The 456,345-nt window shown below is 63.8% G+C and carries 429 protein-coding genes and 1 pseudogene (2 of these 430 running past the window's edge); 199 read left to right on the forward strand and 231 right to left on the reverse strand.

The genetic code is table 11. From position 1 onward, the window contains the following. The 16 genes from AAFN84_RS16790 to AAFN84_RS16865 form a co-directional block, all read right to left on the reverse strand. Positions 1–787: the start of a molybdopterin-dependent oxidoreductase gene (locus tag AAFN84_RS16790; RefSeq protein ID WP_347515782.1), read on the reverse strand. 1,475 nt of this gene lie to the left of the window's left edge; only the first 787 of its 2,262 coding nucleotides appear in the window; its start codon is at positions 785–787; its stop codon lies beyond the left edge, outside the window. A gap of 3 nt (positions 788–790) precedes the next feature. Next, on the reverse strand, positions 791–1,732 hold the full coding sequence (locus AAFN84_RS16795) for a dihydrodipicolinate synthase family protein (RefSeq protein WP_347515783.1): 942 nt from the start codon (positions 1,730–1,732) through the stop codon (positions 791–793). Positions 1,733–1,747: 15 nt separating this feature from the next. Further along, entirely contained in the window at positions 1,748–3,037 is a 1,290-nt protein-coding gene (locus AAFN84_RS16800) for a TRAP transporter large permease (protein WP_347515784.1), read from the reverse strand. Continuing rightward, a complete protein-coding gene (locus AAFN84_RS16805; protein WP_347515785.1) occupies positions 3,034–3,504 on the reverse strand; it encodes a TRAP transporter small permease in 471 nt (156 codons plus the stop codon). Before AAFN84_RS16805 ends, AAFN84_RS16800 begins: the two co-directional genes overlap by 4 nt. A 34-nt stretch (positions 3,505–3,538) precedes the next feature. Then, positions 3,539–4,537, reverse strand: a complete 999-nt coding sequence (locus AAFN84_RS16810; protein WP_347515786.1) for a TRAP transporter substrate-binding protein — start codon at positions 4,535–4,537, stop codon at positions 3,539–3,541. Between the two features lie 120 nt (positions 4,538–4,657). Beyond that, positions 4,658–5,563, reverse strand: a complete 906-nt coding sequence (locus AAFN84_RS16815) for a LysR family transcriptional regulator (protein WP_347515788.1) — start codon at positions 5,561–5,563, stop codon at positions 4,658–4,660. Positions 5,564–5,788: 225 nt separating this feature from the next. Further along, a complete protein-coding gene (locus AAFN84_RS16820; protein WP_347515789.1) occupies positions 5,789–7,585 on the reverse strand; it encodes a gamma-glutamyltransferase family protein in 1,797 nt (598 codons plus the stop codon). A 21-nt stretch (positions 7,586–7,606) separates the two neighbouring features. Then, positions 7,607–8,473, reverse strand: coding sequence for an ABC transporter permease (locus tag AAFN84_RS16825; protein ID WP_347515790.1), 867 nt, complete (start codon positions 8,471–8,473; stop codon positions 7,607–7,609). Next, a complete protein-coding gene (locus AAFN84_RS16830; protein WP_347515791.1) occupies positions 8,470–9,417 on the reverse strand; it encodes an ABC transporter permease in 948 nt (315 codons plus the stop codon). Before AAFN84_RS16830 ends, AAFN84_RS16825 begins: the two co-directional genes overlap by 4 nt. Before the next feature lie 60 nt (positions 9,418–9,477). Further along, positions 9,478–10,971 (reverse strand): ABC transporter substrate-binding protein, encoded by a 1,494-nt coding sequence (locus AAFN84_RS16835; protein WP_347515793.1) that lies wholly within the window; start codon positions 10,969–10,971, stop codon positions 9,478–9,480. A gap of 67 nt (positions 10,972–11,038) precedes the next feature. Then, positions 11,039–12,532: an ABC transporter substrate-binding protein gene (locus AAFN84_RS16840; protein WP_347515794.1), complete on the reverse strand. Its 1,494-nt coding sequence runs from the start codon at positions 12,530–12,532 to the stop codon at positions 11,039–11,041. Continuing rightward, entirely contained in the window at positions 12,529–13,656 is a 1,128-nt protein-coding gene (locus AAFN84_RS16845; protein ID WP_347515795.1) for an oligopeptide/dipeptide ABC transporter ATP-binding protein, read from the reverse strand. Before AAFN84_RS16845 ends, AAFN84_RS16840 begins: the two co-directional genes overlap by 4 nt. Then, complete coding sequence (locus AAFN84_RS16850) at positions 13,653–14,696, reverse strand: ABC transporter ATP-binding protein (protein ID WP_347515796.1); 1,044 nt, start codon at positions 14,694–14,696, stop codon at positions 13,653–13,655. Before AAFN84_RS16850 ends, AAFN84_RS16845 begins: the two co-directional genes overlap by 4 nt. After that, entirely contained in the window at positions 14,693–15,457 is a 765-nt protein-coding gene (locus tag AAFN84_RS16855; RefSeq protein WP_347515797.1) for an FCD domain-containing protein, read from the reverse strand. The genes AAFN84_RS16850 and AAFN84_RS16855 overlap by 4 nt, the downstream gene beginning before the upstream one ends. Positions 15,458–15,604: 147 nt before the next feature. After that, positions 15,605–17,266: a N,N-dimethylformamidase beta subunit family domain-containing protein gene (locus AAFN84_RS16860; RefSeq protein WP_347515798.1), complete on the reverse strand. Its 1,662-nt coding sequence runs from the start codon at positions 17,264–17,266 to the stop codon at positions 15,605–15,607. Beyond that, positions 17,263–17,973 carry a GntR family transcriptional regulator gene (locus AAFN84_RS16865; RefSeq protein WP_347515799.1) on the reverse strand — a complete coding sequence of 237 codons (711 nt, stop codon included), beginning with the start codon at positions 17,971–17,973 and terminating at the stop codon, positions 17,263–17,265. Before AAFN84_RS16865 ends, AAFN84_RS16860 begins: the two co-directional genes overlap by 4 nt. A gap of 440 nt (positions 17,974–18,413) precedes the next feature. Here AAFN84_RS16865 and AAFN84_RS16870 point away from each other — a divergent pair, with 440 nt between their 5' ends. From AAFN84_RS16870 to AAFN84_RS16885, 4 genes are read left to right on the forward strand one after another with little or no spacing between them, the layout of a single operon-like run. Then, positions 18,414–19,508, forward strand: coding sequence for an ABC transporter ATP-binding protein (locus tag AAFN84_RS16870; protein ID WP_347515800.1), 1,095 nt, complete (start codon positions 18,414–18,416; stop codon positions 19,506–19,508). After that, complete coding sequence (locus tag AAFN84_RS16875; protein ID WP_347515801.1) at positions 19,508–20,377, forward strand: ABC transporter permease; 870 nt, start codon at positions 19,508–19,510, stop codon at positions 20,375–20,377. The genes AAFN84_RS16870 and AAFN84_RS16875 overlap by 1 nt, the downstream gene beginning before the upstream one ends. Continuing rightward, positions 20,374–21,177 carry an ABC transporter permease gene (locus tag AAFN84_RS16880; protein WP_347515802.1) on the forward strand — a complete coding sequence of 268 codons (804 nt, stop codon included), beginning with the start codon at positions 20,374–20,376 and terminating at the stop codon, positions 21,175–21,177. Before AAFN84_RS16875 ends, AAFN84_RS16880 begins: the two co-directional genes overlap by 4 nt. Positions 21,178–21,217: 40 nt before the next feature. Further along, entirely contained in the window at positions 21,218–22,261 is a 1,044-nt protein-coding gene (locus AAFN84_RS16885; protein ID WP_347516210.1) for an extracellular solute-binding protein, read from the forward strand. 70 nt (positions 22,262–22,331) lie between these two features. Here AAFN84_RS16885 and AAFN84_RS16890 read toward each other — a convergent pair whose 3' ends face one another. Both AAFN84_RS16890 and AAFN84_RS16895 read right to left on the reverse strand, forming a co-directional pair. After that, positions 22,332–23,138 carry a shikimate dehydrogenase gene (locus tag AAFN84_RS16890; RefSeq protein ID WP_347515803.1) on the reverse strand — a complete coding sequence of 269 codons (807 nt, stop codon included), beginning with the start codon at positions 23,136–23,138 and terminating at the stop codon, positions 22,332–22,334. A gap of 7 nt (positions 23,139–23,145) precedes the next feature. Next, on the reverse strand, positions 23,146–23,793 hold the full coding sequence (locus tag AAFN84_RS16895; protein ID WP_347515804.1) for a class II aldolase/adducin family protein: 648 nt from the start codon (positions 23,791–23,793) through the stop codon (positions 23,146–23,148). Positions 23,794–23,938: 145 nt separating this feature from the next. Between AAFN84_RS16895 and AAFN84_RS16900 the strand changes: the two genes are divergently transcribed. Both AAFN84_RS16900 and AAFN84_RS16905 read left to right on the forward strand, forming a co-directional pair. After that, positions 23,939–25,189: a four-carbon acid sugar kinase family protein gene (locus AAFN84_RS16900; RefSeq protein WP_347515805.1), complete on the forward strand. Its 1,251-nt coding sequence runs from the start codon at positions 23,939–23,941 to the stop codon at positions 25,187–25,189. Between the two features lie 22 nt (positions 25,190–25,211). Then, positions 25,212–25,937 (forward strand): TetR/AcrR family transcriptional regulator, encoded by a 726-nt coding sequence (locus tag AAFN84_RS16905; RefSeq protein ID WP_347515806.1) that lies wholly within the window; start codon positions 25,212–25,214, stop codon positions 25,935–25,937. A gap of 7 nt (positions 25,938–25,944) precedes the next feature. On the opposite strand, the gene AAFN84_RS16910 is transcribed toward AAFN84_RS16905, so the two are convergent. From AAFN84_RS16910 to AAFN84_RS16945, 8 genes are all read right to left on the reverse strand, one after another. Then, complete coding sequence (locus AAFN84_RS16910; protein ID WP_347515807.1) at positions 25,945–26,964, reverse strand: oligopeptide/dipeptide ABC transporter ATP-binding protein; 1,020 nt, start codon at positions 26,962–26,964, stop codon at positions 25,945–25,947. Continuing rightward, the gene (locus AAFN84_RS16915; protein ID WP_347515808.1) at positions 26,957–27,967 is read right to left on the reverse strand and encodes an ABC transporter ATP-binding protein; all 1,011 of its coding nucleotides are present in this window, start codon (positions 27,965–27,967) and stop codon (positions 26,957–26,959) included. The genes AAFN84_RS16910 and AAFN84_RS16915 overlap by 8 nt, the downstream gene beginning before the upstream one ends. Then, positions 27,964–28,812 (reverse strand): ABC transporter permease, encoded by an 849-nt coding sequence (locus tag AAFN84_RS16920; RefSeq protein ID WP_347515809.1) that lies wholly within the window; start codon positions 28,810–28,812, stop codon positions 27,964–27,966. Before AAFN84_RS16920 ends, AAFN84_RS16915 begins: the two co-directional genes overlap by 4 nt. Beyond that, positions 28,809–29,837, reverse strand: coding sequence for an ABC transporter permease (locus AAFN84_RS16925; RefSeq protein ID WP_347515810.1), 1,029 nt, complete (start codon positions 29,835–29,837; stop codon positions 28,809–28,811). The genes AAFN84_RS16920 and AAFN84_RS16925 overlap by 4 nt, the downstream gene beginning before the upstream one ends. A gap of 27 nt (positions 29,838–29,864) precedes the next feature. Then, a complete protein-coding gene (locus tag AAFN84_RS16930) occupies positions 29,865–31,457 on the reverse strand; it encodes an ABC transporter substrate-binding protein (RefSeq protein ID WP_347515811.1) in 1,593 nt (530 codons plus the stop codon). Positions 31,458–31,545: 88 nt separating this feature from the next. Continuing rightward, the gene (locus AAFN84_RS16935) at positions 31,546–32,577 is read right to left on the reverse strand and encodes a transketolase C-terminal domain-containing protein (RefSeq protein WP_347515812.1); all 1,032 of its coding nucleotides are present in this window, start codon (positions 32,575–32,577) and stop codon (positions 31,546–31,548) included. After that, positions 32,577–33,458, reverse strand: a complete 882-nt coding sequence (locus AAFN84_RS16940; protein ID WP_347515813.1) for a transketolase — start codon at positions 33,456–33,458, stop codon at positions 32,577–32,579. The genes AAFN84_RS16935 and AAFN84_RS16940 overlap by 1 nt, the downstream gene beginning before the upstream one ends. A gap of 48 nt (positions 33,459–33,506) precedes the next feature. Next, positions 33,507–34,754, reverse strand: coding sequence for an aminotransferase class III-fold pyridoxal phosphate-dependent enzyme (locus AAFN84_RS16945; RefSeq protein ID WP_347515815.1), 1,248 nt, complete (start codon positions 34,752–34,754; stop codon positions 33,507–33,509). A 164-nt stretch (positions 34,755–34,918) separates the two neighbouring features. On the opposite strand from AAFN84_RS16945, the gene AAFN84_RS16950 reads away from it, so the two are divergent. Continuing rightward, positions 34,919–35,593 (forward strand): GntR family transcriptional regulator, encoded by a 675-nt coding sequence (locus AAFN84_RS16950; protein WP_347515816.1) that lies wholly within the window; start codon positions 34,919–34,921, stop codon positions 35,591–35,593. 24 nt (positions 35,594–35,617) lie between these two features. Here AAFN84_RS16950 and phnE (AAFN84_RS16955) read toward each other — a convergent pair whose 3' ends face one another. From phnE (AAFN84_RS16955) to AAFN84_RS16985, 7 genes are all read right to left on the reverse strand, one after another. Then, positions 35,618–36,433, reverse strand: coding sequence for a phosphonate ABC transporter, permease protein PhnE (gene phnE, locus AAFN84_RS16955; RefSeq protein WP_347515817.1), 816 nt, complete (start codon positions 36,431–36,433; stop codon positions 35,618–35,620). Beyond that, a complete protein-coding gene (gene phnE, locus AAFN84_RS16960) occupies positions 36,433–37,239 on the reverse strand; it encodes a phosphonate ABC transporter, permease protein PhnE (protein ID WP_347515818.1) in 807 nt (268 codons plus the stop codon). Before phnE (AAFN84_RS16960) ends, phnE (AAFN84_RS16955) begins: the two co-directional genes overlap by 1 nt. Next, on the reverse strand, positions 37,239–38,066 hold the full coding sequence (phnC, locus tag AAFN84_RS16965) for a phosphonate ABC transporter ATP-binding protein (protein ID WP_347515819.1): 828 nt from the start codon (positions 38,064–38,066) through the stop codon (positions 37,239–37,241). Before phnC ends, phnE (AAFN84_RS16960) begins: the two co-directional genes overlap by 1 nt. 84 nt (positions 38,067–38,150) lie before the next feature. Beyond that, the gene (gene phnD / locus AAFN84_RS16970) at positions 38,151–39,098 is read right to left on the reverse strand and encodes a phosphate/phosphite/phosphonate ABC transporter substrate-binding protein (RefSeq protein ID WP_347515820.1); all 948 of its coding nucleotides are present in this window, start codon (positions 39,096–39,098) and stop codon (positions 38,151–38,153) included. A gap of 236 nt (positions 39,099–39,334) precedes the next feature. After that, a complete protein-coding gene (locus AAFN84_RS16975) occupies positions 39,335–40,255 on the reverse strand; it encodes a dihydrodipicolinate synthase family protein (RefSeq protein ID WP_347515821.1) in 921 nt (306 codons plus the stop codon). A gap of 83 nt (positions 40,256–40,338) precedes the next feature. Then, positions 40,339–41,232, reverse strand: a complete 894-nt coding sequence (locus tag AAFN84_RS16980; RefSeq protein ID WP_347515822.1) for an SDR family NAD(P)-dependent oxidoreductase — start codon at positions 41,230–41,232, stop codon at positions 40,339–40,341. 116 nt (positions 41,233–41,348) lie between these two features. Then, a complete protein-coding gene (locus AAFN84_RS16985) occupies positions 41,349–42,131 on the reverse strand; it encodes a helix-turn-helix domain-containing protein (RefSeq protein WP_347515823.1) in 783 nt (260 codons plus the stop codon). A gap of 81 nt (positions 42,132–42,212) precedes the next feature. Between AAFN84_RS16985 and AAFN84_RS16990 the strand changes: the two genes are divergently transcribed. The 7 genes from AAFN84_RS16990 (at position 42,213) to AAFN84_RS17020 (ending at position 50,093) form a co-directional block, all read left to right on the forward strand. Continuing rightward, complete coding sequence (locus AAFN84_RS16990) at positions 42,213–43,184, forward strand: DUF6282 family protein (protein WP_347515824.1); 972 nt, start codon at positions 42,213–42,215, stop codon at positions 43,182–43,184. Positions 43,185–43,259: 75 nt separating this feature from the next. Continuing rightward, positions 43,260–45,263, forward strand: coding sequence for a TRAP transporter permease (locus AAFN84_RS16995; RefSeq protein ID WP_347515825.1), 2,004 nt, complete (start codon positions 43,260–43,262; stop codon positions 45,261–45,263). A gap of 27 nt (positions 45,264–45,290) precedes the next feature. Then, the gene (locus AAFN84_RS17000; RefSeq protein ID WP_347515827.1) at positions 45,291–46,274 is read left to right on the forward strand and encodes a fumarylacetoacetate hydrolase family protein; all 984 of its coding nucleotides are present in this window, start codon (positions 45,291–45,293) and stop codon (positions 46,272–46,274) included. Between the two features lie 29 nt (positions 46,275–46,303). Further along, positions 46,304–47,332 carry an NAD(P)H-quinone oxidoreductase gene (locus tag AAFN84_RS17005; RefSeq protein ID WP_347515828.1) on the forward strand — a complete coding sequence of 343 codons (1,029 nt, stop codon included), beginning with the start codon at positions 46,304–46,306 and terminating at the stop codon, positions 47,330–47,332. Then, positions 47,332–47,790, forward strand: a complete 459-nt coding sequence (locus tag AAFN84_RS17010; RefSeq protein WP_347515829.1) for a MaoC family dehydratase — start codon at positions 47,332–47,334, stop codon at positions 47,788–47,790. Before AAFN84_RS17005 ends, AAFN84_RS17010 begins: the two co-directional genes overlap by 1 nt. 12 nt (positions 47,791–47,802) lie before the next feature. After that, entirely contained in the window at positions 47,803–49,335 is a 1,533-nt protein-coding gene (locus AAFN84_RS17015; protein WP_347515830.1) for an AMP-binding protein, read from the forward strand. After that, positions 49,332–50,093: an SDR family oxidoreductase gene (locus AAFN84_RS17020; protein WP_347515831.1), complete on the forward strand. Its 762-nt coding sequence runs from the start codon at positions 49,332–49,334 to the stop codon at positions 50,091–50,093. The genes AAFN84_RS17015 and AAFN84_RS17020 overlap by 4 nt, the downstream gene beginning before the upstream one ends. Positions 50,094–50,099: 6 nt before the next feature. Here the strand turns inward: AAFN84_RS17020 and AAFN84_RS17025 are convergent, their stop codons facing one another. The 3 genes from AAFN84_RS17025 to AAFN84_RS17035 are packed head-to-tail and all read right to left on the reverse strand — an operon-like array spanning position 50,100 to position 52,107. After that, positions 50,100–50,546: a MaoC family dehydratase gene (locus tag AAFN84_RS17025; protein ID WP_347515832.1), complete on the reverse strand. Its 447-nt coding sequence runs from the start codon at positions 50,544–50,546 to the stop codon at positions 50,100–50,102. Positions 50,547–50,585: 39 nt separating this feature from the next. Continuing rightward, on the reverse strand, positions 50,586–51,245 hold the full coding sequence (locus AAFN84_RS17030) for a fumarate hydratase C-terminal domain-containing protein (RefSeq protein WP_347515833.1): 660 nt from the start codon (positions 51,243–51,245) through the stop codon (positions 50,586–50,588). Then, positions 51,238–52,107: a fumarate hydratase gene (locus AAFN84_RS17035; RefSeq protein WP_347515834.1), complete on the reverse strand. Its 870-nt coding sequence runs from the start codon at positions 52,105–52,107 to the stop codon at positions 51,238–51,240. The genes AAFN84_RS17030 and AAFN84_RS17035 overlap by 8 nt, the downstream gene beginning before the upstream one ends. 183 nt (positions 52,108–52,290) lie before the next feature. Between AAFN84_RS17035 and AAFN84_RS17040 the strand changes: the two genes are divergently transcribed. From AAFN84_RS17040 to AAFN84_RS17050, 3 genes are all read left to right on the forward strand, one after another. Further along, a complete protein-coding gene (locus tag AAFN84_RS17040; RefSeq protein ID WP_347515835.1) occupies positions 52,291–53,343 on the forward strand; it encodes an Ldh family oxidoreductase in 1,053 nt (350 codons plus the stop codon). A 105-nt stretch (positions 53,344–53,448) separates the two neighbouring features. Further along, positions 53,449–54,879: an aldehyde dehydrogenase family protein gene (locus tag AAFN84_RS17045; RefSeq protein ID WP_347515836.1), complete on the forward strand. Its 1,431-nt coding sequence runs from the start codon at positions 53,449–53,451 to the stop codon at positions 54,877–54,879. Positions 54,880–55,005: 126 nt separating this feature from the next. Next, entirely contained in the window at positions 55,006–56,142 is a 1,137-nt protein-coding gene (locus tag AAFN84_RS17050; RefSeq protein WP_347515837.1) for a TAXI family TRAP transporter solute-binding subunit, read from the forward strand. Positions 56,143–56,247: 105 nt separating this feature from the next. Here the strand turns inward: AAFN84_RS17050 and AAFN84_RS17055 are convergent, their stop codons facing one another. Genes AAFN84_RS17055 through AAFN84_RS17085 form a run of 7 tightly spaced genes read right to left on the reverse strand, consistent with a single transcriptional unit; the run spans position 56,248 to position 62,916 of the window. Continuing rightward, complete coding sequence (locus AAFN84_RS17055; protein WP_347515838.1) at positions 56,248–57,750, reverse strand: tripartite tricarboxylate transporter permease; 1,503 nt, start codon at positions 57,748–57,750, stop codon at positions 56,248–56,250. Beyond that, complete coding sequence (locus tag AAFN84_RS17060) at positions 57,750–58,196, reverse strand: tripartite tricarboxylate transporter TctB family protein (protein ID WP_347515839.1); 447 nt, start codon at positions 58,194–58,196, stop codon at positions 57,750–57,752. Before AAFN84_RS17060 ends, AAFN84_RS17055 begins: the two co-directional genes overlap by 1 nt. Before the next feature lie 21 nt (positions 58,197–58,217). Next, positions 58,218–58,640: an OB-fold domain-containing protein gene (locus AAFN84_RS17065; RefSeq protein WP_347515840.1), complete on the reverse strand. Its 423-nt coding sequence runs from the start codon at positions 58,638–58,640 to the stop codon at positions 58,218–58,220. After that, positions 58,637–59,761: a thiolase family protein gene (locus tag AAFN84_RS17070; RefSeq protein ID WP_347515841.1), complete on the reverse strand. Its 1,125-nt coding sequence runs from the start codon at positions 59,759–59,761 to the stop codon at positions 58,637–58,639. The genes AAFN84_RS17065 and AAFN84_RS17070 overlap by 4 nt, the downstream gene beginning before the upstream one ends. Then, positions 59,761–60,957: a CoA transferase gene (locus AAFN84_RS17075; protein ID WP_347515842.1), complete on the reverse strand. Its 1,197-nt coding sequence runs from the start codon at positions 60,955–60,957 to the stop codon at positions 59,761–59,763. The genes AAFN84_RS17070 and AAFN84_RS17075 overlap by 1 nt, the downstream gene beginning before the upstream one ends. 1 nt (position 60,958) lies before the next feature. Then, on the reverse strand, positions 60,959–61,732 hold the full coding sequence (locus AAFN84_RS17080) for an enoyl-CoA hydratase/isomerase family protein (RefSeq protein WP_347515843.1): 774 nt from the start codon (positions 61,730–61,732) through the stop codon (positions 60,959–60,961). A 2-nt stretch (positions 61,733–61,734) separates the two neighbouring features. Then, positions 61,735–62,916, reverse strand: a complete 1,182-nt coding sequence (locus tag AAFN84_RS17085) for an acyl-CoA dehydrogenase family protein (protein WP_347515844.1) — start codon at positions 62,914–62,916, stop codon at positions 61,735–61,737. Positions 62,917–63,008: 92 nt separating this feature from the next. Here AAFN84_RS17085 and AAFN84_RS17090 point away from each other — a divergent pair, with 92 nt between their 5' ends. After that, the gene (locus AAFN84_RS17090) at positions 63,009–63,794 is read left to right on the forward strand and encodes an IclR family transcriptional regulator (RefSeq protein WP_347515845.1); all 786 of its coding nucleotides are present in this window, start codon (positions 63,009–63,011) and stop codon (positions 63,792–63,794) included. A gap of 35 nt (positions 63,795–63,829) precedes the next feature. On the opposite strand, the gene AAFN84_RS17095 is transcribed toward AAFN84_RS17090, so the two are convergent. The 3 genes from AAFN84_RS17095 to AAFN84_RS17105 form a co-directional block, all read right to left on the reverse strand. Continuing rightward, positions 63,830–64,555: an RraA family protein gene (locus tag AAFN84_RS17095; RefSeq protein WP_347515846.1), complete on the reverse strand. Its 726-nt coding sequence runs from the start codon at positions 64,553–64,555 to the stop codon at positions 63,830–63,832. A 60-nt stretch (positions 64,556–64,615) separates the two neighbouring features. Beyond that, entirely contained in the window at positions 64,616–65,569 is a 954-nt protein-coding gene (locus AAFN84_RS17100) for a tripartite tricarboxylate transporter substrate-binding protein (protein ID WP_347515847.1), read from the reverse strand. A 66-nt stretch (positions 65,570–65,635) separates the two neighbouring features. Further along, positions 65,636–67,300: a thiamine pyrophosphate-binding protein gene (locus tag AAFN84_RS17105; protein WP_347515848.1), complete on the reverse strand. Its 1,665-nt coding sequence runs from the start codon at positions 67,298–67,300 to the stop codon at positions 65,636–65,638. Between the two features lie 414 nt (positions 67,301–67,714). On the opposite strand from AAFN84_RS17105, the gene AAFN84_RS17110 reads away from it, so the two are divergent. Beyond that, positions 67,715–68,692 carry an NAD(P)H-quinone oxidoreductase gene (locus tag AAFN84_RS17110; protein WP_347516211.1) on the forward strand — a complete coding sequence of 326 codons (978 nt, stop codon included), beginning with the start codon at positions 67,715–67,717 and terminating at the stop codon, positions 68,690–68,692. Between the two features lie 29 nt (positions 68,693–68,721). Here the strand turns inward: AAFN84_RS17110 and AAFN84_RS17115 are convergent, their stop codons facing one another. The 4 genes from AAFN84_RS17115 to AAFN84_RS17130 are packed head-to-tail and all read right to left on the reverse strand — an operon-like array spanning position 68,722 to position 74,051. Continuing rightward, positions 68,722–69,924 (reverse strand): CoA transferase, encoded by a 1,203-nt coding sequence (locus tag AAFN84_RS17115; protein WP_347515849.1) that lies wholly within the window; start codon positions 69,922–69,924, stop codon positions 68,722–68,724. Continuing rightward, the gene (locus AAFN84_RS17120; RefSeq protein WP_347515850.1) at positions 69,921–70,757 is read right to left on the reverse strand and encodes a citryl-CoA lyase; all 837 of its coding nucleotides are present in this window, start codon (positions 70,755–70,757) and stop codon (positions 69,921–69,923) included. Before AAFN84_RS17120 ends, AAFN84_RS17115 begins: the two co-directional genes overlap by 4 nt. Then, positions 70,750–72,885: an acetate--CoA ligase family protein gene (locus AAFN84_RS17125; protein ID WP_347515851.1), complete on the reverse strand. Its 2,136-nt coding sequence runs from the start codon at positions 72,883–72,885 to the stop codon at positions 70,750–70,752. Before AAFN84_RS17125 ends, AAFN84_RS17120 begins: the two co-directional genes overlap by 8 nt. Further along, entirely contained in the window at positions 72,882–74,051 is a 1,170-nt protein-coding gene (locus AAFN84_RS17130; RefSeq protein WP_347515852.1) for an acyl-CoA dehydrogenase family protein, read from the reverse strand. The genes AAFN84_RS17125 and AAFN84_RS17130 overlap by 4 nt, the downstream gene beginning before the upstream one ends. 126 nt (positions 74,052–74,177) lie before the next feature. Between AAFN84_RS17130 and AAFN84_RS17135 the strand changes: the two genes are divergently transcribed. Next, the gene (locus AAFN84_RS17135) at positions 74,178–75,092 is read left to right on the forward strand and encodes a LysR substrate-binding domain-containing protein (protein ID WP_347515853.1); all 915 of its coding nucleotides are present in this window, start codon (positions 74,178–74,180) and stop codon (positions 75,090–75,092) included. On the opposite strand, the gene AAFN84_RS17140 is transcribed toward AAFN84_RS17135, so the two are convergent. Next, entirely contained in the window at positions 75,068–76,453 is a 1,386-nt protein-coding gene (locus AAFN84_RS17140; RefSeq protein WP_347515854.1) for an MmgE/PrpD family protein, read from the reverse strand. The two genes, AAFN84_RS17135 and AAFN84_RS17140, sit on opposite strands and share 25 nt — an antisense overlap. A 130-nt stretch (positions 76,454–76,583) precedes the next feature. Between AAFN84_RS17140 and AAFN84_RS17145 the strand changes: the two genes are divergently transcribed. The 4 genes from AAFN84_RS17145 (at position 76,584) to AAFN84_RS17160 (ending at position 80,534) form a co-directional block, all read left to right on the forward strand. Then, positions 76,584–77,399 carry an alpha/beta hydrolase gene (locus tag AAFN84_RS17145; RefSeq protein ID WP_347515855.1) on the forward strand — a complete coding sequence of 272 codons (816 nt, stop codon included), beginning with the start codon at positions 76,584–76,586 and terminating at the stop codon, positions 77,397–77,399. Continuing rightward, positions 77,396–78,505 carry an AbrB family transcriptional regulator gene (locus AAFN84_RS17150; protein ID WP_347515856.1) on the forward strand — a complete coding sequence of 370 codons (1,110 nt, stop codon included), beginning with the start codon at positions 77,396–77,398 and terminating at the stop codon, positions 78,503–78,505. The genes AAFN84_RS17145 and AAFN84_RS17150 overlap by 4 nt, the downstream gene beginning before the upstream one ends. Then, positions 78,505–79,503 carry a D-2-hydroxyacid dehydrogenase family protein gene (locus AAFN84_RS17155; RefSeq protein ID WP_347515857.1) on the forward strand — a complete coding sequence of 333 codons (999 nt, stop codon included), beginning with the start codon at positions 78,505–78,507 and terminating at the stop codon, positions 79,501–79,503. Before AAFN84_RS17150 ends, AAFN84_RS17155 begins: the two co-directional genes overlap by 1 nt. 137 nt (positions 79,504–79,640) lie before the next feature. Further along, positions 79,641–80,534, forward strand: a complete 894-nt coding sequence (locus AAFN84_RS17160; protein WP_347515858.1) for an AraC family transcriptional regulator — start codon at positions 79,641–79,643, stop codon at positions 80,532–80,534. 49 nt (positions 80,535–80,583) lie between these two features. Here AAFN84_RS17160 and AAFN84_RS17165 read toward each other — a convergent pair whose 3' ends face one another. Continuing rightward, positions 80,584–82,641 carry a TonB-dependent siderophore receptor gene (locus tag AAFN84_RS17165; RefSeq protein ID WP_347515859.1) on the reverse strand — a complete coding sequence of 686 codons (2,058 nt, stop codon included), beginning with the start codon at positions 82,639–82,641 and terminating at the stop codon, positions 80,584–80,586. 345 nt (positions 82,642–82,986) lie between these two features. Here AAFN84_RS17165 and AAFN84_RS17170 point away from each other — a divergent pair, with 345 nt between their 5' ends. From AAFN84_RS17170 to AAFN84_RS17195, 6 genes are all read left to right on the forward strand, one after another. Beyond that, a complete protein-coding gene (locus AAFN84_RS17170) occupies positions 82,987–83,943 on the forward strand; it encodes an iron-siderophore ABC transporter substrate-binding protein (RefSeq protein ID WP_347516212.1) in 957 nt (318 codons plus the stop codon). Continuing rightward, positions 83,940–84,983 (forward strand): iron ABC transporter permease, encoded by a 1,044-nt coding sequence (locus tag AAFN84_RS17175; protein WP_347515860.1) that lies wholly within the window; start codon positions 83,940–83,942, stop codon positions 84,981–84,983. Before AAFN84_RS17170 ends, AAFN84_RS17175 begins: the two co-directional genes overlap by 4 nt. A 50-nt stretch (positions 84,984–85,033) precedes the next feature. Then, positions 85,034–86,020: an iron ABC transporter permease gene (locus AAFN84_RS17180; protein ID WP_347516213.1), complete on the forward strand. Its 987-nt coding sequence runs from the start codon at positions 85,034–85,036 to the stop codon at positions 86,018–86,020. Further along, complete coding sequence (locus tag AAFN84_RS17185; RefSeq protein WP_347515861.1) at positions 86,017–86,862, forward strand: ABC transporter ATP-binding protein; 846 nt, start codon at positions 86,017–86,019, stop codon at positions 86,860–86,862. Before AAFN84_RS17180 ends, AAFN84_RS17185 begins: the two co-directional genes overlap by 4 nt. Next, positions 86,859–87,938, forward strand: a complete 1,080-nt coding sequence (locus tag AAFN84_RS17190; RefSeq protein ID WP_347515862.1) for a DUF2218 domain-containing protein — start codon at positions 86,859–86,861, stop codon at positions 87,936–87,938. The genes AAFN84_RS17185 and AAFN84_RS17190 overlap by 4 nt, the downstream gene beginning before the upstream one ends. Before the next feature lie 187 nt (positions 87,939–88,125). Then, positions 88,126–89,595 (forward strand): PAS domain-containing protein, encoded by a 1,470-nt coding sequence (locus AAFN84_RS17195; protein ID WP_347515863.1) that lies wholly within the window; start codon positions 88,126–88,128, stop codon positions 89,593–89,595. Positions 89,596–89,599: 4 nt separating this feature from the next. On the opposite strand, the gene AAFN84_RS17200 is transcribed toward AAFN84_RS17195, so the two are convergent. The 4 genes from AAFN84_RS17200 to AAFN84_RS17215 form a co-directional block, all read right to left on the reverse strand. Further along, the gene (locus AAFN84_RS17200) at positions 89,600–92,140 is read right to left on the reverse strand and encodes an HWE histidine kinase domain-containing protein (protein WP_347515864.1); all 2,541 of its coding nucleotides are present in this window, start codon (positions 92,138–92,140) and stop codon (positions 89,600–89,602) included. Further along, positions 92,127–92,528 (reverse strand): biliverdin-producing heme oxygenase, encoded by a 402-nt coding sequence (locus AAFN84_RS17205; RefSeq protein ID WP_347515865.1) that lies wholly within the window; start codon positions 92,526–92,528, stop codon positions 92,127–92,129. The genes AAFN84_RS17200 and AAFN84_RS17205 overlap by 14 nt, the downstream gene beginning before the upstream one ends. Positions 92,529–92,852: 324 nt before the next feature. Further along, complete coding sequence (locus AAFN84_RS17210; protein WP_347515866.1) at positions 92,853–94,133, reverse strand: hydroxymethylglutaryl-CoA reductase, degradative; 1,281 nt, start codon at positions 94,131–94,133, stop codon at positions 92,853–92,855. A 120-nt stretch (positions 94,134–94,253) separates the two neighbouring features. Next, on the reverse strand, positions 94,254–96,185 hold the full coding sequence (locus AAFN84_RS17215; protein ID WP_347515867.1) for a GAF domain-containing protein: 1,932 nt from the start codon (positions 96,183–96,185) through the stop codon (positions 94,254–94,256). A gap of 173 nt (positions 96,186–96,358) precedes the next feature. Between AAFN84_RS17215 and AAFN84_RS17220 the strand changes: the two genes are divergently transcribed. Genes AAFN84_RS17220 through AAFN84_RS17230 form a run of 3 tightly spaced genes read left to right on the forward strand, consistent with a single transcriptional unit; the run spans position 96,359 to position 99,342 of the window. Next, on the forward strand, positions 96,359–97,270 hold the full coding sequence (locus tag AAFN84_RS17220; protein ID WP_347515868.1) for a hydroxymethylglutaryl-CoA lyase: 912 nt from the start codon (positions 96,359–96,361) through the stop codon (positions 97,268–97,270). 59 nt (positions 97,271–97,329) lie between these two features. Further along, complete coding sequence (locus AAFN84_RS17225) at positions 97,330–98,571, forward strand: CoA transferase (protein ID WP_347515869.1); 1,242 nt, start codon at positions 97,330–97,332, stop codon at positions 98,569–98,571. Between the two features lie 3 nt (positions 98,572–98,574). Next, the gene (locus AAFN84_RS17230; RefSeq protein WP_347515870.1) at positions 98,575–99,342 is read left to right on the forward strand and encodes an enoyl-CoA hydratase/isomerase family protein; all 768 of its coding nucleotides are present in this window, start codon (positions 98,575–98,577) and stop codon (positions 99,340–99,342) included. Positions 99,343–99,390: 48 nt separating this feature from the next. Here the strand turns inward: AAFN84_RS17230 and AAFN84_RS17235 are convergent, their stop codons facing one another. From AAFN84_RS17235 to AAFN84_RS17275, 9 genes are all read right to left on the reverse strand, one after another. Then, a complete protein-coding gene (locus AAFN84_RS17235; RefSeq protein ID WP_347515871.1) occupies positions 99,391–100,623 on the reverse strand; it encodes an ABC transporter substrate-binding protein in 1,233 nt (410 codons plus the stop codon). 169 nt (positions 100,624–100,792) lie between these two features. Next, positions 100,793–102,757: a pyridoxamine 5'-phosphate oxidase family protein gene (locus AAFN84_RS17240; RefSeq protein WP_347515872.1), complete on the reverse strand. Its 1,965-nt coding sequence runs from the start codon at positions 102,755–102,757 to the stop codon at positions 100,793–100,795. An 8-nt stretch (positions 102,758–102,765) separates the two neighbouring features. Beyond that, positions 102,766–104,397, reverse strand: coding sequence for an ABC transporter ATP-binding protein (locus AAFN84_RS17245; protein WP_347515873.1), 1,632 nt, complete (start codon positions 104,395–104,397; stop codon positions 102,766–102,768). Next, entirely contained in the window at positions 104,394–105,224 is an 831-nt protein-coding gene (locus AAFN84_RS17250) for an ABC transporter permease (protein ID WP_347515874.1), read from the reverse strand. The genes AAFN84_RS17245 and AAFN84_RS17250 overlap by 4 nt, the downstream gene beginning before the upstream one ends. 10 nt (positions 105,225–105,234) lie before the next feature. Beyond that, complete coding sequence (locus tag AAFN84_RS17255) at positions 105,235–106,212, reverse strand: ABC transporter permease (protein ID WP_347515875.1); 978 nt, start codon at positions 106,210–106,212, stop codon at positions 105,235–105,237. 22 nt (positions 106,213–106,234) lie between these two features. After that, on the reverse strand, positions 106,235–107,407 hold the full coding sequence (locus AAFN84_RS17260; protein ID WP_347516215.1) for an amidohydrolase: 1,173 nt from the start codon (positions 107,405–107,407) through the stop codon (positions 106,235–106,237). A 60-nt stretch (positions 107,408–107,467) separates the two neighbouring features. Next, the gene (locus AAFN84_RS17265; RefSeq protein ID WP_347515876.1) at positions 107,468–109,048 is read right to left on the reverse strand and encodes an ABC transporter substrate-binding protein; all 1,581 of its coding nucleotides are present in this window, start codon (positions 109,046–109,048) and stop codon (positions 107,468–107,470) included. 186 nt (positions 109,049–109,234) lie between these two features. After that, positions 109,235–109,951 (reverse strand): type II CAAX endopeptidase family protein, encoded by a 717-nt coding sequence (locus AAFN84_RS17270; protein ID WP_347515877.1) that lies wholly within the window; start codon positions 109,949–109,951, stop codon positions 109,235–109,237. Positions 109,952–110,022: 71 nt separating this feature from the next. Continuing rightward, a complete protein-coding gene (locus AAFN84_RS17275) occupies positions 110,023–110,496 on the reverse strand; it encodes a MarR family transcriptional regulator (protein WP_347515878.1) in 474 nt (157 codons plus the stop codon). 55 nt (positions 110,497–110,551) lie between these two features. Here AAFN84_RS17275 and AAFN84_RS17280 point away from each other — a divergent pair, with 55 nt between their 5' ends. From AAFN84_RS17280 to AAFN84_RS17300, 5 genes are all read left to right on the forward strand, one after another. Continuing rightward, positions 110,552–111,421: a p-hydroxycinnamoyl CoA hydratase/lyase gene (locus AAFN84_RS17280; protein WP_347515879.1), complete on the forward strand. Its 870-nt coding sequence runs from the start codon at positions 110,552–110,554 to the stop codon at positions 111,419–111,421. 5 nt (positions 111,422–111,426) lie between these two features. Continuing rightward, positions 111,427–113,514, forward strand: a complete 2,088-nt coding sequence (locus AAFN84_RS17285) for an acetate--CoA ligase family protein (RefSeq protein ID WP_347515880.1) — start codon at positions 111,427–111,429, stop codon at positions 113,512–113,514. A gap of 11 nt (positions 113,515–113,525) precedes the next feature. Then, a complete protein-coding gene (locus AAFN84_RS17290) occupies positions 113,526–114,677 on the forward strand; it encodes an acyl-CoA dehydrogenase family protein (RefSeq protein ID WP_347515881.1) in 1,152 nt (383 codons plus the stop codon). Positions 114,678–114,784: 107 nt separating this feature from the next. Continuing rightward, the gene (locus tag AAFN84_RS17295) at positions 114,785–115,795 is read left to right on the forward strand and encodes a TAXI family TRAP transporter solute-binding subunit (protein WP_347515882.1); all 1,011 of its coding nucleotides are present in this window, start codon (positions 114,785–114,787) and stop codon (positions 115,793–115,795) included. Between the two features lie 80 nt (positions 115,796–115,875). Beyond that, complete coding sequence (locus tag AAFN84_RS17300) at positions 115,876–117,747, forward strand: TRAP transporter fused permease subunit (protein ID WP_347515883.1); 1,872 nt, start codon at positions 115,876–115,878, stop codon at positions 117,745–117,747. A 6-nt stretch (positions 117,748–117,753) separates the two neighbouring features. Here AAFN84_RS17300 and AAFN84_RS17305 read toward each other — a convergent pair whose 3' ends face one another. The 6 genes from AAFN84_RS17305 to AAFN84_RS17330 form a co-directional block, all read right to left on the reverse strand. Further along, a complete protein-coding gene (locus AAFN84_RS17305) occupies positions 117,754–119,268 on the reverse strand; it encodes an aromatic amino acid ammonia-lyase (RefSeq protein ID WP_347515884.1) in 1,515 nt (504 codons plus the stop codon). Beyond that, entirely contained in the window at positions 119,265–120,269 is a 1,005-nt protein-coding gene (locus tag AAFN84_RS17310; RefSeq protein ID WP_347515885.1) for an ornithine cyclodeaminase family protein, read from the reverse strand. Before AAFN84_RS17310 ends, AAFN84_RS17305 begins: the two co-directional genes overlap by 4 nt. 89 nt (positions 120,270–120,358) lie before the next feature. Beyond that, positions 120,359–121,177, reverse strand: coding sequence for a transglutaminase family protein (locus tag AAFN84_RS17315; RefSeq protein WP_347515886.1), 819 nt, complete (start codon positions 121,175–121,177; stop codon positions 120,359–120,361). Between the two features lie 10 nt (positions 121,178–121,187). Then, a complete protein-coding gene (locus AAFN84_RS17320) occupies positions 121,188–121,451 on the reverse strand; it encodes a DUF1488 domain-containing protein (protein WP_347515887.1) in 264 nt (87 codons plus the stop codon). A gap of 192 nt (positions 121,452–121,643) precedes the next feature. Next, a complete protein-coding gene (locus tag AAFN84_RS17325) occupies positions 121,644–122,006 on the reverse strand; it encodes a hypothetical protein (protein ID WP_347516216.1) in 363 nt (120 codons plus the stop codon). After that, positions 122,006–122,266 (reverse strand): hypothetical protein, encoded by a 261-nt coding sequence (locus AAFN84_RS17330; RefSeq protein ID WP_347515888.1) that lies wholly within the window; start codon positions 122,264–122,266, stop codon positions 122,006–122,008. Before AAFN84_RS17330 ends, AAFN84_RS17325 begins: the two co-directional genes overlap by 1 nt. Before the next feature lie 506 nt (positions 122,267–122,772). Here AAFN84_RS17330 and AAFN84_RS17335 point away from each other — a divergent pair. The 4 genes from AAFN84_RS17335 to AAFN84_RS17350 all read left to right on the forward strand — a co-directional run bounded on the left by AAFN84_RS17335 (position 122,773) and on the right by AAFN84_RS17350 (position 125,476). Next, complete coding sequence (locus tag AAFN84_RS17335) at positions 122,773–123,090, forward strand: co-chaperone GroES (RefSeq protein ID WP_347515889.1); 318 nt, start codon at positions 122,773–122,775, stop codon at positions 123,088–123,090. 49 nt (positions 123,091–123,139) lie between these two features. Beyond that, positions 123,140–124,765 carry a chaperonin GroEL gene (gene groL / locus AAFN84_RS17340; RefSeq protein WP_347515890.1) on the forward strand — a complete coding sequence of 542 codons (1,626 nt, stop codon included), beginning with the start codon at positions 123,140–123,142 and terminating at the stop codon, positions 124,763–124,765. 72 nt (positions 124,766–124,837) lie between these two features. Then, a complete protein-coding gene (locus AAFN84_RS17345; protein WP_347515891.1) occupies positions 124,838–125,230 on the forward strand; it encodes a hypothetical protein in 393 nt (130 codons plus the stop codon). Between the two features lie 75 nt (positions 125,231–125,305). After that, on the forward strand, positions 125,306–125,476 hold the full coding sequence (locus AAFN84_RS17350; RefSeq protein ID WP_347515892.1) for a hypothetical protein: 171 nt from the start codon (positions 125,306–125,308) through the stop codon (positions 125,474–125,476). Between the two features lie 167 nt (positions 125,477–125,643). Here AAFN84_RS17350 and AAFN84_RS17355 read toward each other — a convergent pair whose 3' ends face one another. The 8 genes from AAFN84_RS17355 to AAFN84_RS17390 all read right to left on the reverse strand — a co-directional run bounded on the left by AAFN84_RS17355 (position 125,644) and on the right by AAFN84_RS17390 (position 136,699). Beyond that, a complete protein-coding gene (locus AAFN84_RS17355; RefSeq protein ID WP_347515893.1) occupies positions 125,644–127,215 on the reverse strand; it encodes an ABC transporter substrate-binding protein in 1,572 nt (523 codons plus the stop codon). Between the two features lie 44 nt (positions 127,216–127,259). After that, positions 127,260–128,348, reverse strand: a complete 1,089-nt coding sequence (locus AAFN84_RS17360; RefSeq protein ID WP_347515894.1) for a DUF917 domain-containing protein — start codon at positions 128,346–128,348, stop codon at positions 127,260–127,262. After that, on the reverse strand, positions 128,345–129,463 hold the full coding sequence (locus AAFN84_RS17365) for a DUF917 domain-containing protein (RefSeq protein WP_347516217.1): 1,119 nt from the start codon (positions 129,461–129,463) through the stop codon (positions 128,345–128,347). Before AAFN84_RS17365 ends, AAFN84_RS17360 begins: the two co-directional genes overlap by 4 nt. Further along, positions 129,456–131,012: a hydantoinase/oxoprolinase family protein gene (locus tag AAFN84_RS17370; protein ID WP_347515895.1), complete on the reverse strand. Its 1,557-nt coding sequence runs from the start codon at positions 131,010–131,012 to the stop codon at positions 129,456–129,458. The genes AAFN84_RS17365 and AAFN84_RS17370 overlap by 8 nt, the downstream gene beginning before the upstream one ends. Positions 131,013–131,040: 28 nt before the next feature. Beyond that, positions 131,041–132,720, reverse strand: a complete 1,680-nt coding sequence (locus tag AAFN84_RS17375) for an ABC transporter ATP-binding protein (protein ID WP_347515896.1) — start codon at positions 132,718–132,720, stop codon at positions 131,041–131,043. A gap of 2 nt (positions 132,721–132,722) precedes the next feature. After that, positions 132,723–133,598, reverse strand: coding sequence for an ABC transporter permease (locus tag AAFN84_RS17380; RefSeq protein ID WP_347515897.1), 876 nt, complete (start codon positions 133,596–133,598; stop codon positions 132,723–132,725). Next, entirely contained in the window at positions 133,598–134,626 is a 1,029-nt protein-coding gene (locus AAFN84_RS17385) for an ABC transporter permease (protein ID WP_347515898.1), read from the reverse strand. The genes AAFN84_RS17380 and AAFN84_RS17385 overlap by 1 nt, the downstream gene beginning before the upstream one ends. Before the next feature lie 132 nt (positions 134,627–134,758). Next, on the reverse strand, positions 134,759–136,699 hold the full coding sequence (locus AAFN84_RS17390; protein WP_347515899.1) for a LuxR C-terminal-related transcriptional regulator: 1,941 nt from the start codon (positions 136,697–136,699) through the stop codon (positions 134,759–134,761). A 106-nt stretch (positions 136,700–136,805) separates the two neighbouring features. Here AAFN84_RS17390 and recQ point away from each other — a divergent pair, with 106 nt between their 5' ends. Continuing rightward, the gene (gene recQ, locus AAFN84_RS17395; protein WP_347515900.1) at positions 136,806–138,620 is read left to right on the forward strand and encodes a DNA helicase RecQ; all 1,815 of its coding nucleotides are present in this window, start codon (positions 136,806–136,808) and stop codon (positions 138,618–138,620) included. 13 nt (positions 138,621–138,633) lie between these two features. Here the strand turns inward: recQ and AAFN84_RS17400 are convergent, their stop codons facing one another. Beyond that, on the reverse strand, positions 138,634–140,433 hold the full coding sequence (locus tag AAFN84_RS17400) for an acetate/propionate family kinase (RefSeq protein ID WP_347515901.1): 1,800 nt from the start codon (positions 140,431–140,433) through the stop codon (positions 138,634–138,636). Positions 140,434–140,616: 183 nt separating this feature from the next. On the opposite strand from AAFN84_RS17400, the gene AAFN84_RS17405 reads away from it, so the two are divergent. The 8 genes from AAFN84_RS17405 to AAFN84_RS17440 all read left to right on the forward strand — a co-directional run bounded on the left by AAFN84_RS17405 (position 140,617) and on the right by AAFN84_RS17440 (position 148,360). Continuing rightward, positions 140,617–141,363 carry an IclR family transcriptional regulator gene (locus AAFN84_RS17405; RefSeq protein ID WP_347515902.1) on the forward strand — a complete coding sequence of 249 codons (747 nt, stop codon included), beginning with the start codon at positions 140,617–140,619 and terminating at the stop codon, positions 141,361–141,363. A gap of 111 nt (positions 141,364–141,474) precedes the next feature. Beyond that, positions 141,475–141,969: a MaoC/PaaZ C-terminal domain-containing protein gene (locus AAFN84_RS17410; RefSeq protein ID WP_347515903.1), complete on the forward strand. Its 495-nt coding sequence runs from the start codon at positions 141,475–141,477 to the stop codon at positions 141,967–141,969. 52 nt (positions 141,970–142,021) lie between these two features. Further along, entirely contained in the window at positions 142,022–143,026 is a 1,005-nt protein-coding gene (locus AAFN84_RS17415) for a TRAP transporter substrate-binding protein (protein ID WP_347515904.1), read from the forward strand. 3 nt (positions 143,027–143,029) lie between these two features. Further along, positions 143,030–143,575, forward strand: coding sequence for a TRAP transporter small permease (locus tag AAFN84_RS17420; RefSeq protein WP_347515905.1), 546 nt, complete (start codon positions 143,030–143,032; stop codon positions 143,573–143,575). A gap of 1 nt (position 143,576) precedes the next feature. Further along, the gene (locus AAFN84_RS17425; protein ID WP_347515906.1) at positions 143,577–144,863 is read left to right on the forward strand and encodes a TRAP transporter large permease; all 1,287 of its coding nucleotides are present in this window, start codon (positions 143,577–143,579) and stop codon (positions 144,861–144,863) included. Further along, complete coding sequence (locus AAFN84_RS17430) at positions 144,860–146,047, forward strand: acyl-CoA dehydrogenase family protein (protein WP_347515907.1); 1,188 nt, start codon at positions 144,860–144,862, stop codon at positions 146,045–146,047. Before AAFN84_RS17425 ends, AAFN84_RS17430 begins: the two co-directional genes overlap by 4 nt. Continuing rightward, positions 146,047–147,570 carry an AMP-binding protein gene (locus AAFN84_RS17435; protein WP_347515908.1) on the forward strand — a complete coding sequence of 508 codons (1,524 nt, stop codon included), beginning with the start codon at positions 146,047–146,049 and terminating at the stop codon, positions 147,568–147,570. The genes AAFN84_RS17430 and AAFN84_RS17435 overlap by 1 nt, the downstream gene beginning before the upstream one ends. Then, positions 147,563–148,360: an alpha/beta hydrolase gene (locus AAFN84_RS17440; protein WP_347515909.1), complete on the forward strand. Its 798-nt coding sequence runs from the start codon at positions 147,563–147,565 to the stop codon at positions 148,358–148,360. The genes AAFN84_RS17435 and AAFN84_RS17440 overlap by 8 nt, the downstream gene beginning before the upstream one ends. A 344-nt stretch (positions 148,361–148,704) precedes the next feature. Here the strand turns inward: AAFN84_RS17440 and AAFN84_RS17445 are convergent, their stop codons facing one another. The 14 genes from AAFN84_RS17445 to AAFN84_RS17510 form a co-directional block, all read right to left on the reverse strand. Continuing rightward, positions 148,705–150,009 (reverse strand): sigma-54 dependent transcriptional regulator, encoded by a 1,305-nt coding sequence (locus AAFN84_RS17445; RefSeq protein ID WP_347515910.1) that lies wholly within the window; start codon positions 150,007–150,009, stop codon positions 148,705–148,707. Then, positions 150,006–151,511, reverse strand: a complete 1,506-nt coding sequence (locus AAFN84_RS17450; protein WP_347515911.1) for a HAMP domain-containing sensor histidine kinase — start codon at positions 151,509–151,511, stop codon at positions 150,006–150,008. Before AAFN84_RS17450 ends, AAFN84_RS17445 begins: the two co-directional genes overlap by 4 nt. Continuing rightward, complete coding sequence (mnhG, locus tag AAFN84_RS17455; RefSeq protein ID WP_347516218.1) at positions 151,486–152,343, reverse strand: monovalent cation/H(+) antiporter subunit G; 858 nt, start codon at positions 152,341–152,343, stop codon at positions 151,486–151,488. The genes AAFN84_RS17450 and mnhG overlap by 26 nt, the downstream gene beginning before the upstream one ends. Further along, positions 152,343–152,639 carry a monovalent cation/H+ antiporter complex subunit F gene (locus tag AAFN84_RS17460; RefSeq protein ID WP_347515912.1) on the reverse strand — a complete coding sequence of 99 codons (297 nt, stop codon included), beginning with the start codon at positions 152,637–152,639 and terminating at the stop codon, positions 152,343–152,345. Before AAFN84_RS17460 ends, mnhG begins: the two co-directional genes overlap by 1 nt. Next, the gene (locus AAFN84_RS17465) at positions 152,636–152,956 is read right to left on the reverse strand and encodes a Na+/H+ antiporter subunit E (RefSeq protein WP_347515913.1); all 321 of its coding nucleotides are present in this window, start codon (positions 152,954–152,956) and stop codon (positions 152,636–152,638) included. The genes AAFN84_RS17460 and AAFN84_RS17465 overlap by 4 nt, the downstream gene beginning before the upstream one ends. Continuing rightward, on the reverse strand, positions 152,953–154,488 hold the full coding sequence (locus AAFN84_RS17470) for a proton-conducting transporter membrane subunit (RefSeq protein ID WP_347515914.1): 1,536 nt from the start codon (positions 154,486–154,488) through the stop codon (positions 152,953–152,955). The genes AAFN84_RS17465 and AAFN84_RS17470 overlap by 4 nt, the downstream gene beginning before the upstream one ends. Further along, positions 154,485–154,898: an NADH-quinone oxidoreductase subunit K gene (locus AAFN84_RS17475; protein WP_347515915.1), complete on the reverse strand. Its 414-nt coding sequence runs from the start codon at positions 154,896–154,898 to the stop codon at positions 154,485–154,487. The genes AAFN84_RS17470 and AAFN84_RS17475 overlap by 4 nt, the downstream gene beginning before the upstream one ends. 1 nt (position 154,899) lies before the next feature. After that, complete coding sequence (locus AAFN84_RS17480; RefSeq protein WP_347515916.1) at positions 154,900–155,292, reverse strand: MnhB domain-containing protein; 393 nt, start codon at positions 155,290–155,292, stop codon at positions 154,900–154,902. Then, positions 155,289–157,589 (reverse strand): hydrogen gas-evolving membrane-bound hydrogenase subunit E, encoded by a 2,301-nt coding sequence (gene mbhE, locus AAFN84_RS17485; RefSeq protein ID WP_347515917.1) that lies wholly within the window; start codon positions 157,587–157,589, stop codon positions 155,289–155,291. Before mbhE ends, AAFN84_RS17480 begins: the two co-directional genes overlap by 4 nt. A gap of 261 nt (positions 157,590–157,850) precedes the next feature. After that, a complete protein-coding gene (gene ugpC, locus AAFN84_RS17490) occupies positions 157,851–158,918 on the reverse strand; it encodes a sn-glycerol-3-phosphate ABC transporter ATP-binding protein UgpC (RefSeq protein ID WP_347515918.1) in 1,068 nt (355 codons plus the stop codon). Positions 158,919–158,930: 12 nt separating this feature from the next. Further along, positions 158,931–159,815, reverse strand: a complete 885-nt coding sequence (locus AAFN84_RS17495; protein ID WP_347515919.1) for a carbohydrate ABC transporter permease — start codon at positions 159,813–159,815, stop codon at positions 158,931–158,933. Further along, the gene (locus tag AAFN84_RS17500; RefSeq protein ID WP_347515920.1) at positions 159,812–160,741 is read right to left on the reverse strand and encodes a sugar ABC transporter permease; all 930 of its coding nucleotides are present in this window, start codon (positions 160,739–160,741) and stop codon (positions 159,812–159,814) included. Before AAFN84_RS17500 ends, AAFN84_RS17495 begins: the two co-directional genes overlap by 4 nt. A 45-nt stretch (positions 160,742–160,786) precedes the next feature. Then, complete coding sequence (locus AAFN84_RS17505; RefSeq protein ID WP_347515921.1) at positions 160,787–162,103, reverse strand: extracellular solute-binding protein; 1,317 nt, start codon at positions 162,101–162,103, stop codon at positions 160,787–160,789. A gap of 49 nt (positions 162,104–162,152) precedes the next feature. After that, complete coding sequence (locus AAFN84_RS17510) at positions 162,153–163,820, reverse strand: gamma-glutamyltransferase (RefSeq protein WP_347515922.1); 1,668 nt, start codon at positions 163,818–163,820, stop codon at positions 162,153–162,155. Positions 163,821–163,962: 142 nt separating this feature from the next. Here AAFN84_RS17510 and AAFN84_RS17515 point away from each other — a divergent pair, with 142 nt between their 5' ends. After that, positions 163,963–165,168 (forward strand): ROK family transcriptional regulator, encoded by a 1,206-nt coding sequence (locus tag AAFN84_RS17515; protein WP_347515923.1) that lies wholly within the window; start codon positions 163,963–163,965, stop codon positions 165,166–165,168. Positions 165,169–165,174: 6 nt separating this feature from the next. Here the strand turns inward: AAFN84_RS17515 and AAFN84_RS17520 are convergent, their stop codons facing one another. Together AAFN84_RS17520 and AAFN84_RS17525 are read right to left on the reverse strand one after the other, a co-directional pair. After that, a complete protein-coding gene (locus AAFN84_RS17520) occupies positions 165,175–166,083 on the reverse strand; it encodes an ROK family protein (RefSeq protein ID WP_347515924.1) in 909 nt (302 codons plus the stop codon). A gap of 4 nt (positions 166,084–166,087) precedes the next feature. Beyond that, positions 166,088–167,134, reverse strand: a complete 1,047-nt coding sequence (locus AAFN84_RS17525) for an SIS domain-containing protein (protein ID WP_347515925.1) — start codon at positions 167,132–167,134, stop codon at positions 166,088–166,090. Between the two features lie 136 nt (positions 167,135–167,270). Here AAFN84_RS17525 and AAFN84_RS17530 point away from each other — a divergent pair, with 136 nt between their 5' ends. Next, positions 167,271–168,152: a hypothetical protein gene (locus tag AAFN84_RS17530; RefSeq protein ID WP_347515926.1), complete on the forward strand. Its 882-nt coding sequence runs from the start codon at positions 167,271–167,273 to the stop codon at positions 168,150–168,152. 14 nt (positions 168,153–168,166) lie between these two features. Here AAFN84_RS17530 and AAFN84_RS17535 read toward each other — a convergent pair whose 3' ends face one another. Both AAFN84_RS17535 and AAFN84_RS17540 read right to left on the reverse strand, forming a co-directional pair. Then, positions 168,167–169,411: an amidohydrolase family protein gene (locus AAFN84_RS17535; RefSeq protein ID WP_347515927.1), complete on the reverse strand. Its 1,245-nt coding sequence runs from the start codon at positions 169,409–169,411 to the stop codon at positions 168,167–168,169. Positions 169,412–169,527: 116 nt separating this feature from the next. After that, a complete protein-coding gene (locus AAFN84_RS17540) occupies positions 169,528–170,586 on the reverse strand; it encodes a LysR family transcriptional regulator (protein ID WP_347515928.1) in 1,059 nt (352 codons plus the stop codon). Positions 170,587–170,887: 301 nt separating this feature from the next. On the opposite strand from AAFN84_RS17540, the gene AAFN84_RS17545 reads away from it, so the two are divergent. From AAFN84_RS17545 to AAFN84_RS17565, 5 genes are all read left to right on the forward strand, one after another. Beyond that, positions 170,888–171,742, forward strand: a complete 855-nt coding sequence (locus tag AAFN84_RS17545) for a hypothetical protein (RefSeq protein ID WP_347515929.1) — start codon at positions 170,888–170,890, stop codon at positions 171,740–171,742. 68 nt (positions 171,743–171,810) lie between these two features. Continuing rightward, a complete protein-coding gene (locus AAFN84_RS17550; protein WP_347515930.1) occupies positions 171,811–172,809 on the forward strand; it encodes an ABC transporter substrate-binding protein in 999 nt (332 codons plus the stop codon). Between the two features lie 246 nt (positions 172,810–173,055). Next, entirely contained in the window at positions 173,056–173,694 is a 639-nt protein-coding gene (locus AAFN84_RS17555; RefSeq protein WP_347515931.1) for an ABC transporter permease, read from the forward strand. Beyond that, on the forward strand, positions 173,691–174,461 hold the full coding sequence (locus tag AAFN84_RS17560) for an ABC transporter permease (RefSeq protein ID WP_347515932.1): 771 nt from the start codon (positions 173,691–173,693) through the stop codon (positions 174,459–174,461). The genes AAFN84_RS17555 and AAFN84_RS17560 overlap by 4 nt, the downstream gene beginning before the upstream one ends. A gap of 2 nt (positions 174,462–174,463) precedes the next feature. Continuing rightward, positions 174,464–175,213 (forward strand): SDR family NAD(P)-dependent oxidoreductase, encoded by a 750-nt coding sequence (locus AAFN84_RS17565; RefSeq protein ID WP_347515933.1) that lies wholly within the window; start codon positions 174,464–174,466, stop codon positions 175,211–175,213. A gap of 16 nt (positions 175,214–175,229) precedes the next feature. On the opposite strand, the gene AAFN84_RS17570 is transcribed toward AAFN84_RS17565, so the two are convergent. The 11 genes from AAFN84_RS17570 to AAFN84_RS17620 all read right to left on the reverse strand — a co-directional run bounded on the left by AAFN84_RS17570 (position 175,230) and on the right by AAFN84_RS17620 (position 186,635). Next, positions 175,230–176,024, reverse strand: coding sequence for an ABC transporter ATP-binding protein (locus tag AAFN84_RS17570; protein ID WP_347515934.1), 795 nt, complete (start codon positions 176,022–176,024; stop codon positions 175,230–175,232). Between the two features lie 365 nt (positions 176,025–176,389). Next, positions 176,390–178,078: a thiamine pyrophosphate-binding protein gene (locus AAFN84_RS17575; RefSeq protein WP_347515935.1), complete on the reverse strand. Its 1,689-nt coding sequence runs from the start codon at positions 178,076–178,078 to the stop codon at positions 176,390–176,392. After that, positions 178,075–179,580 (reverse strand): tripartite tricarboxylate transporter permease, encoded by a 1,506-nt coding sequence (locus AAFN84_RS17580; RefSeq protein ID WP_347515936.1) that lies wholly within the window; start codon positions 179,578–179,580, stop codon positions 178,075–178,077. The genes AAFN84_RS17575 and AAFN84_RS17580 overlap by 4 nt, the downstream gene beginning before the upstream one ends. A 17-nt stretch (positions 179,581–179,597) precedes the next feature. Next, a complete protein-coding gene (locus AAFN84_RS17585; RefSeq protein ID WP_347515937.1) occupies positions 179,598–180,062 on the reverse strand; it encodes a tripartite tricarboxylate transporter TctB family protein in 465 nt (154 codons plus the stop codon). 81 nt (positions 180,063–180,143) lie between these two features. Next, on the reverse strand, positions 180,144–181,127 hold the full coding sequence (locus AAFN84_RS17590) for a tripartite tricarboxylate transporter substrate binding protein (RefSeq protein ID WP_347515938.1): 984 nt from the start codon (positions 181,125–181,127) through the stop codon (positions 180,144–180,146). Between the two features lie 19 nt (positions 181,128–181,146). Beyond that, positions 181,147–182,031, reverse strand: a complete 885-nt coding sequence (locus AAFN84_RS17595; protein ID WP_347515939.1) for an alpha/beta hydrolase — start codon at positions 182,029–182,031, stop codon at positions 181,147–181,149. Next, positions 182,031–183,143, reverse strand: a complete 1,113-nt coding sequence (locus AAFN84_RS17600) for a CoA transferase (protein WP_347516219.1) — start codon at positions 183,141–183,143, stop codon at positions 182,031–182,033. The genes AAFN84_RS17595 and AAFN84_RS17600 overlap by 1 nt, the downstream gene beginning before the upstream one ends. A 2-nt stretch (positions 183,144–183,145) precedes the next feature. Next, a complete protein-coding gene (locus AAFN84_RS17605) occupies positions 183,146–183,565 on the reverse strand; it encodes an OB-fold domain-containing protein (RefSeq protein WP_347515940.1) in 420 nt (139 codons plus the stop codon). Next, positions 183,562–184,692 carry a thiolase family protein gene (locus tag AAFN84_RS17610; protein ID WP_347515941.1) on the reverse strand — a complete coding sequence of 377 codons (1,131 nt, stop codon included), beginning with the start codon at positions 184,690–184,692 and terminating at the stop codon, positions 183,562–183,564. Before AAFN84_RS17610 ends, AAFN84_RS17605 begins: the two co-directional genes overlap by 4 nt. Beyond that, entirely contained in the window at positions 184,689–185,462 is a 774-nt protein-coding gene (locus AAFN84_RS17615) for an enoyl-CoA hydratase-related protein (RefSeq protein ID WP_347515942.1), read from the reverse strand. Before AAFN84_RS17615 ends, AAFN84_RS17610 begins: the two co-directional genes overlap by 4 nt. Further along, positions 185,463–186,635: an acyl-CoA dehydrogenase family protein gene (locus AAFN84_RS17620; RefSeq protein WP_347515943.1), complete on the reverse strand. Its 1,173-nt coding sequence runs from the start codon at positions 186,633–186,635 to the stop codon at positions 185,463–185,465. It abuts the gene before it with no gap. Positions 186,636–186,756: 121 nt separating this feature from the next. Between AAFN84_RS17620 and AAFN84_RS17625 the strand changes: the two genes are divergently transcribed. Beyond that, positions 186,757–187,503, forward strand: a complete 747-nt coding sequence (locus AAFN84_RS17625) for an IclR family transcriptional regulator (RefSeq protein WP_347515944.1) — start codon at positions 186,757–186,759, stop codon at positions 187,501–187,503. A gap of 102 nt (positions 187,504–187,605) precedes the next feature. Here AAFN84_RS17625 and AAFN84_RS17630 read toward each other — a convergent pair whose 3' ends face one another. The 8 genes from AAFN84_RS17630 to AAFN84_RS17665 are packed head-to-tail and all read right to left on the reverse strand — an operon-like array spanning position 187,606 to position 195,667. Further along, positions 187,606–188,100, reverse strand: a complete 495-nt coding sequence (locus tag AAFN84_RS17630) for a RidA family protein (RefSeq protein WP_347515945.1) — start codon at positions 188,098–188,100, stop codon at positions 187,606–187,608. 33 nt (positions 188,101–188,133) lie between these two features. After that, a complete protein-coding gene (locus AAFN84_RS17635) occupies positions 188,134–189,099 on the reverse strand; it encodes a dipeptide ABC transporter ATP-binding protein (RefSeq protein ID WP_347515946.1) in 966 nt (321 codons plus the stop codon). Next, on the reverse strand, positions 189,096–190,088 hold the full coding sequence (locus AAFN84_RS17640; protein ID WP_347515947.1) for an ABC transporter ATP-binding protein: 993 nt from the start codon (positions 190,086–190,088) through the stop codon (positions 189,096–189,098). Before AAFN84_RS17640 ends, AAFN84_RS17635 begins: the two co-directional genes overlap by 4 nt. Then, positions 190,085–191,209, reverse strand: coding sequence for an amidohydrolase family protein (locus AAFN84_RS17645; protein WP_347515948.1), 1,125 nt, complete (start codon positions 191,207–191,209; stop codon positions 190,085–190,087). Before AAFN84_RS17645 ends, AAFN84_RS17640 begins: the two co-directional genes overlap by 4 nt. Before the next feature lie 7 nt (positions 191,210–191,216). Then, entirely contained in the window at positions 191,217–192,068 is an 852-nt protein-coding gene (locus AAFN84_RS17650; RefSeq protein ID WP_347515949.1) for an ABC transporter permease, read from the reverse strand. Next, positions 192,061–192,981, reverse strand: a complete 921-nt coding sequence (locus AAFN84_RS17655) for an ABC transporter permease (protein WP_347515950.1) — start codon at positions 192,979–192,981, stop codon at positions 192,061–192,063. The genes AAFN84_RS17650 and AAFN84_RS17655 overlap by 8 nt, the downstream gene beginning before the upstream one ends. Positions 192,982–192,990: 9 nt before the next feature. After that, entirely contained in the window at positions 192,991–194,595 is a 1,605-nt protein-coding gene (locus tag AAFN84_RS17660; protein ID WP_347515951.1) for an ABC transporter substrate-binding protein, read from the reverse strand. A 55-nt stretch (positions 194,596–194,650) separates the two neighbouring features. Beyond that, on the reverse strand, positions 194,651–195,667 hold the full coding sequence (locus tag AAFN84_RS17665) for a pyridoxal-phosphate dependent enzyme (RefSeq protein WP_347515952.1): 1,017 nt from the start codon (positions 195,665–195,667) through the stop codon (positions 194,651–194,653). A gap of 161 nt (positions 195,668–195,828) precedes the next feature. On the opposite strand from AAFN84_RS17665, the gene AAFN84_RS17670 reads away from it, so the two are divergent. After that, on the forward strand, positions 195,829–196,605 hold the full coding sequence (locus AAFN84_RS17670) for an IclR family transcriptional regulator (RefSeq protein WP_347515953.1): 777 nt from the start codon (positions 195,829–195,831) through the stop codon (positions 196,603–196,605). Positions 196,606–196,636: 31 nt separating this feature from the next. Here the strand turns inward: AAFN84_RS17670 and AAFN84_RS17675 are convergent, their stop codons facing one another. The 8 genes from AAFN84_RS17675 to AAFN84_RS17710 all read right to left on the reverse strand — a co-directional run bounded on the left by AAFN84_RS17675 (position 196,637) and on the right by AAFN84_RS17710 (position 204,672). After that, positions 196,637–197,671 carry a succinylglutamate desuccinylase/aspartoacylase family protein gene (locus AAFN84_RS17675; RefSeq protein ID WP_347515954.1) on the reverse strand — a complete coding sequence of 345 codons (1,035 nt, stop codon included), beginning with the start codon at positions 197,669–197,671 and terminating at the stop codon, positions 196,637–196,639. A gap of 59 nt (positions 197,672–197,730) precedes the next feature. Next, entirely contained in the window at positions 197,731–199,263 is a 1,533-nt protein-coding gene (locus AAFN84_RS17680; protein WP_347515955.1) for an ABC transporter substrate-binding protein, read from the reverse strand. A gap of 26 nt (positions 199,264–199,289) precedes the next feature. Beyond that, a complete protein-coding gene (locus tag AAFN84_RS17685; RefSeq protein ID WP_347515956.1) occupies positions 199,290–199,949 on the reverse strand; it encodes a GntR family transcriptional regulator in 660 nt (219 codons plus the stop codon). Positions 199,950–200,159: 210 nt separating this feature from the next. Then, a complete protein-coding gene (locus AAFN84_RS17690; protein ID WP_347515957.1) occupies positions 200,160–200,978 on the reverse strand; it encodes an ABC transporter permease subunit in 819 nt (272 codons plus the stop codon). A gap of 63 nt (positions 200,979–201,041) precedes the next feature. Continuing rightward, on the reverse strand, positions 201,042–202,115 hold the full coding sequence (locus AAFN84_RS17695; RefSeq protein WP_347515958.1) for an extracellular solute-binding protein: 1,074 nt from the start codon (positions 202,113–202,115) through the stop codon (positions 201,042–201,044). Between the two features lie 16 nt (positions 202,116–202,131). After that, positions 202,132–203,175, reverse strand: a complete 1,044-nt coding sequence (locus tag AAFN84_RS17700; protein ID WP_347515959.1) for an ABC transporter ATP-binding protein — start codon at positions 203,173–203,175, stop codon at positions 202,132–202,134. Beyond that, complete coding sequence (locus AAFN84_RS17705; protein ID WP_347515960.1) at positions 203,175–203,954, reverse strand: ABC transporter permease; 780 nt, start codon at positions 203,952–203,954, stop codon at positions 203,175–203,177. Before AAFN84_RS17705 ends, AAFN84_RS17700 begins: the two co-directional genes overlap by 1 nt. 91 nt (positions 203,955–204,045) lie before the next feature. Then, positions 204,046–204,672 (reverse strand): TIGR00725 family protein, encoded by a 627-nt coding sequence (locus tag AAFN84_RS17710; protein WP_347516220.1) that lies wholly within the window; start codon positions 204,670–204,672, stop codon positions 204,046–204,048. 101 nt (positions 204,673–204,773) lie between these two features. On the opposite strand from AAFN84_RS17710, the gene AAFN84_RS17715 reads away from it, so the two are divergent. From AAFN84_RS17715 to AAFN84_RS17745, 7 genes are all read left to right on the forward strand, one after another. Continuing rightward, positions 204,774–205,529, forward strand: coding sequence for a DeoR/GlpR family DNA-binding transcription regulator (locus tag AAFN84_RS17715; RefSeq protein ID WP_347515961.1), 756 nt, complete (start codon positions 204,774–204,776; stop codon positions 205,527–205,529). 159 nt (positions 205,530–205,688) lie between these two features. Continuing rightward, positions 205,689–206,720, forward strand: a complete 1,032-nt coding sequence (locus AAFN84_RS17720; protein WP_347515962.1) for an amino acid ABC transporter substrate-binding protein — start codon at positions 205,689–205,691, stop codon at positions 206,718–206,720. A 57-nt stretch (positions 206,721–206,777) separates the two neighbouring features. After that, entirely contained in the window at positions 206,778–207,953 is a 1,176-nt protein-coding gene (locus AAFN84_RS17725) for an ABC transporter permease subunit (RefSeq protein WP_347515963.1), read from the forward strand. A 146-nt stretch (positions 207,954–208,099) separates the two neighbouring features. Next, positions 208,100–209,092 carry an amino acid ABC transporter permease gene (locus AAFN84_RS17730; protein WP_347515964.1) on the forward strand — a complete coding sequence of 331 codons (993 nt, stop codon included), beginning with the start codon at positions 208,100–208,102 and terminating at the stop codon, positions 209,090–209,092. Between the two features lie 32 nt (positions 209,093–209,124). Continuing rightward, a complete protein-coding gene (locus AAFN84_RS17735) occupies positions 209,125–210,210 on the forward strand; it encodes an aminotransferase class V-fold PLP-dependent enzyme (RefSeq protein WP_347515965.1) in 1,086 nt (361 codons plus the stop codon). Next, positions 210,207–210,674, forward strand: a complete 468-nt coding sequence (locus tag AAFN84_RS17740; RefSeq protein ID WP_347515966.1) for a RidA family protein — start codon at positions 210,207–210,209, stop codon at positions 210,672–210,674. The genes AAFN84_RS17735 and AAFN84_RS17740 overlap by 4 nt, the downstream gene beginning before the upstream one ends. 17 nt (positions 210,675–210,691) lie before the next feature. After that, on the forward strand, positions 210,692–211,405 hold the full coding sequence (locus AAFN84_RS17745; RefSeq protein WP_347515967.1) for a PAS domain-containing protein: 714 nt from the start codon (positions 210,692–210,694) through the stop codon (positions 211,403–211,405). A 56-nt stretch (positions 211,406–211,461) separates the two neighbouring features. Here AAFN84_RS17745 and AAFN84_RS17750 read toward each other — a convergent pair whose 3' ends face one another. The 7 genes from AAFN84_RS17750 to AAFN84_RS17780 form a co-directional block, all read right to left on the reverse strand. Further along, entirely contained in the window at positions 211,462–211,596 is a 135-nt protein-coding gene (locus tag AAFN84_RS17750; RefSeq protein ID WP_347515968.1) for a hypothetical protein, read from the reverse strand. Positions 211,597–211,820: 224 nt separating this feature from the next. Next, positions 211,821–212,210 carry a DUF4260 domain-containing protein gene (locus AAFN84_RS17755; RefSeq protein WP_347515969.1) on the reverse strand — a complete coding sequence of 130 codons (390 nt, stop codon included), beginning with the start codon at positions 212,208–212,210 and terminating at the stop codon, positions 211,821–211,823. A 304-nt stretch (positions 212,211–212,514) separates the two neighbouring features. Further along, positions 212,515–213,102 carry a DJ-1/PfpI family protein gene (locus AAFN84_RS17760; RefSeq protein ID WP_347515970.1) on the reverse strand — a complete coding sequence of 196 codons (588 nt, stop codon included), beginning with the start codon at positions 213,100–213,102 and terminating at the stop codon, positions 212,515–212,517. Positions 213,103–213,168: 66 nt separating this feature from the next. After that, the gene (locus tag AAFN84_RS17765) at positions 213,169–214,143 is read right to left on the reverse strand and encodes a substrate-binding domain-containing protein (RefSeq protein ID WP_347515971.1); all 975 of its coding nucleotides are present in this window, start codon (positions 214,141–214,143) and stop codon (positions 213,169–213,171) included. 37 nt (positions 214,144–214,180) lie between these two features. Next, a complete protein-coding gene (locus AAFN84_RS17770; RefSeq protein ID WP_347515972.1) occupies positions 214,181–215,176 on the reverse strand; it encodes an ABC transporter permease in 996 nt (331 codons plus the stop codon). A 1-nt stretch (position 215,177) separates the two neighbouring features. After that, complete coding sequence (locus AAFN84_RS17775; protein WP_347516221.1) at positions 215,178–216,674, reverse strand: sugar ABC transporter ATP-binding protein; 1,497 nt, start codon at positions 216,672–216,674, stop codon at positions 215,178–215,180. Positions 216,675–216,730: 56 nt separating this feature from the next. Then, positions 216,731–217,417 carry a GntR family transcriptional regulator gene (locus AAFN84_RS17780; RefSeq protein ID WP_347515973.1) on the reverse strand — a complete coding sequence of 229 codons (687 nt, stop codon included), beginning with the start codon at positions 217,415–217,417 and terminating at the stop codon, positions 216,731–216,733. Positions 217,418–217,661: 244 nt separating this feature from the next. Between AAFN84_RS17780 and AAFN84_RS17785 the strand changes: the two genes are divergently transcribed. The 3 genes from AAFN84_RS17785 to AAFN84_RS17795 are packed head-to-tail and all read left to right on the forward strand — an operon-like array spanning position 217,662 to position 221,205. Beyond that, positions 217,662–218,861 (forward strand): iron-containing alcohol dehydrogenase, encoded by a 1,200-nt coding sequence (locus AAFN84_RS17785; RefSeq protein ID WP_347515974.1) that lies wholly within the window; start codon positions 217,662–217,664, stop codon positions 218,859–218,861. Between the two features lie 17 nt (positions 218,862–218,878). Beyond that, on the forward strand, positions 218,879–220,342 hold the full coding sequence (locus AAFN84_RS17790; RefSeq protein ID WP_347515975.1) for an NAD-dependent succinate-semialdehyde dehydrogenase: 1,464 nt from the start codon (positions 218,879–218,881) through the stop codon (positions 220,340–220,342). A gap of 23 nt (positions 220,343–220,365) precedes the next feature. Further along, on the forward strand, positions 220,366–221,205 hold the full coding sequence (locus tag AAFN84_RS17795) for an alpha/beta hydrolase (protein WP_347515976.1): 840 nt from the start codon (positions 220,366–220,368) through the stop codon (positions 221,203–221,205). Positions 221,206–221,288: 83 nt separating this feature from the next. Here AAFN84_RS17795 and AAFN84_RS17800 read toward each other — a convergent pair whose 3' ends face one another. The 4 genes from AAFN84_RS17800 to AAFN84_RS17815 form a co-directional block, all read right to left on the reverse strand. Further along, the gene (locus AAFN84_RS17800) at positions 221,289–223,157 is read right to left on the reverse strand and encodes a TRAP transporter fused permease subunit (RefSeq protein WP_347515977.1); all 1,869 of its coding nucleotides are present in this window, start codon (positions 223,155–223,157) and stop codon (positions 221,289–221,291) included. Positions 223,158–223,224: 67 nt separating this feature from the next. Then, on the reverse strand, positions 223,225–224,190 hold the full coding sequence (locus AAFN84_RS17805) for a TAXI family TRAP transporter solute-binding subunit (protein ID WP_347515978.1): 966 nt from the start codon (positions 224,188–224,190) through the stop codon (positions 223,225–223,227). A gap of 32 nt (positions 224,191–224,222) precedes the next feature. Continuing rightward, positions 224,223–224,591 (reverse strand): hypothetical protein, encoded by a 369-nt coding sequence (locus AAFN84_RS17810; RefSeq protein WP_347515979.1) that lies wholly within the window; start codon positions 224,589–224,591, stop codon positions 224,223–224,225. Further along, a complete protein-coding gene (locus tag AAFN84_RS17815; RefSeq protein ID WP_347515980.1) occupies positions 224,588–225,952 on the reverse strand; it encodes an acyclic terpene utilization AtuA family protein in 1,365 nt (454 codons plus the stop codon). Before AAFN84_RS17815 ends, AAFN84_RS17810 begins: the two co-directional genes overlap by 4 nt. Before the next feature lie 107 nt (positions 225,953–226,059). On the opposite strand from AAFN84_RS17815, the gene AAFN84_RS17820 reads away from it, so the two are divergent. Further along, entirely contained in the window at positions 226,060–226,755 is a 696-nt protein-coding gene (locus tag AAFN84_RS17820) for a GntR family transcriptional regulator (RefSeq protein WP_347515981.1), read from the forward strand. A gap of 108 nt (positions 226,756–226,863) precedes the next feature. Here AAFN84_RS17820 and AAFN84_RS17825 read toward each other — a convergent pair whose 3' ends face one another. Both AAFN84_RS17825 and AAFN84_RS17830 read right to left on the reverse strand, forming a co-directional pair. Beyond that, positions 226,864–226,995, reverse strand: coding sequence for a hypothetical protein (locus AAFN84_RS17825; protein WP_347515982.1), 132 nt, complete (start codon positions 226,993–226,995; stop codon positions 226,864–226,866). Positions 226,996–227,124: 129 nt separating this feature from the next. After that, positions 227,125–227,802 (reverse strand): GntR family transcriptional regulator, encoded by a 678-nt coding sequence (locus tag AAFN84_RS17830; protein WP_347515983.1) that lies wholly within the window; start codon positions 227,800–227,802, stop codon positions 227,125–227,127. A 108-nt stretch (positions 227,803–227,910) separates the two neighbouring features. On the opposite strand from AAFN84_RS17830, the gene AAFN84_RS17835 reads away from it, so the two are divergent. From AAFN84_RS17835 to AAFN84_RS17870, 8 genes are all read left to right on the forward strand, one after another. Beyond that, the gene (locus tag AAFN84_RS17835) at positions 227,911–228,807 is read left to right on the forward strand and encodes an isocitrate lyase/PEP mutase family protein (protein WP_347515984.1); all 897 of its coding nucleotides are present in this window, start codon (positions 227,911–227,913) and stop codon (positions 228,805–228,807) included. Continuing rightward, the gene (locus tag AAFN84_RS17840) at positions 228,804–230,216 is read left to right on the forward strand and encodes a 3-isopropylmalate dehydratase large subunit (protein WP_347515985.1); all 1,413 of its coding nucleotides are present in this window, start codon (positions 228,804–228,806) and stop codon (positions 230,214–230,216) included. The genes AAFN84_RS17835 and AAFN84_RS17840 overlap by 4 nt, the downstream gene beginning before the upstream one ends. Beyond that, complete coding sequence (gene leuD / locus AAFN84_RS17845; RefSeq protein WP_347515987.1) at positions 230,213–230,872, forward strand: 3-isopropylmalate dehydratase small subunit; 660 nt, start codon at positions 230,213–230,215, stop codon at positions 230,870–230,872. Before AAFN84_RS17840 ends, leuD begins: the two co-directional genes overlap by 4 nt. Next, on the forward strand, positions 230,869–232,302 hold the full coding sequence (locus AAFN84_RS17850; protein WP_347515988.1) for an MmgE/PrpD family protein: 1,434 nt from the start codon (positions 230,869–230,871) through the stop codon (positions 232,300–232,302). The genes leuD and AAFN84_RS17850 overlap by 4 nt, the downstream gene beginning before the upstream one ends. Positions 232,303–232,356: 54 nt before the next feature. After that, the gene (locus AAFN84_RS17855; RefSeq protein ID WP_347515989.1) at positions 232,357–233,337 is read left to right on the forward strand and encodes a tripartite tricarboxylate transporter substrate binding protein; all 981 of its coding nucleotides are present in this window, start codon (positions 232,357–232,359) and stop codon (positions 233,335–233,337) included. A gap of 24 nt (positions 233,338–233,361) precedes the next feature. Then, on the forward strand, positions 233,362–233,823 hold the full coding sequence (locus tag AAFN84_RS17860; RefSeq protein ID WP_347515990.1) for a tripartite tricarboxylate transporter TctB family protein: 462 nt from the start codon (positions 233,362–233,364) through the stop codon (positions 233,821–233,823). Positions 233,824–233,826: 3 nt separating this feature from the next. After that, the gene (locus tag AAFN84_RS17865; protein ID WP_347515991.1) at positions 233,827–235,323 is read left to right on the forward strand and encodes a tripartite tricarboxylate transporter permease; all 1,497 of its coding nucleotides are present in this window, start codon (positions 233,827–233,829) and stop codon (positions 235,321–235,323) included. A gap of 191 nt (positions 235,324–235,514) precedes the next feature. Beyond that, a complete protein-coding gene (locus tag AAFN84_RS17870) occupies positions 235,515–236,282 on the forward strand; it encodes a polysaccharide deacetylase (RefSeq protein ID WP_347515992.1) in 768 nt (255 codons plus the stop codon). A gap of 52 nt (positions 236,283–236,334) precedes the next feature. Here AAFN84_RS17870 and AAFN84_RS17875 read toward each other — a convergent pair whose 3' ends face one another. Next, on the reverse strand, positions 236,335–237,093 hold the full coding sequence (locus tag AAFN84_RS17875) for a TetR/AcrR family transcriptional regulator (protein WP_347516222.1): 759 nt from the start codon (positions 237,091–237,093) through the stop codon (positions 236,335–236,337). A 304-nt stretch (positions 237,094–237,397) separates the two neighbouring features. On the opposite strand from AAFN84_RS17875, the gene AAFN84_RS17880 reads away from it, so the two are divergent. From AAFN84_RS17880 to AAFN84_RS17910, 7 genes are all read left to right on the forward strand, one after another. After that, positions 237,398–238,540, forward strand: a complete 1,143-nt coding sequence (locus tag AAFN84_RS17880; protein ID WP_347515993.1) for a Gfo/Idh/MocA family oxidoreductase — start codon at positions 237,398–237,400, stop codon at positions 238,538–238,540. 73 nt (positions 238,541–238,613) lie between these two features. Continuing rightward, complete coding sequence (locus tag AAFN84_RS17885; RefSeq protein WP_347515994.1) at positions 238,614–239,390, forward strand: ABC transporter ATP-binding protein; 777 nt, start codon at positions 238,614–238,616, stop codon at positions 239,388–239,390. Between the two features lies 1 nt (position 239,391). Continuing rightward, a complete protein-coding gene (locus AAFN84_RS17890) occupies positions 239,392–240,165 on the forward strand; it encodes an ABC transporter permease (RefSeq protein WP_347515995.1) in 774 nt (257 codons plus the stop codon). Next, positions 240,153–240,932 (forward strand): ABC transporter permease, encoded by a 780-nt coding sequence (locus AAFN84_RS17895; RefSeq protein ID WP_347515996.1) that lies wholly within the window; start codon positions 240,153–240,155, stop codon positions 240,930–240,932. The genes AAFN84_RS17890 and AAFN84_RS17895 overlap by 13 nt, the downstream gene beginning before the upstream one ends. A gap of 32 nt (positions 240,933–240,964) precedes the next feature. Next, complete coding sequence (locus tag AAFN84_RS17900; protein ID WP_347515997.1) at positions 240,965–241,990, forward strand: ABC transporter substrate-binding protein; 1,026 nt, start codon at positions 240,965–240,967, stop codon at positions 241,988–241,990. 151 nt (positions 241,991–242,141) lie between these two features. Continuing rightward, positions 242,142–243,317: a Gfo/Idh/MocA family oxidoreductase gene (locus tag AAFN84_RS17905; RefSeq protein ID WP_347515998.1), complete on the forward strand. Its 1,176-nt coding sequence runs from the start codon at positions 242,142–242,144 to the stop codon at positions 243,315–243,317. Continuing rightward, the gene (locus AAFN84_RS17910) at positions 243,314–243,988 is read left to right on the forward strand and encodes a hypothetical protein (RefSeq protein WP_347515999.1); all 675 of its coding nucleotides are present in this window, start codon (positions 243,314–243,316) and stop codon (positions 243,986–243,988) included. Before AAFN84_RS17905 ends, AAFN84_RS17910 begins: the two co-directional genes overlap by 4 nt. A gap of 95 nt (positions 243,989–244,083) precedes the next feature. On the opposite strand, the gene AAFN84_RS17915 is transcribed toward AAFN84_RS17910, so the two are convergent. From AAFN84_RS17915 to AAFN84_RS17925, 3 genes are all read right to left on the reverse strand, one after another. Further along, positions 244,084–245,133 (reverse strand): GTP-binding protein, encoded by a 1,050-nt coding sequence (locus tag AAFN84_RS17915; protein WP_347516000.1) that lies wholly within the window; start codon positions 245,131–245,133, stop codon positions 244,084–244,086. Next, positions 245,133–246,341 carry a hypothetical protein gene (locus AAFN84_RS17920; RefSeq protein WP_347516001.1) on the reverse strand — a complete coding sequence of 403 codons (1,209 nt, stop codon included), beginning with the start codon at positions 246,339–246,341 and terminating at the stop codon, positions 245,133–245,135. The genes AAFN84_RS17915 and AAFN84_RS17920 overlap by 1 nt, the downstream gene beginning before the upstream one ends. Before the next feature lie 134 nt (positions 246,342–246,475). Then, positions 246,476–247,300 (reverse strand): IclR family transcriptional regulator, encoded by an 825-nt coding sequence (locus tag AAFN84_RS17925; protein ID WP_347516002.1) that lies wholly within the window; start codon positions 247,298–247,300, stop codon positions 246,476–246,478. A 183-nt stretch (positions 247,301–247,483) separates the two neighbouring features. Between AAFN84_RS17925 and AAFN84_RS17930 the strand changes: the two genes are divergently transcribed. The 12 genes from AAFN84_RS17930 to AAFN84_RS17985 all read left to right on the forward strand — a co-directional run bounded on the left by AAFN84_RS17930 (position 247,484) and on the right by AAFN84_RS17985 (position 259,669). After that, positions 247,484–248,509 (forward strand): ABC transporter substrate-binding protein, encoded by a 1,026-nt coding sequence (locus tag AAFN84_RS17930; protein WP_347516003.1) that lies wholly within the window; start codon positions 247,484–247,486, stop codon positions 248,507–248,509. Between the two features lie 64 nt (positions 248,510–248,573). After that, positions 248,574–250,319, forward strand: coding sequence for a CocE/NonD family hydrolase (locus AAFN84_RS17935; RefSeq protein WP_347516004.1), 1,746 nt, complete (start codon positions 248,574–248,576; stop codon positions 250,317–250,319). A 14-nt stretch (positions 250,320–250,333) separates the two neighbouring features. Continuing rightward, entirely contained in the window at positions 250,334–251,005 is a 672-nt protein-coding gene (locus AAFN84_RS17940) for a cysteine hydrolase (protein WP_347516005.1), read from the forward strand. A gap of 14 nt (positions 251,006–251,019) precedes the next feature. Then, the gene (locus AAFN84_RS17945; protein WP_347516006.1) at positions 251,020–251,859 is read left to right on the forward strand and encodes an ABC transporter permease; all 840 of its coding nucleotides are present in this window, start codon (positions 251,020–251,022) and stop codon (positions 251,857–251,859) included. A 46-nt stretch (positions 251,860–251,905) separates the two neighbouring features. Beyond that, on the forward strand, positions 251,906–252,691 hold the full coding sequence (locus tag AAFN84_RS17950; RefSeq protein WP_347516007.1) for an ABC transporter ATP-binding protein: 786 nt from the start codon (positions 251,906–251,908) through the stop codon (positions 252,689–252,691). A 104-nt stretch (positions 252,692–252,795) separates the two neighbouring features. After that, entirely contained in the window at positions 252,796–253,959 is a 1,164-nt protein-coding gene (locus AAFN84_RS17955; protein ID WP_347516008.1) for an alpha/beta hydrolase, read from the forward strand. Between the two features lie 3 nt (positions 253,960–253,962). Then, positions 253,963–255,090 (forward strand): C45 family peptidase, encoded by a 1,128-nt coding sequence (locus AAFN84_RS17960; protein WP_347516009.1) that lies wholly within the window; start codon positions 253,963–253,965, stop codon positions 255,088–255,090. A gap of 41 nt (positions 255,091–255,131) precedes the next feature. Beyond that, positions 255,132–256,124, forward strand: a complete 993-nt coding sequence (locus AAFN84_RS17965; protein WP_347516010.1) for an amidohydrolase family protein — start codon at positions 255,132–255,134, stop codon at positions 256,122–256,124. After that, positions 256,124–256,603 carry a (2Fe-2S)-binding protein gene (locus tag AAFN84_RS17970; protein ID WP_347516011.1) on the forward strand — a complete coding sequence of 160 codons (480 nt, stop codon included), beginning with the start codon at positions 256,124–256,126 and terminating at the stop codon, positions 256,601–256,603. The genes AAFN84_RS17965 and AAFN84_RS17970 overlap by 1 nt, the downstream gene beginning before the upstream one ends. Continuing rightward, positions 256,600–258,711, forward strand: a complete 2,112-nt coding sequence (locus AAFN84_RS17975) for a molybdopterin cofactor-binding domain-containing protein (RefSeq protein ID WP_347516012.1) — start codon at positions 256,600–256,602, stop codon at positions 258,709–258,711. Before AAFN84_RS17970 ends, AAFN84_RS17975 begins: the two co-directional genes overlap by 4 nt. Before the next feature lie 96 nt (positions 258,712–258,807). Further along, positions 258,808–259,158, forward strand: coding sequence for an antitoxin Xre/MbcA/ParS toxin-binding domain-containing protein (locus AAFN84_RS17980; RefSeq protein ID WP_347516013.1), 351 nt, complete (start codon positions 258,808–258,810; stop codon positions 259,156–259,158). 7 nt (positions 259,159–259,165) lie between these two features. Continuing rightward, positions 259,166–259,669: an RES domain-containing protein gene (locus AAFN84_RS17985; RefSeq protein ID WP_347516223.1), complete on the forward strand. Its 504-nt coding sequence runs from the start codon at positions 259,166–259,168 to the stop codon at positions 259,667–259,669. 12 nt (positions 259,670–259,681) lie between these two features. On the opposite strand, the gene AAFN84_RS17990 is transcribed toward AAFN84_RS17985, so the two are convergent. After that, positions 259,682–260,350, reverse strand: coding sequence for an SDR family NAD(P)-dependent oxidoreductase (locus tag AAFN84_RS17990; protein ID WP_347516014.1), 669 nt, complete (start codon positions 260,348–260,350; stop codon positions 259,682–259,684). A 184-nt stretch (positions 260,351–260,534) separates the two neighbouring features. On the opposite strand from AAFN84_RS17990, the gene AAFN84_RS17995 reads away from it, so the two are divergent. Further along, on the forward strand, positions 260,535–260,804 hold the full coding sequence (locus tag AAFN84_RS17995) for a DUF982 domain-containing protein (protein ID WP_347516015.1): 270 nt from the start codon (positions 260,535–260,537) through the stop codon (positions 260,802–260,804). Here the strand turns inward: AAFN84_RS17995 and AAFN84_RS18000 are convergent. Further along, positions 260,801–260,953: a hypothetical protein gene (locus AAFN84_RS18000; protein WP_347516016.1), complete on the reverse strand. Its 153-nt coding sequence runs from the start codon at positions 260,951–260,953 to the stop codon at positions 260,801–260,803. The two genes, AAFN84_RS17995 and AAFN84_RS18000, sit on opposite strands and share 4 nt — an antisense overlap. A gap of 308 nt (positions 260,954–261,261) precedes the next feature. Here AAFN84_RS18000 and AAFN84_RS18005 point away from each other — a divergent pair, with 308 nt between their 5' ends. Beyond that, positions 261,262–262,929: a hypothetical protein gene (locus AAFN84_RS18005; RefSeq protein WP_347516017.1), complete on the forward strand. Its 1,668-nt coding sequence runs from the start codon at positions 261,262–261,264 to the stop codon at positions 262,927–262,929. Between the two features lie 3 nt (positions 262,930–262,932). On the opposite strand, the gene AAFN84_RS18010 is transcribed toward AAFN84_RS18005, so the two are convergent. Then, entirely contained in the window at positions 262,933–263,736 is an 804-nt protein-coding gene (locus AAFN84_RS18010) for a PhnD/SsuA/transferrin family substrate-binding protein (RefSeq protein ID WP_347516018.1), read from the reverse strand. Then, entirely contained in the window at positions 263,736–264,551 is an 816-nt protein-coding gene (gene hutC / locus AAFN84_RS18015) for a histidine utilization repressor (RefSeq protein ID WP_347516019.1), read from the reverse strand. The genes AAFN84_RS18010 and hutC overlap by 1 nt, the downstream gene beginning before the upstream one ends. Positions 264,552–264,646: 95 nt before the next feature. Here hutC and dctP point away from each other — a divergent pair, with 95 nt between their 5' ends. The 3 genes from dctP (at position 264,647) to AAFN84_RS18030 (ending at position 267,624) form a co-directional block, all read left to right on the forward strand. Beyond that, positions 264,647–265,681, forward strand: a complete 1,035-nt coding sequence (dctP, locus tag AAFN84_RS18020) for a TRAP transporter substrate-binding protein DctP (protein WP_347516020.1) — start codon at positions 264,647–264,649, stop codon at positions 265,679–265,681. A 62-nt stretch (positions 265,682–265,743) separates the two neighbouring features. Then, positions 265,744–266,268 carry a TRAP transporter small permease gene (locus AAFN84_RS18025; protein WP_347516021.1) on the forward strand — a complete coding sequence of 175 codons (525 nt, stop codon included), beginning with the start codon at positions 265,744–265,746 and terminating at the stop codon, positions 266,266–266,268. A 90-nt stretch (positions 266,269–266,358) separates the two neighbouring features. Next, the gene (locus AAFN84_RS18030) at positions 266,359–267,624 is read left to right on the forward strand and encodes a TRAP transporter large permease (RefSeq protein WP_347516022.1); all 1,266 of its coding nucleotides are present in this window, start codon (positions 266,359–266,361) and stop codon (positions 267,622–267,624) included. 79 nt (positions 267,625–267,703) lie between these two features. On the opposite strand, the gene AAFN84_RS18035 is transcribed toward AAFN84_RS18030, so the two are convergent. Beyond that, a complete protein-coding gene (locus AAFN84_RS18035) occupies positions 267,704–268,261 on the reverse strand; it encodes a helix-turn-helix domain-containing protein (RefSeq protein ID WP_347516023.1) in 558 nt (185 codons plus the stop codon). Positions 268,262–268,414: 153 nt separating this feature from the next. Here AAFN84_RS18035 and AAFN84_RS18040 point away from each other — a divergent pair, with 153 nt between their 5' ends. From AAFN84_RS18040 to AAFN84_RS18060, 5 genes are all read left to right on the forward strand, one after another. Beyond that, entirely contained in the window at positions 268,415–269,431 is a 1,017-nt protein-coding gene (locus AAFN84_RS18040; protein WP_347516024.1) for an MATE family efflux transporter, read from the forward strand. A 27-nt stretch (positions 269,432–269,458) separates the two neighbouring features. Continuing rightward, complete coding sequence (locus AAFN84_RS18045) at positions 269,459–269,818, forward strand: hypothetical protein (protein ID WP_347516025.1); 360 nt, start codon at positions 269,459–269,461, stop codon at positions 269,816–269,818. Positions 269,819–270,104: 286 nt separating this feature from the next. Next, positions 270,105–271,064: a helix-turn-helix transcriptional regulator gene (locus AAFN84_RS18050; RefSeq protein ID WP_347516026.1), complete on the forward strand. Its 960-nt coding sequence runs from the start codon at positions 270,105–270,107 to the stop codon at positions 271,062–271,064. Between the two features lie 179 nt (positions 271,065–271,243). Continuing rightward, complete coding sequence (locus AAFN84_RS18055; RefSeq protein WP_347516027.1) at positions 271,244–271,984, forward strand: hypothetical protein; 741 nt, start codon at positions 271,244–271,246, stop codon at positions 271,982–271,984. Beyond that, on the forward strand, positions 271,981–272,553 hold the full coding sequence (locus tag AAFN84_RS18060) for a hypothetical protein (protein ID WP_347516028.1): 573 nt from the start codon (positions 271,981–271,983) through the stop codon (positions 272,551–272,553). Before AAFN84_RS18055 ends, AAFN84_RS18060 begins: the two co-directional genes overlap by 4 nt. A gap of 110 nt (positions 272,554–272,663) precedes the next feature. Here AAFN84_RS18060 and AAFN84_RS18065 read toward each other — a convergent pair whose 3' ends face one another. Further along, complete coding sequence (locus tag AAFN84_RS18065; protein WP_347516029.1) at positions 272,664–273,593, reverse strand: AraC family transcriptional regulator; 930 nt, start codon at positions 273,591–273,593, stop codon at positions 272,664–272,666. Between the two features lie 99 nt (positions 273,594–273,692). Between AAFN84_RS18065 and AAFN84_RS18070 the strand changes: the two genes are divergently transcribed. Next, positions 273,693–274,451, forward strand: a complete 759-nt coding sequence (locus tag AAFN84_RS18070) for an SDR family oxidoreductase (protein ID WP_347516030.1) — start codon at positions 273,693–273,695, stop codon at positions 274,449–274,451. A gap of 60 nt (positions 274,452–274,511) precedes the next feature. Then, positions 274,512–275,456 carry a dienelactone hydrolase gene (locus AAFN84_RS18075; RefSeq protein ID WP_347516031.1) on the forward strand — a complete coding sequence of 315 codons (945 nt, stop codon included), beginning with the start codon at positions 274,512–274,514 and terminating at the stop codon, positions 275,454–275,456. A 21-nt stretch (positions 275,457–275,477) separates the two neighbouring features. Here the strand turns inward: AAFN84_RS18075 and AAFN84_RS18080 are convergent, their stop codons facing one another. The 6 genes from AAFN84_RS18080 to AAFN84_RS18105 all read right to left on the reverse strand — a co-directional run bounded on the left by AAFN84_RS18080 (position 275,478) and on the right by AAFN84_RS18105 (position 282,540). Beyond that, a complete protein-coding gene (locus tag AAFN84_RS18080; RefSeq protein WP_347516032.1) occupies positions 275,478–276,437 on the reverse strand; it encodes an ATP-binding cassette domain-containing protein in 960 nt (319 codons plus the stop codon). Next, the gene (locus AAFN84_RS18085; RefSeq protein ID WP_347516033.1) at positions 276,434–277,342 is read right to left on the reverse strand and encodes an ABC transporter ATP-binding protein; all 909 of its coding nucleotides are present in this window, start codon (positions 277,340–277,342) and stop codon (positions 276,434–276,436) included. The genes AAFN84_RS18080 and AAFN84_RS18085 overlap by 4 nt, the downstream gene beginning before the upstream one ends. Beyond that, entirely contained in the window at positions 277,339–278,160 is an 822-nt protein-coding gene (locus AAFN84_RS18090; RefSeq protein ID WP_347516034.1) for an ABC transporter permease, read from the reverse strand. The genes AAFN84_RS18085 and AAFN84_RS18090 overlap by 4 nt, the downstream gene beginning before the upstream one ends. Positions 278,161–278,166: 6 nt before the next feature. Further along, a complete protein-coding gene (locus AAFN84_RS18095) occupies positions 278,167–279,102 on the reverse strand; it encodes an ABC transporter permease (protein WP_347516035.1) in 936 nt (311 codons plus the stop codon). Between the two features lie 108 nt (positions 279,103–279,210). Then, positions 279,211–280,806: an ABC transporter substrate-binding protein gene (locus AAFN84_RS18100; protein ID WP_347516036.1), complete on the reverse strand. Its 1,596-nt coding sequence runs from the start codon at positions 280,804–280,806 to the stop codon at positions 279,211–279,213. Positions 280,807–280,914: 108 nt separating this feature from the next. Continuing rightward, the gene (locus tag AAFN84_RS18105) at positions 280,915–282,540 is read right to left on the reverse strand and encodes an amidohydrolase (protein WP_347516037.1); all 1,626 of its coding nucleotides are present in this window, start codon (positions 282,538–282,540) and stop codon (positions 280,915–280,917) included. A gap of 319 nt (positions 282,541–282,859) precedes the next feature. Here AAFN84_RS18105 and AAFN84_RS18110 point away from each other — a divergent pair, with 319 nt between their 5' ends. Further along, positions 282,860–283,801: a LysR family transcriptional regulator gene (locus tag AAFN84_RS18110; protein ID WP_347516038.1), complete on the forward strand. Its 942-nt coding sequence runs from the start codon at positions 282,860–282,862 to the stop codon at positions 283,799–283,801. Here the strand turns inward: AAFN84_RS18110 and AAFN84_RS18115 are convergent. Beyond that, the gene (locus AAFN84_RS18115) at positions 283,788–284,585 is read right to left on the reverse strand and encodes a M55 family metallopeptidase (RefSeq protein ID WP_347516039.1); all 798 of its coding nucleotides are present in this window, start codon (positions 284,583–284,585) and stop codon (positions 283,788–283,790) included. The two genes, AAFN84_RS18110 and AAFN84_RS18115, sit on opposite strands and share 14 nt — an antisense overlap. Further along, positions 284,582–285,613 carry a P1 family peptidase gene (locus AAFN84_RS18120; protein ID WP_347516040.1) on the reverse strand — a complete coding sequence of 344 codons (1,032 nt, stop codon included), beginning with the start codon at positions 285,611–285,613 and terminating at the stop codon, positions 284,582–284,584. The genes AAFN84_RS18115 and AAFN84_RS18120 overlap by 4 nt, the downstream gene beginning before the upstream one ends. A gap of 199 nt (positions 285,614–285,812) precedes the next feature. On the opposite strand from AAFN84_RS18120, the gene AAFN84_RS18125 reads away from it, so the two are divergent. Further along, a complete protein-coding gene (locus AAFN84_RS18125) occupies positions 285,813–287,282 on the forward strand; it encodes a M81 family metallopeptidase (protein ID WP_347516041.1) in 1,470 nt (489 codons plus the stop codon). A gap of 61 nt (positions 287,283–287,343) precedes the next feature. Here the strand turns inward: AAFN84_RS18125 and AAFN84_RS18130 are convergent, their stop codons facing one another. After that, on the reverse strand, positions 287,344–288,099 hold the full coding sequence (locus tag AAFN84_RS18130; protein ID WP_347516042.1) for an SDR family oxidoreductase: 756 nt from the start codon (positions 288,097–288,099) through the stop codon (positions 287,344–287,346). A 117-nt stretch (positions 288,100–288,216) separates the two neighbouring features. Between AAFN84_RS18130 and AAFN84_RS18135 the strand changes: the two genes are divergently transcribed. From AAFN84_RS18135 to AAFN84_RS18145, 3 genes are all read left to right on the forward strand, one after another. Then, positions 288,217–289,140: a LysR family transcriptional regulator gene (locus AAFN84_RS18135; RefSeq protein WP_347516043.1), complete on the forward strand. Its 924-nt coding sequence runs from the start codon at positions 288,217–288,219 to the stop codon at positions 289,138–289,140. A gap of 140 nt (positions 289,141–289,280) precedes the next feature. After that, entirely contained in the window at positions 289,281–290,309 is a 1,029-nt protein-coding gene (locus AAFN84_RS18140; RefSeq protein WP_347516044.1) for a homoserine dehydrogenase, read from the forward strand. A 153-nt stretch (positions 290,310–290,462) separates the two neighbouring features. Further along, positions 290,463–290,696: a hypothetical protein gene (locus AAFN84_RS18145; protein ID WP_347516045.1), complete on the forward strand. Its 234-nt coding sequence runs from the start codon at positions 290,463–290,465 to the stop codon at positions 290,694–290,696. Between the two features lie 68 nt (positions 290,697–290,764). Here the strand turns inward: AAFN84_RS18145 and AAFN84_RS18150 are convergent, their stop codons facing one another. From AAFN84_RS18150 to AAFN84_RS18180, 7 genes are all read right to left on the reverse strand, one after another. Then, positions 290,765–291,547, reverse strand: a complete 783-nt coding sequence (locus tag AAFN84_RS18150) for an enoyl-CoA hydratase/isomerase family protein (RefSeq protein WP_347516046.1) — start codon at positions 291,545–291,547, stop codon at positions 290,765–290,767. Then, positions 291,544–293,418: an AMP-binding protein gene (locus AAFN84_RS18155; protein WP_347516047.1), complete on the reverse strand. Its 1,875-nt coding sequence runs from the start codon at positions 293,416–293,418 to the stop codon at positions 291,544–291,546. The genes AAFN84_RS18150 and AAFN84_RS18155 overlap by 4 nt, the downstream gene beginning before the upstream one ends. A gap of 11 nt (positions 293,419–293,429) precedes the next feature. Further along, positions 293,430–294,926 carry a sugar ABC transporter ATP-binding protein gene (locus AAFN84_RS18160; protein WP_347516048.1) on the reverse strand — a complete coding sequence of 499 codons (1,497 nt, stop codon included), beginning with the start codon at positions 294,924–294,926 and terminating at the stop codon, positions 293,430–293,432. Beyond that, positions 294,923–296,023 (reverse strand): hypothetical protein, encoded by a 1,101-nt coding sequence (locus AAFN84_RS18165; protein WP_347516049.1) that lies wholly within the window; start codon positions 296,021–296,023, stop codon positions 294,923–294,925. The genes AAFN84_RS18160 and AAFN84_RS18165 overlap by 4 nt, the downstream gene beginning before the upstream one ends. Continuing rightward, on the reverse strand, positions 296,020–298,134 hold the full coding sequence (locus tag AAFN84_RS18170) for an SMP-30/gluconolactonase/LRE family protein (protein WP_347516050.1): 2,115 nt from the start codon (positions 298,132–298,134) through the stop codon (positions 296,020–296,022). The genes AAFN84_RS18165 and AAFN84_RS18170 overlap by 4 nt, the downstream gene beginning before the upstream one ends. A gap of 63 nt (positions 298,135–298,197) precedes the next feature. Then, the gene (locus AAFN84_RS18175) at positions 298,198–299,196 is read right to left on the reverse strand and encodes a sugar ABC transporter substrate-binding protein (RefSeq protein WP_347516051.1); all 999 of its coding nucleotides are present in this window, start codon (positions 299,194–299,196) and stop codon (positions 298,198–298,200) included. A 26-nt stretch (positions 299,197–299,222) separates the two neighbouring features. Next, entirely contained in the window at positions 299,223–300,197 is a 975-nt protein-coding gene (locus AAFN84_RS18180) for an ABC transporter permease (protein WP_347516052.1), read from the reverse strand. A gap of 237 nt (positions 300,198–300,434) precedes the next feature. Here AAFN84_RS18180 and AAFN84_RS18185 point away from each other — a divergent pair, with 237 nt between their 5' ends. After that, complete coding sequence (locus AAFN84_RS18185) at positions 300,435–301,379, forward strand: helix-turn-helix domain-containing protein (protein WP_347516053.1); 945 nt, start codon at positions 300,435–300,437, stop codon at positions 301,377–301,379. A 62-nt stretch (positions 301,380–301,441) separates the two neighbouring features. On the opposite strand, the gene AAFN84_RS18190 is transcribed toward AAFN84_RS18185, so the two are convergent. Genes AAFN84_RS18190 through AAFN84_RS18210 form a run of 5 tightly spaced genes read right to left on the reverse strand, consistent with a single transcriptional unit; the run spans position 301,442 to position 306,337 of the window. Beyond that, entirely contained in the window at positions 301,442–302,332 is an 891-nt protein-coding gene (locus AAFN84_RS18190) for a CehA/McbA family metallohydrolase (protein WP_347516054.1), read from the reverse strand. 31 nt (positions 302,333–302,363) lie between these two features. Then, complete coding sequence (locus tag AAFN84_RS18195) at positions 302,364–303,476, reverse strand: ABC transporter ATP-binding protein (protein WP_347516055.1); 1,113 nt, start codon at positions 303,474–303,476, stop codon at positions 302,364–302,366. A gap of 20 nt (positions 303,477–303,496) precedes the next feature. Beyond that, entirely contained in the window at positions 303,497–304,321 is an 825-nt protein-coding gene (locus AAFN84_RS18200) for an ABC transporter permease subunit (protein WP_347516056.1), read from the reverse strand. Continuing rightward, positions 304,318–305,214: an ABC transporter permease subunit gene (locus AAFN84_RS18205; protein WP_347516057.1), complete on the reverse strand. Its 897-nt coding sequence runs from the start codon at positions 305,212–305,214 to the stop codon at positions 304,318–304,320. Before AAFN84_RS18205 ends, AAFN84_RS18200 begins: the two co-directional genes overlap by 4 nt. After that, a complete protein-coding gene (locus AAFN84_RS18210; RefSeq protein WP_347516058.1) occupies positions 305,201–306,337 on the reverse strand; it encodes an extracellular solute-binding protein in 1,137 nt (378 codons plus the stop codon). The genes AAFN84_RS18205 and AAFN84_RS18210 overlap by 14 nt, the downstream gene beginning before the upstream one ends. A gap of 236 nt (positions 306,338–306,573) precedes the next feature. Here AAFN84_RS18210 and AAFN84_RS18215 point away from each other — a divergent pair, with 236 nt between their 5' ends. Continuing rightward, a complete protein-coding gene (locus tag AAFN84_RS18215) occupies positions 306,574–307,278 on the forward strand; it encodes a GntR family transcriptional regulator (protein WP_347516059.1) in 705 nt (234 codons plus the stop codon). 109 nt (positions 307,279–307,387) lie between these two features. On the opposite strand, the gene AAFN84_RS18220 is transcribed toward AAFN84_RS18215, so the two are convergent. From AAFN84_RS18220 to AAFN84_RS18255, 8 genes are all read right to left on the reverse strand, one after another. After that, positions 307,388–308,086, reverse strand: coding sequence for an ABC transporter ATP-binding protein (locus AAFN84_RS18220; protein ID WP_347516224.1), 699 nt, complete (start codon positions 308,084–308,086; stop codon positions 307,388–307,390). A gap of 41 nt (positions 308,087–308,127) precedes the next feature. Next, positions 308,128–308,889 carry an ABC transporter ATP-binding protein gene (locus tag AAFN84_RS18225; protein WP_347516060.1) on the reverse strand — a complete coding sequence of 254 codons (762 nt, stop codon included), beginning with the start codon at positions 308,887–308,889 and terminating at the stop codon, positions 308,128–308,130. Continuing rightward, on the reverse strand, positions 308,886–309,818 hold the full coding sequence (locus tag AAFN84_RS18230) for a branched-chain amino acid ABC transporter permease (RefSeq protein ID WP_347516061.1): 933 nt from the start codon (positions 309,816–309,818) through the stop codon (positions 308,886–308,888). Before AAFN84_RS18230 ends, AAFN84_RS18225 begins: the two co-directional genes overlap by 4 nt. 2 nt (positions 309,819–309,820) lie before the next feature. Beyond that, on the reverse strand, positions 309,821–310,696 hold the full coding sequence (locus AAFN84_RS18235) for a branched-chain amino acid ABC transporter permease (RefSeq protein WP_347516062.1): 876 nt from the start codon (positions 310,694–310,696) through the stop codon (positions 309,821–309,823). A 61-nt stretch (positions 310,697–310,757) separates the two neighbouring features. Continuing rightward, positions 310,758–311,912 (reverse strand): ABC transporter substrate-binding protein, encoded by a 1,155-nt coding sequence (locus tag AAFN84_RS18240; RefSeq protein WP_347516063.1) that lies wholly within the window; start codon positions 311,910–311,912, stop codon positions 310,758–310,760. A gap of 44 nt (positions 311,913–311,956) precedes the next feature. Then, complete coding sequence (locus AAFN84_RS18245) at positions 311,957–312,898, reverse strand: alcohol dehydrogenase catalytic domain-containing protein (RefSeq protein ID WP_347516064.1); 942 nt, start codon at positions 312,896–312,898, stop codon at positions 311,957–311,959. After that, positions 312,898–313,695, reverse strand: a complete 798-nt coding sequence (locus AAFN84_RS18250) for an SDR family NAD(P)-dependent oxidoreductase (RefSeq protein WP_347516225.1) — start codon at positions 313,693–313,695, stop codon at positions 312,898–312,900. Before AAFN84_RS18250 ends, AAFN84_RS18245 begins: the two co-directional genes overlap by 1 nt. Before the next feature lie 4 nt (positions 313,696–313,699). Further along, positions 313,700–315,415 carry a thiamine pyrophosphate-binding protein gene (locus tag AAFN84_RS18255; protein ID WP_347516065.1) on the reverse strand — a complete coding sequence of 572 codons (1,716 nt, stop codon included), beginning with the start codon at positions 315,413–315,415 and terminating at the stop codon, positions 313,700–313,702. Positions 315,416–315,617: 202 nt separating this feature from the next. Between AAFN84_RS18255 and AAFN84_RS18260 the strand changes: the two genes are divergently transcribed. Further along, on the forward strand, positions 315,618–316,295 hold the full coding sequence (locus AAFN84_RS18260; RefSeq protein WP_347516066.1) for a TetR/AcrR family transcriptional regulator: 678 nt from the start codon (positions 315,618–315,620) through the stop codon (positions 316,293–316,295). 334 nt (positions 316,296–316,629) lie between these two features. Next, positions 316,630–317,475 (forward strand): DUF4214 domain-containing protein, encoded by an 846-nt coding sequence (locus AAFN84_RS18265; RefSeq protein ID WP_347516067.1) that lies wholly within the window; start codon positions 316,630–316,632, stop codon positions 317,473–317,475. 561 nt (positions 317,476–318,036) lie between these two features. On the opposite strand, the gene AAFN84_RS18270 is transcribed toward AAFN84_RS18265, so the two are convergent. Together AAFN84_RS18270 and AAFN84_RS18275 are read right to left on the reverse strand one after the other, a co-directional pair. Next, the gene (locus AAFN84_RS18270; RefSeq protein ID WP_347516068.1) at positions 318,037–318,939 is read right to left on the reverse strand and encodes an IclR family transcriptional regulator; all 903 of its coding nucleotides are present in this window, start codon (positions 318,937–318,939) and stop codon (positions 318,037–318,039) included. Between the two features lie 30 nt (positions 318,940–318,969). Further along, entirely contained in the window at positions 318,970–320,178 is a 1,209-nt protein-coding gene (locus AAFN84_RS18275) for an MFS transporter (protein WP_347516069.1), read from the reverse strand. A gap of 229 nt (positions 320,179–320,407) precedes the next feature. Between AAFN84_RS18275 and AAFN84_RS18280 the strand changes: the two genes are divergently transcribed. The 6 genes from AAFN84_RS18280 to AAFN84_RS18305 all read left to right on the forward strand — a co-directional run bounded on the left by AAFN84_RS18280 (position 320,408) and on the right by AAFN84_RS18305 (position 327,375). Then, positions 320,408–321,433, forward strand: coding sequence for an ABC transporter ATP-binding protein (locus tag AAFN84_RS18280; RefSeq protein ID WP_347516070.1), 1,026 nt, complete (start codon positions 320,408–320,410; stop codon positions 321,431–321,433). After that, positions 321,430–322,524, forward strand: a complete 1,095-nt coding sequence (locus AAFN84_RS18285) for an oligopeptide/dipeptide ABC transporter ATP-binding protein (protein ID WP_347516071.1) — start codon at positions 321,430–321,432, stop codon at positions 322,522–322,524. Before AAFN84_RS18280 ends, AAFN84_RS18285 begins: the two co-directional genes overlap by 4 nt. A 7-nt stretch (positions 322,525–322,531) precedes the next feature. Next, the gene (locus tag AAFN84_RS18290) at positions 322,532–324,034 is read left to right on the forward strand and encodes an ABC transporter substrate-binding protein (RefSeq protein WP_347516072.1); all 1,503 of its coding nucleotides are present in this window, start codon (positions 322,532–322,534) and stop codon (positions 324,032–324,034) included. Positions 324,035–324,127: 93 nt separating this feature from the next. Next, a complete protein-coding gene (locus AAFN84_RS18295; RefSeq protein WP_347516073.1) occupies positions 324,128–325,072 on the forward strand; it encodes an ABC transporter permease in 945 nt (314 codons plus the stop codon). Continuing rightward, positions 325,072–325,935 carry an ABC transporter permease gene (locus AAFN84_RS18300; RefSeq protein WP_347516074.1) on the forward strand — a complete coding sequence of 288 codons (864 nt, stop codon included), beginning with the start codon at positions 325,072–325,074 and terminating at the stop codon, positions 325,933–325,935. Before AAFN84_RS18295 ends, AAFN84_RS18300 begins: the two co-directional genes overlap by 1 nt. Before the next feature lie 21 nt (positions 325,936–325,956). Beyond that, positions 325,957–327,375 carry an amidohydrolase family protein gene (locus AAFN84_RS18305; protein WP_347516075.1) on the forward strand — a complete coding sequence of 473 codons (1,419 nt, stop codon included), beginning with the start codon at positions 325,957–325,959 and terminating at the stop codon, positions 327,373–327,375. A gap of 194 nt (positions 327,376–327,569) precedes the next feature. On the opposite strand, the gene traA is transcribed toward AAFN84_RS18305, so the two are convergent. After that, the gene (gene traA / locus AAFN84_RS18310) at positions 327,570–330,878 is read right to left on the reverse strand and encodes a Ti-type conjugative transfer relaxase TraA (RefSeq protein ID WP_347516076.1); all 3,309 of its coding nucleotides are present in this window, start codon (positions 330,876–330,878) and stop codon (positions 327,570–327,572) included. A 255-nt stretch (positions 330,879–331,133) separates the two neighbouring features. Between traA and AAFN84_RS18315 the strand changes: the two genes are divergently transcribed. Next, positions 331,134–331,451, forward strand: a complete 318-nt coding sequence (locus tag AAFN84_RS18315) for a TraC family protein (RefSeq protein WP_347516077.1) — start codon at positions 331,134–331,136, stop codon at positions 331,449–331,451. 269 nt (positions 331,452–331,720) lie between these two features. Here AAFN84_RS18315 and AAFN84_RS18320 read toward each other — a convergent pair whose 3' ends face one another. Then, the gene (locus tag AAFN84_RS18320; RefSeq protein WP_347516078.1) at positions 331,721–332,035 is read right to left on the reverse strand and encodes a DUF736 domain-containing protein; all 315 of its coding nucleotides are present in this window, start codon (positions 332,033–332,035) and stop codon (positions 331,721–331,723) included. A 744-nt stretch (positions 332,036–332,779) separates the two neighbouring features. After that, the gene (locus AAFN84_RS18325) at positions 332,780–333,025 is read right to left on the reverse strand and encodes a helix-turn-helix transcriptional regulator (protein ID WP_347516079.1); all 246 of its coding nucleotides are present in this window, start codon (positions 333,023–333,025) and stop codon (positions 332,780–332,782) included. Between the two features lie 121 nt (positions 333,026–333,146). Here AAFN84_RS18325 and AAFN84_RS18330 point away from each other — a divergent pair, with 121 nt between their 5' ends. The 4 genes from AAFN84_RS18330 (at position 333,147) to AAFN84_RS18345 (ending at position 335,115) form a co-directional block, all read left to right on the forward strand. After that, positions 333,147–333,857 carry a hypothetical protein gene (locus AAFN84_RS18330; RefSeq protein WP_347516080.1) on the forward strand — a complete coding sequence of 237 codons (711 nt, stop codon included), beginning with the start codon at positions 333,147–333,149 and terminating at the stop codon, positions 333,855–333,857. Positions 333,858–334,291: 434 nt separating this feature from the next. Further along, positions 334,292–334,465 carry a hypothetical protein gene (locus AAFN84_RS18335; RefSeq protein ID WP_347516226.1) on the forward strand — a complete coding sequence of 58 codons (174 nt, stop codon included), beginning with the start codon at positions 334,292–334,294 and terminating at the stop codon, positions 334,463–334,465. Continuing rightward, complete coding sequence (locus AAFN84_RS18340) at positions 334,441–334,581, forward strand: hypothetical protein (RefSeq protein WP_347516227.1); 141 nt, start codon at positions 334,441–334,443, stop codon at positions 334,579–334,581. Before AAFN84_RS18335 ends, AAFN84_RS18340 begins: the two co-directional genes overlap by 25 nt. A 132-nt stretch (positions 334,582–334,713) precedes the next feature. Further along, positions 334,714–335,115 carry an alpha/beta hydrolase gene (locus AAFN84_RS18345; protein ID WP_347516081.1) on the forward strand — a complete coding sequence of 134 codons (402 nt, stop codon included), beginning with the start codon at positions 334,714–334,716 and terminating at the stop codon, positions 335,113–335,115. Here the strand turns inward: AAFN84_RS18345 and AAFN84_RS18350 are convergent. Continuing rightward, a complete protein-coding gene (locus AAFN84_RS18350) occupies positions 335,112–335,906 on the reverse strand; it encodes an SDR family NAD(P)-dependent oxidoreductase (RefSeq protein ID WP_347516082.1) in 795 nt (264 codons plus the stop codon). The genes AAFN84_RS18345 and AAFN84_RS18350 overlap by 4 nt on opposite strands. Before the next feature lie 120 nt (positions 335,907–336,026). Here AAFN84_RS18350 and AAFN84_RS18355 point away from each other — a divergent pair, with 120 nt between their 5' ends. Next, on the forward strand, positions 336,027–336,920 hold the full coding sequence (locus tag AAFN84_RS18355; RefSeq protein ID WP_347516083.1) for a LysR family transcriptional regulator: 894 nt from the start codon (positions 336,027–336,029) through the stop codon (positions 336,918–336,920). A 177-nt stretch (positions 336,921–337,097) separates the two neighbouring features. On the opposite strand, the gene AAFN84_RS18360 is transcribed toward AAFN84_RS18355, so the two are convergent. After that, positions 337,098–337,355, reverse strand: a complete 258-nt coding sequence (locus AAFN84_RS18360) for a winged helix-turn-helix transcriptional regulator (protein WP_347516085.1) — start codon at positions 337,353–337,355, stop codon at positions 337,098–337,100. Between the two features lie 59 nt (positions 337,356–337,414). Further along, on the reverse strand, positions 337,415–338,083 hold the full coding sequence (locus tag AAFN84_RS18365) for an SDR family NAD(P)-dependent oxidoreductase (RefSeq protein ID WP_347516086.1): 669 nt from the start codon (positions 338,081–338,083) through the stop codon (positions 337,415–337,417). 90 nt (positions 338,084–338,173) lie between these two features. On the opposite strand from AAFN84_RS18365, the gene AAFN84_RS18370 reads away from it, so the two are divergent. The 5 genes from AAFN84_RS18370 to AAFN84_RS18390 all read left to right on the forward strand — a co-directional run bounded on the left by AAFN84_RS18370 (position 338,174) and on the right by AAFN84_RS18390 (position 341,898). Continuing rightward, entirely contained in the window at positions 338,174–339,121 is a 948-nt protein-coding gene (locus AAFN84_RS18370) for an AraC family transcriptional regulator (RefSeq protein WP_347516088.1), read from the forward strand. A gap of 71 nt (positions 339,122–339,192) precedes the next feature. Beyond that, positions 339,193–339,948, forward strand: coding sequence for an SDR family oxidoreductase (locus AAFN84_RS18375; RefSeq protein ID WP_347516089.1), 756 nt, complete (start codon positions 339,193–339,195; stop codon positions 339,946–339,948). Next, entirely contained in the window at positions 339,945–340,538 is a 594-nt protein-coding gene (locus tag AAFN84_RS18380; protein ID WP_347516090.1) for a glutathione binding-like protein, read from the forward strand. Before AAFN84_RS18375 ends, AAFN84_RS18380 begins: the two co-directional genes overlap by 4 nt. Positions 340,539–340,574: 36 nt before the next feature. Next, on the forward strand, positions 340,575–341,039 hold the full coding sequence (locus tag AAFN84_RS18385) for a carboxymuconolactone decarboxylase family protein (protein ID WP_347516091.1): 465 nt from the start codon (positions 340,575–340,577) through the stop codon (positions 341,037–341,039). Continuing rightward, on the forward strand, positions 341,023–341,898 hold the full coding sequence (locus tag AAFN84_RS18390; RefSeq protein ID WP_347516092.1) for a sigma-70 family RNA polymerase sigma factor: 876 nt from the start codon (positions 341,023–341,025) through the stop codon (positions 341,896–341,898). The genes AAFN84_RS18385 and AAFN84_RS18390 overlap by 17 nt, the downstream gene beginning before the upstream one ends. Positions 341,899–342,224: 326 nt before the next feature. On the opposite strand, the gene AAFN84_RS18395 is transcribed toward AAFN84_RS18390, so the two are convergent. The 5 genes from AAFN84_RS18395 to AAFN84_RS18415 all read right to left on the reverse strand — a co-directional run bounded on the left by AAFN84_RS18395 (position 342,225) and on the right by AAFN84_RS18415 (position 345,441). Further along, a complete protein-coding gene (locus AAFN84_RS18395) occupies positions 342,225–342,518 on the reverse strand; it encodes a hypothetical protein (RefSeq protein ID WP_347516093.1) in 294 nt (97 codons plus the stop codon). Further along, positions 342,511–343,020, reverse strand: a complete 510-nt coding sequence (locus tag AAFN84_RS18400; RefSeq protein WP_347516095.1) for a DUF6151 family protein — start codon at positions 343,018–343,020, stop codon at positions 342,511–342,513. The genes AAFN84_RS18395 and AAFN84_RS18400 overlap by 8 nt, the downstream gene beginning before the upstream one ends. Beyond that, on the reverse strand, positions 343,017–343,484 hold the full coding sequence (locus AAFN84_RS18405; RefSeq protein WP_347516096.1) for a VOC family protein: 468 nt from the start codon (positions 343,482–343,484) through the stop codon (positions 343,017–343,019). The genes AAFN84_RS18400 and AAFN84_RS18405 overlap by 4 nt, the downstream gene beginning before the upstream one ends. A 2-nt stretch (positions 343,485–343,486) precedes the next feature. Then, on the reverse strand, positions 343,487–344,131 hold the full coding sequence (locus AAFN84_RS18410; protein ID WP_347516230.1) for a TetR/AcrR family transcriptional regulator: 645 nt from the start codon (positions 344,129–344,131) through the stop codon (positions 343,487–343,489). A 359-nt stretch (positions 344,132–344,490) separates the two neighbouring features. After that, positions 344,491–345,441 carry an oxidoreductase gene (locus AAFN84_RS18415; RefSeq protein ID WP_347516097.1) on the reverse strand — a complete coding sequence of 317 codons (951 nt, stop codon included), beginning with the start codon at positions 345,439–345,441 and terminating at the stop codon, positions 344,491–344,493. Between the two features lie 78 nt (positions 345,442–345,519). Between AAFN84_RS18415 and AAFN84_RS18420 the strand changes: the two genes are divergently transcribed. Beyond that, positions 345,520–346,476: an AraC family transcriptional regulator gene (locus tag AAFN84_RS18420; RefSeq protein WP_347516098.1), complete on the forward strand. Its 957-nt coding sequence runs from the start codon at positions 345,520–345,522 to the stop codon at positions 346,474–346,476. Between the two features lie 158 nt (positions 346,477–346,634). On the opposite strand, the gene AAFN84_RS18425 is transcribed toward AAFN84_RS18420, so the two are convergent. Continuing rightward, positions 346,635–347,090, reverse strand: coding sequence for a carboxymuconolactone decarboxylase family protein (locus AAFN84_RS18425; RefSeq protein ID WP_347516099.1), 456 nt, complete (start codon positions 347,088–347,090; stop codon positions 346,635–346,637). Between the two features lie 178 nt (positions 347,091–347,268). Here AAFN84_RS18425 and AAFN84_RS18430 point away from each other — a divergent pair, with 178 nt between their 5' ends. Then, on the forward strand, positions 347,269–348,162 hold the full coding sequence (locus AAFN84_RS18430; protein WP_347516100.1) for a sigma-70 family RNA polymerase sigma factor: 894 nt from the start codon (positions 347,269–347,271) through the stop codon (positions 348,160–348,162). A gap of 170 nt (positions 348,163–348,332) precedes the next feature. Here AAFN84_RS18430 and fabF read toward each other — a convergent pair whose 3' ends face one another. From fabF to AAFN84_RS18450, 4 genes are all read right to left on the reverse strand, one after another. Next, a complete protein-coding gene (gene fabF, locus AAFN84_RS18435; RefSeq protein WP_347516102.1) occupies positions 348,333–349,628 on the reverse strand; it encodes a beta-ketoacyl-ACP synthase II in 1,296 nt (431 codons plus the stop codon). Between the two features lie 60 nt (positions 349,629–349,688). Further along, positions 349,689–350,105, reverse strand: a complete 417-nt coding sequence (locus tag AAFN84_RS18440) for a MarR family winged helix-turn-helix transcriptional regulator (RefSeq protein ID WP_347516103.1) — start codon at positions 350,103–350,105, stop codon at positions 349,689–349,691. Between the two features lie 209 nt (positions 350,106–350,314). Then, positions 350,315–351,013, reverse strand: a complete 699-nt coding sequence (locus AAFN84_RS18445) for a glutathione S-transferase family protein (protein WP_347516104.1) — start codon at positions 351,011–351,013, stop codon at positions 350,315–350,317. Beyond that, positions 351,010–351,843: an NIPSNAP family protein gene (locus AAFN84_RS18450; RefSeq protein ID WP_347516105.1), complete on the reverse strand. Its 834-nt coding sequence runs from the start codon at positions 351,841–351,843 to the stop codon at positions 351,010–351,012. Before AAFN84_RS18450 ends, AAFN84_RS18445 begins: the two co-directional genes overlap by 4 nt. A gap of 116 nt (positions 351,844–351,959) precedes the next feature. On the opposite strand from AAFN84_RS18450, the gene AAFN84_RS18455 reads away from it, so the two are divergent. Beyond that, positions 351,960–352,580, forward strand: a complete 621-nt coding sequence (locus tag AAFN84_RS18455) for a TetR/AcrR family transcriptional regulator (RefSeq protein WP_347516106.1) — start codon at positions 351,960–351,962, stop codon at positions 352,578–352,580. A gap of 339 nt (positions 352,581–352,919) precedes the next feature. Here AAFN84_RS18455 and AAFN84_RS18460 read toward each other — a convergent pair whose 3' ends face one another. Both AAFN84_RS18460 and AAFN84_RS18465 read right to left on the reverse strand, forming a co-directional pair. Then, positions 352,920–353,375 carry a nuclear transport factor 2 family protein gene (locus AAFN84_RS18460; RefSeq protein ID WP_347516107.1) on the reverse strand — a complete coding sequence of 152 codons (456 nt, stop codon included), beginning with the start codon at positions 353,373–353,375 and terminating at the stop codon, positions 352,920–352,922. A 193-nt stretch (positions 353,376–353,568) separates the two neighbouring features. Continuing rightward, positions 353,569–353,964 (reverse strand): hypothetical protein, encoded by a 396-nt coding sequence (locus AAFN84_RS18465; protein WP_347516108.1) that lies wholly within the window; start codon positions 353,962–353,964, stop codon positions 353,569–353,571. A gap of 133 nt (positions 353,965–354,097) precedes the next feature. Here AAFN84_RS18465 and AAFN84_RS18470 point away from each other — a divergent pair, with 133 nt between their 5' ends. The 4 genes from AAFN84_RS18470 to AAFN84_RS18485 are packed head-to-tail and all read left to right on the forward strand — an operon-like array spanning position 354,098 to position 356,540. Further along, complete coding sequence (locus AAFN84_RS18470) at positions 354,098–354,895, forward strand: helix-turn-helix transcriptional regulator (protein WP_347516109.1); 798 nt, start codon at positions 354,098–354,100, stop codon at positions 354,893–354,895. Next, positions 354,892–355,143, forward strand: coding sequence for a hypothetical protein (locus tag AAFN84_RS18475; protein WP_347516110.1), 252 nt, complete (start codon positions 354,892–354,894; stop codon positions 355,141–355,143). The genes AAFN84_RS18470 and AAFN84_RS18475 overlap by 4 nt, the downstream gene beginning before the upstream one ends. 57 nt (positions 355,144–355,200) lie before the next feature. Continuing rightward, positions 355,201–355,368, forward strand: coding sequence for a hypothetical protein (locus AAFN84_RS18480; protein WP_347516111.1), 168 nt, complete (start codon positions 355,201–355,203; stop codon positions 355,366–355,368). A 50-nt stretch (positions 355,369–355,418) separates the two neighbouring features. After that, positions 355,419–356,540, forward strand: coding sequence for a DUF3626 domain-containing protein (locus AAFN84_RS18485; protein WP_347516112.1), 1,122 nt, complete (start codon positions 355,419–355,421; stop codon positions 356,538–356,540). 268 nt (positions 356,541–356,808) lie between these two features. Here AAFN84_RS18485 and AAFN84_RS18490 read toward each other — a convergent pair whose 3' ends face one another. After that, positions 356,809–357,411: a TetR/AcrR family transcriptional regulator gene (locus AAFN84_RS18490; RefSeq protein WP_347516113.1), complete on the reverse strand. Its 603-nt coding sequence runs from the start codon at positions 357,409–357,411 to the stop codon at positions 356,809–356,811. Positions 357,412–357,561: 150 nt separating this feature from the next. Between AAFN84_RS18490 and AAFN84_RS18495 the strand changes: the two genes are divergently transcribed. Continuing rightward, complete coding sequence (locus AAFN84_RS18495) at positions 357,562–358,848, forward strand: DHA2 family efflux MFS transporter permease subunit (protein WP_347516114.1); 1,287 nt, start codon at positions 357,562–357,564, stop codon at positions 358,846–358,848. Between the two features lie 411 nt (positions 358,849–359,259). Here the strand turns inward: AAFN84_RS18495 and AAFN84_RS18500 are convergent, their stop codons facing one another. Further along, complete coding sequence (locus AAFN84_RS18500) at positions 359,260–364,407, reverse strand: hypothetical protein (RefSeq protein WP_347516115.1); 5,148 nt, start codon at positions 364,405–364,407, stop codon at positions 359,260–359,262. Between the two features lie 818 nt (positions 364,408–365,225). On the opposite strand from AAFN84_RS18500, the gene AAFN84_RS18505 reads away from it, so the two are divergent. Genes AAFN84_RS18505 through AAFN84_RS18520 form a run of 4 tightly spaced genes read left to right on the forward strand, consistent with a single transcriptional unit; the run spans position 365,226 to position 367,845 of the window. Beyond that, positions 365,226–365,588, forward strand: coding sequence for a hypothetical protein (locus AAFN84_RS18505; protein WP_347516116.1), 363 nt, complete (start codon positions 365,226–365,228; stop codon positions 365,586–365,588). Continuing rightward, positions 365,581–366,825 (forward strand): HipA domain-containing protein, encoded by a 1,245-nt coding sequence (locus tag AAFN84_RS18510; RefSeq protein WP_347516117.1) that lies wholly within the window; start codon positions 365,581–365,583, stop codon positions 366,823–366,825. The genes AAFN84_RS18505 and AAFN84_RS18510 overlap by 8 nt, the downstream gene beginning before the upstream one ends. A 1-nt stretch (position 366,826) precedes the next feature. Continuing rightward, positions 366,827–367,132: an SDR family NAD(P)-dependent oxidoreductase gene (locus AAFN84_RS18515; protein WP_347516231.1), complete on the forward strand. Its 306-nt coding sequence runs from the start codon at positions 366,827–366,829 to the stop codon at positions 367,130–367,132. 38 nt (positions 367,133–367,170) lie between these two features. Then, positions 367,171–367,845 (forward strand): 2-hydroxychromene-2-carboxylate isomerase, encoded by a 675-nt coding sequence (locus AAFN84_RS18520; protein WP_347516118.1) that lies wholly within the window; start codon positions 367,171–367,173, stop codon positions 367,843–367,845. Between the two features lie 10 nt (positions 367,846–367,855). Here the strand turns inward: AAFN84_RS18520 and AAFN84_RS18525 are convergent, their stop codons facing one another. Next, entirely contained in the window at positions 367,856–369,751 is a 1,896-nt protein-coding gene (locus tag AAFN84_RS18525) for an AMP-binding protein (RefSeq protein ID WP_347516119.1), read from the reverse strand. Positions 369,752–369,894: 143 nt separating this feature from the next. Here AAFN84_RS18525 and AAFN84_RS18530 point away from each other — a divergent pair, with 143 nt between their 5' ends. The 4 genes from AAFN84_RS18530 (at position 369,895) to AAFN84_RS18545 (ending at position 375,816) form a co-directional block, all read left to right on the forward strand. Beyond that, positions 369,895–370,791, forward strand: coding sequence for a LysR substrate-binding domain-containing protein (locus AAFN84_RS18530; RefSeq protein WP_347516120.1), 897 nt, complete (start codon positions 369,895–369,897; stop codon positions 370,789–370,791). Positions 370,792–370,958: 167 nt separating this feature from the next. After that, the gene (locus AAFN84_RS18535; protein ID WP_347516121.1) at positions 370,959–371,918 is read left to right on the forward strand and encodes a TAXI family TRAP transporter solute-binding subunit; all 960 of its coding nucleotides are present in this window, start codon (positions 370,959–370,961) and stop codon (positions 371,916–371,918) included. Positions 371,919–371,948: 30 nt separating this feature from the next. Then, complete coding sequence (locus tag AAFN84_RS18540) at positions 371,949–373,931, forward strand: TRAP transporter fused permease subunit (protein WP_347516122.1); 1,983 nt, start codon at positions 371,949–371,951, stop codon at positions 373,929–373,931. Between the two features lie 862 nt (positions 373,932–374,793). Then, entirely contained in the window at positions 374,794–375,816 is a 1,023-nt protein-coding gene (locus tag AAFN84_RS18545; RefSeq protein ID WP_347516123.1) for a LacI family DNA-binding transcriptional regulator, read from the forward strand. A gap of 19 nt (positions 375,817–375,835) precedes the next feature. Here the strand turns inward: AAFN84_RS18545 and AAFN84_RS18550 are convergent, their stop codons facing one another. The 9 genes from AAFN84_RS18550 to AAFN84_RS18590 form a co-directional block, all read right to left on the reverse strand. Further along, entirely contained in the window at positions 375,836–376,654 is an 819-nt protein-coding gene (locus AAFN84_RS18550) for an ATP-binding cassette domain-containing protein (protein ID WP_347516124.1), read from the reverse strand. After that, positions 376,651–378,435, reverse strand: coding sequence for a dipeptide/oligopeptide/nickel ABC transporter permease/ATP-binding protein (locus tag AAFN84_RS18555; protein WP_347516125.1), 1,785 nt, complete (start codon positions 378,433–378,435; stop codon positions 376,651–376,653). Before AAFN84_RS18555 ends, AAFN84_RS18550 begins: the two co-directional genes overlap by 4 nt. A 36-nt stretch (positions 378,436–378,471) precedes the next feature. Then, complete coding sequence (locus AAFN84_RS18560; protein WP_347516126.1) at positions 378,472–379,416, reverse strand: ABC transporter permease; 945 nt, start codon at positions 379,414–379,416, stop codon at positions 378,472–378,474. A gap of 85 nt (positions 379,417–379,501) precedes the next feature. Then, on the reverse strand, positions 379,502–381,004 hold the full coding sequence (locus AAFN84_RS18565; protein WP_347516128.1) for an ABC transporter substrate-binding protein: 1,503 nt from the start codon (positions 381,002–381,004) through the stop codon (positions 379,502–379,504). 188 nt (positions 381,005–381,192) lie between these two features. Further along, the gene (locus tag AAFN84_RS18570; protein WP_347516129.1) at positions 381,193–381,540 is read right to left on the reverse strand and encodes a cupin domain-containing protein; all 348 of its coding nucleotides are present in this window, start codon (positions 381,538–381,540) and stop codon (positions 381,193–381,195) included. Beyond that, a complete protein-coding gene (locus tag AAFN84_RS18575; RefSeq protein ID WP_347516130.1) occupies positions 381,537–382,568 on the reverse strand; it encodes a zinc-binding alcohol dehydrogenase family protein in 1,032 nt (343 codons plus the stop codon). The genes AAFN84_RS18570 and AAFN84_RS18575 overlap by 4 nt, the downstream gene beginning before the upstream one ends. A 37-nt stretch (positions 382,569–382,605) precedes the next feature. Further along, positions 382,606–383,499 carry a 3-keto-5-aminohexanoate cleavage protein gene (locus tag AAFN84_RS18580; RefSeq protein WP_347516232.1) on the reverse strand — a complete coding sequence of 298 codons (894 nt, stop codon included), beginning with the start codon at positions 383,497–383,499 and terminating at the stop codon, positions 382,606–382,608. Between the two features lie 11 nt (positions 383,500–383,510). Further along, a complete protein-coding gene (locus AAFN84_RS18585) occupies positions 383,511–384,263 on the reverse strand; it encodes an SDR family oxidoreductase (protein ID WP_347516131.1) in 753 nt (250 codons plus the stop codon). Between the two features lie 7 nt (positions 384,264–384,270). Next, complete coding sequence (locus AAFN84_RS18590) at positions 384,271–385,146, reverse strand: dioxygenase (RefSeq protein WP_347516132.1); 876 nt, start codon at positions 385,144–385,146, stop codon at positions 384,271–384,273. 277 nt (positions 385,147–385,423) lie between these two features. On the opposite strand from AAFN84_RS18590, the gene AAFN84_RS18595 reads away from it, so the two are divergent. Together AAFN84_RS18595 and AAFN84_RS18600 are read left to right on the forward strand one after the other, a co-directional pair. Continuing rightward, the gene (locus AAFN84_RS18595) at positions 385,424–386,797 is read left to right on the forward strand and encodes an amidohydrolase family protein (RefSeq protein WP_347516133.1); all 1,374 of its coding nucleotides are present in this window, start codon (positions 385,424–385,426) and stop codon (positions 386,795–386,797) included. A gap of 21 nt (positions 386,798–386,818) precedes the next feature. Continuing rightward, the gene (locus tag AAFN84_RS18600; protein WP_347516134.1) at positions 386,819–388,192 is read left to right on the forward strand and encodes an amidohydrolase family protein; all 1,374 of its coding nucleotides are present in this window, start codon (positions 386,819–386,821) and stop codon (positions 388,190–388,192) included. Between the two features lie 143 nt (positions 388,193–388,335). On the opposite strand, the gene AAFN84_RS18605 is transcribed toward AAFN84_RS18600, so the two are convergent. Next, on the reverse strand, positions 388,336–388,641 hold the full coding sequence (locus AAFN84_RS18605; protein WP_347516233.1) for an ABC transporter permease subunit: 306 nt from the start codon (positions 388,639–388,641) through the stop codon (positions 388,336–388,338). Between AAFN84_RS18605 and AAFN84_RS18610 the strand changes: the two are divergent. Beyond that, positions 388,618–388,849: pseudogene (locus tag AAFN84_RS18610) on the forward strand (Na/Pi cotransporter family protein); the annotation flags it as partial. The gene AAFN84_RS18605 and the pseudogene AAFN84_RS18610 sit on opposite strands and share 24 nt — an antisense overlap. Before the next feature lie 37 nt (positions 388,850–388,886). Here the strand turns inward: AAFN84_RS18610 and AAFN84_RS18615 are convergent. Continuing rightward, on the reverse strand, positions 388,887–389,759 hold the full coding sequence (locus tag AAFN84_RS18615) for a LysR substrate-binding domain-containing protein (RefSeq protein ID WP_347516135.1): 873 nt from the start codon (positions 389,757–389,759) through the stop codon (positions 388,887–388,889). 123 nt (positions 389,760–389,882) lie between these two features. Between AAFN84_RS18615 and AAFN84_RS18620 the strand changes: the two genes are divergently transcribed. From AAFN84_RS18620 to AAFN84_RS18655, 8 genes are all read left to right on the forward strand, one after another. Further along, on the forward strand, positions 389,883–391,079 hold the full coding sequence (locus AAFN84_RS18620; RefSeq protein ID WP_347516136.1) for a 2-aminoethylphosphonate--pyruvate transaminase: 1,197 nt from the start codon (positions 389,883–389,885) through the stop codon (positions 391,077–391,079). A gap of 115 nt (positions 391,080–391,194) precedes the next feature. Beyond that, positions 391,195–392,457, forward strand: a complete 1,263-nt coding sequence (gene phnA / locus AAFN84_RS18625; protein ID WP_347516137.1) for a phosphonoacetate hydrolase — start codon at positions 391,195–391,197, stop codon at positions 392,455–392,457. Positions 392,458–392,467: 10 nt separating this feature from the next. Continuing rightward, positions 392,468–393,925, forward strand: coding sequence for a phosphonoacetaldehyde dehydrogenase (gene phnY / locus AAFN84_RS18630; protein WP_347516138.1), 1,458 nt, complete (start codon positions 392,468–392,470; stop codon positions 393,923–393,925). Positions 393,926–393,935: 10 nt separating this feature from the next. Further along, the gene (locus AAFN84_RS18635) at positions 393,936–395,051 is read left to right on the forward strand and encodes a TIGR03364 family FAD-dependent oxidoreductase (protein WP_347516139.1); all 1,116 of its coding nucleotides are present in this window, start codon (positions 393,936–393,938) and stop codon (positions 395,049–395,051) included. A 277-nt stretch (positions 395,052–395,328) separates the two neighbouring features. Further along, entirely contained in the window at positions 395,329–396,348 is a 1,020-nt protein-coding gene (locus AAFN84_RS18640) for a putative 2-aminoethylphosphonate ABC transporter substrate-binding protein (protein ID WP_347516140.1), read from the forward strand. Between the two features lie 67 nt (positions 396,349–396,415). Beyond that, complete coding sequence (locus AAFN84_RS18645; RefSeq protein WP_347516141.1) at positions 396,416–397,570, forward strand: putative 2-aminoethylphosphonate ABC transporter ATP-binding protein; 1,155 nt, start codon at positions 396,416–396,418, stop codon at positions 397,568–397,570. 1 nt (position 397,571) lies between these two features. Further along, positions 397,572–399,584 (forward strand): putative 2-aminoethylphosphonate ABC transporter permease subunit, encoded by a 2,013-nt coding sequence (locus AAFN84_RS18650; protein ID WP_347516142.1) that lies wholly within the window; start codon positions 397,572–397,574, stop codon positions 399,582–399,584. Between the two features lie 856 nt (positions 399,585–400,440). After that, the gene (locus AAFN84_RS18655; protein WP_347516144.1) at positions 400,441–401,580 is read left to right on the forward strand and encodes a site-specific integrase; all 1,140 of its coding nucleotides are present in this window, start codon (positions 400,441–400,443) and stop codon (positions 401,578–401,580) included. Positions 401,581–401,589: 9 nt separating this feature from the next. Here AAFN84_RS18655 and repB (AAFN84_RS18660) read toward each other — a convergent pair whose 3' ends face one another. The 3 genes from repB (AAFN84_RS18660) to AAFN84_RS18670 form a co-directional block, all read right to left on the reverse strand. Continuing rightward, positions 401,590–402,570 (reverse strand): plasmid partitioning protein RepB, encoded by a 981-nt coding sequence (gene repB, locus AAFN84_RS18660; RefSeq protein ID WP_347516145.1) that lies wholly within the window; start codon positions 402,568–402,570, stop codon positions 401,590–401,592. Between the two features lie 75 nt (positions 402,571–402,645). Then, the gene (repA, locus tag AAFN84_RS18665; protein ID WP_347516146.1) at positions 402,646–403,851 is read right to left on the reverse strand and encodes a plasmid partitioning protein RepA; all 1,206 of its coding nucleotides are present in this window, start codon (positions 403,849–403,851) and stop codon (positions 402,646–402,648) included. 144 nt (positions 403,852–403,995) lie between these two features. Next, positions 403,996–404,478 (reverse strand): Lrp/AsnC family transcriptional regulator, encoded by a 483-nt coding sequence (locus AAFN84_RS18670; RefSeq protein WP_347516234.1) that lies wholly within the window; start codon positions 404,476–404,478, stop codon positions 403,996–403,998. A 129-nt stretch (positions 404,479–404,607) separates the two neighbouring features. Between AAFN84_RS18670 and AAFN84_RS18675 the strand changes: the two genes are divergently transcribed. Beyond that, complete coding sequence (locus AAFN84_RS18675; RefSeq protein ID WP_347516235.1) at positions 404,608–406,041, forward strand: aminotransferase class V-fold PLP-dependent enzyme; 1,434 nt, start codon at positions 404,608–404,610, stop codon at positions 406,039–406,041. A gap of 15 nt (positions 406,042–406,056) precedes the next feature. Here the strand turns inward: AAFN84_RS18675 and kynU are convergent, their stop codons facing one another. Continuing rightward, positions 406,057–407,304 (reverse strand): kynureninase, encoded by a 1,248-nt coding sequence (kynU, locus tag AAFN84_RS18680; RefSeq protein ID WP_347516147.1) that lies wholly within the window; start codon positions 407,302–407,304, stop codon positions 406,057–406,059. Between the two features lie 180 nt (positions 407,305–407,484). Here kynU and AAFN84_RS18685 point away from each other — a divergent pair, with 180 nt between their 5' ends. Further along, entirely contained in the window at positions 407,485–407,721 is a 237-nt protein-coding gene (locus tag AAFN84_RS18685; RefSeq protein ID WP_347516236.1) for a WGR domain-containing protein, read from the forward strand. A 1-nt stretch (position 407,722) separates the two neighbouring features. On the opposite strand, the gene AAFN84_RS18690 is transcribed toward AAFN84_RS18685, so the two are convergent. From AAFN84_RS18690 to AAFN84_RS18725, 8 genes are all read right to left on the reverse strand, one after another. Beyond that, entirely contained in the window at positions 407,723–408,127 is a 405-nt protein-coding gene (locus tag AAFN84_RS18690; RefSeq protein WP_347516148.1) for a type II toxin-antitoxin system VapC family toxin, read from the reverse strand. After that, positions 408,124–408,357, reverse strand: coding sequence for an AbrB/MazE/SpoVT family DNA-binding domain-containing protein (locus tag AAFN84_RS18695; RefSeq protein ID WP_347516150.1), 234 nt, complete (start codon positions 408,355–408,357; stop codon positions 408,124–408,126). Before AAFN84_RS18695 ends, AAFN84_RS18690 begins: the two co-directional genes overlap by 4 nt. Positions 408,358–408,442: 85 nt before the next feature. Further along, the gene (gene repC / locus AAFN84_RS18700; protein ID WP_347516151.1) at positions 408,443–409,735 is read right to left on the reverse strand and encodes a plasmid replication protein RepC; all 1,293 of its coding nucleotides are present in this window, start codon (positions 409,733–409,735) and stop codon (positions 408,443–408,445) included. Between the two features lie 191 nt (positions 409,736–409,926). Then, a complete protein-coding gene (gene repB / locus AAFN84_RS18705; RefSeq protein WP_347516152.1) occupies positions 409,927–410,922 on the reverse strand; it encodes a plasmid partitioning protein RepB in 996 nt (331 codons plus the stop codon). A gap of 82 nt (positions 410,923–411,004) precedes the next feature. Further along, entirely contained in the window at positions 411,005–412,213 is a 1,209-nt protein-coding gene (gene repA / locus AAFN84_RS18710; RefSeq protein WP_347516153.1) for a plasmid partitioning protein RepA, read from the reverse strand. Positions 412,214–412,368: 155 nt separating this feature from the next. Continuing rightward, entirely contained in the window at positions 412,369–413,610 is a 1,242-nt protein-coding gene (locus tag AAFN84_RS18715) for a HAMP domain-containing sensor histidine kinase (protein ID WP_347516155.1), read from the reverse strand. A gap of 6 nt (positions 413,611–413,616) precedes the next feature. Then, positions 413,617–414,318 carry a response regulator transcription factor gene (locus tag AAFN84_RS18720; protein ID WP_347516156.1) on the reverse strand — a complete coding sequence of 234 codons (702 nt, stop codon included), beginning with the start codon at positions 414,316–414,318 and terminating at the stop codon, positions 413,617–413,619. A 41-nt stretch (positions 414,319–414,359) separates the two neighbouring features. Further along, positions 414,360–414,890 carry a periplasmic heavy metal sensor gene (locus AAFN84_RS18725; protein ID WP_347516157.1) on the reverse strand — a complete coding sequence of 177 codons (531 nt, stop codon included), beginning with the start codon at positions 414,888–414,890 and terminating at the stop codon, positions 414,360–414,362. A 251-nt stretch (positions 414,891–415,141) separates the two neighbouring features. Between AAFN84_RS18725 and AAFN84_RS18730 the strand changes: the two genes are divergently transcribed. The 6 genes from AAFN84_RS18730 (at position 415,142) to cydX (ending at position 422,102) form a co-directional block, all read left to right on the forward strand. Further along, positions 415,142–415,714 (forward strand): GbsR/MarR family transcriptional regulator, encoded by a 573-nt coding sequence (locus AAFN84_RS18730; protein WP_347516158.1) that lies wholly within the window; start codon positions 415,142–415,144, stop codon positions 415,712–415,714. Further along, positions 415,711–417,459: a thiol reductant ABC exporter subunit CydD gene (gene cydD / locus AAFN84_RS18735; protein ID WP_347516159.1), complete on the forward strand. Its 1,749-nt coding sequence runs from the start codon at positions 415,711–415,713 to the stop codon at positions 417,457–417,459. Before AAFN84_RS18730 ends, cydD begins: the two co-directional genes overlap by 4 nt. Then, a complete protein-coding gene (locus tag AAFN84_RS18740; RefSeq protein WP_347516160.1) occupies positions 417,456–419,147 on the forward strand; it encodes an amino acid ABC transporter ATP-binding/permease protein in 1,692 nt (563 codons plus the stop codon). The genes cydD and AAFN84_RS18740 overlap by 4 nt, the downstream gene beginning before the upstream one ends. A gap of 72 nt (positions 419,148–419,219) precedes the next feature. Continuing rightward, positions 419,220–420,797 carry a cytochrome ubiquinol oxidase subunit I gene (locus AAFN84_RS18745; RefSeq protein WP_347516161.1) on the forward strand — a complete coding sequence of 526 codons (1,578 nt, stop codon included), beginning with the start codon at positions 419,220–419,222 and terminating at the stop codon, positions 420,795–420,797. 6 nt (positions 420,798–420,803) lie between these two features. Then, positions 420,804–421,961 carry a cytochrome d ubiquinol oxidase subunit II gene (cydB, locus tag AAFN84_RS18750; protein ID WP_347516162.1) on the forward strand — a complete coding sequence of 386 codons (1,158 nt, stop codon included), beginning with the start codon at positions 420,804–420,806 and terminating at the stop codon, positions 421,959–421,961. A gap of 21 nt (positions 421,962–421,982) precedes the next feature. Beyond that, positions 421,983–422,102, forward strand: coding sequence for a cytochrome bd-I oxidase subunit CydX (gene cydX / locus AAFN84_RS18755; protein ID WP_347516163.1), 120 nt, complete (start codon positions 421,983–421,985; stop codon positions 422,100–422,102). Positions 422,103–422,169: 67 nt separating this feature from the next. Here cydX and AAFN84_RS18760 read toward each other — a convergent pair whose 3' ends face one another. Together AAFN84_RS18760 and AAFN84_RS18765 are read right to left on the reverse strand one after the other, a co-directional pair. Further along, positions 422,170–423,408, reverse strand: coding sequence for a saccharopine dehydrogenase family protein (locus AAFN84_RS18760; protein WP_347516164.1), 1,239 nt, complete (start codon positions 423,406–423,408; stop codon positions 422,170–422,172). Between the two features lie 41 nt (positions 423,409–423,449). Beyond that, entirely contained in the window at positions 423,450–424,562 is a 1,113-nt protein-coding gene (locus AAFN84_RS18765) for a carboxynorspermidine decarboxylase (protein WP_347516165.1), read from the reverse strand. Positions 424,563–424,672: 110 nt separating this feature from the next. On the opposite strand from AAFN84_RS18765, the gene AAFN84_RS18770 reads away from it, so the two are divergent. Next, positions 424,673–425,017, forward strand: a complete 345-nt coding sequence (locus AAFN84_RS18770; RefSeq protein WP_347516166.1) for a hypothetical protein — start codon at positions 424,673–424,675, stop codon at positions 425,015–425,017. Here the strand turns inward: AAFN84_RS18770 and AAFN84_RS18775 are convergent. Beyond that, on the reverse strand, positions 424,999–425,745 hold the full coding sequence (locus tag AAFN84_RS18775) for a hypothetical protein (RefSeq protein WP_347516167.1): 747 nt from the start codon (positions 425,743–425,745) through the stop codon (positions 424,999–425,001). The genes AAFN84_RS18770 and AAFN84_RS18775 overlap by 19 nt on opposite strands. Before the next feature lie 173 nt (positions 425,746–425,918). Between AAFN84_RS18775 and AAFN84_RS18780 the strand changes: the two genes are divergently transcribed. The 7 genes from AAFN84_RS18780 (at position 425,919) to AAFN84_RS18810 (ending at position 431,893) form a co-directional block, all read left to right on the forward strand. Continuing rightward, a complete protein-coding gene (locus tag AAFN84_RS18780) occupies positions 425,919–426,299 on the forward strand; it encodes a hypothetical protein (protein ID WP_347516168.1) in 381 nt (126 codons plus the stop codon). Positions 426,300–426,471: 172 nt separating this feature from the next. Then, positions 426,472–427,383: a LysR family transcriptional regulator gene (locus tag AAFN84_RS18785; RefSeq protein ID WP_347516169.1), complete on the forward strand. Its 912-nt coding sequence runs from the start codon at positions 426,472–426,474 to the stop codon at positions 427,381–427,383. Between the two features lie 100 nt (positions 427,384–427,483). Continuing rightward, entirely contained in the window at positions 427,484–428,284 is an 801-nt protein-coding gene (locus AAFN84_RS18790; protein WP_347516170.1) for a carbon-nitrogen hydrolase family protein, read from the forward strand. A 7-nt stretch (positions 428,285–428,291) separates the two neighbouring features. Continuing rightward, on the forward strand, positions 428,292–428,969 hold the full coding sequence (locus tag AAFN84_RS18795) for an RraA family protein (RefSeq protein WP_347516171.1): 678 nt from the start codon (positions 428,292–428,294) through the stop codon (positions 428,967–428,969). Positions 428,970–429,078: 109 nt separating this feature from the next. Further along, complete coding sequence (locus AAFN84_RS18800) at positions 429,079–430,071, forward strand: TRAP transporter substrate-binding protein (protein WP_347516172.1); 993 nt, start codon at positions 429,079–429,081, stop codon at positions 430,069–430,071. A gap of 12 nt (positions 430,072–430,083) precedes the next feature. Beyond that, positions 430,084–430,602: a TRAP transporter small permease subunit gene (locus tag AAFN84_RS18805; protein WP_347516173.1), complete on the forward strand. Its 519-nt coding sequence runs from the start codon at positions 430,084–430,086 to the stop codon at positions 430,600–430,602. A 1-nt stretch (position 430,603) separates the two neighbouring features. Next, complete coding sequence (locus AAFN84_RS18810) at positions 430,604–431,893, forward strand: TRAP transporter large permease (RefSeq protein ID WP_347516174.1); 1,290 nt, start codon at positions 430,604–430,606, stop codon at positions 431,891–431,893. A 19-nt stretch (positions 431,894–431,912) separates the two neighbouring features. Here AAFN84_RS18810 and AAFN84_RS18815 read toward each other — a convergent pair whose 3' ends face one another. Further along, complete coding sequence (locus tag AAFN84_RS18815) at positions 431,913–432,674, reverse strand: hypothetical protein (RefSeq protein WP_347516175.1); 762 nt, start codon at positions 432,672–432,674, stop codon at positions 431,913–431,915. A 134-nt stretch (positions 432,675–432,808) separates the two neighbouring features. Here AAFN84_RS18815 and AAFN84_RS18820 point away from each other — a divergent pair, with 134 nt between their 5' ends. The 10 genes from AAFN84_RS18820 to AAFN84_RS18865 all read left to right on the forward strand — a co-directional run bounded on the left by AAFN84_RS18820 (position 432,809) and on the right by AAFN84_RS18865 (position 442,820). After that, positions 432,809–433,468, forward strand: a complete 660-nt coding sequence (locus tag AAFN84_RS18820) for a GntR family transcriptional regulator (RefSeq protein WP_347516176.1) — start codon at positions 432,809–432,811, stop codon at positions 433,466–433,468. A gap of 55 nt (positions 433,469–433,523) precedes the next feature. After that, the gene (locus tag AAFN84_RS18825) at positions 433,524–434,537 is read left to right on the forward strand and encodes an ABC transporter substrate-binding protein (RefSeq protein ID WP_347516178.1); all 1,014 of its coding nucleotides are present in this window, start codon (positions 433,524–433,526) and stop codon (positions 434,535–434,537) included. A 57-nt stretch (positions 434,538–434,594) separates the two neighbouring features. Then, positions 434,595–435,365 carry an ABC transporter ATP-binding protein gene (locus AAFN84_RS18830; protein WP_347516179.1) on the forward strand — a complete coding sequence of 257 codons (771 nt, stop codon included), beginning with the start codon at positions 434,595–434,597 and terminating at the stop codon, positions 435,363–435,365. Further along, positions 435,355–436,209, forward strand: a complete 855-nt coding sequence (locus tag AAFN84_RS18835; RefSeq protein WP_347516180.1) for an ABC transporter permease — start codon at positions 435,355–435,357, stop codon at positions 436,207–436,209. Before AAFN84_RS18830 ends, AAFN84_RS18835 begins: the two co-directional genes overlap by 11 nt. A 10-nt stretch (positions 436,210–436,219) precedes the next feature. Beyond that, the gene (locus AAFN84_RS18840) at positions 436,220–437,491 is read left to right on the forward strand and encodes an FAD-dependent oxidoreductase (protein WP_347516181.1); all 1,272 of its coding nucleotides are present in this window, start codon (positions 436,220–436,222) and stop codon (positions 437,489–437,491) included. Positions 437,492–437,598: 107 nt separating this feature from the next. Next, positions 437,599–438,921 carry an NAD(P)H-dependent oxidoreductase gene (locus AAFN84_RS18845; protein ID WP_347516182.1) on the forward strand — a complete coding sequence of 441 codons (1,323 nt, stop codon included), beginning with the start codon at positions 437,599–437,601 and terminating at the stop codon, positions 438,919–438,921. 2 nt (positions 438,922–438,923) lie between these two features. Continuing rightward, complete coding sequence (locus tag AAFN84_RS18850) at positions 438,924–439,961, forward strand: thiamine pyrophosphate-dependent dehydrogenase E1 component subunit alpha (RefSeq protein WP_347516183.1); 1,038 nt, start codon at positions 438,924–438,926, stop codon at positions 439,959–439,961. Beyond that, on the forward strand, positions 439,961–440,959 hold the full coding sequence (locus AAFN84_RS18855) for an alpha-ketoacid dehydrogenase subunit beta (RefSeq protein ID WP_347516184.1): 999 nt from the start codon (positions 439,961–439,963) through the stop codon (positions 440,957–440,959). Before AAFN84_RS18850 ends, AAFN84_RS18855 begins: the two co-directional genes overlap by 1 nt. A gap of 3 nt (positions 440,960–440,962) precedes the next feature. Continuing rightward, the gene (locus AAFN84_RS18860) at positions 440,963–442,366 is read left to right on the forward strand and encodes a pyruvate dehydrogenase complex dihydrolipoamide acetyltransferase (protein ID WP_347516185.1); all 1,404 of its coding nucleotides are present in this window, start codon (positions 440,963–440,965) and stop codon (positions 442,364–442,366) included. Positions 442,367–442,451: 85 nt separating this feature from the next. Beyond that, the gene (locus AAFN84_RS18865; protein WP_347516186.1) at positions 442,452–442,820 is read left to right on the forward strand and encodes a hypothetical protein; all 369 of its coding nucleotides are present in this window, start codon (positions 442,452–442,454) and stop codon (positions 442,818–442,820) included. Here the strand turns inward: AAFN84_RS18865 and AAFN84_RS18870 are convergent. Continuing rightward, on the reverse strand, positions 442,817–443,776 hold the full coding sequence (locus AAFN84_RS18870; RefSeq protein WP_347516187.1) for a sugar-binding domain-containing protein: 960 nt from the start codon (positions 443,774–443,776) through the stop codon (positions 442,817–442,819). The genes AAFN84_RS18865 and AAFN84_RS18870 overlap by 4 nt on opposite strands. Positions 443,777–444,009: 233 nt before the next feature. Here AAFN84_RS18870 and AAFN84_RS18875 point away from each other — a divergent pair, with 233 nt between their 5' ends. From AAFN84_RS18875 to AAFN84_RS18895, 5 genes are read left to right on the forward strand one after another with little or no spacing between them, the layout of a single operon-like run. Further along, positions 444,010–444,996: an ABC transporter substrate-binding protein gene (locus AAFN84_RS18875; RefSeq protein WP_347516188.1), complete on the forward strand. Its 987-nt coding sequence runs from the start codon at positions 444,010–444,012 to the stop codon at positions 444,994–444,996. Positions 444,997–445,035: 39 nt separating this feature from the next. Then, positions 445,036–446,739 carry an iron ABC transporter permease gene (locus AAFN84_RS18880; RefSeq protein WP_347516189.1) on the forward strand — a complete coding sequence of 568 codons (1,704 nt, stop codon included), beginning with the start codon at positions 445,036–445,038 and terminating at the stop codon, positions 446,737–446,739. Further along, complete coding sequence (locus AAFN84_RS18885) at positions 446,727–447,806, forward strand: ABC transporter ATP-binding protein (RefSeq protein ID WP_347516190.1); 1,080 nt, start codon at positions 446,727–446,729, stop codon at positions 447,804–447,806. Before AAFN84_RS18880 ends, AAFN84_RS18885 begins: the two co-directional genes overlap by 13 nt. A 2-nt stretch (positions 447,807–447,808) precedes the next feature. Next, positions 447,809–448,957: an MBL fold metallo-hydrolase gene (locus AAFN84_RS18890; RefSeq protein WP_347516191.1), complete on the forward strand. Its 1,149-nt coding sequence runs from the start codon at positions 447,809–447,811 to the stop codon at positions 448,955–448,957. A 14-nt stretch (positions 448,958–448,971) separates the two neighbouring features. Further along, positions 448,972–449,724, forward strand: coding sequence for a 5'/3'-nucleotidase SurE (locus AAFN84_RS18895; RefSeq protein ID WP_347516192.1), 753 nt, complete (start codon positions 448,972–448,974; stop codon positions 449,722–449,724). 9 nt (positions 449,725–449,733) lie between these two features. Here AAFN84_RS18895 and AAFN84_RS18900 read toward each other — a convergent pair whose 3' ends face one another. Continuing rightward, a complete protein-coding gene (locus AAFN84_RS18900) occupies positions 449,734–450,408 on the reverse strand; it encodes an HAD family hydrolase (protein WP_347516193.1) in 675 nt (224 codons plus the stop codon). Positions 450,409–450,423: 15 nt separating this feature from the next. Next, on the reverse strand, positions 450,424–451,065 hold the full coding sequence (locus AAFN84_RS18905; protein ID WP_347516194.1) for a hypothetical protein: 642 nt from the start codon (positions 451,063–451,065) through the stop codon (positions 450,424–450,426). A 175-nt stretch (positions 451,066–451,240) separates the two neighbouring features. Between AAFN84_RS18905 and AAFN84_RS18910 the strand changes: the two genes are divergently transcribed. Genes AAFN84_RS18910 through ptsP form a run of 5 tightly spaced genes read left to right on the forward strand, consistent with a single transcriptional unit; the run spans position 451,241 to position 455,918 of the window. Continuing rightward, the gene (locus tag AAFN84_RS18910; RefSeq protein ID WP_347516195.1) at positions 451,241–451,678 is read left to right on the forward strand and encodes a transcriptional regulator GutM; all 438 of its coding nucleotides are present in this window, start codon (positions 451,241–451,243) and stop codon (positions 451,676–451,678) included. A gap of 51 nt (positions 451,679–451,729) precedes the next feature. Further along, a complete protein-coding gene (locus AAFN84_RS18915; protein ID WP_347516196.1) occupies positions 451,730–452,494 on the forward strand; it encodes a PTS glucitol/sorbitol transporter subunit IIC in 765 nt (254 codons plus the stop codon). Positions 452,495–452,513: 19 nt separating this feature from the next. After that, positions 452,514–453,512 carry a PTS glucitol/sorbitol transporter subunit IIB gene (locus tag AAFN84_RS18920; RefSeq protein WP_347516197.1) on the forward strand — a complete coding sequence of 333 codons (999 nt, stop codon included), beginning with the start codon at positions 452,514–452,516 and terminating at the stop codon, positions 453,510–453,512. 28 nt (positions 453,513–453,540) lie between these two features. After that, positions 453,541–453,921, forward strand: a complete 381-nt coding sequence (locus tag AAFN84_RS18925) for a PTS glucitol/sorbitol transporter subunit IIA (protein ID WP_347516198.1) — start codon at positions 453,541–453,543, stop codon at positions 453,919–453,921. A gap of 32 nt (positions 453,922–453,953) precedes the next feature. Further along, complete coding sequence (ptsP, locus tag AAFN84_RS18930; RefSeq protein ID WP_347516199.1) at positions 453,954–455,918, forward strand: phosphoenolpyruvate--protein phosphotransferase; 1,965 nt, start codon at positions 453,954–453,956, stop codon at positions 455,916–455,918. Between the two features lie 12 nt (positions 455,919–455,930). Here the strand turns inward: ptsP and AAFN84_RS18935 are convergent, their stop codons facing one another. Further along, positions 455,931–456,345 carry the 3' portion of a hypothetical protein gene (locus AAFN84_RS18935; protein WP_347516200.1) on the reverse strand. The gene runs 392 nt beyond the window's last position, so the window shows 415 of its 807 coding nt (coding positions 393–807); the start codon falls outside the window, past its right edge; its stop codon occupies positions 455,931–455,933.

Consider the following 456,345-nt stretch of genomic DNA (forward strand, 5'->3'; position numbering starts at 1 on the left):
CCGTGTCCGCCCTGCCCCGCGTGATCGCACGCCGGGCAAGCGCCAGCATCAGCGCCGTATCGGTATTGGGACGCGGTGAGATCAGTGTCGCGTCGACACCGGCAGGAACATCGTCGGCATTGGGAGAGACAATGACAAACTTCACGCCACGCGCGGCAGCCTGCTCGACGAAGCGCGGCATATGATGATTGCCTGCGCCGCCCGACGTGACCCGCCAGTTCTTCGGATTGAGGCCGCCGAAGGCGACCACGACATCCGTTTCCTGTGCGATCGTGCGCCAGTCAGTGGCGTCGGAAGATACGGCGTCTGCATTTCCGAGAACATGCGGCAGGATTGCGTGGGCAGCACCCCAGCTATAGTTGCCGACCTGGTCGGTGTAGCCGCCGGCCGCAGCCAGGAAGCGCCGCACCTGGGTTCTGGCGTGATGAAAGCGTCCTGCACTCGACCAGCCGTAGGACCCGCCGAAGACGGACGCGGGGCCATAAATATCCCGTACCCGCTCCAGTTGTGACGCAACCAGGTCGAGAGCGGTATCCCAGTCGACCGGCACCATCTCGTCGACGCCTCTGCCCCCGCCACCCGCCTTTTCACGATGACGCAGAAAGCGGGCGCGCACATGGGGTCGATCGATCCGCAACGGCGAATGGACGAGAGCCGGCAGGGCGCCAATCATGTCGGCGTCCGCGCCGCCGTCCCGCCAGGGACGGGCGGACACGAACCGTCCGTCCTCTATCGTCGCTTCGAACGCGCCCCAGTGACTGAGGCTTACGCGACGCTGCGCGGCCATCGTCTACTCGGCTGCGATCGCGGCCGGCTGGATGCGGAAGCCGTAGCGCTCTTCCAGGCCGAGATCACGCACGGCATCCAGGCCCACCTGGAGATGCTCGGCGGAAACCGGCTGGAGCGGCTTGCGCAGCGGGCCGGCCGGCAGGCCGATGGCGCGCATCAACGACTTGATCGCCACGGGATTGATGGCCGAATAGGCGAAGTGCAGCATCGGCAGGTTGGTCAACCATGCCTCGCGACAGGCGAACGCATCCTCGCCGCTCTCCCACTTCTTCGAGATGACGGCCATTTCCTGCGGGATGATGTTGCCCGTCATGTTTGCCGTGCCGTCACCGCCCAGCGCCATGGTCGGGATGACGAGGCCGAGGTTCGGCGAGCAGCAGCACATGATCGCCATGTCCGGCTTGGCGGCGCAGACCTGCGCCACCTGGCCCACACGCGTGGTCGACTCTTTCAGCACGACCATGTTTGGGTGCTTGGCGAGCTTGAGGATGTCGTTCCAGTGCAGGTCGGTCTTCACGCGCGGCGGGTTGTTGTAGAAGCCGATGGGAAAGTCCACCGCGTCACACACCTCCCATGCATAGTCGGTGATCGCGGCATTGTCGGCGCAGATATAGGCCGGCGCAGCGATGATCGCCCCGTCGCCACCTTCGGCCTTGGCATAGCGGACGTAGTCGATTGTGGTCTGCGTATTGTTGCCGGTGCAGCCGTAGTAGAACAGCATCTTGCCGGTCTTCATCTTAGCCGTGCGCGAGATGATGTCGCGGCGCTCTTCGGGTGACAGCATCGAGACTTCGCCCGTCGAGCCCATGATGAGCACGGCTTCCGTGCCATTCTGCTCATGCCAGTCGAGCAGCGTGCGAAAGCCTTCGTAGTCGATCGAGCCGTCGGCGTTCATCGGCGTGATCAGGGCGACGAAGGAGCCCTTTGGTTTGACGTGTGCCATTTCAACAACCTCTTTCTAGAAGAACTGTGGGGCAAACCACATTGGCAGCCCAAGGATGATCTGGGGAAACACCAGCGACAGGCAAGCGACCAGCACCGTCAATCCGCAGATCGGGAGAACCGCCAGCATCGCCTTTCCAAGCCGTACCTCGCCGATCTGCGAGGCGATGAGCAGGCAGATGCCATAGGGCGGCGTCACCAGCCCGACCGAAAGGACGATGGTGCTCAGCACGCCCATATGTACCGGGTTGTAGCCCGCCTGGTTGCCGAGCGCCTGGATGATCGGCAGGAAGATCAGCGTCGCCGAAATCGGATTGAGAACCGTTCCGACAAGCAGCAGAAAGCCGATCAGCATCAGCATGATGCCGTAGGGGTTCTGCGTCACGCCGGTGATGAAGTCGACGACGATCTGCGCCGCGCCGAGATAGGCGATCATCCAGCCGAAGATCGCAGCACCAGCGACCGTAAAGATCGGCACGGCGAAATCGATCGCGCCATCGGCGAGCATGCGCGGCAGAGCGCGCAGCGGGACATCACGGTAGAGCACGAAGGTCAGGAACAACGCCCAGCCGACAGCAAGGATCGAGCCCTCTGTCGGAGTGACGAAGCCGCCGACGATGCCACCGAGCACCAGCACCGGGATCATCAGCGGCGCCGCACCCCGCACCAGCGCGCCGCCAACCGAGCGGATGCCGGGAAACGGGTTGGCCGGGTAGCCGTGCTTCAGCGCCAAAACATAGGTGTATCCCATCATGAACAGGCCGATCAGCATGCCCGGCATGATGCCGCCGAGGAAGAGGGCGCCGATCGAGACGTTCCCGAACGCACCGTAGACGATCAGGATGATCGACGGCGGAATGATGACACCGAGGGTGGACGACGCGGCCGTCAAAGCCACTGCGAAAGCAGGGTCGTAGCCAGCCTTCTTCATCGCAGGGATGAGGATCGACCCGACGCTGGCGGTGTCCGCCGCAGCGGAACCGGACAGGCTGGCGAACACCATCGACACGAAGACGTTGACGTGACCGAGCCCACCGCGCACGTGGCCTACGGCACTGTCGGCGACACGCAGAAGGCGATGGGTGATCGAGCCCGCATTCAGCACGCGGCCAAGGAACATGAAGAAGGGCACGGCGAGCAGAGTGAAGCTGTCGATGCCGGAATACATCTGATTGACGACAGACGTCAGTGGCAGGCCTTCGGTGAGCATCACCAGCACGGAGGAGATGATCAGCGAGAAGCCGATGTTCACCCTCAGTGCAATGAGCACGAAGAAGGAGAGCAGAAGCAGGACAAGGGGGTTCATGCCTTTTGCGGCCTCGCTGTATCCCAGAGGGCTTCGATCAGGAAGAGCAGCATCAGCGCACCGCCGAGCGGTATGGGAATGAACATCCATCCGCGCGAAATGCCCAGCGACTCGACGGTCCCGGTCCAGCGTATCCGGGTCAAGGTCCAGCCGTGCAGCACGAGCACGTAAATGACGATCGCAGCCGCCACCAGCCCCACAATGCGCAGAGCGAAGTCGAGACGGGGGCTGTTTTCCGGCCAGATGTCGACCGTGTAATGCGCCCCTCGCCGGTATGCCACTGCCGCCCCGATGAAAACGATCCACGAAAACAGCAATTGGGCCAGGTCGAGGGTCCAGATGAACGGCAGGCCGAGCACGTTGCGCGCCGTGACCTGCAGCCCCACCGTGATGATAAGTGCACCGAAACCGATCCAAAGACCGGCTTCGGTAGCGCCCATGACGACATCATTGAAGCGTTTGAGCATGGTTTCGCCTGTCACGATCCGCGGCGGGCTGGTGTCAGTCCTGACGCATCAATTCGAATTCGGCGACGAGATCGAGGTCCGCGGCCAGCTTCGCCTGGATCGGCTCGGCAACGGCCATCAACGCTTCCTTATCCGGACGTGTGACCGTGACGTCGTGCTCGCTTTGCAGTGACTCCACCAGTTCGGCATCATATTCCTTGGCCTTTTCGAGGCCGTGGACATTCGCTTCCTCGGCGACTTCCTGGACAAGCGCCTGAAGGTCTTCCGGCAGCTTGTCCCAGGACACGGTCGACATCGACGTGTGGTTCACCTGGATCACATGTTCAGTCAGCGCGAGGTTGGGCGCTACTTCGTACAGCTTCGACCCGGCATAGCCCGGCAACGAGCTCTCCAATGCGTCCGCGATGCCGGTCTGCATCGCCGCATAGAGTTCGCCCCAGGCAACCGTCACCGGCAACATGCCGAAGGCGGACCAGGTCTCGGAGTCCATCGGTGAGGGCGGCGTGCGCATGCGCAGCCCTTCAAGATCGGCTGGCTCCTCGACCGCCACTTCGCGCGTGGACATGCTGCGCGCGCCGGATCCGCCAAGCGCCAGCAGCTTCATGCCGATGCCGCGTTCTTCGTAGACCGTCTCGAAGTGCTCATGGACCGGAGTTCCAGGGCCGACGCGCTCGAGCAGATTGTCCATGTCGGTAAACAGGTACGGCATGGTGAAGATCGAGAATTCGGGCACCTGCTGGGCGGCGTTGCTGGTGGTGCTGATCATCATGTCGATGGTGCCCAGCCCGACCTCGCTGATGACCGCCGGGTCCTGTCCGAGCTGGCCGGAATCGAAGATGCGGATCTCGATGCGCCCGTCGCTGCGCGCCTCGAGCTGCTCCTTGATGAAGGCAGCCATGTCATTGTAGGGGTGCGGCGACTGGACCAGCGTGTGGATACGCATGTTGAAGTCCGCCGCCATTGCGGTCGATCCCATCAGGATTGATCCGAACGCGGCAAGGGCAAGACCGGCTGCGCGGTTTCTAACGCTCATCGTGGCACTCCTTGGATGTCTGGTTGCACGGGTACGTTTTGTCGGCTTGATATCCGGCTCATCGTGTCCCCTGACCGGCAAATATCAAATACAATTTGGTTTCGGCTTCATCCGGATTCGTTATGGCCTCAGTCGCGAGGCCTCCCCGAAGGTTTCCAGTGTCTCGAAAAGATGGCCGCAGAAGGCGCTCGCGGCGCGTGAAAGCGGCGCCTCCGCCGACCGGAATACATGGAAGTCGAAGGGGATTTCGGGCTTGAACGGCACCAGCCGCAATTCGGCGCGGAAGGCACGCGGCGTCAGCGGATCGACGATGGCGATGCCAACGCCGGCGGCAGCCAGGCCGCAGGCAGTGTAGGATGGCTGGCTCTCCACAGCGATGTCGGGCTGGACGTTGGCTTCGGCGAATATCTGGGTGATGTAGCCCGCCACGATCGTGTGGTGCGCGAGCGCGACCAGCGGATATCCTGCCAGGTCGCGCGGGCCGATTTCGTCCCGCCCGCTCAGCGGATGGTCGGGCACCATCGCACACACGCACCGCGTCCGGTAGGACGCGATGATGTCGATGTCCTGGCGCTCGCCAACGGATTGGCCGATGCCGAGATCGACCTGGCGCGACGTGACGAGATCGACGATCCGGGCGGAATCGTGGACGTCATGGGTGATTTTGATGCCCTTGCCTTCGTCGAGCAGCCGCGCAATCGCCCGCGGCATGACCTCGAGGCTAACCATCGGCATTGCGGCGACGTGCAGGACGGCCCGCCGCAGGTCGCGGATCTCGCGCGCCACCTGGCGCATGCGTTCCAGCCCGTAGAACATGCGCTCCACTTCCTGCATGAGCTGGTCACCTTCCGCCGTAGGCTCGATCTTGCCGCCCTTGCGCAGGAAGACGGGAAACCCGACGCTGCGTTCAAGTTCGGCGATCAGCCGGCTGACGGCCGGTTGCGAGATGTTCAGCGCCTGCGAGGCGGCGGTGACCGAGCCGTGCCGCATGACGAGCTGGAATGCACGCAATTGTCTCTCGTTCACGTCCGTGCCCCTTCCGGCCAGCCCTCCCCGGCTGCTCCTCCAGCCTCCTGCTTCCTTAGACGCCAAGAGATAGCAGGTTTGAAGCGATGAATGACCCATCGCGGCGCCGGAAGCGGAATTTTTGTCCGGCAATGTGGTCGCCAGCATGGGAACACAGCCGTCGTCGTGCTCCGGCCACAGGAAGATCCTCGGGCTTCAGAAGTGCATGTTGCAGGTCAGACGCGCCTATCGTCCGACGGCGTAGGCCTGCATCAGGCGTGGCGTGGCGGCGGCGCGCAGGATGCCGTCCTCGTCACGCGCAGCCGCGACCATGCGGCCGATCGACCATTGCGGCTCGACGTCGACGCGGTGGCCCCGCGCCTTGAGGGCCTCGATCGTCTGCGTGCCGAACGTCTCCTCGACGGCGAGGTTTCCGGGCTTGCGATCGCGCGGGTAGAACGAATTCGGGAAATGCGCAGTGTGCGACATCGGCAGGTCGATGGCTTCCTGCAGGTTGAGACCGTGATGGACGTGGCGCAGGAAGAACTGCAGCTGCCACTGCTCCTGCTGGTCGCCGCCCGGCGTGCCGAAGACCATGTACGGGCGGCCGTCCTTCTCCGCGAGGCTCGGCGTCAGCGTCGTGCGCGGGCGCTTGCCCGGCGCGAGGCTGGCAGGCAGCCCCTCCTCGAGCCAGAACATCTGGGCGCGGGTGTTGAGCATGAAGCCGATCTCAGGGATGTAGGGCGAGGACTGGAACCACCCGCCCGACGGCATGGCCGCCACCATGTTGCCATGCCTGTCTATGGCATCGATATGCACGGTGTCGCCGCGCCGCGCCGAGCGCATGTCAGCCATGGTCGGCTCCATCGAGACGTCGCCCGCGCCCGCGACCTTCGACAGCCGTTCGAGTACGTCGTCCATGCGCGCGCATTGCCCCTCATAGCCGGGAATACGCCCGGGACGCAGGTCGAGCGACGCCATGTCACCGATCAACGCGCGGCGCTCGTCGTTGTATGCATCCGACAGCAGGGTCTGCATCGGCACGTCGATGAAGTTGGGATCGCTGTAGTAGTATTCGCGGTCGGCGAAGGCGAGTTTCATCGCCTCGGTCAGCGTGTGAACGAACTCCGGCCCGCTTGTGTCCATCGCGCCGATGTCGAACCCCTTGAGGAGCGCCAACGTCTGGAGGAAGACAGGCCCCTGCCCCCACGGGCCGATCTTGTTAACGCGATAGCCGTGGTACTCGTAACTCAGCGGCTCCTCATAGGTCGCCTGCCAGCCGGCCATGTCGTCGCCGGTGATGACGCCGCGATGGCGCGAGCCGCTCTCGTCCATCACCTCGTTGTCGCGCACGAAGCGGTCGATCGCCTCGGCCACAAAGCCCCTGTAGAACGCGTCGCGTGCACGATCGATCTGCCGTTCGCGGCTGCCGCCGCCGGCCTGCGATTCCGACACCACGCGTTTCCAGGTGTTCGCCAGCGCTTCGTTGCGAAACAGTTTCTTGGCCTCCGGAAGCCGGCCGCCGGGCGTGAAGAACGCCGCGGAGGTCGGCCACTCGCGGGTGAAGAAGTCCTTTAGCCCGGCGATGGTGTTGGCGACGCGCGGCAGCATCGGATGGCCGTTCTCGGCATAATGGATGGCCGGCGCCATCACCTCGGCGAGCGGCAGCGAGCCCTCGTCGCGAAGCAGTTGCATCCAGGCATCGAAGGAGCCAGGAACAACGGCCGGCAGCAGCCCGTTGCCGGGGATGAGCGACAGCCCTAGCGCCTTGTAGTGCTCGATGGTGGCGGCGGCCGGGGTCGTGCCCTGGCCGCAGAGCACCCGTGTCTTGCCCGTTCGCGCCGAGTGGAAGACGATCGGCACTTCGCCGCCGGGCCCGACGAGATGCGGCTCGACCACCTGCAGCACGAAGCCCGCTGCGACCGCGGCGTCGAAGGCATTGCCGCCGCGCTCCAGCATCGCCATGCCCGACTGCGAGGCGAGCCAGTGGGTCGACGTGACGACGCCGAACGTCCCCAAAATCTCCGGCCGTGTGGTGAACATGGGTCCTGCTCCGTGGTCTGGTCAGTTGTCGCGCGGGTCGAGCGCGTCGCGCAGCCCGTCGCCGAGAAGGTTGAAGCCGAGCACGACCAGGAAGATCGCGCCGCCCGGGAAGACCGACATCCACGGGGCCTGGGTCATGAAATTCTTGGCGGTGTTGAGCATCGAGCCCCAGGACGGATTGGGAGGCTGCTGGCCGAGCCCGAGGAAGGACAGGCTGGCCTCGGCGATGATCGCGGTGGCGATGGTGATCGTCGCCTGCACGACGATCGGCGGCAGCACGTTCGGGAAGATGTAGCGGATCATGATCAACACGTTGGGTAGGCCGATGGCGCGCGCGCCTTCGACATAGTCCTCCGTCTTCACTGCCAGCGTCTGGCCGCGTGTCAGGCGCACGAAGATCGGCGTGGCCGACAGGCCGATGGCGATCATCGCGTTGGTGAGGCTGGGCCCGAGAAAGGCGGCGAGCGCGATGGCCAGGATCAGGAACGGGATCGCCAGCAGCGCCTCGGTGACGCGCGAGATGATCGCGTCGACCCAGCCGCCGTAAAAGCCCGCGAGCAGCCCGAACGGCACGCCGACGAGCACGGCGATCGCGACCGACACGACACCTGCCATCAGCGAGGCGCGCGCGCCGTAGACCATGCGCGTGTAGATGTCGCGGCCAAGTTCGTCCGTGCCGAGCCAGAACTCGGCCGACGGCGGCTTGCGGATCGATGTGAAGGAGGTCGCGAAGGGGTCGTAAGGGGCCAGCAACGGCGCCAGCACGGCCATCAGCAGGAAGACGCTGACCAGAACGCCGCCGAACACCGCGCTGCGGTTGGAGAACAGCTTGGTTGCCGCACGTCCAAGCTTGCGGCGCGGTGCGATCGCTTCGGCCGATGCGCTCATTGCGGGTGCCTCAGACGCGGGTTGATGAAGATATAAAGAACGTCGGCGACGAGGTTCATGAAAATGAAGCCGACAGCGGTGCACAGGACCACGCCCTGCACGACGGCATAGTCGCGCGTGAAGACAGCATCCACGATAAGCTTGCCGAAGCCGGGAATGGTGAACACCTGCTCGGTAAGCACGGCACCGGCCAGAAGCTCGCCGAACAGCAACGTCGACAAGGTGACGATCGGCATCAGCGCGTTGCGCAGCGCGTGCTTGAGCACCACGGTCTTGGGCATCAGCCCCTTGGCCCGCGCGGTGCGGATATAGTCGGAGGTGAGAACGCCGAGCATCGCCGAGCGCGTGTGGCGCATCAGGTAGGCGGCGAGCCCGGTCGCCAGCACGAAGGACGGCATCAGCATTGTGCGCAGCGATTGCACCGGGTCCTCGCTCAGCGGCACGTAGCCGGAGGCCGGCAGCAGCCGCCACTGGACCGAGACGATCATGATCAGGATGATGCCGAGCCAGAAATTGGGGATCGACATGCCAGACAGCGCCACCGCGTTGGCGGCATAGTCGGTCACCGTGCCCTTGCGCACCGCCGAGACGATGCCCGCCGGAATGCCGATCAGCATCGCCATGATGATCGCCATAACCGCGAGTTGCAGGGTAACGGGCAGCTTCTGCGCGATCAGCGTCGAGACCGGAACGCCGGTGCGAAGCGAATTGCCGAAATCGCCGGTGAGCACGTTGCCGAGCCAAGCGACGTACTGGACGTGGAACGGATCGTCGAGCCGGTATTTCTCGCGCAGATAGGCAAGCACCTGCGGGTCGCGTTCCTCCCCGGCCATGGTTAGCAGCGGATCGCCGGGCAGGATTTTCTGCAGCCCGAACACGATCAGCGTGACGAGGACCAGCGTCGGTATCGCGACGAGCACGCGCCTGGCAATGATCTTCAACATCTGGCTTCGCTCATGGTTGATACGGCGGCGGCGGATCGCTCCGCCGCCGCCCGCGTGTCGCTATTCTGTAACGCTGACGCCCTTCAGGCGCAGCATGCCGTCCGGATAGGCCTGGAACCCTTCGACCTTCGCGGAAAGGACAAACGGCCATGGCTGGTGATAGACGTAGATCAGCGGCAGCTCGTCCTGCAGTATCGCCTGCGCCTGGTCGTAGATCGGCTTGCGCGCTTCCGTGTCGGGCGTCTGCCGCGCCTCGTTGAGCAGGCGGTCAACCTCCTCATTGCAGTAGTTCGAGTCATTGAGGGCGCCCTCGCAGGTGACGAACTGGTGCAGGTTGCCGTCCGGGTCGACGCGGCCCGACCAGCCGATCTGCGCCGCCTGGTAGTTGCCCGCCTGCATTTCCTGCTGCATCGCTGCGAACTCGGTCGGCTGCAGGCTGATGTCGAAGCCGGCTTCGGCCGCCATCGCTTGGATCAGCTCGTTGATTGCGGTCGCGGTGGTGTTGTTGCCGAAGGACAGCTCGAATGCCACGCGCTCGTGGCCGGCCTCGGCCAGCAGTGCCTTGGCTGCCTCAACGTCCCTTGTCACCAGCGGATAGTCGTCGCTGTTGTAGGGGCTGGCTGGCGGGAAGGGCTGCTGCGCGGGCTCGAACAGGCCGTTGCCGACGACGTCGTTGATGATGTCGCGCCCGATGGCAAGTTGAAGCGCCTGGCGTACGCGCTTGTCGGTGCCGAGCGGGTTGTCACCGTCGCCCTCACCGCTGGTGTTGATGGTGATGCCCTGGTAGCCGAGACCGGCGATCGTCTCGAACTGCAGTTCCGCGTCATCGCGGACCGAGGCGGCATCCGAGGGATTGAGCCGCTCCAGCATGTCGAGGTCGCCGGCACGCAGATTGGCGAGCCGTACGGTGGAATCCGGGATCGGCTGGAAGATGATGCGGTCGAAATGATAGTCGTCGGCGTCCGGATGGTCGGCGAACTTTTCCAGAATGATGCGGTCGTTCTGGACACGGCTGACGAACTTGTAGGGACCGGAGCAGACCGGGTTGGTGCCGATGTCGGTCTCGAAGCTGGCAGGCGACAGAAGCATGCCCGCGCGGTCCGAAAGCTGGGCGAGCAGCGTCGCGTCCGGCTGGGCGAGCGTCAGCACGACAGTCGTCGCATCGGGCGCCTCGACGCTGGTGACGGAGGCGAGCTCGCTCTTGCGCAGGCTGTCCGGAAGGGTCCGAGCACGCTCGAGATTGGCGGCAACGGCGGCCGCGTCGACCTTGGTGCCGTCATGGAACACCATGTCCTCGCGGATGGTGAAGGTCAGCTGCGTGTTGTCGTCGTTCCAGCTCCATTCGCTCGCGGCGCGCGGCACGAAGTTGAGGTCGGCATCGACGTCGATCAGCTTTTCGCACAGCGACTGGTAGACGAGGCGGCCGACGAAGGTGCGCGACTTGTGGGGGTCGAGCACGTCGGGGTCCTCCTGGAGCCCGATGCGGAAATCCTGCGCCGAGGCGGCGCCGGCGATGAAGGTCGTGGCAAGCAGCGTTGACAGTAGCAGTTTCATGGTCGTGTTCCCCTGTTGTGTTTTCGTTGGAGCATCGGGAGCCGGCGATGCCTGCCCCCGCGTTTCGTCACTCGCCCATCGTCACGCCGGCGAGCCGGATCATGCCGTCGGGATAGGCCGTGAACCCTTCGATCGATGCCTGATGCACGAACGGCCAGGGCAGATAGAAGAGGTAGATGATCGGCATCTCGTCGCGCAGGATCGCCTGCGCCTCGTCGTAGAGCGCCTTGCGCTCGGCGTCGCCGTTGATGGTGCGCGCCTCGTTGAGCAGCCGGTCGACTTCCTCGTTGCAGTACTTTGCGTCATTGAGGCTGCCTTCGCAGGTGACGTACTGGTGAATGTTGCCATCCGGATCGACACGGCCCGACCAGCCAGACTGCCCGACCTCGAAGTCGCCGGCCTTGAGTGCCGACTGCAGAGCGGCGAACTCGGTCGGCCGCAAGGTGATGTCGAAGCCTGCTTCGGCGCCCATCGCCTGCACGAGCTCCATGACCTGCTGCATGATGGTGTTGTTGCCGAAAGTCAGCTCGAAGGCGACGCGCTCGTGGCCCGCCTCGGCCAGCAATGCCTTGGCACGCTCAACGTCGCGGCCGTTGTTGCCGATCTCGGGATTGTAGGCGAAGCTCGCCGGCGGAAACGCCTGGTACGCAGGCTCGTAGGTGCCGGCGCCGACGACTTCGTTGATCACGTTGCGGTCTATCGCAAGGTCGAGCGCCTGGCGCACCCGCTTGTCCTGCCCGAGCGGCGTGTCGGCGCGCTCGCCGTTAGCCATGTTGACCTCGATCGCCTGAAAGCCGAGGCCGGTGACGGAGGCCAGCGTGATCGTGTCGTCGCTCTCCACGGTCTCGAGGTCCGACGGCGCGACGCGTTCGATGATGTCGACGTCGCCGGAGCGCAGGTTGGCCAGACGAACCGTCGCGTCCGGGATTGGCACGAAGGTGACGTTGTCGAAGGCGTAGGCGTCGGCGTTCCAGTATTCGGCGAACTTCTCCAGCACGATGCGGTCGTTCTGCACCCGCTCGACGAACTTGTAGGGGCCGGAGCAGACGGGGTTCTGGCCAGGATCGGCCTCGAAGGACGCCGGCGACATCAGCATTCCGGCGCGGTCGGTAAGCTGCGCGAGAAGGCCGGCATCGGGCTGCGACAGCGTGATCTCGATGGTGAGGTCGTCGACCACGGCGATATCGGAGATCGACGCGACTTCGCTCTTGCGCAGGCTTTCCTCATCGGTGCGGGCGCGGTCGAGATTCGCCTTCACAGCCTCCGCATCGATCGGCGCACCGTCGTGGAAGGTGGCGCCTTCGCGCAGCGACATGGTCAGCACGGTGTTGTCGTCGTTCCATGACCATTCGGTGGCGATCTGCGGCACGATCGCCAGCTTGTCGTCGATGTCGACGAGCTTGTCGCACAGCGAGGTAAAGACGATGCGGCCGACGAATGTGCGCGCGCGGTGTGGATCGAGCACGTCAGGATCGTCCTGCAGCGCGATCGTCAGATCGGCCGCCGATGCCGCGCTCGCCATCAGCATCGCGCCGAGGGTCATTGTCACCAATCTTTTCATGTCTGGCCTCCTGTATGGTTGTTTTCGGGTCGCTGGTCTTCCGCCTCGCGCCGCGCCTGGTATGCGCGGTAGAGGTCGAGGCGGCGGTTCAATACGCTGTCCAACGCCGTTTCATGGGCGCTCGATGCGTCGGGCTCCACGATCTCGCGCCAGTAGTGGCACGACACGCTGCGGCCGGGGCCGGCCTCTTCCAGCACCGGCTTTTCAACCTCGCAGCGCGGGCGCGCATGCGGGCAGCGAGTATGGAACAGGCAGCCGGACGGCAGGTCGGTCGGGCTCGGCACGTCACCCTGCAACAGCTTCGGCTCGGTCCGGTCCCTCGGGTCAGGCTTGGGAATGGCGCCCAGCAGCGCCTGCGTATAGGGATGCAGCGGCGTCTCGTAGAGTGGGTCGACCGGTGAAAGCTCGACGATCTCGCCGAGATACATCACCGCCACGCGGTCGCTCATGTGGCGGATGACGGCAAGGTCGTGGGCGACGATGACCAGCGTCAGGCCGAAGCGGTCCTTCAGCTCCTCAAGAAGGTTGATCACCTGCGCCTGGATCGAGACGTCGAGCGCCGACACCGGCTCGTCGCCGATGATCAGCTTCGGCTCGCCCGCAAGCGCGCGGGCGATACCGATGCGCTGGCGCTGGCCGCCCGAGAACTCGTGCGGATAGCGCTCGGCATATTCCGGCCGCAGTCCGACGATGCCGAGCAGCTCCGCCACCCGCGCCCGAACGGCAGCGCCGCGCGCCAGGCCATGCAGCCGGATCGGCTCGGCGATGATGTCGCCCACCGTCATGCGTGGGTTGAGCGAGGCGAACGGGTCCTGGAAGATGATCTGCAGGTCGCGGCGCAACCGCCGCATCTCGCGGTCCGGCAGGGCGGTGATCGATTGCCCTTCGTATAGGACGTCACCTTCGCTGGGCTCGATGAGACGCAGCAGCAGGCGGCCGAGGGTCGACTTGCCGCAACCGGATTCGCCGACGATGGCGAAAGTCTCGCCGCGACGGATCTGCAGCGACACGTCGTTGACCGCATGCACCGTCGGCGACGCTTCGAAGAGGCCGCGGCGACCGCCGAAGCGCTTGATCAGCCCCCTCGCCTCGAGGATGGGCATGTCGACGCCGGTCGAATTCATTGCCGCGCCTCCATCGTCTGTTCGATCGGCGCATACCAGCACGCTGCCTCGTGGCCGTCGCCGAACGAGACCGTCGGCGGCACCTCGTCGTGGCAGCGCCGGTCGGCGAACGGACAGCGCGGGGCAAAACGACAGCCCTTGGGCATCAGTTCGAGCGGCGGCACCGCACCCTTGATGGTGGCGAGACGGCCTTGCCTCCGGCCAAGCGACGGCACTGAGCCGAACAGGCCGATCGTATAGGGATGCTGCGGATCGGCGAAGATCGCCTCGACCGGCCCGCTTTCGACGATTCGGCCGGCATACATGACGGCGACGTCGTCGGCCACTTCCGCCACGACGCCGAGATCATGCGTGATCAGGATCATCGCGGTTCCCGTCTCGTCCTGGATCTGGCGCACCAGCGCCAGGATCTGCGCCTGGATCGTCACGTCGAGCGCCGTCGTCGGCTCGTCGGCGATCAGCAGCCTGGGCCGGTTCGCCAGCGCCATGGCGATCATCACCCGCTGGCGCATGCCGCCTGAAAGCTGGTGAGGGTAGGCGTCGAGCCGCTTGGCGGGCGCGGGGATGCGCACGAACTCCAGCATCTCCAGCGCCTGCGCCCGCGCCTCGGCCCGCGAGACGTCGCGATGCCGGATGATGCCCTCGGCGATCTGGTGGCCGATGGTGAAGGCGGGATTGAGCGAGGTCATCGGCTCCTGGAAGATCATCGCGATCTCATTGCCGCGCAGGTCGGCACGCGCGCGCTCGGGCATCGAGAACAGATCGCGATCGCCGAACCGCGCCGTTCCCGAGACGATGCGGGCCGGCGGCGACGGCAGCAGCCCCATCAGCGCCAGCGACGTGACGCTCTTGCCGCAGCCGGATTCGCCGACGATGCACAGCGTCTTGCCAGGGGCCACCGAAAACGAGACGCCTTCGACGAGATTGGTCTCGGCGTCGGCCTTGAACGTCAGCGAGAAATCGCTCACCGAAAGAACCGGCTGACCCGCTGCCTGCGGGGCTGCAGAAGAGCCGGTGGATACGGGTTCGGTTCGGTTCATGCTCGCGTCCTCACCGCTTCGCGCGCCGGCGCGGCCTCGTCCATGCCGTCCGGCAGATGGTCCTCGGCATCGCCGAGCACGATCGACTGCAGGTTGACGTTGATGCCGTTGAGATGGCGGCGCATCGCCCGCTCGGCGCCCGGCGCGTCGCGACCGGCGATCGCCTCGACGATCGCCTCGTGCTCGCGAAACGAGATGTCGCGGCTCTCGTCGCTGCGGGCGCGGGCACGAAGCCGCCGCCAGTCGGGCTCGCGGCGGATCGTCTGCAGCACGTCGAACAGCGACAGCAGCAGGCCATTGCCTGCACATTCGGCGATGCGGCGGTGAAGGGCGCTGTCCCACAGCTCCCAGCCGTCATTGTCGTGCGCCGACGACGTCTTCTGGGCGAGGCGGCGCAGTGCCTCGATGTCGTCGGGCGAACAGCGCAGCGCCGCCATGCGGGCCAGCGCCGGTTCGAGTTGCAGCCTTGCCTCCATCACCTCTAGCGGATTGGTCCGGTCGGCGAGATTGCCCATCAGCAATGGCTGGATTGCGGGACGACGTCCGATGAAGGTTCCCTTGCCCTGCTGCCTCCAGACCACACCTTCGGCCTCGAGCACTTCCATGGCGCGGCGCACCGCGCGGCGGCCGAGCCCCATGGACAGCGCCAGTTCGCGCTCGGGCGGCAAACGCCACTCCGCGTCGTCCCGGTGCTCGCGCACCAGCTGGCGCAGCCGCTCCAGCGCGATGGAAGAGTTCGAGGTCGCCCGTTCCGGCTGCAAGTATCTCTCCGCGAGGAACCATTGAAAGAATTGGTTCCCTCAATTCATCCCGTCGATCCACCACGCTGTCAAGCAAAACCCCGCGAATATGCACATTCGCGGGGCTGGACTGGAACGAGCGCCGGAGAACCGGGCGGGGTCGTCGTACTAGGCGGTGAACCGGTCGAGCGCGTTTCGCGTGATCTGCTCGGTGAACGGGTCGCTGCGGGTCAGGCCCATGATCCACTCGCAGCTTCCCGCCGTCAGAACTTCGCCCTTGCCGCGCTTCATCCCGACGACCATTCCCGATCCGTACTGGAAATTGCGCCGTGCGACGGAGGTCTCTTCTGCGGCGAGTTCGGCAAGCCCGTTGAGGTCGCCGTCACGGACGTAGTAGCGCACGCCCTCGCCCTCGTGCTCGTATTCGAACAGCACGGCGGGGCTCATGGCCAGGATATCGATCTCGTCCGGCACGCCGGCCGCCTCCACCGGATAGGGCAGGCCCTGCCGGAAGGTGTAGTCGAGGCCGTCGACCTCATAGCCGAAGATGCCTGCTTCCGCGCCGAAGACGTCGGCATAGCGCAGGTCGGTGCCAGAAAACGCCCAGTGCTCGGGCCGGTAGACGGTGAAACCGCGCGAGCCGCGCGGCGCAAAGCCGCCCCAGCTTCCATACATGCCGTGGCAGCCATTGACACCGACCGTAGACGCGCCCGGCCAACTGACACCGCCGCTCTCCCACGATGCGGTGAGAAGATGCTTGCGCTCGGGATCGTCGCGGACCGGGTCCATCGTCGGCGCCTTGAACTTCCAGCAATGCTGCTGACGGCCTTCGTCCTCCAGCCTGATCTGCCACAGGAAGTTGCCGCCGAAGCGCGAGAAACCGCCGCCGCGCTCGACGAATGTCTCGACCGTCTTGCGCATGTCCCACGACCAGTATTCGTCATGGCCGACGGTGACGAGACAGGAATAGTCGTCGAGAATTTCGGGACGGTAATGCAGGTCGGTCTGGGTGATGATGTCGAACTCGTAGCCCTCGCGCTCTGCCCAGACCGCGAAATGCCGGTCGAACTGCGCCCAGCCGGCGGCGGCGTAATACTGGCCCCAGCCGCCGGAATAGCCCCACTCCTTGGACGGGAAGCGCGGCGCATCGTTCATGTCCGGCAGCGGCGCGACGGTGATGCGGGCAGCGCCCTTGGGCAACCACACCATGCCGCGCGTCCAGGGTCGCTGCAGCGAGAGGATCGGCGAACCCTCGTTCTTGTTGGGGCCCCATGTGCCGAAATAGTGGTTGGCGCCACCCCAGTCGTTATAAGCCGTCCAGGTGCCGGTCGCGAGCATGAACAGGATGCGGCCCTTGCGGGTGGCCGCCGTCGGCCGCACCACGACGAAATGATGCTGGACGAAGCGCTCGCCGCTCTTGCGCATGCAGGTCGACACGACGCGGTAGAACCCTGAACGCTGGTCCTTCGGGATCTGCCAGCGATGCAGAACCGGCCAGTCGCAACCATCCATGTAGGCGGTTTCCGAAGTCTTCGTGAAACTGCCGGGCAGGCCGAATGTCTCATGCACCATCTCGGGGCGGAAGCCGTCGCGGTAGATCTGGATGGACCATTCGTCCGCCGTGGTGGAGCCGTGAAACTCGACCGTTTCGCCCGGGTCGTACGACATCCTGTCGGTGTAGACGAAAACCTCGGCGAGTTCGGGGTCCTCGCGCGGAAACTGGAAGCGGTAGTCGGACAGGAAGTGCTCGTCCGCATAGCCCTTGCGCACGGCCCAGGGCTTAATCGCGTGCGGGCCGATTTCCGGAAAACTGAAAGGTTTCTTGGTCATGATGCGTCGGTCACTCCTAGCGCGACGGGTGGAGGGGAAATGCGCGGCACGGCGTCCATGCGGGACGGCGAGGCTTCCATGTCTGCCAGCCGGCGCAGCAGATTGCGTCCGCCTTCGATGAGGTCCAGCCGCACGGCCATACGAAGCGCGTAGGCCTCGCGGTTCTTCAGCGCACGCAGGATCGCTTCGTGCTGGTGGCCGTCGGGATAGTGCGGCAGGGCATCGGGGTAGAGTTCTGACAGCATTGGACCGACACGCAGCCACAGCCGCTCCAGCACCTGCAGCAGCGCAGGCATCGCGGCGTGCTCGAACATCGTGAAATGGAAGGCGCGGTTGGCCTCGAGCGCCGTGGCCCAATCGCGCCGGCGCTCCGCGTCGACCAGCGCCCTATGGAATGCTTCGAGCCTTTCGAGGTCGCCGCCACGCATATTGGACATGGCGCGTTCGGCCGCCATCGGCTCGAGTTCGAGCCTGATGTCGCGGATGTCCTTGTAGTCCGCCAGCGACAGCCTGCGCACGCGGATGTAGAAGCGCGGCTTGATCTCGATCGCCCCGTCGCGCGCCAGTTGCAGGAGCGCCTCGCGCACCGGCGTTTCCGACGTCCCCATGCTCCGTGCCAGGTCACGCGTCTTCAGCCGTTGATGCGGCAGAAGCTCCGCCCTCATCAGCGCGAGGCGAAGCCGCGAATAGACCTCTTCGGCAAGCAAGGGCTGCCTCCTCCCTCGTGAGATCCGTGCCGGACAGTCAGCGGGCCGATCGTCTTCCCCGCCTGTCCTTAACGGCACGTCTGGATATATCAGGCACGTGGATTCCGCCTCTGTCAAGCGCATCAAAAGCGGCTTAGTGATATGCAATTCGAGAAACTCTGCTATTTCCACAACCAGCGGCTGCGCGATATGAGCACAGCTATCGTATCTGCGGCACGGGAATACCGGCGCTATTCCGCACAACTCCGGCACTTGGTGGCATTCTCGGTTGTCGATCGATGGGCCTGTCGCTTCACAGATTCCCGAAGCAACTGCGCGACTTTGCATGGCAATGCCCAAAGATAATCAAATTACTTGAGCTTTCTGATATATCGTGTACCGTCCATGGATAGCGCGGCAGGCGCTCTCATCGACAAGGACGACGACACGGAGTTTCCCTCATGCCTCGAGAAGCCTCGCCGCAGACGAATGGCGCCTCGATCGACATCCGGGCGCTGGAAAAGCGGTTCGGCAATGTGAGGGCCGTCGACGACGTATCGCTGACGATCGACGCCGGAGAATTCGTCGCGCTGCTGGGCCCGAGCGGGTCGGGCAAGTCGACGGTGCTGATGAGCATTGCCGGCTTCGAGCGCCCAAGCGCGGGCCACATCATCATCGATGGCGAGGACTGCACGCGGCTTCCGCCGCACAAGCGCAACATCGGAATGGTGTTCCAGCACTACACGCTGTTTCCCCATCTCAGCGTCGCCGACAATGTCGCCTTCCCGCTGAAGATGCGTGGTGTGCCCAAGGCAGAGCGCCGGCGGCAGGCCGAGGCGGCATTGGAGACGGTGCGCCTCGCCGGCTATGGCGACCGCATGCCCAAGCAGCTTTCCGGCGGCCAGCAGCAGCGCGTCGCGCTGGCGCGCGCCATCGTCTATCGCCCCCGCGTGCTGCTCATGGACGAGCCGCTGTCGGCGCTCGACAAGAATCTGCGCGAGGAAATGCAGCTCGAAATCAAGCGGCTGCATTCGGAACTCGGCCTCACCGTGGTCTTCGTCACCCACGACCAGGGCGAGGCGCTGACCATGGCGGACCGGATTGCCATCCTCAAGGCCGGCAAGCTGCAGCAGGTCTCGCCGGCGCGCGAACTCTACGAGCGGCCGTCCAACCTGTTCTCCGCCGGCTTCATCGGCGAAATGAACATGCTGCCGGTGGACTGGGACGGCAACCGCGCCCGCCTCGTCGAAGGCGAGGAGATTGTCCTGCCCGACGAAGCGCGGCTCGCCCCGGTCAAGCCCGGCCGTGCCGTGCTGGCGGTACGGCCGGAGCGGATGTCCTACACGCAGGCGGGGACCGCCGGCACATGGGCCGCCACGGTGCGCGACGTCGTCTATGCCGGCGCCGGCACGCTGCTGATCACCACGCTCGCCGATGGCACCGAAGTGCGCCTGCGTATTCCCAGTGCAGGGCTACAGCCCGTCAGCCCCGGCGACCGCGTCGGCCTGTCATGCCCGCCCGACGCGCTGCTTCTGTACCCGCAGGGCGACGCCTGATGTCGGCGCCCGGCTTCTTCGAGGCAGACGGACGCACCATGTCGCGCGGCACGGTGCTTATGCTGATGGGGCCGTTCTTCGCGCTCGTCATCTTCGTCTTTCTCTACCCGCTCGGCAATCTGCTCTCGATCTCCGTGCTCGAGCCGCAACCGACGCTGGAACACTATCAGCGGGTGGTGGAGAACCCGGTCTATGGTAGGGTGCTTTTCCGCACGCTGCAGATCGCGCTGCTCGTCGGCGTGCTGTCTCTTGCCCTGTCCTTGCCCGTCGCGGTGCTGATGGCCAATTCGCGCGGCCCCAAGGCGGTGTTTCTCACCGCCTGCATCCTGCTGCCGTTCTGGTCCTCGGTGCTGGTGCGCACCGCCGCCTGGGCGATCCTGCTGCAGCGCAACGGCATCATCAATCAGTCGCTGCAGTTCGTCGGCATCACCGACGAGCCGATGACGCTGCTCTATACGCAAGGCGCCGTCGTTATCGCCATGACCCATGTGCTGATGCCGTTCATGGTGCTGCCGATCTACGGCGCGCTGCGCAACATCCCCGCCGACTATGGCCGGGCGGCCGCCATCTGCGGCGCCGGGCCGCTGCGCAGCTTCTGGGAGGTGACGCTGCCGCTGGCCATGCCCGGCATCCTCGGCGGCTTCATCCTCGTCTTCCTCACCGCGCTCGGCTACTTCATCACCCCGGCCCTGCTCGGCTCGCCGCAGGAGATAATGATCGCCACGCTGATCTCGCAGCAGATGCGCGAAAATCTCGACTGGCCGTTTGCGGCAGCCCTGGTCGGCGTCCTCACCCTTATCGTCACCGTCATCACCCTCGCCTTCTCCAAGGTCTTCCGCTTCGACCGGATGATGGGAGGCCGCGCATGAACCCGCGATCGCTGCTTCTCAACGCCTATGTCTACGCGGTGCTGGTGTTCATCCTGTTGCCGATCCTCGTCATCCTGCCGATGTCGATCAGCGAATCGAACTACCTCACCTTCCCGCCGGAAGGGTTCACGCTGAGCTGGTTCCAGGCCTATTTCGGCGACGAACGCTGGATGGAGGCGACCTGGTTCAGCGTCCGCATCGCGGTGCTGACGGCGATTGCCACGGCCGTGATCGGCACCATGGCGACCTATGCGCTGGTGCGGGGCGCGGGCAGCATGGGCACGCTGTTCCAGGCGCTGCTGATCGGGCCGATCGTGGTACCGCATATCGCGCTGGCCGTCGCGCTCTACCTGTTCTTCCAGAGCACCGGGCTCTCGGGCACTACACTCGGCTATGTCATGGCCCATTCGCTGATCGCCATGCCGTTTACGGTCTTTACCGTGGCGGCAGCGCTGTCGAGCGTCGACCCGGCGCTGGAAGATGCTGCGATGAGCTGCGGCGCCTCGCGCTTCACCGCCTTTCGCCTCATCACCTTGCCGATGATCATGCCGAACGTGGTGTCGGGCGGCCTGTTCGCCTTCATCATCTCCTTCGACGAACCGGTGATCGCGTTCTTTCTCGCCGGCATCCGCGACAAGACGCTGCCGCGCATGATGTTCGACGACATCGAGCAGAACCTGACGCCGGTGATACCGGCGATCGCGGTGCTGCTGACTTTATTGTCCATCGCCGTGCTCATCGGCGCCGGCCTGCTGAAGCGCATGGCTGACAGGCGGGCGGCGGGGGTCCAGGAATCCTGATGCAAAACAGGGGAACTCAGCAAAGGAGGCTGACATGAAAATGAAGACACATATCAAGGCAATGCTTGGTGCCACGCTGCTTATCGGCGCGGCAGCACCGGCGATGGCCGACGAGGTCGTCATCGCCACCACCGGCGGTCTCATGCGCAACATGCTCGAAGAGCACATGTACCTGCCCTTCCAGGAAGAAACCGGCACCGAGGTCATCCCGTTCGACATTGAGGTTCCCGACCAGTGGGCCCGCACCGAAGGCATGGTGCGCAGCGGCAACATCGAGTTCGACATCGTCACCGCGACCGGGCCCGACCTTGTCGACAAGGCCGACATCCTGCTCGACATTCCGTGCGCCGACATGCCGAAAGTGGTCGAATTCGCGCTTGACGGAGCTTGCGAAAGCAAGGGCGTCGCCCGCACGACCGGCGGAATGGTGCTGACCTACAATTCCGAGGTCTTCGCCGACGAGGCGCCGCAGAACTGGGCCGATTTCTGGGACGTCGAGCGCTTCCCCGGGCCACGCGGCCTGCCCGACACCGGCGACCGCGACTGGTGGGTGCCCGCCATCGCGCTGCTGGCCGACGGCGTCGCCAAGGAAGACCTCTTCCCGATGGACATCGATCGCGCCTACGCCAAGCTCGACGAGATCCGCCCGCACATCGCCGTGTGGTGGAAGACCGGCAACCAGGTGCAGCAGATCATGCGCGACAACGAGGTCGTGATGACGATGTCCTATTCAGGCCGCTCGCTGGCCACCATCAAGGACGGCGCGCCGTTCGCGATGGCATGGGATGGCGCGCTGCGCGATACCGGCTATTTCGCCGTGCTGAAGGACTCGCCGAACCCAGAGGGCGCGCTGGCCTTCATCGACTTCTTCTACGGCAATGCCGATGGCCACCCGGAATTCATCCAGGCCGTCGGCTACGCGACGTCGTCGACGGCCGGTCTGGCACAGTTGCCGGAAGACGAGCAGAAGCTGTACGCGACCTACCCGGCCAACTACGAGGTGCTGGTCGATCCGGACTTCGCCTGGATCGGCGAGAACCGCGACATGCTGCGCGAGCGCTGGACAGCCTGGCTGACCCAGTAATCCGCGGCGAACCGCAACAAATAGAACGGCCGGCTCATCGAGCCGGCCGTTTTGCTTTTGGTAGGTGCTGTCAGGCAGCCAGCCCGAGGAAGCGCGCCACGAGAAGTGGCTGCGGCTGCATCATCGCCATCCCCGGCACGGTGCGGCAGCCGATCGCCTGTGCCTGCGCCAGGATCGGCGTCGTCACGGGCGTCATGATCACTTCCGCAACAGTGGTCGACGGGCCAAGCCGCGATGGCGATAACGGCAGCGGGTCACCGTCATGCATGCCGAGCGAGGTCGCGTTGACGACGAGGTCGAATGCCTTCGCGGGAACGTCGTCCTCGCTGGCGTGCACGTGGATGGTGGCCTTGCCTCCACGGGCGCGGATCGCCGTTGCCAGTTCCTCCGCCTTCGCCTTGTCGCGGTTGACCAGATGGATATCTCTGGCACCCACGCCGGCGAGCGCGAAGGCTATGGCGCGGCCGACGCCACCGGCCCCGACCTGCAGCACCGTAGCGTCACGCACCGCCACCTGATGCTCAGCCAGCCCCGCTAGGAACCCCTCGCCGTCGATGTTGTGCCCGGTGAGGCTGCCGTCCGCGTTGCGGCGGACGAAATTGACGGCGCCGATGTCGCGCGCGGCATCGGTCAGGTCATCGACCAGCGCGGTGGCCGCGATCTTGTGCGGGATGGTGACGCCGAAGCCCGCGACGTTCTTGATGCGGCGGATCATGGCAAGCATGTCTGCGAGATCGTCCGGCCCGACCGACAGCGGTGAGACGGCGACGTTCAACTCCATCTCCTCGAACGCCCGGTTGAGCACGTCGGAGCCGACAATGTGGCCGACGGCGTCAGCTAGGATGAACATGATGCGGGTCTGGCCGGTGATGCGCATGGGTGCCTCAGCGCGGCATCGCGGCGGCGGCGTAGGTGCCGTAGCGGGCATGCGCCTCAGCCAGTTCCCGCTCGTCGAGCAGAACCGGCTCGCCGGCCTGGCGCGCGAGAATGTATTGCCGCGCCAGCGTCTCCAGCTTGACCGTCAGGTCGAGCGCATGCTGGAGGCTGCGGCCCATGGCGATCATGCCGTGGTTGGCGAGCAGGCAGGCGAGATGCCCCTCGATCGCCTCGACCGCCGCATCGGCCAGTCCCGCCGAGCCAAACGGCTCGTAGCGCGAGCAGGGAACGTCGTTGCCGCCAAAGCTGGCGATCATGTAGTGGAAGGGCGGCATCGGCTTGCGCAGGCTGCTCAGCGCCACGCAGCAATCAGCGTGGGTGTGCACCACCGCCTCCGCTTCCGGCCGGGTGCGCAGGATACCGGTGTGAAACCGCCATTCGCTGGAGGGCTTTCCCTCGCCGCGCACGTCCCCGTCGAGCGAGACGTGGACGATCGCGTCAGGTGTCAGCCAGGCGCTGCGTCCGCCGGCGGGCGTGATCAGAGCGCCATCGCCGAAGCGCATGCTGACATTGCCGGCGCTGCCGTGGTTGAGCCCCTTGTCTTCCAGGAAGCGGACGGCGTCGATGATCGCCCTCCGCGCGCTGTTCTCGTCCACCGCCGCACCTCCATGCTGGATGATATATCATAGGATAGTCGAATTACTGCCTACCGACAATGCGCGAGGCCGGAAATCAGCACTGTAAAATCCCACGATCTGCTGCTAGAAAATCGAATTGCTTATCGCTTTGGAGGCGTCGACGATGCTTGGTATCGTGGCGGATGACTACACTGGCGGCCTGATGATCGCCGGCTATATCGAGGGCGCGGGCATCGCATGTCCGGTGCTGTTCGATCGCGAAGAGCTGGCGTCGCTCGAACCCTCGCCGGTCGTCATCGTGGCGACACGGACGCGGCTTATCCCTGCGGCAGAGGCCGTTGCAGAAGTCGAGGACATCGCGGACCGTTTCGACGCGGCGGGATGCGACCGGGTCGCCTACAAGGTCTGCGCCAGCTTCGACTCCACGGACGACGGCAATATCGGGCCGGTCGCCGACCTGCTCGCGCGTCGCTATGGCCAGCGACCGATGCTGCTCAGTGCCGGTTTTCCGCGCTTCGGCTCCACGGTGCACCAGGGCTACCTGTTCTACCGCAACCGGCTGGTCTCGGAATCGATCAAGCGGTTTGACCCGCTGACGCCGATGACCGATCCCGACATGGTACGCGTGCTCTCAAGGCAGACAAAGGGAACCGTCGGCCTCCTGCCGCACGCGGCACTGCATGCGGGCTTCGATGCGGCGCGGGCGCGCCTCGACGCGCTGGCGAACGACGGCATCGACTATGTGATGGTCGACTGCTCCGACGATTCCGACGCAGAGATGGGCGCCAGGCTCGCCGCGCCGATGCGCACCACCGTGGGCAGCGATGCGCACATCATCGCTTTCGCCAAGGCGGTGGCCGGCAGCGCGCGGGCCGAGAGCGCGCCGCTGCCCCCGCACGCCAGCGGACCGGCGGCCGTGCTCGTCGGCAGCGTCGGGCCGGTGGCCATGGCGCAGCTCGCCGCGTTTGCGCAATTGCATCCGGTGCTGACCCTCGACCTGCTCGACGGGCGCGACGAAAAAGCGCTCATCGATGATGCGCTCGCATGGGCGCAAACGCGCATCGGCGACCAGCCGCTGGCGATCACCACCGCAGCGGATACGGAGATCGTCGAACGTGCGCAGCAGGCGCATGGCGCGCTCAACGCAGCACGAAAGGCGGAGCGGCTGCTGGCCGGCGTGGCCAAGGGGCTGGTCGCGCGTGGCGTGCGGAGACTGGCGGTTGCCGGCGGCGAAACGTCGGGCTCCGTGGTCGAAGCGCTGGGTGTGCGCCGCGTGCGGGCAATGCCGGAATCGGAACTCGGCACCGGCTTCTGCGTCGTCGATGCGCCGCAGCATCTGTCACTCTACCTCAAACCGGGTAAACTCGGCGCCGACGATATTCTCCTGCGCGCCATCGAGGCCATGCGCGCATGACGGCCAACAGGAGCAGGCTGACTTGACGGATGCCCAGGCGCCCCGCGTGGATTTCTCGGCGACCCGCCCGATGCGCAAGCGCGGCGTCGAGCGCTACAACATCCTGCTTGACGCAACCGAAAGGCTGCTCGCCGACAACAGCGACGAGGACATATCGCTGGCGCAGATCGCCGAGGCCGCCGAGGTGCCGCTGGCCTCGGTCTACCACTTCTTTCCCAACCGCAACGCGGCCTTCGTGGCGTTGGCATTGCGCTTCAACGAGGAGATCTACCGGATATCGATCACGCCGCTGACCGATCCGGAACCGCAGACCTGGCAGGAACTGCTGCACATGATCCATGCGCGCGCAGCCGGCTTCCAGAATAGCCGGCCGGCCGCCCTGCGGCTGTTTCTCGGCGCCGGCGTCAGCGTCGCGGTCAGGAATGCGGACCTGTCTGGCAATGCCCGTATCGCGCGCAGCCGCGAGCGCTTCTTCGGCGCCTACTTCCACATGCCGATCATTCCCGATTTCATCGAGCGGCTGGAGATCGCGGGCTCCAGCATGGACGGCATCTGGGGACTGTCCTATGGCCGGCATGGGCGGATCACCGAGCACTACCGCAAGGAAGCGACCGCCGTGGCGATCGACTATCTGCGCCGCTTCCTGCCGGAATTCCTGCCACGCAAGCCGCTGACCCAGAAAGCGCTGGACCGCATCTTTATCCCGCTCGAGCACATGGCCGCCAACCCGTTCACGGGGACGGTGTAATCCGGCTTCAGCCGGTGAGCGGAAAGTGGCAGGCGGCCGCGGTGCCGCCGGCCTTAGGTTCGAGCACCGGCTCGCGCTCGGCGCAAAGCGGCTGGGCGCGCGGACAGCGGGTGCGGAAGCGGCAGCCGGATGGTGGCGAGGCCGGGCTCGGCACGTCGCCCTGGAGCACCTGGCGCTCGCGGGCGCGCTCCTTTTGCGGATCCGCCAGTGGAACGGCCGACAGGAGCGCCTGCGTATAGGGATGGCTTGGCGTGGCATACAGCGCGTCGCGATCGCCGACCTCCACCACCTTGCCGAGATACATCACCGCGACCCGGTCGCACAGATGGTGGACCACCGACAGGTCGTGGGCGATGAACAGGTATGACAGGCCGAACTGGTCCTGCAGATCCTTGAGCAGGTTGAGGACGCCCGCCTGGATGGAGACGTCGAGCGCAGACACCGGCTCGTCGAGGATGATCAGTTCGGGGCTGAGCGCCAATGCCCGCGCAATGCCGATGCGCTGGCGCTGGCCGCCGGAGAATTCGTGCGGGTAGCGGTCGGCATGGCCGGGGTCGAGCTTGACGAGACGCAGCAATTCATCGACGCGGGCGCGCTTCTGCGCCGCGTTCATCGTTGTCAGCCGCAATGGCTCGGCGATGATGTCGCGGGTGCGCATGCGTGGATGCAACGAGGCGTGCGGGTCCTGGAAGACGAACTGGATGCGTGCGCGCAGTGGCCGCATCTGGTGGTGGTCGAGGCGCGCAAGATCGGTCTCCTCGAACATCACCTCGCCGGATGTCGGCTTCAGAAGTCGCGCCACGCATCGCGCGAGCGTGGACTTGCCGCACCCCGATTCGCCGACGAGGCCCAGCGTCTCGCCGCGCGCGATCTCGAAGCTGACATCGGAGACCGCGCGCACGGCTCCCGTCGCCCGGCCCAGAAGCCCGCCGCTGATCGGGAATTCCTTGACGAGATTGCGCACCGCAAGCAGCGGCGCGGCGTCGTCCGCTGCGGGATCGCGGGGGGCGGACATCGGGTCAAGCATCGTGCACGCTCATCTCTTCGGCCTGTCCGGCGGCGACCTCCTCGGCGCGATGGCAGGCAACGGTCGTGGCGCCCACCTGGCGCAGGACGGGACGCTCCGCGCGGCAGATGTCGATGGCGTAGCCGCAGCGCGGATGAAAGGCGCAGCCGGCCGGCCGCGCGCTGATCGGCGGCGGCGCGCCGGGAATCGCCCGAAGCCGCTCCACCCGCGCATCGGGCTGCGGCAGGCTGCCAAGCAATCCCTTCGTGTAGGGGTGATGCGGCGCGGCGAAGACATCGTCGACCAGCCCACGTTCGACGACGCGGCCCGAATACATGATCGACAGGCTTCGCGCGGCACCGGCCACCACGCCGAGATCGTGCGTCACCAGCACGATGCCGACGCCCCTGTCCTGCCGCAGCTTCTCAAGCAGTTCCATGATCTGCGCCTGGATGGTGACGTCGAGCGCCGTGGTCGGCTCGTCGGCGATCAGCAGGTCGGGCTCGTTCGCCATCGCCATGGCGATCACGGCGCGCTGGCGCATGCCGCCCGAGAATTCGTGCGGGTATTGTGTGGCGCGTTTCTCGGGCATCGGGATCGCAACGAGCTGCAGCAGTTCGACGGCGCGTGCGCGCGACTGCGCGCGGCTGACCTGTGGCCTGTGGATGCGCACCGCCTCGGCGATCTGGTCGCCGATCGTCAAAAGCGGGTTGAGCGCCGTCATCGGGTCCTGGAAGATGTAGCCGATGCGGACGCCGCGCACCTTGCGCATCTGGCGGTCGCTGAGCCCGACGAGTTCGCGGCCGTCGAGCTTGATCGACCCCGAAAGGCGCGCGCCAGGCGACAACAGGCCCATCACCGCCAGCATGGTCACGCTCTTTCCGGAGCCGGATTCGCCCACAACGCCATGCAGTTCGCCAGCGCTCACCGTCAGGTCGACGCCGCTGACCGCCTCGAAGGCCTCGCCGTGGCGGCCCGCAAACGAGACGCTCAGGTCGCGTATCTCCAGAAGCGGCGCCGTCATTTCGACCTCGGGTCGAGGAAGTCGCGCAGCCCGTCGCCGAGGAAGTTGAAGCCGAGCACGATCGACAGGATGGCGATGCCGGGGCCTGCGGCGATCCACCAGCGATAGAAATGCAGCGCGCCGTCGGAGATCATCTGGCCCCACTCCGGCGTCGGCGGAGCGGCACCCAGGCCTATGAAGGAGAGGCTGGCGACGAGCAGCACCACCTGGCCGAAATCCATCGTCGCATTGACGATGATCGGGCTCCAGCACAAGGGAAGGATGTGCTTGACCAGCACGCGGGGCCGGGTCGCGCCGGCCGCCACCGCGGCCTCGACATGCTCACGCTCGCGCACCGACAGAACCTGCGCACGCATCAACCGCGCATAGATCGGCCACCACACGATCACCATCGCAATCGCGGCGTTGCCGAGACCGGGGCCGAGCGCCGCCGTCACCGCCATTGCCAGCAGGATCGGCGGGAAGGACAGCGTCACGTCGACGAGCCGCATGATGACGCTGTCGACGATGCCCCCGACGAAGCCCGCGATCGCTCCGAGCGTGCAACCGATGAGTACGGCGCAGACGATCACCATCGCCGCGATCGGCAGCGAATGACGCACGCCATAGAGCGTGCGGGTCAAGACGTCGCGGCCGAGTGCGTCCGTGCCAAGCCAGTGTTCGGCGTTGGGCGGCTGGAAGCGCATGCCGGCCAGCATCGTCGGCTCGTAGGGCGACCATAGCGGTATGGTGATGCCGACCACGATCCAGAACAGCAGGATCGCGCCGCCGAGGATGACCGGCAGCGTCGCCCATTGCGGCAGGAAGACGCGGCGGCGTGCTTTCGGTGCGGCGATGACGCTCATGCCCCCTCCTGCCGCGAGAGTTTCACCCGCGGATCGACCAGCGCATAGGCGATGTCGGTCAGCAGATTGGTGATCAGGAACGCGGCGCCGCCGACGATGGTGACGCCGACGATGGCGGGATTGTCGAGGCCGCGCGCCGCGGCAACCGCGTACGAGCCGATACCGGGCCATGAGAAGATGGTCTCGGTCAGGATCGCGCCGGTGATGAGATAGGCGAACGAGAAGCCGAGGATGGTCAGCGTCGGCAGCATGGCGTTGCGAAGCGCATGGTGGATCAGCACGCGCAGCGGCCCCGCCCCCTTTGCGCGTGCGGCGAGTATGTATTCCTGGCCGAGCACGTCGAGCATCGAGGCGCGGACCATGCGCGAGACGATGCCGGTGACCGTCCAGCCGAGCACGCTTGCCGGAAGGATCAGTTGCATCAGCACGCTGCGGAAGCCGGCCCAGTCGCCCGCCGCCAGCGTGTCGATGGTGTAGAAGCCGGTGAGGAAAGGGGGCGCGATTGCACGGGAATCGATGCGGCCGGGCCCCGGTAGCCAGCCGAGCTGTACGGAGAAGATGAAAAGCACGAGCAGCCCAGACCAGAAAACCGGCGCCGATGCGCCGACGAGGGCGAAGAACCGGGCGATGTTGTCGATCGGCCCGTCGCGAAAACGCGCCGCCAGTACGCCGAGCACGACGCCGAAGGTGGTGCCAAGGATCATCGCCGCGATCACGAGTTCCAGCGTCGCCGGCAGACGGACCATCAGGTCCTGCGACACCGGCTGGCGGGTGCGGAACGACGTTCCCATGTCGCCCTGGAGGAGATTTCCGAGGTAGATGACGTAGCGCTCGGGCAGTGAGCGGTCGAGGCCCCACCGTTCGCGCGCGGCCTCGACCACCGCCGGATTGTTCATCTGGCGCTCGCCGATGATCGAAGTCAAAGGATCGGCCGCCGTGAAATAGGTCAGCAGGAAGGCAACCGTAATGACGCCGAGCAGGAGCAGTGGCATCGCGATGAGACGCCTGAGAATATAGGTCGACATCGCGATGCCCTTTTGCCGGTCGCTTGCTTACTTGCGGCTGAGTTCCGCCAGCGGCAGGTTGCAGCACGCGCTGTAGCGTACCCCTTCTATCTCGTTGCGATAAGCCAGAATGAGATTCGGGCTGACCACCGGCACGATGATACGGTCCTTGATCATCTCCATCGCGATCTCGTGGTAGAGCTCGTTCATCTTGTCGCCGGACGCGGCAAGCGCCTGCTGGAAAAGCTCGGTTTCACGGTCGTTGACGAGATCCACCTTGCCCTGGCCGCTTGCATTGCGCTCCCAATATGTGTCGGCCAGCATGCCGAAGAACTGGACGTACTGGGCCGAACCGAAATAGTCGGGAGCGTAGAAGCGCGCGCTGAACGGAATGCCGGGATTGGCGATCTGTTCGCGCCAGACGGCCGAGGCGACCGGCTGGATGTTGATGGTTACGTTGATGCGCGCCAGATCCTGCTGGAGCTTTTGCATCAGCAGCGTCAGGTCGACGCCATAAACGTTGAGCTGCGCCACGGTGATGTCGAGGGTGAAGCCGTCCTCGAGCCCCTTGGACGCGAGAAGCTCACGCGCCTTCTCGAGATTCTCCTCGGGCATCGGCAGGCCTTCTGTGCCGGGGAAGCCGTTGGGGATCGGCGCCGCCTGCAGTTCGCCCTCGCCGCCGACGGTGAAGTCGATCGCGCCCTGATAGTCGATGGCGTAGGCCAGTGCCTGGCGCACTTCGAGATCAAGCATCTCGCCGCCTTGAGCCCCGGGGGAGAACATCACGTAGATGAAGTTGTAGGACGGCACGGTCTCGATGGTGATGTCCGGCGAGTTGATCGTCGAGGCGGTGTCCGGATCGACCTGCATGGCGATGTCGGCACCGCCGCTCTGCAGCATCTGCGCCTGCGACACGGCATCGGCCACCTGGTCGATGACGATGTCGGTGATCGGCGGGGCATCACCCCAATAGTTCTCGTTGACGCGGAAGCGCAGTTCGTCGTCCGGGCGGTAGGTGTCCAGCACATAGGGGCCGCTGCCGGCCGAGTTGGCCAGGAACCATGTCTCGGCCTGGTCGGCCGAGGATGCGTCCTCGCCGGCCGTCGCGCCGTTTTCCATCGCGACGTCGCTGTTGATGATGCCGACATAGGGTGCAGCCAGGATGCCGATGAACTCGGAATTCGGGTTCTCCATGTTCACCACGACGGTCTTGTCGTCCGGCGTCTCGATCGACGCCAGCCCGTTCATCATGAAGGATGGGTCGGCTTGGATGTTCTTCAGCCGCTCGAACGTCCACTTGACGTCCTTGGCCTCGACCGGGCTGCCGTCGGAGAAGACGGCATCGGGGTCAAGCGTGAAGGTGAACTGCGTCTGGTCCTCGTTGGTCGTCCACTCGGTGGCGAGCAACGGCTCGACCGAACGGTCGTCAGCGGCCAGCTTGACCAGACCCTGATAGGTCGAGCTCAGATAGATCTGGCAGGTGTCGCAGAACGCGCGGTGCGGATCGAGCGAGTTGATCTCGAGGTTGCGCGCGATGACCAGTGGCTGATCCTGCGCGATGGCCGCGCCAGGCATCGCGGTCGCGGCGAGCGTGGCGGCTCCCGTCCCGGCGAGAAGGAAATTCCTTAGTCGTGATGTCATGACAGTCTCCCATTGTTGTCGTTCAGTGATGGATGGAGCCGGCCTCTCGTGTTCTTGCTCTTGTCGAGAGACAGTCCCGTCGCCGCGTTCAGTTGGTCTTTTGAAGAAGCTCCCTTGCAATCGCGGTCACGCCGTCGGCGTCGAGCCGGTAGTGGGCGTAAAGCGCGGCGGGCGGGCCGATCAGCGAGAACTCGTCCATGATGCCGTGGCGGCGGAACGGAATACGGTCCTCTTCGACCAGCACCTCGGCGACGGCCGAGCCAAGGCCTCCAACCACGTTGTGCTCCTCGACGGTGAGGATGGCGCGGGTCTCGCGCGCCGCCGCGCGGATCGCGTCAGCGTCGAGCGGCTTGATCGTGTGCATGTCGAGGACCCGCACGCTCTTCCCTTCATCGGCCAACCGATCGGCCGCCGCCAGCGAGGCATGCACCTGCGAGCCGGTGGCGATGATGGTCAGGTCGCTGCCCTCGCGCAGCGTCGAGGCCTTGCCGAAGGCGAAATCGGCTGGAACCTCGCCATAGACTTCCGCGTCGCGACCACGGCCGAGGCGAATGTACATCGCGCCCGGATGGTCGACGGAGGCGCGCAGGATAGCCCGAAGCTGGTTGGCGTCCGCGGCGCACACCACAGTCAGGTCGGCGATGCTGCGCATCATGCCGAGGTCTTCGGTCGAATGATGGCTGGTGCCGTAGAAGCCCATCGAGATACCGGAGTGGTGCCCGATGATGCGCACCGGCATGCGCGGATAGGCGCAGTCGGTCTTGATCGCCTCGGCGCCGAGGATGGCTGCGAATGACGCGAAGGTCGCCACGTAAGGCACCATGCCGCACGACGCCATGCCGGCGGCGGCGGTGATCATGTTGCGCTCGGCGATGCCGAAATCGATGAAGCGGGCGGGGTGGCGGTTGGCGAAGTCGCGGGTGCGGCTGGAATTCGCGAGGTCGGCGGTCGCCACGACGATGCGCGGATCGCTTTCCGCGAGGTCGGCGAGCTCGTCGCCGAGGATGAAGGCCGGCATCGACTTGGCTGGCGTTCCGCGCACGGACTTCTCGTCCTTGAGGCGCAGCTCGTTGTCGTCGCCGCGAAAGAGCGTGCTCTGGTCCTGTCCTGCAGCGCTCATCATGCCTTCTCCGTCTCGAGAGGCTTCAGCCCCGCCTCGATTTCCGACCAGGCGTCGTCATAGTCGGCGCCGACGAGGTTTCCGACATGCCAGTCGAGCGACAGCTCCATGTATTTGACCCCGCGGCCCTTGATCGTGTCGGCGATGATCATCTGCGGCTTGCCCTCGCCTGCCGGCTTCAGCGCGCCGAGCGTCGCCAGAACCGCCGCCATGTCGTGGCCGTCGATGCGCTTGACGTCCCAACCGAACGAGGTGAAGCGGTCGACCAGCGGCTCGACCGACATGACCTTTTCGGTCGGCCCGTCGATCGAAAGCTGGTTGCGGTCGACGATGCCGACCAGCCCCTGCAGTTTGAAATGGCCAGCGGCCATCGCGGCTTCCCAGATCTGGCCCTCGTTGAGCTCGCCATCGCCGAGCATGCAATAGGTTCGGTAATCGCGCCCCGCAAGCCGCCCGGCCAGCGCCATGCCGAGGGCGACGGACAGGCCGTGCCCGAGCGAGCCGGAGGAGAAATCGATGCCTGGGATCTTCTTCATGTCCGGATGGTCGCCGAAGGCGCTGCCGAGCCGGGTGAAATCATCGAGTTTCGATGGTGGATAGAAGCCGAGGTCGGCCAGCACCGGATAGAGCCCGATCGCCGCATGGCCCTTGCTCAGCACGAAGCGGTCGCGATCCTCCCATTTGGGATTTGCCGGGTCGATGCGCAGATGGGCGTAGTAGAGTGCGGCCAGCAATTCGGCCGCCGAAAACGTGCTGGAGTAGTGCCCCGCTCCCGCGATGCGGGTCAGGCGAAGCGTTTCGAGGCGGATGAACCTGGCGCGATCGGCCAGATGGGCCTCGGAAAAATTGCGACGGTCAGCAGCTTGCGACTGGGCGCTCACGACAGGACACCTCCCATTGGATACATGATATATCTATGACGAAGCCGGTCAACCGGCTTTTGCAGTGAGCCCGTCATAGGACCGCGCCACCGCGCTGAAGACCTCCTCGGTGATCTGCAGCGTCTCATCGATCACCGCGCTGGTGTGGGCGGTCGACAGGAACATGGTGTGCGTGGGATGGAAATAGACGCCGCGCTGCAGCGCTTCCTGACAGAAAAGGTTGCCGAGGCTGCGGTCGTCGTCGCCGTCGAACAGCAGGACCGGCATTTGCACAGGGCCACTTTGGCGCAGCGGCAGGCCGTATTTGCGCGCCTGAGCCTGCAGCCCGTCGCGCAGGCGCTGGCCGGACGTCGTCATTTGCCCGACGCCATCGGTGTCGCGCAGCTTGGTGATCGTCGCGATCGAGGCGGCCATCGACACGCCGGCGGTCCAGAAAGACCCTGTGGTGAATATCTGCTTGGCGCCTTCGCGAAACCGGTCGTTGCCGGTCACGGCGGCCAGTGCGCGGCCATTGGCGATCGCCTTGCTCCATGCGGCAAGGTCGGGCTTGACGCCGACCAGCTCCCAGCTTCCGCCCATGGCGAGCCGGAAGCCGGCACGCACGTCGTCGACGATCAGCGCGGCGTCCGCGGCGTCGGCGATCCGGCGTGCAGCCTGCGCGAACTCGCGCGTCGGCAAAACGTGGTCCTTGCCGAGATCGTGCTTGAAGGCCGAGACGATGATGGCGGCGAGATCACCCTCGACCGAAGCAGCGGCCGCTTCGAGGCTTGCGGCGTCGTTGTAGTCGTAATGGACGAGATGGGCGCGGTCCTCCTCGGTGACGCCCGCCACGGACGGCGTGCACCACGGAATGGCGCCATGATAGGCGCCACGGGCGACGAGAATCTTGCGCCGTCCGGTGCCGGCACGCGCGATGGTCACGCAGGCGGTGGTGGCGTCGGTGCCGTTCTTGGAAAACATCGCCCAGTCGGCATGGCTGACAGTGTCGACGAGCAGCTCGGCGAGCTCGACGAGGCGCGGCGTCGGGCCATTCAGCCCATCACCCTCTGCCCGCTGGCGCGCGGCTGCCTCCTCGACGTCGGGATCGGCATAGCCGAGGATCATCGGGCCCCAGGCGCACATGTAGTCGATATAGGAGCGGCCGTCGGCGTCCCAGGTCCGGCATCCCTCACCGCGCGAGAAATATTGCGGATAGCCCGCCGGTACACGCGCCGCGTTCTGGTGGCCCCACATGCCGCCGGGGATGACCTTGGCTGCACGCGCCCGCAGCGCGGCGTCTATAGAGTGCTGATCCATGTTTCCTACCCAGCAAGAGGTTTGCTCGTTTTTGATATATCATGTATCGTTGAGGGGCAAGGGGCTTCATTGAATCGGGTGTGGACCAAGATGCTGGACCTCGGGAAAGCGCCGGTGGTACGTACCGGCATAGCGGGCGGACCGCGCCGGAACTCGAGGTATACATGCAAGGCCTGACGGATGTGCAGTCGAAGAGCCTCTCTGCTCAAATATACGCACAATTGAAGCACCAGCTCATGGCCGCGCGGCTGCAGCCGGGAGACCGGTTGAAGATACGAGACCTGGCACAAACACTGGGAACAAGCGAGACCCCGGTGCGCGAGGCCCTGCTACAGCTTGTCCGCGACGGCGCGCTGGAGATGAAGCCCGGCTATTACATTCGCGTTCGCCGGCTGACCTTGCGCGAATACATGGAGCTGCGCGAGATCAGGCTGCTGCTGGAGCCGCACGCTGCCGCCAAGGCGCTGCCCAACATCGACGAGAGCTTCGTCGCGGAATTGGAGCAGCTGCATGAAGCGCTAATCCGCGCTGAGCTGGAAAAGGACTATCCGGCGGCGCTGCTGGCCAATTACGAGTTCCACTTCTCGGTCTACCGCAAGTCCGAGATGCCGCAGCTCATCGATATCCTCGAGCGGCTGTGGGTCCAGACCGGACCGCTGCTCAACCTGCTCTATCCGTTCGGCCACCCAAGCTATGACGGGCCACACCAGCACCTCAACGTCATCGCCGCGCTACGCAACCGCGACGCCGACGCGCTCGCCGACGCCTTCAGGTACGACCTCACCGAAGGCGGCCGCAGCTTCGTGCGCTACCTGGAAAGCATCGAAGCTCCGTCCTGACGCCCGGTCGCCCAAGGACGCCCGTCAGATGATGGCCTGGCGAACCTTTGCCGACAACCATTCCGACAGCACGACGGTGGCGAGGATGACGGCGAAGATGACCGTCACTTCCGCCCAGGCCAGCCGTGCCAGCGACGATTCGAGGGCGACACCGATGCCGCCCGCGCCGACGAGGCCGAGGATGGTCGACTCGCGGATGTTGATATCCCAGCGGAACACCGAGATGCCGGCGAAGGCGGGCAGGATCTGCGGCACGATCGCGTAGTCCATCACCTGCCAGCGCGATGCGCCGGTGGCGGTCACCGCCTCCACCTGGCTCTCGTCGATCTCCTCGATCGCCTCGTAGAGCAGCTTGCCGACGAAGCCGATCGACCGCAGTGCGATGGCGACGATGCCGGCGAGCAGCCCCGGCCCGATGATCGCCACCAGCAGCAGCGCCCAGATCAGCGAGTTGATCGAACGCGAGGCGACGATGACCAGCAGTGCGAGCGGCCGGATGAACGTCGTGCTCGGCGTCGTGTTGCTGGCCGCCAGGAAGGCGACGGGAATGGCGATGATCACGCCCATGATCGTGCCCAGCGTCGCCATGTTGAGCGTGTCCCACAGAGGCAGCCACAGGCGTTCCATGTAGGTCCAGCGCGGAGGCCATGCCCGCGACAGCAGGTCGCCGGCCTGGCGCGGTGCGTCCTCGACGAACATCCAGATCGTGTTCTTGTTCATCACCTGCCAGCAGAAGACGAACAGCACGACGAGCGCCAGCCAGCCGAGCCAAAGGCCCCATTGCGCGCGGGTGGTGCGGCGGCGCCAGACCGGACGGTCGTCTGTCGTGATTACCGGCATCACTGTACCCACTTGCGAACGTGGCTGGACGAATATTCGGCCAGCATCACGATGATGATGATCAGGATGAGGATGGCGCCGGCGGTATCGTATTCGTAACGGTCCATCGCTGTCGTCAGCGTCGCACCGATGCCGCCCGCCCCCACGATGCCGATAACCGCGCTCTCGCGGAAATTGATGTCGAGGCGATAGAGCGACAGACCGATCAGCCTCGGCATAACCTGCGGCTGTATGGCGTAGTTGATGACCTGCCACCAGCTCGCTCCCGTCGCGCGCACCGCTTCGGCCTGCGCCTCGTCGATGTCCTCAATGTCTTCTGCGAGCAGCTTCGACAGGAAACCGATGGTGGCGAAGGTGAGCGTCAGGAAGCCGGCAAACGGTCCGAAGCCGAACATGGCCACGAACAGGATGGCGATGATGATTTCCTGGAAGGAACGCGACACCGCGATGATCGCGCGGCACACCGCGTAGATCGGCAGCGGCGCGACGTTGCGTGCCGCGCCGATGCCGATCGGGATCGAGATCAGCACGCCAACGACGGTCGAGGTGACCGTCATCGTCAGGCTCTCCTCCATGCCCTGCCAGATATCGCGTGCGCGGCTGGTGAAGTCGGGGACGAGGAAGCCCTGGATGAAGCGCCAGCCGCGTTCCAGCCCCTCGTATACGCGCATCCAGTTGACATCGATCGTCGAGAGCGCGGCGGCGAGATAGACCAGCGCGCCGATGTAGAGCAGCCGGCGCAACCAGGTGCGCTTGACGAACATCGGCGGCCGGCGCCATTTGCGGGACGTCTGGACCGCGCTCATCAGGCCAGGCCCGCCATGCGCTCTTCCTGCGCGCGTGCTTCTTCTTCCTCCTCCGCGTCGTCGTCCCGCTCGCGGCGCATCTGTGTCCAATCCTCCTCGCCGTAGATCGCCGTCAGCGCATCGTTGTCGAGCGTGTCGGGCGCTCCGTCGAACACCACCTCGCCGGCGCGCAGGCCGATGATGCGGTCGACGAACATCTGCGCCAGCACGACGTCGTGGATGTTGATGATCGCCGGCAGGTTGCGCTCCCGGCAGATTTCGCCGATCAGGCGCATGATCTGTCGCGAGGTCTTGGGATCGAGCGAGGCGGTCGGTTCGTCGATCAGCAGCAGCTCGGGGTCCTGCTCGAGCGCCCTGGCGATGCCGACGCGCTGGCGCTGGCCGCCGGAAAGGGCGTCGGCGCGCTTGTCGGCATGGTCGGTCAGCCCGACGCGGCCCAGCAGCGCGAACGCCTTGTCGACGTCGTCTTGCGGAAAGCGCCGCGAGAACGAGCGCCAGAACGGAACGTAGCCGAGACGGCCCGACAGCACGTTCTCCATCACCGTCAGCCGCTCGACCAGTGCATATTCCTGGAAGATCATGCCGATGCGACGGCGAATGCGGCGCAATTCACTGCGGCTGGCCGTGGCGATGTCGCGGTCGCCGAGCAGGATCTTGCCGGAGGTCGGCTCGACGAGGCGATTGACGCAGCGGATCAGCGTCGATTTTCCCGCCCCCGAGGGCCCAATCAGGCCTACGACCTGACCGGCCTCGACCGTGAAGGAGACGCCCTGCAGGGCGCGATCCCCGGTTCGGTACTGCTTGGCGAGATTCTCGATGCGAAGCATGCGGCGGTTCTCCTGCCGTGGTTGCAATGCAAGGCCCCGCGCGGGCGGTGCCGCGCGAGGCCGGATGCCTAGTCTAAGCTGCGGTCAGCCGCAGGTATAGGAGACGCCGTTGGCCTCGTCGATCTGGCGGATGACGGCCCAGTCATCCTTGAAGGAGATGTCGATGAACTGCGCCTCGCCCGACTTGGAGAATTCCTCCTCAAGCTTGGTGCCGGCCCACTCGAACGAGAAGAACGCTTCCTTGATCTTCTCCTGCAGCTCCGGTGTCAGGTTGTGGGCAAGCCCGTAGCCTGTCGTCGGGAAGGTCTGCGAGGTGTAGATGATCTTGAGCTGGTCTTCGGAGACGACGTCACGCTCGAGCATGCGTGCCTTGACGGAATTGGCGACCGCTGCGGCGTCGTAATCCTTGTTGGCGACACCGAGGACTGAATTGTCGTGGGCGCCCGAGAAGGCGGGCGTGTAGTCGGTGTCCGCAACCATGTTGAACTCGGACATCAGCAGCGCGGACGGCGCCTTGAAGCCCGAATTGGAGGTCTCGGCGGTGAAGGCGAGCGTCTTGCCCTTGATGTCCTCGACCGTCTCGATGCCGGAATCGGGATAGGTGATGATTTCCATCTCGTAGCCGAAGGAGCCATCGGCGGCGGCCATCATGGCGAACGGGCGCAGGCCGGCACAGGCAACGGCCAGCGGGTTGGAGCCGGTGTTGAAGCCGGCGATATGCAGGCGGCCAGCGCGCATCGCCTCGATCTGAGCGGCATTCGACTGGACCGGGAAGAACTGAACCTCCTTGCCGGTCACTTCCGTCATGTGGTCGAGGAACTCCTGCCACACCTCGGCATAGACCGCCGGATCCTCGACCGGCGTATAGGCGAAGATAAGCGTGTCGGGATCGACAAGCTGGGACGCATCGCTCGGAATGTCGGCAACCAAATCGCCATCGGTGTCCTGAAAGCGGCTATCGAGCATGAATTCCGCCGAAGCGGGAATGGTGAGCGCGGTGGTCAGCGCGAGGGCGGCGATGATGCTTTTCATGTCTGGCTCCTGTCCCTGAGACTTTTGTATGCGCCTGCCGGATATTACAGACGCTTATCGGTATTATGACACTCGTCGGTCGTCCCCGCCCAGGCGGGGATCCTCCCGGCGCGAAGATTAGCCGGCTCGCCGCAAATTGCTATGCGCAGTGCACAATGGCTGAAAGGTCCGCATTGCGGCGGTCTCAGCGACACAGCACCTTTATGCACCGCACTGCGGCATGGGCTTAAGATTGTTCAGGCAGAGGGTGTGAGCCGATCACCCAGCGCCGTTTCCCGCAGCGCTTCGGCAAGTGCCTTCTGCTCGGCGGCCGGCAGGGGCCCGAGCGGCGGCATGGGGCGGCTCCATGCCTGGTTGCCGGTGGTCAGCGCCAGGGCATGCTTGACCGACGCGACAAGCGGGAACTTCGCGATCTCGGCGCGGATGCGCACTGCTTCGGCGAGGCCCGCCGCGCGGTCTTCCTCGCTGGCGGCGCTGAAGGCCTGTTGCGCATAGGGGCCGGTAAGGTTGGCGGTCGCCGAGATGCAGCCGGCGAAGCCCAGCTCCCGTGTGCGGCCCAATGCGGCCTCGGCGCTGGGGAAAACGGCGAGGCCCGGCAAGTCGCGCGCCAGCCCGGCGGAATAGCCTTCGACGTCGCCCGATGAATCCTTGACGCCAAGCACCGTGTCGGGGAACCGGTCGCGCAGCCGCCGGACGACATCGGGAGCGTAGGGAACGCCGGAATTGGCCGGGAAATGATAGAGATAGAGCGGCAGGCCGGACACGCCGACGCGTTCGATGACGGTCGAGACGTAGGTGACCAGCGCGTCGTCGTCGATGCCCTTGTAGTAGAATGGCGGCAGCAGCAGAGCGCCGGCATAGCCGAGTTCCCTGGCGGCGGCGGTCAGCGCCACGGCGTCGTCGAGCGCGGCGGCACCCGTGCCGACCATGAAGCGCGACAGGTCGAGGCCAGAGGCAGCGATGGCGCGCATCGCCGCAAGCCGCTGGTCGCGCGAGAACGACGTCGCCTCGCCAGTCGTGCCAAGCAGGTTGATGCCGTCGCATCCGCCCGCGCCGAGGAGGTGGGCGCAATGGGCGACGAGACCATCGAGGTCGATGGAGAGGTCATCGTTGAGCGGAGTGGCGGCGGCGGCGATGACGCCCTTGAGCTTGGTCATGAAAGGTCTTTCCGGTCGTTGGATGTGCGAGATCTATCGCGCCGGCTGCCAGGCAGGCAAGTCAGGGAAATGTTCAAGCAGCGTCAGCGCTTCATGGGGTCCGCCGGCTGCGCCCCGGTGGCGCTGGCCAGTTCCCGCTCGAACTGCGCGAAGCCGTAGCCGGGCACCATTTCGCCGGCGCGGTCGCCGATGGCATCCCAATTGTCGGCCACCGCCTGCGCGGCGCCCTCGCCTCCACCGATGAAGACGCCTTGCGTGAGCGTGACATGCGCCTGGGCGAAATGCCCCGCGCCGGCGCACAGGATAGCGCGGGTCGGCGCATCCTCGCGAACCAGCGCCAGCAGGCCGGGGCTGACCATCTCCGGCGACAGCTTTTCCAACGCTTCTGGCGACAGCAGTCCGCCAGTCATCGAGGTGGCGGCCGTGGGCGCCAGGCAGTTGACGCGGATGTCGTATTTCTCCCCCTCGAGGGCGAGCGTCTGCATCAGCCCCACCAGCGCCATCTTGGCGGCGCCGTAGTTTGCCTGGCCGAAATTGCCGTACAGCCCCGAAGATGACGTCGTCATCACGACGCGCCCGTAGCGCTGCTCGCGCATGATCTCCCACACCGTCTTGGTGCAGATGACAGAGCCCATGAGGTGGACGTCGACGACGTCGCGGAACTCCGCCACGCTCATCTTGGCGAAGGTCTTGTCGCGCAGGATGCCGGCATTGTTGACGAGGATGTCGACGCGGCCCCAGGCCGACATCGCCTTATCGACCATCTCGGCGATGCGTACTTCGTCGGTGACGGAGGCCGCAAACGCAATCGCGTCGCCTCCGCCTGCCCGCAGCGCCGCGGCAACGGCCTCGGCGGCCTGCGCGTTCATGTCGTTGACGAGAACCTTCGCGCCGGCGCCGGCCAGCATTTCGGCATGCGACCTGCCCAGCCCGCCGCCCGCACCCGTGACGATTGCTACCCGATCCTGAAACTGCATTTCCGTTCCCTGCAAAGCCGATCCATTTGGTTCACTCACTAGGTAATTGAAAACCGGCGCGCAAGCGCAAGCCACGCTCCGGCAAGTCCCGCCCCTTCCGATCTCACCCTTGAGCCCTAGCTCAGCAGGCTCTTGCTGAGCCGGGCAAGATCCTTGGTGATTTCCTGCGATGCGGTCTTGAGCACCGCCGCGTAGCGATCACATGCATCGCTCTGCGAGGGAAAGGCGGAAATGAAATAGGTCAGGCCGAGGCTCGCGACGACGCGGTCGTTCTCATTGTAGATCGGCACCGCGATGGTGTTGGAGTTGCGCGGCTCCACCTCGGGCGAACGCACCGCATAGCCGCGCTCGCGCGTCGTGCGGACCAGCCGTTCGAGCTTTTCGGGATGCCGGGCATATTCGTCCTCCGGGTCGCCGGAATTGCGCAGCATGCCGACGATCAGTTCGAACTCTTCCTGCGAGGTGAACGCCAGATAGGCCAGCCCCATTCCCCTTGTCAGAAGCGGCAGGCGCATGTTGACGGTTTTGTGGAATGGCGAGACGGAGCTGTCGGGCACCGTGCTGAAGCGCACCACCACCGCATCGCGGTCGAGCAGCGAGATCGACACCGGCCACTGGTGCTTGCGCGTCACCGCGATGGCCCATGGCCGGCCGGCTTCCACCACCATCGGCTCCTTGTGGTAGCCGGAGCTGAGTGAGGAGACCAGCGCGCTGAGCTGGTAGCCGCCGACGCGCGGGTCGTTCTCGACGAAGCCCGCATGTTCCAGGGTCTGCAGGATGCGCACGAGGGTCGGCTTGGGCAGGCCGGTGCGCGCGTGCAGATGGCCCACGGACGTATAGGGCTGCATGTTCATTTCCTGCAGCACGCGCATGGCGCGCTCGATCGCCCTGATGCCCATTATCTGCCTCGCATCGCCTCTCGCGTTCCACCTGCCGAAATGCGGTCCTTGATAAGTTGTGACCGAAAGGAGTCAAGCTCTATGGCAATACCGCCTGACAAGAAGGAGACCGGCATGGCATCGGCAAGCAACCGCGAGGCGGCACGCGACCTCATTTCCACGATCGACGACGCCATCGTCGATGGCCTGATGCAGGGTGCCGTCGACCTTCACGTCCATTCCGGCCCATCCACCATGCCGCGCCAAGTCGACCATTTCCAGGCCGTCGAACAGGCGGCGGCGGCCGGCATGCGCGGCATCATGTTCAAGGACCACCACTATTCGGTCGCGCCGTTCATCCCGATCATGGACCGCGTGCTCGGCCATCTGAACGTAGCGATGTTCGGTGGCCTGGTGCTCAACAACAGCACCGGCGGCCTCAACCCCTTCGTGGTCGACGCGCAGCTCAAGCAGGGCGCGAAGCTGATATGGATGCCGACGGCACAGTCGGCGAACCACATCCGCAGTTCGCACCGCAAGTCGCGCCTGGCCTCCAACGTCCAGTTGAAGCCGTCGCCCGGCATCACCGTGGTCGACGCCTATGGCGAAATCCTCGACGAGGTGAAGCAGATCCTCGATTCGATCGCCGAGTTCAACGCGATCCTGTCGTCGGGCCATCTGCATGTCTGGGAAATCTGGAAGCTCTTCGAAGAGGCCAAGAAGCGCGGCGTCAAGCGGCTGCTGGTCAACCATCCGATGTACGGCCTGCACTTCACCTATGAGGACATCACCGAGCTGGCGCAGTTTGGCGCACTGATCGAGCAGTCCGCCTGCCTCTACGTCGACTCCCGCTTCAACGTGTTCCCGCCGCAGGAGCTGAAGGAGCACATCCTCGCCGCGGGCGTCGAGCATTCGTCGATCGGCTCCGACCTCGGGCAGGTCGACAACCCAACACCGGTCGAAGGCATGCGCCAGGCCATCAAGATGTGCCTCGCGCTCGGCTTCACGGAGGCCGAGGTGCGCCTGATGGTGCGCGACAATCCCTCGAAGCTGATCGGGCTTGAAGTCGCCTAGCGCGTCGATAGAACGATTGCGGACGCCGAAGGGCGCTTGAGGACATAGGATGCATCATGCATCCGGGAGGAACGCATGACCCAGACGGACGCAATCGCTCCGCAGCCCGTGGACGCGTCGCAATTCGAATCCGGCCCGCGCGAGATCGCTGGCCTGCCGCGCTGGACGGTGCGCATCATCGCGGCGCTGATCCTGGTGCTGTCGATCAACCAGACCTTCAACCTCGGGTTTTTCGTCGGCTACACGTTGATCGACCTGCGCTTCTTCTACGCGATCATCGGCCTGGCGCTTGCCTGTTGTTTCCTCGTTTATCCGGCAAATTCCTCGGCGCGCTCGCTGACACCGCCCTGGTATGACTGGCTGCTCGCGGTCGCCATCCTGGTGGTGTGCAGCTACTTCCTCGTCAACGCCCTCAACATCGCCCTGCGCGGCTGGGAAATGGCGCCGCCGGAACCGGCGATCTATTTCTCGTTCGCCCTGTGGTTCCTGGTGCTGGAGGCGGGGCGCCGCGCCGGCGGGCTGCCGCTTGCGATCATCGTCGGCGTGATGTCGCTCTATCCCGTCTATACCGAATATCTGCCGACCGCGATTTCCGGCTTCGGCTCTGGCCCCGCCTATACCGCCGCCTATCACGCGATGGGCTCGGAAAGCATCCTCGGCATTCCGTTGCGCACCTTCGCCTCGCTGATCATCGGCTTCCTGCTGTTCGGCGCGGCGCTGCAGCAGACGGGCGCGGGCAAATTCTTCATGGACCTCTCCTTCGCCCTGCTCGGCAAGGTCCGTGGCGGGCCTGCCAAGGTCGCGATCTTCTCCAGCGGCCTGCTCGGCTCGATGAGCGGCAGCGTCATCACCAACGTGCTCACCACCGGCGTCATGACGATCCCCGCCATGCGCCGCACCGGCATTCGCGGCACGGTGGCAGCCGGCGTCGAAACCTGCGCCTCGACGGGCGGTGTGCTGATGCCGCCGGTGATGGGCGCCACCGCCTTCGTCATGGCCAGCGTGATGAACGTGCCCTACGCCGATGTGGCGCTCGCCGCAGTCATCCCGTCCTTCCTCTATTTCCTCGGCCTGTTCATCCAGATCGACGCATACGCCGGCAAGGAGAAGCTCAAGGGCTTGCCCGCCGAAGAACTGCCGAAGGTCGGGCAGACGCTGAAGGACGGCTGGTACTACATCTTCGCCTTCGCCGTGCTGATCTACATGCTGTTGGTGATGCGCCGGGAAGCGCTGGCCCCCTACTATGCCACACCGCTGCTGATCATACTGAACCAGCTCTTCTCAAAAAGGCACCGCTGGGGCTGGAAGGACGTCGGCCGCTTCCTGGACGACCTCGGCTCACTGTTCGCCAACATGGTGGCCATTCTCGCCGCCGTCGGCATGATCATCGGCGCGCTGTCGATGACCGGCGTCGCAGCGACACTCGTCAACGACCTGCTTCGCATCGCGGACGGCAACGTGCTGGGATTGCTGCTCATGGGCGCCTTCACCGGCCTGATCCTCGGCACCGGCATGACCTCGACGGCGGCCTATATCTTCCTCGCGATCCTTCTGGCGCCGGCGCTCATCCAGGTCGGCATAAGCCAGATGGCAGCGCACATGTTCATCTTCTACTGGGGCATGCTGTCTTTCATCACCCCGCCCGTGGCGCTCGGCGCCTTCGCCGCCGCGTCGATCGCCAAGACGCCGCCGATGGCGACCGGGTTCCAGGCCATGCGGCTGGGCAGCATCATCTACTTCATCCCGTTCTTCTTTGTTTTCGAGCCGGCCCTTTTGATGGAAGGAACCGTGAGCGAGATCATTTTCTATACCTGCCTGGCCATTGTCGGCATCGCGATCTTCGCCTGGTCCATCCAGGGATACATGCCACTCATCGGCCCGCTGTTCGAAGGCCGCCCTTACGCATGGCCGCTGCGCATCGCCTTGATGTTTGCCGCCATCCTCGTTGCCTTGCCGGGGGATGCGGTTCCTGGCTGGACCGACGTCCACCTGCTGATGCTGGCACTTGTCATCGCGGTTCCGATCGTGGGCGCCGCCTACGTGATGAACCGCAGCGCCCGTCAATCCGCCGCCGTCTGACGGCCCCCCTTTCAAGGAGATAATCGCGTGAAGCTAGGAACCATCAATCACAACGGCCGCCCCGCACTCGTCGCGCAAAAGGGGGAGGCCACTGTCCTTCTCGCGGAGCTCTATCAGAGCGCCGGGCTGGACAACCCACCGGCATCGATGAACGACCTGATCGAAGCCGGTGACGCCGAACTGGCCCGCGCCCGCAAGGCGGTCAAGGAAGGCAGCGCCAAGCCTCTCGACGAAGGCGCGATCGACTGGCTGCCGCCACAGACCCGACCGTCCAAGGTGCTCGGCGTCGCGTTCAACAACATGGGCATCCGCAAGTCCGCCCATCGTGATGCCGGCGTGCCGAACTTCTTCCTGAAGGCGCCGTCCTGCCTGATCGGCCACGGCAAGCCGGTGATCATGGAAGAACACTATGGCGAGACGATCCCCGAGCTCGAGCTCGCCGCCATCATCGGCAAGCGCTGCCGCAAGATTTCGGTTGAGGACGCGCGCGACGCCATCTTCGGCTACACAATCACCAACGACGTCACCTCGCACGGCCTCAAGTTCGGCCTCGATTCGATCGCCACGACCCGCGAGCCCGACCTGATCCGCCCGCATCACCTCGCCTGGCGCAACCTGCACGGGGAAGACGACCGCGACGTCTACTTCGTCTACCACACACGCTCGAAAGCGACCGACACGTTCGGCCCCATCGGCCCGTGGCTGACGACGGCAGACGAGGTTGCCGATCCCAATGCGCTGGAGGTGAAGGGCTGGTTCGACGGCGAGCCGTTTGCGATCGATTCCACCGCCAGCTACCGCTTCAAGATCGAGGAGGTGATCGCCGAGGCCAGCAACTACTTCACGCTCGAGCCCGGCGACGTCATCTGCTTCGGCACCTCGGCCAAGGGTGTCGGCAAGTTCCCCAACGGCCATCGCTCGGTGAACATGCACAAGCTGAGCGGTGTCATCGACATCGAGATCGAGGGCCTCGGCCGGCTGTCCAACCCGGTCGTCCACGCCTGGAAATGACAGGCAGCGGCAAGGCAGAGGTGAAGCGCATGCGTGTCGTCGAGGTCGATGGTGCCGGAGGGCCGGAGGTCCTGCAGATCGTCGAGCGGCCCTGCCCGACGCCTGCACCTGGCGAGGTGCTGATCCGCGTGGTGGCGGCCGGCGTCAACCGGCCCGACATCCAGCAGCGGCGGGGGCTCTACCCGCCGCCGCCCGACGCGTCGCCGATACTCGGCCTCGACGTGGCCGGTATCGTCGAGGAATTGGGGCCGGACGTCACCGGCCTTGCCGTCGGCGACCCCGTCTGCGCGCTGGTCAACGGCGGCGGCTATGCCGGATTCTGCCGGGTGCCTGCGGTGCAGTGCATGCCGGTACCGCGCGGGCTCAGCTTCATCGAGGCCGCCTCGCTGCCTGAAGTCTACTTTACGGCATGGAACAACGTCATCTGGCTCGGCCGGCTCGCCGAAGGCGAGACCCTGCTGGTCCAGGGCGGCACGAGCGGCGTCGGCATGGCGGCAATCCAGATTGCGCGCCAGCTTCGCGATGCCACCGTCTACGCCACAGCGGGCACCGACGAGAAGCTGGCCGTCTGCCGCGAGATCGGCGCGCATGCCGCGATAAGCTACAAAGGGCCGTGGGACGACGATATTCGCGCGCTGACCGAGGGTGCAGGCGTCGATGTCGTGCTCGACGCGCAGGCAGGCCCCTACACCAAGAAGCAACTCGACCTCCTCAAGCCGGATGGACGCCTGGTCTTCATCGCCAGCCATCTCGGCGAGACGGCCGAAGTCAACATCCGCGCCATCGTGCGCCGGCGCCTGACGCTGACCGGCTCGACGCTGCGCCCCCGGCCGGCGGCCTACAAGGGCCGGATCGCGGCGGAACTGGTCGACCAGGTCTGGCCGCTGCTCGAAAGCGGGCGCATCGCGACGCGCATCCATCAGGTCTTCGACTTTGAAGACGTGCGCTCCGCCCATCGCCTGCTCGACCAGAACGAGCAGATCGGCAAGGTGGTGCTCGCGCTGGATTCCGCCCTGGCGGAGACCGCGCCACGCCAGCGGATCCAAGGAGCAAACTGATGATCACCGTCGAACATGCCGGCGACCTCGCCGCCTATGCGGGTCAGAGGCTGGGGCACTCCGACTGGGTCGAGGTCAAACAGGACGCGATAGACGATTTCGCCCGCCTGACCGGAGACGATCACTGGATCCATGTCGACATCGAACGCGCGAGCCGCGAGATGCCGGGCGGCCATACAATTGCGCACGGGCTCTACATGGTGTCGCTGATGCCGCGCCTGCAGCGCGACATCTACACGGTGCAGAAGCGCGGACGCGGCCTCAATTACGGTTATGACAAGCTGCGCTTCGTCGCGCCGGTGCCGGTCGGCAGCCGCGTGCGGTTGGCGCTGACGCTCGCCGAAGCCGCTCCCCATCCGCGCGGCACGCGCATCGTCTGCGAGGCGGCGATGGAGCTGGATGGCGCGGAAGGACCGGCCGTGGTGGCGCGGCACATCCTGCTAATCGAGAACCCCTGAAGGAGGACGACCGTGACGCACGCCGACACCGACGAAGGCCTCCTCGTCGCGACAATTCTGCGCCATGGCCTCGACCGGCCCGCCGATCCGGCGGTGACGTGTGGAGCCCAGACGCTGAGCTGGGGTGAGCTGCGCCGCGAGGTGCTCGGCGCGGCGGGCGCGATCGCGGCTGCCAGCGACGGCCCGGTCGGGCGCGTCGCACTGCTGGGCACGGTGAGCACATCGCTCGTCGTCGCTTATCTCGGCATCGTCGCTGCCGGCGGCTGCGCCGTGCCGCTGCCCGTCTCCGCCCACCCCGACGCGCTGGCCGGCATGCTGGCCGACTGCGAGCCGGAGCTGATCTTCGTGCAGGACGGATACCGCCCGCTGCTGGCGGCGGATCACCCGGGCCGTATCGTCGTCATCGGCGCCGATGACGCAGTCGGCCTGCCGAGGGACTTCACCGATGGCGCGGCACCGCTGCCCGAGGCCATCGCGCCGTCGCCCGAAACACCGTTCAACATCATCTACAGCTCCGGCACCACCGGACGCGCCAAGGGCATCGTCCATTCGCACGCCATGCGCTACCGGCAGGCGGCGCGCGCACTGTTCGGCGTGGATGCGTCGAGCACCATGCTGCTGGCGACGCCGCTCTACTCGAACACCACGCTGATGCCGATGCTGGCGTCGCTGTTCCATGGTGGCCGCGTCGTGCTGATGGCGAAATTCGATGCCGGGACCTATCTCGAACTGGCCGAGCGCGAGGGCGTCACCCACACCATGCTGGTGCCGGTGCAGTACCGGCGCATCCTCGCGGCACCGACCTTCGGCACGCACGATCTTTCCGCCTTCAAGGTCAAGCAGTGCACCGGCGCGCCGCTTCCCGCCGCCGACAAGCGTGACATCCTCGCCCGCTGGCCCGGCCGTTTCCTCGAAGTCTACGGCCTGACCGAAGGCGGCTGCACCTGCATCCTCGACCTGTCGGCCTTTCCCGAAAAGGCTCATACGGTCGGAAGGCCTGCCGCCGGCAACGACATCCGCATCATTGACGATGCCGGAAACGCGCTGCCTTCCGGCGAGCGCGGCGAAATCATCGGCCGCTCGGCGACGATGATGTCGGGCTATTTCCGCAACGAGGACGCCAACCGCGCCTTCTACTGGCGCGACGGCGAAGGAACCCTTTATCATCGCACCGGCGACATCGGCATGTTCGACGAGGACGGGTTCCTCGTCCTGCTCGACCGCAAGAAGGACATGATCATCTCCGGCGGCTTCAACATCTACGCCTCCGACCTTGAGGAGAAGCTGCTGGGCCACCCGGACGTCGCCGAAGCCGCGGTGATCGGCATTCCGAGCGAGGCCTGGGGCGAGACGCCGCTCGGGCTGGTGGTCTCCAGAAGCGGCGCGACGCTGGCGCCCGAAACGCTGCTGGAATGGGTCAACGGCCAGGTCGGGCGCAACCAGCGCCTTTCGGCGATCGAGATACGCGGGGACCTGCCGCGCAACAATGCCGGCAAGATCCTCAAGCAGGAGCTTCGCCAGCCATATTGGGAGAAGAGCGCATGAACGAAGCGGGCAAATCCGCGGCATCGGGACCAGGCATCGCGCTGGTCACCGGCGCCAGCAGCGGTATCGGCCGCGCCACCGCAATGCGGCTGGCATCGCTCGGCGCCACCGTCGTGGTCGGCTACAACAGCCGCCGCGATGCAGCCGAGGATGTGGTGCGTTCACTGCCCGGCGAGGACCACATGGCGCTGCGTGTCGCGATCGATGATTCCGCCAGCGTCAGCGAGGCTGCCGCGGCGATCGAGCAGCGCTTCGGCCGGCTCGACGTGCTGGTCAACAATGGCGGCGCGACGCAGCCGGTGCCGGCGAACGACCTCGACGGCCTCAGCGACGAGATCTTCGACCGCATTGTCAGCGTCAATCTGCGCGGGCCGTTTGCCGTGGTGCGCGCCTTTCGCCCGCTTCTCGAACGCGGCGACAACGCCGTCATCGTCAACGTGTCGTCGATCGCCGCGCGCACCGGTGTCGGCTCCAGCCTCGCCTATTGCGCGGCCAAGGGCGGGCTCGACACGCTGACCATCGGCCTCGCCAAGGTGCTTGCGCCGAAGATAAGGGTTTTCTCCGTTTCGCCGGCGGGCGTCGATACCGACTTCGTGCCCGGCCGAACGCACGCACAGCTCGAGGCGCTGGCCGAAAAGATGCCATTGCGCAAGATCACCGGCGCCGACGACGTCGCCGCCGCCGTGCTTGCCTGCATCACCCACCTGACATCGTCGACGGGCATCGTCGTGCCGGTCGACGAAGGCCGGCATATTTAGGCGGAGCTAAGTCGGGCGGGCCGGGACCTGGCCGAGCGTGACAAGCGTCATCACGGCTTCCCCGTCCTGGTTGGTCACCGTCACCTTGGTACGGATGATGCCGTATTCGGGTTTCGTCTTGTGGCGCTCGGTTGCGGCCACTTCGCGCGTCACCTGCAGCGTGTCGCCGGGCCGCACCGGGCGGCGCCAGCGCAATTCGTCGATACCGAGGCCGACCATCGGCGTTTCGCCATAGCCGCCGGCCTCGACGAAGAGCCGCATCGACAGTGCGGCTATCTGCCAGCCACTGGCGATGACCGTGCCGAACCGGCCGGCAGCGGCCTTCTCGGGATCGGTGTGGATCGGCTGCGGATCGTTCTCGCGCGCATAGCGGATGATATCGTCCTCGCTGAGCGTCACGGTCTTGCTGGTCCAGGTCTCGCCGATGGAGAAATCTTCGAAATAGCGCCGCACGGGCCATCCTTTCCGGTTCAGACTTGAATTGAGGTGGTGTCAGCCGCGTTTTGCCGCGGCGAGGCGTGCGGCCGATTCCCGGCGCGCCTGCTCGAGTTCTTCGAGGATCTGCGGCATGCGCGCCGCCGCGCCATCCTGCAGCACCTCGTACATGCTGTTGCCATGAGCATCGATCGCCACCGTGACCGGGCCGAAACCGTCGAGCCGGAAGCGCGACAGCCTGAACTGCTCGATCAGGTCGTCCCAGCCGGTCTGGAGCCGCTCGACCGCGCCGATGCTCAACAGCGGCGACGCGCCGCCGGGCATCGAGAAATAGACGCAGCCGACGTCCCGCAGCGCCTCGACGCAGGCGCGTCCCATACCGCCCTTGCCGCCGGTCGCCGTCAGTCCGAGCCGGCGTACGATGCCGGGCATGTAGTCATCGAAGCGGGTCGAGGTCGTCGGATTGACGTAGTTCGTCACCCAGCGCCCGCCTTCCTGCCGGCACGAACTGCCCATGTGGAAGAAGGCGCCATTTGCCATTGGCAACGGCAGCTCCCCACCTTCGTCAAGCGCCTTTGCAATGCGCTGGTGGGTCGGGAAACCGGCCGTCATGGTGACCTCGCCGTCGAGCATAACGGTCTCGCCAAGCGTCAGCGATCGCGCCTCGTCGCGCGACAGCGGCAGGGTGAGACGACGAATGGTGTGGGGTTCACTCAACGCGTTCCACCCTTCCGTTCCCGTGGATGCGCGCCGTCGTGCGGCGGTTGATCCAGCAGTTGAAGCACACTGCCACCGGCACGAAGCCATGGCCGTGGGAATAGTCGACATGGACAGCGAGCGCGGTGGTGTCGCCGCCGGTGCCCATCGGGCCGAAGCCGGTCTTGTTGACCGCCGCCAGAAGCCGGTCTTCCATGTCGCTGACCATCGGGTCGGCATGCTTGGTGCCGATGCGGCGCAGCGTCGACATCTTGGCGAGCTTGGCGGCGTTGTCGAACGAGCCGCCGATGCCGATGCCGATCACCACCGGGGGGCAATGCTGCGAGCCCGCCTCCATGACGCACTCCATCACATAGGCTTCGATGTCGGCGAGCGTCGGATAGGAAAACACCTTGAGGTCGGCCCAGCGGCCTGAGCCGAGCGCCTTGGGCGAACAGGTGATTTCCATGTAGTCGGCACCGTCGGCGACATCGAAGGATACGATCGGCATGTCCTTGCCTTCGTAGCTGCGTTCGAGCGTCAGCGGGTGCGTGATGAATTTGAGGATCGGTGGCTGGATCGTTGCGACAAGGTCCGCGAAACCGTCGACGAAAGCCCTGCGGATGTCGCCGTCGAGCGTCAGCCGCGTGCCCATCTTGACGAAGTAGGTCGGGAAGCCGGCATCCGAACAGGCATGGCGGTCCTCGCGTTCGGCGGCGCGGGCGGCCGCCTGCATGAAATCCAGCGTGCGCTGTGAGGTCGGATTGGTCTCGCGCGCCCGCGCATCGGCCAGCGCCGCGAGCGTGTCGTCTGGAACCTTCTTCAACGACCAGCCATAGAGGTCGCGCGCGACCTGCCTCACGACGTCGTATGTTATCGCCACAGCAACCTCCCTGGACCGGCGCAGGCCGGCAACCGCGCTCGTAGAGCCTCCGGTGCGACCACGCAAACCACCCCTCGGCGCATTCCGCTTGGTGAAACGGGCGGCCATGGGCGCAGCCGCGGATTTGACCGCGCCCGCCGTTTGGGCCACGGCTTCGCCATGATGTCGAGGAGGGATGGCGTTATGGCGAACGAACCGGACGACAGGGTCGAGATCGAGGCATCACGCGCGCGGCTCTATCTCGCCGACCTGTTCGTCGCGGCCGGCGCGGCCAGCGATGCCGCGACCACAGTTGCCGAGGCTCTTGTCGAGGCCGACCTGCAAGCCACAGGCTCGCACGGCATGCTGCAGGCAACGACATATCTGCGTCGACTACGCGCGGGCACGATCTCCGGTAACGCCGAACTGAAACGCGTGCATGAGAGCGGCGCGGTGACGGTGTTCGATGCCGGCCTCGCGCTTGGGCATGCGGTGGCGCAGCAGGCTATGGACCAGGCCGTGGCAACCGCCCGAACCCATGGGATGGGCGCCGCCGCCGTGCGTGCCGCGACGCATTTCGGGATAGCGGGACGCCACGCCCGGGTCGCCGCCGACGCCGGCCTGATCGGCATCGCTATGTGCAATTCGCGCCCGATGCTGCCTGCACCTGGCGGTAGCCGTGCTGTCGTCGGCAATAATCCGCTGGCGATCGCCGTGCCGATGGCCGGCAGGGAGCCGATCGTCTTCGACATGGCGATGAGCGCGGTGGCGATGGGCAAGGTCAGGCTTGCGGCCGAACGCGGCGAGGCTATCCCGGAAGGCTGGGCGCTGGATGCCACCGGGCGTCCCACGACCGATGCCGCGGAAGCGGTGCGCGGCATGCTGCTGCCGGCGGCGGGCGCCAAAGGCTTCGGCCTGGCGCTGATGGTCGACTTCCTCTGCGCGCTGGCCGGCGGATCGGCCGGGGCAGAGCTCGCGCCGATGTATGGCGACCCGGCTTCGCCCGCCGATTGCTCGTGGTTGCTGCTGGGGATCGACCCCGTGCATTTCGGCCTGACGCAGCCTTATGCCGAGCGTGTCGCGGCATTGGCGGGCGCCATATTGGCGGACGAGGGCACAGCGCTGCCGGGAGACCGCAAGCTCGCTGCCGAACGCGATGCAGGCGGTATGATCACGGTGCCGCGCACGCTCGTGCGCGACCTCGATGCACTTTCGGCCGAGACGGGCGGCCCACCGCCGCTGCTCGGCGCGCCGTGAGATGCGCGGCGTTCGTCTGGCGAAACGGGTGGAGCGAGTCATTGCCAGGTCCAACCGCCCGCCTAGGATGAGATACGAACTGGCCTTGCTAATTCCGGAGGACGCATGAACGAGGCGCTGAACTTCTACATCGATGGCAAATGGACGCCGCCGGCGCAGCCGAAGTCGCTGGCGATCGTCAATCCGGCCACAGAGGAGGCCGTCGGGCGCATCAGCCTCGGCAGCGCCGCCGACGTCGACCGCGCTGCACAAGCGGCACGCCGCGCCTTCGCCAGCTTCTCCGAGACCACGCGGGAGTATCGGATGGGGCTACTCGAGCGCATCGTCGCAGGCTTCCGGGCGCGCTTGCCGGAACTCGCCCGCACCATGACCATGGAGATGGGCGCGCCGATCACCTTCGCCACCGAGCGCCAGGCGACCGTGGCGCTGTTCCATTTCGAGGAAGCGCTGCGCGTGCTCGCCCGCTACGAGTTCGAGCGGCCCGAGGGCGTCGGCATCGTCCGGCGCGAACCGATCGGCGTGTGCGGGCTGATCACGCCATGGAACTGGCCGCTGAACCAGGTGGCCTCCAAGGTTGCCCCCGCGCTGGCGACCGGCTGCACCGTCGTGCTGAAGCCGAGCGAGATGGCACCGCTCAGCGCCATGGCGCTGGCCGAGATCATCCACGAAGCGGGCGTACCGGCGGGCGTGTTCAATCTCGTCAATGGCGACGGCCCGACCGTCGGCGAGGCGATCGCCGCCCATCCAGAGATCGACATGGTGTCGTTCACCGGCTCGACCGGCGCCGGCATCCGGGTCGCCAAGCTGGCGGCCGATACGGTGAAGCGGGTGGCGCAGGAACTCGGCGGCAAGTCGGCCAACATCATCCTGACTGACGCCGACATCGCCGCCTCGGTGGCGGCCGGCGTCCACGCCTGCAACACCAATGGCGGGCAGAACTGCCAGTCACCAACGCGCATGCTGGTGCATCGCTCGCAGCGCGACGCCGCGGTCGAGGCTGCCCGGGGCGCGATCGAGACGATCAGGCTCGGCGACCCGACCGACCCCGCCACCACGATGGGGCCGCTCGTCAGCCAGGGCCAGTACGACAAGGTCCAGGACCTGATCCAGTCCGGCATCACGGAGGGCGCGACCTTGGTTGCCGGTGGGCCGGGCCGGCCGGCTGAGGTCAATCGCGGCTATTACGTCCGCCCGACCGTATTCGCCGACGTGACGCCGCAGATGCGGATCGCCCGTGAGGAGGTGTTCGGCCCCGTCCTGTCGATGATGACCTACGACACCGAGGACGAGGCGATCGAGATCGCCAATGCGACGCCCTTCGGGCTGGCCGGCTTTGTCCAGTCGAACGACGCCGAGCGGGCGCGCCGCGTCGCCAACCGCATCCGTGCCGGCCGCGTCTATTTCAACGGCGCCTCGTTTGACCGCAGCCTGCCCTTTGGCGGCTACAAGCAGTCGGGCAATGGCCGGGAATTCGGCGTGCACGGCTTCGAAGAATACCTGGAAGTGAAGGCGCTTCTCGGCTTCCCCGGGGGCTGACACCGTTTCGCAGGATGGAATGGCGGCCCGGGGGGTTTGTGGATCACCGGGCCGACCGATAATCAGAAACCCAGCCCGCTCCATGCGGCGCTCCAGACACTTTTGGGAGGAAACCAAATGAACGCAATGAGAAGACTAGGCGCTGCCGCCACGCTTCTGCTGCTCACCACCACCTCGTCGTTGGTTCATGCGCAAGAGGTCGAGCTTCCGGGCACGCTCGCGGTCACGTCCTATGACGTCGGCGCGGCCTCGTACAACCAGGCCGTGGCGCTCGGCACCGCGCTGGGCAATGCCTACGACACGTCGCTGCGCGTCCTGCCGGCAACGTCCGACGTCGCACGCTTCATCCCGCTGCAGCAGGGACGCGTCCAGTTCGGCGTCGTCGGCTCCGAATCCTTCAACGCCGTCGAGGGCACGGAAGCCTTCTCGGCGCCGGAGATCGGGCCGCAGCCGCTGCGCATGCTTGTCGGCTCCAACTCCGACAACTGCTTCACCATGGCGCTGCGCGGCGATGCGGGCATCGAGACTGTCGAAGACCTGAAGGGCAAGCGCGTCGCGCTCGTCGTCGGCGCGCCGGCGCTGCAGAGCAACGTCGCGGGCTTCCTCGCCTTCGGCGGCTTGACCTGGGACGACGTCGAGAGCGTCGAGGTCGCGAGCTTCGGCGCATCATGGGAAGCGCTGGTCAACGGCCAGGTCGACGCGATCACCACGCTGACTACCGGCGGTCTCGCCCAGCAGGCGGCGTCCTCGCCGGCGGGCCTGAAGTGGATGCCGTTGCCGGTCTCGAACACCGAAGGCTGGGAGCGCCTGCAGGCGGTCAAGCCGCAGTTCTCCCCGCGCAAGGGCACGCTCGGACCGAACATGTCGGAAGAGAACCCGGTCGAATGTGCCGGCTTCCCATTCCCGGTGGTCGTCGCCTATCCCGATCAGGACGAAGACCTCGTCTATAACCTGACCCGGGCGATCAACGAGCAGTTCGACAACTACGTCAAGATCGAAGCCGGCATGGTCGGCTGGTCCGAGGACCGGCAGGATTTCCAGTGGGTCGTGCCCTACCATGAAGGCGCAGTCCGGTTCTGGAAGGAAAAGGGCCTGTGGAGCGACGAAGCCCAGGCCCACAACGACGAGCTCATCGCCCGCCAGGAACTTCTTACCTCGACATGGGAGAAGGTCGCCGACGTCGCGGAAGGCGAGAAGACCGAGCGCTGGCTGGAAGAGCGCCGCACGGCGCTGGAAGCCGCTGACCTGCCGACCTACGAATAGGTCGCGTCGACCGGGCGGGCCGTTCTTGCCTAGTCCGCATTTGAAAAACGAAGAAGCCCGCGACCCCGGCAAGGGATCGCGGGCTTTCTCGTTGAGCTAACGAAGTCAGGCGGTCTCTTCGAGCGGCTCGTCGCGCCTGCGCACGGACTTGTAGACGGACCAGACGATCAGGCCGAGCGACAGGGCCAGGAGAATGCCGGGCAGCGGATCGGTAAGGATCTGCGTCGCGTCGCCCCGCGCGAAGAGCATCGCGCGTTTGAAGTTCTGCTCGATCATCGGGCCGAGGATGAAGCCGATCAGCACCGGGGCGAGCTGGAAGCGCATGAGCCGCAGCACATAGCCGATGACGCCGAACAGAAGCACCAGGAAGATGTCGAAGGTGCTGGCGCGAACGGTGTAGACGCCGACGCAGATCAGCACCAGGATCGCCGGAAACAGCAACTGATAGGGGATCTTGAGCATCCGCACCCACAACCCGATCATCGGGATATTGAGGATCACGAGCAGCACGTTGCCGACCCAGAAGCTCGCGGCCAGGCCCCATACGACCTCGGGATGTGTCTGCATGAGCTGCGGCCCCGGCGCGATGCCGTTCATGATCAGCGTGCCGAGCATCACGGCCATCACTGCGCTGCCGGGAATTCCGAGCGACAGCGTCGGGATGAACGCCATCTGGGCGCCGGCATTGTTGGCGGCCTCAGGCGAAACCACGCCCTCGATTGCCCCTTTGCCGAAGCGCGAAGGGTCCTTGGCAAGCTTCTTTTCGAGCGAATAGCCCATGAAGGTTGCGATCGTCGGACCCGTGCCGGGCAGGATGCCGAAGATGCTGCCGATCGTGGTGCCGCGGATAGCGGGCAACCAGGAGCGCTTCCAGTCGTCGCGGGTCGGCAGCATGGAGCGCAGCGTGACATTTTCGACCACCCTGTCCTCGCTGCCGGCGCGCAACGACAGGATGATCTCGGAGACGCCGAAAAGCCCCATGGCCAACGCGATGAAGCTGATCCCGTCGCGCAGTTCCAGATAGCCCAGGTGATAGCGCGCGACGCCGCTGTCGACATCGGTGCCGACGGTTCCCAGCAGGAGCCCGAACACCACCATGGACAGGCCCTTGAGCGGCGCGTCCTGGGTGACGGAAGCCGCCACCAGCCCGGTAATCATTAGCGCGAAATAGTCCGCCGGTCCGAAGGCGATCGCCCAACCGGCGAGATAGGGCGACAGCGTGTAGAGCCCGATGACGCCGATCGTGCCACCAAAGAATGAGGCGATGGTGGTCGAAAACAACGCCACCCCGGCGCGGCCCTGCTGGGCCATCGGATAACCGTCGAGGCAGGTGACGGCGTTGGTGGGGGTGCCGGGCAGGTTGAGCAGGATCGACGAGGTGGAGCCGCCATATTCGGAGCCGTAATAGACGCCGGCCAGCATCACCAGCGCGGTGGTCGGGTCGAGGCCGATGGTGATCGGCAGCAGCATCGACACGGCCGCAAGCGCGCCGATACCGGGCAGCGCGCCCAGCAGCGTGCCCATGAACACGCCGATGAAACAGTAGAGCAGGTTCATCGGCGATAGCGCCGTGCCGAAGCCCAGGACGATATTGTCGATCAGGGACATTAGAACGGGCTCCTGAGAACGGGGATGGGCATGCCGAGTATCTTGATGAAGCCGACCCACAAAAGCAGCCCGACGCAGAGCGCCACGAGGGCGGTGGGAAGCGGCCGCGACCGCGGCGACGCCAGGGCGGCGATGCCCACGGTGACGGCGATTGCCGGCAGCATGCCGGCGCGCGGAAGGATGAGCGCGAAGGCCGCGATGCTGGCGATGACCGGCACCACCGCCCGCCAGTGGACCTCCGGCAGCGCGCCTTCACGGCCGAGCGAGACGATGCCGACCGCGAGGCCAAGGACGATGCAGACCACGCCGAGGCTGACGGGGATGAAGCCCGGCCCCATGCGGGTGAGCGTGCCCATCCGGTAGTCGAGCGCCCCGACCGTGAAGTAGAGCCCGATGGCGACCAGTATCAGGCCCGAAACGAGGTCGGTCTTGTCCAGCTTGAGCATTGCATTCCTCCCGGGTTGTGGTCAGGCCTGCGCCATGTCCCCGCCCTCGGCGAGCCGGAAGCGGGGAAGGTGAAACCCTTCTTCTTCCTGGATCGCGAGCGCCACGGCAGTGCCGACCGCGAGCTTCTGGCCGGCTTCGGAGTCGACCACGTTGGTCAACAGCCGCGGCCCCTCCTCCAGTTCCACGATGGTGACGTCGTAGGGGACCTTGCTCTCCAGATGTGGCGCATAGGCCTTGCGGTAGACGATCCAGGAAACCACCTTGCCGCGTCCGGCCGATGCGCGCCACTCCGTCTTGTCGGACAGGCAGTGCGGGCAGTGCGAGCGCGCGGGCAGCCAGTCGCTGTCGCATTTCAGGCAGTGCTTGTAGCGCAGCGATCCTTCGGCCAGCCCCTCCCAGTAGGGCCGATTCACGTCGGTAATCTCGGGCGCGGGGAAACTCATTGCGGTGCTCCGAAGATGAGAGTGGCATGGGTGTGCATGGTGCCGCCCTGGTTGGACACCAGGCCGTAGGCGGGCTGCTTCACCTGCAGCGTGGCTTCGCCGCGAAGCTGGCGCACCGCCTCGATGATGAGCTGCAGGCCGGGGGTGCCAGATTCCGACAGCAAGCCGCCGGACGTGTTGAGCGGCAGCCAGCCGTCGAGGCCAATGCCTTCCGACAGCGCCTTGGCGCCTGATTGGCCGCGCGGGGCGAGCCCGTAATCCTCCAGCGTCTGCAGCACGGTGACCGTGAAGCAGTCGTAAAGCTGGGCGAAATCGATCTGGTCGCGCGAAATCCCGGCCATCCTGAAGGCCATCTCGGCGGAATCCTGCGCCTTCGTCTTCAGGAGGTCGGGACGCAGATGCACCTCCCAGCTCTCCTGCCCTTGTCCGAAGCCGAGCACCGGAACGGCGCGGCTGCGGTTGCGGGCCTTGCCGGTGGCGCCGACCACCAGCGCGGCACCGCCATCTGAAACCAGGCAGCAATCGTCTCGGCGCAGCGGCTCGACGAGGCAGTCGCCGGCCAGGTAGTCGTCCATCGACAGCGGCACACGCAGGTGGGCGTTGGGATTTTCCGCCCCATGCGCTCGCGTCTGCACGGCGATGATGCCGAACTCCTCGTCCTTGGGCGCATAGGTCTGCCGATAGGCCTGGTGGATCATGGCGTAACCTGCCGCGACAGAATACCAGCCCATGACCGCATCATCGCCACGCGGGCGATGGTAGACGGCGCGCGAGCCGGTACGCGGCGTGTCGCCATAGCAGATCAGCGCATTGTTGATCATGCCGGCCTCGATCGCCATGGCGGCATAGGACAAGAGGCTGCCGCAGGCAGCTCCCCCCTGGTCGAGCGAAAGGCCGATTGACGGCCGCAGGCCGAGCGCTTCGGCGACCTTCTGGCCGTAGAGGATCGTCGGCGCGGAATTGGCCATTTTGACCAGCACCGCGTCGATCTCGTCCTTTTCGAGCCCGGCATCCTCGATCGCGTTGGCTGCCGCCTCGACGATCAGGGAGATGCGGTCGCGACCGGGATGCTTGCCCCATTTCGTGTGGCCGACGCCGGTTATGGATACGTTTGCGCGCATCAGATCACTCCTGATTCCTGAAGTTTCTCGACGGCGCCGCCGTCGTAGCCCAGCTCTCCATAAATGCGGCCATTGTCGCGCGCATAGGCCGGGCTGACACGGTAGTCGGCCTGGCGGGCGTCGCCGCCGAGCCGGATCGGCGAGCGGGGAAGGCTGACCGTGCCGAAGTCCGGGTGCTCGACTCTGACCAGCAGGCCGCGCTCGTGCAGCGCTTCGTCGGCCAGCACGTCGGGCAGGTCGCGCACCGGCGCGCTCGGCACGCGGGCAGCCCGCAGCATCGCCGCGAGCTCCTCTGTGGTGCGGGTGGCGGTGAAGGCGGAAATCGTGGTGTCGACGAAATCCATGTTCGTCACCCGCTCGCGGTTGGTCAGCGTGCGTGGGTCGGTCGCAAGCTCTTCGCGGCCCATGCAGCGGGCGAGCGCGGCCCAGTGGCGCTCGGCGTTGCAGATGACCGCGATATGCCCGTCGCTGGTCGGATAGACGCTGTAGGGACACAGGCTCAAGCCGCCATGGCGGTTGCCGGTGCGCAGCGGGATATCCTTGCGCGCGCCGAACAGCATGCCGATATTCGACGCCATCGTCATCAGCACCGAATCCAGCATCGCGATGTCGATGCGGCTGCCGCGCCCAGTGCGTTCGCGCTCGAACAGCGCCGTCATGATCGCCCCGTACATGTGGATGCCGCCGCCGAAGTCGCACACCGCCGCGCCCGACTTCATCGGCGGGCCGTCGGCATTTCCGGTGACGCTCATCAGCCCGGACATCGCCTGCACGGTCAGGTCCATCGCCATCATGTCCTGGTAGGCGCCGTCCTGACCATAGCCGGACCCGCTGGCCACGATGAGACGGGGATTGCGCGCCGACAGCGTCTCCCAGCCGAGGTCGAGCCTGTCCATCACGCCGGGCGAATAGTTCTCGGCCACGACATCGGCGGTATCGACCAGCTCCAGGAACAGCTCGCGTCCGCGCGCCGACTTCAGGTTGAGCGAGATCGAATCCTTGCAGGCGTTGAGCATGGCGAACGGCATGGCGGCGCCCGACGAGGCGTCACGGCGGCGCAGATACTCACCACCGATCGGCTCGACCTTGATCACTTCCGCACCCGCCATCGCCATCAGGAAGGTGGCGTAGGGACCATTGTAGATCTGCGTCAGGTCGAGGACCCTGATGCCTGCGAGAGGCAGTTCGCCGGCCATCTCAGTCTCCCTTGAACTCGGGCTTGCGCTTCTCGGCAAAGGCCTCGCGGGCACGTCCCGAATCCTCCGACTTCGACAGGATACGATTGACGAACTGCTCCATGCGCAGGCCCTCGGACAGGCCCATCTCGTAGGAGCGCAGCGCCAGTTCCTTGGCCGCCTGGACGGCGAGCGGTGCATTGGCGCTGATGCGCGCGGCCATTTCCTGCGCTGCCGACATCAGCTCGTCGCGCGGCACCACCTTGTTGACGAAGCCCCAGCGCAGCGCGGTCTCGGCGTCCATCGTTTCGCCCAGCAGCACCATCTCCATTGCGATGGCGTGCGGTAGCTGGCGCATGATGCGCTGCGTGCCGCCATTGGCGGCGATGATGCCGCGCTTGACCTCCGCGAGGCCAAAGCGCGCCTCGGGAACCGCGACGCGCAGGTCGGTGCCGAGCAGCAGCGTGGTCCCCCCGCCGACGCAGACGCCGTTGATGGCGGCGATCACCGGCTTCCACACTTCCAGTCCGCGGTTGAGAAGCTGGTCCTTCTGCGTCAGCCACATCTCGGACAAGGGCTGCTCGCGGCCGATCCAGGTCTTCAGGTCCGCGCCGGCGCAAAACGCCTTGTCGCCGGCCCCGGTGATGACCGCGACGCGGATTTCCGGATTGTCGCGCACCTCCGTCCATGCCCGCGACAGGCCTGCGTAGTGCTCTGCGTCGAGCGCGTTTCGGCTTTCGGGCCGGTTGATGGTGATGGTGGCCACCCCCTCATGGAGGTCGAGATCGATGGACATGGTCAGTTCCTCAGGAGTTCCCTGGCCAGAACCATCCGATGCACTTCGGATGGACCCTCGCCGATGCGTTTGATGCGAAGTTCGCGATACCAGCGCTCCAGCGGCATCTCGCGGGAAACGCCCATGGCGCCGAGAATCTGGATGCAGCGGTCGACGACCCGACCAGCGGTTTCCGTGGCGACAACCTTGGCGATCGACGCATCGGTCTTGATGTCGCGGCCGAGGACGCCGTTCCACGCCGCCTGGTAGACGAGAAGGCGCGCGGCGCGCAGCTCCATCTCGCTGTCGGCGACCATCCACTGGATGGCCTGCTTGTCGGCCAGCAGCGACTTGTGGACGTTGCGTGTGCGCGCATAGTCGATGGCGATGCGTAGCGCCTCCTGCCCGATGCCGATGACGCCCGCCGCATAGGGCACGCGGGCATGCACCAGCCATTTCTGGCAGATGGCGAAGCCCTGGCCCTCATCTCCCAGGCGGTTCTCGACCGGCACGCGGACATCCTTGAAATGGACCTCGTAGGGCGCATAGGAGCGGATGACGCCGATCTCGCGGCATTCGATCCCGGGGGTCTCGCGATCGACGATCAGCGCGGTGATGCCGGTTTCTGTGCGCGCGAAGACGATGCCCCAGTCGGCCTTGTCGGCGCCGGTAATCCACAGCTTGGTGCCGTTGATGACGTAATGGTCGCCGTCGAGGACCGCCCTCGTCTCGATCTTGCGGGCGGGATCTGAGCCGCCGGCGGCTTCCGAGATGGCGACGAAGTTCTTCTTGCCGCCCTTGATGCCGCCAACGCCGTATTTCTCCTGCTGTGCCCTGGAACCCAGCCAGATGACCGAGGGCGGGTCGATGCCGAACGCGCCGCAGGCGGGCACATAGGCGCCCATCCGGCACTTGGCCGCTTCCTCCGCGACGATGACCTGGCCGAGAAGGCCAAGGCCGCCACCGCCGAATTCTTCCGGCGATGCCAGGCACCACAGGCCGGCGGCACGCGCCTTGACCCGCAGCGCTTCCAGCTCGTCCGCCGGCAGTGCGTAGCTGTCATGCGGCTGCCGCGCTTCGACGGGTTCGACCTCGGCGCGCATGAAGCGGCGCAGCGTCTCGCGTAGCATGACCAGATGTTCGGGAAGCTCCCAGGCGCCGCTTTCCTCTCGGTCGCGCACCGCCGTGCCGGTTTCAAAGCTCATGACACCGCCGCCATGGACTGGACTTTCCTTATCGAGATTTGACATATTGCATCGTATATCGACGCATTGGATTGAGGCCCGCGGGGAAAACGATGAGCCAGACATTGATCAAGGGACTGCGTGTCCTGGAAGCGCTCGCTCACAGCGACACACCCCGCGGCCTGTCGGAGTTGTCGCGCAGCCTGGACATGAACCAGAGCGCAGTTCAGCGACTTTTGTCGGCCCTGGTTACGGCCGGCTACGCTGAGAAGGTGGACACCGCGCGCAAGTACCAGCTCACATTCTCCCTGTGGGAACTCGGCATGCGCTCCATCGCCGACAACGCCGCGCGGCGCCGCATTCATCCAACGCTGCGGCTGGGCGCGCATGTGACGGGGCTGACCTGCTTCTTCGCGCTCGCCGCGCCGCCCTTCGTCATCTATCTGGATCGGGTTGAAGGCGCGCGGGGCCGGCCGCATTCGGCCGAGCCCGGCCGCAAGGTGGCAATCACCGCAACCGCTTCCGGCAAGTCGATCGTGCCCTACCTGCCGGCCCGCATGCGCAATGCCCTGACCCAGCCGGCGACCGACTGGAGCGGCCATGTCCGCTTCGACGGCATCACCCAGGATGCGCTCGACGCGCTGGTCAAGCAGGTGCGCCGCGATCGATACGCCGTCTCGCAAAGCGGCGTGCGCAAGGGCATGAACTCGGTTGCCGCGCCGGTGTGGACCAACCGCCCGATGCCGCTCGGTTCGATCGTTCTGACGGCCAGCGAGACAGAGCTGCGCGCCGAGGACATGCCCGTCTACGGCGCGCGCGTTCTCGAACTCGCCGAGGAGGCGACGGTGAGCCTCGGCGGGACGAGTTTCCGCAACGCGGCTGAACTCGGCCCGATCTAGGGCTGGCCGCGCAGCGATTTCAGGCAGCAGGATCATCAGATCTTCTTCGGCAGGTCCGCCACGTGGGTTCCGGCCCGAACGGCCTCGATCCGCACCGCTTCGAGCGCCTTTTGAGCTTCCGCCTTCTCGACGATCTCCTCGGCACGGTCGGGCGGCAGGATGCATACGCCGGTGTCGTCGGCCACCACGATGTCGCCGCAGCGCACCAGCACGTTGTCCAGCGCCACCGGTCCGTTGATCTCGACGGTCTCGATGCGCCATTTGCCGGTCAGCGGGCTGATCTCTGTGGCCCAGACGGGGAAGCCCTCGGCGCGCGAGTGCCCGACATCGCGGATGCCGCCCTTAATGATGGCGCCGACGACGCCGTGGCGCTTGGCGATCATCGCAGAAATGCCGCCCATGTTGGACAGGCCCTCGACGCCTTCGATGACGAGCACGTCACCGGGCGAAGCCAGGTTGTGCGCTTCCATCTCGGCCATGCCGTTGCGGCCGGTCGTCGCGCGCTGCAGCGGTGAGACCTCGCCCGAAGCCGCCACGTTGCGAACGGTGAGCGCGGGCCCAGCGATAAGGGAACCGTCCAGCGTCGGCCGATAGCTCGATGCCGGGAGCGTGCCGGTGATCCCCAGATCGTCCATCGCATCGGAAAGAAGGCTGGTGTCGCAGCCGATGGCGCGAATGCGCTCGATGATGCCGTCCGGCGGGCGCGGCGTATCCATGCTGCGAATGCGGGCAGCGTCGATCTTGCCTGTGAGGCGTTTCATGTCGTTCGACCCAAAATTGAGAGGGAGGGTGACCGGCGGATGCCGGTCACCTGTCGCGTGTCACTCGGCCTTGATGCCGCGGTCGGCGGCCAGGACCTTCCACTGGTCGATCTCGGCGGCGACTAGCTCGCTGACTTCCGCCGGCGACATGGTGCTCAGCGTGGAGTCGAGCGTGGCGAGAAACGCCTTGCCCTCTTCGGTCGAAAGCACCTCGATCATGTCGGCGTTGATCTTCTCGACGATTTCGTCGCTGGTCTCGCCCGGAGCGAACACGCCGAGCCAGAAACCGGAGCTTGCACCCTTGATGCCCAGCTCCTCGGTCGAGGCCACGTCAGGCAAGGCGTCTGCCCTCTCTGCGCCGAACACGCCAAGGGCCTTGATCTGACCGCCCTTCACATTGCCGAGCACCGCCGTGGCGGAGCCGACATAGATGTCGGCACGGCCGCCCATCAGGTCGACCATGGCGTCACTGCCGCCGGGATAATGGACCGGCACCGCGTTGAGCCCGATCGCGGCGGACAGCAGTTCGCCGGCGAAATGCGTCGAGCTGCCCAGGCCCGCCGTGGCGAGGAAATATTCCCTGTCATCGGCGATCTCCATCAGTTCGGAGAGCGAGTCGGCTTCGAATTCGGGACCGGCAGTGACGACGAACTGCGACGTCGCCGGCAGCGCGACCGCCTTCAGGTCGTTGATCGGATCATACGGCAAGTCGTCGTAGACCGCCGGCGCGGTGGTGTAGGCCGAGGTGGTCAGCATGATGGTGTAGCCGTCGGCGGGCGCCGTCGCCACATAGGCGGTGCCGATCGTTGCGCCGGCGCCCGGCCGGTTCTCGATCACCACTGGCTGCCCCCACTTTTCCTGCAATTCGCCGGCAATGAAGCGCGCCACAGGGTCGGCGGAGCCCGATGGGCTGTAGGGCACGACGATGGTTACCGCCTTCGAGGGATAGTCTTGCGCAGCCGCCGGACCGGCGAGAATTACCGCCGCGAGCGCGGCCGTCATCAGATATTTCATCGGTAGTTCCTCCCTGTGTTGGTCGAACGCTCCTTCATGGAACGGTCGACGGACCTGTTTCGGCGCCTAGCGCCGGTTGCCGACGGCCCGACGCATGGTCGGGGCCATCACCTGATCGGAAACCCGGAAGTCCCAAAGCGCCGATCGGTTGCCCGCCTCGAAGGCGGCGGCCAGCTCTGGAATCTCGTCGAGATCACCGATCACATGCCCGTCGAGGCCGAAGCCGCGGGCGATGCCTGCGAGGTCGCCGAAGCCGAAGATCGCGCCATCGTCGCTGACGCCATCGGCGCGCAGCTTGTGGATTTCGGACCCGAACGCACCATCGTTGAAGATGCAGATCAGGATCTTCATGCCGTGGCGCACGACGGTCTCGAGTTCCTGAATATGCATCAGGAAGCCGCCATCGCCTTCCGTCAGCATGACCGGTTGGTCGGGCCGCGCGGCCCAGCGGCCCATCGCATAGGACAGCCCGTTTCCGATCGCGCCGAACTCGCGGATCGTCAGGAAATTGTCCGCCTCGCGACCGTAGAGATGCGTGGCGAAATAAGCGCAGTGGCCGGCCGAACCGACATGCGCCCATGTCTTCGGAGCATGCGCCGACAGGGCGGCCGCGACGTCGCGCGGATCGAAGACGCCGGGCGCGACGGCGTATTCCGTGCTGTCCGGCGGCTCACTGTGGACGCGGCGGGAATAGGCCTCGACATCCCAGTCGCTGGCCCGCGCCTGGCCATTGCCGAGTTCGGCGCACAAAGCCTCGACGGCGAGGCGCGCGTCGGCCGTCAGGTGATGCGTGGCGGTCACCTGTCCGTGCTTCATCACAGGCGGGTCAGCGTCGATCTGGATGACCTGGTCGGGACGAAACAGAAGGTTGAGGTCGCTGGTGTGCTGGGTCAGGCTGGTGCCGACCGCGACGATGAGGTCCGCTTCGCCAAACGCCTCGCGTGCCGCCTCATGCGCGAAGCCGCCGGAAACGCCGATGTCACGCGGGTGGCCGTTGAACAGGCCGCGCACCGGAAGGCTAACCGAGAGAGCTCCGTCGCAGAGCTCCGCCAGTCGCTTGCACGCCTCGACCGCGCCGGCGGCCTTGGCGCCGCGACCGGCGACGAGCACGACGCGGCGCGCGGTGCGAATCCGTTCCGCAGCCGCCTTCACAGCGTCGGGATGCGGGTAGCGCGGGCCGGTTTTCGGGGCGATGGAGCGCGAGGGAACGTAGGCCACGGCGCCTTGCGCCGCGGGCTTCTGCTGCATGTCGAGCGGCATTGTCAGCACGACCGGCAGGCTGCGGCTGCGCGCCGTCAGGAATGCTTCGAGTACATGGTGCACGGCGAGCCGCGGGCTGCGGGCCGGCAGATAGATCGCGCCGGTCGCGTTGACGACGGCGCCATGGTCGATGCGCTGATTGTACCAGCTCGCATCGATGGGATCCTCGCCGCAGAACACAACCAGCGGCACGCGTGCCTGCACGGCAGTGGCCAAAGCGGTGGAAAGCTGCGTCAGGCCGGGACCGCAGGTGACGGACGCGACACCCACCTCGCCGGTGGCAACTGCGTAGGCCGTCGCCATGGCGCAGGCGGCGTGTTCGTGACGTACGTGGATAGAGCGTACACCGGGCTTTGCGGAAAGGGCTGCCTCCCAATGCATGTTGCCGTCGCCGGTCAGACCGAACACGGTTCGCACGCCCTCCTCATAGAAGGCATCGGCAACGGCCTGATAGACTCTTCCGTCCGGCATGCGGACATTCCTCCCGTGCCAGGTGCAAAAGCCACCCGACCTAGCGACGCGATAGCATCGAGACTGATTTCACGAGACCGCCGGTTCCTCCCGCGGCAACTACGAGAGCGAGGTTAGCCAAATGCGAAATCCTGGGCAACGCAACTGGTCAGAAATCATTGCATTGCGTCGAATATCGACAGATTGCATCGTTATCGTGTTTTCTCCTTTGAAAACAATGAGATCACACCCATCCGCGACGTCCCTTTCACCGGAGTTTGCCCGTTATGGCCGCATTGGCGGCATGACGAGTCATTTCGCAGACATAACCTCTTGTTTGATCAATTGGGCGGGTTCGCCTGTCACGATTGCCCCACCTGTCGGCCTCCTGAATTCGGAGCGGCACGACCAGCCTGAAAGGAACTGCACGTGAAGATGCGCGCCATCATCCCCGCCCGCGCCGGCGGCCCCGAAGTCCTGACCATGGTGGAGCGCGACGTCCCTGCCCCCGGAGCCGGCCAGGCGCTCATCCGGGTCGTCGCCGCAGGCGTCAACCGCCACGACTGCAACCAGCGCAAGCGCGGACATGGCCCGGCGGGCAGCACCGACGTGCTCGGCCTTGAGGTCGCCGGCGAGATCGTTGCGGTGGGGTCGGGCGTCGACGAGAACCAGATCGGCAGGCGCGTCGCCGCGCTGGTCGACGGCGGCGGCGCGGCCGATTACGTCCTCGCTGACACGCCGCTCGTCTTCGACTGGCCGGAGCAGCTTGAGGCGATCGAGGCGGCCGCGCTGCCGGAGGTGATGTTCACGCTGCAACTGAACGTCGTGCGCCTGGGCACCCTGAAACCCGGCGAGTGGCTGCTCATCCATGGCGGCACCAGCGGCATTGGGATGGCCGGCATTCCGTTCGCACGCGCCATGGGTGCGCGAGTCGTCGTGACGGCGGGCTCGGCCGAGAAATGCAAGCGCGCCGAAGAGCACGGCGCCGAGCGCGCGATCAATTACAAGAGCGAGGATTTCGTCTCGGAGGTCCGTACCGTCACCGGCGGACATGGCGCGGACGTCATCCTCGACACGGTTGGTGGGCTCTACGCACGCCGCAATGTCGAGGCCCTGGCAATCGACGGCCGCCTGCTGCACCTGTCGCCGGCACCGCCCGAATTCACCGTGCCGCTGTCTGAGATCATGTCACGGCGCGCCCGCATCATGGGCTCGCTGCTGCGCGGCTACCCGCTGGAGCGCAAGGCTGAGCTGGCCGATGCGCTGCGCCACGGCGCATGGAAGCGCGCGGCAGCGGAGATGCGGCCGGTCATCGACAGCGTCTATACCCTCGAGGACATTGCCAAGGCGCATGAGCGCATGGACGAAGGCGTGCATATCGGCAAGGTGGTGCTGAAAGTATCGGACGCGTAACAGGCCCTCACCGGGTGCCGGCGGCGGGATCAGATGGTCCCGTCGCGCGAAAGCTCTTCCATTTCCTGCGCGGTCAGACCCAGTTCGGCAAGGACGCTGTCATTGTCGGCACCGAGCCGGGGCGGCGGGCAACTCGCCTCGAGTGGCCGGCCATCGACCAGATAGCCCGGGCGCAGCACCCGCAAGGGCCGTCCGTCTTCCAGCACACCGTCGAAGTCCGCCGCCTGTCCCCGCGCCGCGAATTGCGGATGGGAAAGAAGTTGCGGCAGCGAAAGCACTTCGCCGGCCGGCACACCCAGCGCCGAAAGCTCCTCCGCCCAGTCGGCGGCATCGCGTTCGGCCAGCTTCTTCTCGACCTCAATGCGCAGGGCATCCCGGTTCTGCTTGCGATCTTCGCGCGTGAGATAATCGGGATGCGCCAACAGGTGGTCGAGACCGAGATGCCGCGCCATAATCACCCATTGCTCGTCCTTGTTGGCGGAAATGTTGACCAGCCCGTCGCGGCAGCGGAACGCACCAGACGGTGCGGAAGTGACGTTCTCGTTACCAACCGGTTTCGGCTCCACGCCCGCCACCATGTAGTTCGACACCGCCCAGCCCATGGTCGACAACACCGCCGCCATCATCGACACGTCGATATAGCATCCACGCTTGGGCGCATTGAGCGCGGCGGCGACCGCCATCGCGGCCGTCAGCCCGCCGATCGAGTCGGCGACGGGATAACCGACACGCAACGGACGGTCGGGGCTTTCGCCGGTCACCGACATGATGCCGGAGGCGCCCTGCACGATCTGGTCGTAGGCCGGCCGGTCACGCCAAGGGCCCTGCTGGCCGAAGCCGGATATGGCGCAGTAGATCAGCTCGGGGCGCTCCTTCTTGAGTTCTTCGTAGCCGAGGCCGAGACGCTCCATGACGCCGGGCCTGAAATTCTCGATCAGCACGTCGGCGGTGCGCACGAGGCGGCGGAAGATGTCCGTGCCGCGCCGATGCTTGAGATTGAGCGAAACCGATTTCTTGCCGGCATTCTGGGCCAGGAAAGACGCGCCCATATTGGCCTTGCTCTGTTCGCGCGCTTCGCCGAGTTGGCGCGCCAGGTCGCCGATGCCAACCGGCTCAACCTTCACCACCTCTGCGCCCAGCCAGCCAAGCTGGTAGCAGGCGAGTGGTCCCGACAGCACGTTGGTGAGATCGAGGATGCGCACGCCGGCCAGCGGCCTGGAGGATTCGTTCATGACGACGTCTCCCCGCCACCGGCCGCTGCGTTCGGTTTGCCGGTGTATTTCCACAGCGCATCGCGCGGCAGCGGGCCCTTGTTGCGCTCGCCGCGCTGCATCTGCTCGAAGCCATGCGCCAGCAGGCCGACCGAGCGCGACAGGATGAACAGGCCCCGGCACAACGTCGGCGGAAACCCAAGTTCGCAGAAGATGACCGCCGTCGCGCCGTCGATGTTCATCGGGATCGGCCGGCCCTTGCGCCGTTCGATTTCCGCTGCGATGGCAAGTGCTGCCCCGGCGTGGCGTCCGGGCACCGTACCTGCTTCGACCGCCTGTTCGACAAGCTCCATGAGGCGCACGGCACGCGGATCGACATCGTGGAAACGATGGCCGAAGCCGGGCACATGCGGCCGCCCGGCGGCGGCATCCTGGTCCATGATGGCTCCGGCGGCCCGCGCTACATTACCACCGTTTCCGTCCTGTTCGGCTATGATGCGGGCGTAAAGCAGCGCCGCCTGCTCGCCGGCCCCGCCGTGGACGTCGCCCAACGCGTTGATGCCGGAAGCAAGGGCGCTGTTGATGCCGACGCCGCACGTGGCGGCCATGCGCGTGATTGCGACGGAAGGCGCCTGCGGCCCGTGGTCGACAGAGGCGACGAGGGCGCTTTCCAGCAGCCGCGCCTGGTCGTGCGCCGGCACGTCGCCGCGCAGCATCAGCCAGATCATCTCGACGAAGGAGAGCGTGCCGATCAGCTCCTCGACAGGGCGCCCGTGGAAGGCGATGCGCCCGGGCGCCATGTCGATGATCGACGTCTCCCACCAGGCTTCGGCTTGCGCCTTCCAGTCACTCACGGGCGGTTTCCACGTCGGGAGCAGAGCCGAGATGAACCAAGGCATCGACCGCGACCACACCCTCGCCCTGCGGTCCGATCATCACCGGGTTGAGCTCGGCTTCGGCGACACGGGGGTCGAGCATCAGCCGCGACACGTCGACGGCAAACCGCGCCAGCGCGTCTAGATCGCCCTTGCGTGCGCCGCGATAGCCGCGCAGCGGTGCGAAACCCTTGATCCGGTCGATCATTGCCTGCGCATCGGCCAGCGTCAGCGGGATGGGATGGACGGCGACGTCGCCATAGACCTCCGCCAGCGTGCCGCCGGCGCCAATCGTCAGCACTGGGCCGACCAGCGGATCGCGCGTCATGCCGACGAGCGCCTCGCCGAGGCCGCGCTTCATCTCCTGCACCAAGACGCCCCTGTCGCGGAAGCCGGGACTGTGCCGCGAGGCCGAGGCCCGCATCTGCACGATTGCCGCTTGCAGCTCGTCCAGCGAGCCGACGCCTATGGTGATCGCACCTGCCTCGGTCTTGTGCGGAAGGTCGGGAGAGACGAGCTTGGCGACGACGGGATAGTCGAGGTCTGCTGCCTGCGAAAGCGCGGCATCGGGCGCCAGATGCACCTGGCGTGGCAGCGTGGCGCCGAGCGAAGCGAAGATGCGGCCCGACGCGCTTTCGTCGAGCGTGGCGTTGCCGCCGTCGCATGCCTCGTCGAGCAACGCGGTGGTCTCCGCCGGAACCTCCACTGGCTGCGGACGCTGCCCGGCATCGAAGGGCACCAGCATCATGGCGATGACTTCGGCGGCGGCCTCGATCGAACCGAAGGCGCTGATGCCGGCATCGCGCAGCATCTGCAGGCTTTCAGGCGCGTGCGGCAACGGCACCGCCACCACGGGCGCGCAGCCCTCCGGCGCTTCCGCCAGTGCATCAGCGACCGGTTTGACGGCGAGTTCCGGGTTGAACTGCGCCGATGACCCGGTGGCGACGACCAGAATGCCGGTCTCCGGATCGCGCATCAGCGTCGAAACGACGGCCTTCATGGTCTCATAGCGGGCACCGGCCAGCGTGACGTCCACCAGCTTGCCGTGGCCGAGAGCGATCTTCTGCGCTTCCAGCGTGGCGCGCGATGCCGGGCTGCATGGCGCAATTGCCACGCTGCGCAGGCTGAGCTGGTCGATGACCATTGCACCGCCGCCGCCAGTGGTGGAAACGACCGTGGCGTGCCTGGGCCGGGCCGGATCGACGCGGGTGCGCGCAAGAGCCGATGGCGCTTCGAGGAAGGTATCCAGCAGGTCGACACGGCGGATGCCGTTGGCTGACAGGAAACTCGCCACCGCGTCGGATGAGCCGGTCAGGGCGCCGGTATGCGAGACGGCGAGCGCCTTGCCCTCGTCCGACCGGCCCAGCATGTAGGCGACAACCGGCTTGCCGAGCCTAGCCGCGCGGTGGCCGAACTCGGCAAGCGCATCGGCATCGCGGATGGTTTCGAGAAAAAGCGCGAAGGAATCGGTGCCGGGATCATCGAGCAGCGAAAGCCCGATGCGGCCGACGCCGGCGCACGCCTCGTTGCCCAGCGAGACGAGGCGCGAGAAGGCGAGGCCCTTCTGCGCCCCGCGCGACAGAAGCGTGCCGATGATCGAGCCGCTCTGCGACAGCACCGCCGTCGTGCCGGTGGCGATGCGCGCCGCTGCGAAAGCGGCATTGGTGGTGCAGACGAAGCCGTTGGCGGTGTTGACGACACCCATCGAGTTCGGCCCGACGAGCAGGATGCCGGCCTCGTCGGCGATGGCGGCGACTTCGGCCTGGCGGGCCCTGCCCGCCTCGCCTGCTTCGGCAAAACCGTCGGCCAGAACCGACACGACCTTGACGCCGGCCTCCGCGCATTCGCGCACCGCGTCGACGACCGCTTCCGTGGGCACCAGCACATAGGCGTGGTCGACCCCGCCTGGAATCGCCCCGACGGAAGCGAAGGCCTGCTTGCCGAGCACCGTGTCTCGCGCCGGATTGACAGGACAAATTCTCCCCGCAAAGCCGTTTTGTTCAAGGAACCGCATCGGCCGCGCGGTGAGCTTGGCGGGATTGTCCGACGCGCCGATCAGCGCCACGGTCGCCGGGTCGATCAGCGCCTTGAGAAGGTCCGTCGTCATTTGGCGGCACCGTCTCCCTTGTCCGGTCGCTGCGAGAAGCGGCGCTCGAAGACGCCTTCGGCGATGCGGTTGCGCAGGATTTCCAGCGAGCCGCCGGCTATCATCCAGCCGCGCGTGCGGCGCAGGCAATATTGCACGGTGCTGTCTTCGGAAAAGCCGGTGGCGCCCATGATCTGCAGCGATTCGTTGGCGGCGTAGAACCCCGCCTCGTTGCAGGCCAGCTTGGCGATCGCGGAATCATGCGCCGAAGGCAGCCCGCCCTGCGCGCCGACCGCGGCGCGCATCAGCAGAAGCTGCGCGCCCGACAGCCGCACTTCCATGTCGGCGAACTTCCACTGCAGACCCTGGAATTCGCAAAGCGCGCGGCCGAACTGCTTGCGGTCGATCGCATGCTGGCGGGCGACGTTGAAGGCATGGCGGCCAAGCGCGGCCGCACGCGATGCGTTGCCCAGCCGCTCGACGTTGAAGCCGCTGATCTGCTTCTTGAAGCCGCCGGGCCCGAGCAGCACGTTGGCCTTGGGCACGCGGCACTCGTCGAAATGGAGCTGCGACCAGTGCTCTCCGTTCATGAACGCCTTGGGCGGGCCGACCTCGAAACCCTCGGTGCCGCGCTCGACGATGATAGAGCCGATGCCGCCCGTGCCGGGACCGTAGCGGACGTAGACCAGGAACAGGTCGGCCTCGTGGCTGTGGGTGCCGAACACCTTGGTGCCGTTGATGACGATGTGGTCGCCATCCTCGCGCGCCGTCGTCGTCAATTCGGTAACGGCGGAGCCCGCGTCGGGCTCGCTCATGCCCAGCGAGATGACGGTGTTGCCGGACAGCAGGTCGCCCATGAAGCGCTCTTTCTGCTCGGGCGTGGCGTATTCGTAAAAGGTGCGGATCGGGCCGAAATTCCCGGCCTGGATCACGTCGGCGCTACGCGGGCAGGCGAGCGCTATCTCCTGGATCGCTATGATGGCGTCGACCAGCGACCCACCGCCGCCGCCGTCAGCCTCATCGAAGGTGATGCCGATCAGGCCCATTTCGGCCGCCCGGCGCGCGATGTCGCGCGGGTAGCCTTCTGTCTGCACGCGGGCGATCGCTCCGGGCGCCAGCTCGTTCTGGGCGAACTTGCGCACGCTGTCGCGGAACATGCGCTGCCCCTCGTCGAGTTCGAAATCCATCCCCGGCGCCTTTCATGCAAAACAAGGTGTTGAACTCCGATTAGACTTACTCCAGATTTGGAAAACCGCCGAAATGTTGCCAATGGGAAACCAGAGATTATGGATTCGGTCTACCGGAACCTTCCGTTGAACCCGCTTCGGGCGTTTGCGGTCGCCTCGCGCCACAAGACGTTTACGGCGGCGGCGGAATATATGGGCGTCAGCCAGGTCGCCGTCAGCCGCCAGGTATCGATCCTCGAGGACTATCTCAACGTCAAGCTGTTCGAGCGGGGCTCGCGCTCCGTGCGGCTGACGCATGTCGGGCGCGCCTTCAGCCACGAGATCGTCGGACTGTTTGAGGATCTCGAAAACGCCACGCAGCGCATTCTGGCTAACGAGAGCGACCAGACCATCCGGCTGCGCATCTATCCAACCACCGCACATTACTGGCTGATGCCCCGCCTGCCCGACTTCAAGGCGCGCTATCCCGAATATCGCGTGCGGCTCGATACAAGCGTCGAGCCACTCGATTTCCGCGGCACGCATCTCGATGTCGCGATCCAGATGGGGCGCGGCGAATGGGCGGATGCGCGCTATCGCCGCCTGATGGACGTGACGATCGATGCGGTGTGCTCACCGAGTTACCTCGAGGTGAGCGGCCCGCTCAACACGCCGCGCGACCTGCGCCCCTCCGACCTGCTGCACGCCCGCTACCGGCGGCGCGAATGGGAAGCCTGGTCGAATGCCGTCGGCGTCGATGTCGACCATCACAGGGGGCTCGAGTTTGAAAGTTCGCTGCTGACCTATTCGGCCGCGCTATCGGGCATGGGCATAGCAATGGGCCAGCTTGAGTTCCTTGGCCAGGAACTGGCCGACAAGCGGCTGGTGCGGCCCTTCAAGCGGCCCGCGACGATGGATGCGGCATTCTACATCATCTGGCCGACGCTGACTTCGGTCAGCACCAAGGCGCGCCACTTCATCGACTGGGTGCTGGAACAGGCCGAGCAGCCGAGCGAATTCTTCAAGCGCCGGGCGCCTCAGCAGGCAGCCGCAGACGACTGACACGCCATCGCGAGGATCGCCGAGGCGTCTTCGCCACCGTCGATGCTTATCCCTGCATCGAACAGTTCCTGCGCCCGCCTGTCGCCCAGGACGGGTGCCGCCAGTCCCATGAACTTTGCGTGCAGCTCGTCTTGCGAGAGCGGAAAGTCACGGCTGCCGGACGCTTCCGAGCGTTCGCCGGAAAAAGTGCCGCGCGTGGTGCGCAGGGAGACCCGCGCCGGGCGTTCCTCCGGATAGCGCCGGTCGAGATCGGACGCCGCCGTCACCGTCAGCTTTTCGGCGACGGCGCCTACCCATGGCTGTGCCCGTGTCTCGTCGTCAAACTCGGCAAGGCCGGCCGCGCCGCGATGGATGGCGAGCGCCATCAGATATGGAAAGCTCAGTTGCGCGTCGGCGAAGCTTCCCCAGCCGACACCGGCATGGTGGGCGGAGATCGTATAGGTCTCGACGTCGACGGCCTCCACCTCCTCGGGCCTGAGACCGTTCTGGCGCATCAGGTCGAGCGCGCATTCGAAGGCCGGCTGGATATGGCGGCAGCAGGCGTGGGGCTTGATGTAGCAGTCGAGCAGGCGAAATTCGCGTTGCGGAGGCAGGGCGGGATCGATCTCGACGCCGGTGAACGCCTGCGCCCAGCCACTCGGCCCTTCGATCACGCCTTGTGGGGCGGCGATGCCCGCCGCAGCCAGGCGCGCCGCCTCAAGGCCGCCGCGCGCGCCAAATCCGCCATGTACCCGCTTCACGTCGGCACCACCGGACAGGAAGGCAAACAGCCCGCCACAGGCGCTGGCGCCCACCCCGATGGCGGTCTCGGTTCGCGCGGCATCGAAGCCGAGCGCGTGCGCGACCGCAACGGCTGCGCCGATCGGGCCGGTGGCGGATGTCGGATGATAGCCGCGCTGGCGCAATGCTGGGTGGCCGGCTTCGGCGAGCGCGCAGACGATTTCGTAGCCGGCGACCAACCCGCCGAGAAATCTCGGCCCGCTGATCCGTGCCGAGCCGGATGCCGCCAAGAGCGCTGGCACGACGGAGACGCCGGGGTGGACCGAACCCTGCCGGTAGCCGTCATCAAGCTCGATGCCGTGGGCCGCGCTGCCGCACAGCATGGCGAAGTCACCGCCGGTCGCGTGCAGGCGGCTGCCGGGAATTGCGAGTCCGCCGCCGTTTTCGGTCGCGCCGACCAGCCCCACGACCATGCCGGCCACCGTGCCGGAAATGCCGCCGATGATGGCGCCCAAAGTGTCGACGAAATGGCTCCGGGCTCGACCCTGGACATCGGCAGGCAACGCGTGCCAGTCGAGGCCGCTCGAAAACGCCGCTATACGTTGCGTGGTGCCTGTCGCTAGGGCATGCCCCATATCCATCGGAGTCCTCCATCGTGCAGCCGGTAGATAGACGCCATGCCGTAAGAATTTTCCATCTGAGAGTTTGTTGCCCATCCATGACCTCACATCATGGGTAAGTCGCGCGCGGGAGAGCTATGAGCCGGTGGACATGACGATCATAGACCATCTGCCCATCCGCTTCCTGGCGGACCCGCCCGGCCTGCCGCCACTGCTGATGATGCACGGCTTCCTGTCGAGCCGGAACCACTGGCTGCCCAACCTGCCGGCCCTGCGCGGCTCCCGCCGCATCGTGCTGGCCGAGCTGCCCGGTCATGGCGAGACACGAGGCTGCACCGATCCGTCAGCACTTCATCCCGATGCGCTGGCGGATACGCTGGACGAGGGACGGCGCGCGCTCGGCATCAAAAGCTGGAGCATCTGCGGCCAGAGCTTCGGGGCGTCTATCACTTTGCGCCACGCACTGCGGCACCCGGGCTCGGTCAACGCCCAGATATGGACCAACGGCAACCGCGTGGTCGCCAGGCCTTGGAGCGAGGAAGACCTCGCCGCCAACGCGGCGCGGCGTGCGCGGCTCGCGACAGAGGGCCGGGAAGCGCTGGCGCGGGAACGGTTCCATCCACGATTCGCCCGCCGCTTTCCCGCTGCGATCCGCGAGATACTGTCGCGCGATGCCGACAATTGCGACATCGACACGTTGGTCGCGCTGATGGACCACACCACGCCCAACCTTTCGTTGCGCGACCGCTTTGCCGAGACGCGCGTGCCGACGCTGCTGGTCAATGGACGCCTCGAACGTCCATTTCAGGTGCATCGCGATTTCGCCGCCGCCGCGCTGCCCTCAATGGAGGTGGTCGACCTGGAGGGTGGCCACTCGATCAACATCGAGCAGCCCGAGGCGTTCGACGCGGCGGTGCTGGATTTCCTTGCCCGCATCGAGCCCGCCTCACCGGATCGCCGCTCATGAGCGGGCCGCCGGACGACGAGGACACCGTTCCTCCCGTCCGCTCCGGCATGGCGCTGTTCTTCAGGCTCGCCGCGCTCTATTTCGTCACCGCCATTGCCGGCTATCTCGCGCATCTCGCCCATGTGCCGCTGGCGTGGATGATTGGCCCGATCCTCGCCACCTGCGCGCTCAACATGGTTCGCCTTGCGCCGCGCGTGCCAACGCGCACCCGGCCGTTCGGACAGATCGTGGTGGCGACAGGCGTGGGCATCAGCTTCACGCCGGCGGCCCTGCAGATGATCCAGAGCCACGCGGTGCTGATGGCCGGCATGGCCGTCTACACCGTATTGATCGCGGCTGCCACGGCATGGGTGATGCGTGCGCTGACCGGTACCGACCGCGTCACCGCCTTTCTCGCCTGCATGCCCAACGGACCGGTGGAGATGACTAACCTGGCGGCGCAATATGGCGCCAACACCGGTCTGGTCAGCGCGAGCCAGACCTTGCGCATGGTGGCGGTGGTGCTGTTCGTGCCTGTGGGCGTCTTCTTGCTGCATGGCGGCTTGCCCGAGCCGTTCACGGAAACGCGGCCACCGCTCGACCTCCAGGCCATCCTCACCCTGGTGCTGACCTTTGCCGGCGCCGCCGTCGCGGCGTTGGTCTTCATGCGCCTGCGGCTGAGCAACCCGTTCTTCCTTGGCCCGCTGACGCTGACGGCGATGGCGACGGCGCTGTCGTTTCCGATGGTGCAGTGGCCCGCCCCGGTGCTTGCGGTGGCCCAGATCGTGCTCGGCACCTGGCTCGGCTCGACGCTGGGCCCGGAACTTTTCCGCAATGTCGGGCGCAAGCTGTCCGTCTCCATTCTCACCACCGTGCTGCTGCTCATGGGATGCGGCGGCGGGGCGCTTCTCATCGCGACCGTCAGCGCGCTCGACGCGGAAACGCTGATCCTCGGCTCCGCGCCCGGCGGCGTCACCGAGATGACGCTCACGGCCAAGGTATTGTCGCTGGACGTCGCGATGATCACGGCGTTCCATGTCGCCCGCATCATCCTGGTCATGCCGAACATTCCGTGGATGATACGCCTGCTGCACAATCGCGCCGCCAAGGACAACAAGAGGTCATGATGCCAGACTACAGAACGCCGCCGGAAAACCGCCCCGTCCGCATCGCGATCCTCGACGACTACCTCAATTGCGCCCTGACCGTCGCCGACTGGTCCGGGCTCCAGGGCAAGGCGGAGATCACCGTCTTCGACAAGCCGTTTGCCGATGCAAAGGCAGCGGTCGCGGCGCTGCAGCCTTTCGACGTGATTTCGACGATGCGCGAACGCACGCCGATTCCCCGCGCGCTGATCGAGGCGCTACCCGAACTGCGCCTGATCACCATGACCGGGGCGCGCAATCCCACGCTCGACATCGCTGCCGCCCGCGAGCGCGGCATTCCGGTGGTGACGACGGGCGGCGGCGGCAATGGTGCCTATGCGACAGTTGAACTGGCCTGGGGGTTGATCCTCGCCTTGGCGCGCCGCCTGCCGGAGCATGTGCAGGCGATGCATGACGGCGCATGGCAGCGCCACCTCGGCATCGCGCTCAACGGCCGCACGCTCGGCCTGATCGGTCTGGGCCGCCTCGGTGCCCGGATGGCGCCGGTCGGCAGGGCGATGGGCATGGACGTGATCGCCTGGAGCCCCAACCTCACCGACGAGCGGGCGGAGGTGGCCGGCGCACGACGCGTCGACAAGCAGGTGCTCATGGAAACGGCCGACGTCATCAGCATCCATATGGTGCTGAGCGACAGCACGAAGGGCCTTGTCGGTGCCGGTGAGTTTTCGCGCATGAAACCCGGCGCCTTTCTCGTCAACACCTCGCGCGGCCCGCTGGTCGATGAGGCCGCGCTGCTCGCCGCGCTCCACGAGGGCCGCATCGGCGGCGCCGGCATCGACGTCTACGACCACGAGCCGCTGGCTTCCGACCATCCGCTGCGCAAAGCGCCGCGCACCGTGCTGACCCCGCATCTGGGCTATACTGTCGAGGAGACAATCGGCCGTTTCTACGTCGATACGGTCGAAAACATCCAGGCCTGGCTCGACGGACGGACGCCAAGGCTGGTGGAGCCGGGCTGACCCGGTAGCATCCGGCACGCCGATTGCCATTCCGGTAAAAATATGACACCGCATGTCATGTTTATTGCGCTGTCTCGTCTTGTGTTCGGAGCCGGCATCGCCCATACCGACGCTGGCTGAAAAACGGAGTTCCCGACGTGAGCTACCGGCCGTCGATGATATGGCACACCGAGGGTATACGCGTGACCGCACCTGTCAGGTGGCGCGGTCTCGACGGCATGATGGGCGCTTTCTGGGAAGCGGAGAGCCAGAAGGGCGCGAGCGGCTATTACCTCGCCGAAGACCCGCGCATCATGATCTTCTTCGATGACGTGTCCGCCAGCATCCGGATGTCAAACAGCGGCGAGGACGTCGCCCAGCACTATCGGCCGATGACGCGGGCGCTCTACGTGCCGGCGGGCATGCCGATGTGGACGAAGACCGACGCCATCCACTATTTTGCGCATCTCAACCTGCACATTCACAAGGACCGATTGCTCAGGTTCATCGCGCCCTCGATCGGTCGCTCGGCAGCGCTTTCGGCGCTGCGCCGACCCGTGGAGATCCAGGACGTAGGCTCGATTGAGACGCTGGCGCGGCTGACGGTCGACGAACTCTCCCAGCCGACGCGGCACGTGCTGTTCGCGGAAAGCCTGGTCGGCAGCATCGTCACCGGGCTGCTGGACATTGCAGATGGCGCCGGCCCCCGTGTCGCCGGCCGCCTCACCCAGGCACAGATGAACAGGCTCGTCGCCTATGTCGATGCCCGCGCCAATGAACGCGTCACCGTCGCGGAGATGGCGGCGGCGGTGGGACTGTCGGAAAGCTGGTTCGCCGCCGTCTTCAAACAGACGACCGGCCAGACCCCGCTGCAGTGGAAGCTCGCCAAACGCATCGACCATGCCAAGCGGATGCTGATGGAAAACCGCTTCCCGCTGGCCGAGATTGCCGACAGGCTCGGCTTCTCAGATCAAGCCCACCTCACAAAGGCATTTCGCCAGGTGGTCGGCGAGACGCCGGCCGCATGGCGCAAGATGCAACCCTCCGCCTGAACGCCCGGACCCCGCGCCGCGCGAGCGCGCGGTGCGGGTCTGCCGGGATCTACCAGGTGTGGCGCAGCGTCGCCGAGATCGAGCGGCCCGGATTGTAGAAATCCGCGCCAAAACCGCCATAGGCGACATGCTTCTCATTGAAGATGTTGCTGACGTTGAGCTGCAGCGACGTATTTTCCTGGATCTTGTAGTTGAACGACGCGTCGAAGACGACGGCGCTGCCGGTCGACTGGGTGTTGGCGTCGTTGAAGAAATAGTCGCCGGTGTAGCGGGCGCCTGCACCGAACGTCATGTCGCCTCGCTTGCCGCTGCCCGGGAGCGTGTAGTCAACCCAGAGCGAGAACAGATGGTTGGGCACGAAGGACAGTTCGTTGCCGACATTGCCAGCCGTGCCGTTCTCGACGATCTCCGACACCATGTAGGAATAGGCCGCGATGAGGTTGACGTTGTCCATGACCTCGGCCTTGGCCTCGAGGTCGAGGCCGCGCACCCGCACCTCGCCGATGGTCTCCGGCATGTTGGTGACGGGATTTGTCCGGGTGATGTTGGTCTTCGTCAGGTCATAGACAGCGGCGCTGAACAAGGCAGGGAACGCGTCGGGCTGATACTTGACGCCGATTTCCCACTGCTCGCCGCGCTCCGGCTCGACGCCGACCGAGGGCGGCGCGACGGATTCGGCGTAGCTCGCATAGGTCGCGACTTCTTCGGTGAACTTGTAGGTGAGCGCGCCACGCTTGGTGAATTCGCTCGGATCGGCATCGGTGGTGACGCCGGTAAGATTGTTGGTCGAGCTCAGGTCCATCCAGTCGTTGCGCAGGCCGATGGAGGCAATGATGTTTTCGTTGAACGTCAGTTCCTGCTGCAGATACAGCGCGTTGTTGTCCTGATCTGTAGAGGAGCTGGCAAAGAGCGGCACCGAAGCGGGCGCGCCGGTATAGACCGGGTTCATCCAGTCGATGCCCGGCGCAGTGCCGAAGAAACTGTCGGTCGATGCGCGGTCATTGTTATACTCGACGCCGACCAGCGTGCGGCTGTCGACATTCTCCCAGCTCGTGTCGTACTGGAGCCGCCCGTCGATGATGAAGTTGTCGCGGGTCGAGTCGTTGCCGAAGAACGAGCGGCTGGCGATCGTCGAGCCGTCGGTCGGCGTTGCGGAAATATAAGCGTAGCCGAAATCGGTCGCCGCCGTGCTGTAGCGCGCATTGGAGCTGAAGGTCAGGCCGTTGCCGAAATCATGGTCGAGCATGACGCTGACCGTGTCGCGGTCGACGCCACGGTAGTTGTAGTCGGGCTCGCCGAAGAAGACGCTGCGATCGAAATCCGTGCCGACCGGATGGCCTCCGCTGCCCGGCACGCCGTCCTTGGACAGATGGTCGTAGACCACCGTTACATTGGTGAAATCGGTGGGCCGCCATGTCAGGCCACCCATGATGAACAGGTTGTCGTCGCGCGAATAGTCGTACTCGCCATCGGCATTGCGGAACTTGCCGGTCAGGCGATAGGAAAGTGTGTCGTCGGCGGTGACGTTGTCGCCGAAGTCGAAACCGACCTCACCGCTGTCGAACGAACCGCCGGTCGCGTAGACTTCGCCGAAACGCGAACTTTTCGGCGTCTTGGTAACGAAGTTGACCGAGCCGCCGGGATCGGACGCGCCGAACGAGGTCGAGTTGGCGCCCTTGAGCACTTCGGCGCGCTCGAAGGCGTAGGGCTCCTCGCGGATGCCGCCGAACGGATCGCCCAGAGGCAGGCCGTCGCGATAGACCCAGGCATCGAAGCCGCGGATCTTGAAGAAGTCGAAGCGGTCGTCCGAGCCGTAGAAGTCCGTCGTCACGCCGGCGGTGTACTGGATCACCTCCTCTGTGCTCTGGACGCTGCGCTGCTCGAATTCCTTGGCGGTGATCACCGACACCGAAGCTGGCACGTCGAGGATCGGCGTCGCCATCTTGCCGACACCGGTGGCTTCGCGTGCGACGATCTCGTTGCGGTCGTCGTCGCCGCCCTGGTTCTCGATGGTGATCTCGGGAAGCACGGTCGTGGCGGCATCCTGCGCCAACGCGCTGCTCCAGGCCACGCTTGCCAGCGCCGTACAGCCCATCAACGTCGCCATGAAATTGCGGCCCCGGCTGCGCACCTTCCGTGCGCAAACGCCCCCATGCTCCATTCTCAACTCCAAATTTCTGATCCGGCCGATGCCCCTCGACCGCAGCCGGATCGTATCCATGACCACTGATCCATCCAGCTAACTTGACTTGTGCAGTCAGGTATTGTGGATTCCCGTGGTTTTGTAGGAATCCATGGGAATTTCAGGTTTTCGCTGCTTGCACCGCCTTCGAGGCGTTGACGCAAACGGCACAAACCTGAAATTGGAAGTCCACTTTAGCTCGTGAAGGGAATTTCGCCAATGCCATGGCGCTTCGGATATGTTGCCTGCCTCGCCGGCCTCTCTCTGGGCATGTCGCCCGGTTGGGCGCACGCACAGGAAACCGCCTCTTTCCCGATCACGATCGAGCACGCCTTCGGCACGACGGTGATCACCCAGAAGCCGCAGCGCGTTGCCACCGTTGCATGGGCCAACCACGAAGTCCCGCTTGCGCTGGGCGTCGTGCCCGTCGGCTTCGCGGCCGCCAATTTTGGCGACGACGACGATGACGGCCTGCTGCCATGGGTGGAGGAAAAGCTCGCCGAACTCGGCGCCGAAGTGCCGGTGCTGTTCGACGAGGGCGACGGGATCGACTTCGAGGCGGTCGCCGCGACCGCCCCCGACATCATCCTCGCCGCCTATTCGGGGCTCAGCCAGGCAGACTACGAAACGCTGAGCCAGATCGCCCCGGTGGTCGCATATCCCGACAATCCGTGGTCGACCGACTGGCGCGAGATGATCCAGCTCAACAGCGCCGCGATGGGAATGGCGGCGCAGGGCGACGCGCTGATTGCCGACCTTGAAACCGAGATTGCGCAAGCCGTCGGCGGCCATCCGGACCTGGCGGGCAAGTCGGCAATGTTCGTCACGCACCTCAACCCGTTCGATCTGGGCAGCATCAATTTCTACACCACCAACGACACGAGGGTGAAGTTCTTCGAGGATCTCGGTCTGGTCTCGCCCCCAAGCGTCGTCGAGGCGAGCGCGCCGGGCAAGTATTCCGCCTCCTTCAGCACCGAGCAGATCGACACGTTCGACGACGTCGACATCGCGGTCACCTATGGCGACCAGCAGATGCTGACCTCGCTGATGGCCAACGTGCTGCTGCGGCAGATGCCGGCTGTGGAGAACGGCGCGCTGGTGATCCTTGGCCGCGACCCGCTGGGCACCGCCGCCAATCCAACGCCGCTGTCGATCCCCTACGTGCTCGACGACTACGTGGCGATGCTTGCCGAGGCAGCGAGAAAGTCGGTCAGAAAGTCGCAATGAGCCTTTCGACCCCCACCGCGACCGCGCGGCCGGGAATGCCGGCGCGGTCAGGCAGGATGCGTGGCCTCGGGCTCCTGGGGCTCGGCGCGCTGCTTGTCATGCTGTGTGCGCTGTCGATCACCATCGGGTCTCGCGACGTGCCGTGGAGCGACATCGCCGCCGCACTTTCGGGCCAGGTCGACACGGTCGGCCAGGCTGCGGTATCCCTGCGCATCCCGCGCACGCTGCTGGCGCTGCTCGCGGGCGCCGCGCTGGGGCTCGCCGGCGCGGTGATGCAGGGCGTGACGCGCAATCCGCTCGCCGATCCCGGCATTCTCGGCATCAACACCGGCGCGGCGCTCGCCGTGGTCGTCGGCGTCGCCTGGTTTGGTATGTCTTCCACCGATGCATTCGTCTGGTCGGCGACGGCGGGCGCCGGCTTCACCGCCCTTTTCGTCTACACCATCGGCTCGATGGGACGCGGTGGCGCGACGCCGCTGAAGCTGACGCTGGCGGGAGCGGCAACTTCCATCGCCTTTTCCTCGCTGGTCATCGCCGTCGTCCTGCCGCGCAACGACATAGCCGGTGGCATCCGTTCCTGGCAGATCGGCGGCGTCGGCGGCGCCACCGACGAGCGCATCCTGCCGGTGCTGCCTTTCCTCGCCATCGGCCTCGCGCTCAGCATGCTGTCGGCAAAGCGGCTGAACGCGCTGGCGCTGGGCGACGAGCTTGCCGCCGGGCTTGGCGAGCGCGTCGCCATTGCCCGCGCGGTCGCAGCGCTCGGCGCGGTGCTGCTGTGCGGCGCCACCACCGCCGCCTGCGGACCGATCGGCTTCGTCGGCCTCGTCGTGCCGCATCTGTGCCGGCTGCTGGTGGGCGTCGACCATCGCTGGCTGCTGCCCTTCTCGGCCGCCGCCGGTGCCTGCCTGCTGATCCTCGCCGACATCGTCGGGCGCATCGCAGCCCGCCCCGCCGAAATCGACGTCGGCATCGTCACCGCTTTCGTGGGCGCGCCGTTCTTCATCTGGATCGTCCGCCGGCAACGGGTGCGCGAACTGTGACGCTGGCCCCTGCCCTGACCTTTTCCAATGCCGCCGACCGCGGCCGCCGGATGCGCCGCCAAGCCGCGCTGGTCGCGTTCCTGCTGGCGCTGCTCGTTGCGGTCTTCGTGCTGACGCTGGTGCTGGGCCAGGCCTACACGCCTCCGGGCGAGGTTCTGCGCGTGCTGATGGGCGAAGACGTGCCGGGCGCGAGCTTCACCGTCGGCCAGTTGCGGCTGCCGCGCGCCGTCCTTTCGGTGCTGGCGGGCATGAGCTTCGGCCTGTCTGGCGTCGCCTTCCAGACCATGCTGCGCAACCCGCTCGCCAGTCCAGACATCATCGGCATCAGTTCCGGCGCCAGCGCGGCGGCGGTGTTCGCTATCGTCGTCCTGTCGCTCGACGGCCCGGCCGTTTCGGTATTTGCCGTGTGCGCTGGGCTTGCCGTGGCGCTGGCGATCTATGCGCTTGCCTTCCGCGACGGTGTCGTTGGAACGCGGCTCATCCTCATCGGCATCGGCGTTTCCGCGATGCTGGAAAGCTTCGTCGCCTATATTCTGACGCAGGCGCCGGAATGGACGCTGCAGGAGGCGCTGCGGTGGCTGACCGGCAGCGTCAACAGCGCGCGGCTCGACCAGGCGGTGCCGCTGGCCCTGTCACTGCTTGTCTTCGGCGGGCTGCTGATGTCACGGGCGCGCGACCTCGATCTTCTGAGGCTCGGCGACGACACCGCTGCCGCGCTCGGCGTCAACGTGGCCTGGACCCGCGTGACGGTCATCATTGGCGCCGTCGGCATGATCGCCATGGCCACCGCAGTGACCGGTCCGATCGCCTTCGTCGCCTTCCTGGCCGGGCCGATCGCGGTCCGCATCGTCGGTCCGCGCGGCTCGCTGCTGCTGCCGGCCGCGCTTGTCGGCGCGGTGCTGGTGCTGGCAAGCGACTATGTCGGCCAGTTCCTGCTTCCCAGCCGCTATCCGGTCGGCGTCGTTACCGGGGCGCTGGGCGCGCCATACCTCATCTACCTCATCGTGCGCGTCAACCGCACCGGACGATCGCTATGAAGCCGCACACACTCCGCGCCAAGGGTCTATCGGTCCGCTATGGCGGGCCCGAAATCCTCAGCGACCTCGGCCTCGACATACCGCCCGGCAAGATCACGGTGATCGTCGGCGCCAATGCCTGCGGCAAGTCGACCCTCCTGCGCGCGATGTCGCGGCTTCTGTCGCCGCATGCCGGGCAGGTGCTGCTCGACGGCAAATCGATCCACCGCATCCCGTCGCGGGAGCTCGCCCGGACGCTCGGGCTGCTGCCGCAATCGCCGATCGCGCCGGAAGGCATCACCGTCGCCGACCTCGTCGGCCGTGGCCGCACGCCGCATCAAGGCCTGTTCTCGCGCTGGACCCGCGCCGACGACGATGCCGTTGAACACGCGCTGGCGGCGACGCAGACGCTGGATCTTGCCGAGCGGTCGGTGGACGAGCTTTCCGGTGGCCAGCGCCAGCGTGTCTGGATCGCCATGGCGCTGGCACAGAAGACCGACATATTGCTGCTCGACGAGCCGATCACCTTCCTCGACGTTCACCATCAGATCGAGGTGTTGGACCTGTTGGCCGATCTCAACCATGCCAAGGGAACCATGATCGCCATGGTGCTGCACGACCTCAACCTCGCGGCCCGCTACGCGGACCATCTCGTCGCCATGGTCGCTGGCCGCATCCACGCCGCCGGCAGTCCCGAAGCGGTGTTGACGCAGGACACGATCCGTACCGTCTTCGGCGTCGAAAGCCGCATCGTCACAGACCCGACCTCCGGCAAGCCGCTGATGCTGCCCATCGGTCGCCACCGGATGCTCGACCAGGGCTCCGCCGCCCCTCGCCCGCACGTAAAGGAAGACCTCGCATGAACACGGCCGGGAACTACAAGCTGTCGGGCGTCGCCCAGCCCGTCGACGTCGGCTCGATGCTCGATCAGATGTGCGAGCATTTCCTCGAACATGCCGAAGTGCGCCGCAGTGGCGATACAGCGCTGCTGAAAAGCGAGGAGGGCGTCGCCAGCCTTCGCGTCGAGCAGGGGCGGATCCTCATCGAGCTCGACTGCCCGTCCGAACAGGCGCTGCAGATGAGCCGGACGTCTATCGCGGAGCACATGTTCTACTTCGCGGGCGACGAGCCCTTCGACCTCAAATGGTCAGGTACCCAGCGCACCGTGCCGGTGTCGAACCTGCACTATGTCACGGTCGTATCGGCTGAAGACGTGACGCCACTGATGCGGCGTGTGCGGTTTTCATGCGACGACGTCGCGCCGTTCATCGGCGGCGACATGCATGTGCGTCTGATGGTTCCGCCAGCCGGCAGGACGCCGGTCTGGCCGAGCATCCGCGACGACGGGCGCATCGGCTGGCCCAAGGGCGACGACGCGCTTCTGGTGCGGGCCTATACGATCCGCGCGGTCGACGTGGAGCGCGGCGAATTGCTGGTCGACTTCGTCCAGCACCCCGCGCCGGGCGTCAGCACGCCGGGGGCGGATTTCGCGCGCGACGCGAAGCCCGGCATGAAGGCCGCGTTCATGGGGCCCGGCAGCGGGCATCTTCCGGACGCGTCCTCGATCTTCCTTGCCGGCGACGAAAGCGCGCTGCCGGCGATTGCCCGTATCATCGCCGAGGTCCCGGCAGGCACGCGCCTGCAGGCGCTCATCGAGGTCGCCGACCCAGCCGAGGAGCAGCCGCTTCCCACCAAGGGAACGCTCGACCTCCGCTGGCTGCACCGAAGCGCCTATCCCGCCGGCGAAAAGGGCAGTTTCGCCGAGGCGATCAAGACGCAATTGGCAGCTATCGACGAAGCCACGTTCGTGTGGGTCGCATGCGAGAAGGAGGACGTGCGCGCCGCCCGCGCCTTCCTCCGGAGCCGCGGCAGGGACAGAAGACGGATGTACGTCGCATGGTACTGGGAGCGCGAACCCGGCTCGCACGACGAGGAGTAGCGGCTGCTCCCGGTCAGCCCCGTCGGCCCGCGAGCGGAATCTTGGCTGGACAGGAACGCCAATCGATTTCGTCCGTTGCTGTTCGACCCGGGAAATCCGGACGGCACGATCGCGAATGGCGGAGGGTTTCTTTCTTCGTTGATCGACCGCCATCCCGGCATTGGGCACCCGGTGTGAGTAAGGGCAGATGACGGACAAGGTCGAAGAAAGACGCATCGACGACGAGTTGCATCGCATGGCCGGCGGGTCGGACCCGTTTGCCGCTGCGGTGCGTGCCACGCGCATGCCGATGCTGATCACCGATCCACGCCAGCCCGACAATCCCATCGTCTTCGTCAACGACGCCTTCGGGCGGCTGACGGGGTATGACCGGGACGAGACGCTTGGACGCAATTGCCGCTTCCTCCAAGGCCCCGAGACCGACCGGGCGGACGTGCGCCGCATCCGCGATGCCGTCCAGAACCGGGTGGCGATCGAGATCGAGCTGCTCAACTATCGCAAGGACGGCACCACGTTCTGGAACCGGCTGCTGATGTCTCCGGTGTTCGCCGATGGCGAACTGACCTACTTCTTCGCCTCGCAGTTCGACGTGACGTTCGAGCGCGAGCGGTTCACCCGCCTCGCCTCCGACAGACAATTGCTCGAAACCGAGATCGAGGAACGCATTCGCGATCTCGGCGCGGCCGAGGAACGGATACGCTTCATCCTCGGCGCGGCCAAGCTTGGGACATGGACGCTCGACCTGTCGAACCGCCGCATGCTCGCCTCCGACCAGTGCAAGTCGATCTTCGGCTACCCGTCGTCGGAAGCGTTTGGCCTCGAGCAGATTCAGGCGGCACTCGGCGCAGACGAACGCAAGGCGTGGAACCGCGCGTTCGAAAAGGCACTCGGCGGCGAAGGCTATATGGAGGCGGACCTGCACCTGCTGACGCCCGGCGGCGAGCCGAAATGGGTCGAGATCCGCTGCAGGACGCATTTCGACGCCCACCACAAGCCAATCAGCATGGTCGGTGTCGTGATCGACATCACCGACCGCCGCGCCGCCGAGACCCATCGCGATCTCCTGACCCGCGAACTGAGCCACCGCGTGAAGAACACACTTTCAACCGTGCAGGCAATCGTCGGCCGCTCGCTGCGCGAGAACGGCGTCGAGGATGCGCTGGTGGCCAAGATCGCCGACCGGCTGCAGGCAATCGCCAGCGCCCATGACGTTCTGACCCACCAGGGCTGGTCCAGCGCCGATCTCGGTCGCATCGTTTCCTCGGTCATATCGCGGTTTCACGCCGAGGCGCCGCGGATCATGTTCACCGGGCCGCCCGTGCTGCTGTCGGCCCGTGCCGCCACCTCGTTCGCGCTGGCGATCCACGAACTTGCCTCCAACGCCGTCGCCCATGGCTGCCTGTCGGAGGCGGCGGGCAAGGTGCGGATGGAATGGGAGACCGATGGCGACGAACTGCGGCTCGTCTGGACGGAGAGCGGCGGCCCGTCCGCTGCCAACCCCGACGACCGGGGCTTCGGCAGCCTGCTGATCGAGACGGTGCTGGCCAGCAGCACCTACGGCAAGACCAAGCTCGACTATCGCGACAGCGGCCTGGTGTTCACCTATGCGGCGCCGCTGGAAACCCTAGTGGAAGACGACAGTATCCGCGCCTATTGAGCGGCTAGTCGCCGAGAAGCAGCGCGCGCGCGCAGCGCAGGATTGCCGATGCCTCGTAGGGCTTGCTGACAACCGGCACCCGCGAGAATTGCTCCGGCAGCACGCCGCCGTCTCCATATCCGGTGGCAAACATGAACGGGATGCCTTGCTCGACAAGGCGCTGCGCGATCGGCTCCGAGGTGGTATCGCCGAGATTGACGTCGAGGATCGCCAGATGCGGCCGCTCGCGCTCAAGCGCCGCGAACGCTTCGCGCGCAGAGCTGGCGGTGGCGAGAACTGTGCCTTCTGCGTCCTCTATGATCATCTCGAGGTCGAGTGCGACAAGAAGCTGGTCCTCGACGATGAGCACGCGAATGCCGGCCAGGTCGCCACCATCGAGCATCTGCGAAGCAGCAGCCAGGCCAGTCTCACCGCCCGGTCGCTCGCGCACGGAGACGAACGGCGACGGCAGGCGGAATTGCGCCAGCACGCCGCTGGGGCGGTACTCGATCCGGCTGTCGCCGCCGAGGTCATAGGGCACGCTTCGTTCTATCAGCGTGCTGCCGAAGCCGCGCCGTTTTGGCGGCATCACCTTGGTCTTCGTCGTCTCCGACCATCTGATATGGCAGTCGCCGACCGCATCGACGCTCCACGACACGAGGAGCTCGCCGCCGGCCTGCGCCAGCGCGCCGTATTTGGCGGCGTTGGTCGCCAGTTCGTGCAGCGCCAGCGCCATGATCGAAAAGGCGCGCGCATCCATCCAGATCGCCGGGCCCTCGAAACCGATGGATGACTGTCCGGTGCGGTAGGGGATCAGCTCGGCTTCGAGAAGATCGGAGAGAGAGCCGCCGCCGCCGCCGCGAATGACCTGGTCGTGGGCGAGTGACAGCGCCTGGATACGGCCGCGCAGCGTCTCGACATATCCCTTCAGCGTCTCGCCATCCTCCGTTGGATGGTTCACCAGCGACTTGATCACCGCCAAAATGTTCTTGACCCGGTGGTTGAGTTCCTCGTTGAGCATGCGCTGGCGTATCTCCGCCTTGGCGCGCTCGTCGGCCAGCAGTTCGGAGTGCTGCAGCGCCACCTCGACAAGCGCAGCGCGCGCGGCTTCGCCGAACTGCCGCTCAACTTCCGTCCACGGTGCCGACTGGTGGCGCACGGTCTCCTTCCAGATCGCGAAGCTTTTGCGGGGCGTCAGTCGGTCGCCAAGCGGGCCGATATCATACGTCTTCTCCGGGTTGCCGGCCCATTCGAGCACCTGGACCAGCTCGCGCCGGAAGAAGAACAGGTAATCGCGCGGGCGCTGCGACAGCGGCACGATCAGCACGCCGGCCGCCTCCGTCGCATAGGCGCGCGCCGATGGGAGTGCGGCAGACAGATGGTGCGTGGCCCAGATGCCGCCTTCGGCGGCGGCATTGGCGAACCGCACCAGCTCGGGCATGGCATCGGCCGGCGGGGTAACGCCGCGGGCGGCAAGCTGCCCATCAATCCAGATGCATTGTCCGTCGGACGGGATGAATTGGCCGAACTCATCCAGCCTCTCGCGCAGAAGCTGGTTGATGTCGTCGAGGCCGCTTGCCTGCCGCAGGATGCCGTCGAGCATGACGCGCGCCTGCGTGGCTGTCTCCAGCGACTGCTTGTTCTGCAGGGCGTGGAGATGCAGCGAGAAAAACTCGCCGAACATCTCGGCGGCAACGCGTTGCGTCATCGTCAGCGTGCGCGGGCCATAATGGTGGCAGGCGATAAGCCCCCACAAAACGCCATCGACGATGATGGAAATCGACATCGACGCGCCGACGCCCATGTTGCGCAGATATTCGCAGTGGATGGGCGACACGCTGCGCAGATGGGCGAAGGACAGGTCCAGGGGCTCGCCGGACACGTCGCGCTCGGGCATGATCGGGATGCGTTCGAAATCGGCATCGGAAATGATGCGAATGGTGTTCTTCAGGTAGAGCGCACGCGCCTGCTGGGGGATGTCGCTCGCAGGGAAATACTGACCGAGAAAGCTTTCGAGATCGGGGCGCCTGGACTCGCTGATCACTTTTCCGGCACCATCGGCGCCAAACTGATAGATCATCACGCGGTCGTAGCCGAGCATCGCCTGGACCAGCCGAGCAGTGTCGGCAACCAGGCGCTTGACGGTCGCGGCGGCGCCGACGCGGGCGATCATCGAGCGCGCCAGCTCCAGCGGCGCGGCGGTGTCGCCTTCCGCCGGCTCCAACTCGATGATGGCGGTGCCCTTGTAGCGATGCGCGGCGACGTCGAAGGCGCGACCGTTAGGAACCTGGCGGTTGAAGATCAGAGCCGGGCGCGTACCTTCGGGCGCGCGCGCCAGCGCGTTGCGTACATCGTGCGTCACCTGCGGGCCAAGAACGGTTTCGAGCGGCGTGCCGTTGATCCCCTCGCCGAAGCCAAGCATCTGGCCGGCATTGGCGGAGTGGCGCAGCACCGTGATGCCGCTGCTGTCGCAGGCCAGCAGGCAGCCATGCGGCTGGATGCTGCCCGGCACGTGAATCGGCTCGCGATCGCAGTTGGTCAGGTCGACGGGCTTAAGCAGGTTCACGATCCGGCTCCGAATAGGCGGTACAGGCTAACTCGAAGACCTGCAGTGCAGCCTGTCTCGCGTCGTCGAAATCAATGTCCGGCGCATGCTCCAGCAGCGCCACGAAGCGCTTCCAGCGCTGCTTGTCCTGCGTCTGCCGAAATAGCGCCCGCGCACCGAAGTCGGGCGTCATGCCCAGGTCGAGGGCTCGCTGATAGAGCACGCGCGCACCGAGCGATGAGCCTTCCAGCACATAGAGCGCACCCAACTGGGCGGACAGACCCGCAAATTGTGGCGTTTTGACGCTCATTTCGCGCGGAGCCGCGCCAAGATCGTCGAGGTCCCGCGCGAGGTCGGGTGCCAGCAGGTCCGGCGTCCATACGTCACACTCTTGCAGCGCCGGCTCCATCGCAGACCTGAAAGCCAGGCTGTGAGACACGAAACGCGCATATGCCTCCTCGTCCCGGAAGTCGGGAGACAGAGCATCGAGCTTTTCGTGAATAAGGGAAGTGTGGGCGCGCAAAGCGCCTCGAAGAGTCGTATCGTACAATATCCGCTCCAGAACGCGCGCGACAATACTGTCCACGACACGGCCTGTCTGTTAACTTTGCTAACCTGTCAGATATAATTCGACAGCGGATTGTCCAGCGCCAGCGGACAAAAAGGCCCGCCGCTAGGCAGACCAGCGCCGCTTGTGCGGATGCATGGTCAGAGACCTGTCGGCACAAGGCGCCTATTCGGCGGGCGCGGTCGCCCTGATCTCTTCGAGCACCTTTTGCGCCACGTCCATGCGTACGTGTCCGCTCTCTTTCAGCCTGACGACCACGCGTTCGATCTCGTCGCCATCCGCGCCGGCAGCAACCGCAATGTTGCGGGCATGGAGCGACATATGGCCCTTCTGGATGCCTTCGGCCGCCAGTGCGCGCAGCGCGCCGGTGTTCTGTGCCAGTCCGACGGCGACGATCACTTCGGCCAGCTCCTGCGCGCTCTCCACGCCCAGCAGCCTGACATTGGCCTGTGCGACCGGATGCGTCTTGGTGGCGCCGCCGATCAGCCCGACGGCCATTGGCAGCTCGATCGTGCCGACGAGATTGCCATTGATGTCCTTCTCGAAGGTCGACAGCGACGTGTAGCGCCCCGACGCCGCCGCATGGCAGTGGGCGCCCGCCTCCACCGCGCGGGTATCGTTGCCGGTGGCAAGCACCACAGCCGTGATGCCGTTCATGATGCCCTTGTTGTGCGTGGCGGCACGATACGGGTCGGCTGCGGCGAACGCGTAGGCGTCGAGGATGCCGTCAACGACGTCGTCTCCGCCGAGTGCGGTCTTGTCGAACACGGCGCGCACCCGCGCCAGCCGGCGATCCGCCTTGTTGGAAAGGATGCGTAAGCGCACCCGCGCGCCGGTAATCTCGGCGACGAGGGGGGCCAGTGCCTCCGCCATGGTGTTGACGGCGTTGGCGCCCATCGCGTCGCGGACGTCGACGATCAGATGCACCACGACATACGTGGCTGTGCCGGCGTCGACGATGCGCACCTCGATATCCTTCGCTCCGCCGCCAAGGCCGACAAGGAACGGGTCCTGCTCGTTGGCGAGGTCGAGAAGCTCCTGCCTGCGCTCGTACAGGCGCAGGCGCGCGCCATGCGGATCGGTCGCCCCGACCACCTGGATCTGCGCGATCATGATCGGCTGGTCGCTCGATGTGTGAAACCCGCCATGGATGCGGGCGACCGACGCCATGTTGCTCGCGGCAGCGACGACCGAAGGTTCCTCGGTGGCCATCGGCACGAGATAGTCGCGCCCGTTGATCTTGAAGTTGGCCGCCACGCCGAGCGGCACCGACAGCGTGCCGATGACGTTCTCGATCATCCGGTCCGCCATCGCCAGCATTCCCTCGTCGGCCGGAACGACCACCGACAATGCGGCGCTTTCCATCCCCTTCGCCTCGCAGACGGTCTGCAGCCTCTCGGCGGGCGACAGCTTGTAGAATCCGGGAAGGCGGCTGTTTGTCGGCATGTGGCAGGGCTCCTCGAAGCTTGGGCTCGCACACCCTATTGGCGCCGCAGCGCCCCAACAATGTGGATCGTTCACAGGGCTCCGGCTGACCACCGTGGGATGGAGACAATGAAGTTCATCTCATTCGGCCTGTTTCAGCGCATGCATGCGAAGCGCCACATGAGTTTCCAGCCCGTGCAGCGGGTTCAGGCAATCCGGGTTCAACTGCCCGACGAGGTCGAGCCGCTGGCGCATCGTATTGACGTGGATGCCGATATGCTCGGCGGCCTTCTGGAGGCTGCGTCCGCCGTCGAGATAGGCCAGCAGCGTGCGCGCCAACTGCGTCCCCTTGCGCATGTCGTGCTCGATGACCGGGCCGAGCGTGCCGCGAATGAAGGCGTCGATCGCGTCGCCCTGCTTGTCGGCGAAGACCAGCCCGTACATCGCCAGCGCGCTCTCGAAGGCAACGCGTCCCGTCTGGCCGAGCCGCCGCAGCAGCCCGAGGCAGCGCCGCAGCGCCTCGTATTGCGCCGTCGCCTCGCCGATCGCCTCGACGGGCCGGGAGATGACGATCGTCAGGTCGCGCCGCACCGCCTCGCGCAAACGCTCCTGCAACGCGGCGGCGATGTCGCGCGGGCGCTCGCCATTGGTGACGATCAGCAGGTCGCCGTTGAACTCGGCGAAGATCGTGTCACGGCCCGACAGGGCCGCACGCGCGGCGCCGGCGACCTGGATGAAGGAGACATCCGCCAGGTCCACCATCATCATCGTCACCGGCCAGGTGATCGCGACGGCGCCGGGAAGCTGCCGCATCGCGCCGCTCGCGAACGGGTCGGTGGTGCCGCGAACCAGCGCCGAAATCGCATCAGTGGCGCTCTTGTGCGCAAGCTGGGCGATCCGCTCCATGGACAGGAGCACAATGCCCGTGACGATGGCACTGCGCTCGAAGGTGCGTATCTCGGAGGCGGAGAAGCTCCTTTGCCGCTTGAAGATCAGCGAGCCGAGCCGAGCCGTGCCGCCGATAGCGGCGGCGACGAGCGCGACCCCGCCATCGTCGCAATGCACCTGGACGGACCGGCCGAGGCGGTCGCTCTCGCGCACGGCTCGCATCAGCATCTGCTCGGAGAAGTGGTCGGGCATCGCGCCGGTGATCGGCTTCTGGCGCTCGTCGAGCACCACAGCCTGCCCGTGAAGGATGTTGCCGACCCGCCGCGTCAGGTCGTCAAGCGTACCGCCGCGCGCCACAAGCTCCGTCAGTTGCTCGTGGGCGGCGGCCGCGTCCTCGACATCGTCGGCCTTGGCCTTCAGCGCCGCATTGGCATCCTTGGCTGCCTGGAGCGCGCGACGAGCCTCTTCCAGCAGCCGGGCGTTCTCGATGGCGAGAGCCGCGAAGGTGCCGAGCGACGACAGCACCGCCATTTCCTGGGGCGTATAGGAGCGCACATAGCGGTCGCCGACGAACAGCACGCCGATGACATGCGCTTCCACCTCCAGCGGAATGCCGAGGATCGACACGACGCCTTCTCCCTGCGTCGCCTGGTCGATGAAGGAATCGTGCGCGAAAGCGGGGTCGACGGAGTAGTTGCTGGAATAGAACGGCCGACGCGTACGCGCCACGCTTCCGCACACCCCGACGTCGCGCGGCACGCGGATGCGGGCGAAGTCCTGCGAGATCACGCCCTCGGTCGCCTTGACGAAGAAGTCGTTGCGTTCGTCGTCGGCGGCCGACAGGTAGGCGATGTCGCTGCCGACGAGCTGGCGGGCGCGCTGGACGATCGCCTTGAGCACCTGGTCGGGATTTCGCAGCGCCGAAAGGTCGCGCGCCGTCTCGTAAAGCGCGGAAAGCTCCCTCTCCCGCTTGAGCTTGTTCTCGAAATTGTCATGAAGACGCAGCGCGATCTCGAGATCCTCGACCATCGACCCGGGCAGTTCGCCGACCGCCACGAGCTGCGAGACGTCCGTGTTCAGCTTCTCGAACGACGACACCGGTTCATTTGCGTCGAGCAGGCCGAGGATGCGGCGATAGAAATCCGACGGCTCAGCCTCCGGGTGACGGCTGATGCGTGTTTCCATCCTCTCCTCCCGGCGGCTCTCGGTTGTCATTCTTCCCAGTCTCCGATGTGGGAGCGCCATAGTGTATGGCGACCATCAATACAGGAACCGTCAAACTATGTGGCAGATCGCCATTCGATAGGTCCACTGCGGTGGATAGTATGGGTTCTGCTGGAGTTTGGACGGAGTGACGCATGGTAGGCGACGTATCGATCGTCGAAGTCGGGCCGCGCGACGGCTTGCAGAACGAAGCGGTCGCCGTGCCCGTCGAGGTGCGGCTGGAACTGGTGCAGCGTCTCGTTGCAGCGGGCTTGCTGCGCATCGAGCTCGGCAGCTTCGTCTCGCCGCGCCGCGTGCCCCAGATGGCGGCTTCGGCGGAAGTGGTACGCGGCGCACCAAGGGTGCAAGGGACACGCTACAGCGTGCTGGTGCCCAACGAGCAGGGAATGCGGGAGGCGGCGGCGCTTCCAGTGGACGAAATCGCCATTTTCGCATCGGCGTCGGAGACGTTCTCGCAACGCAACATCAACTGCTCGATCGCCGAAAGCATCGAACGTTTCAGGCCGGTCGTGGAGATCGCGTCCGCTCAGGGCATTGCCGTGCGCGGCTATGTTTCCTGCGTCCTTGGCTGTCCCTATGAGGGCGCCGTGCCGTTGACCGCCGTGGTCGATGTCTCCCGCCGGCTGGCGGAACTCGGATGCTACGAGATATCGTTGGGCGACACGATCGGTATCGGCACGCCCAGGTCCGCACGAGACATGTTTCGCGCGGTGGCCGGCGAACTGGCCCCGCAGACGCTGGCGCTTCACTTCCACGATACTTTCGGCCAGGCGCTGGCCAACATCCTCGCCTGCATCGAGGAAGGCGCGGCCACCGTGGACAGCGCCATCGCCGGCCTCGGCGGCTGTCCCTACGCGCCCGGAGCGTCCGGCAACGTCGCAACCGAAGACCTCGTCTACATGCTCGAAGGCCTTGGCGTGAAAACAGGCGTCGACCTGGCGGCGGCGGCGGCGGCAGGCGCATACATTTCCGGGCACCTGGGACGCGCGACCTCGTCCAGAGCGGGACAGGCGATGCTCGCTTCCGCCACAGATGCCAAGAGATAGAAGCATGAACGCGAACCGTGCGACGGTGATCACATACTTTTCGGGCAAGGGAGAATTCGATGTCTGACACAAAGCCTGCGGCGGCAAACGGCGTGACCGGCTCGGGGCCGCTCAAGGGGGTGACGGTACTCGACATCACCCGCGTGGTCGCCGGGCCGTTCTGCTCGATGCTGCTTGCCGATCTCGGCGCCACCGTCATCAAGGTCGAGCATCCGGACGAGCCCGATTATGCGCGCAGCTTCCCGCCATTCGTCGGCGGCGACGACGGCGAGTTCTCGGCGTTCTTCACCCAGTACAACCGCAACAAGCTTGGCATCACGCTCAACATGCGTTCTGACGAGGGCAAGGCGCTGTTGAAGAAGCTGGTTCGCCGCGCCGACATCCTGGTCGAGAACTTCCGGCCGGGAACGATGGAGAAGCTCGGGCTGGGCTACGACGTCCTCAGCGCCGAGAACCCGCGGCTGATCTATACGGCCATCAGCGGGTTCGGACGCACCGGCCCGAATTCCTCGCGACCAGCCTACGACAATACCGGGCAGGCCACCGGCGGCCTGTGGTCGATGAACGGCTATCCCGACCAGCCGCCGGTGCGCGTCGGCACGATCATCGGCGACCTCGCCGCCTCGCTCTATGCGGCGATCGGCACCCTTGCGGCCCTGCGGGTGGCGGAGCACAGCGGCAAGGGGCAGGTGGTCGACATCTCGCAGCAGGACTCCGTCCTCACGCTGACCGAAAACGCCGTGGTGCGCTACACGACGGGCGGAGACGTCGCCTCGCCGCTCGGCAACGACCATCCCTTCGTGCGGCCTTACGGACAGTTTCCCTGCAAGGACGGCTTCGTCTTCTTTGGCGGATATACCGACAAGTTCTGGCGCATCACCTGCGAGCTATTCGGCGAGCCGGAAGTCGCGGACGAGCCGGACATCGACACGATGGAAAAGCGCTTCGACGCCGTCGTGGCGGAAACGCGGGTCAAGCCGATACTGGAGCGCTGGTTCAGCAGCTATACCAAGGCGGAGCTGGAGGAACTGGCCGGGGACCGCGTGCCGCTCAGCGCGATCAAGACCATCGCCGAAGTGGTCGAGGACCCGCACATCGCGGCGCGCGAGATGATCGTCAACGTGCCGGTCGCCGGCAAGCTGGTGCGCATGTTCGGCCTGCCGGTGAAGCTCTCGGATACGCCCGGAAACCCCTGCGAGAAGGCACCCGACCCGGGCGAGCACAACGCCTTCGTCTATTCGCGGCTTGCCGGGCTAACGCCCCAGGAGATCGAGCGTCTCACCGAGACGGGAGCGATCTGAGCTATGGCCATCGAACTTTCGCGCGACGGCGCGGTCGCCACCGTCACGATCAACCGGCCCGACAAGCTCAACGCGCTGTCGCTGCAGATGTACGACGATCTCGGCGCCGCGTTCGCCGAAATCCGCGACGACGCTGACATCCGTGCGGTCGTGCTGACGGGCGCCGGCGACAAGGCGTTCTGTGTCGGTGCCGACCTGACCGAATCGATTCCCGCGCTCGCCAGCGGCCGGTTCGACATCAGCGCCTGGGACCCGGCGCACCTGAAGAACATGAACTTCTACAAGCCCATCGTCTGCGCCGTCCGCGGCCTTTGCCTGGGTGGCGGCTTCGAGATCATGCTCGCCACGGACATCCGTATCGCCGCCGACGACGCGCAGTTCCAGCTTCCCGAGCCGATGCACGGCTTCGTTCCGGCCGGCGGCACGCTGGTGCGGCTGGTGCGCCAGATCGGCTATGCCCACGCGATGGAGATCATGCTCACCGCGCGGCGCTTTTCAGCCAGGGAGCTCGAGATGCGTGGCGTCGTCAACCAGGTCGTCGCGCCCGGCGATGTCGCGGCGGTGGCCCACGAGACGGCGGCGCGGATCGCTTCTCTGAGCCCGACGGCGGTGCAGACGATCAAGGAAGCGGCGTTGACGCTGCAGGACCTGCCATGGGCGGAGGCGTTTGCCCGCGAAGCGGCGCTCGGCCAGAAGACCTTCACCAGCGACGACGCGAAGAAGGGGCTCGCCGCCTTCGCTGCCCGGGCAGCCGCAAAGCCCAAAGATTGACGGCCAAACGCGGCCGCGATGTGCGGCCGCGCCTGTGTCGTGTGCCGCTCAGTTACCGACGAGCGAGCAGGTCGACTTTTCGATCGGCTGGAAGGCCTCTTCCGCCGGAATGGTGGCGAGCAGCTTGTAATAGTCCCACGCCGCTTCCGATTCTTCCGGCGTCTTGACCTCGAACAGATACATCTCGTGCATCAGCCGGCCGTCCTCGCGGATGGTGGCGTTCTTGTAGAACACGTCGTTGACGGGCATCTCGCGCATCTTGGCCATCACCGCCTCGGTCTCGTCGGTGCCGGCGGCTTCGACGGCCTTGAGATAATGGAGCACGGAGGAATAGGTACCGGTCTGCAGCATGTTGGGCATCGCGTTCATCTGCTCGAAGAAGCGCTGCGACCATGCCCGCGTTTCGTCGTTGAGATCCCAATAGGAGGCTTCCGTGATGGTCAGCCCCTGCGCTTCCTCCAGGCCGAGCCCGTGCACGTCGTTGATGAAGCCGGCAAGCGTCGCCAGCTTCTGGCCGCCCTGTGTGAGGCCGAACTGGGCGGCCTGCTTGATCGAGTTGATGGCATCGGCACCGGCATTGGCAAGGGCCACGACCTTGGCCTGCGAGCCCTGCGCCGTCAGCAGGGCGGAGGCGAAATCGTTGGTGCCGACCGGCAGGCGGGTGTTGCCGAGGATCGTGCCGCCGGCGCTTGTGACGACCTCGGACGTGTCCTTCTCGAGGCTGTGGCCGAAGGCGTAGTCGGCGGTGACGAAGTACCAGCTATCGAAGCCCTGCTCGACCAGCGCCTTGCCGGTGCTGTGGGCGATCGCGTGAGTGTCGTAGGCCCAGTGGACGACATAGGGCCCGCAGACCTCGTTGGTGATCTGTAGCGAACCGGGAGAACTCAGCGTGATGATCTTCTCCTTCTCCTTGGCGATCTCGATGACTGCCAGGGCCGGTGACGACGACGCCACGTCGAGGATGGCATCCACCTTGTCCTCGTCGAACCACTTGCGCGCGATGGCCGAGCCGATGTCGGGCTTGTTCTGGTGGTCGCCGAAGACGACCTCTACCGGCTTGCCGAGAACGCTGCCGCCGAACTCTTCGACCGCCATCCTGGCGGCGGTGACGGCACCCATCCCGGTGATGTCGGAATAGACGCCCGCCATGTCCTCGATGAGGCCGATGCGCACGACGTCATCGGAGATTGCCACGTCCTGGGCGTGGCCGGCCGCGACGGGCAACGCCGCACAGGCAAGTGCCGTGGCGATGCCGAATGATGAGAATTTGCGATGCTGCACGATGTTCCTCCCTGTGCTCGACGATGCCCGGCTGCCTCCTGCAGCCGGACCCGTGCTTATGCAAGGAGAGGGTACGAATTGCCGGGACGGCGCGACAATGTTTCGCGATCATGGCCGGCGGTCCCTGCAGTGTCGATTCATCACTGCTTCGCCACGATAAGGCCCGCGATCAGCAGTCGAGGACAACATCGCCGCGCGGGATCGCCTGGCACAGAAGGACCTGGCCGCGCGCCAGTAACGGCTCTTCGCCCGCCGGATAGGCCGCCTTTCCGCTCACGATGCGCTGGGTACAGGACTGGCATTCGCCATTGCGGCAGGAGTACTGCACGTCAACGCCATTGGCGAGCGCGAGATCGAGCAGGCTGCCGGATTCCGGCGTCCATGTCGCAGTCCGGTCGGAGCGCGCGAAGGTAACGCCGCATGGCTCGGCAGCGCCGGTGATCAATCCGGCGAAAGTCCCTCCATCGCGGGCTTCGAAAGCCTCGGTACGGATACACTCCGGCGCGGCGCCCAGATCAACCAAGCCCTGACGCACCGACGTCATGAACCCTGCCGGCCCGCACAGATAGAAATCGCAGCCGTCAACCGGCAGATGTGCCGCCAGCACCGACGCGTCGAGCCGGCCACGATGATCGCAGTCATCGCAGGGCCCCGGCTGCGAATAGGCGGTCAGCAGCCTGATGGCGGGATTGGCCTGCGCCGCACGCTGCACCTCCTGCCGGAACAGGTGATGTCCGCCGCTGCGGGCTGCATGGACGAACCAGACGGGGCGCCCGTCGCTTTCCGCGGACAGTTGTTCCAGCATCGGCAGCAGCGGCGTCACCCCGACCCCGGCGCTGACCAGCACCACCGGTCGCCGCGAGCCGGCGTCGAGTACGAACCTGCCGGCCGGGGGGCCGAGAAGCACTTCGCTGCCGATGTCGATGTCGCGATGCAGGCGAGCCGACATGCCGTCGCTGTCGATGCGCCGAACGGTGATGCGCAGCGCGCGTGCGCCGGGCGTGCCGGAGACGGAGTAGCAGCGGCGCGACGCGGGCCGGCCGCCGACACCCGGCAGCGACACCGTTACGTATTGTCCCGGCAGCACGCCGCCGACGGGCGCACGGTCGCGTGGCGAAAACACGAAGGACACCACGTCCGGGCTCTCCTGACTGCGCCCGGTGCAGACGAAGCGGCGCAGCCCGGTCCATGCGGTCGGCGGTGTATCGTTCCAGATCCGCGACCGCGCGAACGCCGCCGAGCAGTGCAGAAAGACCTCATCCGTCTGGATGACCACCCGGCGTGGTCCATCGCCTTCGCGGCACACCCCGTTGAGCCTCAGATTGTCGCATCGTCCCGGCTCGACCGCGAGCAGCGCGCAATCCTTGGCCTCACCGGTACGACTGTCCTCATCGAGGTCCAGCACGAATATCTCACTGTCATCATCGTGCTGTGGGCGAAGCGTCGATCCTCCGACGAGATTGATCGACAGTCCGCCATGTTGATCCTGGCGCGCCAGGACGATGAATCGCGCTTCGTCGATGAAGTCCATGAAGCCGGGACCGGCGGCGCTGAACGCCTTGTTCTGCACCAGCGCGCTCGGCGTTCCGTAGACGTCGCGCAGGCCGGTCTCGGCCAGCCGGTCTTCAGATGCCACGTCGCGGAGCACGGGCTGGCGACCGCCGTCGACCTGCCATTTGCCGTCGCTGGCGTAGATGCCAAGCGCATCCAGCGGCGGCTTCCTGTCGGCCGGATCGATCCAGAAGCCGCTTCGGCGAAACGCCTCGCTTTGCACGAATTCCATCCGCGTCGGCGTCAGGACGAGCACGCTCAGCGGCGGGTTCTCGTCGGCGGGAAACGCGCCGATGTCGTCGTCATGCCGCGAGATCGCGGCGCGTGCGGCCACACGCAGATAGTCCTCGCAGCCCCGGTTAAGCAGGACCAGCGCGACGTCCGGATTGCTCAGCACGTTCGAGAGCGTGTCCAGCCGACGATTGCCGATGTAGTCGGGAAGGAGAAGACAGCCATCCCCCCGCAGCCGGACAACGCATGGCTGGCCGCCGCGCGGCGAGACGTCCATTGCGCCATCGGCGTCGCGCGAGGCGATGAAGAGCAGCGTCGACCGTTCGATGAAGCGCCGAGTGCAATCATCCATGGCGTCCCTCAGACCGTTTCGTGGGCCGCCGCGCGGCGAGCGAAGAAGTCCCGGCCCGGAACCGCATCCAGCAGCCGCCGCGTATATTCGGCGCGGGGCTCATCGAACAGCTCGGAGGTCGCCGCCTGCTCGACGACGCAGCCCTTTTCCATGACGACGATGCGGTCGGCAATCTCCCGGGCGACCCGCAGATCGTGCGTGATGAACAGCATGCTGAGCCCCATCTCGGCTTTCAGGTCGGACAACAGCTTCAGCACCTGTGCCTGCACCGATACGTCGAGCGCCGACACCGCTTCGTCGGCGATGAGGCAGACGGGATCGAGGGCCAGCGCCCGCGCGATGCAGATGCGCTGCCGCTGACCACCGGAAAACTCGTGCGGAAAGCGGTCCAGCGTGTTGGCGCCGAGCCCCACCTTGTCCAGCCAGCGCTTAGCGATGGCGACGGCGTCGGCTCGCGACGCGCCGAACGCCATCGGGCCGCGCACGATGCTTTCGCCGATCTTCAATCGCGGGTCGAGCGAAGCGTACGGGTCCTGGAAGACAATCTGCACCTTGCGGCGAAACTGGCGCAGCGCTTCGCCCCGCATGGCACGGACGGGCGCGCCGTCGAATACGATGTCGCCCGCGTCGGGCTCGATCAGGCGCAGCACCATGCGTGCCAGCGTCGACTTTCCCGAGCCGCTCTCACCCACCACGGCGAGCGTGTCGCCGCGATTGAGCACGATGTCGATCCCTTCGGCGGCAACCACGCGGCGCGGTGCGGAGAGCAGGCCCTGCCGCGTGGTGAAGACCTTGCGCAGACCCCTGACCTCCAGAAGCGGCGCGCCGTGATTCTCGACCGACCGCACCGCGCCCCGTCCGGGAACGGCGTCGAGCAGGTCGCGCGTGTAGACTTCCTTCGGATCGTTCAGCACAGAAGCGGCAGCGCCCTGCTCGACGACCTTGCCATGCCGCAGCACGACGACGCGGTCGGCGATGTCGGCGACGACGCCGATATCGTGGGTGATGAACAGCACGCCCATGTCGCGCTTCTTCTGCAGGCTGCGTATCAGGTCGAGGATCTGGCGCTGCGTCGTGACGTCGAGGGCGGTCGTCGGCTCGTCGGCAATCAGCAGGCGCGGATCGTTGGCCAGCGCCATGGCGATCATCACGCGCTGGCGCTGCCCGCCCGAGAGCTGGAACGGATAGGCCGACGAAAGCGATGCAGGATCGGGCAGGCCGACCTGGCCGAAAAGCTCGCTGACGCGCGCGTCGACGTCGCCCGACACCGTCGACCCATGGGTTCGGATCGCCTCGGCCACCTGGTTGCCGACACGCGCCAGCGGATTGAGCGCGGTCAGCGGCTCCTGGAAGATCATCGCAATCTTGTTTCCGCGCAACGCGCGCATCTCGCGGGGCGGCAGGCCGAGCAGATCACGGCCGGCAAAGCGGATCGCGCCCTGCTGCACCTTCACCTTGGGCGGCAGCAGGCCGAGGATGGCGTGTGCGGTGACCGACTTGCCCGAACCGCTCTCGCCGACCAGGCAGACGATCTCGTTCGGGTTCACCGCCAGGCTGACGCCATCGACCGCGCGGGTGCGGTCGGCGCCTTGCGGCAGGCCGACGACGAGGTTCTCGATGGCAAGCAGCGGCTCGGTCATGCGCGCGAGATCCTCGGGTTGAGCGTGTCGTTCAGCGCTTCGCCGACGAGGTTGATGGCAACCACGGTCAGCAGGATCGCGAGGCCGGGAAAGACGCTCATCCACCATGCCTGGCGGATCACGGTGCGGCCGGCGCCGATCATGTAGCCCCAACTCATGAAGCTCGGATCGCCCAGCCCCATGAAGGACAGCGCCGCCTCGATGAGGATCGCAGCCGCCACCGTCAGCGATCCGGCGACGATGATCGGCGACACCGCATTGGGCAGGACGTGGCGCACGACGACGGAGAGTGTCGACTGGCCCTGGCAACGTGCGGCCTGCACGAACTCGCGCTGGGAAACCGTGCGGACCTGCGCCCGCGTCAGGCGGGCGAGCGGCGGCCAGCTCACCAGCCCGATCGACAGGATGATGGTCGTGATCGACGGTGTGAGGATGGCGACGAAGAGGATCGCGAGCACGAAGCTCGGAATCGTCTGGAAAATCTCGGTGAAGCGCACGATGGCCATGTCGACCGCGCCGCCGGCATAGCCCGCGATGCAGCCCAAGACGACGCCGATGCACAGCGCCGTCAGTGTCGACGCAAAGCCGATGACGATCGAGATGCGGGCGCCGTGGGCGATGCCCGCCGCGATGTCGCGGCCCAGCGTGTCGGAGCCCAGCAGCATGCCGTTTTCGCCCGGCGCGCTGAACGGAATGCCGGCCATTTCCCAGGGCGAAGCGGGATAGAGCAGCGGGGCGGCGACGGCAAGGAGGCATACGAGGCCTAGCAGCACGAGCCCCACGATGCCGGCAGGGCGGCGGAGAAACGCGCGGGTGAAATCCTGCATGGCTGTTCTCCTATCGGCTCTTGATGCGCGGATCGATGACCCGGTGCAGGAAGTCGGTCAGCAGGTTGGTGGCGATGACCAGCATCGACATGATGAGGAACAGGCCGAGAAGGACGGGATAGTCGCGCGCGGTCACCGCATCGTAGGTCAGCCGGCCAAGCCCCGGCCACGAGAACACGGTCTCGACGACCACCGACCCGCCGATCAGCGCGCCGGCCTGCAGGCCGGCGAAGGTGACGACAGGGACCGCGGCGTTGCGCAGCATGTGGCGCGACAGGATCTGCGATTCGGAGAGCCCCTTGGCGCGCGCCGTGCGCACGTGGTCCTCATGCGACACCTCGATCAGCGACGAGCGCATGAGCCGCGTGTAGACGGCGAGGTAGATCGCCGCCAGCGTGACCACGGGAAGCACCAGGTGCCGCGTGACGTCGAGCGCGTATTCCAGCGGGCCGAAGCCGGATGAACGGATGTTCGAATAGCCGAAGGCCGGCAGCCATTCGAGCCGGATCGAGAAGATCAGCACCAGCATCAACCCGAGCCAGAACACCGGCGTGGCATAGAGCAGGAGCGAGACGAGCGAGATTGCGAGGTCGGACCAGGTGCCGTGCCGCCTGCCCGCGAACGCGCCGAGCAGGACGCCGCCGATCAGCGACAGGAAGAAGGCGGAGAAGGTCAGCAGCAGCGTCGGCCCCAACCGCTCGAGGATGAGCTGGCTGACAGGCGCGCCCTGCCGGTAGGAATAGCCGAGATCCAACTGCAGCAGCTTGCCGATATAGGTGCCGAGCTGCACGAGGAATGGCTGGTCCAGCCCATACTCCGCCCTGATCTGGGCAAGGAAGGCCTCATCGGTGGCGCCCGACTGGCCGGCGATGACCTGGGCGGGGTCGCCGGGCGCGGAATGGATCAGAACGAAATTGATCGTCGCTATGACGAGGATGGTGAACGCGATCCCGGCGAGCTTAGCGGACAGGCGAGCGATGATGGACATCAGGCGTATGAGTTCCCTTGGCCTATCGGTCGCCCTGCGCCGGCAGGCCGAGCAGTCGATCGAGAACCCCGAGGAACAGCCCCGCCCCCGTCGGGATCAGCGCGTCGGGGAAATCGTAGTCCGGGTTGTGCACCATCGGCAGATCCATGCCGGCGCCCAGGAACAGCAGCGCCGATTTCGAGCGCGAGCCGAACAGACCGAAATCTTCCGCGCCGCGGATCGGCAGGTAGTCCGTCACCCGCGACAGCTTCATCCCGTCCACGGCCCCGTCGAAGATCGACGCGGCCTCGGTATCATTGATGCATGCGCGAAAGAAATTGTGGGTTGAATGGTCGACCGTCAGGCGCTCCTGCGCGGCCGTCTCGCGCACGATGCCCAGCATGTCCTCGAGCAGGCCGTTCATCGCCTCGTTCTGCGGCGTGCGCAGCGTCATGCGGATTTCCGCCGAACCGGGCGTGATGCCGAACACCGGCTTGCCCATCTGGACGCTCGTGATCGTGACGCGGCGGAAGCCGGGCTCGACGACATCGCCCGCCTCCAGCGTCCTGGCGGCGGCGATGATCCGCGACACCGCCATCGCCGGCGAAATGCCGGCTTCCGGCACAGACGCGTGCGACGTCTTGCCGGTCAGTTCGATCCGCAGCCCCATCGAGGCGCAGGTGATCTGGCCCGCCGCGACCGCAACATGCGCGAGAGGAAGGCCGGGCATGTTGTGGATCGCAAAGGCATAGTCCGGCGCGATCGCGTCGAACTTCGGATCGGCGAGCACCGCCTCCGCGCCATGCGCCGTCTCCTCGGCCGGCTGGAACAGCAGGACCGCCCTGCCCCGCGCCGGCCGCTGGACCGCCAGCCGCCGTGCGACGGCGGCCATGATCGTCATGTGCCCGTCATGGCCGCACATATGCGCCTTGCCATCCTTGAGAGAACGGTAGGGAAGATCCGAGATTTCGTGGATCTGGAGAGCATCAAGCTCGCAGCGCAGCAGCACCGCAGGCCCAGGTTCCGTGCCGTTGTAGACGAGTGCCACACCGTGCCCGCCAAGGTCGGTGATGACCTCGTCGGGCCTGGTATCGGCCAGGAAAGCGACCACTTCGCGCGCGGTCTCCGCCTCCTCGCCCGAAACCTCGGGTTGCTGGTGCAGCTTGTGCCGCCAGGCGCGGAGGGCATCGAGTTCCGTGTCGTCGAAATGCGGCATCATGCTGTCTGATACTCTCCTGTCTTGCGCTGGCGATCACTGTCGCGGAAAGGGCACGCCTCAGGCCGAGGCGAAATGCACCTTGCCGAAATTGGCGTTGATGCCCGTCGCCGAGTCGACGATATCCCTGAGACGGTCGTCGTAGATCGTCGGATATCTCTGCTCGCAGAGCCACAGCACGGGCATATCCTCGACCAGGATCTGCTGGACCTCGGTGTAGTATGCCTGCCGCTTCTCCTCATCCAGCTCCACTGCCGCGGCGTCGAAGAGTTCGTCCACCTTGGGGTTCGAGTAGCCGGCGGTATTGGAGAACATGACCCCCTTGCGGATGTTGGAGGAAACGTAGGTGCGCGCCACGCCGAGCGCCGGATCGCCGTTCTGGTAGACCTGGTTGCCGGAGATGTCGAAATCGCCGTTGCTCACGGCTTCGACCCAGCCGGCGAGATCGTTGCTTTGCAGTTCGACGTTGATGCCGCCCTTGCGCAGCGACTCGCGCACATATTCGGCGATCCGGGTCCACACCTCGCCCGCCGGCACCATGGTGAACTTGAGCGTGGCGCGCATGCCGTCGGCGCCGGGCTTCAGGCCCATCTCGTCAAGCAGCGCGGTCGCCTTCTCGACGGAAGGATCATAGGTCTTCACGTCGGTCTCGTAGAAGCGCATCGACGATGCGATGGGGCCCGTGGCCGCGCGGGCAAGGCCGAACAGGATGCGGTCGCGGACGAATTCGCGGTCGATCAGGTGCATCAGCGCCTGCCGGAAGCGCTTGTCGTCCATCGGCGGGCGGCGGCAGTTCAGCTCGATCCACACCATTGGCGAGAAGTATTCGTAGCCGTCGGTCGTCATGTCGAGATGCGGCAGTTCCGAAAGACGCGCCACGTCGAACGGTTCGATGTCCTGCCATTGCGCGAGCTGCGTTTCGCCCTGCTCCATCGAGACCGCGCGCGAGGCGGCGTCTGGGATGACGCGATAGTAGATCTCGCGCAACCGGGGCTGCTCGGGGCGGTAATAGTCCTCGAATGCGGTGAGATGGATGTGCGAACCGCGCACCCATTCGTTGAAGCGGAACGGACCGGTGCCGATCGGGTCCTGCTCCGCGCCGGCCTTGCGAAAGTCCGTGCCCTCCATGAGGTGGCGCGGCAGCATCGGCGCCGACGCCGTCTCGAATGCCATCAGGAATGCCGGAAAGGCCTGCTTCAGGGTGAAGACGACGGTATAGTCGTCGGTCGCTTCGATGCTTTCGCAGCGCTCGAACACGGCGCGGGCGCGTGGATGCGTTTCCGGCAGCAAAGACGTGCAGGAGAAGACGACATCGGCGGCGGTGAAGGGCTCGCCATCGTGCCACTTCGCGTTGCGAACCAGATGGAACGTATAGGCCAGGCCATCCTCGGAGACCTCCCAGGAATCGGCCAGCAGCGGCTGCGGCGACAGATCCTTTGCGTAGGCAAGCAGCCCCTCGTAGATCTTTCCTCCCACCACACCGGTGGGCGTCTGCTGGTTGATGCCGAGGTTGAGGATGGTCGGCTCGGGCTGGATGATCGCAGTCAGCGACCCGTCGGCCTCCTGGCCGAAGGATTGCCCCGCGAAGACCGTGGAGCCGATCGTTGCCGCCAACATCAGGTTGAATTCTCGCCGATTCATGTCAGGTCTCCCTTGCCTAGATTGCGTGTTCCCTACGCGTTGTAGGCAAGACCATAGGTAACGCTGGCCGCCGCCTTCAATGTCGCGGACACACACAAGCCGCAACCGGCAGTGTCGTTCGTCGACAAATAGGCGTGACGGATCGAAGGGTGGAGCGTGGACAGACCTTGTGACAGGCGATGCGTGCTACTGCGCGGCGCTCGCGAGCACCATGACCGGGATCGTCGGGAGATTGACGACGGCATGCACCGCCACCGCCGGCCACACCGATCCGCTGCGCCGAAAAATCTCGCCGGCGATCAGCCCTGTGACAAGTGCGGCTGGAAACACGAGATTGATCCCGTGGAAAAGCGCGAAGATCAGCGCGCCGCCCACCACGCCGACCAAGGGCCCGTAGCGCAGCAGCGCGGTCGTGACGACGCCGCGAAACAGCAACTCCTCGCCGAGCGGTGTAAGAAGCGTCATGAAGAGCGTGGCCAGCATGACGGTCCAGAGGCCGCCGCTTGCGCCGATGGCGTAGATTTCCTGCGGGTTCGACTGATCGCCAGTGAGCGCGAGGTAGCCGAGGATCGACAGGCTCTTGAGCACGAAGGCGGCAATGCCGGCTCCGACGCCCATCAGCATCCACCGTGCCGTCGTCCGGCGAACGCCGAAGGCCGGCCAAGAACGAATGCGCAGCCAGTACGCCGCCATGAAACCGGCGAGACCACCGATCCCCGACAGCGCCGTGAAGATCAGGCCGATCACGATCGGATCGAGCGGCATCCTGGAGATGAGGATGCCGCCGCCATAGCCGACGATCGCCAGGCCGAGAAGGCCGGCAGCCACCTCGGGCCAGCCCGGAGTGTCGCCCCGTTGGGTTGCAGATGCGTCGGTCAAGGGCTCGGAGGGCATGGCAGGCATCGGCTGTCCAGGATTTCGTCTTCGGGGACAGGGCATATGTTGCCTGCTTAGGGCAACTTCAAGCGCGTGCGTCAGGCCTTGGCCAGGCCGTCCTTGCGCAGCGCGACGAGAAGTCCGCCCAGCACCCTGCGCAACTCGTCGAAATCACGATCCGACAGATGCCGGAAGGCGTTCGCCTCGATCCTGTCGGCGACGAGGTCTGCCTCGACCAGGATTTCACGGCCGGCATCCGTCAGCGTCGCGGTGAGGATGCGCTTGCTGCGCGCGCTCTGCTCGCGGGCAAGCAGCCCCCGCTTCTCCAGCGCCGAGACGATCTCGTTCATCGTCTGGGGCGTGACAAAGAAGCGCCGCGACAACTCGGCCGAGGAGATGCCGTCCCGCGTTCCGACGATGCTCAGCACGGTGTACTGGATGCCGGTGAGCCCCAGCGGCCGGAGATCCTGCTCGATCTGCATGCGCACGGCCTGGTTGGCCTGGTTGAGCAGATACATCGTCCTGGGCCGCAGCGCGGCCCGCGCCAGGATGGCGTCGTCTCGTCTTGACAATATCAGGGTTCCTTATGTATGGGACCTTGATCCTTTTAGCGCACGGAGCCGTGAAATGACAGCCAGCAATCCATCTTCGCCGACCCGGGACGGCGCCGAAAAGCCATGGGGCGAGTTCGTCACCGTCACCGTCGAGGACGGCATCGCGTGGATCGCGCTCAACCGGCCCGACAAGCGCAACGCCATCAATCCGGGCATCGTCTATGAGATGAACGCCGTGCTCGACGCCATGGAGGAGGACGACGACGTGCGCGTGCTGGTGATCACCGGCGCGGGCGACGCATTCTCCGCCGGCCAGGACCTGAAGGAATATTTCCGCATTCCCGATGCCGGCCCGGCGCTCGATCGCGAGCGGCTCTACCGCGCCAATGCCGCCTGGCAGTGGCGGCGCATGATGCATTATCCCAAGCCGACGATCGCCATGGTCAATGGCTGGTGCTTCGGCGGCGCCTTCCAGGTGCTGATCGGCTGCGATCTCGCGATCGCCGCCGACGAGGCGACGTTCGGGCTGTCGGAGATCAACTGGGGCATCATCCCGGCCGGCATCGTCACCAAGTCGGTGGCCGAGGTGATGAGCCAGCGCGACGCGCTCTACTACATCATGACGGGCGAAAATTTCGACGGCAAGCGTGCCCATGAGCTTGGCCTCGTCAACTTCTCGGTGCCGCGCAGCGAACTGCACGCACGCACGAAGAAGCTCGCCGATACGCTGAAGGAAAAGAACCCCTTCGTGCTGCGCGCGGCCAAGAGCGCCTATCATCACGTCAAGTCGATGTCATGGGATTCCGCCCTCGAATACCTGATGGCGAAGTCGGACCAGACGAAGTTCCGCGATCCCGAGCAAGGCGACCAGCAGGGCATGAAGCAGTTCCTCGACGAAAAGGCGTTCAAGCCCGGCCTCCAGTCCTACGACCGCAACCGCTGAAAAACATGCCAGACCGCCGCCCCAGCATCGAGAGGCTCCTGCGCCCGCGTTCCATCGCGGTCGTGGGCGCGTCGGCCGAGCCGTTCTCGCTCGGCAACAACGTCATGTCCAACTTCGCCACCTTCGGCTATTCCGGCGCGATCCATCCGGTCAGCCGGAGGAACGACGAGGTCGAGGGCCATGCCTGCGTCAAGTCGATCGACGACCTGCCGGATGGCGTAGACCTCGCCGCGCTTGTGGTTCCGGCCGGCGCGGTGCGCCAGTCGATCGCCGACTGCGCGCGCAAGGGCATCGGAGGGGCGGTGATCTTTGCATCCGGTTTCGCTGAACTCGGCGAAGACGGCATCGCCGAGCAGTCGGAAATCGCCCGTATCGCCCGCGAGGCCGGCATGGCGGTGCTGGGCCCGAACTGCCTCGGCTTCACCAATTTCGTCGCCGGCGTGCCGCTCACCTTCGAGCGCATCCGGCCGATGACGCTGTCGGCCCCGGGCGTCGCCATCGTGGCGCAGAGTGGCGCCATGACCGGTAACATCCGCGAGGCGCTGCGCAGCCGAAGCCTGCCGATCGCCTATGCGATCTCCACCGGCAACGAGGCGGTTCTGTCGGCCGAGGAAGTCCTGGCCGCGCTTGTCGACGATGCGATGGTCGGCTCGTTCGCCGCCTTCGTCGAGCAGATCCGTGACCCGCAGGCCTTCCTCGCCTTCGCCCGCGCCGCCGCGGAGCGCGGCAAGCCCGTGGTGCTCATGCATCCCGGGCGCAGCCAGCGCTCGCGCGAAGCGGCCCAGTCGCACACCGGGGCAATGGCCGGCGACCATGCGGTGATGGAGACCTTCGTCGCAGCCGCCGGCGTGTCGCTGGTCGCCAGCTTCGACGAACTCTTCGACACGACGCTTCTGCGCCACCGCTATCCGGGAGCGCGCGTAGATGGGCTCGGCATCGTTACCAATTCCGGCGCCGTGCGCGGCTTCTGCCTCGATTTCTGCGAGGAGCTGTCACTTCCGCTGCCGCTCCTGAAGCCGGAAACCACGGCGGCGCTGGAAGGCGTGCTTCCCGATTTCGCCGCAATCGACAACCCGCTCGACATCACCGCCATGGGCATGAGCAAGCCGAGCCTGTTCGGCGACAGCTGCGCGGCGATGCTTGCCGACGACGGCGTCGACGCTGTACTTCTCGCCGCCATGGGCGGCGCGCCGAAACAGGTGATGGCCAAGTGGAACTCGCTCAAGCCGGTGATGGCAAGCGCGACGAAGCCGGTCGCCATCGCCTTCCTCGGGGACGAGCAGCCGATGCCCGAGGAGTTCCTCGACGAAATCCGCGCCGCCGGCGTGCCGTTCTTCCGCTCCCCGGAGCGCGCCATGCGCGCCTTCGCCAACATCGCCGCGAGCGGCAATCCCGTGCCGTTGCCACAGGCGGTTGCGCCTTTGGCGGGCGAACCCCAAATCATCGCCGAGCACGAAGGCAAGGCGGTCCTGGCACGCGCCGGCTTTGCGGTGCCTGCGGGAGAACTTGCGACGACGCCGGACGCTGCCTGCGCCATCGCCGCGCGCATCGGTTATCCCGTCGCGCTCAAGGTGCAGTCAGCGGCGATTGCCCACAAGAGCGATCTCGGCGGCGTCAAACTCAAGCTCACCGACGAGGCAGCACTTCGCACGGCGTGGCGGGACATCGATACGGCTTTCGCCGGCCATGAGGCGGGCCAGATCGACGGCATGCTGGTCGAAGCGATGGCCGCGCCCTTCCCGCTCGAGCTTGTCGTTTCGGCCCGTCGCGACCCGGCATGGGGCGCGGTGGTGATCGTCGGCCTCGGCGGCGTCCTGACCGAGCTGATGCGCGATATCCGCATGATGCCGGCAGGCCTGCCTGCCGAAGAGATCGAACGCCGGCTGTTGTCGCTGAAGGGTGCGGCGCTGCTGCAGGGCTACCGCGGCGCACCGGCGCTCGACGTGGGCGCCGTGGTCGCGCTCATCGAGGCACTCGGACGGCTGGTTCTAACCGATCCGGCGATCGCGGAACTCGAGATCAATCCGGTCGCCGTCTACCCGAAGGGACAGGGCGTGCGCATCCTCGACGTGCTGATGAGCCGGAGAGGCTGAAGGAGGCGCGGTTGGACTTTTCGTTCAGCGACGAGCAGCGCATGCTGCGCGACAGCGTGCGCACCCTGATGGACCGGCACGCGCCGCCGGAGATGGTGGCGCGCCACGACCGCGAGCGGTTCTACCCCTACGAACTGCACGCCGAATGGGCACGGGCGGGGCTGATCGCGCTGCCGTTTACGGAGGCGCATGGTGGGCTCGGCGGCTCGGTAATCGACCTTGCCATCGTCGGCGAGGAGATCGCCTACACCAGCGCCGACTTCTTCATGGCATTCGCAGGCGGCGTCTTCTGCGGCCTCAACATCGAGCGCAAGGGCAGCGAGGAACAGAAGGCGCGGTTCCTGCCGCCGCTGCTGGCCGGCGACCTGCGCATGGCGATCTGCATCTCGGAAGCAGATGCCGGTTCGGACGTCGGCGCCATGCGCACCCGCGCCCGTCGCTCCGGCGACGCCTGGCTGGTCGACGGCCACAAACTGTGGTCGACCGGGGCCGGCGTGCGCGACACGCTGCTCAACGTCTACCTGAAGACCGACACCGCCGCCCACCATTCCAGGGGCATGTCACTGTTCCTGATCGACAACGACACGCCGGGCGTTCGTATCGACAAGCTCGACATGCTCGGGCGCGGCGCGACCGGCACCTACGAGATCCATTTCGACGACGTCGCGGTCGGCGAGGACAGGATCGTCGGTGGCGTCAATGGCGGCTGGGACTGCATCCTCGCCGGGCTGCAGGTCGAACGCATCACCTCGGCGGCAGGCAATTGCGGCGCGGCCCGCGCCGTCGTCGACCTCGCCGCCGACTATGCCCGCGAGCGCAAGCAGTTCGGCAAGCCGATCGGTGCCAACCAGGCGATCGCCCACATGCTGGCCGACATGAAGACCCAGGTCGAAGCGGCCCGCACCCTGATGTGGCAGGCGGCGTGGAAGGTTTCGAAGGGTGACGACGCGCTGGCCGAGATATCGATGGCCAAGCTGTTCTCGTCGGAGACCTACGCCAAGGTCGCAAACATGGGCATGCAGATCTTCGGGGCCTATGGCTACTCCATGGAGTTTCCCATGCAGCGCCATTACCGCGATGCCCGCAGCGCGACGGTCGCGGCGGGATCCTCGCAGATGCTGCGAAACCTCATCGCCCGCTCGATGGGCCTCAAGGTTGAGTAGGCGATATCAGGAATCTTGCTATCAGAGATTCTTTCAAGTAGATAACAGGTAGCCTTATATAGGCGCGGCCCTTCATCGGTCGGTGCCGTCTTTGATCAGGGAGGATCATGAACATGCACATTTCATTGCACGCAATCCGCAGCCTGTCCCTCGCGGCCGGCATCTCGCTCGCCACGACGGCCGTCGCGGTCGCCCAGCCAAGCCGCGCCACGATCGGCACAGGCCCCGCCGGAACCGCCTATCACCAGATCGGCACCACCGTGTCGGCGGCGATCCAGGACGCGCTGGGCATCCCGTCGACTGCCCGGCCCTTCGGCGGCACCTCGCAATACATCCCCATGCTGCATCGCGGCGAGATCACCATGGGCATAAACTCGGCACTCGACTCGTCGGAAGCTTATATGGGCCAGGGCGCCTATGACCAGCGGCTGACCGATATCCGCGCGCTGACGCTGATCTCGCGCTCGCCCTATGCATTCTATGCCCGCACCGAATCCGGCAAGACCACCGTCGCCGACCTGAAGGGCGAGCACATCATCACCCAGTACCGCGCCATCGCCTCGTTCAACCAGGTCAATGCGGCTATCCTGGCGACCGCGGGCCTGACGCCGGACGACGTCGACGGCGAGACCGTCGCCGGCATTCCCGATGCCACGCGGGCACTCGTCGAGGACCGCGTCGTCGCCTCCGCCTCGGTGCTCGGCATCCCGGCGCTGCGCGAAGCCGACGCCTCGATCTCGGGCGGGTTGCGCGTACTTGGCCTTGGCGACAACGAGGATGCGTTGAAGGAAGTCGCCGGCTTCTCGGCAACCACGCTCAACCCAGGGCCGGCCTTCGTCGGCATCACCGAGCCGACGCGCGTGGCGCAGTTCGACGTCTTCATGAATGTCGGCGCAAGCATGAGCGAGGACGACGCCTACGCACTGGTCAAGGCGATTCATGAGAGCTGGGGCGCGATGCAGGAAAATCTGCCGATGCTGCGCGCGGTGGCCGACGACCAGCTCGCCTCGCCCAATTTCAGCCATCCCTACCATGACGGCGCGATCCGCTACTTCAAGGAGATCGGCCTGTGGAGCGATGAGCACCAGGCACGCCAGGACGAACTTCTGGCCGGCTGATCAGCCAGTGAGGCGGCCGGCGACACGCCGGCCGCCGCATTTTTTCACCTTGTCCCTGCCAGAACGGGCGGATCGTCGACGTGTATCCAGCAAGTCAGCTTCTCCTGCGTTTCTACCAGTTCTTTCTGATGGTTGGCGGCATCGTCTGGGCCATCAACTTCCTGCCCCGTATCGGCATTTCGCTGATCGAGGCCGAATGGTTGGGGCCGTATCTGGGTGTCGCTGTCGCCGCCGCCTTCATCAGCCAGCCCTATGGCGAGAAGCCGGGCGCGATCGACATCGCCGCCGGCCTCGCCTCGATCGCCTGCTGGCTGTGGCTTGCCTATAATTTTCAGTTCTGGATTCTCGACATCGCCGGCGCAACGCCGTCGAAATTCGTGCCCGCGCTCATCGCGATCCTGCTGTTGATGGAAGCGATCCGCAAGGTGTGCGGATTGTCGATCACGCTGCTGGTGTGGGCCCTGCTCGTCTATGGCATGTTCGGCTACCTGCTTGCCCCGCCGCTGCAGGCCGACCAGGTGTCGCTGCAGCAGCTCTCTTTCTACCTATACTCCGACACCAACGCGATCCCGGGCCTGGTGCTCGTCATCATCGCGTCGATCGTGCTCGCCTTCATCGTGCTCGGGCGCCTGATGGAAGTCAGCGGCGCAACTCAGTTCTTCACCGACATCGCGCTTGCAATGATGGGCCACCGCCGCGGCGGGCCGGCCAAGGTTGCGATCCTTGCCTCGGCGCTGTTTGGCTCGATCAGCAGTTCGCCGGTCGGCAACATCATGTCCACGGGCATCGTCACCATACCGCTGATGCGCCGCACCGGCTTCCGCCCGCACCATGCAGCAGCCATCGAGGCGGTCGCCTCCACGGGTGGCCAGATCGCTCCGCCGGTGATGGGCGCCACGGCCTTCCTGATGGCCGAGTTCCTGCAGATCGGCTATGGGGAGGTCGTGCTTGCCGCGCTCCTGCCGGCCGTCCTGTATTATCTGTGCCTGTTCATGCAGGTCGACGCGGTCGCGGCGCGCGACGGGCTGAAGGGCATGGAACGCGCCGACCTGCCCCGCCTCGGCGCCGTCTTCGCCAAGGGCTGGATCTTCGTGCTGCCGCTGGCGGTGCTCATCTACCTGATCTTCTGGGCCAACATGACGCCGGGTTTCGCCGCCCTTGCCTCGGCCGCACTGCTGCTCGTCCTGGCGCTGTTCATGGGACGCATGCGCACGCTCGACGAATGGAAGCGGCTGATCCTCGACGGAGGCCAGTCAATCGTGCCGCTGGTGCTGATCGCGGGCGCCGCCGGCATCGTCGTCGGCGTGATGAACATCACCGGGCTCGGCCAGTCGCTCTCCTTCGTGCTGTCGCGCATCGGCGAGAACTGGGGCCTGTTCGGCATGCTGGTGATCACCGCGATCCTGTCGATCATCCTCGGCATGGGCATGCCTTCGACCGCGATCTACATCATCCTCGCCTCGATCATCGCCCCGGCGCTTACCACGATGGGCGTGCCGGTGCTGGCGGCGCATTTCTTCATCTTCTATTTCGGCGTTCTGTCGTTTCTGACACCGCCGGTCGCCGTGTCGAGCTTCGTTGCCGCCGGGCTGGCGGAAGCGGACATGTGGAAGACCGGATGGACCGGCATGCGGTTTTCCTTCGTCGCCTACCTCGTGCCGTTCATCTGGGTCTACGATCCAGCCCTACTGCTCGACGGAACATGGTTCGCCATCGTGCTGGTCTTTGCCACCACGGTTGCCGCGATCATGCTGATCAGCCGGTCGATGATGTTCCGGCGCACCACACTCACCTCCTGGGCGATCTATCTCGGCCTGTGGATCGGGGCGATTGCGGTCGGACTGTCGCCGATCTATGTCGGAGCCGAATCGCCTGTGGCCGCCGGCCTCGCCGTTCTCTCGATCGTGGGCTCCCTCTTGCTCGCAAGGCGGGATCGCCAGGCCGTCGCCTGACGTTCCCTACCCCAGCAGGCTGCGCACCTTGGCGATGGTTGCCGCGTCTTGGAGGGCGCGATGGACGGCTGCTGCGTCCGGTCCGGTGGCGCGGTCGCGGTCGAGAACCGGCGCCGCGGAGCGAACCGAGTCGTAGATGTGGGCGGTTAGCCCGGACAGCCTGACCGGTTCTATCCCGCGGCGCAAATCGACTGCCTGTGCCGCCAGCAGCGCCTCAATGGCGACGAGCCAGCGCAGCGGCTCCAATTGTTCGGCGAGCTTGGAGATCGCCAGCGTGGCGTTGGTGCCGATGTCCTCCACCATTTCCGAGACAACCATCGCGTCGAGGCTCGCCGGCGTAGCTTTCAGCCTGATCTCGGCATGCAGCGCCGCAAGAGACTTCTGCATCGGCACAAAGCCCGCCGACGCTCCGCCCACCGGCGACAGGTAGTTGGCAAGGCCGGAAAGGCGCCCGGTCATCAGCTTGATCGATCGCTGGACGCTGGCAGTGGCAAGCTGGGCGACGGCGATGGCCAGCGTGTCGAAACCCAGCGCGATCGACGCTGTGAGGAAGTTCGCAGACGGGCGCACCGCGCCATCGATCACCAGCGGGTTGTCGGCCGCCGCGTTGAGCTCGATCTCGATCTCGCGGCGGGCCGCCTCGAGCGCGCCGAGCAGGGTGCCGGTCACCTGCGGCAGGGCGCGGAAGGAGATGGCGTCCTGCACCTTCTCCGGCGTTCGCGTGAAATAGTCGCTGGCGTCCAGTGCTGCGCGGAAAAGGGCTGCGGCCTCGACCTGACGGGCGGCGGGACGGGCGGCGGCGACATCGGCGTCGAAGATGTGTGGACTGGCGCCGAGGCCCTGGCAGGCGAGCGCTGCGACCGCGACATGCATCGCGGCCAAATCGTCGAGGGCCGCGATGGCGAGAGCGCCGGTCGCGGCCGTCACCGATGACGCGCTGCCGACGGAAAGCCCGTCCTTGGGCGCAAGGCGCTGTGGTTCCAGCCCTGCCCCCGCGAGCGCCTCAGCCGCCGGGACCACGCGTCCCTCAAAATACGCCTCTCCTTCCCCGATCACCACCGCCGCGATGCTCATCGTCTGAACGAGGTCACTCGCTCCGCTGGAGCCACGTGAGGGAATGACGGGAACGACGTCGCGCGCCAGCATCCGCGCCATGAGGTCGTAGACCGGCGCCGACACGCCTGCGCCGCCCTGGGCAAGGCCGGCAAGGCGGCAGAACAGCACCGCCCGGCAAACTTCTACGGGCAAAGCCGCGCCGACCCCCGCGACCCGCGCCATCACCAGCTCGGCCTGCAGCACGGCCGCCTCGTCCGCCTCGATCCGGTGGCCGATATTGCCGCCAAGCCCGGTGTTGAGCCCGTAGACCGGCGTGCCGGCGGCGAGATGTGCGTCGAGCACGGCGCGCGCCTCGTGCATGCGGCCGCACAGCGCCGTGCTGACCTCGGTATCGACGGGACCGCGCGCGGCGGCGGCCACATCCTCGACCGTCAGCCTCCGTTCGCCGAAGACCAGCCGCGTCATGCGTAGCGTAGCCGATGCCCCACGCCCATCGCCTGCGCCTTGGTCAGGAAGGCATGGCCGAGCGCGATGTCCGAAAGCGAAAGCCCGCGATGCCAGAACAGATTGGTCTCGTCGTCGCTCTCGCGGCCAGGCTTGGCGCCGGCGACGATCTGGCCAAGCTCGGCGTGCAGCGTGTCTTCTGACAGCTTGCCCGCCTCGACATGGGCGCGTAGCGAGCCGAACTTGCCGCCCTTGCACTGGCCCCAGTCATCCACGACCATCTTCGCCATGATGTCTGTGAGCGACAGCTCGACCGCGCTCATGGTGCCATATGGTACTATCAGCGCACCCGGCTTGATCCATTCCGTCTTCAGTATCGGTTCCGGCTGGCTCAGCCGCGAGGCCTCGACGATGATGTCGGCGCCTTCGACGCAGGAGCGCCAGTCGTCGGTGACCTTCACCGGCTTGCCGAGATCGCGGCTCAGGCGTTCGCCGAACGTGTTGCGGCTTTCAGGGCGGCGCGAATGCACCCGGATTTCATCGAAGTCGAAGAGGTGGTCGAGCAGGCGCACGTTCCAGTACGCGGTTCCTCGCGCGCCGATATGGCCGAGCACCTTCGAACCCTTGCGCGCCAGGTGCTTGGCGCCGATGGCGGTAACTGCGCCCGTCCGCATGTCGGTGATGCCGCTGGCGTCGAGGATCGCGGTCGGCTTGCCGGTGCGCGGATCGAACAGGTTGAGCACGCCGAATTCGGACGGCATGCCCTGCTTGTAGTTGTCGACGAAGTCGCCCACCACCTTGACGCCGGCCGCGTCGATCTCGCCGCCGATCCAGCCGCGCAGCACGTTGAAGTGGCCCTCGACGCCGGCGCGCGGCTCAAGATGCATGCGCGGCTCGATCACCGTCTCGCCGCGGCCCTGCATGGCGAGGCTGGTTTCGATCGCCGACAGGATCTCGGCATCGGTGAGCATGGCCGCCTCGATGTCGAAGCGGTTGAGGTAGGTAATGTAGATGGGAAGCATACGGCACGTCCTATGTTGGCTGTGCTATTGCTGCCCCGTCGACGGGAGAAAGACAAGGCATGGCGTAGCCTCAGCGACACGCCATGCTCTTATTCTGCGGGCAGCTCCGTCACCTCATAGGTCCAGACGCGGAACGACTTCAGGACGTGCGGCCCGAAGGAATTGATCAGCGGAATGTCTGCCGCGTCGCGGCCGCGCGCCACGACGATCCTGCCGATGCGCGGCTTGTTGTTGCGCGGATCGAAGGTGTGCCATTCGCCGTCGAGGAAGACCTCGATCCAGGCGCTGAAATCCATGGGATCGACGACCGGCACGCCGATGTCGCCGAGGTGGCCGTTGACGTAGCGGGCCGGAATGTTGAGGCAGCGGCAGAACGTCACCGCCAGATGCGCGAAATCGCGACAGACTCCGACGCGCTCGTTGAAGGCCTCGAAGGCGGTCCGCGTCGAGCGCGCCTGCATGTAGTCGAAGCGGATGTGGTTGTGGACGAAGTCGCACACCGCCTGCACGCGCCCCCAGCCGGGGGAGATATTGCCGAACAGGTCCCAGGCCGACTGGCTGAGGCGGTCGGTCTCGCAATAGCGGCTGCCCATCAGGTAGACGAGGCAATCGTCCGGCAGGTCGGCCACGGCGATCTCGCGTGCGTCCGGCACGATCCTGTCGGGCCTGCCGTCGTCCTTGATGGTGGCGTCGCCCCACATCGTCAGATCGCCTTTCGGAGCGACGAGCCGGAGGCACTTGTTGCCGAAGAGATCCCGGTAGCTCGTCACCGGAACCTCGGGGATGGTGAACGTCGTTTCGGCGACTGCGATGTCGCCGGCGCGGTCGTCATGGACCGAGAGCAGGCACACCAGCGGTGTCGGCTGCTCACAGGTCAGCGTGATTTCGTAGCCGTAGCGAATGAGCACTGGCAGTGGCCTAGCGGAAATCGGCGGCGGTGAGGATGTATGAGGTGCGGCGCGCCTGCGAATAGGCCTCGCGCGCCACATCGTGGATCGAGCTGCGGGCAGCATCGAAGGCGTTCAGGCAATCGGCTTCCGAGAGCGCCGCGCTTCCCGGCCGCGCCAGCGCGCTGGCCTCGACGAAGAACGGCACGGTGAACATGCCGTCATGTCCGATGAAGCGAATGGCATTGCGCGCTTCGTCGAAGCTGCGGCTGCGATTTGGGAATTCCAGGCTCATGGCAGGCGCTCCTTCGGGAAAGATAGAACGTCCGGACGGACGCCGTCGGGCTGCCGTCCGGTTCGTCATGCGTCTGGCAGCGTCAAGACCTCGTCAGGCTTTCGCGCCAGATCACGCGGTCAGGGCTTGGTGGCCTTGCCGCGCGGTGCATTGGCGTTCGTGGCGAGCTTGATCTGGCTGCCGAAAGCGCTTTCAGGCTTGGGCGGAACCTTCTCCTGCTTCGGCTTCCTGATCTCGCGCGTGCTTCGTTTCTGTCCCTTGGCCATGGCCGAACGTCCTTTCGATGAGTGAAGATCCGGATTGCGACACGCTCACCGGCTCGAGATCGTCCTGTGTCGTCACCCGCTCATGGCGTTCCTCGTCATTGCGGATACGGTATTGCGGCGAGTTTCCACGCGGCGGCAGCCGGGCGGTGATCTGATAGACGTCGGACGCCTGGGCAGGACGGCCAAAGCCACCCTTGATCCTTACCATCTGTCCGACTGCGAAGACGTGGATCGAGGCGTCGCGGCGCTCCTGGCGCGCATTTCTCTGTGCGATTGTGGCGGTGGTCATCATCGTTTCTGGTCCTTTTCGAGCGCGGCATCGAGGTCCGCGGGGTTCACAGGCACCATCTGATGTGTCCGACCTTCAATGCCGATCGCAGGCAAATGAACAAAGGCGCCGACACGTCGCCAGGCAAGGCGCGAGGAGGTTTCGATCAGCTCCTCGTCCTGGTCGACCCGATAGTCTCCCGCCGGCTGCGGGGCGTCGAAACCGGGCAGCAGGAAGGACGAGGAAAACCGGGCGACGGTCTGCGTGGTGCGTGTTGTCATGGTTGTTAAGTCTAGATGTCTCCGCCGATCGGGCGGATGGGTGTTCCAAAATGGTCCCATCCGAACCGGAAGAGGTTCAGGCTGCCAGTACATCCGTGGTCAGCACAGGAACGCTATTCCAGATTCGAACGGGTGGCACGCGCCGAAGCGGCGCGATGCGTTCTCTCGATAATTCGGTGGTGAATGGCGGGTCTCTGACACCGCAGAAGCCAAGTCGGCCAAATCAACGTAGTCGGAATATACGCTCATCCCTCGCATCACACAAGGCACGAGTGGATTTTTATTTTTAGCCGAAAATAAAAATTCCCGCTGTTTTTCTCGCTAAGGCGCGGTTTCGATGAAAACGGCGGGAATGGATGAAAAAATCTTGGCGCGCGGCAAGAATTTCCGTGACGGATATTTATCGCACGCCGCAGAAATACATTTGGCAGTCCTATCAATGGAGTGCCAGAAGGGCTATGTTGGACAGGTTGGCGCCCTATGCGCAGCCTTCAGAAAGCATTTTCATGAAATTCCGGCCACTCCACGACCGTGTCGTCATCCGACGCGCGGAAGGCGAATTGAAGTCCAAGGGCGGGATCATCATTCCCGACAACGCCAAGGAGAAGCCCCAGGAGGGCGAGGTGGTCGCCGTCGGCCCCGGCTCCCGCGACGACAGCGGCAAGCTGGTGGCGCCCGACGTCAAGCAGGGCGACATCGTTCTCTTCGGCAAATGGTCTGGCACCGAGGTGCGGATCGGCGGCGAAGACCTCATCATCATGAAGGAAACCGACATCATGGGCATTGTCGACAAGACCGAGGCGGCCTCCAAGAAAGCCGCCTGAGCAGCCCCGACGTCGACCCCCCGCACCATTACCGAACTGGAACAACACCATGTCTGCCAAGGAAATCAAATTCTCCACCGACGCGCGCGACCGCATGCTGCGCGGCGTCGAACTCCTCTCCAGTGCCGTGAAGGTGACGCTCGGACCCAAGGGCCGCAATGTCGTCATCGACCGTGCCTACGGCGCGCCGCGCATTACGAAGGACGGCGTGACGGTCGCCAAGGAAATAGAACTCGCCGACAAATTCGAGAACATGGGCGCGCAGATGGTGCGTGAAGTGGCCTCGAAGACCAACGATCTGGCCGGCGACGGCACGACGACCGCGACGGTTCTCGCGGCATCGATCCTGCGCGAGGGCGCCAAGCTCGTCGCCGCCGGCATGAACCCGATGGACCTGAAGCGCGGCATCGACCTCGCCGTCACCGCCGTCGTCAAGGAGATCCAGGCGCGGGCCACCAAGGTCAAGTCGTCGGCCGAGATCGCCCAGGTCGGCACCATCGCCGCAAATGGCGACGCGACGGTCGGCGCCATGATCGCCAAGGCGATGGAGAAAGTCGGCAACGAAGGCGTCATCACCGTCGAGGAGGCCAAGTCGGCCGAGACCGAACTCGACGTGGTGGAGGGCATGCAGTTCGATCGCGGCTATCTCTCGCCCTACTTCGTCACCAATGCCGAGAAGATGCGCGTCGAACTCGACGACCCGTACCTGCTGATCCACGAGAAGAAGCTCGGCAACCTGCAGGCGATGCTGCCGATCCTCGAAGCGGTGGTCCAGAGCGGCAAGCCGCTGCTGATCATCTCAGAGGACGTCGAGGGCGAGGCGCTCGCCACCCTCGTCGTCAACAAGCTGCGCGGCGGCTTGAAGGTGGCGGCCGTCAAGGCGCCCGGCTTCGGCGATCGCCGTAAGGCGATGCTCGAGGACATCGCGGTGCTGACGGGCGGCCAGATGATTTCCGAGGATCTCGGCGTGAAGCTGGAAAACGTCACGCTCGACATGCTCGGCAGGGCCAAGCGCGTGGTCATCGAGAAGGATACGACGACGCTTATCGACGGTGCGGGCGAAAAGGCCGGCATCGCGGCGCGCATCGCCCAGATCAAGGCGCAGATCGAGGACACCAGCTCGGACTACGACAAGGAGAAGCTGCAGGAGCGCCTTGCCAAGCTCGCTGGTGGCGTCGCCGTGATCCGCGTCGGCGGCGTGACCGAGACCGAGGTCAAGGAAAGGAAGGACCGGATCGACGACGCGCTGAATGCGACGCGCGCGGCGGTCGAGGAAGGCATCGTGCCGGGCGGCGGCGTGGCGCTTCTGCGGGGCCGCTCCGCCCTTGCCTCGCTGAGCGGTGAGAACCCCGACATCAGCGCCGGCATCTCGATCGTGCTGCGGGCACTCGAGGCACCGATCCGGCAGATCGCGGAGAACGCCGGCGTCGAGGGTTCGATTGTGGTCGGCAAGCTCGCCGACAGCAAGGACCGCAACCAGGGCTTCGACGCACAGACCGAGACCTATGTCGACATGATCAAGGCCGGCATCGTCGATCCCGCCAAGGTGGTCAGGACCGCGTTGCAGGACGCCGGGTCGATCGCCGCCCTGCTGATCACCGCCGAGGCGATGATCGCGGACATCCCGGCGAAGGACGGAGGCGCGGCCGGCAACGGCGGCGGCATGGGTTACTGAGCCGTGCCTGAACCGTTCGGTCATCGTGGCCGGAAGGCTGATCTTCATCCCCAATCACGAAGGAGCATGTCCATGGCCACGCAGAGCAACAGCAAGCAGACATTCAACCAGCGGCTGGGCGGCTACCAGCCCTCCAAGACCATGCTCGCATGGGCGGCCGCGGGTGCCGCCATCCTAACCATGATCGTCGGTTTCAGTTGGGGTGGCTGGGTGACCGGCGGCACCTCGCGCGACCTCGCCACCGAGGCCGCGCAGGTGGCTCACATGGAACTCGCGCGCGATATTTGCGTCGAGCGCTTCAATGCCGCGCCCGGCGCCGCCGCAAGCCTCGCGGAACTGCGCGCGATCACCAGCAATTCGGCCAAGCGTCAGTTCGTCGAGGCTGGCGGCTGGGCGACCATGCCGGGCCAGACCAGCCCCGACAGGCGCGGGGCCGACGCTTGCGCCACGGCGCTGGCGGCCTGACCCTCGAACGAGCCCGCGCGGGCCGGACCCATGTCCGCCGCGCGGCTTTCCCTCACGCTGACAAGGAGTGCCGCGATGATCAGCTTCAAGAAGAAGGACGAGCCTGCCAAGCCCTTGCCCGTCAAGGACGACGAGAACCGTTTCGAGCAGATCCGCAAGGCTGCCAAGGACGGCCATCGCAAGTCCGACACGGATGGGACACGCCGGCGCGACCGTCAGACGGCCGACGACAACAAGCTTATCTGACAGTCGCCTGCCGAGGGTCGATCCCTGTTGAGCACCGCGAGGTGCTCACCACGCATGCGCGTGACACCGATCCTTCGCACTACCCGCAATGGAAAGGGGCCTCGGCTTGCGCCGGGGCCCCTTCCCGTGACCGGGCCAGTCGCGGTTGTGGGTTCAACCCGCTGCGGTCATTCCTCGCAGGCCCACCACATGCGCGAGAAGTCGTAGTCCCAGCTCTGCATCGGCACTTCGGCGTAGCCCTGCAGGCAGGAATGGGCGGCCATGCGCTTGAGCTGCGAGAGCAGCGGGATTTCCGCCATCGTCTCGTGCAGGCGCGCCTGGATATCCTTGTAGATCGCGTTGCGCTCGCCATCGTCGACCGTTTCGCGCGACGTGTCGATCATCGCGTCAATCTCCGGGTCCTCGACCCAAGACATCGACGACCAGGTGCCGGCAGCACGCGAGTGGTACTGCACGAAGAACACCGAATCCGGCGACGGATAGGTCGGGCCGTAGAACACCTGCGCGGTGTGCGGCGTGGTCTCGATCTTGGTCGCGAGTTCGGTGATGCGGTTCCACGGCTCCGGCTGCAAGTCGACCTCGAAGCCGATGGTCTCCAGCGTCGACTTGAACAGCAGGCCGATCTCTTCCTCGAACGGCGTGTTGGCGACATAGGCGTGGCTGAGCTTGATCGGCTGCTCGCCGGCATATTTCGACTTGGCGACCTCTTCCGCCGCCTTTTCGAGGCTGTATTCCGGCGACGGCAGGTCATCGGAATGCGCTTCGCTGAACAGCGGCGACAGCACGCTCTTCATCTCGCCGCCCGGATAGATGACCTCGCGGATCGTCGCATAGTCCATCGCATAAGCGATGGCGCGGCGGATATGCACGTCGTCGGTCGGCGCGAGCTGGTTGTTGACCTTGAGATAGAAGCCGGTCGCCGTCTCCGCCTCGATCAGCTTGTAGTCGTCCAGCGCCTCGATGGCCTCGTAGGTTTCGCTGCCCTGGTATTGCGACGACATGCCGAGTTCGCCGCGCTGGGCAAGCGCCCGAACCGTCGCCTCGTCGCGGGTCACGACGAAGCGCAGTTCGTCGATCGGGCGGTCGTTGGGCCAGCCCGCGTGGTAGTCTTCGTAGCGCTGCAGGATCATCTCCGAGCCGCGCGTCCAGCCGCTGAGGTTGTAGGGTCCGGCACCGGCGCTGTTTTCGGCGAGGAAGTCCTCGGCCCATTCGCCGGACTGCTCCGACATGGCGTCGGAATTGACCACCAGGATCAGCGGCGTCACCGAGATGAACGGCGCATAGACGCGATCGATCCTGATCTCGACGGTGTGGTCGTCGACCGCCTTGACGTTGTCGGGCTGGACGAGGTCGGAGAACAGGTAGGCCGGGCCCTCGTTGAGCGCCAGAAGGCGCTGCATCGTATAGACGACGTCCTTGGCCTCGACAGGGCTGCCATCCTGGAAGGTGGCGTCGGGCTTCAGCTTGAAGGTGTAGGTCTGGTTGTCGTCGGACACTTCCCAGCTCTCGGCAAGCTGCGGCACAACCTCACCACCGCTGCTCACTGTGGTGAGCCCGTCATACAGGTTCACCGCAGCCATGTATTCGGTGTAGTCGCTGATCTTGGCCGGATCGACCGTGCCGAAGATCTGCACGACGTTGACGACAAGCGACAGCTTGTCCTGCGCGACCGCCGGAGCGGTGAGCGCGGTAGCCGCGGCGAGTGCTGCGGCGGCAAGCGCAAGTTTGATCGATTTCATGTCAGGTTCCTTTTCTCTGGTTCCAATCGGACGTCGCGTCCTTCTCAGCGGGACATTTGATGCAGCGGCACGTAGTCGTGCTCGTAACCGAAGTAGCGTGGGCCGACGAGTTCGAGGCCTTCGGGCGTCGCCCATTGCGGGTCGCAGGCAAGCCCGATCATGGTGACGGCGAGCCCGTAGCGGAGCTGTTCGGTCGTCACCGGCAGACCGCCATCGGCGTCGAGCGCGCAGATCAGGTCGGGCGTCACCGCCAGCAGCGCATCCTTGTCGTCGCGGCAGATCAGGAACTCGTTCTGGAACTCGACGCTGAAGCTGCGTCCCTCGTCTTCGTCCATGCCCTTGAATTCCGCCTTGCCACGCGCGAAGCCGCCGACCGTGCGCCGGTCGATGTCGACGACGCGCCCGGTGAACAGCCGCTTTCCATCGAGCCGTTTGACCAGCGCTTCCGCGGGGCTGCGGCTGGCCTTGCGCTCCGACGCCATGGTCTCGCCGATCTCCTTGATCAGCGACATCGAGCCGCGCAGGATGCCGTGCTTCACCTGTGCGCCGCTCATGGGATAGAGCGCGACGAGCGCTGCGCCCCCCATCTCCACCGTCTGGCAGCGGGCGAGCCGCTCCGTCCACTTGTTGGAGATGGCGTTGATGACCGAGCTGTTGCCCTTGTCGTCGGCCAGCACCATCGGCGTCGCCGAGATGCCGTGGATCGTCAGCGTCACCATCTGCAGTTCGGGAAAGGCGCGGCCCATGCCGTCGCCGTCGATCAGCGGCAGGCCGGTGGCGGCAGCGACGGCGAAGGGAATGGTCGAGTTCAGTCCGCCGGCTTCGATGCAGATCAGCGCGTCGGCCTTGCGGCCCAGGAAGGTCTCGAGCTGGCTCAGCGCCTCGCGCGCCTCATTGCCGTTCGGCAGTTTCTCGACCATCACCGTCGGGGCGCCCATCATGCATACGGGAATGCACAGCGCATCGTCGGCAAGTTCGTCGGCGTCGATGACCTCGACCGGCCCATGCTTGGCAATGACCTGCTTGGCCATCAGCTTGCCGATATAGGGATCGCCGCCGCCGCCGGTGCCCAGAAACGCCCCGCCCAGCGCAATGGCGTCCATGTCGTCGGCCGTAACGGTGAACGAACTCATGCCGTGCCTCCCTGTGCATCCGTGCTCATCGGCTTGAACAGCAGGTCGTCGAAACCGAAGCCCTTCGGACCGACGACCTCCAGCGCCTCGGGGCTGCGCAGCAGCGGGTGGCACGGGATTGCCAGCACCGCGACGCGTTGCCCGTAGCGCAGCATCTCGGTTGAGATCGCCTCGCCGCTGTCGGCGTCGAGGATGACGATCAGGTCAGGGACGATGACTTCGACCTGGCCGTTGCGCGAGAAGATTAGGAACTCGTTCTGGATGTGGACCGACGCCTCGTCGCCGTCATAGCTTTCGAACCCCTTGATGATCGCCTCGCCGCGCACGAAACCGCCGGCCAGGTGCCGCTTCAGGTCGGTGATCTTGCCGCGGAAGACGACCTTGCCATCCTCGCTGTCGCAGATCGCGGCAACCGGATCGCGATGCTCGCGCCGCGCCGCGATGACGGCGTTTCCAAGCGCGATCGCCTTTGAATAGGAGTGCGGAATCGCGAAGCGCTTGATGAACTCGCCCGACATCGGCGCGCTGGCCAGCGTCGAGGCCCCGCCCTGCGACACCACGCAGGCGCGCGCCATGCGCTCGTGCCAGAGTTCCGAGATGGCATGATCGAAGATCACCACATTGCCGTGCGGGTCGCACATGACGCTCGGCGTCGAGCGATGACCGTAGATGGCGTAGCTCGTCATCTGCATTTCCGGGAAGGCGCGGCCCATGCCGTCGCAGTCGATGACCGGCAGGCCGGCCATGGCCGCCGCGATCAGCGGTTCCATGGAGTTCTGGCCGCCAATCTCCTCGCAAGCGATGGCGTCGACGGTGATGCCCAGCCGTTCCTCCAGCGCGCGCACGCAGCGCAGGCCCTCGCGGCCTTCCTTGATGCGCTCATGCGAGACCAGCGGTGCGCCGATGCCGCCCATGGAAACGATGCGCGCGTCGTCTGGTACGCTTTCGAGCGGCATGATCTCCATGACATGGCCCTCGCGCAACGCCTGGCGCACCCGCAGCTTGCCGATATAGGGATTGCCGCCGCCGCCGGTGCCGAGGATGCCGGAACCGATCTCCAGCGCATCGACCATGGGTTCGTCGAGGCGCCACCTGCCCTGTCCGCGATCAAGCATCGTAGCCACCCATCTCTCCGACGACCTTGACGTGGATACGCGTGGCATTGCCCGGCAGATAGGCAAGCGGCACGTCCTCGCGCTCGATCGTCTCGATGGTCGAGGCATCCGCACCCGAGCGGATCGCCTTTTCGCGGGCCTCGTCCTCGGCCTGCTTGAGGCAGATTTCGCGCGTCAGCCCCTTCTCCAGCGAGAAGATGCGGTCGACCTCGCCGCTGATCTGGGCGATGGCCGCGCCGACGGCATTGGCGACGGCGAAGTTTTCCGGCCGGATGACGTCGAGATCGCCGATCCGGTCCGGCATCAGGATGGAGCCGCCGCCCACCGCGATCACGGGGATCGGGTCGGGCGACAGCCGGGTGCGCTCGATGGCGCGCTCCAGCATGCGAGTGATTTCCTCGCGCGCCGCCGTCAGGAGTGCCGGATCGAGACCCGCCACCTTTGAGGCATCGCCAACCGAAGCCTCGCCGCGCGCCACCGCGATGTCGGTCGCCGTCAGCGTATCGCCGCCGAAGACGCGCGCCTCACGGGTGATGCGGTATCCGACCGATTGCGGCCCAACGGTCACCGCGTCGGCCTTCTGGCGCACCAGTGATCCACCGCCGAGACCGATCGAGAACACATCCGGCATACGGAAATTGGTGCGCACGCCGCCGATGTCGACCACCGTCGCCGCCTGGCGCGGGAAGCCGTGCTGCAGCGAACCGATGTCGGTGGTCGTGCCGCCGATGTCGACGACGATGCCGTCGCGTACGCCGGTCAGGAAGGCGGCGCCGCGCATCGAGTTGGTCGGGCCGGATGCAAAGGTGAGCACCGGGAAGCGCTTGACCACTTCGGCCCCCATCAGCGTGCCGTCGTTCTGGGTGATGAAGAACGGGCAATCGAGTCCGGCCGACTTCAGCGCGTTGGCGAAGGCGTCGACCGTGCGCGCGCTGAGCTTGAGCAGGCTGGCGTTCATTACAGCGGCACTCTCGCGTTCGAGCAAGCCGATGCGGCCGATCTCGCTCGAAAGCACCACCGGAAGGTCGGGGCATTTGCGCAGAAGCCGCGTGCGCGCCTCTTCTTCCATCTTGGCGTTGATCGGCCCGAACACCGAGGTGATCGCCACCGCGCCGATGCGCTTGGCGTTGATGTCGTCGGCGATGCGGTCGATCTCGTCGAGGTCGAGCGCGGCCAACTCGCGGCCGTCGAACTCATAGCCGCCGCGCACGAGGTAGCCATGGCCGCCGACCGCCTCACGCAAATCGTCGGGCCAGTCGACCATCGGCGGCAGGCAGGCCGTTGCCGGCAGGCCGAGACGGATCGCCGCGACCGGGTTGATGTGCCGACGCTCGATCACCGCATTGGTGAAATGCGTCGTGCCGATCATCACATGGGTGATCTTCGCACGGTCGACGCCGGCCTTGGAGATTGCAGCCTCCATGGCTTCCAGCACGCCGGAGGTGACATCCTCCGTGGTGGACGCCTTGACGCCCGACAGCACATTGCGGCCCTGCATGATCACCGCATCGGTGTTCGTGCCGCCGACATCGATCCCTAGACGATACATTGTTCTTTTCCTGCCTTTCTGGACATGTTCAGGCCGCCGTGTCGACGAGGTAGCGCTTGCGCTCCTCGTCGCTTACTTGCGGTTTGCGTTTCTCTTCCTCGTCGCTGATCACCGGCACGGCGGCGATCAGGGCGCGGGTATAGGGGTGCTGCGGGGCCTCGAAGACCGTGCGCGGCTCGCCCGCCTCTACAATCTCGCCGCGCAGCATGATGGCGATGCGGCTGCAGAAATTGCGCATCAGCGACAGGTCGTGCGAGATGAACAGGTAGGTGAGGCCCAATTCCTCGCGCAGCCGGGTCAACAGCGCGATGACATTCTGCTGCACCGACACATCGAGCGCCGAGGTCGGCTCGTCGAGCACGATGATTTCGGGATCGGCGGCGAGCGCGCGGGCGATCGCCACGCGCTGCTTTTGGCCACCGGAGAGCTCGTGGGGGTACTGGCCCACATAATTCGCCGGCAGATCGACCAGCCGCAGCAGTTCGACGATCCGGTCGTCCAGCGCCTTGCCGCGCATCCCGGCGAACGCGAGCGGCACGCGCAGGGTCTGGCCGACGGTGCGCTTGGGGTTCAGCGAGGTGCCGGGGTTCTGATAGACGATCTGGATCTTGCGACGGAACGCGTCGCTGCCGCGCTCGTCCTCGACGGCTTTGCCGTCAACGGTCACCGAGCCTTCCGTCGCATCGATCAAACCCATGATCATCCGCGCCACGGTGGTCTTACCCGAGCCGGATTCCCCGGCCAGCCCGAACACCTCGCCGCGCCGCACGGCCAGCGTTACGTCGGAGACCGCGACATGGCGCGTCGCCTTGCCGATCAGCGGCTTCTGCTCGAACACCTTGGTGACGCTGCGCATCTCGACGATCGGCTCGGCGTCGGCCGGCTTCTGGTCCTCGACGCGGTCGCCATAAAGCGGCGGGATAGCGTCGATAAGCTGGCGCGTATAGGGCTGGCGCGGATTGGAGAATATCTCGGCCAGCCGCCCATGCTCGACGATCTCGCCATGGCGCATGACATAGACGTCGTCGGCCATCTGCCGCACGACCCCGAGATTGTGGGTAATCATCAGAAGCGACAGGCCGTTGTCGGAGACCAGCCGGTTGATCAGCTTCATGATCTCGTCCTGGGTCGTCACGTCGAGCGCGGTGCCCGGCTCGTCGGCGATCAGCAGGTCGGGCTGGTGGAGCAGCGACAGCGCGATCAGCACGCGCTGGCGCATGCCGCCTGAAAGCTGCGCCGGATAGGCCGCCACGATGCGCTGCGGGTCGTCCAGTTGCACCTTGCGCAGCACCTCGAAGATGCGCTGCCGGCGCTCCGCCGCGCTGCTGTTTTGGCTGAGTCGGCGGTCGGCGTAATACATCACGTCGTCGAGGTGGCGACCGATCTTGAACACCGGATTGAACGACGACAGCGGGTCCTGCATGATGACGGAGAAAGCAGTGCCCTTGAGGGCGTCGCGGCGGCCGCGCGGCATCGCCAGCACGTTGTCGCCACGAAACAGGATTTCACCGCTTTCGACGTCGGCATTGCGCGGCAGCGTGCCGAGGATCGCCTTGCTGGTCACCGACTTGCCGGAGCCGGTCTCGCCGATCAGCGCGACGCGCCCGCCCTGCGGGATCGACAGCGCGACGTCCTTGAGGATGTGGTGGCGCCGCCCATAGGTGTTGAAGGCGAGGTTGAGGCCGGTGACGTCGAGCAGGTTCGTCATCGTCAGACCTCCACGTCGAACATGTCGCGCAGGCCGTCGCCCAGAAGGTTGAAACCGAGCGTGGCATAGAAGATGGCGAAGCCCGGCGCGAGCACGCCCCACCACATTTCCGGCAGGAACTGGCGCCCATCCGCGACCATCGACCCGAGGTCCGGCGTCGGCGGCTTCACGCCGAGCCCGAGGAAGGACAGCGTCGCGCCGAACAGGATGACGAAGGCGGCGTCGAGCGTGGTCTTGACCGAGATGACCGAAATGCAGTTGGGCAGGATCTCGCGGGTGAGCACGTGCCAATGGCTGGCGCCGGCGAGCCTTGCGGCCTCGACGAAGTCCTCCGCCGCGATCGACTTCGACACGCGGTAGACCAGCCGCGCGTGCCAGGTCCACCACAGAAGCGTGATCGCGATCATCGCGTTGACGAGGTTGGGCTCCAGCACGTTGCCGACGGCGAGCGCCATCACCAGTGGCGGGATCGCCAGCATCACGTTGGTGAAGCCGGTGATGATGCGTTCCGTCCAGCCGCCGAAATAGCCGGCGCACAGGCCGAGCGCGGCACCCAGCGGCACCGCGACGGCCAGAACGCCGACAACCAGCAGAAGCGAGACCCGGAAGCCGTAGATCACGCGGGTGAGGATGTCGCGCCCGACCTTGTCGGTGCCGAACCAGTAGGTCAGGTCCGGCGGCGCGTGGCGGACACGGAAGTTGACGGCGGCGCCCGAATGCTCGGGATAGGGAACGATCAGCGGCGCCAGCACGGCGACGAGCACAACCGAGATCACCATCAGCGCGCCGATGATGGCGGTGGGATTGCGGGTGAAGCGGTACCACGCCATGTAGCGCGGCGTCAGCGCGGCCATCTCCTGAGTGGCTTCGACGGCCATCAGCGCGCCTCCTTCAGCCGCAGGCGCGGGTCGAGCATGAGCAGGATGATGTCGATGACGATGTTGGCGACGATGAAGAACAGGCCCGACAACAGCACCACGCCCATCACCGCGTTCAGATCCTTCTGCAGGATCGCGTTGAGGCCGTAGGAGGCGAAGCCGCCCCACGAGAACACCAGCTCGACGACGAAGGCGTTGCCGATCAACGAGGCGAATTCCAGCCCCATGATCGTCAGCGGCGCGATCGACGACAGCTTGAGCAGATAGCGGAAGACGATCACCCGGTCCGGCACGCCGAAGGATTGCAGCGTCAGCACATGGTCGCGGCGCTGGTTCTCGATCATCGCCGAGCGGGTGATGCGGGTGATCTGGCCGATGCCCGACATGGCGAGCGCGAGGGCGGGAAACAGAATGCGCTGGAAGGCGTCGGCGAAGACGTCGAACCGGCCATGCACCAGCGAGTCGATCAAGAGCAGGCCCGTGGGCGAGCGCGGCGCGGCCAGCGTGTGGTCGACGCGGCCGATGATCGGCCAGTCGGAGAGGAAATAGGCGGCGAAGAGCTGCAGGAGGATGGCGAACAGGAAACTCGGCATGGTCACGCCGACGATCGAGAAGAAGCGGCCCGTATTGTCGATCCAGCTATTGCGGTAGCGCGCGGTGATCACGCCCAGCGGAATGGCGATCAGCGCCATCATGATGACGGTCACCAGCACCAGCTCCAGCGTCGCCGGCAGAAGTGCCGCGATTTCCGTGGTGACGGGTCGGCCCGAAATCAGCGAGCGCCCGAGGTCGCCCTGCAGCGCGTTGGTGACGTAGGTGACATACTGCTCTATCAGCGGCCGGTCGAGCCCCATCTGGACGCGCATGGCGTCGACCTGCTCTTGCGAAGCGCTTGGGCCGAGCGCGATGCGCGCCGGGTCGCCGGGCACGACGCGGGCGAGGATGAAAATCATCAGCGACAGGACGACCAGCACGCCGATGAAGCCGGCGATGCGCTTTGCGAAGGTGTAGAGATAGTTCTCCTGCATCCGACACCGATTCCCCGAAATGTCGCGCCTTCAGACGGACGCGATCCCTACTCGGCTCATCTTGGGGCGGCCGGCCGCGCCGCATCAATGCGCGAGAAGTCTAGGTTTCGGCAAATCTGGTATAGGTTCCTGTCAGATCCAGCCCAGCGAGCGCGCGCCGGAGATCGCTTCCGACCGCTTGCGGCAACCCATCTTCCTGTAGATGTTGGTCAGGTGGAACTTCACCGTCACCTCCGACAGCCGGAGCTGGCGGGCGACGAATTTGTTGGTGGCGCCCTCCGCCACCAGCCGCAGCACACGCAGTTCCTGGCGGGTAAGCGGCGTGCTTTCCGCATCGCGCCGTGGCGAGAAGCCGTGCAGCTTGCGCACCGCAGCCCGCCTGTCGGCGGTGGACAGGACATGCGCGGCGATGCGCTTGTCGTCGAGGAGCGCGTCGATGATGCCGATCTCGCCGATCAGATGCGTGATGATGCCGATGCGGGCGATGTCGTCGAGCAGCTCCGACAGCAGATGGCGCGCGCGCGTCACGTCGCGATGGAGACGCGCCAGATAGGCGGCCCACAGCCGCAGCCGGCCCCGGTCGCGCTCGCCGATGTGCTCGTTGCGCAGCAGCGCCTCGACCTGGTCGCGAAGCAGCGGCCGGCGTGGCAGGTGCTGGATCAGATGGCGCAGCCACGCCATGGCGAGCTCGATCTCGATCGGGTCGACGAGGCGCGACAGGGCTTCCTCCGCCGATTCCACCCAGGTCAGGTTGATACGCGACTGCACCGCCATCAGCCGGTCGGCAGCCGACTGCCAGCGATTGGCGTTTTGCAGGAGGTCGACCTCGCGCATGGTGATGGCGAGGTTGAAGCGGCGCGAGCGCCACTCCTGGACCCGCCATTTGTCGAGAAAGCTGATCGCGGCACCCAGCCCGACCTGGCGGCTGACCACCTGCGAACAGTAGATCAGCGCCAGTTCGACCACCGTCGGCCAGATCTCGCCATAGGCGAATTTGTCGAACTCGTCGGACACGAAGCGCACGAGGTGCTCCGGCTCACCCTTCTCGTAGGCGATGACGGCGTCGAGAAGGTTGAGCAGCCGGCGGTCGGCCGGGCTGTCGAAGCGCACCTTGTCGAGCGCCTCGCGGGCTTGCGCCGCCCACCGTTCGGCCTCGCCCAGCATGCCGCGTTGCAGCGAGAAGACCACGCGATGCAGTTCGATGTAGAAGACGAGCAGGTGCGCCTGCGCCTCGCGATAATGGTGGTGCGCGCGCTTGGCCACCTCTTCCGCCTCGTTGAGCTCTTGGCGCTGCAGGCAGACCGACAGCATCGCATTGTAGAAGCTGCCGCGATGCAAATGGTCGTCGATCGGCAGTTCCGCCAGCATGTCGAACAGCAGTTCCCGAAGTTCGTTGGAAACGGCGTAGTCCTCGTAGATCGCCATCAGGAAGCGGAACTGGCGCACGGCGAGCGAGAACCCGTCGGAGTTGCGGATCACCGTTTCGAGGCTGTGCATGTCATCGCCGAAGCGCCGGACCATCAGGAAGCGGGCGTGGGTGACGTTGCCCGCCTTCAGCGCATGCATCGCCAGCGCAAGCGTCAGCGTTTCCTCGCTGTCCACCAGCTCCTTCGGGAACCGGTTGAGCACGTCGAGACAGGCGTCGTTGCCATGGAAATGGATGAAATAGATGCCGCCATTCTCCTCGAACAGCGACAGCGCGTGACTATGCGCGCCTCGCTCCTGCGCCGCGATGATCTCGGCCACCGGGTCGGCGTCGTGGTGCCGTGCGTCTGGTCCCGTCCCGGCGATGTCGCGCAGCAGCGCTGCCGCCTCGGCCGAGGCCGGGCCGAGTTCGCGCGACTCCGCGAAATAGCACACCGTGTTGGCAAGGCGCGACGCCAGCCGGAGCGCTGCGCTGCGTTCTCGGCTGGCGACGGCAATGCGGGATGCGTCGGTGACTTCCGCCGCTGCGCAAAGCCGCAGCAGAAGCCGCCTCTCGTCGTGCGGAAGCAGGCCGATCAGCTCGGCGATCATGGTCGAAAGCGGCGCGCGCATCGACAGCGGTATACCGAAGCCGCCCCGCGCGCGCAAAGACCGGGCGCCTATGGGCAAAAACCGGGGGACGGAACAGCCGAAAGCCGCATCAGCGCATACAGGCGCGGCGAAGCTGCTATGAAGGGCGCTTCCGTGATTCTCGATGTTGACGAAGTTGGCCGACACAGCCCTCGAAACCCTCAAGACCGTCTATGGCTATGATGCGTTCAGGGGCCCGCAGGCGCGCATCGTCGAGCACGTGATTGACGGCGGAAACGCCTTCGTGCTGATGCCGACCGGCGGCGGCAAGTCGCTTTGCTACCAGATTCCCGCCATCGTGCGGCCCGGCATGGGGCTCGTCGTGTCGCCGCTGCTGGCGCTGATGGCCGACCAGGTCGCAGCCTTGAAGCAGGCGGGCGTCAGGGCGGCGGCGCTCAACTCTGACTTGCCTGCCGACGAGCGGCAGGCGCTCTGGCGCAACATATTCGACGGCAATCTCGACCTGCTCTACGTGGCGCCCGAGACGCTCCTGCGCCGCGAGGTTCTGGAGCGGCTGGGACAGGCGAAGCTGTCGCTGATCGCGGTCGACGAGGCCCATTGCCTGTCGCAGTGGGGGCATGATTTCCGCCCCTCCTACCGCCAGCTTGATGTGCTGGTCGGCCAGTTTCCAGGCATCCCGCGCATGGCGCTGACGGCGACGGCCGACGAGCCGACACGCGCGGAAATCCTCTCCCATCTCGACATTGCGGAAGGCGACGCCTTCATCGCCGGCTTCGATCGTCCCAACATCCGCTATGCCATCCAGGAAAAGGACAACCCCCGCTCTCAACTGAAGGAGTTCCTGGCGCGCCACGACGGCGAGAGCGGCATCGTCTACTGCCTATCGAAGCGCAAGACGGAGGAAACCGCCGCCTGGCTGCGCGACCAGGGCCACGACGCGCTCGCCTATCACGCCGGCATGGACAAGACCGCGCGTGGAGCCAACCAACACCATTTCCAGCATGGCGAGGCGGTGATCATGGTGGCGACCATCGCCTTTGGCATGGGCATCGACAAGCCCGACGTGCGCTTCGTCGCCCATGTCGACCTGCCGGGCAGCATCGAGGCCTATTACCAGGAGACGGGACGCGCCGGGCGCGACGGCCTGCCATCCGACACCTTGATGCTGTACGGCTCGGAGGACATCGCGCTGCGCAGCCGCTTCATCGAAGAATCTGAAGCGCCCGACATCCGCAAGCGCACCGAGCGGCAGAAGCTCGACGCGCTTCTCGGGCTCGCCGAAACGGCGGGCTGCCGCCGGCAGGTGCTGCTGTCCTATTTCGGCGATCGTTGCGCGCCATGCGGCAATTGCGACACCTGCGCCCATCCGCCGGCCCTTTTCGACGGCACGGTTGCGGCGCAAAAGGCGCTCTCGTGCATCTACCGCACCGGCGAGCGTTTCGGCCAGGCGTACGTCGTCGACGTACTGCTCGGCGTCGAAAACGACCGCATCGCCCAGTTCGGTCACGACCGCATCTCTACCTTCGGCATCGGCACCGAGCACGACAACCGCACGTGGCGGGCGATCCTGCGCCAGTTGATCGCGCTGCGCCTCGTCGATGTCGATCTTGCCGGCCATGGTGGCCTTTCGATCTCGGAGACCGGCCGCGACTTCCTCCGCGACAAGCCGGAACTGATGCTGCGCGTACCGGCACCGCCGCGCGCGCGCCGCGGCAAGGTCGCGGGCTCGCCAGCGCGGTCCGCCGCCGTCGCAGAGGCGGACGAGGATCTCTTCCAGGCGCTGCGGCGCAAGCGCACGGAAATGGCACGCGCCCAGAACCTGCCGCCCTACGTCATCTTTCACGACAAGACGCTCATCGCACTGGCGGCCGCCAAGCCCGCCTCGCGTGCCGAGATGGCGGACGTTCCGGGCGTAGGCGAAGCCAAGCTCGACCGCTACGGCCCGGCGTTCCTCAAGGTGATCGCCGAGCACCCCTAAGGCTGGGACCGACTCACAGGCCAGTCGGCAACACCGCCTTGACCGCGACGTCGGGCACCAGCGCGCCTTCGCCCTCGACGCGGATGTCGGCGGCGTTGGCTTCGTCGGTGTCGATATGCATCTCGGTCACCGAATCCGCACCGACGCGGATCAGCGTCTTGCCGAATGTCAGGCCGCGTTCCTCGTCGCCGATCCTGACGTCCACCACCATGCCATCGGTGAGGCCAAGCCGCCGGGCATCCGCCGGGTTGGTGTGGATGTGGCGCGCGGCGATGATGAGCCCGTCGGTTTCAAGCTGGCCGGCGGGGCCGATCAGGCGCACCGTCGGCGTGCCGTCGAGCTTGCCGCTGTCGCGCACCGGCGCATCGATGCCGAGCGCGAAGCCATCGGTGCGCGAGATTTCGATCTGCGTTCGCTTGCGCTCCGGTCCGAGGATCGCGACGCGTTCGATCTTGCCTTTGGGCCCTTCCAGCGTCACGCGTTCGGCCGCCGCCCATTGACCGGGCTGGCGCAGCGCCACGGCGGGGGTGAGCTGGTAGCCGACGCCGAACAGGGCATCGACCGATGCGCGCGACAGATGCACGTGGCGCGCCGACACCGCGACCGGGATCGTCTCGATGGCGGGCGTGGCGGCGAGCGCGGCCGCCGTCTCGCGCGCGATCATCAATTGCTCGGCGGTTTCGGTGACGATGACGCGCACCCGCGAACCATAGGCCTGGATCTGCGGCGCGGCATGCTCGGCGAGGTCGACGGAACCATTGCGGTCATGGTCGAGGCGCAGCCCCATGAATTCGAGACCGTCGCAGATCCGCCGCCGCATCGAGGACGAATTCTCACCGATGCCGCCAGTGAACACCACGGCATCGAGCCCGCCCATCGCCGCGGCATAGGCGCCGATATATTTGCGGGTCCGATAGGCGAAGATCTCGATGGCGAGCTGGCAATCCGCCTCGCCCGCCGCGGCTCGATCCTCGATGGTACGCATGTCGGAAAAGCCGGCGAGGCCCTTCAGTCCGCTGTCAGCGTAGAGCGCGTCCTCGATCGCTGCCACCGTCAGGCCGAGCTGGCGCGACAGGAAGCCGAACAGGCCCGGATCAACGTCGCCCGAGCGGGTACCCATCACCAGCCCCTCGATCGGCGTCATGCCCATCGACGTATCCATGCTCTCGCCGCGATTGATTGCGCAGACGCTGGCGCCGTTGCCGAGATGGACGCTGACGATCTGCAGGTCGCGCAGCGGCTCGCCGATCTCTTCCGCCGCTCGTTGCGCCACGTATTTGTGCGACGTACCGTGGAAGCCGAAGCGCCGCAATCCGGCATCACGCCACGCCTTGGGCACCGCATATGTGGTCGCGCGGGGCGGGTTGGTGGCGTGAAACGCTGTGTCGAATACGGCGACCTGCGGCAGCGCGGGCCACACCTTGCGCGCCACCCGCACCGCCATCACATTGGCTGGATTGTGCAACGGCGCCAGCGGCGTCAGCGCTTCCACCGCGTCGAGGGTTGCGTCGTCGAGCACGGTCGTCCCCCGGAACCGCTCGCCGCCATGGACGATGCGGTGTCCGACCGCGTCCAACCCGCCGATGCCATGCTCGCCTAGCACACCCGGCAGCGCCTCCAGCGCCGCGGCGATGTCGCCGAACGGCGCGCGGTCGGCCAAGGTCTTTCCGCCGCTGGTAATCTTCGAGGTGCATGTCCCTTCATCGAACGTGTCGAAGCTCGCCTTAAAGACCTCCACCGCCTGCCCGGCATCGACCGCGAAGACGCCGACTTTCAGACTGGAGCTGCCGCAGTTCAAGACGAGGATCTTCACGGGCACACCTTCCTTTTGCAGCCCGTCCACAGCGTATGGGCATCCGCCGCATAGTCACTCGGGTACCGAACGCGATACAAGGCCGACGTGGCAAGTTTTATTGTAGCCGTGAGCTGCTATTTCATGGTGATAAGGAAACCGCTACATCGAACCGATGAGAATCCTACTGAAGAAGAGAACTGCATGATCGTCCGGCAGGTCCAGAACGCCATTCGGATACTGGAATATTTCGTGGATCGGAAATCGCCGGCCACGCTGTCGGAGATCGCCGATGAGTTCGGCTGGCCGCGATCCAGCACGTTCAACCTCATCGAGACCTTGTGCAAGAACGGCCTTCTGCACGAGCCCCGTTTTCGCGGTGGCTACTATCCCACGCACCGGCTTCTCACGCTGGGGACGCAGATCGTCTCGCACGGACCGCTGTCTGAAGCCATTCATGCGATGGTGGCCAGCCTCGCCCGCGCGACGGACGAAACAGCCGTGCTATCCGGACTTTCCGGCAATCACGGCGTCTTTCTCGATGTCGTCGAATCCTCGCAGCCGATCCGCTATTTCGCCCATGTCGGCCAGCCGATACCGCTCTACGCCACCGCGGCCGGGCGCGCCCTCCTGTCCCTGCTCTCGGCCCGCGACCGCGCGACGATCCTGAGCCGCACGGACTATGTACGATATGCGCCCAACACGGCGATGTCGGCAGAGGAGGTCGAGCGCTTTATCGCCGAAGGTACCGCCAAGGGGTACTTCATGAACGACAATGGCTATGCCCCCGACCTTCTCGGCATCGCCATCCCGCTGCCGATCAAGACCCAGCATCTGTGCCTGATGGTTGCCGGGCCCTCGTTCCGCATGCAGCCGCGCGTGGAAGAATTGCTCGCCAGCGTGCGGGATGCGATCGACCGCTACCTGGCGGACGACAACACCGAATCCTGAGTCCTCGCCGATACCGCTGCGCTTACAAAATGCACAGGGGCGCTTTGCGTGTTGACGCAATTGTTCACATATGTGTAAGCTGATGCATGCTCGTGAATACTGGGAGGAATGATGAGCGCTCAAAACACTGGCGATACCGCTGATCTGCCGGTCATCGGCCTCGGGCTGCCCTTCGAGGAATGGACAGTTGGACGGCGCTTCCGCACCATCGGCCGCACAGTCACCGACGCGGACATCACCAATTTCGTATGCGTCACCGGGATGCTGGAGGTGCTGTTCACCAACCTCGACTATCTCGAGAACGAATCCCTGATCAAAGGGCGCCTGGCGCCGGGCGCACTGGTCTATTCCTTCGCAGAGGGCCTGCTTCTCCAGGCCGCCATGCAGCACACCGGCCTCGCTTTCCTCGGGATGGAACTTAAGGTTCATCGGCCGGTGTTCGCCGGCGACACGATTCATGTCCGCTCCGAGGTCACCAGCGCACGCCCGACCTCGAAGCCGGGACGCGGGATCGTCACGGCCATGAACGAGGTGGTCAATCAGAAAGGCGACGTCGTGCTGGCCTACAGCGCGACACGCATGGTCAAGGCGGCGAAGGCCGGCTGACGCTTCCATTTCACCACCATCTGCAATCCGTCATCACTCGGGAGGAAAATCGATGATCGACCTGAAGAAACTTGGAATTGGCGCGGCATCTGCAGTCATGCTGATCGCCGGAGCAACCGCGGCTTCGGCGCAAAGCACCACGGTCCCACTGGCCACCTGGGGCGGCGCGAACCATATCGGCGTGCGCCATTTCGTTCCCGCACTCGAAGCCGCAATCGAAGAGGCGCAGCCGAACAACATCGAGCTCCAGCACTTCCCCGGCGGCCAGCTCGCCCAGGACAGGGACATGCCGGTCGGCATTCCCACCGGCCAGGTCAAGCTGGGCTGGATCACGGTCAACGGCTGGACCGGAACCGTCCCTGACACGAAGATCATGGACGCGCCGACCAGCCTGACGATGGCCGAGTTCAACGAGGTGGTCGACAGGGAAGACGGACTGTTGTCGGTGCTGCAGACAAAGTTCGAGGAGAAGAACAGCGTGTTGCTCGGCCTCGCTGATCTGGGGCCTCCGGCCGTAGTCTCGAAGGAGCGCATCGCGACGCCGGCCGATTTCCAGGGCAAGAAGGTGCGCGTGTTCTCCGAGGGTCAGGCGGCCGCGATCACCGCCTTCGGCGGGTCGCCCGTCACCATCCCCTTCGCCGACGTCTATTCGGCCATGCAGTATGGCACAGTGGACGCCGCCATCATCGGCTTCCAGGGCGTCGACAGCCAGCGTATGTACGAGGTGGCCGAACACGTACTCGTGCCCGCTTCGTTTCTCGGCACGACCATGATGGGTTGGGCGGCCAACAAGAGCTGGCTCGACGGCCTGCCGGAAGGCGATCGCACCGTGCTCGTGGACGCGGTCGACCGGGCCAGCCACGAGAACCGCACGGCCATCGTCGAGGAAATCGACCAGTTGACCGCGCAGTATCGCGAGCGCGGCATGGAAGTCACAATCCTGTCGCCGGACATGCCCGAATTCGCCGAATGGCGGGAAACGACAGCCCCGCTGCTCACCCAGATGCTCGAGACGTTGAGCCCGGAAGTGGCGCGACTGTTCCAGCCGGGCGAATAGGCAATGTCGACGAAACCCAGGTCCGCGGCGCTCGGCGCCGCGGAGGCGGCGATGGACCGGCTCGGCATGGCCTCCAGCGCCATCGCCACGGCGATCATCTGGCTGCTGGCGATCACCGTCACCTATGACGTCATTCTTCGTACGCTTGCCATCCCCACACTCTGGGCGGCCGAAGTCAGCATCTACATGATGATCGCCATGGCCTTTCTTGGCGCCGGCGCCACGCAGATGGTGGACGGGCATTTCAGGGTGACGTTCCTGCGCGACCTCTGCCCGGCCCCGGTGCGCCTGGCGATGGACTACTTTGCCCTTGCTCTCAGCTTCGCTTTCGCGGTCGCCTTCACCTATGGCGCCTGGCAGGCCGCGTCGTTTTCGTGGATGCTCGATTTCAGGACCTCGACCATGCTGCAGGTTCCAATGTGGATACTGCAAGGGCTGATGGTCGCCGGCGGCGTGCTTCTGTCTCTCGCCACGCTGCGTGATCTCATCATGGTGTCCTTCCACGGCGTCGCGCACCGCGACCGAGCCGGTCCCAACGAGGTGGTGTGACATGGCCGGCATCACCATCGGCATCATCGTCCTGTTTCTCTTCCTGCTTGCCTGTTCGGTGCCCGTCTTCGTGGCGATGGGGGTGGCGGCGGTCGCGGGCGCATACCTGGTCGGCGAAGCAAATCTGCTGCAGGATGCTGCGCTCAGTACCTATTCGGCCCTGAACAGTTTCGTCCTGCTGGCCGTGCCGCTCTATATCCTCGCCGGCACCCTTCTCCAGCAGACGGGTCTTTCCGACAAGCTCTTTGCCTTCGCCGCGTCCATCACCTCCGGCATTCGCGGTGGCCTGGGAGTGGCAACGGTCATCGCCTGCGCGATCTTCGCAGCCATATCCGGCTCCAGCGTCGCCACGGCGGCGACCATCGGCCTCGTCGCGATTCCGACGCTAGCGCGCAACGGCTACAAGCTGTCGCGTTCGGGAGCACTGATCGCAGGCGGCGGCACGCTTGGCATCCTCATCCCGCCGTCGATCGGACTTCTGCTGTATGGCGTGCTCACGGATCAGTCGATCGGCGCGCTTTTCGTCGCCGGTGTCGTGCCCGGCATCATCCTCGCCTTTGTCATGGCGCTCTACGCCGTGGCGACCAATCCGCGTGACCCGGAAGCCGAGCCGCTGAGCATCACCAAAGTGATGCACGCCACGCGCGAGGCCGGAGCGGTGCTGCTGTTGCCGGTACTGATCTTCACCGGGATCTATTCAGGTGTTGCGACCGCCACGGAGGTCGCCGCGCTCGCGGTGCTCTATACGGTGATCGTTGGCCTGGCCACCCGCACGCTCGGGTTTGCCCAGTTCGTCGAGGCGGGACGCTCCGCACTGCACGCCTCGGTCATGATCCTGATGCTCGTCGCCTTCGGCGCATTGATGACCCACTTCCTGACGATCACGCGGGTTCCGCAGCTCTTCACCGAATTCGTCGCCGTTTCCGGCCTCGGCTTCTTCGGCACCGTCACCGTCATGGTGCTGTTCTTCCTGGTGCTCGGCATGTTCCTCGAAGCGCTGTCGATGATGCTGATCACGATCCCGATCCTCTACCCGGTCGCGATGGCGATTGGCCTCGATCCGCTGGCGTTCGGCATTTTCATGGTGCTGGCGATCGAGGTGGCGCAGATCACCCCGCCCGTTGGCATCAATCTTTTCACGGTCTCGCAGATCGGCAAGATTCCGTTTGAGGACATCGCCCGCTCGATCGTCCCTTACGTCATCATGATGATCGCCATGATGTATCTCGTCGCCTACTGGCAGGGCCTGGCGACCTGGCTCCCGCAAACCATGGATTACGGCCAATGAACGAACAACGACCCGTCATTGACACGGCCGGGCTGTGGCCCGCCTATGTCGACGCAGGCTATGTCGAAAAGCTGCGCGGTTACGTCGCCGCCAACGTCACCCCTGAGGGCGACCGCATAGACCGCGAGGACATCTACCCCACCGGCATCATGAAGGACCTCGCCAAGTCGGGCTACAGCACCGTCGTCCTGGAAGCCGAGTTCGGCGGCCAGGGCCTGACATACCCGCACGCGGTGGCGCTTTGCGAGGAAGTGGCAGTGGGCAGTGCCGCCGTGGGCGTCTCGCTGATCACCGTTTTCCAGGCGCAGACCATGCTGCGCCGCTTCGGCGTGGACAGCCTAAAAAAGCGCTACCTGCCGCAATTCGCGGACGGCCTTCTCAGCTCCTACGCGCTCACCGAAGCCAATCACGGCAGCGACATCCGCAAGCTCGACACCGGCGCGCGGCGCGAGGGCGACGAATGGGTGATCAAGGGCGAGAAGCACTTCATCACCTCTGGTTCGGCGGCGGAGTTCTTCATCATTCTCGCCCAGACCGAGAACGGCGTCTCGGTCTTCGCGGTGCCACGCGACGCCGAAGGCGTGTCGATCTACGAAGGTCCCAACTCGGCCACCTTCGGCCTGCGCAACGGCCCGCACATGAACGTCGTCTTCGACGATGTGCGCCTGCCTATCGACCATCTCGTGGGCGAAGAGGGCAAGGGCGTGCGCCAGGCGGCGACCGTGCTCAATTATTCGCGCACGCTGGCCGGAGCGATCAGCCTCGGCATCGCACGCGCCGCCTATGAAGGCGCGCTGGCGTTTGCGCGCGACCGCGTCGCCTTCGACAGCCGGGTCCTCGAATTCCAGGGCATCCAATGGTACTTCGCCGATATGCTGACCGAGATCGACGCGGCCCGGCTGCTGATCTACCGCGCCGCAGAGGCGCTGGACCGCAACGAGCAGATCTCGCGCTGGGGAAGCGAGGCCAAGCTCAAGGCCTCGACGGTCGCAACCGCCGTCGCAACCCAGGCTGCCCAGATCTGCGGCGCCTACGGGATCATGGAGAACGCCCCTTTCGGACGCTATCTGCGTGACGCCAAGGCCTACGAGATCGCCGGCGGATCCAACGAGATCCTCAAGAACACGATCGGCAAGTTCCTGATACCCGCTTCGGGTCTCGAAGTCCGGAAGAAGCCGGCCTGATGTCCAATCTGAGTTCGAAGCTGATCGAGCGCGCAGCCACGCAGCCCGACGCACCGGCAGTGCTTTGGGACGACGGCGCGCTGTCGTGGCGCGAACTCGCCGATCTTTCGCTGCGCATGTCGACGCGCATGCGCGAGCGCGGGATCGGCCCGGGCGACCATGTCGCGCTGATGTGCTCCAACCGGCCCGCCTACCTCGTCATCTGGTTCGCTTTGGCCAATATTGGTGCCGTCACCGTTTCGGTGAATACCGGCCTTGTAGGGGATGGGCTGCGCTATTCACTGACCCAGAGCAGCGCGCGCGCCCTCTTCATCGAAAAAGACCTGATGGAAGAGCGGCGCTCGGATCTCGACGCTCTCACCACCTCACTCGACATCGTCGCCTTTGATGGCGACGAGCAAATCTTCTCCGAGGCACGCCGCTGCGCGCCGGACACACAATTCGACGGCGCCAGCCACACGCCGCTCAGCATCATCTACACCTCCGGTACCACCGGCCTGCCAAAGGGCGTGCTGAATAGCCACGAAGCGTTCCTGGCCAGCGGACGATGGATGTCGCGGGCTCTCGATATCGTCCCGGCCGATCGCATCATGGTCTTCCTGCCGCTTTTCCATACCAATCCGCAGATGTACGCCGTCATGTCCGCGCTGGAGACGGGCTGCGCGCTCGTGCTGCGCCCGAAATTCTCCGTCAGCCGGTTCTTCGACGACGCCAGGCGTTTCGACTGCACGCTTTTCACCTATGTCGGCACGGTGCTCGCGATGCTGACCAGCCGTCTCCAGGAACCCGACCGCGACCACAAACTCACCCGGTGCGTCGGCGGCGGCTGTCCGCCCGAGGTCTGGCAGGCGATGCAGGAGCGGTTCGGGGTCAACCCGCACGAACTCTACGGCATGACCGAGGTCGGCGGCTGGGTTACCGGCAACACGACCGCCGACTACCGCTTCGGAAGCTGCGGCCTGCCCCGCCCCGATGTCGAGGTTGCGATCGTCGACGACAGCGACATGCCGTTACCGGCAGGCAGGGCAGGTGAAATCGTGGTGCGGCCCAAGGCGCCGAACGTGCTCCTGACCGGCTACTGGAACAAACCCGAGGCAAGCTGGGAGGCGGCGCGTAATTTCTGGTTCCACACCGGCGATTCAGGCAGCATGGACGAAGACGGCTATCTCTATTTCCACGGCCGCATGAAGGAAATCATTCGCCGGGGCGGCGAGAACATATCGCCTTTCGAGATCGAGACCGCGCTTCTCAACCATCCCGAGATAGAGGATGCCGCCGTGGTCGGCGTTCCCGATCCCATATTCGGTCAGGAGATAAAGGCGGTGGTCGTCACCAGGGCGGGCTTCCGTCCGGACACCATCCGCTCGTTCCTCACCGGCCGCGTCGCCGCCTTCATGCTGCCGCGCTACGTGCAGACGGTCGGTCAGATTCCACGCACCGAGACCCAGAAAATACAGCGTCGCGCGCTGCAGGAAGACAGCACCGGCGTCATCGATCTTGAAGGAGCCAGAGCCGATGCCTGAATCTTTGCGCGGGCTCCACTATCGCGTCGACGACATCCGCGCGCCATGGGCGGACGAAACGCTTCCGGTGCTGTTCAACCACGGCATCGGCACGGACATGGACATCTGGGCCGAGTGGGTGCCGGTGCTGGCCGCGCGTCATCGCGTCGTCCGCTTCGACATGCGCGGCTTCGGCCGGTCGCCGGTTCCCGAAGAAGACCACCAATGGACGATGGATGAATTGACCGGGGACCTGTGGAGCGTGGCAGATGCCGCGGGTGCTGCCCGCGTGCATCTCGTCGGTGAATCCATGGGCGGAACGATCGTGCTTGCCGCCGCCATCGCGCAGCCGGACCGCGTCGCTTCGGTGACGATCTCCAACGCATCGTTCAAGGGCAAGGGGCTGGGCGAACTCGCCTACTGGCGCGAGCAGTTCGCCGATGGCGGTGCCGTCGGCTGGAGCCGCCGCATGATGGACAACCGTTTCGCGCCCGGGGCCGGCGAGGAGCGCGCGCTGGCGTGGTTCCAGGAAACCCAGTCGCGCACACGCCCGCATGTGGCCATGGGGCTCGGCACGCTGCTTGCCGGCTCCGACCTCTCCGACCAACTGCGCTCGCTCGACGTGCCGATCTCCGTCGTGCTACCCGACTCCAGCCCATTCGTGCCACTCGCCCATGGTTCCGAACTGGAAACGATCGCGCCGAATGTTCGTTTTCGGACGGTCGCGGGCGTTCGCCACGGGCTGCCCTTCTCGCATGCCCGCAGCGAAGCTGCCCACCTGCTGGATTTCCTGTCGACCACCGATCTGTGACGCGTCAGGAAAAGCCCTTCAGCCTGCCATGCCGCGCTACTGTGTCCCGAAAACGTTGCATCGGGGCCTCCGAGACCCCGTCGAGAAACCGGGTGCGAGTAATGCCGATGCGCCTTCAGCGAAGATCGCCATCGAGCGCGGCCTCGTATGCCGGCACTTGCCGCCGCAACGACGTTGCATCGAACGGATCGTGCCCCGCGATGATCGTCAGCAGCCTGGCACTGTCGCGCGCCGAGCGGGCCAGCGGACCGATTCAGTCGAAGCAGGGCGCCAAGCGGCATCGCGCCGTGGCCAGCACTCTCGCCGTGCCCTCGCTGGCGGCAAAGGGCGGCAAGCGCGAGCCTTTACTGGCTGTCCTTGCTCCTGCGCTTCCAGAGTGTGGTGCGGGAAATGCCCAATCGCTTCGCCGCCTCGCCGACCCTGCCATCGCTCTCCGCCAAAGCACGGTCGATAAGGTCGCTTTCCGCCTTCCGACGTGTCCCGGCCAGCGTCTCGGGCTCTGCCACTCCGAGCGCTGCCTCCGGAAAAATGTCTGCGCGTTCCAGAACGTCGCCCCTTGCGAGCACGCTGGCGCGCTCCAGCCTGTTGCGAAGTTCGCGGATGTTTCCCGGCCAGCCGTGGCTGTTGAGCGCCGCCATCGCGTCCGGCGATATTGTGCGCGCCGGCAAATCCTGACGGATTGCCGCTTGACCCAGCAACCGCATGGCAAGCGGCTCGATCTCGTCGCGTCGTTGCCGCAAGGGCGGCAGTGCTACCTCGATGACCGAAAGCCGATAGTAGAGATCCTCGCGAAACGTCTTGTCGGCACGCATCTGCTCGAGGTCCGCGTTGGTTGCCGCCACGATGCGCCCGGCGAAGGCTCGCTCGCTGCGTGAGCCTACAGGCCGAAACCGGCGGTCTTCCAGCACGCGCAACAGGGCAATCTGCAACCGCGCGTCGAGCTCCCCGATTTCGTCGAGGAACAGCGTCCCTTTACCAGCCTCCTCGAAGAAGCCGACATGGGACTGCGATGCGCCGGTGAAGGCCCCGCGTTCATGCCCGAAGAACTGGCTCTCCAGAAGTTCGTGCGGGATCGCGCCACAGTTCACGGCCACGAAGGGCTGGTCGGTTCGACGAGATGCGGCGTGGAGATAGCGCGCGGCGATCTCCTTGCCGGTTCCCGTTTCGCCGGTGATCAGCACCGGCAGGTCGGTATCGGCCACACGCCGAAGCTGGTCGGTTATCGCGCGTGTGGCAGGCGACAACGCGAAATCGATCGCGCCGGCATTTTCCACCGGCACGCGTGGCTTTGCGAGGCGCTTGCGGATGCGGCCGACAAGGTCATCGACGTCATAGGGCTTCGTCAGGTAGTCGTCCGCGCCAGCCTTGACGAGGCGCACTGCCTGGTCGATCTCGCCAAAGGCGGTCGCGAACAGGATGGGCGTGTCGCCAAGCCACGGTTGGGCGCGGCGGTAGAGATCCTCTCCGGAGCCATCGGGAAGCACGATATCCGAAAAGATGAAGTCCGGCCGCCGCCGCTTCATCGCGGCAAGTGCCTCGGCGCAGTTCTTTGCCCAGGTTGTATCGAGACCTTCGAGCTTCAGTCGCTGCAGCAGCGCGCCGCCCAGGATCGCGTCATCCTCTACGAGAAGAATGTGCGGGGGGCTCATTGCCCTGCCTCCCGCGGCTGCAATGGCAAGTGCAGGGTGATCCGTGTACCCGAGCCCTGACGCGACTGCACCGACACCCGCCCATCAAGGCGCTCGACGAGCCGCACCACCACGCCGACGCCAAGCCCAGGTGCCTGAGACGACGCGTCGCCCGCCTCCAGGGCCCGTGCCATTTGTGGCTCCAGGCCTCCGCCATGGTCTTCCACTTCGATCATGAGTTGCCGATCGACGAGGCGCGCGCTCAACTTGACGATGCCTCCCTTGCTGGATGCCTGCACGGCGTTCAGAAGCAGGTTCAGCAGAACCTGCCTCACCTCCAGTGCCGCGACAGCAACCTCGTCGGGCAGGTTCAGTTCCATCATGATCGAGACATCGCGCGATCTGCCATCTGCTTCGACCAGTAGCCGCAGATCGTCGAAGTCGCGATGGGACAATGGTCGCCATGTCGCGCGGGTGCGATGGTTCGCCAGCGTGGCGTTCACCACCTCCTCGAGAGCGCTCACCCCCCTTTCGAGGAAATCGACGGCCTCCTCGCGGGTTTCAGCACGGTCGCCGAAATGCTTCAGCGTTCCAAGCGCTGTGCGCATGCCCCCGAGCGGGTTGCGCACTTCGTGAGCGATCGTGGCGGTCAGGCGGCCGAGCACCGCCTCCCGCTCGCGATCCGCCAGATGGGTCAGCAGGGCCTCGCGCTCCTGACTTGCATGGGCCATCGCATTGAAGGCGTGAAACATGCGCGCCGCCTGCCGGTCCCCTTGCGGCATCTCATCCTCGGCGATCGGGCGCGGGCTACCGAAGGCCGCGTCGTAGAGACGCCGCGCAAGCAGCGTGATCGGCTGCTGCAGCCTTCGAACCATAAAGAAGCCTATCGCGGCACAGACGAGACTGAAGACAAGGTCGAAGACGAGCAGATACCAGCGCAGTTGGCGCGGCGATTCCTGAAACGCGGACAGGTCGAGGTCGGCAGCGACAGTGCCCACCTTCTCGCCTCCCGCATCCAGTCCGCGCCATATCCACATCCCGCCACCGGCCGACATGGGCAATGTTCCGGTCTCCGCCAGACCTATCTCGGGCGGCAGTGCAGTCCTGCCGTTTTCGCCCGAACGCAGAACCTCGGCCCGGATCCGTCCGTCATTGCCGATGAACAGCAGACGGCGGTCGACGATGCCTTCGTGGAATTCCAGCGCTTCCTCCAGAACGGAGCGGACGCCGGCGTCGTTTCCAGCGCGCACATGCGGAAGCACAGCCGCCGAGAGCCCATCCAGATAGACGTGGCCCAGCGTCTCCGCCTGCCGCTCCTGCTGCCGGGACATCACGCCGATCGCCGTTTGGGTGGAGGCGACGGCGGCAAAGAAGATCATCATCGCCACGAACAGCGGCAAGCGCACCACGACGGGAATCTTGTGCGCCAGCGATTCCAGTGTACCTGCACTCCCGTTTGCGATCTCCTCCGCAGGTTCGCAAGCCGGGCGGCGCGCTTCAACCAAAAACGACGATCGGGGCATCGTCATCCCCCGTCTGGTTCGAGACGGTGATGCGGTGGCGGGCAAGCCGCGACATGGGCGCGATCTTCCGGTCGGCGAGGCCGTGATCGAACCAAGCATGGCGCGACATGACCAGCGCCACGCCCTTGGCAAGCTTGTCCTTCAGGATCGGGATCGGATCACCCTCCTCCACGTCGAGGCCCAGCGCGACACCGGCGCGGGTGGCCTCTTCCTCGACGATCTCGATCGTCTCCGCCACACGTCGGCGCGCGTCGGCGGTGAGCGTGTTGCGCAACTGCCTCGCGTAGAAGCTGGCGCCCAGCGGTACGGGGCCGACATCATGCAGCAGCTTGGTGTCGATGATCGCAAGCCCGGCCAGCTCGACGCGATGCGCCTTGGCCAGCTCGACGGCGTGCGCGATAGCCGCTTCGATGCCAGGCCCGGCGGCGATGCCCAGAACGACCTGTTCGATCTTGTTGTTCATTGTGTTCCTCCGAATTCTGGCAGCAGCGGGCTGTTCAAAGTCGCCGCGCGGCAGTTCGCCCTCGAGCTGGTCTTTCTGCGTGCCACCCCAAAGCGGAACGCCCGCCACGTAGCCGGCTCGGGCGAGCAAGTGGCCGGCGATGGGTTGGGTGAGCAGCAGAAACGCGATGGCGATCACCACCTTGAGCCACATGCCCGGCGACGGTTCGGCAAACGCCACGCCAATCAGAAGCAGGCCGCACCCCGCTACGCCTGCCTTGGTGGCGGCGTGCATACGCATGAAGAAGTCCGGCAAACGCAGGACGCCAACGGCAGCGACGAGGCAAAGACCTGCGCCAGCCACGAGAAACAGAACCGAGAAAAATGCCATCACGGGTTGTCCTCCTCGTCGATCGAGCCGCGCTCGATGAAACCGGCGAACGCCACGGCTGCGAGGAAACCGACCAGGGCGATACCAAGCGCGATATCGATGAAGGCGACCGAACCGGAGACGACGACCGCCAGCCCGGCGGCCGCCACGCCGAGCAGGCCGAGAATGTCGAGCGCGACAACCCGGTCCGGTCCCGACGGCCCGTGGACGATACGCACTCCGGCGCACAGCATGGCTGCGACAACCAGGACCGCGGCGATGACAACACCGGCGGCAAGGAAGGTCCCGTCCATCATGAGAGCACCTCCTTGATGCGCCGCTCGAAACCATCCTTGATCTGGCTGACGCTGGCGTCGGATGCGTTCATGACGTGGACGAAGAGTGTCGATTGATCCCTGCTGACATGCAGGCTGGTGGTGCCGGGCGTCAGCGTGATCATGTTTGCAAGCAGCGTGATGCCGGCACGGCTTTCGACATCCAGCGGCACGGCGACGATGGCCGAGCGGATCGGCCGCCTGGGGTGGAGAACGGTGAGGACCACGTCCTTCACGGAGAGCATGAGCTCGCGCAAGAACAGCCCGCCAAGCCGCAGCCAGGAGAAGATGACGTTCATGGGCGTGCCTCCGTAAGTTGATCGGGAACGCCGAAGACGGCGTCGATGTAGACGGACTTGTCGAGAAGCTGCTCGCCGGCGCGCATCGAGTAGTCGACGAAGGGCTCCGCGTAGAGGCCGATCGTCAGCGTGATCGCGGCAAGGGCGACGACAGGCGCAAGCATGACCAACTGCGTGCGCCGGTCCGACTGCCAGGCGCTCATGGCAGGACTGGCCTCGGCAGGTGCCGCCTTCCAGAACGCTTCGTTCCAGATCTTCAGCATCGAATAGAGCGTCAGCACGCCGACTGCGAGCCCCGCCACCGCGAGCGCCAGGTGACCCGCATCCAGGCTGGCCTTGATGACGGTGAATTTCGACCAGAATCCCGACAGCGGCGGCAGTCCGGCGAGCGACAGCGCCGGTATGAGAAACAGCACGCCGAGGACCGGCAGGTTCTTGTAGAGCCCCCCGGTCTTCTTGAGATCGAACGAACCGCCCGCACGATGCACGATTCCGGCGATCAGGAAGAGGTTGGCCTTCACGATGATGTGGTGGATCACGTAGAGGATCGACCCGCCTATCGCCAGCGGCGTGGCGACGGCGATGCCGAACAGCATGTAGCCGATCTGGCTGATGATGTGGAACGACAGGATGCGGCGCATGTCGAAATGCGCGGCCGCCCCCAACACGCCCGTCACCATGGTGAATATCGCCACCGCTGCGACGATCGGGCCGGTATAGCTCGCATCACCGTCGAAAAGCAGCGTGAAGGTTCGCAGGATCGCGTAGACGCCGACTTTGGTGAGCAGTGCCGCGAAGATTGCCACGATCGGTGCGGAAGCCGTGTGATAGGCCGCCGGCAACCAGTAGAAGAGCGGGAATACGGCCGCCTTGGCGCCGAAGGCGGCAAGGAACATCACCGCCAGTGCCGTCACCAGCCCCTGGTTTTCCAGCGTCGGGATGACACGTGCCAGATCGGCGAGATTGAGCGTGCCGGTCATACCGTAGAGGAACGCGACGCTCATCAGGAAGAATGTCGTAGCGATCAGATTCAGCGTCACATACTTGATGCCGGCATCGAGCTGCTCGCGCGTGCCGCCCAGCGCCAGCAGCCCGAACGAGGAGATCAGCATGATCTCGAACCAGACATAGAGATTGAAGATGTCGCCGGTCAGGAACGCGCCGGTCACGCCAAGCAGCAGGCCTTGGTAGAGGATGTGATAGAAAGCGTTCTCGCGCTCCTCGACGTCGCCGACAAGACCATAGACGCCGACCGCGACCGCCATGATGCCCGTGATCAGGACCATCGCCGCAGCCAGCATGTCGCCGACGAAGCTGATGCCGAATGGCGGCGCCCATCCGCCGAACTGGGTGGCGACGACCGTTCCGTCCCGTGTCGCCAGGAGCAGCGCGATTGCCGCGCCCAGTAGACCCATATTCGCCAGCAACCCGAATATCCGCTGCAGACGCGGTCGGTTCCAGGCAAGCGTGCACAGCGCGATGCCGATCGCCGGCGCGAGGATCGGCAGGGTCAAAAGCAGGTCGGCGCTCATTCCGCCGGCTCCCTGGTTCGAGTCGGCGATGCCGGCCGGGCGCGCGGCGCAGATTTCTGTCCGGCGCCCGGTTCGGCCTCCTGCATCGCGTCTGTATCGACCGTGCCGAGACGACGGTGCGCGTTTTCGAACAGCACGACGGTAAAGGCGACGAGCGAGAACGAGATGACGATCGCCGTTAGGATCAGCGCCTGCGGCAGCGGATTGGCGCCGCCGGCCAGCATGGTTTCGCCGACCGGGACCAGTGGCGGGGTGCGCGACCCCATGCGCCCGGCGAGAAAGATCGACAGGTTCGTCGCATTGCCGAGCAGCAGCAGGCCGAGCACGACCCGCAGCACGTTTCGCGACATAAGCAGATAGGCGGCGACTGCCACCATGATGCCGAAAGCGAGGGCGAAGACAGGCTCCATCTCACTCCTCCAGGTAGTAGAACAGGAAGCTGAGCACGGCCCCGATCACCACGAGGAAGACCCCGATGTCGAAGATGAGCGTCGTGCCCAGCGCGACCTCGAAGGGCCATTGATGGGTGAGGTAGGGCTGCTGCATCAGTAGCGCCGGAAGTCCCGACAGGAGCGCCACGACGATCCCGGCGCCGATATAGGTTTTCGGCGATGCGCGAAGCAGACGGATCAGCGACAGCCTGCCGCGCGGGATCGTGTGGACCGCGATGCCCGCCGCCGCGATGAGGCCGCCGATGAAGCCGCCGCCAGGCTCGTTGTGACCCCGCAGGAGGACGTAGATCGAGAAGATGAGCGCCGCCGGCAGGATGAGACGGCTTGTGGCGCGGAGGATCATCGAATTCATGACCGGTTCTCCTGCTTGCGCCGGCGGACGCCGGCCAGGACGGCCGCCGCCGCGATGGCGGCCAGGCCAAGCACGATGATCTCGCCCAGCGTGTCGATCGCGCGGAAATCCACGAGGATGACGTTCACCAGATTGCGGCCATGCGCCTCCGGCACGCTGGCCTCGCGGAAGAAGTCCGACAGACGGTCATCAAAGGGCTGGGCCAGCACGCTCAGCATGAACAGGCACGCGACAAGGCCGATACCCGCCGCGATCGCGATGTCGCGCATGCGTTGCTCGCGACTGCGGTATTCCTGCTCGCGGAACGGCATCCTGCCGACGATCGCCAGCATGATGACGATGGCGAGCGCTTCGACCGAGAACTGCGTGAAGGCGAGGTCCGGCGCGCCCTGGAACAGAAACAGCAGCGCAATGGCGAAGCCGGCCATGCCGGCGGCGACGATGCCGGCGACGAAGTTGCGCGCCCTCGCGACAGCAAGCGCGGCCACCACGAGCAGCGCGGCGATGGCGATCTCGGGGACCAGGCCGCCCGCGAAGGAGGGCATTTGGAAGCCGTCACGCAGTAGAAGCGTTGCGCCGCCGGCGATGGCGATGGACAGGAGCGTTCGCCCGACATAGACGCGCATGCTGCCGGTCTGAATCAGTTGCGTCTGCCACACGGCAATCCGCTGGAGACCGTCGATCAGCCGGTCGTAGAAGAGGTCCGGCCCCCACCGGTCGATCTCGGTGATGGTGGCAAGGCGCGTGCGCAGTCCGTCCCAGCGTCGATAGGCGATGACCCCAAGCACCAGCGTGACGACGCTGAGCGCGAGCATCGGCGTGAAGCCGTGCCACAGCGTCAGGTAATAGTCGAGAGGTGCACCGACGATGGCGCTTGCGGCCGGTACGATCAAGCCGTCCCCGACGAGCCATGGCATGGCCCCGAACACGAGACCGAGAACCGAGAGCACAGCCGGGCCGGCAAGCATCGAGAACCCCGGGTCGTGCGGCGTCCTGGGCGTGGAGGAAAGGTCGCCGTAAAAGCAGCGGATCGCGACGATGAATGCAACCACCACCATGGAGACATTGGCCAGCAGGGCAACACCGACCAGGACCCACGACGTCGCATCTTCCAGTCCGGTTTCGTACACCAGCTCCTTGGCGGCGAAGCCGATGAATGGCGGCAGTCCGGCCATCGAGAGGGCGCCGAGCAGCGCGACGGCGGCCGTGAGCGGCATCGCGTGGCGCAAGCCGCCGAGCGCGGACGAGTCGCGGCTGCCGGTCGCGTGATCGATAATGCCCGCCACCATGAACAGGCACGCCTTGTAAAGCGCGTGGACGACGAGGAACGTCACAACGGCCACGGCTGCGAGTTCTCCCTCGATGCCGATCAGCATAACCAGCGTGCCAAGGGACACGATGGTGGAATAGGCGAGGACGCGCTTGAGGTCGGTCTCGCGCATTGCCAGCACCGCGCCCGTCAGCATCGTCAGCGCGCCGAAGCCCGTGAGAAGCGTGATCCACAGCGCGTGGTCGGAGAATACCGGATCGAACCGGGCGAGCAGGTAGACGCCCAGCTTCACCATGGTGGCTGAATGCAGATAGGCCGAAACGGGCGTTGGCGCGACCATGGCGTTGGCGAGCCAGGCGTGCAGGGGCGCTTGCGCCGACTTGGTGAAGGCCCCGGCGGCGAAGAGCACGATGATGGACGGCGCGGCCGGGTGAGCGGCGATCATGTCCGCCTGCTCGAGAATGCGCGTGATCGAGAAGGTGCCGGCGACCGAACCGAGCACGATGACGCCGGCAAGCATCGCAAGGCCGCCACCCACGGTGATGAGCAGACCCTGCTGCGCCGAGCGGCGGGACTCGGCCTTTTCCGGCGAATAGCCGATCAGCAGGAACGACGTGAGGCTGGTGAGTTCCCAGAACACCACGAGCAGCATGAGATTGTCGGCGAGAACGGTGCCTAGCATCGACGCCATGAAAAGCGTCAACACCACATAGAAGCGGGTGAGCCTGGGAGCGCCCTTCAAATAGGCAGAGGCATAGAGGAAGACGGCCGTGCCGATGCCGCTGATCAGCAGCGCGAACGTCAGCGACAGCCCGTCGATCCGAAATGCGGCGTCGATACCGAGGCTGGGGATCCACGGATAGGCTTCCAGCACGATATCACCGGCGGAAACGATGGGCAGGAAAGTGCAGAAGCCGATGAACAGCACCAATGGCGCCGCCGCCACGAGCGGCAGGGAGCGCCTGCCCGCCAGACCAACCAGCGGGGCGGAAACAAATGCAAACGCAACAAGTGCTAGAACGGTCATCTTCCGGGCTCTCTCCTGTCGAGAAACCCAAAGGAAGATTCATGCCAGTTGGAAGAAAACCGCGAAAACGCCGGGAATCAGCGGTTTTTGCACCACAAGGCGTCGCTCGGCGGTTCAGTAGTGTGAACCTTGGCAACGCCCGATGTTCACGGAAATGAACGAGCATGCCGCCGGTGGGCAACGCCGAACTACAGAAGACGATCTTTCTCACCTCGGCGCGTGGATGTCCTTACACGCCCACTCAGCGCACCGAATGGTCAGTTACAATCGGCGCCCCGTTGCCTGGTCGAAGAGATGCAGGCGCTCCGCTGGAAAGCTGAGTGCGATCTCGTCGCCTGGACCCACCGTGGGCCGCGTCCGGGAAATCACCACGGTCGTGATGTCCCCGACTTTGCACAGCAGCAGGGTTTCCGCGCCGGTGGGCTCCACCGTGCTGATGCGGGCCACAACGCCGGGACCATCAGCGATCAGGATGTCTTCCGGGCGAATGCCGAAGACGACCTTGTGACCCGCGACGGCTGGGCAATCCTGCGGCACCGGCAGAACGGCGCCTTGATCCATGCGCAGGACAAGCCCCGCCTCACCGTTCTCGATCGTGCCGTTGTAGAGGTTCATCGACGGTGAACCGATGAACGTCGCCACGAAGACGTTCGCCGGCGCATCATAAAGTTCAAGCGGTGTGCCCACCTGCTCCACCAACCCTGCCTGCATCACCACGATCCGGTCTGCCATCGTCATGGCTTCGATCTGGTCGTGGGTGACGTAGATGGTGGTGGTCTTCAGCCGCTGGTGCAGTTCCTTGATCTCGGAGCGCATCTGAACACGCAGCTTGGCGTCGAGGTTGGAAAGCGGCTCGTCGAAGAGAAAGACCTTCGGGTCTCGAACGATCGCCCGCCCCATCGCCACCCGCTGGCGTTGCCCACCGGAAAGCTGCTTGGGGTAGCGCTGCAGCAGTTCGTCGAGGCCAAGAATGGAGGACGCGCGCTTCACTGCCTTTTCGATAGTCGCCTTCGGCTCTCCCCTCAGTTTCAGCGCGAAACTCATGTTTTCCGCGACCGTCATGTGCGGATAGAGAGCATAGTTCTGGAAGACCATGGCAATGTCGCGGTTCTTGGCGGCGACGTCGTTGACCACCTTGTCGCCGATGCGGATCTCGCCATCGGTGATGCTTTCGAGCCCGGCGATCATCCGGAGCAAGGTCGACTTGCCGCAGCCGGAAGGACCGACGAGCACCACGAACTCGCCGTCGGGGATGTCGATGTCTATGCCGCGGACGACCTCGGTTTCGTCAAAGCTTTTCTCCAGTCGCACAATCTCGACGCGAGCCATTTCACAAGACCTCTACTGTTTCAGACCGGAACCCGCGACGCTCTTGATGAAGTAGCGTTGCAGGAAGACGTAGACGAGCACGATCGGAAAGAGCGCCATCGTCGCCGCGGTCATGAGCATGGGAATATCGGTGCCGTAGCGATCGTCCTGCAGCAGCGCCAGCCCGAGCGACATGGTACGCATGCTTTCGCCGTTGGTGACGACCAGCGGCCACAGCAGGTTGTCCCATTCCCCGAGAAAGCGCAGGATCGCCAGCGATACAAGCGGCGGCACATGCATTGGAAGCACGATCTGGAACAGGATTCGCCATTCACCCGCACCGTCGATGCGGGCAGCGTCCAGCAGCTCGTCCGGCGTGCTCAGGAAGGCCTGCCGCATCATGAAAATGCCGAAGCTGCTGATTGCCGCCGGAATGATCAGCCCGGCATAGGAATCCAGCCAGCCCAGGTCGCGCACCAGGATGTATTGCGGGACCAGGATGACGATGAACGGGATCATCATCGTCGCAATGATCGAGCCGAAGACGATCTGCCGGCCGGGAAAGCGATATTTGGCAAGCGCGAACCCGCACATCGATGCAAACAGCAGGTCGAGCAGCGTGATCGCCGTCGATACGAAGAGACTGTTAAAAAAATACCGGAAGAAATCGATCCGGTCGAAGACATGCTGGATATTCTCGAGCAGCTTCGGTTCCGGCGGAATATACCAGAGCGACTGCGTGAAGACGTCCTGATGCTCCTTCATCGACGTCACCACCATCCACAGCAGCGGCGACACAATGACGGCGGAGACCGCGATGAGAATCGCGTGGATGGCGAGGCCCTGCGGGTCGACGCGCAGCCGCCTGCGCGCCGGTCGACGGTTCGGGCGCGAACGATCCATGCTCTCGGCGCTCATGACTGGGGCCTCAGCAGACGGAACTGTATCGCTGTCAGGATGAGGAGAACGCCGAACATCACCACGGCCATGGCCGAAGCATAGCCCATTCGATTGAACCCGAAGGCAACCTCGTAGATCAGATAGGGCAGTACCTTGGTTGCATTGGCGGGACCACCATTGGTCAGCGCGTAGAACAGGCTGAACGCCTGGGCTGCGCGAATGATGGAAATGACCATGACAAACAGAATGAACGGTTTGAGCAGAGGAAGTGTGATGTGGCGGAAAAGACGCCAACTTCCCGCGCCGTCGATGCGTGCCGCTTCGTAGTAGGATGAGGGGATTGCCTGAAGGCCGGCCAGGAAGATGACCATGTAGTAGCCGACATTCTTCCACACGCTGACGATGAGGACTGCCGGCATGGCAAGATTGCGGTCGTTGAGCCATTGCAGGCCGGCAATGCCGAACGGCTCCGTGAACATCAGGTACAAGCCGCCCACCGGCGCGTAGACCACCCGCCAGATCATCGCCACCGCCACCATGGTCAACACCGCCGGCGCGAAGATGATCGCCTGGTAGAGGCCCCGGGCCTTGATCTTGCGGTCGAGAAGCAGTGCGAGCCCGAGCGCGATGGGCAATTCAATCGCGATGAGCACCAGCGTGTAGTAGACGGTCACCATCGCCGAATTCAGGAAGGCCCTGTCGGAGAACAGGCGAACGTAGTTTCGCAAGCCGATGAAGCGCGGCGGGCTCACGAGGTCCCAGGACGTGAACGACACGTAGATCGCGTTGGCCACCGGATAGAAGACGAACACGCAAAAGAAGAGGACGGCGGGAGCAACCATCATCCAGGCCGTGCCCGGATAATGGTAGTTGCTGCTCCGCCGCCGCTTTCTCGGCAGGGAGAGGCGCTGCGCGACGGCAGCGCCGGTAACCGGCTCAGTCATTGGGTCGATAGCTCCCCGTACAGTATAGCAGACACGGTGCGTGGATTATTCCGCGACGATGTTGTCCACTTCATAGGCGAGGTCCGGCACGACCACGTCCGGCGTCTCGCCATTCGCAGAGATGCGATCGTAGGCTTGGGCGACCGCACTCGCCAACTCGGCGAAACGATGGGTGTTGGGCAGCGGCTTGCCGATTGCGAGGTCTTCGAAGAACGGTTCCGCGTAAGGGAGCGCCTTGACCACTTCGTCGTCGCGAAAGCCTTTCCAGGGGAGGACGAAGTTCGCCTCGCGGAACCAGATGTCGCGGCTTTCCTGGCGTTGCGTCATATAGGCGACGAACTGCCACGCCTGCTTCTGCATCTGGGAGCCCGAACTGACCATGTACACCCATGGATTGAGCCGGGTCGCGGGGGTTCCATCCTTGAACTGCGGCAGGCGCGCGACGCCGTAGACGCCGTCCTTGAAGGTCACGTCGGGATATTTGTTTTCCACGCCGGGTGCCAGCCAGAGACCGGCATTGAGCATCGCGACCCGGCCTGCGCCGAAATCGTCGACCGGAGAGATCGTTGGCGCAAGGCCGAGAGCAGACACCTGATCCTCGCCATGGAATGTGCTGTGCAGGTACTGGAACGCCTCCATGCCGCCGTCATTGTTGAAGCCGTTGGCGGTTCCTTCCGCGTTGAGAAAATCGACGCCCTTCTGCGGCAGCATCGCTCCCCAATAGTAGAAATGCGACGACATGCTGCGCGCCATCCAGCCCCAGCCGGCGCGCGTGACAGTGCCGTTGGAGTCGCGCTGAATGAGTTCCTTGCCCATCTCGGTGACCTCTTCCCACGTCTGGGGTGGGCGCTCCGGATCGAGGCCGGCCTCCGCGAAGAGGTCCTTGCGATAGAACATCGAGATCGAGGCGAGATCCATCGGCATGGCATAGAGCGTGCCGTCGACGATGAAGCCGTCGAGCGAACCCGGTTCGAACGCGTCGATCAGCTCCTCCTGCGAGGAGAAGCCGAACGCCTCGAAATCGACCGGTGCGACGAGGTTTCGATACACATAGTTGGCAAAATTATTGGCGCCGACGGATACGAGGTCGGGTCCCCCGCCGCCGCCGGACCACGCGGTCAGGATTTTCAGCTCATTCTGGTTGGTCTCGAAATTCTCGTGCTGGACCTCGATGCCGGTCTCCGCTGCAAATCCCGGGACCATGGTCTCGTCGACGATCTGCACGCGCGTCGTGTAGTTGTGGCCCCAGTAGACCAACCGCGCCGATTGGGCGAACGCGCGGCGAATGCTGGGCGCGCTGAGCGACATTGCCGCGGTCGACGCTCCAAGGGTCTTGATCAGTGAACGACGTGAAATTCTCATTGTCATCTCCTCTGGTTTTATTTGCTTCTTTGGTCGTCTATCGAATGCGCTATCTGCCCATGGCGTAGCTCAGGCGTCGCGGGTCGGCGGCGCCAGAAAGCACGCCGCTTGCCATGTCCCTTCCAATGGCGCAGATTCCTCCAGCAAGAGCGGCGCGCTGCGGCCAAGGCTTTGCGTCATGCCCCAGCTCGCGCAGCCTCGGAGCAATGCGATCGCTGAGCGGCTGCTCGACATGCACGACACCGGGTTGCGCGGGATGCGGATCCTCGGTCGCGGGCACGGCGTAGCTGGCCCAGCGCGGCTCTTCGACAGCAGCCTGAAGATCGATGCCGCGATGGAGATGCGCCATCAGGAACTGTAGCATCGCCTGGCTCTGAACCTCGCCGCCGGGCGTGCCGTACGCCATCAATCCGTCGGGCCCGATCATCAATCCGGGATTGGGGGTAAGACGCGGTCGCTTGCCCGGCGCCACACAGTTGGGATCCGCGGCATCGAGCGATGCCTGCAGGCCGCGATCGGATAGGCCGAACCCGAGCCCCGGGACCATCGGCGTGACCATGATCGTGCTGTCGCTGGGGGTCGCCGAGAATGCATTTCCCTGTGCATCCACAACGCAGACATAAGTGGTGTCCGGGCTTCGCATGCCGTCTCTTGGGCTCGTCTCTCCATCCGGCGACGGGCGGTCGGCCGCGAGCCCGGCGGTGCGCTCGGCCGCATGTGCGTCCGACAGAAGCCGGTCCATATCGACATCTATGAAACGCGGGTCGCCATAATGACGGTTGCGGTCGCTGAGTGCGCGTTCGGCAATGCCGATGAGCACGTGATGAAACTCGGCCTCCTGCAGCGCGGCGAGGTCATATCGTTGCGCCATCTTCAACATCTGCAGCAGCGCCGGGCCCTGAGACCATGGCCCACACCCATAGAAGCGGCGCCCTGCGTAGCTCACCGATAGCACCGGCTCTTCCGCCGCTTCGAAGGCAGCCATGTCGGAGGCACGCAGGAAGCCGCCCGCCTCTTTCGAAAAGCGTCCCGCGATCTCGGCGATCTCGCCGCGATAGAAGCATTCCCGCGCTGCGCGGACCGCCCTCTGGCGGCTACCGCCCGCCGCCGTGGCAGCGGCAACCAGGCGTTCTAACGTCTCAGCCAGCGCGGGCTGACGCAGCAGGTGGCCTTCTTCAGGCGCGGTCCCGGAGGGGAGGTAGATGTCAGCGTTTGACCAGCCCTCCCAACGCGGCGCGGCCTGTCTTAGATTGTTGGCGAGGAAATAGTCGACCGGAAACCCGCCACGGGCCAGGTCGATCGCCGGCGCCAGCGCATCCGCCACGGATATCGTGCCGTATAATTCCAATGATTTGAGCCACGCATCGGGCGCTCCAGGAACAACCCAGCGGCCCGGACCGGCAGGTATACGGCCATTGCCGGACGCTTTGACTGCCTCCAGCGTCGCGAGAGCCGGCCATTGGCCGATGCCAGCGATGCTGGTGATGCAGCCGAGGTCGGCGCGGTGGATCATGACGGGCGCGACGCCCCCCAGATTTGCCATGTCCGGCTGGACAACATTGAGCGCGAATCCCGCAGCAACGCCGGCATCCACGGCGTTTCCACCCGCTTCCAGCACCATCAGCGCGGCGTGCGAGGCCAGCGGGTGCCCGGACGACACCATGTGGCGGCTGCCGAGGAGCAGCGGTCGGGAGGTTCGGGCATTGGCAAAACTCATCCAAATTCCCTTGCGCTCAGAAACGGGATGATGCGACAACCGCGATGAAGATCGCCTGGTTGATTTTAATCCATCAATTGGATTTAATCAGCGTCAACGCGGAATTGCAACAAGATTCTGGCGGATCCGCTGAGGAGCATTCATGCTGTTTGGGACAAACCTCGACCGCGCCCAGCGTTTCAATCGTCGGGTCGTGCTTGAAACGATAAGGGTGAACGGCCCCCTGTCCCGAGCCGACGTCGCGAGGCTGACGGGTCTCTCGGCACAGACCGTCACCAACATCATCGATCAGTTCAAGCCGGCCGGGTTGCTCATCGAGAAGCCACGCCGCACCGGCGGGCGCGGACAGCCGCCGATCGATCTGGTGATCAATCCCTCGGCAGCTTTCTCCGTCGGCATCTCGTTCGATCACCAGCGGCTGGTCGTCGTGCTGCTCGATCTCGGCGGCGAGATTCGCGCGGAGGTCCAACTCCCCGTGTCGCAGGCCACGCCTGGCGTCATCCTGCCGCTGGTCGAGGCGGCGGTGAACGAGTTGACCGGCCGCACGCAGGTTTCGCGCGATCTGATATGGGGTGCCGGTATCGTCATGCCGGTGCTCGTGTCGCAGGGCCATCCCACCGCGCTCGGTCCGAGCTCCGTCCCTGACTGGAAGGATTATCCCGTAGAGGAAAAGCTTCGCGAACGCCTGAACCTGCCGGTTTTCCTCGACAACGATGCGACTGCTGCCGCGATCGGAGAGCTGTTGTTCGGCGCGGGCCGACAGTATTCGGATTTCATCTACATCTATCTTGGCGTCGGGGTCGGCGGCGGCATCATCATATCCGGCCGCCCCTACCGTGGTGCGTTCGGCATGTCGGGCGAAATTGGCCATATGATCAGCGTGCCCGGCGGACGTCCCTGCCCTTGTGGCAATCACGGCTGCCTGGAGCGCTACGTTTCCCTTTCGGCCGCCGATGCCGCGTTCCGAGCGGTACCGGAGTCGTTCGGGGCGATCGATCTCGACCAGCTCTTCAAAGGCTTCGAGAACAATGATCCGCATCTGCTGCAATGGCTGGACGATGCAGCGGAGCACCTGCGCAACGCCATCGTGTCGGTCGAGAATCTGTTCGATCCACAGGCCGTCATTCTCGGCGGACCGGTCCCCGAAACTGTGCTCGACGCGCTGATCGAACGCATCGAACCGTCGCTCATCAGCGTCAGCCACAGGCATGACGGCGCGTCCAGCCGTCTCCTGAAAGCTGAAAGCGGGCTCGACAGCCGGGTTCTCGGCGCTGCGTCGCTAGCAATATTCGACTCGATGACGCCGGACTTTTCGGTGCTGCGAAAGGAAGCTGTCGAGGTCGGGTGATCAGCCTTACTGGGCGGCGCGCTGAAAATCGGCGTTGGTGCCCGCGAGCCAGGCGGCTCCAAGAAGGCCGGCCTCGTTTCCGCAGGCTGCCTGCAGGATTTGACAGTTGCGCCCGAGCAGCGGCCAGGTGAGGGGCGGCAAATGCGCCCGGATCGGTTCCAGCAACGCTTCACCCGCCGCCGCTACCCCGCCTCCCAGGATACAGGCTTCCAGGTTCAGGGCATTGATCAGCGGTGCAAACACACCGGCGATGATTTCGCCGATCTCGTCGACGGCACGCGCCGCGGCATCATCTTCATTCAGAACGGCAAAGAGGTCTGGAAGGCTGTCTACCGAACGCCCCGAATGGCGGCGATATCGATCAAGAAACGCGCCAGCACAGGCGAGCGTCTCGAATGGTGCGGGTCGTTCACCTTCGCGGCTCACAACGATGGCACCGATTTCCGGCGGCTCGCCGCGCGAACCGGCAATCACCGATCCGTCGATGAAGACGGCGCCGCCAACGCCAGTACCGATCGTCAGGAGCGCGAAGCGGCGAAGTCCTCTTCCCGAACCGAAGCGAGCCTCGCCCACTGTGGCTGCCATTCCGTCATTCTCGATACGGACAGGCAATCCCGTCGCCGCCTGAAGATGCGCCGCCAGGGATTTTTCGCGCAGTGCGGAGACGTTGGACCCGCCATCCACCAGCATTCCCGATTGCCGGTCGACGAATCCCGGCAGGCACACGCCAATCGCCTGCGCATTCGCGCCGGCTTCGTTGCAAAGAGCATCAACGGTCGCCGAAAGCGAAGCAATCAACCCGTCAAACGACAGCCCGCGATCAAAGGGGATTTGTCGGCGGACGGCGACGACGCCGTCAAGTGTGGTGATACCCGCCTTGATCGCCGTACCACCGATATCGATGCCAACCAGCATTCGCTTACCTCGACAACGTCTTGATCGCCAGCGCCTTCGACAGCCCCGGATAGGTCATGGCCTCCGGAACCATGTGGCGCTCCCTGGCGCATTGCACCGCCAAATACTGGAAAGGGATGCTGGCTAGGATCGTGTCGAGAGGGTTTGCAGCGCGTGCGTCGATCTGCAGCCAGTCGAACGGCGTGGGTGTTGCGGTCAGGTTGAGAAGCACGACCTTCACGTCGCGATCAGACATCACTGCGGCGGTATGCGCGGCAAGATCGCGCCCCTCCTCGTCAGAGGCGATCATGATCACGAGGCTGTTGCGGTCGGTTCCGTGTAGCCGACCGTGCAACAATTCTTCAGGCTCGAAGGCAGCCGTCGCTACGCCGGCGATCTCGGCGATCTTCAGCGACGCTTCCAGCGCCACGCCATAGTGCCGGCCACTGCCGGTAACCACGATGTAGGACGGCAGCGCATTCGAACCCAACAGCGATGATGCGGCGTTCTTCGATGCTTCCAGCACGGCCTCGATTTCGGCGACAGATAGCCGACCGATCTGCTTGCCGGCCAGGCCCGCAGCCAACATGAAACAGGCGGCGATGCTGGCTGTGAACCCCTTTGTCTTGGGCCCGATCGGCTCTTCACCAATCGGAAGCAGGATCATCGGCAACCCGACGGTCGCGATCGGGCTGTCCGGATCGGCGGTTATGACGACCGAACACCATCCCTTGCGGCTTGCCCGTCTGGCGCCTTCGATCGACGTGCTGCTGGTGCCGCTCTGCGACAGGATGACGACCAGCGGCGTGCCGAAGACGTCATCGACGACCTGCAGGAATACGGCCGGATTGATGACTTCGACAGGTTGGCCAACGGCGGCCTGGAGCCAAGGCCGAACGATGCTGAGCGCATTCAGGGAAGACCCCGAGCCGACAAGGAGGATGCGATCATACGCCTCACCATCGTGGCCGGCAGACAGTGCGAGATGCTTGAGGAACGCCGCCACGTCCTGCCGTCTGAACGTTTCCGCGAGGACCTTGCCCTGCTCCGCCATATAGGTTTCGATCGACATCGCCACTCCAGCCGCAACGGCTGCAGTGAGCGATAGCGGCGTCCAAACATTTAATCTACCATCTGGATTTAATAGAGATTCCCCTCTAAGACAAGCTTCAAGATACGCTACCCAGCGAAAACCAGCGGCCTCCGACATGAGCGGTGAAACAGCAATACACCTGCGAAGTGGCAGGCTCACTGCCAGCGTCGCTGCCCAGGGTGCCGAACTGAGAACCTTGACGGTGGCAGGGCAGGAACTGCTCTGGGCTCCCGAAACGGCGCTCTGGGACGGTACGTCCCAGGTTCTGTTCCCGGTTGTTGGCAGGGTCATTGATGACGTCGTTCGCGTCGATGGCCGTGCTTACCCGATGCCCGCGCACGGGTTCGCCCCGACCAGCGTCTTTTCACTTGCGAGCTGCGGCGAGGATTTCTGCATCCTTGAACTCCGCTCCAGCCATGCCACGTGGATTCATTACCCCTACGATTTCCTCCTGCGGCTCGAATACCGTTTGTCGAACGAAGGGCTGTCGATCCATGTAAAGATCCACAATCTTGGCAAAACAGTCATGCCCGCAAGCTTCGGGCTTCATCCGGGCTTTCGCTGGCCGCTGCTACCCGACGTGCCGAAAGAACGACATCTGCTCAGCTTCGATGAATCAGGACCGATCGCCTGCACGCGTCCCGTCGACCGCCTGGTCGGCCCGGACCGCCAGGAATTGGTGCTGGTCCGCCAGGCGCTAAATCTGGCTCCATCGCTGTTCGAGAAAAGCGGGATCGCCCTCCTCGAACTTCAAAAGCGAAGCCTGCGCTATCACACCGACGATGGTCGGGCCGGGATCCGGCTCGCGTTTCCCGAGATGGATCGGGTGATGCTGTGGTCACGTCCGAGCGGCGACTTTCTCTGCATAGAACCTTTGCTCGGCCATGCGGACCCGGTGGGCTTCTCAGGCGAGCTCATGGAAAAACCGGGAATGGCGCATGTTTTGCCCGGTGAAAATTTGGCGCTTTCGGTGACGATCACACCTGAGTTTCCATAATCTACATGCCGACGTTACCGTGAAAGGTCTGCCTTCAGCACAGGCTCTGCGGTCAGCGCGGCGTTGCGATATCCGTCACCCTTCCCGTAGACTGACCTGCCGTCCTTCAACACCAGAAACGTGTCACTCAAGGCAGCGATGTTTCGGGTCGCATCGCCGTCCACGACGAGGACGTCGGCAAGCTTGCCAGTTTCGAGAACTCCAACGAGGTGTGAGACCCCGCATATTTCGGCTGCTGTGCCTGTGGCTGACCGCATCACTTCGACGGGCGACATGCCGGCCTTGACCATCAGGTCCATTTCGTCGGAAAAATCGCCAACAGGATTATAGAGGGTCGTCGCATCCGTGCCGAAGACGATGCGGACGCCCGCGGCAACGGCTGCGCGCAAGCTTTCGATATGCGGCGCGACCAGCGGTTTCGACTTCTCGATCACGAAGGCCGACTCGCCGCCGGCTGGCCCACGGTTGATGATCCTTGGATAGACGGAAATCGTCGGGCACAACGCGACATCACGCTTCAGCATCAGTTCGATCGCCCGGTCATCAAGGAAGACGCCGTGCTCGATCGTGTCGACGCCGGCCTCGACGGCCCGCATGATGCCTTCGTTGGCCAGCGCATGCGCGGCAACCGGCTTGCCGGCGTCATGCGCCACCTCGACCGCGGCGCGTATCTCGTTCATGCTGAGCTGAGCCTGGGTCGGCAACTCGCCCGGTGTCCCTGCCCCGCCGCTCGCCATCACCTTGATGACGTCAGCGCCGAGCTTGATCTGCTGGCGGGCGAGCAGCCTGATGGCGTCCTCACCATCGGCTTCCGCCGAGAGATTGGCCCAGCCATGGCCACCTGTCATACAGATCGCCTTGCCCGCCACGAGATAGCGCGGACCGACGACATAGCCTTCGCTCAACGCCTTTCTGAGTCCGAAAACCGCCCCACTCTGGGCTCCGAGGTCGCGCATCGTGGTAACGCCGGCCCGCAGCGCCGATTGAACGTAGTTCGCGCCCCACAAGGCTGCCGCGCCCTCCGAGAGACGAAGCATCTGCGGCTCGTGAAAGACATGCATGTGCGTGTCGATGATGCCCGGCATCACCGTCTTGCCCGTCGTGTCGACGACATCACCGTCAAATGTGGACGTCAAATCCCGAACCGCGCCCACCCGACCGATCACGCCGTCGAAAATCTCGACAAAGCCGCTGTAGATGACGTCGTCACCACGCCCCGTGTAGACGGTTCCACCCTTAAGAAGCATGCGGCGAGACATCGGCACCAACCCATTTAAATCCATTACCTTGATTTAATTAGGCTGCGAAGGTCCTGTCAATCGAGTTCTGCCTCTTCGAGCCCAACCAAAGAACGTGATTGAAGCGGCCCATGCACTCATTTGGAACTGGCGGGAACGACTTCTGTCCTGTCCCGGCGCAGAAACTCCAGCAAGGCGGAGATCGCCGGGTTCTCCCGGCTGTGAATTGGCGACGCTTGCCGGATGTCCAGCGCGAGTTCGGGGCCATCGAACTGGATCTGCTTGAGCGTGCCGTCCTGAATGTCCTTAAGGACACTGTTTTCGGTCGAGCAGGAAATGCCTACTCCAGCAACGACCAGTTCCCTCAGGAACTGGTGCTCAGTGACCTGTGCAACGAAGGTCACTTTACGAATGCCTGCACTCGCCATGAGCTTGGCCACGGACCGGCCGAACAGCGACGCGGACGCGGCTCCGACGAAGCCGTATTTCTCGATATCCGCCGCCTTCACGTTGCGGCGTTTGGTCAACGGATGGTCAGGCGAAGCGACGAGCAGGAGCCGCTCCTTGCCGACTGCTTCCGAGCCAAGACCCCGTGGCGCATCGTTGCTGAGAAAGCAGCCGATATCGGCGATACCGTTTCGCAGGTCGTTGAGTACCTCTTCCTGGGTGCCGATACGAAGAACGAGATGGAATTCCGGATGGTCGAGCGTAAAGCGGGTTATGTGAGTTTTCAGAACGAAATTCGCGAGCGTCCTCTGACACGCGAACACGACGCGGTGACCTTCCCGGGAACGGATGCTGATGACGTTGGCGTTCATCTCGGTAGCCTCGGCCATCAGTTCCCGGGCATGCACAAGAACACTTTCGCCCAGTTCTGTCAGCACAGGGCGTCGTCCGCGACGCCGTTCGAATATCCGACCACCAACCTGACGCTCGAGCGCGGCGATATGCGCGCTTACCGACGGCTGGGCGATTTCGAGCTTGTTCGCCGCCGCCGCGAAAGTCCCAGTCTCCACGACCGACAGGAATACATGAAAGCGGCGGAACGTCACATTCAGCATGGAGTGGATATATCGTTGATTGGCTATTATTCCAATGCCCTGCGCGACGGGGATAGCGTCTGGCGAGCCGTTGGCTGGCTCATCGAGCTCACTGCGCGCGCGGTTTAGGAGAAACGTGGTTGGACGTCTGCGCAAGGCCCCTCGTCCGCCATTCCAGCCAGATACACGCCATGATTGTGCGCAAACTTCGTTGAGAGTCATGTCGCGACGTGTTCGGGCTAGGCGAGCGCGCCAGACGTAATGCGCAGCAACACGCGGTCGTGCAGCGGGAGCGGGAGCGACACACAGAATATAGCTTACTACCTATCAATAATAGAGCCGGATAGCGGCTTACTTTCCGCGCTGCGCGCGCATAACGTTTCGGATTGGGAGGAGCGTGCCGGAAGGCTGGATGTCATTGTACATCACCGGCCGGGATCGAACACGGGAGGATCAGATGGAACTTATCGACTCGGCGGCCATGGCGTGGTCCGGGCAGGAGGAACGGCACAGAGCCGGGGTTCTCAACTTCAAGACGCTGTTCATTGGACGCGAAGGCAACCCCAACAATTTCCGCTGGGTGCTGTCGCGCACGGACGGCGACTACCGCAGCCCGCATCACAGGCATAATTTCGACCAGATACGCATGTGCCTGTCAGGCATCGCGAGTGTCGCGCCTGGCAAGGACCTTCATGCCGGAGACATTGGTTACTTCCCCGAAGGTACCTATTATGGCCCGCAAGAGGACATCAACCGCCAGAGGACCGGGCTGATCCTGCAAGGCGGCGGCGCAAGCGGGCTCGGCTACATGAGCGCGGCCCAATTGCGCAAGGGGCAGGAAGAACTGGAGAAGGTCGGTACCTTCGCCAAGGGTCGCTTCACACGCAATGGTGAGCCGCCGGAAAACTCGCGGGACTCATACGAGGCGATCTGGGAACATGTATTCGCGCGCCCGATCGATTACCCCGCCGCCCGCTACGAGGAGCCCATCATCATGCGTCCCGGCGCGTTTGCATGGGTCGCGGATCGCGATGCAAAGGGCGTCTCAAGGAAGCATCTCGGCAGCTACACGGAACGCGGGACCACACTGGAGTTGATCCAGATCGGGGCAGGCGAGCAACTGACGTTGGGTTCGCCGAACGCGTTCATGCTCGTGTTCGTGCTGAAGGGCTCGGGGCGCGCAGGAGAGCAGGACTGGCGCGCGGAGACCGCGATGCGCATCGAGGCAGGTGAAACGGCAGACCTGCGCGCGACCGAGAACACCGAGATCTTCGCGATCACGCTACCGCTCCTCGACGGGGTGGCAGCCTGAAAGGCGCGGTGAATACGCACTCGCAGACGTAAAGGGCGTCGGCGATCTGTAAAACGGGAGGAAATACAATGCTCAGAGAACTGACAAGGAGAGCGGCCCTTGCACTGGCCGCCGCAGGGTTTTCGACAATGGTCGTGGGCGCATCCAGCGCCGCAGCGCTTGAAGCGACCGACGTGAAGATCGGCATATCGATCAATGACAGTACCTTCCTGCCGCTCTATCTCGCCGAGGAGGAAGGATACTTCAGCGATGAGGGCCTGAACGTCGAGGTCGTGGTGTTTCGCGGCGGGTCCGATCTCACCCGCGCGCTGGTCGCCGAGGCGGTCAACATTGCGATCGCTGCGCCGACCAGCGTTCTATCGGCCATAACCGCAGGGCAAGATCTCAAGGTATTCTTCGGCGGTTTCAACCACACACCGTTCTACTGGTATGCCGTACCGCCGATCGCCTCCGTCGAGGATGCGAAGGGCAAGCGTTTCGCCATAACCAGGTTCGGGTCATCAACGGACGCTCTCACCCGCTACATGCTGACCAACGCCGGCCTCGATCCCGACGCGGATGTGCAAATCGTCCAGGGCGGCAACTCGCCCGAGCGTCTGACCGCCATGGAAACGGGACAGATCGACGCCACGATCACCTCCTATCCGTTCAACTTCCTTGCCGAGGAGCGCGGCTACAATCTCATCGCCAGCCAGCGCGATGCAATGCCGGACTTCCCGATCCAGTCCGTCTATGCGGCGCAGAGCTACATCGACGGGCATCCTGAAACGATAAAGGCGATGCTGAGGGGCCTGATCCGTGGCATGAAGTTGGCGAAGTCAGACAAGGAACGGGCGATCAAGGCGCTGGTCGACCGTGTCGGTCTCGATGAACGCTATGCCCAAATGGCCTATGACGATCTTATCACCGGGTGGAACGAAGACGGCCTGCTCGCCTCGGAAGAAGGGCTCAAGGCGTTCTTCGACATGGCTATTGCCGTGGGCGACGCGGCGGAGCCGTGGCCGCTGGAGCGGTTCTGGGATGACCGCTTCGTCTCCACCATCGACGAGTGGCGGGACGCTCAATAATACGGCGACAGCGCGCCCCGTCCAAGGACGGGGCGCTGAACGCTGCGGCGCTGCGCGACGCAACGGTGGAGGGCTCCGGTCATCATGAACACGAACACGGCCGCCCCGGCGCGGAGCGAACCGTCACATCGAGGCCGGCGCTCGATGATCATCGGGATGACGTCGGTTGTCCTGTTCCTTCTTGCTTGGCAATTTGCTCCCGTCCTTGGACTGATAAACGGCCGTTTTACGAGCCAACCCAGCGAAGTGGTAAAGACCGCAGCAATAGTGCTCGCCTCCCCCGAATTCTGGATGCACGCACGCATCAGTCTTCTGGAATTCGGGCTCGGCTTCGTGCTCGCCATACTATTCTCCATCCCTCTGGGAATTCTCCTCGGAACGTCGCGTCTGGCGCGGCAACTGCTCGATCCACCTCTCATGGCGCTCTACATCGCCCCGAATATCGTGCTTCTGCCGATCATCATCGTCTGGCTCGGCATAGGCGTCGGCTCCAAGGTGGCGATCGTGTTTCTCGGGGCCATCTTTCCGATCATCGTGAACACCATGGCCGGCATGCGCGAAGCGGACTGGCAACTCATAAGGCTATGCCGCTCGTTTGGTGGCACGCAGCTCGATGTGTTCCGACGTGTACTGTTTCCCAGTTCCCTTCCAGCTATCCTGCTTGGCATCCGACTTGCGGTCGGACGTGCGGTGCTCGGCGTCGTGGTTGCGGAGTTGTATGCGTCACAGGCCGGCATAGGCTACCAGATCACGACTTACGGCCAGTCGATGCGTGTGGACTATCTTCTGGTTTACGTGCTGGCGGTCAGCATATTCGGCTATAGCCTCACCCAGGGAGTGCGCAAGATCGAGGATCGCCTGCAGCGTTGGAGGCCCGTCCGATGATGCGTCTCTACGAACAGTTTCAGGATCTGGTCCTGGGCGTCGCATCACTGCTCGTCCTGGTGGTTGTCTGGCAGCTCGTGGTCGAACTCGGCCTCGTCAATCCATTCTTCGTTTCCAAGCCTACTCTCGTGGCAACGGAAATGGCGTCGCAGTTAAACTCCGGCATTCTCTTGAGACATACGGTTGCAACGCTCCATGCGCTCGTCCTTTCATTCGGGCTTGCTGCAGGCGTCGGGATCGGCCTCGGTCTCCTGGCAGGCTGGTTTCGCGACGTCGAATCCGCACTGGATCCGTTCATCTGGTTCAAGTATTCCGCCCCGACGATCGCATTCTATCCCTTGTTCATCGCCTGGCTTGGCTATGGGTTGCCAACGATCGTCGCCATCGCCTTTCTTTTCGCGCTGACGCCCATTTACGCAAACACCGTCTCGGCCATTCGAAACGTCGACGCGAATCTCGTGCGCGCAGCGCGCTCGTTCGGAGCGCGCCCTCACGACATATTCCTGCGAGTTGCCATACCGGGCTCGATACCGATGATCGTGGCCGGGCTCAGGCTCGGCGTCGGCCGTGCCCTCACCGGCGTCGTCGTTGCGGAACTGTTCGGTTCGACGGAGGGCCTGGGATATGCGGTCGGCTTCTATGGACAGAAGCTCCAGACGACACCGATGATGGTAATCATCGTGGTGGTTGTGATCCTCGGTGTCCTCCTCACCCAGCTCCTGTCGCGCTTCGAAGCTGCCACGAGTTTCTGGAGAACGGGATCCTGACCATGAACGCACGCGTCTCCGTCGTTACCGGAGCCGGACAGGGAATCGGCCGCGCCATAGCACTGCGGCTTGCACAACGAGGCGACCACGTCGCAATCGCTGAGCTCGACGCGACGGCGGCCGAGCGCGTCGCGACCGAAATCCGAACCGCCGGTGGCAGCGCCAGCGCCCATGAGACCGACGTCGTAGAGTCCGCATCGGTCGACGCAGCGATGAACGCCATTGCCACCCGCTGGGGCCCACCGCTCATTCTGGTCAACAGCGCACGCTGGACCCAGCTAAAGCCCACGCCGCTGCGCGAGATCACGGATGCCGACTGGCGCAAGGCCATGGACGTCAACGTCACGGGAGCGTTCCACTGCGCGCGCGCCGCATCGCGGTTCATGGTCGAGGCTGGCTGGGGCCGCATCGTCAATCTATCTTCCTCGACCATCCATCGGCCTCCGGGTCGACCCTATGTCCACTACATAACGACCAAGGCAGCACTGGTGGGAATGACACGCGCGCTCGCCAGGGAGCTGGGCGTCGCGGGCATCACCGTCAACGTGATCCTTCCCGGTTCGATCGAGACGGAAGTGACACGCCACATCACGACCGAGGAGAGGGAGCGCAGGGCGCGCGCCACCCAGGCGATCCCGCGTGTCATAAAGACTGAGGACGTCGTCGAAGCCGTTGTTTTCCTGACGGGAGACGGCAGCGACTTCATCACCGGGCAGTCGCTGGCTGTCGACGGCGGGTTCAGCTTTTCCTGAGCCGAAGGGCCGCCCCTTACACCGCTTCGCGAACGAGTTGCATCGCCGCCATGTCGTCATGCAAATGCCGGCGCAGGCGCTTGCGATATTCGACGAATTGCGGGCTGTCGACGATCTCGCCGTTCCGTGGACGGGGCAGATCGATCTGCATGACGTCTTTGATGTGACCCGGATTTCTTCCCATGACGACCACCTTGTCGGCAAGCAGGATCGCCTCATCAATGTCGTGCGTGACGAACAGCGCCGTCTTGCGGTCGCGTTCCCAGATGAACAGCAACTCTTCTCCCATGATTTCACGCGTCTGGGCGTCGAGAGCACCGAATGGTTCGTCCATAAGCAGAACTGTCGGGTCAACCGCCAGCGCGCGCGCGATGTTTACCCGCTGGCGCATGCCCCCAGAGAGTTGGTGCGGATAGTAGTCCGAAAACTGCTCCAGCCCGACAAGCTTGATGAAGCGCATCGCTCGTTCGGTGATGTCATCCTTCTTCCAGCGACGCATCTGAAGCCCAAACCGCACATTGGCCAGCACGGTGCTCCACGGCATTAGTGACGGTTCCTGGAAGACGACGGAACGATCCTGTCCAGGTCCATCGACATCCCGGCCCTCGATTGATATTCGGCCACCCGCAATCTTGACCAAGCCCGCAATCGCAAGCAGCAGTGTGCTCTTGCCGCACCCGCTCGACCCGACGATGGTGACGAATTCTCCCTTTTCCACGGCAAGCGAGACGCTATCGACGGCCTTGAATACCCCGTCGCTCTTCGGCAGTTTATATTCGATCGTCAGGTCGCTGACGTCAATCTGGGCCATAACTCATCCTGTCCGGTGCGCGCAGCACCCGCCTCCGCATGCCCCCAGCCATCAACAAGAATGGCGAATGGCGTCTTGAGCTGCCAATCTCCATCCCGGCGCTCGCCTTCGATAATGCAATCAGCAAGCCTGAGGTGCAATTGGTCGGATGGCTACAGGAAATATAGCCATTAAGCTATTTCTGTATCTGTTGGCTAACCCGCCGGGCTTCCGCACGCAACCATGGCTGTTGCGTGCGCGAAGCGGTTAGTTGCGGCATCGGCCAGGGCCGGGACGAATCCCGCACCAGCGCTAATCGAGGATTCTTCGGTGGGCATGGCCAAGGTGAAGACGCGCGCGCGCCTGCCGCATTTCATCGACTTCCTTCAGCCGCCAGGACGGCCGGTCAATTGCCGCATGTTGGGAGATAGGATCTCGTCGGAGATGTGGATGTCGAGCAGCAGCGCCTTGCCCGATGCCTGAAAGCGCCCGATACCGGCGACGAGGTCGGAGATGCTGGTGACGGTCTCGCCTTCGATGCCGAAACCGCGAGCGATGGCGGCCATGTCCCCGCGTCCAAAGAAGGCGCCGTCCTCCGCCAGCCCCTCATGCCGCATCTTGTGCAGTTCAGACCCGTAGCCGCCGTCATTGAACACGCATATCAGGATGTTCAGGCCGTGCCTGCGGATCGTCTCGAGTTCCTGCGCGTGCATCATGAGGCTGCCGTCGCCTTCGGTCAGCACGATCTTCGCACCTGCACGCGCAGTGGCCACTCCGATCGCATATGAGATGCCGTCTCCGATCACGCCAAACTCGCGTATGGCGTGGAATTTGCCCGGTCCGCGGCCGCGCAGGTTTGAATAGAAGAAGCTGCTGTGTCCGGCTCCGCTGACAAGCTCCCAGTCCAGAGGAATGGAGCGCTCCAGTTCGGCCGCCACGGCTCGCGGATCCAGGCCGTCCGCAGGGGTTGCTGGCTCGCCGTCTGGTGCTTCCTCGACCGCGCGGCGTACGACATCGTCGCTGCGCCAGTCTGCTGCGGGCCGTGCGGCGACGACACTGCTCTCCAGCACCTCGGCACCCGCGCGTGCATCCGCCCGCACGTAGAGGTCGGCGACACGGCCGCCCTGGTTCTTGCCGAGAGGCTCGGTGTCTATCTGGATGACCTTGGCCTGGTTGAACATCCGCCCGCCCATGCTCGCATGGGAAGCGAGACTTGCGCCGACCAGAATGACCAGATCCGCCTCGGCGAACTTCTCACGCGCCAGTCGAGAGGAAAATCCACCGACAATGCCGATAGAATAGGGGCTAGCGTCAAAGAGTCCGCGCGCCGGAAGCGTGGTCGCCATGAGAGCACCACACGCATCCGCGAGCCTGATGCAGGCGTTGATGGCCTCGGAGGACAGCACACCGCGCCCGCCAAGCACGATGATACGATCTGCATTGCGAACCATTTCTGCCGCGCGCCCGACGAAGGTCGGATCAGGGTGCATGCGCCCGACCTCCGGCAAAAGCCCGGCTGACGGCGAGTAGCTGGCGCCCGAAGGCAGCGGCCGCTTCTGCAGGTCATAGGGAACGCCGATGACGACGGGGCAGCGGTCGCGCATGGCAGTCAGGAAAGCGTCCTGCAGATCGCTCAGCAGTCTTGCGGGACTGGCGGCAGAAATATAGCGCGCACCCGATGCTCTCACATACGCCCCCTGGTCGATCGACTGTGCGTGGAAAGGCGCCTCTGCCGGCGTTTCGCCCGCAAAGACCACCAAAGGGATCCGCGCGCGCGCCGCGACCGTCAATGCGGTGGATATCTGCGTGATACCGGGTCCGCAGGTGACCGATGCGACACCCAGCCGGCCCGATGCGCGTGCGTAGCCCATCGCCATGGCGACCGCGCACTGTTCGTGGCGCGCATAGATCATTCTCATCTCCGGACGCTCCGCCAGCGCCGCACAGACATTCATGTTGCCGTCGCCGAGCAGCGCGAAGCAGGCCTCGACGCCCTCGGCCCCAAAAGCCTCGGCTATCCTGCGATAGGCGGGGAGCGTCTGTGTCTCGGCTTTCGTGGATGCAGACAGGGTCAATCCTCCTCGACCAGAGCTTCCTCACGCACTTTGCGGAAGCTGGATGACAGCACCGAAGCGAGTAGCCCGGCTGCCGCGACCAGGATGATGAGGCTGGTCGGCGAGGTGATGAAGACCATCGGATCGCCTTGCGACAACAGCATGGCCCTTCGCAAGTATTCTTCCATCAGCGGCCCGAGGATCAGCGCCAGGAGCATCGGCGCCGGCTCCAGGTGGAGCTTGCGGAAGACGTATCCAAGAAAACCGAACAGCGCCATCGCCAACACGTCGAACGTATTGTTCGAAAGGCTGAATGCGCCGATTGCGCAGAACACGCAGATGACGGGGAAGAGGTACTGGTAGGGAATGGTGATCATGCGCGCCCACATGCCGACCAACGGTAGATTGAGGACAAGCAGCATGAGATTGCCGATCCACATCGACACGATCAAACCCCAGAAAAGCCCCGGCTGCTCGCTGATGATATTCGGCCCCGGCTGTATGCCCTGAATGATCAGCGCGCCCAGCATCAACGCCATAGTCGCACTGCCGGGAAGTCCGAGCGTGAGCGTGGGAATGAAGGCGGTCTGCGCCGAGGCATTGTTGGCCGCCTCTGGCGCGGCGACACCCTCGATCGCGCCGTGCCCGAACTGGTCGGCGTTGGGCGATATCCTCTTCTCCAGTGCATAGGATGAAAAGGAAGCGAGCAGCGCGCCGGCACCGGGCAGCACACCCAGCACCGCACCCAGTCCGGTGCCGCGGACGATCGGCCAGGAGATGCGGCGCCAGTCCTCCCGTGTCAGGAACTTGCTCTTCACCGAGGCTATGGCGGCCGGTCGCCCCAGCTCGTTGTCCAGACTGGCCAGCACTTCGCCGATTCCGAACACGCCGGTCGCGACAACGACGAAATTGACGCCGTCCAGCAGGTTGATGTTGCCGAACGTAAAGCGTGCCGCACCCGAGCTGACATCGACGCCGACGAAGCCAAGCAGCAGGCCAAGCAGGATCATGCCGATCGCCCGCAGCAACGAGCCGCTCGCGAGCACGATGGACGCTACGAAACCAAGAAGTATCAGCGAGAAGTATTCTGCCGGCCCGAACTGCAGCGCCATGACCGCGAGCGGTGGGGCGAGAAGCGAGATGAACAGCGTGCCGACGGTTCCAGCAAAGAAACTGCCGACGGCCGCCGCTGCAAGCGCCTGACCGGCCCGCCCCTGCTTGGCCATGGCGTGACCGTCGAGCGTGGTCACGATCGAGGAGGCCTCCCCCGGCAGATTCACCAGGATGGCGGTGGTCGATCCGCCATATTGCGAGCCGTAGAAAATTCCTGCCAGCATGATCAGGGCGGTATCGGCCTCGAGCCCGTAGGTAAAGGGCAGCAGCATTGATATGGTGGCGATCGGCCCGAGGCCCGGGAGCACACCGACCGCTGTACCCAGCAACACGCCCAGGAAACAGTAGGTCAGGTTGGTGAGCGAGGTCGCGACCTCGAATCCAAGCACCAGATGGCTGATGGTATCCATTTGCCTCTATCCACCCGCTAATTGAACAGAAGCGGCTGAAGCCAGCTCCCGATGACCGGCATGGGCAGGCCGAGAAGAACGCTGAATGTCCCTGCGCATGCCGCCGAGAACACGATGGCACCAAGGATGGGGAGAGGAGTGAAGCGAAACCGCGCGCTTCCCGCTGCCGAGCACATGAGTGTAAGCAGCACCGCGAGGAAGCTGCCAAGGCCCTCGACCGTCATGCCGAAGACGACGATGCTCGCCAGAACCATCACCGTCGAGCGCAATCTGAGCCCCGTCACCGGGACGTCGGCAACGAAGCGAGACCTCAACAGCAGGGCTATGCCGACCAACACGAGAAGACCGGAAACCATCACGGGGGCATAGCCTGGGCCCATGCTCCGCGCGGTACCGATGAAATAGCCGGATGCAACGAAAAGCGAAATTGATCCGATGGCGGTCAGGACTGCCCCGGACGCCGCATCCTGCGAGACTTTCATCACGATAGACTTCCTTCTGCACGCAGTTCGTTGATGCAGGGCGCGCGGGTGCAGTCGCGACGCACGCGCCCTGAACCGGTGCTACTGCCTGGCAACGACGCCTGCATCTACCAGCGACTGAATGGCTTCGATCTCGTTGTCGATCGCCGTGGCGAGGTCGGCAGGAGATCCGCCGATCGGGTTGACGTCCCGTTGGAGAAGCTTTTCCTCCCCTTCGGGAGACGTCGCCCATGCGGCAATGGCATCGGAAATCTTCTGGGCGACGTCCTCGGGCATTCCCGCCGGCCCGACGCAGCCGTACCACAGCGTGGCCTGGAACCCTTCGAGCCCCTGTTCTGCGATGGTCGGCACGTCCGGCAGCGATGCCAGTCGTTGGGACGCCGTGATGCCGAGCGCCTTGAGGCTGCCTTCCTTTACATGCGGCACATATGTGCCGGAGGTGTCGATGGCGAGCATGATGTGCCCTCCAAGCAGGTCCGCCAGAAGCGGCGCTGAACCGCGGTAGGGCGCATAGGTGACTTCGATACCCGCAGCCTGCGCAAACAGTGCCGCGGCGATGTGACCTTTCGCCCCCAGGCCGGCATTGCCGATAGCCAGGCTGCCCGGATTCTCCTTCGCATACTCGATGACATCCTGCACCGAGTTCATCGGAACGTCCTTGCCGCCCAGCATGACCAGGGGCGTCTCGGCAATCAGCGAGATCGGCGAGAAATCCGTCTGTGGGTCATAGGCAAGGCCTGCCTGGATCGCCTTGTTGGCGGCCAGCGGCGCGCTTCCGCCGACCAGGATCGTATAGCCATCCGGTGCGGAGCGCGCGACTTCGCCAGCGCCGATCGAGCCTGCGGCACCGCCACGGTTCTCGACCACGGTGGTCTGCGAAAGGCCCGCCGAGATTGCATCGGCGACAAGGCGCCCGATTGCGTCGCTGCCACCGCCTGCCGGGTATGGCACGACAAGGGTGATCGGCTTGGAGGGAAAGGTATCGCTCCAAGACACGTTCGTCGTTATGGCGAGGCCGGCTGCGCCGGTTGCCGCGAGAAATCCACGTCTGCTGACTGTTTTCATTTTTTCCTCCCGTTCGAATTTACATTGTCACGAGGCTCCGATGCGGCCGCAGGAAGGTGCTAACCAGGGCGGCCACATCATTCGCCTTCTCCCACCCCAGACAGAAGCGTCCGTCAGGGATGATCTCGATGGCATCCAACCGGCGTATACGTTCTCGGTATTCGTGGATGATGCCGGCATAGTGGAAGTGCTCGCCCATCAGCAGGAGCACCGGACCCTCGATACGCTTCAGTCCCTCGCCCACATCATAGGCGTTGAGCGCATCCAGGGCTTGCCAGCGGTGCCGACCGCACTGGATCTGCGCCAGATTTATGCGGTCCATCCAGTCCTGAGTGGGATGAAGCGGCGCATGCGCCGGGTCCGTCTCCAGCATAAAGTCCAGCGTGCGCGTCAGCGGAAACCCGCTCGCGTCGCTTGGGCGGAACGTCTGCTTGAGGGGTGCATGGGTGGTGTCCGCCTGCTTCCGGTTCTTGTAGAACGGGCAGTTCAGCAGGATCACAGCAGGGATGTGCTCAGCATGGCTGCCTCCAAGTTCGGTGGCTACCGCCGCACCAGTCGCCTCGCCGAGCGCCACTGCCTTGGTGATGCCGAGACGGTCCAGCACCTGCACGATGCATTCGGCGTAGTCGCCGATGGTCGGCTGAAAAGGGATATGGTCAGACATGCCGTGGCTGGGGTAGTCCACCGCGATCGACGTGAAGTCGGGCGCCAGCTCGCGCATCAGCTCGGCATAGAGGTCGGACGACTGTTGGTTGATATGCGCCATCACGATCGCGGGCCCGTGGCCGCAGATACGAACGTGTATCTGCCCGAAATCGGTGTCCACCAGTTGGCGGCGGATCGTCACGAGCGCGCCTTTGTCGGCGATCTCAGGCTGAGGAACCTTGCCAATTGGACTATCCATCATATCGTCCCATTGTCGGCACCGAGCCGTGGCGCGATATGGGTGAAGCCGGGCCTCTTGCCGTCAAAGGACAGCGGCAGCCCGACCAGCGTAAGATCCTCGCCCTCGAAGCTCTGCAGGATGTTCAGGGCTTCGACCTGCTGGTCATTCACGACTTCCGGGATCGACTGCACCGGCGCGCACGGCACCGCCGCGTCGCGCAGCTTTTCCAGCCAGGCCGCAACGGTGCCGCGGTCCAGTATTTCCTGGATCAGGCACACCACCTCGGTCCGATTCTTGAGACGGTCGCGGTTCTTCGCGTAGCGCGGATCTTGAGCCCATTCCGGATGCCCGAGCACCTTTGCCAGCTTGGCGAAGAGGCGGTCGTTGCCGGCACACACGACCAGGCTTCCATCACTTGCCTCGAAGGTCTGGTATGGAACCATGTTGGTGTAGGCGCTGCCCTGCCGCACAGGCTCGGCGCCGGTGTTGACGTAGTTGTTTATCGCCGAGGCCGACCACGACAGCGCGGTTTCCAGCAGCGAGGCGTTCACGATCATGCCCTTGCCCGTACGATCGCGCTGGCGAAGTGCCGCCAGGATACCGATGGCCGCCCACATACCGGTGCCCAAGTCGCAGATCGAGGATCCGACGCGAACCGGCGGCCGGTCCGGAAAGCCGTTGATGCTGGCCAGTCCACTGTAGGACTGCACGATCGACTCGTAGCCGGGCGCCAGTTCCATGGGGCCTTTGTGGCCGAATGCGGAAATCTGGCAGTACACCAGGCGGGGGAACTGCTTGAGCAGGGTTTCCCCATCGAACCCGAGCGACCTGACGACGTCGGGGCGCTGGTTGTGGATGAACACATCCGACTCCGCGAGCAGTCTGTTCAGAACCGCAATGCCATCCTGGCTCTTCAGATCGAGCGCCATCGACTTCTTGCCACGGTTGAGTTCGAGGAACGTCATGGAGTCACCGTGCAGGTAAGCTGGACCCGTGGTCCGGCCGTCATCGCCGCCGTCCGGCTTCTCGATCTTGACGACCTCTGCGCCAAGGTCGCTGAGGATGACGCCCCCGAACGGCCCTGCGATCACCTGTGAGAATTCTACGATTTTCAGTCCGGCAAGAAGCACTGTCAAACTCCGTTCCGAGGGACGAAACGAGGCACCGCGACGCCACCGTCCCGCTCGATCTTCAAGGTCAGCGGCTGATCGACGCTGAGATGCTCGGGATCATCCACGCCGACGATGTTGGTGATCATCCGCGGACCTTCCTCCAGCTCCGCGATGGCAACCGTGTAGGGCAAGCGGTCGGCGAAGCTGGCGTTGAACGCACGGTGGTAGACGACCCAGCTTACGAGCCGCGCGTTTCCCGAAGCCGGCCGCCAGTCCGTATCGGCCGACAGACATGCCGGACATTCGCTGCGAGCAGGGAGCCACGCGTTCGCGCAAGCACGACAGCACTGGAAGACGAGGTGGCCCTTTTCCACCGCCTCCCAAAAGGGGCGCGACAACTCGTCGACAGGAGCCGGCGGCAGTGGAGCAACCGCCGTCATGATGCCTGTCCAAGTATCATCGTGGCGTGCGACTGCATGATCCCGCCCTGGTTGCTGACGATGCATGTGCGAGCGCCTGGAACCTGCGACACCGCATCTCCACGCATCTGGCGCACGCCCTCGAGCACCAACTGCATTCCCGGCATTCCGGTCTCCGACAGCAACCCGCCTGCGGTGTTCATTGGCAGTCTCCCCCCGATCTCGATCGCGCCATCGCGCACGAAGCTGCCGCCTTGGCCCTTCCCGCAGAATCCGTAATCCTCGAGCGTGATGAGCGCGGTGATGGTGAAGCAGTCATAGATCTGCGCCACGTCGATATCGTCGGCGGTCAAGCCGGCCATACGGAAAGCCTGCTGACCGGACGCCACTGCAGAACTCGTCGAAAGATCCGGCCGCAGACTGACGTCCCATGCGCTGTGGCTCTGCCCGAGGCCGAGGATGGGCACCGCGTTATGCACCCCCGCCGCCCTGGCTCGGCCCTCGCTCATCAGAACGACCGCCGCGGCTCCGTCGCTGATCAATGCGCAGTCGTGGCGGCGGAACGGACTCACCACGAACTCCGATGCCATGTATTCGTCCAGTGTCAGCGGCTTTCTGAGCTGAGCCGCAGGATTTGCCGCGCCATGCCGCCTGCAGGCGACGGCAATGGCACCCAGATCTTCGGCGCGGGTGCCGTAGTCGCCCATGTGACGGCGAGCCAGCATTGCGTAGGCAGGGGGTACGCCGTACCAACCGAATATGCCGCCTCCGCCGCGCTCGCGCTCATAGCTCGCGCGGCTGCCCGAGCGTGGGTTGTCAGCAAAGGTGACGACCGCGATCTCGCAATCACCGTTCCGAATCGCGAGATCCGCCATGCGGATCATGGCGACATTGCCTGCGCCTGCCGCGTCCCATGTGCCACAGACTGCAGGCTGCAGCGCCATCGCCTCGGCCAGCTTATGGGCGTACATTTTCTCGCTGCTGGATGTCGGCCCCTTAACGAACAGGGCATCGACCGCGTCCTTTTCGATGCCGGCATCGGCCAGCGCGCCACGTATCGCCTCGATGTTGAGGGAGATCGTCGAGCGGTCGGGCAAGGCGCCGAACGGTGTCTCGCCGATCCCGGCTATGACGGTGCGCCCGCTCATCGCCCGGTAAACCTGGGCTGCCGCTTTTCGGCGAATGCCCGCGGACCTTCCTTGGCATCCTCGGAGGACCGCAGGATACGCGCGACGACCTGTTCGAGCCGCAAGCCGGTCGCGAGGTCGAGATCGCGGCTGCGCAACGCCAGTTCTTTTGCCGCCTGGAGCGCCAGCGGCGCGTTCGCCGCAATTCTGACGGCATATTCCTTGGCCGCATCGAGGGCAGTGCCGGCCGGAACGATCTTGTTGATCAGCCCCCAGCGCTCGGCCGTCTCGACCGAAATCGCGTCGCCGGTAAGAAGCATTTCCATGGCGATCGCGTGCGGCAATTGGCTAATGAGCCTCTGCGTCCCGCCATTGGCTGGGATCAGCCCGCGTTTTACCTCGGCAACGCTGAAGGTCGACGTTTCGTCGGCAACGCGAATGTCGGTTGCCAGCATGAGCGTCATGCCGCCGCCCAGGCAGTAGCCGCCAATGGCCGAGATGACCGGCTTCCAGACCTCCAGTCCCCGATTGAGGAGCTGCCCCTTTTGCGTCAGCCACAGGTCAGACAGCGGCTCCCCGCCGGAAAAGCGGGACTTGAGATCCGCCCCGACAGTGAACGCCTTGCCCCCGGCGCCGGTAACGATAGCGACACGGATCCCGTCATCGTCTCGCACACGCTGCCAGACGTCCGACAGCGCCGCATAGTGCTCGCTGTCCATTGCGTTCATTCGCTCTGGGCGATTGATCGTGACGGTCGCGACACTGTCCTCGATTGTCAGGTCGATCGACATTCAGTGGCTCCTTCTGCCCAGGAGGCTGCGCGCGATCACCATGCGTTGCACTTCGGAGGGACCTTCGCCGATCCGCCGAATGCGGCTTTCACGATACCAGCGCTCCAGCGGCATCTCGAGCGAGACGCCCAGCCCGCCGAAGATCTGCATGCATCGGTCCACGACCCTGCCAGCCGCCTCCGTTGCAACCAGTTTGGCGATTGAAGCTTCGGTCTTGAAATCCTCGCCCGCATCGCCGCGCGCAGCGGCGTCGAAGACGAAGTTGCGGGCCGAACGGATGTCGAGTTCATTGTCGACGATCATCCACTGAATCGCCTGCTTGTCGGCCAGCACCGATCCAAACGTCTTGCGCTCGTTCGCCCAGGGAATGACGAGGTTCTGGGCAGCCTGCGCCGTGCCCACCGAGATCGCGGCGTAAGGTATGCGCTGGCTGACGAGGAACCGATCGGCCAGGCGGAAGCCGCCGCCCTCTTCGCCGATGCGGTTCTCGACGGGGATTTCCACGTCCTCGAAGATCACCTCGTAGGGCGAGTAGCGTCGGATCACCGGAATTTCGCGGAAGGAAAGCCCCTTTGACGGTATGTCGACGATCAGGCACGTGATGGCGTCGCGCTCGCCCTTCTCGCCGGTGCGCACATAGACGATGCCCCAGTCGCAGTTCTTTGCGTTCGTTATCCAGAGCTTCGCGCCATTGACGACATAGCGGTCGCCCTTGCGCACCGCGCGGCACTCGATGGCCCGTGCTGGGTCCGAGCCGCCCGACGCCTCGCTAATCGCCACAAACCCGCGTGCGTTTCCCTCTACGGCGGGGACACCGTAGCGCTGGATCTGGTCGGGGGTGCCCTTGAAGATGATGCTCGGCGGGTCGACCCCGAACGCGCCGCAGGCCGGCACATAGGCACCCATGCGGCACTGGGCTGCTTCTTCAGAGATGATCGCCCTCTGGACCAGGTCGAGCCCGGCACCGCCATGTTCGGCCGGTGTATTGATCATCCACAGTCCCAGCGCCTTCGCCTTGCGCTGCAACTCGGCAAGCTCGGCCGCGCCCAGGCGGGTCGCGTCATGCTCCAGCCGGTCTTCGACCGGGCGCACCTCGCTGGCCATGAACCGCTGGACGGTATCGCGCAGCATGCGATGCTCATCCGACAAGCCGTACGCCCCGAAGTGACTCATTTGCGAAAACTCATGTAAGATGACTTTCCTACTTGTTCTATTATGTAGAACATGATACCGATATTTAGGATATCGTTGCACTTCACTATGGTCAAGCCATGAAAACTGGTCGGGAGGTCCAATGGATGCCACCCTCATAAAAGGTCTTAAGGTCTTGGAAGCGTTGGCGGATTCAGACCGCCCGCAAAGCGTTACCGCACTCAGCCAGCGGCTTGACCTGCCGAAAAGCAATATCCACCGCACGCTCGCGACCCTGGTCGAGACAGGCTACGCCCAGCGCCATGAGGACTTGCGGCGCTACTCGGCCACGCTCCGGACATGGGAAGTCGGGGCCAATGTGATCTCGCGCAACTTTCTAAGACGCGCCTCGCTGCCGTTCCTGCGGATGCTCCATCAGGAAACGCACGAGACGGTCTACCTGGCGGTCGCCGACGGCACTGACGTGCTTTATCTGGAGAAGATCGACGCCCTCTACCCTCTGGTGAAGAGCATCCGCATCGGACAGCGTATTCCGGCCATATTCCCCGCCTCCGGTCTGGCTTTGCTGGCTCATCTGCCAGACGCGGAACAGCGGGTTCGAGTCTGTGCCGAGGCGAGCCGACATGTTCGACCGTGCGATCCGGATGCAATTCTGGATGCGCTTGCCGAGGTGCGGTCACAAGGCTACGCCTGCACGCTTAGCGGATGGAACCAGGGCGCCACCAGCATAGCGGTGCCGATCCTGCGTCCCGGCTCCGCCCCCATGGGCTCGATTGGGATCGCCGGCCCCGCCGAGCGACTAACCGACGAGGTCGTGGCGAAATGCATCGTCACGATACGAAACTGCGCACTGCAAATCGCCGATCTGGTTGGGGACGACATCCCCTAACGGTCGAGGCGGGCACGGAACGGTTTCACACGCCGCATCGAATGACCCCACCCCGGCCGCTTAGGTAGACGTTGCGGGCAGTCTACGCTTCTGCTCGTTTCTCTATCGCTCGATCGCGACAATTACCTCGATCTCGACGGTTATGTTTCCCGGGAGTGACCCCATTCCCACCGCCGAGCGGGCGTGGTGGCCACGTTGGCCGAACACCTCGATGAAGAGATCGGAACAGCCGTTGATGACCAATGGGTGATCGGCAAAGTCCGGCGTCGCGTTGACCATCCCGAAGAGCTTGACGATCCGCTTGACCCGGCGAAGATCGCCGAGAGACGCCTGCATGACCGCAAGAAGGTTGATCCCGGTCAGCCGCGCATGGGCGTAAGCGTCTTCCACCGAGACATCGAGACCAACCTTTCCAATATGTAGATGGCCATCGCTTTCTCGCGGTCCCTGGCCGGACAGAAACAGGAGGTCGCCCTCCAGGACGTGAGTCAGGAAATTCGCGATTGGCGGCGGCGGCGGCGGCACGACGATACCCAGCCTTGAGAGACGGTCCGCCGGTGCGTCCGTCTCCGGCGCGTCGTGGTCTGCGATGGTCATGCTGTACTCCATTCACGATACTTTCCGCGCGCTTCACTCGGCATGATGGCACGCTGCCTCGGCGCCCGAGGCGACGCGGCGCAACAGAGGCCGTTCCACGCTGCAGACGTTCGTGGCTATCGGGCATCTGGGATGAAACGCGCAGCCGGTGGGCGGGTTGAGCGGGCTCGGCACTTCGCCGCGCGGTACCCTGACCCTGGCGTGCCGGCGCGCCGGATCGGGCCGGGGCACCGCTTCCATCAACGTGCGCGTATAGGGATGGCTGGGCTGCCGGTAGACGGCGGTCGTATCGCCGATCTCAACGATGCCCCCGAGATACATCACCGCCACCCGGTCGCTGATGTGCTGCACGACGCCGAGATCGTGTGCCACGAACAGATAGGCGAGGCCGAACTCCTTCTGGATATCGGCCATGAGGTTGACCACCTGCGCCTGGATCGACACGTCGAGCGCCGACACCGGCTCGTCGGCAACGATCAGCGACGGGTTGAGCGCGAGGGCACGGGCGATCGCCAACCTCTGACGTTGCCCACCGGAGAATTTCGAAGGCACGTTGGTCATCTGGTCGGGACGCAGGCCGACGCGCTTGAAGAGCTGGGCAACCCTCGCCTTGCGTTCGGTCTTGTTGCCAACGCCATGAACGATCAGCGGCTCTTCGACGATATCGCCGGCGCGCTGGCGCGGGTCCAGCGATCCATTGGGATCCTGGAAGATCATCTGTACCTTGCGCCGCATCGGGCGCATCGCGCCATGCGAGGCGTGGGTGATGTCTTCGCCTTCCAGCAGCACCTCTCCGTCGTCGGGCTCGAGCAGCCGCACGATCATCTTGCCGACGGTCGACTTGCCGCAACCGGATTCACCCACGAGGCCCAGAGTCTCGCCATGTGCGATCGACAGGGAGACGCCATCCACCGCGTGAACCGCCGCACTTCCGCCGCCCATGCCTCGCGGCACGATGAACCGTTTCGAGATGTTGCGCACGTCCAGAAGCAGGGTCATTGCGGCGCCCCCAGCGGATACCAGCATGCAGCCATGTGGCCAGGCGCGACGTTCTCCAGCGGTGGCCGCTGGGACGTGCACTTCTGCCCGGCACGCGGGCAACGTGGCGCAAAGGCACAGCCAGGCGGCAGCGCCCAGAGCGCGGGTACCGTGCCGGCAATCTCCGGCAGGCGTCCGCGTGCGCCGGGCACTGCCTCTTCAGACAGATGCGGGATCGATCCAAGCAGGCCGTGTGTATAGGGGTGGCGCGGCGCGGCAAACAATTGCTCTGTCGTGGTCTCCTCAACGATGCGGCCGGCATACATCACCGCGACACGGTCCGCCGTCTCGGCGACAACCGCCAGATCATGGGTGATCAGGATCGTGGCCGCGCCAACCGAGGCCTGGAGGTCGCGAAAGGTTTCCAGGATCTGGGCCTGCGTGGTGACATCCAGCGCCGTCGTCGGCTCGTCGGCGATCAGCACGTCGGGGTCGCACGCAAGCGCCAGGGCTATGACGACACGCTGGCGCATGCCACCGGACATCTGGTGCGGATAGTCGTCAAACCGCCGCTTGGGGTCGGGGATGCGAACCCGCTCAAAGAGTTCTTCGACCCGATTGCGCGCGGAGGCGGCATTGAGCCCCTGATGCAGCCGCAGGACTTCGGCCACCTGAGGGCCGACGCGGATCGACGGGTTGAGTGAGGTCATCGGCTCCTGAAAGATCAAGCCGATGCGATTGCCCCTGACCTTGCGCAGCTCCGCCTCGCCCGCGCTGGCGAGATCGATCCCGTCGAACATGATCCGGCCGGCGGTAATCTCCGCCACCGGTTCGGGCAGCAGCCTCATGATCGCCATCGCCGTCATGCTCTTGCCGGAACCGGACTCGCCCACCAGCGCCAGCACCTCGTTGCGCGACACACGGAAATTCAGGTCGCTGACGGCCTCGAAGGTGCGTTCGCGCGTCGCGAGTTCCACCGTCAGCCCTTCGATGGAGAGCAGCGCTTTCATGTGCCCGCATCATCCGTTTCCGACAGTGCCGGCAGCAAGGCAACGGCATTGTCGCGCAAGATTGCACGCCGGTCGCTGTCCGACAGGTAGTCGCTGTAGTGTGTGAAATAGGTGAGCGACTGCGCGTAGGTGCAGTAGCGATCCACATTGGGTGCATCGGACCCCCACAGGAAGCGCGACGCACCGAACCTGTCGAGCAACTGGCGAATGTGCATATGCGCGCGCGGATAGGGGTAGTCCTGCCTGCCGCCCCAAGCGATGGGATAGAGGATCTCGGCCGAGACCGGCGCCTCGGCGAGCAGGGTCTCGATGATCGGTGGCAGGGACAGCCGCTGGTTTTCATCGGCATAGAGAGACGTGGGTATGCCGTGCACCAGAAGATGGCGGATCCTTGGAAAACGGTCCACGATCCGCGCTAGGTGGTGCATCTCGTCTTCGTAGGTGCCTACCGGCGAGCTCCCCGACTGGACCCAGAACACCGGGAGCCCGCTCTCCTCGACGAATTTCCAGTACGGATCGTAGGCCGGCTCCGAATGCATCGGCTGGTAGCCGCTGCGGAACATCCCGGTGGTGGTGAAGTAGAAGCCGGCCATGCCGAGCCGGCCGATCTCATCATTCAGCCGTTCGAGTTCCTCGTCGGTGTAGGCGAACGCCTCCTCCACCTGTGCCAGGCCAATGAAGCGGCCCGGATGCGCGCGCGACGCGTTGGAGAAGTCTTCCGCGAGGTTTCCGTAGATGTGATCGTTCTGGAGGATGGCCGTCTGAACGCCGGCATTGTCCATGAACGCAACGAGACGATCGGCCGGCATCGACAGGTCGTCCATCCACGGCGGCAGGAACTGCACGTAGTAGTCTTCGCCGCCGCTGGTCCACTCGAACCGACCGAAGCGTCCCGCGCCGAATCGGGCATCGATGCGGCCGGCCGGCGACGGATCGACCGGGTCCCACAGCATGCGCTCCGTCACAACTGCGCCGTCGCGCTTTCGCCGGTAGGGCTGGTTGCCGTGCATGTGCATGGCACGCTGCTGGTGCAGCCGGTGCGTCTCCACATCGGCAAATCCCGCAGCCGTCGCTGCAGGCGGGAAGATATGCGCATGACAGTCGATGATGCCGTAGTCCATGTGATGCCTAGCTGTTGGAAGCGGGGTCGAAGACGTCGCGTAGCCCGTCGCCGAAAGCGTTGAAGGCGAGCACCAGAAGCGAGATCGCGACGCCTGGCGCGATCACGAGATGTGGCGCGACCGTCAGATACTCGCGGCTGGCGCCCAGCATCGTCCCCCATTCGGGAGCCGGTGGTTGCACGCCGAGTCCCAGGAAGCCGAGCGCCGAACCAATCAGCACCGCCTGCCCGGCGTTCAGGCTGAGTTCGATGATGATGACGGTCGCCGCGTTGGGCAGGATGTGACGAAGCAGGATACGGGTATGGCCCATGCCGACCGTTATGGCTGCGGCGATGAAATCCTCCTGGACGAGTTCTATCACGCGCCCGCGCACGAGGCGCGCGAGTGGAGGAATGAAGCTCGCGGTGATGGCGATCGTCAGCCCCGTCGCACTCGCCCCGGCCACGGAAGCGATCGCGATCGCAAGCACGATGTTCGGCACCGTGAGGAGCAGGTCGATCACCCCGGTGAGGATACGGTCTATCCAGCCGCCGAAATAGCCGGCAATGGCGCCCAGCGCGATCCCGCCGATACCTGCGAAGAACACCGAAGCAAGCGCAATCGACAGCGTGAACCGCGCACCCACGATGATGCGTGAAAGAATGTCGCGACCGACATTGTCGGCGCCAAGCAGGTGCGCCGCCGAAGGCGGCTCCAGCATGGCGAACAGATCCTGCGCGTTCGGGTCGTAGGGAGCGATGTAGGCGCCGAAGACTGCAAGCACTGCGAAGGCGGTGAGCAGGATGCCACCCAGCCAGAGGAACAGGTTGATGCGACGCCCCGCCCGGCGCCTGCGGCGTGTGACGGCTGCTTCACGCATAGCGCAGCCTCGGATTGACGAAGCGGTAGATGACCTCGACCGCGATGTTGATGACAAGGAAGGACACCACGAAGATCAGCACGATCCCCTGCACGAGCGTGTAGTCACGCACGGAGACCGCCGTGAGCAGAAGGTCCCCGATGCCGGGCCAGGCACAGAGCCGTTCGATCACGACCGAGCCTCCCAGCAGGTAGCCGGCCTGAAGGCCGATCACCGTGACGGTCGGGATCATGACGTTGCGCAGCACGTGACGGCGTAACGCCAGGCCTTGCGAGAGACCCTTGGCCCGCGCGGTCCGCACGTAGTCCTTGCGCAGTTCCTCGATGACAACGCCGCGTGTCATGCGCGCCACCAGCGCGATGAGCCTCGCGGCAAGTGCAAGTGTCGGTATGACCAGCGAGGCCGGCCCACTGGCGCCAAAGCTCGGCAGCAGGCCAAGATCGACCGAAAGCCAGGCGATCAGCAGCATGCCGAGCCAGAAATTCGGCACCGCCAGCAAGCCGACGACCGACAGCGAGATGACGTAGTCCGGGAGGCGATTGCGATAGGCGGCGGCCACGACCCCGGCCGGTATGCCGATCAGGATCGTGAGCCCTATTGCCGCCGCCGCCAGCGCCAGCGTTGCTGGCAGCCGGTTTAGAATGTGGGGCAACGGGTTACCCCTGAACGTCGTCGAATAGCCGAAGTCGCCGACCGCGAGGCCCGAGACATGCCGCAGATATTGCTCGATCAGCGGCCGGTCCAGGCCGAGCTGTACGCGCACTGCTTCGATCTCCGCCTGCGTGGCGGTGGCCCCGGCAACGAAGGTCGCCTCGTCGCCGGGTACCGACTTGAAGATGATGAACAGGATCGTGACGACGCCGAGCACGACGAAAGGTATGGTCGCGAAGCGCCTGGCCAGGAACCCGAACATCAGTCTGTTTCAGCCCTTGGCCGCGTCACGGAGATTGGTGAAGACGATCGGCATCACGGTTACGCCCGAGACCGGCTTGCGCACGGCCGAGACGTTCTCGTTGATTTGCAGCCAAAGATAGGGCGCTTCTTCCCAGATGATCGCCTGTGCTTCACGCAGCGCTTCGAGCCGAGCCTCTTCGGCAGGCTCGCTGTCGGCCTTCTTCAAGAGTTGATCGACCTCGGCATTGCGATAGCGGCCGATGTTCCAGACGTCCGGCTTGCCCTCATCGTCTGCGTTCGACTTGAACAGCGAAGCGAGATGGTAGGTGCCGGAGGCATTCGAGGGATTGAAGCCGAACATCGCCATGTCCCAGGCAAGGTTGGCCTTGTCCTGCCGCAGATGATCCCAATAGGCACCCTTTTCGATCTTCGTGATCTGCACGTCGACACCCACCTGCGTCAGCGAGGCCGCGACGATCTCGGCCACCGCCACGTCACCGGGGAACAGGCCATCCGGAGCGAAAAGCGACAGGGTGAGCGGCTCGCCATCCTTGGCGAGGGTCCCATCCGAACCGGCTGCATATCCGGCATCCGCCAGCAACTTCTTCGCTGCTTCCTGGTCAAACACGGTTTCTCCAACGCTCGCATGCCCGATCGCATCGAATGCGAGGGGTGAATCGGGTGCCTGTGCAAAACCGAAGAAGACGCGTTCCGCGATGGTCGCTACCGGCACTGCCAGGTTCAGGGCCTTGCGCACATTGACGTCTGACAACGCCGGACGGGTGAGGTTGAGTGCCAGTCCGATTGGACGCAGGCCAGGCTTGCGCACTACCTCGACCTCGCCATTGCCGGAGAGCTGGCCTACGAGCTGCACCGGAACGGAATCGATCACGTCCACCGCGCCGGTGGTCAGCGCATTGATACGCGTCGCGGGCTCGGCGATGAAGCGGAAGACGATTGAGGACGCTCCCGGCTTGTCACCCCAATAGCCGTCATAGGCCGTCAGGGTCAGTTCCTGCCCGGCATTGAAGCCCTCGACCATGTACGGCCCAGCGCCGACCGGATTCTGGGCGAAGCCGTCCTCGCCGAATTCCTCGATCGCCGCCGGTGACACGATGGCGCCAGAACCATGCGCAAGCGTGTTGGGCAACTGAGCGAAAGGCGCCGACGTGCGGATCACCAGCGTCGTGTCATCGACGATGTCGGCACCGGCGATCGGATCCCAGAGCGGGCGGTTGGTCGTGTTGATCTCCTTGTCCATCATCCGCTCGATGTTGAACTTGATCGCCGCGGCATCGCAGGCGGTACCGTCGTGGAACGTGACCCCCGAACGCAGCTTGAGTTCGCATGATTGCAGGTCCTCGCTCATCGAGAAGGATTCAGCAAGCTGCGGCACGATCGCCATGTCGGCGTCAAAGTCGAGCAGCCGGTCGAAGATCAGAAGTGCCGCCTCGTAGCCGCCCGGATACCCGGTGAATGCACCGTGCGCGGGATCGAGCGTCAGCACCGCAGTGCTTTGGCCGAATGTGATGGTGCCGGATGCGTCCTGCGCGAACGCGCGGATCGCGCCGGCCGGCAGGGTCGAAAGCATCGCGGCTCCCGCCGCGCTCGTCAGAAATTGCCTGCGTCTCATGTCGATACTCCCCTTCATTGTTGAACGCCAGAAGGCACGATGGTTGCCCGCGACGTCAGAGCCAAAGTTCATTCCACGTGAAGATTGCCGGCGTGCCTCCCGTATGCACGAACACCACCACGTCCTCTTGCGAGAACCGTCCCGCACGAATGTCGGCGATCAGCCCCGCCGCGGCCTTCCCGGTATAGATCGGGTCGAGGATGATGCCTTCGGTGCGGGCGAATAGCCTCACCGCCTCGTCTCCGGCCTCGCTGGGTACGCCGTAACCATTGCCGACGAAGGCTTCAGTGTTGATCACCTCGTCCTCGGAAACTGTGATCCCGAGATCGAGCGCGGCGCTGGTCTGGTTGGCGATCGACGCTGTGCGCGATGGAAGGTGAAACTCGTCCGTGGCGCACACGGCGTGCATCGCAAAGGTGTCGCCGAGCAGCTTCTGCGCCAGCAGGATGCCGGCCGAGCCCTTGCCGCTCGACGACATATAAAAGTAGCCGGGCCGCAGGCCGCGCTCATCGAGCTGCTCGACCACCTCGAGCGTCACCTCGAGATAGGCGACGGCGGATGCCACGTCGAACATCGGGTTGTCGTTGAGGATGTGCGGGCGACCCCCGCTGGCGCGAACATCCTCGGCGAGCGAGTCCAGCATGGCCCGCTGTGCACGCGAATTGGCGGCGAAATGAACGTCCGCACCCAGCAGGTAGTCGACGAGCAGGTTGCCCTGAACATTGTTGGGCTTTTGGCCTTCGAGCACGAGGATCGTGCGCAGGCCGAGCTTGTTGCACGCGCCGACCGTCTGGCGCGCAGAGTTGGACTGAAGGTCCAGCCCGACGATCACCGTGTCCGGATCGTCCTTCATCGCATGCGCCAGACGAAATTCGAGATTGCGCAGCTTGTTGCCGCCGAGCGCCACGCCCGTCAGATCATCGCGCTTGACGAAAATTCGTGGCCCGCCGAGCATGCGGCTGAGGTTGCGGGCTTCCTCCAGCGGCGTGTTCTTGAGCGCAATGTCAAGACGAGGCAACGTGGCAATCCGCTCGCGGATTTCCTGATGGCTCATCTTCCCTGCATCGCTCATGTCAAACTCTCTCCACTCCCCGGACAGAAGCCCGGCGAGGTCGGCCGCTAGCGGCAAACCGGTCATAACGCTGCACGTCAAATTGTCCAGTATACAGGACAGTCGTCTTGTGTTAAGGACAGAATATCGATCCTGCCGAGATACGCAAGAGAAAGACGCATATGAGCCTGATTTTGCCCGCAACCGACGCCGAAGCCCCCCAGCGCCGAGAGCGTAGCGTCGATCGAATCCTGCAGATTCTCGAATTTCTGCATGGCCATGGGGAGGGCATCCGCATCGGGGCGCTGGCCAAGGCCCTCAACGCACCCCGCTCATCGACCTACACCCTGGTCAACGACTTGACGCAGGCCGGGCTCCTCGAAATATCGCCGGACGACGGCCGCATCTTTTTCGGCAAGCGCATGTATCTTTACGGGCTGAACTATATTCGCGAGAACTCGCTGGCGAAACGCGCCCGGATGGAAGTGGACCGGCTCGCCAAGGAGACGGGCGAAACCAGTGAGTTCTGCATGCTGCAAAGCGGCCGCTACACCATCATGCACATGCGACCGGGAAACCGGCCCTTCCGCATCAGTTCCGCCGTCGGGCTGCAGATACCGATCCCCTGGACCGCGTCGGGCCGGCTGCTTTTGGCAGGGCACGACCGCGCGCAGATCGAAGCCTTGATCGCAGAGGAGGATCTCGTGCTGCCCGACGGGCGTCGTATCGACATCGATGAGTTCATCGACGCCATCGACCATGCCCGCCGAGACGGTTTCTGCCTCACCAAGGGGCTGGTTGACGCCGTGACCCAGTGCCTCGCAGCACCCATCTACGGTGCGGAAGGCAATGTCGAGGCGACGATCTGCCTGGTCCTGCCGATCGATCTGTCCGACGAGCAGACGGCCGCGCTGCGCGAGACGCTGCTCGACAGCAGCAGCCGATTGTCGGCGCGATAGGATCGAAGGAGTTTATCTCTGCGCAGCTCGGCTATTCCATCCGCGCGATCATCGCGAGGATGTCATCGCGTCCAGTCTCTTCCAGCAGTTGGAACAGGCAGTCACCGGGCTGCGTTCGCCCCATGCTGCGGATGACAGCAACGAGACCGGTGCCGGTGAAACGCAGTTCCAGCGGCGGTTCAAGCGGATGTTCGGGCCGGTGAAGGTAGCCGGCCACCTGGCCTCTATTCACCGTCGCACCAAGGCTGACGATCGGTTCGAAGACGCCGTCGCGAGGTGAGTATACGAAGTGGTCCTGCGTGTTGAAGACGTGACGGGACGGTATTGTGGGACGCCAGCGCTCGTCCATCTCCATGATGCCCAGATGGTCGAGGAGGCGATAGATGCAGCGCTCGGCCACCTCGAGCGAGTGGTGATCGAGCCGACCGCTGCCGCCGAATTCGCCGGAAAGGTGCATCACGTCGCTGCGAAGCGCCGCCCGGCCAGCGACAGGACCGTTCGGGCAGCCAGCCTGTGCCCAGGTCAGCGGTGCGTTCATCGCCTCGAGTGCGGCGAACGTCCTTTGCGCCATGCCCTTTTGCGTCGACAGGTCCGCATAGGAGCATGGGAGATGGTCCAGCGAGCTGCCGCCTGAATGAAGGTCCAGCATGACGTCGCAATGGACAAGCAGTTCCTCGGCGATGAAGGCGGCGATCTGTCCCGTCGGCGTCGACGTGTAGCCGTCGCCGAACGAGCGGTTGAGGTTTCCGCCGTCGAGCGGCGACGTACGCGATCCCGCCGCCACCGCTGGTAGATTGGCGGCCGGCAGAACCAGCACTCGCCCCTGGATTCGATTGCAGTCGAGATTGTGGATCAGGCGGCTCAGCGCGACCTGGCCCTCATACTCATCGCCATGCGAGCCTGCCATGAGGAGAAGCGTCGGCCCCTCCCCGTTGGCAAAGACCGCAAGCGGGACGGGAATCGTTCCGTAGGCGGAACGATGCACCGAATGCTCCACCTGGATCAGCCCGACCTGTCGGCCTCGGCCACCCAGGTCCACGTCCGTCCATGCAGTCGATAATGACATCGGGCTTCTCCACAAGCGCCGTCATGCAGGCACGCGCCCGACGATCGGACGACGTCCGCTCAGTCCTCGATCCAGACGCGCTCGATGACGCGGTCCCCCGACAGGTCGGAGACGCTGCTCGGCTCGAACCCCTTGATCCGTGTCGACCTCGCGTCGAGGAAATCGGCAAATACGGGAATTACACTCGGACCCTCGTCATGCAGGATGGCCTGCAGCTCGCCGTAGATCTCCTTGCGCTTCTCGAAGTCCAGCGTGCCTTTGCCTTCCGCCAGCAGCGCGTCGAAGCGCGCATTGGACCAGTAGCTTTCGTTCCAGGAAGAGCCGGTCCCGTAGATGAGGGAGAAGGTCTGGTCGACCGGACGGTTGAGCCAGCTCGACACGGTGAATGGACGTTTCATCCAGGTATCGGTCCAGTAGCCATCCGCCGGCCGGCGCACCACCTGGAGATTAATCCCGGCTCCCCCGGCCTTGCTCTGGTAGACCTCCGACAGGCTCACGGCCTCCGGCAACGCAGCTTCGGACGTGTACAGCTCGAGTGACAGTTCATCGAGGCCGGCTTCCTTCAGGTGATATTTCGCACGATCGGGATCGAAATGACGCTGTTCCAGCGCGCCGTTATAATACTGGCTGTCGGGGGAGATGGGGTGATCGTTGCCGAGTGAACCGAGCCCGCCCATGACGACGTCGAGCATTGCCTGCCGATCGCAGCCATATTTCAGTGCCTGTCGAACATGATTGTCGTTCGTCGGCTCCGCGTTGAAGGCACAGATGAAGGTCCAGTGCACGGCCCCCGGCGAGCGCACCAGTTCCAGCGCGTCGCTTCGCATGATGAACGGCGCGACTTTCCGGTCGAGCTGATTGATGATGTCGGCGGAGCCGCTCTGCAGCGCGGAGAGACGGGCGGTTGCGTCGTTTGTAACGGTCAAGACGACGCGCTCGACATACGCCCGGTCGCTCTTCCAGTAGTCTGGATTCCGGTTCAGCGTCGCCCTGACGCCCGGCACGAAGTCTTCCAGGACATAGCCGCCGGTTCCGATCAGATTGGACCAGTCCTCGAAGCCCGCTGGCACCACCATCGCGTGATAGTCGGCGAACGTATGCATGAACTCGGCGTTCGCTCCACCCAGCTTCAGCGTGACCTCATGCGTGTCGCTGGCTGAGACTTCGACAATCGCGTCGAACAGGGACTTCGCGCCGGATGTCGAGCCCTCCCCGCGATGCAGGTTGATGGAATACACCACGTCCTCGGCGTCGAGTATCTTGCCGTTGTGGAACGGAACATCCTTCCGGATGCGGAGAACCCAGTTGACGGCGTCTGAACTTTCCCAGCTTTCCGCAAGCTCCGGCACGAGCTGGCCGTCCGGCAGAATCTCGACGAGCTGATTGCACACCGCGACGCCGATGACGCGCTGAACCTGCTGGGTGAAGGCGCGCGGGTCGAGGGAGTTGTCGGAACTGCCGCCGGCCATGGCGATGCGCAGCTCCCCGCCCTTGCGGGGCGTCGCGGCATAGGCGCCGAATGGCATCATGAGTGCGGTGGCTGCTGTGGCCGCAAGGAAGCCGCGCCGATCAAGCGTTGGAAAATCGCTCATATTTATCTCGTTCTCCATTTCTGGAATCAGTTTTTGGGATTGCTCTGCAGATCGCGGATGTCGTCTTGCAGACTTCGGTTGGTATGCGCTCGCACGGCAGTTGCAGCGCCTTCGGCATCATTGGCGAGAATCGCATCGACGATCGGTTTGTGCCAATCGAGCAGGTTGATCCTGCCCGGCCAATTCTTCTCGGACCAACGGTATAGCCATTCGATCTGGCCATAGAGGCTCTCATACTGCCGCACCAGCAGCCTGTTGCCGCTCGCTTTGATGATCCATGCATGAAAGCCCAGATCGGCTTGTATCCGTTGTTCCGCATCTCCTGTCTCTTCGGCGACCACCAGATTGTCGTAGACGGCCATCAGAGCCTCGCGCTTCGGAGCATCGAGGCCGTGGGTCAAAAGCCGCGCCGACAGCTCTTCGAGGGCGCCGCGAACCTCGTAATTGTCGCGCAGGACCTCACCGTCGATGTCCTTCACCGACCATCCTGCATAGGGCCTGCGAACGACCAGATGCTCGGTTGCCAAGGCGGCCAGGGCGGCACGTACCGTACCGCGCCCGATCTGCATCTCGTCGGATAGCTCCTGCTCTGTCAGGCGCGCACCCGGCGCGAGCGTGGCGCCGATGATCATCGTGCGCAGCCGGTGGGCCGCACGATCGACGAGACTGAGTTTCTCGAGCACCATGGATCGTCCCACCCGTTGAGCGGACATCATTGTCGATTGGCGACAATTGTCAACCCGTGCCGGGAATCCCTTGAGGCCCAGTGCTCGTCGCGATTGCCAGGGCGCACGTTTGAAACTGCTTATGGAAAGGCCGCAGGGTCACGCCCAATCACTGATCGACTGGATCGTCCTGCGGAACGCCCGCCTCGCCCGCGTGTCAGGCAAGGCAGGTCATTTTCCGCGCCGGAACACTTCTCCCAGTGCGATGACGAAGCCGCAGATGGCCATCAGGACGATGGAGATCACAGCGGCGGACGGCAGATCCGTGCCGGTCTCGGAGATCTTGCTGTAGAGGATGAGCGGCAGGATATTGACCTGCGTTCCGACCAGCGCGAGCGCCGTGCCATAGGCACCAACCGCGACGGCCGAGGTCAGGCAGAAGGCCGCGACCAGTGACGGCATGATCTGCGGCACGAGGATATCGGCCAGCACACGCAGGGGGCCGGCACCGAGCGAGCGAGCGGCGCGAAGCTGCACGGCGTCGAAATTGCGCACGGCCGGCAACACGATCAGCACCACGCGCGGAACCAGATAGTAGGAGTAGGCGACGCCGAGCCCGAGCGGCGAAAAGATGAAGCCGCCGACCACCGCCGGGTCGAAACCCACCTCGGCGAGCAGCAAGGTCACGAAACCGGCCCGGCCGAGCAGCAGGATGAAGCCATAGGCGACGATCAGGCCGGAAAAGGTCAGCGGCAGCGAGATGGCTATCAGCAGCGAAGTGCGCATGCGTGGCGACAACCGCGCCAAGGTGATGGCGACAGGCACCCCCACCAGCAATGAGAAGAACGGCGCGGCAATGCCGAGGACGAGGCTGCCGCGAAGCCCGTTCCAGAAGACCGGGTCGTTCCAGACGCGCGCGAAGGCCGCACCGCCATCGCTCATCGCTTCGGCGAGAACCACCGCGAGTGGCAGCAGAAAGAACAGCGCAAACACCACTGCGCCGGGCAGTGTGAACGAGGCGGCAATCGCGGCGGGCGTGCGGACGGACATCGCGTGTTCTCTCTAAACGTTCGGCTCGCGGAGCCTGTCCCCGCGAGCCGTCTGTTCGTTGGCTTACTGTCCGAGGACCGCCTTGGCCCAGCCGGCATCGATCTCGGCCTTCTTGGCGGTTGCCTTGACGATGTCGATGGGCTGGAGCTGCGGCGCATCGGGCAGCTTGTCGGCGACGCTTTCGGGCAGCACGACACCCGGCACGGCAGGACGCACGAAGCCCTCTGCGAAGATGCCCTGACCCATCTCGGTCATGATGAAGTTGAGCCAGAGCTTGCCCGCGTTCGGGTTCGGCCCGTCCTTGACCAGCGAGATCGCATATGGCGCGGCGGCCGAAGCCTCCGTCGGCATAACCACCACGATGTCGTCGCCCATCCCGTCCAGGTGCTTGGCCTTGAGGCCGTCGTTTTCGTAGCCGATCCAGATGGGAATCTCACCCTTCAGGAACTGCGCATAAGGCGTGGTGCCGACCGTGCGCAGCACGTTGCCGGCCTTGGTCAGCTCGCCCAGATAATCGATGCCGGGCTGGATGTTGTCCATGTCGCCGCCATTGCCGAACGATGCCGCGAAGGCAACAACCTGCCCCTGGCCGGTCGAGCGCGGGTCCTGGTAGACGATGGCGTTCTTGTAGTCCGGCTTCAGGAGGTCGGCCCAGCTTTCCGGGACGTTCTCGACCAGCTTGGTATTGACGAGGAAGGCGACGTTGAGCGTGTGGATGGTGAACCACTGGCCGCTCTCGTGCCGGAAAGGCTCCGGAAGCTTGTCGAAATTGACCGGCTCGAAATCTGCGACGACGCCCTTTGCAGCCGCGTCGAGCGCCGAAGCGGCGAAATAGTAGGCGGTGTCGGCTTGCGGGCGGTTCTTCGCCTTGTCGAGGGCCACGACGGTGGCTGCCGAGCCGAGATCGTTGTAGACCATCTCGACGCCGGGATAGCGGGCCTGGAACGCCTTGAACTGCGCGGCCCAGTTGGCCCAGGTCGGGCCGGTGTCGAAGGAGACGACCATGCCCTCTTCGACCGCTGCGTCGTAGAGAGCCTGCTCGCCCTCATAGAGTTCCGGGCCTTCGAAGGCCGATGCCGGGAAGGCGATCAGCGACGCCGCCACGAAGGCTGCGCCGATACCGAATTGCCTGTTCATTGCGATTTCCTCTCTGTCACTTGGCTTGATTGGTAGGCGAGAGCAGCCGGATTGCGTCCGGCGGGATCGCGACGCCGGAAATGGCATCGCGAATGCGGGTTTCCAGGCGGATCGATCCGTCCGCGACGGAAAGGTCGAGGCGCCGGGCCGAGCCGAGGAAGCGGTCGGCGACGACGGCGCCGGTAAAGGCGTTCGGTGTTTCATCGCCGGCGCCGGCAAGTGCGACGACGTTTTCCGGACGCACCAGCACCACGACGGCCGAGCCCTGATCGCGGCCCTGCGTGTCGCAGGCGAGAATGCCGACGGGGGTGCTGACGCGGCCTGCTGCAACGATGGTCCCGCGCCACAGATTGGCGTCGCCGACAAAGCGGGCGGTCTCCTCGTCTGCGGGCGTGTCGTAAAGCTCGCGCGGCGGCGCGACCTGGACCAGCCTGCCGTCGCGCATCACGGCCACGCGGTCGGCGATCGAAAGCGCCTCCTCCTGATCATGCGTTACCAGCAGGGTGGCGATGCCGGCGGCGCGCTGCACGCGCAGGATCTCGTCGCGCATCTCCACGCGCAGGTTGGCATCGAGCGCCGAAAGGGGTTCGTCAAGCAGCAGCCCGCGCGGTTCGAAGACCAGCGCACGGGCCAGCGCTACGCGCTGCTGCTGGCCGCCCGACAATTCGCGCGGCCCGTTCTCGGCGCGATTTGCCATTCCGACGCGCTGGAGCGCGGCGTGTGCCCTTTCCCGGCGTTGGGCAAGCCCCATGCCTCGCACCTTGAGCGGATAGGCCACATTTTCCCATGCGCGCATATGCGGAAACAGCCCGTACGCCTGGAAGACGATGCCGAGATCGCGGCGTTCCGGCGGCAGCGCCGAGACATCCTTGCCATCGATCACCACGCGGCCTTCGCCAGGCGCGAGGAACCCCGCCAGCAGGTTGAGCAGCGTCGTCTTGCCGGAACCGGAAGCGCCAATGACGGCCACGAGCTCGCCGGGCTTAACGTCGAGGGACACGTCGATCACGCCGGCCGCGGCGCCGGGATAGCGGAACGAAACATTGTCGAACTGGAGCATCAGCCCGCCCTCCCGCCTGCCGCCGCTCGCGCGGTCAGCGAGCTTGCCACGGATGCCATTGCAGCTTGCACCAGCAGCACCACGGTTGCCGCGCACGCGAAGCCGGTCGCCCCATAGAACGCCTGAAGCAGGACCACCGGGTAGGGTCGCGACAGGAAGCCCGAGATCAGGTTGGAAATCTGGAATTCTCCGATCGACAGCGCGGCCACGGTCAGGAGCGACGATGTCAGGCTGGCGCCCAGAAGCGGCACGATCACGTCGCGGGCACGCTGGAAGAAGCCCGCGCCAAGCGAGGCGGCCACCCCCTCATAATCGGCCAAGCGCATCTGCTCCATGTCGGCAAGCAAGGTGGTGACGCTGTAGGGCAGGGTCAGCACGAGATGCGCGGCCACCAGCAGCCAGAAGCTGCCGAGCCACGGCAGCGTATCGGACGAAAAGACGAGGATGAAGCCGAAGGCGAGAACCAGTTCGGGCGCGGCGACGGGCATCAGCGCGGCCAGGCGCGCGGCAAACCGCACGCCGCGATGGGCGGCCGAGTGGATCGCGTAGGCGAGCGGCAGCCCGACGACGACGTTGAGCGCGCAGGTGGCCGCCACCACCTGAAGGCTGGTGGTGAAGGCGCGCCTGAAACTCGGATCGCCGGCGATTTCGAGATACCAGCGCCAGGTGAAGCCCTGCGGCAAAAGCGTGTTGCTCCACACCTCGCCGAACGATCCGACGAACAGCAGCAGGATCGGCGCGGCTAGAAATATCAGATAGAAGACAGTGACAAGCAGCACGTGACTTGGTCTCCAGCCCTGGCGATCCCGCAGTGGAAGTTTTTGATCACATACTTCCCCTACATGGGATGGATGATAGATTTATGACAAATCAGGCGCCCGGCTGACGCAGAATGTACGCCGCCATCCGCTCCAGCGCCTCGTCGGCACTGCCGCACAGCGTCGCGCCCTCGACGACGGGGGCATTTCCGAGCGCCAGCACGGGGCGATTGAAATGCAGCCCCAGCGCCATTTCCGACAGCGTGCCGTGGCCGCCGCCGATGGCGATGAGGATCTGGCAGCCACGCGCGATGATGGCGTTGCGTGCCGGGCCTATACCGGTCGGGATGGGGATAGCCACGTAATCGTTGGCCGCGGTCCACTCCTCGTCGGGCAGCAGCCCGATCGGCATGCCGCCGGCTTCCGCGCAGCCCTTGCAGGCGGCCTCCATGACGCCATTCTTGCCGCCGCAAAGCAATTGCAAGCCGAGGCGGGCGAGTTCGCCACCGAGGCGTTCGGCGATCGCGAGTTCGTCGTCCGTCGCCAGCTTCGGACCGATGATGCCGATGGGAACCCGCCGCATCCCGCCATTGCCGGCGAGCGCATGGAGGGCTTCCAGGGGTGAAACCGACACCGCGTCGGCCGGCGTCTGCGCCGGTTTCCAGGCCAGTGCCCAGGCGTCGAAACGCCCTGCCGGTCCGTAGAGCGCCTTTCCGGAGGCGGACCACAAAAACTGCATGTTCACGATTGTTCTCCTCTTGCCGCATGGCATATCATGCGCGCAGACAATATGGAAGATAACTTACACATTTTGAAGCGGCCCGCTGAGGATATCGACGGATGGACACGATCACCGAACGGCAGGCGCGTATCGTCGAGATCGTCAGCCAGCAGGGTTTCGCAACGATCGAGACCCTTGCAAGGGATTTCGGCGTGTCCACCCAGAGCGTGCGGCGCGACATCATCAGGCTCGATGCCGACGGTCTGCTGCAACGCTTCCACGGCGGCGTCGGGGTTCGCGAAACATCGGCGCGCATGGACTATGCGGAAAAACGCACCGTCGCCACGGACGCCAAGCATCGCATCGCAGCGCGGGCGGCGCTGCTCGTTCCGGAAGGTAGCGTGGTCTTCCTCGATGTCGGCACCACCGTGGAGGCCGTGGCGCACCAATTGAGAGAAAAGCAGCGCCTGCGTGTCTTCACCACCAGCCTGGCGGCCGCGAACATCCTTGCCGGCCGGCCGGGCATCGATCTGTTCATGCTGGGCGGCTTCGTGCGCGGCCCGGACGGGTCGGTCGCCGGCGAGACGACCCTGTCCATGCTGTCGCGCTTCCGCTTCGACTACGCGGTGATCGGCTTTTCCGGCATTGACCGCGACGGCGCCCTGATGGACTACGACCTGGAGAAGGTTGCGGTAAAGCAGGCCGCGATGGAACAGTCCGGCCAGACGCTCGTCGTCGGCGACGGTTCGAAGTTCCGAAAATCCGCAGTGGTGCGTTTCGCGGTCGGATTGAAGTCACTTGTCTATGTGACTGAAACGCAGCCGCCCGAGCACATATGCGAAAAGCTTGGGGGGCAGTTCGTCATAGCGGAGTGACGACAGCCCAATACGCCGGTGCCCAATCGAGTCTCTGCCAGCATGGTCCAGAGTGGTGTTCGCGCATCGAATCTTGTTCTCCTCAACAAAACGTTGATCTCTTCAACAAAATGTAGTCTCCTCATTTCGTCGGCGTTGCCGCACAACGGGAGTGAGATGATGAAATACAGCAGATTGATTGCCGCCTGCGCCATGGCGGCCGGAATGCTTGCCTCGTCCGCAGCCTATGCTCAGGACACAGCTTCGGGCACCTCGAACACGCTGGAAACCGTAAAGGAGCGGGGCACGCTGATTTGTGGAGTGATCGGCACAAGTCCGGGCTTCTCCTTGCCGGACAGCCAAGGCGTGATGCGCGGCATCGACGCCGACCAATGCCGCGCCGTGGCAGCGGCCACATTGGGCGACGCGGAAAAGGTGCAGTGGGTTCTACTTTCCCCGCAGCAGCGCTTCACAGGGCTTCAGTCAGGTGAAGTCGACGTGCTGTTCGCCAACGTCACATGGACGATGACGCGCGAATCCCAGCTCGGCCTGCAATTTCCCAACATCTATTATTACGATGGCCAGGCCTTCATGGTGAAGTCGTCGCTGGGCGTGAGCAGCGCGCTCGAACTGGATGGCGCAAGCATCTGCATGCTGACCGGCGGCACTTCGGAACTGACTGTTCAGGAGTATTTCGCTGCCAACGACATGACGTATACGCCGGTGGTTCTTTCCGAAGGAGAGGAAGCACGAGCGGCATTCCTCGCTGACCGATGCGATGCCTACACGATCGACAGCTCATCGCTCGCAGGCTTCAAGGCAGCTCAGGGCGACGCAGGGGCAGATTTCATCATCCTCCCCGAACGGATGACTGCAGAGCCGCTGGGCGGAGCCGTGCGGAAAGGCGACGAACGCTGGTTCGACATTGTGCGCTGGACACATTTCGCGCTCGTCAATGCCGAGATTCTCGGGATCAACAGCGAGAACGTCGAGAGCTTCATGACCAGTGAGGATCCCCGTATTCGCCGCTTCCTCGGCATTGAGGGCGAACTGGGCTCTACCCTTGGCCTTTCCAACGATTTCGCAAAGGCGGTGGTCAGCGAGGTCGGAAATTTCGGCGAAATCTGGGAGCGCAATGTGGTCGGTGTCGACCGTGGTCTCAACAATGTCTGGACCAATGGTGGCCTGCAATACGCACCCCCCTTCCGTTGATGGTCAGCGGTGCGACGATGGCGCCATGCCATCGTCGCGTCCGATAGGCTCCGCTCCATGTCCAGAGAAACAGTATCGGGCCTCCGGCGTCCGGACACGACGACAAGCCTACGGTCGCTCGCCCTTCAGGCTGGGTTGATCCTGGCGATTGCCTGCCTTGCCTGGTTCCTTGTCGCCACGACGCTTGCCAACCTCCAGGCACGCGGCATCAGCACCGGGTTTGCTTTCCTCTTCCGCCCGGTCAACATGCCAATCGCGCATAGCTGGCTGGAGTTTGCGCCAGGCGTGCACACCTACGGACGCGCGATCTTCATCGGGTTCCTCAACACACTCACCGTCTCGTTCGTCGTCATCATCATATCGACCATCGCAGGCGTTTTTGTCGGCATTTCTCGTCTGTCACCGAACTGGTTGCTGGCACGAACCTGTGGCGCGTATGTCGAGGTGGTGCGCAACGTCCCCGTGCTGCTTCAACTGGTCTTCTGGTACCAGTTGCTCCTCCAGCTTCCCGGGCCCCGCAATGCCATCACCATCGTTGACGGCCTCTACGTTTCAAACCGTGGCATCCGCTACCCCACGTTTCTCGCTGTCGAGGGTGGCAGCCTCGCCGCCAGCGCGCTTCTGATCGGCTCCGTTCTGATCGCCTCGTTCGCCTATCTACGAAGCAGGAGCGAGCGCTCACGTCTCCGCAACGTTGCGCTGCTTCCGGCGAGCATTGTGCTTGTCGTCTCGGTCCCGCTCTTCATTCTCCTCGTATCCGGAACACATATCTCTCCCGACATCCCCGAAATGAAAGGATTCAACTTTTCCGGTGGGTCGTCTCTGACGCCAGAGCTCTCCGCGCTCGTGATCGGGCTGTCGATCTATGCTTCAGCATTCGTTGCCGAGATCGTTCGCGCAGGCATCCTCGGCGTCCCGAAAGGACAATGGGAAGCGGCGGAGTCGCTTGGATTGAACCGGTCCCAGACGATGCGAAAGATCGTGCTGCCGCAAGCCTTGCGCATCATCGTGCCTCCACTGACGAGCGAATATCTGGGGATCACCAAGAACAGTTCACTCGCAGTGGCGGTTGGCTACCCCGACCTGGTCGCCATCATAAACACGATGATCAGCGACACTGGTCAGGCCGTAGAAAGCATTGCCATCATCATGGCCGCGTTCCTCACCATAAGCCTCTCGGTGAGCGCTTTGATGAATTGGTACAACCGACGCGTCGTGCTGGTGACGCGATGACAGATCGGGCGGCCACGGATCGATCACCTGTCTCCGTGGATGTCGGCGACGGGATCGTTATGCGTCCGCCAGTGGACCGGGGCCCTCTCGCGTGGGTGCGGCACAATCTGTTTAGTTCAGCGGCATCAGGCGCAATCACCCTGGCCATGCTCTTCGTCCTGGGATGGCTTGGTTACCGATTCCTGGATTGGGCTGTCTTACGTGCCATCTGGACACTGCCGGGCTCGACCATCGCCGACACGCAGCTCTGCAGGGTGGAAACGGCAGGCGCGTGCTGGGCGCTGATCCGAGAGAAATACAGATTCATTCTTTTCGGCCTGTACCCCTATGACGAGCAATGGCGACCGCTGATATGTGTCGGAGCCTTCATCAGCCTCTATGTCGTTTCGGTCGACCGGCGGCTCTGGGGATGGAAAATCGTGGGAATCTGGGCCATCGGCTTGTCCGCGATCTTCCTGCTGATGCGCGGCGGGGTGTTCGGCTTGCGGTCGGTATCCGAGGATTTGTGGGGTGGCCTGCCGGTGACCCTCATGCTCGCCACTTTCGGAATCGCGCTGGCGTTCCCGATCGCGATCCTCGTGTCGTTGGGTCGGGCGTCCGAAACCAATCCGACCCTGCGCACGCTCTGCACTGTCTATGTCGAGATCATCCGCGGAATCCCCCTCATCAGCGTCCTATTCATGGCAAGCGTGATGTTCCCGCTATTTCTGCCCGATGGCCTGACTGTCTCGAAGCTGCTGCGCGCACAACTCGGCATCGTGGTGTTTGTCGCCGCCTATCTTTCGGAAACGATCCGTGGCGGCCTTCAAGCCGTGCCCGCCGGCCAATACGAAGCCGCCAAATCCCTGGGCCTCGGCTACTGGCGCATGACCGCGTTCGTAATCCTTCCTCAGGCACTGACCATCGTGCTTCCTCCGATCGTCAGCCTGTGCATCGCCTTCTTCAAGCACACCTCGCTGGTGATGATCATCGGAATCTTCGACCTGCTGAATGCAGGCAAGCGGTCCATCGGCGAGCCTGCTTGGCAAGGGTTCGGCGCCGAAGCCTATCTTTTCGTCGGAATGATCTATTTCGTGTTCTGCTTCGCGATGTCTCGATATGGGCAACGCCTGGAGAAGAGGCTCAAGCGATCGAGATGATTGAAAATTCTACTGTACGAGGCGGTCCCCACATGGATCTGGATGCAAGAGCCGTGCGCGCTGATTTCCCCTATCTCGATGAGAGGATCTACCTCAACACGGCATCCACCGGCATTGCCCACCGTGGCACGGGAAAAGCGACGGCACGCTTCTTCGACGACATGTACAGCCGCGGTTTCGATGGCAAGGACCGTTGGCGATCCGTCACAGACGATGTAAAGGCGCAGGTGGGACGGCTCGCACGGGTGCCCGCCGAAACCGTGGATTTCGCCAGCAGCACCACGGACGCGCTGAACCGACTTGCGCTCGCATTGCCTGTACGTGCGGGCGACCGTGTGGCGTTCTGCGAGGATGAGTTTCCGTCCGTCAGGGCGGTAGCGGAACTACTCGCCAGACGTGGCGCGTCGCTACACCCGGTAGCGGTACCCGGCGAGGTTGACAGAACCCGCGTTCTGGCCGACGCAGCGTCCGTCAGCCGCTTTGTCCTCGCCTCCCACGTTCATTGGGAAACGGGAACCAAGATCGATCTCGCGGACATTTCGCGGGCGACGCGATCGGCAGGCGGCTATCTGATCATCGACGGCATCCAGGCTCTTGGAGCAACGTCCGTGGACGCCGGACTGGCCGACGCCTACGTGGCTTCCGTCTTCAAATGGTTGCTCGCCGGCTTCGGTCTCGCCATCAGCATCGTTGGCCCGCGTCTGGCGGGAATTCTCGAGCCGGCGATCCGCGGCTATGCAAACCCTGCTCCGTCCCGGCAGCTGGGCCCTAGCCATGCCAACTATCCCGGACTGTTTTCACTGCAGTCGTCCCTTGGCTACCTCGAAGTGCTTGGATGGGAGACCATCTATCAGCGCAACGCGGCGTTGCGTAGCCACCTGATTTCCAAGCTCGATGAGTTTGAAGCAGCCATCGTCACGCCAGAGGCGGCTGCCGCGATCGTGTCGATCCGCTGCCCTGATCCCCAAGGCTACGCCATCCGGCTTGCCGACCGTGGCATAAGTGTCGAGGCGCGAGGCGCATGCCTGCGCGTCTCGCCGCACTTTTATAACAGCGAAGCCGATATTGATCACTTCGCGTCGATCTTTCACGACCTTCACGAGGAAGAGAGCCGATGACCGCCAGTCAACGCCTCAGAGAACTGGGCATCGAGTTGCCAACGGTCTCGGCGCCGCTTGCAGCTTATGTTCCCACGAAGCGCACCGGCAACCTGCTCTACATTGCCGGCCAGGGACCGATTGTCGACGGTCGCGTTGTAATGCACGGCAAGCTTGGACGCGATCTGGATGTTCGACAGGGTCTGGAAGCGGCGCGGCTTTCGGCGATCAACGCGCTCGCCGCCATGGCCTCTGCTGTTGGAGACCTTGACGGGATCGTCCAGATTGTGAAGCTCAACGGCTATGTGAACTGCGTCGACGAATTCGAGGATCAGCATCTTGTCATCAACGGCGCCTCGGAGCTTCTCGTGGAAGTATTGGGAGAACGCGGGCGTCACGCCCGCGCGGCAGTCGGAACCAATGCCTTGCCACTCAACATGCCGGTCGAGATCGAGTTGATCGTTGAAGTGGCGCCCGGCCGCTGAGGACTGAAGAGGCCACGGTGATAAGCCCCAGAACCGCACGTGAACGCGAACTCGTAATCGAAACCCTCAAATGGGTCGTCGAGGGAATGCAACACATCATTGGCGGCGATGTGGAGGTGGTTCTCCACGACCTGTCGAGACCTGGCAGTTCCGTCGTGGCGATCGCCAACGGTCACATCACCGGACGGGTGACCGGCAGTCCCATTATCAGCGGGCCCTTCGACGATCTGGGGCTGAAGAAGTTGCTGTCCGGGGAGTTTGCGGAAACCGGCAAGTCCTATTCGATCATCAGTGACTATCGTACCCGGTCTCGCGTCGGGCAGCCACTGGACTCCACCAGCATCATTCTGCGTGACGATGGCGGCGAAGCCTACGCGGCGTTTTGCATCAACGCCGACAGGAATCGCCTGCGAGAACTTGATACCGTCGTCAGGGGGCTCCTGAACGCCGTTGTCGGCCCATCGCAGGCTGCTACGGAAAGCGAAAGCGCCAACGTCGACGATCTCGTGCAAGAAATCATCCAGTCGGGCATTGCCGCCACCGGCAAGCCGGCAGCGACGATGACACGCGAAGACAAGATGGAGGCGGTGCGCCACATGAACGATCGCGGTCTTTTTCTGATCCGATCCAGCGTCGACCTTGCTGCATCCCATCTCGGGGTGTCACGATTCACCATCTATAACTATCTTGACCAGCTACGCGGACAGACTGCCAAACCTGGTGGCAAGTGACTCTCCCCCTGCAAGCCACGGCGCGAAAGACGCGCCGCGGCTCGTGTCGCGCGGTGTCACCTGCCGTAGGTAGCCGGATCGATCTTGCTCCAGATTTCGTCGACCAGCACCTTCGCAAGCGCCTCCTCGTCCATTCTCACGTCCTGCGTAATTTGGGTCCACTTCTTGGAAAGCTCCGTGAACTGGGCCACCTTGGCTTCGGTATCAGAAAGTCCGTACGTCTGCTCGAGCGAAACTGCTGCCTCGCGCGCGTCATTGATGATACAGCGGTGCGACGAGTCAGTATTACTGCGGCACGCCGCAAGGGGCTGCTTTCTGCGATAAGTGCAGCGCTGACGGTGGACGAAGGCGCTTGCAATTGCTCATCTTGATGCCGTGCAAGGGTACAGCGGCTTGATCCGGTCAATACCGGAGATCACATTGGTTCGCGTGATCGCCCGATCTGTCCCAGATGACTCGAACCGAAACCGTCGGCATATTTGAGCCCGTACCCCAGCGCGCGGTCGAAGCCGATATGGGCAGCCCATGTCAGGCCGATCGCCAAAGCGTGCGGAACGGGCGTGAACACGCCAAGAGCGATCAAGGCAAGGGGTACGCCGTACCAGTGTGCTGCGTTGTAGACTGCGGCTCCAACCTTTGGCCCAGCGAGGTATCCCGCCATGAAAAGATCGGGGGCCAGGAACAGGATCGCGAACAACCACCAGCTTGCGTCCAGCCTGGCATAGGCGACAGCCGCCGCCGCGAGAACCAAAAGACCCTCCAGTCGCAAGATCAGTTTCGGCGCTCCCGTGACCACTCCAGCCATGATTCGATCTCCAACAGTAGAGGCGGGCGGATCTCACCGTGTTGGATGCGGCCCCACGGTAAACAACCCGCCTTTCGTAGCGTTGACCTCCGCATGCCAAAACACTGCGGGCAGCCTGCACCGCTACGACCTCCGCATGATTGTCGTTGATGGATTGATCTCACGCAATGCTGTCGTTCGAGGGCAGCGCGCGCAACAGATGAGAGGCGCGAAGATCGCGCATCGTGCACGCTTTACTCATGCGCGTCGGACGAACCGGCACGCCGGTGTTACGGCGGCGCATCGCACCGCCGCACCGTCTGGCTTAGCTGTGCGTGATCTTCGTGCCGAGCACATTGAGGCATTCGCGCATGAAGGCCGCCAGGCCTGTCCAGCCCTTGGCGGAGACCATGTTGCCATCGACATAGGCTTCGGTCGGCTTGACGTCGATATAGATGCCGCCCACGGCGGTGACCTCTGGCTCGCAAGCGCCGAGGCCCGCGACTTTCCTGCCCTTCAGCACGCCGGGCACGGCCATCAGGATCTGGACACCGTGGCAGATGGTGAAGATCGGCTTGCCGGTCTCGTGAAAATGGCGAACCATGTCCTGGATGCGCTTGTCGGTACGGATGTATTCCGGTCCGCGCCCGCCGGCGCAGTAGACCGCGTCGTAGTCCTCGAGCCGCACTTCCGAAAAAGTCTTGTTGATGTCGGCATAGTGGCCGAGCTTTTCGGTATAGGTCTGGTCGCCCTCGAAGTCGTGCAGCGAGGTCTTGATGCGGTCGCCCGCCTTCTTGTCGGGGCAAACGACGTGGACGGTGTGACCGACGGCTTCCATGCCCTGCTGGTAGACAAAGATCTCGTATTCTTCGGTAAACTCGCCCGTGAGCATCAGAATTTTCTTGCCGGCCATAGCAGGTCTCCTCTCATGTGGCAGATGGGTGGCACCCGGCCGGAGCCGGGTGCGCGCAGGATCGGATCAGAATGGAGAATCGGGGAAATAGAACTGATCCGCATTCTCCGGCGTGATCAGCGGCGCGTCCAGAAGGAAGGAGCCGCGCATCGGCGCCTGTCCCGAGAACTGGCCCGCGGTCATGTAGATGGCGGACTTGATCATGGACGGCGGATAGGGCGTGGAGATCGGCGTGCGCTCGTCGCCTGCCTTGACCATCTCGATCACCTGCTTCATGCCGTTGCCACCGAGTGCGAACTTGATGTCCTCGCGGCCGGCCTGGTCGACCGCTTCCAGGACACCCAGCAGCATGTCGTCGTCATTGGCCCAGACGGCATCGATCTTCGGATACTTGGCCAGATAGTCCTGCATCAGTGTGAAGGCCTCGTCCTGATTCCAGTTGGCATACTGGATGTCGAGGATCTCGATATCGGTCTCGGCGATGACGTCAGAAAAGCCCTTGATGCGCTCGTCGTCGATGACGGTTGGAATACCGCGCAGCACGACGATCTGGCCTTCCCCGCCGAGCTGGTCGGCAAGCCAATGCGCGGTGTTGGCGCCGACGGCGATGTTGTCGCCGGCGACATACAGGTCCTGGATCGACGGGTCCGTGAGGCCGCGGTCGACGACGGCGATGAAGGTGCCGTTGGCCTTGACCTGTTCGACCGGGCCGGTCAGCTCTTCCGAGGTGAAGGGCAGGATGACGAGTGCGTCGAGATCCTGGGTAGCCGACAGATCTTCAAGCGAAGAGACCTGCGCGGTCGCCGACGATGCGGTCGACACGATCACGTCGATGTTCGGGAAGGCCGCTTCGATTTCCTTTTCCGCCTGCTCGGCGTGGTAGACGACGCCGCCGGTCCAGCCGTGGGTGGCCGCGGGGATCGAGACGGCGATGGTGACGTCGCGCTCCTGCGCCTGGGCCGCGCCGAGCGGCACGATGCAGGCGACGGCGACGGCGACGGCGGATGCAAGCATCCGGGCCTTTCGGGTGATTACGTTCATTGCATTCTCCTCCGGTTAAGTAATCAGCCGCATGGATTCAGCGGCTGCTGGTGAAGCGGTGCGCAAGCATGGCGATGATGATGATCGCGCCTTGCACCGCAGCAACGAGGTATTCCGAGACCAGGTCCGAGAGGACCATGACGTTCGCGATAACCTCGAGGATGAGCGCGCCGGCGACGGTGCCCCAGACGCGTCCCTTACCGCCGCGCAGAAGGGTGCCGCCGATCACCACCGCGGTGATGACCTGCAGTTCCCATAGCTGGCCGGTGGTAGGCGTCGCGGCACCAAGGCGCGGCACGTAGCATATGGCGGCAACTGCCACGCACAGGCCCTGGATCACGTAGGCGGTGGTGCGAACACCGCCGACATGGACGCCGGAAAACCGGGCGACTTCCGCGTTGGAGCCGACGGACGTGACACGGCGACCATATTTGGTGCGGTAGAGCAGGAAGGCCGCGACCAGGATGACACCCAGCGTGATGAGCACGGGATATGGAATGCCCGTGAAGTCGCCGAAATAGACCGGCCGGTAGGCTTCGCGAAGGCTCCGGTCGATCGGCAGCGAACCGCCATCGGTCATGAAGGTGATGAAGGCCCTGAATATCCCCATCGTTCCCAGCGTCACGATGAACGGTTCTATGCGCCCGAGCGTGATGATGAGACCGTTGAACAGGCCACACAGCGCACCGACCACCAGCGCGACGCCGGCCCCCATGACGATCGCCCAATTGCCGAAGGACGGAGCCAGGCCGTTCATCACCATGATCATGATGCCGGTGACGAAGGCCATCATCGAGCCGACCGAAAGATCAAGGCCGCCGGACGCAATCACGAATGTCGCGCCAACCGCGATGATCGCGATGAAGGCGCTCCGCGTGATCACGTTGACCAGATTGGCCGAGGACAGGAAATTGGAGTTGATCAGTGCACCGAGAATGACGATCACAGCCAGCGCGATGAATGGAGCAAGGTCGCTCCAGCGGATGCGGCTGCCTTCAGTGGCCGCCGCCGCATTTGCGGTCGCGGTCGTCATGTCAATTCTCTCCCTCAGTGCCATGCCGGCTGCTTGTCGCGGCATAGACGACGTTCTGTTCGGTGATCGCATCGCCGGCCAGCTCGGCGACGATCCGTCCGCCGCGCATCACGAGCACACGGTCGGCCAGTCCAACCAGCTCCTGCATCTCCGAAGAAATCACGATGCAGGCCTTGCCGGCACGCGCCATCGCATCGATGAAATCGTAGATCTGGCGCTTGTTGCCGATGTCGATGCCGCGCGTCGGCTCGTCGATGATCACCACCGACGGATCGGTCATCATGACCTTTGCCAGCAGCAGCTTCTGCTGGTTGCCACCGGAGAGCTTTCCGGCTTCGAGCGCAAGCGAACGCACGCGGATGTCATATTCGGCGACCGCGGATCGCAATGACGCAAACTCTGCGCGCCGCTCGAGCACGATGCCCGGACTGGTTTTGTCCAGCGCCTGCAGCGTCAGGTTTGGCGCGAGTTTCTCATCTAGGAGCAGTCCCTTGCCCTTGCGATCTTCGGTGAGATAGACGAGGCCTGCCTCCATCAGTCGGCCGACCGAACGGTGGGAGATTTCCTGTCCATGCACCACGACCTTTCCGGCGTGGGAGGGGCGAAGGCCCATGAGCCCTTCGAAAAGTTCGGTGCGCCCGGCGCCGATCATCCCGCCGAAACCCAGAACTTCGCCAGGATGCAGCGCGAAGGACGCCTTCGCGTCGCCATGGTCGACCGCCAGATCGGTGACCTCGAGGATCGGTGCCGCGGATGCCGGCGGACGCTTCGGCGGATAGAGCATCGACAATTCACGACCCACCATCAGCTCGGCCATCTCGCGCTGACTGAGGCCGGCGGCGGGCCATGTGCCGATCATCTGGCCGTCGCGCAGCACCGTGACACGGTCGGCCAGCGCCTGCACTTCGTCCAGGCGGTGCGAGATGTAGAGGACGCCGACGCCTTGGTCGCGCAGGTCGCGGACAATATCGAGAAGGGCAGCAACCTCGTCATTGGCCAGCACCGCGGTGGGCTCGTCGAGGATCACGACCTTGCGATCCTCCAGAAGGGCGCGCGCGATCTGCACAAGCTGCCGTTGCGCCAGCGGCAGGTCGCCGAGCCGGTCACGCGGGCGGGCCACGGAGCCGACACGCGCCAGAACCTCGGCGCTGCGCCGGTTCATCTTGGCGTCGTCCACCATGAAGCCGCGCGCGATTTCGCGGCCGAGAAACAGGTTCTGCGCCACCGTCAGGTCGGCCGCGAGCAGGATCTCCTGATGAACGAGCACGATGCCTGCCGCTTCGGCTTCCACGGCATCGGAAAAGGCGACGGCCTCGCCATCCATGTGTAACTGTCCAGTGGTCGGCTTCACATGACCGGACAGCAGCTTCATCAAGGTGGACTTGCCCGCCCCGTTTTCGCCGATGATCGCGTGGACCTCGCCGGCCCGGATATCCAGTGAGACGTCCGAAAGCACGGTTATCGCGCCGTACGCCTTGCCCAGGCCCTCTGCCCGCATGGTGGCGGGCGCAGAGATGGCGGCGTCGCCTCGCGCAGGTGAGTGCTGGTGTGCGTTCATTCGAATGCCGCGAGCAGGCGATCACGCGACCGCTCGATATGCGTGTACATTGCGGCATGCGCGGCCTGAGGGTCGCCCGCCCTGAACGCGGCCAGCAGCGTCTCGTGCTCCTCCAGCGCCTCCTGCGTCACCCGCGAGTGGAACATCAGGCGGAAGATGTGCAAGTGCACATGCTGGTTGAACAGCGTGTTGCGGATCACCTCGTTGCCGGCGATCCTGAGGATGGCATCGTGGAAATGCGCATCGGCGCGGGCAAAGCGCGAATAGCGGCTGTTGCGATCCACCGGCGCTGCGCCATTGCCCATGTCGGCTGCAGCTTCTTCCAGAAACTGCAACGATTCCGGCGTCATGTTGAGCGTTGCGAGCCGTGATCCCTCGGGCTCGAGCAACAGCCGGAACGTGTAGAGATCGTCAAACTGCTTGCGCGTCAGCTGCGGCGCTGCGCTGTAGCCGATGAGGTGCTCCTTGCGCACCAGGCCCTCGCGCTCCAGCCGGCTGAGCGCTTCGCGGACCGGGGTCTGGGACACGTTGAGCTCACGCGCAATGGCATCGATCGGAATGCGCGAGCCCGGCGCCATCTCCAGCGCCATCAGCCGCGTGTAGATGCTGTCGTAGACACCATCCACGACGCTGGATGGGCGAATACCCGCCGAATTTCGATCTCGCTCCGCTGCCAGCGCCACCTCGCACCTCCTGGTCGATGAACCTTGACATGGCGGATACGTCACACATAGGCTATCAGATGTCAAATACAATATCGTATATGATCTGATATAGGATTTTGGCGGCGGCCTTCTGCCGAGTGGGCGCGAGGGGAACAGACTGCCGGAAACGGTTGCGGGCGGAGGCCATGGGCTCCGTTCGGCCGATCCTTGGATGACGAAGTTCCGGCGCTGCGCCGGCGAACACGGGGAAGGAACCCACAGCATGGATCTATTCGGGACGATGCGGGCGCCGCGGGAGTTGGTCTTCGGAGCCGGCCAGCGCCATGCCCTGGGCCGCATCGCAGGCAAGCTCGGGCGGCGCGCACTTGTCGTGACCGATGCACGGCTGGCCGCCGATGCGGATTTCCTCGGCATGATGGCGCAACTCGATGAGGCCGGGATGGCCGTGCAGATCGACAGCTCCACCCTGCCCGACGTTCCCGTCGATTGCGCCAGCGCCAGCGCCCGCGAGGCAGCGGCGTTCAAGCCCGACCTTGTCATCGGCGTCGGCGGCGGCTCGTGCTTGGACATGGCCAAATGCGTGGCCATCCTCCTGACCCATGGCGGGAAGCCGCAGGACTATTATGGCGAATACAACGTGCCAGGGCCGGTACTGCCGCTGATCGCGATTCCCACGACGGCCGGCACCGGTTCGGAGGTGACACCCGTCGCGGTCCTCTCGGATGCCGAGCGCAGCCTCAAGGTCGGCATCTCGAGCCCTTTCCTCATCCCCACCGTCTCGATCTGCGATCCGGATCTGACGGTGAGCTGCCCAGCGGGCCTCACCGCCATCGCTGGGGCGGATGCGCTCACCCATGCCATCGAGGCGTTCACCGCGCTGCGCCGCGAGCCGATCCCCGGCATTGCGCAGGAACGCGTATTCGTCGGCAAGAACGCAATCTCCGACCACTTCGCGTTGCGTGCCATCGGGCTGCTCTGGCAGGGGCTGGAAGCTGCCTGCAGCAATGGCGCCGACCGGCCGGCGCGCGAGAAGGTGATGATGGGCGCGACGCTCGCCGGCCTTGCCTTCGGCGTCGCCGGAACCGCGGCCGCCCACGCGATCCAATACCCCGTCGGCGCGCTCACACACACCGCGCATGGCGCGGGTGTTGCCTGCCTGATGCCCTATGTGATGCAGTGGAACGCGCCCGAGATCGGCCCGGAGCTGGACCAGATCGCGCACGCGCTGGGCCTGCCCGATGCCGACGCGGTGATACCCGAAATGGCCGCGATGTTCGCCCGCATCGGCATCCCCGCCACGCTGCGCGATCTCGGGCTGGCGGAAGACAAGCTCGAATGGGTCGCCGAGCAGAGCTGCGGAATTGCCCGGCTGATCCAGAACAATCCCCGGCCGCTCGACCAGCCGGACATGCTTCGCCTCGTCGGCGCCGCCTATTCGGGCGACCGCGCCGCCCTCACCTGACTGTAAAGGACCTTGGAATGACGATCCAAACCACCGTCGCCAGCTTCGCCGATCCCGCCCTCCATGCACACGGCCTCTATATTGGCGGCCAGTGGCATGCTGGAGCGGGTATCCCGGTGCTCAACCCGTCGACCGGGGAGATGCTCGCCGAAGTGCCGGACGCTTCCGTCGAAGATGCAATGCGCGCCGTGGCGGCAGCGGACGCCGCAGCCGCCGGCTGGCGTGCGACGCCCGCGCGCCAGCGGTCGGAAATCCTGCGCAGATGGTTCATGCTCATGATTGAGCATTCAGAAGATCTCGCCCTGCTGATCGCGCTGGAGAACGGCAAGGCTTTGTCCGATGCGCGTGGCGAAGTCGCCTATGCTTCGGAGTTCTTCCGCTGGTATGCGGAGGAAGCCACCCGCATCCCCGGCGAGTTCCGCCCGACCCCTTCGGGTTCACACAAGATACTGGTCGACCACGAGCCGATCGGCATTTCGGTGCTCATCACGCCATGGAACTTCCCTGCGGCAATGGCGACGCGCAAGATCGGGCCCGCGCTCGCTGCCGGTTGCACGGTCATTCTCAAGCCTGCTTCCGAAACGCCGCTGACAGCCTATGCAATGGCGCGGCTGGGCGAACTGGCGGGCGTCCCGGCGGGCGTCGTCAATGTGCTCACCACCGCCAATCCCGGCCCTGTCACCAATGCCATGCTTGCCGATCCACGGGTGCGAAAACTGTCCTTCACCGGCTCGACCGGCGTCGGCCGCGTGCTCCTCGCGGAGGCGGCGAAAACCGTCGTCAGTTGCTCGATGGAACTGGGTGGCAATGCGCCGTTCCTCGTCTTCGACGATGCCGATCTCGATGCCGCGCTCGACGGCGCGATGATCGCCAAGATGCGCAACGCCGGCGAAGCCTGCACTGCCGCCAACCGCTTCTACGTGCAGGCTGGCATTCACGACGCTTTTGTTCAGGGTCTTACGAAGCGCATGGCCGCGCTGAAGATCGGCCCGGGCTACGAACCCACCACGCAATGCGGCCCGATGATCACGAAAAAGGCCGTCCAGAAGATCGACCAGCTCGTCTCGAACGCGCTGGAGCGCGGCGCACGCGCCACGACTGGCGGTGCTCCCTTGCCGGGAAGCGGATATTATTATCCGCCGACGGTGCTGGAAAACGTGCCCGTCGACGCGGCAATCGCGCATGAGGAAATCTTCGGGCCGATTGCCCCGGTCTATCGCTTCGACACGGAAGAGGAAGCCATCCGCCTCGCAAACGACACCGAATACGGGCTCGCCGCCTATGTCTATACGCGCGACCTGACGAAGGCGATGCGGGTGGGCAGGAACATCGAGACCGGCATGCTGGGCATCAATCGCGGCCTGATGTCGGACCCGGCGGCACCCTTCGGCGGCGTCAAGCAGAGCGGCCTGGGACGCGAGGGCGGCGTCACCGGCATTCTGGAGTTCATGGAAGCCAAATATTACGCTGTTGAACTCTAAAAAGGGCAAGCGGGGAGCAGCGCATGAAAGGCGACGACCTCTATCTGATCCGAGATTTTGTTCCTGATTTCGATGCGATCGCATCCGAGTTCGCGGCGCGCAGCCGCGCGCTGTCCGGCAGATCGAAGCTGCGCGCCGACATCGCCTACGGACACCGACCGCGCGAGGTGCTCGACGTCGCCTTTCCCGAAAGACAGGCGGCCGGCGCGCCTTTGCACGTCTTCGTCCATGGCGGCTACTGGCGCTCGGGCGAGAAGGCCGATTACCGGTTTGTGGCGGAACCGGTCCTGGCGGCAGGCGGCGTCGCTGCGCTGGTGGAATATGATCTGATGCCGGGCGAGCGGCTGGAGGTGCTGGTGGGTCAAGTGCGTCGCGCACTTCATTGGCTGCATCAGCACGCGTCCGATTTCGGAGCAGACCCCTTTCGCATCACCGTCAGCGGCCATTCCGCCGGCGCCCACCTCGCCTCTTTCCTCGCAGCCACCGGCCCCGCCGAGACCGAAGCGCCGGGCGCACCCGCGCTGCATGCGATGATGCTTGTCAGCGGCATCTACGAGCTTTCCGGGATTCCGGGCAGTTTTCTCCGCGACGAAGCCCGGATGACTGCCGAGGAGGCCGCCGATTGGTCGCCACTCGGGTCGACCCATCATTCTGGCCCGCGCCGGGTGCTCGCTTATGGCGGCAACGAAACCGCGCCGTTCCTCGACCAGGCCCAAGCCCTTCACGACGCGCTGCAAGGCGAAGGACAGCCGGTTGACCTCGTCGCCGCGCCGGGTCTCAATCACATGAGTGTAGTGCTCGATCTGGGCGACCCGAAAGGCGGGCTGGGCCAGAGGCTTGCCGATATGGTGGCTTTAAGCTGATCCGGCGCGACTATGCCGTAGGTCTCGCCCCAGCCCCATCGGGTTGGGTTGTCTCGACGAAAGCTGCAGACGCGTTTCGTGCTTCACACAGCCGGGGCGGTGCGCGTGCGGAACGGCTTTGCCAGAAAAATTCCGACGCCAACCAGCAGGACCGACGCGATCAGGGCCAATTGGCTCGGATACAACGCCAGAAGTGCCGCTGGCATGAAAAACAGCCATGCCATCGGGCGGCTGCCTCTGAGCCGGATGCCGGATGTCAGCATCGCCGTTGCGACCACCAGCATCAGGCCAGACAACGCGGCTTCCGCAATATCCATTCCATCGCCCGACCACAGCATGCCCGGATAGGCGAGGAACATGAACGGCACGACATAGGTGACGGCGGCAAGGCGAACCGCATTGAGCGCGACAGGCCACCAGTGCACCCCGGCGATGCTCGCCGCCACGAACACCGCGATACAGACCGGCGGGGTGATCACCGAGATCGTCGCATAGTAGAAAACGAACATGTGGGCCACCAGCGGTTCGATCCCGACCGCGATCAACGCCGGCGCCATCACCGACGCGACCAGCACGTAGGCGGCGGTCGTCGGTATGCCCATGCCGAGGATCAGGCACGCGCCCGCGACGATGAGCCCGATCAGGACGATGTTCTGGCCGCCAATCGCCACTACCAGCGACGACAGCGTTACGCCAATGCCCGTGAGGTTGAGCAGCGAAACAAGGATCTGTGCCCCCGCCAGCATCACCCCGATGATGACGATACCGGCGCCGCCCTCGACCAGCGCATCGAAGAGCGTGCGCGCCGTTGAGGTCGGATCGCGGCGGCGCCACACATCGCCGATGACGAAGGGCACAACCATGCACACGATGCCCATCGCGGCGGAAAAGGCGACCGACCGCCCCGACGACAGCATCCAGATCAGCCCGCCAAGCCCCCCTATCACAGGCATCAGGCGGAACGGGTCGAGCGCTTCCCTGGCGGACGGTATCTCCTCACGCGGGACGAGCCCGACATTGGTTCGCAACGACACCAGGTGGATGGTCAGCAAGATCGCGATATAGAACATCGCCGCCGGGATAACTGCCGCCACGGCGATGCGCAGATATTCGACGCCGATCATCTCGGCCATGATGAAGGCTGCCGCACCGAGGATCGGCGGGGTCACCTGTCCGCCGGTCGACGCGACGGCCTCCACTGCGGCGGCGAATTGTGGCGGGTAGTTCAGCCGCTTCATCAGGGGGATCGTCAGCGTGCCTGTGGTCGCCACGTTCGCCACCGCGCTGCCGTTTACCGTGCCGAACGATGCCGACGCGATCGTCGCCATCTTGGCTGCGCCCCCAATGGAGCGACCGGAGACCAGCAGAGCGATGTCCATGAAGGTCTTGCCACCGCCCGTGTGAAGCAGCACCGCGCCGAACAGCACGAAAGAGGCGATCAGGGTGGCGGCGAGACCGGTCAGCGAACCCCATACGCCGATGTCCGAAAGGTAGATCGTCTCGGCCACGAAATAGAGATCGAACCCGCGATGGCCCAGCCTCCCGGGGATGAGATGCCCCAGGAACACATAGGCAAGGCCGACGATCACCAGTATCGGGAAGGCAAGCCCGACCGTGCGGCGTGCCAGTTCAAGCAGCACGATCACGAGCCCGGCCGTCAATCCGAGTTCGACGGGAGACGCCATCGGCAGCGTGGTCATGATCCGGTTGGCGTTGAATGTCACATAGACGGCCGCAGCGACCCCGATGAGCGCCAGGATGGCGTCAAGCGCAATCGACCAACCGCGCGGCCGTCCTCCTGGCCTGAGCGGATAGCTGAGAAAACCCAGCATCAGGAGCAGCGCGACCATGATCGATCGCTGCACGAGGGAATCAAACTGCCCAAAATAGGCGGTCCACAAGACGAACACGCCAATCGTCGCGGCGACTATACGGCGGGCATTCTCAACCATGGCGCGGCTCGCAGCAAAGGATGGCAGAGCCGGCACGGGCCGGCCCTGCAGGCAACGGCATCAGGCGTCAAGGACGCAGGCGGTCAGGCACCTCGACGCCGATCTCCTCGAAATAGCGGATGGCGCCGGGATGGAGAGGCGACGTTGCGAGGGACATCGTCATTGCCGGGAGCTGCGAGCCCTTCAGCGAAGCGAAAGCCGACGCCTGTACGGTCTCGTCTTCCACCGCCGCCTTGGTGATGGCGTACGCCATGTCGTCGCTCATTTCCGGATGGGCGACGGTCGCGGTTCCAAATGCCCAGGTACGATATGCCGGATAGCCATCGCCGGCAGCGCCTTCTCCAATCTCGATAACCGCGAGGTTCGGGAAGCCATCCGCCACCGACTTTGCCTGCTCGTCGTCCAGCGAGAGCAATGTGATGGGTGTAAGGGTGGCGATGTCGAGGCTCGACGCGTCGAGACGTTCGCCGGCGCCGCTCTTGACGTAGCCGACTGCGCGATCGTCCTTGATGGAATCGACCACGTCGCCGGTCGAGCCGCGCACCCATTCCGGCTCGATGCCGAGTTGTGCGAACACCGCCTCGGTGGTCTTCTCGGTCGCCGAACCGGTGATGCCGGGATTGATGCGCTGACCCGCCAGGTCGCTGAGCGTCGCCAGGCCGGCATCCTCGCGCACGACAACGTTCTGAGGTGCGGAAGAATAGACCCAAAGCGTCAGCATCTTGTACGGCTGGCCCTCGAATTCGCCCTGTCCGCTCCATGCGTCATAGGCGACATTGGTGGTGACGAGGCCCATGTCGATCTGGTCGCGCTGGAGGCGCCTCAGATTGTCCATCGTCGCGCCCGTTTCCACCACGGTAGCGGATACGCCCTCGACATTGTCGTTGATGATCTGCGAGACCGCGACGTAGTAGCCATAGTGGCTCGACGACGACGACGATGAGCCAATCAGGATGCGATCCTGCGCTTGGGCGGCTCCAGATATGGATCCGGCAAGCGCCGCGGCGAGAATGGCTGTCTTCAACTGTTTCATGGTGTTCCTCCCTTTGGTTGGTATGCTTGACGTCAGGACGTATCGCCGGTGCACCCAAGCGCAGTGGCGAGTTCCGCCGGCATGCTCACTTCCATCGAAAGCAGATGGAACGAACTCGTCTTGCCGTGTGTGTCGAGATTGAGCGCGGAGTTGACGCCGCCCTCCAGGGCATCGTCGATCACGAAGTTGAGCGCCTGGAGATTGTCCACGACATAGCGCCTCACCTGCGATGCGCCGCGATGCTCGAACATCGCGAGCACGCGCTCCTGTGTCACCTCGCGCAACAGGATGGGCCAAGCCTCCGGCGTGTACGCGATGACGCTCACATTGAGCCGGTTGCCTTTGTCCCCCGCCCTGCCATGAGCGATCCGGTGCAGGGGGATATTGACGGTCGCGGTCATGTCGCTCCCCCGGTCATCTGGTAGCGCGGCTTGACCATTGATCGTGGTGCGAGGAAGGAAGCGGTGTTGATGCGCGCCTGCAGATGGCTGCGGATGCCGCCGCCGCCGGCAGGGCCGGTGCAGTAGAGCGCGGCGACTTCGCGCAGCGCATACTCCGCTTGCGCCTTCTCACGGGCACTGACCGCCATGCGCATTCGCACGTCGGCCGGCGCGGGCCAGGCGAAGCCGTCGGGGGCGCGGTTATCGCCACCGAAGACGCTGAGCGCGCCGATGAAGTCAAATCGCCGCCGCAATGAGGGGAATTTCGCTGCGACCCGCTCCTCGACGATCGCCGCCGCCAACTGTGCGCGAGCCAGGGCATTGGGGCCGGCATAGGATATCTCCGCTTCTCCAAGCCAATCTCCGGACACGCCCACCGTGGCCTTCAGCAGTTCCGGCGCCGGCCTGCCCCGCGCACCGCGCACGCTGACGCGGTCCTGGCCCGACTGGGTCAGCGAAACGCCGGTGATGTCCAGCACGACATCCGGCGTCAGATAGTCGGAGGGATCGTGTATTTCGTAGAGAAGTTGTTCTTTCACCGTCCGCAGGTCGACCACGCCGCCGGTGCCTTCTGGCTTCGTGATGACGAAGCTGCCGTCCGCCTCCACTTCGGCGATCGGAAAGCCGACATTGGCGAGGTCCGGCACGTCCTTGAAGCCGGGATCGGCGAAATAGCCGCCGGTGACCTGGCTGCCGCATTCCAGCAAATGGCCTGCCAGCGTGCCGGCTGCGATCAGATCCCAGTCATCCCAGCTCCAGTCGAAGTGGGCAACCAGGGGTCCCAGTGCCAAGGAAGGGTCGGCGACCCGGCCGGTCACCACCACCTGGGCACCGTGGCGGATGGCCTCCGCTATCTGACGTGCGCCGATATAGACGTTTGCCGAGATGATGTCGCTGGCGCAGTCGAGGGCATTGCTGTCCCCTTCCCAACGATCGAGCAGGGATAGATCGAGTCCGTCTCGGATGTCGTCGCCCTCGACGACGGCGACGCGCAGATCATGCAGGCCTTGGTCACGGGCAATGTCGGCGATGAGCGCCGCCGCGGCTCGCGGATTCGCGACGCCGAAATTGCCGACGATGACGATCCCCGACCGAACGCAATCGGCAAGCACCGGACGCACGAGATCGGCAAGCAGGGGGTCATAGCCCAGCGCGGGGTCGGACCGGCGCGCCAGATGTCCCAGCGCGAGCGTCCTCTCGCCAATGGTCTCGAAAATCAGCGCACCGCCGCGGCCATGCGCGTGAATCTGCCGCACGACCGGCAACGCGGCGTCCACGCGATCGCCCGAAAATCCCGATCCATTGCCGATCCGATACGTCAACGCCGCCCTCCCGCTTGAAACACTTATCGTAGGAATTATCGATAATGTCAACGATTGGATGAGCGCCCCGTTTGGCGCTATGGTCCAGCGATGCATTCGAGGCTCCCATGACCGACCATTTCCTTTCCGAAGCCAGGCGTGATCCGGGCCGCTGGGAACAGGTTTTTCGCGATCTCCAGCGCGAGATCATTTTCGGCACGCTGCGCCCACGTGAGCGGCTGGTGGAGGATGAGGTCATAGCGCGCCTCGATGCGACCCGGCATGCGGTGCGGCGCGCCTTTGCGGAGCTGGAGCGGGTCGGCCTTGCCGTGCGTTTGCCCAACCGTGGCGTCCAGGTGCGAGACTACACGCTGACGGAGGTGGAGGAGCTTTACGAGATAAGGGCGGTCCTGGAGGCGCAGGCGGCGCGGCGCATGCGGCTTCCGGCGCCAGACGACCTGGTCGCCGACCTACACGCGATTGCCCGCGCGCACGAGGATGCATCCAGGCAGGAGCGCTATCTGGACATCTTCCTTCTCAACAATGAATTCCATGAGAAACTGTACGGCCATTGCGGCAACGCCCAGCTGGCGCAAGCGATAAAGTCCTATACGTTCGCCACGCATCCCATCCGCAGCCGCGGCTTTCCGGATGCAGAACTGCGCCGGCTCGCGGTCGAGGAACACTGGCGCATTCTCGACGCCCTGTCGCACGATGATGCGGAACACCTCGCCGAACTCTGCATCGCCCACATCCAGCGACCGAAAGAATATTACCTTGCCGCCAACAGCCTTCTTTCTGGCGTTGCGCGATCCAGTCCCTAGGCTTGTATGGCAACTACGCGGCCGCGCAGGGCGCGAAGATCCGGCCACGCAGCGACCGCCATCGCTGATGCAGATCGATCTCCGAACAAGGCTTCACCGACATCGAGCCTATGCTGCCGTGACGTGCACGACTGCGCCCGCCCGGTTGACCGAAACAGCAGCCACACATGATGAGACGGTCATGTTGAGGAAGATGGTGGTGCGGGCACCGCATGTCGACATGCCCCCGGTCCTGCTCACCGACTTTTCGCAGTAGAAAAGCCGCGGCACGACCTATCGATATGTCGCACAAGCCCGCGAGCTTCTTCAGGTTGGTGTTCGGGGCCATCGCGCCACCGAAATTCTCGACTTCCCCAGTCAGATCGACGTTCAGGTGCCCCCCACCGGATCCCGCGAAAAGAACTTGTCGGGCAGTTCCATCATCGCCCGGCCGGACTCGGCGACATGCTCGCGCATCGCGCGCTCAGCCGCATCACCGTCACCCGCGCTGATTGCCTCGACTATGCGGCAATGTCCTTTGTGCGAAGCATGCATGGTCCCGGGATTGACCAGCCGGCTGTAGATCAGCCGTGGCAACTGCGCATGCATCTGGCGCAGCACGCGCGACAGGTATTCGTTGCGCGCGCGTGTCAGGATAAGGTCGTGAAAGGCTGCGTTGACGGTGGTGAAGGCGCGTACGTCGGTGCTCTCCACCGCCGGCGCCATCTGGTCCAGCAGCCGGCGAAGCTCCGCTGCGATAGCCGGATGATCCTCAGCGGCGGCAACGGCGCGAGCCGCATGCCCTTCAAGCAATTGCCTGATCTCGTACATCTGCCCGAGTTCGCGGCGTGAGAGCCGATGAATGGTTGCGCCGCGGTGCAACTCGATATCCACGATTCCTGCAGCGGACAGCCTGTGCAGCGTCTGACGGATCACGCCCCGGCTGACCTCGAACTCCTGGGCGAGACCCGCCTCGACCAGGCGCTGACCAGGCACATAATCGCCGTCGCGGATGCGCGCCATGATCTCCTCGGCAATCCGGTCGGTCGCCCCCAGCGCGTTCGCCATGCGTGTGATTCCCTCTGAACCGTCGTGACCTCCGCAGATAGGGCCTTGACACCTCACTTGGCAATCGCCTACGAAATCGTAGTACAAAATGAGCGGACGAAATCTGATATGCGCCAAAAGCCCACTGCACAGCTTCGGAATTTGCTCCTGCAGAAGGCATTCTTCACCGCCCCGGGCGTCTATGACGCCTTTTCCGCATTGGTGGCCGAACGGGTGGGTTTTCCCGCCCTGTACATGACCGGCTACGGCACCGTGATGGCGCATCTTGGCCTGCCTGACGCCGGACTGGGCACCTATTCGGACTTCGTCGGGCGGCTTTCGGCGATCGTCGATCGCACGAACGTGCCCGTCATTGCCGACGCAGACACGGGTTTTGGCGGGCTCGTCAATCTGCGCCAGACCGTTCGGGGCTACGAGAAGGCTGGCGCTTCGGCGATCCAGATCGAAGATCAGGAATTCCCAAAGCGTTGTGGTCATACCGAAGGCAAACGCGTCATACCTGCCGAGGACATGGTGCTGAAAATTCGCGTGGCTCTGGATACGCGGATCGACGACGATTTTTGCATCATCGCGCGCACCGATGCGCGCAACGTGCTCGGGCTCGACGAAGCCCTGCGCCGGGCCACCCTTTATGCTGAGGCGGGAGCCGACATCATCTTCGTCGAGGCACCAGAGTCGGAGGCCGAGATGGCACGGATTGCCGCCGAGATCGATGCCCCTCTCGTCGCCAACATGACGGCCAAGGGATCCCGCACCCCGGAGATCGCCGCCGAAAAGCTGGAGGCGATGGGTTATGCCCTGGCAATCCATCCGGGCCTTGCAATGCTGTCGGCGGCCGCCGCGATGCAGCAGGCGCTGGAACATCTCAAAACCCATCGCAGCACGGTTTCGTTGGACATGCCGATGTTCAGCCTGGAGGAAATGCACGAACTGGTCGGCTTTCCCGAGATCTGGGCGTTCGAAAAGCGTTGGGGCGACGAGGCCCCCGAAATGCCACGGCGATGAACCAACCGCGCACCACCTTCGACAAGATATGGGACAGCCATGTCGTCACCCGGCTGTCGGACGGCGAAGAACTGATCTTCATCGACCGGCTCCTGCTTCATGACCTGACTTTGAAGATCGTCCTGCCCGATCTCGAGGCGCGAGGTCACTCTGTCATGCTGCCGTCGCAGGCTGCGGCGACCGCTGATCATGTCGTCTCGTCGGCTCCGGGGCGCGAAATGCTGAGCGACAGCCGTACTGTTGATTTCGTGCACCGCGGTCGCGATCTCGCCATGCGCCACGGCATCCGCTTCTTTGATGTCGGAGACCCTCGGCAAGGCATCGTCCACGTCATTGCGCCGGAACTGGGCCTGACGCTTCCCGGCTCGACGATCACATGCACGGACAGCCACACATGCACGCAAGGTGCTTTCGGCGCCCTCGCATGGGGCATTGGCACGACCGATGCAGCGCATGTCCTGGCGACGCAGACGATGGTTCAGCGTCGCCCTGCGCGCATGAAGGTAGTGCTTTCGGGTACCCCGCAGCCGGGGGTCGGCGCCAAGGACGTCATCCTCGCGCTGATCGGCCGTTACGGCGCTTCTGCAGGCGCCGGCCATGTGCTGGAGTTCATGGGTTCGTACGTGGACGCGACCACCATGGAAGAGCGGATGACGCTCTGCAACATGGCCATCGAGTTCGGCGCACGGTTCGGTCTGATCGCTCCGGACGCCCGCACGATCGACTATCTTGCCGGACGCGAGTTTGCGCCCGGTGGCGCCGATTGGGATCGCGCTGCCCGTCTCTGGCTGGACCTGCGCGGTGATGACGATGCCCAATTCGACCGGGAACTTGAACTCGACATTACGGGCCTGCAGCCCCAGGTGACATTCGGGACCGGGCTCGACCATGTTGCCGGCATCGATGAACCGGTGCCGGCTCCTTCCTCGCTGCCGGACGCGGGTCGCCGCGACCGCCTTCGCGAAGCCCTGACCTACATGGATGTCGAACCGGGGCGTCCCCTGGAGGGCCTTGCTGTCGACTGGGCGTTCATCGGATCCTGCGCAAACAGCCGCTTGAGCGACCTGCGGGACGCGGCTGCCATCGTGCGCGGCGGGCGTGTCGCCGATGGCGTGCGGGCCTGGGTGGTTCCCGGCTCCACCAGCGTCAAGCGAGCCGCCGAGGCCGAGGGACTGGACAAGGTCTTCCTTGCGGCCGGATGGGAATGGCGTGAGTCCGGATGCTCGTTATGTTGCGCCATCAATGGCGAGGTGGTGCCGTCGGGCCAGCGCTGCATCTCGACGAGCAATCGCAATTTCGTCGGCCGGCAGGGTGCGGGTGCCCGCACCCATGTCGCCAGTCCGGCCATGGTGGCAGCATCCGCGCTGGCAGGCAGCATCGCCGATCCGCGCAAGGCGCTGGCGCGATGAGGGCCTTCACGGCTCATGAGGGCATCGCCGCCCCGCTCCGTCTCGACGATGTGAACACGGACGTCATCATTCCCACCAACCGGGCGATTCATGTTGCCAAGGGATCTCTTGGCCGCTTTGCTTTCGAGCCGCTACGCTATGACGAAGGCGGCCGAGAGCGAGCCGACTTCGTGCTGAACCAGTACCGCTATGCGGGCGCATCGATCCTCGTCGCCGGTGCGAATTTCGGCTGCGGGAGCTCGCGCGAAATGGCCGCGTGGGCGCTTGATGACGCCGGCATTCGCTGCGTGATCGCGCCAAGCTTCGGCGACATCTTCTTCCAGAACTGCTGCAAGATAGGGCTGCTCGCGCTCACCTTGCCCGATGATACGGTCGAGAACGTGTGGGATGAGCTGGCAAGGGCCGCGACCCCGCGAATGAGCGTCGATCTTTCCGCGCTCCGCGTCACGGCGCCCGAAGGCACGAGATACACCTTCGGCTTCGACGAAGGTCGCAGGGACGCGCTTCTCCATGGCCTGGACGACATCGGGCAAACGCTTCGGCATGCAGATGCGATTGCGCGCTTCGTGACAACTGACCGCTATGCACGCCCGTGGAACTACCTGCCCGCGCCTGGGCCCGCATCGCATATTCATTCGGAGAAAACAGACACATGAATGCATCGCCTCCGCTTCGCCTCCCGACGGATCCCGCTGGCGCGACGGGTCAGTTGGCCCAGTGGCTGGCCGATCTCGATCTTGCAGACCTGCCGGATCAGGCACTGACGCGGGCGAAACACCTGATACTCGACGGGGTCGCATGCGCTCTGGTCGGCGCTCAGCTTCCCTGGTCGCGGCTGGCAACGGAGGCGATCACCAAGCTTGAAGGCGAAGGCAGCGGCAGCCTGATCGGGTGGGGCCGCAAACTTCCACCAACGTCCGCGGCGCTCCTCAACGGCGCCTACATCCAGGCGTTCGAACTGGACGACTATCACTTCCTGGCACCGATCCACAGCAATGCCGTGGTTCTGCCGGCGCTATTCGCGGCTGCCCAGCAGAAAGACGGGGTCACCGGCGCCGAGCTGCTTCGCGGCGCGATCGCGGGCTACGAAGTCGGGCCCCGCGTGGGCATGGCGTTGCATGGGCTTCAGATGCTGTCGCGGGGTTGGCACTCCGGCGCGGTGTTCGGCACCCATGCCGCCGCGGCGGCGGCGGGTATCGTCTACCGGCTCGACGCAGCAGGCTTCGAGGATGCGCTCGGCATGGCCGGCACGCAGTCCGGTGGCCTGATGGCCGCGCAGTTCGAGGCGATGGTCAAGCGCATGCACCATGGCTTCAGCTCCCGCAACGGCCTCTATGCCGCTGCGCTGGCGGCTTCGGGCTACACCGGCATCAAGCGCGTGTTCGAACGTGACTATGGCGGTTTCCTGTCGACATTCGGAGAAGGACATTCACCGGATGCCAGCAAGATTACCGAGGGGCTGGGCAGCGTGTGGGAGTGCGCGCGGATTTCGGTCAAGCCCTACGCCGCCATGACCGGCCATCACGCCGCCATCCAGGGAATCCTGGAACTGCGCGAACAACACGGATTTCGTGCGGATCACGTCGAAAAACTGGACATCTATCTCGGTCACGCCGCCTTTCATCATGGCTGGTGGGATGCCAAGCGCCCGCTTACCGCGACCGGTGCGCAGATGTTCATCGGCTACTCGGCCGCCGTGGCGGTTCTCGACGGCGCGGCGATGATGGCGCAATACACGCCCTCCCGCATCGACAGCGACGACGTCTGGGAGATGATCAGCCGCATCGAGGCTCATCATGATGCCTCCGTCGACAGCAAGCCGCGGCAAGAGCAACTTGCGACCCGCCTGGAGATCAAGCTGCGCGACGGTGCGGTGCTGCGCGCCGAGATACCGGAACCGCCGGGCTTTCACAGCAATCCGATGCCGAACGAGGCGGTGGTGGCCAAATTTCACGCACTCACGGGCGGTCTCATCGAGGAAGGCCGGAGGAAAGCGATCGCGCAGATGATCCTCGATCTTGAGTCGCTCGATGATGCCGGAGCGCTGCTCGACCTTCTGGAAAGGCCAGCCCACGCACTTTTCTAAGACTGCCCGAGCCTGAGGGCCGGGACTGCTTCGTCACAATAAAGGGAGGAAATCATGCTTGGAAAAATGTTCATAGGCGTCGCCGCGGCGGCCAGTGTGCTGGCGGCAGGACTGCCGGCCACCGCTCAGGAATGGCCCTCGCAACCGATTCGGATCGTGGTTGGAACCGGCCCTGGTGGAAGCTTCGACCGGCTTGCCCGTGCGATGGCCGAACCACTCGCGGAGCAGCTCGGCCAACCCGTGGTGGTGGAAAACAGGCCGGGCGCCGCCACTCATATCGGCCATGTCTACTTCCTGCAGCAGCCGGCCGACGGCCACACGCTCATGGTCACGGCCCCAAACGTCGTGGCGACCAATATTCTCAGCGACGTTGCCGACTACGGCCTGGAGGACTTTGCCTACATCAACCTTCAGTGGTCCGACTACGATCTGGTCTTCGCCAGCAAGGACAGCGGCATCGAGGACATGGAGGGTCTGGTCACGCGTCTGCGCGATGAGAGCGAGAACCTCAGCGTCGCTGTCATTGCAAACAGTTCCGGGCACCAGACACTCCTTCTCCTGCTTGAGCGGCTTGGCGTCGACGCGGATAGGCTGCGCATCGTCACCTATGACGATGGTAACGAGTTGCGAACCGCATTGGCGGGCGGCCAGATGGATTTCGCCATCACCGCGGGTGACAGCACGATCTCGATCCAGGACATGATCACTCCGCTCGCGGTCGCGCGACGCGAAGCGCATCCCGCTTGGGACGTTCCCACGCTGAACCAGGCACTTGAAGGCACAGGCATCACGGTCGCGGTAATCGATGGCACCCTGCGCAGTTTTGCCGCCCATGCCAGCCTGCCGGAAGAGTATCCGGAGCGCTGGGAACGCATCGTTTCAGCTTTCGAGACCATTCTTGCAGATCCCGAGCATCAGAAGGAAATCTCCTCACAGGGCATAGGGATCGACTGGATGGGGCCGGAGAAATCCACCTCGATTGCGAACGAGGCCTTCGAAACGACGGCCGAGTTCCAGTACCTGATGGAACAGTAGCACTTCTGGAGGAGGGGCCCGGAGATGGACCTGCGCAACACGCTTCGCGCCAGCGAGCGCTTCGTTCCGATCGGGATCTTCGGGGCCTTCACTCTCTGGTATGTCGGGGATAGCTGGGCGGCGTCGAGCCGCCCTGAAAACCTCATCCTGATCCTGCCTGCTGCTCTGGTGGTACTCGGCTGCCTTGGCATCGAGCTCGTCAAGGAGCTCGAATACCAGCCGGATCAGTTGCTGGAAAATGGCCGCTGGGAGCCCGTATCCCCGCGTACTCTGGGGCTGATGGGGCTCCTGGTACTCTATGTCGGCATGATTCCACTGGCGGGCATAGACGTCGCAAGTTTCTTCTTCGCGGCCATGAGTTGCTGGCTGATGGGCGAACGTCGTCTGTGGGTGACAGCGGTCTTCGCGCTCGGCATCTCCGCCATATGCGTCTTCGCATTCTCGCGGCTCATTTCCACGCCGCTGCCTCTCACCACCGTCTTCTGAGCCATGTTCGACTTCAGCAATTTTCAGGACGCGGTGGGTTTGCTGACCAGTTCCTGGCAGCCATGGCTGGTGATCATCCCCGGCCTGCTCGTTGGGCTGGTGGGAGCGGCGCTTCCCGGCATTTCGGGTTCGCTGACACTGGCACTCTGCCTTCCATTCACGCCATACATGGACTTCCTGACGGCGATGATCTTTCTCACCGCCGTCTATACAGGGGGAGGATATGGTGGCGCGATTTCAGCCATCCTGATGAATGTCCCAGGATCGCCGTCAGCGGTTGCAACCACGTTCGACGGATACCCGATGGCGCGGGCGGGATTGCACAACGAAGCGCTCGGGATCGGCCTCTGCTCGTCGGCAATCGGAACGCTGGTAGGTTATATTCTTCTCATCATCTTCCTGATGCCCCTCGCCTCGATGGTCTTGAGGCTGGGACCCGTCGAGATGCTCGCCGTCGTCCTGTGGGGCCTCACCCTCATTGCCACCTTGCGCGGCGACAGCATGGCCAAGGGCCTTGTGGCCGGTTTCGCCGGACTTCTCATCGGGACGATCGGGATCGGCATCAGGGGTGATTTTCGTGGCACGATGGGCATCGACCTGTTGCTGGACGGCGTCCCGGTCATTCCGGCAATGCTCGGGCTGCTGGCATCCGCCGAACTCTTCAAGCTTGCAGGCGGCGGTTATCTCGTCAGCAGCGAGGCGGCCAGGCGGCCCAGCATGAGCCGCATCCTGAAGGGCATGGTCAGCGTTTTCCGCCATCCAGGCACCCTTCTGCGTGGATCGCTGATCGGCGTGGCCATCGGCGGCGTACCGGGAGTGGGCTCGTCGGTGGCCAACCTTCTTTCCTACGCCGATGTCCGGCGACGGTCTGCTGACCCGGAGAGTTTCGGAAAGGGCAATCCCGAGGGGGTGATCGCCGCGGAATCTGCCAACAACAGCGCCGAAGGCGGCGCCATGGCAACCCTGCTGGCGCTCGGACTTCCCGGCGGCGGCGCCACTGCGGTGCTTCTCGCCGCCTTCTCCATGCACAATGTCACCGGCGGGCCGCGCTTCATCAACGACAACATCGACATCGTCTACGCCATACTCATCAGCAATGTTGTCCAGGCATTCGGTCTCGCGATAGTGGGCGTGTTCTTCATCTATCTGGCGGGCTCGATCGTACGGGTTCCGCTTCGCCTGCTCGTGCCGTCCGTCTTCGTCCTGTCTACCTTCGGCACCTATGCAATGACGGGAACAATGATCGGACCATCGGTGCTCGTGGTGTTCTCGCTCCTGGGATGGATTATGGTGCGCTACGGCTATCCTGTGGCGCCGATGGTCATCGGCCTGCTGCTGGCCCCCCCGACCGAGGGCAACCTCCTGCGCAGCTACCAGCTCAGCGGCGGCGATGTCGGCTTCATCCTGGAGCGGCCGATCGCGCTTGTGATCCTGGGCCTTCTTGTCCTGTCTCTGCTATGGCCCGTTCTAAGGCGCAGGATCGCTACGCCGCACAGCTAGCCGTGCGACGCCATCTGCGGTGTCTCGCCGCCTTGCGGATCGGACAAATGCCACAGACACGCACTTGAAAAGTCGCGTGACATGTTATTCATTCATTCGACTGAATTTTTTGCGGAGAGTCTGCTTTGGCTAGGCATATTGCGTGTCTCACATTCGATTTCGACGTATGGTCGGGGTTCAGCGCCCGCGGGATGACGACGCCGACCCCGATCTCGCGGGGCGAGTTCGGCCTCGTGGGCGCTCGGCGGCTGCTCGCTCTCCTTGAAAAGCACGGAATCCGCTCGACATGGTTCGTGCCGGGCGTTGTCATCGACACCCACGAGGAAGCGGTTGCCGAAGTGGTCGCCGCCGGCCATGAGATCGCCCATCACGGCTATTCCCACTCGGTGCCCGCGAGCCTGCCACCTGAGAAGGAGGAAGCGGAGATGGTGCGCGCGATCGACAGCATTCGCCGTATCACCGGGAAGGCGCCCCGCGGCTACCGCTCGCCCGCATGGGACCTCAGCCCGGTTACCATCGACCTTCTGCTGAAATACGGGTTCGACTACGAAAGCAGCCTCATGGGGCACGATCACCTGCCCTACTACGCCCGAAGCGGCGACCGGCCGACCGTGGACGAACCCTTCGTTTTCGGCGAGCACACGCGACTCGTTGAAATGCCGATCAGCTGGACGCTGGACGACCATCCGCATCTGGAGCACTGGCGCACCCCCACCACCGTCAACCCGGGGCTGATGAATGCGAGCGGCGTGCTCGAGAACTGGGTCGACGACTTCCGCTACATGACCCGCACGGAGGAATGGGGCGTGCTGACCTATACGTGCCACCCCTATGTCATCGGACGCGGGCACCGCATGATCATGCTGGAAAAGCTGATCGATTCCCTGAAGGAGATGGGCGCGGCCTTCATGGCGCTGGAGGACGCGGCAGACGAATTCGAGGCAAGACCGCGCTCCTGACGCACAGCAGGCCGGCATCGAATGCCGCGCCCGTTGTGCGTGGCGCCGGGCGCTAGCCGGCCTTGGTGCCGGCTGCCGGCGCGCGCATGCCGGCGGCGATGAACGGGATCATCTGCTGAAGCACCTCATCGGGGTCGGTCGGGTCCGCCTGCCCAAGGCTCAACTCGGTGACGCGGCCATTGTTGGACATGGCATGGATCATGAGGCCGAGCAGGAAGTCGAAGCGGAAATAGATGTCGCGCTCCGACAGATCGGGCAGGCAGGCCCTGAAGGCGTCGAGGAACTCGCGCGACGACGGATCGAACACTTCCGCCTGGATGGCGCGGACGGCCTCCTCGTGCTTGAGCGACAGGCCGAGCCGGATGTCGGCATAGGCGGATCGCACAGGCTTGCCGGCCCGCTCCTCGTAGACCGCCGGTCGCAGGAACGCGTCGAGAACCTGTTCCAGCACGAACGGGCCTTCCTGGCGCAGCTTGTCGAGATAGATCATCCTTTTCGCGGCGATCGGCTCGGCATGGCTGTAGAGGATGTGCAGGAGAAGCGCCTCCTTCGAGCCGAAATGATAGTAGACCGCGGCCGAATGAACGCCGGCCTCCCGAATGATCTCCCGCAGTCCGACCGCCTCGTAGCCATTCAGCGCGAAGAGGCGCTCGGCGACCTCGACGATCCGCTGTTTGGTCTCCTGGCCGCTCAGGCGCCTGCGGTCGGTGGTCACGGCTTCGTCGACGTCGGCCCCGTTCTGCTTCGCCTTGGCGGCGCCTGCGCGGGCGGGCCGCGAAGCGGATCGCTCCGGGGCGCTCGCCTTCTTCATGTTCTTCACGCTTTCCTCTCCTTCATTCCTGCCACTCGCGTCTTGTCCCCGCGCGGCTCGTTCGAGCGAACGTGCCACTAAATGCCGTCAAAAGGCCAGCCACTCCGGGCGTCGCGCCGGGTTCGTCCTCAGCGGATATCGCGGCACGGGCGCTCATTTCGCATCGCAAAAAGTACTCATTCATTCGACTAAATTAATAACTTGACTCGCAGGACTCAATCCCTGACATTTGCCTCAAAACAAGTGCTGCGGGCTCCTCACGGGACGCGACGGCGCAGGGAACATCGACAGTGGAACCCATGTCTTGAAGACAATCGGCATCATCGTGAACGGTGCGACTGGCCGCATCTGTTCGACACAGCACCTGCGAGGCGCCCTCGTGCCGATCCGTGACGAGGGCGGGCTGCTGGTGGGCGACGAGCGCGTGATGCCGCGCCTTCTGCTCGTGGGGCGCGACGAGGACAGGCTCGGCAAGGTCGCTCGTGAACTCGGCATCGACGAATGGACGACAGACCTCGACGCCGCGCTTGCCGATCCGTCTTTCGAGGTGTTCTTCGACGCCGCCGCCACCAGCCAGCGCCCGCAAGTGCTGCGCAAGGCGATCGCGGCAGGCAAGCACATCTATACCGAGAAGCCCGTCGCTCCGAGCGTCACCGAGGGGCTCGCGCTGCTCGACCTGATGCGCAAGGCCGGCATTCGCCACGGCTGCGTCGAGGACAAGCTCTTTCTTCCCGGTTTCCGCAAACTCGCCTATCTGCGCGACATCGGTTTCTTCGGCCGCGTCATCAGTTTCCGGCTCGAGTTCGGCTGGTGGGTGTTCGACGGCGAGAACACGGCGGCCCAGCGGCCGAGCTGGAACTACCGCAGCACTGGCGGCGGCGGGCTGACCCTCGACATGTACCCGCACTGGCGCTACCTGATCGAGGGCATATTGGGCCCCGTCGAACGGCTGGTGAGCGCCAACAGGACCGCGATGCCGCGCCGCATCGACGAATCCGGCCAGGCCTATGACGTCGATGTCGACGATACCGCCTCCAACATTCTCGAAATGCAGTCGGGCGCGACGGGCTCGATCCAGAGCTCCTGGGCGACGCGCGTGCGGCGCGACGATCTCGTCACCTTTCAGGTCGACGGCACCCACGGGTCGGCGGTCGCGACGCTGCATCGCTGCCATGTGCAGTCGCTGGCGGAGACACCGAAGCTCCCCGGTTTCAACGCCAATGTCGACATCAAGGCGGACTACCGCGAGGGATGGGGCGAGGTCGGCGATCTCGAGCCCTACAAGAACGCGTATCGCATGGGATGGGAGGCGTATCTGCGCCACCTGTCCATCGGCACGCCGCCTGCGGCCACGTTCGAAGACGGCATCCGCGACGTCCAGTTTGCCGAAGCCTGCAATCTGAGTGCGCGCGAGAAGCGGTGGATTGAGATGGAGGCCCTCGGCTGAACGCCGGCAAAGTCCGGCCCGACCGTACGGAACGAGTGATGATGGGCGAGAACGCCCGCGAAGGGGAATGTGCATGACGAAGGCGATCGAGATCGAGAATCTCGAATTCAGCTACGCCACATCGGACGGCGGCCGGGTGCTGGCCTTGACCAACATCGACCTGTCGATCGAAAGCGGAGAGTTCGTATCGATCCTCGGACCGTCCGGCTGTGGAAAGAGCACCCTGCTCTATCTGATGGGCGGTTTCATTTCCTACGAGAACGGACGCATTCTCAGCCATGGCAACCAGGTGACGGGTCCCGGGCCGGATCGTGGCATCGTCTTCCAGCAATTCGCGCTGTTTCCGTGGCGTACCGTCCTGCGCAACGTCACCTATGGCCTCGAAAAGCAGGGGGTCGCCAAGGCCGCGCGGATCGAGCGCGCGATGCGGCTGATCAAGGAGGTCGGCCTGTCGGGGTTCGAGAACAGCTATCCCTCGCAGCTTTCCGGCGGCATGCGCCAGCGCGCTGCGATTGCGCGCACGCTCGCGGTCGACCCGGATATCCTGCTGATGGATGAGCCCTTCGGCGCGCTCGACGCCCAGACGCGCGGCGTCATGCAGGAGCAGTTGCTGCGCATCTGGGATGCCACGGGCAAGACGATCGTCTTCGTCACCCACGATGTCCGCGAAGCCGTCTACCTCTCGCAACGCGTCGTCATGATGTCGAAGCGTCCGGGCACCATCAAGGAGATCGTCCAGACGAATTTCGACAAGGCGAACGATGTCGAAGCGGACGAGCAGTTCAACCGCGCCGTCAGCTACGTCTCCAGCCAGGTCCGGTCCGAATATGCTTCCATGGAAGCGTCCTGACATGGCGCGGCAAAACTCGCTGGCGAAGACGTCCATTGACGTCTTCAAGAAATACAGTCCGCTCCTGATCCTCGCCCTGCTGTGGGAATTCTGCTCCCGGACCGGCCTGGTGTCGCAATACGCGCTGCCGCCCCTCACAGACGTTCTCGCCAGCTTCCGCTGGCTGACGACGGACACGGCGTTTTTCACCCATGCCGGCATGTCGCTTGGTCGGGCCGGCCTGGGTTTGCTGCTCGCTGTCACGTTCGGCATCGTCATGGGAACGCTCATGGCGTCGTTTCGCAGCGTCGACGCGCTGGTTGGGCCGCTCGTGCAGACCCTGTATCCGATGCCAAAATCGGCCCTGATACCGCTGACCATCATGTGGTTCGGCCTTGGGCATTCGTCCAAGATATTCCTGATCTTCCTCGGCTGCCTGCTGCCGATCACCATCGCCACCTACAATGGCGTCAAAGGTGTGGACCGCGTGCTGATGTGGTCTGGCGCGAGCCTGGGGGCGAGCCGTCTGCAGCGCATCATCGATATCTCGTTCATGGCCGCCCAGCCGGCCATCCTCGCGGGCCTGCGGACCTCGCTGGCGCTCTCCTTCGTGCTGCTCGTCAGTTCCGAGCTGGTGATGTCGAACGAGGGGCTCGGATTCCTCATCCGGATGCTCGGCGATGGCGGCCTCTATGCCGAAATGTTTGCCGTGATCCTCACCGTGGTCGCCATGGGGTTCGTCAGTGACCGCCTGATTCAGCTCTTGACCGCACGGGTGCTCAGATGGCGGGACTGACCTTGCCCACGCCGCTCCTCCGCATGCTGCCCATTGCCGGGGTGATCCTGTTCTGGTGGGCCATGGCAAGTTCCGGCGCGGTGAGGCCGTTCCTGCTGCCATCGCCCATCGTCGTCGCGGAGCGCATACTCGCCGACGTGGCCTCGGGCACGGTATTCGTCAATGTCGGCTACACGCTCTATCGGGCCCTGACGGGCTTCGCGATCGCCGCGGCGATCGGCACGACGATCGGGCTTCTGATGGTGGTGTCGCGCACCGCGAAATGGTTCTTCGATCCGATCGTCTCGGTCGGCTATCCCATGCCGAAGATCTCTCTGCTGCCGATCTTCATTCTGTGGTTCGGACTGGATGACGCCTCGAAGATCGCCATGATCGCCGCGGGCTGCATCTTCGTCATCACGGCCAACGCCTATGCAGGCGCCAGCGGCGTCGAGCGCCAGTTCGTCTGGTCGGCGCAGATGCTGGGGGCAAGCCGCCTGCGGGTACTGACCGATGTCGTGCTTCCCGCCGCCACGCCGCAGATCCTGACCGGCTACCAGATCGCCATCCCGGTATCGCTCATCATCACGCTGGTGACCGAGATGATCATGGGCGGGGATGGCCTGGGCGGCCAACTGCTGATTGCGTCGCGCTATGCCAATTCGCCGGCTGTTTTCGCATCCATCGTGGAGATCGCCATTGCCGGCGCGATCGTCGTCAACGGCATGAGGCTCCTGCGCCGGAAGCTGCTGCACTGGCACGAGGAAAATGCGGTCTCCACCGACTGATCTACCCGAAAACCCACCAGAAAGGACCTAGCATGCTGAATTTACGTACCTTCATGAAATTGACGGTTTCCGCAGCACTCCTCGGAACGATCGTGGGGTCCGCGCAGGCTCAAAGCGAACCGATCACTGTGCGCGTCGGCTATTCCTCGATGCCGGCGCATCTGATCCCGACCTTCTACCAGGCCAAGGACGCGCTCAAGCACGAAGGCGAGAGCTACAATGTCGAGGTCGTGCGTTTCAACGGCTCGACCCCGCAGATCACCGCACTCGCGGCCGGTGAGATCGACATTGCGGCGCTCTCGCCAACCGCGCTCGCGCTTGGCGTCATCAATGCCGGTCTCGACGTGAAGGTCGTCGCCGACATCATTCAGGACGGCATCGAAGGCCACTATTCGCAGACGATCTATGTGAAGTCCGATTCCGGGATCGACACGCCGGAAGACCTCAGGGGCAAGACGGTGGCCATCAACGCCGTCGGCTCGGCCGTCGACATGGCGCTTCGCGCCATGGTCGCGAAAGTCGATCTCGATCCTGCAAGCGACATCCGAGTGGTCGAAACCAGCTTCGCCAACGTTCTGCCGATGCTGGAGGACGACAAGGTCGATGCCGGCCCGATCCAGCAGCCGATGGCGTCGCAGCTCGTCGAGGAAGGCAAGTACAAGGCGCTGTTTTCGTCCGGCGACGCGATCGGCCCGACGCAGTTCGTGTTCCTCGTCGCGCGTTCGGAGTTCCTTGAAAACAACCCCGAGCAGGTGCAGGACTTCTTCGAAGACCATGTGCGCGGCTTCCGCTGGATCACCGATCCCGCCAATCGCGAACAGGCGCTGCCGATAGTAGCCGAGGCCTCGGTTCGTCCGGTCGAGCAGATGAGCTACCTGTTCAGCGACATCGACTACTTCCGCGATCCCTTCCTGGTGCCGAACATCGAGGGCCTCCAGCTTGCCATCGACACGGCGGCCGACCTGGGCGTCATTCCGGAGGCGATCCAGGTCTCCCCGGACTATGTCGACACCAGCTTCGTCGAAGAAGCGAAGCGTCGCATCGAAGCCGAGGAATAGACCGCAGCCATCCCGACACCTGCCCGCCCCGACTTGCTCGGGGCGGGTACGGGCTCGGCGAGACACGCCCAGCACCGACCCGATGAACCATGCCGCCGACCCCCGCCCCTCAGGCGACCGGCCAACAGCAAGAAATTGAAGGAACGTATCCTTGGAAACGCGCAATATCCGCATTGTCATGGAAGGCGTGACGGGAAGGCTGGGGACGAACCAGCACCTGATACGGTCGCTCATCGCCATCGCCAGGGATGGCGGCATCGCGTTGCGGGACGGCTCGCGGCTGATGCCCGTGCCCGTGCTCCTCGGCCGCAACGCGGACAAGCTGCGGGCGCTCTCCGCGGCACATGGCGGGCTCGAATGGAGCATCGACCGCGAGAGCTGCCTCGCCGATCCCCAGAACGAGATCTATTTCGACGTCGCGTCGACAGGCGGTCGCTATGAGCGCGCCATGTCCGCGATTGCGGCGGGAAAGCACATCTATCTCGAAAAGCCCATCGGCGCTTCGTTCGACGAGGCGCTGGCGATCTCGCGCGCCGCCGTTGACGCCGGCCTCAAGAACGGCGTGGTTCAGGACAAGCTGTTCCTGCCCGGCCTGCAAAAGCTCGCGAAGCTGAAGAACAGCGGCTATTTCGGCCGCATCCTCTCCGTCAAGCTCGACTTCGGATGGTGGATATTCGATGGCGAGATGCACCCGTCCCAGCGCTCGAGCTGGAACTACAAGAAGGCCGAGGGCGGCGGGCTGATCCTCGATATGTTTCCGCATTGGCGCTATATCCTCGACAAGATCATCGGCGAGATTCGCTCCGTCTCCTGCGTGAGCACAACACAGGCGACATCACGAAAGGACGAGCGCGGCAATCGCTACGAGGTCGATGTGGAGGATCACGTGGTTGCCATCGCGCAGCTCGAAGGGGGCGCCATCGCACAGATATTCTCGTCATGGGCGACGCGGCCGCGCAATGACGACATGCTGACGCTGCATGTCGACGGAACGGGCGGGTCGGCCGTCGCCGGCCTTCATGACTGCGTGGTCCAGCCGGCCGTCGGTACCCCGAAGCCGGTGTGGAGCGTCGACAACCCTGCGGTGCACGCAGCCGGACTGCGCGACGCATGGCAGGCGATGCCCGACGTCGACCCGTTCGTGCACAGCTACCGGGCCGGGTGGGAGCGCTTCCTGCGCCATGTCGCCGAAGACGCGCCATTCCCGTCGCCACTGCTCGACGGTGCCAAGGGATTGCAACTGGTGGAGGCCTGTCATCGCAGCCACGCCGAACGCCGCTGGGTCGATCTCGAACCGCTGGATGCGGCGGTCAGCAAGGCTGCATGAGCGGCTCGCCCGCGATCATACCCTTCGGGGTCGACACCTACCCATCCGACGCGGCAGGGGGAGAGGCCATGGCCTTCCCCCACATTCCCGCCGGGGCGGTGGAAGGAAAGACGCTGCGCATGAATGCGCAGCGCTTCGCATTGCCGGCTCTGCCTCAAGACCTGTCGGTCGACGGGCAGGCCCATGCGCTTCTTGCGCATCTCTGCGGCCTGTGCGGCACCTGGGACCAGACCTCTCGTGCATTCCTGGCGGGCTATTTTGACCACCTGCGCTTTGTGATCGACGAGCATCGCCCGGCGATCGAGGCGCGGCTTGCCGTCTTCGACCATCTGTTCAGCGCAGACGACACGATCTTTTCCGCACCTATGCCACTTCCCCGCGCGCATCTCCTGCCGCCGGAAGATGGGCGTGGAGCCGTGGCCGACATCGCCTTGCGCATATCGACGGGATGGCTGGCGCTCTTTGCCGCACCGGGGCGGCTAATGCCGGCCCAGGCGCGTGCACGAGAGCAACGCTACGAGGCGGCCGGCATTCGGACCATCGATTTCACCCTGGCCGATACAAAGGGCGGACCGGCCTTCTTTTCGAAGGTGCTCGGCGATGATGAGCCACCATTCTGGCAAGCGGAGACGCTGCCCTCCGGCCTCGCCTTCACGCCACTGCGCTTTTAGTCCCTGTAATCGACGATGTTCTGCGCGCGGCCCGTTGTCGATCCGCGCAAGCTGAGTTGACAGATGTCAACGGAAAACGCGCTCTTCTCCCGGCGCTACGCAGCCTCGCGTTCCTCGCGCAGCGCGGTGAGGCTTGCCATCACGCCGGCGCGCCCGATGCCCCTGGTGATGAACACGATCTGCGTGCGACGCTGCCCTTCCGGCCATGCGGCGAGCGCCACGGGCGGGTAGGAGACGTGCTGCACGCACTGGACGAGCACGGGCTCATCGCGACCCTTCAGCCACAGCACGCCCTTCAGCCGCAGGATGTCCTGGCCGCGCAGCGACAGCAGCGACTGGATCCAGAGCGTGGCGACCGCCTCGTCCAGCGGTTCGTCGACCTCAATCGAAAACGTGCGGATGTCGTTGCCGTCCGCGTGGAAATGAGCGCCATGCGCATCATGGTCGTGCCCATGGTGATCGTGCCCCGCATCCGGTCCGGCTGCGTCGAGGTGCTTGATCATCGCGGCAGCGCGCCCTGGGTCGCCAAGTCGGCTCATCAGGATGTCCGGGTCTAGATCGCCGGACATGGTCCTGAGCATCTCTGCGCCTGGATTCATCGACGCGACCTTTTTGGACAGGGCCTCGACAGCCGGCTTGGATGCAAGGTCGGATTTGGTGACCAACAGCAGGTCGGCTGCGGCGATCTGCTTCACCGCCTCGGGAAAGCGCTCTATCTCGCCAATTCCCATCTGGGCATCGACGGTCGTCACTACAAGTCCGAGTCGGAACTGGTCCACGAGCATCGGATCGCCGACGATCGTCTGTATGATCGGCGCCGGTTCGGCAAGACCTGTGGTCTCGACGATCACGCGCGAGAACGATGGGATTTCCCCGCTCTGCGCCCGCGCAACGAGATCGCGCAGCGTGTCGACCAGATCGCCGCGAATGGTGCAGCAGATGCAGCCGCTCTCGAGCACGAGCGTGTTCTCGATCGCGCTGTCGATCATCAGATGATCGATGGAAATCTCGCCGAACTCGTTGACGATGACCGCCGTGTCGGAGAGCCCCGGGCTCTTCACGAGACGGTTGAGCAGCGTCGTCTTGCCGCTGCCGAGAAACCCGGTGAGCAGGATGATGGGTAGCGGCTCGCCCTGTGCTGCCATCAGAAGTCCGGCTCCAGGATGTAGACCCCGCCGGTGTGGCGTTCGCCGGCATAGACGATGCCGTTCTCATCGACATAGATGTCGTTGATCTGGGACGACGTGACACGCGAGCCTTTCGGCGTTTCCGGCACGAAGCTGGCGAGTTCGCGTGGCTGAAGCGGATTGGAAAGATCGTAGGCGCGCGCGCCGCCGCTGAAGAAGCATCCGAAGATCAGCGTGTCCGAGCGGAACGAGGTGTCGCCCGGGCGGTTCTCATGCAGATTGTGCGAACCGTAGCGTCCGCCGCGCGGCGCGAATTCTTCGACGGGTGGCAGCGGCAGGGTCGATATCGGAACCAGGTTGGTCTCCTCGCGCGCGTCCAGCACCCAGGACAGCTTTGGCCAGTCGATGCCATTGTCACGCACGCACTCGTCCGTCACCAGAAGCAGCTCGCGCGAGAACAGTGGCATCACTGTATGGGTGAAGCCCGGATAGGGCGGGTGCGGGTTCCATGACGAGACGACCTTCGGCGAGCCCATGTCGGAGATGTCGAGCACGAAGGCGCCGCCATCGAGGAAGGCGACGTAGGCCCTTTCAGGGCGATCCGGATAGACGTTGGTATTGTGCGCACGAAAACCGGAATCGAGCGGCAGCCGCTTTGGCGGCTCCTCACTGTCTCCCTCACGTATCCCGGGAAGCCACCAGCGGCCGACTTCCACCGGCCGGGTCGGGTCGGCGACGTCGACGATGCGGTAGATCTGGTCGTCCTTCTGGTTGCGCGGCGTGAAGTCGGCCGCGCCACCGGCGAAATGAACGTAGCGGCCGTCGACGAACCAGAGCTGGTGCACGCCGCGCGAGTGGGGCCCGGAGCAATCGAAGAAGCTGATCGATTTGGGGTTCTCCGGCGTGCTGATGTCGAAGAGTTCGAAACCAGCCGGCGTCAGGCCGGGTTCGACCGTCTGGTAGGCGACGGCCATGATGTCGCCGGTGACCTCCAGCGAGTTGGACCGCACCTTGCCGTGGGGTAGATCCGTCTGCACGACAACCTTGGGCGCACGCGGATCGCTGACATCGATGCCGGTGAAATTCTTGGGCGGGCCTTCATGCGCGATCCACAGGATGCGCCGGCCGTCGCGGGCAACCTGCATCGACATCCCCTCGCCGACGGCGCCGTGCGCCAGCATCAGATCCTGGCTGAGAAGCTTGAAGCCCGAAATTTCGTTCGCCATCAGGAATGTCCGCCGTTGAAGGAGAGAGGGTGCGCCTAGATTTTGACCAGCAGCGACAGGCGCGTCAAGAATTCATTCGAATGACTTACTAAGTCCATCGCATGGCGCGCCGGTATTTCCGGGCATCAACTGGCTCAGAAGGGAGCGACGGCGCCGCTCAACGACTGTGCGGCCTCTGCCGCCAGCGGCGAGAAGCGCTCGGCGAAATCCTCGACCGTCCATTCCGAGAGCGAACCGGCAATGTGAACGGCGGCCACGGGGCGGGCGCGATTGTCCAGGATCGCGCATGCGACAGCCACTTCACCGATGAAGCTCTCGTTGTGGACGACGGAATAGCCGTCCTGCCTGGCCTGTTCCACGCGTTCGCGAATCTGGGCGGGCTCCGTGAGCGTGTGGTTGGTCAGCGCCACGAGATCGGAGCGTTCGAGGATGCTGTCGACTTCCGCGTCGGTCAGCTTCGACATGATCGCCCGCCCGCCGGACGAGCAATATGTCGGAATGCGCCGACCGATCAGCGTGGCGAAGAATGTCTGGCGTTTGGCCTGACGGCGGATCGCATAGGAGATCGACAGATCGTCGAAGATGCTGAGGTCGACACGCTCGCCGGCCGCCTGCCTGACATCGATGAGGACCGGCATGGCGCGCTCGATCAACGGCCAGCTCCTGAGGAAGTCGAAGGACCGGTCCAGCACCTTCGGACCGAGGCAAAAGCCGCGTCCGTCGACGCCCTTCCGCAGGTAGCCGGTGTGCAGCAGCGTGAAGGCGACACGCTGCACGTTGCTCTTGTCGAGGCCCGAATGCGCCGCCAGTTCCTGCAGGCTCATCGGCCCTGGATGGTCGGCAAACGCTTCGAGCACCGACAGGCCCTTGGCGAGTGCGGTGACGAACTGGCGGTTCTGCGTGGGAGAAATCCCATCGTCGCTGCCGGGCGGCGAATTCTGTTTGACAAGCGTTCGCATCGATGGTCTCTTTCATCATAAAAATAATACGATCGTATTGCACAGTAATACGACTATAGTGCGATGGGGACCAATGATCAAACGTTTTCGCGCGACTGCCAAGCATTTTGGCGCTGGGACCGGCGAACCCGCTCCCTGCTGATCGATCCCCGAAATCCCGATCAAACCACTGGAGGCGAACACATGTCCATGAAATCCCATATCGTCGCGGCGACCATCACCCTTGCTGTCGGTGCGCCCGGCTTCTACGCCACCGCGGCCCATGCCGCGGACGATGTCACGATCCGCATCAATTTCACGCCTTGGGGCATGCATGCGCCGATCTTCGCGGCCAAGAGCCAGGGCTTCTACGAAGAAGAGGACATCAACCTCAGCATTGTTCCGCCTTCGCAGGGCCAGCAAAACGAGGTGTTCATCGCGCGTGGCGAGGAGCAGTTCGGCCTGTCGAATTCCGACAGCTTCCTGAAGGCGCGGGCCAACGGCCTGCCCGTCGTGGCGATCATGGCCGACCAGCCCTCCAGCCCGGCCGGCATCATATCCCTGAAGGAGTCCGGCATCGACTCGCCCGAGAAACTGGAAGGCAAAAAGATCACCTGGATCCAGTCGAACATCGAGGGCATGCTGAACCCCCTGCTGGAAAGCGGCGGGCTCGAGCGTAGCGACATCGAACTGATGAACGTCACGCGCGGCGCCGAAGTCCAGCTGCTCGCCGCCGGTCAGGTGGATGCGCTCTACGGCTTCACGTACGGCCAGGCGCTGACGCTCGAGGAGAACGGCTACGAGGTCAATGTCCTGGCACTGAAGGATTATGGCCTCGATATCTACGGCACCGTCTTCTACACCAGCGAGACCGTTCTGGAGAACGACCCCGAACTCGTCGAGCGATTCCTTCGCGCCACGCTGAAGGGCTACGAATGGACGCTCGCCAACCAGCAGGAAGCCGTTTCCTACGTGATCGAGGTATCGCCCGACCGTAACCTCGAGCTGGAGACCCGCAAGCTCGGCATCATCTACGACACCTACGCGACGCCCGAGTTCGGCGAGCGCTTCGGCCTGATGTCGGATGCCAAGTGGACGGAATCCATCGACATTCTCGGCGGCGACCTGCCGACAAAGCCAGAAGTCGGCGACCTCTACACCAACGAGTTCGTGGAGAAGCTGCAGGAATCCGCCGACTTCACCAAGGCCCTTTCCTCGACATCCAACTAAGAACGTATCCGCCAAGCCGCATGCCTTTCGGCATGCGGCTGCAACGGCGTGAAGAGAGACCAGAATGTCTGAACAGCACAAGACGGAAATTCGCGACGGCATGCGCGTGGAGTGGGATGCACCGATCGTCATGGACGACGGTATCGTCCTGCGCGCCGACATCTTCATGCCGCTCGAAGATGGCAATTACCCTGTCATCCTCCACTACGGACCCTACGCCAAGGGGCTCGCCTTCCAGGAGGGCTACAAGGGCGCCTGGGTGAAGATGACTACCTCCTATCCGGAGATCCTCGAGGGCTCGTCCAACAAGTACCAGAGCTGGGAACTCGTCGATCCCGAGAAGTGGGTGCCTGAAGGCTATGTCTGCGTGCGCGTCGATTCGCGCGGCGCCGGCCGGTCCCCCGGCTATCTCGACGTCTTCTCCCCGCGCGAGACGCAGGACCTTTACGAATGCATCGAGTGGTCAGGCACGCAAGCCTGGAGCAACGGCAAGGTCGGGCTCAGCGGCATTTCCTATTACGCCGTCAACCAGTGGCTCGTCGGCTCCCTGCAGCCCCCGCATCTGGCGGCGATGTGCATCTGGGAAGGCTATTCCGACTTCTACCGCGAGCAATGCCGCACGGGCGGCATCCTGAACGAATTCATCGGCAACTGGTACTCCCGCCAGGTCAAGACGGTGCAGCACGGCTATGGTGAGCGCGGCGCGCGCAGTCAGGTCACCGGTGAATATGTTGCCGGGCCGGACACTCTCTCCGAGGAAGAGCTCGCCGCCAACAGGGCGGACACGCAGCAGGAGGTGCTGTCCCGGCACTTCGTCGACGATTTCCATCGCGAGCGCTCGCCGCAGTTCGACAAGATCACCGCGCCGCTGCTTTCGGCGACCAACTGGGGCGGCGTCGGCCTGCACACGCGCGGCAATTTCGAAGGCTACATGCGCGCCGCGAGCAAGCAGAAATGGCTGGAGGTGCATGGCGACACGCACTACTCGCATTTCTATTCCAACTACGGCATGGCGCTTCAGATGAAGTTCTTCGGCCATTTCCTCAAGGGCGAGGATACCGGCTGGGACAAGCAGCCTCCGGTGCAGCTCAACATCCGGCACCCAGGCGAGACATTCGTCCTTCGCGACGAACAGGAATGGCCGCTGGCGCGCACGCAGTGGACCAAGTTCTACCTGAATTCGGCCGACGGAAGCCTGCAGACCGAAAAGCCTGCCGACGGCACTTCGATCTCGTACGAGACCATGGGCGATGGCGTCTATTTCACCACGCCGCCGCTGGAAGCCCCGCTTGAGATCACCGGTCCCATCGCGGCCAAGCTCTTCCTTTCCTCGCAGACAAAGGACGCCGACGTCTTCCTGGCGCTGCGCGTCTACGATCCCGATGGCAAGGAAGTCACCTTCCAGGGCTCCAACGATCCGCGTACGCCGATCGGCCTTGGCTGGCTGCGCGCTTCGCACCGCAAGCTCGACCCGGCGGAAAGCCTGCCCTATCGCCCCTGGCACAGCCATGACGAGGAATGGCCGCTGGAGCCAGGCAAGCCGGTGGAGCTCGACATCGAGATCTGGCCGACCTGCCTCGTGGTTCCGGCTGGCTATCGCATCGCGCTCAATGTGCGCGGCAAGGACTACGAGTGCGACGGCGAGCCGTCCGACACGCCATTCTCGAAGTACAAGATGTACGGTGTCGGGCCCTTCACCCACAACGATCCCGTCGACAGGCCGCAGGAGATTTTCGGCGGGAGCAACACGCTTCACTTCGACCAGGACGAGCAGCCCTACCTGCTGCTCCCCATTATCCCCGGTGGCTGAGCAGGATCATGGCGATGGCTGAACCAAACACACTCGACCCAAGCTGGCTGGAGCGCGCCGCGCTCCTCATGGTCGACATGAACCGCTCGCATCTCGACCACTCCATCGGCCACATGCTGGTGGAGGAAGGGGCCGCGCGACGCATCATCGAAACGGGCGTGCGGCTGCGCGGGCACTGTTCCGACGCAGGCCTGCCGGTGATCTTCATCCGCACGCATCATCGCCACGATCCACGCACCGACACGGTCGTCGACAACCGCAATCCGTTCTGGATGGCGCAACACAACGCGGTCGTGCCGGGGCTCAACAAGCCGCGCAAGTCGCTGGCGATCGAGAACGCGCCAGTGACGGAGATCGTGCCGGAACTGGCGCCGAAGCCGGGCGAATTCACCGTCTTCAAGCACCGCTACAGCCCGTTCGAGAATACCGACCTCGAGCATCTGCTGCGCAATCTCGACGTCGACACGCTCATCATCTGCGGCGTCAACACGAACAATTGCGTGCTTTGCTCGTGCTTCGAGGCCTTCAACCGCGACTATCGCGTGCTCCTGGTGGAGGATGTCTGCGCATCGATGAACGGCCCCGACTACCACGACGCCGCCATCAAGCTCATCAAGTCGTCGCTTGGCTGGGTGATGAACACGGATGACATCGCGCAGGCGCTGGCATCGCGGAAAGCCGCATAGGACAGGGAAATACGATGACAACAGTCGACACCTCGAAGGCGGAACCGGGCGAAAGCGTCGCCGGCTCGGGCACGGGTTCGGTGCGGGCCTTCGTCGATCGCTTCGGTTCGCTGCTGCTGATCGCATTTCTGATCGGCTTCTGGGAATTCGCGGTGCGCTACTTCGAAGTGCCGCGCTTCCTGCTGCCGACGCCGAGCGAGATCGTCACGCTGATGATCAACGAATGGTCGCTGCTGCGCATGCATGCCACGGCCACGATCGCCAGCATCGTCACCGGCTATGCCGCTGCCGTCATATTCGCCTTGGCAATCTCCGCGCTGATGATCCGGTTTCCGCTTGCCGAAAAGCTGATCATGCCGATCTTCGTCGGGTTGCAGAGCGTGCCCAAGCTCGCGATCGCGCCGCTCATCCTCGTCTGGGTCGGTGCGGGCTTCGGCTCGAAGGTGCTCGTCGTTGCCGCCATCGCCTTTTTCCCGATCGTCATCAACACCATGACCGGCTTCAAGGAAGTCGACCGAGGATTGCGCGACGTGTTCCGGTCGGTGGCGGCCAATGAGCGACAAGTGTTCTTCCAGCTTCGCCTGCCCTACGCCATGCCGTACATCTTCGCGGGGCTTCGCATCGCCACGACGCTTGCCGTGCTGGGCGCCATCGTCGCCGAATATCTCGCCGCATCGAACGGCCTCGGCTATCTCGTCCTGTCGGGAAGCTTCAACTTCAACACCGCCCGCTCCTTCGCGGCCATCATATCGCTGGCTCTCATCGGCACCATCTTCTTCTGGTTGATGTCGCTGGTGGAATCCAAGCTGTCGTGGAAGGCCCGCTCGGGCGGCGACCAGACGAGTGAGGTCTGAGATGTCGAATACGCTGGAAATGACGCAACCCGGGAGCAGTGCTCAGGTGACGAGCTCCGGAATCTCGATCAAGGGTGTCGAGGTCGTCTACGGGGTCGGCGGCTCGCAACCGGTCACCGCACTGAAGGACATCGACCTCGACATCGCCGACGGAGAATTCGTCTCCCTGGTCGGTCCATCGGGATGCGGAAAGAGCACGCTGCTCAAGGTGGTATCCGACCTCATGGGTCCGACCCGCGGCTCGGTTACGATCGGCGACACCTCGCCGTCACAGATGCGCAAGGACGGCCGGCTGGGGTTGGTCTTCCAGCAGGCCAACCTGATGCCGTGGCTGACGATCTCGAAGAACATCGACCTGTTGCGTTCGCTGGTTTCGGGTCGCGGCGGCACCGTGTCGCCCAACGGCGCCACCGTTGACGAACTCATCGACCTCGTCGGATTGAGCGGGTTCGGCGACAAGTTCGCCCACCAGCTTTCAGGCGGCATGCAGCAGCGCGCCGCTCTCGCCCGTGCGCTGGCGCTCGATCCGGCGGTGCTGCTGATGGACGAACCCTTCGCCGCGCTCGACGAGATCACCCGTGACCGCATGGCGTTCGAGCTGATGCGGATCTGGCAGCGCTATCGCAAGACGGTGCTGTTCGTGACGCACAGCCTCGGCGAAGCCGTACTCCTGTCCGACCGCGTCGTTCTGATGAGCGCGCGCCCCGGCCGCATCCACAAGGTATTCGACATCGACCTGCCGCGGCCGCGCACGCCGGAAACGCGCCTCGACGAGCGCTACCACCGGCTGGTAATGGAGCTCAACCGCGAGCTCTACGCCGTCATGACCTGACGAACACCACCTGGAAACGACGCCCGCACGCGGCCCGGCGAAGGGCCGCCGCCGGCGAACTGACTTCGAAGAACGGAGAATTCACCATGGCGGAACCTGCCGGAATGATCAGACGCAGCGGCCAGCAATGGGTCATGGATCAACTGTTTCGCATTGCCGGGCACGACCTTCTGTTTCCCGGCGCCCTGGGCTTCAGGCTCGAGCGGGGCTACCGCTATGCGGAAGTCGAGCGGACGATGCAGCGCGTCAAGACCTTCCGCCAGAACGCCCGCGAATGGGCCCGTACAGCGGGCCAGCTCGAAGACATGGCAAGGGAAGCGGAAGCCAGGGGCCATTCGATCACCGCACGGGATTTCTACTACCGCGCCTCGATCTATTACGGACGCGGCCAGTGGTCGATCAACCGCGATACCGACGTGAAGCGGCAGATGTACGACAAGTGCGTCGAGAACTTCGAAGGCCTGATCCGCCATTCGAACGGGCTCATCGAGCGCGTCGAACTCGATGTGGAGGGCGAGACGGTCTATGGCGTCCTGCACCTGCCGGAGCACCGCGTCGGCAAGGTGCCGGCGGTGCTGTTCTTCCCGGGCATGGACATGTTCAAGGAAGAGTTCCCCAACGCCGAGTGCAGCCCGTTCGCGCGGCGTGGGATGGCCATGCTGACGCTGGACGGCCCCGGCCAGGGCGAAACCCGCGTCAAGGGCTGCAAGGTCACCGACGAGAAATACGTCAAGGCCGGCAAGGCCGCGCTCGACTATCTCGAGAAGCGGCCGGAGATCGATGCCGATCGCCTCGCCGTGTCCGGCGCCAGCTTCGGTTCCTACTGGGCGCCGCAGCTCGCCGCCAACGACAGCCGGATCAAGGCGAATGCCGGGATCATGGGCATCCTGTACTCCATGAAGGCGATCTTCGAACTGGCACCGCCGAGCTTCAAGACCACCTTCATGTACATGGCCGGCATCAACGACGAGGCCCAGTTCGACAAGATGGCGGCGACCATGGGCCTTGAAGGCGTCGGACAGAAGATCACCTGCCCTACCCTCATCACCCAGGGCGAGAACGATTATCTCTGCCCGCTGGAAGGCGCGGACCAGTTCTTCAACGAGATCGCGGGACCGAAGGAAATGTGGATTTTCCACGACGAGTTCCACCCGCTGGGCGGCGTCATGCAGCACCTGCTGCCATGGCTGGCCGACTGGATCATGGACGCTTTCGACGGCAGGCATGCGCCGGATCTCGCCCGCCGCATCGAACACGAGGTGCTCTAGCTCATGACACCGATACCGTCCCTGACGGCCGGCGACGACCCGATGGAGCGCGGGCGGCTGCACGGTGAACGCTTCGCCCGCCAGATCGAAGACAATCTCGAAACCTACCTCAGGCGCTTCGAGGCATCCGGCCTCACACGCAAGGCGGCGCTAGCCGAAGGCGAGGACTGGTTTGCCAGCATCCGCCGCCAGAACGCCGAGTATGCATCGGAAATGGCCGGCATCGCCAAGGCGAGCGGCCGCAGCGAGGCGGAGATTGCCCTGCTCAATGCGCGCTACGAAATCGCGTTCACGCTTTTCGGGCGCGACGCGACGCACACCGAGCGCGAGCGCGAGGAACTGCTGGCGACGGGCCCGGACGGCTGCACCACCTTCGGCCTGTTGCCCGAAGCCACCGCGGACGGCCATACCTGGCTGGGCCAGAACTGGGACTGGCTGGAAGGTGTCCACGGCCGCAACTTCGTCCTGCGCGTGCGGCGAACCGACAAGCCCAGCTTCATCTGCCTGACCGAGGCGGGCATCGCCGGCGGCAAGATGGGCGTCAACGAGAACGGCATCGGCCTCGTCGAAAACGGCCTCGCCTCGAGCCACGATGGCAGGTATCCGCTGGAGAAGCCCTTTCACGTGCGCTGCCGCGAAGTGCTCGACGCGCGCGAGTATGACGACGCCCTGCGGCCGGTCGTCAACTCGCGACGGACCTGCTCGGCCAATTTCGTCGTCGGCCACGCCGCGGGCGAGATCATCGACATGGAGACCAGTCCGGACCTCGTCTCCTACATCCATCCCAGCGACGGCATCGTCACCCATTCCAATCACTTCGTCTCCTCGGGTCACGGCCAGTCGCAGATGGAGAAGATCGCGCCGAACACGCTCTACCGGTCATCGCGCATCCGCCGGCTTCTGCAGCGCACGGGTGGATCGATCACCCTGGACGACATGAAGGCGGCCACGACCGACCACTTCGGCGCACCGAACGCGATCTGCCGCCATCCCGACGAACGGACACCCGCCGCGAAGCGAACCATGACGACCGGCGCGGTGTTGATCGACCTCAATGAGCGGCTGATGTACGTCGCCGACGGACCGCCCTGCACGTACCCCTACGTGCGGTTCCGGATAGACGAGGACTAAGGCCGACGCCCGCTGACAGGTGTCGCCTTCGAGGAGGACCGATGTACACGATCGACATGCACACCCATACGCTCTGCCCGGACGTCGAGCCGCTGGTGCACGGCAAGTACGACCCGCAGGCAAATCCCTATCGCCGCGACATGTCTGCCGAAAGCAGGGTGACCGACGGCGAGCGCAAGCCGACCTATGGCCCGATGCTGAAGGACCCGCAGCGCCGCATTGCCGACATGGAACGGATGAAGGTCAATTTCCAGGTCGTTGCACCGGCTCCGGCGCAGCAGCATTACTGGGCCGACGAGGAGCTTCTGGTAAAGCTGAGCATGGTGCAGAACGATCACGTGGCTGGGCTCGTCGCCGGCCACCCGAAGCACTTCGCCGGGATGGGTACGCTTCCCATGGCTTTTCCGGCCGCCGCCGCCGCCGAAGCGGAACGCGCGGTGGGCGAACTGGGCCTGCGCGGCTTCCAGATCGACACGCGGGTCAACGATCACGAGCTGTCGGAGCCCGCCTTCGATCCCGTCTGGAAGACCCTTGCCCGGCTCGGCGTGCCGCTGTTCCTGCATCCGCTCGGGTTCTCGCACGGTCAGCGGCTTTCGCCTTTCTTCATGATCAACAGCGTCGGCCAGCCGCTGGAGGAACTGCTTGCCGCGATGCACCTGATCTCGGGCGGCGTCCTCGACCGGCACCCCGGCCTGAAGGTGGTCATTGCCCATGGCGGCGGCTATCTGCCGTTCTATGTCGGGCGGCTGGACCATGCGTGGAAGGTTCGTCCCGAGGTTCGTGCGCTGACCCCGGAGCCGCCCAGCGCCTATCTCAAGCGCATGTGGTTCGACACCTGCATCTTTCGCGCCGATCATCTGGCGTCGCTCGTCGAACTCGTCGGCATCGAGCGGGTCATGCTCGGCTCGGACTACCCCTTCGACATGGGCGACGAGGACCCGACCGCGATCGTCATGGAGTGCGCGGCATTGGACGATGCCGGGCGCGACAGGATATTGTCGGGCAATGCGAGACAGCTTTTCGGACTTGCGTAATGGATGAAACCGTCCGGCTCCGCGTCAACGGAGAGCAGGTCGAGCTCGCCTGCGGCAAGGACGAGCGTCTGATCGACCTCCTGCGCGAACGGCTCGGACTGACGGGCACGCGGTTCGGTTGCGGCGAGGAGATGTGTGGCGCCTGCATGGTTTTGGTCGATGATCGGCCCGCATATGCCTGCACGTTCGCTGCCACCGATGCCGCTGGCAAGGATGTGATCACCATTGAGGGCCTGGGCTCGGAAGCGGCGCCGCATGCCCTGCAAAGCGCGTTCCTCGAGCTCCAGGCCGGACAGTGCGGCTACTGCCTGTCGGGCATCATCGTATCGGCAGCCGCGCTGCTGAAGCGCAACCCCGCACCGTCGCGCGCCCAGATCGCCGAGGCGCTGGACCCGCATCTTTGCCGCTGCGGCGCGCATCATCGCATCCTGAAAGCCGTCGAGGCTGCGGCACATCAGATCGCGGCAAGCCCGGCGTGACCGGCCCTTCGCTGCCCCGCAGCCTCTTGACCAACCCAAGGCTCTCGCAGTGGATCGCATTCGAAGCCGGCCGCGTTCTCATCTCCAGCGGCAAGGTCGAGCTCGGCCAGGGTATCCTGACCGCGCTGCAACAGATCGCGGCCGATGAGCTGTGCGTCGACATGGCGCGCGTGGAGATCGTCTCCGGCCAGGCGCCGCTGACCCCCGACGAGGTCTACACCGCCGGCAGCCAGTCGGTCGAGATGTCGGGTGGCGCCATCGGCCTGGTATGCGCGCAGGTGCGCGAGACGCTCGTCGCGATTGCAAGCGACCGGTTGGGGCTCGATCCCGCAACCTGCAGCGTGCGCGACGGTCGCGTCCATGCCGACGGCGCACCGACCGGGATCGACTATTGGGGCAACATCGACGCGCTCGACCTCGATCGCCCCTGCGACGGCAGCGCCCCGCTCCTGAGCCGCCGGAAGCCGCGCTTCGTCGGCATGCCTGTCGCCCGCATCGACCTTTCCGAAAAAGTGTTCGGCGGGGGCTTCATCCACGATCTGACGCTTGAAGGCATGCGGCATGCCCGCGTCCTGCGCGGCGGCTTCCGCGACGCCCGGCTGGCAACGCTCGACGAGGCACGTGTGCGCCGGGCCGCGCCGGTCGACATCCTGCGCATCGGCGGCTTCACCGCCCTCGTCGCCAAGCGGCAGCGCGACGTGGAAGTGGCGCTTGCCGCCGCCCGACCTTCGGCATCGTGGACGGTGGATGCGCCGGACGCCGACGCCGGAACTGCGGACTGGCTGGTGCGCCAGCAATGCTCGACGCGCACGATCCAGGCCGGCGCAGAACCCGCGCCCAGCAACAGCGCGATCAGGCTGCGCTTTTCGCGGCCCTATCTGTCACACGGTTCGATCGGACCTTCCTGCGCCATCGCGCGCTTCGACGCAGGCAGGCTGGAGGTCTGGACGCATTCGCAAGGCGTGGAACAACTGCGCCAGGCCCTGTCCATGGTGCTCGACATCGATATCGCCAATATCGCGGTCAGCCATCGCCACGGCGCGGGCTGCTACGGCCACAACGGCGCCGATGATGCGGCCTGCGACGCAGCGATGATCGCAAAGCATTTCCCCGGCGTGCCGATCCGCGTCCAGTGGACGCGCAGCGACGAACTCTCCGCCGCGCCGCTGGGCGCGGCAATGGCTGTGGAGGCGAGCGCGACGCTTGGCGAAGACGGCATGCCGGCGGACTGGAAGCTGGAGATATGGTCCGGCAGCCATGGCCAGCGGCCGGCGATGGCGGGGCGGCCCAACCTGCTGGCGGCGGAGGAAGCCGGGCTGGCGCAACCTGCCGCAGACGTGCTCGACGTACCGGACGCGGCGGGAGGCGGCGGCACGCGCAACGCGTTCGCGCCATACGTGCTTCGCGGACAGACGATCACACACAATCTCCTGACCCGGCCGACACCGCACACCTCCGCGCTGCGCGGTCTCGGCGCGCAGGTGAACGTGCTGGCCATAGAAGGCATGATGGATGAGCTTGCCGCGGCTGCCGCCATCGACCCGGTCGCCTACCGCCTGCGCAGTCTGCCGGACGAGCGAGCCCGGCGCGTTCTGGCGCGCTGCGCGGAGCTTTGCCGATGGAGCGCGCGCGGAGAGGCCGGCACGGGCGTGGGCCTCGGCATCGCCTGTAGCCGCTACAAGAACCACGCCGCCCATGTGGCATTGGCGGCGCGTGTCGAGATCGAGGACGAGGTGCGGCTGACCGATATATGGTGCGTCGCCGACGCCGGACTGGTGGTCAATCCCGACGGCGCGCGCAACCAGATCGAGGGCGGCATCATCCAGGCGGCGAGCTGGACGCTCAAGGAGGCGTTTTCGCTGGGCGACGAGACGACGGTTTCGCGTGGATGGAGCGACTATCCGATCCTGCGCTTTTCGGAAGTGCCCGAGATCACGCTCGAGATGATCGACGCACCCGACCTTCCGCCTCTTGGCGTCGGCGAGGTTGCGGTCGGGCCCGCGAGTGCAGCAATTGCCAACGCAGCCAGCCACGCCCTTGGCGCGCGCCTCTCCACCCTGCCACTGACGCGGGAAACGATTGCCGCGGCCCTGCTGCGCGGAGCGTAGTCGCGCCGCAATTGAGCGTCACGACCATCCCTTGAATGCCACTTAAAGTGGCGCTATATTGCGTCGATAAGTGCGGCAAGTTTCAAAGGTGCAAAGATGGGTCTGGTGCAATATGCAGATGACGGGTTCTTCGCTCCACGCAAGATCGCCGAGGTCTTTCGCACCACGAGCGAGGAGATAGCCCGCACCGCCGGGCTTGGCCGCGATGCCGTGCAGCGCAAGGACCGCGTCCGGTCCGACAAGACGCAGCGCCGCCTGCGCGAAATGGTCGAGATCATCAACAAGGTGGAGCCGCGCTTCGGCTCGACGCTCATCGCCTATGCCTGGTACCGTTCCGAGCCGCTGCCAGGCTTCTCCGGCCAGACGGCGATGCAACTGGTGCGCGCCGGGCGAGCGGACGAGGTGCTTGCCTATGTCGACGCCGTCGACGCGGGCGTTTACGCCTGAACCGCCGGTGCTCTATCGCGGCAAGCTCTTTCGCGCGCTCAACCCGGTCTATGCCCGCGAACCGCTGTCCGGGCGCGGCGCCGAACTGTTCGGCGGTCGCTTCAATCCCAAGGGCGTCGCGGCGATCTACACCTCCCTGACGGTGATGACCGCAATCCGCGAGGCCAATCAGGTCGGCAACCTCCAGCCGACGACCCTGGTCTCCTATGAGGCGGAGTTCGACGAAATTTTCGACGGCAGGGACGAAGCGGCACTCGCCGCCGAGGGGATAGATGGTCCCGGCCTCGCCGACACCACCTGGCGCGACGCGATGAAGGCCACCGGCGAAGCCGGGACCCAGGCCTTTGCCAGGCGGTTGATCTCGAGGGGGCATCACGGGCTGCTCGTCCGCAGCTTCGCTGCTGGCGCAACAGCGGCGGATTTGAACCTGGTGCTATGGGTGTGGGGCGACACCGCGCCCGCGCGCCTCACATTGATCGACGACGAAGGCAGGCTTTCCGGCCCACGCTGAGCGTCCGCGGTCTCACCAGGGCACCGGCTTCCCGGCATAGTCGAAGAACCCGCCGGTATCCTCGGGTCGAAGCCCGGAAATACAGTCGATGAGATTTCGCGCGGCAGTCTCCGGGGACACTTTCGGGTGCTGCCGGTAGGCCTGCGTGAACGCGGTATCCACCGTTCCCGGGTGCAGCGCCACGACGATCGCCTGGGCGTTTTTCCGGCCGATCTCGATCGCCGCCGTGTGCACGATCTGGTTCGCGGCGGCCTTGGACGCGCGATAGGCGTACCAGCCGCCCATGCGGTTGTCGCCGATGGAGCCGACGCGGGCGGTCAGCACGGCCACGACGCAGCGCCCGTGCCGCGGCAGGAGCCGGGGAACGTGGCGCAGCACCAGCGCCGGTCCGACGGCATTCACGGCCATCACCTCCAGCATCGCCTCCGCCTCGATCTCGGCGAGCGACTTCTCGGGGCGTCCGCCGCCGGGAGCCAGAACGCCGGCGGCAACCAGAATGATGTCAAAAGGACCATCGAGCGGCGACAGCAGGCGATCGACCGACGACTGGCTGGCCAGATCGAGCTGGTTCCCGGAACGCGATAGTCGGGTCACCTCAAGGCCGCGGGCCGACAATTCAACGGCAAGGGCGCCGCCGATCCCTCCTGACGCGCCGATCACCAGTGCCTGGCTGCCTGTCATTGCCACCTCCTGCGTCATCACCTCGAAGATCCACGCGGGCCTCCGGTTTCAATACGCACGATGACAGGTTTCGGATGCCAGGCGGGCGATAGTGGCAAATCGCGGCAAGCGCGATCGTCGACAACGCATCAAGCAATGTCGGGAAATGCCTCGCTTCTCACGCCCCAGTGCCGTAAGAGCGGCGATGGAAAAAGATCAGTTCGATACTCCCGTCATCGTCAAGGTCGACGAGGCCGGTACGCTGCTTGCGCTGCGAACCGCCCGCGACACCTCCGACTTCCTCCTCAACCAGTGGCCCGGCAAGCGCACCGAGAAGCATCGGGCCGCGCTGCAGGCCTGCTCCGACGTCCAGACCGGCGGCAAGCCGCCGATCGGCGCGCGGCGCGCATTCGTGGCGGCCGCCCGCGAGGCTGGCGTCTTTACCGACAACAAGGCAATGCCGGCGACCGGCTAGTCCTCCGGCTCGGCCTTGGTCTCGGCATCGGCGTCGTCGGCACCCTGTTCCTTGGCCAGGGCCTTTGCGGCGAGTTTCTCCGCCTTCTTGTTCGCCTTGGCGCGATCCCGGTCCTGGCGCTGCTGATTGTAGTTCGGCGGTCTCGGCATATCTGGCTCTCCTGTTGGCCCCCTGCCTATTGACATAGAGGCCATAGATCAACCTCCCGTCTCGCTCGGCGATACGGTCAGAAGACCTGCGGCTGGCGCGCCCTGTCTCGGCGGCGCCGGGCGAGATCGTTGTTGACGATCTGGACCAGCGTGGGTCAGACAGATAGGGGGCGAGAGCGAGGACAAGAGGATCGCCTCTTGGCACCGTAGGCTGACCACGGCAGAAATATTGCTTGGCGAGTGTGCCGGCACGACCTGCGGATGGAACTTGGGCGGCATCTCCGTTTCGATGATGAAGGGTGATCCTGATGTCCAATGGCTATTTTCGACTGCACGCACGCACAAGGCCCATCACGACGCGGTCAGCCGTCGCGCAGCAATGGTTCGACCGCGGCCTGGCCTGGACCTACGCCTACAATCACGAGGAAGCGGTCTCCTGTTTCCGCGAGGCGCTGACACATGACGCGGATTGCGCAATGGCTTGGTGGGGCGTGGCCTTCGCGGCAGGGCCCTTCTACAACCGGCCATGGATCCGCTATTCCGCTGCAGAGGCCGCAGCGACACTGACGCTATGCGGCGCGGCGGCCCGGGAGGCATTGGCGCGATGCGCGAGCATCACGCCCGAGGAGCGCGCCCTCGTCGAGGCGATCGTGTTGCGCTACCCGCTCGACGAACAGCCATCCCAGGAAACGCTTGCCCGCGCCCAGGATGATTTCGCTGCGGCTATGCGCCAAGCCCATCGCGCATTCCCGGACGATGCGGACATCGCCGCCCTTTTCTGCGAGGCAGCGATTACCCGCACGCCGCGCCGTCTGTGGAACATTCGCACCGGCGAGCCCATGGCCGGGGCTGACTCGCTGGAAGCCGTCGCGGTGCTGGAAGGACTGATCGCCAAGCGCGAGCGAGCTGACGAGCCTCCGCATCCCGGCGCGCTGCACGTCTACCTCCATTTGATGGAAATGTCCCCGTTCCCCGAAAAAGCACTCAAGGCAGCGGATCTCCTGCGCGACATGGCGCTTGACGAAGGTCATTTCCACCACATGCCTGCGCACATCTATGTGCAGTGCGGCGACTACGCCCAGTCGGTCACCGTCAGCGAAAGGGCGGTCGAGGCGGACGATCTGTACCTTGCACGGATGGGCCCCGAGAACTTCTACACCACCGCCAGATGCCACGATTTTCACCTGCTGATGTATGCGGCGATGATGGCAGGCCAGTTCAAGACGGCACTGCAGGCCGCCGATCGGATCGTCAGCACGGCCACACCGGACCTGTTGGACCGCCGGCGGCCCTTCATGGCCTCCATCCTGGACGGATATTCCGCCATGCGCACGCATGTGCTGGTCCGCTTCGGACGATGGCTGGAACTGGCGGAAGAAGCGGCGCCGCCTCATCCCGAACTGACGCCGATGCGCGTGGCAATGCACGCCTATGGGAAAGGCGTGGCCAATGCGGCGCTCGGCCGGATCGCAGCTGCGGACGCGGCGCGTGGCGCATTCGACGAAGCGTTTGCAGCGATAAGCGAAGACAGCGTCTTTCTCAGCAATCCGACCCGCGACATCCTCGGGGTGGCCGAGGCGATGCTGGAAGGTGAGCTGGAGTACCGCAAGGGCAATCATGACCAGGCCTTCGCGGCGTTGCGGCTCGCGGTCGCGCGCGACGATAGCCTGAACTACACCGAACCGTGGGCCTGGATGCATCCTCCGCGTCATGCTCTGGGGGCGCTGCTTGCCGAACAGGGTCGATTTGACGAGGCGGAAATCGCCTATCGCGAGGACCTCGGCCTCGTGCCGGGCGTCGCCCGCTGCTGTCAGCACCCCGACAACATTTGGGCTCTGACCGGCCTCCTGGAATGCGTGGACAGAAACGGCCGCGCCGAGGAGGCGGGGCATCTGCGCCAGCGTCTGGTGTTCGCCCGCGCGCGTGCCGACACGAAGATCGAGACTTCTTGCTGCTGCCGCCGCGCTACCGGATGATCCTCAGGATGGCAGGAGATAGCCGGCCGCACGTGCGTCCGCATCCCATCGCTCCGCGAGGCCATAGACCTCCGGGTCGTCAATAACGGCAAACCGCTCCAGGCAGAGTTCGTCGAAAAGCGGTCGGAGTGCCGGTTCACCGGCCGCGCGAACCAGTTCATTGCCCAGGCGCCTCACCGCTTCGACGGGAATGCTGCCGGCAGCGACCAGGGGCGGAATTGGGGCGCAATCGGTCCGCGCGACCACCCTCACCTGGGCGGCAAGCGCGGGTTCGTGCCGATCGAGCAGTGCGTGGAAATAGCTGTCCAGCGGAGCGACGTCCGCCTGCCCTTCGAGGATGCTCTTCAGGGATGCCCGCGGTGTCACGAGAGGTCCGATCGATTCCCTGTAGAGGCGGGATCTGGCGCCGCGCAGGTCCATCAGGTGCCGGCGCGGCGCGTTGAAGCCGCTGTGCGATGCTTCATCCGTCCATGCTATCCTGCCGCCGAACGTATCTTCCAGCGTCTTGAACGCCGTGTCCCTGCGCACGACGAAGTTGGTGCAGTAGGTCGCGCCCTCGCACGGACCATCCTTCGGTATCGGTGCCGCCACGATCTGGATACCCGCCGAAGACAGTCGAAAGGGCCAGCCGCACATGAAGACGCAGCCCATGTCCGCACGAGACCACAGTTGCGAAAGCGGCGCCGGCGCCGGATGGTCGATGACCTCGAGTTGAGTTCCCGCGCGCGTTGCCACGCTCGTCAACAGGCGCTTCCAGAGCGCCGCAACTTCGGGATTGAGGTTGTACATTCGGGTGCAGCCGATCATCACATCAGCCCGCATCCTGCGCCGGCGGCCGTGAAACGACCCCCCAGCCTGAAAAGAGGTCCCGGATGTATCAACTCGACATGCGTGATGCGCCGACGCGAATGCCAGGTCGTGCGTACGAGCCGAAGGCATGGTTCATCGCCACGGATTTCGAGCAACGACGCAACGTCCGGCGACGGCGCCATGGCGTCAACGAGATGCTCGACCTTCGTAAACGGCACGTGCTGGAGTAGGTAGTCCGAGGCGGTCATGCAGGTAAAATCCTGCATGAGGAACTCGGGTGCAAGCGCGGGATTGACGAGCCGTCGCTCGAACTGAAGCGGCGTGCCGTCGCAACGATGCACCGCAACCAGGCGGAAGACCGGTTCGCCCGGAGAAAGCCCCAGAAGCGATGCGGCGTCACAGGATGCCGAGATGGTCGCCGCCTCGATCACTTCGCAGCTATGGATACCGTTTCGCAGATCGATTTCCCGGGCGATGCTGCGGATCTCGAACAAGGGCGCCATGGGCATGCCGCTGGCGACGAATGTGCCCAGTCCTTGAACACGTTCGAGCCTGCCCGCTTCCGTCAGCTCGCGGATCGCGCGATTCACCGTCATGCGTGACGCCGCGAACGCCCGGGCGAGTTCCATCTCGGATGGGACGCGATGACCTTCCTTCCACTCGCCGCGATCGATGCTTCGCAGGATGTAGTTCTTGATTTTCCGGTTCAGCGATACCTGAAGCGGCTGTGCTGTTGCCTGTTCCAGATCTCCCTCCCATTCCGCGCAAGATGCTTCATTGACAAGCGTCCCGACCGAAGCTTGTATATACATGCTAATACACCCGTCAACGACACTGGGTAGGCGCAGGGGAACACGTCTCCGATCCAACGGAGCGAACTGCCGAACCAGTCAAATGGGAGATTTCCATGAAATTCGGACCTGCTGCCGTAGGCACTATTCTATCCGCCGCAACCATTGCGCTGTCTTTGGGCGCCAATGCGGCACATGCGCAGGAAGCGGTGACGCTTCGCTTCGCAAGCGCGTTTTCACCGATGAGCGCCAACAACCAGATCAGCGTTCCCGCTTTCATTGCCGCCGTCGAGGAGGCCTCGGAGGGTACGCTGAAGATCGAACACTTTCCCGGTGGTACGATCGGCGGAAGTCCGGTCCAGCAGCTGGCGATGGTCGAGGCGGGGACCGCCGACATCGCGGAAGTGGTCGTCGCCTATACCCCCAACCGCTTTCCGGAACTCGGCCTTTTCGAACTGCCCTTCCTCGCGGAAAGCAATGTCGAAGCAGGCCTCGCTGCCTACAAGCTGTACGAGAAAGAGCTCGTATCCGGGCTCGACGGGCTGATGCTCGTCGGCGTCATCATGTCGGGCCCCTACGGGACCTCTGCAACGTCGCCCCTTGAATCGCTGTCCGATTTGAGCGGGTTGCGGATACGGGCCGCTGGCCCCATCCAGACCGACATCGTCACGCGACTGGGCGGCACGCCGGTGGGCAATGTCCCGGCGCCCGGCATCGCCGAGAACATCTCCCGCGGTCTTCTCGATGGCACGTTGATGACACCGGGAAACCTCTACAATTTTCGCATCGCGGACGCCGCCAAGCACCATCACTGGGAGCTGCCGCTAGGAAGCGTCGGGGTGATATTCCCGATGCGTCGCGACACGTTCGAGAACCTGCCACCCAAAGCGAAGGAAGCCTTCGAGACCTACTCCGGCGAATGGTTCACGCGGGTGCTTGGCGAAAACCTCGACACGCAGCAGCAAGAGGCCGAGGACCAGGTTCGCGCAGATGCCGAGCACACCGTCCATAGCTGGAGCGAAGAAGATCTGGCCGAGGCCCGGACCCTGCTCGAGCCGGTGAAGGACCAGTACGACGTCGAGAATTCGGACGGTGTGAATGTCTACCGGGAGATTCTCGCAGCGTTTGAGGACGTGCGCGCGAACCAGTAGCGGCGCGCCATTGGGACGCGGTGAAGATCGCCGCGTCTCCCTCCGCGGCGGGGAATGGAACCATGGATTTCGACCGGACGATACGACTTCACCTTGCGCGGAGCGAACTGGCGGCGGGGCTCGGCCTCGTCGGGCTGCTCCTGATGGGCGCCATCATCATCGTCGATGTGTTCATGCGGTGGATTCTGAACGCGCCGCTGTACGGCATGAGCGATCTGGTGGAGCTGACCACGCCTGTGATCGTCGCCTCTTGCCTTCCGTCTGCGTTCGCCGCACGGCAGAACATCACCATCCGGTTCCTCGGGCGCGCGCTGGCGCCGCGTGCGAGCCAGGCGGTGGAGCTGTTCGGACAGGCCACGGTTATCGTGGTCCTGGCGGCAATCGTGTGGCAGGTCGGCAAACACACGGCAGGCATGATCAACTACAACCAGTTGACCTGGCTGCTGGGGGTGCCGGTGTGGCCGAGCTGGGTGCTGACGACGATCCTGCTCGCCGCCTGTGTGCCGATACAGGCCCTCGTGGTCCTGGAGACGGTGCAGAACCTGAAGCTGGCCCGCCCCCTCCACGACGAGATTGTCGATCACTGACCAGCCCCTGCTAACGCACCAGCATCACGGAAGCCGTAAAGGATAACGGATTTGGATCCGATAACGATTGGATTGATCGGGTTTGCAGGGATGCTGGGTCTGATCGCGCTGCATGTGCCGATCGGGATCGCCATGGCCCTTGCCGGCGTCGTCGGCTTCTATGCCCTGACCGGCAACCCGGGTGCGGCAATAGCAATGCTCGGTTCCGAAACCGCCGGTGCGATCGCCAGTCCGGAGCTGGTGATCATTCCGATGTTCCTCCTGATGGGCGCGTTCGCCGGCACGTCGGGACTGGCAGGGGATCTCTACCGGCTTTCGAACGCGCTGATCGGGCACCGTCCGGGCGGGCTGGCAATGGCCACGGTCGCGGGGTGCGGAGGGTTCGGCGCGGCCTGCGGCTCTTCCATCGCGACGACGGCCACCATGGCACGGATCGCCCTTCCGGAGATGGAGAAGCGGGGCTATTCCCAGACCCTCGGGGCCGGATGCATCGCCGCCGGCGGCACGTTGGGATCGCTCATCCCCCCATCCTCCATCATGTTGATCTATGCATTCCTGACGGAGCAATTCGTTGTCGATCTGTTCCTGGCGGGCATCCTGCCCGGCATCCTCACGATCCTGATCTATTTCGTCGCGATCCATCTGGTGGTGAGACGCTCGCCATCCGTCGGGCCGGCAGGGGACCGGGCGAGCTGGGCCGAAGCCGGCCGCGTCGCCTTGAGCACCTGGGGTATCGTCCTGATCATAGCGATCATGACCGTCGGACTTTACGGAGGCATATTCACGGTCACCGAAGCTGCCGCAGCCGGCCTGATCGTCACGGTGGTCTTCGCCTATGCGCGTGGGAAAATGACCCTCGGCGAACTGCGGCGCACGATCACCGAAACGGCCCACAGCGTGGGAATGCTCTACATCATCCTCATTGGCGCCCACATCTTCTCGAACTTCATCGCCCTGACCCAGATGCCGTCGGCGCTCGTCGACGCGATCGTGGCATTGGGCTTGCCGCCGCTCGCGGTGATCTTCGTTCTCGCAGCCATGTACATCGCTTTGGGCGCGATCTTCGATTCCATCGCCGCGATGGTCATCACGCTGCCGTTCGTGTTCCCTTTGGTGACGGAGGGGCTGGGCTACGATCCGATCTGGTGGGGCATCGTCATGATCGTGGTGATCGAAATCGGCATGATCACCCCACCCATCGGCATCAATGTTTTCGTCATGCACGGCGTGCGTCGCGATATTCCGCTGAACGTCATCTTTCGCGGCATCCTCCCGTTCTTCGGAGCCGACCTCGTGCGGCTGGTCCTGATCATCCTCTTCCCGATCATAGCGCTCTGGCTGCCCATGACGATGTAGCGCCTGAGAACGGCGCCGAACGGTGTTCAGCCTTCCTGCGCCGGCGATGGCATGGCGTGCCAAGCGCGGTCGGAAGCGCTCATGCCCCCTGCGGCGTCTCGAGCGACGAGCGGGTCTCGGAAAGAAGATCGCCTGAAAACGCGGGATCGTCGCTGATCCGCGACAGCATGACGGCGCCCACCATCGCAGACCATGCGACGATCGCAGCCTGTCGGCGTTCCTGGTCGGAACTGCCCGGTGCCGTCTCGCTGAGCCGGTCGATCTGAGCCTTCATGAAGCGCGTCAGTACCCGGCGGGTTTCCGCGCTGGAGCGGGCAGCCTCTCCGCCAAGGCTCGGGAACGGGCAGCCACCTTCCCGGTTGTCGCGATGCCGCGGGCTCAGATAGGACGCGGCGAAACTGTCGAGCGAACGCTCAGGCCGTCCCGCGTCCTTTTCCAGGGCGTGGTTGAGGCTGGCGGCTATCAGTTCATCCTTGGACGTGAAGTAGCCATAGAAGGCGCCATGGGTTAGCCCGGCCTCGCGCATGATCTCGCCGACGCTAACATCCGCGAACCCGCGCAGGCGGAACAGGCGTGCTGCCGCGTCGAGGATTGACCGCCGGCTTTGCTCGACCTGAGCCTTGCTGACCTTGGGCATGGTTCTCCAATCTCTCCCGTTGACACCAATCATTATATGCATCATGTAACTAAACATGACAATCATAATGATTAATGTACGCTCGCACCGCCCAGGAAACCACCAGCGTCCGGGCGCGTTCGGATCGTCCGTATCCGCAGGGATTGTTGGACAATGAGCATCGAAGCGGTTTCAGGGATCGCGCCTGGCGATGCGGCCTCGCGCCTTCGGGCAGCCCGCACGCGCGCCCTGCTCGAGGCGCCCATCGGAAGCACACTCGCCAAGCTGGCCGCGCCCAATGTTCTGGCGATGTTCGTGCAGGCCGTGCAAAGCGTTGCCGAGGCCTATTTCGCCAGCCTCATGGGGCTGACCGCTCTGGCTGGCCTCGCGCTGGTCTTTCCGCTCGTCATGCTCACGCAAATGCTCTCGGCCGGCGCCATTGGCGGGGCCGTTTCGGCATCGATCTCCCGCGCCTTGGGAGCACGCGACGCCAACCGCGCAGCGACACTCGCGCTGACCGGCTGGATCATTGCCTCAGGCTTCGCGCTGTTTCTTGCGATCGTGGTCGCGCTCTTCGGAGCCACCATTTTCGACGCCCTGGGCGGCGGATCGCAGGCGGTAGACATGGCCAACCGCTACGCGATTGTGTTCTTCCCCGGCTGCCTGGCCATCTGGCTTTGTCATACGTCGCTCAGCATTATCCGGGGAACGGGCGACATGCAGACGCCGTCGCTGTTGCTGTTGGTGGTCTCCACCGTCTCCGTGCCCCTGTCGGGCGGCTTCGCCCTCGGCTGGGGTCCGCTTCCGGCTTTGGGCATGGCCGGGTTGCCGTTGGGCCTTGTCCTCGCCTACGGCGTCGGAGCACTCGTGGCGGTAGGCTATATTGCCTCGGGCAGCGTCGGGCTGGTGTTCAAGACGGCGATGTCGCGGCTCGGCATGGACATGTTCCGCGACATCCTACGCGTCGGCGCGATGGCTTCGGTCAACACGGCGCTGACGGTGCTGACAGTTGTGCTGATGGTCAGCATGGTCGGCCGCTACGGTGAAGCCGCGCTGGCTGGATACGGGCTGGGCGCGCGGCTCGAATTCCTGATGATCCCGGTGATCTTCGGCATCGGCGCAGCGATGACCGCGATGGTGGGTGCAAACATCGGCGCGGGCAACAGGGCCCGCGCGCTGCGCGTCGCCTGAACCGGGGCGCTGGCGAGTGGCGCGATCGTGGGCGGCATCGGACTCGCGCTGGCGGGGTTTCCCGATCTCTGGCTGGGCCTGTTCCTCGATCCGTCGAACGCCGCCGCATTTGAAGCCGGGCGCAGCTATTTCCGCATCGTCGCGCCGTTCTATGCCTTCTTCGGGTTCGGCCTTGCGCTGTTCTTCGCCTCGCAAGGCGCCGGCCGCATGCTGTGGCCGGTCGTCGGAAGCCTGTGCCGCATCGCCGTGGCAATTGCCGGCGCGGTTGTCCTGACCTCGACCACATCGCTGGGCGTCCTTGGAATATTTGCCGCCATCGGGTCCGCGATGCTTGTCTACGGCCTCGTCATCGGCGTCGCGATCTGGCGCACGCGATGGGAGCGGTAGAGTCCCCGCACTTCGCTATCCGGAGGATTTTGGGATGCGGGTTCGCAGTTCGAGCGGTGCGGCGGCTGACGGGTTGCGGAAGACGCGGTCGGCACCGCGCCTGTCCGGCGGGGCGAGACTTTGCCCGCTTGAATGGACACCTCGTCCACGACCGGCGCATGGTGCCTCACCATTTGCGAGGCGCGACGGGTCATGTCAGTCTGGTGCCTTATGACAATAGTCGCACCGCGTCCGACAAAGAACGTGCGCAATTCGACATCCGGATTGTTCAATCATCGAGGAGGCGATGTATATACCGAATGAAGCCAGCGATTTCCTGCTCGAACTCTACAATGATGCCTATACGTTCAAGCCAGATGAACTTCGCCAGCGGTCACTTGCGAACCTCCAGCGTTTCATATCTTTTGATTTTGCAGTCTGGGGTGGCGGCTGGGCCGATGGCCGGACCGTCACGGACCTCGTGACCCTCCACCAAAGCAGCAGGGTTCTTGAAGAGTGGCACGACGTGGCCGACAGCGACCAGTTTTGCGACCTCACCCTCAGCCACCTGGGTACCACGGCTCGTTTCGACGACATCGCCGACTACCGGCAGGGCGTCGCCTATAACGAGCACTGGCGACGCTTCAACGCGGCACATATGATGGCCACGATCATTCCCGAGAAGTCCGATGGCTATGTCAGTTTCGTCGGTCTTTGTGCCGATGACCGGCCCAAGGTCTTCAGTGAGAACGAGCGCGATATCGCGCAAGTGCTGATGCCCCATTTGTCGCAGGCCTTGCGCATGTCCCGCGACCTGTGGACCGAACGCGTTCGCACGTCGCACGAAGCCGTGGCACTGATCGACGCTGCGGGAGGCATCCTCGCCACGCAAGGACCCTTCCAGGACTTCGCCGATGCCGAATGGGGGATACGCCTGCATCGCGTTCCTGCGCTCGCAATGAACGCGCTCCTCTCCCGTGGGCAGTGGCGTGGCCAGGTGATGGACGCGCGTCTGTCGTCGTTCGAAGAAAACTACTTCATGCATGTCTCGATCCACCCGGTGCTCTGCCGCCTGTCGCGCCGGGAAAGAGACGTGGCGGAATTGTTCGCCTCGGGCATGACCAGCAAGCAGGTGGCCCAGCACCTCGGCACGTCGCCCGCGACGGTGCGCAACCAGATCGTCAGCGTGTACGAGAAGCTCGAGATATCGAACAAGGCGGCGCTCGCCAGGCTGGTCGGCAATGGGTCAACGGAGCGCCGCGCATAGAGCATCTGCACTATTCCTCCCTCGCGTTCAACCGGGATAGCCTGCGCCATGCATGGTAACGGCCGTGCCTCAATGGAATCGAGGAGGCGAGCGTGGCGGAGTTTCGGATCGGACATGTCTCGACGGCTGGCGGTGGAATCCGTGCGGTCGAAGGCTTCGTAAGGAGCCTTGCCATCCTGTTGCTGGTGGCGTTCCCCTTTTCGGCCCAGGCCGAGATAGACGGATACGGCCCGGATGCGTGGCGGGTCGTGGGCGTCGGTTCGAATGACGTACTCAATGCCCGGATGGGGCCGGGGACGCGATACCCGGTCATCGAGACCTTTGCGCACGACGAGCGCGGCCTTGAGCAGATCACATGCGTTCCTTTCTACACGATGGCCCACTTTCAGGACATGGCAGAGGCCGATCGAAACGCGCTGCCGCCGCGATGGTGCTTGATGCGGTCTGCCGATTTGAGCAGGGCGGGCTGGGTCGCCCAGCGCTATATCATCGACGACCAGGCAGATCTGGTGGAAGACGTGACAACGGCTCGGGACGATCCCGTGTCGCATGCCGTCGATCTGGTCCGAGCGCTCTACGAAAGCGCAGATCTCGCGGCCGTCGGAGGGCCCGAGCCGCTGCATCCGGACAATGCAATAGACTATTTTGCGACCGAGGTGGTCGCCGCCATGCAATCCCGGCCACTTCAAGCCAATCCCCTTTATGGCGCCCAGGCCTTCGAGGGCAGCGTCTCGGAGCCGAAGCCGGATCCCGCACACCCCATGCTGCGCGGCATGATCACACTCAATGTGGAGATCGTGAATTTCGGCCGGCCCCAGCAGGCCGTCTTCAGACTGCGCGCCGACCCGAGTCAGCCGGGGGCACCGATCAGGATATTCCGTATTGAGCACGAATCCTGGTCGTTCCCGGATAATCAATGAACCCGAGGACCGTCATGATGGTATTCCACAAGACGCTGAAGGCATTCGCCTTCGCCAACGCCACCATTCTTCTGCTGGCCGGATCAGCAGCGGCGCAGCTCGCCACCGACGCGCTCGGCACAATAGAAGCCACGATCGACGGCGCGCCTTATTCGGCCGAAACGCTCGACGTCCCTTCGGAAGGTACGTCGACCGCGGAGTTGCGCGCGGTTGGTCCGATGCTTTCGATCTCCGTCCAGGGCCACGACCCCGAAGCGGGATCGCGGATGCGCAATGTTCTGACCATCGACTTCACGATCATGGGCAGCGATGCGTCGGCGACGATGACAGATGCATCGGTTTCATACTGGCCGGAAGGAATGGACGCCCCGTTCTACATGAGCGAAGGCGCCGCGACGATGGCGGCGGTTGATCTCGAAGCTCTATCGGTCGAGGATGGTGCAGCCGCCGCCCAGGGCAGTTTTACGGCGACGTTGTGCCGAAAGGACGACTTCTTCTCACAGAGTGATCCGAATGACTGCCTGCCTGTCGAAGGCACGTTCGATACGGCGCTGAGGAAGGCCGAGTAGTCGGCCCGAGACAATCGACCTCGTCCTCGCAATCGGACTATATCAGCCAGACCGCCGGATACCCCCCGCAGCGTCCCGCCCGGTCGACGGCAACTTCTCGTCGCGGCCGATCAGGCATTGGCGTCAACGCCATTGCCGTGCCTCTCCGCGAAGGCGCCTGGCGAAACGCCTTCGTGCCGGGCGAATGCCATGCCGAAGGCGCTGGAAGACCCGTATCCGATCCGCAGGGCGATCTCGGTGTTGTTCATTCCGCCGCGCAGCAGCAGATCGCGCGCCACCGCCATGCGCCAGGCGGTGACGTATTCCATCGGCGTGCTGCCGACCTCGGTGCGGAAACGCTCGAAAAAGCTCGATCGCGACATGCCGGCGCCGCGCGCCAGTTCCGCCACCGACGGCATGTGCCGTGTGTCGGCGTGGATGCGCCGCAGGGCACCGGCCAAATGCGGGTCGGCCATGCCGCGCAGCAATCCTGGCGGCAGCGCCTGGCCGGGGCCGGAGCGCAGCGCCTCGATCAGCAGGATCTCGAGCAGGCGCTCCAGCACCATGCCTCTTGCGAGCCGGCTTGACCGTGTCTCGTCGTGAATCAGCGGAACCAGTGCCATCAGCCGTTCGTGGCCGGATACGTGAATCATATCCGGCAGCAGCGACAGCAAGAGTTCCTTGCCCGGCGCATTGAACCGGCAATGACCGACCAGTGCACGCATCTCGACGGGCGCATCCGCCGGCCCGAGGCGGAACGTCCCCGGTCCAGTCTCGAGCGGTATGCGGGCGGCATGCGGTGGCGGGGCAATCTCGCTCGTCATCGTGAAGTCGTGCAGGTCGGGCACCAGCACGAAGTCCCCCGCGGCAAGCGAAACCGGATCACGGCCCCTGAGTGTCAGACGGCACCGCCCCTCGACGATCGCACAGTAGAATGGGCTCGCCATGTCGCGCCGCTCGACCTGCCAGCGTCCGCCTGCCTCCACCATCTTCGAGATCGACGGCGAAGGCTTGAGCAGCGCGACGATGCTGGAAAGCGGGTCTTCGGCGCTGTCGGTCATGAAATTCTGGACTTTCGCTTAATGATCCTGGACTTCTATCAATAGAATGTCTGCTCGCCGATGTCTATCTCCTTGTCAGAGACAACAGGAGAGTCCCAAATGCCCCGCATTCTTATCACCGGCTGCTCATCGGGTTTTGGCCAGGCCATCGCAACGCGCTTTTTCGACGAGGGATGGGAGGTGATCGCCACGATGCGCAAACCGTCCAATGAGGGGTTGCCCATCTCCGAACGGCTGCGCCTGCTTCCCCTCGACGTCACCGAAGCCGAGAGCATCTCCGCGGCCCTGGCGGAGGCCGGGCCACTTGACGCACTGGTCAACAATGCGGGCGTCGGCATGCTCAACGTGGTGGAAGGGGCCGAGATCGCCCAGGCACGCGAACTTTTCGAAACCAACGTGCTTGGCGCCATGGCGATGACCCGGGCCGTCATGCCGGGCATGCGTCAGCGCCGATCCGGCGTGATCGTCAATGTCAGTTCCAGCGTCACCCTCCGTACCCTGCCGGCGCTCTCGGTTTACAGCGCCAGCAAGGCGGCGCTGAACGCCTTCACGCAGAGCTTCGCACTGGAAGCGGCGGAGTTCGGTGTGCGCGCCCGGCTGGTTCTGCCCGGCAGCGCTCCGGAAACCGCCTTTTCGCGCAATGCGGTGAAGCGAATGGGGATGGACGTGCCAGAGCCGTATAAGGCCTTCGTGCAATCCTATTTCCACACCCTTCAGACAGCCTCAGAGAAAACCAGACCGGAAGATGTGGCGAACGTGGTCTGGCGCGTGGTGACCGACGAGGATGCACCGATGATGCTGCCCGCCGGCGCGGATGCGGAAACCTGGTCCAGGGAAGCCGCCGAGGCAGCGGCTTGAGCTGCGCATGACCGCGACTGAACCCATTGCAGGCCAAAGTGTGACATGGAGAAGCGACGAATGAACAGACTGATCAACCTTGCCCGCAACCTGCCCACGCCAGAAGCCGCGCTGAGCGTGGCCTATACGCCGATCCGGCTCGCCATGCCCGACCGGCCGCCTCTGGAACTGCGTGTCACAGCACCGGCGGCCGGCGGCAACCTGCCGGTCATCATCTTCTCGCATGGTTTCGGGCCGTCGAACTATATCCCTTCGAAGGACGGCTACGCGCCTCTTGCCCAGTTCTGGGCCGAACGCGGACTGGCCGTGATTCAGCCGACCCATGCCAGTTCGCGTGTGGCAGGCCTGGATCCGGCCCTGCCCGGCGGGCCGTTCTTCTGGCGCGAACGGGTCGGCGAGATGCACGCGATCCTCGACGGGCGGGAGGAGATCGAGCGGCAGGCTTCGGGACTCTCCGGTCGCCTGGATCATAATCGGGTCGCGGTCGCCGGACATTCCTTCGGCGGCTTCACCTGCGGCCTGCTTCTGGGCGCGCGCCTGAACGGGGAGGATTTTTCGCACAGGCGCGTCAGCGCCGGCGTTCTGCTGGCGGCTCCGGGTCGCGGCGGGGCCGACCTGACGCCCGAAAGCGCGGCGCGCTTTCCGTTCTTCGACGTCGACTTCAGCCATATCGAAACCCCGACGCTGGTCGTCTGCGGGGCCGACGACGATCCCCATTTCACGACGCGCGGCCCCGAATGGCATGCGGACGCCTACCACGACGCGCCGGGTGCCGAGGCGTTGCTGACGATCGCCGGGGTGGGGCATGGGCTGGGCGGGATCGCCGGGCTGGACGCCAGGGAGACGGAAACCGAGGACCCCGATGCGCTCGAAGCAACGCGGCGCTTGACCCTTGCCTGGCTGCGCACGACATTCGGCGTCGGGCCGGACGATTGGGCCCGAAGCCGGGCTGCCCTTCACGGCGCGGCATCAACCCTGGCGCGGACGATCGCGAAGGCGGATTGACACACAGCAGCCAGCCCTGGCTCAGTCGCGCAGCAGGCGGACCTTGTGATCCGGTCCGATATCGACCAGTTCCGACGCCTCGGGCGGCGAGAACACGTTCGGTTGCGTGCTGCCATCGGAGCCGAAGCGCCATCCCGCCGGCGGCGGGGGCGTTGCGGTTTCGGTCGGCTTGTGCGCCCTTCGCAGAGCGGCGTCTGGATCGGGGATCGCATCGATCAGCCGGCGCGTATAGGGATGCTGGGGATTCTCGAATATCTCCTTCCAGCCGCCTTGTTCGACGATCTGGCTGAAGAACATGACCAACACGCGGTCGCTCATGTGCTCGACCACCGACAGGTCGTGCGAGATCATCACGTAGGACAGGCCGAACTCGTCCTGCAGGTCGAGCAGCAGGTTGATGATCTGCGCCCTGATGGACACGTCCAGCGCGGAAACTGGTTCGTCCAGCACCACGATCTCGGGCTCGAGGATCAGCGCCCGGGCGATGCCGATGCGCTGCCGCTGGCCCCCTGAGAACTCGTGCGGAAACCGCGTCCCCTGCTCGGCGGTCAGGCCGACGCTGGTGAGCAGTGCGGCGATCCGGTCGCTGGCCTCCGAGCCGGTGATCCCATGCAGCTTCAAGGGTTGCAACAGCGACGCATTCACCGTCTGGCGCGGATTGAGGCTGGCATACGGATCCTGGAAGACCATCTGCGCGGCCTTGGCGCGCGCCATGCGGCTTGGCGCACCCGGGCCGACGATCGGTTTGCCCCGGAAGCGGATCGTGCCTTCGGACGGTTCCTGGAGCCCCATGATGGAAAGTGCCGTGGTCGACTTGCCGCAGCCGGATTCGCCCACGATCGACAAGCACTCACCCTTGGCCAGCGAAAAGCTGACTCCGCTCACCGCATAGAGTGTTCGCTTTCCCGTACCCAGTACGCCGCCTCCAGGAAGAGGGAAGCGCACGTGCAGGTTGTCGACCTCGAGAATGGTCTCGCTCATGCGGGCGCTCCCTTCTCACGCGGGCTTATGAAGCGGGTTTGTGTCAGGACCGACCGGTCGGCAATGATGCTGTCGATGTCCACCAGCCTTTGCCGGCCATGTTCGGAGCGGCTTCCCAGTCGCGGCAGCGCACCAAGGAGCCCCTTTGTGTAATCGTGTCGTGGGTCGGCGAACAGGGCTTCGGTCCAGTTCTCCTCCACAAGGGCGCCGTCATACATCACCCCCACACGCTGGCAGACCGAGGCGATGACGCCGAGATCGTGGCTGATGAACAGCACGGCGGTGCCGCGTTCGGTGCAAAGTTCCTTGATGAGCCGCAACACCTCAGCCTGCACCGTCACGTCGAGCGCGGTTGTCGGCTCGTCGGCGATCAGAAGATCGGGGTTGCACGCCATCGCCATGGCGATCATTACGCGCTGGCGCAATCCGCCCGACATCTGGTGCGGATAGTTGCGGGCACGGCGGTCCGGGTTGGGCACCCGCACATTGGCCAACGCCTCGATTGCAAGCTTCTCGCCTTCCGCCCACGACTTGCCCTGGTGCAGGTAGAACATTTCGGCGATCTGCCGCCCGACGGTAACCAGAGGGTTCAGCGCGGTCATCGGCTCCTGGAAGATCATCGCGATGCGGTCGCCGCGCAGCCTGCGCATCTCGCGTTTCGACAGTTTCAGCAGATCGCGGCCCTGAAACAGGATCTCCCCCGCGGTGGCACGCAGTGGCCTTTTCAAAAGCCCCATCGTGGCCAGCGACGTGACCGACTTGCCGGAGCCAGACTCGCCCACGAGCCCGAACGCCTCGCCAGGCATGATCTGGAACGACACCCCTTGAAGGATCGGAAACGACTGGCCACCGGCTGCGGGCAGGCCGACGTGAAGGTCTTTGACCTCGAGAAGCGGAGCGGTCATGCCTTGCGCGTCCTCATGTGTGGGTCGAGACGGTCGCGAAGACCGTCGCCCAGCAGGTTGAATCCCAGCACGGACAGGAAGATCGCCAGGCCGGGGAAAATGGCCACCCACGGCGCGAGCTGGATCATCTCGCGCGCGTCCGTGAGCATCGAGCCCCAGGATGGGAAGGGCGGCTGGATGCCGAGGCCGAGAAAGCTGAGCGCAGCCTCCGAAAGCACCGCGCCGCCCATGCCGAGCGTCGCCATGACGAGAATCGGCCCCATCATGTTGGGCAGTATCTGGGTGAACATGATGCGCAGGTCGGAATAGCCGAGGGACTGTGCCGCCAGCACATAGCCCTGCGACTTGAGCGAAAGCGTCGATGATCGCGCGATGCGGCAGGTCCAGCTCCAGTTGGTCAGGCCGAGCGCGATCAGGAGCGAAAGAAGCCCCGGCCCGAGCACGGCCATGACCGCCAATGCGAAGATCAGCGAAGGAATGGCGAGCATGACGTTGGTCAGGCCATTCACCAGATCGTCCCACCAGCCGCCCCAGTACCCGGCCGTCATGCCGAGTGTCACGCCGATGATCGAGTTGATGACCTGGGAGACGATGCCGACGCTCAGCGAGATCTGGGCACCGTAGAGGATACGGGAATAGACGTCCCTCCCCTGGCTGTCGGTGCCGAACCAGAACTCGGCGTCCGGCGGCAATTCCGCGTTCATCAGGTTCGCGTCCATGACCGGGTGGAAGGGCGCGAGCCAGGGAGCGAAGATGCCGGCCAGAATGACCACGGCCGTGAGAAAGCCTCCGAAGGCGAGATTGAAGCCGAGACGCATCGCCGCCTACTCCTGCTTGATCCGCGGATCGATGGCTGCATAGAGCAGATCGACGATGGTATTGATGACCAGGAACCACAGCACGATGACGAGAATCGTGCCCTGGACGACGGGAATGTCGCGGATCGCCACGCTGTCGACCAGCAGGGAGCCGATGCCGGGCCAGGCGAACAGCTTCTCGATGACAACCGCCTGACCAATGAGAGAGCCGAACTGGAGCCCGACCGTGGTCACGATCAGGACCAGCGCGTTGCGGGCGACGTGGCGGCGCACCACGGCCCCCTCGCTCATGCCCTTGGCATGGGCGGTGCGGATGAAGTCCGAGTTCATCACGTCGAGGACGCCGGCCCGCGTCGTACGCGCCAAGAGCGCGAGCGGCGTCACGCCAAGCGTCATCGCCGGCAGGATCAGGTTGCGGAATGACCCTCCCCCATATCCGAAGCTGGGCAGCCAGTTCAGATGCAGCGCGAACAGCAACATCATCAGCAGGCCGAGCCAGAACTGAGGCAGCGACAGACCCGAGACGGCGCCGATCATCGTGACCGTATCGAGGATCGAGCCTGGGCGCAGCGCCGCCATGAAGCCGAGCGGCACGCCGATCACGATGGCGAAGACCATCGCGGCGGTGGCGAGCTCCAGCGACGCTCCCATGCGCTCGTTGATCATCTGGATCACCGGCAGGCGGGTACGGAAAGACGTTCCCAGATCGAACCGGGCCAGATCCCAGATATAGGTGAAGAACCGCTCGTAGAGTGGTTTGTCGAGCCCGAACTCGGCCGTCAGCCTGGCGATGAGTTGCGGATCTGCGTTGGTCCGCCCGTCTGAAAAGAGGCTGGCGGCAAAGCTGCCGGGAACCACGCTGAAGATGATGAAGATCAACAGCGCGACGACGATGACTGTCGGGATGATCTGGAAGATGCGTCGAAGCGCAAAACGTAGCATGGGCGGGTTCCGTCTCAGGCCGCGTCAGGATGCAGGTGTCGACAAGCCCGCGAATGAATCGGGGGCGGTCTACGCGGGGGCATCCCCCGCGTAGACCGCATCCTCTGGCTACTGCCGGCTCGCGGGAGCCGTGTCGTCGATCCAGATCTCGTCATACGGCTGCAGCGCGAGTTCCGTAGCATTCGGAACCAGGCCGTGGACCCATGGCTGATACGCCATGACCGCCTTGTTGTAATTGAAGAACCAGACCGGCGCTTCTTCCTGGATGAAGTTGTTGGCTTCCTTCAGCAATTCCATCTGCTTGGCCGGGTCGCGCTCGGCACGCGCCGCCTCGTAGATCTTGTCGTATTCGGGGTTCGAATAGGCGGTGTAGTTACACGCCGATTGCGGGGTCTGCGACCAGAAGCAACGCATCACCGTCAACGGATCCGGCCCGGTAAGGTTGGACCAGATGTAGGCCTGGTAGTTGCCCGAGGAGATGGTCGAGCCGAGCGCCGCCGACTCGATCTGGCGCGGCCTGACGGTGACGCCCACCTCCGCCAGCATCGGCAGGATCGCCTCGACGATCGGCACGCCCCAGCTTTCGTTCGGCGTCGCCGTCACTTCGAACTCAAAACCATCCTCGTAGCCGGCTTCCGCGAGCAGCTCCTTCGCCTTTTCCGGATCGTAGGGATAGGGCTCGGCGTCGGCGTCGAAGGCTGGCGAACCGGCTGGCAACCAGCTTACGGCGCGAACCGCCTTGCCTCTGACCAGACGCTCGATGATCAGGTCCGTGTTGATCGCATAGTTGATGGCCTGGCGGACGCGCTTGTCCTTGAACGCCTCGACCTGGGTCTGGCTGAAGCCGATATTGCGGGTAAACGTCTCCGCCACCTCGATCATGTTGTCCGCCAGCGCCGGGTCGGCCTGGTATGCCTGATATTGTACCGGCCCGAGAATCGAGACATCCACCTCCTGGTTGCGGAACGCCACGTCTCGTGCCGAACCTTCGGCCATGACGATGATGTTGACCGTGTCGAGATACGGCTTTCCTTCCTCGTAATAGTCGTCGAAGCGTTCGACCACGATCTGCGAGCCTGGAACATGCTCCTTGAAGACGAAGGCGCCGAGACCGACGGGGTTGATCGCCTGCTGTTCGAGCGGGACGTTGGACGGATAGATCGCCGTCGTGGCTTCCATCAGGTTGAAGGCCGGATTGCCGGCAGCGCCAAGCGTGATCTCCAGCGTGTGATCGTCGATCTTCTTCAGGCCCTCGATCTCGTCTGCTTCGCCCGCGCCGAATTCCGCCACGCCCTTGATGATGGCGATGTAGCTGGCACCCGGCAGCGCGTTCGAGGCGGTCGCCATGCGCTCATAGCTGAAGATGAAATCGTCAGCGGTCAGCGGCTTGCCGTTGTGGAAGACGGCGTTCTTCTTGAGATGATACGTGTAGGTCGAACCATCCTCGGAGACGTCGACCGAATCCGCCAGTTCCAGCACGGACGTGTTGGCATTGGAATCCCACGAATACAGGCTGCGGTGAATCGCGAAGGCGAGGAACTGCTCCTGGATGTTCGGGCTGGCTTGCGTGTCCAGCGTGGCGAAGGCCGAGCCGTAGGGCGCCGTGAAATTGAACGTTCCGCCTTGCCGCGGCTCGTCGGCCGCCCAAGCCAGGGTTGCCGTGGCCACGCTGAGCAGCATGGCATAGGAAAGGGTCTTCAACATCAGTATTCTCCTCTGGTGACACGCCGATCCGGTTCACTCCGGCGCAATTATTATTGTCTGTGGTAATCTCCTCCGGAACGGGCCGACACGCAAAGGCCCCCTTGCCGCTTATCGTGCATCATGGACGATGCGACCTGCAAGCAAAGTCAGCACACATTGCGTATCGTCCCGCAGAACTTCAGGCGCGGCCTCGATCAGATCCTGGCTGAAGACCGCGATATCGGCCCATTGTCCCGGCACCAGCCGCCCCTTGACGCCTTCGGCCTTCTGCGAATAGGCGCCGAATTCCGTAAACACCTGAAGCGCCTGCTCGCGGCTCAGCCGCTCGGACTCGCTCAGCAGCGTCCCCTTCCAGGTCCGGCGGGTGACCATCGTGTAAAGGTTCGGAAAAGGGTTTGGCGAGCAGACAGGGGAATCGGAACCGGTCGACGGCCGCAGGCCCATCTCCATCCACGTCCCGATCGGGTAGGACCGCGCACCGCGTTCCTGCCCCAGCACCGAGACGTAGCTGTCGCCGAAGTCGTAGACGAATGCCTGCTGTGGCGCCGGCAGGATGCCTGCCGCCTTCATGCGAAGGTTCTGCGCGTCGCTGGAATAGCCGCAATGTTCGATCCGATGCCGGCGCTCCGGATCGGGCGAGGCCGCAAGCGCCTTCTCGTAAGCGGTGATGAGCTGCTCGATGGCCCCGTCGCCGATGGCGTGGCAGGCCAGCGCATAGCCCTTGTCGTGATAGTCCTGCACCAGCGAGTAGACCTGCTCGTCGGGCAGCATCTGGACGCCGAAATTCTCGGGCTCGTCCTCGTAGGGTTCGGTCATCCAGGCGGTGCGACCGCCGGCCGACCCGTCGAGGAAGATCTTGACCGCGCCGACGCGCAGCATGTCGTCTCCCGCGCCCGAAACCAGGCCCACCTTCCAGCAATCCTCGACGATCGATTTACCGGGATCGCCCAGCAGCGTCAGCCAGACCCGAATGGGCAGACGATCCGTCAGTTTCGCCAGCTCGTAGGCGCGGATCTCCGACAGGCCGCCCACCTGCCCGACGGCCGCATCCATCGTGCTGGTGATGCCCAGCGAGAGCAGGAGCTTGCCACCCATCTCGATCGCATCGACGAGCCGTTCGACCGGAACACCCGGGATCGCGGACCGCACGAGGCCCATGGCGTTTTCGGCAAGCAGGCCATTCAGGCGGTTGCCGGTCATGCCGATGACGCCGCCATCGGGCGTCGGCGTGGATTCCGACACGCCGGCCATTTCCAGCGCCTTCGAGTTCGCGATGGCGATATGACCGCAGGCGCGCGTCACGAGGACGGGATGATCGGGCGCCGCGCGATCCAGGTCGGAGCGTGTCGGGTGAACACCCGTATCGAGCTTGACCTGGTCGTAGCCGCGCGCAAGCACCCATTCGCCCTTCGGCGTCTGCGCTGCGCGGGCAGCGATTCCTGACAGCATCGCCTCCAGCGTCGGCGCGGCAGCGGCGGTGACGTCGACCATCCCCATCGTCAGGCCAGTGGCGATGAGGTGCAGATGGTTGTCGATGAGACCCGGGCTGGCGAAGCGACCCTCGAGGTCGACCACCTCGGTGTCCGGTCCCTTCAGGGCAAGGATGTCCGTATCCGAACCCGTGGCAAGAACCTTGCCCTGCCAGATGGCAAGCGCCTCGCAATGGCCGTCATTGAGGCCGCACCAGATGCGCCCGTTAATCAGAATACGGTCAGCGACGATACGACTGGACAAATGCGCCCCCCAACTGGACGCCTGAGGCGTCGGACCAACCTGTTGCTTTGCGGGCCTTTTTCGACCGCGCCGCACATTCTCTAACGAAACCTGCCGGAACTATGCCCCCCTGCGGCAACCCGATCCATGCAGTCCAAATCTTATGTGCCACAGGCAACTTCACGCCCCATGCAACCTGGCCAACAGTGAGTTCCCCAATGCTCCTTGGCAAATTCGCTTTTGGCAAATGACTATGCAAAATTTGCATACGCAAGGGGAAACATTCTTGCCGTCCCATTGAACAGCGCCGATACTCTTCCCGACAGAAGGAGCGTCCACGTTGGAGATCAAGTGGCTGGAGGACTTCGTGGCTTTGGCGGAGGTGTCGAGTTTTTCTCGTGCCGCCGAATCGCGCAACGTGACCCAGTCGGCCTTCAGCCGCCGCATCAGGCAGCTTGAAGCATGGCTCGGCGCCACCTTGATCATCCGCGCCACCGTCCCCGCGAAACTGACCGCGGCAGGCCACAACTTCCTTCCGGTTGCCCAGGAGACAATCCGTACGTTCCACGGCATTCGCGAGACGTTGCGCCCATCGGCCGAACCGCGCCTGGTGCGCATTGCGGCCCTTCACACGCTTACCTTGACGTTCTTTCCCGAATGGCTTGGGCGGCTGGAGGAGGCGGTGGGACCGCTCGGCACCTCATTCATCCCCGACCGTGGCGGATTCGATTCCAACATCGAAGCGATGGTGGTGGACGAGGCCGATCTGTTCCTGACCTACAGCCATCCGCAGGTGCCTCTCCGCCTGGACGATGCCGGGTTCGAATACCTGATCATCGGTCGGGACCGGCTTGTTCCGGTGGCCGCGCGCCAGGTTCGCATCGCCGGCGCGCTACATGCAGGCGCTGGCATCCTCGACCGTGCGGTGGCCAGCGAATTGGAACTACCCTGCCTTTCCTACGGCTCCGCGTCCTTCTTCGGGGTCGCGTTGGGCCATCTTCTGGCCAGACGCCCGCCATTCGCGCGCCGTACCGTGCATGAAAACACGATCAGCGCGGGGCTGAAGACCGTCGCCATGACCGGCTCCGGCCTGTGCTGGCTGCCCGAGAGCCTTGTCGCGGAAGAGCTGGCGGACGGCAGGCTGGTCGCCGCGAGCGCCTCTGAAGACTGGCTCTTGGACCTGGAAATCCGTCTCTACCGACACTGCGCCAACCAGGCAAAGCCGGTCGAGCGAATGTGGCGGGCGGCAGCGCAGATCCAGTCCGGCATCAGCTCTTCATGAAGCGCAGGGCGCGCAGGATTTCGAAGAAATCATCCGAGGCGAACGCCACCGCGCGCGGGCCATGCGCCCTCGCCCCGGGATACCAGCCCGATTGATAGGCGTTGACCGGGTTCACGAACTCCAGCACCAGCTCCCACGGACCGTCGGTCGCCGGCATGCCCCCGGCGCGGGCCGCAAGTACGGCTTCCACCCCTTCGCGGATCAACCGGCAGGATCGGGCGGGCGCGATCGAGTTGGATGCCGGCCCCGCGCCGAACAGCGTTTCCACCGTCCCAATGCCAGGGATCATCGAACGCGCATCGGCGCAGATGCCTGCATCGCCGGACAGGAACACCGAGGGCACGTCGTAGAGCGCGGCGCAGAGCGCATTAACGGTCAATTCGGACGCCACCTCGCCATTCAGCAGCATCCGCGAGATCTTGAGGTTCATGGTATGGGCCAGCGGGTTGTCCTCGGTTCCCGCCTTGGCATGGTAGCCGGTGTAGATGGCGGCGGCGAAGCTGGCATCGAGGCCGAACATCATCCCGTCCGGATGGCCGGACCAGTTGCGCACGATGCGCACATAATCGGGAAGGCGATCGACGAGCAGGTTGCGGCCGCTGTCATGGGCGTCCTTGACCACCACCTCGGTCGCACCGGCGGCGCGCGCGCCTTCGCAGGCGGCAAGCAGCTCGGCGGTCATCAGGGCGCGATACTCGGTCCAATCGGCATTGCCATGGATCGTCTCTTCCCAATGGTTGATGCCGGCCGTGCCTTCGATATCGGCGGAAATGAAGATCTTCATCGTAGCGGGTTCTCCTTGAGCCAATCGGCCAGAGCCGGGTATCTGCGGCCATCGCGGCCATGCGTTGCGGGTGCCTCGCATAGCGCGTTCAGCACCGCTTCCTGCGTCGTCTCGGCAGCCGCCTGGAAAGCCAGGTCGATCTTGGCGTCGTCGAGCCGCCGCAGCGCAGCGAAGGCGGATTTCGGGCGGTGTTCGATCGGATCGGCGGTGGTAAAGCAGACCGCCAGATCGCCGCTACCATTGCCCCAGAACGCGCCAAGCCGGGCAAGCCCGGCGCCGGCGCGCCGCACCACGCGCTGCAACTGCCGATCGGCGAGCGGGAGGTCCGTGGCCAGAATGACGATCACCGAGCCCGTTTCCGGCTCGGCGGCGCCGGAGACCGGCCGCCTCCCGTCCGGCAGGACCAGTTGCCCGGCAGGGCCGAAATTCGCCAGCACCAGTGCCCCGAGAATGAACGCCTCGCCTCCGATGTCGATACGCCGCGATGCCGTGCCGATACCGGCCTTGAAGCCGAACGCGGTCATGCCCGTCCCTGCGCCGACGGCGCCCTGGGCGAAGCTGCCTGGCCGTGCTGCTTCCAGCGCAGCGTCGGCATCTTCGGGCGTGACGGCCATCGCCTGGATGTCGTTGATGCCGCCATCGTTGCATTCGCAGACAAGCGCGTTCACCGTCGACGTCTTGCGCCCGATGGTCGGATTGGCCGCGATCGCCCTTCGGATCAGCGCCTGCGTGCAAGCCGCGACCCCGAATGTGTTCGTCAGCAGGATCGGCGTCTCTATCGCGCCGAGTTCCGCAACCTGCATCAACCCCGCCGACTTGCCGAAACCATTGATTATCTCGACCGCGGCACGCGGCTTGAGCCGGAAGGGATCGCCCGCATGCGGCACGATCGCGGTGACGCCCGTCGCCAGCCCGTTCCCCGAAAGCGTGTGGTGCCCGACCGACACGCCGGCCACGTCGGTGATCGCGTTCAACGGACCGGCCGGCAACGTCCCGACAATCAATCCCAGTTCACGTGCCGTCGCCATGCGTTCCCGCCCCCTTAGCCGGCAAAGTTGCGGCGATCTGCCGACCTGCGCTTGCCCTGCCGGCGTGCCCCGCTTGCATCGCGGGTTGCATTCCCTGTCGGCATGGGCTGAATTTGCAGCATCAGCGATCGAGCAGGTCAACTGCCAAATCCGACGTCGGTGATACGCCAGACGCATTCAGCCAGGAGCCCCTTGCACCATGCCTGCCCGCATACTGATAGCCGAGTTCATGCACGAAACGAATACGTTCAGCGTCCAGAAGACGGACCGCACGAGCTTCGGCAAGTGCTCCCTCTATTTCGAAAATGAGATACCAGCCGCTTTTCGCAACACGCGCACCTTCATGGGCGCCGGCTACGAGGCAGCCGAACGCTATGACTGGGCAGCGGTGACGCCGCTGGTTGCGGGCGCGACACCGGCCGGGCGGGTGACGGACGCATGTTTCGAGGAATTTGCCGGAATCCTTCTTGCGGCCGCCGGCGATGTTGACGGCATCCTGCTGCATCTCCACGGCGCCATGGCCACCGAAAGCCACGATGATGCCGAGGGCGAACTTCTTGCCCGCCTCCGCACAGCCATCGGCCCCGACATGCCCCTGATCGTCGTGCTCGATCTTCATGCCACGGTGACACAGCGCATGGCGGAAAATGCCAATGCCCTGATCTCCTACCGCACATATCCGCATGTCGACCAATATGAGCGCGGCCATCAGGCAGCGGCGCTTCTGGACCAGGCGTTGAGAGACGAAATCCGGCCGAAGGTTGCGATCGCCCGTCGCCCGATACTCTACGCCATGGATGGCGGGCGCACGACGTCGAAGCCCATGATGGAACTGCTGAAGCGCGCCGACGCACTGGAGGCTTCGGGCGAAGCACTCATCGTCAGCATCCAGGCAGGCTTTTCGTCCGCCGACGTGCACGACATCGGCCCTTCCATCGCGGTGACGGCGCAGGACGAGGACAAGGCCAGGGCGATCGCCGAAGAACTGATGGACTACGTCTGGCAGGAGCGCCACTGGTCAACCATCTCCTTCGCGCCGCTGGAAGAAGCGATTGCAGAGGCAGCCAGACCGTCATCGGATGGCAAGCCGCTCGTCATCTCGGACTATTCCGACAATCCCGGCTCGGGCGCCTATGGCGACGCGACTACCTTGTTGCGCGCGATCCTGGCGGCAGGGCTGACCAATGTCGGCTTCTATGCCATCTGCGATCCGGAAGCCGCCTTGCAGGCGCAGGAAGCCGGGGTGGGTAACACCGTGCACCTGAAGCTTGGCGGCAAGGTGGACCCCACCATCGGCGGCGAGCCACTGGAGGTGACGGCGGAAGTCGTCACGCTGTCAAACGGCCGCTTCATCGCCTATGGCCCGATGGGCGGCGGTGCGTGGCGCAACCACGGTCTCAGCGCGCTCCTGCGCGTCGACGGTGTCGAGATCGTCGTCATCACCAACAACGGCCAGGCGACCGACCTGGCGCAATTCACCTCGCTTGGCGTCGACCCGCACCGCAAGTCCACGCTGGTCGTCAAGTCGATGCAGCACTTCCGCGCCGCCTTCGAGCCGATCGCCCGCAAGGTGATCGAAGTCGACACCGGGGCGCTTTCGACCAAGAACTTCTTCGTCCGCCCCTACAAAAGCATCAGGCGGCCGATCTGGCCGCTGGACGAGATTTGATACGCCGTGCTCGAGGGTCCGCCACATTTGGCGGAGCCCTCGATATCAGCACCGGTCGGACTCAGAGCGACTGCCCGCCCGAGACCTCGATGCGCTCGCCGTTGGTCCAGCGCATGCCATCCGAAAGGATGGCAGCCACCGCGCCGCCGATATCGTCGGCTTCACCGACACGGCCAAGCGCCGTCATCGAAGCAACAAAACCGTTGAGATCGGCATTGTCGCGCACGGCGCCTCCCGAGAAGTCGGTGGCGATGGCGCCGGGAGCAATGCAGTTCGCGCGAATGCCGCGTGCGCCCATTTCCTTGGCGACGTAGCGTGTCAGCACTTCGACAGCGCCCTTCATTGAGGCGTAGGCGGAATGGCCCGGCAGCGCAAAGCGAGCGAGGCCGGAGGAAACGAAAAGCACGCTGCCGCCGTCTCGAATGTGCGGCAGCAGCGCCTGGGTCAGCATGAACGGCGTCCGAAAATGGATCTTGTAGAGCTGATCAAGCTGATCTGCGGTGGTATCGGCAATGGATGCGTGGACCCCGATGCCCGCATTGTTCACGATGTGATCCAGCTTGTCGGTGCCGAATCTGTTCTGCAGGGCGTCGGAAATCTGCTCCGCGAACGCGGCGAAATCGTCGGCTTCGGCGTCGAATGGCAGCATGGCGGCTTTGACGCCATGGGTTTCGATCTCTCGTGCAACCTCCGCGGCCTCGTCTTTGGACGCGTTGTAGGTGCCGATGATATGCGTCCCCGCCTTGGCGAGATGAACAGCGCTGGCCCGGCCGAGGCCGCGGCTTGCGCCGGTGATAAGAGCGATCTTGTTGGTCATGTCATGGTCCTTTCGTCGTCCGCCAAGTCGAACCGCGGCGGATGACGCGGAGATAGCTCTTGAATGATCGTCCGATAACCGCGACAATTCTGGATAACCCATCCGGATATTCGTATAATGCCCAAACCGGACCTCAATATTCTGGCTCAGTTCGCGGTCGTAGCGCGCCACCTGAATTTCCGCCGCGCCGCACAAGAGCTGGCTGTGTCGCCTTCGACATTGAGCGATCGCATCCGCGAGCTCGAAGAGCAGGTGGGTGGGCGCCTCTTGAACCGCACCACACGCAGCGCCTCGCTGACGGAACTCGGGCAACACCTGCTGCAACGAACGGCAGACGCGCTGGCCGTTCTCGAGGATACAGCAAATGCGATCGCTGCCGGCGCTGCCGATGGGCAACTGGTTGGACGCATTCGAATCAACGGCCCGCTTCCGGCATTGGAGCTGCGCCTGATGCCGCTCGTCGCCTCGTTTCTTGCAAGGCACCCCGGCGTGCGAATGGAAGTGGTGACACAAAACGAACTCGTCGACGTGGTCGCGGGCGGTTTCGATGCGGGTGTGCGTTATGAAGAAAAGCTCGCCCAGGATATGATTGCGGTCGGACTGGGACGTGAGCAACGCATGGTCATCGCCGCAGCACCGGACTATCTCGAGCGCCACGGTACCCCATCGCATCCTGACGACTTGCGTTTCCACAACTGCATCGGGACCGTTTTCGCGACAGGCAACGTTTTGCCCTGGTCGCTCGCGTCAAAAGGCGAGGAAATCGAGTTCACGCCACAATGCATTCTGCTGGTCAATTCGGTCGTGAATGGAAAAATGGCTGCGCGCTCGTCGCTGGGATTGGTCTATACATTCGAGGACTATGTCAGCGATGATCTGGCAACAGGCCGCCTCATCGAGGTGCTGCCCGACTGGACACCACCCTTTCCCGCCCCTGCCCTTTACTTTTCCGCTCGCCGTCTGATGCCACCAGCACTTCGTGCGTTTGTCGATCATGTGAAGGCGGAGACCCGATTGCACACCACGCCAAGCGGCAGGTAGTTTGGCTCGAGCTGGATAGTTCGGCTCCAGTTAGTCGTGTCTTTCCTGATCGAAGACGAATTCCAGCTTGGCGGCCGTCTTCTCGATATGCGCAGACCAGGAAACCGGGAAACCGATGGTCGCAGGAACAGGAGCGAGAAATGCGGACATTGCGCGTTGCAATCGCGGGCTTCGGCGGCGTCGGGCGTGCCACGGCGAACCTGCTTCTCATCCGGCGCGGACGCTATCGCGAACTCCATGGAGTGGATGTCCGCCTGGTGGCGGTCTGCGGATCACGCTCCGGGCTGGCCGATCCAGAGGGCCTTGAAGCGGACCGGCTGGGCACGCTCGAGCCGGGGCTTTCTGGTCCTGACTTCATCGCGGCGAGCGGCGCCGATATTCTGATCGAGGCGGGTCCAAGCGATTTCCGCACCGGCGGCCCGGGGCTCGCCTATATCCGTTCGGCGCTTTCCAAAAGACGCGACACGATCGTGATATCGAAGGGTGCCCTGGTGCATAGCGGAGCGGAATTGCGCGCGCTTGCACAGGCCACGGGATCATTGCTGAAGCTCAGCGGCGCCGCCGGAGCCGCCCTGCCGACAATCGATCTGCTGGACCACAGCCTGACGGGCTGCAAGGTGCTGGGCATCGAAGGCATCCTGAACGCCACCACCAATTATCTGCTCGATACCATGATGACGACAGGGCTCGATTTCGCCGCCGCCTTGCGGCAGGCCCAGATGGCCGGCTTTGCCGAAGCTGATCCGCGCAACGACACGGAAGGGTGGGATACCGCCTGCAAGCTCCTGATCATCGCCAATTTTGGCCTTGGTGCCGACCTGACCATGGATGACCTGACCGTTGAAGGCATCCAGTCGGTCACCCGCAAGCGCATCGAGGCATGGCGTGCGGAAAGCGTCGTCCCCAAGCTTGTCGGTGAACTCACCGCAACGCAGGGCTCCGTCCACGCCAGTGTCGGTATCAAGACCTACCCGCTTACCGATCCGATGGCGCGGGTGCGAGGAAAGGACAAGGCGATCCGCATCGTCACGGACGCGATGGGCGAGACGGTCGCCATCGGATCCGGGGCGGAACCGCTTGCCACTGCCGCAGCCGCTCTGAAGGACCTCGAACATATCCTGCAAGCCAGGGGCTCCCACCCTGAAAGGCGTCTGGAGATATCGTCATGAGGCAGCGCGCGCTCAAGCAGGCCCGGCCGCCATGTTGATCGACAATGCACGCGCTCCTTGAATCCTGCTCCAGACTTCCTACATGCCGAGCGGGGTCATTGCTTCGCGAACGCGGCTCGTTTGATCTCTGGCGCAAAAATTGGAGGGGACACGATGTGGCCCGGCACAGAGCCGACTCTCGATGAATTGTTGAACGAACCCATCATCCGCCAGGTCATGGCCAGCGACGGCCACACGCCTGAGGATGTTCGTTCCCTGTTCCAAACTGTTCATGCGCGCCACCTGGCAGCCACCACGACCGACGACGACGATCGCGAAATGACCGCGCCTGCCGCGCATTTGTGTGAGGCTGCGATGCGCGCCACCAAGGGCTGCTGTCTGCGATGAATGCAGCCCTGCCGGTGGACGGCAGCGAATATCACCGCCGCGAGACCTTGCAGGGCTGAGTGACGGGATCAGTAGTCCGGTAGGCGCTTTTCACGAAAGGCTGCGAGGCCAGCCTGCAGATCGCTGCCGCCGATGTGCTCCGCGAAGCGTTCGAGTTCCGCGAGGATGCGTTCTGCGCGCCGCTCCGGCCGCGCGAGAGGCCCGGTCAACGCCTTGATGTGGCGATTGACCTGCGGGCTCGCGAGGCTGATCTCGCGGGCGAGGTCGAATGCCCGCTCCATCAACTTTTCGCGGGCCACCACCTCGTTGACCAGACCCCATGCTTCTGCGGTCTTCGTGTCGATCAGGGCAGCGGTATAGAAGAGCTGCGCCGCCCGCGATGGCCCGATCCGCTCGCCGAGGCGCACGGATGCGCCGCCGGCAGGCACGATACCGTATCTGGCGTGACCATCGCCAAGCTTCGCGCCCTCGGCGGCAATGACGATGTCGCAGCACAACAGCAACTCCAGCCCGCCCGCGACCGCCGCTCCATTGACCGCTCCGATAACCGGCACCGGAAGGTCCTCGACCATCTGGATGATCTCCTGATTGGTGCGCAGCGTGTCGATCAGTCTGGTGCCGCCGCCCTGCAGCGCCGCCTCGAACTCGATCAGGTCGCCACCGGCGCAGAATGCCCGGCCGGCTCCTGTCAGGATCACGCAGCGCAGGTCGGGCAGCTCGATCACATCATGCAGCCGTCGCTCCAGCGACCGCATCAGCGCGGCCGATGCCGCGTTCAGATTGTCGGGGCGATTGAATGTCAGGGTCGCAATTCCTTCCGCAAACCCCAGCAGCACCGGTTCGTCACTCATCGGCTTGCCTGGTGTTCGACGCAGAAGCGCTGCGGTAGCGGCCTAAGCGCTTCCTCAAGCGCCGCGCATTGTGCAGGTGTCGCGCCGTGAAGAAGGATGTTGGCGCAGGTGCGTCTTTGTGCGTCGACCGAGACTTCCGTCACCGCCGACACGTCTGGCCCGCAGATGCGCTCGACTTCGAGCCGCACCTTTTCCTCGATTGCCAGATCGCGCAGCGCGGGCTTGAAGATCTTGCCCACCGCCGTAACCGGCAATGCGTCGATAACAAGCACACTGCGCGGGCGCGCCGGTGGTTCATGGACATTTGCTTCCAGAAAGGACTTCAGCGTCTCGACATCGATCTCGCCGCCCGCCGTGGGCACCACAAACAGCGCCGGCACCTCGCCGGCATACTGGTCCGGCATGCCGACCGCGGCGCTGATGTGCACACCTGTAAACCTGTTCGCCACGTCCTCGATCGCGGCAGGGTCTATGTTGTGCCCGCTCCTGACGATCAGGTCCTTTTCGCGTCCGGTCAGCACCAGTCGCTCGTCGGCTGTCAGATAGCCGACGTCGCCGGTAGTCAGCCAGCCGTCGAGCCCGAGCGTACCGATATTGTGGGCCGGATCGACGTAGCCGGGAAACACCTGCGGTCCCTTGACCTGCACCAGCCCGCTCTCGCCTGTTCCGCACGGCTTGCCCTCATCGTCCAGCCGCACGATCCGCGTCTGCGAATACGGCGCGCGGAACCCGACGCTCCCGGCAACTGGCTCGCCACGGCCGGGATTGAAGGCGATCGCCGCCGCCGTCTCCGTCATGCCATAAGTCTCGAACAGGCGAATGCCTGTGGTGGCCTCGAACCGCGCGCCGATTTCCTTCGGAAGCACCGCCCCGCCCGTGCCTGCCATACGCACCGTCGACACGTCGATGCCCGGCTTGAACGCGTTGGTCAGCGCGGCGATCGAAGTTGGCACCCCACCCATCACCGTGGCCCGGAAGTGCTCGACGATCCGCCAGTAATTCTCAACCACCGCTGCCGGGCGAAGCGCATAGGGCGACGGCACGACGATGTGCCCGCCGGCCGCGATCACCGAAAGCCCGACCGTCATCGTGCCGCCGACATGGAAGAATGGAAAGCCGTTGATGACCGTGTCGGCCTCGCTGTAGGCAAACACCTGGGCAAAGCCGAAGGCGGCGTGGATCTGGTTGCCGTGGGTGAGCTGCACCAGCTTGGGCCGGCCCGTCGTGCCGCCGGTATGAGACAGCGCGCAGACCACGTCGCGATCGGACGTCGGCACAAAGTCGAGACGGTCGCCGCGGTGACCGCTCAACGCCTCGTTCAAGTGCTGGTATCCTGCAGGCAAATCGCCGCTGCCGCCGATGACGAGCACCCGTCTCAGTGTCGGCACTGCGTCGAGCGCGCCTTGCGCCTTATGCCAGCATGTCTCGTCCAGGTCTTGCGCGGAAACGATCAGAACCGTGGCCTTCTCCGCGTTGAGCAGATCCACGATGGCGTCGCGGCTGAGTAGATAGTTGAGCGTGCTCGCCACACCGGCCACCTGTGCACCAAGCAACAGGCTCGGCAGCTCCGGCAAGGTCGGCGCGAGAAAGGCGGCGACACCATTGCCGGGCGACAAGCCGAGGGAGCGGAACATGTTGGCTGCCCGTGTAATCTCGGCAAGCAACTGGTCATGGGTCAGCGAGACGCCGACATCGTCCGGATCGGGCGAGCGCAGCACCGTCAGCGCCTTCTGCCCACCGACATGATGCGCAGTCGCAAGGAACAGGTCGTAGAGATTGCGCGCCGTAACGACTTCGTTATAGGGGCGGCTTTCGATAGCGACAACATCCTCGATCGTGCTGACGTCGAGCACCGGTCGCGTGGTCTTCAACGCCCGCGCCATCAATGCACCGCCGCGTACATGATCGTTTCCTTGTCGGCCTTGTTGCCTTCGAATTCCTCGACAATGCGGCCCTGCCGGCAGACAAGAATGCGGTCGGAAAGCTGCAGCACCTCCGGCAGGTAGGACGAAATGACGAGCACAGCAATTCCGTCATCGGCCAGTCTGTTGATGAGCTGGTGGATTTCCGCGATGGCGCCGACATCGACCCCGCGCGTCGGCTCGTCGAAGATGACAAGCTTGGGCTTCTGCACCAGCGCCTTGGCGACCACCACCTTCTGCTGGTTGCCACCCGAGAGCTCGATCACGCGAGCGTCGGCGTTGATCGCCTTGACGTTGAGCGCCTCGATCCAGTGCTGGGCGATCTGACGCATTTCGCTGATCGAGACCGTCGCGGATTTCGACTGTCCGCCGGCGATCGCAGCGATGTGAATGTTCTCGGCGATCGACATGGTCTCGAAGAAGCCCTCGAGCTTGCGATCCTCGGTGACATAAATGATTCCGTCGCGCACCGCCGGGCGCGGGACGCGGTAGCGCACCGATTTGCCGTTCAGCCGCACCTGGCCACCGTGGAAGAGATCACGCTTGAGCACGCCGGCGACCACCTTGGCCGCTTCGGTGCGCCCCGAACCGATGAGCCCGAACACACCGGTGATCTGACCCGCGAACACCGAAAATGAGGTGTTGCGCACGACACTGCCCATCGACAGGTTCTGCACGGAAAGCACCTTGTCGCCGGGCGTCCGCAGGGTGCGATCCCTGTGCGAGCCGTAGAGTTCTCCGCTCAACGTCCGGCCGACCATCGCGCGCACGATCTTTTCGCGGTCGAAGGCGGAGGTGACGTCGGTCACCACGTGTTCTCCGTCGCGCATCACGGTAATGCGGTCAGCGATGGCGAGTGCCTCTTCCAGCGCGTGGCTGATGAAGATGACCGACACGCCTCGGAGCTTGAGCCGTTCGACCAACGAGAAGAACTGGTGCTTCTCCTCCGGTGTCAGCGTCGCCGTTGGCTCGTCGAAAATGATCACCTTGGCGTCATGATGGACGGCACGAGCGATTTCCACCATCTGCTTCTGGCCGGCGCCGAGCGTTGCGACCATCGCTGTCGGGTCGACGTGGAAATTGAGTGACTGCAGGAATTGCTGGCCTGCGATGTAGATGCCGCGCAGCCTGTGGAACCGCTTGTCGTCGGTCAGGTAGATGTTCTGCGCCACGGTCAGTGACGGCACCAGGCTGGTTTCCTGGTAGACCATCGCGACGCCGCGCGTGAGCGCCTCGGATGGGGTGGAGAGTGCCACCTTCTCGCCGTCGATCCAGACTTCGCCCGCCGACGGCTGCACGACGCCGGCGACCATCTTGGTCAGCGTCGACTTGCCGGCGCCGTTTTCGCCCAGCACCGCATGAACCTCGCCGCGCTCGAGCGTGAAGGAAACATTCTTCACCGCAGGCACGCCGCGATATTCCTTGGTGACGCCGCGCAGTTCCACGACCGGCGTCATCGGCTGCCTCCTCGGTCCGTCGCAATCGTATCGATGGGAAGCGAGACGATGACACCATCGCCGCGCGCCGCGACGAATAGCCGTCGCTGGTGCTCGATCGCGCTCGTCACGCCATGGGTGGAGCCGTCGGCGCGGCTCTGGAGACTGGAGCGCGGCTGGAAGGCGCGATCCAGCCTGACGCACAGACCCGCCGACATCGTCGGCGCCCATGGTTTGAGCATCCCGAGATGCTTCACGCCACCGCCCTGCAGCGATTCATAGAAGCTGCGGCCGGATCGCAGCCGCGGCGCCACCCAATAGGGTTGCGGCACCTCTGCCATCATCCGCCTGCGGTAGCTGGGCTCGCGCAGAACGAATTCGACGAGTTGGCTGCGCGGCGCAAACATCGCCAGCCAGAAGCCATCGGCGGCCGGCGCGATCCGGCCCGGATAGGCAGGCAGGTCAGCGAGCACCACCTTGCGACTGGAGGGCCGTTCAGGATCGAACCTGACCAGCTGGTGTCTCCAGGCTTCGGCGACCACAAGGACGTCGCCGTCAATCGCCAGCCCCGCTGGCCAGGCGAGACCATCATCGATGCAGCTAGACGCACCGCTTTCGAGGTCGATGCGCCAGATGCTGCCCGAAGCATTGCGCTCAAGAAGGTCCTTCTGCCAGTCGCCGGGGGCGTTCGTGGCAGAACCGTTGGCGACGATGAGCTCGCCGTTGCGGCTCGTCATTGCCGTGATGCAGGTCGCCTTGCTGTCGATGCGGTAGCTCTGGCCGGCGCGGGGGCCGCCTACGATGACGATCTCGCCATCGGCGAGCGCTGTGGCAAGGCCGTCCGCACCGAGCGAAGCAATGCAAACAATCGAGGTGCCGAAGTCCTGCCGTTGCACCCAGTGCCCATCTTTACCGAGTTCCATGAGCACTCGACCCGCGGATGCCACGAGCGTGTCACCATGTGTGGCGAGGCAGTCGACCCCCTCGAGCGCCGCGCGCGAGCCTGCCTCGTCGAGCATCCGGTTGGGCCGAAACGCTCCGTCGAGCGGCGGCACCGTGACCGCAGCCTCACCCCGGCCGAACAGATTGTCGAACGTGCGCGCGAATGCGGCGATCATGCGGTCCCCCAGTAGGATTGCTGGCCGGTCCACGCCTCGTCCACGCCCTCGAGCTTCAGTCGGCCGACGCGGTTGTTGAGGATGCCGCCAATGTAGAGATGACCCTTGTGCTCGCGCATCGAGGTGATCATCGGGTGATTGTCGCCGCTTCGATCCCACATCGTCTCGATGATGCGGCCGGCATCATCGAAGCGCAGCACACAACCGGTGTTGATGTTGGGAAATAGCCACTCGTCGGGTGCCACGCGACGCGCCATGCGTTTGCGAAAGCCCGGCATCTTGAGCGCCAGGTCGAGAGCCGGCGTGCGGATGCCGACCAGCGCCAGCCAGTAGGTTCCGTCGGAAGCGCGGTTGATGTTGTCGGGATAGCCCGGCAGGTCGGCGATGACCGTTTCGACGGTGCCCGTCTTCGGGCCATCGAACCAGTAACGGTTGACCCGGCAGGCCCAGGTCTCGGCAAACAGGAACGACTGGCCGTCATGCATCATGCAGATGCCGTTCGGAAAGACGAGGTTCTTGAGGACCGTGGAGGTTGTGCCGGTGTTCGGGTCGAAACAGATGATGCGCCCGTTGCCACGCGATTCAAGACAGTCGACCGGCCATTCGTGCATCTCGTAGCGAACCGTTGCCTCGGAGAAGAACACCCGACCGTCCGGCGCGATGTCGAGGTCATCGGCGAGCCGCAAACGTGAATCGTCGATGACGGAAAACCACGAGCGGCTGGTCTCGTCGGTCAGCTTCTGGATCTGGCGGTCCATCGTCACGCGATAAAGTCCCATGCCGCCGATGCACACCACCAGCGAACCGTCCTTCGCGAACGCCATGCCGAGCGGCCGGCCGCCGACATGGGCGAACACCTCCTGGCGCTGGTAGTCCGGCGCCAGGAAGCGGACGATGTCGCCGGTGCGGTTGCCGACATAGATGTTGTCGTCCTCGTCGAGGATGACGTCCTCGGGTCCGTCGATGCGGTCGAGCCCGATGGCTTCCACCGGCCGCAGCCGATCGTTCAGCGCATAGGGCGAGGCAGCGTCCGTTCCCGGTGCGGGCGGCAGATCGGAGAAGGTCGGCGACACATAGACCTTCGACAGGAACTTGCCCCGGTTCTTCAGCCAGCGCACGTCGATCATCACCGCGAGCAGCAGCACGAGGCCGAGCAACAGCGAACTGCCGCCGCTCGTGATGCCGATGCGCACCAGGCTGTTGACCATGATCATCACGGTGATCGAACCGATGACTGCCTTTGCCGCCGAGCCACGCCCGCCGCCGAGGCTGTTGCCGCCGAGCACCGCTGCCGTCAGCGCGGCGATTTCGAGCCCGATGCCGATGTCGGCGCCGGCGGCCCCCAGCCGCGATGCAAACAGCACGCCGGCAAGGGCAGCCAGCGTTCCCGAAACGACATAGGTGGCGCAGATCACCCGGCGCACCGGAATGCCGACATTGTGCGCAGAGCGGCGCGAACCGCCGACAGCCAGCACATGCCACCCGGCACGGGTGCGGCTCAGCACCAGATGCACGATGATCGCCACACCAACCGTCAGGACAACGCTGAAAGGCAGGCCGAGGACATAGCCTTCGCCGAAGAAAAACCAGAAATCGGAATCCGGAAAGACAGCCGCGATGGACACCGCATATTTGAGCAGCAGCATGTCGACCACGGCCCGCACGATGATCAGCGTCACCAGCGTGGTCAGGAAGGCGCGCAGGCGCAGATAGCCGACGAGGAGGCCGTTCACCAGCCCGACGGCCGCGCCACAGGCCATGGTGGCAACCACCACGGCCGCCACCGGCCATTCAGCGACACTGAGCAGCGCCAGCGCGACGATGTTGCCCAACGCGAAGATCGATCCGACCGAAAGGTCGATGCCGCCGGCGACGATGACGATCGTCAGCGCCAGCACAATCAGGCCGAACTCGCCCCATTGCCGCATCAGGTTGGATATGCTCGCCGCGCCGAAGAAGTCGGGTATCAGCGAACCGAACACGGCTACGACGCAAAAGAGGATCAACATCGGAATGGCGTTGTCGACCCAGCGCTTGGTCAGGATCTCGCCGAGAAGATGATCGGGCACAGCGCGGTAGCGCCAGCGCACGATCCTGTCTGATAGTGTCATGGTTTCCTGCCCGGCTCCGAAAGTGGGGCATGGGCGACCTGCGCCGCCCACGCCGTTGCGACGTCAGCCGTTGCTCGGCATGTCCCAGCACGAGGCGGGTGTCATGTTGTCCTTGGTGACGAAGTCGAGCGGGGTGAACAGGGTGGTCTTGGTGGTGCCCGCTGGCTGTCCTTGCTGAAGCAGATGCTTGATCATGCTGGCCATGTCGCGCGCCTGACCAGGAACGAAGTAGACGACCGCCTCAGAGAAGGTACCGCTTTCGAGATTGTCGCAGACCATGCGGTTGCCGCCGCCCTGCGTCAGCAGGTAGACGTCCTTGCCGGATTCCTTGATGGCGGCGGCCGTGCCGATGTCCATGACGTCCCAGAAACCCGTGATGGCGCAGAGATCCGGGTGCTGCTGGATGACGGTAGCGGCGATGTTCTTTGCCTTGGTCGAATCCCAGTCAGCGGCCTGGTTGGAGACCAACTCGATTTCTGGATGCTCGGACAGCACTTCGTTGATGCCCTGCATCTGGTAGATCGAGGCGGCCGCCGTCAGCACGCCCTGCGTGATCGCAACCTTGCCGCTCTTGCCGTTCTCGGGCGAGCAGACCTCGACGAGACGTTCGCCGATCTGCCGGCCCATGCCGACATAGTCGGCGCCGACGAACACGTCTGTCGAATAGCTTGAGCGCATGTTGACCTGCACCACGTAGATGCCGGCCTCTTCGGCGCGCCTGAGCAGACGCGCATAGGACTGGACGTCTGGGTTGTGAACGACGATGACGTCGGGCTTCTCGGAGATCAGCGAGGTAATCGCCTGGGCCCCGGCGTCGGTGTTCCAGTTCGGGTCGCGGATGTCGAAGGTGACGCCGAGCGGCTCGAGCGCCTCCTTGAGCCCCGCCGCCCAGCCTTCGGTCAGGTCGAAGCCCATCGCCACGGGCACATAGGCCACCCGCTTGCCGGCGAAGGCATCGTAATATGGAGCCCGCGTGGGGTCGTCGATGCCCTCCTGTGCGAGGGCAGAACCCGCGCCGATGGCGATGGCGGCGGACAAAAGCAGCGTCTTGAACAGTTTCATGATTTCTCCTCCCATTGAGAACGTGTCTAGATGTCGCCCTGCTGAGCGGTCTGCTCGTCGCGGGGGTTGACGATCGTGTCGATGACGATTGCCGTGAGCAGCAGCCCGCCCTTGATGACGTTCTGGACCGTGTACTGGATGTCCATGATGGTCATGCCGTTGAGCAGCACCCCGATCAGCAGCGTGCCGACGATGACGTTGCGAATGCCGCCCTTGCCGCCAGACAGGCCGATGCCGCCCAGCACGACCACGAGGATGACGTCATAAACATAAGTCGAGAGCGCCAGCCGCGTGTTCATGCTTGCCACCGACGCCGCCGTGACGATGCCGGCGAGGTAGCCGATCATCGCCGACATCACATATTGTTGGACCACGATCGGGCGGACCGGAATGCCGGTGATGCGCGCGGCAAGCATGTTGTCGCCAACGGCGCGAAGGTAGCGGCCCGACCTAGCGTAGCGCAGGAACAGGGCGCTGACGATGCACACGGCGGCGAACACGAATATCGGGACCGGAACGCCGATGAGCCTGCCCTGCCCCAGCCACAGCAGCGACTGAGCGGCGTCAGGCAGGTAGGCGACGTCGAGCGAGAACAGGAAGTAGCGGCCGAACCCGTAGACCAGCGTGCCCATTGCGAGCGTCGCGAAGATCGCCGGTATCTCTGCATAGGCGACAAGCCAGCCGTTTACCGCGCCGACGATCAGGCTGAAAGCCAGGCCGATCAGGATCGCCTGCGGCATCGGCATGCCGCTGGCGATCATGTTCAACATCCAGGCAACCGAAATCGCCATCGTCGCCACCAGTGACAGGTCGATGCCCCGGCCGATGACGACGAGCCCCATGGCCACGCCGAGAATGCCGAGTATCGACACGCTGCGGACCAGATTGAGGACGTTGCTGGTGGTCAGAAACCCCGGCAGGGTCAGCGCGAACCCGACGCACAGGAGCACGGCCAGGCCGAAAACAATCTGTTCCTGAGTGAGGCGGCCAAAAGCCGGCATGATCGACAGTCCTCCCAGTGGGCGAACCGGTCTCCTCCCGATCGCCGCGCTGTGAAACTATCCACCCCGGCTACTGGCTTCTTTCGCGAGAGCGCAGGTCTTTTGCCTGTATATGCAATCGACTTGGACCCTGCTGGACGCACTCCTGACCCCGGACTATGCTCATTCACTCACGCAAGGGAGAGCGTGTGGGCGGTGGTCCGTCAGACCGGATCCACGGCCCTGGGGGAGGAACCCATGGACCTTGTCTTTTCGACGGACGACTATGCGCCATCCGATCGCTACAATGCGTGGCGCGACGCGATATGTGACGTGTATGTCCATGTCGACGTCAAGGCGGTCGATCCGGACCGGTATCGTGGCTTCATTCGTGAGGCGAGTTTCGGCGAGGTCGTGCTGACCGACATCCTGCTGTCGGAACAACACATCCGACGCAACAAGCGGCACATCTCCCAACTCGACAAGGAATGTTATTACCTGCAGTTGATCCACAAGGGCAGCGTCAGCGTCGTCCAGCGTGGCGAGACGCATAAGTCGAATGCCGCCCGGGGCGCAGTCTTCAGTGCGGCGGAACAATACGAGCTTCACGGCCACGGCGAGGTCCGGTCGTTCTATCTAGAGATCCCGCGTGACGAATTCGCCCAGCGCTTTCCGCGCGAGCGCATTCCAGTATCCGCATCGCTCAACACGACGCAGGGGCTCGGCCGTATCGCCACCGAGTTCTGCGCGACCCTCGCCACCGAGGGCTCGCGGCTTGAAGACAGCGTGCGCGCTGGACTTGGCAGCCAGCTCATGGACCTTCTGGCCTTCTCGTTGCTGACCTGCGAAGGCGACATTCCGGCCGCCGAGGGCTCCGTCAGGCGTGCGCGCCTGCGTTCGGTACAGTCGTGGATCGAGGATCATCTGGCCGACGCCAACATGTCACTGGACCGCGTCGCCACCGCCAACGGCATGTCCCTGCGCTATCTGCATGTGCTTTTCGAGGGCTGCGAGATGTCGGCGTCGGAATGGATATGGAACCGCCGACTGCAACTCGCCTACGACAGCCTTGGGCGCGGCGACGGGCGAAACATTACCGCGATCGCCTTCGATCACGGGTTCAACAGTTCGGCCCATTTTTCTACGATGTTTCGGCGCAAGTACGGCGTTTCGCCACGCGACATCGCCTTCTCCCGCGCCTGACGAAGGACGGATCGCATAGCTTGAACCCCGCGTCAGGCTCCAACCTGTTATGAACGGTTCCGTCACAGATGGAGCGGGTTGCTCCAGGCGCGGCGGCCTTCTGCATCCGAGACCACCAGACGCGCCCAGCCGCCGGCGAATTTCTCAAGCGGCAGCCGTGCATGCGCGATGCCCGGGCCCATGACGACCTTCGAGCGCGCGGCGTGGCCGACCAGCCAGACACTATCCACCGGACTGGTTTCGACGTTCAGCCAGTCGCCGTCGATCTCGACATGGCGGATCTCCGGGCCTTGCGAGGCGTAGTAGGCACCGGATTTGAGCGCGGCGAGGATCGCGTCCGGCGTGTTTTCGGTGGCCTTGACCATGACCCAGCCCCTGCAGAACTCGCCGTGGTAGCGATGCGCGTCGTCTGTGGCGATCACGCCCGTAGTGCGCCCCCTGTTGAGAAGCTGATCGATGAGATAGCCGCCGTCGCCGCGTCCCGTCTCCCAGTCGCAGATCGCGTTGAAGACCTCGACGGCGTGCACCTGCGGAAGCGCGAGCGCGTCCTCCAGCGTCAGTCCGTACCAGCCCGGATGCGCCAGCGAGACGAATGCGCCAGCGTCGAGCGCCCGCCGGGCCAGCTCCGCTGCGGTCTCGTCGCCGGCTGGAGCCGCGAAGTCGAGCGGCAGGCCGTTGGCCACGAGATGCCAAATCTCGCCATTGCCGAGCCCCGGCGCATGAAGCTCGGCCCCCATCAGCGTGGTGAACCCCTCCTGGCGAAAGGGAGTGGTGTCAACCACCGGAAAGCCGAAACGCTCCATGAAATGGTCGGTGAGGCTGACGAAGTCGTAGCCTGCGTCACGATAGAAGGCGCAGACGCGCTCCGGCAAGGGGTCGCCGTCGGAGCGCGAGGAATGGCAATGAAGATTGCCGCGCAGGAAGCTGCCGGGCGAAGTGAAGGCGGTGAGCATGTCGGATGATCTCGTTGTCGGTGATTGTAAATCAGGTGCCAGCCGCATGGCGGGTCTGGTCTGCGACGAGCGACTGGATCGAGGCCGGCAGTTCGCCGCTGCCTGGAGCCAGAGGAAGGGCGCACAGCTTTCCTTCGCGATAGACGGCGAATTTGCGCGGGCGCAGTTCGGCATGCATGCCGGCGGCCCATTCCGCGCCGGGTTCCGCCGTCGCCCTGAGCCTGACGCGGTCGCCGGTGTGCAGCTCGACGGACAGGTGCGTGCCGAAATCGGTGACGCGCATGACGCGCGCGCCGGCTTCTCCGCTTGCGCGGTGCAGGCCGATGTCTTCGGGACGCAGCGCCAGCGTGGCGGGTCCCTCGGCAAGCGAAACCGGCAGCGACAGCTCCGCCGCATGGAGCCTGCCGCCATGGACCTCGCCATCGACCATGTTCATCTGGCCGATGAAGCCCGCGACGAACTCCGTGCTTGGCTGCCGGTAGACGATCTCCGGGCGGTCGACCTGCTCCAGCCGCCCGTCGCGCATGATGGCGATGCGGTCGGCCAGCGCCAGCGCCTCGTCCTGTCCGTGGGTGACGAAGACCATGGTGATGCCGGCGCGGTGCTGGATTTCACGCACCTCCTCGCGCAGCCGTTCGCGAAGATGCTGGTCGAGGCTGGCGAACGGCTCGTCCAGCAACAGGATCTTCGGCTCCAGCACGAGCGAACGGGCCAGTGCCACGCGCTGTTGCTGTCCTCCCGAAAGCTGCGTCGGGCGGCGGGCGCCGTATCCGGCAAGCCCGACCATGTCGAGCGCCGCTTCCGCCCTCGTCCTGATCTCCGCGCGCGGCAGCCGGCGCAGCTTGAGGCCGAAGGCGACGTTGGAGAACACATCCATATGCGACCAGAGCGCATGGCTCTGGAACACCATGCCGGTGGGACGCCGCTCGGGCGCGAGGTTGGTGACGTTCTCGCCGTCGATCAGGATCGAGCCGGCGTCGGGCCGCTCGAAGCCGCCCAGCATCCGCAGCACCGTCGACTTGCCCGAACCCGATGGCCCCAGCAGGCAGAGCAGTTCGCCATGGTCGACCGAGAGCGACACGTCGTCGACGGCGCGCGTCGGGCCGAATATCCGCCTCAGGTTCCGTATTTCGAGCGTGGCCATTGTCATGGACTCCGTGTTTTTCAGGCCCCGAGGGCCCTGCCCAGCGCCTGCGCGCCAAGGAACCTGCGGGCCGTCATCAGCAGAAGGAATGATGGGACCCACATGATGAGGGACAGGATCGCTCCGTACTGGACGACCAGCTCCGAGTTGATGAACCTGATCATCAGCAGGGGAACGGTCCTCACTTCCGGTGCGCCGATCAGCCAGGCAACCTCCGTCTCGTAGAAGGTGTTGACGAAGGTCAGCAGAACGGCGGCCGATATCGCCGGCAGGACCTGAGGCAGCGTCACCGACCAGAATACCCTCAGCGGCGAGGCGCCCACGTCGCGCGCGGCTTCTTCCTGCCGGCGGTCGACGTTCTGGAAGGCCGAAACCGGAATCCACACCATGAACATCAGCGTCGACACGAGCTGGATCAGCACCACGCCCCAGAAATTGCCGATCAGGCCGAGCCCGATGAAGATCGAGGCGATGGTGATGTAGAGCCCGAACTTGGGAAACGCATAGACCGTCAGGAACGACATGAAGAACAGGTTGCGCCCGGGGAAATTCATTCTTGCGAAGGCGTAGGACGCCGGCAGGCAGATCGCGGCCGACAGCGCCGTGACGATCGCGGCAAGCGACAGCGACGTCGACAGCGCCTCGCGCACGTCGCCGCGCCCGATGACGTCGCCCCAGAACCGGAGACCGAACTTCTGCGGGATGACCGCCGGATAGCGCCACACCTCGGTGAAGGCCCAGACCGCAACGTTGACCAGCGGCAGCAGGATCACGACCGACAGCAGCGCGGCGATGAGCAGCCCCTTCCATTCGGTGCGCCACGAGAAACCGGCAAGCGCATTCATGAGGATTGCTCCCGCCGCGTCCGCGCCACGGACCGCACGTAGAACATGGCGAAGACCGCGCAGATCATGAAGGTCACGACGGCCTGTGTGCGCGCCTGCAGCGGGTCGTCGACCTCGGTGATGGTGCGGCGCATGAACGGGCCCATCATCTCCGGCACGGCCGGGCCGAGCAGATAGGGCAGCGTGAAGGCCGAGAAAAGCCCAAGGATGACGAAGGAGGCGGCGACGAGCAGCGTGCCCTTGATCCGCGGCAGGATGATGTACCAAAGCACCGCCAGCGAGCCTGCGCCGACATCGCGCGCGGCGTCGATCGAGGCACGGGACACGTTCGCAAGACCAGCGAGGATGATGAGCAGCGTCAGCGGCAGGTTGTCCCACACCAGCCCGATTATGGGCCCCCAGGGCGTCAAATAGGGAGACGGCAGCTTCGGCATGCCGACCGCTGTCAGCAGGATATCGACGGTGCCGTTCGGCCCGAGCGTCCGGATCAGCGCGTAGGCCAGCAGGATGGAAGGCACGAACAGCGGAAACAGCGCCAGGGCCTGGATATAGCCGGCGAGCCGCGTCTCGGAGAAGCGCAGGTAAAGCGCGATGGGCAGGCTGATGAGCAGAAGCAGCACCGTGCATGTCCCGGCGACCTGTATGGTCAGCCAGAGATTGCGCAGGCTGAACCCGTCGGAGAAGAAGAACCGATAGGCGTCGAGGCTGAAATGCAGTCCGTCCGGTCGCTGCACGGTGAGGGTATCGAACACCGAGACGCCGACGGGCCAGAGGATGAGCGCGACGACCAGCGCGACGGGAGCGGCGACGAGGAGGAGGCCCGTAAGCCCCCTCCCCAAACCGCCCGAGGCCCTGGCCCCGGCGCTGTCTGTTGCTGCCTCAGCGGCTGACATGAGGCGCCACGTTGCGGAACCAGCCATCGCTGATGGCGGAAACCCACGGACCGCCAGGGAAGGTCGGTATCGAAGCGGGCTGCAGGTTCGCATATTTCGAGGCGAGTTCTTCCGGCAGGTGCTCCCACGAGATCGCGGGGAACGCGCCGATCTCGGTCACCACCTTGGCCTGCACCTCTTCCGACAGGACGATGTCGGCCAGCTTCATCGTCGCTTCGAGATTGCCCGCATTGGTCGGAACCGTCATGTCGGCGAAGCCGCCTGCGAAAGCCAGGTCGGTCAGCTGCGTGAAGGCGATTGTCTCGGGCAGCACGCCCTTGTTGACCGCGTCCAGCGCCATGTCCGACCACACCGGAGCCATGGTGATGACACCCTGCGCCAGCATCTGGATCGACTGCATGTTGTCGGCCGTGTAGGAGCCCGGACCGTAGGTATAGGGTGCGATTTCCTTGAGAATCTCGAAACCCTTGGCAAGGAGCTCGTCGCTCTCGCCCTCAACGTAATTGTCGATGCGGAAGAGCGAGGGGTCGCGGCCATTGGCCTCGTGGATCGCGCGGCGAACGAAATTGCCGCCGGAGCCGCCGGTGTCCGGGCGATTATAGGTGAACTGTCCCGGATTGGCCTCCATCCACGCCACGAGTTCCGCCCACGTGGTTGGCGCGTCTTCCGGGTCGAGCTTGGTGGTGTCGTAAGCCAGGACGACCTGGGTGCCACGATAGGGAAGGCCGTAATTGGTCTCGAGCGTGACGGGATTGATCATGCCGTAGTTCTCGAGGCCGGCCTGGGTGAAATCGACCCACAGGCCCTTTTCGATCGCGCCCGACGGCAGGTTCGGATCGTTCTCGTCGAAGATGTCGACCTGCGGATCGGTATCCGTGCCGAGCGCCGCCATCGTGCGTTCCACGATCGGGGCGATGGCGTTGCGGGCGCTGACGACGTTGAGCGTATAGTCCGGATGGGCCGCCTCGTAGGCAGGCTTGATGATGTTGTTCCAGAAATTGATGATGTTGGAATCGCCGGTGATGTAGACGTCGATGCGATTGACGTCGGCGAGGGCGGCGCCCGGGGCGGCCATGAAGGCGGCAGCCGCGAGCGTGCAACCGATAAGCTGTCTGCGGTTCATCTTGAGCTCCAGATTTCGGCAACAGGCGACACCGTCCGGCGGGTGAAGCCGGATGCCGCGCGCTGTCGCGATTTCATAATTTGCTTGCAGCCACGCCACGGTGGCAGGGGATCGACTTCCCGCAGGCAGGATTACCCGCCCATTGTGTAACGCACATGACAAGCTGTAGGTACAGCTCGACAGGCTCGGCGAGCCGGCCTATCGTGCAGCCATGGGGAGCAAGGGATGGGGTGCGCATGAAATCGCAGTGGGAGGCTCTATACGAAAACCTCAAGGCCGACATCGAGGACGGTCGGATTGCCCCCGGCGAGCGGCTCCCGCCGGAGCAGACGCTGTCTGCCCGGCACGGTGTAAGCCGCAACACGGTGCGGCGCGCCTATCTGGCGCTGTCGCAGGACGGCTCGATCCGCAGCGTCAACGGTCGCGGCAGCTTCGTCATGCGAACCAACGTGACCTACGAGATCGACGCCGTGTCGCGCTTTCGCGACGTGCTGGAAAAGCAGGGCGTGGCGAGCGCCTCGCGCTCCATCGACAGCGCGGTGGTCGCCGCCGATGCCGACCTTGCCGAGAGGCTGGCGATCGAGGAGGGGAGCCCCGTCCTTTTCCACACCGCCATCATTCTCGGCGACGGTGTGCCGTTCATCCTGACGACGCGCTGCTTTCCCGCCGATCTGGTGGAGGACTTTCAGGACCGGCTTCTGCGCGGCGGGTCGTTCACCCGCATTCTGAAGGAAGCAAATCTGGGCGACCTGCACCGCAAGTCGACCACGGTGGGCTCCCGGCTGCCTGATGAACGCGAGTCGGCGCTGCTGGAGTGCCCGAGAAACGCGCCACTTCTCGACGTCGTTGCGACCGGCGTGCTCGCAAACGGGCGGATCGTGGAATGGCAGCACGCGGTGATGAACAGCCGCCTGATCAAGTTGTCGTTCACAACTCCATAGGTCCTTCAGGGCAAGGTGTACGATGTGCAAACCGGCGGCCTTCCCGCGGCCGCAGGAGGATTGCGGACGGATCCAAACCCTCGTGCGAAGACCCTGCCTTGCGCGAGGATCACCCGCCCAGATAGGCCTTCCTGACCGCATCGTCCTTCAGGAGGTCTTTGCCGGTACCCGTGGCAACTATCTTGCCCGTCTCCAGCACATACCCACGGTCCGCGATGCGGAGCGCCTGCATTGCATTCTGCTCGACCAGAATGGTGGTCAGACCTTCCGTTCTGAGCGTTGCGACGACTTCCAGGATTTCTTGTACGAGAAGGGGGGCAAGGCCGAGTGACGGCTCATCGAGCAAAAGCAGCCTTGGCTTGGCGACAAGCGCCCGGCCCACTGCAAGCATCTGCTGCTGCCCGCCCGAAAGGTTGCCGGCCGTCTGTTGGCGTTTTTCCTTGAGGACCGGGAACATCGTATAGACCTTCTCCAGGTCCGTGGCCTTGCCCCCGCCATGGGAATAGCCGCCCAGAACAAGATTGTCCTCAACACTCATGGGAGCGAAGACCTGACGTCCTTCAGGAACCTGTGTGATGCCTTGTTTCACACGGTTGTCCGGGCTCATTGCGGTGATGTCCATGCCACTGAAAAGGATGGTGCCGCCACTGATGGATTGAACGCCCGACAGGGCCCGCAGGAATGTCGTCTTGCCGGCACCGTTCGCTCCGACGAGGGCAACAAGTTCACCCTGGTTCAAATGCAGGTCGATTCCGTGGAGCGCCTCCACCTGGCCATAGCGGCTCTTGAGACCCTTGATCGAGAGCAGGGGATCGGGCTGCCGATCTGCGCGGGTGGAGTTTGGCTGGGTCAAGCCGGTTCTCCCAGATATGCTTTGATGACGCGCGGGTCGGCACGGACCTCATCGGGCGTTCCTTCCATCAGCGTCTTGCCCTGATCGAGCACGGAGATGCGGTCGGAGATCGCCATGACGAGGCTCATGTCGTGTTCCACGAGCAAGATGCCAAGCCCGTTTTCGGAAAGGCCTTTGACTACGCTTGCGATATTGGCCGTCTCACTGGCATTGAGGCCTGCAGCCGGTTCGTCCAGAAGCAGCAACTTCGGATGAGACGCAAGCGCGCGGGCAATCTCCAGACGCTTGAGGTGCCCATAGGAGATCTGCGATGCATCGGCGTGGCGGACATCGGCGATACCGACAGTCTCCAGCAGCGCTTCCGCCTCCTCCGTGACCTCCTTGTCCGCTTTCCAGATTGACGGCAGGTTGAGCATTCCTGCGAGAATGCTGGTGTTCAATCGCTGATGCGCCCCGACAAGGACATTCTCCAGAACCGTCATCTCATTGAAAATCTTGATGTTCTGAAATGTTCGGCTCAATCCGTGGCCGACCAGTCGTTCCGGCGCATGGCCCGTGACGTCTGTGCCGAAGAGTTCGATTCGTCCCGCATCCGGCCGGTATATGCCGGAAATCAGGTTGATCAGCGTGGTCTTTCCCGCGCCGTTTGGGCCGATCACGGAGTGAACGGTGCCAATCTGGACATTGAGGGTAACATTCTGGACAGCCAGAACCCCGCCGAACCCCTTGCTGATGCCGTGCGTGCGAAGCGCAATCATCGCGCGCGCCTCCTTACAAGCGAGCCGATTGTCGGAACCAGACCCCGCGGCATGAAGATCATGGTCGCAACGAGCACGATGCCGAAGGCCGCGGTTTCCCATACCGAGACAGCGGCAAGCACCTGCGGTAGCAGAAGCAATATGGCAGCTCCCAAGATCGAACCGAAGACCGAGCCCATTCCGCCAACGACGACCATTGTCATGAGCAGGATCGAGCGGCCGAAACCGGCCGTTCCCGGAGATATGAAACCCAGGTAGTGGGCTTCCAGGCTTCCAACCACGCTCGCCAAGATAGCGGACAATGCGAAAATGCGAACCTTCAGGGCTGATACGTCGATGCCGGCTACCTGCGCGGCGATCTCCGAACCGTGAATAGCCCTTAGTGCCCTGCCCGCCGGCGAGCGGACGAGGTTCAGCGCGCCCCATACGACCACCACAAGCATCCCAGCTGCGATGACGTACCATTGTCCGCCGTCATAGATCGGTCCGCCGAACAGCCGCAACGGTTCGACGACCAGACCGTCCGATCCGCCGGTCCAGGCGGTTTCGTTGTTCAGGACGATGGTGACGATGACTCCTATTCCGAGCGTGGCCATGGCGAGGTGATGCCCCTTCAGCGAAAGGATCGGCCGTGCGATCAAATAGGCGAAGAAGCCGGTTGCCACGGCCATTGCAAGCAGACCCAGCACCGGGTGGATCTGCAGATGAGCGGTCATGATCGCCGAACCGTAGGAGCCGATGCCGATGAAGCCGGCATGGCCGAGGCTGATCTGCCCGGTATAGCCGAACAGCAGGTTGAGGCCGATCACGACAACCGAGATCAGCATAATTCGGATCCAGAGATCCATGACGAAGGCATCCGGAATGACGAAGTAGGCTGCGATCAGCGCAAGGATAAGGCCGGCCACCCGGTATGTGTCGCCGCTCATGATTACACCCTTTCGGAGGATTTGGCTCCGAACAGGCCATTCGGCGTGACGAAGAAGACCAGGATGATCAGGATGAAAGCAACAGCGTCCTTGTAGGCCGAGGAGATATAGCCGGCCGTGAAAGATTCCAGCAGTCCGAGGACCAGGCCCCCGACGATGGCTCCGGGCGCATTGCCAAGCCCACCGAGCGCCGCCGCGACAAAGCCCTTCAAGCCGATCATGGTGCCTGAATCGTAGGAGATGAAACTGATCGGCGTGATCAAAATCCCCCCGATCGCTCCGAGTGCTGCGGAGATCGCGAATGACATAAGGAGCATCCGGTCGGGTTTGATCCCGACCAGTTGGGCTGCCAGACGGTTGCACGAGACCGCCCGCATTGCCTTTCCAGTGAGCGTGGAGTTGAGAAAATAGCCGACCAACAAGACGCACAGGAAAGTCACGCCGATCACCCAGAGTCCCTGCGTGGAAATGAACGCACCGGCGATATCCACCGTTCCTCCCCCGCCGATTGACGGCAGCGTGTGGGTGGAACGGTCGAGCACGACCTGAACGCTCCCCTTGATCAGCTCTCCGACGCCAAGCGTGATCACGATGAGGGTCACTATGGAGCTTCCGTGTGCTGGGCGGACCGCGAGCTTCTCCGCAAGCATCCCGACGACGATGGTGATGATGATCGCTACCGGCACTGCGGCGAAATAAGGCAGCCCCGCACCGAGCAGGCCGACCGTCGCCATGGCGCCCAGCATCACGAATTGGCCTTGCGCGAAATTGATCACGCCGCTTGCACTGTAGACCAAGGCATAGCCCAGACCGGCGAGTGCATAGATCGCGCCGACGGTAAGACCGGCGAACAGGAACTGTAGAAACTGCGCGCTCACGATTGCGTTTCCTATGGGATCGCCAGCGTCTCCCTTGATCGGGCGACGCTGGTGTCCTGTCTCAGTCGAGAAGCTTGAACTGGTTGTCTTCGACAACGAACATCTTCAGCGAGGTAAAGGGGAGGCCGTGATGGTCTTCGGGCGACATGGTGAAGACCCCCTGCAAACCGACGAGGTCCTTAGTTTCCTCAATGGCATCACGGATAGCTGCCTTGTCGAGACTCGTCGTACGCTTGAGCGCGTCGATCGCGATCAGCCCCGCATCGTATGTATTGGCTGCGAAGGGAGGAGGCACCACACCGTAGCGTTCCTCATAGTCCGTATAGAACTTCTCGATGATCGTCTTCTGGGCACTGTCTTCCGGCACGGCGTCTCGAACCACGAAGAGGGCGGTCGGCATGCGCGCGCCCTCAGCAGCACCGGCCGTCAGCGCCAGATATTCCGGGGAGACGGCCGAATGCGGCAAGTAGAGCGGCAATTTCATGCCGAGATTGGCATAGCTCTTGGTGGCGATCGCCGGCGGTGCACCGGCACCGGCGAAGATCACCACCGCCTGCACGCCCGCCGTATCGCGAATCTTGGTCAGCTGAGGCGTGGTGTCGGTGTCGCTGGTGCCGAACTGTTCTTCCGCGACGATCTCGACCCCGTACTCGCCGGCATAGGCCTTCAGCTCCTTCAGGCCTGACTGGCCGAAACCGCTGTTTTCAAACAGCACGCCGATCTTCTGCGAGCCCTGGTCCTGCAGGTCCATCAACATCCGCTGCGCGACCTGCCGGTCCGTATGCGGTGTCTTGAATACCCATTTCTTCACCGGATCGACGATGGCGAGGCTGCCGCCGACCGAAATGTAGGGAACGCCGCCCCGTTCGACGATCGGGATCATCGCCATAGCGATTGGACTGATCGTACCGCCAATAATGAGATCTACCTCGTCGGAATTTACCAGCCGCTGAGTGAAGGTGTTCGCCTGCGCGGCGTCGGAATTGTCATTATAGGCGATCATCTCGATCTGCCGGCCGTTGATTCCACCCTCCTCGTTGACCTGGTGAACGAGCATGTCCAGGGCGTTTTCTTCCGCAGCTCCGAGGAAGCCGACCGGACCCGATGTTGACAGGACGATGCCGAGCTTGATCGGCTCTTCCTGGGCATAGGTCGATGTGGTCAGCAGACCGGCTACGATGGCGGCCCCCACAATATTTCCAAGTGTCTTGAGCATAGTTTCCTCCCTGCTCGTTGTGCCCCGGCTCTAGTCCGCAGCAGTCAATTGATCCGAACATGTGTCTTTACGTGGCCGGGATCCGCGCCTCCCGCGATCATGCCGTTGAAAGCCTCTTCCGCTTGCGAAAGCGAAATCTCATGAACCCACGCTTCGTCGAAGTTCGCTGCCAGGCCGATGGCTTCCTTGAACTCCTCCCGGTTGTAGCCAAAGGAACCGAGAAGACTGCGCTCGCCTGAAATCAGGAACCCTGGGCGGAAGGTGAATTCGGGAGCCTGCAATCCAACGAACACCGCACGACCACCCGGCGCCGACGCAGCGAGCGCATCCTCGCGCGCCGAGGTCGCTCCCGCACAATCGATGACGGCTTCGAATTCACCGCTCAACCGCCCCTCAATGACGTCTGCTCCCATGGCGGACGCGTAGTCGAGCCGGCATCGCGCGGGGTCCGTGACGGTCACCTCTGTCCTACCAAGCTGCCTCAGCACGAATACCGCCGACAGTCCTATGGCGCCTGCCCCTATGATCGCGATGCGATCCGCAAGTCCGCTCAGCCTGCAGGCATGCAGGGCCGTAGCGATTGGCTCGACCATGACTGCCTGTCTGTCGCTTAGACCGCCTGCGTCGAACAGGCTGGATTCAGGCGCGAACACAGTTCGGGTAAAGGCACCCGGCCGGTGGATGCCGATGACTGCCCGTTTGCGGCAGATATAATCCCTGCCCGATGCGCATAAGTCGCATTGGCCGCACCCGATCAGCGGGTTGACGACGACTCTTCGGCCATCATCGCAACGGACGGCCACGAATTCGTGCCCGAGAACCGTTCCGGGAGCGACCGGAGGCGTTCCCTTGGCCACTGCGGCAAGGTCAGTGCCACAGATCCCCGCCAATGTTGCGCGAAGTTCGACATCTCCCGCGTCGTGGGGGTGAGGATCAACTTCACCCAGCCGCACGCGCTTTTCGCCGTCGAAAAACAAGCCCTCCATCAGGCACCTGCCTCGACCGGGCTGCTCGGGCTTCGCGCTGCCAAGCTTGGATATTTCCCGGTCAGTGCCCCTCCGTCGACATATATCGTTTCGCCGGTAATGTACGCGGCAGCGTCCGTCGCAAGAAATCCGACGACGTTGGCGATATCCTGCGGCCAGGCCGGCCTGCCCGCCGGAATGTTGTCCAGGAATTCAGCCTTCACGGAAGCATTCGACAGGAACCGGTCGACCATTGGCGTCTGCGTCAGGCCCGGTCCCACGCCAACGACGCGGATGTTGTCGGCAGCCAATTCCATGGCACCGACCTTTGTCACCATCGCAACACCCGCCTTGGAGGCGCAGTAGGCGCTCAGGCCTTCGCCCGGCTGGACGGCGTTCGTCGAGACGATATTGACGATCACCCCTCCATTTGCCAGCGCGATCATCTCGCGAGCCTGGTATTTGCAGCAGATCATTACGCCGGTCAGGTTGGTGCGCAGCACCCGATCGATATCGGCGACCGACTGGTCGATGAGCCGCAGGCTGACACCGACACCGGCAGCATTGACTGCGATGTCGAGCCGGCCGAACTGATCGGCGGCGGCCGAAACCGCACGGGATACACTGCCTTCATCCGTAACATCAGCCTCGAGAGCGATCGCGCGCGACCCGAGCGCCTCTGCTGTCTCCATGGCGACAGCCGCCTTGATGTCGACTGCCGCGACGGAAGCACCCAGTTCATGCAGGCGATGACACACGGCACGTCCTATGCCCGAGCCGGCGCCAGTGACGAATGCCACCCGACCTTCGAGTTCCATCACGTCATACCTCCAGGATATCAGCGTAGGGCACGCGCGCCTTGCCGTCGGGACTGACTGGCCCTTCTGCTGCCAACCCCATCAGCCGGGTGGTGATGGCTCCGACATCCCGTTCGGTCATCACGTTGATGCAGGCGGGCAACCCGCTCTCGACCGCACGCCTGTAAGCCTCCGCAAACTCGCCTATGTCCTCGACAAGCTCTGCGTGGGCACCAAAACCGGCCGCCGCGAGATCGTATCGCGTTGCTGCAAGCTCGCTGACGACGCGATGTCCCGGCCCGAAGAGCATGTCTTGTCCGTTGGCGGACATTGCCCATTGCCGATCGTTGTTCACGATGACGATCACCGGCAGGCCGTGCCGCACCATGGTGTCGAACTCGGCGAAATTGAAGCCGATCGCTCCGTCTCCCGCAAAACAGACCACGGTGGCATCGGGCTGTCCGACCTTGGCACCGACGGCCAGGGGGAGGCCCTCGCCCATGATCCCGATATAACCGTGACCCAGCCACTTCCTGCTGCTGAAGCTGTCGGCAACGGCGTCGAGCCAGGCGGGCGTTTCTCCACCGTCAAGCACGAAGATCGTGTCGCGCGGTGCGATCGCGGCGATGGCCGCGGCGAGGTGTCCGGGTTTCGGCCTGCCGCTCACGGGGAGAGGCGGAGCCGCCACCGCACCCTTGAGCGCAGCAATCCATTGATCCCGGACCTCCCATGGTCCGTTTCCGGCAGCCGGCAGGAGAGCCGCGAGCATTTCCTTGCAGTCAGCCACTATGCCCAGATCAGGCCGGCGAATCCGGCTGAACTCGTCCGAGCTCACATCCACCTGGATAAGTGTCGCATCATCCGCGATGAAGGATTTCCTGATGCCGCCCGTGTAGATGCCCTGCCTCGCACCGAGCATCACGACGACGTCGGCAGACCCGGCGCCGCGATTGGCGGCGGCGGCAAGGGACGCAAAGCCGCGACCATAGAGCGGATGATCGGTCGGCAGCACACCTCGCGCCTTGGCGTTTGTAAGGACGGGGATTCCTGTCAGATCGGCGAATTGCTTGAGTAGATCGGACGCCTCGGAACCGACAACACCGCCGCCGGCAAGCAGCACCGGACGCTCGGCGCCACGAAGGAGTTCAATTACCTTTCTGACCGAATTGGGCGATGGAGCGGGCGCGGCTACGTCGCACCCTGCCCGATACCGGGTGACGCTTTGATCATCCGCCAGCCCAAACAGCACATCACTCGGGATATCGAGATAGATAGGGCCTGGACGACCGGAAGCGGCAAGGTGGAAGGCCTTACCGACGACATAGGGAATCTGCTCGACGAGTGCGATGCGATGCGCCCACTTCGTGATGCCGGCCATCAGGCTCATCTGGTCGTAGCCGGCATTCACCGGCAGGGCGTCGAAATCGTGCAGAGGCGGCGCGCCGCCAATAAAGACGCTCGGGATGCAGTCGGCGTAGGCGCTGGCAATCGCGGTGACGACGTTGGTCACGCCGCCGCCGGCCGTCACCATGCAGACACCCGTCTTTCCAGTGACCCTGCCATAGCCGATTGCGGCAATTCCGGCAGCCTGCTCATGGCGCGTATCCACCAGTCGGACATCTCGCCTGACGAGTGCCTGATAGGCACCGTCGAGATGGCCGCCATGCAGGGTGAAAATGTCCTCCACACCCAAACCGACGAGTGTTTCCGCGAGCAACGTGCCGCCGTCCGTCCTGGCCAATTCTGGTCCTCCCATTTCTCCACCGGACAGGCTCCATCCCATCTCCGGCTTCCTCGCGAAAATAATTAAACGCGTTTTTTTATTTGTCAAGCGTCGCTCGTCTCACCGGCTCGTGCGCGGCAACTCCCTCTCGTCCGTCCAGGGATTGAGCGCACAATCGGAAAAGTGCTACCCCCTCACACCAGCGCAGGAGTGATGTGAAGTGCCTGGTGGACAAACAACCGCACGCAGCAGAAGTGGCAGAAAAGGTTTGTCACGAGCTCGCACCGATGAAGAAAAAAAGAAGGTGAGAGACGCCTTCATCGAATCAGGCCGAACCCTGTTCGCAACCATGAAATTCGAAGATGTCTCGCTGCGGAAGATTGCCGAGCTCGCCGGATATACACCGTCGACGGTCTATCAGTATTTCAGAGACCAGCGCTCACTGCTTGCCGCCATTCGAGAACAGGACATGTCCGACGCTCTGCGGCAGTTCCAGGACATTGCATCCCGATCGTCCGATCCGGCCGAACGTGTCCGCAACCTCTTCATGGGTGCTGCGGAGTACTGGATCGACAACTTCCAGCACTACCAGACGTTGTTCGAGCAGCCGATCGAGAAGCCACCCGTGTTGACGTCTGAAGGCGTCGTGTTCGGGAAATCCACCTTCGCAAGCAGGTCTCAGAAACTCTACGAGGATACCGTCCGCGACTATCTTGAAGCAGTCGGGGCCACCTCGGTAGCGCCAAAATTCGCTGCCGATTGCTTGATCGCGGTCACCCATGGCATGCTCGCGTTCCCCATCCATACCCGGACGATGGACTGGTCTCCGACCTCCGCGATGATCCTCGAGACGATCGACTCGCTGCTCGAGCACTGGGCAATGTCAGCAAAGAAGTAGTGGGTTCAGCGGCTTGCCACGGGCACGCCGACAGCGCAGAGCGCCCACCGGCGGGCGAATTTCTCCTGCGAGATTGCAAGCAGATCATCCAGCGTCAGGCTTTACGAAACCGGATGCGCCGGGCAGATGGACGCGGCGGCATCGAGCGCTCGCTGGGCCAGCTCTGCCGCGACATCGCGGCGGCAGGGTGCCGATCTCACTGCCAATGACGCTGACGTTGCCCCCTCGTGAAGATACTGGAAAATATTCCCTTCCGGCAATCCAACGAATGGAACCGGGGAAGATCTTCAGCTAAACTCGGTGAACAGCCATTATGGCAAAATGGGGTGACGGTATGAGCTTTCTTGGCAAGACGATATCCCTGCAAGTGTTCAACCCTGACCTCCTCAGTCCAATATCGGAGCGAGCCGATGCTGTGGTGGCCGCTGACATTGAGTTCGATGATGTCGAGGCGCTCGAATTGCCCGGCGAATCCGTCGTCAATGTCGACATCGACTTCTCCGCAAGCCGCATCGCCTACACTATTGACACAACGGCCTATACGCTGTTTGCAAGCACCCCAAGTTTCAACGGCTACAAGTTCTCTGATGAATACGACAATGTAGACCCGATCATTGGTGTTACGATACTTGCGGGAGCCAGCCCAATCGATCTAGCGCCGGATGCGGTCTTCTTTTCAGAGAATGCCGTCTTCATCGACGTGGACGGTCTCAGTTTCAGAAATGGCGATACGATTGACCTCGAGATAGCGTTTGGTTCCCCGGATAACAGCGGCTCCGTCGTTCCCATCGAAATCGAGGCTGTTGCCCGTCTTTATGCCGCTGCGTTTTCCCGCGCCCCGGACGATCCTGGCTTGAACTATTGGATCGATCAACTGGAGACCGGGACGGGACTGGACGCGATAGCCAACAACTTCTTCTTCTCGGCGGAGTTCGCGCAGCTCTTTGGTGCCCCCAACACTCTCAGCGACCAAGAGTTGGTTGAGATACTCTACGAGAATATCCTCAGCCGCCCAGGGGAAAAGGCAGGCATCGATTTTTGGGTCGAGACGCTCGCAGAAGGATATGCGAGGCCGAACCTTCTCATCCAGTTCGCAACAAGTGCCGAGAACGTCGCGCTAACCGGCTATGTGGATGACATGGCGCAGAACCTCAGCGGCACGCAGTGGCTTGTCACATAGTTCATTCTCATGTCGCATGAGCGAACGCCGCGGATACCGTGATCTCAACGCGCATCTCGAGGGCGCACTGTGCCGACGTACAGCGGAACATGTCGATGGAGCGATACGATCCTGGTCAAAGGAACGCTTGCTCGGCGCCGAGCACAACATCGTGCACGGCAACGACCTGCCTGACGACGAGCGGATGGTCGACGCCGGGATCACGGTGACATGTTCCCGGTCCCCAACCCGCTGTTCTCGTGGTGGAGTTCGCCCATTCTGGTAATGTTGATGCGGTGTTGGTCGACGGCGATTTGTGAAAGCGCGACGGCACGCTGTTCTTTGGCGACGACAAGGTGTGCGCGGTGTGCGTCCGCCTCATGGAATAGTCCGACCGTATCATTCGCGCCGTCAGGTAAAGCGTTCCTGTTTCAGCCTCAGACATCAGATATAATTTGGCAGACAGCCGCACCCGTGACGAGAATGATGGACCCCGGCCGCCTACCCTGAGTGGCCGGAAAGGAGTGAGGGCTCGCGCCTGGCTATGCGGGTAGGCCTCTTGTTGGCGTGTCGAGGCGACGGCTATGGGATGCTCGGCGCCATCGCCAAAGCGGCGGCGTTGATCTCGAGCTGGATCGTGCGAAGACGCTCGATCGACGCGTCGGACTGGTAGATCAGGCAGCCGATTGCCCCCACCACGGCACCAGACTTGTCGCGCAGAGCGCAAGCAATGCCGCTGGTGTCTGGATGAAATTCGCGGTCCTCGACCGCGAAGCCGTGGCGGCGTACCTGTCGCAGGTTCTCCACCAGCTCGCCGAGCGTCTGAATGGTGAATTCCGTGAAAGGTGTGAGATCGTGTTCTGCGACAACGCGCGCGATCTGCGTTTCGGGCAGCCAGGCAAGGATAGCCTTTCCGATCGCCGTGGCATGGGCCGCACGCGCCAGGTCGCCGCGCCACCCCCTGAAGTCAGGAGCCGCCGGTGCGATGAGTTCCGTCACGATACCCAGGCGGGTTTCTTCAAGCGTCGCCAGGCACACGCTCGCTCCGGTTTTCTGCACGAGGGCGGCCATGTGGACCTGCGCCGCCTGGACGATGTCGAAGCGGCTTCGATTCTGTCGAGCGAGCTGGGCGATGCGGGGGCCGAGACTGTAGCTTCTGGGACGGGCAAGGCGGGTGGCGAAATCGCGCGTCACCAACGAGTTCAGCAGGTGATGGCATGTCGGCGTCTTGAGACCGACACCGTCGGCGATCTCCTGAAGCCGAAGCGGACGGTTTGCGTTCGCAAGGACCTCGATGATGTCGATCGCCCGCAAGACGGATTGGACGGTAGTCCGTTGTACGTCATCGCTCGACGCGGCGTCTCGCACCGTCTGCTCGTCGGCAATGGCAAGCCGCTCCAGCGAGACGCTGGTCTCTTCACGCGTGACGTCGACGGGGTCACGGCGCTTGGGCGTGCCCGGCGCTGCCGTGTCAGGGTCAACCATCTGATATACCTCCCTCACCCCAACACCTGCTTAGCCAGCCTCGAGCGTGGTGCGCAAGGGCATGATGCAGGCGATGACGGTCGCGACCAGACACAGCGCAGCGCCGGCTGTGCAGACACCGTTCCATCCGCCATGGGTCCACGCAACGCTGCCGATCACGGTGCCGGCGGCGCCGCCGGCAAAGCGGGTGGCCATGTACACCGTGTTGAGCCTACTACGCGCGCTGGCATCAAGTCGGAGAATTCTCGCCATGCTCGTGACGTGGCTGACCTGCATGCCCAGATCGAGAAGCATCACCGCCGGAACGAGCCAGACCAACGTCGTCAGCGCCTGGGCGAAGAAGGCAAACGCGGCCAACATGCAGACAGCGGCCGCGACCAGCAACAGTCGAGGCGGCATCGAGTCGGTGAGCCTGCCCGCCGTCAACGCCGCGATAACGCCACCGGAGCCGATCAACGCGAAGAGGCCGACGATGCTGGCCGGATAGTTGCCGGGCATCGAACGCAGGTGAAACGCGAACGTCGTCCAGATCAGGCTGAAGGCGGCAAATTGCAGCGCAGCCACCAAAGTCAGCCAGTTCAGTTCGGCGTGGCGCCTTACCAGACCGCCGAGACTCAGCAGAAGGGAGCGGTAGGAGCCCGCATATGTTGGAGCCAGCACCGGCAACGTCCGATACAAGGCCGCGAACAGCACCACCATCAACCCGGCTGCGATCCAGTATACCCCGCGCCATCCGAGAAAATCGCCGAGCACGCCGCCAGCAAAGCGGGACAGCGCGATGCCCAGCAGCAATCCGCCCATTACAAGGCCTACCGCCTGGCCCGCCTTACCCGGCGCGGCAAGCTGACTGGCCACGGGTGGGAGGAGTTGCGGCACGATGCTCGAAAAGCCGATCGCGAAAGCGACCGCGATTGCGATCGGCAATGTCGCCGCGCCTGCGAAAGTGACGAGTGCAAGCATGCTCATCGCGAGCATGAAAAGGATCAGTTTGCGCCGCTCCAGGAGGTCTCCCAGAGGGAGCAGCAAAAGCAAGCCGCAGGCGTAGCCTGCCTGCGTCAAGGTAGAGACCATTGCCGCCTCGCTATCCGAGGCGCCGAACGATGCCCCGATCTCATGCAGCAACGGCTGGTTGTAGTAGTTGTTCGCCACGACGAGCCCAGCCGCGACTGCAAGAAGGACGAGGAGCCCCTGCGGGGCTTGTCCGGATGTCGCCGTCAGGCTTCCTGTAGTTTCAGGCACAGGGCGTATCTTGCGTGATCTGCGGTGACCGCTTCCTCGCGGACCAAGAGGCAGACAATGAGATGCATTTCATTATATGAAATTTCTGGGATCATTCGTTTCATATGGCTAACCCGCTTCGCCGAAAGGGGCAAGCGCGACATCGCCTTTTTCGTTGACGTATATGGAAAGCTGGTGATACGCCTAAACTAGACATCCCAACATAGTTTCATAATATGAAATTTGCATTATGAACGTCGTGCACATCTCAGGGGCTTCTGGTCAGAATCGCTCAATTGTCGAGGTGCGTGACTTCACGTTGAGCTTCGCCGCCGATGCGTCGCAAAACCTGATCGATGGTGTGAGCTTCTCGGCTCACGCCGGCCGGACGCTTTGTGTCGTAGGGGAGTCGGGCTGCGGGAAGAGCGTGATGTCGCTCGCGCTGATGGGGCTGCTCGGCGGAACCAGCGCTCGGGTAGTGCGTGGCTCGATGTCGTTCGAGGGTCGCGATCTCCTGTCGATGAGCGCGCATGAACGCGCATCACTCAGCGGCGGGCGCATGGCGATGATCTTCCAGGAGCCGATGACCTCCCTCAACCCGGGCTTCACCATCGGCAATCAGCTTGTCGAATGCATCCGCCTGCATCGCGACATCTCCGTTGCCGCCGCACGCAAGGAAGCGCTGGAACTGCTGCGCAAGGTTGGCCTGCCTGCCACTCCGGATCGACTGGCAGTCTATCCGCACCAGCTCTCCGGGGGGCAGCGTCAGCGCGTCATGATCGCAATGGCAATCGCCAATCGTCCGCAACTGTTGATCGCAGACGAACCGACGACGGCACTGGACGTCACGATCCAAGCGCAGATCCTTTCATTGATGAGGGACCTGCGCGAGGAGGTTGATGCAGCGGTGATATTGATCACGCACGACCTGCGCGTGGTCGCCGAAGTCGCCGACGATGTGCTGGTGATGTATGCGGGGCGGGTCGTGGAGACCGGCAGTGTTGCCGACATCTTCGACGATCCGCAGCATCCCTACACGATCGGATTGTTCGGCTCCACGCCTGACATCGGTCCTCGACATGGGCGTCTCTACACGATCGAGGGAGCCGTCCCGGCGCTCGAGGCAATGCCCGCCGGATGCCGCTTTTCTCCACGCTGTCCTTTCGCCGACGAGCGCTGCCGGCGCGAGGTTCCACCGTTGAAGACATTCGAGAACGGCCATGTCGCCGCATGCTGGCATGCGCCGATAACGGCAGACATGGCGACCCTGTCATGACGACGCCGGAACCCGTCATTCTTGCCGCGCGGCAACTCAGGAAGACGTTCTCGAGAAAGGCGCATCTGTTTGCCGCTCCCCGCGTCACGACAGCCGTCGACGGCGTTGACCTTGAGATAAGGCGAGGCGAGACCTTCGCCATCGTCGGGGAATCCGGCTCGGGCAAATCGACCCTTGGCCGCATGCTGCTCAACCTGCTGGCCGCGACCGAGGGGGAGGTTCTGTTTGGCGGAACGCCGCTGGCTTCCATGCGTGGTTCGGTTCTGCGCGATTTGCGCAGCCGGTTTCAGATCATCTTCCAGGACCCGTTCTCTTCCCTCAATCCGCGTATGCGGGTCATCGATATCATCGGCGAGCCTTTGTGGCTCCATCGCAAGATGCCCCGCGCCCAACGGCGGCGGGAGGCTCTGGAGTTGATGCGGCTCGTCGGCCTGCGAGCCGATCAGGCCGAGCGCTATCCGCATGAATTCTCCGGCGGACAACGCCAGCGCATAGCCATTGCGCGCGCCATTGCGACGAGCCCTGAACTGTTGCTGGGTGACGAACCGGTCTCGGCTCTGGACGTTTCCATCCAGGCGCAGATCATCAACCTGCTCGAAGACCTCAAGGAGAAGCTGGGCCTCACGCTCATCCTCATTTCGCACGATCTCGCTGTGATCCGTCATACGAGCGACCGCGTCGCCGTGATGTATCTCGGCAGGATCGTGGAGCTGGCACCGGTCGACGAACTCTATGGCCGGCCACAGCATCCTTATACCCGCGCCCTGCTGGAAGCTGTTCCGGTGGCGCATCCGGGCGACCGTGGCGACAGGCGCCTGCTTGCGGGAGAACCTGCGAATAATGACGGTGAGGGCCGGCAGGGATGCTCTTTCCGGCATCGATGCCCGATGGCTCGGCCGCACTGTGAGGCGCACGACCCTACCTTGCGGACGGCGGAAACGAATGAACATCTCGTCGCCTGTCACTTCTGGGAGGATGTGGCAACGCAACCGAGCGCGGCCGCGGCGCCGCAGTCGAGCTCACGCCTGCGTGAGAAACTCGAAATCTACCGGATGCGGCAAGCATCCAACGCAACCACAGAAACTCGATGAGGGAACTATGAAGACTTCATTTTGCGCATCCTTGGTCGCCGCACTTCTGGCGACGACGGCCACCACATTTGCCGCCGATCTGCGTATCGGCTTGCAGGACGACATCGATCTCCTCGATCCCGCGCGCTCGCGCGCCTTCGTCAATCGCATCGTTTTCACCTCATTCTGCGATTCTCTGATCGATCTCGACGAAGACATGAACTTTGTTCCGCGGCTGGCCACCGATTGGGCTTGGGGAGACGACAACATGTCGCTCACCCTGACGCTGCGCGAGGATGCCACTTTCCACGACGGCACGAAGGTTGACGCCGAGGCGGTGAAATACAATCTCGATCGCTACAAGACGATGGAAGGCAGCCTCCGCGCCAGCGAGATCGCATCAGTCGACACCGTCGAGGTCACCGGTCCATATACCGTCAAGCTAAACCTGGGACAGGCGGACAGCACGCTGGTTTCTCAGCTCAGCGGCTGGGCAGGGATGATCATCTCCCCCCAGGCTGGCGAAGCCGGCGACTTTGCCCAGTCGCCATCGTGCTCCGGCCCCTACAAGTTCGTCGAGCGCATCCAGAACGACCGTATCGTCTTCGAGAAATTCGACGAGTACTGGAACGCGGACGAATATCACTTCGACCGTCTCTTTTTCATGCCGGTTCCGGATGCGACGGTGCGCGTGGCCAATCTGCGGGCCGGCGGGCTCGATATCATCGAGCGCACCGCGCCTTCGGATTTCGCGGCGATCGAAGGGGATGCGAATACCAAGCTCGTCTCCACTGCGGGCCTTGGCTACCAGGGCTTCATGATCAACCTCTCGCACGGGGCCGGCGCACAGGACAATCCGCTGGCGAAGGACGCCCGCATCCGTCAGGCGCTCAACCTGTCGATCGATCGCGACATCATCAACCAGATCGTCGGACAGGGTGCTTACGAGGGGGCCACCCAACCATTCGCCCCTTCGAGTTTCGCCTATGACGAGCGCTTCAATTTCAAACGCGACTTGGAAAAGGCCAAGGCCCTTCTCGCCGAAGCTGGAGAGGAGCGTGTCTCGTTCGAACTGCTGTTCGGAAACAACACCATCCAGCAGCAGATCTACGAGCTGGTACAGGCGATGGCGGCGGAAGCCGGTTTTGACATCTCGCTGCGTGCGGTGGAATTCGCCGGGCTGCAGGCCGCGATGCGTGAAGGCAACTTCCAGGCGGCGATGGCCGGCTGGGCTGGACGCGTCGACCCGGATGGAAACATTGCACATTACATCATGTGCGAAGGTACGCTGAACGACAGCGGCTTCTGCAACGCAGATGTGGATGCGGCACTCGCGGCGGCTCGCGCGACCACGGATCTCGAAGAGCGTAAAGCCGAATACGACAAGGTGCAGGAAATCCTCCAGCAGGAAGTCCCGCAGGTGTTCGTCTACTTCCAGCCCTGGCCCTACGGCATCCGCTCCAACCTCGAAGGCTTCAAGGCGTATGCGGACGGCATGATCCGTCTCGCGGGCGTCACGGCCGGCGAATAACGCCAGGCCGGCGCGCGAGGGGGCCACCTCGCGCGCCACCCCCCTGATTTGCGGCGAGAGCCGATCAGCCGAAACTGCAAGACAGGCAGCTCGATGCTCCAGATCATCATACGTCGCACGCTCATCGCCATCCCCACCCTGTTCATGGTGTCGGTGATCATCTTCCTGATGCAGAAGCTTCTGCCAGGAGACCCCGCGCTGATGCTTGCAGGTGAGATCCGCGATCCCGCCGTTCTAGAATCCATCCGCGAGCAATATCACCTGAACGAACCTCTGGTGGTCCAGTATCAGTATTGGGCGATGCAGATCCTCAGCGGCGATCTCGGCGTGTCGTTGCGCACCGAGGTGCCGGTGTCGACGCTTATCGGGCAGAAACTGCCCGTCACTTTCCAACTTTCTCTCGTCGCCATGATGATCGCGTTGCTGATTGGTGTTCCCGCAGGCATCGTGTCGGCCGTTCGCCAGAACACGATGATCGACTATTCAGTCAACCTTCTGGCGCTGGGCGGCATGTCCATCCCGAACTTCTGGCTCGGCATCATCATGATCATGGTCATCTCGGTCGGGTGGGGTCTGTTGCCCGCATCGGGTTTTGTCAGCATCATGGACGATCCCTCCGCTTTTCTTGCCCACATCTTGATGCCGGCATTCGTTCTATCGACGCCCATCTCGGCCTATCTGATGCGGCATACGCGCTCAGCCATGCTCGGAGTGCTGCGGTCCGACTATATCCGTACGGCCCGCGCCAAAGGCGCGCCACCTCATATGGTCGTGCTCAAGCACGCGCTGCGCAATGCGCTGACACCGATCGTCACCATGACCACGCTGCTGTTCGGCGAACTTCTGGCCGGCGCCGTCCTCACGGAACAGATTTTCGGGATTCCGGGCTTCGGAAAGCTGATCGTCGATGCAGTTTTCGCGCGTGACTACGCCGTGGTGCAGGGCGTCGTGCTGCTCACTGCGGCGCTCTTCATCCTGTTGAACCTGATCGCCGACGTTCTCTACTACCTGATCACCCCCCGCATGAGATACGCGTAATGGCCGCTTCGATATCCGCTTCTCAGGGCGCCAGACTGCCGCGCGGCCTGCGTCGTTTCCTGCGCCGCCCCGCCGCAGTCGTAGGCGCCCTGATTGTGCTTGCCTTTGTCGTGGTAGCGATTTTCGCGCCGTGGCTGACGCCATACGACCCGTTCACGCCAAGCTATCTCGATATTCGCAAGCCGCCATCCCTGGCGCACTGGCTGGGTACGGACGATCTGGGGCGCGATGTGCTGACCCGCATTCTCCATGGCGCGCGGGTGTCGCTGCTTGCGGGCGTCGTGGCCGCAACGGTCGCGTTGCTGACTGGAGTGCCGCTTGGGCTTCTCGCCGGCTATTTCGGAGGCTGGCTTGATATGGCGGTGTCGCGCTTCGCAGACGCGTTGCTTGCCATCCCGTCGCTCATTCTGGCGATCTCGCTGGCCGCCTTTCTGGGACCGAGCCTTACCAACGCGATGATTGCAATCGGCATCGCGGCGATGCCGATCTTCATCCGCCTGACCCGGGGCCAGGTTCTGGCTGTGCGCACTGAAGATTACGTCGAGGGCGCCCGCGCGATCGGTCTTCCTACACCATGGCTCTTGTGGCGCTATATCCTGCCCAACATTGTTCCGCCGCTTGTCGTGCAGGCCACCATCACGATCGCAACCGCCATCATCGCGGAAGCAAGCCTTTCATTTCTGGGCATCGGCCAGCAGCCGCCCAATCCATCCTGGGGATCGATGCTCAATACGGCCAAGAATTTCATGACGCAGGCGCCCTGGATGTCCATCTTTCCCGGTGGGGCGATCTGCCTCATCGTGCTTGCCTTCAACCTGCTTGGTGATGGGCTGCGCGACGCGCTTGATCCCCGCCAGACTTAACTCGCCCATCGGGAGCCCACCATGAACCGCACTCTCATCACCAACGCGACGCTCGTTACGGTTGACCCGGAACTCGGCATCGTCCCTCAAGGCGACATTCTGGTTGAGGACGGCCGTATCGCCGCGATCGGAGCGGGCCTGGCCGACACTGTGGCTGACGCAGGGATCGAGGTCATCGATGCCACGGGCATGATTGCCATCCCAGGGTTGATCAACGCGCATATCCATATGTGGCAGACAGCCCTGCGGGGCTTTGGCGTGGACTGGACGGGTGTGGAGCACCATTTCCACATGCAGACCGAATTTGTACCGGTCTACACACCGGACGATATCGGCGCGTCGGAATATTTCGGGGCACTCAACCTGCTCAGTGGCGGCACGACGACCGTCTATGAATGGTGCCACGGCAACCGCACGCCGGATCACAACGATGCTGCAATCGACGGCCTGCAGCGGTCCGGCATCCGTTCGATCTTCATCCACGGCACGGTGAAGACGCTTCCGCTGCCGGGCCAGCCACATTTCTCGCAGGTACCGCACCCCCGCGAGGAAGCGACGCGCCTTCGGCGCAGGCACAATTCGGATGACGGCAAGCTCATTCTTGCACTGGGGGTTCTCGGACCCGAATACTCGCCGCTCGCGGTCTGCGAGCAGGACTTCCGCTTGGCGGAAGAGCTCGGTGTCTGGTCGAGCGCGCATGCCCATGGCCGCAATGGCCATGTCGAGGGTGGTTATATCGGTCTCAAGAAGGCCGGATTGCTGACCGCGCGCCACAATGCCGTGCATCTGAATTCCGCAAGTGATGAAGAACTGCGTGCACTCATCGACACCGGGTGTTCCGTGACCGCAACGTCGCAGACCGAGATCAATGGCGGATCCCGTGAGCCACTCATCCGGCGGGTCGCGGAAATGGGGGGAACGCCCTCGATCGGTACGGATTCGGAAGCAAACACACCTGCCGACATGATGGAAGCGATGCGCTGGTCGCTGGTGATCCAGAGACTGTTCAACAATCTAGAAAAGGCCAGGAAGCAAACCAGCGAGGCTCCTGCGGCGACGAACGCCGTAAGCCGCGACAAGCCGCTGCCGCCGCGCATTTCTCCAAGCACGAGCGATGCGCTCTTCTGGGCGACGATGGGCAACGCCAAGGCATTCGGACTGGATCACCGCATTGGCTCGCTGACTGTCGGCAAGGCGGCGGATATCACCCTGGTGCGCGGCAACGAACTTAACCTCGCGCCGGCGATCAACCCGATCGATGCGATCGTATCGTTTGCCAACCCGTCAAACGTGGACACGGTCCTGGTGGCAGGCGAAGTCATGAAGCGCAATGGCAAGCTCACTCAGCAGGCTGGCGTGTCCGCGGCCGCAGCGGACCTGCGCAGGCGAGCCGAGCGTGTCCTTACCGAGACGGGCAATACCACCGGCGCGCTGATGTAACTCCTAGACGACAACTGTAGTGCCTTTCCTGGCAGCGACTGGCACGCGAGCGAGCGTCTAGCGCTGCCGATCCATCGGCTCCGGTCGGGAAGGTGTCGTCAGTTTGTGGCGGACCGGGCGTAACGTCCTCCGAGACCGCAATCGGCGACCGTCTTGTCGTTATGGCGAGCGTCCATCATGGCGCGGCGGCGGCTTCACTTCAGCACCTGCCCCTGGCGCTGCGACAGCCGCAGAGCCTCGGTCTGCTTTAACGCTTCCGTGGTGCGCTCGTGCGCTGCAAGTTGCTGGGCCGCGCGCAATGTCGACCAGGCCGTTGCAAGCTTCTCGCGTTCGGCTGGGTTGAGACCAAGTGCTGCCTTCTCAAACGCCGAACCGTGCGGCTCCCGTGCAGCGTTGGTAAGCAGAGCGCGTTCGCCAAAGCGCTGCGCCCCGGCCTTGATGAACGCATCGATCTCAGCCTTGGCCGTGCGATCGGCAAGGGCAAGCCCGAGTGCGGCCGGAAGGTCGTCGCGAGCAATGGCCTCGCGCACATGCTCAAGCACCTGGTGGGCTGCCGGCGACAACGCCGGGATGTCGATCGACATACGATGGCGCCGTGCCTTCTCTTCCACTTCGAGTTTTTGCAGCGCCGCGTTGCGCACACGCAAATAGCGCTCGATATCTCGCCTGAAAGCGGGAACATTGAGTTCGGCGATGCGGCGTTTCTCGCGATCGGCCTTGCCGGCCAACAGGCCGACATTGCCCTTCAACGGTCCCATCGATGCCGGCTCGCGCACAAGCCGGTCCAGAGTTTCAGACGCAACCACCGGGTCTTTCAGCACAGCGTCGAAGTCCATCGCTTTGAAGACGGTTTCTGGATCGGCGAAGACGGAGCGGAAGCGGCTCGATACCTCCTCCCAAAGCTTGCCGACCGAAGGATCGACGCGCAGCTTCTCCTCGACGGCATCGCGCAGCGATTGGGAGAACACGGTAATGCCCGCGACCATGGGAGCAGCCTCCTTCGCGGTTTGGACATTTGCGGTTTGGTGCACATCGACCAAGCCAAGACGCGTGCCGAGACCGCGCAACCTCTTGCCGATATCGGAAAGGCGTTGCTTCTGGCGCAGCGCCCAGTCCATCTGATCCTTGAGCAGCGTCCGCGCCACGCGGACGATGTTTAGCCCACGGCTATTGGCAAACCTCAGCGCCTGCCGGTAGAAGCGCGCGCCCGCATAATCGAGCGTGGTTTCCTTTGCATTGCGCTTCGACAGGGTTGGGATCAACCCGCCATTGAGGTCGAAAGATCGGCGGCCATAATAAAGCGCCACGTCTTCGCGATGCCGCGTCATCGCGACATAGGTAAGGTGCCGATCAAGCGAGAGGGTGGCGAGCACCTTGACCCGGTCGACGGTGGCGCCTTGGCTCTTGTGCACGGTGGTGGCATAGCCGTGATCGAGATTGCGGTAGAAGCGCTGATCGATTTCGACGCGATGGCGGTGATTACCCTGTCCGATCTCGGCAACAATGCGCCGGGGCGCCGCCTCGACGACCTTGCCGATCATTCCGTTCTTGACGCCCAGCCCGCCATCATTCTTGAGAAAGACGATCTGATCGCCAGGAGCGAAACGACGTTCACCCTCCTGCGTCGCAAAGCCATGGCCCAGCGCGATGATGCCGCGCTCAACGAGCTTCGCCCGCGCCATATCGTTCAACGTCCGGACATCGCGCCGCAGATGCGCGAGGATCAGCATCGACTTCTGCGGATCGTAGTCCCGGTTCCAATCCTCGATCAAATTGCTGATCGCCTGCGCCTTCAGATCGGAGCCGAGCACCCTGCCATTCTCGGCATAGGTCGTCAGCGCCGGCGCGACATGACCACGCGCCAGATGGAGCGAGGCCACTCGCATCCAGTCCTGCTTCTGGCGATAGATGGTCTCGAGTTCGGCATAACCGATCCGATCGGCAATGGCGCGGAAGGCGGCGCCGGCTTCGATCGGTTGCAGCTGCTCGGGATCTCCAACCAGTACGAGTTTGGCACCGGCCCGCGACACGGCTTCAACGAATAGCGCCATTTGCCTTGAGGCGACCATGCCGGCTTCGTCCAGCACCAACACCGTCTTGTCGTCGAGCTTGTCACGACCCTGTTTCCAGCGCAGTTCCCAGGACGATAATGTCCGTGAAGCTATCCCCGCTTCCTTCTCGAGCCCCTCGGCAGCCTTGCCGGCAAGTGCTGCGCCGACGACGTGATAACCGGCTGCTTCCCAAGCTTCGCGCGCAGCCTTCATCATGGTGGTCTTGCCGGCACCCGCGCGACCGACCACGGCCGCGACACCCCCTTGCGAGGCGACATGCTCAATGGCGCTACGCTGCTCTTCCGAGAGCTGCCCATGACGCGCGAACACACCCGCCAGCACGTTCTCATGAACCCCATAGCCAGAACTCTTGGCAAGGTGACCCGTGCGGCTCACCATCTCCGCTTCGATGCGGATCAGGTCGCGCGTGGTGTATTTGGCGCGGATGAGTTCTCCCGTCCCGAAGTCGACAGTCTCGCGTTCCAGTCGCAGTGCATCGGGTCTCTGGAGGATCTGCGCCATCAGATATCGGAAGGTACCCGCATCATCGATATAGCGATGCAGGATCCTGGCGATATCGCGCTCGTCGAAGACGCTCTTCTCCTTCGCGATCATGTCGAGCACGATCTCGGGTCGCCGCTGGATCCGACGGGCGTTCCCCTGCCTTTGCGCCTCGAGCAGCTTCAGCCGCTCCAGCTCAGGCGCCCTTCCCTCCCGGTCGGCTTTTCTCTGGATGGCCTTGGCGGCAACACCGATATGGCTGGTCGCAACGAGATCAATACCGCGCTCGGCGTAGGAGCGGCCATCGACGCGGATATCGAGACCGGCAAGCGCCAGATGCTGGTTCTGCAGATCGAGCCAACCTTGTCTTTGCTCGAGGAACTGCGTCTTTTCCCCGGCCCATAGGCGATACTCGATCTTGCCCGATTTGGTGCGGACCGGTTGTCCGTCCGGTCCGACGACGGCGACCTTCTTGCCACCAAACCCGGTCTCGGTCAGCGGTCGCAACGTCGTCATCAGATGGACGTGCGGATTGCCAGGTTCGTCGTGATAAACCCAGTCCGCTACCTGCCCGCGCGCCAAGACCTGTTCGACTACGAACTGCTGCATCAGGGTGATGTTCTGCGCCGTGCTCAACTCCACGGGCAGAGCGATGATGAACTCCTTGGCGAACTGCGCATCGTGCCGTTTCTCGAAAGCCTCGACCTTGTTCCAGAACGCTTCGGCTGCGCCTGCGACAGAACGATCGGCAATGAGGTCGCGGACCCACTGCGGCGCATCCGGCGGCAGCACAAAGTCTTCGTGCGCCAGGTTTCTCTTGGCCGAATAGTCAACCGTGCGCGCCTCGGCCTCATACTCCATTCGTGCGCAATGGCGGTAGGCAGCCGACAGCACCGCGCTACGCCCGTCAGCACGGCTGATGATCTGGGGTGTGAAGTGCGTGATGGCCAAGGCGAACGCGATCCCGACGATTGAGACGAACCATGATGTTCGTCTGGATCAGCCAGCCCGATCAGGGGCCGGGAGCAGACACGTCGCCTCAGCGACGTATTACTGCGCCCTTGGAGCATTCCTTCGGAACGCCGGGATGCTCTCTCAAAGAGTAGGCTTCGCCGACCCGGCTTTTGTGCCGGGTCGTGCTGCGCACGATCCCGGCTGATGCTTACCACCTCATACACAGCCACCCAAAAGAGAAGGCCAATCGGAATGAAGAAGCCGTCATCGAAGATCAGGGAAGAAATCGCCAGGCTGCAAGAACAACTCAAAGCCGCCGAGACGCGCGAGGCCGAACGCATCGGGCGTGTCGCGCTCAAGGCCGGGCTCGGCGACATCGAGATAGGGGACGCAGATTTGCTGGTGGCATTCGTGGAAATCGCGGGCAAGCATTGCACGGTGGCCGGTCGAACTGTCCGCACGACGCCGACTTCGGGGCCAGGTGGCAAGGCTTCAGCGCGTGCGACAGCTGCGCCACTCCACGACCCGAAAGAAGGGCACACGGGAGAAGATTCCAGTTTGGCGCCCTGATCGCCAAGGCGGGACGCGCGATGAGAAACGGTTGCTGCCACCTGGTCGGTTGATTGATGCCGCAGCCAAGATCAGGGGCGATGAAGCCTTGCGCGAGGGGCGTCTCGTCATCAGGGAAAAGGCGCTTGGACGAACTGAGTAGTTCCCCACCGATTCAAGGCGGCGCCCAAACGCCGTGTGCAGGCTCGATACATGCTTGCGGCTTGCCGATACGCAAAAAGAAAGGGCCCCGCCTTGCGGCGGAACCCTTTGGCTGGAACCTTAGTTGTTCAGTCCCGGTTCGACCGGGACCAGATCAGCTGCAGCCCTTCCTCGCCGTCCACTTCGATCAGGGTGGCGTAGATCGGAGCGGGGAAGCTCGGGTCGTCCAGTTTGACCGAGAGGTAGTCGCGCTCGGTCTGCTTGGAGACCTTTTGCCAGGCGGCGCCGAATTCCACGTTTGGTGCGGTGTAGATGCGGAAGTGGGGGCCCTTGTCGGAGGGGTTGTCGATGCGGATCAGCTTGGCCTTGACGTGGAGGTTGAGGGTCTTGATCGTGCCGGTAAAGCCGTTTGCGATCGAGGTGAAAGTGCCGATGGTAGCCATGATGTCGTCTCCGTGAGTTTCTCGGGCCGCGACCATCGCGACCTCGATAACGGCGGACAGACCGGAGGCGATCGACCCGCACCCCCTTGGGCCGCAACGCAAGTGAAGGGCAGCCAGGGCGAGGCTTTCCTGGCCCGCGAGGAATGGCGGCACAGCCGACAGGGGAAGAAAGTCACGACCGGCTGTTGCGGGTTTTAGATCGAGGCGAAGCGCAGCGAAGACGGCGTGCGGTCAGACCAGCCACATCGAGGACGCAGTTGGTTGCGCTCTGGCATGGAACCCACCGCTCAGACGACAGCCAGCCCCATCGGCATGATGGTCGCTACATCGTCAACGGTCATTCAACATCAAGCCATTCCGTCCCGTCGACCGTCATGGCATGAAGACAGACAGCCTCCGTCAGTAAGGGACACAGCCGCGTCCATATCGCTCGAACGACGACGGGCCGACTGGCAAAACTCTGGAAACCGGGCGGGCGGCCACACAAACCAGAAACAATCGCTCGACGTTCAGTCCTGCCATCCTCGGGCTGGTCGCCAACACCCTTGCCTGATCAGGCTGCGGCCCTCGGATTGCTGCCTTGACGGAGCTGCCGCGAGGTGGAGTTCGAGACGTAACGACAAGCTGTCGCGTCGCATGGCGACAGGCACACATCTGAAACCGAACGATCGCGACTGGAGGGCCTCGAACGACTGTGCGCTCGGTGCGGCTGCTTAGCGGTTGGGTCTCGTCGTTTGACGAGGATCAGTTCCTGTTAATGGGGCGCGCGAGCCGTACACCGGCGCCGCCGCCGTTCTCCGGAATGAATTCGATGCCGGCCGCCTTCAGCGAAAGGAAGAGAGCTTGAACGATCGACGCTGACGGCTGCTTTGAGCCGCGCTCAATCTGCACGATCGTTCGCAAACTGACCTTCGATAAATCCGCCAGTTGCTGCTGAGAAATGTCAAGAAGCCCACGGGCCGCACGAATTTGCGCTGAAGTCACTTCCACTGCTCTGTGTTGCCTCCCTGCACAAAATATGCAAATATGCTCTTTATACGCATCGGCTGCCGAAGGTGTCGTAACCACCGTCAGCAGCCTAACCACAACCAAGCTGTCAGGAGCTCGGATCATGGCTGATTCCGACAATACACGAGTCTGTTCCTCCGTCACGCGTCGGCTGGCGCTTTGCGGGGGCGTTGCCACTATGTGCGGAGTGCTCGGCAAGGCTGCTGAGGCGCACCGCTTTGGATTGCCGAATGGGACCGATGCTTTCGGTGTCGTGCCAACTGCCGAACCGAACGATCCTGCCGTTTCGCTTTGGCGGGAATGGGCGGTGACGCACGAGCAGGTCCGGCGTCTCGGTCGCCGGCAGCAGGAACTCGAAGTCGCGCTTGCCGAGCGCGTGGACTTTCTGGGAACACTGGTCAATGTCCCTGGAAGAGGGCCAGTCCTTGTCTGTTCAAGAAATGCGCTCGATCGCTTGATCGGAGAACGAACCGACATCGCAGCTCTTCGTTTGCAGGCGGAAGCCGAGCTTGATCAGCAGCAGGCCCGTTTTGAAGCGGTTGCCGACGAGATCGGCTACTTCTCTTGCATGAAGGCAGAGCGCCAGGCGTTCAAGCGGGCCGAGGCTCTCCTCGAAACTATGGCATCAACACAAGCTGCCTCCCTTGCCGGCGTGGCCGGCAAGCTCGATGCGGTCGTGCGCTGGGGGGAGGCATGGGCTGAACATTCTTCGACGTTTCCCTGGCAGCAAATCCGATCAGCCCATTTGGATGTCGTAAGGCTCGGGCGACAGATGGTGCCGAGCGTGTTCTTTCCGGGAGATAGTGGGCAGTAAATGCACCGCCCGAGCCAGCGCATAATTAGTCCGCGGGAGGCGTCGCATGTCATCCGAGCATCTTGGATTTGCCGCGAGCCAGTGGCGCGGACTTAACCTCACCCACGAGGCCCCGCTCCGGCGGCCCACCATCTTGTCCACCCCCTTGCCCTGCATGAGCGGACAAGTCACCAAGTCGGGTTAGCAGCTACCCTTGCCGGCTTTCGGGGTCGTGAGCCAGTGCCGACCTAAACGGGCTTTTGCGAATGCCGGTCCTCGGATCGGCGGGGCCGGCCAGGCCAATACTCGTCTGGGAGTAGCCTGGCCGGCGTCACGATGAACGTCGTGGACGACGGCCACGATCCTACCGTCCTGTTGTGCCATGGCTTTCCAGTACCTCCTATGCTTGGCGGCACCAGGTTCGTGCTCTCGCCGAGGCCGGCTTCCGCGTCATCGTGCCTGACATGCGCAGCTATGGCGGCTGCGACACGCCGGAGGCGGTCGATGAGTACAGCTTGTTTCACATCGTCGGTGATATGATCGCGCTGCTCGATGCTGTTGGAGAGAGCATGCGATCATCGTTGGCAACGATTGGGGCGCTACAATCGCGTGGCAACCCGCACAGTTGAGGCCTGACCGATTCAAGGGCGTCGTCGCCTTAAGCGTGCCGATGATGGGTACGCCGCCGGTGCCTCCGACAACCATCTTTCCGCAAACGGAGGATGCCCAGCTCTATATGCTCTAATTCCAGGTACCCGGCATTGCAGACGCCGAACTGGAGCAGGACATTCGGCGCACTTTACGCATGCTGCTTCATGCAGCGTCCGGTGACGCGGGTCCGCGCCAGCATGGGGATACGACACCCAATCCGTTCGGAATGGTCTCGCGACGCAATGGCCTGCTGGCTCCTATTCCTGATCCCGAAAAACTCCCGGTTTGGCTCTTCGAGGCTGACTTGGATATCGACGAGAATGCATTCACGAAGACAGGGTTTCGCTGCCTGAACTACTATCGTAATCTGGATCGCAACTGGCAGCTCCAGGCGTCGCTTTCCGGCGTGAAGGTCGAGGTTCCGGCGCTGTTCATCGCCGGACAGCGCGACATTGGCTTGCAGATGCCGGGTATGACGGAGATCATAGAGGCGATGCCGTCAGTTGCGCCTCGTGTGCAGGAGCCGATCGTCATCAGCGGCGGCGGGCACTCGCTCCCCCAGGAGTGCCCCGACCAGGTCAGCGCCGCCATTGTCGCATTCGCGCGAAGCACACTCGCGGCGCCTTAACGATCGGCGGACTGGGCGATCTCTTGCCGCAACTGGTCGACCTTCGCGCCGGCCCACTGGCGCGCGTCGTCGCCGAACACGAGCCGCGCCGGCGCCTCGTCCTGGTAAGCGAGCGCCACGATTCGCGCCGCGAGTTGCTTCGGGTCGCCCGGCTGGTTGCCATTGGCCCCATCGACGAACGATCGATGCTGCGTAATCGCTTCGGCGTAGTCCGGAATGTCAATGCTGCCGAAGTTCGCCGATTTGCCATCCATGAAGTCGGTCCGCAGCATCCCCGGCTCGACCAGGAGGGAGCGGATCCCGAACGGCGCCAGTTCCTGCGCAACGCCCTCTATCCATCCCTCGATCGCGAATTTCGACGCGGAGTAGACCGCCCCCCCAGCGTTGGAAACCAGCCCGCTGACTGACGAGATGGTGACGATGAGCCCCGAGCGACGCTCACGCATGTGGGGGATGACCGCGCGCGCGACGTTCATCGTCCCGAACAGGTTGACCTCGAACTGGCGCCGCACTTCGGCTTCGGTGAAGGTTTCGAAGAAGCCCAGCTCGGCATAGCCGGCATTGTTGACCAGGATGTCGATTGCACCTACCCGCTCGATCGCCTCGGCGGAAACCGCGTTCGCGGCGGCCGCGTCGGTGATGTCGAGCGCGAGGACGTGCAGGCGTTCATGTTCGCCCCCGCATGCGTCGCGCGCCGCGTCGGCGGACCGCGCCGTTGCCACGACCGTGTCGCCGGCATCGAGCGCCGCGCGCGCGATCTCGCGTCCAAGCCCGCGGCTTGCGCCGGTCACCAGCCAAACTTTACCCATCACCTGCTCCTCATGCCATCGACTGTTGCTCACTAGGTAGTCATTCTAATTGATGGCGAGAACCGTCTTATTAGTAATAGGCCCGATTAGCCGAGATCATTGATGCGTCCTGATCAGCTTGCCGATTTCGCTGTCTTTGCGGCAATCGCCTCCGACCGAAGCTTTACGCGCGCCGCGCGTCGGCTCGGGGTCACGCAGTCGGCGTTGAGCCAGACCATGAAGCGGCTGGAAGGCCAACTCGGTTTTCGCCTGCTCTCCCGGACGACGCGCAGCGTTGCCCCGACAGCGGCCGGCGAGCGCCTGCTCGCCATGCTGTCGCCGGCATTGGCAGGGCTGGACGAGGAGATCGCGGCGCTGTCGCAGGCGCGCGGCGCCGCGGTTGGCACCGTACGGATCACCACGGGCAAGCACGCGGCCGTCTCAGTGCTGTGGCCGATGCTCCCCGCCTTCCTGCGCAGCCACCCCGGCATCGAGGTGGAGGTGCACGTGGAGGACGGGATGACTGACGTCGTCGCGGGCCGCTACGATGCGGGTATCAGGCTCGGCGAGCGACTGGAGAAGGATATGATCGCGTTGGTGGTCGGGCCTCCGCTTCGCGTCGCAGTGGTCGCCGCTCCGGGCTATCTGAACGACGGTCCGGCGCCTACGGAGCCGGCCAATCTCACGGCGCATCGCTGCATCGGTTATCGCGACGCGCAGGGCGACCTGTCTCCCTGGTCGTTCGAGCGCGAAGGCCGAGCGGTGACGGTCACGCCAGGCCGGGGGCCGGTGTTCAACGACGGCGACCTGCTAGTGGCCGCCGCCCTCGAGGGTTTCGGCATCCTCTACATCCTGGAGGATCTGGTGGCAGCACCGATCGCCGATGGCCGTCTCATACGCCTGCTGGAGCCGTGGTGCGGGCCGTTCCCCGGCTATCATCTCTATTATCCCGACCGAGAAGGTACGAGTGCTTTCGAACTGTTCAAGGGCGCGCTTCGAGACAGCAGGGCTGGATGAAAGATCGGTAGCGTCAGCGTGAAGGGTGGACCTATCGTCGCACGAAAGCCGCGTCGCTGCGGCGACCATGTTTTGCCTTGGCCGAACATCCGGGCGGGGTTCGACAGCCTTCAAGCCGACATTGAACGGGTTTATGCTGACGGTCACCAGTGGCGCTACGCTTAGCTGCCTCTTCTGCTAAGCTACCTTTGCCACGTGCTCTCGCTTTTTTACGATCATCGCGACCTCAGCGTTGTGATGTGTTCCCCACTCGCATAGCGGCGCGAGCAATTCGGCCAGGGTTCGACCAAAATCCGTCAGCTCGTATTCGACGTGCGGTGGCACCGTCTGGAAGTCGATACGGCGAATGACCCCATCGTCCGCCAGTAGCATTTGAGCAATCTTATAGCTGTTGCCCGATTCCGGAAAATAATGGAGACGATACGTTTCTGCCATGCCTGCTTCTTCCTCTAATCCAATGCTTCTGCTCGGTATCAGACGGTGATGCGCGTTTGTTATTCATGATCGCCGCGAAGCTTGGCATGCGGCGGAGACTGGCGCATACCTCGCACGCGCCAACCTCGATATTCCGTGGTCCTGTGGAACTGTAATGGACTAGCTTTCGGTCTCAAGTTCGAGCAAAGCATAGCTGGCTCGCAGGAACTCGGCTGATCATCGAGATCGAAGCCGCCAAGCTGATGACCCCGCGAGGACAGGACGACAACCCTCGCCGATCCTGCTGCCTTGAGTGCCGGCCATAGGGCAGCTGTCAAACGGAAATGCCCGAGATGATTTGTGGCGAACTGTCCTTCCCGTCCGTCCCCATCACGAAACAGCGGCGGCGCCATGATGCCGGCATTCAGGATCAGCAAATGCAGGGGTTGGCCGCTATCCAGGAACCCCTTGGCGAAGTCGGCGACTGACGTCGGGTCGATAAGGTCCATGGAGGCTACCTCGACACTGGGCAAGTCAGCCAGAGCCTTACTGGCGGCCGCGACATCGCGCGCCGGCACGAGGACCTTCGCCCCCTGACCGGACAGAACGCGTGTCGTCTCCAGCCCCAGGCCTGATGCACCGCCGGTCACGATCGCGATCTTCCCGGAGAGATCGATCCCCCGCGCCACCTCCTCGGCGGTGGTTGCCGGTCCGAAAGCGGTGCCGAGGGGCTTCTGTTGCATGCTCATTGCTGATCTCCTTGATTGATGATCAGGAGATGGCAATTGGCCGCCGGACAATCTATATGCGCTTTACCTGATTTTTGTCGAGATCGTCCGATGTCCTTAGCTGAAGACCCGTTGTCTCAACTTCTCGCCGTTCCCGGTGCCCAGGCCGTGGTCTCCACCGGCCTGGAAGCACGTGGGCGCTGGGCCGTCAGCGTGCCGCCGGTCCGGTCGCTGAAATGCAACGCGATCCGCCGGGGCACATGCGAGCTGGAGGTCCAGGGGCGCCGCTGGCAACTCCAGGCCGGAGACTGCTTCCTCGTGGCACCTGACCTCGCCTTCCTGATCGGCAGCGACCTGACGCGGTCCCCACGTCCGGCAGCAGACGTCTTTGCCGGATGCGACGATGCCCCATTTGCCCGGCTCGATGCGGGTGATGGGCCTGAAACGGTATGCCTCGGCGGCCGCATGGACGTGTCCCAGAGTGCAGCGCTGCTCGTGGAGGCGTTGCCACCGGTCACGATCGCCGCCGCGGGCACAGCTGCGGCGGCAACCATCGGCTGGCTGCTGGACCGGCTGGAGGTCGAGCAGCGCGAGGCGGCGCCGGGTGCTGCGGCGATGGCCACGCAGATCATGCAGATGGTGTTCATCGAGCTCATCCGTGGCATTCCTGCGGACGCGAACCGGGGCTGGATCGCGGCGCTTTCCGATCCTCGCATCGGTCCCGCGATCCGGGCAATCCATCGGGAGCCGGGGCGCAACTGGCGACTTGAAGACCTGGCGGCGATCGGTCACCTGTCCCGCTCCCAGTTCGCCGCACGTTTTCGTTCGGCCGTCGGGCGCGCGCCGATGGACTATCTCCTGCACTGGCGCATGACCCTTGCACGCAACGCCCTCGCGAAGCCCGGGACCACAGTATCCGCCGTTGCAGCCGAACTCGGCTATGCGTCGGAGAGCGCCTTTGGTGTTGCATTCCGCAGGATCACTGGCACGACTCCTCGCCAGTCTGCCCGGCAGACATGCCGAGCCTTTCGTAACGTTCAGCGCTTCGGCGAAGAATAGTTGGCATCGGATGTCACGTTGGCTGACGCTGTCTCGTCTTGTTCGTGAAGCATCCCAAAGGAGCCACGAACATGAAGATTGTCGTCATCGGAGGAACCGGCCTGATCGGGTCCAAGACCGTTGCGAAGCTGCGCGAGCGCGGCCATGAAGCAATCCCCGCCGCACCGTCGACGGGTGTCGACACGATCACGGGAGAGGGACTGGATGCTGCGGTTGCGGGAGCGTCGATCGTCATCGATCTCGCCAACTCGCCCTCCTTCGAGGACGCGGCAGCCATGGAGTTCTTCCAGACCTCGGGCCGTAACCTGCTCGCCGCCGAGAAGAAGGCAGGCGTCAATCACCACGTTGCGCTTTCGGTGGTTGGCACGGCCAAGCTGCAGGCCAGCGGCTATTTCCGCGCCAAGCAGGCGCAGGAAGAGCTGATCGAAGCCTCTGGCATTCCCTACACGATCATCCACTCCACCCAGTTCTTCGAGTTCATGGGCGCGATCGCGCGTGGCGCTACGCAGGACAATGAGGTCCGGCTGTCATCGGCGTTGATCCAGCCGATCATCTCCGACGACGTGGCCGAAGCCGTCGCCGACATCGCGCTCGGTAACCCGGTGAACGGGATGGTCGAGATTGCCGGGCCGGACCGCGCGCCGCTGGACCGCATGGTCGCACGCTTCCTGTCGGCCGCGCACGATCCGCGCATTGTCGTGGCCGATCCCGCATCGACCTATTTCGGCGTCGTGCTCGACGAGACCTCGCTCGTGCCGGCCGGCCCCGCCAGGATTGCCACAACCACATTCGACACGTTCCTCGGCCGCGGCGAGTTTCGGACATGAGCCGCATGAAGCTCTACTACGCGCCGGGCGCCTGCAGCCTGGCGGATCACATCGCGCTGCACGAAGCGGTGGCATCCTTCGACATCGAGCGTGTCGATATCCGCACGCACACGACCGAGCACGGCGTCGACTTCAGGAGGATCAGCGACAAGGGTTATGTTCCCGCGCTGATCCTCGCCGATGGTCAGATGCTGACCGAGAACATCGCCGTGCTTGACTATCTGGCGACGCTCTATCCCCAACTTGCGCCTGCTGGTCTGCTCGGCCGCAGCCGGCTGATCGAGGCGCTCGCCTTCGTATCGACCGAACTGCATCGCGCCTTCAAGCCGATGTGGCATGGCGGCTCCGCGCGCGAACTCGCGCGTGCATCCGGGACGGTGACCGGTCTGCTGGTCCTGTTGTCCGGCGGCATGAAGGGTACGTTCCTGTTTGGCGACGAGCCAACGGTCGCCGACTTCTACCTGTTCGTCATGCTGCTGTGGGCCGAGCGCTTCGACGTGGAGGTCCCCGAACCGATGGCCGAACTGCGCCGGCGTATGCGGGAACGACCTGCGGTCGTCGCCGCGATGACGGCCGAAGGCCTCGCCTGACCTCGAAACCTGATAGAGTTCCCACTGGAGATCATGATGATACCGCGCATTGTCGACCCCTTTTCCAAGGCCACCGCAGGCATCAAGGGCATGTATGCCGTCGAGGCCGCCGTTGCTGCCAGCCTGGACAAGACCGTCCTGCATCTCGTCAAGCTGCGCGCCTCGCAGATCAATGGCTGCGCCTATTGCCTGCACATGCATGCCAAGGCCGCGCGCGCCGACGGCGAGACCGAGATGCGCATCTACCTGCTCGACGCATGGCGCGAATCCACGCTCTACTCGGCACGCGAGCGCGCCGCGCTCGCCTGGACGGAAGCGCTGACCGACGTCGCGTCCACCGGAGCGCCGGACGAAGACTATGCGCTGGTAGAAGCCGCCTTCGACGAGACGGAACGGGTGAACCTAACGCTGGCGATCGGCGCGATCAACTTGTGGAACAGGCTGCAGGTCGGTCTGCGCGCCGTTCACCCGCCCGAGGGAAGCAATGGACACGCTGCCTGAATCGACCCGTCTGTTCGAGGCGCAGCGGCCACGGCTGCTGCGCCTCGCCTACCGGATGCTGAGTTCCGTGACAGAAGCGCAGGATGTCGTGCAAGATGCCTGGCTGCGCTGGCAGCGCACGGACATGTCCGAGGTGCAGCACGCTCCCGCCTTCCTGAGCCGCATCGTCACCCGCCTCTGCCTCGACGCCATGAAGTCTGCGCGCGTCCGCCGCGAGACCTATATCGGCAGCTGGCTGCCGGACCCACTGCCCGAGCCAGACGACGACCTCAGAGCCGACAATCTGACCCTCACGCTGATGCTGGCCCTGGAGCGGCTGTCGCCGCTCGAACGTGCCGCCTTCCTGCTGCATGACGTGTTCGACATGCCGATGGACGAGATCGCCGCGACGCTCGACCGGGACGTCGCGGCGGTCCGGCAGCTTGCCTCACGCGCCCGGCGCAATGTGCAATCCGACAAGCCGCGCTACCCGGTTGCCCGCGACGATGGCGATCGGATCGCCATAGCCTTTCTCGACGCGACCCGGACAGGTGATGTCGGTACTCTCCGGACGATCCTCGCCGACGGTGTCAGGATCGTATCGGACGGGGGCGGCAAGGTGCTGGCCTTCCCAAACGCCATCGTCGGCCTCGACAGGGCGCTGCGTCTCTACAGGGGCCTCTTTCGAAAATATGGCGACGCCGAGAGCATCGTTCGGCAGGTCTGGATCGACGGCCTGCCCGGCTACATCAGCCTCTACAACGGCACGCCGCAGACGACGTCCTTCGAGATCGAGAACGGCAGGATCGTCGCGATCTACAAGACACGAAACCCGGACAAACTCGCGCATATCTCGGTAACCGGCGACGCACTGCATTAATATGCGTTGGCTATATTGGGGCCGACAGCGGGCAGTCGGGTTACCGGCGCTGCACTACTAAAACGGACATCCAATTTGATCAATTTTCCGGTAGCATTCTGCTGCCGCCGGCTATCCACCAGCTAGTATGATGGCGTGGAGCAGGCCACCGGAGTCGCCATTCGTTGCCAAAGGGCGCAGATCACCGGCCCATACGGAGGCCAGCATGAGATGGTCCGTCAGCACTTGATCTGTTCTTACCCTGAAGCAACTACAAGCGCTCCATCGCAAACTTGAGCGGACTAGGCCGCCTTTCGTAAAGCCATGCAAGGTGGCCGCTACTGCAATCATTTCCGATAGAGCCGCACCGGACTTCCATCCGCGCGAGCGATGATGCCTTTCCCTTCGAGGTCCAGCTGCACGGCCTTGAGCCACCAGCCTGCCTTGGCGCCGCCAGGAAACAGGTTCTGGTCCAAATGCGGCAGCAATGCCGCTTTAGCCTCTGCGACTTTAATGCCGGGTGGCGCCTTCGGCAAAACGGGCAACAGCGCCTCCCGCATGGCTTCGTATTTTGCACGGTCGAGCCGTTGTGTACGGCCTGGGGTATTCGTGTTTCCAACTTCAATTTTGTTGTCAGGCATTGAATGTTCTCCTCACATCGGCAGCGGTTGGATTGCGAAACCCCATCCGCATCCAGGCCCAGAACAGTCGGGCCATGGAACCCGCCGAATGGGTACGCGCATTGGGCAGATCGTCCGGCAGCGGGGCAGGGGCATCGCGGGTCATCGTGCGCAGTTCCGGCGCGGGTGCGGAGCTGTCGGGCCATCGGGCGGCGTAGACGCTAAGCCAGTGGCCTCCCTTGAATTCCAGCCACATCGGGCTGTTGCAGCACGTGGCCACGATCCGTTGCGTGTGCGCCTGCGGCGTCAGACGGAACGAAGCGAGCAGCTCTGCGCCCCGCTCCACCTTTGCGCGGTCCTTGCGTTGTATCACGAAGCGGGTGCCTCCGTTCGGCTCGGTGATCGCAGCGCCCAGACGGGCAGCAGCTGCCCGGCAGGATGTGCAGTGACATTCGGCCGCCATTATCGGCTGGCCGGAAAGCGAAAGCGCCACGGTGCCACAGGTGCAGGTGATCTCGGTCATGCGGACCGACCATCGAATGCGGCGCGCAAGGCGGCGATGTCGATTTTCTTCATGCCCATCACAGCGGCCTGCGCACGGCCTGCCGCCTCACGGTCGGGATCGGACAGCATATGCGTCAGAGCGGTCGGAACGACCTGCCAATGCACGCCGAAACGATCACATCGCCAGCCGCAACGCCCTTCGCTGCCGCCCTCGGTCAGAGTATCCCTGAGCCGGTCTGTTTCGGCCTGATTGAGTGTGGCGACGGAAATCGAATGATCGTGTTTCGGCGAAAACGCGTCGTTGCCATCCATGAGCATGTATCTGGTGCCCATGCAGGTCCAGAGGACAATCGACATGTTCGGCCCGATGGGCTGAACGTGATCGACGCGGGTGTCGGGTAGCGCCGCGGCATAGAAGCGGGCGGCGTCTTCTGCCCCCTCCCTGAGAAAGATACACAGTCGGGAGTTCGGTCGGTCGGTCATCGTCAGCCTCCTGAATGGGTGACCGCAGGAACACCGAACAGGTAGCGGACATAACGGTCGAGGTGAGCGAGGGCCTCTCGTGCGAGGTCCGGGTCGTTGCCTGCCTTGGCAAGGACGAAACCGCCCTGAATGACGGTTTGGAAATGCCGGGCGAGGGACTTTGGCGTCCAGCCGACCGGGTCGATACCACGCGCGTCGACAGCAGCAGCGATATCGGCTTCGAGCGTTTCAGCATGGCCGAAGATGCTGGCCCCGGCCGCATCGCGTATTTCGGGAGCAGTCGAATGAACCTCTTGTGCCATGGTACCGACCAGGCAGGTGAACTCCGGAATATCGTCGGTGATGATCGCGCGGCGGAATTCGATATAGGCCAGTACCCGTTCGAGCGAATCGCTTGGCGTGTGATAGGGAGCTTCCTCGAAGAACGCGCTCGTCGTTTCGGCCCAGAAATCCGCCACGGCAACGCCGAGAGCGTCCTTTGACTTGAAGTGGTGAAAAAACGCCCCTTTCGTCACTCCTGCCGCCTTGCAGAGATCATCGACGGTTGTGGCGGCGAATCCTTTGGTCCGCACGACATCGCGAGCCGCTTCAAGGAGTCTTGTCCGGGCGTCGCCGCGTTCCGGGGTGTGTTTCGTCGGGCGTGACATTCGATTTAAATACCGACCAGTTGGTATCTTGTCAATGTGGGCAAAGATTTTGTCTGGCGATGTCGGGTTGCTGACAGGCAGTTCCGGGGCCGACTGCTGACTGTCCGGTTCTGGGGATCGCACCGCCCGAAGCCGACCTTCGAGTGACGCGAAGGTTCGCGCTAGCCAGGCCGTCCAAATAGTTCTTCGGCTGTCGCCACGGGTGCCTCCTTGCCGCGCTCGATACTCGACTTGGCACCCTCTCGTGCCGGGCGCCCGGAACGGTTAGCCACCCTGAGCAGGCTGTCGCGCGTTACGGCAATCAGTTCCGGAATGCAGATGTGGCGGAAAGGGCATGACCCATCCGTCACGGCAATTCCCTACATGCCATCCGACATCTCCCAGAGCCTAGCGGCAGCGGCCGGATCCATCGCGTAAGGAGCGACACCCTTTCGCCCTGGATCGCCGGCGTGAACCGGTGCGATGTTGCAGTCTTCGAGGTAAAGCCCGCCTTTGCCGGCGAGCAGCGGGCTTGTGGCCGCCCAGACGCTCGTCGCAGCACCCTGCTCAGGCGTCTTCATACCTCGGTCCGGATCGACAATCGGCTTACCGTCGGCATCAAGAGCGTCGAAGCCAGCGATATCCTCGTCTGACAGGTGGCGCGCGAGGTTGGTCAGGATCTGGCCGGGATGCAAGGAGAAGGCGCGGATGCCGTCTTCCTTTCCGCGCCGGTCGAGTTCGACGGCAAAGAGGACATTGGCTGTCTTGGATTGCCCGTAGGCGACCCAGCGATCGTAGGGACGGCGCCGGTAGTCGATATCGTCGAAATCCACGCCCGCGATCTGATGACCACGCGACGAGACGCTCACCACTCTTGCGCCACGCGCCTTCACCAGTGCTGGCCACAGCGCCGTCACCAGCCGGAAATGGCCGAGATGGTTGGTGGCGAACTGGCCCTCGTGACCGTCGCCGTCGCGAAAGAGCGGCGTCGCCATGACGCCGGCGCTGTTGATCAGGATCGGCAACGGGATGTTGCGGGCAAGGAAGCCGGACGCGAACGCTGCGATGGATGCAGAGTCGGTGAGATCCATCGCGACCACCTCGATACCCTCCATGCCTTCGAGGGCGAGAGATGCCCTTTCAGTGTCGCGTGCGGGCACGATGACCGTTGCGCTAGCACCTGTGAGGGCGCGGACGGTCTCCAGCCCGAGTCCCGAATAGCCGCCTGTGACGATTGCGGTCTTTCCCGTCAGGTCCAGGTTGTCGACGACGTCGTAACCGGTGCTGTGCGCATTGAAGGGTGAAGAAATGGGGGTCTGTTCCTCGGGCATGGTGATCTCCTGCTTTTCTGGCGTGGAGATAGGCCCTATTGAGTAGACGTCCCAGCGTCGTTCGTCCATAATTCCATCGTGATCGTCCAGAACCAGCCAACCGATGTCCTCTCGGATGTCTTCGAAACCATCCGCGCCGAAGCGCGCTGCTCGATCAGCCTGACGGCCGGCGGGACCTGGGGCGTTGCCTTTCCCATGCCCTCGCACATCAAGGTCAACGTTGTGCGCAAGGGTCGGTGCTGGCTCCGTGTGGAGGGAGAGGCCCCGGTCGACCTGACCGTTGGAGATTGCGTCGTGGTCGCGGGCTCGCCCTTTATCCTGTCGAGCGAACCGGACGGTCCTACAGTCTCGGCGCGAGACGTCTTCGCGTCCGACGGCATGGCTGCGATGGTCGGCAAGGGTGAAGACTTCTCAATCCTTGGCGGAAGCGTCGAGGTCGACCCTGTGGACGGTGCGCTGCTGACCGGGGCCCTGCCGCCTGTGATGACGATCAAGGGAACAGACGCCTCCTCGATCGCCTGGCTGCTGGAAGAACTGGACAGGGAGTGGAACAGCGCGGCGCCCGGGGCGCGGCTGATGAGCAATGACCTCCTGCGCTTGATCTTCGTGCGCGTGCTGCGCCTCTACCTGATGTCGTCCGACGAGCCGTCGAAAACCTGGCTATCGGCGCTGGCCGATCCTCACATGGCGCGCGCTCTCCAGGCCTTGCACGGCGATCCCGCCCGACGCTGGACCGTGGCAGACCTCGCGCACGAAGCAGGACAGTCCCGCTCCGCATTCGCGGCGCGATTCAAGTCGCTGCTTGGCGAGGCGCCGCTGGAATACCTGACAGGCTGGCGGATGCGGCTGGCCGCGGCGAGCCTTCGGACGACGCGCGCTTCCATTCCGGAGATCGCCCAACGTGTCGGATACATGACCGACAGCGCCATGAGCGCCGCTTTCCGACGCGTGCACGGGATGTCCCCGGCTCGCTATCGAAATGCGTTCGGTCGCAGTCCGACAGCCGCTGATCAGGCTCCGGGAATTGGCGCATAGGGTCGGGGAAGCTCACCGTCCGGTGCATAGCTGAATCCGGCGTGAGGATTGCGCCTAGCGCCTGCGCCAATGACCTCTGGCAACAGCGAGTGTGGTACCCGAGCAGCCTTGAGGAAAGCGAGTGGCGCCGTCATGGCTGGTGACGACGCCCGCAGGGCTCAGGGCTTTGCCTTCACAGGCAGGCGGAACGGGGCGCCCAGTCGGTTGAACGCGTTCATCGCCGCTATCGCGATGGTGAGATCGACGACATCCTTCGGCTGGAAGGCTGCTGAAACCGCAGCGTAAGCCTCGTCTGAAGCGTGCGTCTCGCTGACGTTCGTCACCTCTTCCGCCCAAGCAAGTGCAGCGCGATACTGGTCGGAAAACAGATGCGGCACTTCTTCCCAGACGGGAAGCAGGGCGACCTTATCGGCTGCCATGGTCTTGAGGAGATCCCGCGTGTGCATGTCAATGCAGTGGGCGCAGCCGTTCATCTGCGACACGCGCAGGAACACGAGATGGATGAGTTCTTCCGGCAAGTTGGTGCTGTGCAACACGTAGTGATGTACGCCGTACAGAGCCTTAGCTCCGGCCGGCGACACTTCAGGCCAGTTAAGCCGTACGATCTGGTTCATGATGGTCTCCTTGGATTGCGCGCACTAGGGCGCTGCGTACATGACGAGACGGGCGGCAACAGCGTGACATTCGGAGCTTCACTTTTTTTCACGAGCGTCATGTCACGATCGAACCGGCTGTCTCGTCTTGGAGAAGCGTTGTTGGAGATGGTGTTGATGGGCGAATGGAGCGGTGCGCATGCATGCTGATCAACGGGCCGCGGCCTTTGCTTCGGAGCGCCAGCGCCTCATTCGCCTCGGTCACCGCATGCTTGGATCGTTTAGCGAGGCGGAAGATGTCGTTCAGGATGCCTGGCTGCGCTGGGCAGGCGTCGAGGAAGAGGTCCGCGATCCTGCCGCATACCTCACCCGCATCGTCACTCGACTATGCCTCGACAGGATGAAGTCGGCGCGGGCGCGGCGAGAGATTTATGTTGGTCCCTGGCTGCCGGAGCCGCTGGTTGAATCATTCGACGCGTACGAAACCATCGCTGACGATGTCACTGTGACTCTCATGCTTGCGCTGGAGCGACTGTCTCCCTTGGAACGAGCGGCGTTTCTGCTGCACGATGTGTTCGACGTCGCGCTGACCGAGGTAGCGGTCGCGCTGGATCGTGAACCTGCCGCAGTTCGGCAGCTGGCGTCTCGCGCACGCAGGCGTGTCCAGACCGCCCGGCCGCGATATCAAGTCGGTGCTGCGGAGGCCGAAAGGATTGTTCGCACCTTCTTCGCCGCTTCGCGTGACGGCGATGTGGCCGCGCTGTCAGCATTGCTAGCGCGCGATGTGGAGATCCACAGTGATGGCGGCGGCAAGGTGCTGGCGTTTCGCAATGTCGTTTGCGGCTTGGTGAACGCACTGCGACTGTTCGCTTCTGCTCACCGCAAGGCCGTAACATCTCCCAGTTTCCTGCGCAGTGCCATCGTCGACGGGTTGCCGGGCTACCTCAGCCTCGACCACAATGGCGCGCTGCAGACCACAGCGCTGGAGATCAGGGCCGGCCGGATCTTCGGGATTTACATGGTCAAGAACCCGGACAAACTAACACACGTTCAAGCGTCGACCCGGACTGCTCAAAATAAGCGCCAACGCTAAACGAGCAGTCGTGGCCGCAAGGGGGCCGTCTGCTGACTGTCCGCTTCTAGCCGAGAAGCCGAGAAAGCCGACATTTGGCCAACCACCCCATCGCGGTAGTTTGGCACGCTCCAGATAAATTCCGATAGCTGTTGTGATATGTAGCGACTGGAGCGCAATTCGGGCCGCCCTTAGTCAGCATGGGAAGGGGCCATGCCAACTATCAGTGCCGCATTCACGCCGCCAAATCCGAAGGAATTCGATATTGCAAACTTGATGTTTTTCGCTCTCGGCTGGTTTGGCACGAGATCAAACTGAGCGGCATCCTCGGTCGGATTCTCCAGATTGATCGTCGGCGGCAAGGTGCCTGTCTGAAGGGCCTTGACGCAGAATACAGCTTCGATTGCCCCCGCGGCGCCCAGCATGTGCCCTGTCGCCGATTTCGTTGATGATACCGACAAATCCTGTCCACGGCCGGTAAAGACCGCTGCCAGCGCAGCGATTTCCGCACTGTCTCCCACTTCTGTCGACGTCGCGTGGGCGTTTACATAGCCGATCTCAGTCTGCTCGATCCCAGCCATGGCGATGGCCTGGCGCATCGCCTCCTGGGCACCGGCACCGTCGGGCGATCCGGCTGTCAGGTGATAGGCGTCGGCCGAAGTGCCATAGCCAGCCAGCACCGCCAGCGGCTTGGCACCGCGTGCCTTGGCGTGACTTAGTTTTTCCAGCACCAGAACGGCTGCACCTTCGGCCAGAACGAATCCGTCATGTGCCTTGTCGAACGGCCGCGAGGCCTTTGCCGGGTTATCCGAATAAGATGTGGAAAGAGCGCGTGACGCGCCAAATCCGCCAATCGAGATCGGATCAACTGAACCTTCTGCGCCACCGACGACGGCAACGTCGGCTTCGCCAGTCAGGAGCAGCCGCATTCCATCTCCGATCGCCTGGGCCGAGGCCGCGCAAGCCGTCACCGGCGTTCCGATCGGACCGCGGAACTTGTGAATGATCGATAGCCATCCGGCTGCGAGATTGGCGAGAAATGAGGGAACGGTGAAAGGAGACAGGCGTCGTGGGCCCTTGGTCCTGATCGTCTCGACTGCCCGTGCCATTGCCGGCGACCCTCCGACGCCAGAGCCAATGATAGTGGCCGTAGCCGCCTGGTCCTCATAGCTCTCGGGATACCATGCAGCTTGCTGAAGTGCCTCTGCCGCAGCAGCGATGGCATACTGGATGAAGACATCCATCTTCTTGATGTCTTTGCCATCGATGTAGGCCGCTGGGTCGAACCCGGCGGGATCGCTCTCCTTGGAAGGAACCAGCCCAGCGATATGGGAAACGAACTCCGTCGTGTCGAACCGGCTGTTTCGCACGATTCCGCTTCGACCTTGCAAAAGCCGGGTCCACACGGTTTCAACGCCAACGCCAAGCGGGCTCACCACTCCCATTCCGGTAATGACGATCGGATCGGCAGGGTCAGGCTTTAACATGATGGGTTCTCCTGTGTATATGCACGATTTTTGTGGGCAAGAGCCGAGCGGTCGCCCGAGTCAAAGGGCCGACAAATGCCGCAAACCGGCAATGGTCGTCATGAAGTCCGGGTTCGTCAGGTTTTGACGCAACTCCTCTTGGGATCGGCGCCATTCGGGAATAACCGACTCAAATTTCTTATGGCCAGCTTTCGTCAGCTCGGCCTGCCGCTTTCTCGCGTTCTCGCCGGGGCCGACGGACACCAAGCCTTTGCGCTCCAGGACCGACAGGTTGCGGGATAGGGTGGTCCGGTCCATGGCAAGCGCCTTAGCCATCTCGGTAACGGACCGATCCTGCTGCATGACCAGCGCAGCCAGAATGTTGAACTGCGCTCCATTAATTCCGAATGGACGAAGCTTGCCATCAGCGCGGCGCGTTATCGCACGCGCCGCCATACGGGTATTCAACACAAGGCAAAGGTTCAAATTGTCATCCATAAGTGGCGACCCTATACGTGCATATACACGAGTCAATAGGGACAAAGCCTCTGTTGCTGCGTACGCCTGAAGTCCCGGCGGCTTGGGAGATCACCCTGGATCCTACTATCGGCATGCTGTTGCGGTATGCTTAGAGCAGCGGCACGTTCCCCGTGGTTAGCGATTTCGTTGCTCGCCTCTAGGCCAGATTGCGTTTGCCCGACAGGCCGCTAAGGCAGCCATCTACCGTCTCCATATGCGCCGTGGACTGGGGCGGATAGTTGCCTGTCCGCTGCCGCGATTTCCCGCGCCACGCTGTCGAAAGCCGGCCTTTCCAGCAGCCTTCGATACCAGTCACCAAGCGCCGGATGATTATCGAGCGAGGGGCCGCACAGTCGCAGCGAGAACAACACCGACATGAACACGGCGATGTCGGCCGCACTAAACGATCCGCAGAGGAACTCCCGGCCTTCCAGTATTCCCGAGAGATCGGCAAAATGCCCATCCAGCTCCGCCTCCGCTGGACGTGCCTCACGCTCAAGAGCCTCCCAGTGCTCTCGGTCACGCTGACCGGGTCTGGTGCGGTGCATCAGCGGCTTGAGCGAAACAAGCAGAATCTCATCTGCGAAAAGATCGTAGAGACGGCACTGCGCCCGCTCCGCGGGAGTACCGTGGAAGAGCCTCACTTGCGGGTAGGCATCCTCAAGATATTCGATGATGACGGTCGAATCGTAGACCGCGAGGTCACGGTCGAGCAAGACAGGAACCTGTCTTTTAGGGTTGGCTGCGAGGACCTCCGGATGCTTGGGTTCGTAGCCCTCTGTTTGGCTGAATGGCACCATGATGCGCTCAAAGGTCAGGCCCTTTTCGTGGAGAGCGATCTCGACTTTGCGCGAGAAGAGGCTGAGCGGCCCGGAAAGCAGCTTCATTTTCCCCCTCCTTGGCAGAGCGTCTTCGTCGCGAGAGCCGAAAGGCTTCCAGCATGAATCAGCGAGCGCGCTGTCGGCGTCAGCCAGGATACCTCGTTCGGCCGCCACACGCGGCCCTCCATTTCGGGACGAATGTGCTCTGTCCATTCCCGAGATGCTGCAAGAGCATCGGTATGAGCGTCGTAGGCAGCGCTATCACGAAAGAGCGAAAACCAGACGACGACGGTTTCTCCCTCCCTCACCGGTAGACGCGGAAAGGTATTTTCCGATCGCTCTACGCTAAAGGTTCCAACTACGTTCGCGCCGGTCCGGCTTAAAACCGGCAACACCTCCCGGGTGAAGAAATCCGCAAACGCGCTGTCGGTCCGGGGAGCGAGGTACGCAACGGTCGCCACGAAGAGCCCGGGCAGGCTGCCCTTTGCATCTCGGGGCGCCCTCTTGGTGTCCATCGGCTGGAACGCGTTCTCTGGTGAGAGCGGGCGGAGCAGCAGCACATTGTCCGAGTTCACCATCGTCGCATTGGCAGCATCGCGATGCTCGGCCCAAATCGGGCCCGAGTAGAACGTCTCCAGCGCATTTTCGCGGGAAGCCAGGTCACCGAAGCCGCGCAGCCAGACAAAGCTGTCGGGCGAGTCGAGGTCACGGAACTGGCCGAGGACGCGCATGCCGGCCTGCTCTTGCGTCTCCACGAACTCCCGATCAAAAAGCTCGATCAGCGTTTCGCGACTTCCGGGACGCAGGCGGTACCGCCGCAGTTCCACCACGGATATTGAACCAAGGGCTGCAGTTTTGGGCATGCTCTCTGCGGCAATGGTGTCAGGCGCGTTCATCGTGTAGTTCTCCCAGGATAACAGGACGCTTGTCCCGTTTATCACAACAGGACACTTGTCCTGTATTGTCAAGCTGCTATTTTGCAGTTGACGGCGCAATGAGGATGGAGCGGCAGATGAAGACGGACGCGGCGCGGCACGGCGGGCGGCGAAACGACCCGCAGAGTATGAGGAATAAGCTGATCGACACCGCCTATACCGCCTTTGTCCGGAACGGCTACCACGCGACTTCCATGCACGATCTCAAGCACGAAGCCGGCGTTTCCGGCGGTGCACTCGCCCATCATTTCCCGACCAAGAAGGACATCGGCCTGTCGGTATTACGCGACAGGGTGGCCAGGACGGTCGAGGAGACATGGATCGCGCCCTTGCAGGCGGCATCGGGCGCGCGCCATGGCATCCTCGGTATCTTCGAGGAAATCGTCACCGAACTTGAAGGCCGTGGATCCGTAATGGGTTGCCCGCTGAACAACCTCTCCCATGACATGGCGCGGCAGGACCCGGATTTCCGCGAGGAGATCGAATTGACTTTCCAGCACTGGCACGAAGCAATCGCGAACAAGATCCGCGCCGCGCGAGAGCCGCTCGATGAAGTCGACCCCGATGCCTTCGCAACGCTCGTCATTGCCGTTTATTCTGGAGCCATGGCGATGGCCAGGGCCAGTCAGAGTGCCGCGCCGCTTAGGGTCTGTAGCGACCAGCTCGATCGCATCATGAGAGGCTGGGGCGTCGTTTGAGAGCTTCCACGCGCGACTTACCGAGCTCCGGGCTCTGGCTGTCCAGGAAGGTGTCAAGGCCAAGCCACAATCAGCACACCAACCCCTGTTTCTGAAGGGCAGCTATCGGCTCATCAATTCTGTTAGCTGGCACACCGCTTCCTACCCCGTCGCTGAAGCCCGGAGCTAGCCACGTCCCGAAAGCAGCTGTCAACTCACGGCCCCGTAACGGCCGCGAAAGGTCACTTTCTCGGCGGACGGTTTTGCAGACAGAATTTCCGTTCGCGAAGAACATGATGAGGCGGCTGCGCGGCGCTTTGTTTATAATGTAGCTTCGGTCGCTATTGGCTTTGTAAGCGCCTATCGCTGAAGGCAAGCTTCAGCGATCGAAAGGCTGTTTTCGTAAAGATGGTGACGCGTGATCCGGCCATCTTCAACGGTGAGGTGCAGTGCAAACGGGCCCTCGAACGTCTTCTGGGTCGCGCGCACCGTCCCCGATAAATATCCCATCAAGACAGCATCGCACCCGTCGACAATAATGGTCTCGATGGTCGCCCGTGCATCCTCGGGCACAGTGTGGTGCATCAACTCCGTGAACTGCGCTGCGCATTCGGCAGCAGTTTTTCGAGGGCGAATCCAGGGAGCTGCGGGGTTGTCGGCAAGCCTCCAGTCGACCTCGTCGGCGAAGATTTTAACAAGCTGTTCCGTATCTCCTGCCAGTCTAGCAGCAAGAAACGTGTCGATAGCGGCCCGAGTCGCCTCGACGCAAATCGGCTGTGCGCGCTCCTGAATGAGCGTCTTGGAATTGGTCGGCATTTGGGTTTCCTAGTGCAAATCAGAACCATCGCTCTTGGTCTGATGAATCGTGGTGGCAGTTGATGGAGGCTTGGTCGACTACGACAGTAGTAATGATTGCGATCCCGCTGAAGAGCCTAAGCAATGCATCGAATGCGCTGCCTTTGACCCCGAGGACAGAGTTTGACACGGCACCCTTGAGTGCCGCACCATCTTACCTGGCGTAGGTCCGGTATTCGATCGCGGTGAAGATGGATACCACCAACGCCTGACCGAGAATGAACGCGATACCAAGTGGAGCCGGCGCGACAAACTGACCGAAGGCAAGCACAACGCTAGCAATAACCCACGCGGCATTGCCGGTGATAACGGTCCATGCGGCCCAGCGGGGCGTCGAAGAGCGTGCCGCGACTAACGCCATGAACACGGCAACCGGCACGAGGATGCCCCCAGCACCAACCAGCACGAACTGGGGAATGCCAAGAATGCCGGCGAGAATAGCACGACCGCCGACAAGCAGGGCCGCCATCACCAAGCAAGTGGCGGCGTCAATGCCGACGATCGTCTGAAAACGCGGAGGCCGGGGAACTACGGTCTCGTGGATGGTCATTGCGGATACTCCTGTTCATGACGCTCCGACTTTTGGAGGCCTTCGTCTCCGCACTATCGCGCCGCTTTATCGCGTTGATCGATTACGTTGCGAGTAATTGTGACGAACTTTTTTGACGACTACGGTGACAGCCATGGACACTCATACCGACAACGCAGGAGTGCTCTTGCGCCAATGGCGCGAGCGGCGTCGCCTGAGCCAGCTTGCGCTCGCTACGAAAGCGTCGATTTCGCAGCGGCATCTGAGCTTCGTGGAATCGGGTAGGTCTCGTCCCAGCCGAGACATGGTATTACACCTTGGCGACCAGCTCGATGTGCCGCTCAGGGAACGCAACATCCTGTTGGCCGCAGCGGGCTTCGCGCCTTATTACCCACAGACCGCGCCCGACGATACTGGCTTCGACGCAATGCGCCAACTCATACAACGCATTCTCAATGGCTATATGCCACATCCCGCTCTTGCCGCCGATCGCTATTGGACATTGCTTGCCGCCAACGATGCAATCCGCGAACTTCTGAGAGATGTCGACCCCAAGCTCCTTGAGGGCGAAGTCAATGTTCTGCGCCTGAGCTTGCACCCCGACGGACTTGCGCCGCGGATCGTGAACCTTCGCGAGTGGCGCCACCACCTTCTCGCGCGTCTCGACCATGACATCAACGTGTCGGCCGATCTGAAGCTCGTGGCGCTCCGGGACGAGATCGCCGCCCTTCCGGTGCCGCTCTCGCGCGGCCCTGAACGCTTTGGCTCCCTGCGCGAAAGCCGACTCGCCGTGCCACTTGTCCTGCGGACCGAAAATGGCCCGGCTACCTTCCTCAGCACCACGTCCGTTTTTGGCACCTCGGTCGATGTCACACTGTCCGAAGTTGTAATCGAGGCATTCTTCCCATCGGATGTCTCTAGCCCACAGAGCGCCAGGGCGAGACAGAGATGAACCTCGCGCTCATGGAACTGATCGACAAGCAGTTCCTGGAGACGCCCATCTACGGCGTGCAGCAGATGACCTGGCACCTGCGGTTCGAGAGCGATGCCGTGAACTTCAACTGCGTTCGGTGGGTGTTGCGTCTCATACGCCTGATGCCGATCTTCCAGAAGCCGGACGCGAGCAGGCCCGCGAAGGGGCACAAGACCTACCCCCACTTGTTAGGCGGGTTGCGGGTCGACCGGCCCAATCAGGTCTGATGCGCCGACGTCACCTACCTGCCGATGCGGCGTGCCTTCCTCTATCTGGTCGCGATTATGGACTGGTTCACGCGCAAGGTGCTGACCGGGCGCATCTCGAACACGCTGGAAGCGTACTTCGGTGTCGATGCGCTGAACGAGGCGATCCACAGCTTCGGCTCGCGGCAAGGGCCGCTGCCTCGACAACATCTTCATCGAGCGCCTCTGGCGATCTCTGAAGTATGAATGCGCCTACCTACACGCTTGGGGGACCGGTCGCAGGCAGAATGCGGTCGGTGGATCACCTGCAACAACCACCAGCGGCCACACACCGGCAATGCGGACAGCCGCCCGCCACAGTCTACTTCACCAGCATCGAAACCGGTCAGCAGGTGCAGGCAGCAAGCTCAAGTCATTCCGAAATCTATCCAGAGATCGGGGAGTGGCTCACTCCGATGAAGGCACGTACTGATTTCATGATGTGGGAAGGCATTTCGGCGCTCTTACGGCCAATTGCGAGGGTAGCTTCGCAACGATTGGAGTACATGACATTGGAAAACATACTGGGCGGCAGATACGGGCATCATCGATGCGTTGACGATGCAATTTGCCACGTTCGCAGTCGGTCAAAAGGCCTGGCGCTCCCGGATGGCCTTCCGGCGACGCTGAACTTCCATCCCGATGCCCTCCACCAGGGGCGGCTAATGATCGACGTGCTCGCAAGAGAGGGAATCTACCGCTCGCAATTCGAAACCGGGACGAGCAATGGCGGCTTGACCGCACACCCCGGCGGCGACCGCTGGCGCTGGGAAAGCCGTATATTCGGAGCCGCTTATGACAATGCTGAGCCTGAGCTGCGACCGAAATACGGAGCATTGAACTATCGCAGGCGCGTGACGGGCGGTTCGCCACGTTTCGGCTCCGCTCACCTGCGGCTGCGGTCGCAAATCCTCGCCCGCACCACGTTCTGCTATCCCGACAGCCACCTTGATCCGGTCGATTTTGGTGTGGCTGATCGCATGAGCCTCATTGCCTTGGCCGAGCAGGAACGCGCTTCGACAGACGTGCTCGACAGTTACATCGAAGCCCACGTGCATGGTTCATTAGTCTTGGCGGACGACGTAGAAGCCATCGTGCTCGACCCCTGCTATCGCGACACCGAGATTGAAGCCTTGGCCAAAACTCTTCCCTGTGCCATCGAATGGCATCCCGGGTTCCGCATGCCAGTCAGCCTGGTTGAGGCCTGCAGGGCCTATCGCGGTCTGGAGTTTGCGGAGCTGGCAGCTTCGATTGCGGAGGACGGTTACGTGACGCCCCGCGCGATAGGCGTAGCCCTGAAATCCAATAAAGCCGACCCGCAGTCCCTCAAGCGCGTGTGGCACTGCTTGGCGAAGTTCGGAAGCCCAGTTACGGAGTAGTGCGGCAAGAGGAAAGTCCGCGCTGGAGGGGTCAGCCGTAGGTGAGACGGGAATTATCTCCCTCACAAGCGGGGCCGGTACGGACGGTCCGATTATGGGGACTCGTGGCGGTAAAGCTGCAGTTCAGCACCCGACCTCACGCTGGCCAGGCATTGCTTGATCGCGCCATCCATAACCTACCGTTTCCCCACGGATAAAAGTGGATGCGGATATGGGGTTCTTTTCGACACCAGCATCGATTTGGAGCTGCGCTTTGCTCGCCGTCGACCTACGAGGGGGAGAATCGCTCGAGTTGATAGGAGATGCTCGACAGGGCTGTGTCGGCAGTCATTTGACCCACGAGCACGGCCGTGCCGAACCCATTCAGGATGCCTAGAAGGATGGTTGCTTCAGCCTCCACGTCCAGATCTGGGCGCATCTCGCCATCGTCCCGTCCTCGGGCTAGTATTGCGACGATGCGCTCCCGAATGCGGTTGGGGCCGGCGATGAACGGATGGTTCGCGGTTCCAGGATCGGTCTGTGCCAGAATAGCGTACGACATCCAGAGCAAGTGGAACTGGCGGCTCGCGCCGTCGGTGGGCAATGCCTCCTCGAATAGGGTGAGCAGCATCGAACGCGCCATGGGCGGCCGGGGGAGTTCTGCAGCACGTCTCGCCCATCGCTGGTTGCTTTGCCGTTCGAGAAGTTCAAGGCCGGCTTGCATGAGCCCAGCTTTGGTCTCGAAATAATACTGCACCAGACGAAGCGAAATCCCGGCTTCGATCGCTACTGCACGAAGGGACACAGAGGCCAGTCCCTCGCGCGTCGCCACCCGCACAAAAGCTTCCAGTATCTCAGATCGGCGCTCTTCATGATCGACGGTTCGCGGCATCGCAGGGTTGCTCCAGGCTGTGGCGGGTATTATGATACAATCGTATCATAACGCGCAGTGAGTAGCTACGGTTTCATCATGACGTCATCCTCTCCACCCATTCCTCTTCGCCTTTGGGCGGTGGCCGCCATCACAGGTTCCGGCGCATTCATGGCGATGCTGGATTCCACCGTCGTCAACCTTGCTCTCGAAACGATCCGCATCGATTTCGATACTTCGCTTGCCAAAGTGCAATGGGTGGCGACGGGATATTTGATCGCTCTTGCGATGTCCCTACCTTTGACCGGCTGGCTCGGCCGGCGTTTCGGCCAAGCTCGGTTATGGGTCGTCGCCACACTTGCCTTTATCGCGACTTCTGTTCTTTGCGCCCTGTCGAGCGAACTTTGGTTGCTCGTTCTCGGGCGCTGCCTTCAAGGTCTGGCCGCTGGGCTGATGGTGCCTGCTGGCCAGGCGTTACTTTCGGCACTCGCTGATCGCCGTCAACTTGGCCGTCTGATGGGGACAGTAGGTCTCGCCGTAGCACTCGGACCCGCGCTCGGCCCCGGTTTCGGTGGGATGCTGATTGATGCGCTTTCGTGGCACTGGCTGTTCTGGATCAATGTTCCTGTCGGGGTTTTGGCGCTGGTCGCAGGCCGAACTGTGTTGCCGTTGGATAAGACGACAGAAGAACGCCCGCTGGATGTAAGAGGCTTCATGATGATGGGAGTCGGTTTGCCGCTCCTGCTTTGTGGCGCCGCGGAAATCGGCGTATCTGGATTGAGGCAGACTTCTGTTTTGGCTTTGGGCCTTGGGATGATGCTCACGATTGCATTCCTCCGGCATGCGCGGAAATCCATCGAGCCGCTAATTGATATGCGGCTGCTTAGCCGCCCGGGCTTCACCATGGCCGTGGTGACATCGGGGCTAACCGGCGCGGCCATGTATGGTGGTTTGTTGCTTTTTCCGCTCTATTTTCAGGACGTGTTGCGGCAGACGCCAACTGAGGCGGGATTGATGCTGCTCGCCATGGGGTTGGGATCAGCTTTGGCACTCCCCGTCGCCGGTGCTCTGACCGACCATAAGGGACCTGCTATCGTATGCCTGGCCGGAAGCATGCTACTCATGATTGGCACCGCGCCGTTTTTCGTCCTGCCGCACCTGCCAATAGCCGGCTTCGCGGGTGTGCTCTTTCTACGGGGCATCGGATTGGCTCTTGCGCAGATGCCTGCCATGACGGCCGCCTATGGAGCGGTCGAAAAGCATGAGACAGGAGACGCCGCTACACTGGTCAACATCGCCCAACGACTGGGCGGCGCGCTTGGGGCGATAGCGACCATCATCGTTCTTGCACACGATTCCTCGGGTGACGATGCAGGCCTCAAATGGGCACTTATGCTGCTACTCGGTTTCGCCATATCTGCGCTACTCACGTCGCGCGGCCTTCCCGACAAGAAATAATGTCGCCATCCGTGTCGGAAATATCCGCGTATTTGCGAGGAGATCGGTGCACTGAATTTTCAGCGGAATCTCGTCGCAAAACCCGGCCCTACGCGACGAATATCACGATACCGAGGGCTGCATTATCCCTTGTCAGACCGAAAGCGTCCCGTCCGTCTTCCACCCCGGTGCGGTCGTTGACAACAGCCCTGCGTGCTTAGGTTCGGAAATGTTCCCTCCACCGACGCCTTCGGGGCCGAAAGCGGCCTGACAGCTTTATAGGCGGCGGATAGTCTAAGCTGACGTGCATACACCCGAAAACGTTGGCGTCTTCGTCCCATAGCGGTCTGTTGAACTTCCATCGTGCTGCCCGTGGCACGTGTAAGAGCTGCCAATTGTTGTCGAGTAGCAATGGCATGGTTGGTGATGCGCTTACCGGGGCGGAGTTCCGATGTTTGTCTCCGCTTGGATCCGCAACTCCAAATCGTGGGCTTTTGACACGCCCAGGCTGACGAGTCGGCCAAGAACCGCGTCAATCCGACTGCGCGACGGGTGAGCCTGACGATACAGTGATGGATCCTCGCCCGCCGCCGCTTCGAACCATTCAGCGATCTTTCGACCAATTCCGAGCTCGTTCCACATTGCACGGTCGCCGTTCGTTACCTCGAGCCACGTCTCGACTGCGAACAGGAGGAAGTCGAGATGCCGCGCGGTTGGCGCGACGTTCAAGGTGTTGATCGTGCAGAGCGCGATGAAGGCTGTCGGGCCGCTCCGCATCATGGGGCGCACCGTTTCAAGAAGCGGATCGACGCGGTCAAACACGGCGGGAACTAGATAGGTTTTGGTGCCGGAGAAGGAATTGTGAAGGTTCATCAGCAGCATGCTGATTGTCGGACCGGTTTCGATGTCGATCCCGAGGTCTCCTCGGCGACGGTCCCAAGACCAACGGTCCAGCGCGAGCGTCCTCGTTACGAGCCGCTGCCGCAAATCGAACGCGCGATCTGACGGCCGGTTCGGCTCGTTGAAATAACGGACGTCGGCGGCGTGAATCAGCGTTTCGGCCACATCGCAGAACGGCCGATCGGGCAGCTCAAGGATCGGCTGCAGGATGAACTCGAAGCGACCCTGCGTGGCGTCCATCAAAGCTGACGCAGCCAACGAGTAGAACTGATGATTCCATGCGTCGGGCGTCTGATTCAGCTTGGCATCAGCGGAATAGCCATGACCGTTCAACCGCGCGGACCAAGGCGCATAGGCATCAACAATCTCCTCATACCAGCTTGGCAGAGCGTCACCTTCGCCTCTGAGCAGACTGACCCACCTTGCGAGTCCTTGATTGTCGACGCGAATTACGGCTTCCCTGGAACTACGCCTGAAAGAGTCATCATCACGCTTGAGCTCGACGCGTGAGCCGTTCGGTGAGAGGATCGCACGCGGCTGGCGCGAGAACGACGGCGTCTCTTCAGGGAGGTCTGGCCAGTTCGGCTCGGGCCCGCCATCGAGCCAGGCGATCTCCGCAGCAACCGCGTCGGCGTCCTGTCCCGATTTCTCCTTCTCGTAAGCCTCTCTAGTAGACTCGTCCTCGTCATGGGGATGCCAACGCCAACGACACGAGGTGAAAGCGATACGCACCGCGGCCTTGATCAGTTGCGGGTTGACCTCGTGGATGCTCTCACGCGCTGCGGTGATCGCGATTACGGCGGCGTGATCTTGCCGAGCGACTGTGCGAAGCAGGTGGTTGCGGTCCGAGACAAGCTGCCTCCGCCGCCAAAGATGGATGAGGGCGCATATGCCCTGCGCTGGCCGGTGGAAGTCCAGCCGTTCGTTCGAGTCGTGGTGGTCGACCTCTTCCGCCAAGGCTGCGGCAATCACGGTTCGAACCCAGTCCTCATGCTCGTCAAGGAGGGCATCGTCGCCGTCCCGCGCAACAAGCATGGCCGTCGAAATCAAGCGCGTCGATCGCGACTTGAGATAATCTGCATCGCTGTAGTCGGGTAGATCGCCGGCAGCATATTCGACGGCCTCGCGTGCCAGATCCGGCGAGCCTTTCGCTGGATCGCTGATTGCAAGCTGAATTCTCACCTCAATAGTGCTGGAACGCTCATGGGCCTGTCGGCGGGCCTCTAGGCGCTCGAGATGCTCGGCTTCAGCAGGTGGCGACCTGTAAGCGAAGCCGCCTTCGACCGCCACCCAGTTCGTCCGGTCGAGCATATTGAGTGCATAGGATCGCATGAAAGCGGGATCGCCGAAATTCGCTTCGTCGCTATACGAGCCGGCTTTTTCGACTGCCTCAGCCAACAAGGAGCGCACCTTCTGCCCGGAGTCATCCTCGCCGATGTAATAGGGGATAAGTCGCTCGAGCGAGATGGAGCGCGATTGGCGCTTTGCGAGATCGGCAAGCATGACGCGGCCTTTGGGCTCCTTCTGCAGCATCATCGCCCCTCCAAGACTCTCCAACGTCGAACGGGTGCGATCATTGGCAAGCAGGTCCGGGTTAGCCACAAACGGGACAAGCGCTTCGCGCGTCGTCGGCCAGTGAGATAGCAGCACGTCCAGCCCGATCAGCAGATAGGCGGCGCAGCTACCTTCCGGTCCAAGGATGTCCCGAAGAACCGCGTCAACATCTTCACCTCTATCGAGGCGCTCTTGTGACCAAGCTTCGAGTGCCATTAGTCCAGAAGACGCAGAGTATTCCTGCGCTTGGCTGGAGCGTGACCAGTAATAGGTCTGCACCCATGGAAAAAAGCGCGGCTTTCCGTCGAAAACGATAGTAAAGCCGTCCGTTCCCGCCTTCACGCCATCCGCGCGGTGCGCAACCGCCGCGTCAACGAGTGTTCGGATTAGGCCGAGTCCGATCTCGGGGTCTGCATCGAGCAAGTCTAAAAAGGGAGGCTGCGCTGGCGACACCGGCATGTAGTCGGTATCCGCAAAGCCGAACGCGCCGTTCAGGGTATCCCGTCGTGATCGGCCTCGACGTGGCTGTTCAATAAGAGTGGACGTGATAAGCGCCGCAAGTTCGTTCGGCGCGACGCTGGCCAAGGCCTTGCTGAACCGCCGAATTGCCTTCACCTTGTAGTGATCGTTCTCTTTCGCGATCGCCGTCAAATAGGCCTTCGTGTCTTCCGGCGCGTGCGACGCCATAAGAAGCGCCATAGTTCGAAGATCCTCGATCAACGTCGTGCGCGACTGGCGTTCTAACCGTGGCGCATCCGCGGCACCCGGGATCGTGATGTTAGTGTCACGCAAGTCGAGTTGCATCAGCCAGCCGAAGAACATCTTCGCCGTTACCCGTCCGAGTTCGCGGACGCTCATAATCGTGAGGAACAGGACTTCAGCGAGCTTCACGATGCCAGCGATCGCTTGGATTGGGATATCTTCGGCATTCACAGCGCACCACATGAGAACCGTCGGCGCCGATAGCGTCGTGGCGATGCGCAAAGAGCCCGGTGCCTCGACAGGAAGCTCAGCGCCCGTCGCGGCGATCTCCTTGAAGGCGGATGCGGCCGAGATCGTTTCGGTCGCGACGATGGCGGTACAGATCTCGACGAGCAACGCGCCCCCATCGGCAAGCAATGCAGCGCGGCAGCGGCTCAGAAGCCGCGACGACAGCTCGGATCGCACGATCGCCATGAGTGCCTGGCGACGCCATGCATCATGGGCGCCTGGTCGCGAGAGGGCCCCAAGGAGGGCCGTCCAGTTCGAGCCGTCCGGTCCCTGTTCAAGCGCGAAGCGACCGGCAAATTCGATACCACGTGCCACCCGCGGCGATGGCGGTACGGAAAGATCGACGTTGTCGAGTAACGTGATGTCTTCGTTGAGGCGCGCGCCGATAGACCAGTCGCGGAGTACGTCATGGTAGAAGCTGAGACGGTCGCGCTTCGGTTCGGACAGGGTCAGGCTACGCAGTAGATGAGCTCGTGCCGGTGTGTCCGTCGACGCCTCTACCAGGTCCTGTCCTGCCAGCGCCGCTTCTGCTAGCTCGGCTAAGAGCCGTTGCGCCGGACGGACATCATCTGGCTTTGCGCCATCGGCACTTTTCCACCATCGGTCGGCGAGCGCCGCTTCAGTACGAATGTTGGCCGAGCTCGGGACCTTGAGCAATTGGGCCAACCGATAGAGATTGCGCGCAATGCTCGCGGCCGGATGATCCCGCGACAGCAGAGCGCGCAGTTCCGGGGCCGCAGTGCTCAGGGCTGCAACCTCGTCGTCGTTCAGTTCGCCCACGACCACTTGGCAGGGCGTACCCAACTTCGCGAGTGCGTCTTCGGCGACCCAGCCAGTGTCTTCGACGCCGACATCGGGCCGTTTGGACACGACTACGGAGAAGCCTGGGACCTCTGCAATCTCGCGCAGCAAGTCATTCACTGTGCGGCGGCGCTCGACGGACGTGAACATCTCGAGGCCGTCAATGAACAAGGCCCCGCCACCTCCGGCCGCCAGGTCCCACAAGAAATTCTTGGCGGTCCCGGGCATTTCGAGACGTTGCGCGAGCGCCGACCATCCCCCGTCGGGCGTGCCTACGGGATCAAGGACGATGACATGGCCCTCACGGCCTATCCGCTCAGCAAAATGTCTCAAGACCCAGGACTTGCCCACGCCCGGTTTACCAATGATCTCAATGAAGCGATTCCCGTCGCGCGCTTTCTCGAGATCGGCAAGCGCGCCAAGGCGGGGGAGATTGACGCCGCCGACAGTGGTCCCGATCTCCATGAGTGCGTGGCGCGACATCTCCGCCAGCTTGGCGCGCGCTTGCGAAAAATTCTGATCGCCGACAAGGTGGAAGCCACGCGTCGTCAGCCTCTCGATGAGCGATTGGAGCGTGACCGAGCCACCGGCCTTTCCCGTCTCGATGACGATTTCGATGAGATTGCTCCAAAGTGCCTCGGCACGTGTCGCATCTTCCGGCGCGAGGACCTGACGGGCCAGTGTCAGAGCATGGGCCTTCGCCTCCGGTGCAGCAGATTCGAAATCGAACTCGAGGATCATGAACCTGCGGATTATGGCCCAGACGGCTTCGTCCTCGTCCGCCACTCCGTGAGCCACAAGATTGCTGCGGAACGCTTTGGCGAAACTGCGCATCTCCTCGCTGGCGACACCTGGGAGGGCTAACCGAGCGAATAATTGAACGCCGCTTTCCGCTCTATGCGCCCATTCGAGCACGTCCTGATAGGGGCCAGAGATAGAATAGCTGGTTCGCTGGGTCGCAACCGCCAGTAAATGGCGGTCCGTCGGCTTCTGAGCGGGATTGCTGCGCACGATCTGTTCGCAGACGCCCTTAAAGATAGGGTCTTTGGGCGAAAAGCGGATTGTGCGTTTCGACTGGATCTCGAGAAGCGCGGTGCCTTTGTCCGAAACACCGTGCACGATCAGGTCATCGAGGGCATAGCCTTCATTCTCGCCCTGAAGCTGCACCCGCTCGATCCTCGCATTGGGGAGGCCGCGCGCGTCGCTGCCAGCGAGCATCTGCAGGAGATAATAGGCGCCAAGCTGGCCCTCAATATAGGTGCCGGCGCCCCCGCGCCCGACCGGACTGGAGCCGCTCTTTACTGGTCTCGAATTCTTTTCGGGGGTTTCATTCACTGTCGGCGTCCGTATCTGGAGCTTCCCTACCATTTGTTCTCTGCGATGCCGTGGTCGCGGATGTAGATCGACTTTTTTCGGGGCCATCTTTAGATCGGCTCGCAGATCAAACCACCGCCGTGCTTGTTTTTGAAGCGCTTGCGCCGCTTTCCGCCGTCACGACCGATACGGAAATCATTTCTCTGATCCCAGCGCTAATAGCTGCTTATCATGATCTTTGTATTTGCAAAGCCATACCGCCGCTTGTCCGCTTCGCGCCGATACCCCGGACCTTGGACCCTTTAAGTTCAACGGCTGCTTTCAGAAACCCCAAGTTTGGTCTCGAACGACCGCCATAAGGCGCATAGCGGCCAAAGCCTCGCATCCCGCGTCTGCGCAGGGTCGAAATTCGACTAATCGACCAGAAGCGGTTCGAACTTTTCCCCCGTCAGACGCTGCCGGTTCTACGCTTCTTCGTCCGCTGGTTGTTCCCGCTCTTTGCACGGGCGTAGATTCGGCGGTTATCGGGGCCTTAGAGTATAGTCGGCGATATTTTGCACGCCGAACGGGATAAAACTGAGAAGCCCTCTCTTATTGTATTTACAATGTTTTCTTGACGGCAGCGCTCGGAAGGCGCCTGAGGGGCTGACGAGTGGCAGAGCGCAGGCTGGAACGCCTACCTTAGGCTAACGTCCACTATCTCGGCCGTTATAAGAGTTAGCGTGTGCGTATGTAGACATTGCGAGCCAATATGCCGTCAAATTGTCTTTCTTTAACGTCCATTATCTCGTACACTATAGGCGTTAGTGTGCGAGTAAATAAGCGCAAGGATGGACGCCATGCAACCCGTATCCCCCCTGCCGATCCCGGCTAAAAGGGCCCTGCGTAAGCTCGGGCAAGACATGAGGGATGCCCGCAAGCGCCGCCGGATCCCCATGGAATTGATGGCGGAACGCGCTCGCATTAGCCGCTCCACCCTCACAAAGGTTGAGAAGGGAGATGAATCCGTGGCGCTCGGTATCTATGCCTCGGTGCTCTTTGCACTCGGGCTGGTGGGAGGTCTTGGCAATCTTGCCGACCCGGCCACGGACACGGTCGGTCGTTCGATCGAAGAGCGCAACCTTCCGGAGCGCGTCCGTCTTGCCGGAACCCGTCCGAAAAAGGCACATCCCAAAGCCAGCACGGGAGGCAGCGATGACTGACCGGCTGGCCTACATCTATGCTGACCTTGACCGGAAACCGCATCTTGTCGGCCGCCTCTACGCCCATAACAACAAGGCAAAGGAGACAGCGTCGTTTGAATACGAAGCGGGGTGGCTGGCGAACCCTCTGCGCTATTCGCTCGAACCCGCGCTGAACCTTGGCGCGGGTCATTTCTACACGCCCAGGAGCCTGTTTGGGTCTCTTGGTGATTCCGCCCCTGACCGCTGGGGCCGGACGCTGATGAAGCGTGCTGAAGCCCGCCGGGCGGAGAGCGAAAAGACCAAAGCTCGTGCGCTTTACGAGTTTGATTACCTTCTTCTCGTCCATGACGAGACCCGGCAAGGCGCACTACGCTTTTCGGAGGAGCCTGGCGGAAAATTCCTTGCCCATGACAGCGATCCAGTACCGCCGCTCATCAATCTTCCGAAGCTGCTTTCCGCCACAGATGCGCTTCTCGACGACGCGGAGACGGCTGCTGAGCTTAAGCTGCTGCTGGCCCCCGGCTCTTCGCTCGGCGGCGCGCGCCCCAAGGCATCCGTACGCGAAAAGGATGGTCAACTGGCCATCGCCAAGTTCCCCAAGAAGGACGACGAGTACGCCGCCGTCGAATGGGAGTTCGTGGCGCTGGAACTGGCGAGGCAAGCCGGATTGGATGTCCCGGACTTCCGGCTGGAAACGATCGCCGGGCGCGCTGTAATCATTTTGAGGCGCTTTGATCGCGAAGGCGCAGCGCGTAGGCCCTTCCTGTCTGCTATGAGCATGATCGGCGCGGGCGACAACGAGGCTCACAGCTATCTCGAACTCATGGACGCCCTGCGCCAATATGGCGCGTCGCCCCACATTGACGGGGTTGAGCTGTGGCGACGCATCGTGTTCAGCATTCTGATTTCGAACACCGACGATCACCTCCGCAACCATGGCTTTCTTCATGAGGGCCAGAAGGGCTGGCGTCTTTCCCCCGTCTATGACGTGAACCCGGTGCCCGTCGAAGTGAAGGAGCGCGTTCTCACCACCGCCATCAGCGAGGAGGATGGCACCGCCTCACTCGATCTGGCCTTCACGGTCGCAGGGAACTTTGGCCTGAAAAGGAGGGATGCGGTAGCTGTGGCGGCCGAGGTGGGGGCAGCCGTAGCCAACTGGCGTGATATCGCCGCGCGGGCTGGGCTCAAGAAAAACGAGATCGATCGGATGGCGTCCGCATTCGAGCACGAAGACTTAAACAACGCGCGGGCTTGAGCTGCAAGAAGACCCAATCGGTGAGGCGCTCCTCATCAAGGCAGTTGTCTCCGACACCTCGGCGGTGATCGCCATGTCCGACCAAGTCGAGCGGGCGATGGGGGGCGTCGACGTCGCCGTCAACTGTGAAGGTGTCCTCAAGCTTGCCCGCCTTGCCGATTTTGACGACCAAATCTTCGACCAGACGATCGCCGTCAATCTCAAGGGAACGTTCAACGTATCGCGGGAGGCAAGGAAAAAGGGCACCAGCCTTGCGCCGTGTCGCGTCGCCATACCCGAAGCTGCGTTGATCACCGTACCACCATGACCCGAGCGCCGGTGTGGTAAATGTCGCCTGCTCGCGCTATGGACGTCACGTTCGTTGTCGCGAGCCTGAGCGGAGAATATTGGAACATGGCTGTCGTACTGACCACGCTGCCGAGCCTGGAATTTCACTTCGACTTCATCTCGCCCTTCGGCTACTTCGCCAGTTTGCGTATCGACGAAATCGCGGCTCGGCACGCGCGCGAAGTCGAATGGCAATCGATGCTGGTCGGCATCAGCGTGCTGAAGGTGATGGGGCTGAAGCCAATTCCCGAAACGCCGCTCAAGGGCGATTATGCGCGACGCGACGCCGAGCGCTACTGCCGCCGCCACGGGATCAAGCTGGCGCGCGAATTCGGCGCAAAGCCTTCCAACCCTCTGGCCGCCGGCCGATCCTTTCACTGGGCCAGACAGTACAGTGCTGAGCGCGCCAAGCCGCTGGCCCAAGCGCTCCTCGCCGCCTACTGGACGCAGGGACGGGATATAGGCGATCTGGAAACGGTGCTGGATATCGCGGCAGAATCGGGAATCGACCGATCTGCTCTGGCCGACGCCCACGCCCGCGGCGAGGCCTCGGACCTTCTAAAGGCCGCCGTCGACCGGTCCCTCGGCAAGGGCGTATTCGGCTCGCCCTTCTTCATCGTCGACAGTGAGCCTTTCTTCGGCGTCGAGAAGATGGAGTTGATGGAGGAGTGGCTGGCGACCGGCGGCTGGTAAGGCGGCGCCCTTACGGCACCACGAAGTCGAAGGGAAAGGAGAGCCGCGACATGTGCTCGCTGACGATGCGGCGGCTGCGCGCCTCGTCGTCGGACGCAAGCGCGATCTCCACCCGGCGCTGGCCCAGTTCCTCGTGACAGGCAACGCCGATCAGACTTCCACCGGGAAGGAGCTCTCCCAACTGCTGCTTCAGTGCATGCTCGACCGCCAGGCGCCGCAGGGCCGGCTTGAACACCTTCCCCGTTGTCGTCAGAGGAATGTCGTCCAGCACATAGAGATGCTTGGGCACGGCTGCCGGTTCGGGAATGTGTCCGCGCACGTTTTCGAGAACCTTCCAGGGATCGCCGGTGCTCGACGCCTTGAGCTTGAGGAAGGCGACCGGCAGCTCTCCCGCATACGGATCGGGCTGGCCGACCGCTGCACACAGCTCGACGTCGGGGTGGCGCATCAATGCTTCCTCGATCACCAGCGGATCGATGTTGTGGCCGCCACGGATAATAACGTCCTTCGACCGTCCCAGCACGACCACTTGGCCATCCGGATCGATCCGGCCCGTATCCCCGGTGGCGAGCCAGCCTTCCGCCAGCAACGCTGGCGCCGACAATCGCTCGTCACTGTATCCGGGGCTGACACTGACGCCGCGGATCGCCAATAGCCCGTGCGTCCCGCGCTCCAACGGGCGACCTGGATCGGGACGGCCCTCGCTGTCGGGCGCAAAGACAGCGACCTCGGTGAAGGGAAGCCGCCAGCCGGAGGATCCTTGGCGCCGTTCGGCATGTCTCGGCACGGCAGAGATCATGCCGGCCGCCTCGGTCATGCCGTAGATACTGCGCACAGGAATGGCAAAGCGCGTCTCGAAGGCGGAGGCAAGCCCCGCGGGCATCGGCGAGCCACCGCCAAACAGTGCCTTGACGCCCGATATGTCGACACCTTCGGCCGGCCTGCCGAGCAGCGTGGAGACGAAAGTTGGACCGCCCGAGAGCAGCGTCACGCCATGACGTTCGACGATTTGCCAGTAGTCACGCACGAAGGTCTTGCTGCGCATTCCGAGCTTGGAAGGGATCAATGTGGCGGCGCCGGCGGCGATGGCGCTGCCTGCAAGCACGAAGGCGCCGGCGACATGAAACAGGGGAAAGCCGTTCACAACGACATCATCCGGTCCGATGTCGTAAAACATGCCGCCAAACCACGACACATGAACCTCGTTGGCATGGGCGTGCCGGACCAGCTTGGGCAGTCCGGTCGTCCCGCCCGTGTGAAAGAACGCGGCAATGTCGTCGGGCCCTATGCCGGGCTCAAATGCCAGTTCGGAAGGCTGGTCGGCGATTGACTCGACGTAATCGGCTATTCCGGAATCGGCCGGCGCGCCGACGGCGATGAGATGCTTCAGGGTCGTGGACCGGTTGCGGATCTCGAGGACCTTGCTCCAGATGTCTATTTCGGGATCAGGGCCGAGCGCGACGAGCACCTTGGCGCCCGAATGGTCGATGAGGTCGACGGCGTGCTCGACCGACAGCATGTAGTTGATAGGACAGACGCGGCCAGCCGCCTGGGCCCCGAAAAACGCGGTCATGGTCTCTGGCATGGTCGGCAGCAGCAGCGCGACCGTATCTTGCCTCCCGACCCCCAGGCTGCGGAAGAGGTTGGCGGCACGGTTCACTGATGCCAGCAGCGTCTCGAAATCCATGACGTCGGGCCTGTCGCTTGCGGCACCGGTCGGCAGGTAGATGAGCGCAGGGCGGCTGCTATGAAGGCGGGCGGCGCGGCGCAGCAAATCATGCGTCGAACGAACGGGAACCACCGCTTCAAGGCTCAGCGCTTCAAGTTCCTCGACATCGGCCAGTGTTCGGATCGCGCGCCTGTGCCCGTCGGCCGGGGCGGCGGGAGTTGATCGGCTGTCGGGCATGGGCGCATTCATGTAGGGCTAACGGGCCGGTTTCAAATTTTTACGCCAGCATATTCCCCGGCCCTGCCTTGACTAGGCAGGCAAGCCGAACCCAAAGTTCCGCTCATGGAACACCCGACAGGTTCAGACCAGGATCACAGCGCATGCCGCGACGTTTCGACCTCAATGCGCTGATCCTGTTTCACGATGTCGTCCAGGCCCGCAGCATCAACAAGGCGGCGCTTGTGCTCGACATGCCCAAATCGACCATCAGCCGCCGGCTTCGCCTGCTTGAAGAGCAGCTCGGAACCACGTTGCTGAAGCGGGGATCGCGGGCGCTCGGGCTGACCGAGAGCGGCCAGGCGCTCTATCGGCGCTGCGAGCACATCATCGCCGAACTGGAACAAGCCAATCTTCAGGCCGCCGAGGTGCAGGACGAGATGGCGGGGGTGTTGCGCGTTAGCATGCCGGTCTTCTTTATCGGCTGGGTCAGCGAGGCCATTGCCGCATTTGCCAAGCGACATCCCGCGCTGAGACTGGAGATCGAGGCGCATAACCGCCAGGTCGACGTTGCCGAGGAACCCTTCGACGTCGTCATCCATTTCGGCAATCCGCCGGAGACCTACCACCCGTCGCGAAAGCTGGCGGAACTGCCACGCAGCTTCTATGCGACGCCGGCCTATCTTGCTGAGCGCGGCACACCGCTCACCTATCGGGAACTCGCTGACCACGACCTGATCCAGCACCAGTATCAGGTGCGCGACAAGGTCTTCCCATTCATCGAGCGTGCCGACGGCACCTTTACGCCGCCGACAGCACGCGCCGTGGCCAACCATGCGGTACTGGTGCGTGAACTGGTGCTCGGTGATCTCGGCATCGGCCTGATGCCCGACATCATGTGCAGGCAGGACGTGGCTGAAGGGCAATTGGTGCGAATTCCGCTGGACTGGCAAAGCCCGCCACTCTCGGCGTCGGCAACCTATCTGGCGCGACGCTACGCACCGGCCAAGATGCGGGCGTTCCTCGACTCCATCGCAACCTATCTCCAGAGCCACGCCTGAGGCTCCTCTGTTCCATCAGTCGAACACGCTGTTCATGACGGTTCCCCTACCGCCTAGCAGCGCCCGGCAGTAATGTCGGGCTGTCTGCGCCATCAATTTTTAGCGCAGACGGAACAAAAATGGCCCACGGAGGACATCAAACGATGTGTCGGGCCAAAGGAGGAAACATGAAATCGGCAGCTTTCTTGCTGGCAGGCTTGCTCATGGCGGCTCCCACGCAGGCACTTGCGCAAACGGTCACCGTCGGCACCGCCACCCCTGGTTCGCTCTTCCATTCGGCCGGCACGGCAGTGGCGAGCGTTGTCAATGAAAAGGCCGGCATGCGCGCAATGCTGCAGCCCTTCGCCAGCGCCAATGTCTATATACCCGCCGTCAACGAAGGCGACATCGACCTTGGGGTCGGCACCGCGCATGAAATCGGCGCTGCGCTTGTCGGTGCGGAGCACTTCGAAGGACGTCCCCAGGAGGGTCTTCGTGCGGTTGGAACGATGTTCCCGCTGCGTTTCGGCATCTTCGTGCGGGCCGATTCCGATATTGAAACGCTTGCCGATTTGCGCGGCCGGACGCTGCCTGGCGGCTACAGTAGCCAGCAAATCGCGGCGACTATGATGGACGCGATCTATACCTCGGCCGGCCTGACTGTGGACGACGTCGAGACCGTCACCGTAGCCAACACCGTGGCCGGCGCCGACGATTTCGCAACGGGCCGTGTCGATGCTTTCTTTTTCGCCCTCGGAGCAGCCAAGGTCAGCGAAGTTGATGCGGCGGTGGGCGGCTTGCGCGTCCTACCCTTCAAGAACACTGAAGAAGAACTCGAAGCAGTACGCCAGTTCCTGCCGCAGGCCTATTTCCGCGAGGAACAGCCGGGTCCTGCCAATCCCGGCATCGAAGAACCGATGATGGCGCTCGCCATCGACGCGGTCGCCTTCGCAAGCGCCTCGACTAGCGACGACGTGATCTACGCCGTCACCAAGGCGTTGCATGAGAACAAGGACGCATTGGTCGCCAGTTTCCCCGCCTTCCGGGGTTTTGAACCCGACTCCATGGCACGGCCGCTCGATCCCATCGAATACCATCCCGGCGCCCTTCGGTATTTCGAGGAAATCGGCATCGCCGACGACGAATAGTCCCAAGCCACACGCAGACGAGCGCCGACCATGTCCGACAACGCCTCCTCGATGGAAGACAGCTCGCATCCGTACACTGCAGGCGCGGTAGGCCGGTTGAAGATCGCGCTCGCTTCGGCAATCACAATCGCCGCCCTCATGTGGGGCGGCGATCTCTTTCGTCGCGTGGGGATCGACATCCTAACGCAGCAATTCGTCGCCGCGATGCTGGCGGTCAGCCTGGCATTGGCCTTCCTTCATCTGCCCGCACGTCGTGATACGCAGCGGAGGCAAGTTCCCTGGTACGACTGGCTGTTCGCGCTGGCCGGTCTGGCTTCGGGGATGTACCTCGCCGTCAACATTCCCAGCCTCGTCGACCTAATCCTCATGCGCCCCCGAGGCGGGGTGATCGCCGGCGGGGCGATGATCCTGCTCAGCGTCGAAGCGCTGCGCCGTTCTAGCGGCTGGTCGCTGCCGATCATCATCATCCTGTTCCTGCTCTACGGGCTCTACGGGCACCTGATGCCCGCACCGCTCGACGGGCGTTCGTCGGACGTGGAGCGGCTGGCCGCCTATCTGGCAATCGACGTGAACGGCATGCTCGGCACGCCGATCATCGTCGCCTGCACGGTCATTGTCGCCTTCCTCCTTTTCGGCAGCCTGCTGATGGCCACCGGAGGCGCGGCCTTTCTGTCGGACCTGTCGCTTGCCCTGATGGGCAGGTTCCGAGGAGGACCCGGCAAGATCGCGGTCCTGGCCTCCCTGCTTTTCGGCTCGATCTCCGGTAGCGCGGTGGCCAACGTGGTGGCGTCGGGTGTCATCACGATCCCATTGATGAAGCGGGCCGGCTATGCGCCCGCACGTGCCGGCGCCATCGAGGCGGTGGCCTCGACCGGCGGGCAGCTGATGCCGCCCGTCATGGGGGCCTCGGCCTTTTTGATCGCCGAGTTCCTTCAGATCCCGTTTTCCGAGGTGCTGCTGGCAGCGCTCGTTCCCGCCATCCTCTACTACCTGGCGCTCTTCATTCAGGTCGATCTCGAAGCCGGAAAGGCGGCCATCGCCGCGATCCCGCTTTCCGAACTTCCGAAGACGCTTTCTGTCCTGAAGGCAGGCTGGCACTTCTTCCTGCCCTTCGCGGTGATGATCTACGCACTGTTCTCGCTGAACTGGCAGCCGCAAATGGCGGTTGTCGCCGCGATCTTCACGCTGATCGTGCTTTCGGCAGTGTTCGGATACAAGGGCAAGCGGCCGTCCCTGAGCGCCATGCTGCAGAGCGTGCACCGGACAGGGCTGAGCGCTGTGGACATCATCGTCATCTGTGCCGGCGCCGGCGTGGTGATCGGCATCTTGTCGATCTCCGGTCTCGGCTTCAGCCTGACGCTGACCCTGGTCCAGATCGGACGCGGCAACCTCTTGCTGCTTCTGGCGATCTCGGCGGTTGTCTGCATCATCCTCGGCATGGGGCTGCCGACCGTGGGCGTTTACGTGCTGCTGGCCGCGCTCGTCGCGCCCGCCATCATCGAGCTCGGGGTGACGCCGATCTCGGCCCATCTTTATGTGATGTATTTCGGGCTATTGTCCTTCGTCACGCCACCGGTCGCCGTCGCCGCCTTTGCGGCTGCTTCGATCGCCAGGGCCGATCCGCTGGCGACGGCCCTGGAATCGATGCGATTTGGCTGGACAGCCTATATCGTGCCGTTCCTCTTCGTGTTCTCGCCAGCCCTGGTCATGCAGGGCGAAGCCGTTGAAATCGCCATGGCGGTCGCAACGGCTGTGTTCGGGGTTTTCCTAGGATCCGTCGGGATCGTCGGCTTCATGACAAGACGTCTGGCTATCCTCCACCGCGTCGCCTTCCTCAGCACAGGCATTATGGCACTGATTCCGGCCGGGGCGTTTTCCGGCGCGGTCTACACGGACATAGCGGGCGTTGGCCTCGGCGTGGTGCTTGTCGCTTGCGAACTGTGGCTGGGCATAAACCGCGGCGCGCCGAGCAATCGCCCCCTTGGTCGTCCGAGCACGCCGCATGAGGGCTGAAAACGTCAAACCTCTCGCTTCGTACCGAAGGGTGACGGCTCTCGGACGTGCGCCTGTCCGGAGGAGCGGAGCTGCTTGCCGGGCTTTGCCGGACGGCCGGCTGGTTGCGCCGGAAATCGCATCGGAGTGAGAGGGAGCCAACTGCCAATACAAGGGCTGCAGGCTTACCGGATCTGTCCAGACCTAGTCGAGCGCGTCCAGGATCTTTCGTTTTCGCGTACCATCACTGGATGATGAAGGGACCCATGAGCTCCTTGCATGCCGCTTTACTCGGAGAGGAGGCTTTCCACGTCGCTCTAGGCCGATAGAATACAGCCTCTGAATCGCCGGCTCGGTGTCTAGCACGTCCTCATCCTGCGATGATTCCACATAGGCCGAACCGGATGGCCCGGTCAGGGTGATGAGCTCGACGCGCCCGATGCCGAGCACCAGCCTGGACAGCGCGTGACCGGCCTCGTGAACGGCCATGCGGCGGCGCATGGGTTCAGGCCGTTTCGGTCTTGCGCCTGCCAGCAGGCGATCGAGATCGGCGTGGGTTATCGGTCGCCCCTGCCTGCGCGCACGTTGGCGCGCTGCTACCGTCCCGGATAAGCAAGCCGGCGATGCATATTGGGTGCATGGCGATCATCCAACCACGGATGGCCCCATTGTTGATCTTCGCTTTCATGCCAGGAAGAGCCGCCGCTAGCTTGCGCCGTGAGACGAGCACGCTTTCAATGGCAACACGATCGCCCGAATTCGTACGATCCTTGGCGGATTTTGCTCGCAAGACGGTAGTCATTGGTTCCGTCCTTCTCCCGAATGGTCTAGATGACTGACTACAGCGTGTTTTCGCATGGTGGCATCGGGCGGAGGTGAGTGCTTGCAGCGAGCCGGTGGAACGACCATCAAGAAGATTGCCGACGAATTGGGTGTTCATCCTTCGACCGTTTCGCGTGCGCTTAACCCGTCGACGCGCGGACTGATCGGTAAGGAGACGAGCGAACGCATCGAACGTGCCGCCAAGAAGCTCGGCTATTATCCCAATGCCGCGGCCGCAAGTCTACGGACCGGCCGTTCGAAACTGATCGGCGTCTTTCTCCCCGACATCAGCAATCCGGTGTTTTCGCCGATTCTCAGCGGCATTGCGGAGGTGACTTCGGATAGCGGCTTCGCCACGATCGTCGCCGATGTCGGCACCGAATCCCGCAGCCAGACCGAAATGATGTTCGAACTCGTCGCGCGTCGGGTCGAGGGGCTGATCCTGGCGACCGTAAGCCGCAACGATGATCTGGTACAGCAATGCATGAACGAAGGGCTGCCGGTCGTCCTCGTGAACCGCGCCGAGAGCCTGATGCGCGTATCCTCCGTGACGTCGGACGACGTGCACGGCATGCGGCTGGCTATTCAGCATCTCCATTCCCTGGGACACCGACGCATCGGCCATCTGGCCGGGCCGCAACACCTGTCCACGGGCTTTCTTCGCAGCAATGGTTTTAAAGACGCCGTTGCGGCGCTTGAGATGGACCCGGCCGATACACCGATCGTGGAAAGCAACGCGTATACCCGCCCTGCTGGCGCAGCCGCCATGCATGCATTGCGCGCGCTGAAGCCGGACCTGACGGCCGTGGTCGCCTCGAATGATCTCGTGGCGCTCGGTGCCTATGATGCGTTGCAGGCCGCTGGCCTCAGCGTACCCGACGATATTTCCGTCGTCGGCCACAACGACATGCCGCTGGTCGACATGGTGCACCCTCCGCTGACCACTATCCGCATCAGCCACCGTGAACTCGGCCGCGAAGCGGCCCGACTGTTGATGAGCGAGATCAACCACGACGGCGGTGCGCGGCGCAGTATCGTGCTGGCGCCTGAACTCGTTGTACGGGGGTCTACGCGCAAGGCGTAGCCCCGCGACGTCAATCCGATCAGGCCGCGGTCCTGCCCGGAAACCTTGGAATGGCATCCAGCAATGCGCGCGTATAGTCGCTGCGGGGGCGTTCGAAGATATCCTCGGTGAGACCGATGTCGGTAAACCGGCCATGCTGGAGCACGCCGACCTGATGGCACAGGTTCCGCACTACGCCCAGATCATGCGAGATGAAGACATAGCTTAGACCTCGCTCTTCCTGCAGGCGCCGCAGTAGCGCAATCACTTGGGCTTGTGTCGAAACATCCAGCGCGCTCACCGCCTCGTCGCAGATCACGAGGCGCGGATCGCAGGCCAGTGCACGCGCGATGGCGACCCGCTGTTGCTGGCCACCGGAAAGCTCGTCGGGATAACGGTCGCCGAGATGGCGTGCCAGGCCGACATCGTCGAACAGCCGGTCGACGCGCTCGTCCAGCTCGCGGCCTTGCAGCCCGAGATGAAAGTGCACGGCCTCTGCCACGGTGTCGCGCGCCAACATGCGGGCGTTGAGCGAAAGGCGCGGGCTCTGGAAAACCACCTGCACAGCACGCCGATAGGCCAACGGGGTCGTTCCCTCCGGCCAATCGGTGACAGTCTCACCATCAAACCCAATAGTACCGCCGAGCACGGGGATCTGGCGCAAGATAGCTTTCCCGATCGTACTCTTGCCCGATCCGGATTCCCCCACCAATCCGAAGGTCTCGCCGCGCTTGACTGAGAACGAGACGCCGTGGACGACCTGGCCGTATCGCGGTGTGCCCCAGATGGAGCGGCCCTTCTCGTAACGGATGGTGAGGTCTTCGACCCTGAGGATGACGTCATCGTTGGGCGCGTTCATCGTGCCGTCCCCATCGGGCCGTCCAGCATCTCGCGGGCGTGCAGAAGCTGGCGCGTATACGCGTGCTTCGGATCCGCAAACAGTGCGGAAGTCGTACCTTCCTCGACGAGTTCGCCGAGTTTCATCACGCCGACGCGGTCACAGAGTTGGGCGACGACTGCCAGATCGTGGGTGATGAAAAGAATCGACATTCCCAGCGTCTCGCGCAGCCGCAGCATCAGATCGAGTACCTGCTTCTGCACCGTTACGTCGAGCGCGGTCGTGGGTTCGTCGGCGATCAGCAACTTCGGCCTGCATATCAATGCTGCCGCGATCATGGCACGCTGGGCCATGCCGCCTGAGAACTGGTGCGGATAATCGTTCAGCCGGTTGCGCGCGTCGATGACGCCAACGAGGTCGAGCAGCTCGGCAGCGCGCTCCAGCGCCTGCTTGCGTGAAATCCCTTCATGGCGCACCAGCCCCTCGATCATCTGGTCGCCGATCTTGTGAACCGGCGAAAGCGCCATCATCGGGTCCTGGAACACCGTTCCGATGTCCCGGCCGCGAATGGCCCGCATCTGGCGCTCGGGCAGGCCGACCAATTCCTTCCCATCGAGGAGAATGGAACCACTGCTGACGCGCCCTGGTCTTGGAGCCTGGCCGAGTATGGCGGCAGTGGTCATCGACTTGCCGGAACCAGACTCACCGACCAGGCCATAGATTTCCCCGGGGGCGATGGCGAAGGAAACGTCACTGACAACCTTCTGGTAAGCGCCGCCATGCGAGGGAAACTCGACACTGACATGCGACAGGCGCAGCACACTGTTGGACTGCGCTTCCGCGGCGGCGGGGCTGTCGGCGACCACGGGTTCGGCCGCAACCGGCTCCGGCTTCTTGCGACGGCTGATAACGAGGTCACTGTTGAACGCATCGCGAAAGCCGTCGCCGAGCAGATTGAAGGCGAGCACGGTGATGGTGATAGCGGCGCCCGGCACCAGTGACAGAAGCGGCTGCTGGATCTGGAAGCGGCGGGCGTCGTCAAGCATTGCGCCCCAGCTCGGGCTGCCGGTGGCGACGCCAAGACCGAGGAAGCTCAGCATCGCTTCCAGCAAGATCGCCACGCCGGCGAGGATCGACGTTTGCACCGCGATCGGGCCGATGGCGTTGGGCAGGATGTGGCGGAACAGGATGCGCGGCACCGAATAGCCCTGGATTTCCGCCGCCTGGACATAAGCCTTTGGGCGTTCAGCCAAGACCACGGCCCGGGTGAGCCGCAGATAGGACATCGCGAAACCAAGGCTGACGGCGAGCATCGCGTTGGTCAGGCCGCGACCGAAGATGGCGATGAAGGTGAAAGCGAAGAGCAGCATCGGGATCGCCTGCTCAACCTCGACGAGGCGCATGACGATGCGGTCCCACCAGCCGCCGCGATAGGCGACGAAGAGCCCGATCGGTACGCCGACGAGCAGCGCCGGACCGACCGCCATCGCCACTGCGTGGAGCGCGACGCGACCGCCCCACATCGCACGTGAAAGAAGATCGCGGCCGAGGTCGTCGGTGCCCAGCCAGTTGTTGGAAGAGAAGCCTTGCAGTCGGCGCATGACGCTCGACGCGTTGGGATCGTGCGGTGCCAGATAGCTGGCGAACAGCGCCACGATGACGAGTAGGATCACCCAGCATAGCGCGAACACCGTCGATGGCTGCGAGAGCAGCCGTGCGAGGAAGCCGGGCCGGCGGTCGCTCGTCTGCGTAAGTGCAGCCTCGAGCGGCGCCTCCAGCGCGTTGGCTGCTTGGTCGCTCATGTCAGAACATCTCCGTCATGGATGCCGCAGTCCAAATCATTCCGGCCGCACCTTGGGATCGAGAAGCCCGTAACCGATGTCGACGATCAGGTTGACCGCGATGATGAAGACAGCGACGACGACCACCACGGCCTGAAGGACCGGCGTGTCGCCGCGATTGATTGAATCGAGGATCAGCGAGCCAAGGCCGGGTACCGAAAACACCTTCTCGATAACGAAGGAGCCGCTGAGCATCAGCGCGGTAAGCATGCCGATGATGGCGAGCACCGGCATCATCGCGTTCTTCAGGCAGTAGCGCATCACGAGCCGGCCGCGTGGGCAACCGCGCGCCGTCAGGGCTCGGGCGTATTGCGAGTCGAGCTGGGCGAGCATCGACGAGCGGGTGTGCCGGGCGATGTTGGCGGTGGCGCCCAGTCCAAGTGCAAGGCACGGCAGGATGAAGCCCCTGATCCACGGCCAGATGCCTGCGGAAGGTGGCGTGTAGCCGGCCGCTGGCAGCCATCGCATCTGCACTGCGAAGAACAGCACCAGCAGCAGCGCCAGCCAGAAGCCGGGCATGGCAAGCAGCACCGAAACGATGCCGGTGAGCGCGCGGTCGATGAACGAGTTGCGGTTGAGGGCGGCGATCACGCCGGTCGGCACGCCGAGGAGCACCGCGATGAAGATGCCGCCGAGCGCCAACGTCAACGTGATTGGCATCCGGTGAGCGATCTCAGCCGACACTTCCAGCCCGGTGACGTAGGAACGGCCGAAATCGCCGCGAAGCGCGTTACCCACCCATTCGAAAAACAGTACGGGTGCGGGGCGGTCCAATCCCATCTCAGCGGTGAGCCGGGCGACCGCTTCAGGCGTGGCGCCATCTCCCAGGATGGCCGCCGGCGCCTGTACAGGAACGAAACGGAAGAGAATGAACGCGACCAGCGCGACGAGGACGATAACTGGGATCGCGGCGACTGTTCTAGCGAATGTCAGTTTCCACATCCCGGCCTCACCCAATCGTCTCGACAGAAAGCGCCATTGTGCACACCGATAGGCGAGGGGCGGCGAAGCGCCACCCCCGGAAGCCTCATTCGGCCATCTTCACGTCCTTGTAACGCAGAGCCGATGGCTCCCACGTCGTCGTGGCGATCTCGGCAATCGTCTCGCTGTTATAGTGAACCACGCCTGCCGTATCAAAATACCCACAATCGAGCGCTTCGTCATGGATGATCTGCGTCATCTCCTGAAGCAGGGCCGGCTGCTCTTCCTCAGGCGCTTCCAGGGCGAGTTGGTACAACTCTTCCAGACGGGCGGGCGGCTCCACCTTGAATGTATTCGCCGGACCGTCTGCGGCGAAGCGGAACGGATAGTAGTTGAACATCCCACCATTCTCAGGCGTCATCGTGTTGACGATGAAGGGGTATCGCCCGGTGTAGAAGCTCTGGAAGTATTCAGGCGTAGGCATCATGACGATCTCGGCGTCGACGCCGATCATGCCGAAGCTCTCCTTGGTCAGTTCCGAGATGATGCGCATGAAGTCGGGGCTCGGGAACTGCAGCGACAGGTCTGTCACTCCGGCTTCCGCCAACAGGGCCTTGGCACCCTCGATGTCGTATTCATAGGCCTTCAAGCCGGGCACGTGCGCCGGGTCCGCCTCGTCGAAACGCTGGGCCGGAAACTTCAAGAGGCCTTCGTAGCGCGCGGCGTTGATATGCTCCAGCGGCATTGCCATGCAAAGCGCCTTGCGGACGCGGACGTCGCCAAGCGCGCCGGCGCGGTCGAACATCAGCAGGTGATAGCGCAGCGTGCTCCAGACGTGGTTGGAGAAGCCCTGCGACTCCGCCGTCGGCATCTGCGTCGGGTCACCGTCCACGGCGTCGACCTGACCGGCGAGCAGCGCGTTGTAGCGCGAAGCGGAGTCCGGCAAGTAGGAGAGCTCGACGCGCTCCGGACCAACGGATTCCGGATCATAGTAATCGGCGAAATAGTCGAAGACATAGGTCGAGCCGGAGACGGTCTGCGACTGGTTGAAGACATAGGGGCCAGTGCCGACGGGCTCGCGCTCCCAGATGCCGTCGGCCAGCGCCTTCGGGCTGATCATGTTCAGGCCGCGCTGCGTCAGGGTGAAGGGCAGCGACGGGCTCGGGCGCAGCAGGTCGAAGCGCACGGTGTGGTCGTCGACTTTGACGACCTTGTCGATACCGCCGATGGCCTCCCGCCAGCGGTTGGACGCCGCCTGCACGTTTTCGATGTTGGCGATCACGGCGTCGGCGTTGAACGGCGTGCCGTCATGAAAGACGACGTCGTCGCGCAGCTTGAAGGTGATGTCGGTCGGCGTGACGGTCCATTCGGTGGCAAGCGCAGGCTCGATCGTTGTCCCATCCGGCGCCATGCGCATCAGGCCTTCATAGACGAGCTGCGTGTAAGTGGTGTTCGGGGGAAGCTGGGGATTCCAGCCTTGCGGCTCGAAGCCGATGCCCCAGCGCAGGGTCCCGTTGGGCTCCGCCTGGGCAGCGGTGCCGAAGCACGCGATGGCGATGCAGCTTGCCGCCACGGTATATTTGGCGCAATCGATTGCTTGCTTTAGCATTTGGCTCTTTCTCCTTCAGAGCAGCGAAAAATCCTCCATTGGCCCGAGGATTCGCCGATTTCGTGTTCCCGAGATGCAGTCGTATTTATTGTTGTTTCCTAAATTCGTAAGTCATCATGCGAACGATTGCAAGCCTGTCGCAAAGGCGCTGGAAGCGTTGCCGCGCCGGCGATTTCGCACCTTTCCGGTCATGTCTTTTCCTTCGCGAGAGGCATGCACAGGACGATGAGCGCCGGGCGTTTGCCGCGGTTTTCCAGCACGCGCGCTTCGCCAGGCGCGATGCGGCAGCTGTCGAGCTTGCACAGCACGGCTTCCTCGTCTCCGGTGCCTACGACCACCTCGCCTTCGACCACCAGATAGAGCTTTTCATACGGTGATGCCGAGAGCGACGTATGGCCACCTGGAGCGATCTCTGAAAGGCCCATCCAGAGCGTGTCGGACAGACCCGCCTCCATGCCCTGCAGTCGCAGACAGCGCATGTCGAAATGCTCAGGCGGGTGGTATTGTGGCGCGGCTTCGATCGGCGTCACGTTCATTGCGCGCTCTCCGGCATGATGAACACGCGGTCGCGGCTGGAGGACATCACGGCGCTGTATGCGTCGGCGATGCGCTCCAGCGGAAACTGGGCCGCCGGTGTCACGGGGAAAGTCTTCAACGCACCGCTTTCGAAGCCCGACAGAAGCTCTCGAAGCACGTTTCCGGTCTCCGCGCAGGACAAAGCCAGCGTGTCGATGCCGTAATAGCTATGGCGGCCGCGATAGAACTCGAAGATGTTGAAGTCGACGATCGGGTTGATCGCAGCAATCAGGATCTGCCGGCCGAGTTTGGCGAGGCTCTTGTGCGCGGCGGCGAAATAGGGGTCGCCGACGGTGTTGAAGACTATAGTGGCGCCCTGCCCGTCGGTAAGCGCCATAACGCGTTCGGCCACGTCTTCGCTGCTGGCGTCGACGATCTCGAGCCGCGCACTGGCGTGGCCTGCATAGGTTTCCGATCTGCGCACCACGCCAATCACGCGCGCGCCGCGCCATGTTGCTATCTGTGCTGCAGCCTGCCCCACCTTGCCGTTGACGCCCATGATGACAACGACGTCGCCTTCGCCAGGAAGACCGGCGCGGCGAAAGCCCTCGATGGCGGTGACGAATGGCACGCCGATGCCGGCGGCCTCGGCAAAGCTTAGGCTCGCCGGCTTCGCGACCAGCCCATCGCGCGGCACGACCATATGCGTGCCGTGACTGCCGTCTCGGCGGATGCCGAGGTCGCCGGACGAGCCGAACACCTCCGTGCCAATCAGCTCGGACGGGCCGGCGACAACGGTGCCGGCGAAGTCGCGGCCCGGTGTGCGCGGAAACACGGCATAGGGCATGAGCCCCGTCGCCGCCTTTACGTCCGACGGATTGACGGCGGCCGCATGAATTCGAACCACGACCTCGTCGCCGCTCTTCAGCACAAGCGGACCGGTTTCTACCGACGGGGCCAGAGAATGGATGTCGGCCGCCTTTGCGAGGAGACGCGCGCGCGTGGCCGGGGTTTCGAAAGGGACGGCCGCGGAGGCTGCGAGGTTCAAGACAAGGCTCCCGAATGAACTGAAGAAATGATGTGCGTCATGACTGGACCATTTGCGGCAGTGACAGCAGGGCGCGTGCCTCTGCGGTGCTTGCGAGTGTGCCGCCGAGGTCTTCGATGATGCGCCGCGCCTTGGTCACAAGCGCAGCATTGGACGGCGCCAGCTCGCCGCGCGATAGATAGACGCCGTCCTCGAGCCCCACACGGGCGTGCCCGCCGGCCAGGAAGGATTGCGCCACCATCGGGAACGCGGCGCGGCCGATGCCGATCGCCGTGAAGCGCGCGCCTGCCGGCAGCATGTTGCGAGCATAGAGGACCGTTTCCGGCGATGGCTGGAAGCCGTATTTCACGCCCAGCACGAAGGAACACAGCACCGGGCCGGCAAGCGTGCCGTCGGACAGCAGGTCTTTCATGAAGGCGATGTCGCCGCTGTCGAACAGCTCGATCTCCGGCATCACGCCGGCGTCGCGGATCACCTTCGCCATGCGGCGCACGTTTCGCGGGGTGTTGATGACCACCTCGCCGCCGGAGTTCATCGTGTTGAGGTCGAGCGTGGCGATCTCGGGCTTGAGCGCCGCGATGTGGCCGACGCGCTTTTCCGGCGCCATGAGCGTGGTGCCGGGGGCCGCAATCTTCGGGTCTTCATCCGACGGCACGAAACGCCCGCCGGGGCCGGTCGTCAGGTTGAGGATCAGGTCCGGCCGCGCCTTGCGCAATCCCTCAACGACCTGCGCATAGTGGTCCAGTTCCATGGAAGGACGCCCGGTTTCGGGATCGCGGACATGGATGTGAACCACCGCGGCACCAGCCTCAGCGGCCTCCAGCGCGGAGTCGACGATCTGCGCCGGTGTGATCGGCAGATGCGGCGTCTGGTCCGGCTTGGTCAAATTGCCGGTTATGGCGCAGGTCAGGATCACCTTGCCCTTGTGCATGGCGACGCCGCTCACAGCAGCCTCCCGCCGTCGACCACCAGCGTCGTGCCCGTAGCGTAGGTCAAATGCGTGGCGCAGGCGAGGATCGCATCAGCGACATCGTCCGCGGTGGCGACCCGCCTCAGAGGGATAGTCTGACTGATCTTGTCGTTGAAGTTGGCACCACGGCCCGGTACGAAGCCGGTGTCGACCACACCGGGCGAGACGCCCATCACGCGGATCGACGGTGCCAGCGCGCGGGCCAGCGACTTCACCAGCGTCTCGGTGCCGGCCTTGGCAGCGCAATAGGCGATGTTGGAGCCGGCGCCGTTGCTGGCCGCGATCGAGGAGATGAAGACCGCGAGCGCGTCGTCGCTGGCCTTCAGCAGCGGCGCCAGCTCGCGCATGGTGGCGAACTGCCCGCGCCAGTTGACCTCGAACATGTGGTCGATGAAGGCGTCGTCCAAGGCGTCGAGATCAGCGTGCGGGATGGCTTTGGTGAAGCCCGAGGCATGGACGAGGATGTCGACACGGCCAAAACGGCTCTCCAGCGCGCCGCGCAGGGTCTTCAGTGATGCGGTATCGGCGACGTCGGCCTCGAAAGCGGCGTATCCCCTGCCCTCCAGCCCGGCCTTGAGCGCGGCCGCCCCAGGCTCATCGCGCTCGCCACGGCGGAAGGTGACGGCGACGGTCGCGCCGGCCTTCGCCAATTCGGCCGCCGTCGCGGCACCCACACCGCCATTGCCGCCTACCACCAGGGCGATCTTGCCCGCAACGCTACGCATGGCGCACCTACTTTATCGGGGGAACGGGCAGCCGGGCCTCGCCGGGCTGCATGACGAATTCGTAGTCGAGTACGCAGCGCTCGTCGGCGTTGCCCTCGTTCTCGGTCTGGTAGCTGCCGATCAAGGCCGGCGTGACGCCGAACACGGGATCGTCCTCGAGATGCGCATCGTCGCCCGGGAAAACCTGGGTAACGAGCGTCTTGTAGCCTTCGCGATAGACGAGGAAATGCAGGTGCGCCGGACGCAGCGGCTGGCGGCGCTGGGCGCGCAGCATGGCGCCCGTCGGCCCGCCCATCGGCACCGGATAGCCGGCTGGCCGCACGCTGGTGAAATGGAAGCGGCCATCCGCATCTGCGGTGAAGACGCCGCGCAGGTTCATGTCGGCCTGCTGCTCGTCTTGGTTCTCGTAGAGTCCGGCAGGAGACGCCTGCCAGACGTCGACGCGCGCGCCGGGAATGGGATTGCCGGCGTGATCGCGGACGAGCCCACGCATAAGCAGTGGGGTGCCCGGCGTCGGGCTGCGCAGAAGGCTTGCGCCGCTTTCGAGCTCCGGCGCGTTGAGGCGCCAGAACGGGCCGAGCAGTGCAGCCGCCGTCTCGGTCGCGCCGCCGGCGCCGTTGTTCAGCAGGCACACCAGCGTCGAGACGCCGAGCGCGTCGGAGAAGAGTGCGGCCTCGTTGTGGCGGTCGTTGCTCGCCTGCCCGATGCGGTTGAGGAAGCCGAAGGCGAATTCGAGCTCTTCTTCCGAAACGCTCACCTCGCGCACGAAAGCATGAAGATGCCGCACCAGCGCCGACAGGATTTCGCCATGACGCGAGTCCGGCGCCTGGCCGACGGCCTTCAGCACCGCTCCCGTCACATCGCTCTGATCCTGGATAAGCATTTATCCGCCTCGTTGACTGTCTATAGGCTAACAGCAATCGATTGCATGATGTCAACTGGAAACTTCGCTTCTCCCATGCCGCCTCCCCGCCTGGGCCCATTTCCACAGCGTTTCTGGCGGTATTGACGCCACCAAAGTCAGAACCTAATCTGCAATCGATTGCGATCATGGTGCATGGTTTGGTGATCTAAAGGCTGGAGGGCGGCAGTTTCGCCGTCTTGTCGCAGCCGGAGCTGTATGGCATCGGCTGGCGCGGAAAACAGGTGGAGCTGACATCTTGAAGAAGACGCTGATCAAATGTGGCTGGCTGGTCACGCAGGACCCCTCGATCGGGGATTTCACCGGCGGCGAATTGCTGATCGAGGGCGATCGCGTCCTTGCCGCCGGCAAGTCGCTCGACGCCGCCCATGACGAGGTCATCGACGCGTCCGACATGATCGTGATGCCGGGTCTCATAAACGGCCACATTCATGTCTGGCAGTGTGGCCTGCGCGGCATCGGCTCGGAATGGATGGGGCCGGACTACCACGCCAACATCCACGCCAACATCGCCACCAAATACGGCCCGCGTGACAACTACCTCGGCAATCTCGTCGGCGCGCTCACGCAGATCGACAGCGGTGTGACCACGGTCATCGACTTCTGCCACAACCTGAAGTCGCTGGAGATGGCGGAAGCAGCGATCGATGGGCTGGACGAATCCGGCATCCGCGCCGTCTTCGCCCACGGCACCGCCAAGCCGCCGGCAGCACCCGGCGAGACGCCGTTCACCCACGTGCCACACCCGCGCGACCGCATCGAGGCGCTGCGCAAGGGCCGCATGGCGTCGGACGACCAGCGCGTGACGCTGGCGATGGCGATCCTCGGGCCGCACTACGGCACGCAGGAGGTGTTCGAGCAGGACGTTCGGCTCGCCCGCGAATTTGGCCTGATCTCCACCACACATGCGACCAAGCCGAACGACAAGTGCATCTCGCCGCGCGGCTATCTGGCGCTGGCCAAGGCCGGGCTGCTGGGTCCCGACCACAACATCGTCCACGGCAACTATATCGACGACGAGGAGCTGAAGGCGATCGCCGATTGCGGCGCGACCGTTACCGCCACCGTGCTGGTCGAGCTGCACGGCCACGCGCCCGACCCGCTGGTGATGCGCATGCGCGCGCTGGGCTCGATGCCTTCCATCGGCATCGACGTCGAGCCGATCGTCACCGGCGACATGTTCCGCGAGATGCAGGCCGCCCTGTCCCATGCCCGCTGGTCGGCGCACCGCGACAACGCCGCCGAGGGAAAGGCGTCGCTGTCCGTCATGCCGGTGCGCTCGCGCGAGGCGCTGGAATGGGCGACGATCGGCAACGCGCAGGCGATGGGCATCGACAAGAAGGTCGGCCGGCTCTCGCCGGGCATGAAGGCCGACATCACCATGCTGCGCGCCCGCGACCTCAACATCTTCCCAGTCCACGACCCGATCTACACGATCGTCGAGCAGGCCGGCGCAAAGAATGTCGACACCGTCATCGTCGACGGCGTGGTGCGCAAGCGTGCCGGCAAGCTGCTCTTCGACGAAGGGCTGCTGGCCACACGCATGGACGAGATGCGCGCCTCCGCCATGCGGGCGATGGACGAAGCCAATTTCAAGCTCAGCGCCGCCTGAGCGGACGGGAAGGACAAGACGATGAATAAGACACTCATCCGCTGCGGCTGGATCGTCTCGCTCGACGACACGATCGGCGATGTGACTGGCCAAGACATCCTGATCGGCAACGACAAAATCCTTGCCGTGGGCACCGACCTCGGCGAGGCCGACGAGATCGTTGATGCTCGTGACATGATCGCCATTCCCGGCATGGTCGACGCGCATCTACACACCTGGGAAACGGGCCTGAAGGCAATCGGCTGCGACTGGCGCCAGGGCGAGTACCTGCGTGACGTCTTCGCCGGCATGAGCACCTATTTCGAGCCCGACGACAACCACATCGCCACGCTGGCCGGCGCGCTGAGCCGGCTCGATGCGGGCGTCACCACGCTGCTCGACTACTGCCACAACGTGCGCTCGACCGAGCAGGCGGAACGTTCCGTGGACGCGCTGGAGGAATCGGGCATCCGTTCCGTCTTCTGCCTCGGCACCGGCGTCTACCGCGCCGACCAGCAGCCGACCGACGCGGAGTTGCAGCGCATCCATCCGCGCGACCGCGTCGAGCAGATCCGCAAGCGGCTCTCAAATGAAGAGCGCCTCGTGACCATGTCGCTGGCGATCCCCGGCCCGCACTGGGCCGAGGAGCCGTCGATCCGCGCAAATCTCGCCCTTGCCCGCGAGCTCGGCCTTCGCACCTCCTCGCACGCGACGATGCGCAAGCATCAGGAGCTGATGGCGGACGGTTATACGATCCTGATCAAGGAAGGCCTGCTCGGCGCCGAACACAACATCGTGCACGGTAACTACCTGCCTGACGACGAGCTGAAGCTGATGGTCGATGCCGGCATCACCGTAACCTCGTCGGTCCAGACCGAGATCCGCGGCTACGGCCGACCGCCGGCGGTGAGCCGCGTGGTGAATTTCGGTGGCCTGCCATCGCTCGGCGTCGACGTCGAGCCGAAGATCCCCGGCGACATGTTCCGCGAGATGCAGCTCGCGCTGGCCTATGCACTCAATGAGCGTGTACGCGAGGACATCGTCAAGCCGGAAAAGCCGGTCGAGAACAAGCCGATTTTTGCCCGCGACGCCCTGAGATGGGCGACGATCGGCGGCGCGGAAGCACTCGGCCTCGGCCACCGCATCGGCACGCTGACGCCCGGCAAGCAGGCCGACATCGTGCTCCTGCGCGCCAACGACCTAAACATGTTCCCGGTGCGCAACCCGCTGTTCTCGGTGGTCGAGTTCGCCCATGTCGGCAATGTCGACACGGTGATGGTCGACGGCACCTTCCGCAAGCGCAACGGCGCACTGCTCTACGGCGACGACAAGGTACGCGCCGTGCGCACCCGCCTGATGGAATCGTCCGACCGCATCATCCGCGACGCCGGGTACAGCGTTCCTGGTTCAGCCTGAACCGTCGTATCATCGCTAAGAACCTGCGGTGCAGGCAACCATCACGATCAATGTCCGAGCTCGAATTTCCTGTATTTCGTCGACGGGCATTGGCCGTGATGGTTTACGTCAGGCCCCGTTCGATCCGCGCGCTTCATACTGCATCACCGCATCCGGCCGATTTTTCTGCGCAACCAGCCAGAACCGATCTCGGCAAGGAGAACGAGGCCGATGATCACGAGCAGGATCGCGGCGACACGGGTCGATTCCAGCTGCTGGGTCGTTCGCTTCAGATACCAGCCCATTCCGCCGCCACCGAAGAAGCCGACGACAGTAGCTGCGCGGAAGGCAACGTCCCACGTGTAGATGGCAATGCCGGTGAAGGCGACGCGAACCTGTGGAACGACTGCATACTGGAAAACCTGCAACGGGCTCGCCCCGACCGAGCGCAGCGCCTCAACCGGCCCCATGTCGATCGCCTCCGTGCAAAGCCACGATCGTCACCTCAAGCGGCTCCAGTCGGGCACGCCTGAAAGCATCGAGACCAGCGGCATGCATCTGGAGGTCGCAAGAGCGTTGAAGGAGATCAACTCCCTTCTGGCAACGGTCGCCTATCCGATCCTGAAGCGCAGTGGAGACCTGCTGGAAAGCAGGCTTGCGCAGCCGGTCAGCTCATGAACGTCCATTAATCGGAGGCTTGTTACCGCTGTCGATCTCAGTCGCCCATGCGAAATTGCTCGGCGATAGACCAGAATGCCCGCACGAGCTTTCCGCCTGAACGCTCGCGCAGACAGATCAGCGCTTCGTCCATCATCATTTCCGGCGCTTCGATGCGCAACGGAGCCAGCCGGCCATGATGGCCAAACTCGGCCGACGACACGAAGCCGACACCTGCGCCGGACGCGACGATTTCCCTCACCGCCTCGCGACCTTCCGCTTCAATCGTTGGCTTGAGCACCACCCCCTGGCTTTGCGCCATCGCTTCCAGCTTGTGCCGCGTCTTGGAGCCGCGTTCACGCATGATGAGCGGATGCGCAGCAAGTTCCTCCATGGTAACCGACCGACGCCCTGCCAGCGGATACGATCCGGCAACAAACGCAATGATCGGCGTCGAGTTCAGCCGCAGGATTTCGAACTCCCGGCTCTCGGGTATCTCGCCGAGTACACCCAGATCGGCATCGTAGGCGAACAGGCTGGAAATCACGGTTTCGGTATTGCCGGCACGGACGGTGATCTTGATTCCGGGATAGCGCTCCCTGAATCGCCCAAGCACGTGCAGGAGATGGTGCGCCGAATCGACGACGATCCGTAAGGTGCCACTCCGCAGCGCCTTCGATTCCGAAAGCAGATCGAGCGCCTGCTGCTCGGTGTCGAACATGCGATGGGTAATCTCCAGCAGGCTTTGGCCCTGCTGCGTGAGTGTCACTTGCTTCTTCGCCCTGTTGAAGAGCAGGACGTCATATTCGTCTTCGAGCTTGCGCACCTGGTCGGAAATTGCCGGCTGGGTGAGGAACAGTGCTTCTGCTGCACGGGAGAACCCACCGCATATCGCAACGTAGTGAAATGCACGCAACTGAACGTATCGCATTCTCGACCCTTGCCTGAGCGCCGCCGTTCCTATCGATCCAGCTTATTGATGGATACAAAATAACGATTTTGCAAATGGAAACGTCGGGCGCATGGTGCTTCTGGTTTCTGGTGGAGGCAGTCGATGACTGACGATTTTCAGCATAATGTCCCGTTTGAGGCGCCCGCACTCGGCGAGCCGTACCTGCTGACGCCCGGTCCGCTGACGACAGCTTACGCGGTCAAGAAAGCGATGCTTCGGGACTGGGGTTCGTGGGATGGAGATTTCCGCGAGATGACCGCCGAACTAAGGCGGCGTCTTCTTGCGATGATCGAGGACGAGCATGGGCAGTATGATTGCGTCCCCATCCAGGGCTCAGGCTCATTCTGCGTCGAAGCGATGCTGGGTTCATTCGTACCGAGGGATAGCAAGGTCCTGGTGCTCGCCAACGGCGCCTACGGCCTGCGCGCTGCCCAGACGATGGAATATATCGGGCGTGCATTTACCCTCATCGACAAGGGAGACTATCTCCCACCACGCGGGTCGGAAGTCGCCGCCGCGCTGGACGCCGACCCGGCCATCACCCATGTAATCGCAATCCATTGCGAAACCAGTTCGGGCATTCTCAATCCGATTTCCGAAATTTCGGAAGCCGTGTACTCGCGCGGGCGCAAACTGCTTGTCGATTCGATGAGCGCCTTTGGAGCGGTCGCGCTGGAACCCGGCAAGATCAGGTTTGAAGCGATGGTTTCGTCTGCCAACAAGTGTATCGAGGGCGTGCCGGGCTTCGGCTTCGTCATCGCCAAGAAGAGTGAGCTGGAAGCGGCAAAGGGCAACAGCCACTCACTGTCTCTCGATATTCACGCGCAATGGGCCACAATGCAGAAGACGGGCCAATGGCGCTTCACGCCGCCCACCCACGTGGTCGCGGCCTTTCTCGAAGCGCTCAAGATGCACGAGATGGAAGGCGGCGTCGCGGCGCGGGGAGAGCGCTACGCGCGCAACCGCGACGTGATGGTCGGTGGCATGCGCGATCTCGGCTTCGAGACACTGCTCGCCAACCAGTGGCTGTCGCCAATCATCGTCACGTTCTTCTGTCCCGCCGACGAGGCGTTCGTGTTCTCGCGCTTCTACGAACTCATGAAGGACAAGGGCTTCATCATCTATCCCGGCAAGCTGACGGTGGTCGAATCGTTCCGGGTGGGCTGCATCGGCCGTATGGATGAGCATGTCATGCGTCGCGTCGTTGATGCGGCCCGCCAGTCGCTGCATGAGATGGGCGTGACGAGCGCAGCGCCGCCCAGTGCCGCGCTCGACGAGCGGGCCAAGCTGGCGGCCTGAGCCACGAAGCCGAACCATAGACCCGGTCAATCAATCCAATTCAGAATTGCGATTGGGCAAATGTATTGAGATACGCCAAACAGGCGACAGCCAGCCAGTTTCTTGAGGAACGACGATGAACCAGATGTCCCCCGTAACCGTTTCGGCCAATGGGCGAACCTATTCATGGCCGCGCGTGCCGGCGATTGCGATCTGCCTGGACGGCTGCGAGCCGGCCTATCTCGACGAAGCGATCGCCGCTGGCCTGATGCCGGCGCTTGAGCGGATCAGGACGAAAGGCACGGTCCGCACCGCGCATTCGGTGATCCCGTCCTTCACCAATCCCAACAACCTTTCGATCGCGACAGGGCGCGCCCCTTCGGTCCACGGCATCTGCGGCAATTACCTCTACAACCCGGATACGGGCGAAGAGGTGATGATGAACGACCCGAAATTCCTTCGCGCTCCGACCATCTTCAAGACTTTTTACGATGCAGGCGCGCGCGTCGCCGTGGTAACGGCCAAGGACAAGCTGCGCTCGCTGCTGGGCCACGGGCTGAAGTTCGACGAAGACCGCGCCATCTGCTTCTCATCGGAAAAGTCCGACACGACCACTGTCGCGGTACACGGCATCGACAATGCGTCGGCCTGGCTTGGACGTCCGGTGCCGGAAGTCTACTCGGCAGAGCTCTCCGAGTTCGTGTTCGCCGCCGGCGTGAAGCTGCTGCGTGAGTGGCGGCCGGACGTCATGTACCTGACCACCACCGACTACGTGCAGCATAAATATGCGCCGGGCGTGAAGCAGGCGAACGATTTCTACGAGATGTTCGATAGATATCTTGCCGAGCTGGACGCGCTGGGGGCCGCGATAGTCGTCACGGCCGACCATGGGATGAAGCCGAAGCATCACGCCGACGGCTCGCCTTCGGTCATCTACATCCAGGATCTGCTGGACCAGTGGCTCGGCAAGGATGCTGCGCGAGTCATCCTGCCGATCACCGATCCTTATGTCGTGCATCATGGCGCGCTCGGATCGTTTGCAACGGCCTATCTGCCTAAAGATGCCGACCGTGCGGACATCATGAAGCGCCTCGCAGAACTCGACGGCATCACGGTCGTCCTCGACCGCGAGGAAGCGTGTGCTCGCTTCGAGTTGCCGGCGGACCGGATCGGCGACATCGTCGTGGTGTCTGGCGAAAACGTCACGGTTGGAACCTCGGAACATCGGCACGACCTTGCGGCGTTGGACGAACCTCTGCGCTCGCATGGCGGACTAACGGAACAGGCGGTGCCTTTCATCGTCAACCGCATTCTGAAGGACATGCCCGACGCCCCCTCGCTGCGAAATTTCGATGCATTCTACTATGCCGCCATGGCGGCCGCGCTGCCGGACAAGTGAGGATCGCACGATGAGCAAGGCTGAAACAGCGATCAAGGTCCGTCACGAGCCGATGCGGATCGCCGGCGAGAAGGTAGAGGCGGACGGCCTTGTGGAGGTTCGCTATCCCTGGGACAATACGGTGGTCGGCACGGTACCCGCCGGGGGCGCCGAACATGCCCGACGCGCGTTCGATATCGCCGCGGCCTACAGGCCCACCCTCACCCGATACGATCGACAGCGTATTCTTCTGAAGACTGCGGAGCTCCTCGACGGACGCAAGGACGAGATCTCCGACCTCGTCACCCGGGAACTTGGTATCTCCAAGCAGGACTCGCTCTATGAGGTTGGCCGCGCCTTCGACGTGTTCACGCTGGCCGGGCAGCTTTGCCTCCACGATGACGGCCAAATCTTCTCCTGCGACCTTATTCCGCACGGCAAACAACGCAAGATTTTCACCACGCGCGACCCCTTGTTGGGCGCGATATCGGCGATAACGCCGTTCAATCACCCGCTCAACATGGTGTCACACAAGATCGCGCCAGCGATTGCCACCAACAACTGCATCGTCGTCAAGCCGACGGAACTGACACCCATGACGGCGCTCATCCTCGCCGACATTCTTTATGAGGCGGGCCTGCCGCCCCAGATGCTCTCGGTCGTCACCGGATGGCCGAAGGACATTGGCGACGAGATGATCACCAACCCCCACATCGATCTGATCACCTTCACGGGCGGTGTGCCGGTCGGCAAAATGATCGCATCGAAGGCAGGATACAAACGCCAGGTGCTCGAACTCGGCGGCAACGACCCATTGATCATTCTCAACGATCTGTCGGATGACGATCTGGCGAAAGCGGCTGACCTGGCAGTGGCCGGAGCGACGAAGAACTCCGGCCAGCGTTGCACCGCGGTCAAGCGCATCCTCGTCCAGGAAAAGGTGGCCGACCGTTTCGTGCCGATGGTACTGGAGCGGGCGCGGAAGATCGTCTTCGGAGATCCGATGAATGCGGCGACGCAACTCGGAACGGTCGTCCACGAAAAGGCTGCTGCCCTGTTCGAACAGCGCGTTCACATGGCCGCGGAGGCCGGCGCCGAGATCCTCTACAATCCCGGTCGTCGCGGCGCCCTCCTGCCTCCGATCGTCGTCGATCGCGTTCCGCATGGTTCGGAACTCGTCATGGAAGAAACGTTCGGGCCGATCGTGCCGATCATCCGTGCCCCGGACGACGACGACGCTCTCATTGCGCTGTCCAACTCGACCGCCTTCGGACTGTCCTCGGGCGTCTGCACCAACGACTATCGCCGGATGCAGAAATACATCGCCGGCCTCAATGTCGGGACCGTCAACATCTGGGAAGTGCCCGGGTACCGCATCGAGATGAGCCCGTTCGGTGGCATCAAGGACAGCGGCAACGGATACAAGGAAGGCGTGATCGAAGCGATGAAGAGCTTCACCAACGTCAAGACGTTCTCCCTGCCGTGGTGAGCTTGCGGCGTTGACCTACGATCTCGCCGTCGTCGGCGCCGGCATCGTCGGGCTGGCCCACGCCCTCGCCGCCGCGAAACGCGGCCTGAGCGTCGTCGTCATCGACCGCGACGCGCAGGCCAATGGCGCTTCGATCCGCAATTTCGGCCTTGTTGTGGTCACGGGCGAAGAGCCGGGTCGACAGCGCAGGCTGGCGGAACGTTCGCGAGAGATTTGGCTCGAACTGGCCGTTTCAGCCGGCATCAACATCCTGCATCGCGGCCTGCTGGTGGCGGCTCAGCGCCAGGAGGCCGTCCACCTTCTAGAGGCCTTTGTTACAAGCCCGCAGGGTGCGGGCTGCTCTCTTTTGACCGCCGAGGAGATGCATCGTCGCCAACCCGGGCTCAACCCGGATGGCCTGCGCGGCGGCCTCTTCAGCCCTATGGAAATCAGGGTGGAGTCGCGCGAGGCGATCCCCCGCATCGCAGCTCATCTTCGTGATCGGTGGAAGGTCGAGTTCAGGTTTGGTTGTCATGTCCACGCTGTTGGCGAAGGCAGGCTGGAAACCAGCGCTGGCGTCATACAGGCACGTCGGTCCGTGATTTGTCCGGGCGACGATCTGGTCGGTCTCTTCCCATCCGTCATCGCGCAACACGAGGTGACTCGCTGCAAGCTCCAGATGCTGCGGCTGGCGCCCGGCGGACCTTCCCTGGGATCCGCCGTCGTGTCCGATCTCAGCCTCATTCGCTATGGTGGCTACTCCTGCCTGCCGGAGGCCGACGCACTACGCGCCAGGCTTCTCCAGGACAGTCCCGCGCTGCTCGAAAACGGCGTCCATATGATTGCCGTGCAGAGCGCCGACGGCTCGCTCGTCGTCGGCGATTCTCATCACTATGCGCAAACGCCCGACCCGTTCGGATCAGGCGCGGTAGACGACATGATCCTGCGGGAGTTCGGCAGGGTATTTGCGATGACGACGCGCGTCTGCGCGCGATGGACCGGCACCTACGCATCCTCACCCATGCACGCGCATTTGCGCGAAACGCTCGACGACGATGCGCGTCTCGTCATGATCACCAGTGGTACAGGCGCAAGCACGGCATTCGCCATTGGCGAAGAAACGATCGAAGACCTGTTCGGCAACTGACGATTACACTGATCGCTTTCACGGCGTCCCCCAGATTTCAACACGACAACTGGTCCGAGGGTTTCCTGTCGGGCCTGCAAGGTGAGGCGCAAAGCGCGTTCGAGAAAATCATCGCGCCAGCCTATGATAGCATCGAATAAATAGATTTTACTTATCAAGATCGTTTCCCCACGATCGCTTCATGGACGAGATCGACCGGCGTCAAGACCGGGTAGCGTGCGATTCGCTGGCGTCCGGCTGCCAAGCAGTTCATGTCAAAGAACGGGGAACCAAAGTGATGAAATCAACCGCATTCGCTCTCACCGCACTCGCCGGCGTCTTGTCGATGTCTTCGGCCTACGCGCAAACGGAACTCACCGTCTATACCTCGGTCGAGGCCGTCGATCTCGACCGCTACAAGCAGACCTTCGAGGCTGCCAATCCCGACATCAAGATCAACTGGGTTCGCGACTCGACGGGCGTGATGACCGCCAAGCTCCTTGCCGAGAAGAACAACCCCCAGGCAGATGTCGTTTGGGGCGTGGCCGCGACTTCTCTCCTGCTCCTGAAAAGCGAGGGGATGCTGGAGCCTTACGCACCGAAAGGCGTGGAAAACCTCGATCCGAAGTTCGTCGACTCTTCCACCCCACCGAACTGGGTGGGCATGGATGCCTATGTCGCTGCCTTGTGCTTCAACACCGTCGAGGCGGAGAAGCTCGGGCTCGCGCCGCCGACGAGTTGGGCTGACCTGACCAAGGCCGAATACAAGGGCCACGTCGTCATGCCGAACCCGAATTCGTCAGGCACCGGCTTCCTCGACGTCTCCGCGTGGATCCAGATGTTCGGCGAAGAGGAAGCCTGGACATTCATGGACGGTCTGCACGAGAATATTGCGGCCTACACCCATTCGGGCTCCAAGCCCTGCAAGATGGCTGCGGCTGGCGAGACTGTCATTGGCGTCTCCTTCGAGTTCCCGGGCGCCAACGCCAAGAAAGCCGGCGCACCGATCGACATCATTTTCCCGTCGGAGGGTTCCGGGTGGGAGGCAGAGGCGACCGCAATTATTGCAGGCACGGCAAACCTCGAGGCAGCACAACAGTTGGTCGACTGGTCAGTCACCAAGGAAGCCAACGAAATGTACAATGTCGGCTATGCTGTCGTCGCCTATCCGGGCATCGCGAAGCCGGTTGAGCACCTGCCGACCGACATCCCATCCAAAATGATCGACAACGACTTCGAGTGGGCCGCGAACAACCGCGCGGCGATCCTTGCGGAATGGCAGAAGCGCTACGACGCAAAGTCAGAGCCGAAGAGCTGATCCTGAAAATCCGTCGGGCGCCGGACAACCGGCGCCCGGAAGTCTTCTCCCGGATCGGGGCAGTCGGATGAAACACGAGACGGTAGCCGGAGCCAACGCTGCGCCGGTAAGCTTCGCGCATAAAACGACTGAGGTTGACAGCGTGAAACCCGCCTATCTGCAGATCGACGGCGTCTGGAAGAGCTTTGGCGACTTCATTGCGCTGAAAGACGTCTCGCTTTCCATTGCAGAGGGTGAATTCGTCTGCTTTCTCGGCCCTTCCGGCTGCGGAAAGACGACCCTTCTGCGGGCCATCGCCGGACTGGACCTTCAGACACGCGGCACGATTCATCAGGGCGGAAGAGACATATCCACCCTTCCGCCATCGAAGCGTGACTACGGCATCGTGTTCCAGTCCTATGCACTGTTTCCCAATCTCACGATCGAGAAGAACATCGCGTTCGGGCTTGAGAATTCCGGTCGCCCTCGAGCCGAAATCGATGAGCGCGTGGCGGGATTGCTCGACCTCGTTGGCCTCGCCAGCCAGGCAAAGAAATACCCGGCACAGCTTTCTGGCGGCCAGCAGCAACGCATAGCGCTCGCACGCGCCATCGCTATCTCTCCGGGGCTTCTCCTCCTTGATGAACCCCTCTCCGCGCTCGATGCAAAAGTGCGCGTTCATCTCCGACACGAGATCAAGGAGTTGCAGCGCAAGCTTGGCGTGACCACGATCATGGTGACGCACGATCAGGAAGAAGCGCTCGCTATGGCGGACCGCATCGTGGTGATGAACCACGGCGTCATCGAGCAGGTAGGCTCTCCGACGGAAGTGTATCGCCATCCCGAGACGCTTTTCGTCGCCGATTTCATCGGGGAAACCAACCAGTTTCCTGGGAAGATGCTCGCCAACGGCACCGTATCTTTCGGCGCGACCGAACTGGCTTGTGGCGAGACGCGGTATCGACCAGGAACGGATGTCGTGGCGGTAATCCGCCCGGTCGACACGATCCCCCACGCGCTCACGGATGGCGAGGCCGAGAACCTCGTTGACGTCGACGTGCGCGAGATGGAATTCCTCGGCGGATTCTGGCGCACACGACTAGCGTCGCCTCGCTTCGGCGACCGGCTGCTCATCGCGGACTTCTCGATCAACGCCGTCCGGCGCCTTGACATCGCGGTCGGCACCTCGATGCGGGTGGAGCTCCCCCGCGATCGGGTGCTGGTCTTCCCGAAGGACGCCTGACATGGCTGCCAACGCGCTCGGTTTGCCTGGTGGTCGCACGCTGCGCCTGCAGGTGTCGGGAGATGACCTGCTTAAGCGCGGTCTGCTGATCGTCATTTCGCTCTATCTTCTCGTCGCGCTTGCCGCCCCGCTCTACGTGCTGCTTTCGAAGTCCGTCTCGACATACCAGTTCGACCTCTCGATCTTCGAGATTCAGCGCAGTGACGATAGCGGCACTGTCTGGAGCGAGCCGAGGACCGTTGCCGACCTCAACGCGGAGGTGGGCGCAATCGGGCTCGAAGACTTGTCGACAGGGTCCGACGGGCGGCTTTCCGTGACTCCCCTTTTCTCCGACTTCAACTTCCGCAGCCCCGTGATGTATCGTATTCGCGGTACGACCGGCGACGCAGCCTATCTCATCGGATCGGAGCTGAGGCGCGGCACGGAATGGACCGAGCTGGATTCCAACACGTTTCGCCGCGTCGTGTTGCGCCCTGTCTCCTCAACTGGGCTCGACAATTTCGTCACCTATTTCTCGACGCCCGCGCTGGCCCAGTCGGTAACCAACTCGGTGTTCATCGGCGTGGTCAGCACGGTGATCGTGATCGGCATCGCCTTTGGACTCGCCTATGCGCTGCATCGAAGCTGCATGCCGTTCAAGGGACTGTTCCGGCTGGTGATGATCATTCCGATCCTTGTCCCCTCGCTCCTGCCGGGCATCGCGTTGGTCTACCTCTTCGGCAACCAGGGCCTGCTCAAGGGGCTGATGATGGGCCATTCGATCTACGGTCCCATCGGGATCGTGATCGGCTCCGTCTTCTTCACGCTCCCACACGCGCTGATGATCATCTCGACCGCCCTCGCGATAGCAGATCAGCGCCACTACGAAGCGGCGGAATCGCTTAGAGCCAGCAAATGGCGCACCTTCTGGACTGTCACGATTCCGGGAGCGCGCTACGGCATCATTTCCGCAGCCTTCGTGGTCTTCACGATGGTGATCACCGATTTCGGCCTGCCGAAGGTCATTGGCGGGCAATACAACATGCTGGCGGTCGACATCTACAAGCAGGTTATCGGCCAGCAGAATTTTGAGATGGGTGCGGTGGTGGCGGTCGTGCTCCTCGTGCCCGCGATTGCCGCATTTTTTGTCGACCGTGGAATCCGCCGGAAACAGGTGGCGCTGCTTTCGGCGAGATCGGTTCCTTACCGTCCGAAACCCGACCGGCCCTTCGATGCGCTCTGCTTTGTCTACTGCGCCGCCATCGCTTTGTTCATCCTCACCATGATCGGCGTCTGCCAACTGGCCGCCACGGTCAGGTTCTGGCCCTACGACATGACCCCGAGCCTGAACAATTTCCGTTTCGACCTTATGGATGGCGGCGGCTGGGGAGCCTATACAAACTCCGTCGTGATGGCCCTGCTAACGGCGGTTTTCGGCACGATCGTCGTCTTCGTCGGCGCTTACATGGTCGAGAAGACCGACGGCTTTACGGCCGGCCGCACACTGTTCCAGTTTTTGGCGATGCTGCCCATGGCGGTACCGGGTATGGTGCTCGGCCTTGCCTACATCTTCTTCTTCAACGACCCTGCCAACCCGCTCAACGCGCTCTATGGTACCATGGCGATCCTGGTGATTTCGACGATCACCCATTTCTACACGGTGTCACATCTCACCGCTCTCACGTCGCTCAACCAGATGGATCGCGAATTTGAGCCGGTAGCCGCCTCGCTCAAGCAGCCGTTTCACCGATTGTTCTTTCGGGTCACTGTGCCGGTGTCACTTCCCACGATCCTGGACATCTCCATCTATCTCTTCGTCAACGCCATGACGACCGTGTCCGCGGTCGTGTTCCTTTATTCGACACATACGCAGCTTGCCTCGGTCGCGGTGCTCAACATGGATGACGCCGGCGACATCGCACCGGCCGCGGCCATGGGCATGATGATCTTTTACACCAACGTCCTGGCGCGTCTCATCCATGGAATGGTGTCACGCCTTCTGTTGAGAAGATCCCAGGCCTGGCGCGGGCGATAAGCCGTTGATGCGGCCGAACCACGTCGTTCTGGTGCCGGAAGACAAGCAAGTATACGGACGCGAGCGGTGACCACCTGACAAGGGTTCAGACTGTCATCCGCCTGGGCCGATCGGGACGTGACCCCATTCGAAGACGAAGAAGAACCCTGCCCAGTCGTTGAGAAGATGAGCACCTGCAGGAACCCAGAGGTTTCGCGTGGCGATATAGCGATGCGGATGCCGTTGCGATAGACATAAACGCGCTGCTCGGGGAGCGACACGACGACAGCCACCGGTCCTTCCGACTGACGACAGGTGAAGACGGAGCGCGTGCCCTGTTGGATGGCCTGTACCATCTGCTGGAGCGGCGATATGGCTCGCCTGTCGTGCATCAAGAGTTGCAGGCGGCGCTTCCCGGCCTCTTTCACACTTCACCGCATACGAGGCTCGCCACGTCTTGTTCGCCAGGTGCCGCCAAGCGCTCGACGAGCGGCTTCCAGCGGCCATGGGCCACGCGAAAAAAGTCTGAGTCGCAGAACAATCGATGACCAGCATGAGCGCTCGCGCGGTTCGTTCACTAACATGGCCATTAAACCGCACCGCTCGTCGCGACCCTGTAACGAACGATAATCTTGCATTATCATTCACACTCGCGTAGCGTTCGAAAATTGCCTTTCTGGCCGAGCGGAACGCCGAAAACCGGCCATTTACCGGGCTGCTCAATCACACGCGTACCTTTTACCAGACTATACTGGATCGAATCTAAACAGGCACCTACCTCTGCACGAGGCGCGACAGTTGGCGTTCCCGGGGGAATGACCCTCGAATTAGCGGCACCTCGACAAAATCTGCTGCCTGAACTCAGGAGCCCTACGCCATGACCGACGCGCGTGAACCGGATGATCTGCCCGACATCGTCGACGTGGTTATGGCGATGGGCCAGGCTTCGCCTGCCGAGACAGACAACGGTCCCGCTGGCGCCAAAACTGCGCCGGATCAAACCGCGCTTTCTGCTGCCGCAACTACAACACCCGCCCACCTGGAAGATCTTGCAACACGTGCCCGCGCCTATGTCGAGGCTGCGAGTTCGCCCAACACGCGGCGCGCATATGCTGCTGACTGGAAGCATTTTGCCAGTTGGTGCCGTCGCCAGGGCCTGCCCCTGCTGCCGCCGGACCCGCAGACGGTCGGTCTCTATATCACCGCCTGCGCCGCGGGAACCGCATCGGGAGACCGGAAAGCCAACTCCGTCTCAACCATCGAGCGGCGGCTTTCCTCGCTGTCATGGAACTATGCGCAGCGTGCGCTGCCGCTTGACCGCCGCGACCGCCACATAGCCACCGTGATGGCCGGCATTCGCAACCGGCATGCAGCTCCACCCCGACAGAAGGAAGCTATCCTGCCGGAGGATCTCATCGCCATGCTGGAAACGCTGGATCGTGGAACGCTGCGCGGCTTGCGCGACCGATCCATGCTGCTTCTCGGCTTTACCGGCGGCCTGCGCCGCTCCGAAATCGTGGGGCTCGACATCGGTCGCGACCAGACCGACGACGGCCGTGGCTGGATCGAGATATTCGACAAGGGAATGCTCGTCACCTTGCGTGGCAAGACGGGATGGAGGGAAGTGGAAGTCGGCCGCGGCTCTTCGGATGCCACCTGCCCCGTCGAAGCGCTAAAGACCTGGCTGCGACTGGCGCGCATTGCGCACGGCCCGCTGTTTCGGCGCGTCAAGGGCCAGGGAAAGACGGTTGGCGCCGAACGCCTGAACGACCAGGAGGTCGCCCGCCTCGTCAAACGCGCGGCAATGGCAGCGGGCGTCCGGGGCGATCTGGACGAAGGCGAGCGGCAAAAGCTCTTTTCCGGCCACTCGCTACGCGCCGGCCTGGCTTCCTCCGCGGAAGTCGACGAGCGCTACGTACAGAAGCAGCTCGGGCATGCCTCAGCCGAGATGACCCGCAAATACCAGCGCCGCCGTGATCGCTTTCGTGTCAACCTCACCAAGGCGAGCGGCCTGTAACCTTACCAGTCATTTACGCGCACGATATTCGTCATAGAGGCGATCGAGGTTTTCCGACACGAATGTGCCAAAACCGGAGGCATCCTTGGCCTTGAGCTCGATCGAATAGGTGCGCCCCGCATCCTTGACCGCCACCTGGACGGCATTGCCCGCAACCGTCCATCTCCGCTCCTCCGCGCGCGATGCAGCCGGCTTGCGCTTGCGCATCTTGGTCACGGCATCAAGCAACGCGTTGAAGCGCTGCTCCGCCTCCAGATTGTCCAAGCCGCCCTGCGCGACAAAATCCAGCGCGGCACCCGCGCGCGCAGGGTGAAGCAAGGCCTTCTTCAAATCCTCCCACCGGTCGCGGCCGACACCCTTGGCCGCGCCAACCGCATCGAGCACCGGCGCGGGCACGTTTTCGGCAACCGCGAGCATCCGTGACAAGAGGGTGTCGTCGACGGTCAATGCCTTTTTGACATTGTCCTTGGAGATCCCCGCGCCCATCAGTTTGCGCGCAAACAGCGCCTTCTCGATGAAGGTGAGATCCGCACGGGCCGTGTTTTCCTGGCCCTGCGCGATGACGTGGCTGATTTCCTCGAGTGGCTTGATCACCGCTCGGACGGCGACGCCGAGCTGGCGCGCGGCCTTTGCACGGCGATGGCCATAGACGATCACGAACCGGCCGGCATCGTCCGGGTTCGGCCGCACGAGGATCGGCGAGTTCTGGCCAGCCTCGCGGATGGCGCTTACCAGCGCGTCGAACGCCTCCTCGTCTTCTTCCAACCGGTCCTGATAGGGTGACGGATCGAGCAGCGAAGGGTCGAGCTGCACGATCGCATCCCCTTCAAGCAACCGCATCGAGTTTTCCGCCATCTCATCCAGCGTCTGCATCATCGACCGCGAGGCCCCCCTGCGGGCGTATTCCGCTCGGGACTCCGACGGTTTCGCAATGCCACCCTCCCCGACTTGTGGATTGCCGATGTTGGACAAGAGATGCTTCCTGGCCATGCCGATGCTCCTAAATTCGCCCGATGCCACTGATTTCACGCCGCTTTTCGGCAATTTGCACGGCTGTCAAGATCATCATCGCCTGCCCCACGCCTTGTGAATCAGCGACATGATCTCGCCATTGACGGCATTGAGCGACGCCATCGCCCGATCATAGGTGCTGCGCGTGAACTGATTTCGCTCCACTTCGTAGAGGGTCTGCTTGGTGATACCTGCATCCGATATCGCGGTCGACTTGACCATCTGGTTGGTCAGCAGACGCTTGTTGAACATCGCCTGCATGAAGCCGACCATCTGCGCCTGCGGGCCGTCCGTGGGCTCATAGCGGGTGACGAGATAGCGGAACCAGTTGAGCCTGACCTGCGCCCCCACCGACCGGATCGACTGCAGGATGCCGCCGAGCATCAGCAGGAACTGGCTCATCGACATGATGTCGAGCATCTGCGGATGCACGGTGATCAGCACCGAGGTGGACGCGGTCAGCGCCGTCAGGGTGAGGTAGCCGAGTTGCGGCGGGCAGTCGATGACCACGACGTCGTAGCGGTCGTTGACCTCGGTCAGCGCCTTGCTGATCCTGGTAAAAAAGACGCGCCCCTCTGGCGAGCTGCTGTTGGCGGCGGCCAGCGGCGTTTCGTATTCATATTCCTGCAACTCGAGATTTGCGGGCACGATGTCGAGGCCGGGAAAGTTGGTCTTCTGGATCACGTCCTTTATCGACCGGCGATGCTCGTCATAGCGCAAAGCCTCGAACAGCGACGGATTCTTGTCGAGTTCGGGCTGGATACCGTGCAGCGCGGTCAATGATGCCTGCGGGTCGAGATCGATGACCAGCACCCGATGTCCTGTGAGTGCGAGATATTGCGCTAGATGGGCCGTGGTGGTGGTCTTGCCGCTGCCTCCCTTGAAGTTGACGACGGAAATGACCTGCATCTCTTCGCCCTGCCGGCGATGCGGGACGTAGCGCTTGAAGTCGCTGCGGCCATGCTTGTCGAGGAACTGGCGCAGCTCTGTCATCTGGTCGACGGTGTAGCTGCGGCGGCCCGATGCGGAGACGAGCGGTTCCGGCCCCTTGCCTTCGAGATGAAGCTTCTTGATGTGGTTCTGGGTGACACCGAGAAACTCGGCCACCTCCGCCGACGAGAACAGCCTCAGCCCCTTCTCCGCGTTCGGCGGGTATTGTTCCAGCCGCAGCATGTGCAGCTTGTCGGAGATCAGTTCGCCCTGCTCGAGAATTTCCTGAGCGAAATCCGGTTCAGCCGGCGCTTGCTTTGGGATCGTCAAAAGGTCCACCATCCGGGAATAACGCTTTTCCGCACCGCCTCGGCGCCAAAGCGTGATTACTATCAATGATTCCCGCAGGTGTGGAAAGCCGCTTTTGCCAAAATCACAGCGCAAGTGATAACGGGGACCCGCTGGACGAAGGGCCTATCGCACAAGGCTGACGTCTACCGGACGATCGTCAATGATCGCCTCCATCGAAAAGAAGCCGGTCACCGTTGCAAGATCAAAGTCTGTCGTCACCTTGCGGTAGAAGGCGTCGTAACCCTTCATGCCGCGTGTCACCACCTTGATCAGATAGTCCCAGTCCCCGCCGATCCGGTAGAAGCCGGTCACCTCGGGCAGACGCTCTACATGGGCACGGAACTTGTCCGCCCATTCGACGGAATGATGCCGTGTCCGCACCATGACAAAGACAGTCAGATCAAGTCCCAGCGCATCCAGATTGACGCGCGTATGTGCCTCAGCCAGAACCCCGTCCGCGCGAAGCCGCTGCAACCTGCGCCAGCATGCATTCTGAGACAGGCCCACCCGCTCCGCCAGTTCTCGCTGCGACATCGATGCGTCGCGCTGCAGGCAGCTTATGATCCTTCGATCAATCTGATCGATTTTTGGCCCGTCGTCGCTCATTTGAACGATAGTAGGGTGGTCATTCCTCAAAACAAGCGAATTCTCTTCCACTCGTCGATGATATGATTGCATCAATATCAAATGGATCGATCAGCCGTGCTTCCCAACACCCCGTCACAAACTTGCTCGCTGCTTCAGGAATTTCGCAACAGCCTCGCCTCCCCTGCTTTGGTTGAGGAACTTCGCAGCGGTCTGATTGGTGAGAACGCCGCGATCATCGGACCGTTTGGAGAGCGCAAGCTGGTCTATGCCGACTATGTCGCCTCGGGGCGCGCGCTTATGCAGGTTGAGCGTTTCATCCTCGAGAACGTGCTACCGTATTACGCCAACAGCCATACCGAGGCGTCCTACTGCGGCGGCTTCATGACGAGGATGCGCCGCGAAGCACGAACAGCGATCGCCAGCAGTTGCAATGCAGGCCCTGACCACGCCGTCATCTTCGCAGGCAGCGGTGCGACGGCAGGGATCAACCGGCTTGTGAGCTTGCTCGGCATCGCGGATGCTCTACGCGCGAAGAGACGCGTTCGCGTCATGGTCGGTCCCTACGAGCATCACTCGAACATCCTGCCCTGGCGTGAATGCGGGGCGGAGATGGTGGAGATCAAAGAGACGCCGGAAGGTGGGCCTGACCTTGCCCAGTTGCAGTCGGCACTTGACGACCAAACGCCTGAGGAGCTGACGATTTGCGCGTTCTCCGCCGCCTCCAACGTCACGGGCATCGTGTCGGACGTGGCGGCGGTGACGCGGCTTGCAAAGGCGTCCGGAGCGAAGATTGTCTGGGACTATGCCGGTGCCGGACCGTACCTGCCGATCGATATGACGCCGGCCAACGACTGCCCCATCGACGCGATCGTCATATCACCACACAAATTCATCGGCGGACCCGGCGCATCCGGCATTCTGATCGTTCGGCGGGACGCCGTCGTTTCAGCCAGGCCGACATGGCCCGGCGGTGGCACCGTCACATTCGTCTCGCCCTGGGGACACGACTACAGCGACAGCCTCGAAGCGCGCGAAGAGGCAGGTACGCCCAATGTGGTTGGTGACATCCGCGCCGCCCTCACCTTCCTCGTGAAGGATTCCGTTGGCATCGACCTCATGGCGCACCGCAACGCCGAGCTCGCGCAGCGCGGGATGCAGCGATTGTCGGGGATGGACACACTCGACCTGCTCGGTTCGAGAATTGCGCCGCGGCTTCCGATCTTCTCGTTCCGGGTCCGGGACGGGAAGGGCGGCTTTGTGCATCAGCAACTCGTGACGCGGATGCTCAGCGATCGCTTCGGGATCCAGGCGCGTGGGGGCTGCGCCTGCGCCGGTCCTTACGTCCATCGACTGCTTGATATCGACGCCACCCGTTCAACCGCCATGCGCGAGGCCATACGACGAGGGCGCGAGGTCGAGAAGCCGGGCTTCACCCGCTTCAACCTGAGCGTCCTGATGAGTGATGAGAAGGTGGATTTCATTCTCGACTCGATTGCCGAGCTGGCCAAAGACGCGGCGTCCTACGCCTCGCGTTACGATGTTGACCCGGCGCGCGCGATCTTTTCGCCAAAAGCGGCCTGACGGAAGTGCCCTGCCCTATGTCACCGCGGCGCGAACCGCGAACCGATCATCTTTCCAAACTTCCGTGCGCAACACGTCTTCGAGGATCGTCGCCGCATCCCAGACTTCGCGATATCCGATGTAGAGCGGCGTGAATCCAAAGCGCAGCGTTGTGGGCGCTCGAAAGTCGCCGATGACCCCGCGCTCGATCAGCGCCTGCATGACCGCGTATGCATTATCGTGCAGGAACGAGACCTGACTGCCTCGCTTTGCGCTGTCGCGCGGGCTTTCCAAGGTAACGCCCAGGCCCGCGCATTTCTCCTCGACGAGTTCTATGAACAGGTCCGTCAACGCCACGCTCTTTTCTCGCACGGCGTTGAGGTCAACGTCGTCCCAGATGTCTAGCGCGCCCTTGAGCGCGCGCATCGACAGCATGCATTGTGTACCGCACTGAAAACGCCGGATGCCCGTATCGGCTTCGAAACCGCGCTCCATCGCAAACGGGCGGGCATGGGCCCACCACCCGCTGAGTGGCTGGCTGGCCGCGCCGAGATGCCGTTCGGCGACGTAGATGAATGCGGGAGCGCCCGGCCCGCCATTGAGATATTTGTAGGTGCACCCAACCGCGAAATCGGCATTGACGTCGTCGAGTGAGATCGGCAGCGCGCCAGCCGTATGACACAGATCCCAGACGATTATTGCGCCGGCCTCGTGCGCTCGTCGTGTCAGCGCAGCCATGTCGCGAAGTGCGCCCGACTTGTAGTTTACCTGGTTGACGAGCACCACGGCGACACTGTCGTCGATCAGTTCCTCGATGGTCTGGGCATGCACGCCCTCCAGCCGCATGGTCGTTCCCGGCAAGGTGGAAATGACCCCTTCGGCCATGTAGAGGTCGGTTGGAAAACTGCCGCCTTCGGCCACGATCACCTTGCGGTCGGGGCGCAGCCCCATTGCCGCGTGCAGCGCCTTGTAGATATTGATCGACGTCGTATCGGCAACGACCGTCTGGCCGGGGCCGGCACCGATGAGGGCCCCAATTCGGTCACCGAGCACCACGGGAAGCTCGAACCATCCGGCCGTGTTCCAGCTCCGGATCAGGCCACTTCCCCATTCATCCTTCGCCGCGATTTCGAGTTCAGCGAAGGCGGCCGGCGACGCGGCGCCAAGCGAGTTTCCATCGAGATAGATCAGCCCTTCAGGCAGCGTGAAGCGATCTCGCAGGTGACGCAGCGGGTCGTTGGAATCCATCGTCTCGATTGCGGAGAGATCAGGTGTGGCAGTCATCGTGATTTCATCCTCGAGCGGGCCGGCGGCCTTTAGATATGCACCCAGCCATACCGGCAAATCCTCCGGCTCGTCCAGCGCCCCCTGCTCCGCGACCCATCATCCGCGTGAATCGATGGGGCATGACCGATTCATTGAATGCGTTGGACGGTTCTTCTCGGCCCAATCATGTTGCGGTTCATGGACATTCAAGATCAAGCGATCCTGCTTCATCGCATCGACCCCGCGGGGAACATGGCGCGCTTTTATGCGCTTTCGATAGAACCATCGCTGTTCGGCGACCTTGCACTCACCCGCCGCTGGGGCCGCATCGGGACCCTCGGTTCACAGATCATCGAACTTCACGCAGATCGCGCCACGGCCACTTTGGCATTTCGCCGCCACGAACGACGAAAGCGTCAACGCGGATATCGCTGATTCATGCATCGGGCGTGATCAAAACCACTGTGGGAAAATATGTCGCGTACCGTCCGGCATCCCGGGTCAGGAGCGGAATCGCACTCACTGCCGCCTGGGCGCCGATGAAGAAGTCCGGCAATACGCCGCTACGCATTCCTCCTGAACGACGGTACCTGGAATACGCCTTTGCAGCTAGGAACAACGCCGCTCTAGGCATTGGCGCCATTTGGAACCCGGCCTCCGCGACAAAACCGTCCAGTGCCTCGATCCTGTCGTACCGAACGGAAAGTTCCGCATAGACGATATCGTTGATCAGCAGCGGTCCTTCCATACTCGCCGCCTCCAGCTGCTCCATTGACCACTGTGCCCACACCTCGTCGTTGGTTACGAGGTCCAGCAGCACGTTCGTGTCGACAAGAGTCACGCGTCCCCACGCGTCAGCGACATGATCTCGTCCGTGGACAGCCCATTTCCAGCGTGGCCGCGCAGACCCGCGAACCGGCTATGTTGCTTTTTCCCATCGGCTGCGACCAACACCACGCTCCCATCTGCACCCCGTCGAAACTCGACTTTGCTGCCAGGGCCAATGCCAAGCAGATCGCGCAATGGCTTTGGAATGGTCACCTGCCCCTTCGCTGTAACCGTCGTGCTCATTGAGGAACCCTTGTAATACCACGCCCGGAGAAGGTATTACTTTGCGGTCGGCCTTTCAAGTTCAAGGCCTCATTCCCGACCATCGTTACGTCCATTTCCGCTTCTCAAGGCTGCGCTTCAACGCATCGGACATCGCATCGACGGGTTCTTGATCGAGGACCGCGCTCGTGCGCACCTCGCCGCTTTTTGCCCGCAACAGGGCCATGATCATCGGCCATGTCGAGAACTTGCCGTCCCTTGCCCGATCCGTCAGGTTTCGCAGATAGCCACCGGCATTGTTGATCTGGTCACTGCGCTGATAGATGCCGGCCAGCGTTATCGCCGCCTGCCGCGCCCCGAGAATGTCGACAGCCTCTGCCCACGCGCTCGGACTGATGCCCAGCATCGGACGCACCTCCTCCGCCATGGCAACGAAATCGCGCCAGTGCCTCAACGCGCGCCCGCCGCCGAGCTCCGCGACTGCCGGGCACGCATCCAGAACGATCCCCAATGGCAACTCCCGATCTGGAAGGCGTTCTACGTTGCCGGCTTCCTCGGCATTGCTGCTCGCTTCTGTGTTGTTTCTTGAGCTGTGTTTAGATTCAGATTGGTAATCTGTTTTTGAATTCTGTTTGTGGGATGCAGAATGAGACTCATTGGCGCTCATATTTTCTGAATCTGCAAAGGATTCCAGTGCATCGCGGATGTCCGCCCAGAGATCCTGGAGTTCGCCACACGTTGCCTCTATGAGCTCGATCGACATCGTCCGCGGCAACGGCGCGACGATCGATTGATAGTGCTGCAGGATGCGGCCCCAGGCGCCAGGGACCTTTTCCTCGATTGCGGTATCGATCATCTTCACGATGTCACGACGCAGAAGCGTCATCCGCTCTCGAGCAACGCGAAATGCCCTTTTGTCGGCCTGAACGGCCTCCGCCAGCGTGCGGATTTCATCGGCCCGCACGAGAAGTGGCGTGAGGTCGAAACCGAAAGCCTGCTCGACCTGTCCGCCACGTCCCTTCCGGGCGTAGCGCTTTCCGTTCGGACTGTCTCTGCGGATGATCAACCCGCTATCGACGAGGTTCGCCAGATGGCGACGAAGCGTCGCTGGCGAAATTCCGTTGGCGCGTGCACTCAACTGCTCATTCGATGGCCAGACGATAAGTGGTCCGTCACCAGCCAGGGTGGTGTCGGGATGGAACGAAAGCAGCGCATTGAGGATCGCCAGCCCCCTGTCCGTAGCTCCAAGCGCCGCGCGGGCTTCTCGGATGCACTGGAACAGCTTCCATTTGTTTTCTACGGCATCCGGCGAGAGTGTTCGCGCCGTTGCCTGCGTTGAGATTTGGCCAAGCGACATCGCTCGCCGCCCGAAAGGCGTCGTTGCTATATGGGTTTGCATTTCCCCTACCTTTGATCGGGCAAAAGAAATCTGCTCGCCGAAAAGGCGCTTGAGTCCGATTAGACTCTTGACGGTGATTCCGGGAAATGCGATTCTCTTAGTTGCTACACATCGAGAAGGGCTTCCGGACCAGTTTCGGGGGCCTTTTTCTTTTGCTGTTTGGCATCAGCCGGCCGTCAGCCGGCATGCGTTCATTCTTCGCTGCTCCTCTCGCTTGCATAATCGGAATAGAGTTCCGGAAGCTTGCGCATGACGAAGTCGGCAAACGCGTCGTCTTGCGCCCGGTCGATCTGAATGCGGCAATGTCTTGTCGAGCGGGTCAGACGCGCGATCTCACGCCCCTCGTCGCTGTGCGCGACATGCGCCGGCGTCTTCCTGGGAAGATCGCTTATCGGTTTGGCTGCACCAAGAATGGCACCAAAACGTTCATCTGATACCAGCGTGCTAAGGCGACCGGCATTGATCGCCTTCCGTGCTCGCTGCTGTGCGCCGTCATGCTGAAGCAGGTCTGCGAGAGCCTGCCAACGTCCACGCCCTATCCTGGGCGCACGACCAATTGCTGCAACGATATCGGCTGGAACCGCTCTTGCGACGGCGACCAGCTTCGACACCTCTGCGCGATCGACCGACAGGGCCGACTGGATTACCGTACGTTGAAATCCCTGATCCTCGAGCTTCATCGCGAAGACCGCGCGCTCTATGAAGCTCAAATCTTCGCGCGCGGAATTCTCGATGCCCTGCGCCAGAACGAGTTCTTGGTCGGAAAGCGGACGCACATAGGCATTGACCGGCAGTCCGAGCGCCGCGAGCGCGCGCAGGCGCCGATGCCCATACGCGCATTGGTAGCGGCCCGCCGCCTGCGGGTTCTCCCGGACGAGGATTGGTACTTCCTGGCCATGGCTGGACAGTGATTGCTTCAGCATTTCGAAAGACTGCGCGTCGTCTTCGTCGAAGCGGTCGGCAAAAGGGGAGGGGTCGATCAGGGCCGTATCGAGCCTGAGCGCGACAGACCCGCTGGCAAGCTGGTCGCGGAGCAACTGGTAATCGCGCTCAGCTTCGGAGAACGTTTCCTTGAGCGAACGCACGGCGCCCGACGTCACGCGCGGCAGCGCCTTGTTGTCAGCAGACAACGTCTCTTCAGGTCCGACCGAGAACATGGAGCGGATGGATTGCGTCCTCTTGCTCATCGCATCCATCCGGGGAAGGGCAGGGGAGGCGAGGTGATGTTGTCAGCGGACAACATCCGGCAATTCGCGATCAGGCGCTGGTTCATGGCCGCCGCCCCCATACTGCGAAGATCAGGTCCATGATTTCGTCATTGACCGCGGATATCGACTCCATCGCACGGTCGTAGACTGACCGGCCGACGGCGCCGCGGGAAAGCTCGTAGAGAGATTGCTTGGTCAGGCCGGCATTGGCGATCGCGGTTGACTTCCAGGCGGTGGCCGCAAGCACATCCTTGCCGAAGACGTCGCGCAGAAGCGCGACGATTTCCTGTTCCGGAACATCGCGCGGGTCATGACGTGTGATGAGAAATCGCATGAAGTCATAGTCGAGCTGGCCACCCGCCTCCTCGATGACCGAGACGAGGTCCGACGCCATCAACAGAAACTGGCTCATAGACGCGACATCGACCATCTGCGGATGAACCGTGACGACCATACCAGTGGCGGCGTTCAGCGCGCCCATCGTCAGGAAACCGAGTTGCGGAGGGCAGTCGATGATCACGACGTCGAAATCGTCCTCAACCTCGGCAATCGCGCGCGCCACCCGCCGGAAGAACAGCTCTTCCGGCTGGCCACGGTTCTGAAGCATGTGGCGCGGAGTTTGGTGCTCAAACTCCATGAGCTCGAGATTGCCCGGCACGATGCTGATGCCGGAGAAGTAGGTCGGCCGGACGACCTCGCGCATCGAAACGCGCCGCTCGTCATATCGGATGGCGCCGTACAGCGTTGCGTTTTCCGGAATATCGAACTCCGGCTGGTAGCCGAACATCGCGGAAAGGGATGCCTGCGGGTCAAGATCGATCGCAAGCACCCGCAGCCCGCTCAGCGCCAGCCCCTCGGAAAGATAAACCGACGTGGTGGTCTTCGCCGAACCGCCCTTGAAGTTTGCGACCGTGACGATCTGCAGCTTGTCACCGGGCCTGCGTCGCGGCCAGAACTTGAGCGCTTCCTTGGGTCTCGCCGACGCCAGGTAGGCCCTCAGTTCGTTGATCTGTTCGAGCGTATAGGAGCGGCGGCCGGTCGGCCCAAGCGCCGGCGTAGGACCGAGGCCATCAAGCGACAATTGCCGCAGATAGCCATCAGAAACGCCAACGATCTGGGCGACTTCGCCTGAGGTGAACGAGCGTAGCGACTTCTCCGCCGTGGGTGGAAACACACGCTCGCCCACAGCCCGGAGACGTGCCGAAAGCGCTTCGGCGCGCTGCGTGATCCGCGCGGCCGTCGTTTCGGGTATCTCCACAAAGGCGTTCATTCAGTCGTCACTCGTTCAAGACGCTTTCAGAGCGTCAGACGCGCTCTATCCGTCTGGAACGATAGTCACGATTCCCTGATTCCGGCAAGAGGATTAAGGTAAACAGAAACTTAACGCGAAGATGCTGGCCAGAGATGTTGGCCGCCGCGCGCGAATCACTTTGTCGGCAGCGAGACGATAAAGCATGCACCCCCGCCGGTTGCGGTCTCATAGCGTACGCCTCCACCATGGTGGATCGCGATCTGTCGCACCAGCGCAAGCCCCAATCCCCATCCGCCATGCCCCTCGCCATGGCCGGACGGTCGATAGAATGGCTCGAAGACACGCTCGCCTTCCGCAGCCGGGATGCCGGGACCTCGATCGCAGATCCGCAGCTCAACCATCTGCCCCACCTGCGTCACTGTCGCCGTTACCGGCATTGCGCCATGGCGAACAGCATTCTGTATGAGATTGCGCGCCAGACGCGAGAGCAGCCGCGCGTCGCCTTTGACCGTCACCGCGTCGCCAGAGACCGCAATGTCGTATTGCGTCGCTTCTTCTGCTGTCAGCGCCAGCAGATCGACAGGATCGCTGTACTGCAGCTCTGTCACGTGTTCGAGACGGCTTGCCAGCAGGATCTCCTCGACCAGGTCGTCCAGTTCCGCCAGATTGCGCACGATTTCGCGCCGGCGAGCGTCCGTCGCTTCTTGCTCATAGAGATCGATTGCCATGCGAAGGCGCGCCAGCGGCGAGCGCAGCTCATGGCTGGCGTTTGCCAGCAGCGCGCGATGCGCCGTCACCAGCGTTTGGATGCGCTCGGCGGCCAGGTTGAAGCTCTGTGCCACCGCTGCTACCTCGTCACTGCCTTCTACCGGAACCCGCAAGGCAAGATCGCCATCGCCCCACGTGTCGACGCCGCGTCGCAATCGCTCTAGCCGCCTGGTAAGATGGCGTACGACCGGCCATGCTATCATCGCCGTCAAAGCGGCAATAAGTGCCAGCCAGAGGAAGGGGCCCGTGCGTGGGGGACCGAAGCCACGTCCCAATCGCGCTACGAGCACGCGGCCATCCTCGAGTTCCACGGTCATCAACCTCTGGCCGTCATGTTTGCGCGACGCTGAATCTGCAGGCGAAAGGAAGGGGAGCGGAGCCCCCACAGCCGTACGCAGTGTGCCACCAGCATCGAACAGCGAGATGTCCGCATCGAACGCGTTGCCCAGGCGCTCCAGGACGATGCGGGTTGCAGCAGGATCTGTGTCGGAGGGAAGCATATCCGCGAGAAACGCGTCGCGCCGCGCATGCCAGGAGCGATCTTCCTCGTCGTTGGACAGGTGCACGACGATCGCGCCGGCCAGGGCCACCGCGACAAGGCTGGCGAGAAGCGTCAGGTAGATTTTCAGAAAGAGATTTCTGCGCATTGCTGCCTACTGGCCGTCCTCGTCCTGTCGTCGCGCAAAAACGTATCCCGCCCCGCGCACGGTGATGATGCGTCGCGGCTGTTTCGGGTCGTCTTCGATCGCCGCGCGGATACGAGAAACATGCACGTCGATCGACCTGTCGAATGCCTCGACGCCATGGCCCTTGATCTTGTCCATCAGTTGGTCGCGCGACAGAATGCGTCCTGCGTTCTGGGCCAAAGCTACCAGCATGTCGAACTGGTGGCCGGTCATCTGGCGAGCCTGTCCATCGACCCGCGCAGCCCTGGAATCAGGGTCGATCTCGAGCCGGCCGAAACGCATCACGCCATCGTCGTGTGCCGGAGCACTTCTTCGGCGAAGGATGGCCCGCAGGCGCGCCAGCAACTCGCGGGGATTGAACGGCTTGGGCAAGTAGTCGTCCGCGCCGATTTCCAGCCCGACGATGCGATCAGTATCCTCGCCCTTCGCCGTCAGCATAAGGACAGGTACGTCCGAAAATGCACGAATGCGCCTGCAGGTCTCGAAGCCGTCGAGATCCGGCAACATCACGTCGAGAATGACGGCGTCGGGAGCGCTGCGCCTGATTTCGCCAAGGCCGGCCATCGCGGTTGCCGTGCTGCGCACCGAATAACCGTTGCCGATCAGGTATTCCGACAGCATGGCGGAGAGCCGGGTATCGTCGTCGACGATCAGGATCTCCTCCGCCATGCCTGGAATGCTCCTTGCGAGAACTGCGTTACGCCGTCATATCACCGGCCGCGCCATCCGCGCTCCTGAAAACGTTCGACGAGTGTCGCGCGCTGCTCAGGAGTGAGCACCTCTGCCACCTCCAGCACCGCAGCCGTCATCTTCTTCGACGCCTCGTCCATGGCCGCGATGCGCTCGGCGCGCAGCGTCTCGGCAGCCGCCCGGTCGATCGTCGGTGCAGCCAGGATTTCGATGACGCTTTCGCGGGCATCGCGGAAATCACGCATCATCGGACGCAACTCGGCGCGGGTGTCATCAATGATCGTCCAGATACGATCCTCCTGCTCGGCGGTGGCATCAATGGCTTCAAATGCACGATTCAAGCCGCGCCCGGCAAAGTGTCCACCATGTTCCATCCCCGCCCTCATCACATACCGTCCGACACCATCACCCGCGCCCATTGCACCGGCCGCGCCGATGCCGGCTACCGCAAGGACGACCACGCCGCCGGCGATCAGCCACTTCTTCCGACCATTACCGCTTGTTTCGACGATCTCCGGCGTGATGGCGTCTTCCTGCCTGTCCTGTTCCATGTGCTTGACTCCTCTGCGGATGCGGCCCGATTGCCGCGATGAGACAAGGCTAGCGGCGGTGTGTTTCCGCCATTCGCGTACAATGTAAAGTTTTGTGAAGCAGTGCCGCTGCCTGAGCCGGATTGGTGCGGCTCCCAGCCGTTCTGCTGCGACCTGTTGTCCCCGCTCCCTGCACCTCCCTTTATCTCATTCACATCCAGTGATATCAGTACTTTCAGGAATTACTGAAACTTCGGAACATACTGGCTGCCATGAACCTTCCTCCCACGATACAGTCCTTCGTGCTTCACTTCGGCGAAATGGGCAGCCGTTGGGGCATCAACCGCACCGTAGGGCAGATCTACGCTCTGCTCTATGTCTCGTCGCAACCGCAATGCGCAGACCAGATCGTCGAAGCGCTGGGCATCTCGCGCTCCAACGTCTCGATGAGCCTGCGCGAACTTCAGGCATGGAATCTCGTCGTAATGAAGCACCTGCCGGACGACCGGCGTGACTTCTTCACGACGCCAAGCGACGTGTGGGAAATCTTCCGCGCGCTGGCGGAGGAACGCAAGAAGCGGGAGGTCGACCCGACACTCACCGTGCTGCGCGAACTCCTCATGGAGACACCGCGCAGCGACGAGGAGCGTTTTGCGCAGGCGCGCCTTGCCGAAATGCATGGTCTCATCGAACAGGTAACCACCTGGTACGACGACGTGAAGCTGCTCGATGCAGAGAGGCTGGCAAGCCTCTTGTCGCTCGGCTCCAAGGTGACCAAACTGCTCGACGCCAAGGACAGGATCGTCTCCATCGGACGCAGGCGCAAGGAATCGGGAAAGCCATGAGCACGACCGGGGCCACAGCGAGGATTGCCCAGGCAGCGCCCCGCAACGCCGTAGGGCTTCGGGCCACGTCAGAATCGCGCCTTGCCGGCGTCGCCCCGAGCACGAATCGTCTGGCTGCCGTCCTGCAGGTCGTCGCCGCGCTGACATGGATTCCGCAGGCCGGACTGATCGCTTACGCCATCGGAAACATAGCCGAAGGCGTGGGTGCCGATGCCGCTTTGCTGCCGGCATTGGGAATTCTGCTTCTTGGAGTGTCGAGAACGCTCCTCGATCGGGCCGGCACGAGGCTCGTTTTTGACGCCGCTCGCATCAAGCTCGGCGTTTTGCGGCGACACGCGGCTCTGGCGATCGCGGGCCAGTCGCCGATGGACGCTTCGCGGTTGCCTTCGGGTCAGGTCGCCAGTGCACTGGCCGAGCAGGCCGAGGCGGTCGTTCCGTGGCTGGCGAGATATCGCCCGCTGCGCATCAAGGCCGCCGCGGTCCCGCTTGTCATCCTGGCGACCGTCTTGAGCCTGTCCTGGGCGGCGGCCATCGTGCTGCTGGTCGCCGCGCCACTCATCCCGATTTTCATGGCGCTTGTAGGCTGGCGCGCCAAGGAGGCAAGCGAGCGCCAGCTCGTGCGGATCGGCGACATGAATGCGTTTCTTCTCGATCGTCTGCGTGGCCTTGCGACCATTCGTGCGCTCGGGGCGGTGAACCGCACAGCGCTGAGGCTGCGCGACGACGCCAACGCCCTGGGCCGATCGACCATGGAGGTGCTGCGCATCGCCTTCCTGTCGTCGGCCATTCTCGAACTGTTTGCCGCGCTCGGTGTTGCGATGGTTGCCGTCTATGTCGGCTTTCACCTGCTTGGGGAGCTGAACTTCGGCGCCTGGGCAGGCACGTTGAGCCTTGCTGAAGGACTGTTCATCCTTCTGTTGGCGCCAGCCTTCTTCGAGCCTCTTCGCGACCTGTCTTCGGTTTGGCATGACCGCGCCGCCGGGGAGGCGGGGCTGGCAGCGCTGGAACGACTTGCGAGAGTGACACAACCGATCGTCGGCGGGCTGGAAGATGTGGGGACCAAAGCGCATCGACCAGACGACGCATTGTCGGTAGCCATCGAAGAACTGGTATTCCGGTATCAAGGCAGTGCCGAACCGGTATTCACCGGCTTCAATCTGGCCGTTCAGCCGGGTGAGCACCTCGCGATCATGGCGCCCAGCGGGTGTGGCAAGTCCACGCTGCTCGCGCTGCTGGCGGGGCTCGCCCCTTCTGCTGCGGGCGCCATCCGGCTTGGCGGCGAGCCCCTCAATGGCGCCACCGCAGCGCGGTTGCGAACGCGAATTGCCTGGCTCGGTCAGCAGCCGCATGTGTTTTCCGGAACACTCGCCGGCAACGTCGCGCTCGGCAGGCCGGACATCGACCATCGCGCCGTATATCGTGCCATGACGGTGGCGCACATCAATGGCCTGGCGCAGCGGCGCGGCCCCTCTCTCATCGGCGAGAATGGCGCCGGCCTTTCGGGCGGCGAGACACTGAGGCTCGCATTGGCGCGAGCTGCGGCAGGGGAGGGGACCGCCCTGATCCTCGCCGACGAGCCCACCGCCCATCTGGATGCCGATACCGCTGCCGAAGTAACGGACCGTCTCCTGGAAATAGCCGCCGGCCGCACGCTCATCGTGGCAACCCACGATCCCGTTCTCGCCGCGCGCATGGACCGTGTCATCACGCTTCCTGGCCACCCCAACAGCGAGGCAAAGTCATGACCTCGCTGCGGCATCTCGGACCAATTCTGAAGCTGTTCTGGAATGGTGACCGGCGCGTGCTCGGCTACGGTGCTGCGTTGTCGCTGACGACGGCTCTTGCCGGCATCGCCTTGCTCGGATTGTCCGGCTGGTTCATCACCGCCACCGGCATTGCCGGAGCGACACTGGCTACCGCCCTGGCGTTCGACGTCTTCATGCCGTCTGCCGGCATCCGGCTTCTGGCGCTCGGACGCACGGCCTCGCGCTATGGCGAGCGCCTTACCACGCACGAGGCGACACTGCGTGTGCTGGCCCGTCTGCGCGAGCGCATTTTTCGCGGCTGGGCCTTGCCGCAGGCGACCCACCGTCTGGCCGTTCAGCCATCACGCCTTCTGTTCCGCCTTACCCTGGATATCGACGCGCTTGATACACTGTACTTGCGGGTGCTCGTGCCGCTACTGGCGGCTGCGGGATCGGCACTGGTGATCGCTGTTGCCCTCGCATTTGTCGATATCTGGCTGGCTCTTGCAGTCGGCGCCACGCTTCTCTCCACGGGCTTCGTGCTTCCTCTCGTCGTCGCGCGACGTTCCACCGCTTCCGCAAGACGCCGCGCGCACGCGCTCGAAGTGCTGCGCGGGCGCGGCATCAACCTCGTTCGCGGACAGGCTGACCTGGCGATGACCAACCGTCTCGGTGCCCAGGTCCGGGCGATAGAAGAGGCCGACGTGCAACTCGCCGCCGCCGATATCGAGCTCAATCGCGCCGAGGCGAATGTGAGTGTCGGATTTGGAATTGTTGGCGCAGCGCTGCTCGCCGGTGTCGTCCTCGCCGTGGCCAGACTCGCCGAAAGTGGGCAGATCGGCGCGCCCGCGGCAACATTTGCGGTCCTACTGACACTCGCGGGCCTCGAACCGTTCGCTGCCCTGCGCCGCGGGGCGGTGGAGTTCGGACGGACGCTTCTGGCGGCCCAGCGGCTCGGTCCAAGTCTCGCGGCTACGCCCTGCCGCCACCGCGAGAATTTTCTCCACACATCCGGCACGGCAGTCAATGTCGCCAGGGTCGAGCTGCGCTTCGCGGGCACCGCTTCGTCGGCAGTCACCGGCCTTTCATTCCATGTAGCCGATGGCGAGCGGGTGGCGCTGGTCGGCCCGAGCGGCGCGGGCAAGTCGACCTTGCTCGGCTTGATCGCCGGGGAACTGGCGCCGACCTCCGGCAGTGTCGCCGCACGGCCGTCCACTCTCATGACCCAGCGTACGGAGCTGTTCGGCGATACGCTGGCCGGCAATCTGGCGCTTGCCAGACCGGAGGCAACCGAGCCTGAAATGCTCGACGCGTTGGCCTCCGCAGGGCTCGGCGAATTCATCACCGATCTGCCGGGCGGGCTCGGGACGATGCTGGGTGAGGGCGGGGCTGGATTGTCCTCCGGACAGGCACGGCGGCTCGCGCTGGCCCGATTGTTCCTGCGAAACGCGCATATCTGGCTTCTCGACGAACCGACCGAGGGCCTGGACGGCGCGACCGCGCTGGACGTGCTTCATCGCACGATGGAGCGAGCGCTCGGCAAGACCGTACTGGTTGCAACGCATTGCCGTCGTGAGGCCTCGATTGCCGATCGCATTCTCGTTCTGCGGGAAGGGCGCATCGTCGAGGACGCACCGCGCCACAGCATCGCATTCGATCGCATTCTGTCGGAGCTGAGGCCCGACTGAGATGACCATTTCGCCGTGGGCGTCCATCAGGCGCCCATCACACCAAAGGAGGCCGCAGCGTCGGACCCAGCCATGGACCTGAACATCGTCGATCTTTCGCGGCTGCAGTTTGCAATCACCGCGCTCTATCATTTCCTCTTCGTGCCGCTCACCATCGGCCTGTCGATCCTGATGGCGATCATGGAGACGGTCTACGTCATGACAGGCCGCGACATCTGGCGCCAGATGACAAAATTCTGGGGCGTGCTGTTCGGCATCAATTTCGTCCTCGGCGTCGCCACCGGCATCGTGATGGAATTCCAGTTCGGTATGAACTGGAGCTACTACAGCCACTATGTCGGCGACATCTTCGGCGCTCCACTGGCGATCGAGGGCCTGATGGCGTTCTTCCTCGAGGCGACCTTCGTCGGGCTGTTCTTCTTCGGGTGGGAGAAGCTCTCGCGTATCGGTCACCTCGCGGCGACGTGGGCAGTCGCCATCGGCTCCAACTTCTCGGCCTTGTGGATCCTGATCGCCAACGGATGGATGCAGAACCCGGTCGGCTCCGTCTTCAATCCGCAGACGATGCGTATGGAGGTGGATGATTTCTTTGCCGTGGTGTTCAACCCGGTGGCCCAGGCGAAATTCGTCCACACCGTTTCCGCCGGCTACGTCGTCGCCTCCATCTTCGTCCTCGGCGTGTCGGCCTGGTATCTTCTGCAGGGACGTCATCTTGCGCTCGCCAAGCGCTCTATGACGGTTGCCGCCTCGTTCGGCCTGGCATCTTCGCTGTCCGTCGTGGTTTTGGGCGACGAGAGCGGCTACCTTTCCACCGAGCACCAGAAGATGAAGCTCGCCGCCATCGAGGCGATGTGGAAGACGGAGCCTGCACCTGCTGCCTTCACCGTCATCGGATTTCCGGACCAGGCGGCGCGAGAAACGCACTATGCCGTCCATGTCCCGTGGGTAATGGGCCTCATCGGCACGCGTTCGCTCACGACGGAGATTCCCGGCATCGAGGAACTTGTCGAGAATGCCGAGGAGCGCATCAGGCAGGGCATCGTCGCATTCGACGCACTGCAGTCGATCCGCGAGGTCGGGAACACCGCCGACATCCCGGACGATGTGGCAAAGGCTTTCGAGGAAACCGGCCATGATCTGGGCTACGCGCTTCTGCTGAAGCCCTATCTGGACGATCCGCGCGAAGCGACTGACGAGCAGATCGCGCAGGCGGCATGGGACACCGTCCCGAACGTGCCCACCCTTTTCTGGAGCTTCCGCATCATGGTCGGGCTGGGCTTCTTCTTCATCGTGCTCACCGCGACCTTCTTCTACCTCTCCGCGCGCCATCAGCTCGACCGCTATCCCTGGCTTCTGAAGGTCGCGGTCTTCGCGATACCGCTTCCGTGGATCGCTGCCGAATGCGGATGGATCGTCGCAGAAGTCGGACGTCAGCCCTGGATCATCGAAGGCGTACTGCCGACTGCGGCCGCCGTCTCCGATCTTGGCGCGACGACCGTCCTGATGACGATCGTGGGCTTTGCGGCGATCTACACGGTGCTTTTCGTTATCGAAATGACCCTCATGCTTGCGGCGATCCGAAAAGGCCCGGACGCGGAACCAAGCTCGGAGGCACGCATAGCGCCTCCGTCACTGCTGCCTGCGGAGTGATCGATCATGATCCTGCATCAACTCATCGACTATGAAACCCTGCGACTGATCTGGTGGGTGTTGCTCGGCGTCCTTCTCATCGGTTTTGCCGTCATGGACGGTTTCGACCTGGGGACCCAGACGCTGTTGCCATTCGTCGCCAGGACCGATCTGGAACGCCGCGTCGTCATCAATGCCGTCGGCCCTGTGTGGGAAGGCAACCAGGTCTGGCTCATCCTGGGAGGTGGCGCGATCTTCGCCGCCTGGCCGCCGCTTTATGCCGTCTCGTTCTCCGGCTTCTACCTGGCGATGTTCGCGATACTCGCTGCCCTGATCCTGCGTCCTGTCGGCTTCAAATACCGGTCGAAGCGCGACAGTGACCGCTGGCGTTATGGCTGGGACTGGGCGTTGTTTGTTGGCGGCTTCGTGCCGGCTCTGATCTTCGGTGTCGCTGTCGGCAACGTGCTGCAGGGCGTTCCCTTCCGCTTCGGCTCGGATCTGCGCATCTTCTACGACGGCACGACATTGTTTGAGCTGCTCAATCCGTTCGCGCTGCTGTGCGGCCTGCTGTCCGTGGCGATGCTGACGATGCATGGCGCCTCATGGCTGGTTCTCAAGACCAGCGGCGCGGTTGCAAAGCGTGCGCGGCGCTTCGGTACGATGGCCGCGATTGCAACGATCGTGCTGTTCGCGCTTGGTGGCTTGTGGCTGGCGGCTGGCATTGACGGTTACCGTATCCTGACGGAAATCGTCACGGATGGGCCATCCAACCCGCTTGCCAAGACAGTTGAAAAGGGCAGCGGCATCTGGCTCGAAAACTATGCGGCCCACCCCTGGACAATACTCGCGCCCATCATCGGCTTTGCTGGCGCATTGCTTGCGCTTCTGCTGCTGCGCACGAAACGCGAAGTGCTGACGCTGCTGTCGAGCGGGCTGTCGATCGTCGGCGTAATCTCCACCGTCGGGCTGTCGATGTTCCCGTTCATCCTGCCGTCCTCGCGTGATCCAAACTCGAGCCTGACGGTCTGGGACGCTTCGTCGAGCCATCTCACGCTTTTCATCATGCTGGTCTCGACGGCGATCTTCCTGCCGATCATCGCGCTCTACACGACCTGGGTCTACAAAGTCCTTTGGGGCAAGGTGGACGAGAAGGGCATCAGCGATGGCTCCGGCCACGCCTACTGAACCATTCAGAAGGAAACGATCATGTGGTATTTCGCCTGGCTTCTCGGCCTTCCGCTCGCTGCGGCTTTCGCCGTGCTCAACGCCATGTGGTACGAGTTGATGGAAGACGCCGCGCAGAAACAGAAGGCTTCTGCGGAGTAGGCACCCGCCATCGGTGCCAAATCGTTGCACCCTGCCGCGGACGAAACCCACGGCAGGGGAGGGGGCCTCAGAACGTCAAGGCGCGGTCGCCCTGTTCGTCCTTGATGCGCGTCGGCAGGCCGATGCGGTCGAGCACGCCGAGGAACGGCTGCGCCGGCAGGTCCTCGACATTCGCCATCTTCTTCACGTCCCATTCGCCCGTCGCGATCAGCATTGCGGCCGCAACCGCCGGCACGCCGGCTGTGAACGAGATGCCCTGCGAGCCGACCTCATCGAAGGCTTCCTTGTGGTCGGCAACGTTGTAGATGAACACCTCGCGTGGCTTGCCATCCTTGACGCCCTTCACAAGGTCGCCGATGCAGGTCTTGCCGGTATATGTCGGCGCCAGCGAGCCCGGATCGGGCAGCACGGCCTTGACCAGCTTCAGCGGTATGACGTCCTGTCCTTCAGCCGTCTTCACCGGCTGTTCGGAAAGCAGGCCGAGATTCTTCAGCACGGTGAACACGTTGATGTAGTGCTCGCCGAACCCCATCCAGAAGCGCACGTTCGGCACGCCGAGGATCTGGGACAATGAATGAACCTCGTCGTGGCCGGTCATGTAGGCCATCTGCTTGCCGACCACCGGCAGGTCCCATTCTTTGCCGATCTCGAACATCGTGTTCGAAACCCATTCGCCGTTCTGCCACGACCACACCTGGCCGGTGAACTCCCGGAAATTGATCTCCGGATCGAAATTGGTCGCAAAATAGCGGCCGTGGCTTCCCGCATTGATGTCGACGATGTCGATCGACTCGACCGTATCGAAATATTCGTCATAGGCGAGCTTTGCATAGGCATTGACGACCCCCGGATCGAAGCCCGCTCCGAGGATGGCGGTGACGCCGGCCTTCTCGCATTCCTCACGGCGCTTCCACTCGTAGTTCGCGTACCACGGAGGCGTCTCACAGATCTTCAGCGGATCCTCGTGGATCGCGGTGTCGATATAGGCGGCACCGGTGGCGATGCAGGCCGACAGCACCGACATGTTGAGGAACGCCGAACCGACATTGATGACGATCCGCGCGCCGGTCTTTTCGATCAATGCCTTCGTGGCATCCACATCCATCGCGTCGAGCGCATGGGCTTCGAGCCGGCCTTCCGTCTTGAGAGACTTCTTCTCGTTGATCGATGCGACGATCGCCTCGCATTTCGCAACCGTGCGCGAGGCGATGTAGATGTCGCCGAGCACGTCATTGTTCTGCGCACATTTGTGCGCCACGACCTGGGCCACGCCTCCGGCGCCGATGATGAGGACGTTCTTTTTCATACCGTGGGGATACTCCGTGTCTGCAATAATGAATTGAAGCCTCAGGAGAGGCTTTTCTCGTAATCTTCGTAAGCGAATTCGCGTACGGTGCGGATCGACCCGTCGAGTTCGCGGATCGCGATGGCCGGCATGGCGACGCCATTGAACCAGTTCTTCTTGACCATCGTGTAACCGGCGGCGTCCTGCACCGAGATGCGGTCGCCGACCTTGAGCGGTGCCGGAAAGCGGAACGTGCCGAAGACGTCGCCCGCCAGGCACGATTTGCCACAGATCATGATCTCGTTGTCCCCGGTATCCGGCTTGATCTTCGCGTCCTCGCGATAGATCAGCAGGTCGAGCATGTGCGCCTCGATCGAGGAATCCACGACTGCCAGATGCTTGCCGTTGAAGAGCGTGTCGAGCACCGTCAATTCCAGCGTCGTCGTGCCGGTGATCGATGCTTCGCCGGGCTCGAGATAGACCTGGACGCCGAAGCGTTGGGAAAACCGCTTGAGCCGCTCGCAAAAGTCGTCGACGGGATAATCAGCGCCGGTGAAATGGATGCCGCCGCCCAGGCTGACCCATTCCGCGCGCTTGAGCAGATCGCCGAAACGCTCTTCGATCTGGCCGAGCATGCTGTCGAACAGCCCGAAATCCTCGTTCTCGCAATTGTTGTGGATCATGAAGCCGCTGATCCGGTCCATTGCCGGCAGGACCTTGGCGGCATCCCACTCGCCCAAACGGCTGAAGGGACGGGCAGGGTCCGCAAGGTCAAACGTGGAGGAACTCACGCCGGGGTTCAGTCGCAACCCCCGCACGATGCCGGATGCGTTGCCACCGAAGCGTTCGAGCTGTGCGATGGAATTAAAGATGATCTTGTCGGCGTGCGAGACGGCCTCGTCGATCTCATGGTCGGCCCACGCGACGCTGTAGGCGTGTGTCTCGCCGCCGAAACGCTGGCGGCCAAGGCGCACCTCGTTGAGCGACGACGAGGTCGTTCCATCCATATGCTCGCGCATCAGGTCGAAGACCGACCATGTCGCGAAGCACTTCAGCGCCAGCAGCGCCTTTGCGCCCGATTGCTCCCGCACACGATCGATCTTGCGCATGTTTGCGAGCAGCTTCTGCTTGTCGATGAGATAGTAGGGCGTGCGTGGTTCGGATGGCTTGGACATGACGGGAGTGGTCCTGAAAGGGAAATTGTCGCCGGCCGCTGGAAGGCGGCTTCGCGGTGAGAAGAGATGATGGAAGTTGCCCCAGGAGAGCAGCTTATTGCGTCACGCGGATGGAATTATCGCGTGACGACGCCCTTGCTGCTCGACAATGGATGGTCACGGCATGGACTGCCGCCCCTACGGGTACTCTCGTTGCCGGCTTCGAGAGCCGACAAGAAAAAGATATCTTCCGTTTGGGTGGCATCCAGTTCGACTGGGCCCATCCCCAATTGGAAGAGGGCGTCGCGATCCATGGCGTCCTCCCCAACCAGCAGATGAAAGCTGCTCAGATCAATGATGCGCCCGAATACCGCATCGCAGCAGACAGATCAACCACGCAGGGCCTGAACGCTTTGCACCGCTGGCGCAGGGCTTCAAGCGCCCGCTTGATGGACTGCTACTGCACTTTGATGTGAATTGGATCGCCATAAAGAGTGATCATTTCGTCGCCAGGCCTTTCCGCCTTGTAGAGGATTGCGCGGGCCGGTGTTCGTCCGCCGCACTGGCGCGAATAACGTGTACCTATGCCCCCGTCGCTGAGCGTGCCCGTTTCCAGTTCCGGGATAAGTTCCCGGGCCTGCTCCCATGTCGGAGCCGGTCCGCACTCATTGCCGCGCGCGCCATGGATGATGAGTGCATCACCGACCCGGGCAGTCACGTTCCGTACGTAATCGGCATCAATGCCTTGGAAGTCGGGGTGGCTCGGATCTTCCATCAGCAATGAAAACGACGCCGCCGCGAAGGCCAGGAGCACGACCAAGGCAGCGGCGGCTTTGGTGCGGCGGTTGAACGGCGGGCGAAACACGGAAACATCAGGGACCGTATCGGCGGTCTGCTCGTTAGTTCGGCTGCGGGCCTTCGCGTAGAGTGTATTCCAAACGCGGTGCAGCCGCTCGTCTGTCTCGACACCCAGAACCCCCGATAGAAGAATAAAATTGCGCCGCTGCGGCAGATGGGTTCCCAGCCGCCAGTTGCCGAGATTCTTCACCGCAGTGTCAAATGCTTGCTGACTGCGATTTCCTGCTGCGGCGCAAAGCGCGTCAGCCAGCCTCATGTTGTCGATGTAGCCCTTCTCGACGCAAAGGGAATCAAGGAGCTCATGCCAGCCATCGAAATCGTCCCACTGATGACCACTGCTCGTCATGATTGCCCGCCTCAAACGTCCCGCTTCACTCCTACCGATATACCTCGTTGATTTGAATGGGTAATCATTAGGTTTTTTCTGGTCTTTCCGGTTTTTCCTCGATTTTTGGATGATCCTTGTTGCGACCTGAACTACCTGCCTCATCAACTCTCAGTAGAAACAAGAGGTATCACATGAATTCCTGGAAACTCGTCGCAACGGCCGTGGTCTCCCTCGCCTTGTCGGCGTGCAGCACTTCGAGCGAAAGCAACGTGACGCCCTCTGCGTCCGCGCCTGCAGCTTCCGCACAGGCGGGACGCACCCAGCTCTCGCGCGCCGAGATCGTCGATACCTATTCCGGAAGGACGCTGCGCGGCGCAGGCCATTCGACAACCTACAACGCCGACGGCACCTGGACCAACAGCGCGGGGCGTTCCGGCCGGTGGACGGTAAGCAATAGCGGCGTCCTAAGAATGACCGGCGGCGTGAATATCGGCCTCCAGATCTTCAGCGATGGCGATCGCTACTATCATCGAAACACGTCTTCCGGGCAGGGCGGCTACTACACGATCTGACCATCCTGTTCGGAGGTAGGGTTCCGGCGTGGCCCCGCCGGAACCCGCACCCTGACTGCGGCAGGTGTTTTCGCTTTCATTCAGCGATGACTGCCGCCATTCTCCGCCACCAGCTAGAATGAGACGGAGGCCCTCGACGAGGCATCCGTCAGTCCCGGCAGGTGTTGCGGCGATGAACCTGACTTTTCTGGAAACCTTCATCTGGGTCGCCAAGCTCAAGAGCTTTACGCTGGCTGCCGACCGCATGCACGCAACGCAGGCCGCAGTCTCGTCCCGCATCGCATCGCTGGAGCGCGAACTTGGCGTCAGGCTGTTCGACCGCGAACCGCGCGAGGTGCGCCTGACGCCGGACGGGCACTTTGCCCTCGAGCGTGCCGAACGCCTGGTGAAACAGGCGCAGGAATTCGTCAGCGAGATTGCCGGCGAGGAACGCTTGAGGGGCACCGTTCGTATCGGCGTCATCGACACCATTTCGCATTCGTGGCTGATCGACCTGATCAAGCGGTCGAAGATGCGCTACCCGCAGATCAACCTCGAACTGACGGCTGATACAAGCCTGCGCCTGACGGACGACCTCATAGCCAACGAGCTCGACGTCGCGCTGATGATGGGGCCGTTGCTCCGGCAGGACATCGTCAATGTCGACCTGTGCACCTATTCCTGTCGCTGGGTCGGGTCGCCGGAACTCGGCCTTCACGGTCGCCCTCTCAACGTCGACGACCTCGCCGGGTTTCCGATCCTTTCCTTTCCCAAGGGCGCGCAGCCTTATGAAGCGTTGCGCAGCTTCTTTCATCGGCAGCTCGAAGCCGACACCGTGCTTTATGCGACGAACTCCCTCGCGACGATCATACGCATGGCTTGCGACGGTATCGGCGTCGCTGCCTTGCCCTCCGTGGTGACATGGCGCGAAAGGGGACGCGGCGAACTCGTTGAACTCGACGTGCGCCAGACGTTTCCGCCGCTCAGCTTTCACGCCGTCCACGTCAACAGTCCGAACATGATGCTGCCGGCCACCATCGCGGGCCTAGCTCGCGAGGTTGCCCGCGAATTCTGCGAACGCACGGACTCGGCACTGGCCTGGTGAGCTGCGTATAAGAAAACTTTATGGGAGCCGGCAAAATTTAGTCGTTGGACTCATCTTCCCTTGCGACACAGCATGGCTTCACACGGTTTTGGAGGATGACGTGAAGATTTCCATCATTCAGATGAATTCGCAGGGCGACAAGGCTGCCAACATCGAGGCGGCCCGTTCGCTGGTTGCAAAGGCTGCCGCAGACAAGCCGGATCTCATCGTACTTCCCGAATACTGGGCCGTTCTCGGCGACGGTCCCGCCGACTTCCATGCGAGCGCAGAGGAATTCCCCGAGGGTGATGCCTACACCGCAATGGTAGAGATGGCGCGCGAGCACGGCGTGACGTTGCATGGCGGCAGCATCGTCGAAAAGGCCGGCAACGAATTTCACAACACCACCGTGGTGTTCGGCCCCGATGGAGAGGAAAAGGCGCGCTATCGCAAGATCCATCTCTTCGACGTCGACGTGCCGGGCGGTGTCAGCCACCGCGAGAGCGAGACGATTGCACGCGGTTCAGAAGTCGTTACCTACGACGTCAACGGCACGACAGTCGGCTGTGGCATCTGCTACGACATTCGCTTTCCGGAACTGTTCCGCAAACTGCGTGACAATGGCGCCGACGTCATGGTGCTGCCGGCCGCATTCACGCTGATGACGGGCAAGGATCACTGGGAAGTGCTGGCGCGTGCGCGTGCGATCGAAACTGGCAGCCACTTCATCGCGGTCGGCCAAATCGGCACCCATGCCGGTGGCAAGAAGGCCTGCTACGGCCATTCCATGGTGATCGACCCTTGGGGTCACATCTCCGCGCAGGTCGGCGACCATGTCGGCCACGCCACGGCGGAACTCAACCACGAATACCGCAAGCGCGTCCGCCAGAACGTGCCGGTACAGAACCATCACGTCCTTTGAGGTAGACATGTTCCAGATCAACCCTCTGCCCGAACAGATTCCGGCGTCAACGATCGCCCGGCTCGAACTGGTGGAGACGGCCACCGCCGGCCATTTCCTCCATACGCAGTTCGCCGACAATCGCCTGCGCGCCGTGCTGCCGGAAAAGCGCGTCGCCGGCACGGCCGTGACGTTGCGCATCCCTGGCGCGGACTCGACTCTTCTTCATCACGTGCTTGGCCTGGTCCGTCCTGGTGACTTTCTGGTCATCGATCGCGGCGGCGACACGAAACATGCCTGCTGGGGAGGCGTGGTCACCAATGCCGCCAAGCTGGCCGGGATTGTCGGTGCCGTGATCGACGGTCCAGCCACCGACTTCAACGAGATTCGCCGCTGCGAGATGCCAATCTGGTGCAGCGGTCCTGCGCCGATCACCACAAAGCTGCTGGGGCTCGAGGGCGCCTTCAACGTGCCGGTCTCCGTCGGCGGCCAGGCCGTCGAACCCGGCGACGCCGTGCTCGCCGACGAAAGCGGCGTCCTGTTCCTCAAGCCTTCGCAGTGCCTGGCGGTTGCAGAGCGCGCCATCGGCATGCAGGAAAGGGAGCTCACCGTGCTGGAACGTCTGCGCAATGGCGAGAAGCTGCCGCAGATCACCGGCGCAAGCGACAAGGTGAACGCCGCACTGGCACCGATTGCCGCTGAATAGCGGAAGACTGCAACCGCAAGGGTCCAGAAAATTCGTCGCAGACCGCAGGTCCGGGACGACAAAAAGAGGCCCGTGAATTCTTGACTGAACACCTGAATGGGAGCCTGACATGAACTTGAAAACCACATCCATCCTGGCCGCTGCTGCGCTGGCCCTTTCCAGCTTCGTTTCGGCAGCATCCGCCGAGACCTGGCGCATGGCACACAAGATGCCGGCGGATTCCGTCGAAGGCGAGATCTTCCAGGCGGTCGCGGACCGCATCGCCGAGAAGACTGGCGGCGACATCACCGTCGAGGTCTATCCGAACGAACAGCTCGGCAAGGATGACGCCATCCTCGAGCAGCTTCAGCTCGGCACCGTCCACATCTATCCGGAAGGCTCGGCCTATCTGCAGAAATGGGTGCCGGAGATGCAGTTCGTCTCCGCGCCTTTTCTCTTCGACGATCGCGAGCATTGGTCGCGCTTCATGGCGTCCGACCTCGTCACTGGCTGGCATGAGACCATCGAAAACGAGCACGGCATCGCGGTCATCGGCGACCCCACCAAGATGGTGCGCGGACCCTACCGGGTGATGGTGGCGACAAAGCCGGTCGAGTCGCTCGAAGACATGAGTGGCATCCGGCTGCGCCTGCATCCCGATGAACTCGCAGCGGCCGCATGGCGTCATCTCGGTGCCGAGGTTCGCACGCTTGGCTGGACGGAAGTCTACGAGTCGCTCGGTCGCGGCATCGTCGAATCCGTCAACAGCCCCATCGCGCTCGTCGAGCCGATGCGCTTCTACGAGGTCGCGCCCTACGTGATCCGCCATGACGAGTACCCGCAAGGTCTGGCCTTCATGGCCAATGCCGATGCGTGGAACGGCCTCGACGAGGAAACGCGGGCTCAAATCCTCGAAGCGTATGACGAGGTGGCAGCCGAGTCCGCCGCCGAGACGGACGCCGTTGCCGACGCCTCGATCGAGCGCATGAAGGCCGAGGGCGTGACCTTCACCCAGATCGACACCGCTCCATTCGTCGAGCGGATGGCCGAACTCTATGGCCAGATGAACGACGCCGGCGAACTGCCGGCCGGCTTCCTCGACGCCGTCAACGCGACGCGCTGAGGCGGGCCGACAATGCTGGACTCGCTGGAGCGAGGACTGGCCGGCTGCGAACGGGTGTTCCTGTTCGCAGCCAATGGCCTGCTCATCACCATGCTGGCGATCAACCTCGCCAACATTCTCTCCCGCCTCATCCTTGATACCGGCATCATCTGGGTCTTCCCATGGACCGAGGTTCTGTTCGTCTGGATGATCTTCCTGGGATTCTTCGTCATCTATCGACGCAACCAGGACATCACCATCGATATCCTCGTGAGGCGGCTTGGCCCGACGACGAGAGCCGTCCTGCAAATCGTCGTCGGTGTCATCATCGCAAGCCTGATGCTGCTGCTGCTCTATCAGGCGCTAACGCTCGTCCCGCGGCAGGTGGGCCGCATCGACATGGTTGGTCTCCAGCGATACTGGCTTTCAATACCGTTCTTCGTTTCATGTACCCTCATCGTGGTGTTGATCGCGCTCGACATCGCAAGGGCGATAGCAATTCTCCGCGGCGTGGAACCGGCGGTTCGGCCCGGCGCAACGGAGGAGAACTGACATGATCGCGATCGGGTTGTTCACCGCCTTTATCGTCCTGCTCGCCATCCGTGTGCCGATCACAGCCGCCATCGGCGTTGCCGTCGCGGGAGCGCTCATCACCTCCGGCTTCACAGGTCAGCTCTGGATCCTGCCCATGAAGGTGCTGGAGGGGGTCAGCAATTCGTCGTTGCTGGCGATCCCGTTCTTCATTTTTGCCGGCAATCTGATGAACTCGGTCGGGATGACCGAACGCATCTTCAACCTTGCCAACGCGCTCGTCGGTCACTTCCGTGCCGGCTTGGCCCAGGTGAACGTTCTTGCCTCGGTGCTACTGGCCGGCGGAACCGGGGCTGCGGTCGCCGATATCGCTGGCCTTGGCGCGGTCGAGATCAAGGCGATGCGCGAAAATGGCTACAAAGCCTCGTTCGCCGGCGCCATTACGGTCGTGTCGTCCATCGTCGCACCCTTCATTCCGCCTTCCGTGCCGCTCGTGGTGTATGCGTTCCTTTCGAACACGTCGGTCGCACGCATGTTTCTAGCCGGCATCGTGCCTGCATTCCTGATCGCCGGCGCGCTGATGCTGTTCAACCGCTTTCTCGCCACGCGGCAGGAGTTCCCGCAACAGCCGCGCGCCAGCCTCAAGGAAATCTGGGGCCACGCTATAACGGGTGCGGCAGCGTTGATGGCGCCGGGCATCATCATGATCGGCATCCTGACGGGCACGACCACCGCGTCTGAAGCGGGTGTGCTCGCCTGCTCCTACATCATCCTGCTCGGTATCATTTTTCGCAGCATTTCATGGAAGGCGGTCTGGGAAGCAACGACCGAGACCATGCTTATCACCTCGATGATCATGATCATCATCGGCTTCGCAAACTCGATGGGCTGGCTGCTCGCCATCGAGCAAATCCCTCAGACCCTAGCGGCATCCATACCCGACCTCGTTGAAAGCACGCTCTTCTTCCTCGTCGTTGTCATGGCATCCGTGCTCATCCTGGGTTGCTTCATTGACGGCGTGACGATCAAGCTGCTGCTCGTGCCCATCCTGCTGCCGCTCGTCGACACGTACGGCATCGACCGCGTGCATTTCGGCATCGTACTGCAGATGTCGATCATTCTCGGCATTGTCACGCCGCCACTCGGGATCGGGCTCTACATCGTCTCCCGCATCGCCGCGATACCGGTGGAAGACGTGGTGCGTTCGGTGATCCCGTATTTCCTGCCGCTGGGTATCGTGTTGTTCCTGCTGGCCGCGATCCCCCAAATCTCCCTGTGGCTGCCGAACCTGATCATGGGGCCTCAACAGTGAGGAGCGCGCATCCTCGGCTTCAAACGCCGAGTGTGTCGCGCAGGCGGCGGAACTGGCCAAGCGTCATAGCCTGGCCATCCACCGTCCTCAGCCCGAGCGCGGCGGCATCCCGCAGCAGTTGGGTCTCGAGCGGATCGGTAATCGCGTCCGCCACGTAGGCGTCCTTCGGCAGGGTCGACAGCAACTCTTTTGGGAACGGAGTGCCCGGCGCATTTGCCATGCCAACCGGTGTCGCATTGATCGCCATGGCATAGTCTTCCAGCGAAGTGGGCATCTCGCGCTGTACGGTCAAACCGGTTCCGGCCAGCCGGGCGGCCAGCGCCTCGACCTCCCCCTCATCTCTCGACCATAGTGCGACATGGGCTCCGCCCCTTTGGGCGAATTCGTAGGCGATCGCCGTGCCGGCGGCGCCGGTGCCGGCAAGCACTATCCGGTTTCCTGTTGGATCGAACCCGGCGGACGCCGCACCGTTCCAGAATCCGGCGCCGTCGGCCATGTCACCGCTCAGCCTGCCGCCTTGATCGCGACGCACGACATTGACGCTCTCCAACGCCCTGGCGGTTTCAGACGCCTCGTCCACCAAACCGAGCAGCGCTCTCTTGTGCGGAAGTGTCGAGACGAAGCCGTCACAGTTGGTTGCGTCGCGAACCATGTCGACGAAGCCGGCCAGGGCCGCTGTGCTGACGTCGAGCGGCACCATGATCCGGTCTTCTCCGCGAGAGGCGAAATACGCGTTGAACAGGTAGGGCGCGCGCGCCTGGGCGATCGGCGTTCCGATCATGAATACCACCCGGCTTTGCCCTGTGACCAATCGCTTCGCCGTCGCCAAAATTCCATCCCTTCGCTTGACTCTCGCTCTATCCCTCAATAGCAGGCGAAATATTGAAGATTTTCTGACGCGTTGGAGGAGAGTGCGTGTTCGGGAGGAAGACACGGGATTCTGACACGGTCGTGCGGTTGATCGCTTCCCAGGTGCGTCGCGATATTTCCATTGGCGTGTTGGCCCCGGATGCGAAACTCAAGATTGACGATTTGCGCCAACGTTACGGCGGGTCGGCGCATTCATTTCGCGAGGCCCTAACCCTCCTCGCCAGTGAAGGGATCGTCGAAGCCAGCGCCCAGCGCGGTTTCCGCGTCGCCTCCGCGACCCAGACCGACCTTGAGGACATCTGCCGCCTGCGCGCAGAGATCGAGACGCTCGGGCTCGGCTGGTCGATCAAGCATGGCGACCTGCGCTGGGAGGGCGAAGTACTCGCCGCGTTCCACACCTATTCGAAGCTTTGCGCGCAGACCGCAGGCGACCGTGCGGCATATGCCATCGAGTGGGACGAGGCGGGCCGCTACTTCCATGCGACCTTGGTATCCGCGTGCCGCTCGCCGAGGCTGATTGAATTCCAGGACCGCCTGTTCACCCAGAGCCGGCGTTTCCGATATGCCGCGCTCGTGGAAGGACGCATCGACCTCACCACGGAAACGGGCGACCTGAGCGAGGTCGTCCAGGCAACGCTTGCACGCAACGCGGATCGCGCGTGCGAACACCTGTCAATCCAGATTCTCGGCGTTCTGACGCGTTGAGATACGGCTGATGCCGAAACCACCACGAAAACGTACCAATACAGGGAGGAATGACATGAATTCCATCACACGCAGGACATTTGGCGCTCTCGCCGCCGCTACCATGCTGGTCTCTGCCAGCGCCGCCAGCGCGGAGCCGATCAAGGTCGGCATCCTGTCGCTGGTCTCGCACTCGCCGAGCATCATCGCGGAAGGCAAGGGCTATTTCGACGAGCAGGGGCTGGAAGTCGAGTTCGTGCCGTTCCAGGCGGCGCAGCCCATGGCAGTGGCGATTGCATCCGGTGACGTCGATTTCGGCATGACCGCGATGACGGCCGGCCTTGTGAGCCTCGCCGAGAAGGGCGCCGTCAGGATCATCGGCGGCGCGCTGCAGGAGACACCCGAGATCGACGGTCAGAAGATCCTGGTGTCCAAGGCTGCCCATGAAGCGGGCGTCACGTCGCCCGCCGACCTCGCCGGCAAGCGCTTCGGCATCACCACGGCCGGATCTTCCTTTCATTACATGGCGCACAAGATCGCCGACAAGGAGGGCTTCGAGCGTTCCGAGCTCGAACTCGTTCCGCTCAATGCTGTTCCGGCAGTGATCGCTTCGCTGAAGTCAGGGCAGATCGATGCCTGGTCGATCGTCCCGAACATTGCGGCCGGACTTACCAAGGGCGGCGATGTCTTCGAGATCGGCAAGGTGTCGGATTACGTCGACGGCTACCAGGTGACGACGATCTTCACCTCTGCGGACAACGTTGCGAACAATCGCGAGCTGGTCGAGAAGTACCTCGCCGCTCTCTCCAAGGGCGTGGCCGACTACAATGCAGCCTTCGTCGACAAGACCATGTCCGACGAAGACAGCGCCGAGGTCGTCGGAATGATCCACGAATACATCTATTCCGACCGTCCGCTGGAAGCCGCCGACCCGGCAATCCGTGCCGGCGCGATGCGGATCAACGAGAACGCCAGGCTGAACGTCGCCAGCGTCGAGGATCAGCTCGAATGGTTTAAGTCGGAGAGCCTCGTGCCCGCGGAAGCATCGATGGAAAACCTCGTCGACACGAGCTTCGTCGAAACGTTCTGAGTGAGCAGCGCCGGCCCCTTTTGCCGGGGCCGGCCCATCCTCGACAGGGGAATCAACATGGACATCGTGGTCGACAATCTGTCTCACCACTACGGTCAGACCGAGGTGCTGGATGGCATCAATTTCGAGCTGAAGGGCGGCGAGATCGTCTGCATCATCGGACCGTCCGGGTGTGGCAAGTCCACGCTCCTCCGGTTCATCGGCGGCCTTGAGCAGCCAAGCGCGGGACGCGTCCTGATCGCCGGAGCGCCGCCGGCGGATTCGCTCAACCCGCTCACCTACATCTTCCAGGACTTCGCTCTGCTGCCGTGGCGCACTGTCGAGGGCAATGTCAGCCTCGTGCTCGAGGACCACGGCATCAAGGGAGCGAAGGCCGACGCCGTCATCGACGACGTGCTTCGCCGCACCAAGCTGTCGGATTTCCGCAAGGCCCTGCCGCGGCAGCTTTCGGGCGGCATGAAGCAGCGAGTCGCGATTGCCCGCGCCTTGTCGGTGAACCCCGCCGTCATGCTGATGGACGAACCGCTGTCGGCACTCGACAGCCAGACCCGCGAACTTCTGCTCGACGACCTGATCGAGTTGTGGACGCGCGAACGCTTCTCCGCTTGCTACGTGACGCATAACCTGGCGGAGGCCGTGCGGCTCGGCCACAAGATCATCGTCCTTTCACGACGTCCGGGGCGAATCCGTCAGATCGTTCGCATCGACATGCCGCTTGAGGAGCGCGTCGACAGACTGGCCGAACTCGAAGAGACCCAGCGTCATCTGTGGAACCTGATGCGCGACGAAGCCCGCGCCGCGGACATGGAGTTGTCGGATGTCGCTTGAGACGGTCAATACGGTGCACGCCACCTCGTTGCAGCAGGAGACCATCGTTCCGCCGGCCGATGCCCGTCCGGTGCCGTTTCGCGGCGGCGGCTTCAGGGTCCGGAAATTCCGCCTCATCTCGCCGATCGTCTTCATCGTCCTGATCGGACTGTGGGAACTTGGCTCGCAGACGGGCTTCATCAGCTCGATCGCCCTGCCTGCGCCGTCGGAGGCGTTCAGCGCGTTCCAGGACCTGGTGCGGACCGGCATGCTCTGGACGCATCTGAGCGCCAGCCTCTATCGGCTCTCGGTCGGCTGGATCTTCGGGTCCGCGCTCGGTGTCGCGGTCGGACTGATGATCGGCCTGTTCTCGCTGTCGCGCGCTGGCCTGCTGCCGATCGTCTCGGCGCTGTTCCCGATCCCGAAGATCGCGCTGCTGCCGTTGTTCATCGTCTGGTTCGGCATCGGCGAGGGTTCCAAGGTGGCGACGATCCTGTTCGGCACCTTCTTCCCGACTGTCATCGCCACCTATGGCGGCGTGGACAATGTCGACCGCAACCTGATCCGCATGGGCCAGTCATTCGGGCTTTCGTGGCTGTCGATTGTTCGCAAGATCATCATTCCCGGCGCACTGCCGGCGATCCTGTCGGGGTTCCGCATCTCGGCATCGATCGCGATCGTGCTTCTCGTCGCAGCGGAAATGATCGGCGCCCAGCATGGTATTGGCGCCTATATCCTCATGGCCGGGGCACTGTTCGCCACGGACCAGTTGATAGCGGGTGTTGCCATGCTGTCGGTTCTCGGGCTCACCGTCGGATGGCTGATCGGCAAGGCCGAGCAGTATTTTCTCGACTGGCGCACATGACGGCAAAGCCATGACCAAACGCTTCGAGGCCGATTATGACGTGGCCGTGTGCGGCGGCGGCGCGGCCGGCGTGGCGGCCGCCATCGGCGCGGCGAAGGCAGGCGCCAAGGTCTGCCTCGTGGAGAAATATGGCTTTCTCGGCGGCGCGGCGACGACCTCGCAAGTCTATGCCTATTGCGGACTGTTCCAGCAGGGCAAAGAACCAACGCGTGCAGTCGCGGGGGTCGGGGTCGAGGTGATTGACGAATTAAGGCGGCATGGCCTCGATGGCCAAGCCTACCGCTCGGAGACCACCGGCAACTGGATCGTGCTGCTCGACGGCGAAGTGCTCAAATTCGCCCTCGACAACCTCGTTCGCCGGTATGACATCGACGTCAAGCTGCATACCCGCGTCGCATCCGTTGCACGCACCGCCGACCGGCTGGAGGCGATCACCCTTGCCGGCATGGATGGGCGCACCCGCGTGGCAGCGGAAGCCTTCGTCGATGCCAGCGGCGACGCCAATCTCGCCATGCTGGCCGGCGTCCCTTTTCGCGTCGGCGACAGCGAGGGCAAGCTGCAGGCGTTGACCATGCCCATCCGCGTCGGTGGCATTGCGGCAGACCTCAAAATAGACCGCGCGGCGTTGAAGGCTGTGATCGCGCGCTACAACGAAAACGGTCGCTATCCGATCCAACGGACCGACGGTGGCATCGTCATCCGCCTGCCGCTCTCGCATGACATGTGGTGGATGACGGTCGACGTGCCGTTGCCGGACCTGTCTTCCGAAAGCTTCACCGCTGCGGAGATGGAAGCACGCGCACGGGCAAACGATTATGTTGCTGTTCTCAAGCGTGAACTGCCCGGCTTCGAACGCGCCTATCTGGTGGCGACCGGCCCGCAGATCGGCGTGCGCGAGACCCGCCATCCCGCCGCGCGCTACGAAATGACCGGCGAAGACGTCGTGCTAGGACGTCTGCGCGACGATGGCATTGCGCGGGCCGCGTGGCCGATCGAGCTGCATGGCGAGGCGGGCAAGCCAAGTTATACGTCGATCGGCGGCAGCGGCTATTGTCACGTGCCCTACGACTCGATTCGTGCAAAGGGGCTGGACAATCTCTGGTATGGCGGTCGTGTCATCGGCGCCGACGCACAAGCCTATGGATCGATCCGCGTGATGGGCACCGCATTTGCGACGGGCCAGGCGGCCGGCGTTGCGGCGGCTGATCACGTTGACGCTGGGCACCGCACCAACCTCGATCGCATCCAGGCGCTGCTGCGCGAGCAGGGCGCTCTCGTCTAGCCGGACCTGCAAACTGCCGAAAGATGTTGTACATTCGCCTTGATTGCGAAACAGATGTTCAATAGTGATAGACTCCACGGCTGACAGCCGTTCGGAGGAAACACGTCATGAGCATCAACGTCGCCCCAACGGGGCTCGCCCGCGATCTTCAGGAACGCGCGAAATCTGGCAAGCCGATCCGCATCGGCCTCATCGGCTCCGGCGAGATGGGAACCGACATCGTCACCCGCGTCGCCCATATGGATGGCATCGAGATCGGCGCAATCTGCGAACTCAACCTGCCGAACGCCGTCAAGGCGGTCGACATCGCCTACCAGGAAAAGGGCCACGCACGCGAGGCGGGCAACGCTTCAGCCGTCACCGAAGCGATGGAAGCCGGAAAGATCGCCGTCACCGGCGACGCCGACCTCGTCTTCGGCAACGATTTGATCGACGTCGTCATCGACGCCACCGGCGTACCGGCCGTCGGTGCCGAGATAGGCCTCCATGCGATGGAGCACGGCAAGCATCTCGTGATGATGAATGTCGAGGCCGACGTGACCATCGGTGCCTACCTCAAGAGCGAGGCCGACCGGCTCGGTGTCGTCTATTCGCTCGGTGCCGGCGACGAGCCTTCGTCCTGCATGGAACTGATCGAGTTTGTCTCTGCGATGGGTCATCCGATCGTTGCCGCCGGCAAAGGCAAGAACAATCCGCTCAACATCGATGCGACCCCGCCCGCCTATGAAGAGGAAGCGGCGCGCCGCCACATGAATGTGCGCATGCTGGTCGAGTTCGTCGACGGCTCAAAGACCATGGTGGAGATGGCGGCAATCGCCAACGCGACGGGCCTGGTGCCGGACAAGCCGGGCATGCACGGTCCAGCCGCAACGCTCGACCAACTGGCGACCACACTGGTACCGGAGAAGGATGGCGGCGTGCTGTCGAAGGTCGGCGTCGTCGATTATTCGATCGGCAAGGGCGTCGCGCCAGGCGTTTTCGTCGTCGCCGATATGTCGCATCCGCGCATAAGCGAGCGTATGGAAGACCTCAAGATGGGGAAGGGCCCATACTTCACCTTCCATCGTCCCTATCACCTGACCAGCCTGGAAGTCCCGCTGACCTGCGCCCGCGCCGTGCTCTACGGCAAGGCCGACATGGTGCCGCTGTCGAAGCCGGTGGCGGAAGTCTGCGCCGTGGCCAAGAAGGACATGCAGCCCGGCGAGGCGCTCGATGCGATCGGCGAATATTGTTACCGGGCATGGATCATGACGGCTTCCGAAGCGCGTTCGGCCAAGGCCATCCCCTGCGGCCTGCTGCAGGGTGGCTCGGTCACCGCGCCGATCAGGAAGGGCGAACTCATCACCTATGCAAATGCGGCTCCGGCGCCGGGCTCGAAGATCGCCGAGCTGCGCGCCCGCCAGGACCGGCTCGTCTACGGGGACGCCTGACCATGACGGCAGCACGGAAAAAGCCCACCAGCAAACAGACCCTCGCCAACCTTCCGTTCGCATACCGGCAGTATGACGCGGCGGCGCTGCGCGAGGCACTGCGCAAGATGTATCTGATCCGCCGTTTCGAGGAAGGCGCTGAAGACTCCTACACGCGCGGATTGATCCACGGCACGATGCACCTGTCGATCGGCCAGGAGGCAAGCGCAATGGGCATCTGCATGCCGCTGGAGACCGCCGACCAGATCACCTCGACCCATCGCGGCCATGGCCACAGCATCGCCAAGGGCGCCGACGTCAAGCGCATGTTCGCCGAGTTCTTCGGCAAGACCACCGGCTATTGCAAGGGCCGGGGCGGCTCCATGCACATCGCCGACGTGGCCGGCGGCAATCTCGGCGCAAACGGCATCGTCGGCGGCGGCATTCCCATCGCTGTGGGGGCAGCGCTGACGGCGAAAAAAATGAAGACCGGCAATGTCGTCATCTCGTTCTTCGGCGACGGGGCCAACAACGAAGGCGCTTTCCACGAGGCTCTGAACATGGCCTCGGTCTGGAAGCTGCCGGTCATCTTCGTCTGCGAGAACAACGGCTACGGCATGTCCACGTCGACGGAACGGTCGACGGCGGTGAAGAACATTGCCGACCGGGCCGCCGCATATTCGATGCCGGGTGTCATCGTCGACGGTAACAATTTCAGCCAGGTCGCCGAGGCGTCCCATGAGGCGGTCGAGCGCGCGCGCGCCGGGGATGGCCCGACGCTCATCGAATCCAAGACCTACCGCTATCGTGGACACTCCAAGAGCGATCGCAATCGTTATCGCACCAAGGAGGAAATCGAGGATTGGATGACCAACCGCGATCCGATCATCCTGTTCGAGAGCGAGATGAAGGAATTCGGCATCATCGATGACGCCGGCATCGAGGCAATCCGCGAGGACGTGAAGCGCGAGATCGCGGAAGGCATCGAATTCGCCAAGACCAGCCCCGCGCCGGATGTCGCCGACGTCGCCCGGTACGTTTATACCGAGGAGCAGGCGTGATGGATGCCACCCCACGCGAACTGAGCTACGCGCAGGCGATACAGGAAGCCATGGCCATCGCCATGGAGGCTGACGAACGTGTCTTCCTGATGGGCGAGGACATCGGCGTCTATGGGGGAGCGTTCCAGGTAACCGGCGATCTTGTCGAGCGCTTCGGACCCGATCGTGTCATGGATACGCCAATCTCCGAACTTGGCGGCGCCGGCGTCGCGGTGGGCGCGGCAATGACCGGCATGCGGCCGATCTTCGAGTTCCAGTTCTCCGATTTTGCCACGCTGGCGATGGAGCAGATCGTCAACCAGGCCGCCAAGATGCGCTTCATGCTCGGCGGCGAGGTCTCTGTGCCGCTCGTCATGCGTTTTCCGGCGGGCTCGGGGACCGGCGCGGCCGCGCAGCACAGCCAGAGCCTCGAAGCCTGGCTCGGCCACGTCCCGGGGCTCAAGGTGATCCAACCGGCAACGCCGCATGATGCGAAGGGCATGCTGCTTGCCGCCATTGCCGACCCCGACCCGGTGATGATCTTCGAGCACAAGCTTCTCTACAAGATGAAGGGTCCGGTCCCAGAGGGCCACTATACCGTGCCGATCGGCAAGGCGGAGGTACGTCGCGAGGGCCGGGACGTCACCGTCGTCGCCACCTCGATCATGGTGCACAAGGCGCTCGAAGCCGCGGAACTGCTTGCCGGCGAGGGCATCGACCTTGAGGTGATCGATCTCAAGACGATCCGTCCGCTCGACCGTCAAACGATCATCGACAGCGTCAAGAAGACGTCGCGGCTGATCAGCGTCCATGAATCCGTCAAGACGCTCGGCATCGGAGCAGAGATCTCGGCCACGATCGCGGAAAGCGACGCATTCGATTTTCTAGACGCGCCGATCGTGCGCCTCGGTGGCGCGGAAACACCGATCCCATACAATCCTGAACTGGAGAAGGCGGTCGTACCTCAGGTGCCCGACATCGTCACCGCCGCGCGCGACCTCGTGAAAGGGAGGCGCTGAACCATGCCGGTCGAGGTCATTCTTCCAAAGGTCGATATGGACATGGCGACCGGCCGGATTACCCGCTGGTATGCCGAGGAAGGCGCTGTCGTCAAACAGGGCGACGTGCTGTTTGAAATCGAGACCGACAAGGCCGCGATGGAAATTGACGCACCAGCCAGCGGTACGGTGCGCGCCATCACGGGTGCGGTAGGTGTGGATATCCCCGTCGGCGAGCCCGTGGCCTGGATCTACGCTGAGGGCGAGGATGCGGGAACAATACCTGACAAGCCCGCGGCAGGTTCCTCATCTCGTGCCGAACCATCGGCCAGCGAGCAGGAGGCGAAGGAAAACGCCGATGTTGTCGCCGTGCAGGGAAAGAACAAGGCTGAGGAACAACGTCCGGACGGGCAGGTCCGCGCGACCCCCCTCGCCCGCCGCATCGCGAAGGATTCCGGCGTCGACATTGCCGGCATTGCGGGCTCGGGTCCTAGAGGGCGTGTGGTCAGGGCGGATGTGGATGCAGCCATTGCCGGCGGCACACCGCCCTCTGGCCTGCCGGCCATCTCCCCCTCAGGGGGGGAGATCAGACAATCGCCGACGTCAGAACTGCCAATCTCCGCCCTTGAGGGGGAGATGGCCGGCAGGCCAGAGGGGGGTATTTCCCACCCGAAGCCAATGTCCGACGATACGGGGCTGAAACTGTTCGAGGAAGGCTCCTACGAACTCGTGCCGCATGACGCGATGCGCAGGACCATCGCGCGCAGGCTGGTCGAGGCGAAGTCGACGATCCCGCATTTCTATCTCACCCTCGACTGCGAGATCGACGCGCTGCTGGCGCTGCGCAAGCAGCTCAACGATGCCGCTCCCAAGGTCAAGTCAGACAAGGGCGAGGAGCCGGCCTACAAGCTGTCGGTCAACGACTTGGTCATCAAGGCGATGGCGGTGGCGCTCAGGGCCGTGCCCGACGCCAACGCGTCGTGGACCGAAGGCGGCATGCTCAAACACAAGCATGCCGACGTCGGCGTTGCCGTGTCGATCCCGGGCGGGCTGATCACGCCGATCGTGCGCAAGGCCGACGAAAAGACGCTGTCGGTCATCTCCAACGAGATGAAGGACCTGGCGATGCGTGCGCGAAACCGCAAGCTGAAGCCGGAGGAATACCAGGGCGGCACAACGGCGGTCTCCAATCTCGGCATGTTCGGCATCAAGGATTTCGCCGCCGTCATCAACCCGCCGCATGCGACGATCCTGGCGGTCGGCGCGGGCGAGGAGCGGGCGGTGGTCAAGGGCGGGCAGGTGGTCGTTGCCAATGTGATGTCGGTGACGCTGTCGACCGACCATCGCGCCGTCGACGGCGCGCTCGGCGCCGAACTGCTCGCCGCCTTCAAGCGCGCGATCGAAAACCCGCTGACGATGCTGGTGTAGGCACGAGTCAGTTGCCTGAAGTCGCGCACGGGCGCATGATGTTTCTGTCGGCGGAGAGCCGGCAAAGCACTGGAAGGACGCTGCGATGTCCGAATTTACCCCCCCTGACATGCGATCGCTGCTCGGCAAGGTGATGAAGGCCTCGCCGACCGATATCAAGTTCATGGCGCAGCGGTTGCACGATCATGCGTTCGAGCCGCGCATGTCGGCGGAAGCCACGCGCGCGTTCGCACGCGAACTCGGCCATGAGGACCTCAAGGCATTTTGCCTGGCGATCGGCCTGCCGGCGCACGTTGCCGAACGATGGGACAGGTTCGGCCTGTCGGCCGAAATAATGCACGTCCTGACCTTCATGCTGGCTGAGCGGCAACGATTGGTCGAGGCGATCGACGAGTTCGAGGCCAACACGCATGTCGGCGTCGACGATTTCCTGCGCGAGCGCGGCCTGCTCTAGTCGCCGTCGAGAAGCCGGCTCGCAGTTTCGCTGTCGGTGATCAGCATGCCGGCACGGACAGCCTTGAGGGCCGCACGGATGGCTTCCACCTTTTCACGCCCCCCTGCGGCGAGGACCACGTTGGGAATTGCCGCCACCGTTTCCAGATCGATCGCCACCACGCGACTGTTGACCTCATGATCGACGAGCTCCCCGTCGCTGTCGACGAAATAGCAGAGCAGGTTCGCAACGGCGCCCTTAGCCTTCAAGGGTCGAAGAAGTGATGCCGGCGCGATCTTGTGGCGAAAAATCGTCGCGTTCGGAGTCAGTTCGCCGACGGTCAGGACAGCGATGTCGGCCGCCGCCGCGCGCCGGCGGACGTCCATGAGTTCGGGCTGCTCCCACAACAGGCTTCGCAAGAGAGGATCGTGAACCATCACCGGTGCGGTGATCTGGTAGCTGTCGACTTCCAACATCTCCGCCACCTTGGCGGCCACGATCGACGGATTGATCCAGTGCGAATGCGGCAGCCCGCCGACGAGGCCGACGACGGATGCCTTCTTCAAACGTCGGCGCTTCATGAAACCAAGGCTTGCATGAAGCGTCGCGCCACCGCCGATCGCCAGCGTCATGCCATCCTGCATCGCCTCGCCCAGATAGAGCGCGACCGCATGCCCAATGGCCCGCTCCAGATGCTCGCCCTCTGCGGGCGTCGGAACGACGATCGCCCCGTGGAGACCGAAGCGCTCTTCCAGGCGCCGCTCAAGCTCGACCTGGCCCGCCGTGGACGCATTGATGGTGGTAACGACCAGGCCTTCGGCGACGCAAGCCGCGAGCGTCCGCATCACCTTGACTCGGCTGACGTCGAGCCTGTCGGCAATTTGCTCCTGGGTCAGCCCTTCGACATAATAGAGCCACGCAGTCTTGACGTTGAGGTCGGAGGAGACCATCGCGGCGCGGCGCTTCGTAGTGGACATCATATGGCTCCTCCCCCGCTACTCCCATCGTCGTTCCGTCACCCTGCTGTCAACGGAAAAGGCAGTCGAAAACCGGCTAAGCGCTGTTCATATGTATTTGACAGTGAACAAATGAACATATTTTATGTCGATCGGGCGCGATGTCATCCAGCAGTCATATGCGCCGTGCAGGGAGGAGCTGGAAGGCTGTCACAAAGCGATGGCCGGACCGTAAGATGCAAACAGGAGGTTTCATGAAAACGCTTTCTCTCAAGCTGGCTGCAAGCCAGATAGCCCTCGCGCTGACGCTTTCGGCCGGTGTTGCAAATGCCGAAACGCTGATGCTCTACACCTCGCAGCCCGAGGCGGACGCCACCAAGACCGTCGACGCATTCAAGGCTGCTCACCCGGACGTCGACGTCCAGATCTTCCGCTCGGGAACGAGCGATCTCCTCACCAAGCTGGCGGCGGAGTTCGCGGCCGGAGCACCGCAGCCCGACGTGCTGCTGATCGCAGACGCGGTCTCGATGGAGCTGCTCAAGAGGGACGATCGCCTGATGGCCTATCCGGAGGCCAATGTCGAAGGGCTCGTGGAAGGCTCCTACGATCCCGACATGACCTACTTCGGCAGCAAGCTGATCACCACCGGTATCGCCTACAACACAGCGGCCGCGGAGAAGCCGGAACACTGGAATGATCTGGTCAAGCCGGAATACAAGGACGGCGTTGCCATGCCGAGCCCACTCTACTCGGGAGCCGCAGCCTTCATGATGTCGGGCTTCGCGCTCGATGACGAGATCGGCTGGGATTTCTACACCGGCCTCAAGGACAACAACGCGATGAGCGTTCGCGGCAACGGCGCCGTTCTCAAGTCGGTCGCTGCCGGCGAAAAGCCCTACGGCATCCTCGTCGACTTCATGGCCATGAACGCGAAGGCGGAAGGCTCTCCGGTCGAATTCGTCTTCCCGGCCGAGGGTGTCCCGGCGGTGACGGAGCCTGTTGCCATCATGTCGACCGCGAAGAATGTCGACGACGCCAAGCACTTCGTCGACTTCATCCTGTCGGAGGACGGTCAGGCTCTGGCGCGCGACATGGGCTACATTCCGGCGAACATGTCAGTGGGCAACCCATCGTGGCTGCCCGAGGGCACCGAGGTGAAGGTCATGAACGTCGACATCCAGGGTGTCGCGGACCGCATCGAGGCCGACAAGGAAAAGTTCTCCGAGCTGTTCGGCGGCTAAGGGAAATCGCCGCATAGCAGCGAGGGCGAAAGAGCGACGATGACGGAAGCATGGAAACAATGGCGGGGCCAGGAACTGGCCCTGACCCTGGCAGTTGCCGTCATAATCGCAGTCCTTTCGCTCATGCCGATGCTGCGGCTGCTTCAGGAGATCGTGCTGCCCGGCGGCACGTTCTCTCTCTCCGCGATCCAGGTCGGCCTCGCCAAGAGTTCGACCTGGACGGCGACTCTCAACACGCTGGTCGTCGGTCTCGGCGGCACGCTGCTCGCCGTTGTCGGGGGCACGCTCATCGCGCTCGTCGTCGCGCTCACCGACCTGCGCGGGCGCAACGCGTTCGTGCTGTGCTTCGTGATGCCGCTGATGATTGCGCCGCAGGTGACGGCGCTCGCATGGCTGCAGCTCTTCGGTCCGGCGAGTCCGTTCCTCAAGCTGCTGGGCATCGCTCCACCTTTGGGCACGCCCAACCCGCTCTATTCACCACAAGGCATCATCATACTTCTGGGAATCCAGTATGCGCCCCTCGTCTTCCTGCTGGTGCGCGCCGGGCTGCGCAAGCTGCCGCGCGAACTGGTGGAGGCGGCACGCGCCGGCGGCGCTGGCTGGGCGACGGTGCTGCGCACCATCATCCTGCCGCTGATGACCCCGTCGATCGTGGCAGCCGCGGCACTCGCTTTCGTGTCTTGCGTTGGAAACTTCGGTATTCCTGCCTTTCTGGGCATTCCGGCCAATTATCTCGTTCTGCCGACGCTGATCTACCAGCGCCTTGCCGGCGCGGGGCCTGCCGTCCTGAGTGAAGTCGCGTTTCTCTCGGTGCTCATCGGCATCATCGCGATGGCCGGCATCATTGCCCAGGAAGTCATGAGCCGTCGCCGCGACTACCGCATCAGTTCCACCTCGCTGCCCGCGGATCCGTATCGGCTCGGCCGTTACCGGTTGCCGGTGGAGATCGCCATGTGGGCGATCGTGCTGGGCATGCTCGTGCTGCCGCTGTTCGGACTTTTGCTGACGTCGCTGGTGCCGGGATACGGCATTCCGGTCACGGCGGAAACGGCGACGCTTGAGAATTTCCGCTTCATCCTGTTCGAACATGGGGGCGCGCGGCGTGCATTCGTCAACAGCCTGATGCTGTCGCTGGGTGCCGCCATCTTCGCGGTGTTGGCCGCGCTTCCCATCGCCTACATGGTCGCTTGGGGCAAACAGAAATGGGTTCGCTACGTGAACCTGATGATCGAGTTGCCTTACGCGCTGCCAGGCGTGGTTCTGGCAATTGCATCGCTGCTGCTCTTCCTGCGGCCGATGCCGATCACCGGCATTCACATCTATAATACCATCTGGATCATCCTCTATGCCTATCTCGCGCGCTTCCTCGTGCTTGCGTTGCGCCCGACCGTGAGCGGCTATCACCAGGTCGACCGTGCGCTGGAGGAGGCCGCACAGGTGGGCGGAGCCGGCCTGTTCATGCGCATGCGCACGATCATCTTCCCGCTTGTCGCGCCCGCTGCCATGGCAGGCGGCCTGCTGATCTTCATGACGGCCCTGAGCGAACTGACGGTGTCAGCGCTGCTCTGGTCCTCCGGGGCCGAGACCATCGGCGTCGTGATGTTCTCGTTCGAGCAGGGCGGGGATTCGAAATATGCGGCGGCGCTGTCGCTGATCGTCGTCTCGATCACCTTCGGGTTGATGCTGGCGACCAATCTGTTCGCGCGCCACCTTCCGAGCGGAGTGCTTCCATGGCGGGACTGACGATGAAGGGTGTCACCAAGACCTTTGGTGACTTCGACGCACTGAAGGAGGTGACGCTCGACGTGGCCGACGGGGAATTCCTCGCCGTGCTCGGTCCTTCCGGTTGCGGCAAGACCACGCTGCTACGCATGGTGGCCGGTTTCGAGGACGCGACGGCCGGAACCATTGCGATTGGAGACCGCATCGTCTCAAGCCCGCAGCGCAGCCTCCCGCCGGAAAAGCGCCGTGTCGGCATCGTCTTCCAGAACTATGCGCTGTGGCCGCATATGACGGTTGAAGAGAATGTCGGCTACGCGCTGAAGGTCGCCAAGGTGCCAAAGGACGAGGCGCGCAGGAAGGTCGAGGACGCGCTGGCTCTCGTCGACCTCCAAGGATTCGGCGAGCGTTACCCGGCCAAGCTTTCGGGTGGCCAGCGCCAGCGCGTGGCATTGGCGCGCTGTCTTGTCGCCGCGCCATCGCTCGTGCTTTTCGACGAACCGCTGGCCAACCTCGACGTTCATCTGCGCGCTTCGATGGAGGACGAATTCGCGGCCTTCCACAAGCGCACCGGAACGACCATCATCTACATCACCCACGATCAGGCGGAGGCGATGGCGCTGGCCGACCGCATCGCCGTCATGGATCAGGGACGCCTCGTCCAATTGGACGTGCCACGCAAGCTCTATCGCGAGCCGGCCACGGAAATGGTCGCATCGTTCATCGCGCAAGGCATCGTGCTGCCAGCCACCGTCTTGAGCGAGGAGGCCGAGGGGCAGTGCCGCGTCAGCGTGCTGGGTCAGGAGACGGTGGTGCGTTGCCGCCCAGGCGAGAAGCCACGCGAAAACGCCAAGATCTGCTGCCGCGCATCGGACCTCGCGCCGGCGTCAGGTGATGAGCCCGGGCTCGACGGGACAGTGAAGCGCGCCGTCTACAAGGGCGGGGAGACGCGGATCGAGTTTGCTCCGGCGGCCGATCCTCACCTGAACATGCATTTCGAGCTGCCCGATCCCAATCAGTTCGTGGAAGGAAAGCAGGCTCGCCTGCGGATCAGTTCCGGCTGGCTCATTCCCGCCGAGGCGCCGCGCTGACCATGGACATCGGACTGTTCGGAGGTTTCGGCGAAAAGGGCCGTACCAGCATCGCGGCAAGGAGCGGCGCGACCTGCCTGCTTATGGATGCAGGCATAAAGGTCGGCGCTCAGGGCGACGCGTATCACCCTGCCTTGGTCTGGGCCGCATCTGAACTCGACGCTCTGCTGGTAACGCATGCGCATGAAGACCATGTCGGAGCCCTTGCTTGGCTGCAGGGTCAAGGCTTTCGCGGCCGCATCTTCATGACCGCAGAGACGATCCAGGAGGCCCCGGCAACGCTTGCCGCCTATGCACGTCCCGCCGATCTCAAGGCCAATCCGTTTCCGCGTGGCCAGATCGAAATCTTCGAGCCCGGCGAGACTCTCTCCATCGGCAACATGACGGTGGAGACCGGACGTTCGGGCCATGTCGTCGGCGGTGTCTGGTTCGCCGTGGATGACGGCAGCAGCCGCGTCGTGCATTGCGGCGACGTGGTGCCAGACAGCAGCGTCTTTTTCATGGACCCGATCCCGCAATGCGATCTGGTCGTACTTGACGCGTCCTACGGAGACGATCCCGTTCCCGGTACCGATCGTTCGAAGGCAATCGCCGATTGGATTGCGATGCATCCTCGCGGCTGCCTGCTTCCGACGCCGCTCTCCGGTCGCTCGCTCGAACTCATCGCCGCTTTTCCTGCCGCCTTCGCCATCCACGCGAGCATGCGCGACGCCCTTCATGCGCAAATCGCGACGCAAGCCGCACTTCGGCCCGGCATGGCCGAACGCCTCGACGAAAAACTGGCCAACGCAGTCGACTGGCGCGACGGTGACGCCTTGCCGGAAGTTCCGCTGCTTGCCGACGATGGGATGGGGCAGGCGGGGCCCTCCGCCCGACTTCTGCCACGAGCAGAGGCGGCCGGCTTCCCTGTCCTGCTCACCGGCCATCTGCCGGCCGGCTCGCCGGGCCAGTCGATGCATGCAGCCGGCAAGGCGGACTGGATCCGCATGCCGACGCACCCGACGCGGCCAGGCAACGTAGCGATATGGGAAGGTGCGGGGCGACCTATGGCGCTGGGCCATTCGTGCCCGCCGGCCGATCTGCAGGCGCTGCATTCGCATATTCCTGGCTTGCGCGTCGATAGCCGCACAGGCCAGACATTCAAACTTTGAAGCGGAGCGGCGCGATGCGGATACTCGTCAGCAACGATGACGGCATCGAAGCTCCTGGGCTGGCACGGCTGGTGGAAGCCGCAGAACGGATCAGCAACGACGTCTGGGTCGTTGCGCCGGAGGACAAGCACACGGCCGCTGCCGCCTCGATCACCATCGGCAAGCCGCTGACGATGCACAAGCGCGGCGAGCGCCGCTATGCCTGCTCGGGCCGGCCGGCCGACTGCATCGTGACCGCGATGGCGTGGCTGTTCGACAAGGAGCGAAAGCCCGATCTCGTGCTGTCCGGCATCAATGACGGACGCAATGTCGGCGAGGACATCGCCTATTCCGGTACGCTTGGCATAGCGCGCGAAGCCTCGTTCTGGGGCCTGCCCTCCGTCGGATTCTCACGGGTCAAGAATGCTGCGATCTCTTCCGAAGACCCGGACTGGCTCGCAGCGCTGATCGCGACGCTGTGGCAGCGCAGGGCAGGATGGGCGCTGGAAGGACACTATCTCGCCGTGAACCTCCCCCACGCCCTGCCGGCAGAAATCCGCCAACCGTTCATCGGCCGCGACAAGATCGCGCGAACTGCCGAGGCGATCGAAACGGACGGCAACCGCACGGTGCTCGTTATTCCACGAGGCCGCGCTCACACCGCCACTCCCGGCGACGACAACAGCCTGATCGATGCAGGTTTCGTGACGATCAACCGGCTGAACTGGTTTGGAAACACGCCTTTGAGCCAGAGCTTTCTCGATGAACTCGAAGCAACGCCGAGCTGACCAAAGCCGTCAGGCGTGCACCCCGAAACGATCGAGCTCCCGCGCCACCTGATCCCAGGTGGAACAGATGCTCATCGCGCCCTTCTCGGCCAGGCGCGCGCCATGGCCGTCATAAGTGTGACTGCCACCCGTGAAGCCGATCGCCACCATGCCGGCGGCCACCGCACCCTCGACCCCGAACGGCGAATCCTCGATCACGACGCAGCGCGACGGTTCGGCACCCATCTTGCCGGCAGCAAACAGGAAGATGTCCGGCGCTGGCTTGCCGCGCGCGACCATTGACGAGCTGACGATCGCGTCGCCGAAATAGCCCGCGAGCCCGGTAACGTCGAGGCTGTGATGGATGCGCTCGAGTGACGATGACGATGCCACGCAGCGGTCTACAGAAAGCGCCTCGAGAAATCCCTTGATGCCGTGCGTCGGCTGCAGCTTTTCGGTGAACAGAGCCTTCGTCTCGGCCCAGATGTCGCCCTGCTTGTCCTCGCCGAGAAGGTGTCCCGTCAGGTCACGGATCCTGACGATGATGTCCGCCTGCTTCATGCCGATGCACTGCGCTATCACGTCCGCGCTGACACCGCGCATGCCATGCTTGTCGTAGACACGCTCATAGGCGAGGGCGGCAAGCGGCTCGCTGTCGACGAGCACGCCGTCACAATCGAAAATTATCAGGGACTTGCCGCTCACGCGTAGGCTCCGCTTTCAGGCTTGGTGGGGAAGGGACGAGTCGTGCGATGACCGGGATAGCGCCTGCCGCACGGCTTGTCGCGAAAGCCCGGTATCAGGCATGGCCCAGTTTGGCTCCGTGCCAAGAAAGCGGTCGAGGAAAGCGATCGCCAGCGCCGGCATCTCTTCGGCATTCTCGCGGTAACTCCACCAGGTTCGCAGGTCGTCGACGCAGGAATCGAGCTGCGGCGCGTGACCGAACTCCTGCTCGTGAATGGCCGAAATCGCCGAAACGCAATAGTTGGTGTAGAGGAAGCCCTCCGGCCAGAAGCGCGCGATTTCCATCAATTCAGGATCCTGCCCGGGTTCCAACCGGACGTCCTCGCTCGCCAGTCTCGCCGGATTGCATCGAATCAGCTCACGCAGGACCAGGCCCGCGGCGAAAACGATGAAGTCGGCGCGATCGAGGCGCGCATGGTCCTTCTGCGTCTCGACCGTTTCGACCCAGTCCAGGAACACCTTGGTCAGGATCGTGTCGTCGATGTCGTAGCGCAGACCGTAAACCCGCGTGACCGCCTTGGCATTGGCGCGGAAGGTCGCCCGGAACCAGCGCAACCGCCGCAATCGATGCCGCAAATCCGGCATCTGCGCCAGTTCGTCCTTGAACCGCAGGTCCATTCGCGTTGACTCCTCCCGACGACAGCCTTCCATCCAGCCTGGCTGATACCATGCCGGCAGACGCCATTCTCGGCAAGGATAATACATATTGACACTTCAGGAGACAAATGTTCTCTAAATGGCGGATGCCGGTAGGTGAGGTTGCCGGCGCGGGGAATTCGGGAGGATGCTCCGAATGGCTATCTGGCAATGGGGATTGCTGCTGCTTGCCGGCGTGTGGGCACTGCAGGCCTTGGGCGTCTGGCTGCAGATGCAGCATTATTCGGGCGTCTTCAAGGGCATCACCGAGAAATACAGCGACGGCTTCGTCGGAGCCGGAAACTATCGCGGCCGCTTCAAGAGAGGGACGATCGCGCTGGTGGTCGTGACGCCCGATCTCATCGTCCGCCGACTGCTGCTGATGAGCGGCCGCACCGTGTTCACGAAATTCAAACGGCATGAGGAGTTCGAGGGCATGACCCTCGACCGGCTTCGTTCCGACCCCGCCATCTTGGGAGAGGAACACCCCGGCGTGACCGAAGCCGTCACGCGGGCGATCGAGCAGATCGACCGCGCGCGGGCGGAGCCGAGAAGGCAGCCCGGCCTGTCGGGTATCAGCGCCGCTGGCGCTTAGGCAAGCCGAATCCGGCAGATGCCTGCCGGCGGCATTTAGGAGGGAGGAAGGATGTCGGTACTATCTATGTTGGCGCAGCATGCCGATATGGCCGTGCAGAACCTGCATGTCGCAGGCTCCATGGTCTCGGATGCTGCGTTGCACGGCAAGCTCGCCGTGCAACACACCGCGAACGATTACGTCGTTCTTGCACAGGCGACGCAAGATGGCGGGATCAGCGTCGACGAGTTCAGGGAACGGCTTGAAAACGTCACCCAGGAGGAACAGCTCGGCTGGCTGACGGCTGCGGGCAAATACTTCATCGGCATATTCCAGGAAGGCGGCAAGGTATTTGCCGGCTTCGTGACCGGCATCATCCCGACGCTCGTCGTGCTGATGACGGCCTTCTATGCAGTCACCGAACTCGTGGGCGAAAAGCGCGTCCATGGCCTGGCCCAGGGTGCGGGACGCATCGCGTTGACGCGCTACACGGTGCTTCCGGTTCTCGCGGTCTTCTTCCTCACGAACCCGATGGCCTACACCTTCGGCTCGTTCCTCGAGGAAAAGCACAAGCCGGCCTTCTACGACGCGGCCGTGTCCTATGTGCACCCCCCGCTTGGTCTGTTCCCGCACGTGAACCCCGGCGAATATTTCGTCTGGGGCGGTATTCTCGTCGCGCTACTCGAACTGGAACGCAACGGTTCGGTGGCCGAAGGCTACCATATCCAGGTCGCGATCTGGTACGCGCTCGTCGGTCTCGTCGTGATCCTGCTCAAGGGCATGCTCACAGAACGCATCACGGCCTTCATGGCCCGCCGCCAGGGCGTCGAGCTCTGAGCCGGGGAGGGAGGACATCATGACAAAGACATACAAGGCCGTACGGATTTCGAGGGGCTCGGGCGGCTGGGGTGGCCCGCTCGTCATCGAGCCGACCGAACAGCGCAACAAGATCGTTTCTGTGACCGGCGGCGGCATCCATCCGGTTGCCCAGCACATCGCCGACCTGACCGGTGGCGAAGCTGTCGACGGCTTCCGCGCGCCACCCGTCGAAGGCGAGATGGCGGTAGTGGTGGTCGATTGCGGAGGCACCGCGCGCTGCGGCGTCTACCCCCGCAAGCGCATCCCGACCGTCAACCTAACGCCAGTTGGCCAGGCCGGACCTCTGGCACAGTTCATCACGGAAGACATCTACGTCTCGGGCGTGAAGCCGGAGAACGTCACACTGGCGGACGGCAGCGAGCCGGTGACTGCCGCGGGGGGAGCAGCATCGATGAGCCCCAGCAGCACGCCGGCACCGGCAGCCGCGCCGCAGAATGAGGGCGGCATCGTCGGCCTCATCAGTTCGGTCGGCCGCGTGATGGGCCGTGTCGTCGGCATCTTCTTCAATGCCGGCCGCCGCACGATCGACCAGGTGGTGCGCAACGTGCTGCCGTTCATGGCGTTCGTGACCATGCTCATCGGTCTCATCCTCTATACCGGCATCGGCGACATCCTCGCCCAGCCAATGGGACCGCTGGCCAACAACATCATCGGTCTGTTGATCATCTCGGCGATCTGCGGCCTGCCGTTCCTGTCGCCGATTCTCGGGCCCGGTGCCGTGATCGCGCAGGTCATCGGCGTGGCGATCATCGGCCCTCAGATCGCCAACGGAACGATCTCGCCGGCGATGGCTCTTCCGGCGCTGTTCGCCTACAACACCCAGGTCGGCTGCGACTTCGTCCCCGTCGGCCTGGCGCTCGGCGAGGCCAAGCCGAAGACGATCGAGATCGGCGTGCCGGCAGTGCTGATCAGCCGCCAGATCATGGGGCCGGTTTCGGTGCTCATCGCCTGGGCGGTCAGCCTGATCGTCCTTTAAGGAAAGCAAGAGAAGGAGGTTCGCCAACATGACGGTTCTACTGAAAACGCGTGTCACCGCAGTGGGACCGGAAGTGGCGGACCTCGCCGAGGGCGGCGTGATCATCCTGTTTGCGGAGGGATCGCCGCCCGAACTTGCGGAAGTCTCCGTCCTGCACCGCAGCGACGAAGGCCCGAGTAACGAGGCCCCGCTGGTTGGAGCCTCCATCAGCATCGGAGAGGTTGCCGCGCAGATCACCGCCGTCGGCGCCACGGCATGGAGCAAGGTGCTCGATATCGGGCATGTTGTGATCTCCTTCAACGGCGCTACGCAAGCGGAGCGCCCGGGCGAGATATGCGCTTCGGAAGTCGACACGCAGGCGCTCGTCGCCGCATTGACGCCGGATACGGTGATCACGATCGCCACCTGACGACAGGCACTGGACGACATCAGGATACCGTTATGGAACGCTCCACCATCGTGAGGGTGCATGAGGGGCTGCATGCACGCCCAGCCACGCGCTTCGTGAAGCTTGCCAAGAGCTTCGAATCCGAGATCGAGATCATCCGTGACGGCAAGGCCGTGAGCGCGAAGAGCCCGGTCAAGCTGATGCTTCTGGGCGTCAAGGAAAACCAGGAGGTGTCGGTCCGGGCGACAGGTGCGGACGCGGCCGAAGCCGTCGAAGCACTCATCGGCTATCTGGAAAATCCCGATTCCGGCCTCGGAGAGGACGAGTTGCACGCGGGGGCGCCTGCATATGCACCACCCCCGGCGGTGCAGCCGGACATGCAGACGGAGATCGGAACCTTCTTGCGCGGCGTCGCCGCCAGCGAGGGCGTCGCGATCGGGCCGGCCTTTGCGTATTTCCCCGCGGACATCCAGACCGAGGCCCGCACCATTGCGCCCGGTCAACGCGACGCCGAACTGCAGCGGCTTCGCGCCGCCATCCTCTCGGTCCAAAACCGCATGGACGCCACGTTGGCCGAGACATCGCTGGCGGAGAGCGACAGGGGCATCATCGCCGCCTTGCGGGACATCACAGCCGACGAAAGCGTGATCGGCGAAGCCGAGGCAACGATCAGGAAGGGGCTGGATGCCGTTTCAGCGGTGATGGCCGCTGCCACTCAAGTGGCAGCGGAGTTCGCAGAGCTCGACGATCCGTATCTCAACGCCCGTGCCGACGACATCCGGGCGGTAGGACGGCAGATCTCCCTGGCATTGCTCGGACAGGACGAGGCGGGGTTGGATGCGCTGCCGGAAGGCGCGATCCTGATCGCCGAAGACATCGGTGCCTGGGATCTCGCGCGTGCGCCGCTGAAGCGCATCGCCGGCATCGTCTGCGGGCATGGCGGTGCCACCTCGCATGTGGCAATCATTGCCCGCTCGCATGGCATTCCTGCCGTACTTGGGCTCGGATCGCAGGTGATCGAGCTCAAGCGAGCCCAACACGTGGCCATCGACGGTTCGCGCGGCGAGGTTCACCTCGAACCGGACGAGGCCACCCGCCAACGCTTCGATGCAGCCATCCTAGCAGCGACCGCGGAACGCAAGGCGCTGTCGGCCTACAAGGATGCGGTGCCCAGCCGCCCGGACGGCACTGTCATCGAGGTCGCGGCGAATATCGGCTCGCTGGAAGAAATCGATGCCGCACTGGAAGCCGGAGCCATGGGCGTCGGCCTGTTCCGCACCGAACTCCTGTTCATGCGCCACATGCACCTTCCCTCTGAAGACATGCAGGCCGAGACCTACGCCGCAGCGGCCCGAGCGTTCGCGCCCCATCCGGTAATCGTGCGCACGCTCGACATAGGCGGCGACAAGCCGATTGCCGGTATTGAGTTCCCGCAGGAGGAGAACCCGTTCCTTGGCTGGCGCGGAATCCGCATGTGTCTCGATCGCCCCGACATCTTCAAGACCCAGCTTCGCGCATTGCTGCGCGCTGCTATCCACGGCAACATCAAGGTGATGCTGCCGATGATCTCGGAGATAGAGGAGGTGCGGCGCACCCGCGCCCTCATCGCGGAGGCAGCAGCCGAACTCCGCACCGAGGGCAGGGAGCATGCAGCGTTTCCGCTGGGGGTGATGATTGAGACACCGGCGGCCGTCCTGATCGCCCCAACACTGGCCAAGGAAGTCGACTTCTTCTCGATCGGCACCAACGACCTGACACAGTACGTCATGGCGGCGGACCGCCTGAATCCCGTCGTGAGCAGCCTAAACAGCGTCGAAAACCCGGCTGTGATGGCGGCCATCGAAATGACGGCCAAGGCGGGTGTCGATGCCGGGATCATGGTCGGCATGTGCGGCGAGGCGGCAGGACGACCGGACCTGATCCCCACCTTTATCAGGATGGGACTGACGGAACTGAGCATGAGCGCTGCGTCCGTCCAGCGCGCCAAGAAATGCATCGGCGAGATGAAGGCGACTTAGGCGGTACCCGCCTTACGGAAGATGCGCGAACAGCATCGCGAATATCCGTGTCAGTTCTTGCTGTCCCTCCGGTCCCCGGCATGCCGGCTCGATCCGATCGATGCGAGCGTCGGTGGCCAGGATCGTAAGGTCGAGGAGGTCGGCCTCACGTGCCGCATCGGCATCCACGGTCGCGAAACCGGCTGTCAGCACGATTGGCGTCAGGCACAATATCTCGAGCGTACGAATGGATTCATTCGGCACCGAGCCGTCCTCGAAACGGATCGGCCGATGGTCGAGCAGTTCGGTCAGCAGCGACGCACAGAGCACCGCGCCTGCCGCAACCCTTTCGGACCAGCCGTGTGCGCCGTCCAGCGCCGCGAGCTCTGCGCCGTGCTTGCCCTTCATTGCGGCGTGCACGCTTGCGAGTTCCGTTTCATGGATCCGC

The sequence above is a fragment of the Mesorhizobium sp. CAU 1741 genome, from assembly GCF_039839275.1.
In the GTDB taxonomy this organism is placed as follows: domain Bacteria; phylum Pseudomonadota; class Alphaproteobacteria; order Rhizobiales; family Rhizobiaceae; genus Aerobium.

Excerpts from the sequence above, each read along its gene's own strand:
- AAFN84_RS16795 (WP_347515783.1), bottom strand. The coding sequence starts at position 1,732 with ATGGCACACGTCAAACCAAAGGGCTCCTTCGTCGCCCTGATCACGCCG.
- AAFN84_RS16800 (WP_347515784.1), bottom strand. The coding sequence starts at position 3,037 with ATGAACCCCCTTGTCCTGCTTCTGCTCTCCTTCTTCGTGCTCATTGCA.
- AAFN84_RS16805 (WP_347515785.1), bottom strand. The coding sequence starts at position 3,504 with ATGCTCAAACGCTTCAATGATGTCGTCATGGGCGCTACCGAAGCCGGT.
- AAFN84_RS16810 (WP_347515786.1), bottom strand. The coding sequence starts at position 4,537 with ATGAGCGTTAGAAACCGCGCAGCCGGTCTTGCCCTTGCCGCGTTCGGA.
- AAFN84_RS16820 (WP_347515789.1), bottom strand. The coding sequence starts at position 7,585 with ATGTTCACCACACGGCCGGAGATTTTGGGGACGTTCGGCGTCGTCACG.
- AAFN84_RS16825 (WP_347515790.1), bottom strand. The coding sequence starts at position 8,473 with ATGAGCGCATCGGCCGAAGCGATCGCACCGCGCCGCAAGCTTGGACGT.
- AAFN84_RS16830 (WP_347515791.1), bottom strand. The coding sequence starts at position 9,417 with ATGTTGAAGATCATTGCCAGGCGCGTGCTCGTCGCGATACCGACGCTG.
- AAFN84_RS16835 (WP_347515793.1), bottom strand. The coding sequence starts at position 10,971 with ATGAAACTGCTACTGTCAACGCTGCTTGCCACGACCTTCATCGCCGGC.
- AAFN84_RS16840 (WP_347515794.1), bottom strand. The coding sequence starts at position 12,532 with ATGAAAAGATTGGTGACAATGACCCTCGGCGCGATGCTGATGGCGAGC.
- AAFN84_RS16845 (WP_347515795.1), bottom strand. The coding sequence starts at position 13,656 with ATGAATTCGACCGGCGTCGACATGCCCATCCTCGAGGCGAGGGGGCTG.
- AAFN84_RS16850 (WP_347515796.1), bottom strand. The coding sequence starts at position 14,696 with ATGAACCGAACCGAACCCGTATCCACCGGCTCTTCTGCAGCCCCGCAG.
- AAFN84_RS16860 (WP_347515798.1), bottom strand. The coding sequence starts at position 17,266 with ATGACCAAGAAACCTTTCAGTTTTCCGGAAATCGGCCCGCACGCGATT.
- AAFN84_RS16870 (WP_347515800.1), top strand. The coding sequence starts at position 18,414 with ATGCCTCGAGAAGCCTCGCCGCAGACGAATGGCGCCTCGATCGACATC.
- AAFN84_RS16875 (WP_347515801.1), top strand. The coding sequence starts at position 19,508 with ATGTCGGCGCCCGGCTTCTTCGAGGCAGACGGACGCACCATGTCGCGC.
- AAFN84_RS16880 (WP_347515802.1), top strand. The coding sequence starts at position 20,374 with ATGAACCCGCGATCGCTGCTTCTCAACGCCTATGTCTACGCGGTGCTG.
- AAFN84_RS16885 (WP_347516210.1), top strand. The coding sequence starts at position 21,218 with ATGAAGACACATATCAAGGCAATGCTTGGTGCCACGCTGCTTATCGGC.
- AAFN84_RS16890 (WP_347515803.1), bottom strand. The coding sequence starts at position 23,138 with ATGCGCATCACCGGCCAGACCCGCATCATGTTCATCCTAGCTGACGCC.
- AAFN84_RS16900 (WP_347515805.1), top strand. The coding sequence starts at position 23,939 with ATGCTTGGTATCGTGGCGGATGACTACACTGGCGGCCTGATGATCGCC.
- AAFN84_RS16910 (WP_347515807.1), bottom strand. The coding sequence starts at position 26,964 with ATGCTTGACCCGATGTCCGCCCCCCGCGATCCCGCAGCGGACGACGCC.
- AAFN84_RS16915 (WP_347515808.1), bottom strand. The coding sequence starts at position 27,967 with ATGACGGCGCCGCTTCTGGAGATACGCGACCTGAGCGTCTCGTTTGCG.
- AAFN84_RS16920 (WP_347515809.1), bottom strand. The coding sequence starts at position 28,812 with ATGAGCGTCATCGCCGCACCGAAAGCACGCCGCCGCGTCTTCCTGCCG.
- AAFN84_RS16925 (WP_347515810.1), bottom strand. The coding sequence starts at position 29,837 with ATGTCGACCTATATTCTCAGGCGTCTCATCGCGATGCCACTGCTCCTG.
- AAFN84_RS16930 (WP_347515811.1), bottom strand. The coding sequence starts at position 31,457 with ATGACATCACGACTAAGGAATTTCCTTCTCGCCGGGACGGGAGCCGCC.
- AAFN84_RS16935 (WP_347515812.1), bottom strand. The coding sequence starts at position 32,577 with ATGAGCGCTGCAGGACAGGACCAGAGCACGCTCTTTCGCGGCGACGAC.
- AAFN84_RS16945 (WP_347515815.1), bottom strand. The coding sequence starts at position 34,754 with ATGGATCAGCACTCTATAGACGCCGCGCTGCGGGCGCGTGCAGCCAAG.
- AAFN84_RS16950 (WP_347515816.1), top strand. The coding sequence starts at position 34,919 with ATGCAAGGCCTGACGGATGTGCAGTCGAAGAGCCTCTCTGCTCAAATA.
- phnE (WP_347515817.1), bottom strand. The coding sequence starts at position 36,433 with ATGCCGGTAATCACGACAGACGACCGTCCGGTCTGGCGCCGCCGCACC.
- phnE (WP_347515818.1), bottom strand. The coding sequence starts at position 37,239 with ATGAGCGCGGTCCAGACGTCCCGCAAATGGCGCCGGCCGCCGATGTTC.
- phnC (WP_347515819.1), bottom strand. The coding sequence starts at position 38,066 with ATGCTTCGCATCGAGAATCTCGCCAAGCAGTACCGAACCGGGGATCGC.
- phnD (WP_347515820.1), bottom strand. The coding sequence starts at position 39,098 with ATGAAAAGCATCATCGCCGCCCTCGCGCTGACCACCGCGCTCACCATT.
- AAFN84_RS16975 (WP_347515821.1), bottom strand. The coding sequence starts at position 40,255 with ATGACCAAGCTCAAGGGCGTCATCGCCGCCGCCGCCACTCCGCTCAAC.
- AAFN84_RS16980 (WP_347515822.1), bottom strand. The coding sequence starts at position 41,232 with ATGCAGTTTCAGGATCGGGTAGCAATCGTCACGGGTGCGGGCGGCGGG.
- AAFN84_RS16985 (WP_347515823.1), bottom strand. The coding sequence starts at position 42,131 with ATGGGCATCAGGGCGATCGAGCGCGCCATGCGCGTGCTGCAGGAAATG.
- AAFN84_RS16990 (WP_347515824.1), top strand. The coding sequence starts at position 42,213 with ATGGCAATACCGCCTGACAAGAAGGAGACCGGCATGGCATCGGCAAGC.
- AAFN84_RS16995 (WP_347515825.1), top strand. The coding sequence starts at position 43,260 with ATGACCCAGACGGACGCAATCGCTCCGCAGCCCGTGGACGCGTCGCAA.
- AAFN84_RS17005 (WP_347515828.1), top strand. The coding sequence starts at position 46,304 with ATGCGTGTCGTCGAGGTCGATGGTGCCGGAGGGCCGGAGGTCCTGCAG.
- AAFN84_RS17010 (WP_347515829.1), top strand. The coding sequence starts at position 47,332 with ATGATCACCGTCGAACATGCCGGCGACCTCGCCGCCTATGCGGGTCAG.
- AAFN84_RS17020 (WP_347515831.1), top strand. The coding sequence starts at position 49,332 with ATGAACGAAGCGGGCAAATCCGCGGCATCGGGACCAGGCATCGCGCTG.
- AAFN84_RS17040 (WP_347515835.1), top strand. The coding sequence starts at position 52,291 with ATGGCGAACGAACCGGACGACAGGGTCGAGATCGAGGCATCACGCGCG.
- AAFN84_RS17045 (WP_347515836.1), top strand. The coding sequence starts at position 53,449 with ATGAACGAGGCGCTGAACTTCTACATCGATGGCAAATGGACGCCGCCG.
- AAFN84_RS17050 (WP_347515837.1), top strand. The coding sequence starts at position 55,006 with ATGAGAAGACTAGGCGCTGCCGCCACGCTTCTGCTGCTCACCACCACC.
- AAFN84_RS17055 (WP_347515838.1), bottom strand. The coding sequence starts at position 57,750 with ATGTCCCTGATCGACAATATCGTCCTGGGCTTCGGCACGGCGCTATCG.
- AAFN84_RS17060 (WP_347515839.1), bottom strand. The coding sequence starts at position 58,196 with ATGCTCAAGCTGGACAAGACCGACCTCGTTTCGGGCCTGATACTGGTC.
- AAFN84_RS17065 (WP_347515840.1), bottom strand. The coding sequence starts at position 58,640 with ATGAGTTTCCCCGCGCCCGAGATTACCGACGTGAATCGGCCCTACTGG.
- AAFN84_RS17070 (WP_347515841.1), bottom strand. The coding sequence starts at position 59,761 with ATGCGCGCAAACGTATCCATAACCGGCGTCGGCCACACGAAATGGGGC.
- AAFN84_RS17075 (WP_347515842.1), bottom strand. The coding sequence starts at position 60,957 with ATGGCCGGCGAACTGCCTCTCGCAGGCATCAGGGTCCTCGACCTGACG.
- AAFN84_RS17080 (WP_347515843.1), bottom strand. The coding sequence starts at position 61,732 with ATGTCCATCGATCTCGACCTCCATGAGGGGGTGGCCACCATCACCATC.
- AAFN84_RS17085 (WP_347515844.1), bottom strand. The coding sequence starts at position 62,916 with ATGAGCTTTGAAACCGGCACGGCGGTGCGCGACCGAGAGGAAAGCGGC.
- AAFN84_RS17090 (WP_347515845.1), top strand. The coding sequence starts at position 63,009 with ATGAGCCAGACATTGATCAAGGGACTGCGTGTCCTGGAAGCGCTCGCT.
- AAFN84_RS17095 (WP_347515846.1), bottom strand. The coding sequence starts at position 64,555 with ATGAAACGCCTCACAGGCAAGATCGACGCTGCCCGCATTCGCAGCATG.
- AAFN84_RS17100 (WP_347515847.1), bottom strand. The coding sequence starts at position 65,569 with ATGAAATATCTGATGACGGCCGCGCTCGCGGCGGTAATTCTCGCCGGT.
- AAFN84_RS17105 (WP_347515848.1), bottom strand. The coding sequence starts at position 67,300 with ATGCCGGACGGAAGAGTCTATCAGGCCGTTGCCGATGCCTTCTATGAG.
- AAFN84_RS17110 (WP_347516211.1), top strand. The coding sequence starts at position 67,715 with ATGCGCGCCATCATCCCCGCCCGCGCCGGCGGCCCCGAAGTCCTGACC.
- AAFN84_RS17115 (WP_347515849.1), bottom strand. The coding sequence starts at position 69,924 with ATGAACGAATCCTCCAGGCCGCTGGCCGGCGTGCGCATCCTCGATCTC.
- AAFN84_RS17125 (WP_347515851.1), bottom strand. The coding sequence starts at position 72,885 with ATGACGACGGACCTTCTCAAGGCGCTGATCGACCCGGCGACCGTGGCG.
- AAFN84_RS17130 (WP_347515852.1), bottom strand. The coding sequence starts at position 74,051 with ATGGATTTCGAACTCGACGAGGGGCAGCGCATGTTCCGCGACAGCGTG.
- AAFN84_RS17140 (WP_347515854.1), bottom strand. The coding sequence starts at position 76,453 with ATGGATATGGGGCATGCCCTAGCGACAGGCACCACGCAACGTATAGCG.
- AAFN84_RS17145 (WP_347515855.1), top strand. The coding sequence starts at position 76,584 with ATGACGATCATAGACCATCTGCCCATCCGCTTCCTGGCGGACCCGCCC.
- AAFN84_RS17150 (WP_347515856.1), top strand. The coding sequence starts at position 77,396 with ATGAGCGGGCCGCCGGACGACGAGGACACCGTTCCTCCCGTCCGCTCC.
- AAFN84_RS17155 (WP_347515857.1), top strand. The coding sequence starts at position 78,505 with ATGCCAGACTACAGAACGCCGCCGGAAAACCGCCCCGTCCGCATCGCG.
- AAFN84_RS17165 (WP_347515859.1), bottom strand. The coding sequence starts at position 82,641 with ATGGCGACGTTGATGGGCTGTACGGCGCTGGCAAGCGTGGCCTGGAGC.
- AAFN84_RS17170 (WP_347516212.1), top strand. The coding sequence starts at position 82,987 with ATGTCGCCCGGTTGGGCGCACGCACAGGAAACCGCCTCTTTCCCGATC.
- AAFN84_RS17175 (WP_347515860.1), top strand. The coding sequence starts at position 83,940 with ATGAGCCTTTCGACCCCCACCGCGACCGCGCGGCCGGGAATGCCGGCG.
- AAFN84_RS17180 (WP_347516213.1), top strand. The coding sequence starts at position 85,034 with ATGCGCCGCCAAGCCGCGCTGGTCGCGTTCCTGCTGGCGCTGCTCGTT.
- AAFN84_RS17185 (WP_347515861.1), top strand. The coding sequence starts at position 86,017 with ATGAAGCCGCACACACTCCGCGCCAAGGGTCTATCGGTCCGCTATGGC.
- AAFN84_RS17190 (WP_347515862.1), top strand. The coding sequence starts at position 86,859 with ATGAACACGGCCGGGAACTACAAGCTGTCGGGCGTCGCCCAGCCCGTC.
- AAFN84_RS17195 (WP_347515863.1), top strand. The coding sequence starts at position 88,126 with ATGACGGACAAGGTCGAAGAAAGACGCATCGACGACGAGTTGCATCGC.
- AAFN84_RS17205 (WP_347515865.1), bottom strand. The coding sequence starts at position 92,528 with ATGGAGCCGGCGCTGCAAGAGTGTGACGTATGGACGCCGGACCTGCTG.
- AAFN84_RS17210 (WP_347515866.1), bottom strand. The coding sequence starts at position 94,133 with ATGCCGACAAACAGCCGCCTTCCCGGATTCTACAAGCTGTCGCCCGCC.
- AAFN84_RS17215 (WP_347515867.1), bottom strand. The coding sequence starts at position 96,185 with ATGGAAACACGCATCAGCCGTCACCCGGAGGCTGAGCCGTCGGATTTC.
- AAFN84_RS17220 (WP_347515868.1), top strand. The coding sequence starts at position 96,359 with ATGGTAGGCGACGTATCGATCGTCGAAGTCGGGCCGCGCGACGGCTTG.
- AAFN84_RS17225 (WP_347515869.1), top strand. The coding sequence starts at position 97,330 with ATGTCTGACACAAAGCCTGCGGCGGCAAACGGCGTGACCGGCTCGGGG.
- AAFN84_RS17230 (WP_347515870.1), top strand. The coding sequence starts at position 98,575 with ATGGCCATCGAACTTTCGCGCGACGGCGCGGTCGCCACCGTCACGATC.
- AAFN84_RS17240 (WP_347515872.1), bottom strand. The coding sequence starts at position 102,757 with ATGGATGATTGCACTCGGCGCTTCATCGAACGGTCGACGCTGCTCTTC.
- AAFN84_RS17245 (WP_347515873.1), bottom strand. The coding sequence starts at position 104,397 with ATGACCGAGCCGCTGCTTGCCATCGAGAACCTCGTCGTCGGCCTGCCG.
- AAFN84_RS17250 (WP_347515874.1), bottom strand. The coding sequence starts at position 105,224 with ATGCAGGATTTCACCCGCGCGTTTCTCCGCCGCCCTGCCGGCATCGTG.
- AAFN84_RS17255 (WP_347515875.1), bottom strand. The coding sequence starts at position 106,212 with ATGTCCATCATCGCTCGCCTGTCCGCTAAGCTCGCCGGGATCGCGTTC.
- AAFN84_RS17260 (WP_347516215.1), bottom strand. The coding sequence starts at position 107,407 with ATGCCGCATTTCGACGACACGGAACTCGATGCCCTCCGCGCCTGGCGG.
- AAFN84_RS17265 (WP_347515876.1), bottom strand. The coding sequence starts at position 109,048 with ATGAATCGGCGAGAATTCAACCTGATGTTGGCGGCAACGATCGGCTCC.
- AAFN84_RS17270 (WP_347515877.1), bottom strand. The coding sequence starts at position 109,951 with ATGCCTGCCATGCCCTCCGAGCCCTTGACCGACGCATCTGCAACCCAA.
- AAFN84_RS17280 (WP_347515879.1), top strand. The coding sequence starts at position 110,552 with ATGACAGCCAGCAATCCATCTTCGCCGACCCGGGACGGCGCCGAAAAG.
- AAFN84_RS17285 (WP_347515880.1), top strand. The coding sequence starts at position 111,427 with ATGCCAGACCGCCGCCCCAGCATCGAGAGGCTCCTGCGCCCGCGTTCC.
- AAFN84_RS17295 (WP_347515882.1), top strand. The coding sequence starts at position 114,785 with ATGAACATGCACATTTCATTGCACGCAATCCGCAGCCTGTCCCTCGCG.
- AAFN84_RS17305 (WP_347515884.1), bottom strand. The coding sequence starts at position 119,268 with ATGACGCGGCTGGTCTTCGGCGAACGGAGGCTGACGGTCGAGGATGTG.
- AAFN84_RS17310 (WP_347515885.1), bottom strand. The coding sequence starts at position 120,269 with ATGCTTCCCATCTACATTACCTACCTCAACCGCTTCGACATCGAGGCG.
- AAFN84_RS17320 (WP_347515887.1), bottom strand. The coding sequence starts at position 121,451 with ATGAGCCTGGAATTCCCAAATCGCAGCCGCAGCTTCGACGAAGCGCGC.
- AAFN84_RS17325 (WP_347516216.1), bottom strand. The coding sequence starts at position 122,006 with ATGACCACCGCCACAATCGCACAGAGAAATGCGCGCCAGGAGCGCCGC.
- AAFN84_RS17330 (WP_347515888.1), bottom strand. The coding sequence starts at position 122,266 with ATGACAACACGCACCACGCAGACCGTCGCCCGGTTTTCCTCGTCCTTC.
- AAFN84_RS17335 (WP_347515889.1), top strand. The coding sequence starts at position 122,773 with ATGAAATTCCGGCCACTCCACGACCGTGTCGTCATCCGACGCGCGGAA.
- groL (WP_347515890.1), top strand. The coding sequence starts at position 123,140 with ATGTCTGCCAAGGAAATCAAATTCTCCACCGACGCGCGCGACCGCATG.
- AAFN84_RS17345 (WP_347515891.1), top strand. The coding sequence starts at position 124,838 with ATGGCCACGCAGAGCAACAGCAAGCAGACATTCAACCAGCGGCTGGGC.
- AAFN84_RS17350 (WP_347515892.1), top strand. The coding sequence starts at position 125,306 with ATGATCAGCTTCAAGAAGAAGGACGAGCCTGCCAAGCCCTTGCCCGTC.
- AAFN84_RS17355 (WP_347515893.1), bottom strand. The coding sequence starts at position 127,215 with ATGAAATCGATCAAACTTGCGCTTGCCGCCGCAGCACTCGCCGCGGCT.
- AAFN84_RS17360 (WP_347515894.1), bottom strand. The coding sequence starts at position 128,348 with ATGAGTTCGTTCACCGTTACGGCCGACGACATGGACGCCATTGCGCTG.
- AAFN84_RS17365 (WP_347516217.1), bottom strand. The coding sequence starts at position 129,463 with ATGCTTGATCGCGGACAGGGCAGGTGGCGCCTCGACGAACCCATGGTC.
- AAFN84_RS17370 (WP_347515895.1), bottom strand. The coding sequence starts at position 131,012 with ATGTATCGTCTAGGGATCGATGTCGGCGGCACGAACACCGATGCGGTG.
- AAFN84_RS17375 (WP_347515896.1), bottom strand. The coding sequence starts at position 132,720 with ATGACGAACCTGCTCGACGTCACCGGCCTCAACCTCGCCTTCAACACC.
- AAFN84_RS17380 (WP_347515897.1), bottom strand. The coding sequence starts at position 133,598 with ATGGCCGTCGAAGCCACTCAGGAGATGGCCGCGCTGACGCCGCGCTAC.
- AAFN84_RS17385 (WP_347515898.1), bottom strand. The coding sequence starts at position 134,626 with ATGCAGGAGAACTATCTCTACACCTTCGCAAAGCGCATCGCCGGCTTC.
- recQ (WP_347515900.1), top strand. The coding sequence starts at position 136,806 with ATGTTGACGAAGTTGGCCGACACAGCCCTCGAAACCCTCAAGACCGTC.
- AAFN84_RS17405 (WP_347515902.1), top strand. The coding sequence starts at position 140,617 with ATGATCGTCCGGCAGGTCCAGAACGCCATTCGGATACTGGAATATTTC.
- AAFN84_RS17410 (WP_347515903.1), top strand. The coding sequence starts at position 141,475 with ATGAGCGCTCAAAACACTGGCGATACCGCTGATCTGCCGGTCATCGGC.
- AAFN84_RS17415 (WP_347515904.1), top strand. The coding sequence starts at position 142,022 with ATGATCGACCTGAAGAAACTTGGAATTGGCGCGGCATCTGCAGTCATG.
- AAFN84_RS17420 (WP_347515905.1), top strand. The coding sequence starts at position 143,030 with ATGTCGACGAAACCCAGGTCCGCGGCGCTCGGCGCCGCGGAGGCGGCG.
- AAFN84_RS17425 (WP_347515906.1), top strand. The coding sequence starts at position 143,577 with ATGGCCGGCATCACCATCGGCATCATCGTCCTGTTTCTCTTCCTGCTT.
- AAFN84_RS17430 (WP_347515907.1), top strand. The coding sequence starts at position 144,860 with ATGAACGAACAACGACCCGTCATTGACACGGCCGGGCTGTGGCCCGCC.
- AAFN84_RS17435 (WP_347515908.1), top strand. The coding sequence starts at position 146,047 with ATGTCCAATCTGAGTTCGAAGCTGATCGAGCGCGCAGCCACGCAGCCC.
- AAFN84_RS17440 (WP_347515909.1), top strand. The coding sequence starts at position 147,563 with ATGCCTGAATCTTTGCGCGGGCTCCACTATCGCGTCGACGACATCCGC.
- AAFN84_RS17445 (WP_347515910.1), bottom strand. The coding sequence starts at position 150,009 with ATGAGCCCCCCGCACATTCTTCTCGTAGAGGATGACGCGATCCTGGGC.
- AAFN84_RS17450 (WP_347515911.1), bottom strand. The coding sequence starts at position 151,511 with ATGCCCCGATCGTCGTTTTTGGTTGAAGCGCGCCGCCCGGCTTGCGAA.
- mnhG (WP_347516218.1), bottom strand. The coding sequence starts at position 152,343 with ATGGCATTTTTCTCGGTTCTGTTTCTCGTGGCTGGCGCAGGTCTTTGC.
- AAFN84_RS17460 (WP_347515912.1), bottom strand. The coding sequence starts at position 152,639 with ATGATGGACGGGACCTTCCTTGCCGCCGGTGTTGTCATCGCCGCGGTC.
- AAFN84_RS17465 (WP_347515913.1), bottom strand. The coding sequence starts at position 152,956 with ATGAACGTCATCTTCTCCTGGCTGCGGCTTGGCGGGCTGTTCTTGCGC.
- AAFN84_RS17470 (WP_347515914.1), bottom strand. The coding sequence starts at position 154,488 with ATGAGCGCCGACCTGCTTTTGACCCTGCCGATCCTCGCGCCGGCGATC.
- AAFN84_RS17475 (WP_347515915.1), bottom strand. The coding sequence starts at position 154,898 with ATGGAGCCTGTCTTCGCCCTCGCTTTCGGCATCATGGTGGCAGTCGCC.
- AAFN84_RS17480 (WP_347515916.1), bottom strand. The coding sequence starts at position 155,292 with ATGAATTCGATGATCCTCCGCGCCACAAGCCGTCTCATCCTGCCGGCG.
- mbhE (WP_347515917.1), bottom strand. The coding sequence starts at position 157,589 with ATGACCGTTCTAGCACTTGTTGCGTTTGCATTTGTTTCCGCCCCGCTG.
- ugpC (WP_347515918.1), bottom strand. The coding sequence starts at position 158,918 with ATGGCTCGCGTCGAGATTGTGCGACTGGAGAAAAGCTTTGACGAAACC.
- AAFN84_RS17495 (WP_347515919.1), bottom strand. The coding sequence starts at position 159,815 with ATGAGCGCCGAGAGCATGGATCGTTCGCGCCCGAACCGTCGACCGGCG.
- AAFN84_RS17500 (WP_347515920.1), bottom strand. The coding sequence starts at position 160,741 with ATGACTGAGCCGGTTACCGGCGCTGCCGTCGCGCAGCGCCTCTCCCTG.
- AAFN84_RS17505 (WP_347515921.1), bottom strand. The coding sequence starts at position 162,103 with ATGAGAATTTCACGTCGTTCACTGATCAAGACCCTTGGAGCGTCGACC.
- AAFN84_RS17510 (WP_347515922.1), bottom strand. The coding sequence starts at position 163,820 with ATGAGTTTTGCCAATGCCCGAACCTCCCGACCGCTGCTCCTCGGCAGC.
- AAFN84_RS17515 (WP_347515923.1), top strand. The coding sequence starts at position 163,963 with ATGCTGTTTGGGACAAACCTCGACCGCGCCCAGCGTTTCAATCGTCGG.
- AAFN84_RS17520 (WP_347515924.1), bottom strand. The coding sequence starts at position 166,083 with ATGCTGGTTGGCATCGATATCGGTGGTACGGCGATCAAGGCGGGTATC.
- AAFN84_RS17525 (WP_347515925.1), bottom strand. The coding sequence starts at position 167,134 with ATGTCGATCGAAACCTATATGGCGGAGCAGGGCAAGGTCCTCGCGGAA.
- AAFN84_RS17530 (WP_347515926.1), top strand. The coding sequence starts at position 167,271 with ATGAGCGGTGAAACAGCAATACACCTGCGAAGTGGCAGGCTCACTGCC.
- AAFN84_RS17535 (WP_347515927.1), bottom strand. The coding sequence starts at position 169,411 with ATGTCTCGCCGCATGCTTCTTAAGGGTGGAACCGTCTACACGGGGCGT.
- AAFN84_RS17545 (WP_347515929.1), top strand. The coding sequence starts at position 170,888 with ATGGAACTTATCGACTCGGCGGCCATGGCGTGGTCCGGGCAGGAGGAA.
- AAFN84_RS17550 (WP_347515930.1), top strand. The coding sequence starts at position 171,811 with ATGCTCAGAGAACTGACAAGGAGAGCGGCCCTTGCACTGGCCGCCGCA.
- AAFN84_RS17560 (WP_347515932.1), top strand. The coding sequence starts at position 173,691 with ATGATGCGTCTCTACGAACAGTTTCAGGATCTGGTCCTGGGCGTCGCA.
- AAFN84_RS17565 (WP_347515933.1), top strand. The coding sequence starts at position 174,464 with ATGAACGCACGCGTCTCCGTCGTTACCGGAGCCGGACAGGGAATCGGC.
- AAFN84_RS17570 (WP_347515934.1), bottom strand. The coding sequence starts at position 176,024 with ATGGCCCAGATTGACGTCAGCGACCTGACGATCGAATATAAACTGCCG.
- AAFN84_RS17580 (WP_347515936.1), bottom strand. The coding sequence starts at position 179,580 with ATGGATACCATCAGCCATCTGGTGCTTGGATTCGAGGTCGCGACCTCG.
- AAFN84_RS17585 (WP_347515937.1), bottom strand. The coding sequence starts at position 180,062 with ATGAAAGTCTCGCAGGATGCGGCGTCCGGGGCAGTCCTGACCGCCATC.
- AAFN84_RS17590 (WP_347515938.1), bottom strand. The coding sequence starts at position 181,127 with ATGAAAACAGTCAGCAGACGTGGATTTCTCGCGGCAACCGGCGCAGCC.
- AAFN84_RS17595 (WP_347515939.1), bottom strand. The coding sequence starts at position 182,031 with ATGGATAGTCCAATTGGCAAGGTTCCTCAGCCTGAGATCGCCGACAAA.
- AAFN84_RS17605 (WP_347515940.1), bottom strand. The coding sequence starts at position 183,565 with ATGACGGCGGTTGCTCCACTGCCGCCGGCTCCTGTCGACGAGTTGTCG.
- AAFN84_RS17610 (WP_347515941.1), bottom strand. The coding sequence starts at position 184,692 with ATGAGCGGGCGCACCGTCATAGCCGGGATCGGCGAGACACCGTTCGGC.
- AAFN84_RS17615 (WP_347515942.1), bottom strand. The coding sequence starts at position 185,462 with ATGTCGATCGACCTGACAATCGAGGACAGTGTCGCGACCGTCACGATC.
- AAFN84_RS17620 (WP_347515943.1), bottom strand. The coding sequence starts at position 186,635 with ATGAGTCACTTCGGGGCGTACGGCTTGTCGGATGAGCATCGCATGCTG.
- AAFN84_RS17625 (WP_347515944.1), top strand. The coding sequence starts at position 186,757 with ATGGATGCCACCCTCATAAAAGGTCTTAAGGTCTTGGAAGCGTTGGCG.
- AAFN84_RS17630 (WP_347515945.1), bottom strand. The coding sequence starts at position 188,100 with ATGACCATCGCAGACCACGACGCGCCGGAGACGGACGCACCGGCGGAC.
- AAFN84_RS17635 (WP_347515946.1), bottom strand. The coding sequence starts at position 189,099 with ATGACCCTGCTTCTGGACGTGCGCAACATCTCGAAACGGTTCATCGTG.
- AAFN84_RS17640 (WP_347515947.1), bottom strand. The coding sequence starts at position 190,088 with ATGAAAGCGCTGCTCTCCATCGAAGGGCTGACGGTGGAACTCGCGACG.
- AAFN84_RS17645 (WP_347515948.1), bottom strand. The coding sequence starts at position 191,209 with ATGGACTACGGCATCATCGACTGTCATGCGCATATCTTCCCGCCTGCA.
- AAFN84_RS17650 (WP_347515949.1), bottom strand. The coding sequence starts at position 192,068 with ATGCGTGAAGCAGCCGTCACACGCCGCAGGCGCCGGGCGGGGCGTCGC.
- AAFN84_RS17655 (WP_347515950.1), bottom strand. The coding sequence starts at position 192,981 with ATGTTCGGGTTCCTGGCCAGGCGCTTCGCGACCATACCTTTCGTCGTG.
- AAFN84_RS17660 (WP_347515951.1), bottom strand. The coding sequence starts at position 194,595 with ATGAGACGCAGGCAATTTCTGACGAGCGCGGCGGGAGCCGCGATGCTT.
- AAFN84_RS17665 (WP_347515952.1), bottom strand. The coding sequence starts at position 195,667 with ATGAGCGATGCAGGGAAGATGAGCCATCAGGAAATCCGCGAGCGGATT.
- AAFN84_RS17670 (WP_347515953.1), top strand. The coding sequence starts at position 195,829 with ATGAGCCTGATTTTGCCCGCAACCGACGCCGAAGCCCCCCAGCGCCGA.
- AAFN84_RS17675 (WP_347515954.1), bottom strand. The coding sequence starts at position 197,671 with ATGTCATTATCGACTGCATGGACGGACGTGGACCTGGGTGGCCGAGGC.
- AAFN84_RS17680 (WP_347515955.1), bottom strand. The coding sequence starts at position 199,263 with ATGAGCGATTTTCCAACGCTTGATCGGCGCGGCTTCCTTGCGGCCACA.
- AAFN84_RS17685 (WP_347515956.1), bottom strand. The coding sequence starts at position 199,949 with ATGGTGCTCGAGAAACTCAGTCTCGTCGATCGTGCGGCCCACCGGCTG.
- AAFN84_RS17690 (WP_347515957.1), bottom strand. The coding sequence starts at position 200,978 with ATGTCCGTCCGCACGCCCGCCGCGATTGCCGCCTCGTTCACACTGCCC.
- AAFN84_RS17695 (WP_347515958.1), bottom strand. The coding sequence starts at position 202,115 with ATGAACAGGCAATTCGGTATCGGCGCAGCCTTCGTGGCGGCGTCGCTG.
- AAFN84_RS17700 (WP_347515959.1), bottom strand. The coding sequence starts at position 203,175 with ATGCTCCAGTTCGACAATGTTTCGTTCCGCTATCCCGGCGCCGCGGCC.
- AAFN84_RS17710 (WP_347516220.1), bottom strand. The coding sequence starts at position 204,672 with ATGCAGTTTTTGTGGTCCGCCTCCGGAAAGGCGCTCTACGGACCGGCA.
- AAFN84_RS17715 (WP_347515961.1), top strand. The coding sequence starts at position 204,774 with ATGGACACGATCACCGAACGGCAGGCGCGTATCGTCGAGATCGTCAGC.
- AAFN84_RS17720 (WP_347515962.1), top strand. The coding sequence starts at position 205,689 with ATGAAATACAGCAGATTGATTGCCGCCTGCGCCATGGCGGCCGGAATG.
- AAFN84_RS17725 (WP_347515963.1), top strand. The coding sequence starts at position 206,778 with ATGTCCAGAGAAACAGTATCGGGCCTCCGGCGTCCGGACACGACGACA.
- AAFN84_RS17730 (WP_347515964.1), top strand. The coding sequence starts at position 208,100 with ATGCTCTTCGTCCTGGGATGGCTTGGTTACCGATTCCTGGATTGGGCT.
- AAFN84_RS17735 (WP_347515965.1), top strand. The coding sequence starts at position 209,125 with ATGGATCTGGATGCAAGAGCCGTGCGCGCTGATTTCCCCTATCTCGAT.
- AAFN84_RS17740 (WP_347515966.1), top strand. The coding sequence starts at position 210,207 with ATGACCGCCAGTCAACGCCTCAGAGAACTGGGCATCGAGTTGCCAACG.
- AAFN84_RS17755 (WP_347515969.1), bottom strand. The coding sequence starts at position 212,210 with ATGGCTGGAGTGGTCACGGGAGCGCCGAAACTGATCTTGCGACTGGAG.
- AAFN84_RS17760 (WP_347515970.1), bottom strand. The coding sequence starts at position 213,102 with ATGGCCGGCAAGAAAATTCTGATGCTCACGGGCGAGTTTACCGAAGAA.
- AAFN84_RS17765 (WP_347515971.1), bottom strand. The coding sequence starts at position 214,143 with ATGAACGTAATCACCCGAAAGGCCCGGATGCTTGCATCCGCCGTCGCC.
- AAFN84_RS17770 (WP_347515972.1), bottom strand. The coding sequence starts at position 215,176 with ATGACGACCGCGACCGCAAATGCGGCGGCGGCCACTGAAGGCAGCCGC.
- AAFN84_RS17775 (WP_347516221.1), bottom strand. The coding sequence starts at position 216,674 with ATGCGGGCAGAGGGCCTGGGCAAGGCGTACGGCGCGATAACCGTGCTT.
- AAFN84_RS17785 (WP_347515974.1), top strand. The coding sequence starts at position 217,662 with ATGGATCTATTCGGGACGATGCGGGCGCCGCGGGAGTTGGTCTTCGGA.
- AAFN84_RS17790 (WP_347515975.1), top strand. The coding sequence starts at position 218,879 with ATGACGATCCAAACCACCGTCGCCAGCTTCGCCGATCCCGCCCTCCAT.
- AAFN84_RS17795 (WP_347515976.1), top strand. The coding sequence starts at position 220,366 with ATGAAAGGCGACGACCTCTATCTGATCCGAGATTTTGTTCCTGATTTC.
- AAFN84_RS17800 (WP_347515977.1), bottom strand. The coding sequence starts at position 223,157 with ATGGTTGAGAATGCCCGCCGTATAGTCGCCGCGACGATTGGCGTGTTC.
- AAFN84_RS17805 (WP_347515978.1), bottom strand. The coding sequence starts at position 224,190 with ATGAAACAGTTGAAGACAGCCATTCTCGCCGCGGCGCTTGCCGGATCC.
- AAFN84_RS17810 (WP_347515979.1), bottom strand. The coding sequence starts at position 224,591 with ATGACCGCGACCGTCAATATCCCCCTGCACCGGATCGCTCATGGCAGG.
- AAFN84_RS17820 (WP_347515981.1), top strand. The coding sequence starts at position 226,060 with ATGACCGACCATTTCCTTTCCGAAGCCAGGCGTGATCCGGGCCGCTGG.
- AAFN84_RS17830 (WP_347515983.1), bottom strand. The coding sequence starts at position 227,802 with ATGGCGAACGCGCTGGGGGCGACCGACCGGATTGCCGAGGAGATCATG.
- AAFN84_RS17835 (WP_347515984.1), top strand. The coding sequence starts at position 227,911 with ATGCGCCAAAAGCCCACTGCACAGCTTCGGAATTTGCTCCTGCAGAAG.
- AAFN84_RS17840 (WP_347515985.1), top strand. The coding sequence starts at position 228,804 with ATGAACCAACCGCGCACCACCTTCGACAAGATATGGGACAGCCATGTC.
- leuD (WP_347515987.1), top strand. The coding sequence starts at position 230,213 with ATGAGGGCCTTCACGGCTCATGAGGGCATCGCCGCCCCGCTCCGTCTC.
- AAFN84_RS17850 (WP_347515988.1), top strand. The coding sequence starts at position 230,869 with ATGAATGCATCGCCTCCGCTTCGCCTCCCGACGGATCCCGCTGGCGCG.
- AAFN84_RS17855 (WP_347515989.1), top strand. The coding sequence starts at position 232,357 with ATGCTTGGAAAAATGTTCATAGGCGTCGCCGCGGCGGCCAGTGTGCTG.
- AAFN84_RS17860 (WP_347515990.1), top strand. The coding sequence starts at position 233,362 with ATGGACCTGCGCAACACGCTTCGCGCCAGCGAGCGCTTCGTTCCGATC.
- AAFN84_RS17865 (WP_347515991.1), top strand. The coding sequence starts at position 233,827 with ATGTTCGACTTCAGCAATTTTCAGGACGCGGTGGGTTTGCTGACCAGT.
- AAFN84_RS17870 (WP_347515992.1), top strand. The coding sequence starts at position 235,515 with ATGACGACGCCGACCCCGATCTCGCGGGGCGAGTTCGGCCTCGTGGGC.
- AAFN84_RS17875 (WP_347516222.1), bottom strand. The coding sequence starts at position 237,093 with ATGAAGAAGGCGAGCGCCCCGGAGCGATCCGCTTCGCGGCCCGCCCGC.
- AAFN84_RS17885 (WP_347515994.1), top strand. The coding sequence starts at position 238,614 with ATGACGAAGGCGATCGAGATCGAGAATCTCGAATTCAGCTACGCCACA.
- AAFN84_RS17890 (WP_347515995.1), top strand. The coding sequence starts at position 239,392 with ATGGCGCGGCAAAACTCGCTGGCGAAGACGTCCATTGACGTCTTCAAG.
- AAFN84_RS17895 (WP_347515996.1), top strand. The coding sequence starts at position 240,153 with ATGGCGGGACTGACCTTGCCCACGCCGCTCCTCCGCATGCTGCCCATT.
- AAFN84_RS17900 (WP_347515997.1), top strand. The coding sequence starts at position 240,965 with ATGCTGAATTTACGTACCTTCATGAAATTGACGGTTTCCGCAGCACTC.
- AAFN84_RS17910 (WP_347515999.1), top strand. The coding sequence starts at position 243,314 with ATGAGCGGCTCGCCCGCGATCATACCCTTCGGGGTCGACACCTACCCA.
- AAFN84_RS17915 (WP_347516000.1), bottom strand. The coding sequence starts at position 245,133 with ATGGCAGCACAGGGCGAGCCGCTACCCATCATCCTGCTCACCGGGTTT.
- AAFN84_RS17920 (WP_347516001.1), bottom strand. The coding sequence starts at position 246,341 with ATGGCGAACGAAATTTCGGGCTTCAAGCTTCTCAGCCAGGATCTGATG.
- AAFN84_RS17925 (WP_347516002.1), bottom strand. The coding sequence starts at position 247,300 with ATGCGAACGCTTGTCAAACAGAATTCGCCGCCCGGCAGCGACGATGGG.
- AAFN84_RS17930 (WP_347516003.1), top strand. The coding sequence starts at position 247,484 with ATGTCCATGAAATCCCATATCGTCGCGGCGACCATCACCCTTGCTGTC.
- AAFN84_RS17935 (WP_347516004.1), top strand. The coding sequence starts at position 248,574 with ATGTCTGAACAGCACAAGACGGAAATTCGCGACGGCATGCGCGTGGAG.
- AAFN84_RS17940 (WP_347516005.1), top strand. The coding sequence starts at position 250,334 with ATGGCTGAACCAAACACACTCGACCCAAGCTGGCTGGAGCGCGCCGCG.
- AAFN84_RS17945 (WP_347516006.1), top strand. The coding sequence starts at position 251,020 with ATGACAACAGTCGACACCTCGAAGGCGGAACCGGGCGAAAGCGTCGCC.
- AAFN84_RS17955 (WP_347516008.1), top strand. The coding sequence starts at position 252,796 with ATGATCAGACGCAGCGGCCAGCAATGGGTCATGGATCAACTGTTTCGC.
- AAFN84_RS17960 (WP_347516009.1), top strand. The coding sequence starts at position 253,963 with ATGACACCGATACCGTCCCTGACGGCCGGCGACGACCCGATGGAGCGC.
- AAFN84_RS17965 (WP_347516010.1), top strand. The coding sequence starts at position 255,132 with ATGTACACGATCGACATGCACACCCATACGCTCTGCCCGGACGTCGAG.
- AAFN84_RS17970 (WP_347516011.1), top strand. The coding sequence starts at position 256,124 with ATGGATGAAACCGTCCGGCTCCGCGTCAACGGAGAGCAGGTCGAGCTC.
- AAFN84_RS17980 (WP_347516013.1), top strand. The coding sequence starts at position 258,808 with ATGGGTCTGGTGCAATATGCAGATGACGGGTTCTTCGCTCCACGCAAG.
- AAFN84_RS17990 (WP_347516014.1), bottom strand. The coding sequence starts at position 260,350 with ATGACAGGCAGCCAGGCACTGGTGATCGGCGCGTCAGGAGGGATCGGC.
- AAFN84_RS17995 (WP_347516015.1), top strand. The coding sequence starts at position 260,535 with ATGGAAAAAGATCAGTTCGATACTCCCGTCATCGTCAAGGTCGACGAG.
- AAFN84_RS18000 (WP_347516016.1), bottom strand. The coding sequence starts at position 260,953 with ATGCCGAGACCGCCGAACTACAATCAGCAGCGCCAGGACCGGGATCGC.
- AAFN84_RS18005 (WP_347516017.1), top strand. The coding sequence starts at position 261,262 with ATGTCCAATGGCTATTTTCGACTGCACGCACGCACAAGGCCCATCACG.
- AAFN84_RS18010 (WP_347516018.1), bottom strand. The coding sequence starts at position 263,736 with ATGATCGGCTGCACCCGAATGTACAACCTCAATCCCGAAGTTGCGGCG.
- hutC (WP_347516019.1), bottom strand. The coding sequence starts at position 264,551 with ATGTATATACAAGCTTCGGTCGGGACGCTTGTCAATGAAGCATCTTGC.
- dctP (WP_347516020.1), top strand. The coding sequence starts at position 264,647 with ATGAAATTCGGACCTGCTGCCGTAGGCACTATTCTATCCGCCGCAACC.
- AAFN84_RS18025 (WP_347516021.1), top strand. The coding sequence starts at position 265,744 with ATGGATTTCGACCGGACGATACGACTTCACCTTGCGCGGAGCGAACTG.
- AAFN84_RS18030 (WP_347516022.1), top strand. The coding sequence starts at position 266,359 with ATGCTGGGTCTGATCGCGCTGCATGTGCCGATCGGGATCGCCATGGCC.
- AAFN84_RS18035 (WP_347516023.1), bottom strand. The coding sequence starts at position 268,261 with ATGCCCAAGGTCAGCAAGGCTCAGGTCGAGCAAAGCCGGCGGTCAATC.
- AAFN84_RS18040 (WP_347516024.1), top strand. The coding sequence starts at position 268,415 with ATGAGCATCGAAGCGGTTTCAGGGATCGCGCCTGGCGATGCGGCCTCG.
- AAFN84_RS18050 (WP_347516026.1), top strand. The coding sequence starts at position 270,105 with ATGTATATACCGAATGAAGCCAGCGATTTCCTGCTCGAACTCTACAAT.
- AAFN84_RS18060 (WP_347516028.1), top strand. The coding sequence starts at position 271,981 with ATGAACCCGAGGACCGTCATGATGGTATTCCACAAGACGCTGAAGGCA.
- AAFN84_RS18065 (WP_347516029.1), bottom strand. The coding sequence starts at position 273,593 with ATGACCGACAGCGCCGAAGACCCGCTTTCCAGCATCGTCGCGCTGCTC.
- AAFN84_RS18070 (WP_347516030.1), top strand. The coding sequence starts at position 273,693 with ATGCCCCGCATTCTTATCACCGGCTGCTCATCGGGTTTTGGCCAGGCC.
- AAFN84_RS18075 (WP_347516031.1), top strand. The coding sequence starts at position 274,512 with ATGAACAGACTGATCAACCTTGCCCGCAACCTGCCCACGCCAGAAGCC.
- AAFN84_RS18080 (WP_347516032.1), bottom strand. The coding sequence starts at position 276,437 with ATGAGCGAGACCATTCTCGAGGTCGACAACCTGCACGTGCGCTTCCCT.
- AAFN84_RS18085 (WP_347516033.1), bottom strand. The coding sequence starts at position 277,342 with ATGACCGCTCCGCTTCTCGAGGTCAAAGACCTTCACGTCGGCCTGCCC.
- AAFN84_RS18090 (WP_347516034.1), bottom strand. The coding sequence starts at position 278,160 with ATGCGTCTCGGCTTCAATCTCGCCTTCGGAGGCTTTCTCACGGCCGTG.
- AAFN84_RS18095 (WP_347516035.1), bottom strand. The coding sequence starts at position 279,102 with ATGCTACGTTTTGCGCTTCGACGCATCTTCCAGATCATCCCGACAGTC.
- AAFN84_RS18100 (WP_347516036.1), bottom strand. The coding sequence starts at position 280,806 with ATGTTGAAGACCCTTTCCTATGCCATGCTGCTCAGCGTGGCCACGGCA.
- AAFN84_RS18115 (WP_347516039.1), bottom strand. The coding sequence starts at position 284,585 with ATGAAGATCTTCATTTCCGCCGATATCGAAGGCACGGCCGGCATCAAC.
- AAFN84_RS18120 (WP_347516040.1), bottom strand. The coding sequence starts at position 285,613 with ATGGCGACGGCACGTGAACTGGGATTGATTGTCGGGACGTTGCCGGCC.
- AAFN84_RS18125 (WP_347516041.1), top strand. The coding sequence starts at position 285,813 with ATGCCTGCCCGCATACTGATAGCCGAGTTCATGCACGAAACGAATACG.
- AAFN84_RS18130 (WP_347516042.1), bottom strand. The coding sequence starts at position 288,099 with ATGACCAACAAGATCGCTCTTATCACCGGCGCAAGCCGCGGCCTCGGC.
- AAFN84_RS18135 (WP_347516043.1), top strand. The coding sequence starts at position 288,217 with ATGCCCAAACCGGACCTCAATATTCTGGCTCAGTTCGCGGTCGTAGCG.
- AAFN84_RS18140 (WP_347516044.1), top strand. The coding sequence starts at position 289,281 with ATGCGGACATTGCGCGTTGCAATCGCGGGCTTCGGCGGCGTCGGGCGT.
- AAFN84_RS18145 (WP_347516045.1), top strand. The coding sequence starts at position 290,463 with ATGTGGCCCGGCACAGAGCCGACTCTCGATGAATTGTTGAACGAACCC.
- AAFN84_RS18150 (WP_347516046.1), bottom strand. The coding sequence starts at position 291,547 with ATGAGTGACGAACCGGTGCTGCTGGGGTTTGCGGAAGGAATTGCGACC.
- AAFN84_RS18160 (WP_347516048.1), bottom strand. The coding sequence starts at position 294,926 with ATGACGCCGGTCGTGGAACTGCGCGGCGTCACCAAGGAATATCGCGGC.
- AAFN84_RS18165 (WP_347516049.1), bottom strand. The coding sequence starts at position 296,023 with ATGATCGCCGCATTCGCGCGCACGTTCGACAATCTGTTCGGCCGGGGT.
- AAFN84_RS18170 (WP_347516050.1), bottom strand. The coding sequence starts at position 298,134 with ATGACACTATCAGACAGGATCGTGCGCTGGCGCTACCGCGCTGTGCCC.
- AAFN84_RS18175 (WP_347516051.1), bottom strand. The coding sequence starts at position 299,196 with ATGAAACTGTTCAAGACGCTGCTTTTGTCCGCCGCCATCGCCATCGGC.
- AAFN84_RS18180 (WP_347516052.1), bottom strand. The coding sequence starts at position 300,197 with ATGCCGGCTTTTGGCCGCCTCACTCAGGAACAGATTGTTTTCGGCCTG.
- AAFN84_RS18185 (WP_347516053.1), top strand. The coding sequence starts at position 300,435 with ATGGACCTTGTCTTTTCGACGGACGACTATGCGCCATCCGATCGCTAC.
- AAFN84_RS18190 (WP_347516054.1), bottom strand. The coding sequence starts at position 302,332 with ATGCTCACCGCCTTCACTTCGCCCGGCAGCTTCCTGCGCGGCAATCTT.
- AAFN84_RS18195 (WP_347516055.1), bottom strand. The coding sequence starts at position 303,476 with ATGGCCACGCTCGAAATACGGAACCTGAGGCGGATATTCGGCCCGACG.
- AAFN84_RS18200 (WP_347516056.1), bottom strand. The coding sequence starts at position 304,321 with ATGAATGCGCTTGCCGGTTTCTCGTGGCGCACCGAATGGAAGGGGCTG.
- AAFN84_RS18205 (WP_347516057.1), bottom strand. The coding sequence starts at position 305,214 with ATGTCAGCCGCTGAGGCAGCAACAGACAGCGCCGGGGCCAGGGCCTCG.
- AAFN84_RS18210 (WP_347516058.1), bottom strand. The coding sequence starts at position 306,337 with ATGAACCGCAGACAGCTTATCGGTTGCACGCTCGCGGCTGCCGCCTTC.
- AAFN84_RS18215 (WP_347516059.1), top strand. The coding sequence starts at position 306,574 with ATGAAATCGCAGTGGGAGGCTCTATACGAAAACCTCAAGGCCGACATC.
- AAFN84_RS18225 (WP_347516060.1), bottom strand. The coding sequence starts at position 308,889 with ATGATTGCGCTTCGCACGCACGGCATCAGCAAGGGGTTCGGCGGGGTT.
- AAFN84_RS18230 (WP_347516061.1), bottom strand. The coding sequence starts at position 309,818 with ATGAGCGGCGACACATACCGGGTGGCCGGCCTTATCCTTGCGCTGATC.
- AAFN84_RS18240 (WP_347516063.1), bottom strand. The coding sequence starts at position 311,912 with ATGCTCAAGACACTTGGAAATATTGTGGGGGCCGCCATCGTAGCCGGT.
- AAFN84_RS18245 (WP_347516064.1), bottom strand. The coding sequence starts at position 312,898 with ATGGAGGGCTTGTTTTTCGACGGCGAAAAGCGCGTGCGGCTGGGTGAA.
- AAFN84_RS18250 (WP_347516225.1), bottom strand. The coding sequence starts at position 313,695 with ATGGAACTCGAAGGTCGGGTGGCATTCGTCACTGGCGCCGGCTCGGGC.
- AAFN84_RS18265 (WP_347516067.1), top strand. The coding sequence starts at position 316,630 with ATGAGCTTTCTTGGCAAGACGATATCCCTGCAAGTGTTCAACCCTGAC.
- AAFN84_RS18270 (WP_347516068.1), bottom strand. The coding sequence starts at position 318,939 with ATGGTTGACCCTGACACGGCAGCGCCGGGCACGCCCAAGCGCCGTGAC.
- AAFN84_RS18280 (WP_347516070.1), top strand. The coding sequence starts at position 320,408 with ATGAACGTCGTGCACATCTCAGGGGCTTCTGGTCAGAATCGCTCAATT.
- AAFN84_RS18285 (WP_347516071.1), top strand. The coding sequence starts at position 321,430 with ATGACGACGCCGGAACCCGTCATTCTTGCCGCGCGGCAACTCAGGAAG.
- AAFN84_RS18290 (WP_347516072.1), top strand. The coding sequence starts at position 322,532 with ATGAAGACTTCATTTTGCGCATCCTTGGTCGCCGCACTTCTGGCGACG.
- AAFN84_RS18295 (WP_347516073.1), top strand. The coding sequence starts at position 324,128 with ATGCTCCAGATCATCATACGTCGCACGCTCATCGCCATCCCCACCCTG.
- AAFN84_RS18300 (WP_347516074.1), top strand. The coding sequence starts at position 325,072 with ATGGCCGCTTCGATATCCGCTTCTCAGGGCGCCAGACTGCCGCGCGGC.
- AAFN84_RS18305 (WP_347516075.1), top strand. The coding sequence starts at position 325,957 with ATGAACCGCACTCTCATCACCAACGCGACGCTCGTTACGGTTGACCCG.
- AAFN84_RS18315 (WP_347516077.1), top strand. The coding sequence starts at position 331,134 with ATGAAGAAGCCGTCATCGAAGATCAGGGAAGAAATCGCCAGGCTGCAA.
- AAFN84_RS18320 (WP_347516078.1), bottom strand. The coding sequence starts at position 332,035 with ATGGCTACCATCGGCACTTTCACCTCGATCGCAAACGGCTTTACCGGC.
- AAFN84_RS18330 (WP_347516080.1), top strand. The coding sequence starts at position 333,147 with ATGGCTGATTCCGACAATACACGAGTCTGTTCCTCCGTCACGCGTCGG.
- AAFN84_RS18345 (WP_347516081.1), top strand. The coding sequence starts at position 334,714 with ATGGTCTCGCGACGCAATGGCCTGCTGGCTCCTATTCCTGATCCCGAA.
- AAFN84_RS18355 (WP_347516083.1), top strand. The coding sequence starts at position 336,027 with ATGCGTCCTGATCAGCTTGCCGATTTCGCTGTCTTTGCGGCAATCGCC.
- AAFN84_RS18360 (WP_347516085.1), bottom strand. The coding sequence starts at position 337,355 with ATGGCAGAAACGTATCGTCTCCATTATTTTCCGGAATCGGGCAACAGC.
- AAFN84_RS18365 (WP_347516086.1), bottom strand. The coding sequence starts at position 338,083 with ATGAGCATGCAACAGAAGCCCCTCGGCACCGCTTTCGGACCGGCAACC.
- AAFN84_RS18370 (WP_347516088.1), top strand. The coding sequence starts at position 338,174 with ATGTCCTTAGCTGAAGACCCGTTGTCTCAACTTCTCGCCGTTCCCGGT.
- AAFN84_RS18375 (WP_347516089.1), top strand. The coding sequence starts at position 339,193 with ATGAAGATTGTCGTCATCGGAGGAACCGGCCTGATCGGGTCCAAGACC.
- AAFN84_RS18380 (WP_347516090.1), top strand. The coding sequence starts at position 339,945 with ATGAGCCGCATGAAGCTCTACTACGCGCCGGGCGCCTGCAGCCTGGCG.
- AAFN84_RS18385 (WP_347516091.1), top strand. The coding sequence starts at position 340,575 with ATGATACCGCGCATTGTCGACCCCTTTTCCAAGGCCACCGCAGGCATC.
- AAFN84_RS18390 (WP_347516092.1), top strand. The coding sequence starts at position 341,023 with ATGGACACGCTGCCTGAATCGACCCGTCTGTTCGAGGCGCAGCGGCCA.
- AAFN84_RS18395 (WP_347516093.1), bottom strand. The coding sequence starts at position 342,518 with ATGCCTGACAACAAAATTGAAGTTGGAAACACGAATACCCCAGGCCGT.
- AAFN84_RS18400 (WP_347516095.1), bottom strand. The coding sequence starts at position 343,020 with ATGACCGAGATCACCTGCACCTGTGGCACCGTGGCGCTTTCGCTTTCC.
- AAFN84_RS18405 (WP_347516096.1), bottom strand. The coding sequence starts at position 343,484 with ATGACCGACCGACCGAACTCCCGACTGTGTATCTTTCTCAGGGAGGGG.
- AAFN84_RS18410 (WP_347516230.1), bottom strand. The coding sequence starts at position 344,131 with ATGTCACGCCCGACGAAACACACCCCGGAACGCGGCGACGCCCGGACA.
- AAFN84_RS18415 (WP_347516097.1), bottom strand. The coding sequence starts at position 345,441 with ATGCCCGAGGAACAGACCCCCATTTCTTCACCCTTCAATGCGCACAGC.
- AAFN84_RS18425 (WP_347516099.1), bottom strand. The coding sequence starts at position 347,090 with ATGAACCAGATCGTACGGCTTAACTGGCCTGAAGTGTCGCCGGCCGGA.
- AAFN84_RS18430 (WP_347516100.1), top strand. The coding sequence starts at position 347,269 with ATGCATGCTGATCAACGGGCCGCGGCCTTTGCTTCGGAGCGCCAGCGC.
- fabF (WP_347516102.1), bottom strand. The coding sequence starts at position 349,628 with ATGTTAAAGCCTGACCCTGCCGATCCGATCGTCATTACCGGAATGGGA.
- AAFN84_RS18440 (WP_347516103.1), bottom strand. The coding sequence starts at position 350,105 with ATGGATGACAATTTGAACCTTTGCCTTGTGTTGAATACCCGTATGGCG.
- AAFN84_RS18445 (WP_347516104.1), bottom strand. The coding sequence starts at position 351,013 with ATGAAGCTGCTTTCCGGGCCGCTCAGCCTCTTCTCGCGCAAAGTCGAG.
- AAFN84_RS18450 (WP_347516105.1), bottom strand. The coding sequence starts at position 351,843 with ATGAACGCGCCTGACACCATTGCCGCAGAGAGCATGCCCAAAACTGCA.
- AAFN84_RS18455 (WP_347516106.1), top strand. The coding sequence starts at position 351,960 with ATGAAGACGGACGCGGCGCGGCACGGCGGGCGGCGAAACGACCCGCAG.
- AAFN84_RS18460 (WP_347516107.1), bottom strand. The coding sequence starts at position 353,375 with ATGCCGACCAATTCCAAGACGCTCATTCAGGAGCGCGCACAGCCGATT.
- AAFN84_RS18465 (WP_347516108.1), bottom strand. The coding sequence starts at position 353,964 with ATGACCATCCACGAGACCGTAGTTCCCCGGCCTCCGCGTTTTCAGACG.
- AAFN84_RS18470 (WP_347516109.1), top strand. The coding sequence starts at position 354,098 with ATGGACACTCATACCGACAACGCAGGAGTGCTCTTGCGCCAATGGCGC.
- AAFN84_RS18475 (WP_347516110.1), top strand. The coding sequence starts at position 354,892 with ATGAACCTCGCGCTCATGGAACTGATCGACAAGCAGTTCCTGGAGACG.
- AAFN84_RS18480 (WP_347516111.1), top strand. The coding sequence starts at position 355,201 with ATGGACTGGTTCACGCGCAAGGTGCTGACCGGGCGCATCTCGAACACG.
- AAFN84_RS18490 (WP_347516113.1), bottom strand. The coding sequence starts at position 357,411 with ATGCCGCGAACCGTCGATCATGAAGAGCGCCGATCTGAGATACTGGAA.
- AAFN84_RS18495 (WP_347516114.1), top strand. The coding sequence starts at position 357,562 with ATGGCGATGCTGGATTCCACCGTCGTCAACCTTGCTCTCGAAACGATC.
- AAFN84_RS18505 (WP_347516116.1), top strand. The coding sequence starts at position 365,226 with ATGCAACCCGTATCCCCCCTGCCGATCCCGGCTAAAAGGGCCCTGCGT.
- AAFN84_RS18510 (WP_347516117.1), top strand. The coding sequence starts at position 365,581 with ATGACTGACCGGCTGGCCTACATCTATGCTGACCTTGACCGGAAACCG.
- AAFN84_RS18520 (WP_347516118.1), top strand. The coding sequence starts at position 367,171 with ATGGACGTCACGTTCGTTGTCGCGAGCCTGAGCGGAGAATATTGGAAC.
- AAFN84_RS18525 (WP_347516119.1), bottom strand. The coding sequence starts at position 369,751 with ATGCCCGACAGCCGATCAACTCCCGCCGCCCCGGCCGACGGGCACAGG.
- AAFN84_RS18530 (WP_347516120.1), top strand. The coding sequence starts at position 369,895 with ATGCCGCGACGTTTCGACCTCAATGCGCTGATCCTGTTTCACGATGTC.
- AAFN84_RS18535 (WP_347516121.1), top strand. The coding sequence starts at position 370,959 with ATGAAATCGGCAGCTTTCTTGCTGGCAGGCTTGCTCATGGCGGCTCCC.
- AAFN84_RS18540 (WP_347516122.1), top strand. The coding sequence starts at position 371,949 with ATGTCCGACAACGCCTCCTCGATGGAAGACAGCTCGCATCCGTACACT.
- AAFN84_RS18550 (WP_347516124.1), bottom strand. The coding sequence starts at position 376,654 with ATGAACGCGCCCAACGATGACGTCATCCTCAGGGTCGAAGACCTCACC.
- AAFN84_RS18555 (WP_347516125.1), bottom strand. The coding sequence starts at position 378,435 with ATGAGCGACCAAGCAGCCAACGCGCTGGAGGCGCCGCTCGAGGCTGCA.
- AAFN84_RS18560 (WP_347516126.1), bottom strand. The coding sequence starts at position 379,416 with ATGTGGAAACTGACATTCGCTAGAACAGTCGCCGCGATCCCAGTTATC.
- AAFN84_RS18565 (WP_347516128.1), bottom strand. The coding sequence starts at position 381,004 with ATGCTAAAGCAAGCAATCGATTGCGCCAAATATACCGTGGCGGCAAGC.
- AAFN84_RS18570 (WP_347516129.1), bottom strand. The coding sequence starts at position 381,540 with ATGAACGTGACGCCGATCGAAGCCGCGCCACAATACCACCCGCCTGAG.
- AAFN84_RS18580 (WP_347516232.1), bottom strand. The coding sequence starts at position 383,499 with ATGCACAAGGGCAAGGTGATCCTGACCTGCGCCATAACCGGCAATTTG.
- AAFN84_RS18585 (WP_347516131.1), bottom strand. The coding sequence starts at position 384,263 with ATGCGTAGCGTTGCGGGCAAGATCGCCCTGGTGGTAGGCGGCAATGGC.
- AAFN84_RS18590 (WP_347516132.1), bottom strand. The coding sequence starts at position 385,146 with ATGCTTATCCAGGATCAGAGCGATGTGACGGGAGCGGTGCTGAAGGCC.
- AAFN84_RS18600 (WP_347516134.1), top strand. The coding sequence starts at position 386,819 with ATGAATAAGACACTCATCCGCTGCGGCTGGATCGTCTCGCTCGACGAC.
- AAFN84_RS18605 (WP_347516233.1), bottom strand. The coding sequence starts at position 388,641 with ATGGGGCCGGTTGAGGCGCTGCGCTCGGTCGGGGCGAGCCCGTTGCAG.
- AAFN84_RS18615 (WP_347516135.1), bottom strand. The coding sequence starts at position 389,759 with ATGCGATACGTTCAGTTGCGTGCATTTCACTACGTTGCGATATGCGGT.
- AAFN84_RS18620 (WP_347516136.1), top strand. The coding sequence starts at position 389,883 with ATGACTGACGATTTTCAGCATAATGTCCCGTTTGAGGCGCCCGCACTC.
- phnA (WP_347516137.1), top strand. The coding sequence starts at position 391,195 with ATGAACCAGATGTCCCCCGTAACCGTTTCGGCCAATGGGCGAACCTAT.
- phnY (WP_347516138.1), top strand. The coding sequence starts at position 392,468 with ATGAGCAAGGCTGAAACAGCGATCAAGGTCCGTCACGAGCCGATGCGG.
- AAFN84_RS18640 (WP_347516140.1), top strand. The coding sequence starts at position 395,329 with ATGAAATCAACCGCATTCGCTCTCACCGCACTCGCCGGCGTCTTGTCG.
- AAFN84_RS18645 (WP_347516141.1), top strand. The coding sequence starts at position 396,416 with ATGAAACACGAGACGGTAGCCGGAGCCAACGCTGCGCCGGTAAGCTTC.
- AAFN84_RS18650 (WP_347516142.1), top strand. The coding sequence starts at position 397,572 with ATGGCTGCCAACGCGCTCGGTTTGCCTGGTGGTCGCACGCTGCGCCTG.
- AAFN84_RS18655 (WP_347516144.1), top strand. The coding sequence starts at position 400,441 with ATGACCGACGCGCGTGAACCGGATGATCTGCCCGACATCGTCGACGTG.
- repB (WP_347516145.1), bottom strand. The coding sequence starts at position 402,570 with ATGGCCAGGAAGCATCTCTTGTCCAACATCGGCAATCCACAAGTCGGG.
- AAFN84_RS18670 (WP_347516234.1), bottom strand. The coding sequence starts at position 404,478 with ATGAGCGACGACGGGCCAAAAATCGATCAGATTGATCGAAGGATCATA.
- kynU (WP_347516147.1), bottom strand. The coding sequence starts at position 407,304 with ATGACTGCCACACCTGATCTCTCCGCAATCGAGACGATGGATTCCAAC.
- AAFN84_RS18685 (WP_347516236.1), top strand. The coding sequence starts at position 407,485 with ATGGACATTCAAGATCAAGCGATCCTGCTTCATCGCATCGACCCCGCG.
- AAFN84_RS18695 (WP_347516150.1), bottom strand. The coding sequence starts at position 408,357 with ATGAGCACGACGGTTACAGCGAAGGGGCAGGTGACCATTCCAAAGCCA.
- repC (WP_347516151.1), bottom strand. The coding sequence starts at position 409,735 with ATGCAAACCCATATAGCAACGACGCCTTTCGGGCGGCGAGCGATGTCG.
- repB (WP_347516152.1), bottom strand. The coding sequence starts at position 410,922 with ATGAGCAAGAGGACGCAATCCATCCGCTCCATGTTCTCGGTCGGACCT.
- repA (WP_347516153.1), bottom strand. The coding sequence starts at position 412,213 with ATGAACGCCTTTGTGGAGATACCCGAAACGACGGCCGCGCGGATCACG.
- AAFN84_RS18715 (WP_347516155.1), bottom strand. The coding sequence starts at position 413,610 with ATGCGCAGAAATCTCTTTCTGAAAATCTACCTGACGCTTCTCGCCAGC.
- AAFN84_RS18720 (WP_347516156.1), bottom strand. The coding sequence starts at position 414,318 with ATGGCGGAGGAGATCCTGATCGTCGACGACGATACCCGGCTCTCCGCC.
- AAFN84_RS18725 (WP_347516157.1), bottom strand. The coding sequence starts at position 414,890 with ATGGAACAGGACAGGCAGGAAGACGCCATCACGCCGGAGATCGTCGAA.
- AAFN84_RS18730 (WP_347516158.1), top strand. The coding sequence starts at position 415,142 with ATGAACCTTCCTCCCACGATACAGTCCTTCGTGCTTCACTTCGGCGAA.
- cydD (WP_347516159.1), top strand. The coding sequence starts at position 415,711 with ATGAGCACGACCGGGGCCACAGCGAGGATTGCCCAGGCAGCGCCCCGC.
- AAFN84_RS18740 (WP_347516160.1), top strand. The coding sequence starts at position 417,456 with ATGACCTCGCTGCGGCATCTCGGACCAATTCTGAAGCTGTTCTGGAAT.
- AAFN84_RS18745 (WP_347516161.1), top strand. The coding sequence starts at position 419,220 with ATGGACCTGAACATCGTCGATCTTTCGCGGCTGCAGTTTGCAATCACC.
- cydB (WP_347516162.1), top strand. The coding sequence starts at position 420,804 with ATGATCCTGCATCAACTCATCGACTATGAAACCCTGCGACTGATCTGG.
- cydX (WP_347516163.1), top strand. The coding sequence starts at position 421,983 with ATGTGGTATTTCGCCTGGCTTCTCGGCCTTCCGCTCGCTGCGGCTTTC.
- AAFN84_RS18760 (WP_347516164.1), bottom strand. The coding sequence starts at position 423,408 with ATGAAAAAGAACGTCCTCATCATCGGCGCCGGAGGCGTGGCCCAGGTC.
- AAFN84_RS18765 (WP_347516165.1), bottom strand. The coding sequence starts at position 424,562 with ATGTCCAAGCCATCCGAACCACGCACGCCCTACTATCTCATCGACAAG.
- AAFN84_RS18770 (WP_347516166.1), top strand. The coding sequence starts at position 424,673 with ATGGAATTATCGCGTGACGACGCCCTTGCTGCTCGACAATGGATGGTC.
- AAFN84_RS18775 (WP_347516167.1), bottom strand. The coding sequence starts at position 425,745 with ATGACGAGCAGTGGTCATCAGTGGGACGATTTCGATGGCTGGCATGAG.
- AAFN84_RS18780 (WP_347516168.1), top strand. The coding sequence starts at position 425,919 with ATGAATTCCTGGAAACTCGTCGCAACGGCCGTGGTCTCCCTCGCCTTG.
- AAFN84_RS18785 (WP_347516169.1), top strand. The coding sequence starts at position 426,472 with ATGAACCTGACTTTTCTGGAAACCTTCATCTGGGTCGCCAAGCTCAAG.
- AAFN84_RS18795 (WP_347516171.1), top strand. The coding sequence starts at position 428,292 with ATGTTCCAGATCAACCCTCTGCCCGAACAGATTCCGGCGTCAACGATC.
- AAFN84_RS18800 (WP_347516172.1), top strand. The coding sequence starts at position 429,079 with ATGAACTTGAAAACCACATCCATCCTGGCCGCTGCTGCGCTGGCCCTT.
- AAFN84_RS18805 (WP_347516173.1), top strand. The coding sequence starts at position 430,084 with ATGCTGGACTCGCTGGAGCGAGGACTGGCCGGCTGCGAACGGGTGTTC.
- AAFN84_RS18810 (WP_347516174.1), top strand. The coding sequence starts at position 430,604 with ATGATCGCGATCGGGTTGTTCACCGCCTTTATCGTCCTGCTCGCCATC.
- AAFN84_RS18815 (WP_347516175.1), bottom strand. The coding sequence starts at position 432,674 with ATGATCGGAACGCCGATCGCCCAGGCGCGCGCGCCCTACCTGTTCAAC.
- AAFN84_RS18825 (WP_347516178.1), top strand. The coding sequence starts at position 433,524 with ATGAATTCCATCACACGCAGGACATTTGGCGCTCTCGCCGCCGCTACC.
- AAFN84_RS18830 (WP_347516179.1), top strand. The coding sequence starts at position 434,595 with ATGGACATCGTGGTCGACAATCTGTCTCACCACTACGGTCAGACCGAG.
- AAFN84_RS18835 (WP_347516180.1), top strand. The coding sequence starts at position 435,355 with ATGTCGCTTGAGACGGTCAATACGGTGCACGCCACCTCGTTGCAGCAG.
- AAFN84_RS18840 (WP_347516181.1), top strand. The coding sequence starts at position 436,220 with ATGACCAAACGCTTCGAGGCCGATTATGACGTGGCCGTGTGCGGCGGC.
- AAFN84_RS18845 (WP_347516182.1), top strand. The coding sequence starts at position 437,599 with ATGAGCATCAACGTCGCCCCAACGGGGCTCGCCCGCGATCTTCAGGAA.
- AAFN84_RS18850 (WP_347516183.1), top strand. The coding sequence starts at position 438,924 with ATGACGGCAGCACGGAAAAAGCCCACCAGCAAACAGACCCTCGCCAAC.
- AAFN84_RS18855 (WP_347516184.1), top strand. The coding sequence starts at position 439,961 with ATGGATGCCACCCCACGCGAACTGAGCTACGCGCAGGCGATACAGGAA.
- AAFN84_RS18860 (WP_347516185.1), top strand. The coding sequence starts at position 440,963 with ATGCCGGTCGAGGTCATTCTTCCAAAGGTCGATATGGACATGGCGACC.
- AAFN84_RS18865 (WP_347516186.1), top strand. The coding sequence starts at position 442,452 with ATGTCCGAATTTACCCCCCCTGACATGCGATCGCTGCTCGGCAAGGTG.
- AAFN84_RS18870 (WP_347516187.1), bottom strand. The coding sequence starts at position 443,776 with ATGTCCACTACGAAGCGCCGCGCCGCGATGGTCTCCTCCGACCTCAAC.
- AAFN84_RS18875 (WP_347516188.1), top strand. The coding sequence starts at position 444,010 with ATGAAAACGCTTTCTCTCAAGCTGGCTGCAAGCCAGATAGCCCTCGCG.
- AAFN84_RS18880 (WP_347516189.1), top strand. The coding sequence starts at position 445,036 with ATGACGGAAGCATGGAAACAATGGCGGGGCCAGGAACTGGCCCTGACC.
- AAFN84_RS18885 (WP_347516190.1), top strand. The coding sequence starts at position 446,727 with ATGGCGGGACTGACGATGAAGGGTGTCACCAAGACCTTTGGTGACTTC.
- AAFN84_RS18890 (WP_347516191.1), top strand. The coding sequence starts at position 447,809 with ATGGACATCGGACTGTTCGGAGGTTTCGGCGAAAAGGGCCGTACCAGC.
- AAFN84_RS18895 (WP_347516192.1), top strand. The coding sequence starts at position 448,972 with ATGCGGATACTCGTCAGCAACGATGACGGCATCGAAGCTCCTGGGCTG.
- AAFN84_RS18905 (WP_347516194.1), bottom strand. The coding sequence starts at position 451,065 with ATGGACCTGCGGTTCAAGGACGAACTGGCGCAGATGCCGGATTTGCGG.
- AAFN84_RS18910 (WP_347516195.1), top strand. The coding sequence starts at position 451,241 with ATGGCTATCTGGCAATGGGGATTGCTGCTGCTTGCCGGCGTGTGGGCA.
- AAFN84_RS18915 (WP_347516196.1), top strand. The coding sequence starts at position 451,730 with ATGTCGGTACTATCTATGTTGGCGCAGCATGCCGATATGGCCGTGCAG.
- AAFN84_RS18920 (WP_347516197.1), top strand. The coding sequence starts at position 452,514 with ATGACAAAGACATACAAGGCCGTACGGATTTCGAGGGGCTCGGGCGGC.
- AAFN84_RS18925 (WP_347516198.1), top strand. The coding sequence starts at position 453,541 with ATGACGGTTCTACTGAAAACGCGTGTCACCGCAGTGGGACCGGAAGTG.
- ptsP (WP_347516199.1), top strand. The coding sequence starts at position 453,954 with ATGGAACGCTCCACCATCGTGAGGGTGCATGAGGGGCTGCATGCACGC.